Origin of the sequence: Brevibacillus nitrificans, assembly GCF_003710965.1 — a bacterium.
Lineage (GTDB): Bacteria > Bacillota > Bacilli > Brevibacillales > Brevibacillaceae > Brevibacillus > Brevibacillus centrosporus.
This window is the reverse complement of sequence record NZ_RHHU01000003.1, coordinates 172,331-633,703: the sequence shown is the minus strand read 5'-3', so window position 1 is coordinate 633,703 and position 461,373 is coordinate 172,331. Positions and strand designations below refer to the sequence as shown.

Sequence of the window (461,373 nt, the reverse complement as noted above, 5' to 3'; positions counted from 1 at the left end):
TGCCGTCTTCGCGTTCTTCATAAACAGCCATCGCCACGTATTTTTCATCCAATTCATGTGCGGCTTTGCTGCGATCGACCTGCGGCGGAATGATGACATAGGATACATAAAGGTCATTGTCTCTTACTTGCTTATAGAAATGGATGATATTGTCCTTGAAACGCTCTCCACCTCGTTCAAAAACGTGCGCTGCGCCAGCAAAACTCGCCAGAAAAGCCGCCACATGATCCGGGCTGCGTCCGACAAACCCGCAAGTAGCCTCCGACCATTTCCGAATAGCCTCTCTTCGTTCTTTCAGATCTTCACGGCTTCTCGGAATCATGTAAATTTTATTGGCGATTGTTCCATCTTCCGTTGTGTACGTCATCTTGTTTGTCTCATCTGCCGATATGTCGTACAGCTTCGCTACGGTCTGGATGATTCCGGTAAACGCGGGATGCTTCGTCACATCCTGTACACGTTCTCCATCGATGTAAATGCAACGGTTATCCTTTAGCGAATCCATATACTGTTGTCCAGTTCTCATGTCGCCGCCTTCTTTCAGGGTAATTAGTTTTGTACTTCGTGTTGTGTATTGTGTATACATAAATAGTGTTAAAAAAACGCTTTCTCAGGACTCGAATATCGGTCAACCGTAGATGATGTCCTTTACTTCTTGATCGAGCTTTTTTACAAGCTCAGCGTTATAGGTTTTCATAAAGGCCGGCTCCGTGACGATCTTTCCGCCATAAAAGATGATGTCCCGAACCTCTTGAACGTCTACCTCAAGAATAGCCAGTTTGAGTGTGGTCCCCTCTGTCTGCCTTGTTTTTATCGCCGCTTTTCCAATGATCGCGTAGACGCTTTCCAATCCGATAAAAGTAAGAACCAAGTCGGGATCGTTCTCCAGGATGCTTACAAATTCTGACTTGGCATCGATGGCAAAACGGATCTTCCTCTCATTTACGGCATACACCCACGATAAAGCCGTGGTATAGACCTTTTCGCTTTCCTTGTGTACGACGCTTAGCAGCATGATCGTACTTCCCTGAATCAGGGAAACCATATCCTGGCTTAGTTCTTCAACCGGTTTGCCCATGTATTCAATCCTCCACTCCACATTTGCTAGATTTTGATAGGGAAAGCGTTTCGGTAAGAGAGAGTCAATCTCTACCAACGTCGCTTTATGTATACACAATACATAATACCGCATTGTGTAGTCAATAGTTTTTTCAATATTCGAGATCTAGCCGCAGGATCCCGCAAACCGTTTACTCCGCTCCCTTTCATATACCATTTTCCCATCCATGACAGTCAAAACGGTTTTCGCATTCTTTATCTCGTCTGCCGGAATGCTGAACAAGTCACAATCCAGCACAGCAATATCGGCAAGCTTGCCCATTTCCAGCGTGCCCAGCTCATGCTCTCGGTGCACGCCAAATGCTCCACCCAGCGTGTACGAACGAATGGCATCCGCTAACGCAATCTTCTCTGCTTCATTCCAAGGCTCTGTACCCGTATAATCCATGCGCGTCAAGGCACGATGAAGCCCCAAAAGCGGATTGATCGGCGCAACCGGGAAATCGCTCCCAAAAGCAAGTCGTGCGCCTGCTTCCTGCAACGTTTTGATCGCATAGCAGTATCGGGATTGTTCCATGCCGAGCACATCTGTATAGCTCTCCTTTGGCATCAAGGCCAAGTGAATCGGCTGCATGGAGGCGATGGCACCCACCTCGGCAAATCGGGGAATATCTGCAGGATGAATCACCTCCACGTGTTCGATGGCATGACGGAGCCCACTTGTCTGATTCTCTTTTTTCGCTTCCATGAAAGAATCCAGCGCCAGACGGATGGCTCGATCACCGATGGCATGAAAACGGATTTTGAAGCCCTCTTTCTCCGCTTCCTTCACCCATTTTTTGATCTCTTCTTCTGGAAAGGCAGGTTCACCATGTGATCCCGGTTTATCCCGATATGGCTCCAGCATATAGGCGGTATGTCCTGTCACCACTCCGTCGATAAATTGCTTTAATCCGCTCATCTGCAGTTTTTCAGAACGAAATTCATCGCGAAGCGCTTTTGCCCGCTCGATATCTCCATTCATGGACGGATAAAAGTGGATCCGAGTCGTCAGCTTCCCTTGTTCATCAAAAGCTTTGAATAAGCCGAAATCCTCCAATGCCTCATTTGCTCGGCTGGCGTATAGATCGTCGACAGAGGTTATGCCGTGTTTGGCAGTATGGCTTAAAAAGGCTGTGAGCATGGCCTCCTGCTTTTCTCTGGAAAAGTGGTACGCCATCCTCGTGATGAGCACCATCGCCGTTTCATGCAAAATACCCGTCACCTCACCATTTTCATCCTTCTCGATGATCCCGAAGTCAGGAGCTGGCGTTGTATTGTCGATCTTGGCACGTTCCAATGCACAGCTGTTTGCCCAGCCGTAATGGGCTTCCACATTCATGAGAAAAACGGGACGGTCTGGCAGCAGCCGATCCAGCGAACTTTTGTGCGGGTCATTTTTGTTCACCCATGCATTTCGATCCCAACCAAATCCAATAATCCACTCTTCTTCTGGGTGACTATCGGCATACTTTTTGACAATCGCCGCCGCCTCTTCCTCCGATCGTGCTTCTCCGAGCGATACGCTGAAGTTCTCCACCAGACTGCCGAGGATCACATGCAAATGAGCATCGTGGAACCCGGGCAAAATCAGTTGATCATGGTATGTCAGCACCGTTGTTTCCTCGCCTGCATAGTCCTCGCTCTTTTCTATTGAACACACATCCACGATTTTGTTGCCCAAAATGACGACTGCTGCTTCCTCAGGCTGATCTGCCAAGCCAGTGAATATCTTGTTTCCTCTCAAAATCAGATCTGCTTTCATACATGTCCTTCTTTCGTTCAAGTGATTTCAGGCGGCATCCATTCCCATTTGCGGCGGCTGCTGTTTAAAGCCTTTTGTCAACACTAGCAAATAGACAAATCCAATGATCAACCAGGAGATTCCAAGAACAAGTGAATAGGAATCCAGATTTAGCAGGAGATATAGATCCATGGCTGTCCCGATAATCGGAAAGAGCAGATTCCGAAATGCGCCCACTCCTGAACGCTCCTTTCTACGGATGTAAAAATGCATAATAACAGAAATATTCACGCAACTAAACGCAAGAAAGGCCCCAAAATTAATCAGTGACGCTGCTGTCCCGAGCGACAGGAATAATGCTGACAGACTAATCAGACTGACGAACAATAGATTGCGTGCCGGCGTTTTGAAGGTGGGATGAATGTAACCAAACCATTTCTTGGGCAGCACGCCATCCCGCCCCATGGAATAAAGCAGCCGTCCCACGCTCGCATGCGAGACCATGGCAGAGCCAAATGTCCCCGTCGCGATCATGACGATAAAGAATGAAGCCAGAGCCTCTCCGCCTATATACTGGATAATCTCAAATGCTGCTGAATCTGGGTTTGCAAAAGATGCATAGTCCGGATACACCAGCTGGGCGAGGTAGGAAACCGCAATGAAGACGATTCCGCCAATGATCGTCACGAGCAGCACTGCCCGAGGAAGCGTTTTCTCCGGCTTCTTCACCTCTTCTGCAAACGTGGTGACCGAATCAAATCCCAGGAAGGAAAAACATAGGATGGAAGCCCCTGCGACAACAGTGGAAATATCGATTCCATGCTGGAAGAACGGCGAGATGGAAAACAATTCGAAGACACTCTGATTGGTAAGGATATGTCTGATCGACAGGAAAGAAAATACGACGATGAAAAGGATCGCACAAAGATTGACCACTAGGCTGACGTTGGCTGCAAGCTTGACTCCTCTCACATTCACAACCGTTACCAGCACGAGCATCAGTAAGATCCATACGTATACAGGTACGGAAGGAATGGCAGCGTGGATAAAGTTAGCAAAGACCAAATAATTGACCATGGGTAAAAACAAGTAGTCGACCAGAATGCTCCAGCCCACCATAAAACCAACCGATGGAGAGATCGCTTTTTGCGCGTACGTGTACGCCGAGCCAGAAATCGGATAAGCGGACGCCATCCTCCCGTAGCTAAGTGCTGTAAACAGCATCGCTATTAATGCTAGAATATAAGCGGAAGGCACCATCCCTTGCGTCATTTGTGCTACAATCCCATAGGTACTAAAGACAGTACCCAGTGCCATGAAAGATATGCCGAATAAGACAAGGTGTGCCAAGGTTAGCGTACGTTCCAGGCGAGTGTCTTCCAATAAGTATTCCTCCTTCTTTGTGGTTTTGAAGCTTTTTTGGCCGGTGTGGAGCGAACCTGTAACTGCTTTCCTCCGACTGTTAAAAAAGCTTAGCTCCATAGTAGTGGGTGGACTTATCTATAGGGCAACTGCCTATTTCGAGCCGTTTTCGACAAAAGTACGGAGTATACTCCAGGGAAGGACTACCCATATGAAAATCGGTTTGTTTGCAAAGAAATTTAATGTCTCCGTTGATACGGTCCGCTATTACACCAGCTTAGGCTTTTTAATTCCTATCAAAAAAGAATCCTACTATGAGTACGACCAGACTTGTGAAGACGATATGGCGTTCATAACCCAGCTAAAATCCCTTCACTTCACGTTAAATGAAATCGACAACATCCTGAAAGTAAAGCGCGTTACGTTATTGCGCGATCTTGATGACTGGGAAAGGTTCGTACAGCTATTGGCAGCCAAAAAGGATGAATTGGCAGCAGAGATAGCGAGACTGTATGAAGCAATGTCAAATATTGATACGATCATCGAATCCGTTCACCACAAAAAAGAAGAGAAGACAGTTACAGGCATTTCCCTTTCGCTGATCCCCTTGCTGCGTTGCCCAGTCTGCTTTGGCCCCTTCCAATTGCAAAATACACTCATTTTGCAAGAGTGGATCGTGGACGCTTCCGTTCATTGTGAATGCGGTTATGGGGCCCGGATTGAGGGCGGAATCTTGTATGCACCCAATCTGGATGATTCGATCGAGAACAGTGCCTACCTGTACGAGCCGAAAACCGTAGCCGAGGTCACAACTGAGCTGACCCGACTCATGGAGAAAAGCGGCCTGTTTATTTACCAGCTCCTGAAAAAAGCACCTTTGACCAACAAGGTTATTTTGGAGCCAAGCATTGATACGTTTGTGCTGCTGCCGAAATACTTGCATTTGCTTCCGGATGACGCCTTATATATTTTTTGCGGCAGTAATCAGGAAATGGTAGAAAAGCTGAAGGGAAAAATCACCTATATCAATCCCAAGCTAAAAGTGCTTTATATCGTCAACACATCCCTGCATCTACCGATCGCCAACAATAGCGTTGACTACATCATCGATAGCCTTTCCTTCAACGACTATGCGCTATTTAATCCCGTCTTTCCACTTACCAAGCTTAGCCGGCATTGCAAAGACGACACGTCCATTATCGGAATTTTTTCGCATTACAAAAAAGGTACAAAATCGATTCAAAAAATGTACGAGCTGTATCCGAATGCTTTACCGTTAAACTTTGAAAAAGGATTTATTCAAACCCATATGGAAATCTGCCATTTTGAACTGGTGGAAACGATTCCAATCGGTGAAACGAAGCAGCCGGGGATTTATATCGAGCATCATGTAGGAGAAGAAAGCTTTCACATGGAAGGGTATATGGCAAAAAAACGGTGTGATTCCTAAGAATCACGCCGTTTCTATAGAGTACAACTATGAAAATACATTGTGTGCATCAATGCAACGAATCCCTAGTCTTCGTCAGATGGTCAATAATGGCAGCAACCGCTTTGGTTGGATCTTTCTTTTGAAGGGCATCAATAATTTTTCGGTGCTCTGCCAGCACCTCAGTCATCCGATCCTTCTTTTTCACCGCTTGCAGCCCAATCAACGTGCATAGATTGTGTAAATTGAGTAAGATTTGTTCAATCAACTCATATTTAGCAAACCTGGTAAGCGATAGATGAAACTCTTGGTCAAACGTAATAAAAGAGACCTCATCGCTGTTTTTCATCGCTGCTTCCTGCTGGCTATAAATATGTTCTAATGCTAGGATTTGCTCGGTCGTGATTCGATCCATCAACTTATGAATGACTTCACTTTCAATAGATTTACGCAGCAAGAAAATCTGCTCAACCTCAATGGAAGTAACTTTGCGAACCGCCAAACCTTTGCGCGGGATGGAAATAACCAGCCCTTCTTTCAGCAGATCCTGCAGCGATTCCCGTACGGGCGTCCGCGAAGTGTTCAGTGTCTCTGCCATTTTGACTTCTGTGAAAATCTCATCCGGTGAGATGCGGCCGCTCAAAATGGCGGCTTTGACTTCCTTATAAACCCGTTCTTTTGTCGTTTCTTCTTTCATAATGGGACTCAGATTCAACTCATTCATTTGCATCACCCTACCACCATACCTGCATTTTTCTAGCCATTCTCATTTCAGTGTATACATAATACTTTATTCGGTATGCGGAGTCAATGCTTGGATTTGAGCTGCAAAAGCCTACGCTCTATTCATGAAGCTGTCATCGGACAAATTCAGATGAAACTGCCGCTAAGATAATAGAGAGGGAAATAAAAGAACCCATTTTTCGATGGGCTCTTTTATCGCCATACAAACTTTCTAGCGATTTTTTACCTTCACGGTGTACGTTGCACGGACTTCGTTATTCATCATTTTGATCGATACTATTGTACCGTCTGGGGCATCTTCATGGATTGCAAGCCATCCATCTGTGCTGATCGCAGCGAATTCATTCTCTTCTAGCGAATAGGTCGTTCCAGTGCTCCCCTTCGAGACATCTACTCTGCTGCGATCCGAGTAGACGGCAAATACTTTCAGTTGAAGCTTTTTGCCTGCAGGCACGCTAGTAATCGAGGGAGAGATCGCTAGGCTTTTCATCGTATACACGGTCACGGAGACCTTTGCGGTACTCTTGCCATTTTTCATTGTGATCGTTGCCTTGGTTCCGCTCTTCGCATCCGGAGACACGCTGATCAAACCATTTTCATCCACAGTGACGAGGTCAGGCTTGCTGGATGTATAGGTCGTGCCGTCTTCCTCCGAAGACAGGTCTACCTTTCTCCCACTAGACAGCGAGCCTGTCACTTTCAATTGCTGATTGGCACCCGGCTCCAGCTTGAGCGATTTTTTGTCTACAGTGATCGAACGAATTCCAACTTCTGCAAGCATGTAGGTTTGCAAGGAAGTGGTCGAAAACTGCATCACATCACCGACTTTTTCGATATCTAGAGGCTGGCTTTTGCTAGCCGTCACCTGCTTCCACGTTTTCCGTTTGGAGTCATACGCATACGGACTCAAGCTTTTCGATTTGAACTCGTACGGGATACTGATCAGAACCGTTCCTTTGCTCAGTGAGCGGATCTCTTTGTCCGCCGCCAGGATTTTAAACTGGTACGCTTCACTAGCTTTCACAAAGCTGCTTGGAACCTTTGCTTCTTTATTGGCTTCAACGATAAAGGCAAGGTCTTCGCGTTTGTGTTCGATAAAGAAGGAGGTAGGCAGCTTCATGCTTGCTCCGTCTTCATTTTTCACTGTAACAACAAAGCCTCTATCCCCCAGCGCCTTCACGGTTTCCTTTTTGAAGCTGACAGTAGGTTCAGTTGTGGTGTTAGCCTGTGTCGCACGCAAGGACTTTTCGCCTGTCTCATCGTCTACTTTGACAATCAGATGGCGCTCGAGGTCAAACATGTCTGCCTTGCTGCCTAGACCTTTGCTCCACGCTTTGATCATCGTATCGATCTGCTTCAGTTGATTGCTGATTCCGTCTACTTCTCCATGGTTCTGTACGTGAATGGCATTTTTCGACTCCAACAGGCGGTTCATGGCATTGCCCACTTGATCTGCTACGGAACCTTTTACTTGGTCGTCATCCAGCTTGGTGATGACTTTTTCAATCAACGCATTTACGGTTTCCGTGCCTTTCTTAAAGACCTCTTCGTCTTTTAGATCAACGTGATCCATTACTTTGTTTAACCCGTCTTCCAAAAAGGTGTCCAGCAGCTTGTTTAACTGGGACCGACTGATGACGCCTTGCTCCCACTTATCCATCAGCGGTTCAAAAACATCATTCACCGTGTTTGCGACCAGATCAAGCTTTGTTGAGTCGTTGACATCGCTTGGCTCTACCACGTCAGACAAATGCTCAAGCGCGCTCTCCACTTGCTTGTTGATCCATTCGCCATCTTTGGAATCTTTCATCGCTTCCTTGGCTTGGTCATTCAAATGATGCTGCTGCTCGGGAATGGTGGTGGAATGGCCTGGCGAAGGTGCCGGTACGGGCGCTGCCTGCCGCGTTACTTTGAGCGTATATGTATGGGTCGAGCCACCGTTTGCCGTTACCACGATCGTGTACTCGTTACGCCCATCTCTCACATTTAATGTACGTGATTCCCCGGTGTTTAACGGAGATCCATCCACCGTTACAGTTGCACTTGGATCAAGCGTTGTTGTAGCGACAGAAATACTGTTCTCACGGTTCGGTACATCCAGTGTGTAAGTGCTGGTTGCCCGGTCGTAAACAGGCGTGTAGGTGCCCGAATTTACAGTGAGGGAATCCAGATCAGTAGATACAACATGGACATTCCGGGTGACTTCTGTTGCCGCGTTTCCCGTACGGTCGCTCACGTTGTAGTGGAGTGTATACGTTCCCAGGCGAGAAGGATCTAACGTACCGCTGACGCTCACAGCACCTGACAGATTGTGTCCTTCATCATCGACTGCCGAAAATCCCGGATCAACATATGCCTGTCCGATCAACAAGTAAACGTCGGAGCCACTGAGTTGAATCACGGGTTTTTCCGTAGGTTGTACGTCAAACTTAGCCCGAGCTGTTGCTGTCAATGGATCTGCGGCCAAATTGGTCGTGCCGTTGTCTGTTACTGTGTAGGTAAAGGAAGCCTCTCCTTGGAAATTTGCATCTGGTAAGAACTCAATCTGCCCATTTTCTATACTGACCGTACCCCCATGCGGTTGACTTACGTCGACTACTGTCAAGGTTTGGTCGTCCTCATTGGGCCCCGCCTGATCATTGTCTGTCAAAGAATGAAAAGGAATCGTTACCTTGGCCGTTCCCATTTTGACTTGCGGCAGCTGATCCTCTACGGCTGTCGGAGCATCATTGACATCGCTGACAGTAATAGAGGCGTGAGTGGCTTCGCTTAGCAGCGTGCCTGTCGTTCCTGGAGCTGCCTGTACATCAAAGCCAAAGCCTGTTGTTCCGTACGCATTAGGTGACGGTGTAAACTTCAAGCCTGCTTGCCCATCCGCTACAGTGATGTAATCTCCGTTTTCAATTGGAATCACACCATTGTTTTGGTAGAGTCTTCCGCCCGTAATCCCACTGATTTTAAAGTGAGTTGTGCTTGCACCGCCTGCGATAGTCGGAGTGATCACAAGGTCATTCGAGCTTTGCTTGTCTTCCTCCGTCGTGGCATCTATCACAGTAGGCATGTCAGCTGGTGCCTGGATTGTGAAGGAGACGATCCCTGGAGTGGTACTATATAGAGGATCGGGGGCACCCTCAGTCGTGCCATTGTCCGCTATAGTGTACTCGAAGGAAGCGATTCCTCGATAGTTTTGATCTGGGGTGAAGACTACATTCTCTCCATTCATACGGACATTTCCGCCGCTTACCCGTGTGACCGAAGTAATCGTCAATATCTGGTTTCTTTCCTGGGCAGCTCCCTTGCTATCATTTGCCAGAAGTTCTCCAAATGAAATGATCCGTTCCCCGGAATTCTCCATTACAGTTGAAAGACCATCATCCTCTGGTTCAGGAGCATCGTTCACCTCGGATACAAGGATATCCACGGGTACTCCATCGCTTAAGCCTTTCCCTTGATCATCTTGGGCAGCTTTTGCAGTGAATCCGAAGATGTCTCCATCTGGTGTACTGGCATTTGTGTCAGGGGTGAATTTTAACCCAAGCTGACCATCCTCTTTGCTAATGTAAGCCCCCTCACTGATTGGCATTGTTCCATCGTTTTGATAGAGTGTTCCGCCGTGAATATTGCTAATTTGAAAGTGTGTGACTAAACTTTCGTCCTCTGCATCTGAATTAAGCACAAGCCCGCTTCCGCTTTGTTGATCTTCACTGGTGACCGTAGTTGTCACTTGTGGTGGCTTCGATTGATATTCGAACACTAGTTGGGGAAATCTTCCATCCGGGTCGTTATCTGAAGCGTAACTAAACAAAACATCTCCAATTTCATCACCAAGTAGGGCAAAGGTAATGTTGCTGTTTTGTACTCCCATCTGCTGTTTGAGATAGGAAGTGACATCAAATTCTTGCCAAGAATCAGCATTCTTGATTGTATCGTTCAAATAAGGAGCAATTGCCTCATCAGAGCTATTCATTGGAAAAGAGCCATCCCAATTTCCATAAGAGGAACCAATTAGAGAAACTTGTGGATTGACTCCAGCCGTATCGGAAAAGGCAGATGTAACGAATATGCGGAGTTTTGCTTTTAAGAAAGCTGGATTTACACTCGTTAAATCGAAATGTATGGCCGATCTTTGAACACCGAACACTGAATCGTGCCCAACAAAATTACTATCAGAAGTGGTCATTTCCCCGAGTTCATCCCAATACCCATCTTCAACAGGTGTCAATGGATTTGGAACAGTATTCGCTTTTGCAATATTTCCTACCATCACTTGTGAAGCCAATAGCACCAGCGCAGTAGCCATCGTAACCTTTTTATGATTGTTCTTCATGAAGTACGCCTTCCCATCATAACGATCCGTATTTTTTCTTCCGTTGACATGAGAGCGGGGCTTTTCCACCGGCATCCGGAAAAGTCCCCTCTTCAAGTCCAACATGCTGCTTAGCGTAGAAGGCCAATCTTATGGTTGATGATTCCCAAGAAATTGAAAGGAGTCAGTCGGATAGACATCCCATTCCCCTACCAGATTGAAGCTCTGAGAACCCGTGTAAATTCCTTGCTTCCGTACGATCGTCCCTGTCGCCAAAATAGGAGAGCGATTACTAGGGTCTGGATTACCAAGAACATCCACGACCTGACCATTCTTTTTCAAGACAAATGCTGTGACATAGCCATTGATGCTCATATCGATTTCATCGTTATAATACCAAGCATTCGCTACATCAAAGAAATCATAGAAGATGAAATCGATGTAAATGTATACCATATTGTGTTTGACCTGATTGATGGGCACTGTCCATACTTTCATCTGATTCGTATCTGTCATGTATTTATGAACTTCCAGCTCATAGCCGGTTACATACAGATTGGGATCAGTCCCTTTATAGTACAGCTGCAGGGCATTTCGAGCGTCTGTACCGTCAACATATTCCGAGAAGAACACTTCCGACGCACCTTGTCCCTCTATGTCCATCGATATATGCAACGCAGTGTAATCATTCGCAATAAGCCATACGCCATCTGCCGAAACACTGGATGGGGCCAAGGCAAGATAGCTGCCATTATGAGTTCCCCACGTACCATTGAGCAGCATTTTTTGGCTATTCCACTCACTTGCAGGGAAGTATTTGCTCAAATCCAGTTTTACCTGCTGAACTCCTGATTTCGTCTTGATCGCGACCTCCCCGTTCTGAACGAGCTGATAGCTTTTGACGACAAACGAGGTTGCCTTCTCTCCTCCTTTACCATCTCGTGCCGTTACGGTGAAGGTAACCTGTCCACCAGATGTTGGAGACATGCTTAGAACACTACCCATTAGGTCGCTTTGAACGATGCCATCCACATCTGCTGATACTTCGTAGGTCAGTGCGTCGCCATCTGGATCTTGGAAGATCGTAGACAGATCGATCTGGGGGTATGGCATACGTCCTGGCAGCACGATTTGATCCTCAATGCTCGTCAGTACGATCGGGGCACCGTTTGTTGGATTCGGAGGTATGCCTGCGGCCTTGCGAACCGTGACCGTAAATACTTTTGTAACGGTTTTCGTCCCCTTCGTAATCGTTGCTGTGAGGATCACATCGGTATCTGCATCAGTAGCTAATGGCCGGATAACGATACCATTGCCATCGATCAAGGCCGGATCATCGGAGCTCCATGATATTACAGAACCATGTGCTCCCGAGGTTGCCAATGTCAAATTGTTTGTCACATTGTCCTCATCATCTCCTGCTGCATACCCGATCTCCAGGGCATCCCGATCAAGGACAGCAGCGTCTTCATCAACGGTTACGGTAACGGTTGTAGTTGCTGTCCCGCCATTTCCGTCGTTCACTGCAATAGAAAAGCTATCCGTCCCAACATAATCTGGAGCTGGAGTATATGTCCACGTTCCATCCGGATTGACAATTACGCCCCCATGCGATGGGGAGGAATCCGTTAAGTAAGTAAGCGTATCTCCATCTGCGTCCGATCCACTGACTACATCGCTGACCGCGGTATTTTGCAGAGTTGATGCCGAATAGGCGACGGCAATTGTCGGCGCCTGATTTACCGTCGGTGTCTTCACCGTGCGAACAGAAGTGTAAGTAACAGGCGAGCCGTTCCTCGTTCCAGAGCTTGCAATGGGCATCACTTCAAAGGTGATGTACTTGCCCACATCGTCTTGCTGCAGCGTATAAGTCTTTTTCGTCGCTCCCGAGATGAGTGTTTTATCGGAACCGTCTGCCAAGTCTCCGCGATACCACTTAAACAAAGAAGTTCTCTCCGGATTATTTTCCGCATCCTGATAGGTATAGCTTCCAGTCAGTGTTTCGCCTAAAAGGATATTCCCACTTATTGTCACGTTTACAGCGGTTGGCGCTTGATTGACAGTTGGTGCAGGCGTAGGAGTTGGTGCAGGTGCTGGAGCCGGCGCTTCGTTATTCGAGTAAGATACGGATGGAATACTGACAGTACTTTGCACCGTTACGGATTGATTATCGATGATCAAGCTTTCTACTTTGCCCGCACCTTCAATTTGGAGATTGGCCTTGGTATTGATCGCATCGATCCGCGTATTGGCCGTGGTATCGATGATCGTCCCTCCTGCTTTCTCATCCACAACCACCTGGGATACAGCTGTATCTACCAGAAGAGCCGATGGAGAAGAAACATGAACCGTGCTGTCTCCAAAGGATCCTTCCAGTTTGATCGGTGCCTTTGCAGAGTCAGTCGATACGGTAATGACAGGAATTTGCGAGGTTTCATCTGCTACAATCCGGGCGCCGTCACGGTCTGTGATCACGAGCTCGTCTGTCTCTACCCCCTCCAGATGTAAGCTCTTGGAGGCGACGTTCTTCACGAGGATCTCTCCGGTAACCTCTACGTTTGAAAGCGTGACCGTTCCCCCGTTATTGATGATCAGATCCCCTTTGATTTTCGTGTTTTGCAAGGTAACTTTCGTCTTTTTTCCATTGATGGTGATCTTGCCTGATTTTTGATAGATTCCGCTCTCAGGACCATAGGTACCACTCTTCGTGATGACAGATGGAAGCTTTTGCTCCTCTACGACTTCAACCGGAAAGGTTGCCTTTTCACCTTCAATCGTAGCCGTTATCTCCGTAGAGCCTGCCTTTTTCGCATAAACACTTCCTGAGGAATAGACGTACGCCACCTTTTTGTTATCGCTGCTGAAGCTCACTTTGTGTCCAGTGACGATAGCTCCCGTACTGTCCTTCGCAATAGCCAGCAGTGATAATTGGCGGTCGTTTGCCACATTCAACTGAAGTTCGGAGTCACCGCGGGTATTGATCAGCTCAACCGTTTCCACTTCCGCATCTTTCTTAGCCAACGTAATCGATTGCTCGAATACCTCGGTCTTGTTGTACGTCCCACTAATAACGATCTCTTGCTGCTCGGAACCAGAGCTGAAAGGTTTAAAAGAAATAAGTGCAGTTCCGCTCGCTTCGTCCCACCTCGTTGCAGATGGGGTCAGCTTCTTTTTTTTGGCGTTCACAGTGTAGGAAAGGGAAAAATCAGAGCTTTTTGGAGCTGCTTTGGGAATAGAAGCGAAAGGTATCGTAAGAAGCCCGTTTGTCACGGATACAGAGGATAATTGCCTTACTTCCTTCTTGGATGTTTGCAGCGGTATGTCTTGCGCTAATGCGGGTATGACGGATGATAATACCAGCAGGCATGATAGCGTGGTTGGAACGGTCACCTTTGTAAGCTTCAAGTTGTTGATCCCCTTTTGGTTGCGTATGTAACTCATTAGAAGCCGAAGAGAAAGACGAGGAAAATAAGGGCGCAGAGGCTTTTCCTGTTGTTTTTTACTTTTGCACTAAACTCTTAGTTCCCAAGAAACGAAACTTTCAAACCAGCTTTCATATAGTAACACGTAATATTTTTATCCGTCATTTTATCAGGACTTTTTTATCGTGACAAAAGTACTAGTTTTCACATTTCTGCCAAAATTTCTTCCCTTACTTTTTCCATTTGACTGGAATACTTGCGCATACAAACAAAGAACAGTATTTTTTAACAAATACTGTTCTTTGTTCTCGCTATAGATTTCCCTATTTTCCTTTTATCGCTTCAAGTCGAAACGATCTGCATTCATCACCTTTACCCAAGCGGCGACAAAGTCACGCACAAACTTTTCTTTGTTATCGTCCTGCGCGTAAACTTCTGCAATGGCTCGCAGAACAGAGTTGGAACCGAACACGAGGTCGACAGCAGTCGCGGTACGCACGAGCTCACCGGTCTTGCGGTCACGCCCTTCAAATACACCCTCGTCTCCAGGCTTCCACTGTATCCCCATATCAAGCAGGTTCACAAAGAAATCGTTCGTGAGTGTACCTACTTGCTCCGTGAAAACGCCGTGCTTGGTGCCAGCGTGGTTGGCACCGAGAACGCGCATACCGCCTACAAGCACAGTCATTTCTGGTGCCGTAAGGTTTAGCAGCTGCGCCTTATCTACGAGGAGCTCTGCTGGACTCACACGATATTGCTTCTTCTGATAGTTCCGGAAACCATCCGCGACTGGCTCAAGTACGGAAAAGTTTTCCACATCGGTTTGTTCTTCGGTTGCATCGCCACGTCCTGGCACAAAAGGAACCTCTACATCGAAGCCTGCCTCTTGTGCAGCTTTTTCCACCGCAGCACTACCACCGAGTACAATCAGATCCGCTAGGCTTACTTTTTTGCCAAAGTCCTCCTGAATGACGCTGAGAATCGTCAGCACTTTTTCGAGTTGTTTGGGCTCATTCACGTCCCACTCCTTCTGTGGAGCAAGGCGGATGCGAGCACCATTGGCGCCGCCACGCATATCGGAGCCACGGAATGTGCTGGCAGAAGCCCAAGCGGTTTTTACCAGCTCGCTAATGGTAAGCCCTGAGTCCAGGATCCGTGTTTTCAGCTCTGCTACATCGGCATCCGTTAATTCATAATCAGCTGCGGGTACAGGATCTTGCCAAATAAATTCTTCTGCTGGCACCTCTGGGCCCAGATACCTTGCGCGAGGCCCCATGTCGCGGTGAGTAAGCTTGAACCATGCACGGGCAAAGACATCGGCAAATTCTTCTGGATTCTCATAGAAGCGTCGAGAAATCTTCTCATAATCCGGATCCACCCGCAATGCCATATCGGCAGTGGTCATCATCGTAGGAACTCGAACAGATGCATCCTCGGCATCTGGTGCGAGATGCTCCTCAGCAGGATTTACAGGAGCCCACTGATGTGCCCCGGCCGGACTCTTCGTAAGCTCCCATTCGTAGCCAAACAGCGTTTCAAAGAACCCATTGTCCCACTGAGTCGGATTCGCAGTCCATGCCCCTTCAATACCGCTGGTGATGGAGTCGCGGCCTTTTCCGGAACCATGTGCGCTCAGCCATCCTAAGCCCATTGCTTCCACAGGGGCTGCTTCCGGCTCTGGACCTACCAGTGCTGCATCGCCTGCCCCGTGTGCCTTGCCAAACGTATGGCCGCCTGCGACGAGGGCAACGGTTTCTTCATCGTTCATTCCCATGCGTTTGAAGGTTTCACGAATGTCGCGTGCACTGGCGAGCGGATCTGGATTGCCGTTTGGACCTTCCGGGTTCACATAGATGAGACCCATCTGCACAGCTGCAAGCGGATTCTCCAGGTCACGATCGCCGGTGTAGCGCTTATCATCGAGCCATACCTTTTCAGCACCCCAGTAAATATCTTCTTCTGGATGCCATACGTCTGCACGACCTCCACCGAAGCCAATCGTTTTCCCACCCATGGATTCAATAGCAGCATTCCCTGCTAGAATGAGCAAGTCTGCCCAAGAGATTTTGTTGCCGTACTTTTGTTTGATGGGCCAAAGCAGCCTGCGAGCTTTATCAAGGTTACCGTTATCTGGCCAGCTGTTCAGTGGAGCAAAACGCTGTGTGCCGGTTCCACCACCACCACGGCCGTCACCCGTACGATATGTACCAGCGGAGTGCCAGGCCATACGGATGAACAGTGGGCCGTAATGTCCGTAGTCGGCAGGCCACCAATCCTGGCTATTTGTCATGAGATCATACAAGTCTTGTTTGAGAGCCTGGTAGTCCAACTTTTTGAATTCTTCTGCATAATCGAAGTCTTCGCCCATCGGGTTCGATTTTCTGTCATGCTGATGCAGAATGTTCAAGTTCAACTGGTTGGGCCACCAGTGTTTATTCGATGTAGCACTCGGATGGTGACTCGTCGTGCTACCATGCGAAAACGGGCACTTTCCAGTGTTAGCTGTTGCCATAGAGTCCATTTTTTCCTCTCCCGTCATTTTAAATTAAGTATTAAATAATAATACTTCTAAATAAGTTATATAGCAATTTACATGAGAAATCAACATATATTTAGCTTGTTTCTATTTCTGATTACGTTTGTAACGAAATAGAGAAGCACTTTTCTTTTCAGAAGCTATGCTTATCCTAACGTATGCCTGGGCCAAGTGGATTATGATCTTGTCCCTCTATTGCCCGCACTTTCCTCGCAGTAAACAAATCTAGTACAGATGGGAAATGATCTTGGTTTCATTGGCCATAATACCTATGTTGAAAAAATGGTAAGGAGGACTACGATGCAGCAGGACCAACAAGCAAATCATAGCGTTGACTCTATTTTGGAACCAGATTTTGCAGGGACGGATGCACAAAAAGTAAAACAAGAGATTCAAAACGATCTGCAGGCAGGAATAGGCGCAATGACCTCTCGTGAAGCAGGAGCTATGCGCGATGAGGAGACGCCCAACACGATGGAGTGATCTGCGAGAGTATTGGCTCAAGAGACAATGAAAAAAGCAGCGGCGCCTTGGAGCTTGTTAGCCCCTCCTCGGCTGTCGCTGCTTTGCGTTCTTCTTTGCGCTATTCCTTAAACGCTCCCCATTCCTTTCTTCGCTCATCGAGGGAGAGGGCAATAAGTCGATCCAGCAGCTGGGTATAGGGTATCCCGGCGGCAGCTGCGCTTTTTGGCAATAGGCTGTTGGCGGTCATTCCTGGTAAGGTGTTCACTTCCAGTACAATCGGTTCGTCTTGACACAGAATGATATCGACTCTAGCGTAGACCTTGCAATGAAGCAGACGGTAGCTGGCAAGTGCCGCCTCACGTACCCGCTGTTCAATAGTCGATGGAAGCTGGATCACCTTTTCCTCGGCGCCGCCTGCTTCGTATTTCGCTTGGTAATCAAACCATTCCGAATGCATAGAGCGAATACCGATGATTGGCAATAATTCGCCGTCCAGAATCGGGCAAGTAATCTCTGCCCCTTTCATATACGGCTCGATCAGGATCGCCTCGCCCATGCTGCAAGCTTTCTGAACAGCAGGCAGCAGCTCTTTTTCCTCTTTCACAAGCTGGATGCCGATACTAGATCCCCCACTATTCGGTTTCACGATGACTGGGTAGCCAAGCTGCTCTACCGCCTGCGGATCGCAATCGTCGATGCCCTGCCAATAGAGGCCCGTTGGCGTTTGCACACCTGCTGTCTTCAGAAGCGTCTTGGTCAGGTGCTTATTCATGCACAAGCTGCTGGCGAGAACTCCACTTCCTGTATAAGGAATTCCCAGTGTCTCCAGGGCTCCCTGCACTGTACCGTCCTCACCAAACTGACCATGCAGCGCCAATAGTGCAAAATCGATCCCTGCTTGTTGAACCTGTGTAAGGAAATCCGTTCGTTTTTCAATCCGAATCGGAATCACTTCATATTGACTGCGATCCAACTGATTGATCATTTCTGTTCCTGTCTGTACAGACACCTCACGCTCAGTGGAAATACCGCCCATGATAACGCCAATTCTCATTTTGACACCTCATTATTCTTATCATGTATTCTTGCTGACTGAAAGCAAGTGGCTTGCTTGCCTGCCGATTATTTGAATACCCCGCTCGATGTTTTCATCTGTGACTCGAGAAAAACCTAGCCGCAATGTATTCGTTCCTTCTCCTTCTCGAATAAAAAATCGGTCTCCCGGCGTAAAAATAACGCCTTGCTTGGAACAACCTTCAAGAAGCTGACGTGTATCTATGCTTTTGGGAAAGGTGAGAAATACATGCAAGCCGCCATCGCCAGACAGCTGCGCCCAAGGAAGATGCTTATCACAGCATGCTTTTGTCAGCTCGTATTTGCGTTTATACTCCGCACGTACTTTTTTTACGTACTTATCGAATTTACCATTTAGCAAATATTGGTACAGAATTGATTGATCAACGGTCGACGTATGGATGTTGCGTGCCCGCTTTATGCTTTCCAGCGCATCAATCAGCGTTCGATCTCCCAGAACCCAGCCCACACGTAAGCCAGGGAACAGCACCTTGGAGAAGCTGCCAATATAGATAACCCCATTTCCGTGCCCAGCGGTCGCGATGAGTGGCGCAACATGGGCTCCTGAGTAGCGGAGTTCTTCATTGAATCCATCCTCAATCACAGGAATCTGATAGCGCATCATGAGTCTCATCACGGCGCTGCGCTTTGCAGGTGACATAACGATGCCTGTTGGATTGTGGTACGAAGGGGTTAAATAAGCTAAATCGAAGCCGTTCGTCTGCTTTTGCAACACCTTTTCCAGATGGTCGATACTGATCCCATCAGACTCCATTGGAATGCCGGTAATCTCAAACCCTTGCAGCTTCAAGTTGTTGATCGCAGTAGGATGGGTCGGATTTTCACAGATTGCGGTCCCACGTCGTGTAGAAGGGCGCAGGGCAGCCAGCACAATGTCGAAGCCTTCTGTAAATCCGCTCGTAACCAGCATATCCTTGCCGCTAAGATCGACTCCCTTGTTTTCCATGTAGTGCATCAAGTAATCCATCAGTGGCTTATAGCCCTTGGCATAGCCATAATTGAGCAGCACCTGTCCTTCGATTGCCATTCGATCTAAAAAAGCACGCTTTACGTCCCCGAGATCAAACAACTGTTCATCCGGAGCGATGCTGGTAAAGGAGATGGTTCCTTTTTTGGCGCGAATGCCTTTCTTCATCAAATCCAGCTCTTCCGCCAATAAAGCGTACTCGTTCATTCGTTCCTTCCAATCGATCTGCACGGTGTCGAGACTGTCGGCTCTTTCGTGCTCTTTCGTCATGGCTGCCACAAAACTGCCTTTGCCGGGTATCGCATACGTATAGCCGTCATCCTCAAGCCCTTCATAGGCTGTAATGACTGTATTGCGGCTTACCCTCAGCAGACTGCTCATTTCTCGTGTGGAGGGCAGCTTTTGCTCTGCCTGCAGCGCCCCTTTTATGATTAAACGTTTGACGTATTCTTTCACTTGTATCGCGACCGGCCGGTCATCGACGAGCTTGAAATCCTGGAACATCCTTCATCGCCCCCCTCCATAATGATGGCACGCGAGACCAAAGAAGAAAAGAACCACCGTCTTGGATTTTTCATCCTCAGGTGGCACCTTCGTATCCCTCTCCAAAAACAATGGGCCGCCCGTCATGGCAACCCAACAGTCTCGTCTATATCCTCTGTGTTACATGGCTTGAAACGGTTTTCGTGAACTTGATGTAGCTGCCGATTCTCCAGATGCCGACGTAAAGGGCCCCCATACACATCATGAGAACGGAAAATTCCACGACATCAATGGATTTGAAGTACTGCGTCAGCAAAAGGCGAATGGCCACAATCGCGATCAATATATATTTGAGATTCCGGTTGGGCTTCGGATAGATCAACCCATCTTCTCTTCTCTCGTACCCCGTCTGCGTCAGCATCACGACCCCGAAGATGACTCCAAGGAGAATGGCAATGAGCAGCTCCCACACTGCCGGCATGTGAAACGTTTTCCCTGGGATGTGCATAAGCTGGTACAACCCCCAAGGAACTCCAACAAGCATCACGGCAAGCGGGACTAAAATGCCGTAGCCTTTTCCCTTTATGGGTTTTTTCCCACGTCTGGTCTTTAGCCATATTCCCAAGCCTACTACCAATACAACAAAAACGATCGGAATCAAGGATTGCATGACATCTCTGTCCTTTCCTCATTAGTTTGTTGATTACGTTTTATTCTTTCGCTCTGCTCTTAGATGGACAGCTTTTTTTCGAGCAGATACGCTGCTACGCGGATGAAAAGATAAGCGACAATCCAACTGATCACCATGCCTATCAACACTGCCCCAAGGTGGGGAAGCAAAGGTCCTGGCTGAGCACTGAAAAAGCGCTGCGCCATATGATAGCTGGGCAAAAAGGTCTGGAACCCGTTGTAGAAAGTACTCAAGCCGCCGATAATGCCGATCCAGAGAATAGGACTGAAAACGCGCAAGGTCGTGTTATGAAAGGTGGCCAGCAAAAGACTTAGGGAAAGAATGATCGGACTGAAACCAATGACGATTCCCAGCAATGGCAGCCCTGTCAGCATGGTCACCCACACGTCCTCAGCCGAATATCCTCCCACCAGCAAAGCAAGGATTCCGGCAAACAGAGAGATCACCACATATACCGTGCAGGATACGGCAACTGTTCGCAGCCAGGCAGCGAAAAACTTGGCACCTATCAGGCTCAGCCGTGAGTAAGGCAAAGTCAGCCACCATCCAAATGTTCCATTCTCCCACTCTCTTCTCAGCATCAAAACGCCCATAACCACGAGCATATAAGGGAAGCCGATCGCAACACCCCACAGCTGATGCAGCTCGAGCTGGCCGTTGATCGCAAAATACGTGGCTACTCCGATGCCGGCGAGGGCAAGAAGGGCAAAGTACAGAAACCGTCCGTATCCAAGAGCATGCGAGCGGTCCAGCCGCCTTCTGCTTCCTTTCAGCTTCCACTCATGATGGACGAGCTCCCTAAACGTTCGCCAATTCATCGACTCCACTCCCTTTTGTAAAAAGTCCTGAATACGTCGTGGAGAGATCCGTATTGTCCCCGCAGCTCCTCCGATTCGCCTGACCAGATTGCTTTTCCTTGATCCATGAGAACGATATAATCGAACAGCCCTTCTACTTCCTGAATGTCGTGTGTGCTGATCAGGATCGACACCTCCCGATCCTCCAAATAATCAATCATTCCTGAAATAATCGCTTCTCTGGAGATGAAATCAATCCCGGCAAATGGTTCATCCAAAATGAGGAGCGGAACCTCGCGAGCCATACAGAGAATCAGCATCACCCGTGCCTCCTGCCCTTTGCTCATGCCGGCCAGGCTCATCTCCAAGTCGACATCCATGTATGCGGCGAACGTCTTGGCTGCTTCCAGATCAAAGCCCGGCAAGAAAGAGGCACCCCATTCGAACGCTTGCAAGGCCGTATGCCGCGGATACCAGCGTGCACGATCGGGCAAATAACCGATGTGCCGGTTCGTCTGCCAGCCCGGCGGCTGCCCAAGCACGCGAAGCTCTCCTTCATCGGGGGCAATCAAGCCCGTGATGGCCCGAAACAAAGTGGATTTACCACAACCATTTGGGCCAAGTACACCGACGATTTTTCCTGCGGGGATACTCAGATCAAGGTGGTTCAGCGCGTATTTTTTACCGTAGCGCTTCGTAAGCTGATCACATTGAACAATCGGCTGTATCACCATCATCTGGTTCCCCCCGTTTCGTTCGGATACTTCTTGCTCAAGTAGCCCTGAATTTCTGATAAAGATATGCCCAAACTCGCCATCTGCTCCATAAAAGAATCCATGTACTTCGATGCCAGCTCCGTGCGGAACAGCTGCACCCTCTCAGCTGACGAAGTAACGTACGTTCCTTGTCCTCTGCGTTTTTCCGTCAATCCGTCACGTTCCAGCTCCTGATAGGCCCTCATTACCGTATTTGGATTCACCCGAAGTTCCAGGGCAAGCTCGCGTACGGATGGCATTTTTGCTCCCAATTCGATTTCTCCTTTTGCAATGGCGCTGCGTACTTGATCCAGGATTTGCTCATACAACGGCTGGCTAAAATCAATCTTGAACCGCAATGAGCCAATCTTTTGTTCCTCCATGGGCTTTCCTCCTGCCCTTTCCTGCGTATGCAGTGTATTATATCACTTAATACACCTAACACAAGGGGTACTCCACATCATTTATTATTTACCAAAGTTTCTTGCCCTCATTTCTGCTAGGGGACCAAGCCGAACAAAAAGCTGCATGGAGCAGAGGCGGAAGCGTTTCGTCGAACGAAAGATGGCAAACAAAAAAAGAAACCGCTCTGTAGCGGCTTCTTTCTCTTCTGATGCAATTCTTACCGCAAGCGGTACTTGTCCAATTTGTATTTCAACAGCTGCTTGGAAATCCCGAGTCTCCTAGCTGTTTCCGCGATTTTCCCCGTGCTCGTCCGCCACTCTCTCTCGATCAGCGATTTCTCGTACTCATCCACCGCTTCCTTCAAGGAAAGCTCCGGGTTAGGCATTTCCTGTACGGGAACCAGCTTGTGGGACTCTGCCACTCTGCGGATACGCCTTGGAATGTCTTCGATAGTGATGCGATCTGTGACAGCCTGGTTGTAGGCCGTTTCCACCGCGTTTTTTAGCTCGCGAATGTTTCCGGGCCAGTCGTATCTCAGAAAGCACTCCCACGCATCCGGCTCGAAGCCTTCTATCGTCATGTTCATGTTGTTGTTGTAAAAACGGACATAGTGAGATAGCAGCAGAGCGATGTCTTCTTTTCTTTCTGCCAGCGTGGGCAAGTCGATCTGTACCACTCCCAGTCGGTAATACAAATCCTCTCTTAGTCGCTTATCGGCCAGCAAGCGCTCAGGATCTTCGTTGGTGGCGGAGATGACCCGGATGTCGAGATGGATGTTCTTCTTTCCCCCGACTCTCCTGACTGCCTTTTCTTCGATCGCCTTCAATAGTTTGACTTGCAGGTTAACGTCGAGTGAGTTGATCTCGTCGAGAAACAACGTGCCGCCATCCGCCAGCTCAAACAACCCTGGCATGTCTTGTGAATCGGTAAAGCTGCCTTTCGTCGTGCCAAACAGCGTACCCTCCAGCAAATTGGCAGGAATCGCCCCGCAATTTAGCGAGATGAACGGCTTGCCGTATCGGTTGCTCAAGTTATGGATCGATTGGGCGACCACTTCCTTGCCCGTACCTGTTTTGCCGTAAATCAGCACAGTCGAACCGGTTTTGGCGATTTTCTGGATCTTGACTTTGATTGCCTCCATCTGTGGGTTCACCGTAATGATGTCATCCATTGTGTAAATCGTGTTGTTTTTCCGATACAATTTATGACTTGCGTATTTGTCCAGCGAATGCATGCTATCCTTGCTGTAATAATGTTTGGAAAATTCGATGGCTCCGACGATTTTTCCATTTTCCATAATGGGATAGGAGGAATTGATGGACCAGACGGTGTTCCCTTTTTTGGATGCCAGCTCTTGTTTTACGTTACATAAGGATTCGCCTGTTTGGAGGACCTGCATGAGCGTGCTGTTTTGCTTGTTCAAGTTATTGTATAAGGTCGTGATGTTCTTCCCGAGGAATTCTTCCGGTCTGAACCCAAGCTCCTGGAGCGTCGATAAATCTGCCAAATCGTAAAAAATGATCGTTCCTTTTTCATCCACTACCAGCAAGTTGTCAAAGTCAACCAAATTTCGAAACTGCTTCCCATCGAAATGCAACCTGTCACCTTCTTACTCCAAATGAGGTCTGTCTACTCTTTGTTTACCTTACCACAGAACGAGGTGCCAGATTGCACAAGAACCGAATACCAATTCATTTACGCTAAAATTTTTGCGGCATTTATTCGAAATGGAAAAGAGACAGGCCCCCTGCTTGGCCTGCCTTCCTTATTTTGCATCGCGGTACCGATTTCCTACACCCTTCTCTTCATGAAGCCACTTCCAAATTCTCCTCCCCGATCTCAGGTGCCGTTTTGGTGACGACACTGACAACCAGCATGACGACCACATTGATCAGCAGAGCGACGAGACCAATGTTCAAGTCTTGTATGACTTGCGGCAATTGTGGGAACAGGCTGCCTATGGTTGCATTCGTCAAGGATGTGTAAGCGACGGTGGAAAGTCCTGCGAGAATACCGGCAATCGCTCCTTGCCTGGTCACGAAATTCCCTTTCCACAAGCTGATTATAAAAGAAGGAAAGAGCTGTGTGACAAAGCTGTACCCCATCAAGAGCAAGGCAACAATCGTATTTCCGCCTGTTAACGCGAAATAGACGGCTACAAGGGCAAGAACAGGTACCATGATTCTGGCGATCTTCATGACTTGGTGATCCGAGGCAGCTGGCGAGAAATGCCTGTACACATTTTTCGCCAGCAGTGTTGAAGCGCTCATCAAAATCATGGATCCAGGGACGAGAGCCGTGAGCAGTCCGGCAGCTCCGATGATCCCTACGAACCAAGGATCAAACGTTTGCATGGACAGCTTCAGTAAGGCAAGATCCATTTCCGATCCTTTCAACCCCGGTACTTGCACGATCGCCGTGTAACCCACAAACATCGCCCCGGTGGATAACGCTCCATACAAGGGAAGCATCCAGGCGTTCTTGCGGAAAACCTTTGCGCTCTTGGCGGTATATACCGAACCGAACGTTTGGGGCCACATATGAAATCCGAGCGCCGTCAAAAGTACGGTGGAAATAAACCAGGACACGCTCATCCCTTTGTCGGGCAGGGTTAGAAATCCAGGTTTCACAGCGTCTACTGCCTCAAACATCGGCTGGATTCCGCCAAAGTAATGGAGGGGCATATAAATACCTAAGAACAACGCGACAAGAGCAATCATGATGTCCTTTAGAACTGCCGTCCATACCGAGCCGTGAATGCCGGAAATCATGACGTAAACTGTTACGGCCGCAGCCCCGATCCAAATGGCCATACTCGGTGAAATGGAACCGTAGGAAGTCGTGGAAACGATAATCCCCAAGCCTTTCAATTGCAGGACCAAAAATGGAACGAGCGCCAAAACGCCTACAATGGATACGAGCACTCCCAAAACGGGACTTTTATATTTACTCACAAAATAGTCAGCCTGAGATACCAGCTTGTGTTTGTTTCCGTATTTCCACAAAGCGGGGTAAATCCAGTAAGACGACATGTAGCCCAGAGCGGCAAAAGCGATCCCGTACAAGGCCGGACCACCGATCCCATATGCCCATCCACTGGTCCCCAGGAAGGTTGAGGTTGAATAGATTTCACCCGCTAGCAGCACCAGCATGACGATCGGCCCAAACCCACGCCCTCCCACGGTCCACTCCTCCAGGCTCATATCCTTTCCTTGTCTCGCGCGAATTCCCAGGTAGAGGGACAAAACCAGAAAGCAAAAAATAATAATCGTCGTTACGTTCATCAATCTTCACTCCCTCGATTCACAGGGTCAAATCGGTAAATGATGTACACCACAAAAGATGTCAGTAGAAACCAAGCAAAGTTCCAAAAGAAGAAAAAAGGCATGCCCAATACATAGGGGGTCACGGTATTCGCCCAGAAAACGCCGCCAAAAATCGCGATGACCGGTATGATTGCCAGCAAATAAAGCGGTTTCATAAAGATGGTTCCCTCCCTGATTTGCAAATCCTGGCGAATTAGTCCGCCAAGATTTGCTCCTCTTCCTGTAGATAATGGTAGACGAGACTCAAAAGCGTTTTTCCGGCGATCAGCATCGCACGCTCATCAAAATCAAAGCGAGGGTGATGATGCGGGAAATTGGCCAGTGGATCGGACATGGCTGCTCCCGTAAAGAAGAACATTCCTGGAACGTGCTGAAGATAATAGGAAAAATCCTCCGATCCCGTGAGAAGTGGTGCTTCTATGACCTGATCATGCCCTAGCACCTTTCCCGCCACTTGTCTAAAAAGCTCGGTCTCCTGCCCGTGATTGATGATCGAGGGATAGCTGTGGATATACTGGATATCTGCGGTAGCATGAAGCACTGCGCAGCCTCCTTCGACGATGAATCTGATTTCTCTTTCCATCTGCTCCCTTACTTCTGGCGAAAACGTTCTCACCGTACCCTTGAAAACTGCTTTGTCTGCAATAACATTCGACGCTTCCCCAGCATGGAAGGCGCCAATCGTCAAGACTGCCGGCTGAAGCGGATCGACCCTGCGACTGACGACCAGCTGCAGCTGGTTAATGATTTGTGTCGCCACGATAAGCGCGTCTACCGTATCATGGGGAGCCGAACCATGGCCTCCCTTTCCTTGGATCGTCACTTCAAATCCATCGACGGATGCCGATAAAGCACCTGTTCTCGATCCGACCACTCCGAGCGGCAAGGTAGTCATCAAATGGGTCCCGAATATCGCATCCACCCCTTCCAGACAGCCATCCTCAATCATCTGAATGGCACCACCCGGATAATACTCTTCCGCATGCTGGTGAATGAGAACGATGTTTCCGCAGATCTCCGCTCGCATCTCGCTGAGCACCTTGGCTACCGCCAGCAGCGTGGCTGTGTGCCCATCATGTCCGCAGGCGTGCATGACTCCCGGCACCTTGGATTTATAAGGAACCTCTTTTTCATCCTCAAGCGGAAGCGCATCAAAATCGGCTCGCAGCGCTACCGTCTTACCAGGTTTCCCGCCACGGATCGTCCCCACGACACCCCTTCCGCCGACACCTGTTTGCACCTCGATTCCGAAGCTCGTTAAAATCTCACTGATTTTATGTGGCGTTTCCACTTCCTGAAAGGAAAGCTCCGGGAACTGGTGAAAGTGCCGTCTCCACTCCACCATTTGTTCATAGCTATCCTCCAATTTCTGATGCAGGTTTGCTATCAATTGAAATGTCTCCTCTCCAGTCTGTTTGCCTCTTTAGTGGCGATCGCAGCTGCTCGTATTTCCTTCCTAGCAAGCATCCCCCTTAAAAAGCGCATTGTGTGAATCATCAAGCTTTTCAAAAGCAATTCTCGTGCCATCGTTAAAATAGCCAGCCAGTCTTTATCCATCCGTGCCGATCAACCGACTTCACTAGCCAGAGGGGGAAATTTTTATCCCCATTTCGTAAAATTTTTTTTACTTCTTACTCTGCTTTTCGCATCCCGAATGCAGGTGGATTTTCTACAGACCATCCTCGATAAACGAAAAAGGAGCTGCCCAAAGGCAACTCCTTACAAATTCGCCAGCATGATCTCTTAGAAATGAGGACGTGACATATCTACCACCATTGATTCGCCTGCCAGCTCCCTACCAAGCTCTAATTAAACCAGCAGCGGCGTCAATCCAAACGCAAAGATCATTACGGTCACAATACGCATCCCCATCCCTACCAAAGCAGCAGACAAAGCCTCACGGGGTGATAGATCAGAGTTGGCAGACCAAATCGCAGGGATCTGCCCGAACACGTCGGAGAGGGGAAGACCAGAGGCCGCCAGCACGAAGGCTCCTACCACCAATCTTGGGTCCATTGTTGCAGCAACTTCCTTTAGCTGAGCCATGGCGAGTGTCGGAGAAGCCAAGATTGCCGTAATCCCCGTCTTCGGATCTACCCCGATCAAGCTGAGCCCTGATGAAAGCGCACCTTCAATCCATTTCCACGCCCCTGCATAATCTAGCAGACCGATGATCCCAAAGATTACGGCAGCTGCAGGAATGACCAGAAGAAACAGCAGCTCTGCCCCCTCCTTTGCCCCATTGAAAAGAGTGGTGAAAAAGGGGGTACTTGGAGTGAACGAGGGAAGATCACGCAGCGGCACTGACTTCGTATCCCGGTAGATCGTCTTGCTAAGCACAAAAGGTACGACAACAAGCGGGGCGAAAATGGCAAGAAACACGACGGGAAATGCCTCGATCCCAGCTATGGACAAACAGATGAGACCGAGCATAAAACAGGAAAACGACTGCTGAGACTGCACCATAGTGGCGATGGCGATCTTTTGTTCATCTTTGGTTGCGCCTGCTCGCTTCAAGATGGGACCGCCTATCCGACCAGCCGCGTTGATATCCCCGAGAATATTATAGATACCCGGAATCACGACGGACGGGTTTACGCGGATCCGCTCCGTTATAGGCACAAAAATTCGCATCAAGGCATCGGTAAAGCCTAAGCGCTCTAGCATTCGCCCCGTCATTACACTGAGGATGATCGCCACCCCAACCGTCCCCATCAAAAACACGTCGACTACGATCGGCTTCACTTTGTTTAACATCGCGGTAAACGCATCACCAAGTATACTCGGTTGAAAGATTAAGAGCACCGTGACGGCTACTACCAATCCCAGTCCTACCCATTCGATCGGGCTCCATGCTCTTTTCTGTGCTGCCTGCTGCAGTGTATAAACACTATCCAGCTGCTCCTGTGGTTTTGCCATATTCCTCTTCCCCCTTTTTCTGCTCGCTCGATTCCTACACGTTCACTTTTTTGACCAGATAGTTGTCGGCCATCCGCTCTGCATATTCCCGGATTCGCTTGCTTCCCATTTCTCTTAGCGGAATGGATGTCACCCGCTCTCGGAACACCACCACCTCCACGTCGGGAAGGAGCTTCTCGAGCGCATACGCAAGAGGAAGACCGTTTTCCAAAATTTCCAGTACATGGCAGTTTCCGATGACAAACTGAAGTCCTAAACGCTTCGCCTCTTGAACCAGTTCACTGTCGCTCCTTACTCGGCTAATGGAAGCAAGCACGGTGTCAATCTCAGGGAACTGCTCTTTTGCCTGACGCAAATGAGCTGGCGAAAACCCTGTGTGTGGGAAGATGTGCAGCACGTGTTTGACAGGACTCTCTCGGCTGCCCAGAACGATGCGCCCTTGCGTGACAAGTGTGGCCTCCATCGCCGACGAGCTCCCCCGAATCTCGCGCTCCATTTTCAGCAGCTCTCCTTCCTCCTCCAAGCCCATAAACGAGTGAAGGCGATCAAGGATATGGCCCATCTCTTTAATCTCAGGCAATACCGTACCAACAAACAAAACATTTCCTTCTACACCGCCGTAATGAATGTCGGCATACCTCACCTGATGGCCGTGCAAAAAGGCTATGCCCGGGTGAAGTCCGTGAAAAGCTTCATGCAGCTCCAGCACCGCAAGCCCAGAGAGACCCAGGTAGTTTTTTAGCGTCACTCCGCCCGAACTGGCTGCATCTGCGATCGGGTGGTGTGCCACAATGGCATCTACACCGGTGGCAGCCGCAAGCTCAATGTCGTGCTCAGAAAGCGTCATCGCAACAGCCAGTTTCTTCACTTGGCGCTTTGAGTCGCCCCAAACGAGGCCAGGCTTCTCTAGCACCTTTTTCCCCCGAATCCCGGAATCCTTCCAAATAGAAAAGGAATGCATCGGATTGGAGTCGTTTACCCTCCCCCCTGAAAGTTTGTCTAGTGCGAGAACTACATCCGAAATGGTTGTCATTTTGGTATCCTCCCTCTATGAAATAAAAATAGCCGCCAGTACCAAACAAACAGGATAGGGAATAACCCCGAAACCCCTGTTCATTTGCGTACTGACGGCCGTCCTGCACTCATTCCTGAGATCATTCTACCAGTCAGCTTTGCTTTTGGAGGTACATCTCCACATTCTGCTCGAGCACGACTACGGTTGCCGAGAGCTCGGTTTCCGGGTCGTAATCCTTGAGAATGGAGACCACCTTGATTTCGTATTTTGTTTCTAGGCGTCCTTTCAGCAGCGCTTTGAATTCGTCGATCAGGAGAATATCCATCATTCGTGTGAGTTCCCGATTTTTCTCATCGACCGAGCGAATAGCTGGGACTCGTCGATGGTACGTCATGAATAAGATCCGATCCCCGACAAAATCGACGCGAAGCCGTTTGACCCCGATTTGAAACAGCTGCAAATTCACTTCGTTGTAGACCTTGGTCAATTCTTGCTTTAACTGTCCTGCACTGAGTACAAGCGGATTCATTTGACCGCACCCCGTATGCTGCTAGTTTCAAAAAGTTATTCATAACTATAATGGACAGCCGGAAACTTGTCAATATTATGACAAGAAATAATATTCTGAATTAACGGGTGGATGACAAAGGAAACCCACCTGGCTGCAAGGTGCCGGGTGGGTGTAAGGATCACACAGAATCACTTGTTTTTGAGCTGTCGATGCATGATCAATTTTGTTGTTTCCTTTCGGGCAGCGCTGGCTCGGAGTTTGCTTTGTTCCGTTCCTTTTATGTAGGCGATGTAGTAAAGGAAGGCTACAAATATCCCCCCACCGACAGCATTTCCTAAGAAAACGGGGACAAAATTGCTGAACCAGTCTCCCCACGTGGCATGTCCTGCGAAGATGGCTGCTGGGATGATGAACATGTTGGCGACTACGTGCTGAAACCCAATGGCCACAAAAGCCATGATCGGAAACCAGATACCAAGGATTTTCCCGCCGACATCCTCTGCTGCATAGGACAGCCAAACACCTAATGCAACCAGCCAGTTGCAGCCAATCCCCGACCAAAACGCTTGTACAAAGCTCTCGTGCAGCTTGCCATCAGCCAGTGCCAACGTCTTGGTCAAGAATGGTTCTTTCGTGATTAACCCCGCGACATGACCGAAAAAATAGGCAACGAATACGGCTCCAGCTAAATTACTGACCGTGACCCAAAACCAATTTTTCAGCAGAAGCCCAAATGAAACTCTCCCCGCAAACATCGCCAGGGTTACTGACATCATGTTACCGGTAAGTAGTTCTCCGCCCGCAATCACAACCAGCATCAATCCAATCGGAAATACGGCTGCTCCTAAAAAACTAGAGAAGCTCCCCCACTCTTTGGGTAAATTGCCGGTGACGCGTATGTCCAGCAAGTAGCCAAATGAAATAAAAGCTCCCGCTACAAATCCAAGAATCAATATCGTTAGAAGTGGAAGGTTTGCCTTGCGTGTACCTGTCTCCATTGTGATTTCTGCGATTCTCTGTGGTGAATGATAGGACATGGTGTTCCCCCTGTGCCATTAATAGTTTCGTTTTCCCTGTCAAAAGGGAAATCATCAGAAAAACCGTCAAGGCTCACCCAGACGGTCCTCTTTCATGGATATCCTATAAACGCGGATGTAGTAGGCATTTCCCTTAGAAGAGGTAATCAAAAGCTTTAGCTGGTAGGAAAGAAGATGCTATTATCCATACCCTCTTTCCTTATTTGACTGGATATAGTATCCAAAAACAGATCGACAACAAGCGGGTCAAATTGCGTTCCTTTTCCCTGTACTAACTGATCCACGGCGTTCTCATAATCTAACGCAGGTCGATAAGGTCTGACCGATGTCATCGCATCGAAAGCATCCGCTACGGAAACGATTTTCGCCCCCAAAGGAATCTCAGATGAAGAGAGTCCTTCGGGATAACCCTTCCCATCTATACGTTCGTGATGATACAGAACTGTTTTATCAATTCCTCGTTCTTGAAAGGGAGTAATCCCATGAATGATTGCATGGCCCATCTCAGGGTGTTTCTTCATGATGTCGAATTCTTCTGTTGTGAGTTTCCCGGCTTTCATTAAGATGGAATCAGGTATGCCAATCTTTCCAATATCATGAAGGAGGCCACCGATAAACATATGGGCACATTCTTCCGCGTCCAACTGGATATGGCTGGCGATTTTCCAAGCATAAAAGCCCACGTTGATCGAATGCTGAAACGTATAGGAATCACGAGCTTTCACACAAATCACGAGCGAGTGGATCGTTTCCACCAAGAGATTCGTAGGAATACTGCTACGATGGAGCATCGTCGTTAACAGTCTTTGCAATGGTGCCTCCCTGGCCATGTCATTTTGCCTTTGCGGTGTTTGATAAAAGGGGGAAAAGAAATTTCGTTATCCTTTGAGCATGAGAACGGAAACAAGCTCCCCTTGCTGCATACCCTTACTTCCAGGTGGTATCTGGATCAGGCAATCGGAATCTTTAATGGATACAGTCACACTTGACTGATCCATCCCGGCAGGCTCAACGAATAGCTTGCCTTCGCGAATATACGATTTTCCGCGAACATATCGGGGAAACGCATTTACCTTTTTAAAATCTTCTCCTAGAAAGGCAGTATAGCTCTGCAAGTATCTATTTGGCATACCCTGCATGCCTAGAATAACCGGACGGATAAAGAGCTGATAACCGACAAAGCATGCTCCCGGATTGCCTGACAATGCAAATAAAAATTGATCATTCCAAACCCCTGCAGTGGTAGGACTTCCAGGTCGCATCGCTACTTTGTTGAACAGCATCTTCCCTTCCCAGTTTTGAAAAATATCGACGAGAATGTCGTAGTCGCCTACCGATACTCCACCTGATGTAATTACAAAATCGGCACGAGAAAATGCTTCCAGAATAAGCGCTTGCGCTTTGTCCGCTTCGTCAGGGATGGATCCCATCAGCAAAGGAATTCCTCCCGCTTCGCGAATAAGCGCCGCCAGCATGTAAGAGTTGCTATTTCGAATTTTCCCTGGGCAAAGTGGAGCTTCCACAGGTAACAGCTCTGATCCGGTAGCAAAAATCGCGATAGTTGGCCGCTTGTATACTTTGACGATGGAAAAACCGAATGTAGCCAACAGGGCGGTCTCACCCGCTCGGATTACGGTCCCTTTTTGCAGGACGCATTCGCCTTTTTTCATTTCATGGCCGATCGAAGTCAGATTCTTACCGGGTTGAATCTCCTTTTTGATCGTAACGTATGTTTTACCCTGCTCTTCAAAGTCCTCTGTCATTTCCAGCATGATTACAGCGTCCGCATGATCTGGAACCATCGCTCCTGTCATGATTCGAGAAGCCGTTTTGGGAGATATTTCGGATTTAGGTACATCTCCGCACGGTATATTGTCGATCACCTCCAAGAGGACCGGGGATTCAGGGGATGCCCCGCGAGTAGAGCTGGACATGATGGCAAACCCATCCATCCCGGAACGGCGAAAATGAGGCATGTGCTCTGGCGCTATCATATCCTCTGCCAATGTACGGCCAAAGGCATTCTCCAATGAGACTTCTTCCACACCCAATACGTGGAGATGTTCTTCCATTCTCCGCTGCGCTTCAGCTACTTGAACCGTATGGCGGCGAAATCGATGTACGTTTTCCACTCTGTCCATGTCGGCAACACTACCCTCCAATTTGAGACATGCGCCTAACTGTCGGTATATGCGACTGACTCTCGTCGACTAAAGCCTTGGCCATTTCGTGGTTCCTTGGTTTGATTCGTAACGCTTTGAAAAAAAGCTCGCGTACCGCTTCATCGTCGCCAATGCATTTTCGAACGTTAAACTCATCCGACCAATATAGGCAGGGCTTAATATTTCCATCTGCTGTCAAGCGCAGTCGGTTACAAGTTTCACAGAAATGATCGCTCACTGGATGAATCAGCCCAAAGCTCCCCTTGCTCCCTTTAATCCGGAAAGTCTGTGCAGGCCCATTTCCACGCTCAGCATGACTCTCCTCCACTTTCCAGCCCATTTGCTGACAGCGTTCCAATACGGTAGACAATGACAGATAGGATTGTTTCCATCTCATATCGTTGTGGCCGATCGGCATGTACTCGATAAATCGCACCTGCAACTGGCTGTCTATCGTAAGCCGTAGAAAATCCTCAATCTCATCATCATTGATTCCCTTCATCAGAACGACATTCAGCTTGATCGGATCAATGCCTTCCTGTTGACATGCAGCGATGCTATCCAGCACTCGCTCGACATGCCCACCTCTGGTAATAAACGAAAAACGATCCGCTTTCAAAGTATCCAGACTGATATTCACGCGGTTCAATCCAGCAGCTTTTAATTTTGCTGCCTTTCTCGCCAAGAAAATCCCATTGGTAGTCAAAGCAATATCCTCGATTCCCGGTATAGCCGATATGCCAGAAATCAGATCTTCCATTCCTTTGCGGACCAATGGTTCTCCACCTGTCAGCCGAACTTTTTTGACGCCCATTTCGGCCAGAACCCTTACAACCTCCGTAATTTCTTGAAAGGACAGGATTTTTTCATCAGGCTCAAACTCCATCCCATCTTCCGGCATGCAGTACACACACCGCAAGTTGCATCGATCCGTTACGGAAATGCGCAGATAGTCATGGATGCGACCAAACGAGTCCACCAATTCACTCGGAATCACTGGACCTCCCCCCTCTTTTCCACGTTTATTCGTTGTGGCCATGTGTATATGTTAAAGGACTGATTGCGTATAAAGCCTACAGTAGTAATGCCCAGTTCATGCGCGAGACGAAGAGCCAGTTCCGTTGGAGCTGATTTTGACAAGACGATACTGCAGCCAATTTTGGCTACCTTCAACAATACTTCGGAAGAGATCCGGCCACTAAAGACCATGATTTTATCTTCAACGGCCACCGCGTGCTTCAAGCAATATCCGTATAGTTTATCGAGAGCATTATGGCGGCCAATATCCATTCGGGAGAGGACGATTCCGTTTTTATCACACAAGGCAGCATTATGCACGCCACCAGTATTCTGAAAAAGCTGGGCAGATTGCTGCATCTCTTTCATAAATCGAAAACAGTCCGCGCTCGAGATCGAAAGGTTGTTGTCTTCTACCTGTTTCACCGTTCGCGCATCGTTGTAAAAGTAAAAACTTTGTCGACTTTTTCCACAGCAAGAGGTGACGTATCGCTTGGAGTGGAACTTCTGGTTGTATTTGTTCACTTTATTGGCCCGGACGTGAGCATGGCCGGTTGTCTCGTCAATAAACAGATCAGATAAATCAGTATATGATTGAATGACCCCTTCAGAAGCCAAAAACCCAATGACGAGTTCTTCGATGTTTTCCGGGCTACAGACCATCGTCGCGAACTCTTCCTCGTTCAACATGATCGTAATCGGTGCTTCTGTAACAATAGAATCTTCTACATCCTGCAAAGTGCCATCTTCAAAATGCAGGACATGTGACATCACTTTCACGGGTTGAATCACGGGTGTTCCCACCTTCCCACACGCCGATCAAGAAATCGGTCTGTCTAACACATACACGGTCATGGCAATATCTTCTTCCAGGCTGATATCGGAAAAGATCCTCAAGATCTTTGCGTTGATGATTTCCTCTAGTTTTGCGACGACCATCGGATCGTTGTAGATGTTCTTCACTAGCTTCGTACGCGCATCGTGAACCATTCGTCTCCCATCCTCAGACGAAATCATAAACTTTTCTACATTTGTCAGATTCCCTTTCATTTCACAGATCACCCACGGGCCGCAAAAACGCGTGAGGATTTCTCGCGGCCCATTTCCTACGTTTTCTTTTCGGATCTCACGCACAAGCATACTGAATTGATGTTCAAGACTTTTCGTCATTCGATTTTCTCCTTTAGTTCCCCCACTTTATACTTCCGAGGAGCTAACATAATGTAACTAATGACCAGAATAAGAATCACAATCGATAGAATCAAATTATTCATGGCATTGTCACGATTGACGATGATAAACCGCAGGGTACCGGTAATGCCGATATAGATCAAGTAGCGTAGGGGAAAATGATATTCTTCGTTAAAATATTTGACAATCATGGAAACGAAAACAAAATATAGAAAAAAGGCTAAGACTTCCTCTAAAATATCATGAACGTTAGTATTTCCAAAGAGTGCAGCGGTTACGATGAAATACAGTTCTCGGACCAGGAAAAAGCTCAAGACTAGCCCTAGAATGATGAGCGATATGTTTAGCATCAGTTGATAGAAGTGTACGATCGACGCTTCGTTTTTCCATTTCCCCATCTAAACTCCTGGCCTCCTTCTTATCATGATGGCTCCCTCTATCTTCAATCCTTTAAGCCTTCCCCTATTCCTTTCAGCAGGTTTATGCCAAAAGCCATCGCCCGATTGATATCAGGATCGCTTAAGACTTTCATCAAATCAAAAATGCCAATCTTCGCTCCCGATTGAAGTGCCTCATCCGCTTTTTTCAGACCTGCTGTAAGACCACCCATCAGCTTTTTGGTCATCGCAGGATCGAGCTCAGTTAGGCCCCCAGCTGCAGCCATTGCATTGTTGATGATATTGGTGACAGGAGGGCGTACCATTTGTCCCACTAAAATTTTTGCGATATCTTCCTTTGCTTCGATAGCGGCATTCACTGCCCCAAGAATTCCACTTTCGTGGAGTTCTTGGAGCAATTTGATCGTTGCCTGGATACCTTCTGGATTATTTGCCAGTGATTGCAAGACGCTATCTACCGTTTGATCTTGTCTGTCTTTTTCAGTCACAACGGGTTCAGCCACTTTCGTGATCGGTCTAGCCATTACTTTTTACCTCCTACAACGTTAACTTCCGCAATGGGTTCATAATCCTCTCTCGCCCATTTGCGCTCTACTTGGACACCCATCTGCGGGTTTCGCTTCGCATAACGAGGATTGTACATTGGCAGCGGCGTCATTCCTTTTTCCTCCAGGAACTCCATGCGCACCTTCGTTTGTTTGTAGGCAGGCGTTTGGGTGCGAACATCTCCAACGCTACCCGTCAAAAGGTTGATGGCATTTTCATGGCTAACCGAGTGCATAGGTACATACAATTCATTGCCGCTTACCCGATCGGTCACGACGACACGCAGCTTGATCGCTCCGTATGGAGACACGAGACGAACTAATGAACCGTCTTTCACGCCGCGTTCTTTCGCTAGCGCAGGAGGAACCTCCACAAATACTTCCGGCAATTTATACTGGATACCCTTGGATTTGTTCGTCATGTTTCCTTCATGGAAGTGTTCCAGCAATCGTCCGTTGTTCAAGATCAGATCAAATTCAGATGGGAAATCAATCGGTGGAACATATTCAACGAGCGAAAGTCTTGCTTTTCCGTCTGGGAAGTTGAATCGCTCTTTATAGAGAAGCGGCTCGTCAGTTCCGTCCTTCTGTACCGGCCAGAGCAAGCTGTTCCAGCCCTCTAATCGATCGTACGAAACTCCTCCATAAAGCGGTGCCAAGCTGGCAATTTCGTCCATGATCTCACTCGGGTGTTGATAATTCCAGTTTGCCCCCATTCGTTGGGCGATCATCTGGATGATGGACCAGTCAGGTCTTGAATCACCCAATGGCTCCATGACTTGATACAAACGCTGGACACGTCTCTCTGTGTTCGCAAAGGTACCGTCTTTTTCCAAAGAGGGAGAAGCAGGCAAGACCACATCAGCAAATTGAGCTGTTTTCGTCAGGAATACATCCTGTACGACAAAGAAGTCGAGCTTGCTCAGCGTTTCATGCACGTGGTTCGCATTGGAATCTACCCAAGCCATGTCTTCCCCCATCAGGTACATGGATTTCAGCTCGCCTTTCTCCACGGCTTGCAGCATTTCAATGTTGGTCAATCCTGGTTGATTGGAGATTTTTACGCCATATGCCTTTTCAAACTTGGCTCTCGCTACATCATCTGTAATAGGCTGATACCCTGGCAGCCAGGTAGGGAGTGTCCCCATGTCGCAAGCCCCTTGCACGTTATTGTGTCCGCGCAATGGATAAGCCCCTGCTCCGTTGCGGCCGTAGTTACCTGTCACCAGCAATAGGTTGGAAATAGCCGCAGACGTATGAGAACCCGCGATATTCTGGGTAACACCCATTCCCCACAGGATGCAAGTTCCATCTGCCTCGTGAATCATTTTGGCTGTCTCGATCAATTGATCTTTTGTCAGCCCGGTAACTTCCGCCGCATATTCGAGCGTGTATTTTTCCAGCATTTTGCGATATTCGTCAAAATGGTTCACCCGATTTTGAATAAAGGCCGCATCATGCCACCCTTGATCGATCATGTACTTCGCAACTGCCGTCAGCCATACGAAGTCTGTCCCTTGTTTTGGATGTAGGAACAGATCGGAACGTTCCGCCATTTCGTGCTTGCGCAGATCGGAAACAATCAGCTTTTGACCATGCAATTTTTTCGCCCGTTTGACGCGGGTCGCTAAAACAGGATGACCTTCTGTCGGATTCGCCCCGACGATGATGACGAGACCCGCACTTGCGATATCTTTGATCGTACCGGAGTCACCACCATGCCCTACAGTTGCGAGTAATCCGTCCGTTGCAGGAGATTGGCAATAGCGCGAGCAGTTATCAATATTGTTTGATTCAAATACCTGACGTGCCAGCTTTTGCATGAGATAAGCATCTTCATTTGTTGTTTTGGATGAGCTTACAAAGCCAAGAGCACTCCCTCCGTATTTTTCCTTGATCGAGCCCATCCGATCGGCAATCAGGGTCAGCGCTTCATCCCACGTAGATGGAACAAATTCATCTCCCTTGCGAATCAATGGTGTGGTCAAGCGTTGTTCGCTGTTGACAAAATCCCAGCCAAATTTCCCTTTCACACATGTCGAGACACTGTTCACGGGGGAGTTTTCCGTTGGTTCCACTTTCAGAATCTGACGGCCTTTGGTCCATACTTCAAACGAGCAGCCTACCCCGCAGAACGTACAAACGGTCTTCGTTTTCTTGGTTCGTGTTTCCCGCATGGCTGCTTCCACTTCAGAAATCGCAAAAATACCGCTATAACCGGGTTCGACTTCTTTAATCAGATCGATCATCGGGTTAAGCAGATCTTTTTTAATGCCGGACATAAATCCAGCTTCGCCCAGCATGGTTTTCTCCATCAGTGCATTACATGGGCAAACAGTTACACATTGACCACATGATACACAAGACGATTCGTTAATCGATTTATTGTCATCCCAGATTACTCGCGGAATATCGCGTTCCCAGTCGATGGTGAGCGTTTCATTTACCTGTAGGTCCTGACAGACTTCTGTGCAGCGTCCGCAGAGAATGCATTGGTCTGGATCATAGCGATAAAAGGGATGCGACATATCTACTTCGTAATTTTTTCCTCGGAACGGACGTTCCTGGTGTTCGATTTCGAGCAGCTCAGCGGTATTGTGGACTCGGCAATTTCCGTTGTTGTTGTCGCAGACGGTGCAATACAGCATATGGTTTTCTAGGATGCGGTCCATGGCTTCCATCTGTGCACCTTTTGCCAGTTCGGAGGCTGTAAGGATGTTCATGCCTTCTTCAATGGTCGTCGAGCATGCGCGCATGATTTTCCCGTCAATTTCACACATGCAAGTATCACATGTTTGAATCGGCCCTAGAACTTCTGAATAACAGATATGTGGATGTTCGATATCACGTTGCAGAAGATAGTCGAGAATTCGGGTACCTTCTTCGGCTTCATGATTCTCTCCGTTTAATGCAAAACTGACTTTTTTCATCTTCCCTAAGACCTCCAAGAAAATAATAAAAGCCCATCATAAAACAACCTGGGCATAACATGCACAAATTGTTTTATGATGGGCTAATTCCTAAGCATCCTAATGATACTCGTTATCCGTCCCAACTTCTTTTTGAGCGGGATCAGGATGATTGAGCAATTCACCATTACTAATCATCGATGATCATTGATTAACTATGGCTATATTATAGCTCCAATCGATATTGAAATCCAACTTTATTATTGAAAGAAGTGTGAAAATCCAGCTTAGCTCAGCTTTCCTTTCACATACTTCGCATTAAAAATGAACAATCGCATCAGGAGGAACAGCGATGGAACGAGCAGTACCATCCCGCCTATAAAGGCCACGACCAAAAATTTAGCCATGGTCGGATTCGTCACACTGGAATGGAAAGAGACGTACGGGTAAAGTAAGTACGGCAAATGAGACTTTCCATATCCCCAGAAGGCAGTGAAAAACTGCAGCATCACAGAAATAAACATCCATCCATGCGATCTTTTCAAGATGAGCAGCCGTAAAGCATTTAAAAAGAAAGCAAACGAGAGAATGAACCAAATGCTATTTCCCATGATGGAAGTGAAATGCTCCGGATTGTGCTTCCAAAGTGCCATGAATACGAGGATGGACGCAAAAATAGTTGGCAGGCTGTACAGAAGGGCCCATTGCCGCAAAACACTTTCTGCTTGAGGGTCCTCCGCCCGGTGTGCGTAGTAAGTGAGGAAGCTTGCACTGATAAAGAGCACACTTACTAATGCGAGGAAGACGACTGCCCATGAATACGGACTGTAGAATAGTTTGCTTGCCATAAAAATAGGTGTGCCATTTTCAACTACGATAAATCCACCTTCCGAAATGGTTAAGACGGTGGAAAAAGAAGCCGGGATCAAAATGCCTGTTGCCGCGTAGAGAAAATGGAACACATAGCTATTCGGATGACCGTATTTGCTAAAGGCGTAAAACGAGCCGCGAATGGATAATAAAACAAGCGCGATGCTTGCCGGAACGAGCAGAGCTGTACCGTAAAAATAGCCCGTCTCCGGAAAGAAGCCTACCATGCCAACGAAAAAGAAAACCAAAAATACATTGGTAACTTCCCATACAGGTGATAGATAGCGGGAAATTACCTTATTGATAATTTCCCCCTTCCCCGTAATCCTTCCGTAGTAGGAGAAAAAGCCTGCTCCGAAATCAATGGAAGCAACGATGATATAGCCGTATAAAAACAACCAAAGAATCGATATCCCAAGCACTTCCGTCGTCAAGTTTGCTCACTCCTCGCGTCCAGTAAGGGCTCTACCGGGTTTCTGCGTGCCATACGAATCAGCACATAGACAGTCAAAATACCTAACAGGGCGTAAACCACACTAAACAAAAGCAGCATGGAGCCGACGTTTGGCGAAGTGGTAGCTGCCTCTCCCACCCTCATGTATCCGCGTAATATCCATGGCTGTCGACCCAGTTCCGCAAAGATCCAACCAAACTCAATGGCTAGCATGGACAGAGGTCCTCCGATCACGATCAATCGAAGCAGCCACGAATTCCATTCAAACTTTTGCTTCCAAATACGAATGGCGACAAATGCACCGGATAGTACAATCATGAAGGAGCCAATCCCTACCATCATGTCAAACCAGTAATGAATGATTAAGGGTGGCCAATTCTCCTTGGGAATATCGTTGAGCCCGATTACTTTTCCGCTGAAGCTGTCGGTAGCTAAAAAAGACAGCATGTTCGGCAATTTGATTGCATAGTTTACTTCGTTTGTATTCCTGTCCAGAGCCCCCCCTACGAGAAGGTCAGCGTGGGTTTTCGTCTCGAAGTGCCACTCAGCAGCTGCCAATTTTTCAGGCTGGTAGGCAGCTAGAAATTTCCCTGAAAGGTCTCCAACCACTGCCGTTGCCAGTGCAAAAATAAGGCCTATCGTCATCGTCATTCGCAATGCCTTTTTGTAATACTCATTTCGATGGCCACGGAGGATAAACCAGGCGGTAATGGCCGCGATCACGAAGGCGGTTGTCATATAGGCAGAAGTGAGAACATGAGCCACTTTGGAGGGTGTCGCTGGGTTAAACATGGCTTTCAAAGGTTCAATGTTTGTAATCGCGCCGTCCGTGATCGTAAAGCCCTGCGGCGTATTCATGAACGCATTTACGGTTGTAATAAAGAATGCAGATAGACCGGAGCCTATAGCAACAGGGATCAATACAAGTATATGAAAGAGCGGATTGCGAAATCGGCTCCAGGTATACAGATAGATCCCCAAGAAAATCGCTTCGAAGAAAAAGGCAAATGTTTCCATGAATAACGGAAGTGAAATCACTTGTCCCGCAATTTTCATGAACCCTGGGAAAAGAAGGGACAATTGAAGTCCGATGATGGTTCCCGTCACGACTCCCACAGCGACGGTTATCGAATACCCCTTTGCCAATCTTTTTGCCAGAAGCCTGTAATGAGGATCTTTTTTCCATATCCCCATTACCTCAGCAATCAAGAGCAGTAAAGGCATTCCTACTCCAATTGTGGCATAGATGATGTGAAATCCTAATGTAACCCCGAACAGAGTTCTGCTTTGCAACGCGAGATCCATCCGTTTTCCTCCTTGGAAGCATAAGTCTTGCGCCGAACGGTATTGTCTGCCTGGTTGCTTTCTCAGCACCACCTCATTTAAGAGAGGTGGTGCTGCCGATCTTTAATGCATTCTTCACATACATGAAGGATACTCATGCTCATCTCCGAGGTGGATGCTTCCTCCTGATTTGCCTGAGAAGCATCTTCGTCCAACCGACCACATATTTCACATACTCTGGACATTCTTATTAACCTCCTGATCTCTTACTTATTGTTTGTCTCCGTGAAAGGGGCCGTCATAATTCGCCACGTCGTACCCCGACTCGCGGATGGCCTGTTGAAAATCAACCAGCTGCGCAGCATTCTCGTCATAGGAGATGAGCGCCTCTCCTTTCGAGAGGCTCACCTCCGCTTTCAAGATGCCCCAAACATCGTGTAAGGCTTTGTTCACTTTCTCCGCATCCTGCTCATCATTCATCCCCTGCACGGGGATTCTGTCTGTATGCATGTCGTACCGTCTCCTTGTTGTCAGGGTTAATGAACCGGCTTGTCCGCGTTCTTCATTCCCTCGCCCATTCCACGCAGGAAATTGATCATGGAACCGAGTGCGAGAGTGACGTCTGGCTCCATCATGGCTTTCCCCATCCCGAACAAGCCTATCGGTTTATTGTTTTGGGTATCTGTTAGCCTCTCTAACCCATGATCAACGGCATCCAAGAGACCTGCGATTTTTTCAGGCTGCAGCTTAGCCAAGAACTGCATCGCGGTCATCCCGTTTTTCATAATGTGATGCATCCCCGGCTTGTTCAATTGCGTCACAGCGATCACGCCAATATCTCGCCGGTTTTTTAATGCCCCTTGAACAATATCCAGTACCCCAATCTCCTGCAATTCTTTTACAATGTCGAGAAGGGTAAGCAAGGCTTGGTGGTTTTCACTGACCGCATCAAGGACCTGCGAAATGGCCTGATCCCTGACTTCCTCGGGACTTGGAATATGACGTTCAATGTTTGAAATCGCTTTGGCCATCGGCTTGTCCTCCTCCTGTTTCAAATAAATCCGGGATGGAAATCCAGTCGTCTCGGTTCCACTTGTCTTCTACTCGTACACCCAATTGCGGTTGCTTATTTCCGAAACGGTAATTCACGCGGGGAAGTGGCGGCTCTCCTTCTCGTTCCAGAATCTCCATGCTCACTCCCATTTCCTTGTAGTTTGGCGTATGGGTCAATCTGTCGTGGTAGCTGCTGGTCAAACGGTTCACTGACTGGTTATCTTTGGATGTATTCATCGGCAGATACAGCTCGTTTCCTTTCACCCGATCGGTGACTAAGACACGTACCTCCACTTGCCCATAAGGAGAAGTAAGACGAACCAGAGCCCCATCCTTGATTCCTCTCTCTTCCGCCAGTGTTGGAGAAACTTCGAGCCACGGATTCGGAACCTTGTGTGTGATCCCCTTCGACTTATAAGTCATATTGCCTTCATGGAAATGCTCCAGCAAACGACCGTTGTTCAGATGCAGATCAAACTCCTTGGTCAGCTGGAACATCGGTGGTGTCCAGTCGACTACAATCAATCTTGCTTTTCCATCCGGGAAGGAGAATCGTTCCGTATCCAGTAATGGCGTATCTTCTCCGTTAGGCTTCACTGGCCAAATGAGACTGTTCCAGCCTTCGAGCCGCTCATAGCTGACACCAGCAAACAACGGAGACAGACTCGCTGCTTCTGCCATGATTTCGCTTGGATGCGTATAGTTCCAATTCGCTCCCATCTTGTTGGCGAGGTCTTGGAAGATTTGCCAGTCCGGCTTGGATTCGCCAAGCGGCTCAAACACTTGATACAACCGTTGGATCCTTCTTTCCGTGTTGACAAAGGTTCCGTCTTTCTCGAGGCTAGGAGACGCTGGCAATACTACATCGGCAAAGTGAGCGGTTTTGGAGAAAAAGATATCCTGGACTACGAATAGCTCCAGTTTTTCAAAAGCAGAATCTACGTGGTTGATATTGGAGTCAATGACCGCCATATCCTCTCCAAACAGATACAGTGCTTTCAGATTCCCCTTAAACACACCCTCGATCATCTGATGGTTGTTGTACCCCGGATCTTTAGGCAAGGTCACACCCCACGCCTCCTCAAAACGAGCTCGTACACTCTCGTCCTGAATAGGCTGATAACCAGGGAGCCATGCGGGCATCGTACCGAAGTCGCACGCTCCTTGAACGTTGTTATGTCCGCGTAGTGGATATGCACCTGCATTCGGACGTCCGAAGTTTCCTGTAACCAACAGCAAATTGCAGATGGCGATACTTGTATCCGTCCCGGCGACATGCTGGGTGACTCCCATTGCCCACAGAATGCAAGTTCCGTCGGCTTCATGAATCATGGTGGCCAGATTTATCATTTCTTCCTTGGTTAAGCCGGTGACTTCTTCCGCATATTCCAAGGTGAACTTCTGCAACGATTTGACGTACTCGTCATACCCATTCACTCTGGCTTGAATAAACTCATCTGCTGCCCAGCCTTGATCGATGATGTACTTCGTAATGGCGGAGAGCCAGACCAAGTCAGAGCCTGGTTTTGGGTGAAGATGGATATCCGCTCGCTGGGCCAATTCGTTTTTCCGTAAATCGACGACTGCCAGCTTTTGGCCGAAAAGCTTATTCGCTCTTTTGATTCGGGTAGTCAGCACGGGGTGAGATTCGGCCGGATTCGCCCCGACCACCAGTACCAATCCAGCATTCGCGATATCCTGAATGGTTCCTGAGTCTCCGGAATATCCTACCGTCCGCATCAAGGCCATGGAGGCAGGGGACTGACAATACCTCGAGCAGTTGTCTACGTTGTTTGTCCCGATAACGGAGCGAACGAATTTCTGGTAGAGGTAATTTTCCTCGTTGGTGCATTTGGAGGAAGCGATGAAACCGATCGAATCCGGCCCGTATTCTCCCTTTATCTCTGAAAGTCGATTGCTGATAAAGGTGAGCGCTTCATCCCATGTTGCTTCAACGAACTTATGACCTTGACGAATGAGTGGCTTGGTCAAGCGCTCTTCACTGTTGACGAAATCCCACCCAAATTTCCCTTTTACACAAGTAGAGATGCCATTTACCGGAGCTTCTGCCTGTGGCTCGATTTTCAAGATTTTGCGCCCTTTGGTCCACACCTCAAAGCTGCATCCTACGCCGCAAAAGGTACATACGGTTTTGGTTTTCTTAATCCGGGTTTTTCGCATGCTTGCCTCTACTTCCGATACGGCAAAAATCTCCTGGTAGCCAGGCTCCACAACTTTGGTAATATTGATCATCGGCTCCAGCACATCTGCCGGAATCCCTGTCATATATCCCGCTTCGCCAAGCATCGATTTTTCCATCAACGCATTGCATGGACATACCGTGACGCAGTGACCGCAGGATACGCAGGAGGATTGATCGATAGGCACATCGTCGTCCCAGACCACTCGCGGAATTTCGCGGCTCCAGTCAATATGTATCACTTCGCTGACCTGAAGATCCTGGCAGGACTCCACGCATCTACCACACAGAATGCATTGATCTGGCTCATAACGGTAGAACGGATGGGAAAAATCGGCAGGATAAGGCTTCGGGCGAAAATCGTATTTCTGATGCTCAATTTGCAAGTGCTCCGCTGTGTTATGGACCACGCAGTTTCCATTGTTATTGTCACAAACCGTGCAATACAGTTCATGGTTTACCAAAATGCGTGACATTGCCTCCAGCTGCGCCTCTTTCACGATGTCAGAGTTTGTCGTCACTTTCATCCCCGGTTCACACGGAGTTACGCAGGAACGAACTAACTGACCGTTCACTTCCACCATACAGGTATCGCATGTCTGGATCGGTTGCAGATTGGGGTGTTTACAAATGTGCGCAATAAAATAATCGTTGGACTCTGCAGCATCCAAAATGCTTTGTCCTGGTAGAGCAGTGAACGTTTGGTCGTCGATTTGAATCGAGTAGGTTCGCTCGTCCATGTTATTTCCCTCCATAGAAGTAAGAGCAAGATGGTATGTATCGAGATGGCTTGCAAAAAATGTATATCTTTACTAATCAAGGCTAACATTCCCCAAACTAAAATAAGCCATTCGTGGAGTTTTCATCATGCGGTTGATGATCGGACAGTGTCCAAAATAGGCTTCTCTGCTATTCTTTGGACACGAAAAAACCAAGGCATCTGCCTTGGTCATCCTTGCGTCTTCTATTTGGTTTTGGCTATTTCCTTTGTTCGTTAGCTCCGTTCGAAGGTAAGCATGAGATAGCTAATCATAAGGACAAGAATCACAAGAGAAAATACAAAATTCGCGATTGGATTTTCGTGGGACACGATAATAAACCGAAGTGTCCCTGTGATCCCCAGGTAAATAAAATATCGTAGCGGGAAATGGTAATTCTCTTTAAAATATTTTACGATCAAGGAAACAAAAACAAAGTATAGAAAAAAATCTAAGACCTTCTGTAGGACTTCGTGTACATTGTCGTCCCCTCCAATGAATACTTCTACGGAAATGATATACAGCTCTCGTAAAAGCAGAAAGGAGAGGATCAGACTTAGAAGAATCAGGGACGTGTTCAGCACCAATTGAAATAGATAAATGATCCATGACTCTTTTTTCTGATTAAAGAGCAAAGATATGACCTCCTTCACCACTCACTTCCAACCTCTCTTCGCTCTCTGAGGCTCCATCGCCTATCTGCCTGCGATGATTACACTTTCACATAGTATCCTTGCTCAGTGCTTTACTTGAAAAAAAGTGCTTTCGATTTCATCGGAACGAAAGTGAAGTACGGCTGCCAATCCCAGAAATAGACCGAACAAATCCAAAAACCAGTTTGAATTGCGGCTTCGTAAAGCAAGACATTTGAACATTTCTTGCAGCTGCATCGTTTCATCAGAAGCGACAACAGGTGCAGCGCCGAAATGCTTTAAAATGAGATCCTGCTTTAGGTTGATTGCCAGCTGCAGCATGTCATTCAATACGGCGACGTACTGGGTAACGTCCTTTCTGTTGTATAGCTCCACGAATTGATTACGCAGGTTGGCAATCATCATTTCCGTATCCAATTCTTTCGGCTCGATTTCACTTATCATTTTTTTGATATTCATGGGTAGGCTACCTTTCTGATGATCCCATTAGTCGATAATCGATCTCTTCGGCCAAACTCGAATAGATTTCGCCTAAGATTGAGTCTTCGTCATAAACCGATGTTTGCATGTTCTCTTCAGGCTGAGCGAAAGGAATTCTCGCGATCACTTGCGTTTGCAAGGTATCCGCCAATCGATCTCCTCCCCCTTTTCCCAGCAAATATTTCTTTGTTCCATCTGGATCTTCATAATAGGCCATGTTTTCCACAACACCTAAAATTTCATGTTTTGTATGAAGCGCCATAGAACCAGCGCGTGTAGCGACAAAAGAAGCCGTCGCTTGAGGCGTGGTCACAATAATTTCCTTTGCTTGCGGGATCATGGCTGCGACATCAATCGCTACATCTCCTGTACCTGGGGGCAAATCCAACAGGACGTAGTCGAGCTCCCCCCAATGTGTTTGAGCCAGGAAGTTGCGAATCCATTTGTTCAGCATGGGGCCACGCCACATGACAGGTGCATTGTTGCCCGCGAAGAAACCCATCGAGATCACTTTGACGCCATGGCTCTCTACGGGTATGGCCATTTTATCGATCATCGTTGGACTTTCCGTAATGCCCATCATGGCAGGCACACTAAATCCGTAAATATCCGCATCAATTAGCCCCACACGTTTTCCTAATCCAGCCAGAGCAATGGCCAGGTTAACGGAAACCGTGGATTTGCCGACTCCGCCTTTTCCACTCGTGATCGTGATAAAGGTGACGCCGGAGTCTTCCTGTAACATCGCTGGCATTCCGTTGGTTGTTGTTGAATCCTTGCGAAGAGCAGCGGTTAAAGCAGCTCTTTCTTCATCCGTCATGGAGCCGAACGAGATATGAACTTCGCTCGCTCCCAAGCCTTGGATGGCTTCTTCTACATCTTGCTGGATCTTTGCTTTCAAGGGACATCCTTGGATGGTTAAAATGATCTCTAAGCTTACAGACCACCCCTGGACTAGAATGTTTCGTACCATGTTTAATTCAACAATACTCTTATGCAATTCTGGGTCTTGAACCTTTCTAAGTGCATCTAACACTTGCTCGGTCGTAATCATAGTCCCACTCCATCTGTATATTTTTATCCATAATTGCCCATTCCCCAAATCTTATACCCTTTCACTCCCCCTTTCGATTCCTTCTAAAAACATAAAAAAACCTCCATAAAACCTGATTGTACGTAAATGTACGAAAAGGTTTTATGGAGGGGTAACAACAAGGCATGTATGCATACCTGCAATCTGTCCCGCCATGCATGGATAAGAGACCGGGATCGGGGAGCACTCTTCAAATTACTCCTTGGTCAATGGCCTTCCAACAATGATTATAGTCATTCGAATGGAAAAAGCAAGTTGATAGAATCGGATACCTTTATTCATTTCTCTTGCTTTGCCATTGTATGAATATTTTTCTAGTATGAGCGGAAACCTAGATCCAGACGCAGTGGATAAAGGAGCGAATCTCATGCAAGAATTCAACCTGGAGAGCTATATCCAGGGCCTGGCTTATTCCGAAGATCTTGTAACCAGAAAGCTCGACTTCCATGATGAAACCGCTTATTTGGTTTACATATCCACGATGTGCGATAACAAATTTATCCACACAGCCATTGTAGATTCGTATTTGGAAAGCACGCAAAGATCGGAATTGCAAACCGTTCTAGAAGCAATGCCCGGCTATGAGCTAGTTCAGAATCAGACTCAATTGACAAACAAGCTTATTCAAGGATATGCACTGCTGTTTTTCGCGAATGAGACCTGTGCCATCGATGTCAGAAAGCCCCCGTCTTATCAACCTCAAAAAGCGACAATCGAATACGTCCTGCAAGGACCTCAATTTGCCTTCTCCGAAGAAATTGAAACGAACATTCATGTTCTTCGTACCCGATACCCCATGAAGGAATTACATGTGGAGTATATGAAGATTGGTTCCGTGAGCCAAACTCAGTTGGCGATGGTCTATGATACATCCAAGGTCGATGACGACGTCCTTTTGTGTCTGAAGAACAAATTGATGCAGATTGAAGCGGAAGTAGTGCAGGCTACCAATCAAGTTCAGATGCTAATCACCAAAAGATTTAATCTCCTGCCGACTGCCATGGTCTCGGAAAGACCCGACCGAGCCGTGTTAAATCTAAGCAAAGGAAAAGTAATACTGGTTTTGAACGGAACTCCGTTTGTTTTAATCGCGCCTGCCGTTTTTTTCGATTTCTTGGCATCGATGGACGACATCTATGACGTCCCGTGGTTCACGAGACCCTTGATGGCATTGCGCTACATTGGAGCGTTCATCACCACCTCTCTTCCAGCCCTGTACGTAGCAACCGTGTCGTATAACCCCGAAGTATTTCGCGCCCAATTAGCAATCGAGATCGCTGGGAGTCGTGCGGCGGTTCCTTATCCTTCTTTTTATGAGGTATTTTTCATGCTTTTTCTGATCGAGGCCCTAACCGAAGCAAGCATTCGGCTGCCGAAATACATCGGCTCAATGGCGACTACCGTCGGCGGGCTAATATTGGGACAAGCTGCCCAGATGGCCGGATTGGTTAGCAGTATCATGATCATCGTTGCCTCGATGGTGGCAATTTCCAACTTTGTTATTCCGATTAACACCATGAATTTAGCGTTACGGGTAATCAAATTCCCACTGGTCTTATTAGCTATTTTTTTTGGATTGACAGGGGTATTGACAGGTTTGTTTTGTTTCCTGATCTACACGGCTAGTTTGCGAAGCTTCGGTCGACCTTATTTGAGCCTTTTCATAGGGGAAGCCAAAAAGAGCAGGTGAATGGGTTGGCTCGTTATTTTTACTATTTCGTGACACTGTCTATGCTGATCAATGCTATCCTTTTTGTTCCGCGTATACTGATGGATGACCGCTATGATGGCGCGATTTTATCGATGGTGCTTGGTCCTCTCATTGGTGGTGTGTTTATGTATCTATTTACAGGCTCTATGCTAAAGTTTCGGGGGCAAGGATTGCCGGAAATCATGAAGCAATCCTTGCCCAAGGCTATTTCTGTTCCGCTGCTGCTCGTCATGGGAAGCGCGTCGTTTATCTCAGGAGCACTCGTATTGATTAATTATGCTTTTATCGTATCTAGATATCTGAACACGGAAACCCCGATGTATGTGCTGCTGATTCTTTTTGTGATCGTAGTGAGCTTTGGCGCTATGCAATCATCCAAAACCGTCCTGTACATCACAGAGCTGACGATGATCCTGAGCTTACCTCTCCTCTTGTTTTCCATCTTCAAAGCGTACACAAACCAAAATATGAACTACGATCAAGTAAGAGCCATGATCGATTATGCGTGGATTCTTCCCAGCTGGAAGAGCTTATCCGTATCGACTTATGCCGTTACCGGATATATCAGCTTGTCTATATTAAACCGCGTGTTTACTGGCAGCCAATCGTTTAAGCATCGCTGGGCAATCCCCTTTCTAGGCTTAAGCATCCTGTTCACCGCCTTCTTTGTACCGATCGGCATTTTAGGTACGGATGGTGTGAACGACTACATATTCACATGGGTGTCTACCGCAGACGGAGTTCGGATGAAGTATGCCTTTATCGAGCGTGTCGTCTATCTCTTTCTACTCATTTATTTAGGGATTTCCTATCTATTTGCCTTGATCACCTGGCATGTCGGATCCGAGATGCTGAGCGGCTGTCTTTCCAAGAATCAGCCCAATACGTCGGAGGTCAACTCCGTGCTGCCGCATGTGATAAGCTGTACAGTTTTTGCAATCGGAACCGTTATCGTTGGAAATAGGCTCGGGGAAGACGATCTTTTTTCGGTATCCACGAATTGGATGATGATTCGTTCCCCTCTTGATATTTTCGTTGTCCTTACGGTGTATTTATTGAGCAACAGGAGGAAGGCTCTGTGAAACACGTCTTGATCTGGCTAGCAATCTTGTATTTGCTAACGGGCTGCGGCTTCAAAGACATCGATAAGCGCTATTTAGTTATGGCGGTTGGCGTCGATAAATCCGACATCAAAGACAAGCCTTATCGTGTCTCCCTAAAGCTCGCGATTCCTACCTCGCAAATCCGTCCAGGCCAATCAAACACGTTTCATCTTATCAGTGACGATGCACCCACCATAACAGAAGCGGTACGACATTTAAAATCAAAAGTAGATAAGGAACTAGATTTTTCCCAGAACAAAATGATCGTCTTTGGAACAAAGATCGGAGAGGAACGACTGAATAAGGAAACCATTGATTGGTTTTTGCGGAGATCAGAGATCCAGGGAATTGCGTTCATGGCGATCGGTGACCCTACTGCGGAGCAAGTATTGAATGTGCGTCCCAAATCCGAACGGCTCCCTGCTGACAGCATGCTCATGAGCTTCGATCAGGAGGGAACGGAATCTTCTTTTATCGTTACTGAATTTTTGTTTGATTACCATCGACGCTTGAGCGAAAAAGGATTGGATCCGTATTTACCCGTCATCCGTCCATTGAAGGAAACCTATTTGATTGATCGAGTGGCTGTCTTTGACAAGGAGAAAATCAAAGCGGTCTTAAATCCAGAGGAAACCCGGATCTTTAATGAATTATCCAAGAAAATTCGAAACTTCGATATCGAAACCAAGAAAGAAAATGTTCAATTCGCCTTGAATGTGACCTCTTTTGGTTATTCCTATCGGTTTGATGAACGAAACCCCTCTTCTCCCAAGCTTATGATGGATGTGCGAATTAAAGGGATCACCGAGGAATCCAAACAGACTTTTTACAATTCGCAATGGGGCCGGTATAAAGAAGTAGCGGAAACAGAAGCGGCCAAGCGCTATCGTCATGTTCTGGAAAAACTCCAGTCGCTCGGAGTTGATCCGATTGGTTTCGGTTTACGTTATCGGGCCACTCATTATCATGGGGATGAAGACTGGGAAAAATGGAAAGCCATTTATCCACGACTCGAATGGAATATCAAGGTGAATATCGATCTTATCGGATCAGGTGGGATAAAATGAGGAAAGCATGATACCCCCATGTGCACCTGCGCAGCATGGGGGTCTAGCTCAATATCTTTCGTAAGCTCATACACCAGAGATCATATGGGGAGGCGAAAGATGATCTGTGATATCATTACGAACCGGAAATGGCCGTCTCCTCCGCAGAAACAGGAGTCGATTTTGTGCGTCGTATTGCTTTTTTGACGAAACGGTACTGAAACATTCCCCCGATCAAGAGCAATACGCTGAGCGTGGAAAACCAGTAAGCGCCTCCAAAATTGCGAAATGCCAGGGCACCTACGGACGGTCCGATGGTTCCCGTGATTCCCCAGTTTGCACCAAACACGGCGAAGTAACGTCCACGGAATTCATCGGGAGCCATGACAGAGATCGCTTTTTGGATTTGTGGTCCGTACAGCATCTCGCCAATGGTAAACATCGTCTCTGCCAGAATGAGCACGATCATGCCTGGCGCCCACCCATAACCGAAGCCGACACAGGCGAGGAACAGGTATGCTGTTAAAATGACGCGGTGGGCTGGAAATCGTTCTGCGAATTTGGCGATCGCGATTTGACAGCAGACAACCAGGATTCCATTGATCGTCAGAAGCGTCGCGAAAATCGTGAGGAAATCGTCGTATTTCGTACGCAGATGCTGTGGGAGAATGATTTCGACCTGTGAATACAGGAGCGATACAGGTACAGCAGCGAGTGCCATCCAAAACAGCGTTTTGTGCTCAGACCATACAAAACGAGGGCTGGTACTGCTTTCTTCTTTGCTGGATTTTGCCCGAGCGCGTGCTTCCTTCGGCAATGTTTCCGGCACTTGCCAGGCGATGAGCAGACAGTAGATGAACAAAGCGAGTGAGCAAATGCCAAAAGCGATACCCGGATTGATCTTGTACAGTGCCACACCAATCAGTGGTCCTGCAGCAGCTCCCAAATTCAAGGCCGTATGCAGCAGCGCGAAGACCTCACTTCGCTTCTCCTCTGGGACGATATCCGTCACCTGAGCGCTAGCAGCAGGCCAAAACAGGGAGGCCCCGACTCCGTTCAGAATCGTGAGTGCGGCAAAGGCGAAAAGGGACTCTGCCCACACATAGCCTGCCATGGAAACGGACTCGATCAGGAGTGCAGCTATCATCAACGGCTTTCGTCCGTACTTGTCTGAGAGACTGCCGGCAAAATAGCCAGAAATGATGCTCGTTAAGGGCTGCAGGCTCGTGACCATGGCTGCTAACAGAAGATTGCCGTCCATTCTGTCATACAGGTAAAAAGCCAGGAAAGGTCTGAGCATAAAGCCGGCAAACGTCGTCAAAATCGTTCCGATGACCCGAATCCAGATTGCTCTGTCATAACGGGCTATCAGATTGTGGAGCCAAACCATTCGAATAATTCCTCCTTGCCGACAAAGGATATTTTTGTAAGTATATCGGAGAGTCATAAGAAAAGATAGAGGTTTAGGATAAATGGGAATTATTAGACTTTTTAGAAGAGATGGAATTTCCCCGTTGCCTTTTTTGGGCCGTACTCCTTACACTTCCAGCCGGTTACAAGGAGAAGAAAGCCTTGATTTTTACATGGGTGGAACTTAATAATAGGGAACAGGCATTCTTGTCCGGCGCACATGAAAGGTACTGCCATTCAAACCGGATGTAAAACAGCAGAAAGGTTGTATTTACTTCATGGAAATATCACAGCTTTCGATCAAAGAACAAGCAAACAAAAAATCGTTTTCGATCTCTTTGCTTTCGCTTACGCTCGGTTCCTTTGCAATTGGAATGACTGAATTTGTCATCATGGGTCTCCTCCCTAATGTGGCCGATGACTTAGGGGTCAGCATCTCGTCTGCGGGGCAGCTCATTACCATGTACGCTCTTGGGGTCGCTGTCGGGGCGCCGATCATGACCATCCTCACTCACCGCATTCCACAAAAGAAGCTGCTTCTCTTCCTGATGCTTCTTTTTATTTTCGGAAATGGAATTTCAGTCATCGCTCCGAATTACGCTGTTTTGATGGCAGCTCGCATGTTGACGGCGTTGACTCATGGGACATTTTTTGGAGTGGGAGCCGTGGTTGCCTCCAGCCTAGTTCCACCGGACAAACGTGCCAGTGCCGTCTCTATCATGATGGCAGGCTTGACGATTGCCAATATCATTGGAGTCCCTTTGGGAACCTTTATTGGTCAGCATATGGGCTGGCGCTCTTCTTTTGGTACGATTGCCATTATGGGAATCATTGCATGGGTCGGAATCATGGTTTTCGTTCCAAAAATGCGGCAGCAAAATACGGAGAGCATTACCGGACAAATCAAAGCGCTTGTCCATCCGAAGCTGCTCCTGTACCTCCTGATTGGCGCTCTGGGCAATGCCGCACTCTTCACGGTCTTCACTTATATTACGCCGCTGCTAACGCAAGTCACCGGCTTTGCCGAGCATTCCGTCACTTGGATCCTCGTACTGTTTGGCTGTGGAGTGACTATCGGCAATATCGTAGGCGGTAAGCTTGCCGACTGGAAGCTGATGCCTTCCGTCCTGGGGCTTTACTTTTCGATCTGTATCATTCTGACTCTGTTTACGTTTACGATGTATAATCAGATCGCTGCGGTGATTACGATCTTTCTGTGGGGAGCTGCTTCCTTTGCTGTCTTTCCAGGACTGCAAGTGCGTGTGATGAACCTCGCACAGTCGGCACCAGCGCTCGCCTCTACCTCCAGCCATTCGGCCGGTAATCTAGGAAATGCAGCTGGAGCTTTCATCGGCGGATGGGTGATTACGCATCTGGCTATCACATCACTTCCGTGGGTTGGCGCCATACTGGTAGGACTGGCTCTACTTTTGGGCCTGGCTTCCTATATCGCTGAACGTAAGGCAACTGCGAATAACGCCTTCCTTGCAGAAGAGAACTGATTTTACGAGCTTTGCTTTCATCCGATTAGGGGGTCAACCGTTTATGGTTGACCTCTTTTTTATCTCCATTTCTCTACCTTTATTTACCAGTTCATGAAATTCTTTTCCTGTTCATCCTATAAGATGGACGAAGCCAAACTGGTCATGCCATGAGAAAGGTGGCAATCTCCTATACCGAAGAGAGACTGTGCATTGGGTATTCTCCTTAATCGGGAAAAAGGAGCAGAAGCCAAGGGATCGTACTCGCCCGAAGCTGATGGCCGAATGATGTTTCGTTTACAAAGGATTCCTGTTCGCGGGGGGATTTCTGACATCACTTATTTACTGGAGAACCCTGAAAAAGTACGTGGCCTACTGGTTACGCACGGCCATGAAGATCACATTGGCGGTATCCCCTATTTGCTGAGACAGTTCAACATGCCGATCTACGGAACCAGATTAACGCTAGGCTTAATCGAAGAAAAGCTGAAGGAACACGGCTTACTGCAAGCGACCACGCGCACGATGATCGATTCCAAATCCGTCATAGAGCTGGGTGCGTTCACCATCCGCTTCTTTCAGACCAACCACAGCATTCCCGATTGTCTAGGTATTGTTTTTGAAACGCCAAAAGGAACCGTCGTGCAGACCGGAGATTTCAAATTTGATTTGACCCCCGTCAATAATCAAACACCCGACATTCATCGAATGGCTGAAATCGGGAGTAAAGGCGTTCTTGTATTGTTGTCCGAGAGTACGAACGCTGAGCGCCCTGGCTTTACTCCATCGGAAAAGCATGTGGGCGATCATTTGCGTGAAGCTTAATGGAATCGTCTCAAGCAAGGCCTAAAAGAATCCATCGGTCAATACTTATACTCCAAAACGAAGCGTCGGCCCATGATCCTGCCGATCATCATGGATGTGTAGGGCATGCTCTTTCGACAACCGTAACTGATTTGAAAAACCGTCCTGCGCGGCGGTTTTTTGCGTTTTGCTGAACGTAGTGTATTCAGCAAGCAAAAAGCCTGCCCGTCCCCTTTTCGTCCGTTCGAATGAATATGAATCCTTTTCTTCATACTAATCCTGAATGCTACTATGAAAGGAGAAGCTGCCTTGATCCGTTTTCTGGTGAAAGTCGTCATGAATGGCATTATTCTCGTCCCTCTACTTTTGTGGTACACAGAAGCAACCGTTTTTTCAGCAATTGTCGCGACCCTGTTATTTTCCGTCATTGCTTATCTCGTTGGAGACAGACTCATCCTGCGTACATCCAATAATCTCGTTGCGACCGTCTCCGATGCTATTCTGGCAGTCGTTTACCTTTGGGCAGTCTCTGCCGTTATGCACTGGTCTCTAAACTGGGGTGAGCTCTTGTTTACAGCGGTGCTCCTCGGCGTAGTAGAGCTGCTTTATCACTTTTTCTTGAAACGCTTTGATACAGAGGACGAACGCGAAAGAGCTTAGCCCTTGGTCGTAGCCCACCTAACTTGCATACAAAGAGCCAACCATTTTCGGTTGGCTTTTCCTCTTCCTATTGATTGAACGTTTAGAACAGCAGTGGCTTGCTCCTTCCTAAATGCCAGATACCCCGCACCAGCAGCGTGCTTTCCATCCTACTCCCTGCTAGGTTTCTGCCACCCTGCTAATAAAACGTCTTCACCTGCTGATACTCCATTTCAAACAGCTTCACTTCCCTCTCTTTCTCCCGAGCAGTCCAGTTGAATCTCCGCGCCATGCTGTCTGCCAGCTTTCCATATACATGCTGAATCGCTTCACGTTCAAAGAACAGCTTCCCCGTGCGTCGGATGAGAAAATCCCGCAAGGTTACGACCATTTCCTCTTGGATACCGTATTGCAGCTCGGCAAGGTACATGGCTTCCTCCAGCTGGCGCCCTTGGTTCCGCAGGTCGATCATGGCCGTGATGATTTTCTCCGTATTGCTCCCGTATTTCCCCGCTAGCTCGGTTACGACTGTTTCGTCAAAGCTTTGCTCACCGGCAGCGTGCAGACGTTGGACTTGCTCTCGGATATAAGCAGGAATGGCGGCAGCCGAAGAAAATGCACCACCAGCCAAAACAATCTCATGCGTGCTGCAAGGTTTGAAAACGCGCCCCTCTTCTTTCGCCAATTGACCGGCAACGATGTCCACGACCCGCTCTGCCATTTTACGAAAGCCGGTTAGTTTCCCGCCAGCGATGGTGATCAAGCCGCTATGGGAAAAGAAGACCTCATCTTTCCGAGAAAGTTCAGAGGGGGATTTGCCATCTTCATGAATCAGGGGCCGAAGTCCTGCCCAGCTGGATGTGATGTCCTTTACAGTTAGCTGTACGTTTGGGAACATGTCATTGACTGCTTGCAATAAATAGTCGACGTCCTGTCGAGTTACACTCGGCCGCTCCAGCTCCCCTTGATAGTCCGTATCGGTTGTACCGATATACGTGGATCGATTTCGAGGAATGGCAAATATCATGCGCTTGTCTGCTACGTCGAAGTACACGGCTTGTCGCAGAGGCAAACGATCGTAAGGAACGACAAGATGAACACCTTTGGTAAGATGCAGACGCTTTCCGGACAGCGACTGATCTTTCTCTCGAAGGCGGTCAACCCATGGCCCCGCTGCATTGACGATTTTTTTAGCCGTGAGCGTATAAGACTTGCCCTTCACTTGATCCTTCGCAATAATTCCCGTAACCCTTCCATTCGTGTAAATAAAATCAGTGGCTTCGGTATAGTTCAAGCAAATTGCACCATATGCGCTAGCGGTTTTTACTACCTCGATCGTCAGGCGCGCATCGTCCGTCCGGTATTCGTAGTACAACCCGCTTCCTTTGAGCATATCATGACGCAATAATGGTTCTGCCAAAAGGGTTTCCTGTTTGGAGAGCATTTTGCGCCGCTCATTCCGTTTCACTCCTGCCAAAAGATCATACACATACAGGCCGACGGATGTGGCCAGCTTTCCGTACGTACCTTTTTCTACGATCGGCAGGATCATCTTTTCCGGTATCACGATATGCGGGGCATTCCGATGCAGGATCATGCGCTCTCTGCCTACTTCCCTGACCAGCTGGACATCCCCTTGCTTCAAATAGCGCACCCCCCCATGCACCAGCTTGGTCGAGCGGCTGCTGGTGCCGGAAGCGAAGTCCTGTTTTTCCACAAGTCCAACTGTTAGACCACGTGCTGCTGCGTCCAGGGCGATCCCTGCGCCCGTTACCCCGCCACCGATCACGAGCAGATCGACGGTGCTTTTCGCCAGCTGCTCCAGATACGAGGCGCGCTGAAAGGCTGACATCGCCGGTTCGTTACGCATATCCCTTCCCATCCTTTCTTCCAAAAACAAAAACAGCCGATATCCAAAAGTAGCAACGCCTCTGCCTTTGCCCTTTCGATACCGGCTGTCTCCTATATCTCCACCGTATCATTCACTTACTTTTACTCTATTCCGAACATCGGTAAAAATCAACTGCGAATCTTGTAGCCCATGGTAGCAGATACCGCTTGCTTCCATCCTGCGTAAAGGCTTTGCCGCTTATCCTCCGCCATCTGAGGCTCAAATGACCGCTCGATGACCTTGTTCGAGATAATATCCTCTTTGCTGCTCCAGTAGTGAACCGCGAGCCCCGCCAGATAAGCAGCACCTAAAGCCGTCGTTTCGTTCACACGGGGACGCTCTACCACCGCTCCCAGCAGATCCGATTGAAATTGCATGAGAAAATGATTCGCTACGGCTCCCCCGTCAACAGCAAGCTTCTGCAGCTTCATCCCTGCATCTGCCTCCATCGCCTCCAGAACATCTCGCGTCTGATATGCAAGCGACTCTAAGGCCGCGCGTATCAAATGCTTGTCTGTCGTGCCTCGAGTGAGACCAAAAATAGCTCCTCTTGCCTCCATGTCCCAATAAGGTGCTCCTAGCCCAACAAACGCCGGCACCATATACACTCCATCTGTACTGTCCATTTCCATGGCAAGCTTTTCCGAATCTGCGGCCTTTTCAATCAGCTTGAGTCCATCCCTGAGCCATTGAATCGCCGCGCCAGCTACGAAGATGCTTCCTTCCAGTGCATATTCAACCTTCCCGTCTACTCCCCAGGCGATCGTCGTCAAAAGACCATTTTGAGAGGCAACTGCTTTTTCGCCGGTGTTCATCAACATAAAGCAGCCGGTACCGTACGTATTTTTTGCGGAGCCTTCCGAGAAGCAAGCCTGACCGAATAGAGCAGCCTGCTGATCCCCCGCGATCCCCGCGATCGGTATCGGATATTGAAAAATTTTTTCGTCTGTGTAGCCGTAAAGCTCACTGGACGGACGAACGTCCGGCAGCATCTGGGCAGGCACCTGCAGCATCTCCAACAGCTCGTCATCCCACTGGAGAGTGTGGATGTTAAACAGTAGGGTCCGCGAGGCATTGGAATAGTCTGTTACATGCACCTTCCCACTGGTCAGCTTCCATATAAGCCATGAATCTACGGTTCCAAACAGCAGCTCCCCTCTTTCGGCACGCTCGCGAACACCTGGCACTTGGTCCAGGATCCACGCGACCTTGGTACCGGAGAAGTAGGCATCGATCAAGAGACCCGTCTTCTCTCGCACCATTTGATCAAAGCCTTTTTCCTTCAGCTGCGTGCAGATGTCGATCGTCTGCCGGCTCTGCCAAACAATGGCGTTGTACACAGGTTTTCCTGTCTCTTTGTCCCAGACGATCGTCGTTTCACGTTGATTCGTAATGCCGATCCCGGCGATTTGCTCCGGCTTGACATGATTTTCAAGTAAGACAGCCTTCAGTACCTCCAGCTGCGATTCCCAAATTTCTTCGGCGCGATGCTCGACCCAGCCCGGCTTTGGATAAAGCTGCGAGAATTCCTTTTGCGTGACCCCGATCATCGCACCCGATTTATCGAACAAGATCGCACGAGAGCTGGTCGTACCTTGGTCCAAAGAGAGCATGTATTTCGGCTCCATGTGTACCTCTCCCCCCAGTTCTTCGATAGTGGTCTCTTTTACTTATGCTTTCACAGGTGAATTCCCTGCTCGTCTACTCTTCTTTTTCTATGGCCTCACTTCAGAAGCAATCCCCTGGCAAAGACGCTTCAAAGGCAAAGCAGCCGTATTTTGCGAAAGCTTATTGTTGCCCTATCAAGTAGATGGCCCAGGCTGTTTATCCTAGCTGATTCCGTAAGAAAACCTCTACCGAGGCTTATTCAAGGAGGAGCGACCGCGTTTTAGCGGAAAGTTTTACCGAAGGAATGCCAGAAGCGGACGCTGAGGCACTTCGTCATGCGTTCCAGAATTCATAAGCATTACGCTTATAAATTCTAATACGTTAAAAAAAGCTAATACCCGCAAATACAAAAGCCACTGCTTCGTGTTTGCAAATATTAGCTGGTCCTTACGCTTCTACTTCAATAGAACTGAATCCAATGCTACTTCAATCATCTCATTGAACGTGGTTTGGCGCTCTTCGGAGGAGGTTTCTTCCCCTGTAAGGATATGATCGCTCACGGTCAAGATGGACAGGGCATTTCGCTTATACTTCGCAGCCAGCGTGTAGAGAGCCGAGGACTCCATCTCAACCGCCAGAACTTGATAGGAAGCCAGCTTCTTGTACAAGTCCATGCTCTCCCGATAAAAGCTGTCGCTCGTAAAGATATTCCCCACCTTCACCGACAAATTCCGTTCCGTTGCCGCTTGATAGGCTTTGTGCAGCAATTCAAAGCTAGCCGTTGGAGCGAAATCAATCTGGTTAAACAACAGGCGGTTGGTCTGTGAGTCAGAGGATGCGCTCATCGCGATGATCACGTCACGCACTTTGATATCCTCCTGAATCGCTCCGCAAGTTCCTACCCGAATCAGATTTTGCACATCGTAGGATTGCATCAGCTCGTTGACGTAAATGGAAATGGAAGGAACACCCATCCCCGTACCTTGAACGGATACACGCTTGCCTTTATACGTTCCTGTAAAGCCTAGCATGCCGCGAACATTGTTGTAGCACTCTGCTCCTTCCAAAAAAGTCTCTGCTATATATTTCGCCCGCAGCGGATCTCCTGGCAGTAAAATGGTTTCGGCAATCGCACCTGGTTTTGCTTCAATATGTACACTCATCGCATTTTGCTCCTTTACCTTCAAAAATTTCCTACCATGATATGGTACTATAAAACACGAACATTGCAAAACGAAACTTATCCCGCATGAAAATAAGCCGAGCTACCAGACAGCAAACACAGCAAAGCAGCTGCGTGAAATGACTCTCTTTTTGAGTCTGTGACTGCAGCTGCTTTTGATTGATCGCACCAAGCATCCAAGAATTGTTCGTCTAGATGACCTTTCCATGGTCGCTTCGAATCTGTTCACTCCAATAAAGTACCGCCTCCAGATGATCCCCTAAAGAGGTCATCTCCTTCTGCCTGCTCCTGCTCGGAGTGACAGTTTGGCTGCCATCGCCGAAATACCATTTCATAGGAACCGTTTCGACGCGCAACCCGTTTCGTATCGCAATCGCTTGAGCCAGAGGTGGAACAACGAGCTGGTCGATCCCAACCAGCGATGCCGCTTTCTTCTTTATGGCAAAAGGAAGCGTCGTCATGGAAGACATCCCGAGTTGTTGCTGCTCCAGCAAATGATTGAAAAACGCGCACGCCAAGCTGACTGTACCCGTTACCGAACCCGCAGTCGATTTGCGCAAGGCGATGTCCGCTCCCCCATAACAGGCAAGCACAAAGGGGGATAACTCTTCTGCGAGGATCATCTCACTTCCGTCCAGGAAGAGCCACACATCGCCAGTCGCTTCTTTTGCACCGATCGAGCGCCACAGCTCATCCCCGAGCGGGAACGGATAAATGATCGTCGTGTGTGAGGGAAACTGGGAATTCAATAAAATTTCGATGGACTCTTCGTTGCTCCCCTGGAGGATCATGATAATTTCCTTTGGATGTAGTTTTTCGACTTGCTGCAGCAGCGTTTTGATCGTGATTTCATCCTGCTCAACAGAGATGATGACGCTCAAATGCTTCCGGTTCTTATCTTTTTTTATGGCTGCCCGTTTGTTTCTTTTTTCGTTTCCCACCCCACACTCCCCCCTTATCCTCTCGTGGCTGCGGGTAAAAGACTGACCGCAAGTGAAGCTCCCCCGGGATGTGCAACAGGTCCCGGTACCGATCGCCATCCGGCATGCCGCCGCGTGGTCCGATCAGGTTTACCAAAAGCTGAATCGCGTGTGCATGCTCCCGCAAGAGCTGACGGGTACTTTTGACCATGGAGATTCGTGTATCATCCGTCCACTTGATGGCTGAATTCGGATGAACTCCTACGACAACAAGCTTTTGCCATGCCGCTTTTACATAAGCAATAGGAGGTGTACGCAAGCATTCATGCCCTAGTGCTTTCAGTGCTTTCCGACTACAGGCAAACGGAATTCTGGACAGCGTCCCGGTACCGAGCTCTGTATGTCCAAGCAAATGATTGAGCAATCGATAGGCATAGCGTGTTGGCAGCGGCTTTTTCTTTTTGGCAGAGAGCGACGTTTGGGTACGCACCGTAACTGCGACATCTGCACCATTCTTTACGGTATCCACATACTGTTGCCAAAGCGGAAGGGAGAAATTGACCCTTTCATCCAAAAAGAGAATCGTTTCACCTCGAGCATGGCGAGCACCCAATGCCCTGCCTTCGTCATAGGTATAGATGGATGGAGAAACGACTTTGTAAATCCAGGAGGACTCGTCTCCCAGATAGGATGTATCCACGCACTTAGGGCTAACCACGATGACTTCTAGTGAAGTGGCTAGCTCTTTCACATTCGTGAGCATTCGCCGAAGCGTTCTGGTATCGTCGCTTGCTACGAAAACGACAGATACCTCGGGGCGATCGACTACTGCTTTGTCCATCTTCATTCCCCCTCATCGGAAAATGCCTTCTTCTCCTAGATTACGCAAATGATTGTGAAGTGGACACGGCTCTTCAAGGTACAAAAAAACACAGGACATGAGAAGTCTCTGTCCTGTGCTTCGTTTAATAGGCACGTCGCTGCCAATCCCGGTTTCTCACACGGCGCATTCTACGAGTGCGACGAACTGTGTAGCTGATCATAAAGAGATTCATGGCCAGCCAAACGAACAGCAATCCATAAAGCACTCCTGAATGATCCTCAAGCGATTTGGCAAACTGTGCACGTTTCGGCTCAGAAGCAACCGGAGGCGGATCCTGTCTTAACAACGGGTAAGTGATGTGCAAGTCTCCCCCTTGGACTAGAAGATGTCCGTCCTCTGTCAGTTCTACGAGCGGCTCTGTTCCCTTAGGTACCGTCGCATATAAATCATCCAAAGTTGTATAGGTAATCACCGCATCGTTTCCAGGAGCAGCCGCATGGGTATAAGCTTTTCCTTTCGCTGCGATCGGCTTGGTTTCAAAGTTGGCGAATCCATAGTCAAGCATGCTGGTGACATCTTTGTAGGCACTTGCACTTGTTGACGCCTTCATGGTAACTGCGATGAATTCCGTGTTTCCTCGTTTGGCCGAACCAACGAGCGTTTGCATGGCCTGGTCGGTAAAGCCGTTTTTAATCCCTGTAGCACCTTCGTAGTTACGCAAAAGCTTATTGTGATTCACGAGCTCGGACTTCCATTCTTTTCCGTCCCACGGCAAACGAACGGTTCCTACAATTTCCCGAAAGGTAGGGTTTTGCATGGCGTATTTCGCGATCTTTGCCATGTCGGATGCAGTCGTGTAGTGATTCGGATCGTGCAAACCGTGTGCATTCGCGAAATGCGTTTCCGTGACCCCTACTTTTTCGGACAGATAGGCGTTCAGCTCTTCGGCAAAACGCTCGGTAGTCTGGTGCATATGCTCGGCAATCGCTGTAGCGGCATCATTTCCTGAGTGCATCAGGAGACCGTATTCCAGTTTGCGCAACGGAACCTGCTCGCCTTCACCCAAATAGACACGTGTGCCCTCTTCATATCTCGCTTTTTTGGAAACCGTGACAATATCATCAGGATTCCCTTTTTCAATCGCGTAAATCCCAGTCGCAATCTTCGTGATGCTAGCTGGATACAGCTTTTCGTGTGGATTTTTTTCGAACAGGACTTGTCCTGTCGTCGCGTCAATCAAAATGGCTGACTCCCCGCTCAGTGCATCGGCTGAAAGCTTGGATGTGTCTTCAGCAAAAGCCAAAGGTGTGACCGGACCCAATAGTGCCGTGACCACAACGAGAAGGTACGTAAGAAGAAAACGCATGGTAGTCGGTGTCCTTTCCATACTTTGTCGTTCGTTTGACGGATGGCTTCTGCTCTTATCTTATCCTTAACCCAGTCGTTTCCCTAACAAGTCGTAAATCATTTTAAACTTGGGATTGTCGGCAAACGCTTCTTCAAAACCGCTAACGTGCTCCCGATACAGGGCCGAGGCTGCATCGAGATCCTGCTTCACATAGAGTGAGAAAATCTCCTCCAGCTTGTCCTCCAGCGTTTGATCCACCTCGGCAGGGGTCAATATTTCCTGGCGCAGATTGTTCATCAAAATGTCTAGCTGATGGGTAATCACAGAAGCTTCCTGAAGCTTGCCGAGCACATCTGCCGGGATGTTGCCAGCGTACTTGTATCGCAGCTCATGCTCATTGGTCGCCCAAAAATTCATCCCCAGCGTGCGAATCTGGATTTCACAATACAGGGTGATCTTTTCACTGCCATGATATACCGTGTAGGATACAATCATATGGATACTGCGGTATCCGGAGTCTTTTGGGGAGGCGATATAGTCTTTGATATCATGGATGACGATATCTTCCCTCTCCTGAAGAAGCTGTTGCACTTCCCGCACATCGTCTACATAACGGCAGACAACTCGCAGCCCTGCAATATCGGATACTTCTCTAGCAACATCCTCCTGCCAATTTTCCCCTTGAAAATCAATGCCTTTTTCCTTCGCTTTTTTAATGAGGCTGTCGACTTTTTTGACCCGCCCCACTACAAATTCAATCGGTGAGTATCGTCCACTTTTTTGAAATCCGTATTTGATCCCTTTGAGCTTCAGCTTCAATTCATCTACAGCTTGCTCATAAGGTGCCAAAAAATGAACCATGTTGTTTAATACTTTGCTGGGTACATGTGAAATCCTCACGTTTCACACCTCTCTTTACTTCCATTGGAACGGTGACGCCTCAAAGAATGGCTGCGGGTTGACGTAGGTGTTCCCGATCAACATTCCGTAATGCAGATGGGGACCCGTCGAAAAACCTGTCGTTCCCATAAGACCGATCACTTGGCCTTGCTTCACTTCCTGGCCGACTTTGACTTCCAGCTTTGACATATGGGCATAGATCGAGAACACGTTTAGTCCGTGGTCGATAATGATGGTATTACCAGTTAAGTATAAAGAGTCAGCCAAAACAACCTTGCCGTGGTTGCTAGCCCATATCGGGGTGCCTGGTTTGTTGGCAATATCAATCGCAGAATGCCTGTTTGCAGGAACTCCGTTTACCACCCGCTGATAGCCGAACGGGGTCGTCAAGGTGCCCACAGCTGGCTGCGTAAATGCCCCTGTAAAATAAGGGACTTTCGCAGAGCTTGAGCGAGCGGCATTGATCTTCTTTTGGTCCGCATTGATTCGATTCGTATCTTGGCGCATATCGTTCAATTGATTGCTTACTGTCAGAACGTCTACTGCAAATTTTTTAGGTGAAATCGTCAGAGGGACACTCCGCTGCTTGTCCGTTGTCGTCACTTGGTATGTTCCTGGTTTGGCATTGAAGGGAATGGGAATAAAACGGCTGTACTCTCCCTGGGAAGGCTGGAGTCGATAGGTTTGGGAAAAAAGTGTGACCGCCTGCGCCCGATTACTGCGCACAAAAATAACGTCGCCTGGATTCGTGGTGCTGGGCATCACAGATAAAGGCAACTGCTGTTTTTGAATTTGAAACTGTTCATGTACATCCTCGATGATTTCTTTGCCGTAGGTGCTTGTCCCAGACACGAGTGTCAGCGCAGCAAACAGCATGAAACCGACCATTGATTGCAACATAGCCGTTCCCTCCCAATTTCCAGTATAACAAAAGAGTAAGCGAAAGGAAAAAGAAAAAGAAGGCTAGAAAGCAAGCCTTCTCCAATGGATTACATTTTTTTTGTATAGTCCGCCATCATATCCATGATGTTTTGCACGCCGTTCAGCATTTCACTGGCTCTTTTGGTCTTTTGGGAAATAGTATCAAAATCGAGTCTGCCCTTCTTCCGATCATTCCAGCGCTTGAACAATTCTTCTGCGGTGCCAGGATTGCTGCGAACCGACTGGACACGCGTTTCATCCTCCATCAGCCACGACTCAAACTCGGGATGCTCCTTTAAGAGTCGTTTCACTTCTTTGCGTTTCATCCGCGAAAGTCCTCCCCTCGAGTGTACAAACGAAATAGTTATCTGTTCCTTACACCATATGACTAGTCCGCGAATGTGCTTGTGTGTTTGCACTAGATCGTTAAGAAAGGGCTTATTAACGAGCCTTTCTCGCTATGTAGCTTATAAAATCCACTTCCGTGCCAAAAATAGAGAAAGGCCCCATTGAAGGGACCTTTCTGCATCCAGCTATTTACTTGTGTTGAAGCACGTGGCTTAGCGGCCTGCCATTTGCGATTCTGCGAAGCTTACCAGACGTTTGGTGATTTCCCCACCAACAGAACCGTTTTGACGAGAAGTGGTGTCTGGTCCGAGATTTACACCAAATTCAGATGCAATCTCATACTTCAGTTGATCCAGAGCTTGGTTCGCTTGAGGAACTACCAGGTTGTTGCTGCTACCGTTGTTGTTAGCCATGATTGATTCCTCCCAACGCGTTTTTGTCTTCCGGGACGGGGTTGAACCGTCAGCTTTTGCTTCTCGCCGGTCGAGACCGGAAGATGTTATTTGGTGCGAGAGGCGTTTGGTTAACCTCTCGTGATACTATCATCCCACCGATGCACACAAGCATACGTTGTTTTTGAATTGTAAAATCTGTCAAAGATGCTGATCCCCCATGTGCTATAATGTTGCGTATAGTTGGTTAGGAGAGGAGTTACAAGAGTGAGTGATTCAGGAAAGGTACTGCTCATCGATGGCATGAGCTTTTTATTTCGGGCGTTTTACGCTTCTTCGTGGGCAGGAGGCTACCGCCAAACTTCAACAGGTGTCTACACCAATGCTGTCCATGGATTTACCAAGATGATGCTCGACTATGCTGACTTGGTCAAGCCTACTCATCTGATCGTTGGTTGGGACGTCGCTTCCCGCGAATCCCTCGTGCGCAGTCAGTGGTATGATGGCTACAAATCCAACCGGCAAGCCCCTCCCGATGAGCTGATTCCCCAATTTGATTTGGTCAAGGAAGTGACGGAAGCATTTTCCGTACCGAATCTTGGCTGTCCAGGCTTTGAAGGCGACGATGTCTTGGGTACACTAAGCACAAGCCTCTCTGCCGATGGTCATCAGGTGGTCATTGCTACCGGCGACTACGACAGCCTCCAGCTCGTATCGGACCTCGTCAGTGTGAAGATCTTGAAAAATGGCGGCAAGCACGAACACTATAACCCAGCCAGCTTGCTCACCGTGCGCGGGATTTCCCCTGAGCAGGTCGTCGATGTAAAAGCCTTGATGGGCGACGCTTCCGACTGTATCCCAGGCTGCCCGGGAATCGGAGAAAAAACAGCGACGAAGCTGATTACGGAGCATGGCGATCTGGACCGACTCTACGGCAATTTGGAGAGCTGCACCGCTAAAATGCGCAGTAAGCTGGAAGATCACCGTGATCAAGTTTATCTCAGTCAAAAGCTGGCAACGATTATTCGCGACGTGCCTCTGGAATTCTCCCTAGAAGCAGCTGCTTGGGAATTCGACCGTGACATGGTTCGCAGCAAGTTTGAAGAACTGGAATTTGGCCGCAGCCTCGCTACTCGCGTCGGTTAAGCCAAGGAAAGATCGTACTAGATGATCTGCAGGTTGAAGGGGACAAGCATCCTCACCTGAAGTGAATGGAAAAGCGGCATTCCGAAACCGGTTCTCGGTCGGGAATGCCGCTTTATTCAATTCTGCCTATTTCCTTTGTTCACTGCGTGCTCTTGCGCTTGATGGAATGTTTGGATATCGCCTCTATGATACAATCCCAATCTTCTTGGTGAAGCTCATGACCTGTTCCTTCCAAAGTAAGCAATTCATTGATTCTCTTCTCCTCAAACGGATGCTTCGACCCAGCGAGTACTTTCCATTTTGCCACTGTAAAAGCTATGACCGCCTCTTCCTTCGTCCAATCGATCTCAGCAGCTTGTGTAAAATATTGGATTACCTTCTCTTCCATCGGTGGGAGGTCGGGAGCAAAATTTGAGGTAGCTAACAACGTAATCGTCAAAACTCTTTCCGGATGCCGCAATGCCAGGATCTGCGTCAGCAAGCCGCCCATAGAAATGCCTACAACATGGGCCTTGGCAATTCCAAATTGATCGAGGACGCGGATCGCATCATCAGCCATATCTTCAAATGTATACGCGGGATGGCCTGGCTCGTAATGGGTAGATCGGCCAACATCGCGATTGTCATAGCGAATGACAACGTATCCTTTGGCAGCCAAACGCTGGCAGAAGTCTACATCCCACCAGACCATAGATGCCTGCGCACCCATGATTAATAAGAGAGCCGGGTGTTCCGGGTCGCCAAAGCTCTCAGCGGCATATTCGATTCCATCTACACAAAACAATTGTTCGTTCATTATAAAATCTCCCCTTCAAGAAAAAATAAAAAAACACAGGCTAGCTGCCTGTGTCCACGTAAACCGAGAAAAAGAAGGAAAGGATCGTGTAGAAATTCCCCAAACGCGAAGCCAAATACATGTCTCAACTCCAAAACATGTACCGAAATTGGCGGCTGGCGGAAACACAAATAGAAAACGATCCCTTTCATTAGGTGCCGTCGAGGCAAACCATTCTTCGATTCCTATGCACACAAAACAGCTGAAAGAAATTACTCATCTTACTGTGCAAAGGTAAATCGAATCATTAGTTTGCCACACGCAACCCTCCGTCCACATTAAGTCGTTTGATCGTAGCACATGATCTTTCCGTCTGTAAAATGTTGGAAATTCCGTGGCAGATGACGTTGTCTCAAGCAGGACCCATTCGAGTGCCGATTTGAGCTCATGCCTGAAACACATCCAGCAGCAAGCCTGAAGTCTCTTGGTCCTTTGTCTCCCAGGAAGTCGCAAAACGAACCTGGTGGGAAACGCCCAGTATGTCATACTTTTGGACCAAATGCTGGCGAGCAGAACCGATGATCAAGCTATGCAGCCGGACTTGCTTTTGTTTGCCCAGATCAGCAAGCTGTTCCTGGACGTAGGGTGAGATCCCTCCAACCCCATCCGTTACCATGACAAAATCGGCACCGCGTAGAGCTTTGTCCTCATTTACCAGCTCTATCGCTCGTTTCATCGGGGAATCAAAATGAGTCCCTCCCCCAAACGCCATTTGCGCCAGATTGTAAAAAGCAGTCCAGTCTGGTTTTTTATGAGAGAGGAACTGCTCCCTTACCTCGCCCTTTGCGCCAAAAAGAAGCAGCACAAAATTACGTCTTTCCAGCATGGCGAGGGCTGCAAAGGTCATGACAAACAGCTGTGCCAGCCTCAGCTTGGAGCCTCTCATCGAATGAGACGTATCCAGCATGCAGATCACTGGGCCCTTTGGCGGTTCCTCCACCCACCCAGACGTATCATAGGTCATCAGCTTTTGCTCGACCCATTTCAGCATAAAATAGGTCTCATAATCAGGATCCGCCAGTAATACTGCCTCGCCGGGCAGCATGTGTGCGATATCTCCCGACTGCCGCAGATCGTAATACTCCTCTGGTAGCTGCCTGGAACGAACTTCCTTGCGTCTGACGCGGAAATGATGGACGTTTCGTCCGACTTCCTCTAGGAAAGCGATCAAATCCGGATGGCGCTTCAGCTTCTCCAGCCATTTGAGATACTGCTCAAAGCTCTGGCGCCGCAGCTGGCCGAGATCATGGCCCCAGCTGCGATTGGCAAACCGCTGACTCGCCGCAAACAATTCCTCGACGAACAACGTATCCAGCTCTTCCCTGGACAGAGACTGCTTCAGCGATTTTTCCAACCACTGCCCCAGCTCGTTTTCAAAAGCCGCAATCGCTTCTTTTTCCTGGCGATTGAGTCTCTCTAACTGTTTTTCTCTTTGGGAAAGCTCTTCCTCCAGCTTTTTTACCTTTTGCAGCAGCTTGGTTCGCTTGGTAAACTGGACGGCCATTTCCTCCCGCATTTGGCTAATTCGCTCCTGCAGAGAATCAATCTCCGCACGCACAAGCGGCTTGGAATCCATCGCCTCCTGCTTGTCCTCCACCATGCGCTTGCCTTGCTGCAGGGTATAACCGACGAGCTGAAGCTTCGCCACTTGCTTTTCCGTCAGCAGCTCGGACAGCCGCGCCTCCTGATGCCCTTCCTGTCCCTGCTGTTCCTTCAAGCCGGCAACCAGCGGCGATAGCTTCTGATCTTTTTCCCTCTGCTGTACTTCTTCCGCGTAGGTCTCTGTCAGCCAGAGCAACGCTTTAATCGCGGTTTTAAATGCTGCACTTTCTTGTCCGACCGTTCTGGGGTGGATCATCTTGGTGAAATACTGCTTCATGAGCGTTCCAATCATCCAATGATGAAAGGGTGTTGCTTCCTGTGTAAGATCAATCTCCGGTTTGTCCAGATAAAAGACAAAGAAAAAATCGGCGAACAGCTCCAGCTCAAACCAAGGGGCTCGCGCTTTTGCCTCCCCCACCCATTCCTGGGCCGTACGTGAGGAGGCGAGGTAGGTATCAAACATATACCGGTCCACTCGACTGGCACGTATGATCATCGACACCACCTCCTAGAGCGTATAATCGTACGCAGTGCCAGCAATCTCCTGGTCAAATACGGTTCGGTACGTCTTTTGGAGCTGCTGCAAAATCCGCTCACCTTCTATGCGCAGGTAGGCGTATTTCACGGTGTACTTTTCTGGGTTATGTATCAATCTGTTCTTTTCAAACACAAACGCTGTCAAATCCTGCTCCCGCTTTTGCCATTGAAGCAACCGATTCCGAAGATCTCTGGCAGTCTCTTCCAGCTCGGTTCGGCTCTCCTCCAGCAGCTGGCGGTTACGCTCCAATGCGTCCTTTCCCATTTTGGCGCCGACTTCTTTTTTGAATTGAAAAGCGTGGAGCTCGGATTCCTTTGCTTTCCATTTTTCAGCCGTCTGTTGAAACCTGCGCAGAGGGAGGTCGTTTTCCAGCTCCAGCTTGAGCATTTCCGTAAACTGAGTTTCAAAAATCTCCCGCATCACCGTCAAATCCTCAGGCACATCCCACATCATATGGGGCGTAAATACCGTATCCCAGATCGTGACCTCCTCTCGTCCGTGCAAGGCAGCAGAGGTTTTCCAGACATGGGCGATCTTGCTCCAGCGGCGGTCGGACAAACGGTATTCTTTTGCCTCCATATCCTGCTTGACGCGGTACAGGAAGTAGATGAGTGCCTCCGGAATGGTCACATTCGCAGCCTGTGTCTGGACATCGGTCACATCGTACAGGGAAAAGACGACGGGCAGCGGCGACTTCGGCAGGGAGAACATCTTTTCGTAGCTGGAAGCGTTTTGCAAATAACCAACTTCATAGCGGAACAAGAAACGATCGTACAAAGCGGTCAGCTGCTCATCATCTTCGGGAAGCTCATTGGAAGCTGCTATCAAAAACTGCAGCGGTACCGCTTCCTTTTCACGTCCGTTAAAGTAAATGCGCTCGTTTAAGATGGAGAGCAAGGCATTTAGAATCGCGCTGTTGGCTTTGAAAATTTCATCCAAAAAGGCAAATTGAGCCGCAGGTAGATATCCCTCTGTTTTGCGCACGTATTGATCCATTTTGAGCTGCTGCAAAGAAACGGGACCAAAAATTTCATCTGGGGTCGTAAAGCGTGTCAGCAGGTACTCAAACCAATGCTCAGACCCAAACAAATGGGAAACTGCGCGGGCAAGCTGTGACTTGGCGGTACCCGGAGGACCGATCAAGAGTGCATTTTCCCCACTAATCATCCCTAGCAGCAACAGACGAATCAGTTCGCTTCGCTCTAAAAACCGACGCTCTAACAGCTCGATGGCCTGGTCCATTTTTCGTTGAATGGGTGTGGTTGCGTTCATCGTTATTCGTGCCCGCCTCCGTGTTGCGAGGGGAGGCAGCACCTGTCCCTCCTCGTGCTAGGATCCCAAGTATGGATAAAATGGAGCTTGTCTTCAATTATAGTCTCATACCATGGTCAAAAATGCCAGTTTTCCAAGGAACCCTCCCCTATCTCCGCTCTCACCCATATTCAGTCACCCGCATATTCTTACTTCAAAGGGATTTTCAAACGGAGAAAGGATAAAGGAGGGTTCGCCATGGGTATTGAGCTTGTGTGGCTGCATGGGGTCTACGTGTTGTTTGTATTGGGTATTATTCTTCTCATGGTTTTGCGCCGCGACACCAGTCTGATCAGTATTCTCGGAATTGCTCTGCTCGGTCTGGTCGCCACCGGTTCCGTAACGTCCGCTGTCGGCGGCATTTTTGGAAGCTTTATCTACGCGATTACCGAGCTTTTGCCGACGATTCTGGTCATATGTATTATCGTCGCCATGAGCCACGTGCTGACGGATACGGGCGTCAATGAAACGATGATTCGGCCAATGACACACTTGATTCGCAATCCGACGCTGGCTTATTGGGTCATCGGGATCGTCATGATGGTCATCTCGTGGTTTTTCTGGCCGTCCCCTGGGGTAGCCCTGATCGGTGCCGTCATGCTTCCCGTTGCGCTGCGTGCAGGATTGCCAGCAATCGGTGTTGCTATCGCAATGAACTTGTTCGGACACGGAATTGCCTTGTCAGGCGACTTCGTCATTCAGGGTGCTCCCACTTTGACGGCAAAGGCTGCCGGCATTCCAGTCGGCGACGTGATCGCAGCCAGTGTGCCTCTCGTGATCGTCATGGGGGTTGTCACTACCGTCGTTGCTTTCTGGTATTTACGCAAGGACATGAAGATCGGAAACGTCCCTGCCCCTACAGAAACAGCCATTCCTGATTCGGTCTTTGCCTCCGTCCGCGTCCCCTTGACTCCGGGTGTGCGCAGAGCATTGGCAGCTGCCGTTCCCATCCTCTTTTTGCTGGATGTCCTCGCGATGTTTGCTTTTGACCTGCGGGGTGGAGATGCGACTGCGCTGGTCGGTGGAACGGCTCTCCTGATTTTAATCGTTGCCACCATGCTGGCCCATAAGCAGAAGGGACTGGAAGAGGTCACGAACCATCTGATCCAAGGCTTTCAATTTGGATTTAAAGTGTTCGGTCCCGTCATACCGATTGCCGCTTTCTTCTATATGGGAGACAGCGGGTTCATCAAAGTATTTGGCGAGGTGCTTCCCGCCAGCTCTCACGGAATCGTGAACGACTTAGGGGTGGCTCTCGCTCAAACCATCCCGATCAGTAAAGAGATCGCCGCACTTACCTTGACGGCTGTCGGTGTCATTACCGGGTTGGATGGCTCCGGCTTCTCCGGCATTACGCTCGCCGGGTCACTTGCACAGCTGTTTGCAACCGCACTGGGATCTGGTATCGCTACATTGACCGCCCTGGGTCAAATCGCGGCGATCTGGGTAGGCGGTGGAACGATCGTTCCTTGGGCGTTGATCCCCGCAGCAGCCATATGCGGTGTCGATCCGTTCGAGCTCGCCCGTCGAAACTTGTATCCGGTTGCGATCGGTTTGCTGGTGACCACCATCGTTGCGATGTTTTTGTTATAAATGCAGTAGAGGCGTTAAAAAGGAAAGGCGGTTGGCCAAAAGCCAGTCGCTTTTTTTCTTCTGTTTTCGCCAATAGCTCATACACTTGTACTAGCATCCCATTTGGAAAGGAACAGACCGGTATGAAGCTGTGGGGAAAAAGTATCCAGGTCGCTGCCACCTACATCGGAACTGTAGTGGGAGCCGGCTTTGCCAGTGGACAGGAAATTCTCGCTTTTTTTACCTCATACGGGCATGCAGGCACGATCGGCATCCTAGCCGCTACCGCCTTGTTTGTGTGGCTGGGCTACAAAATGATGCTGCTCGCTCATCAGCTGCGGACACCCTCCTATGAGTCGTTCAATCTACAGCTGTTTGGTCCCTATATCGGGAGAACGATGAACGTACTGGTATTTCTTACGCTGTTTGGTGTTACGACTGTGATGCTGGCAGGTGCAGGTTCAGTGCTGGAGGAGCAGTTTCATATCCCGTATCTCCTAGGAACGATTGCCACACTCGTTCTCGCTCTTTTAATCCTGCGGCAAGGGCTCGAACAGCTACTCGTCGTCAATGCCATCGTGGTGCCTTCCATGCTTATTTTTGCCATTCTCATTCTTCTGGAGGGCCACGTAAACTCCCCGCTCCCGCTTTCTGCACCGAATAGCTATGAATTTTTATGGAAGACGGTTTTGTACGTTTCCTTTAACCTCGCTATGGCCCAATCCGTTCTCATCCCCATCGGCTATGCCATCCGGGAACCCGTGGTCCTGCTGCGCGCAGCCGTCATCGGCGGAGTTGTCCTCGGTTTCATGCTTCTTGTCGTCCATACAGCGATGCTGGCGAACTGGGACGACGTTCGTTTCATGGACATCCCCATTCTCTATGTGACGGATCAATGGAATGAGTGGCTGCAATGGTTCTTCGTTTTTGTCCTCTACTCCGAAATTTTCACGACCCTGATCTCAAACGTATTTGGTATCGGCCAGCAGCTCCGCGAAATATTCAACGTACCTGAAACGCGACTGTATCTCTTTTTGTTCCTCGCCGCGTTCTCTCTCTGTTTAATCGGGTATTCACAGCTTTTGATGTTCCTGTATCCCTTGTTCGGATATTTGGGCTTGACGACTCTTTGCAGGGTTGCCCTCCCTACCTTAAGTAAATAAAAGAAATGACCGTGAAGTTGCTCAGGCTCGATCGTTTACATCCAGCATTCCTGGACGAAAATAGAAAGGGTCAATCGTCAGACGAGAAAGGAACGAAGCAAATGCCAGTCAATCCTTATCTTACGTTTCAAGGAAACTGTCGGGAAGCGGTCATGTATTATGCAAAAGTATTTGAAACAAGTCCGCCGCAGATTATGACTTTTGGCGATACGCCGCCGCATCCGGATTTTACGCTTCCAGAAGAAGCTAGGCCCCTCGTCATGCACACCAACATACAGGTTTGCGGCACCATGCTGATGTTTTCAGATGCGTTTCCAGGCACTCCTTTCGTGGCCGGCAACAACGTAAGCTTAGCGCTCGTCCATACCAACATGGATGAGATCAAAACCTACTTCGAAAGGCTGAAAGAAGAAGGAACGGTGCGTATGGAGCTGCAGGAAACCTTCTGGAGCAAATGCTACGGCAGTGTTGTCGACAAGTTTGGCATGGAGTGGCAATTTAACTATCAAAGCGATGAGTGTGAGGTCTAATTTCGCTTCCGCCATCGCCCCATGCAAAAAGGCACCATCATGGAGACGGTGCCTTTTTGCTTGTCTGTCAGAGGCCTTCCTTCGTTGATGGAAACCCTCCTCTATAGGCGAATCTTACCTCACCAATCTGGACTGACTGTCTGCCAGCCGGACTCTCCAAGACGATCGACTCGTGGGGGGCCGACAACAACAATCGCCTGCCGATTGGAGATAAGAATGATATTCGATTTTGGTCTGGATCAATATCTGTGGGAAAAACCACAGTGAATAACTCCTCGTAGCCATCCTCTTCAAAACGCACGTGAACACTGCTTCCGAGCAAGGCCACGCTCTGCAGGCTTTCGGACAATGCGCCATCGTCTTTAGCCAGGATATCCTCTAACGTATCCCTGTATCGCTTGATCAGGGTATCAACGGTCTGTTTTTCTTTTCCGTAATCACGCACATAATGATCAAAAAAGAGGGAATATTGTTCGTCAAAAAACAGTAACTGCTTGATCAGCTGTTCACGGGTAGCATCCATCGTTCTATGGTTCATAATAGATGTCACCTCCGATATGATTTTCTGTCTTGCGTTTGACCCACTTGATGTCTCCCATTGCGATTCCTCCTTATACAAATAGCCCCAGCAGGGGGGCTTCCTCTCATTCTAACAGGATTTACCTATGGTTTCCATTGTTCTGGAGCACTTGGCGCCAATTAGGAAACTTGGCTCCGTTAAGCCCTAGCCTTCGCTTATACCCATTCTTCCTGTACAAAAAAAGAACCTCATTTACTTGCCCTGAGGTTCTTCTTTGCGTGTTTATTGAATATACGTTGTGATCTCGCTTACTTCTTTGCGAGGGAGCTTTTTCGGCACATCTTTCGGATAGCCGAGTGCGATGACCATGTTCATTTGCTTTTCTTCCGAGATGTTCAGGAGTTTGCGGATTTTTTCAGAAGCCAGCAGAACGGGTCCTGTCATCGGGCAAGTCCCCAATCCTTTTGCATAGGCGGCCAGCATCAGGTTTTGGGAAGCCAAGCAGCTGCTCTTGATTCCTTCCTCTTCCCAAACATTATCGTTCACCAGCTGGATCGGCTCGAAAATTTTCTCGCGGAATTTCGATTGATAAGGAGTGGCGAGGCAAATGATGAGTGCAGGTGCATCGGAGAATGCCGTTGCGTATGGTCCAAACGAACGGGTCAAGAGCTTGCCTTCCTTCTCGAATCCTTTTTCTGCTGCTTCTGCTGCTTTTTCATGAAGAGCATCCCAAGTGAGCTGCTCGATTTCTTTGATTTTCTCTTTGTTTGTAATCACGATGAATTCCCATGTTTGCGAATTCGTATCGCTTGGGGCATAACGGGCGCAGTCGAGAATGTCGTTAATATCTTCGATGGAAACGTCCTGCTCCGTAAATTTTCGTACACTGCGTCTTCCGTGAATAATATCTTTTAGTGCGTAAAAATCCATGTAGAGTGCTCCTTTTGTTTATTTACACGAATACCATTATAGCGTAAATCGCTTGAATGTCGAATCTTCCCTTTTCTAAACTTCTCGAAATGTTGTCCATGTATGGTCCAGGCGGTAAGGTGTGAAGAAAGCTGCTTCCACTTCCTGTGCCGGCAGTGGACGGCTAAAATAATAGCCCTGGATTTCCTGGCAGGAGTTTTCCGTGAGAAAATCAAGCTGTCCTTTTGTTTCAATCCCTTCTGCGATCACTTCCATATTCAAATGCTTGGCCATGGAAATAATCGTCGCGACAATCGCCTGATCACTGGCATTTCTCGTAATATCCGAAATAAACGAACGGTCGATTTTGAGCTTGTGGATCGGGAATTGCTTCAGATAGCTAAGGGAGCTGTATCCCGTTCCAAAATCGTCCAGGCTGATTTTTACCCCAAACTCATCCAGCTCTCTGAGAATCTCCGCAGATACCGCTGCGTCCATCATCATGCTCTCCGTTATTTCGAGCTCCAGATACTGCGGCTCCAGACCGGTCTCCTGCAAAATCTCACGGATGTACGCCACTAGATTGGACTGGTGGAATTGGCGGGAAGACAGATTGACCGAAACCGGGATCAAAGGCCCTCCTGCCAAATGCCATTCCTTCATCTGGCGGCATGCCTCGTGCAAAGTCCAGGTCCCGATCTCGTAAATAAGGCCAGTCTCTTCCGCAATGGGAATGAAGACACCCGGGGAAAGCAACCCTTTCGTGGGATGGCGCCAACGGACCAGCGCTTCAATGCCAATCATGCTGTAGCTGCCCGTCTGAAACTGCGGCTGGTAATACAGCTCCAGCTCTTGACGCTGCACGGCTTTACGCAAATCACTCTCCAGTTCGATTTTCAGGAGCAGCTGCTCATCTAGAACCGGTGAGAAAAACTGATGCCCGTTCTTTCCGTTCTTTTTGACTTCGTACATAGCCGTATCCGCATTTTTGAGCAGCTCTTCCTCGCTTGCACAATGCGTCGGGTAAATGGCGATACCAATACTTGCCGAAACGTAGTAATCGTTATTTTGCAACCGATACGGCACTTCAATTGCCTTCACGAGCTTTTCAGCAAGCTCTGCCGCCAGAGAAGGATCGTTGCAGTTTTCCAGGATGAGTGTGAATTCATCTCCGCCCAAACGAGCGATCGTCACAGGATACCCCTCTGCGCACTCACGGATTCGATTGCTCACTTCCTGCAGGAAACGATCACCGTACGTATGGCCTAATGAGTCGTTAATCAATTTAAACCGATCGATGTCCATCACAAACACAGCAAAGGGCGTAGGCTCTTCACGGTAGCGCTCAATCGCTTGCGATAGCGCCTGATGAAACATTCGTCGATTCGGCAATCCCGTCAGCTCGTCATGAAGGGCCTGGTACTCGATGATCGCTTTGGCTTGCTGTTCTTCCAAGCGGTTTTGGTTTTCGTAGGCTTCCAGTACGATTTGCTGTTCGAAGCTGAGCAGCTTGGTAACGGCTTCACGAAGTCCTTCCGTTTCCAAAAGTATGCCTGACTGCTCATGAATGATCTGGAGCAGCGTATTTAATAAATTTTGGAACGAACCCATGTACCACTTTGGCGGAAGCCCAATCTTTTGGTGAACCATCGCAATTTTAAGACGTTTCTCGATAAAGGCTGAATCAATTTTGCCCGCAAACATCTCAATCAAGTGATTGGATAAAGTTTGACGCAGCCTCTCTACCGTCGTGAATTTCGTTACCGTTTGCTTTAGAGAATCGACATCGAGGATCGCTTCATAAAAAGAAGACGTGATTCGATCAATTTGGGAGACTACCACGGGACGTAATTTCGCGATCAATTCCAAATCCTTGGAAGTCATATTAATCATTTGTATTTGAGAGAGCACTTCAGGATGATCGTCCAGCAGGATTTGACCTATCGCACTGGCTTGCTGTGGTGCTCGATCGTTGCGATCAGAATGAATCATGTGACCGTACTCCTTTTCAGGATCTATTTTCTATTGAGGCGCCTGACCAAGGAGGTTCGTTCCAACTAGACAGACTTATTTGTAATGGTTTCGACAACATTCAACATTTACCTGCATTATCCAACCGATCGTGTTACAAACCTGTTACATATCTTCATTTGAACATAAGCTTTTGGGAATTTCTGCAAAAAGAAAAAGCATCAATGCCACTGCTGGCTAATTGATGCCTCCTTTTTCCTTAACGAAAAATGGTCCATATGCCGGGAATCTCTTGCCCTACATACCAGACAGCGGAGCCTCGGAGGTTGTACTTCTTCACCAAATCCAAACGATTCTTCAGCGAGGTTTCATCCTCCACCCAGATCTGGTGCTTCTCCCCGTTTTCAACAAATTCCACATAGTTTTGCTGCGTTTTCGGATCGTATTTTTTATCCAGCTTCTTGTCCATCAAAATCTGCTCGGTTTCAATCATATTGCGGTCAAAGCGAATAGATTGGTTGGTTTGGAGATTCGTCACCCATTCTCTCGTGTAAAAGGGAATCGCGAGAATGATTTTTTCAGAAGGAACATCCTTCATGAGAAGCTGTATCCCTTCCTCTACCCAACTGAGCGAAGCCACCGAGCCTACTTTTTCTCCCCCGCCCAAATCCTCGTCGTAGCCCATCATGACGATATAATCCGCTATTTCCCCCAAAGCTTTCCGATCGTAGCTTCCCGACCAGAACGGATCTGGGTTTTCCCGAGTAACATCTACCGAAATCACAATTCCGTGTGGGCCTAGCGTTGATTTGAGTTCCTTGACGAAATGAACGAAGTCGTCCTTGTTTTTCGGATTAATATTTTCAAAGTCTACATTGACTCCATCTATTTTCGCGGGGACGAGCTTTTCCTTCAGCATCTCGGCAATCTTTTTGTGGTTGTCCCGCTTCCCAATCATCTTGTCGGTCAGCTCCGCATTGAACTGATTGCCGAAAAAGGCCCACACCTTTCTACCTGCACCATGTGCCCATTCGAGGTAGCGCTGATCCGCCTCACCAGAAACCATCCGTTCATCATCCAGACTAAACCATCGTGGAGAGACTACATTCATCTCGGGAGAAGCGTTGTTCTGTTCAATGTAAATGTCAGTGGTTCCAAAAGCATTCCATCCAAGTAAAATACTGCTCTTGTTTGAAATATTGTTCACTTTTGCCTTGGGTGCCTCACTCTGGGGAAGTGCTTGTTGACGAGACTGTCCGGACGGGCTACAGCCGAAGACTCCAAGCATGAGGACGATGAATAAACAAATCCCCCTGATTCGCATGTTCACTTTCCTTTCGCACCTGAATTTGCTTCGGTTAGTTTGTCCAAATGAATACAGCATTCTTCCTTTGTGAGTGGTTTCCTGATTATCCCTGCCCTTGCCAGAAAAGACGCAAAAAGCAGGCAAGAATGATATCCTGCCCGCTTTGACTCATGCTTTGCTATGATGACAAATTCGTTACCCTTGCGTATTCACCAATATTTTCGCCTGGCTCTTATCCTTGATCAACAGCTCCAGCCCCCCATCGACGATTTGGCTCAGCTCGATCTTTTTAGTGATGACGTTCTTGACGTCCAGTCTTCCGGATGCCATGAGATTGATGACCTCTGGGAAAACGTGACGATAGGCCAATGTCGATGTTACATTCAATTCCTTGATCATGACGAGGCTCATGTTCAGCTCCACCGGTTTCGTGAAAGCTGCAATGACCATGAGCTCTCCGCCTTTTTTCAAAACGGAAATCGCGCTGGAGAATGTCGGCTGCGCCCCCGCTGCTTCATAAGCAATCTCTACTCCGCCTGTCAGGGACATGATTGCTGGAACGGTATCCTCCGTAGCTGCATTCACGATGTAGGCAGCTCCCAATTCTCTCGCCTTAGCCAAACGTTCCTCGGACACGTCCACCATGACAATTTCAGAAGCACCCGCTGCCTTTGCTGCGAGCAAGGTCAGTAAACCGATGGGGCCAGCGCCAAAGATGGCAACTTTATCTCCCACCTTCAGCCTGCTTTGACGTACGGCTTGCATAGCTACTGCCGTCGGTTCTACCAGTGCCCCTTCTTCCAAGGATACCGCGTCGGGAAGCTTATGCACCATATAAGGGTCGACTACCACGTATTCGGCAAATCCACCGTTTGCATTCAAGCCTACAAATCCAAACGATTCACACTGATTGTAACGTCCTTTTTTGCAATAGTCGCAATGTCCGCAATAGATGAGGGGTTCAACCGCTACCCGGTCACCCGCTTGAATGCCTGCAACCCCTGCACCCACCTCGACAACTGTCCCCGCAAACTCATGACCGAGTGTCAAGGGTGCCTCTTCTTTGGAAAGGGGATGCGGACCATTTACTTGGACCCCAACACCGTGATGATAAGCGTGAAGGTCACTCCCGCAAATTCCCGCCTATGCGGTTTTGATCTTCACTTTTCCTGCCGTAGCTTTTGGTTCGACTACTTCTTGGACACGGACGTCTTTTGCCCCATACCAGACTGCTGCTTTCATCTATCATTCAGCTCCTTTACCTTTTTAATGAAGAAAACGGTTACAGGAATAGTTTACTATGGCTTATTTTTAAAATAAAATTAATTATCACACATGTATCTTAAGAAAAAGTAATAGAAAAGGAAGAGCTCGATGAATATCGATCAATTGCAATACGTGGTAGAAGTGGCGAGAACCAAGTCGATCTCCCTTGCATCCGAAAACCTCCTCGTTACGCAGTCTGCGATCAGCCAGTCCATCAGCCGGCTGGAGGAGGAGCTGGAAATCAAGCTGTTCACTCGATCTCGCATGGGCGCGTTCCCTACCCAAGAAGCAGCGCCTATCATCGAAAAGTGCTGGTACATTCTCGATACCGTCCAAGCCATCAAGGAAGAAGCCAAATACCAGAGCGAGGTCTTGCGAGGAAATTTGCGCCTGTCTGCTATACCGGGCGCCATGCCCATGCTGGTGAATGCTGTTTCGAGCATGAAGAACAGCTACCCCGAAGTCACATTCGAGCTGTCTGAAAAGGCATCTGGAGAAATCATCAAAGACATACGCAACCACCAGACGGACCTCGGACTCATCGCTATGTACGAAGGTGATCTGCGCGGGAGAAGTCCAGAGGTCACGTTTCAAATGATCACGGAAGGAAAGCTGGTACTCGCGGTAAACCCAGAAAGCCCCTTGGCAAGCAAGAAGTCGGTAACGCCGCAGGAGCTTGCGGGTCAGCATTTTGCCCTGTATCACGACGAATTTGTCGATTCCTTTATGGATCAGCTCGCCACGCTCTGCGGACCGATCTCGATCTTGTTTCGAACAAACAACACCAATGCGCTCAGTGCAGCGCTCAAGCAGCAAATGGCAATTACAGTCGGCCATGACTACTCCTTTTTCTTCGACCTTTTCTCGCAGAATAGCGGTGTCTCCATTCTTGAAGTGGAAATGCCTCAACGGCCGATCCAGTTCGGATGGATGTCCGCAGAGAAGAGCCAGGTCAGCCGTATCGCCGAAAGGTTTCTCGACCGTTTTCAATACGAGTTCAGCAAGCTGCCGCCGGTGATACATCGCTAATCGAGATGGCCACCCATGAAAAAGGCGAGCTTTCCCTGTCTACAACCCGGGGAAGCTCGCTTTTTCATGGATTCTTACTGGTTTTGCTCCTCTTCCGTCGAGACCGATTTCCCCTGCCCGTACAATTGCTCATGCAGCTCTTCGATTTCTTCTCCAGTCAGATCGCCGCGCTTCAGCAGTTCCTCTGCGATCGCATGGACGAAGTCGGAATAATCCCGCGCCAGTTTTTTCACTTGGAGCATTTGGTCCTGCAAAAGCTCGTTAATTTTCGGACGCAGTGATTTCAGACCGTCTACACGTGAACCGGTAGCCAACCAGCTGAACAACTCATCCCCCATCCCCACGATCCCGAGATAGGCGCCTGCCAGCTCTGTCGCCCGATGCAGATCGGAGGTAACCCCGTTCAGCTTTTTCTGCAAAAATTCCTCTTCGACGGCTCTTGCCGCGAGACAAACCTGGATTTCCGCCAGGATTTCGCTGTCACTGCGGTTATATCGTTCATGCGTCGGCTTGGTAGCAGCCAAACCGAGTGCCCCGCCACGTCGAATGATCGTTACCTTCCAGACGCGTTCATGAGGCTTCAATAAAAATTGAGCGACCGCATGACCCGCTTCGTGGTACGCGACGTTGCGTTTTTCGTCCTCACTCATGGAACGCAGAGGCTGGGCGATTCCCCATTCGTACGTCTCCATGGCTGCCCGAAAGTCCTCGTAGTTGGCGACCTGCGCTCCCCGCTGATGGGCGATGACAACGGACTCATTCACGATATGCTTGATCTGCGCCGGGCTGTACCCGATCGTATCCAATGCAGCTTTTTCAGGTGTTAACGTCTCATCGTGCTTGACTTTTTTGAGATAGTATTGAAAAACATCGATCCGTCCGTCATAGTCAGGGGAATCCACCCAGAGCTGTCGGTCAAAACGTCCTGGTCGCAGCAAAGCGGAATCCAGCACATCCGGGAGGTTCGTCGCTGCAATGGTCATGACAGGCGGCCGTTCCGCTTTTTTCCGGCGAAGACCCAGCGACCGCAGCAGCTTCGCGATTTTGGTGCTATCGATGTTTGGAGGGTCCATCTGCAGCAGCAGTTCATTTAAGAGCCCTGCTCCTCCCATCCCGAGCATCCCACCTGCGCCCATCCCGCCTCCTTGCCGTTTCATCCCGATGGCATCGATTTCGTCAATGAAAATAATGCATGCCCCGTATTCGGTGGCCCGCTTTCTCGCCTTTCTGTACAGCCCCATCACTTTTAGATTCCCGACGCCAAAGAACATGTTTTGAAAGCTGGGAGCCGAAGCATACGCAAAAGGAACTTGTGCCTCGTTGGCGATAACTTGCGCCAAATACGATTTCCCTGTACCTGGCGGCCCGCAAAGGAGCAGCCCGCGGATAGCCTCCCCGCCCATTTCTTTAAATTCTTTGACACCCTTGAGCAAGGTCACGATCCGTTTCGCATTTTCCACAATCTCGGGATTCCCCCGGTAATCATCCCAGGTCGAGCCTGTTTCCCCCGGTAGAATCCAGTACGTACGGCCACGTGCCAGGAACCAAAAAAGCGCGACAAACTGAATGATGATAAAGACAATCGCAAAAAGCAGCTGAAAGAGAAGAGATACAATCCCCCAGGCGACCGCCCAGTAAGTCGGTCCACCCACTGTCAAAATAATCAAGACTGCGGCAATGATTCCGAGCCAGAGGAGGATTTTTCGCCACCGAATCCACTGATATCTCCTCATGGCACCAACTCCTTTTGCGAAATATTTGGATTATTGTATGAGGAGACAAGCCTCGTGGTGCCACGTCCACCCATCGGTGCACGTTCCCCGAGGAGTGATTCTTTACCACTATATTCGGATTTCCATCCAAATCATGTCTCGGAACGAAAAAAAGAAACGGATTCGGCATTGTCAAAAAAACAGCCTTCCCCAAAGGAAGACTGCTCCCAGCTTCATTCAAAGCGCTTTTTAATGTCGAGAATGTACTTGATCATTACCGCAAGTCCTCCGATGAAGTAGAAGACCAATAACGTATAACCGGTGGGATCAATTGAGGTCATGGACACTAGGACGTTTAATGGCAAAATGTAGTACAAAATATCCTTCAGGTAACCCAATACAAAGCCTGGGTCAAATGAGCCTTGCCAAAAGGAACGGAACAACACGATCAGAAAATCGATGATCATAAGTCCAAAAATCGCCCAGATCGTATAGATCATCCAGTCAGCCAACGAGTAACCCATAGTGTATCACCACCTTATCCTCCATCGTATGCGCTCGGAAAAACGCAGGTGAGGATAGGCAGGGCGGATTTTTCCCTATTTCGTGACGCTCACGATATCTTTTACCCGAATCCAGCGTGAGTCATCCTGATTCACAAGTTTGACCGAATAATGCTCTACATCAATTTCCCGGACAAGCCCCCATGCACCGTTTACAGTTCCATAGACACCTGCCGCTTTTTCGAACCATTTGATATGGATCGGATAGCTGTATTGCGTACTGTCATAGATACGAAAGCACATTTCTCCAAAATCGTCTTCCGCGACAACCGGTCGCTCCACAAATGCCGCCATCGATCCGGCAGCAGGATACTCTGCTTCTTGTGAAGATTCTCTAGCCATTCCAAACCCTCCACACAACACGAACTTATGTTCTTATTATGCAAGATTCGTGACGAAATGGCAAGAGTCTTTCCACAAGACATTCACCATGAAATAAGCACGCTTAAGGGGCGCTTTACGTCAGGGTGCCAATGCTCGGCTCTTGCTCGAAGACCCATGACTCTCAGGAAAGGGAGCGATCAAAAAGAGAATGGAAAATTTTCGCGTATACATTTCCATTTCTGGGAAGCATACAGAAGAGAAATCGAAGAATGACATGTTAAAAAGGAAGGCAGGAAGGACAATGGATACGAACAATCACTCTCAAACGGACCATGCTGACGATGACACCTTAACCAATAGACAGGGGCATCCGATCACAAACAATCAAAACATTCGAACAGTAGGAAATCGCGGTCCGGCTACCTTGGAAAACTATGATTTTATCGAGAAAATCAGTCACTTTGACAGAGAAAAGGTGCCAGAGCGTATTGTTCATGCACGCGGAGCCGGCGCCCACGGTTTCTTTGAAGCGTATGGAACGGTCGGCGATGAGCCTGTTTCCAAATACACACGGGCAAAGCTCTTTCAGGAAAAAGGCAAGCAAACTCCTGTTTTTGTACGTTTTTCAACGGTTGTCCACGGGCTTCACTCTCCTGAAACGCTGCGGGATCCCCGCGGATTTGCTGTGAAATTCTACACGGAGGATGGCAACTGGGATTTGGTGGGCAACAACCTGAAAATCTTCTTTATCCGGGACGCCATGAAATTTCCGGACATGATCCATGCTTTCCGTCCTGATCCCGTGACAAATATACAGGATCCACGCCGTTTCTTCGATTTCTGTGCAAATTCTCCCGAGTCTTTTCATATGGTGACATTTGTGTATTCGCCCTGGGGCATTCCCGCTAACTACCGCATGATGCAAGGCTCGGGCGTCAACACCTACAAATGGGTGAACAACGAAGGAAAGGGTGTCCTCGTCAAATATCACTGGGAGCCAAAACAAGGCATCAAAAATTTGACGATGAAAGAAGCGTCAGAAATTCAGGGCAAAAATTTCAACCATGCAACCCAGGATTTATATGAGGCGATTGAGCGCAAAGACTACCCCGAGTGGGAGCTGCTCGTACAGATCATGGAGGACGGCCCTCACCCTGAGCTTGATTTCGATCCGCTCGATGATACAAAGCTATGGCCGGAAGATCTGTTCCCTTGGCGTCCAGTCGGCAGAATGGTCCTGAACAAAAACCCGGAGAACTTCTTTAATGAAGTAGAACAAGCTGCCTTCGGAACGGGCGTCCTGGTCGACGGACTGGATTTCTCTGATGATAAAATGCTGCAAGGAAGAACCTTCTCCTATTCGGATACCCAGCGTTATCGTGTGGGCGCGAACTATTTGCAGCTGCCGATCAACGCAGCCAAAAAACGCGTCGCAACGAATCAAGAAGGCGGACAATTACGTTTTTACAATGACAAAGCTCCTGGACAAAACCTGCATGTGAACTACGAGCCGTCCAGCATGGGCGGATTGAAAGAAGCGGAACAGGTGGGCACCGAGTACACTCCACATGTGGAAGGAAACCTGGTTCGAGAGTCTATCGATCGCCAAAGCAATACCAAACAAGCAGGCGATACTTACCGCCATTTTGAACAATGGGAAAAAGATGAGTTAATCAACAACCTCGTGAATGATCTCGCCATCTGTCCGCAGGTGATTCAGGATAAGATGATGGCACTCGCGGAAGAAGCAGATGAAGACTATGGCCGTCGTTTACGGGCAGGCTTAATGGAGAAAAGCAAAATGAAGGATGGCTACAAGCTGGAAATAGGGGAAGAAATGCACCCGCTCGGGGCAAAAGATGCTCATCAGGCGGTAAAAGATGCCATCGAAAAAGGACACGACCAAGATCCGTATTAAACGATCGTCATTTGAAAGCTCAAAACCCTGATTTTTCTTCGTGCTGGAGAAAAATCAGGGTTTTTTCCTGTGCAAAGGATAACAGCGTTCAAGTTAAAGCCGCTTGATAGGCGTCCTCGTGATTTAGGATTGGAACTGCATCGCTGCTATTGTACATAGACGCGATCGCAACATCTTCCGGGTATCCTCTTTGAATCAGCTCCTGCCCTGATCCACACTTTTGCAATAGTTCAACCAGTTGCCCTCTGGCCATCTGGAAGGCACCGACTGCCATTTGCGCCTCAGGGGAGAGCGTATGCTCCGTCAGCTCGTCTAAAATGGCTCCAGCTGCAATCATATCCTCGATCGCCGGTCTCATTGTGCCATTCGGCCATCTCTCTCCACTCGCAATAACCGTAACGGTGCCTCCTTGGTCGCGAATAAATCTGGCAACCGCCGATGCATTGCGCAAGCTGGCAGCAATCACGATCGCTCCGCACCGTTTTGCAAGAACCGTGCAGGTCGAACCATTGGGAGAAGGAAGAACGATACGGGTTTTTTCCGGAACGTTGGCAAGAGATGCCGGAGAAAGTGAGATCTCCTCCCCACGCTTGCCCGCCAATATTGCCTGGTTTTCTCGTGCAAAGGAACGTGCTGTCTCGTCTTTCATCCGGTAGGGAAATACCACTCCTCCTTTTCCGATCACGACATCTACACATGTCGTAAAGGACAGAACATCGACAATTACCACCATATCGGAGGCTGCACCCACGTGCTCCACCCCTTCATATCCCCATTCAAAGCGGGCGCTGTAGTCCATTTGTCTAAACAAGTCCGCTACTCTCACGGTTCTCCCCCGCCTTCTAATAGAAATGGTTCCTTGTCCCATTACGTTCGCCGTTACAAATGAAGACAAGGTGAAATAAAGTATATTGTCCCACGAATCAATAAACGAAGAATGGAGTGACATGAATGTCTGATCGTAAGCACAGGACACAAATCGTTCGTACAACTGGTATCCTTCAAAACAACCTCGGCGTCGCCCTCACTGCTCACTTGGACCTGGTCAATCTCAACAATGATCCAGTAGAGGTGCGTGTGCAAGTCCTGAACTGGGGTGATGCGGTAACGCAAACAAACCCTGTCAGCACTTTGCTCGATATCACGCAAACGCTCGCAGGAAACACTCGCATGGCTTTCAATGCGACAGTACCTGCTTCCTTCCACTATGAAGTGCGTCTGTCTGTCGGCTGCAACAACGATGGCGAAGGAGACAATGTTCTTCTCACCACCTATGGACGTACTGCAGTTGGCGGCGGTCAAGTGGTTGGTCTCTCCGTACTGGATAGCCAATTCCAGACGGTTACAGTCGAATCTTGTTTCTAAGAAACGGCAAATGAAAAGGAATTATGGTCCGTCCATAATTCCTTTTTTCCTTTACATACGTTTGTACCAGTCAGGAACCAGCTGCTCAAAGAAGTCATGCTGAAGCGAGATGCGCTCGATTCTCTCCTGCATCTCCCGGGTTTGCTGAGGAATGACCCGAATCGTCCAGACGAAAGAAGAGAACATCGCCATCGCTGTGTAGAGACAGTAGCGCTTCCAAAATATTTCCGAAATGCTCCCTTTTCGCTCATGATATCCATCGATTTGGCCGATACTAAAGGGAGTGCTGATTTCCTGCGAAAAAAACGCAAGCTTGGTGAAGTCGTGAACGGGATCGCCCCAGTCGAAGCGATTGAAATCAATGGCTCCTGCGTAATGTCTACCCGCCACAATCAGATTTCCCACATGAAAGTCATCATGCAGAAAAACACTTGGTGTACCCCTAAGCGCTGCAGCATGTGTATCAATAAAACCCAGGATGCGATCTGCATTCGCGATGGAATGACCACACGCAAGATACGCCTCCACATAACGAGAGTGCTTTTGTTCGTAGCAGCGCTGGTACCAGTCTGTGATCTCGGATGGAGCAGCTATCGTATGCATGAGAGCCAGCTGCCTGCCTGCTTCTTTCCCGATCAGATACTGCTCCTCTGCGGTCAAATTTCCAAGAGCATCTTTTGCATCCTCACCTGCCACATAAGACAACACCATAAAACAGATAGCGAACTCCTCTACGAAACCAAGTTCAATTGGTCGTGAGGCTTTGACACCTTTTCTCGCTTGCAGAGTTTGCAATACTTGAAACTCGGCTTTCTTTTGCTCCCATTGCTCACGATCCGCCACTCGCAGCACTCGCTGTTCGCCGTCAGACAAAATCACATGGAATTTTCGATCTGTAGAAAAGCCTTTGAGGATCGGCTCGATATGAATGGTATTTTGAAGCGAAGAAGCGGTACGAATCAAGTGATCCAGCCATAACTCCACGTGCCTTCCCCCCTTTTCTTCATAGGGTTCGATTATACGCGGAATTAGAAAGAAATGGTAGTGGGGGAAAAAGAAAAAACTGCCCGCGAACGGACAGTTTTTTTAGAAGGAGACTTACAGTTTAACTACGTTCTCAGCTTGTGGACCACGGTTGCCTTGAACGATGTTGAATTGAACGCGTTGACCTTCATCCAAAGTTTTGAAACCTTCGCCTTGGATCGCGCTGAAGTGAACGAATACATCGTCTCCGCCTTCTACTTGAATGAATCCGAAACCTTTTTCTGCATTAAACCATTTTACTGTTCCGTTCGTTTGCATTTAAAAAAACCTCCAAAAAAGTCAATTTTGAATATGCTAGTCATATTTACCGAAGCAAATAAAGCTCACATATCATGAAGAAATATCAATAGTCTTTCTATTGAATGGATATGCCTTCATGATATGTGAATTCCTACTTACTTCTTGCATAATATGCTTGTATTTGTAGTACGGAACTCAAAATCTAGTAAGGTACATCTTTTGAAAACCTAAAACAACGAAAGCCCTTCCTCTCTTTCATCCTTGCGGCTCCGATGACCGCGCCAGTGTGAATCGGGCATTCAAAAAAACGTAAGGGATCCTCTATCTGCGCACGTGGATATTACGATCGGATTTTCAAGTAGCAAACTTATTCTACCATGCCTGTCCAGTAAAAGCAACAGCTCACTGTGCCATGCCATATTCTTATGTATCTGATACAATTGGTGTAAGGAGTGATACGATTGAATAAACCTACCATAAACAAACGTGAATTCGAACAGCTGCAGCATGAAAACGCGAAGCTAATTATTCTGGATGTTCGAGATGTCGAAAAGTATCAATCAGGCAGCCTCCACGTGCCGGGGATCGCTACCAAGAACGTGCCTTACATACATATGAAGGAACAGGATCAAGCTTTGCCTGAAGAAACAGCGCAAGCCTGCGCAGACGCTACGATCATCACCTTATGTACATCAGGAAACAAAGCACAAAAAGCGGCTGCTCTTTTAAGGGAGAAAGGATATCGTGCATCGGCTCTGGAAGGCGGCTTAACGGCTTGGCATGCAGATGGAATGCAATCAGAATAAACAAGTGGAGACACCCTCTTTTTCGCTGAGAGGGTGTTTTTCTTTCATCGCCTCTTCCTATAGCTATCACGGGTGTTTATAGCCATTTCCAATAGACACTACCAAATATTACTCCTATCTTTCTCTCGCAAAGGTCTGTTATTCTGGGTCATGCCAAATCAAACAGCCGAAACTTCCTCTCGAATGGAAGTGCGGGGGATCTTTTTTTGCAGATGAGAGATCTGCATGGGGTGAATCGCCAAAGTGCGTAGGGTTGTTTCCTCAACCCGAATCCGTCAACTAACCTCGTAGGCCAAAAAAAGGAGACGATGTGAATATGAAACGCCTCGGAACTATTGCAATCGCAACTTTGGGATTGGGATTTGCCCTCTCCGGCTTTTCTAACACAGCTTCTGCCGCTGAAGCAACGAATTGCCCACTGAAAACGGCAGCCCCTATTCAAATGCCACAACAGGCTCAGTGGTTTTCATATATGCCGCAAATGAAGTTCGCGCCGCAGTTTGGTTATCAACAGCCTGTACAAACACAACAACCTGTACAAGCACCTGCGAAGCAGCCCGTTCCACAACAACCTGTTCAGCAAGCACCGGTGCAACAGACTCCTGTAGCAGCGGAGCAGCCAGCAAAAAAAGCGGAGCAGCAAGTACAAGCTTCTGAAGTGGTGAAGCAGGTCGCGGATCTGGTTAACCAGGAGCGCGCAAAAGCGGGTCTGAAGCCTGTAGAAATGGATGCTTCCCTGAACAACGTCGCACAGGCAAAAGCGGCTGATATGTCCAACAACAACTATTTCGACCATACGAGCCCAACGTACGGTTCTCCATTTGACATGATGAAGCAGTTTGGTGTTTCTTTTATGACTGCTGGTGAGAATATCGCTATGGGTCAACGCACAGCTGAAGAAGTCATGAACCAATGGATGAACAGTGAAGGCCACCGTCAAAACATCATGAACCCATCGTTCACGAAAATCGGCGTTGGCTACATCAACGGTTACTGGGTACAAGAATTTATCGGATAATGAAAAAAGCGAAAGCCGAGTCACTCTTCACAGGGTGCTCGGCTTTCTTTCGTTATGTTTGTTGTTGGTCTTCTGTGCTTTGCGTCTGTTTCGGCATATAGCTGGAGTCTTGCCCTTCCAGCAGCGCTACGTCTTTTTGGTGCATTTTTTGCTTGGTCGGATAGGCAGATACTTGTTGCATTTCAGCGCTCACATCGTTTTGTTGAGTCAAGCTGCTATCCCCTTCCTCATCAGACCGTTGTAGTGGAATACCCGCTTAGTATGCGCGCTGGCCCCTTATGATATGCTCCAGATCCTTTAAAGCGGCGGCAGCGGCGGCAACCGGATCGGACTTACCTCCGATAACGAGAAGCTCCCCCATCACATCCGTCTCCACGCGAACCGCTTTCGTGGTACCTTTAACCGTTGCAAATGGATGTGCAGCGTCCACTGCCTGAAGTTCTACCGCAGCCTTTATGCCTTGCGGTGTTTTCTGAATGGAACCGATCAATTTCGGCGTCAAGCCCGCTGCTTTCCATGCGGCAATCTGCTCGTCCGTTACCTCACGAACACTTGCCCGCGAAACGTCACTCAGCTTTACCTGCGCATCAAATGCAGCGTTGGCAAGAATCGTTACCTTGCAAGCTGTATCCCAGCCATCGATATCAAAGGATGGGTCCGGCTCGGCAATTCCCATCTGCTGTGCGCGTAAAATGGCTTCTTCGCTCGTAATGCCTTCTTCCATCATTTTCGTCAGAACAAAATTGGTTGTGCCTGTGAAGACGCCTTCGATCCCAAGTATTTGGCAGCCAGCGAAATTGTACTGCAGCAAATCGATTGTCGGAAGTGCCGCTGCTGTAGCGCCACTGATCTTGAGGTGGACGCCTTTTTGTTTCGCTAATGCCGACAAACCCGCAAAGTCTACAACCAACGCCCCTTTGGATACGGCGATCGCATGCATCCCTTGCTCGAGCGCCTGCTTTATGTAGATGAGCCCGGGTCCGCCTGTTTTTAGATCGGACGGGCCGGTTTCGATGAGGATATCCGCGTGACTAGACGCGAGGAATTCATATCCTGAGAAGGTGGTGTCCACTCTTTTCCCAGAAGCTCCCCACTCGAGCAACGCTTCCTCTCCCAAACCATTCGCATCATAAAGAGCGCTGGTTGAGCGGGCGGCACCAACCAAACGCACATCGGCATCGTACTTCTCCCGATAATACCCTTGCCTTTGTGCAAGCAGCCTTGCCGCCTGTTTGCCCACAGTACCAAAGCCTGTAATCACTACATTCCACTGTTTCATGCGTTCCCCATCCTGCCTGCAATTCGCTTATCGAACCACACGTCTTTGCTGCATGAGAATCGGATTGGCGTCTTGCGGTTTTAATTTTTTCCCCGTTTTTGCAGAGTACAGCTCATTTACATAATCAATGAACAAAATGCCTTCCAGGTGATCCATCTCATGCTGAAAGCAGCGTGCCGTAAATCCTTCTGCCTCGAGCGTAACGGTTTCGCCTTTGCGGTTCAGGGTCTGGACTTTGACGTATGTGGCCCGCTTGACGATGCCAACGACTCCTGGAATCGACAGACAAGCTTCCGGCCCCTCTTCCTCCCCGTCCATTTCAAGCATGACCGGATTGATCAGTTCGATCAGTCCGTCGCCGCAGTCCATCACAATCAGTTTCTTGGCGATCCCGATTTGGATGGCAGACAGACCTGCCCTTCCTTTGTCAGCATATATGGTTTGCGCCATGTCATTCAGTATCTTTTCCGTATTTGCATTGACGGACGAAACTGCTTTCGACCGTTCCCGCAAAATGGGGTCACCCAAGCGAACAATGAGCCGCTCAGCCATATAAAATCCCTCCCGTGCCATTCTGTTACGATTTCAACGTAGCAAAGCCTTTTTCATCTGTCAAAGGAAATCCGTACAAATATCAGAAAAATCGTCCCCCTTCTAGATGACAAATGGATGCATATGCGCTATCTTTATTGGTAAACGATACAGATGTTTTACTTGAAGAGGGAGGCTACCATGCACGCATTAGCAGCACAGCTGAATGCAACCATTCAGCGTGATAATCCACATGTTTACGAAATGTTGTCCCATTTAGCCAAGCTGATCTATTTCCCAAAAGAGGGAATCCTCAGCCAATCTGCCGAGGCAAAAGCGAAAGCGAAGAAATACAATGCAACCATCGGGATCGCATTGGAGAACGGACAACCCATGCATTTGAAAGTGATCCAAGATACACTGTCCGCTTACCAGCCGAAAGACATTTACGAATACGCCCCACCAGCTGGGAAGCCTGAGCTGCGTGCCGCCTGGCGCAAAAAAATGATCGAGGAACAGCCTTCTCTGGCGAACCAATCCTTCAGCAACCCTATCGTAACCAACGCTCTGACTCATGGACTTAGCATCGTTGCTGACTTGTTTGCAGATGTAGGCGACAGCGTGATCATTCCAGATAAAAACTGGGAAAATTACGAGCTGACCTTCTCCATCCGCCGTGGTGCCGAGATCGTCCATTATCCACTATACAACGACAACATGAAATTCAACGCTGCTGGGCTTCGCGATGCGATCCTTGCACAAAAAGAAAAAGGGAAAGCCATCGTCGTCCTGAATTTCCCCAACAACCCAACCGGATATACACCTGGCGCTGAAGAGGGCAAGGAAATCCTCGCAGCACTAAAAGAAGGTGCAGAAGCTGGCATCAACATCGTAGCGGTAACAGACGATGCCTACTTTGGTCTGTTCTTCGAAGATTCCATGCAAGAATCCTTGTTCGCGAACCTGTGCGGCTTGCACCCTCGTGTGCTTCCAGTGAAAGTGGATGGCGCTACCAAGGAAGAATACGTTTGGGGCTTCCGCGTAGGCTTCATTACGTTTGCAGATCCTTCCAGCGACCTGCTCAGCGCTTTGGAGCAAAAAACCATGGGGGTTATCCGCGCTACTATTTCCAGCGGACCGCATCCTTCCCAGACTTTTGTTTTGCATGCGCTCAATTCGCCCGAGTTCCAAGCGCAGAAACAAGAGAAGTTCGATATCATGAAAGGCCGCGCGAACCGCGTCAAGCTGATCCTGGACAGCGGCAAGTTCGATGATGCATGGGGCTACTACCCATTCAACTCTGGCTACTTTATGTGCTTGAAGCTCAAAACGGTGGATGCCGAGACGCTCCGCCAGCATCTGCTGGATCAATACGGCGTAGGTACGATCGCACTCGGTGAAACGGATCTGCGTGTCGCCTTCTCTTGCATCGAAGAAAACGGCATCGATGAATTGTTCGATATGATTTACAGCGGTGTCAAAGACCTCGAAAAAGCAGCCATCAAATAAGGCAGAAAGCAACGCTCTTCGGCCCTGAACAAAAGCCAGTCATTCCTGATTCATCAGGAGCGACTGGCTTTTACCGTTTCAGAGAACCAACGCTGATGATTCTAACTTCCGGGTTGATCGTGATCTTCGCCTTGGCAGAGGAGCCAAAACGCTTGTCTTAGGAACACTGCGTACCATCTAATCTTTTGCGATTACCGCAGCTGGTCTATCTTTGGTATTCGTGCCGATATAAATTGACCCGAGAACGCATAGCATCCCTATCGCGTGAAACCACGTGAAGCCTTCTCCCAGGAACAAAACCGCTACGAGAGCGGCACTGATCGGCATCATCCCTGTAAACAGACCAGCCTTCGAGGCATCGACCTTCGCCACTCCTTTGTACCAAAGAAAGAAGGACAACACACTCGCCGTCACCGCATAGTACACAACGAGCAGCCAAGTCGCAGCCGGGACACTCCCCCATGAGAAGCTCATTCCTTCTGCGATCGCAAAGGGAAGAAACAAAACGAAGCTGATCCCATTTATCGCTGCCGTCATCTGAAACGGCGTAATTTTTCCCGATAGTCGCTTCGCAAAAATGGTGAACAACGCTTCACTGATCACAGCTAGAAACACAAGCAGATTCCCTAGCATGCTGATCCTGGACAGCTCCTGACTTTCGCCCGAAAAGGTGATCAAGCCGATCCCGCATACCGATAGCAAGATCGCCCACAAACTGTTTCGCAGCAGCTTTTCTTTGAGAATCCAAAAAGACAAAAGAGCGATGCAAGCCGGTACCGTGCTGGTAATAATACCGGCAGAAGTCGCCGTCGTCCATTTGACACCGTACAGCATGCAAATACTGAACAGAAAGACCCCAAAAAACGATTGCCAGAACAAAACAACTCCCTCTTCTTTGCTCCAGGATGACTTCCATTCTCCCCGCATGGAGAGCAGCGGGAGCAGAATCAGCAGAGCAATCAGGAACCTCAGCTCCGAGAAAAGGAATACAGGGATGTGTGAGACGATCTCCTTTCCGATCGAAATATTGATGCCTACCAATGCCATGGATAAGGCTAACTGGAAATAGGCGAGCAGCATAGTGGATTCTCTCCTCCTTCACTATCTGCTATTATTTTCCATCAACTAGAAAAACCCTTTTTCCTCAGCCTGCATACGGCAAATCTTTTGGTTGTGCGGACGAGGTCTTTCGTTTTTTCTCTGCTGCTCCCACCAGCCAAGCGCCAAATGGCAATCTTCCCAGTCCATAGGAGATGGCAAAGGACAAGACCGAGCATAGGAGAAACGCAACGAAGCTTCCCAACAAGCTATTATGAAAGAGCTGGAGCGCCGTGAGTCCTTTCATCAAATAGGTCAGCACCAAAGCATGAATCAAATAGGCCCCGTAGGAGTATTTGCCGAGCATCGCAAACCATTTGCTCCCCTTCCACCCACCGATCCACAAAGCGATCCTGTATACAAGCAAAAGCTGTGCAACGGTATAAAGAAACATGGATGGCTTTAAAGATGTCGCCACGTTTAAATTGATAGGCCCAGTGCCAGAATCGCGAAATAGCTCATAGCCGATGTAGGCAAATAAAAGGAGAAAGCAGCCGCTGATCCAGACCCAATATCGTGTGATGGCATGTCGAAACATACCCAGTGTGACGGCAGCCATCCCTCCCATGAGGAAATAAAAGAAGTAGTAGAAGGCATTGCGATCGCGATACTTGATCCAGTACGTGTCCAGCCATGCGAGATGAAAGCGAAAACCATGCGCAGGAATGTACCGAGCCGAAAACCAAACGATGAAGCTGTATACAAGTCCGACCAAAACAGTGATGGCAATCCCTTTTCCTCTCGTGCTCGCCCATTTGCGCAGGGTGCGAAAGAGAGACTGCCAAAACGGATACAGGAGATAAAACTGAAAAATCATCACGACAAACCAAAGGTGATACGAAGCACTTCCCGTCAGAATACTTTTCAAAATATGCCACGCCTGTTCAGAGCCACTCTGGGGAGGTCTTGTTTGCAATGCCAGGTAGATGGCCGACCAAATCCCGTATGGAACCAGGATCTCTGTGACTCTTTTTCGAATGAAGGACAAATAGGAAATCCGCTCATAATAGTTATAAAACAGTACCAAGCCAGTCATGAAAATAAAAGCGGGTACGGCAAATTTCAACAGATGGAAAAGCATCCCGTAAATGATCGCAGTTTGTTCATCTACTCCCGGTCGCCTTATGTACACGCCGATGACGTGCTGATAAACCACAGCAAGAAAAGCGAAGGAGCGAATCAGATCTAGTTCTGCGATTCTTTCTTTTCTGGTCATTCCCAATCCCCTAAACCTTTCCAATTTTAATCGCTTTTTGGTTTTCTCTTTATCTTACCTTCCTCATAACTCCTCGACAAGTCTACCACAAAACAAATACCGATGCCCGGATTGGCATCGGCGACTCTTTCCTGATCTCTATTCATTTGCATGGGGAGGTGTCATCGTATTGGGAGGATCTATCCGTTTCTTTTTCCTCAGATGTGCGATGATCCATAAGACGAGCGGGATTAGTGTAAAGTAACCTGTCGTTTGAATGCCGATGATCGTCTGGATATTTGCAGCGAGCTGGGATAAATTAGGGGCTACCCAAAAACTGAACACAACCAGCAAGAGGCCAAGCGGGAGTACGATTGGTCGATAATCTTCTAGCCGAAGCCATTGAGCCGTTCCAAGGGCCAAGGCGAAGTAGAAAATGGAGATTTTGATAAATGCACCCGTAACCCAGGTAGCAACCACGATGGAATCGATATTTTCAAAGAAATCCGCATAGCTGATCATTTGGATGGCGCTGTAAAACGGATATGTCATGTACGGCACTTCATCTCCTAAAACAAGCTGCGTTGACAGATTGATGCTGGTTAAGGCCAGCATTCCCGTCAATACCGTTACCATACCGGTGCGCATCCCTTTTTCTTCATGGGCGCGAAAAGGCAGCACAAACGAAAAGAGGATCACCTCGCTAAACCAGCCTTGGGGAGTGTACGCACCGCGAAGAACCGGGATCACTCCATGCTCCAGCGTAGGAAACAGATTATCGATTTTCATAAAAGGAATCATGAGAAGAAGCAAAGCTGCGTAGGAAACCACCACGATCGGAACGAACACCTGTGCAGTTCGAGCCAAGACCTCTACCCCAGCTCTCACTGTAATCGCACATAGGAAGACGATACTGCTGACCACAACTAGTATGGGCGTTTCTAAAAGGAAGGAACCGACGATAAATTCCCCATACTGTCTGATGATACTCCCGTTGCAGTACAGGAAATCAAACAGTATTAACAAACCGCAAAGCTTCCCCAGGAAAGTGCCTACAATTTTGCCGCTGAATTGAATAATGCTCTCATCCGGAAAGAGCTTGTGCAGCTGAAAAACGAGATAGACCGTAAGAAACCCGACGAGCGAAGCAATCACTGGTGACATCCACATATCCTGTTGGGCTTGTCGGGCAGTCGTAGCGGGAACAAGCAAATCTGCGGTGGCTACCATTACCGGAAAAATCATCATTCCCATTTGGGCTGCCGTTATGTATTGCTTTTCCTGCATGCTCGCTCACCCTGCTGTCAGTTGATTTTTAAAAAAGTAGTGATTGGCTTGTAGATGACTTCGAGCACTTGTGTCATCCCCGGTAAATCAGGATTGTGCACCAGAAGGATCGCGATGAACCAACCCGCAAGCACGAGAACGGCATAAGCTCCCCTTGTTTTCCAGGAGCTTCTGCATAGGGTATTCCACTCCATTGCGATCATCAGCCCCACGATCAACGTTAGACCTAGAATAGTTCCCCACTTCACTTCTGTTTCACCTCGGATTCTGGTATGCCTGCTGGTATGGTGATGAGGCCAGGTCTTCTGATGTAGGAAGAAATCTTCAAGTCGATCTCTATGGTCGGAAACTTTTCCTCCCACCTGTCTTTGACCGCGGCGAATTCTTTCGGGTACTTTCGATGAAATTGCGTAGCGAAGCCGAAGACGTCGGCTTTCATGCCATGCTGGACATGCTGGAGTGTTCTGTTGATTCTCGTTTCGATGTCCTTGCGTAAAGCGACCTGCATGAGGTGCAGCAGCTCGGGACTGACCAGATTGAGATTGGTACCGTTTTGAATTAAGTCTCCTTCGGTTTCGACCGCGACTATCATTTTCCATTTCCCATTCTGTATGACGGGGGTGAGCTTGGTTGTCTCTCGAATCGGGTTCAACGAGACAAATCCCTTCACGTTTTTCGCTTTTACCGTAACGGTTGTAGCCGCTATTTCATTACGGACCCACATGACTCCCCTCGTCATACGCTCCGTAAGCTGACCGATCATCTTGCCTTCTTTAAAAACGGCGCTCCCCATCAAGTAAGGGTTCAGCTTCGTTTCGGATCCCTTGGTAGTATACAGGGAAATGATGGGAAGAATGGCTGCCTTGGAAGGGCCTTTCAGCATTTTCAGCAAATCGATCAATGTGACTTCCATTCCGACATGTAAACCTGACAGCTCTCGTACCGTTTCTGCCGAGTAGCGCTCGATTTCCGGTGTGACTGTTAGCACATCTGCTGCCTTCCCTTTGCTGACGTACATGTATGCCCGATTTCTCGGTTCAGGATGTCTTGCCAAATAATCAACCAGCTCGGTGATTCCGCTTTTCGCAATCGCTTCGCCATACAGGTATACCTTGCAATGCCCCCAGAAGATCATTCGTGGTATCTTCATCTGGATTTTTGACATGGCGTCAGCGATATTGACACCCTTTGCGGTACGAACCAGTGTCATATTTTGCAATCCCCCTCCTTGCATCGCACCACCACCACTCAGCGTACGGGGTATGAAAACCTGGATGGTCAGTTCAATCTCGTTGTGTTCTCCGCGATCAATTCCTGCAGCGGTTACGATCGCCACGTCGTTAAGCTCAATGCGGTCCCAGCAGCCCGTGAGCAGCAAAAGGCTGCAAATGAGCAACAAATATTGCCAGCGTTTTACCAAGAGGGCTTCCCCTCCGATTTGACCGGTTTGATCGGCCACACGAGGCTTTGTACTCCTCTCGCATACAAGGCTAGCTGTGGCGTTCCCTCCAAGGAAAAGGCAGCCTGCGTCATCGTGTTCTCTCGAAGCTCTAGAGAAGCTTTTTGCAGCCGCCACGGCTCATGATACACATCCGCATGGAAAATCTTTTTCGAACGACTGCATTCACAAAATAACGTGTAGCGCTCTGTCAGCCAATATTCCAAGGTTCCGCTCTCGGCAAAGAAGCAATCCGACACAGGCCGGTAGCTTGCATGAAAAGCCTCCGCCCCATCTGTTTTCCCCCATCTTTTGGACTGAAAATGCAGCCCTTCACTTTCCTGCACAACTTGCATCGCAGCGCGAGCATAAGGCAAGCGGTACCATTGTTTTGCAATGGCTGTGATCATCGGGTTGGAGGCATCCAAGGAGAGAAAGTAGATTCCAGACTTTTGTCCCGCCTTCACATAGGTTCGCACATTGATTTCTGGAAAGGTCGTCGTAAATGGAATAGGAGGTAAGCCACGCATGCGTACACCTGTCATCATAAAAGGGATGATGCTCACCCATGCCTGTCCCTCAAAGGTATCGATCTGCAGCGAATCGGGAACCAGCTTTCGCAAAACATCAAAGGGAACTACCCAATGAGCAAACAACAAATGCTCCCACGTCTGCCTCATAATCCAGCCCTTCTGATCAGAAGGCCTTTTGATCGGATGAATAGTCGATTGGATGGGAAGCCCTCCTTCCATGTCACGCCTCTTCCCCTGTGCGCTTCGTTTCAGATTTCGCTTTCGGCTCATAGGCGAGGGGAATCTGAGTTACTTTGCTGGTCCATTCATCGAGTGCTACTAAATCGGCTGCCGTCACATCCTTTATCGACGTTTTGCCTAAAGCGAGGATCGCAATCTCCATCTCTTCTGCAAACGAGGCAAAGAAGTTTTCTAGATACCCGGCAGCCTCCTCTGTATCAAACTTGTCTTTCAGCTTCCCAGGATACCAGGTCAGCTCCGTAGGCGGCTCCCAGGGAATCGCTTTGATCACTTGATCGTGGGTCAACGCCCATACGACCGCGGTCCCCATGTAAATGCCATCCGCCCCAAGCGCTAAAGCCTTCAAGCAATCACCGGGTGTTGCGTACCCACCCCCCGACAGCAAGGTGATGCGATCCTTGACTCCTCGTTCTTTCAAATAACGCACCGCCCTCGATAATGCGTAAATCGTGGGCAACCCAAAGTCGTCCTCCAGGATAGGCGGACTCCCTTTCGTACCTGCCTGTCCTCCGTCAATGCTGATAAAATCGACACCTGCCTGGATGGCGATTTCCATGTCTTCTTCAAGCACTGCACTTGCGCATATCTTCACCCCTATGGGTACGCCACCCGTTAAATTACGCAGTTTTTCAACCAATACCGGCAAGTCCGCTGCACGCTGCACATCCGGATGAATCGAAGGGATGACGACTACCTCCTCGCCTTCTACCCCCATAATCTGACTCGCTCTTCCTTGAATGTACTCTGCCGGGATAAAGCTAGCCGAGCCAGCAGAAGCTCCTTGGCCAAAATGAATCTCAATGGCATCTGCTTTTCGCAACGTTTCCGGCTCTTTTGCCCACTTTCCCGAGCTGTATTGGATAATCAAATGCTTGGCGAACTGTCTTTCTTCAGGCAAAAGCGGACCTTCTCCCGTATTGGTCAGCGTTCCAGCCGCTGCTGTTCCTTTCGCGATGGCAATCTTTACTTTCTCACTGATACCAATCCCGTATCCCATCGCACCAGACATGATGGGCAAATCAAGCGTCAGTGGCTTTTTGGCCTTAGGACCGATCGTGATACGCAGATCGACATCTGCATCTTCGGGTGCTGGAAAGATGGCAAGCTGAGCGGGTGAAAACACAAGCCCGTCAAAGTTCAGAAATTTTCTAGGGCTGCCAAACGGTCGTTCAATGACTTGTCCCGACCCGGCCCGCAAGCTGTTCTCCAAAACGATTTGGGGGTTGATCTTTCTCATCGCAGAAATCATCTCGAACACATTTTCCGGATATCTATCCGCCATGAGCCGTTTCATGAATTTGCCGAGCAGCCACTGGACAGCAGGGCGAAAGAAGAGGAATATCATGACACCGATCAACAGGCTCGCCAGCATGGTTCCGACAAAAGAACCGATCAGGAAGGGAAGCCAATTTCCATCCATGTTTACTCCCCCTTTGAAAGCGTTCTACTCCATCCCTACCTTTAGATTGCCCCAAATTGGAAAAATGACCCACAATGACTTTATTCATCGTTTTTTATCTCCTCCTGAGGCACTCCTGCGGGTGCAGATATCAGGCCAGGGCGACGTATTTTTACGTTAATTTGCGTATGGACCTCGATTTGAGGGAAAATCTTCTCCCATTGGCCCTTGGCCTTCTCCCACTCTTTCGGATACTCCCGATGAAAGGCAGCTGCAAAATTCACCACATCTGTCTGCAGCTCTTGCTGGAGTACCTTTAGCGCCATCCTCATTCGAGCTTCAATATCTGCACGTACAGCATTCTGCACCAATGCCAAGAGCTCCGGCTTCATCAGATTCAAGCGAGTCCCGTTTTCCACCACATCGCCTTCGGTATCCACGTGCACCAGCATGGACCATTTCCCGTTTTCCAGATGGGGAATAAGCTTTGTTTTCGTTCGAATCGGATTGACAGATACGATTCCTTCTACGCCGTTCAATTGCACGGAGATGGCGGCTTTATTTATTTCATTTCGCAGCCATAGCAGTCCACGCGTTTCTTGCAAAGTCAAGGAGCCGATCATTTTATCCCTTTTGAGAATGGCCGTTCCTACCATCACGGCTTTGACTTGAATATCTTCCGGCTTCTGCAGCTTCTTCCCATTCTCGATGATCGGAATGGCCGCAGCCTCCGATTCCCCACGCAGCATATTACGAAAATCCACCAGGGTCACAGCCATACCAATATGCAGGTCTGCGTATTCGCGCAGGGATTCAGCCGTGGAGCGCTCCAAGGAAGGGGTAATATCCAGCGTATCCAGCCCTTCTCCTTTGGAAATGTACAAATACGCGCGATTTCTCGGCTCTGGATGGCGGACAAGAAAATCGATGTGGTCGGCGAGGCCTTGTTTGGCTATTTCTTCGCCAAAAATGTAGACTTTGCAGTGCCCCCAAAATATTTGCCGCGGAATTTTTGCCTGCAGCTTGGAAATTGCATCAGCAATATTCGGTCCATTGCTGTTTCGCATCGTCGTCAGCTTTCCCTGTCCTCCACCTGTCCCCCCTGCTCCACCTGCACCGCCACCCAATGCTCGCGGGAGAAATATTTGTACGCTGAGCGTAATTTCCTCATTCTTCGCCTTGTCTACGGATGCTGCGGTAATAATCGCGAGGTCGTTTACTTCCGTTCGATCCCAACAGCCCGCTACGAGAAGGCTGCAGATGCTGATCCAAAGCCATTTGACTTTCACCCCGAGTCCACTCCTTTTGCGCGATTCCGCTTTTGAGTCAGCGCGGACAGAAGCAGCAGACTACCTGGTATGAACACGAAAAATATCGTTAAGAGGAGCGGGATCGCAAAGGAATTGATTTCCCCTACAGTAGAAAAGTCGGGGATTCCCCAAAAGCAAAAGAGTATCGTCAGCCATCCGACAGGCAATACAACCGGGCGAAAGTTTGACAGATTGAGCCACTGCGCCGTGCCCAATACCGTCACATAATAGAAGAGCGTAACTTTGACGAATACCCCGACCACCCATATCGCCATGACGCCTGACTCCAGGTTTTCAAAGAAGTCAGCGACGCTAATATACCTCGCCATATCCATAATGGGAAAAAGCAATGTCATCGTCACATCTCCGAATACGAAAAGGGTGATTAGATTGGAAACGATCATCGTGAACAGACAGGCGACGATGGTCACTACCCCGGCTTTCTTTGCATTGGTCCGATCGCTGATATAGGGCAGCAAAAACGAGAGGAGAAACACTTCGCTAAACCAGCCTTGAGGAATTACCGCTGCGCGGATCGTAGGCAATAGACCATTGTCCAGAATCGGCAATATATTTTGCGGCTCCAAGTCTTTCAAAATGAACAAAATCATGATCAGAAAAGGAACGACAAAAAACGGAAAGAAAATCTGAGCTGATCTCGCAATCACTTCTACTCCCCCTCGCACAGCAAAAGCACTTACAAGAACCAAAGCCGACGAAACGATACTCAAGGGAGTACCGTTTAAAAAAAGAGCGATGAATTCGGCGTATTCACGTACGATAAAACCATTGATTTGCAAGAACAGGAGAACGTAGAAAAAACCGATCCCCTTCCCCCAAAAGGTTCCCGCGATCTGCTGACTTTGTTCAATGATTGTCATATTGGCATAGCGTTGATTCAACTGGTTGGCAATAAAGAGCGCCAAAAAGCCGCTGCACGATGCCCAGATCGGGGTAATCCACATATCTTGCATCGCATGCTTCATCATCAAGTTCGGGCCAGTAATCATGGCCGTCGACATGATAATCGGATACAGGATCATTCCGGATTGCGTAGCAGTAATTTTCCCCTTTTCCAGCATCGCTCCCCCTCCTCTCGTCGTCCGTTCCTATTTGTGCTTTGCAGCCGTGAGATTTTGATTTTGACTTTGCCCTTTTTTCCGCAAAGCGGCGATGATCAATAGAAACAGCGGCAGGACAGTCTGGATTAACGGACCGTAAAACGGAAAAGCATAGATGTCAAAATAAAGCCCCGTATTGAAATTGGGAAAAGACCAGAAGCTGAACAGGCCGATCAAAAATCCGATGGGAAGGACGAGGGATCGATAGTCGCTCATCCGAAACCACTGGCTCGCCCCCAGTACCGTCACATAGTAGAAAATAGAAATTTTCACGAACATCCCCAAAATCCAAATCGCCATGACGAGAGACTCCATGTTCTCAAAGAATTCCGCCACACTTATGTAACGAAAGGCAACCATGACGGGAAAAAGGAAATCGCCTATCTGTTTGCCGAGCACAAATAGAATGAAAAAGTTGATCATCGTAAGCAGCAGCATCACACCGATTACCGCATACAACGCGCTCGATTTGCCTTTCTCCTGATTGCGCACATAGGGCAGCAAAAACGAGAGGAGAAACATCTCGCTAAACCACCCCCCGGGTACCAGCGCCCCTTTAAGCGTGGGAACCAGGCCGTGCTCGAGTATGGGGAACAGATAATCCAGCTTCATGTTTTTGATGAGAAGCGGAACAAATAAGACCGGAATCATGAAAACTGGAAAAAACAGCTGAGCCGTTCGCCCAATGACTTCGATGCCAGCTCTGACGGCCCATATACACACAAAAATCATTGTAATAATCACGACACTGATGGGAGTCTTGTGAAGAAAGTTTTGGACGATAAACTCTGCATAGCTGCGGACGACAAAACCGGACAAATGCAGGTAAAAAAAGACGAACAGAAAACCGATCGCTTTTCCTGCTACCTTCCCCACGATCTCCTCACTGTACTGAACTGACGTTTTTTCCGGATACATACGATGCAGTCGATGGGCAATCCAGACTGTTGCGGCTCCTATTAGGGCTGCCCAGATCGGGGAGAGCCAAAGGTCATTTTGTGCATACTTCCCTGTGATCCCCGGAATCCACATCACCCCTGATGCAACGACTGCCAGAAACAGCATCATTCCCATCTGAGACGCTGAGATTTTACCCTTCTCCAGCATGTGCCCACCTCCCCTCCATCCCATCACTCTAATAAAATCGCAAACGGCCTAAAGAGAGTCTGTACCATCGTTGTCGGGCCAGGTATATTAGGCAAATCAAAAAGCGATAGTGTCCACGCGATCAGAATCAGGCTGAGAAAGACCAGCTTGTCCTTTCGCGGCTGCTTTTTCAGCCGTGGCCACTCGTATCCGATCAATACGACTGCCAATACGGTCATACTGAGGACGACTCCCCATCTCATGTGGCATCGCCGCCATTCGATGGACCTGGTTTCATACCAGGTGCCTGCCTCTGGGGATTAACCTCTCCCAATACCTTCGGGCGCGTATCCATCATCCACCAGGGGGCTCTAACCAGCGTATCCTTCAGCTCCTGCACTCGCAGGGGGCCAACAGGACTCAGATAGGGAACGCCTAGGGAACGCAAGGAACATAAATGAACCACCGCCATAATCACTCCTAACATAATACCTAGCAATCCCAGCGTCCCTGCCAGAAGCATCATGGGAAAACGCAGTAAACGAATCGAGATACCTGCGACGTAGTGCGGGATCATAAAAGAGGCAATCCCCGTAATGGCCACGACAATGACCATCGGTGCCGAAACGAGTCCCGCTTGCACGGCAGCCTGTCCAATTACCAGTGCCCCGACAATGCTGACAGCTGCACCCACTTGTTTCGGGAGTCGAACACCCGCCTCGCGAAGTGCCTCAAATGTAACCTCCATGATCATCGCCTCGACAAGAGCGGGGAAAGGAACGGCTTCGCGTGAAGAGGCCATACTGATTAACAGCGAAGTCGGTACCATTTCGTGATGATACGTAATCAGTGCGACATAAAGGGAAGGAAGAACAAAGGACATGGCTGTAAAGAAATAGCGCAGCCACCGGATCGCCGTGCTGGCAAGAGATCGCTGGTAGTAATCCTCACTGGATTGTAGCAAGGAAAAAAGAGTAGTCGGTGCAATTAACACGAAAGGAGTACCATCCACGAGAATGGCGATGCGCCCTTCCAGCAGGTTTCCGCATACGACATCTGGCCGCTCTGTACTCAGTATTTGTGGAAAAGGGGAAGATGGTTGATCCTCTATCAGCTCTTCGATATAGCCGCTTTCCAAAATGCCATCAATTTCAATGCGGCCCAATCTAGAATTGACCTCCGTTACCAAAGACGGTTCGACTAATCCTTCGATATAGGCAACGATGATACAGGTCTTGGTATACCCCCCAATTTCTCTCCGCTCCATCTTCAGTGCCGGTGTCTTTATTAATCGTCGCAGCAGAGAGGTATTGACCGTGATGGACTCTGTGAAGCCCTCCCTCGGTCCACGTACGACGCCTTCTGCTACCGGTTCTTCGACGTTTCGTTTCTCCCATTTGGCTAACCCAATCGAAATCGCCTTCTCCTGCTGATCGATGAGCAGAACAGGATATCCGCATGCTATTGATTCCACACACTCTTCCAGAGAACGAATCTCTTGCCACTTGGAGATCGGGATGACTTTTTGCAAGAAGTCTTCCGTGCGCCATTCATTATTGCCTCGACCCTGCATCAGGGGCGCCAATACACGCGCATCCATTTCCTCAATGTTCGCCAAGCCATCGATATAAATGAGCAATGCTGGCGTTGTACCGAATATCAAAAAGGAACGGAAGACGACATCAGAACAGTTCGTATAAAGAGTTCGCAGGATCTCTTCATTCTGCGATATGTTTTTTTCCAGAGGGGTGTGCGAAGGCACATGCTTCTGCTGCATCCTGCCTTTGTTTGCTTTCCACCATTTACGCGGATTCCCATTCACCGGGCCCCCCTCCCTTCCCTGTCCAAGATAAGGAAATTTTGCCCTGACTCTCCCACTTTTATCCACTTTCTCTGTTTAGAAGCAAAACAAAAACGCCCCTAAACAAGCAGGCGTTCGCTCTCAATTACTTAGCTGTTCTTTATTGGAAGCTCTCTTTTTTTCCTGATGGGCATGAGAGAGGCGTAAGTAAAGCAGCGCCACAACCATTCTGCCGGCCCATATCGAAACCTGTTTAGCCACCATTTGCTGGCCGCCACTTGCAAAGGAAACACGATCAGACACAGCAACAGACCCAATGCCATACTCGCTTCTCCGTATAGTTGAAGCCATCTCGCCGCCCCTACAGATACGATTGTTTGCAGCAAGTAATTCGTAAGTGCCATCCTGCCCACTGGCGCGAGCGGCAGCAGCAGCTTCCGTGCCCTTTCGTTTTCATAGAGCAGCAACAAGGAACAGATATAAAACGCGCACAAGCTAAGCCCACTCCACCCCACAAATACCTGTACGGATACAAAGGCTGATGCTGGAGGGCGGACAACTTCAAATTGTAGCAACGGAATCATGACGACCAGAATGCAGCTGATCATCAGCAGGAGCCACCACAACCGTTTGATGGCAGGAAGAAACTGCCGCGTTTGCTGAAACAGTCCAAGTCTGGCAAAAGAGAATCCGAACAAAAAGAGCGGCAGAACCGACCAAATCGCAAACCATTCGTTGGCGAACACAAGAGGAAACTCATTCAAGAGCCGAAATTGCATCCACTCTCCCCAGTTCCCGCTCGTATATACGTGAATCGCTTCCTTGGCCAGCCGCTGATCCGCTATCGCTCTGTGCACGTCTGGCTCACTGGGAAGCAGGAGTGTCATCGCATAGAGCAATTGCAAGCTAATCAGCCAGAACCATGCCCACCCTTGCACCTGCTTGTCCCGTTTTCGATAGTAGAGCAGTAAAAACAATCCTGCCAGAGCGTATGTATGCAAAATATCGCCGTACCACAAAAACAAAAAATGAACCACCCCAAGGAGAAACAATCCACTTAGCCTTCGCATGTACAGCACACTCACCCTGTGACCCTTTGCCTCTGCTCGACTCATAAACAAATAAAAGCCTGCTCCGAAAAGAAAGGAAAAAATCGTGTAAAACTTCGTCTGGACAAACATATTGAAAAAAAGGCGTATCCATACATCCAGCATGGAATGATCAGCAGGCAACCCGTCCTCCGGGAGAAATAAAGCTGGCTGCAAAAACGTCGGCATATTTACGAAAAAGATCCCGAACAAGGCAAAACCTCGAATCACATCCAGCTGATGGATTCTTTCTGCCTCGGAAACAGGTATAGCCTTCATCGACATCGTCCCTTTCCCACTCGCTCTCCTTATTATGGCGAAATGCCGCACTACCTGGCAACGTCGAGGTGCATGCACAAAAAAACAGCCCTCCATCCGTGAAAGGCTGTCCATGATCACTCCTTCAGATTGGACTTTAGGATACAGGTCCACGCTTGTAGACAGAGGCTGCTTTTTTCCCAAAATCCAAAAGCATCCCCACACATGCTGCCAACAAAGCAGGCATGATCCATCCTGCACCCTCTTTGTACAGCGGCAGGAATGTCAACCAGAAATCCCATTGATGATTCAGGAATGTTCCATTTACCATATCTACGATCCCAAAGCATGCAACCAAACCGACTGTCGTCGGATAAACTTTTGACGAAGCGGGTATCCATCTCCCGAACAAAGCCAGGACGATGAGCACGATCGCAACTGGATAAATCGCTCCCAAGATCGGAACAGAAACGCTCAAGATTTGCGTCAGGCCCAGGTTGGCAATCGCCATGCTCAACAGGCACAGAATCGTTACCCAGACGCGGTAGGAGAGTCCGCTAAAAAGACCTTGAAAGTATTGACTGCAAGAGGTAACAAGTCCGATCGACACACATAAGCAGGCGATCGTGAATACGATCCCCAAAATCACCGTTCCACTTTCCCCGAACAGATGATTCATCAGGCTTGTCAAGATTTGCGCCCCATTTTCAGCACGACCTAGGAACGCACTCTGGGAACCGAGAATCCCCAGCATGACATAGATGACCGTCAGCAACAATCCCGCGCCAAGACCTGCCTTGATCATATTCGCTGATATCGCGCGCGAATCGTTTACCCCTTTGCTGCGAAGCGTGTTGGCAATCACAATGCCAAACACGAGGGCAGCCAAGGCGTCCATCGTCAAATACCCGTCCAGGAAGCCTTGGATGACGGGGTGAGCTGCATACTTCTCCACAGGAGCTGTAGGTGCTCCCATCGGCGTTACCAAGCTCATCAGAAAAATCAAGACGATCAAGGTAAGCAATGCAGGAGTCAACAGCTTCCCAAAGCGATCAACAAGCTTGGAGGGAGACAGGCTCAACCAAAAGACGACACCGAAAAATACAACGGTGTAGACCAGCAGGCTATACGGTGAGATGGCCATCTCCTGCGGCAAAAATGGTGCCATTCCCATTTCAAATGCCAAGCTACCCGCACGCGGGATCGCAAGCCCCGGCCCGATCGAAACGTAAATCAGGAAGGGAAACACCAAAGCGAACAATGGGTGCACCCTACTCGCCAAATCGTAAAATGTTCCTGCTTTTGCGATGGCGACTACACCTAATATGGGAAGACCAACCGCCGATAAAATGAAACCAATGAGTGACACCCACACGCTCTCTCCAGCAGACTGACCGAGAAATGGCGGAAAAATAAGATTACCTGCACCAAAAAACATGGAAAATAGCATAAAACTAATCCAAATCACTTCTCGTCTCGATAGTGTTATCATCGATGATCATACATCCTCCCATCATAATGAGAGGCATTCTATCAATTTTCTACACGAGATTCCAGTCATTCGGGCATATTCGCAATTGCAAAATCATTGCAAGTTTTCACTTTCGGCAACACGATGCAACCATTCTTTCACCAGGGCCGTAAACAAACCGCTCTGTTCGATTTGCAGATTATGTCCCGCCCGATCGAGCACGGCAAAGCTGGCACGTGGATACTGCTCCAGTATGGACCATACATTTTGGTAGCCCGTTACATGATCCTGCCTGCCCGTCAAGAACAAAACTGGCTTGTCAAAGGGCTGCGCTTCTTTTTCATGCGGCTCGGAAAACGCATAGCGTTCCCGTATCTTTTGCAGAAACACCGGATCGGCAGCATGTAACCCGGGCAAAATCTCTTTTTCAAACCGCTCAAAGTTGTATCGATCCTGTACGACAGCCAGCGGTGCAAAGCGACTCATTTGATCAGCAGTCAATGTAGACAAAAATTCTTGATCCTCTGCGATTACTCGTCGTTCAGGCAGGATGCGCAGGTCTGGATTTGCTTCGATGAGCGGACAGATGAACAGCATGCCTGCCACTCGTTCTGGTTGTTTTGCCGCTAACGCCCTGATCAAATACCCCCCGTAGGATTCACCTGCCAGTACGTATTTCCCCTCTGGGAGCACGTTGTCAATAAAACGCTCCACCACCTCCAGCATCTGATCAGAGCCTTGGATCCAATCCTCGCCCTTGGTTTGTCCCATCCCCGGCAAATCCAAGTAAATGCGGAGCCAACCCGGCTGATTTTCGAAAACAGGCTCCAGACAGCCGGTCATCAAGCGATGATCAGGCGTAAACCCGTGAATCATCACGATTGGGAAGCCTTCTCCATACGTTTCATAGGACACGGAGACATTTCCTAAATTGCAGTACATGCAAGCACCTCCAAAAACAAGAACAAACGTTCTCTTTTGTCTATCATAACAGGAAATACAGAAAAAGGAAAGACGTAAAATAAAAACCACCTGTTTCCGTACGAAACTGTACGACAAGTGGTTGAGTCACTCTCCTATTTTTGCATGGCAATAATTCGGCGGTAAAACGTCTGGTCCTTCAGCTTGCGAAACAAGGAAAGCGACGGACGAAAATTGGCCTCGATAATCCAAGGCTTCCCCTCAATATCGACGCCCAGATCCAACCCGATTCCGCGCAGCGTCGGGTATGCCTTTCCCAGTGCGTCTGCCGCTGCCAATGCTACTTTCTTGATTTCTGCCAGCAAATCATCAGGTGCGTCCACATTGGATAAACGAATGGCCGTTTGAAGCGGCAAAACCTTCCCCCTGCTCCTTGCCACGTTTGTGACGACGAAGCCCGGTCCTGCCAGCTTTGCTACCCATCCCGTAACCAGCCACGTCGATTTGCTGCTTCTGCGCTGCACCATGACACGAACATCAAACGGCCTGCCATTGATCCTCCCCAGCGGGATCAACGGCTGGAGCAAATACGGCTTTGGCCGAAACAGCGATTTTACATAGGAGACGGTTTTGTCACGGCCCTCTACAATCCGTTTGGCATTCCCCGCATGTACCAGATAACGCTGGTTTCCTTTGTCTGTCAGCTGGATGATCCCCGCACCGCCACCGCCACCGGATGGCTTGAGCATGATTTTTTCGTAGTCTTCTACGTACTCCCACAACGTTTCTGGGGTGAACAAACGTGTGGCTGGCAAGTAATCACGCAAAAACGCATGCGCTACCATGTGCTGATGCTTGCTCCACTTTCCTACGTTTGGCGCTTTTATGTCGTTGTCTCCCCATTCGTTATGAGATGATGCTCCTCTATTTTGGTGATACGGTTCTTCTCATCGACAAATACAACACGTGGCACCAGCTGATCCACTTCGTCCTCCTCGTACATGCCCATACTGAGGATGATCACGATATCCCCTGGTTGAAACAAATGAGCAGGCGGACCATTCAAACAGATCTTGCCCGTCCCTTCTGGCGCAGGGAGGGCATAGGTTTTCCAGCGAGTTGCATTTCGCAGGCTTGTCACCTGGACGATTTCATACGGCTTGATGTCTGCTGCCTTTAATAGAAGGGCATCGATCGTGATACTGCCCACATAATCGAGCTCTGCCTGTGTCACCGTAGCGCGATGGATTTTTCCTTTGCACATGTGTCGTTGCATCCACAATCCTTCCTTTCCAAACCGATGACACCAGTCTATGTAGAAACGGCTGTCCGCGAAACCCGAAGCCGCTCCAATCTGATTAGCTGCAGATTTTTGCCTTGTTCCAATCTACTCCGTACTTTATGCATATTTGCTCCAGCTCCTCGGCAATGGCGAGGGATAGCCTGACTCCTTTTTCGCGTTGTTCGTTCATTTTCCGTCTCTCGATCTCACCAGGAATCATGATTTCTTCTATTCCTGCCCGTTTGGGAACGGCTTTGATTTCCCGAATGTACTCGTCCATCCTGCTCTGAAATACGGGCAACGGCCAAAAGCGCTGGATATCGATGGTGAGAAACACGTGACCGATATTTTGCGGATGTGTCCAATTGTCATACAAGCTTTGTACAGCGGGTCCGCTCGCGGCTCCCGTCAACAGCCCGCACAAGATGTCAATAAACATCGCCAGTCCATATCCTTTTGCTCCGCCAATCGGCATCAGGGAGCCTAGCAAAGCTCGCTGCGGGTCCGTGGTCGGGTTGCCATCTGGATCGATCGCCCAATCCTCTGGGATCTGCTCCCCCTTTTTCGCTGCCAAAGCGATTTTCCCGCGTGCTACCACGCTGGTCGCCATATCGAGTAAAAACGGAGCTTCCTGGCCCGCAGGAATGCCGATAGCGATCGGGTTGGTCCCGAAGAAGGGGCGAATGCCACCTGTGGGTGCCATCGATTCTGGGGCGTTTGAAAGCACAAGCAAAATCATCCCTTTTTCCATCGCTTTCTCCGCGTAAAACGAGCAGGAGCCAAAGTGATTGGAATGGCGGACTCCGACGAAGCCGATTCCTGTTTGCCTTGCGAGGGACATCGCCAGCTCCAGGGCCGTCTGACCGATCACTGCCCCCAGCTGGTTCTTGCCGTCTACCAATGCCGCAGCTCCGTCTTGCATCACAATCTCCGGAGCTTCTCTCAGCGAAAGGACGCCAGCTTCGATACGCGAAAGGTAGATAGGCAACCGGGAAAGTCCGTGCGACTCAATTCCCCTCAGGTCTGCATGAACCAGTGATTGAGCTACCGTCTGTGCATGCTGATCCGATACCCCGACCTTCTCAAACAGTTCAGCGGCCACTTCCTCCAAACGTCTCCAATCGTACCGTATAGAATCCAAGGTTTGACTGCCCTCCTTTTCATCGTTTAAACGCTCAAGCCTGAAACCATCTGGATATAGATATGATGACCGACTATGCACCGACACGGCGTTGGCCCAACGACGAGCAGTCGAATACGCGGGGAAAAGAAAAAGCTGGACTTTCGCTTTTACTGAAAGTCCAGCTTATCCCTCCCTCGCGTTTTATTCCAAGGAAGCGAGTATCGTCACAATTTGATCCTGCAGCTCGGTCATGACTTTACTGCTCTCTGCATAGCCATTCACGAGGATGGAGAAGACGAGCTTTTTGCCCCCCTTCGTTGTGACATAGCCTGACAAGCTGTTTACGCCTGTCATCGAGCCAGTCTTCCCATGCAGGTTGTTTTCCGCGGGCGTTCCCTTTAAACGGTTTTTCAGCGTTCCATCCACACCCGCAATCGGCAGAGACGAATCGTAGGCAGAAAATGCAGGAGAGTGGGTCATCCCTTCCAATTCCGCTACGATGTGACGGGCGGAGACCAGACTGTATCTGGACAATCCCGAGCCATCAAACATGTCGAAATAGATGCTTCCACCTTTGGCTGCCAAGTCCTCATGAACGACCTGGGCGCCCTTCTCTGCGCTGCCTTCGCCTTTTTTCACCGCCCCTAGAGTCTTCAGGAGCATTTCGGCATAGAAATTATCACTTTGCTTGTTCAAATACCGAACGATTTCCTGTAACGGCTTTGAAGCGAATGCATTCCATTTGACTGCCGTTGCCGGTACTTTTCCGATTGTTACGCTGCTGTTCGGAGCGAAGCTGACACCTTCATTCAGGAGGGCTTCCTTTAGCACGGTTCCCACGTATTTTGCCGGATCTTCTACTGGGACCCGCTCATAATCGCCTGGGTGATCGGCTGGCAGATTCCCCGTCAGACGAATGGTATTGGTCCCACGATCCCGCGTAATGGCAAACGTATTTTCCTCCCCGGCCGGGACGGTATGCGATTCATTAATCACCTGTACATAGGAGGTTTTCGGCAGCAAATTCATGCTGACAAGCTCCCCTGGCTGTCCAGCCGGCTTGTATTCGATCATGACCGTACCGCGGTTCAAGGCAAGAGCGCCGAGAGTCGGATTGTAGGAATAGCTTTCGTCATCCCATGCCCAGCCTAGACCGAGACGCTGCTCATCAAAATAGCTCTCGTCCATCACCAGATTTCCGTTCACTCGCTTGAGTCCTTTATCTTTTAGCCATTTGGCGATTTGTTCGATCGATACGCCATCCTGTACCTTCAGCGCGTTTTCAGTGTGCAGGGATGGATCGCCATAGCCTTTCAGATACAAATTGCCGTTTTGAACGCCGCTTTTTTGTATCGCCGAATCGCCATAAAGCTCCGTTTGAAAGGTGTAATCCACTCCCAGCTGATTCAAAGCCGTTCCTGTCGTCAGCAGCTTCAGGTTGGAAGCCGGTGTCACCAAGGAATCTGCGTCACGCTCATACAAGACCTCACCGTCCAGGGATTGAATAAGCACGCTCGTAGTCAATCCCGCTGTCGCTGGCTGATTCAGGATCGGATCGATCTTGGCCGACAGCTTATACGTCTTGGCAGGCTTTGGTGTAAAGCCAGCCGGATTCACATTTTCCGGATACATGGCCAGCTGTACCGCTACAGCATCCTGCATTTTTTGGGCGTACTCGTACTTGTACAGCCCGTTGAAAATCATGGAAAATGCCAGCTTGTGACCATTTCGGGCGGTTACATAGCCCGACAAGCTGTACACACCTCCCATCGAACCTGTTTTGGCAAGCACCTTGCTCTGAGCAGGCGTATCCTTCATGCGATTACGGAGCGTTCCATCCACGCCAGCAATGGGCAGTGAAGCCTCCAGAGCTTCTCGATAATCCTGATCTTGAACGAAAGCGAGAAGCTTGACCATTTGCTCTGCTGTAATGAGATTGAAACGCGAGAGGCCAGATCCATCTGCTATCTTGAATCCTGACTCAATCCCTGCTCTTTTCAAAACATCCGCAACAACCTCTGCCCCTGCTTCCGAAGTCCCTTTGCCATTTTGCGTGGCCCCCAAAGTCTTGAGCACCATTTCCGCGTAAAAGTTGTCACTTTCCTTGTTCAGCTCCACGAGGATATCGCGAAAAGGTTTGGAAAGATGCGTATGAAGGGGCACTCCCCCTTGGACTACTGTCTTTTTTATGGCTGCTTGCGGCTGAAGCTGAATTCCGGCTTCGGCCAGCTCCTGTTTCCAGATGTCCCCGACATACAAAGCTGGGTCCTCCATCGTGACATCTTCTTGATACGGTTCTGCGGCTGTTCCGATCGTACCCGTAACGATCACTTCGTTTTTTCCGCGCGGGCGCTCGACTGCGATATCCGCTGCCGCACCCTCCACCGTTTTTGTCTTGTTGGTCACGGTAAGATAAGAGGTCTTCGGCTCAATGGACAGGGTGGCCGCATCTCCAGGCTTTGCACCTGCCTTTGCAGTTACGGTGACGAAGTTTTTATGAACGGCAAGAGCGCTGATCTGCGCGCTGTAACCGTAAGGCTCGTCGTCCCACATCCATCCGATTCCCAGACGGGTTTCATCAAAGTAGCTATCATCCAGGAGCAGGTTCCCATGTACTTGCTTGATTCCGATTGCTTTTACCGCATCGGCGAGCGAGCGCAAATCTTGTGGCGCAAGGCTCGGATCCCCGTAGCCCTTCAAGATCAGATTTCCTTGCAGAATCCCCCCAGGCGTGACATTCCCGTCTATGTAGAGCTCCGTTTTCCACTGATACGAGGGCCCCAACCGATCCAAAGCAGAAATGGTCGTGAGCAGCTTCATGTTGGATGCGGGTGTATAGTTTTTCTTTTCGTTATGTGTGTAAAGGTACGCTTTCTCTGTCAAGTCATAGACTGCAATCCCTGCTGAAGCGCCCAGGCTCTCCCCGTTCCCGCTCAAATCTGCGAGGGATTTTTCCACCTGAGCTGCCAGAGGACCGCTTACTGCTACCGCCTCTTGCGCAAAGACAGGAACCGCTGTCACCTGCCAAACTAGCATGATGAAAAGTAACCACGTACAAGTGCGTCTGCCCAACCGTGCGTTCATAGAATCCTCCTCGTGTTAGTCTCTCTCTGATCGAGTCTCTCAAGCGGGTTGACCCAATGATAGCATGCATTTTTTCTTTTCGAAATATTACCATAATACTAAAAGTTAAAATCTGGATACCTCCCCTTCCTCTGATCATACTAAACAACATGACTGTCTATCGGAGGTATCTACCTTGTTCAATCGCATTTTACTCGTACTCCTCCTTCTCGGAACGATGGCAGCTCCTGCTATGGCGGCAACCGATATTGGGAGTCTCCGTATCAATCCAGCTACCTCAAGAACGTGGCAGGAGCTCGTCAACCACAGTGAGCTAATCGTCGTCGCCTGGGCAGACACCTCCAATCTGTCTGCATCGACAGGCCGTTCCCTGCGTGAAGGAAAACTCGTAAACTACGCGCAGACCCTTCATATCAAACAAATTTTGAAAGGCTCGTCTGCGCGGATGCTAAAGCTGGTGAGTACAGGCGTAGAGCCTTTGCCTGATGCCAGCAGTCCCTTAAATCGCACCTATCCCGGTCCGCTTGCGGAAGGAAACTACGTCCTGTTTTTACACCGAGTTTCTGCACCTGATTTATACAGTGCGTCGGGACTGTGGCAGGGCGTTTATCCCCTCTTTCAGGGAAAGAGCATTGCGCTGGAAGGTGCTGGCTTTTCAGAGCTGAACCAGCTGACAATCGAAGAATTCGCGAAAAAAGTGAAGAGCGTCTCTCCCTAAGCGATACAGGCCAAAGAGGCATACAAAAAAGAAACCGCATCGGCTCAGCGGTTTCTTTTTTCTACAACTATGTCGACTTTGGCTAACTTCTCATGACATAAATGAACACAAACATAGACAGCGCGCATACCAAGATCGTACCGATGAAGCCCCACATGACAAGCTTGTTGTTGCTTCCCTGGTTATCACTCATGCAAACGACTCCTTACCCCTATCATTCAGTTCTTTCATTATAAAATAAAAACGCTCTCATCGAAAGGGCAGCGCTGAGATGCTCGTTGCCATTTTCGTATATTTTCTAGCAACCAGCGAAATCTTAGCTTGTATGTGATCTTTTCATGAAGGGGGAATTCTACGTTGAATACGGAGACACAAGGTAAGCGCTATGGCAATATCATTTTCATGAAAGAGCTTGCAAGTGATGCCGCTCAATTGCTTCCGTTTCCCATCTATCGAGAGCTGCGGGAAAAAACGCCTGTCCGTTATGACGAAGACAGACAATCCTGGGATGTTTTTCGGTATGAGGACGTCCATCGCATTTTAAAGGATCCGGCAACCTTTTCATCGCGGCGTGGATTGGAAGTGAGAGGCGAAACGCTGCTCACGATGGATCAGCCCAAGCATACTCACATGCGCAATCTGGTAAACAAGGCATTTACTCCAAAAGCGATCAACGACCTCGCCCCCCGCATTACTTCCATTACAAACGAACTGCTCGATCAAGTCACTTCCCGTGGAAAAATGGATATCGTCTACGACTTGGCCACTCCTTTGCCTGTGATCGTCATCGCCGAGCTGTTGGGAGTTCCTGCAAAGGATCGCATGCTGTTCAAGGAATGGTCGGATACGATGGTCAAAGGGGTCGAGAACAACACCGACGCGGCTTTTGCACACATGATGGCAGAACGGGACAAAGCAGAAGCGGAACTCGTCCAATACTTCCTCAAGATTCTCGAGGAACGGCGCAAAAAGCCTGAGGACGACCTCGTTTCCGCTCTGTTGGAGGCTGAAATTGACGGAGAAAAGCTGCAGGAGCAGGATATTTTGCGGTTCTGTATTCTGCTGCTCGTCGCTGGAAACGAGACCACAACCAATCTGATTACGAATGCGACCCGTCTCATGACCGAGCAGCCCGCCATTCAAGACCAGGTACGACAGCAGCCTGAACTGGTCAAAAGCATGGTGGAAGAAACGCTTCGCTACTATCCTCCGATCGTTGCGATTGGCCGAGTCGCTACTCAGGATGTAGAAATTGGCGGCCAGCTCATCCGGGAAGGGCAGCAAGTAGTATCGTGGGTTGGGGCAGCCAATCGCGACCCGGATAAGTTCGACGATCCCGATACGTTTCACCCGGATCGAAAACCGAATGCGCATATGGGCTTCGGATTTGGCATCCATTTCTGCCTCGGAGCACCTCTCGCAAGACTGGAAGCACAGATTGCCCTTGAGATCCTGCTAACGCGCTTCACGGATATCGAGTTCGAGAAAACGTCGCTGACCCCTATTCCCAGCCCTTTCGTTTTCGGTGTAAAAAGCTATCCAGTCACCTTCCGTGAACGTAAGTGACCCCCTTTTCCCTGCCCGGCTCCTATTGTGAGCTGGGTTTTTATTGTTCTTTTGTAACCTTCCTCTGATAATCTGGAGGCATCTCGCTTCTTCATATTCGAGTAAAAGCATCGGCAGACTCAGAATTTTTTCCTTTTCATCTTACCGAAAGAGTGGTAAAGTCAATATTTGTTTAAAACGATTGAAATGCAACATAGTTAGGAGACTTACGTAAATGGACAGCTTTAACAGTCAATTTTTGTCATCCGTTCTCATTATCGCTCTCGGCTATTTTCTCAAACGGTGCAGCATCATCAAAGAAAAAGATGGGGAGGGTCTGGCGCGCATTATTTTTAATATCACGCTTCCTTCACTGATCGTTTCTACTTTTCATAACGTCACACTTGATGGGTCCCTCATGCTCTTGGTAGTCATCGGCTTTTTATACGGAGTCATGGCCGCATTCCTGGCTTATTTCGCTTTCCGTAAAGAAAACCGGCATACGAAAGGGATGCTCGGAATGATGGTTCCGGGCTTCAATGTAGGGCTGTTCGCCTATCCGCTCGTTCAAGGCATCTGGGGGCAGGAGGGACTTGCCTACTTCGGGATGTTCGATGTCGGAAACGCCATGATCGTCTTCGGAGTCAGCTATTTGATCGGCAGCTACTATTCCGGGGAAAAGGTCAAGCTGAATTTCAAGCAAGTGCTGAGCAAAGTATCCAAATCCATTCCTTTGCTTACCTATCTCATTATTTTCGGATTGAATCTGGCTCATATTCCGCTTCCGGATCTGTTCCTCGGCATTACCGGGACGATTTCCAAAGCGAATATACCCCTGTCTTTGCTGTTGCTCGGCATTTATTTGAATTTCTCTTTTGACAAGCGCTACCTGCATCACTTCTGGAAGGTTCTGGGTCTGCGCTACATCGTAGGTCTGGCCGTCGGCATCACCTGCTTCATGCTGCTGCCGTTTGAAGATATGTTCAAGTACACCTTGCTCGTTGGCTTCGTTCTACCGATGGGTGTCTCTGTCCTCGCCTATTCCGTCGAGTTCAAATACGACTACAAATTTGTCGGGATGGTCTCGAACATGACGATTTTAATCAGTTTCGTACTCTTGTGGGGAATATCCAATATGGTAATGTAAAAAAACGGCAGTTCGGGAATCGCGTTCGCTCCCAAACTGCCGTTTTTTATGATGCTCCACGAGCTGAGCCTTACTTCACCACTTCACGCATGATCTCTTCCGCCTTCACGTCTTGCGTGATCAGGTTTTCTTTTTTCATCCAATCGATCAGCGTCTGCCAGGATTCTGCGGTCTGGCTGCCAAACGTTTTGTCTCCTGCGTCCATCAATGGAATTAAAATCTCCAAGCTTTTTGTCTCGATGTCTTTTTCCAGTGGGAACTCGTTCGCTTGCTTGCTCAAGAGCAGATCCAGCGCTTTTTCTTTGTTGTCCTTGACGTATTGCTGACCTTTCGCGGCAGCACGCATGAAAGCTTCTATGGCCTGCTGTTTTTTCCCGAAGGTATCGTCACTGGTCGTCATCACCAGCTCGTAGTAATCGGGTACGCCAAAATCAGTAGGGGCAAAAGCATGGACCGGAATGCCATTCTTCTCGAGGATCAGCTGTTCATGGTTTTTGTAGCCGCCGACGACTGCATCGACCTTTTTCCCTGTCAAGGCAGGAACGATGTCAAAGCCAATATCGGTAAAGGAAATACCGCTGTCATCTCCGCCCGCTTGCTTCACTACATTACGTACCACGGATTCATCCAACGGAACGGATGGATAGCCCACGTTTTTTCCAGCGAGCTTTTGCGGCGTATCGATCCCACTATCCTGTCTTGTCATGATGACGTTGAGCGGATGGCGAACCAGCGCTCCTACGGACACGACGGGAATTCCCTCGGAGCGGGCTTGTACAACCTGCGTTTGGTAGCTGATCGCCAGGTCTACTTTTCCGGCAGCTGCCATTTTCAGCGGGTCGTTGCTGTCTGAAGGCATCTGCAGGTTCACTTTCAGATTTTCCTCTTTGAAATAGCCTTGTTCCTCTGCGGCATACAAGAAGGAATGGACGGCATTCGGATACCAGTCCAAAGCCACAGTCAATTCCGTTGGTGCATTTCCTTCGCTTCCACCAGGTGCCGGAGTAGGTTGTGCTCCCGATTGATTTCCGCAAGCTGCCAGACCTGCCGACAGCAGCAAGGCTGCAACCGTTTTGCTCCATTTTTGAATCGGTTTCATGGGTAAAATCCCCCTATTTTTCTTTCGATGTTTTTCTACTTGTTCTTTGATGCGGGGTAAAATACTTCTCCAGACGTCCCACCAGCCAAAACAGCAGCATGCCCAAAATGGACAGCAGCAGGACGGAGGCAAACAGCGCCGGCGCCTGAAAGTTTCCTGAGGCGCGGCGACCAAAATAGCCGAGCCCTTCACTGGATCCCAGCCACTCCCCGATAGTCGCCCCTGCGACACTGTAGGTAGCCGCCACCTTCAATCCACTGAAAAAGTGCGGCAAGCTTGACGGAAGCTGCAGCTTGGTAAAAGTCTGCCAGCGATTGGCTCCCATGGTTTTGAGCAGCTGCAGCATCTCTTTGTCTGTCGAACGCAGGCCGTCATACGTATTGACCACGATCGGGAAGAACGTAAACAAAATCGTGATCGCGATCTTTCCCGATAAATCGTAGCCGAACCAAAGGATAAAGACTGGTGATAAGGCGATGATCGGAATGGTCTGGGAAATAACAATATACGGATAGACCAATCGCTCAATGACACGATTCATATTCATCGCAAAGGCTAGCAGAATCCCAAACAAGATGGAAGCGCTAAGCCCGAGGATAACTTCCTTCAAAGTCACCCATAGATGCAACCCCAGCAGGGTCTTGCGCAAGTCCCACAACGACAAGACGACGGTACTTGGCGGCGGAAGAATAAAGGGAGGCACATGCAGCAAGCGGCAAACGGCTTCCCAGACGATTACGAAAAGCGCAATCGAGATCCCGAACCACACACCCCGATTCCACCCGGCCATCACGCTTCCCTCCCATCTGGGGATTTGCCGGCATTTTGGCGCAGCAGCTCCCAAATTTGTTCACGTAACGCCAGGAATTCCGCACGATTTCGGTGGGCAGTCGTTCGTGGGCGCTCTACATTTACCACGAGCTCCACAGGCTTTTCAATCGGCTTGCCATTCAACACAATGACGCGATCCGCGAGCAAGATGGCTTCATCGATGTCATGGGTGATCATCAGCATCGTACTGCCGGTCTCCTGCCACATTTCCATCAGCCACTCTTGCATCTCCATTCTTGTGATTCCGTCGAGAGAGCTGAACGGCTCGTCTAGCAGCATGATGTCGGTGTCAGACAACAACGCACGTAAAAACGAAACGCGCTGGCGCATTCCCCCCGAAAGCTCTGTCGGGTACGCATCTGCCCATTCGTGCAGCCCATACCGGGGAAGCTCCGACCGAACCCTGTCCTGTGCTTCTTTTTTGGCAACTCCTTTGATTTCCAAAGGAAGCGCCGCATTTTCCACGACTGTACGCCATGGGAGCAGAGCGTCACGCTGAGGCATGTATCCGACCATTCCAAGCCGATTTTCTGTCCGAGCACCATTTAGCGTGATTGCGCCTTGTTCAGGCTGCAAAAGCCCTGCAATCAGTTGAAACAACGTACTTTTCCCAATCCCGCTTGGGCCGATCAGGCTGATAAACTCGCCTTTTGCCACGCGCAGGTCAAAATTTTGAAGAATAGGCTGGTCTCCGTACGCAAAACGGACACCGGAGAAGGCCACTTTGTCTAGCACGGCCAAAATTCCTTTCTGTACGCCATATCCCAGAACAAATATTCCATCTTGGACGTGGTCAGGAAATGCTCTTCCAAACGGGCGAGCTCTTTCTCATTTTTCCCCTCTGCCAGCTCGTTCATCACGCCAATCAGCCAGGTTGCCAGCTCCCCAAACTCTTCAGAGCTGTAAGTGCGCACCCACTCTCCGTACAGTTCGTGATCGAGCGCCCCCTCTATCTTTGCCAGCTTCTTGCCGATCTCCCAGTAGCCCCACATGCACGGAAGAAGAGAGCTGACCAATTCAGCCAGAGAGCCTTGGTGGGCGACTCTCAGCATGTAGCTGGTGTACGCGAGCATAACAAAAGATGGCTCTGTCGCTTCGAGCTCTGCGCGAGAGATCCCAAAACGCTCGGCGTACTGTCTGTGCAAATTCATCTCGCCGTTCAAGGTCGCTTCCTGCAAACCAGCAAACTTCGCACTGGTTTCCAGATCGTATGCTTTTGTGCTTGCAATCGCAAACATCTTGGCATAATCGATCAAATAGACATAGTCCTGCTTCATGTAATATTTAAATGATTCGACTGGCAGCATGCCGTCTCCCATTCCGGTGACGAAGGGGTGCTGATGAGTCTTCTCCCAGATCGGGGCTACGCTTTTCCAAAGACGATCCGTAAAAGTTGTCATGTGAGATTCACGCCTTTCCTTCCTTATCCGTATTGCACCAATCTGCGATAAACTGCGCCATGATTTGCGCAAACAAAACAAGCTGCTCGGGATCGATCGATTCATCCACCGCATGGGCATGGGAAAGCTCTCCCGGTCCGAACAGGACAGCTGGAATACCCGCGTGAGCAAACCAGCCCGCATCTGTCACGGTGACTGACATATCGACGGTCGGTGCCTGCTTGACCTGCTGTTCATAAGCAGATTGCAAGGCAGCCAATCCAGGATGATCATGATCCAGCTCGAGCGACGGGAAAATCTCACCGCGCTCCTCGATCATCGAACGCCCACCCCAGCGAAAAGTCGGCGGGTTGTCGCGAAGCCATACATCTGCTGCCGCTGCTCGCAGGACGTGATCCTCCACTTCCCGAATGATCTCCTCGTACGATTCATTGGGATAAAAATGAACCGTAATCCAAAGGGCGCATTGATCCGCGATAAAAGCCGCATGGCGACCGCCTTCGATGACAGCGGGATTAATCGTGTTGCTGCCAGCTGGAAAGCCCGGATACGCTTTCATGACTGCCCAGTGGCGCTCCAGATCCTGAAGCGATGCAATGACCTTCATCATCTTTTCGATTGCAGAGGCACCTTTCACTCTCCCGCCAGCATGGATCGTTTTTGCCCGCATCCCGTCGTGCAAGGTCGTCGGGCTTTCGATCGTAATCCAGCCCGTGATGACACCGCCCTGCCCTTGCATATGCAGGTCGCTTGTATCCACGACCACCGCGTAGTCAGCCTGATAGCCTCTCTCGATGGCAGCCAGCGTGCCCGCTTCACCGGCTTCTTCCCCGATGACCGACTGGAACAGCAGATCGCCCCTCAGCTCTACGCCGTGTTCGCGAAGCATTTTGATCGCAAATAGGCTGGCGGCTATACCACCTTTCATATCAGCTACTCCGCGTCCATACCAACGGCCGTCCTTTCCTTTCGTCAAAGCAAACGGCGGATACGTCCAGCCCGCATCATCTCCGACCTCTGCTACGTCGATATGCCCGTTTATGATCAAGCTGTTCGCAGTCGCGGACGCAGAACCTTTGAGCGTGCCCACCACATTGTCATCGCCAGGAAACACTGGCCAGCGATCGATTGCAAAGCCCAGCCCCTGCAATTCTTTCACAATCAAGCTCTGCGCCTGCTCACTATTTCGTGCAGGCGGGCTGACTGTCGGGTACGAAACCAGGTGGCCCAGCAGGTCAAACAACTCCTCTTGTCGACTGGCGATTGCCTCGACTGCTGCACGTACCCCGCTCACGCTACTCAATCATCCCTTCTGTTGGGCTGCTTGCCGAAGCGTAGCGTTTTTTCGCGATGCGTCCTGCCAAAAAGCCTTTTCGACCCGCTTCCACGCCCAGCTTCATCGCTTCTGCCATCAGCACCGGATTGTCTGCCAGCGCTACTGCGGTATTTAAAAGCACGCCATCCGCGCCAAGCTCCATGGCTTTTGCGCAATCCGCTGGCGCACCGATGCCCGCGTCGACGATGATTGGTACTTTTGCATCCTCGATAATGAAGCGCAGGTTGTTTTCATGCACGATCCCTTGACCGGAACCGATCGGAGAAGCTCCCGGCATCACTGCGTGAACGCCTGCTTCCTGCAAACGGCGCGCAAGAATCGGGTCATCGTTGGTGTAAGTCAAGACGATGAAGCCTTCCTCCACCAAAATTTTGGATGCCTCCAGTGTGCCGATTGGATCTGGCAGCAATGTTTTGGGATCGCCGATAACTTCGACCTTGATCATGTCGCACAAGCCAGATGCTTTCGCCAGGCGAGCGATACGCACAGCCTCTTCCGCCGTGTATGCCCCTGCTGTATTCGGCAGCAGCGTGAATTTTTTCAGGTCGAGCTGTTCCAAAAAGTTAGGCTCGTGTGGATTTTCCAAATTCAGTCGACGAATGGCAAAAGTGAGAATCTCTGCCTCTGATACCTCGACTGCCTTGCCTTGTGTTTCCAAATCAGCAAACTTACCCGTTCCCAAGAGCAAGCGGGAGCGAAACTCGTACGGTCCAATTTTCCATGTATCCATCAGGATCATCCTCCTCCAACAAAGTGAACGATTTCAATACGATCTCCATCCATAATCGGTGCTTCCTCATAGCGGGAGCGGTCGATGATTTCCCCGTTTTGCTCCACGACTACGATCTTCTCCTGCAGCTGATAGGACGCGAGCAGTGCGCGTACATTCTGGACATCATCAGCCAGCTCCACCTTTTTCCCATTCAGAACTACGACCATCGTATTCCTCCTATCCGTAAGAAATCCTCAATCGAGGCGTGTTCAAGGAGGAGCGACCGCGTTTTAGCGGAAAGTTTTCATGCGCTCCGGAATTCATAAACGGAAACGCTTATAAATTCCTTTACGTTAAAAAACGGCTCCTCCCGTCGCTGGAAATCATCCAGTCAAAACAGAAGAAGCCGTTTCCCTAATCATCACGCAGATAGTTTACAAAAAAAACCATCCGCCGTGGATGGTTTTGGTTCATAACGATTCGTTATACCTCTTCCTCCGCTGGCATGACCCAGTTCAGGTTCAACGGTCAGTAACACGTTCGTTACAATCTCAGCCAACTATGCTCGGCCCCCGCTTGGTAGTGTTCTTATTCATTTGTCGTGCTTTCGATTCTTACAGTATCACTCTATTTCTATTTTGTAAAGGTTTCCTTGTGCATCGCTTCCAGCTCCACCAGACAGCGCTGCGCCCACAGGGACATTTTCTTCAATTTCTCCATCTCTCGTTCCATCGCAATCCGCACCGATTCCTTGTAGTCAGGAATCGCTCCGTTATACCGCATCACGGCATTGCTTGGGCACATGAACTTTTCCTGGTACGACAGCGCTGGGCGTTGATGAAACAAAGGTACGTCGACCTCAAACGATGTATGCAAGTCACCCTGGGTCGGGAACTTGGTGACAGCCAGTACCTTTACGAGCAGCTTGGAATCATGGTTCTCGAGAACTTCCGTAATGTATTCCCCAGTCTTTTGCGTGACGCGTACGATATCACCCGGATTCCACATCATGGCGCGATCATCCTCCTCTGTTATTTCTTTCGTGATCTTTTAGGACAAAGCTGCCTTCAACAGCTGCTTTGCATGGTCAAGGACTTCGTGCACCGGTCGGTTTGGCTGACCGCCGCCTTGTGCCATAGCCGCATTCCCTCCGCCTTTTCCGTCGATCAAAGGCAGGGTATCCTTGATCAGCTGATTGACTGCCACGTCAACCTCTGCGCCACGGGCAAAGACAAGCTGCAGCTTTTCACCTGTCGCTGCCAGCAGGCACACAACGTCCGGAGCTTGTGCTACAGCTTGATGAGCAAATTGCTGCAGCTGCTGGATCGAGCGGTCGCTAAAGGCTATCTCCAAAAGCCGTACGCCTCCCAGCTGATCCGCTTGAGCGAGATACTGACGCACCTCCACTTCAAGCAGTTGACGCTCTTTTTCCAGCAAGCTTTGCTTCATTGTGTCACGCTCGGCGACCAGTCTTTCTGCTTGCGCTATAAGCTCAGCATCACTGGTCATGAGCAGCTTCGAGACCTCCCGCACCATGGCCTGTTTTCTCGTATAATCTCGCAAGGCTCGCCAGCCGCAAATAAATTCCAGCCGAATATTGCCCCGATGACGCTCCCATCCCAAAATTTTGATCATGCCCACTTCACCGGTATGTGCAGGGTGTGTCCCCCCACATGGATTGTAATCAAAATCGGGAATGATCACGACACGGATGTTTTCAGTAACGGTCGGCTGCTTTTTCAGCGGCAATGTCGCCAGCTCTTCGTCGTCTACAAAACGGGCGGAAATCGGCCGATTTTCCAGAACAATCTGGTTGGCACGCTGCTCGACTGCTTCCCATACCTCTGGGGTCAGCTCATCGAGTCTTACATCGATCGTGACTCGTTCTTTTCCCAAATGAAAAGCAACGGTCTCCGCTCCCACTACCTCCAGGAAAGATGCCGACAAAATGTGCTGACCGGCATGCTGCTGCATATGGTCAAATCGACGTTCCCAGTCGATGCTGCCTTCGAGCTGCACCATTTCTTCCGGGATGGGGGATGCTAAGCGATGACGGACTTCTCCGTCTACTTCCTCTACATCGATGACACGCGTTTCACCAAGATGACCATGATCGGATGGCTGTCCACCACCAGTCGGATAAAAAGCAGTCTGACTCAATACCACATAGGGCGTGCCGTTTTCTTCCACGCCTCGCTTCGTTACTTCAGCCGTAAATGTTTTCACATAGGCATCCTGGTAATACAGTCTGTCCTTCATTTTCCCTGACTCCTTACCGCAAGAAGCAAAAACACATTTGCGCTGCTTCCGCCATTTTCTCCCGTACGGGGTTGCTAGTATAATAGATAAGTAGGAGGTGTTTCTTTTGTCCAAAAAGTATTTTACTCCCGAGGAAGCCAATGAACTGCTGCCCTATGTACGCGCAGAGCTTTCCTTTATGCAGGAAGCCAAACGCACTTTCTATAAGCTCTATCAACAGCGCGAAGAAGTGAAAAAGCTTTTGCCCGTGGATGAGAGCGAGCTCTTTGCCGTTGAATGCCGCCTGGAATTTATGGAAATGGAAGCCAAGATGCGTATCACACGTCTTCTAGAAAAAGGCGTTCAAGTGAAAGATGTCGATATCGGCTTGTTTGATTTCCCGGCGATGATCAATGGCGAAGAAGTCCTCCTGTGCTGGCGCGAGGGAGAAAGTGAGATCACTCACTACCACGGATTGCATGAAGGCTTTCAGGGTCGCAAGAAGCTTGAGTAAATCAGCTTCTTGCGCCACCTTCTAGCCCAGCAGCAGCTCCATTTGTTCTTCACGTCTAGCCCGCTCTTCCGGTGTCGCCAAATCATACTTTTTCAGCAGGTGGAACAGCTCGTTCAGTCTTTCTTGCGACAGCTCGGTTGCAAGCAACGTCTGCAGCTGTTGGGCTCGTTTCTCTGGCAAAAAAGGAGCTTGCTCTCCCAGCTTTTTTTGTACATCCTCCACACTGTGGTCCAGCTTGCATTCTCCCATTTTTCTCCCCCTCCTTCTACTCGAAGCATGACGCTTCATCCTTACTTTTTGCCATCATACCATGATTCTAGCAGATAGGAAAACGTATACAGCAGTTGAGGTGAGCTGTCCACAAAAAAACAGGCGCACAGCCTAAAAGGACTGCACGCCCGTTCCTCATGCCCGTTTTCGTACTCGGAAGTTCCCTTCGATCAAAAGCCAGTTTTGCGGAAACGGCAGCCCAAGCTTCCAGTAGCTCACACCGCGCAATCCAAGCTGCTTGACGAGATCGAATTTGGCTTGAATCGACCTTGCATCTTCAAACCAGACCTGATGACGTTTCCCATCAGCGGCTGTGTATTCGAAAAAGGGTGCCTGTGCCCGATAGTCGTACTGGATGTTGACATTGTGCTCGGCTGCTAAAGCGATGGCGGCCTGTGGACTGAGTGCTCTTGCAGTGGTCCCTTGCTCGAATGGCAGGGTCCAGTCATACCCGTACAGGTTTTGACCCATCAAGATTTTCTCTGCGGGCATTTCCGTCAAGGCGTACTGCAGCACCCTGCGCACTGGTCCGATCGGGGAGACCGCCATGGGTGGACCTCCGCTGTATCCCCACTCGTACGTCATGATTACGACAAAATCGGCAATAGCGCCGATCGCCCCGTAATCGTGAGCGGTGTACCATCTTCCTTGCTGCTCTGCACTCGTTTTTGGTGCTACCGCTACCGACATCATCATCCCTGCAGCCTGTGCTCGCTGCTTGGCCCGACGCAAAAAGCGGATGTAGGCTTCTCGGTCCGTTGGCGGCAGAGCCTCCATATCAAAGTGGATGTCCCCCATGCCCAGCTCCTGTGCAGTGGAAATGATCGAGTCGAGCAATTTGTTCTGCAGCTCCATATCGTTCAAGACCAGTCCGCCCAGCTCTGTGCTGAATTGACTCCCCTCGAGGTTCGTCACGACCAGCATCATGACCACCTGGTTTTCGCGTGCAATCGCCGGAAAATTGTTCAGGGCAGGACGTGCCAGCGTGCCATCGCGCTTGATCCGGAAGCTAAACGGCGCTAAATAGGTCAGATGAGGAGCAGCTGTGCGGACATCGTTTTCCAACGCCTCGGAAACGGTCCTTCGCGGTTCGGCATAAGCATTAAAGTCTGCTGCCCTCCTGGGGCGGGGCGGAATATACAGCTTTTGACCAATCTGCAACGGACGATACTGGGATATTCCGTTTACCCGCGCCAATTCTGCCGCACTGATCTGGAAGCGTTGACCGATCGTGTACAGAGTATCCCCTTGCCTCACCCAGTAAAAGCTTCCTTCGATGGGAATCACCATCGCCTGTCCGATGACAAGATTCGCTGGATCGGGAAGCTCGTTAGCTCTCGCTATTTCAGACGCGGTCGTCCCATATGTTTCGGCGATGCCAGACAGCGTTTGTCCTTGTTCCACCACATGAATCTGCATACGCCTCCTCCTTCGCAATCAGTCTCTCTTTCTTTTTATTCCGCGCGAAGGAATTAGGTGTATGTCTAGTTCAAAACCTTTAGACGCTCAAAGAGAAACCCCGCAGATTGCATGGCAAAATGACGCTCCACAAGTACACCCTCTCGGAACAAAAGCAGGGCAGGAACACTGCTGATCTCCCACTGAGAAGCCATGCTCGGCGCCGTATTGATATTCATCTGGTATACATTTGCCTGGGGTAATGCTTCGCACACAACATGTAGCATTCGTTCTGCTACCTTGCAGGTTCCGCACATCGGCGTATAGACGAAAAGGGCGAATGACTGCTTTTGCTCCACCAGCTGCTGGAACTGTTCGACCTTTATTTCTTGCACGGCATTTCCCCCCCTTGACTTCGAGTTTACTCTAACACTTACCATATACCCAACTTTGAAAATAGAAAAGGGGATTGTGAGATGAGAAGTGCCCGTGCAATTGTAACTGAATATGGAGGAACAGATGTCCTCAAGCTCGTTTTGGAGCCGCTGCGAAAGCCTCACCGAGGTGAATTGCTGATTCAAGTGGAGTACTCTGGTGTCGCACTTGCCGATCTCATGCGCAGGAAAGGTCTGTACCCGTCTAGCCCACAGCCTCCCTTTACACCCGGTTATGACGCGATTGGCATCGTCATAGATAAAGGAGAAGGCGTCACGCCATTTGCTATTGGAGATCGTGTCGCGGTCTTTATGGATGGAGTCGGCGGTTATGCATCCTATCTCTACGCACCGGTCGGCGAAGTCATCCCGGTGCCTGCCTCGTTAGATCCAGCGAGTGCATTGTCGATCCTATTGAATTATGTGACTGCCTATCAAATGCTTCATCGTTTCGCCTGCGTGTCGGAAGGAAACCGCGTGCTGATTCATGGAGCCAGCGGCGGGGTAGGAACGGCCCTCCTGGAGCTGGGAAAGCTGGCTAATCTGAAGATGTTTGGAACCGCCTCCGCCCACAAGCATCCTGTCGTGACGAGCTATGGTGCCTATGCGATCGATTATCGCCAGGAGGATTTTGTAGAAGTCCTATCACAGCAAGCACCTGAAGGCATGGATGCTGTATTTGATCCGATCGGAGGCAGGAACTGGGATCGTTCGATGCGAACCTTACATAGACGTGGCATCTTTATCGGATATGGGTATACCTCGGTCATTTCACAAGGAGAAGAAAATGATTGGGCGGCTCGCTGGCAGGCGTTGACCGAAGATGGGACAACGGCAAATGGGAACCCCGTCCACCTATACAGTATTACGACGCTGAAGAAAGAGCGGCCGGAGTGGTTTTTCGAGGATGTGCAGCATTTGTTTTCCTTGTTGCTTCAGGGGATGATTCAGCCTCTGATTTCCCATCGTATTCCTTTTCATGAAGTGGCACGGGCTCATGAACTATTGGAGACATCCAAGGCGACAGGGAAGATCGTCCTCGTCCATTCCTGACTGCGTAAGGGAGAGATTCCATCCTATGTACACCATCAGTGATATCGCCCGACTTACAGGGATTTCCGCTTACACCCTGCGATACTATGAAAAAATCGGCGTTTTGCCTGAACCCACGCGTCAAGAAGGCAGGAAAAACGGCATCCGCCGATACAGCGAACAGGACTTGCGATTCATCCGCTTTATCCACGGCTTGAAGCAGACCGGCATGAAGCTGGAGGAAATTGCTGCATTTGTGCAGGAAGGCTGCCTGTTAGCCGACGATTATCCCGTCATGCATGTCGACGAGACACTGAAAAAACGAATGGAAATCCTGGATGATCATCTCGAGCATTTGGAGAAACAGATGCAGCAGCTCGAGGCTGTCAGAAATTTTACTCTCGAAAAACGTGCCTTCTACGTAAACCTGCAGGCTCAGCGTGGCCCGATCAAATAGGAACAGACAACAACAAAACCAGCCCAAACGTTTGTTTGCAGCTGGTTTTTTATTTGCGAGGCTCTGTATTCGTTTGTTTGGTTGTTTAGCTTCGCAAGGAACGACGCAGGATTTTGCCCGTACTGTTTTTCGGAAGCTCCGCTACGAATTCAACCTGACGTGGAATCTTGTACTTTGCCAGCTTATCGTGGCAGAACGACAAGATATCCTCCTGAGATACCGCGATCTCTTTCAAGGCGACAAAGGCTTTGACCGCTTCTCCATGTACCTCATCAGGAACACCGATGACGGCCGCTTCGATGATCGCCGGATGCTGATAGAGCACTTCTTCCACCTCGCGCGGGTAAACGTTGTACCCATCTACGAGGATCATATCCTTTTTCCTGTCGACGATGTAGACGTAGCCTTCCTCGTCCATGCGCGCCAGGTCTCCTGTGTACAACCAGCCATCCTTGAGAGCTGCCTTCGTTTCTTCCGGGAGTCCGAGATACCCGAGCATGACGTTCGGACCATGGACGATCAACTCTCCTACTTCCCCACGCGGAACTTCATTTCCTTCTGGGTCCACCACCTTGTTGGTTACACCTGGAAGATCAATGCCGACAGATCCCGGCTTGCGTGTGCCGCGAATCGGATTGAATACAGTCGCAGGAGCCGCCTCAGACAGTCCGTAGCCTTCCATGATTTTTACGCCGAATTTTTCCTCGAACTTGTGCAGCAGCTCGACTGGCATCGAAGCCCCACCGGAGCAGCATACGCGGATGGTAGAAAAGTCCGCCCGCGTAGCGGAAGGAAGCTGCAGCATGTAATTGTACATGGTAGGAACTCCGGCAAAGCAAGACGCTTTTTGATCGCGAATGACATTGACCACCTCTACTGGATGGAAGCGCTGGACGATCAAAATGGTAGAACCGGAGCGAATCGGGCCGTTCAGACATACCGTCATGCAGAAGACGTGGAACATCGGTAAAACGGCTACAACGCGATCATCCGGCTCAAGCTCAAACAAGATGCCCATCGCTTCTGCATTCGAATCCATATTGCGATGGGAGAGCATGGCCCCTTTGGGTTGCCCGGTTGTTCCCGATGTATATAAGATAACAGCCAGACTATCCTCGTGTCGTTCTGGCTCTTCGTATTCGGTCGCTTTCTCACTGATCAGCTGCCCGATCGTAAGTTCTTCCCCCACTGGCTCTGTATAGATGACCAGCTGCAGCTCAGGAAGCTCTTCTTTTAACGAATTTATGGTCGGGGCCAGCGCCGGCAGAGCCACCACTGCTTTGGTATGACTATTGGACAAAATATAACTGATCTCTCTAGGAGTATAGATAGGATTCATGGGGACGACAGCTGCCCCGACTCGGAGAATGGCATAGTAAGCGCTCACAAATTCGGGGCGGTTATCTAACAGGAGAGCCACTGCATCCCCACTGCCGATCCCTCTTTTCGCCAGGGCCGCTGCCAAAAACTCTACCTGCTGGTCCAGCTCCGCATATGTAGTGCTCTCTCCTTGATAAACATACACGGGACGATCTGGAAAGTTGTGGGCACTGCGCTTCAAATTCTCGTTCAAATCATACATCTCATATCTACCTCCTTTTAAAAATTTTAACATTCCGAATAATCGGGCGAAAGTATTAGTTTTCGATTCTGTTCGAGATGGGAGAGGTTATTTCTATTTTCCCTTCATTCCGTTTGGCAAATAGCAGAAAAAGGACTCCGAAAACTACAAAGATCAAGGCATTCAGGCTCATCGCATGACCAAAACCGATAGCTACATCCCCCGCTGCCTGCACGATGGATCCCGTGACGAGCGGAGAAATGATCCCTGCTAACGTAACCAGGCTGGACATCACCCCGACAAGCAGACCTGTTCTAGCGGGCATCAGGCTGCTGACGATGACGGATGAAGCCGTTCCTACGGAAAAAGCAAAACCTTTTCCTAAGCAAAGTGCGATCAGGACAAGTGCAGTCGATTGTACCCAAGTGACCGAGTAAAAGAACAGTCCACCGAGAATGATGGATACGCCGCCTACCCATACGTAGGATTTGCGATAAGAGCGATGCTTTTTGTACAACCGGTCCCCAATCGAAGAAATGAGAATGGTCATGAGTCCCGCTACCAGCCCTGTCCCTGCAATCGAGTAGGCCATTTGCTGGTTCGTGAGATGGATGGCTTTCACCAGATAGACAGGCTCCCATACGGCTGCAAAGGTGGTGCCCCAGATTTGTCCGAAGTAAATCAAAAAGCAAAAAATGTAGGTGGAGGAGAGCATGACCTTGGATATTTCCGACCACTTCGCTTTTGGTGCTTCTACGCTGGCTGGCTGAGAGGCGGCCACCGCAATCGCTGGCTTTTCTTTCCCCACCCAGATCCAGACCAGAAACCAGATGAGGCTGAGCGCCCCCATGAATGCCCAGGCAAAGCGCCAACCGTTCTGATCGATCATGGCAACCAGTAATGGCGCGGACGCAACCGCCCCCACAAAAGCGCCAAAATTGACAGTGGAATAAACGAGGCCGCGTTTTTCTTCAGGAAACCATTTGTTTAGATGACTGACAACTGTTGCCCAAAACGGACCTTCCCCTATGCCGAGCAGGACACGCGCCAGGACGAGCATCGGCAAGCTGGCGATCGCATAAGCGCCAAACTGTACCACCGTCCAGGAAATCGCCATGATCGCCAGCATCTTTTTCGTTCCGATCCGATCCGAGAGAGCCGCACCCAGGATCCCTGCGATAGAAAAAAACCAGAAAAAGCTGCTTCCTACCAGCCCCCACTCCTTCTGTGAAAGTCCAAATTCATCCATGATCGGTACCGCTGAATACCCTGCAATCGTCTTGTCTGCGTAGTTGATCATGTACAAAACAAACAGCAATACCATTGTCAACCTAGCCATTTTGCCCATCACTCCATTTCGCACTGCCCGATTCTTTTTTGATTCGTATTCTTCCCATGCTTCCTTCCACGTCGATTTTTGTTCCGTACGGCTCACTCAAAGCCTGCAGACGCTCAACAATGGCAGAAGATGTACTTTGCCTCGGCCACCCCATGCGATGAATCGGCAAATCATAGCCCAATTCGATCGGGTGCAGCTCGATTTCCAGCAGCTCACCATCCTGCATTTTCCAGATCGGGACGACAGCTTCCCACACTTCCCGATGAACGCACAGCCCCCTTGTGTAGTTCGCACTCATCGCCTCTAAGGCATCCGCTACGTTGTGGTCGTGAGTAAGTCCGTACTGTTCATAGAAATCCGCGGGCTGACTGGTAACCACCTCCGTCTGGAAAATAAAATCGCCCAGGCTGTAGAAAATGGGGCGGTTTTTGTAAATTTCGATCCCTCTTAGCAGATGCGGGCCATGGCCAACAACAGCGTGTGCCCCTGCATCGATGCAGGCACGGGCAAAAGTCTCCAAAAACTCTGCCGGTGCTTCCTTCTGTTCCCCTTTCATTTCGTGGGCATGGATGCTGATCAGGACGTAATCCGCCCTGCGCTTCGCCTCCTCAATCGTTTTGATGATTCTCTGCATATCGCGTGGGTGCGGCTCTGTTTTGGTTCCTTCCTGCTCGCCCATCTTGAAAAGCGAGTTCCCAAACAGAAAAACATCCTGTCCCGGTGAATTCATGAAGCCTTCCTCGATCAATACTTTGCTGAAGGCATTTATGTCCACAGAATCCGCGATTGCCTTTAATTGCTCCAGCTTTTCTTTTGAGAGATAGTGCGTCATGATGTAGCGCATCGGATTGATTCCCGGTCTGCCGATACTGTCTCTTCGCTGTTCACCTGCCGCCCACCAAGGATGGAAGGTGGAGGTAGCTGCAATCAATGCGACGCGGGCAGAATCGCATTCCAAATACCTTGGTGCACCCGCTTCTGCCAAATTCTTACCTGCGCCCGCATGAACGAAACCGTATTCATTTAGATGCTGTTCGGTCGCCTCCAGTCCCCCGTACAAATAATCGAGAGTATGGTTGTTCGCCCAGCCGATCATGTTGAAGCCATACTCTTTCATGGCTTGCAGGACAGCCGGAGGAGACATTGCCCACGTTCCCCCGCTCTGCGCGCTCGGGTATCCTTTGCTGTCATGTACCGTCGTTTCTAGGTTGGCTAGACGAACATCTGCCCGGTGAAGCAAAGCAGCTACCTCTTCGAAAGCCTCGTCCTTATGAAGTAGGCGTGTAATAAAGCTGTCGCCTGTTGCTGCAAACGTGACTGGTTTGGTCATCGTTCTCATCCCTTCCTCTCAAATCGTAAATTCATCCTCATCGCCAATGAACGAGTAAAGCTGTGAGCTGATTTCGTCATAGTGCTGCAGCCGTTTCTGGACATTCTTTGCGTCGTAGACCATCACTCCTTTGATCAACACGTTTAACAAGGAAAACAAAACAGGCATGCCACTGGTTGCTGCTGGCTTGGGAGTCGTAACCTTCAAAAGCAGATCCGCCATCTGGCTTATCGGTGACAGCTCCCCTTCCGTGATCGCGAGTACCTTGGCTCCCAATGCTTTGGCAGATTGGACGAGCGCCACCGTTTCAGCGGGGTGCCTGGGAAAGGAAAGCGCAATCACGAGCCATTCCTGGTCTCGTTCTGTGAGAAAGTAGTCCGCGTTATCCACCGCGCCCGTATACAAATGGGTGTTTCCCTTGATGGCATTGAGGGTCGAGAAGAGCCATTTGGCAGGAATATGGCACCAGCGAAAGCCTACAACGACAATTCGATTTGCCGAGATAATCTGACGTGCGGCTTGGTCAAGCAGGTCGTAATCTAGCTGCTGCAGACCTTGCTGCAAATAAGCGATGTCCGTTTCCATGACCTGCTGGGCATAATTGTCCTTCGTCCGTATTTCTTCTGAGTCGCGGTACTTTTGAATAGGACCTTTGCGCGGATCCGCAATCAGCAGCGCCTTTTTAATCTCATCCTGCAATTGGGTATAGCCTGTGTAGCCCAAGGCGTAGCAAAAGCGAATGACCGTCGCTTCGCTCATGTTTGTCAGATCGGCAATTTTTTTGGCGGTATGGATTGCGATCAGGTTGGGCTTTTCGATGACGAATTTGGAAATGATTTTTTGACTGGCTGTGAGATTTCCATACTGCTTTCGAATCCGTTCTTTTACATGCTCATCCATCTGCGGCACTCCTTTTGAAGACTGATCGGAAGTTAATTTTGTGAATATTATATCTTCTGCAAGAATTCACTACAATACTTCCGCAAAAATGTAGTTTACACTTCATTTTGAGGCAAATATACCGCTGTACCGTTGTCGCCGCGCATTTCACGATGGAACAAAAAAACGCCTCCCCACATGGACAGATGCCGTTGGGAAAGCGATATTCATTCGAAAGATAGGGAGCCAGGCTGCGCTGATTTTTATGGAATCCTCATAGACTGGCACTGTTTCATAAGCGAAGGCAACAGATAGATTCTCTGACAGACTTCATGAGAAAAAAGGCTTAGTTGCTGCCGTCTCTTTCTACCTTCCTCACGCCTAATAATGCTCCAGATCAGCTGACAATACATACCCGTCAATCGGAGAAATGTAATACGTTTCGCCATCGCAATCGAACTGATAAAAAACTGCAAACTCCCCATGCGCGTCTTCCAATGTCTGATTGCCTGCGAACTTGACTGATTGGATCGGCTTTTCCGCATACGGGTAGTTTTTCAGGTAGGTTTCTGCTTCCTGGATCGTCAACTGAAATCCCCCCTTTGGCGTCTCCTCCCTCCGCTTTTCATCCAACAGCCAGGCCCCTCCGCTTTTTAGCAGCGTGCTGATCTCATAGTACCCGCTGTTTAATTCATTGGCGAACCACATCGTCTTCACCACGATGCGATCCTCCGTTTGGTCGAGGATGGTTGTGCGCGCTCTTAGCGTCCCGGGTTCGTAGTGAAAGAGAAACAATCGCGTCATGCCAATCCCGCCATCGTAGTATTGCTCCAGTTCTTCCTGGTCGATAAAGCGGTCTGTCATGTAGCGTTGTAGATCATCCCGGAACTCCTCGAAGGGCAAATTCTGATTCAACGCCTCTTCTTGCTCGCGAAAATAGTAGCGAGAAATATCAACTAGGCGGTTCACGATCCACTCTTTGCTCATTTCTTCCCCTGCAAATCCTGACTGCATTCCAGCTGCAGGCTTTGGATCTTTTTGCGTCGCATCTCTATCGATTGGCAATTTCATCCCTTTCGTAGGAGCAGGTGCCTCTTCTGAGCAGCCTGCACTTACGAGAGCAAAGAGAAGAATGAAATAGGCAGCAGCATGTCTCATAATTCCTCCAACAATTCCCTGGTTTCTGTAAATTTCACATCGTTTGAATGAAACAACTCTTGCAATGATTTACGTAATCCTGTTATAAGTGGTATGTAAAACGACTCCCGAAAAGAGAGGAATTCGCATGAAAACGAGACTATGGAAGCTGCTTCTTTCCCTGTCCATTTGTACGAGTGGTATGGTCGGTCTATCTGCTGAGGCATCGGCCTCGACAGCTCCCCCTGCCACTACGATTCTATTAGATGGTTATCCACTCGCTTTTCCGACACCGCCTGTCATCGAAAAAGGGACGACAATGGTACCCTTTCGAGCCATCTCAGAAGCGATGGGCATCGATGTGCAATGGGACGCAGCGACGCAATCCATTACGGCGGTCCAAACAAGCGGGCAGGAGCAGAAAACGGTCAAAATGACTTTGAATAACCCGCAGATCTCGGTCAATGACCAGTCATTTACTCTCGCAGTAGCTCCTTATCAAACAAAAGGCAGTACCCTCATCCCGCTGCGGTTTTTCAGTGAGCAGTTCGGAGCACAAGTGAGCTGGAATGATTCGACGAAGACAGTGTCCATTACTTCACCAGCACGCGACCTCTACAGTCTGGCATTTTATGCGATTTCTTCCTTTGCGCAAAAGGACTTGATTTCCCATTTTGACTCGGTTGCATTTGGGTGGAGCCGGATAGACAAAGACGGCAGCCTGACTCTTGTAGGCAACGATTTTTACTGGCCAAAGGCAGCAGGCACAACCACGCCGGAAATGATTATCGATGAAGCGAAATCTGGCGGAACCACACCCTATCTCATGGTCTTTGCAGGGGATGCCAACAACGAATTGACTACCTTGCTCTCGGACAGCAGCTTGCGGGATCAGGCCATCGCCAACATCCTCACTATTGTACAGGAAAAAGGACTCGAAGGGATTGTCCTTGATTTTGAAGGTCTGGGAATGAATGGACAGGGAGCAGAAATCAAGCAGGACTACAACGAGTTCGTCCAGCTCCTTTCTGCACAAACGAAAAATCTTGGAGTCAAACTGACACTGGTGCTCCATCCGCTCAACGGAGCTTATCAGGGCTATGACTATGCCACCCTCGGCAGTCTGGCTGATGATCTCGTCATCATGGCTTACGCGTATGAAAACGAAAAAGGTCCCGAGCCGATGAACCGGGTCGATCAAGCCATTAAGCTGGCTCTCGCCCAAGTACCGAAGGAAAAGCTGATCCTGGGCATCTCTATGGGCAGCGAAAACGAGCAGTCTGTCAATCAAAAGATCGGCCTTGCCAAGCGCTACAGCCTGAAGGGCTTTGCCTTGTGGAGGCTAGGCTTGATCAGTCAGCCTGCGATGGCGAATATGCAGGAAGCTGTTCATCTTCAGTAATGCACGTGTAAAAGAAAAGCCGATTCCCCTGACACCAATAGGGGTATCGGCTTTCGTTTTTTAAAAATAGTTCATACTCATTGCCTCACGAATCTCTTGCATGGTCTCTTTGGCTACCTGCCGGGCTTTTGCCGTACCAGACATCAGCATTTCATCGACCTTTTTCGGATCGTTTTTGTACAAGCTTCTGCGTTCTCTCATGGGTTCGAGTAAATCATTGATGCTTTGCGAAATGCTTCGTTTGCATTCCACACATCCGATTTGACCCTTCTTACAGCTTTCATAAATCTCATCGGAGCCCTCTTTACGAAATACTTGATGATAAGCGTAGACGGGACAAATTTCTGGATGACCGATATCCGTTTTATGAATGCGTGCAGGATCCGTCGTCGCTTTTTTGATCTTCTCACGCACCTCTTCCGGAGTGGAATCCAAATAGATGGCATTTCCAAGGCTTTTGCTCATTTTGTGATTGCCATCCAATCCGACAAGTCGTGGAACATCCCCTACAAGCGGTTTGGGCTCCACTAACACAGGCTTATACAATTGGTTAAATCGCCGAACAATTTTCCGTGTTTGTTCGATATGAGGCACCTGATCTTCTCCTACGGGAACTAACGTCGCCTTGCAGAAGGTGATATCTGCCGCCTGGCTGACGGGGTATCCGAGGAAACCGTAATACATCTCTTGATAGCCGCGCTCCGTGGCTTCCGCTTTGATGGTAGGATTATGACGCAAGGAATTAACGGTCACAAACATGGAAAAGTAAATGGTTAACTCCGCAATCTCCGGGATCAAGGACTGAATAAAAATCGTGGCTTGATCAGGGTCGATGCCTGCTGACAAATAGTCCAAGGCCACCTGCCGCAAGTTTTCTTGAATCAAGTCTGGTTGTTCAAAATGAGTCGTTAGGGCCTGGACGTCCGCAAGCAGCAAGTACGTTTCGTATTGGGTTTGCAGCTCGACTCGGTTCTTCAAGCTGCCAACGTAATGCCCAAAGTTAAGCTTTCCCGTAATCCGATCCCCTGTTAAAATCCGCTCTTTCATATCTGATCCTCCTCAGCATTTTGCTTGTGTCATGTAAACAAGAGATCCACCAGCCATCATCCATGGACATCACCCCTTTCACGGAAAATAAAAAACCTCGCCCAGTAAAGGACGAGGTTATCGTGGTACCACCTTTTTAATCGCCAAAAGCGATTCACTCGAAAGTACGGTAAGATGTCAGAAGTCAACCTTACGATACTCCTCTCTTGATAACGGGGAGAGAATCCCGGCAACGCCTACTTAAATTTCAGCGGAGCGATTCAGAAGCCCATTCGGTATCAGGTGAGGATCGGTTCGCAGCAACCACCGACTCTCTGTGCCTCATTCTCTGATACGTACTTGCTCTTCCTCAACATCGTTTATCCGTTCCTATATGGTTGTGTAGACATAATAAACGAAAATCTTCCGTATATCAAATGGATTTTAAAAATCAAACCGAAAATCGTCATCTGTCAATGGCTCAACGTGGAGACTGCGAACGTAGCCATTCCCCTTCTTGGAAAAGAAATCATGCTGCTTGGTATGGGTGCTGATCCCGTTTAACACGATTGGATTGACATCCTCTTCCGGGAAGAACGGATCGAGTCCGAGGTTCATCAACGCTTTATTGGCGTTGTATCGTACGTAGGCATGGACATCCTGTGCCAGACCGATTGATGAATACAGCTGCGTCGTATAGGCCTCTTCATTTTGATGCAGCTCAGCCAGCAGCTGATACAGCTCTTCTTTGCATGCCTTCTGCTCGTTGACAGTCAAACGCTGGTAAACCTCCTGCGCCAGTACACCCACGTACAATCCGTGAATGCTCTCATCCCGCACGATCAGGTCGATGATTTCTCCGCTGCTCGTCATCTTGCCTTGCCCTGCGAGGTAGAGGGGATAAAAGAAGCCGCTGTAGAACAGGTAGCTTTCCAAAAAGACGGAAGCAACCATAGCCATGTACAAATCCTTTTGCGTATGGATTTCCTGATAGCGGCTGGAGATCATTTCGGCCTTTTTTTGCAGATATGGGTTTTGCTCGACCCAGCTGAAAATCTCGTCGATCTCCTCGGTCGCGGCCAGTGTCGTAAAGATGCTGCTGTACGACTTGGCATGGATTTGCTCCATCATTCCCATGAAGGCGAGCACGGCTTTGCGCTGCAGTCCGTCCACATGCTCCATGATTTTCGGCATCCCGACTCCTCCCTGGACGGTATCCAGCAGAGTCAATCCTCCGAGTACTTTTTTATAGGTGTCACGCTCCGTATCCGATAGCTCCATCCAAGCCATTTTATCGTCGGATAGCGGAATCTCATCATCGGTCCAGAACTGCATGATGTTTTGGTTCCAAAACGTCATGGTGAAATCATCGTCGGGCCTGTTCCAATTGACAGCTTTCATGTAGGCTTTCCTCTTCTCTATTTCGTTCTTCCTAGCTCTCTAGCAGACACCGCATGGCGCAATCCCCGAACCCTCTGACATCCCCCAAATAGTCGTAGCCAGGAGGGGATCCGAAGCTGTTAAACATCCGCACAGCTACGAATTCGTGCTCAGGAATGACCAGCAGCGTAACGCCTGTATAGCCTAGTATTTGATAAGACCCCCTCGGTACTCGCTCCCCGATCTCGGTCTTATCCGCAGGCAGGTCCTTCACAAACCATAAAAAGCCGTTCTGTGGCAAGTCCTTGTCCTGCAGCGGAGGGCTTTGCACCGTTGTCGCCAGATCGATTACTTCCCGGGGGACGAGCTGTTTGCCGTCCACAAAGCCTTTTTTCAGGTGAAAATAGCCCCAGTATGCCAGCTCACGTGCGGATACGTAGAGATTCATCTTGTCACCCTCGGTGCTTGTGCTCGTGTACCAGCTGGTGTCATCTGGCTTGCGGATGACCTCAACCATTTTCGGGTCCATCTGGGCGCGCCAGCCTGTCTCCATAAATCCGAGCGGCTGGAAGACTTGCTCCTGAACGATTTGGGCGATCGTTTTGCCTGTCGTTCTTTTAACGATCTGCGCCAGCATATCAATGCCGACTCCTCGATACGCCCAACTGCTTCCAGCAGGAAATTCTCGTACGATCTCCCCCGTATAGGTTCCGTGCAAGCCGTGTGTATGCGTCAGCAGATGGCGAATGGTGGTCCCTGTCATCCGCTCCTCGTCCAAATGCGGCAAGTATTTCATCACCTGATCGTCGATGGAAGCGATGGCTCCACAGGTCACAGCATAAGCAGCTGCATAGCCAATATAGCTCTTCCTCACAGAAGCTGCGTGGAACTGGGTATCTGCTTGAACCGTTCGTGCTGACTGCTCCAGGGACTGCTTGCCCCAGTATGTTTCCATCACGATCTCATCACGGTGAATAACCATCAGAGCCGCACCTGAGCCTATTACATGCTCAAATGTACGCTCCACATGCGATACAAGCGGATTGAACTGCTTCGTCAGCGTTTGCCTCAGATCCACGGTCTCGGCCTCCTAGTTTACACTGCGCAGCTAATGCACTCTTCCACTGTCAAATGCTTGGTCCGTGTATAGTAGAGCGACTTCAGACCTTTCTTCGCAGCGTAAATGTAGTAGCGTGCCAGCTCTCGCGTAGATACATTGCTGTTGACGTGCAAAACAGTGGAAATCCCTTGGTCTACATGCTCTTGGATCTCCGCGATCAGGTCAATTACCTTGAATTGATCGATGACATACGCTGATTTATAGAAAAAGTAATTCTCCTGTGACAGGTACGGCATCGGATAGTATGTAGTCGAGTTTGCGTATGTTCTCGTTTCGATGTGCTCCACGATCGGCATGACACTCGATGTCGCATTCTGAATGTACGAGATGCTTTGAGTAGGTGCAATCGCCAGTCGGTAAGCGTGATACAAGCCATAGGTCTGGACCTTTTCTTTCAGCTGTGCCCAATCCTCAGTTGTCGGGATGTACATGTCAGCGAACAGCTGCTTGACCTTTTCCGTCCGAGGGCGATAATCCGTCTCTTCATATTTCGAGAAGTACGTCCCTTTGGCATATTCAGACTGCTCAAAACCGAGGAAGGTCGTTTTTCGCTCTTTAGCAATCTCCATGCTCATTTCAAGGGAGTAAAAGTTCATCATCATGAAAAACGTGCGGGCAAAATCTTTCGCTTCCTCGCTCTCGTACGCGATCTTGTTTTTTGCCAGATACCCGTGCAAATTCATGGCACCCAAACCGACAGAGTGCAGCTCCCGATTTGCTTTTTGGACACCTGGTGCGTTCTCGACAGCAGTCATGTCACTTACTGATGTGATGGCTTCAATGCCCTCATGGACCGACTCGCGAATCTTCTTTTGCTCCATTACATTCACGATGTTCAGGGATGCCAGATTGCAGCTGATGTCCCGACGGATGATGTCCATTTCACCGTAGTTGTTGATGGTCGAGGTATCCTGGAGCTGGAAGATTTCCGTGCACAGGTTGGACATTTTGACCGAGCCTATGTCTTTCAGCGCGTGATTTTTGTTGGCGTTGGTCTTGTTCATGATGTACGGATAGCCGGACTCCAGCTGAATCATAGCGATCTTGGTAAGCATGTCCCGTGCACTCATGATCGTCTTTTTCTTGATGTTGTCATTTGCGAGCAGCTCTTCGTACATTTCGTCCATGTTCATGTCGTCCAGATGCTGGCCGTATTCTTTATACACCGAGTACGGGGCGAAAATGGTCAACGGCTTGTTCTCTTCTGCCAGCTTGTAGAACATGTTTGGAACAATCAGCCCGATCGAGAGCGTTTTGATCCGTGATTTTTCATCCGCATTGATCTTTTTGCAATCGAGAAACTCGTTGATATCCCAGCCGAAGATGTTGTAATAAGCAGCTCCTGAGCCTTTGCGCTGACCCATCTGGTCCGCGTAGGAGAAGGCGTCCTCCAAAAGCTTCAGTACCGGCATAATTCCTTTGGCAGCACCTTCTACTCCTTTAATCGGTTCGCCGCGGCCGCGCAGCTTGGACAGGTTGACGGCCACTCCACCGCCGATTTTGGACAGCTGCATACATGTGCCCAATATGTAGTTGATCGAATTGAGGGAATCGTCCATTTCGAGCAAAAAGCAAGATACCATTTCGCCACGACGACTTTTTCCTGCATTCAGAAACGTTGGCGTCGCAGGCTGCAAGCGTTGGTCCATCATCGAGACCGTCAGACGCTTGGCACGATCAAAGTCTCCTTGCGCCAGCGAGAGTGCGACAATCGCTACGCGGTCCGGATACTGTTCCAAATACATCGATTTATCGTCTGTTTTCAGGGCATAGTCTTTGTAAAACTTCGAGACAGCCATGTAAGAGGCGAATTGAAAAGACGCGTCCTTTGCCAAACGGAATACTTCTTCGACCTGCTCTTCCGTGTAACGTTCATAGACGTTTTCGTAGTAATCGTTTTGGATCAGATAATCCATCCGTTCCCCTACACTGTTAAAGGTCAATGTTTTGGCTTGTACTTCCTCAAGAAAGACTTCGACGGCTTCCCGATCTTTTTCCAGCTGATAAAAGCCATCCTCGCCCCGTTGCATCAGTTCGTTGTTCAGTTCAATATGCCGCAATGCTGGCCACCCCGTTCGTAAAATGTTCGACATCCCTGCCGGTACCGGATAATTCAAATTTGGAAATCACAGGAACACCGTATTGATGGGAAATGGTATCGGCGCTCTTCGCAAAGCTCGCGCCCCAATTGCGATTGCCGCTCGCCGATACGCCTTTCATGTAACGATGGTTCCTGCTGAGGAACGATGCCACCTTTTCAGGGACTTGTCCGAAGCCAGTCGTATACGTGACTAGAACAAACGGTTCCTCGATCACCATCTCAGAGTCAATCTCTATACTTGGCAAAGCCAGCTTTCCTACAAATCTACGAACGTTTCCCGTTTTGGAATCGTACGCGATGAGCATACGCCCTCATCCTTTCCTCTATGTAGCGCGATCCTATCTACCTGTCAGGAAAATAAAAACGCATTCGACGGGTAGAGATAGTCGAATGCGCAATCATCCACTGATAATCGACTCGTCAAAACGAATCGAGCGCTCGAACACTTCCCCTATCTCCCGTAGGTTTACACGTGTTTAACGGGTAGGCAGGTCTCCTGGCTATAGGATCATCGCTTCATTTCGCCTTCCCAATCACGTCGACCAGTGGCGTAGCCTATACAAATGAGCTCTCCTCTTACAGTGGCGGGACCGCGTCGGATTCTCACCGACTTCCCTATTAAGTCTGCCGATATTTCGTAGCAAGACACCTATCCGCATCAATATGTAGTTGGTAAAACTTACTTTACATCAATATATCGTGTCAGTCAAGAGAGAGGAGCGAGTTTTCCCCCTGCGAGAAGCAAAAGGTTCACAAAAGCTTGATAGATCTACTATTTGTCAGATCTTGTAGAATCAGGAAAAAAGAGAACCGCCCGCAAGCATGCGGACGGTACGCATTTCTATCATCATTTCTGCCTCGCTTGGAAAGAAACGGAACACCGCGAGCCTATTGCAAAGAGACCACCTTTGTAATTTGCGGCAGCTCCTCGATCGCGCGAACGACCGCTGGTGTGATTTCTTCATCTGTCACGGATACGAGCAACGCATTTTTTCCTTTTTGCTCCCGTGAGACGTTCAGCTTGGAAATATTGATTTCGTGTTCGGCTAATTTCCGAGAGACATCGTAAATAACTCCCGGGTAATCAACGTGGTGGACCAGCAAGCCATGGGAACCTGCCGGGATACGGCATGCACAGTAGTTAATCTCACTGATGTACACTTCTCGCCAATCTTGGGCGAACGTGTACTTGTTCCCGCCGGCACGCAGAATCGCCAAATGGTTGGCATATTCACCAGAGCTGTGCTGGACAGGCAAGGAAACGCCAAAACCATCCAGCAGCTGCTTTGCGATTTCGTCTTTGTTTTCATGCGCTAAAATGCTCAAAGAGCCTCCTGCCAGATTTGGTTCAATCCGCTGCAGAAGTCGAGCGAGCTCACGAAGCCCAGCAAATTCGGTCATGATCAACCCTACTCTCCCAAAAATGGTTCACGCGCTCAAGGAAGAATCCATTCTTCCGGTTCTTTCAAAATGGAGGAATGATTTTCAGAACGGTACCAGGCCGTGTACGGCTTCCCATCTTTCGTATAATCAATCTTGTAGATGGTATTCCCTTTTCCGCCTCGTTCAAAAGGGCTCTCATCAGCAGGAACAGCGGTCACACCATGCGCTACAACGACCCCGCCTTTTTCAGCAATGACCTTCTTGATGGTCGCCATATGCTCGTTTCCTGTTGATGCCATGCCCCAATATGCCAGGAATCCTAGCAGAAGTGCTCCTGCTACAAAGGATACAATAATGACTTTCGACTTTTTCGTTGGATCCACCGCGTTACCCCCGTCTGTCTCGGTTCTTCTATTTATCCATCAAGGTGACTTTATCAATCGTACCGCCACCCAAGCAGTATTCTCCGTCGTAAAAGACGACAGCCTGTCCTGGAGTGACTGCCTTTTGCGGTTTGTCAAATACGACCTCCACTGTGCTGCCTTCCCGAATATGAACGGTGACCCCTTGATCAGGCTGGCGGTAGCGGAATTTTGCCGTACATGTAAATGTCGAAGCAGGCTTCTTGTCACTGACCCAGCTTACGTCTGTCGCGATCAGGCTGGTCGAGTACAAGCGCGGATGATCAGAGCCTTCTCCTACGATCAACGCATTTCGTGCCAGATCTTTATCTACCACGAACCATGGTTGACCGCTCGTTCCATGACCACCGCCGATGCCTAGTCCCTGACGCTGGCCGAGTGTGTAATACATCAATCCGTCGTGATGACCAATTACAGTCCCATCCACCGTCTCGATGTTACCTGGCTTGGCTGGCAGATAGTTCTGCAAAAACTCGCGGAAATTCCGTTCTCCGATAAAGCAGATTCCCGTGCTGTCCTTTTTCTTGGCCGTCGCAAGTCCCGCTTGCTCCGCGATTTCACGGACCTGCGCTTTCGGCAGATGCCCGATCGGGAACATCGTTTTGGACAATTGCTCTTGGCCGAGCACGTTCAGGAAATAGGTCTGATCCTTGTTGGAATCAACACCGCGGATGAGCTTGAATTCCCCATCTACTTCCTTTACTTGCGCATAGTGACCCGTCGCGATGTAATCCGCCCCCAGATCCATGACTTTGGCTAAAAGCTCGCCAAACTTGATTTCCCGGTTGCACATGACATCCGGGTTTGGTGTGCGCCCACGTTTATATTCATCCAAAAAATACTGGAATACTTTATCCATGTATTCTTTTTCAAAATTGACAGTGTAGTATGGAATACCGATTTGTTCACAGACGCGACGAACGTCCTGGAAGTCGTCTTCCGCCGTGCAATGGCCGAATTCATCGGTATCATCCCAGTTTTTCATGAAGATGCCGATGACGTCATATCCCTGTTGTTTGAGCAGGTGAGCCGTCACGGAGGAGTCGACCCCGCCGGACATGCCGACAACGACGCGTGTGTCTTCTGGTCGTTTCATAGTCTTTCTCCTCTATTCTCAATTTGTTCCTCTAACAGATTACCACGTTTCGCAAAACAAATCATGTATTGTTACACTTCGTAGAAAAAACGCCTGTCGCACGGGAGGCAACAGGCGCATTTACATCTTTAGCTTTGGGATATCTCGTCTTTGATCTCAGCACGATAACCTTCGATACTTTCTGCCCGACGCTCGTTTTTCGCTTCAATGTTTGCTTTTTCCTCTGCCGAGATTTCCCCTGCATTCTCAGCTACATAGTCTTGTGACTCACGAATACGTTCCTCCGTGTTTTGCAGCATCTCCTGCAGCTTTTCTGCGTTGTCTGAACGATCATCTGGTTTTGCCATGAATAAGCTCTCCTTTGCAGCGTGGTATCTTGGTGATTGCACCTATCCCATTGTGCGCCATTTCTGGAGTAATTATGCTTCTATGCCTGTGTGGCAATCGCACCTCTGTCTCTCGTTTTTCCTACCTTGCGAAGAAGTCCGTGCTATAATGCGAGTAACAGATTACATGGCAAAGAGGTTTTTACATATGGCATCACTGGATCTGCTTGAACGCATGCTGCTCAAAATCATCTCGGAGACTGAAACCGTCAGGCTAAAGCGCCAGCGGATTCATGCCCACAAGCAAACCGATACAGAAGAGGAGCAGCGGCTGCGAATCGGACTGCTCCTGCGCAGGCTAGACAAGCTCCCCGAGGAAAAACGCCGGGAGGTACTTGACCTGTTACAATGGTTTAACTGGTAGGGCAGCGAATCAACGGACGCTTGCACCAAGCGCCCAGTGACCGTTCGTCCGCACCATGCTTTTCACGTCTACGATCGCGTCTTGGTTTAACGGTCCGTAAATATGGGGGTACAATAGACCATCCTTAGCCTGCTCATATTTTACTGGCGAGGAGGACTTGGCTTCATCGACGACGAGCACCAGCAGCTCTCCTTCATAGGTCGCATAGACGCGGTCAGCTACCTTTGCGAGCAGATCGTCCCCTTTTGTAGCATGGATAAAGCCTTCCTGTTCATAGTCGCGCGGAAGGTAATGATCCCGTCCCTCCCACTGTTCCCAATAGCTTTTCGGTACCAGGCAATAAATCATCGTCATGTCTGTATCTTCTCCGTTTCCTTTTTGTCTCTATTAGCGGCGCAGATGCTTGTCAATATGACGAATCGCCTTGTCGTAAAACATGGTATCGATTCGCCCCTGATCCCGCCTCCATTGGATGAAGTTTCTCAAGGAATGCAAATCCACCCAGGCGTCCTTTGACTGTGGATTGTTTTCCGGGACATCTCCGGTGATTTCCCCATCATGAACCAGCTTGGCCATCTCATTTGGATGGTATCCGATTTGATATGCTATATGATGCAATGCGATTTTCATGGAACCTCCTGACTGCTAGCATGGTTTCTCTTATTGTGCCAGTCTTTTTTCCTTATGCCAAGACTTCCTCATGGAAATCTGCAAGTTTACCAGACCATGGTCATTTTTCATGCACCGCCTGATTTGCTACAATGGGTGAACCTTATCCAACATTCGGGAGGTTTCCAACAAATGAGCAAAAGACATGACAAACGCCAGCCCCGAAAGCCCTTCTGGAAGCGTCCTGCTCTCTGGATCCTCTTGATCCTGATCGCTTTCGTTTATGTGAACAATAGCTCGCTTTTTGCAAAGCCATCTGCACGCGAGCCTTTTCTTCTCGCCCACCGCGGCATGGCGCAGACCTTCCACATGGAGGGCATCACGAACGATACCTGTACCGCTGAAAGGATCTATCCTCCTGAGCATCCTTATCTGGAGAATACCATCGCCTCCATGCAAGCCGCCTTTGATCATGGGGCAGATGTAGTAGAATTGGACGTACAGCCGACCAAGGATGGGCAATTTGCCGTCTTTCACGACTGGACGCTGGGTTGCCGTACAAATGGCGAAGGAGTTACCCGCGACTTCTCGCTGGCCGACCTGCAAAAGCTGGATATCGGGTACAACTATACGGCGGATAATGGAGCTAGCTTTCCTTTTCGCGGCAAGGGAATCGGCTTGATGCCATCACTCGATGATGTCTTTGCCAATTTTCCCACACAATATCTGTTGATTCACGTCAAAAGTAACGATCCGGATGAAGGTGTCATGCTGGCAACGTATCTCTCTCAGCTACCTGAGGAACGCAGGGAAAAACTCACCGTCTACGGAGGTGACGAGCCAATCGCCACGATGCACCAGCAGCTCCCAGACATGCGCGTCATGTCGATGGCGACTTTAAAAAGCTGCCTGCTCCCTTATATTGCCGTAGGCTGGTCGGGATATGTACCTGCTGCCTGCGGTCAGACGCAGCTGCACATTCCAGACAAAATTGCCCCTTGGCTCTGGGGGTGGCCAACCCGTTTTATGGAAAGAATGGACAAGCAAGATACGCGAGTCATTCTCGTAGCGGGTAGCGGCGATGCATCCAGCGGCTTTGATACGCTTGATGACCTCGAGCGGATTCCAGAAGGTTTCTCTGGGGGGATCTGGACAAATCGCATCGATCGGATTTTTGCCGCCTATACAAAAAAATGAAGCATCGCGTCGCAAAAAAATGAAACGATTGCCTAAGATATTCGTATATCCTAATATCGACACCACAAGGAGTGATGGGAAATGCTGAAAAAACTGTTGAAAAGCTTGATGGGGAATCACTCATCCTCTCACAGTTATCGCAAATATAGCAGCAGTGACCACAAGTATCGCAAAGGATACGGCCATCCCCCTGGACACGGCTCCGGACACGGGCATTCGTATTACGGAAGCTCTCATTACAAAAGAAAGCATTCCAGCCGCAGTTTTTTCAGCAGCTAAAACGGATGCGCCCCCTCCCCCTCTTGGCTGGCAGGAAGACTGTTCATTTCGAACAAACCTTCTGCTTGCGGCAGAGGGGTTTTTCGTCGTTTACACACAAAAAAAGCGACGCCCTCTCCCCTACTTAGACTGCGAGGGAAGCGAGCGCCGCTGATTGGATTAATACATTTGTTGAACTTTTTTGACGATCGGTTGTACAAAACGGATGACAGTCAGGGAAGCTACAACGGCTAATCCGCCCGCCAGCAAGAACGCGGAGGTAAAGGAGCCAGATGTATCTACCAAATAGCCGGTCAGAGTCGGACCGATAATCCCTGCGGTGTTCGCCAGGAAGTGCATGAATCCACCAACAGATCCCACGTTGTTTTGATCGACAACGTCCTGAACAATCGCCCAGTAGATCGCACCTGTCAGGTACAGGAAGAAAACGGACAGTGCTACCAGCGTAACCGCGCCTGCAGTCGTTGTTACGAGTCCCGCAAAGCCAATGCAAACCGCGGAGATAAACAGGCATGTTACCAGAACCACTTTTCTCGAGAAGAGCATGCCTTTGTTAACAAATTTTTTGCGAACGTAATCGGAGACAAAGCCGCCTGCTGCAAGGCCAATAAATCCTAATACCCACGGAATAACCGTAATGATACTCATATCTTTTACACTGACACCGTGCGCTTTAACCAGATAGCTAGGGAACCAGGTCAGGAAGAAGAACAAGATGTAGTTGTAAGCAAAGAACGCAAATGCTGTGAACAAGACTGTTTTTTGTTTCAGATAGAAAGTAAGCGGAATTTTTTCGGTTGTTTCTGGCTTTGTTTGTGCCTTCGTGCTTTCCTTCTGGCTATTTGCTGGTCTTTCCTTAACAGATTTCCACCAAAACGCAGCCCATACCAAGCCGATGACCATAATGAGAAGAAACGAAACTTTCCAACTGTAAGCGATTGCGATAAAACCTACGATTGGACCGGAAATCGCACCACCCAAAGGAGTACCGCTGTTTGTCAGACCGATGACAGATGCGCGTTGATCAGCCGGGAACCAGTTGTTGACCATCTTGTTGATCGTAGCAGAGAGAGGTCCTTCCCCCATCCCGAACAAAATGCGGATGACGATCAAGCTCACGAAACCGACTGCCAATGCGACGGCACCACTGAAAAGGGACCAGACGATCATCGCGACGAACAGCGTTAGCTTGGCTCCGTACTTATCGGAAGCGACACCACCCAGGAAGTTGAACACAGCGTAACCGACCGAGAAGCTGGAAAAGATGATGCCCATTTGTGTGGCCGTGAGCGTCAGATCATCTTGAATAAAAGGAGCGGCAATCGATAAAGCGGAACGGTCGAGATAGTTGATTACGCCTGCCAAAAATAACATGATAATGACGGGAAGCTTGTCCTTTGAAAACACAGAATCTCCTCCTTTTTTTCTTACCGTGATGGAATAAAACCAATAGAACGCTCCATGATGCTTCTCTGTGATCGCCTTCTGCAAACGGAGAAGGAAAACGCATACATTTTGTTTTTCAGAGAGTAAATCGGTTTAGTTTTGGAGTGAGAAAGCCCGGCTTCACCGTGAAAAATGGTGGAGCCTTCGCTTCCCCTCTCTACTGCAGAACTTTGAACCGCTTGCTTATTTCACCGCACAGGAATCTCTCAAAATGATCGCTGGCGCAAATCGCTGGATAATCGGCAGTTCCTCTGGTCTTTCTTCTTTTCGAATTTGTTGCAGCAGCCGCTCCGCTGCACTCTTCGCCATTTCCTTCGTCGGCTGTGCGATCGTGGTGATGGATGGCGTATAGAAGCTCGCGAAGGATACTTCGTCGATTCCGATGACGGCAACGTCCTTCGGGATGTGCTTGTTGTTTTCTTTCATGAATTTCAAGACCTCGACGAGCACGATGTCATTTCCCGCCAGAATGGCTTGTGGGGGTACGGTCTGCTGAAACAGGTCCGCTAACGCAAGGGAAATTTGGCCGACATCCATCGTTTTGATGTAGGCTTCGTTCACCTCCATGCCGTGTGACCGAAGTGCGTCTCGATACCCTTGAATCCGCTCGATACGCGGAGAGATGTTGCGAATAATCGATGTCGTCACGATCGCGATTCGGCTATAGCCGTTTCTCACAAACTCGTCGACAGCCAGCCGGGCAGCCAGGTGGTTATCCAGCATGACGGTATCGATGCCCAGATGCTCTATTGTCCGGTCCATGAAAACGATCGGAAACTCGTCGTCTTTCATCTGCTCATACAAGTCGAGGTTGCCGCCGGTCGGGAAAATGAGAATGCCATCCACTTGCTTGGCCCGGAGCATTTCGATGTATTTTCTTTCCTTCTCGGGCTCATCATCTGCATTACAAACGATGATCTGAAAATCGTGCTCGTGAAAGAAATCTTCAATCGCGCGGATGATGTAGGTTGAAAATGTATGCAAGATGTTCGCGACCACAACGCCGACGGTAAAGGTCGATTTCTGCTTCAAACTTCGGGCGACGCTGTTGGGCTGATAATTCAGCTCTTTGATCGTCTCCTCGATTTTTTTTCGCGTTTTTTCGCTCATGTAGTCGTATCGCTTGTTGAGATACTGCGACACCGTGCTTTTCGACACATTCGCGTGTTTGGCTACATCTGCTATTGTGATATTTTTCATATTTCCATCCCATCTTTTGCTACTTACGCAATAGCTTCATTTTACTAAAACCAGCATAGCCTGGTTATGATCAAAATAAAACGTTTTAGTAAAACGATTTATTTCCTGTGTAGCAAAATTATAGCGTGGATGAAAACGCTTTACAATATTTATTGAATATTTGATCCTGAAAGGGTGCTATCCACTTTCGTTCAGCGATTGGCACTTGCTTCTGATCTGCTCCGCCGCATGTCTGGACTGCTTGCTCCCCGTAATGGCTGAACCGACGATGACGGTGTGAACCGGCTGCAGAAGGAACCGATCTATCGTCTGCTCGTTGATCCCGCCCGCCACGCTGATCTTCACATGGGCGAGAGGCTGTACAAGCTCAAACAATCGTTGATCAGCCTGATGACCAGCGGACTGGTCGTCCAATCCGACATGCAGACAAAAATGGGAGCAGCCCGCTTCCGCCAGCTGGTTTACCCTGCTCCGATCCGTTATGCCCAACAGATCTACGATCGCTTGCTTTCCCAGCCTACCTGCCACCGCATGCACGTCACGTATCGTCGAGAGCGGCGCAAAGCCCATTACGGTTACCGCATCGGCACCAGCAAGCAATGCCTGCTCCGCTTCGTACCTGCCAGCGTCGCATATTTTCATGTCTGCGACGAGGGGCAGAACCGGGAAAGCTTCTCGCACTTCTCGCACGATGGCCATCCCGTATTCTTTTATGACGCCCGTACCGATCTCGACAAGGTCAACGGCATCCTGCAGCTGTTCAATCAGGCGAAAGCATTCCGACCATTCCAGTCGATCCAATGCTACTTGCAGCTTCATATCCATCCCCCCGTCAATCCGAGAGTGAAACTATACTCCAGAGTAGGCCATAAATCCGCCGTCGACCGGAACCGTAACACCCGTCACAAAACCTGAGTAGGTGTCATCCACCAGCCAGAGCAAAGTCCCCAGCAAATCTTCCGGTTGACCAAAGCGCTTCATCGGCGTTCCCGTCAATATTTTTTGTGATCGGGCGGTATAGTTCCCCTCTTGATCCAGCAGCAAACTGCGGTTTTGCGCTGTCAGGAAAAAGCCGGGTGCGATGGCATTGACACGCAGGCCCGTTTCGGCAAAGTGTACGGCCATCCACATGGTGAAGTTGTTGATCGCCGCCTTGGCTGCACTGTAGGCAGGAACCTTTGTCATCGGTGCATAGGCACTCATCGACGAAATGTTCACAACCGTCGGTGCATCCGTCTGCAGCATCGCTGGTACGAAAACCTGACTAGCCAGGAAGGACCCCGTGAAATTGCTGTTAAACACTTGGGCAAATCCTTGTTCCTCCAAGTCAAAAAACGATTTTCCCGGGTTGTCCTCGCTGTGTACTTCTGAGTCCGTGATCGCAGAAGGATGATTGCCTCCCGCTCCGTTGATCAAAATGTTGATTTGACCAAACGCTGCGATGATTTCTTCTTTCGCCGTCTCCAATGACTCACGGCTCAGTACGTCTGTTGCAATCGAGAGAGCTTTCCCGCCGTTTTCACGAATTTCATCTGCAATTTGCTGCCCTTTTTCCGCTGTGCGATTCAAGATGGCTACCTTTACCCCATGCCTAGCCAGTTCTTTGGCCATGCGAGAGCACAAGACACCGCTGCCTCCCGTGATGACTGCTACTCGGTCTTTCAGGTTCTCATGGATCGGGATCATCTGGATTGCCCTGCCTTTGCGTTTTCGTAAGCATCCCACAGACCAAGCAGGTACATGATTCCCAAAGCACGGTCATACAGTCCGTAACCTGGTCGGCACACCTCGCCCCAAATATGGCGTCCATGATCCGGACGAACATATCCGGTGTAATTTTGCTTGCTCAGGGCTTCCACGACACCTTTGACGTTAATAGAACCGTCCTGCGTGTAATGGGATGTCTCGACGAAATCACCATTCTCGTAAATTTTCACATTTCGAATATGGGAGAATGGTGCGCGAGAAGCGTATTTTTCTGCGATTTCCACCATGTCATTCTCCGGGTTTGCCCCCATCGAGCCAGTGCACATGGTAATGCAGTTCGATGGAGAGTCGGAAATCGCGAACAATCGCTCATAGCTTGCCGCTCCCGTAATGATCCGAGGCAATCCGAAAATCGACCATGGCGGATCATCCGGATGAATCGCCATTTTCACGCCGCATTCTTCGGCAACCGGCAAAATCTCTTTCAGGAAGATACCGAGGTTTTCCCAAAGCTTTTCTTCATCTACCTCTTTATAGGCTTCAAACAACTCTGAGATACGCGCCATCTTTTCGGGCTCCCAGCCGGGAAGAGTCAAATCGGATGCTTCCGATACGGTACGGATAAGCTCTTGCGGATCCAGATGCTCGACTTTCGCCTTTTCATAAAACAGCGCAGTCGACCCGTCCTCGAGCGGATGGAACATTTCGGTCCGAGTCCAGTCGAAAATCGGCATGAAGTTGTAGCAGATGACTTTTACGCCTGCTTCTGCCAGATTGCGGATGGTTTGCTTGTAGTTTTCGATGTACGGGGTCCGCTCTTCGTTCCCCAGCTTGATCGCTTCATGGACGTTTACACTTTCCACTACTTCGGCATGGAATCCGAAAGACTGGATGTAGCTCACTTCTTCTTGGATCTCCGCTTTTTCCCACACTTCTCCCACTGGCTTTTGGTGCAGAGCCCAGACGATGCCCTTCGTTCCGGGAATTTGCCTCACCTGGTCCAACGAAACCGTGTCATTGCCTCGTCCGTACCAACGAAACGTCATTTGCATGCGATTCCCTCCTTATTCCGCGCTTTTGCGCATATAGCTTTGACTCAAGGAAACAACTGCCTCGAAGCCGCCCGTTCGATAGGCTTTGTTCAAATCGCTGCCAATCCCGACCGCGACTGCCCCTGCCTCGAGCCACTCCTTCATATTCTCCAAATGGATGCCGCCTGTTGGCATGATGCGAACGTGAGGAAGCGGACCGTTGACAGAGCGGATAAAGGAAGCGTCGAAATGGTTTGCCGGAAACAGCTTGAGTACGTCGCAGCCAGCTTCAAGTGCTTGTACCATCTCTTTGATGGTCATGCATCCTGGCAAGTACGGGACCCCGTACCGATTGCACACCGTCGCGATCTCTCTCTCAAAATGAGGACTGACAATGAATTTGGCTCCCGACAGCATCGCATGTCTCGCCGTTTCTGCATCCAAAACCGTCCCGGCCCCCAAAAGGGCGTTCGACTGCTCCAGTGCCTGAAACACAGCTGCTACGTTCGGGGTCGTATAGGTGACTTCAATTGCCTGAATCCCGCCTTCAATCGCACCTTTTGACAGCTGGATCGCTTCTTCAGCGCTCGCGCCGCGGATGACTGCTACGACTTTGGCGGATTCCAGCTTCTGCAGGACATCGTATTTCTTGTTCACAGTTCCACCTCCTTACTCAAAAACGATCAAAGCTTTGCGGACCTGATCCGGATGCTTTTCCACAAAATCAAAGGCTTCTTGCACCTTTTCCAGTGGAAATGTGTGAGTGACGAGTCCGTTGTGCTTTAGTTTTCCTTCATTTAAATAGCGAACGACTTTCGGGAACTGATTCGTCTGCAGACGAGAGCCTACGATCGTTACTTCTTTTTTGGTAATCGGCAACTGAGGAATGGCAGCAGGCCGCTCATCAAAACCTAGGACGACCACTGTTCCAGCAGGAGAAACGACGTCTACCGACAGCTCAAACGTCATGGGCAGACAGACCGCATCGATCACGACATTGACGCCTTCCCCTTGCGTCCATTCCGCCACGGCTTCACGGACATTTTCTTTTCCGGCATGGATGGTGACATCTGCGCCGTTTTCCTTTGCAAAGGCGAGCCGCTCTTCATTCAGATCGGTTATCATGACAGTGGCACCCTGCAGCTTGGCCATTTTCAGAATGCAAATGCCAATCGGGCCAGCACCTTGGATCAATACCGTGTCGCCTTGCTCCACTTGACCTCTCCATACAGCCTGAGCGCCGATCGTGTACGGCTCGGCCAGCACGACTTCTTCCCAAGGCAGGCTGGCGTCTACGACGTGCACCTGTTTCTCTGGCAGCACGAACCACTCGCGCATCCCCCCGTCCTCATGCACCCCGAATACGGACAAGGAAGCGCATACATTCGGACGGCCCTTTCTGCACGCGTAGCAAGTGCCGCAGTAGCGAATAGGCTCCACTACCACATGGTCACCTACTTTGACACTCGTCACTGCTGATCCAATCTCCACCACTTCGCCCGCCACTTCATGCCCAACGACTCTCGGCAAGGTCGCTAACGGATTGGTTCCGTGATAAATATGGACGTCAGAGCCGCAGATGCCGACTCGCTTCACTTTTACCAGCACATCTGTTGGCTGTGCGATCACAGGTTTATCTACCTCATGCAGATGAAGGTCATACGCTTTTCGAACTTGGACTGTTTTCATGCTCGCTCACCTACTTCGTCAAAAATTCGTAGACACTTTGTGCGATGGAAACGCCGTGGGCGCGATTTCTTTCTTCATGCAGCTGCTCGATCTCACCTGGTATGTAAACGCGGTCAAAACCAGGCGCAGGCTCTACAAGCGAAAGCTCTTCCATCATCCGATCCATCTGCTCCAGAAATACATCAGCGTCCGTAAAGAAGGCAGGATTGATCACACAAAAGTAATGGCCCAGCTTTCTTTTTTGATCCAGATCTCCATACATCTTGCTAATGTGCGGGCCAAAGGCGGCTCTAGCCAGCAAGCCGGAAAAAATATCCACGATGACGGACAATCCGTACCCTTTGGGACCGCCAAAAGGCAGCAGGGAGACGACATCGTGTGGGTTCGTTACGGACGAACCCTGCTCGTCTACACCCCAGCCATGCGGAATTTCTTTGCCTTCTTCACGCGCTTGCAAGATTTTGCCCAAAGCCACATTGGAGGTAGCCATATCTAGAATGAAAGGCTTTTTTGTTTTTGCAGGAACGCCGTAAGCAATCGGATTAGTCCCCAGAAACTGTGTCTTCCCGCCAAAAGGGACGACGATTTTGTCCGTATGGGACATCGCGATGCCGATCAGCTTCGCATCCGCCGCTTTTTGTACGAAGTAGCTGAGCGCCCCGCAATGGCTGCTGTTGATGGCCGTGACCATCCCGACTCCGTTTTTCTTCGCCATGTCGATCGCATGCTCCATCGCCAGATCAGCGATGACATGTCCGAAGCCGTCATCTCCATCGACTACACCTGTTACCGGCCCCGATGGCGAAAAGGTCGGTCGGGCATGGGGATTGATCCCACCTGCCTGCAGGCGATTCACATAATGCTCCGTCCGCAGCACTCCGTGGGAATTTACATTGCGCAAATCCGCGTGCACGAGGACATCTGCCACTTTGCTTGCGTCGTCGCTATGTAGTCCTGCTTCTGTCAACTTCTTTACCACAAGCTCTCTAGCTTCCTCTGCTTGAATCACAATGCTGGCCATTGGATTCCCTCCTACTCCAGATTGGCATGCCTTGCCCTGAAAGATTCATTCGATTGTGTTTCTGTTAAACTATCGATGATCGCGGCATCCAGAAGCAAATGGGCGGCCTGATCAAACTGGTTCCCTAGCGGCTGTATCGTTGTCGGCTCGTCAGCTAGACGGTATTTTGTCGCAGCAGGAATGCGCAGAACTGCTGAACACCATGCAAGCTGTCGAACGGCTTCACTCGTGGTCACCACACAGACGAATGCTCCGGCAGCTGCGGCAAACTGAGCAATCTGGCTTGTCAGTGGTGTCTGTCCAGAGCCAGAGACGGCGATCAGTACATCATCGGCACCGATCGCAGGCGTCGTTGTTTCCCCGATGACAAACACGGACTTCCCGCTATGCATGAGGCGCATCGCAGCCATTTTCGCGACCAGACCGGAACGCCCTTCCCCTGTGAAGAAAAACCGCGACTCCCGCTTCAGGAGTGAAACAAATGCCTGGTACTCTACTTGGCAACAGCCATTGAGCGCAGCTCCCACTTCTTTCAAGATCAACGGAATGGTCGTCACACTCTCTCCCACCTTATCTTTCAATCACGGCTTCCTGACGGATAAAAGGAAAGACTTCTTCCAAATAAGGCAGCCCCTCATTGTCGCCAGACACTGTCGTAGCCAGCGCTCCGACACCATTGGCGAAGACCAGCCGCTCCTCGCAGGGATAGTCGTTTAGAAAAGCGTAGATGTAACCGGCATCAAAGCCATCTCCTGCCCCGACCGTGTCAACGGCCTCCACGGAAAACGCTTCTTTTTCATGCCAGGTTCCTTTCGTGTACAGCTTGGACCCGTTCGCGCCATCTTTGACGACGAGCTGATCGATCGCATATTTTTCTGCCAGAGAAACCAGTGCTTCGTCACTGTCCTCTCCCAGTATCAGATGAATCTCATCTCTGCCCGTCAGCAAAATATCGACGTACGGGAAGAGTTCAAAGTAGGCTTTTCGCGCCTCTTCAATCGTCCACAGCTTGAGACGGATGTTGGGATCGAATGAAATGGCAAGTCCCTTTTCCTTTGCAATCTGTACCACTCGCTTGACGATTTGCATATTTTGCGGGTCGATTGCCAGATAGACACCCGTAATGTGAACGAGATTGATTCCTTCGAACATGGAAGCCGTAATGTCTTCCGGTTTCATGGTCAAAATAGGGGATTGGTACCGGTAGTAGAACGTTTTTCCCGATCCGTCTTCACGAATTTCTTTAAAGTTCAGGGAAGTGGGATACCCTTCCACGAAATGAACGTCACTCATGTCGATCCCTTCGCCACGCGCGAAGTGATCAATGACTCGTCCAAACTCATCTTTCCCCAGTCGGCTTACCCATTTCGAACGCAAACCCAGCCTCGCACAGCCAATCGCAAAATTCAGCTCCGCGCCGCCTACCTTTCGCTCGAACTGCGACACAAATCGCAGCGGGCCCTTCACGGCCGGGTTCATCGTGATCATTGCGTCTCCCAGCGTGAACACACCAAAATTCGATGTCATTTTCTTTCCTCCTAACACCCTCTACCACGATGCAAAAACGATTTATCCTGTCATAATCGATACATTTCGAAGTGTACTAAATCGGTTTAGCGAACCGGTTTAGTGAAAGTATAATTGAAACCCTTTTCATTCGTCAACAAAAATTCGCAATATTATTTTAGTGTCTGACAAATTTCTGCTGAGCATTGGCTGCAATAAGAAAACCCCAGACGAGTATCAAGTCCTCGTTTGGGGCAGCTCTGTGCGATTCGCGTTCGATAGTGTTCTCGAGTCTGTTGGCGTCTTTTGATGAACTTCTATTTCGCTGCTTTTGTACCCAGCAGCCTCTCTGTTGCATCCTCCAAAATCAAGCGATTCGCAATTGGGCCGAAGCCTTGGAACCACAAGTCGTAGTCCACTTCAAATACGCGGTTGTTTTTCACAGCGGCAAGACCTTTCCAGATAGCGGTTTCCCGCAAGGAAGACACACGTTCTCCTCCCTCGTGCAGCAGGAAGATGTAGTCTGGGTTTACTTCTGGAAGCTTTTCGATCGAGAGCGGTTGAAAGCTTTTGGCAGCGTCTGGAATGTTCGCAGGTTTAGCTATTGCGAGATCATCGTACAAAACCTCAAACAGCTTCGGACTGTAGTAGCGAAGCTCTTTGTCCGTAACGCGCAGGAACATGACGGTTTGATCGCCAATCGCTGCTTTCACTTGCGTACGGTACTTTTCCACTTCTGCATTGTATTCCGCGATCCTTTTCTGGGCGATCTCTTCTTTGTTCAGCATTTTGGAGAGACGCAGGAAGGTATCACGCATTTTGCGCACGCCCTTCTCATCCTCTACAGGCTCAATGAAAATCGTAGGCGCGATTTTGGACAGCTGATCGTTCAATTCGCCAAAGTTTTGATTGCCGATGATTAAATCTGGGCTACTCTGCACGATTAACTCCAGATTCGGCTTTGGAATTTGCCAGCCTAAGTTTACCGAATCTTTCAGACCGTCTTTCAAATACCAGGTGAACTCCGTGGAGTCGGGACCTGCGCTTGGAGAAGCAGATGGGGTTGTATCCATGGAGATCAAGAAATCGCTGATCCAAGGATGAAGAGACAAGATCTTCTTCGGTTCTCCTGATACGACCGTTTTTCCCAAATCGTGCTCGATTGTCTGCTCCTGTGCTGCCGCCGGTGCTGGCGCGGCTCCCGTACCTGACTGTCCTGCCTGCTGGGCCGGGCTTGTCCCGCAGCCTGCTGTGGTCAACGCGAACAGGCAGATCGCTCCTGAAAGCAGTTTTTTATACCTTTGAAAAGATATCATGAGTGAACCTCCCTGTCATTAGTGATAATCATTTTCACTGTAAGTGATTATAGAGTAACCCATACCCTTCCCACAATTCACGAATTCTTGTTCCTTTCAGGACAAAATCTTGTGACGCTCCACGTAAAAAGCCACTTCCTCTGAAGTGGCTTACATCCCTATTGCTTCCCATGGCTTCTGTCTATTCGCGGCCAGATGGTCGATAGCGACATCGATGGACAGACTGTGCTTGATCGGAGCATGCCCGTTCAGCCAGCTCTCCACCTCATACACTTGGTTTTTTTGAACGGCTCGCAGGCTGGACCACGCTTTGGTCTCCTTGAGGTTTTTGATCTGCTCTTTGCTCGGATTGGAATTGTTCGTCGTTAGGAAAATATGATCAGGATTCATCGCCTGGATTTGTTCGAGGTTCACGCAAACGTAGTGTGCTTTTGTCGTGATGCCCGCAGGAGGTGTCAGCTGCAAGTCTTCATATAGTACTTTACCAAGCTGCCTTCTCCCTCCGTACACCCGGTATTCGCTGCACGTCACCGTAAGAATCATAACCGACTCGCGAGAAGAATGGGATAAGGATAACAGCGACTTTGCCTGCATTACTTTTTGCTCGTATCGCCTCATCCAAAGCTTCCATTCGTCGCCCTTGCCAAAAAAACGGGCAAAATCCAGCAAGAGACTCTGCCAATCATCCCGCAAAATGATCGGGATGGTCGGCGCAATTTTCTTGACTGTTTCCAAATTGATAGGGAACCAGTTCGAGCCGAGAATTAAACCAGGCTGGGCTTCGACAAGCTCGTCCATGTCGGGTTTGTTCCAACTGCCCGTGAGCTTTGTCTCCTGTAATTCACGGGCCAGATAAGGGAGATAACCATTTATGTGGTCGTTCCCGCCATAGGGCAGCGTCGCAAACGGTTTGACTTCCAGTGCAAGCAAGTAATCGTTCAGATGTGGCAGCAGCGTAATGATCTTATCGGTATGACGATGTTTACGATAGATGGACGGCGTGACACCCACGGTACGTTTAAAGATCCGGCTGAAATACAGCGGGTCTTTGAAGCCGACCTCCCGAGCGACAAGCTCAATCGGCTGGCTCGCCTTCAGCTTTCGCTGGGCTTGCGCTATGCGTAGCTGCGTAACATAGTCAAGCGGATTTAGTCCCACATGCTTTTTAAACACACCTGAAAAATTCGAGGCGCTGATACCATGCATGTGTGCAACTTCTTTTAAGGAAATGTCCCCCCGATAGTGCTCCTGCAAATAGAGCAGCACTTTTTCGATAGCTTCCCGCGTCCCCCCTGTTTCTTCACTCGAAACCGGATCGGATAGAACCAGATGCATGCACTCCTGAAATAAAATCGACTGCTTCCATTGTGCCAGCGGCTCCTCTATTCCCTGCCGCTGCTCTAGCTGTTCGAGCAGCAACGACAGTTGAACGGCTGCTTTAGCAGAAAGCATATGATGACCAGTAGAGAGTGCAACCTTTTCTGCCTGCCTGGGCTTGTCACTTATCATCGTATAGGTAAACGAGAAATCGTAAAGAAACAGCGGTTTACCGGATCGAACCTCCATTTCTATGCAGCAATCTGGTTTGAGCAGCACTACTTTCCCAGACTTCAACAGGAGTGGATCGCCGTCGACACGCATGATCCCCTCCCCTTCCTGGATATAGACCAGGTGATATCCGGAAATCCATGCTGGCGGGTGCTCCTGATGTGAGTCAAATCGCTGCCGTTCCATTCCTCGCAAAACAAAAAAGGTATCTTTTGCACATTCTATCGGATGTAAAAACACTCGGATGATTCTCCCTTTTTATAACGAATGAATTTGATAATCATTATCATTATAAGGCATGAGTGCGCCTTGTGTAAAAGAGTATAGCTGTACTATTGCATGAATTTGTATCCAGCTTTACTGGACTACGGGGTATGGAGTATAAAATTGCATCGAGTCGTAGTTCAAATTCCATAATTTTACTTCTTATTTGAAATGATGGTATTATTTCTCTATGCGCTTTTCAGAGGCCTACCCCTAACCGAATTCCATAGCCTGTGCAATAGCGAAAATCGCTTTGATCTCACTTCATGGAGGTATGGATATGCTTCTCGCTACAAAGCTTCTCGTAGCCTTTCTCTGTTTTTTCCTGCTCTACCGCCTATTGAGCCTCTTCAGAAGCAGGAAGAACACTTCTACAAATACAAGTTGGCAGCAAGACATCGCTACGGCTCTGTTACAAACGGTAGTCTTCATTATTGTGAGTCATTTCTTTACATAATAATTATTATGTTTACTGTAAAACACGAGGTGATCAGATGACGATGAGCAAAAAAGGTACAAGAAGAATCGTCGTCGGGCAGGAAAGCTACAGATGGGCAGTCTCCCCTGCTTCGAATTCGAAAGGTCTTCTTGTACTCACTGTAGAACACACAGACTACCAAGGACAACTTATCCGGGTCTATATTGAATCAGATAGGAATGAGTATTGGCTCGAGTTTCCAAAGGTAGAAAAGCTAACTGCAAGGGCTATTAAGCCAGCCGACGTCTCGGAAATTATTTCACAAGCTGTTTCTTTCGGGTGGGACCCAAAAAGAAAAGGTCCGCCATTATCTTTTCTCTTAGTTGGGACTCAGCTAAAATTAAAAAATACATAACGCAATAACCGTTTAGAAATTTTGCAAGAAGATTCCATTGCTGAACGAATGATTCGAGATGAATGAATCATCTACTTTTAGGGAGGTGTTTTCTTTTGTCTACCGTTGGAATACCTGGAATCATGCTTATTGCCAATCTCATTTTGATTGCAGCGGTCATCTCGATCATAGTGAAAGTATTGTCAAGGAAACGCTAACCTATTGCCGTCTGCGGTTTTCTTGTTCGGCTCCTCATCGAGCTCCCCCGGCTTGGAGCACTTTCTCTCCGATCTTGTATGCATCCAGTATCGAGGAAAGAAAGTACTATGAAACAAACAAAAAACTAGGGGCGACGACAAAGCGTGTTGATAAATTCGACACTCCTTATCCGCTGCCCCTGCAAACCCCTTTTATCGAAAATGACGAGAGACGGAACCACAGTAGCCGCTACTCTTTTTTCCCGATCAACCCTTCTACTTCTTCGATTTCCCTCGGGATCTGCGATGAAAGCACCTCGCAGCCGTCTGCTGTTACCAGCACATCATCTTCAATCCGAATCCCGATCGCTTCTTCCTCTATGTACAAACCAGGTTCAATCGTGATCACCATACCAGGCTGCAAGACAGCACTGTGGTCCGAGATATCGTGCGTATCCAGTCCAAGGTGATGCGACACGCCGTGATAGTAGTATTTCGTCAGCTCCGAGCTCTCCTGGATGAGCCCAAGACGCAGCAGGCCATCTGTTAAAACCTGCTTCGTGACTTCGTTTAATTGCTGGAGGGTGACACCCGGCTTCACGGCTTCGATGGTCTTGCTTTCTGCTTCGAGCACGAGTTGATAGATTTCCTTCTGGCGTTCTGTAAAGCGACCATTTACGGGAAACGTTCGCGAAATATCAGCCGCATAGTAGTTGGACGCTGCCCCGAGGTCGAGAAGGACCAAGTCACCCTCTTCCGCTCGCTGGTCATTGTCTTCATAATGCAGAACAGTGGCATTGATTCCGCTCGCAATAATCGGCAAATAGGGAAGCTCGCGAACACCATGTGACTTCAACGTGAAATCGTAGTGCGCTTCTAGCTCATATTCCATCATTCCAGGACGTGCATGGGACCACATGCGTCGGATGGCTTCATCTGTGATCGCGATCGCACGCTTGATTTCTACGATCTCTGCCGGACTTTTCACCATACGCAGTTCTTTCAGCCATGGGCCAGCATCTTGAATCTGCAGAGTCCGGTACTTCTTCTGCGCCTCTTCGGCAAAGCTTTCTGCCGGGGTCGGCTCATCGCTCCACTGATCGCGGTACAGATCAAGATAGAGTGAACATTTGCCTTCACAGCGTCTTACAAAGGTTCCAAATGACGGTAGCCACTCATCCAGATAGTCAAAATGTTCGATACCAGACTGCTTCCTCGCTTCCTGATCCGAAAGAACGGCTCCTGTCCATTTCGCTTCCAGTTCATTGGAACGCTGCAGAAATAACGTCTCGGTCACGATGCCACCGCGTTTTGTGATCATCAGAACGAGCTTGCTGCGCGCAATGCCGGTCAGATAATAGAAGCTGCGGTTGGGTGAAAACGGATATTTATCGTCACCGCTTCGTGTCTTGAGAACTCCTGAAAATAGGACAAGTGCACTGTGATCAGGCATTTTTTCTGCGAGTCGTTGACGGCGATTGACAAACTCTTTTGAATCCATGATTAGCGTCATCTGTTTTCTACTCCTTCGTTTGTGAGTCTTACATGGCCTGATCCGGCGAAGCGCAAAACCTCCATATCCATAAACCGGAAAACGAAACAGACCTGCCACATCCATCTATACTCTTTGGGTAGCCCCTATTGTCTCCTCCTATATTCTGTATTTTAGGATGATTTCACCATTTTGAAAACGACTTTCGCGAGATACTTTTGCTGATTCGCTCTTCCAAAGAGTGCCCCATTTGTGCCCTCGCCAATTCCATTATGGTTAGCCAACAGCCACACGTTAAACGATCGTTTAAATTCACACGAAAGAGCGTCAGCGCAGAACCGTAACGATGGTCCGAACTGACGCTTTATGACAAAATCTCGGGATGCTGTGTGAGTACCCAGTGAAGGAGTCGGAGATGCGGGAAAGGCTGCAGTCTGCCGTTTAATGGAAGATCTGCTCGCAGAAGCGCTTTGCCTCCTGCCTCCAGATACTGTCCCAGCGTGATTTCCTTTGAGAGGATGGTGGAAATCTCCTCTGGACTCAAAAGGAGCAACCCCTTTGTCTCATGAGCGGGGACGGGTTTGTCTTGCGAAACTGCCAAGTAGATCGGTGTCATGTTGTGTCTGTTCAGATGTCTGCCGATCAAGATCGGGGCAACCCCCTCTTCTAGCCACGCGCCTTCAAATAAAGCTGGCGTGTCAGCCGCTGCAGTCTCATACCAGTAGGTTCTCGGCGGAGGAACCGGACTGACCTGCAAACTCGCTTCCTCATGAGCTTCACGCGCAGCGCATTGCCAACCTGTTTCCCTGCCTTCCCGATGGCCCCCCAGCCGGACGATGCCTAGTGCAGTTCCAGCTCGGTTCGGTCCGATTTGAAAAGGGAAGCGCCCTTGTACCCTGACATAAACACCAGCCGTCACGATGATTTCATTCGTTATTTTGAAATCACTCTCCCCCTTTCTTCCATCAAGACCTCGTCCATCGTTACGCCCATGCCGACCTATTTGCTGCCGAATATTGTTTACATATTCGTTGCCGCTTTTTTGTATGACTGAAAAATCCGCTTTCCTGAAAATCAGGAGTTGACGCCCAGGTTCCCCTGGGAAATGCCACTGAATTTTCACAGATGAACGCCCCAGTAAATGGTAGTATTTGATGAAAGAGTATCACTTCTTCAGACGGAAGGGTGGTTTCGATGGCACAAGAAGGGTTTATTCCCTGTCGCGGCGCTAAAATCTTTTACGAAATGGCGGGATCTGGCGAAACGATCGTCTTTGTACACGGTTTTCCTTTGGATAGCCGGATGTGGGAGCCGCAGATGGCTGTTCTCTCGAGCCAATACAGGGTTCTTCGTTTTGACATGAGAGGAATGGGGCAGTCTGCCAACCCAGGCGGTTCCTATACGCTTTACGAAGACCTGCACGATTTGCTGAAGCAATTGAACATCCCGCGCGCTTCACTTGTTGGCGCTTCATTTGGCAGCTATGCCAGCATTGAATTTGCATTAGCCTATCCGGAATTGGTCGATCGACTCATCCTATTGTGTCCAGGGGGCTTTGTTCCCCCTTCTGATGAATGGCAACAAAAGCTTCAGAACATGCGAGAGCAGCTCCAGAAGGGAAATCTGGAGGAGGCGCTGGACATCACATTACATATCACGCTGGATGGTTTCCATCAGCAAAGCCGGCGCGTCCAAAGCAGGCGCCAGTGGCTATCAGACATTTATCGAGATATTTACACCCGGCCAACCGTCACAGGAATGCCGACCTGGCTGGAGCTTGATCCGAGAAGTCGTTTGTCGGAAATATCCGCCCCGACGCTTATCGTGTCAGGTGAACTTGATCACGCAGACTTCCTCTTGACGGCAGAGAGCTTGGTCAATCAAATCTCTGATGTCCAGCAGATCTTTCTCAAAAACTCCGCCCACTTCCCGAATATCGACAGTCCACAAGAAGTCAACGCGTTGATCCACAGCTTTTTAAGCGGGTCGTTAGGGGCCCCAAAAAAATAGTCATTTTCGAAGGAAAGGGGCGACTCGCTGGTCGCCCCCTGCTTAGCTTTGGCGGGATTGCCATCTCTCCACGCTCCCATATATCGGAAAATCACTATCATCAGCCTATCATACACGCCCTATAGTGCGAACCATGAAAACTCGATAAACAAAACAAAAAAACAGGAACGCCCCAAGCGCGCACCTGTTCTCTCCTCCACCTCTTATTACTGCTTGTCCGCTTCTTGAACCACAGGAAACCAGCCCGGAGAATGAACAATCATTTTCCACAACGGATCTGGAATCACGAGGCGCTCCTGATCGTCCTTGGTTATAGCCGTGGCGATCTCCTCTTCTTTTCCCGCCTGGATCTTCTCGACCCAATCCGGCTCCACGATGAACGCTCTTCCAATGGCAATCAGCGGGACATTCGCCGTCAATGCTTTCGCTGCGTCCTCTGCCGTTTTGATGCCACCAACACCAATGACAGCTACCTTGTCACCAACACGCTCTTGGAGAATTTCGATCCGAGAGCGTGAATCATCCGTACCACGGCGGGATACGCTCCAAAATTCATTTACAGACAGATGCAAATAATCAAGCCCTTTGTCTGCCAAAGCATCTACCAAAACAAATGTCTCCGCCATGGTAATCCCAGGTGTCTCTGGTTCTTCTGGCGAGAAGCGATAGCCTACCACAAACGGCTCCTTTGCATGCTCGGCGACCACTTTGTTGATTTCATCCACCACAGCAAGAGGGAAAGTGAGGCGTTTCTCTACACCTCCGCCCCAACGGTCTTCGCGTTGATTGGAGTGAGGAGAGAAGAATTGCTGAACCAAATACCCGTTTGCACCGTGAATTTCCACACCGTCGAAGCCTGCCTCGATCGCTCTGCGTGTGGCTTCGCCAAACCCTTTGATAATGTCGATAATCTCTTCTTCCTCTAGCGCACGAGGGACGACAGCCCCTTTCCGTTCGCTTGCTATTGCGCTCGCACTGACTGGTTCTCCATTTGGCACCTCAGACGCAGGGCTTAAACGACCCCCATGAAAAATTTGCAGAATCGCTTTTGCACCTTTTTCCTGAATCCTGGCTGCCAATCGTTTTAATCCAGGAAGGAAGGAGTCATCATCTACAGAAAACTGTCTTGCGTATCCTTTTCCATTTGGTGTCACATATGCGCACGCCGTAATCACCATCCCGGCGCCACCAGATCTTCTCGCGTAATACTCGAGCTCTTCATCCGAGACTGTTCCATCTTCATTTGAAGAAATATGCGTCATTGGAGCGAGGACAATTCGATTTTTCAGCGTAACTCCGCTATTTAATGTGACATTTTCAAATAGTGGGGCAAATTGGGCTTTCACGCGATTACCTCCTGTTGACTAGATAAGAAACAATTATATTGATTATAGTTACTTTCCTTTTTTCGGTCAACATTCGTAGCATGAAAATTCATACATATACAAGAAGACCCTCTTCCCACATCGGAAAAGTACAGGCTTTATCATTAGTTAACGTAACCTTTATTATGTCTCGTTCCTTCTCGATGTCGGCTATGCTACAATATGTAGAAAGGAGTGTGCGCCCATGAAATCTTCCAAATCATTTTATTATACGGTCGACCAGTCGATGGTGGATGAATACAAAAAAATGCTCGATCTCATGAAAATACCGTACGTGATCGAAACTCCTGTCGCCCTGTTGGCAAATGGAGCGAATCAGTATTCGTTCGTCTTCCCAAACATGCCTGGAAAGCTGTATGCCATGGTCAGTAAACTATTCCAAGGAGATGCCCAGCCTTACCCCCAATAAGGGCATTTCCCCGTTCGCTATTCTTCCTCATGTAGACTTACTTCCCGAATGCAGTCTAAATGATCATTCTTCACATTTCCAACCGCTTTGCTTACAGGGTAGGCCTGCATCCACTCTGCCTTGTAGGGTACGAGCATGGATTGTAGTTGCTGGTGGTCTTGATATTCGCGATCCAGCCAGATCGATTCGTCTTCCTCACGCAGGATGACAGGCATGCGCGGATGAATCGGCGCAACAACATCGTTTGGGGTTGTTGTAATGATCGTACAGGTATGTACTTTTTGTCCGTCCGGTTGCACCCACGTATCAAACAACCCTGCAAATGCAAACGGCTGTTCATCTTTCCGCATGATCCGCATGGGCTGCTTTCCTTGCTTCGTGTCCTTCCACTCATAAAAACTGTCGGCAGGAATGATGCATCGTTTTCTGCTCAGCAGCTTTTGAAAGGACGGCTTCTCCTGCAGGCTCTCCGCTCTAGCATTGATCCATTGAAACCCCTTTTTGTCATCCTTCGCCCAAGAAGGGATCAATCCCCAGCGCAGCTCCCCCATCCGCCTCTTTCCTTTCTCTGCGATGATAGCCAGAACCTGCTGTCCCGGTGCGATATTGTAGCGCATGCGATACTCCAGGTTTTGCATTTCTACCTGAAAACGTCTGGCCATATTCTCAGGCGCAATTACCAAGGTAAAGCGTCCACACATCATATTCCCCCCTTGCCACCTCTTCCGTTCGGTTCAAAGAAAATAGAGTTGGAGACGGAGCGTTGTTCATTATTATCATGCCCGGTTTGATTAGGTATTCTTGCCGTTCCCATTCTCGGGACCACACAAACAATTGCGTGTTACGGTGATTCACCACTTCTTTACTCACTGTTCCACACCAGTATTCACCAAATGATTCGCATGTCCTGCCTTCCGTCTCACTAGTGACAGCGTTTCTCTTCAACATGCATGATTTCAGGCAAAAAAAAGGACCCAGAACTATTCTGGGTCAAAGATAGGAAGTGGAGAGAATGCATGCTATGTAATATATACTAACATAATAGCGGCAGGTGTCAATGAGTTTTTTGATTTTCATGTTAGTTTCTCTGACATTACATAGCTTTTTGATTTGTCGCTTCCACACGTTTCTCCGTATGCTCCTTTTCAACCAGAGAGAGGAATTTCCCAAAGGTCGAAGCCAACGTCTGTTGAAACAGCATTCCCAGTACAACAGGCAATGCTACCGGGGCAGGAAAATAAGCAATAGCCATTACGGCACCCGCACTGATATTTCGCATCCCGGTATTGAAGGTCAATGTTACAATGATGTCACGTTTCCAGCCAAAAGCTCGCGAAACCCACCACCCCATCAAGTAACCCAAGATGGCTAACAACAGAACGAGAGCAGCCAAGCCGATTAATTTTGCATCGACCTGCACCAAATAAGGGGAAACGACAGACGCATTAATCGCAACGACAACACCCATTCCCAGCTTCGAAAACGGAGCGAGCTTCGGAGCCAATGTCTTTTTGATTTCACCACGCGTCAGCTGGTTCAGGAGCATTCCCAATAACGACGGGAGCACAATCATCAAGAAAAGCCCTTGCATCATCGCACCTGCATCCATATCGACCTTGGCTCCGACCAACAAAGCCATGCCTAACGGAACAATCAATGGAGCCAGCATCGTATCCACCAAGATAATGGACAAGGTCAAAGCGATATTCCCCATGTAAATCGAAGTCCATAAAAAGCTGGAGATCCCGGTAGGAATCACAGCTGCCAATAGGAGCCCCGTCAAGACGTGCACATCATCGGGATAAAACAAGAGCGCAGCGCCCCAAGCCACAAAAGGCATGATCGCATGCAAAAGGAGCAAATTAACAACAAGCGGAAGTGGTCGCGCAAGTACTCGAGCGAATTCTCCAAAACCCGATCCCAGACTCCCCGAAAAAGTCATGAACGCAAACACCCAGGGAGACAGGAAAGAGAAAGGCTGCAAATGACTTCCTGACAGCACGCCAATCACTACGCTGCAGGGAGTAAGCGCAGGCATGATTTTTTCCAGCAGTTTGTTTAGCTTGGCTAAATAGTCCATATTCGTTTCACTCCCAGTACATCCTCGTTACCTAGCAAACAAAGTTTTTCTGATGTGAGGTATGTTATCATGAACTTTCATTTTCAACAAGACTAAATGTCTTATGGATCTGTCGATACCTCTTGCATCCTTGCATACATTCTCCAGCAGATGTATAAACTACGATGGGAAAGGAGGAGTTTGATGAACGGGATGGATTGGGTAGAATTTATCCGAAAAACCGAAGATAAGATGTTTCATCTCCACCGAGCCATTGACGGGATCTGTAATGAATCAGAATACAAAGAGTCCGTTGCCGCTTTGACCGAGGTAGTCAGAGACTATCAGGTCCTGGTGGAAAAAGCGAAGGATGAATTGCGATCCGTGGATTTACGACGTCACGAGCATGAGCATTGATCATTACCAACACACATACGGACAAGCCCACCAGATAGGGAGACTTCCAGCATCGGAGGTCTCCTCTTGTTACGATAGAAAACCTCATCCTCTTATGACGTCCACTCGCAGCGCACATAAAAAACCCGAGCTGTGAGAGCCTCGGGTTTTGGTCCAGATTACTCGCCTAAATCTACGTTGTGATACACTTGCTGCACGTCGTCCAAATCTTCCAACGCGTCGATCAGTTTTTCGAATTGTGCGATGGCATCCTCTGGCAGCGTAATCTCATTTTGCGCCAGCATGGACAGCTCTGCTACTGTAAATTCCGATACACCTGCTGCTTTCAAAGCTTCTTGTACGGCATGGAACTGATCCGGCTCGGCATAGACGATCACAGCGTTGTCTTCTTCGATAATGTCGCGAACATCTACATCCGCTTCCATCAAAATTTCCAAGACTTCTTCCGCTGTTTTTCCTTCCAAACCAATAACGGCAGTAGCATCGAACATATAGGCAACAGAACCTGTTACACCCATATTTCCACCGTTTTTGTTGAATGCAGCCCGTACTTCGGGAGCTGTACGGTTCACGTTGTTGGTGAGGGCGTCCACGATAATCATGGAGCCATTCGGTCCGAAGCCTTCATAACGCAGTTCGTCGTAGACCTCATCCGATCCACCTTTTGCTTTCTCAATCGCCCGGTCAATAATAGCTTTCGGTACGCTATATGTTTTGGCACGCTCAAGTACGACTTTTAACGCACGGTTCGATTCAGGATCAGGCTCGCCTTGCTTTGCAGCCACGTAGATCTCTTTTCCGAACTTTGCGTATACACGGCTGGTGCTAGCGTCTTTGGACGCCTTTTTTTCTTTAATATTGTTCCACTTACGACCCATTTTTCCCACTCTCTTTCGATAGCAAAGGATTTCTTTCCGTTCTACGTTCATCGACAAAAAGTGCGAATGATTTCTCGCACTCTTTCACAAGTCTATATTATACCTTATTTCTCTCTTTTTTATAAGGGTGATTCTCAAAAAAGAACAGTTGGGTTTGCTGCTTTCTTCCTTCCTTGACTTGAAAAGAGAACCGCCATGAAGGCTGCTCCATGGCGGTCCGTTTTTTATTTGGCTAACTGACTTTCGCTTCTGACGCTATTCAGCTTTGCCATCACGCGTTCCCACATGGGGATAAAGCGTTTAATCAAAGGGCCAATCGATAGCGCTGTTACCAAAGTACCGATAGAAACAGGACCTCCCAGCAAAAAACCTAGCAATGTCACGGTGCATTCAATCCCGATCCTGATCCGGCCGACATCCCAGCCGGTTCGGTCATGCAGCGCTAGCATAAAGCTGTCCCGCGGTCCTGCCCCCAGATGCGGAGAGATATACATGCCAGTCCCGAACGTGTAGATCAACAAGCCAGCTGCAAATAGAAAAATACGTTCACTGAGCGTTCCGCCGATCGGTATCCATTTCAGCCACATAAAAAGATCAATGAACAGCCCAAAGAAAAACATATTCAAAAACATTCCTACGCTAGGCTTTATTTTCCCGATCACATAAGAGGAAACGATGATCAACAAACCCACGATTTGCGACCACATCCCAATCGTTAAGCCAAACGTTTTTTGCAATCCAATATGCAGCGTATCCCATGGCGCTACTCCTAGATTAGCCTGGATCATCATCCCGATCCCAAACCCCATGATGGCCAATCCTAGCATAAATACCCCGTAGCGAATAATCAACGGATGAAACACGGTCTTCCTACTCACTTACAGCCCTCCCCAGAATCGTTATTCGCCTTGGATTCGAGCAGTAGAGGGAGGGGCCAGCATCCAGCCACGCAAATATTCCAGCATCATCGCAACTTCCTTTCCACCTTACCGGTATCCTTCTTATCTCGTTTGCAGCCAGCTCTATGATCCGCAAATCACCTGGCGTTTCCTGTATAGATGGCCCCAGGCATCGGGATATCTTTCAAACTTAAAATAATTATTGACAAAATCCTTGTTTTGTGGTATGATTGAATATTTTTTATTTACAAACACCCCTTCAACTTCCATAATGTTCATTGAGAAAACCTTATGAATCATGGAAGGGGCTCGACAATCATGGAGACACTACCTTGCCAGGGCTGCAAAGGACTTTGCTGTGGTCCTGTTCCCATAACCGAATATGAGCTAAAAAAGATACAGAAGATGCTCAAAAGCATGCCGCGAAAAATCCGCGAGAGCTTGGAAAAGCAGCAACGCTTATTGGGAACCTGTATTTTTTACGACCTCGATAAAGACCAGTGCGGAATACACGCAGCACGCCCAGAAATCTGTCGAGATTTTGGGTATTACACAGACCTCGTTTGTTTTCGAAAACCAGAATTGGCCACGAAATCGCGTACTTTGCGAAAAGAAAAGCCCATCGGACACTTGAGCATCGATTTTACCTGGAAGGACTTTTGACTGCCCCTGCTTCCTTCTCCATCCTACCATGTTCAACTGTATTATACCTACATAAATTTATGTAATGTTGGAATGTTTGCGAATCATCGGAATCTGCAAGGAAAGGCTGCCGAAACGTAATCGACAGCCTTCCCTTGCATCACTCTGTTATTTTATAACGGTAGGCAGTCGATGCGGTTCCGCCTTTTTGATCACTTGCGGTCACGATGATCGTCACTTCCCCAGGCTTTTGAGCCATGACTTTCACCAGGCTCCCTTCCACTTCCACTTTTGCGACGGCCTCACTCTGAGATAAGGCCGAATAAATGAGTTCATCTCCATCCGCGTCCGAAAAAACCTCGCTGACATCGATTTTATACTCAACCCAAGGAGAGATCGTCTCTACATCCGGCATTTTTTCCGTGAGAGCCGGGGCATGGTTGACAGCTTCTGATCCTCCGCTTGATTCCGTTTCCGTCACATCCCCAAACATGAAAAAGCCAGACACGGCTGCCACCATCACTTTTGAAAGCATCCACATATTCACGCGAGAATCACTCCTATTCGGACAGTTCATTCTTTGTTTCCTAAGGATACCATACTTCGAGGCGACTCCACATGGTGCAGATGATTTTCCTGATATTTACACTGGCTTGCCCTATGTGTACCCTAAAAATGGGCACATTCCGAATCGAGTGAGTGAGCCCTTGTAAAAAACTACAGGATCATGTAATCCACTAGACTTCTTTGATTGAACGTTATATAATATTGTTAAAATAAAAGCAACAAAAAACGTTTGCGGGTGTAGTTCAATGGTAGAACTCTAGCTTCCCAAGCTAGTAGCGTGGGTTCGATTCCCATCACCCGCTCCATCTGAAAAGTCTTGCGCAGCAAGGCTTTTTTCATTTTCTGCTAAAATGGAGCTGCTCCGTCACGATATCCAGCTCGCTCTCTAATTCTCATGAAGGAAAACGCTTACAAAGCTTGTTCTAATCTCATCACTCCTACATAGAAATGAAGTATCAGCCCTGTTGAAAGGAGTGAAATCATGACCCAACTCAACTCAGAATATCTCATGGAGCTGTACAAAAAGATTACGGAGATTCATGCCGCCTCGTTACAACTGGGTGCACAACAACCGCAAACGGAATTGATAACTGTCATTGATCATTTGTCGAGAGTAGCTGGGTTCCTCGTTGATCTGAGACTGCAGGAGCTAGAGAGTGGATCGATCGCCTCTGTCAATCCGACTGGCTATCTGGACAGCAAGATTGGCATTGCGAATACGGTGATGAAAAGGTATCAAGAAAATGTTCTGAGCTACTAATCCCTCTTCGGGGGGATTTTTGTTTGCGCGAATTTCGGCTACGGAAAAAGACAAATCAAAAAACACACCTCCCAAGCGCTGTAAACACTTCGAGTGTGTGCTATATCGTTACCGTTATGGAAATAGTGGTGCCGGTGAAGGGACTTGAACCCCCACGGTTTCCCTCACGATTTTGAGTCGCGCGCGTCTGCCATTCCGCCACACCGGCATATCAATCTGTGACTTCATACTAGCACAATTTTGATAGAAAATCAACGTTTGATTTTTCTCACCACTTACAGCTTCGCCAAAATTTCCTCAGCCCACTGATGAAAAACAGCCAATGCTTCTTCCACGGTTGGAAAAGAACGCTCTTCTTCACAAATAAATTCCGGAAAATCTGCTATGCGATTTTTCCGTATACGTACCCCTTCTGCCATGCACTGGATATCCAGAAAGTACGGTACAGACTCGTCAATGCCATAGCTGTTTTCCAAAAACTCATAAGTCCGTACCCATTCCAGAATACGTACTTCCGATGGCTTTAATCGCAGGACTTGCTCCAAGGACATGATCGTTTCATTACCGTAGTAGTGCATTTCATTCAACCTTTCTACATCTGATTCTGCGTCGAACCACGAAATCGTGCAAACAGGCGGAGAGGATCTCCGCCCGCCACGAAATCAATCGTTAAATGGAAGAAAGAAGTTCTCGAAGCTCTTTCACGATGACAGCTTGGTATCCAGTACCTTCCCCGTATTGCTTGAGCATTTCCGCGCGTGCAGCCTTGAGATTCTCCTCATACGCAGGTGCATTGCGATCTGGGTTCTGCTCCTTAAACGCGATCATCACGTCTTGGACATGCTTTGGACGCGGTCCCCATTTCGCCAGCACATGTCCACCCGTATCTGCGAAAAGAACTACCGGGATGGAGCGGCCACCCATAGTCAAGAATTCATCCATGAGATCCAGATGCTCTTCCATAATAAAAATCTCCGTTGGTATTTCCGTTTCTTTCAAGGCTTCCAGCACCACCGGTATATTGCGGACAACGTCACCGCACCAGTCCGCCGCGATGATCAGGCAACGAAGATCATCCCGATTGGCGAGCGAAGCAAAAAAAGCACGGTCTTCCTCACTCGGCCACGAAAACTCTGCCTTCCTGCTGAGAAAAGTATCCTGATTCTTGGTCATCCCATCGATAAATGCTTGAGGTTTTATCCCGTTACGGAGCTTGTGAGACACGTTTGCTGCCATATGTATTCCTCCTCCTCCATGCTTTGTTTCGTGTTTACGATTCTACAGCCGCATCGAAAACTCCTGTCTTTCAAACAGTCGGTACGGCTTACTCTTGGTTCTTCTCTTCCTCTTCTTGTTTGGCCAGCTCCAGCATTTTCTGCATCAAAATATGCTGGGGCATATGCATCAGCTGCTCCAGCGGAACATTCAGTTTCTCAGCCAATTTCACGGCTGTTTCGGGCGATATTTGCAAGGGACGCACAAAATCACCCTCCTTTCATCTGCAAAATAGAAGTCTCTTCAGTATAGTACATGCCAGACGATCTTGCCATAGAACGCAGGCATTCGTGGGGGGAAACAGTTCGTTCTGCATGCGAAAAAACCCCTCGTCTCCGCTGGATGAAGGGTTCTCTCTATACAACCGCCTATGTCTGCCGTTTCGTCAGGATGCACGGCACCCCGTATCCGATCTCGCCGGGCTGGGACATTTTCTCGAGATATGCTAACCCACGCGCACATTGTTGTTTGCACACCTGACAAGTAGAAGAAGTCACAATTTTCAAGTTCAATTGATTTGGATGCTGCCTAGAGTTTTTCTTCTTGATTTTCTTTGCCTTAGCCATCTTCTCCCCTCCCTTAGCCCTAGATCACTCCAGTCTATGAAGGAGAACAACCCCATTCTTTAGGCAAAGACACAAAACGGGGCTCTTTACACGAAAATAGGCAGAACGGTTGCATGCAGCCCTATTTGAATGGTTTTCCTAACAATAAACGCCCTAGCCTCTTTAGGATCCACCACGGACCAACTAGGAGATAAACAGGATTCTTGAAAAAGGACGGAGGATTTCCTTCGAAGAAATGACCAACAAATTGAAATATCCAGTCAAGAATAAATAGCGCTGCGGCCCGCTTCCCATTCCAGAAAAGCAGCGGCAAGGAAATGACAATCATCTGTGATGGCCATCGTGGCAAAAGCAAAAAACGCTGCGCGGACACACAGCGTTTTGGGAGGTTCTCTCTATCGTTTACGGTTTTTCCTGGAGCAGCTTGCGCATTTCCAGCTCTAGCGTCGGTGCATCTATCATCCCGATAATCTTCTTTCGGACGACGCCATTCATATCGATCACGTACGTAGTTGGAAACGCTTGAATCAGATATCGGTTGGAGACCGTTCCGGCCACATCCATAGGAATCGGAAACGTGAGCTTGTAGCTCTGTACAAACGCGGCTGCAGCCTCTGGACTGTCGTTGTTGGTTACATTGATGCCGTACAAATCGATCTGGTTTTTGTATTTCTCGTAGAGCTTCTGCAAATCCGGCGCCTCCATACGGCAAGGACCGCACCAGGATGCCCAGAAATTGAGAATGACGGGCCTGTCCCTTTTTCCTTCAACTTTGTACACTTGATTATCCAGCCCAGTCAAAGAGAAATGAGGCGCTGCAAACCCTACTTCCGGCTTTTGCACCTCAGACACAACCGCGACGGACTCCTGAGGCTGCTGCCAGACCGCATAGCCGACGCCTACTGTAACCAGCATCGCCAACGCTATTTTGTTCATTACGTCACCTCTGCTTCATTCGATCAGAATCCTGTAAATCCACCGTACAGTTGAATGAGCACACGTGTAATATCCGTCATTTTATCGGTGTACAGCAGCACGCCAAACACAATCATGATAGCGCCGCCCACCTTCATAAACTGATCGGAGTATTTGACGATCGCGCTTACTTTGCTGATAAAGAAAGTCATTACAAAAAACGGAATAGCAAAACCCAATGTATAAGCGAGTGTATACGACAAGGCACGAGAAGGATCCGTCACGCCCATGACAATAATCCCGGAAAGAATCGGTCCCACGCATGGCGTCCAACCAGCCGCGTAAGTCATTCCTACCAGTATGGACCCAGTATACCCCAATGGGCGCGATTTTAAATCAACCTTAAATGAGCGCATCATCCAATCCATTTTAAACACCTGAAGCATAATCAGTCCGATGACGACAAGCAAAATGCCGCCTAGCTGACGGATCAAGTCCTTTTGATTGACAAACAAACTGCCGATCCAGGAGGTCGATAACCCGAGCGCGATAAAAATAATGGAAAAGCCGATGATGAAAAACAGCGTATGCAAGAGCGCCTGTTTTTGAAAAACAGTTCTCCCCTTCTTCACTTCATCGACGGTAATCCCCGTTATGTATGATAAAAAGGAAGGATAAAGCGGCAGACAGCAAGGCGAGATAAAAGAAAGAAAGCCCGCGCCAAAGGCTAACAAAATGGAAAGATTTCCAGTCATACATACCTCCAAATTTGATTCATCCACTATCTACCTTATTGTAGCGAAACTTTCTTCATGTCAAAAGTGGGACCGACACTTTGTCTTAAATCCGTGACATTTGTGTTTACGTAATAATTATTATGTTTACTTGTTTCCCTCACTTCTACCACTCCGTACTGTAGTTGACTTTACCTGTACTTGTATTTACACTGAAATCACCGAAATGAGCGAATGTTGTTCGCGAAACCGATCGTTACGCTCGTTTCAATGGACGCAAAGAATAGGAGAAAATAAATGGATATCTTGATCAGACAAGAGCTCCCCGAAGATTATAACCAGACAGAAGAAGTAGTCGAGCGTGCTTTTCTGAACGAAGAATTCAGCGACAAAACAGAACATTTGCTGGTTAGCCGCATTCGAAAATCAGATGCATTCGTTCCAGAGCTTTCTTTAGTCGCTGTAACACAAGATAACGAGATTGTCGGACATATCCTTTTGTCCAAAATTCACATCACCGAGGGTAACACCGTTATCGCAAACTCATTGGCGCTTGCTCCCGTTTCCGTTGCTCCTAAGCTTCAGAATAAAGGGATTGGCAGCCAATTAATACGCGAAGCCCTGATCAAGGCTAAAGAAGTAGGCTACCAGTCAGTCATTGTTTTAGGACATAAAGATTACTACCCGAGGTTTGGCTTTAAACCAGCTAGCCTGTGGAAAATAAAAGCTCCCTTTGATGTTCCTCCAGAATTCTTTATGGCCATGGAATTAACGGAGAATGCTCTTGCGAAAGTGCAAGGTGTCGTCCACTATTCAAAAGCTTTCACAGAATAACGAAGTGGAAGAAAAAAGGCTGTCCCCAAATAAAAAGGACTGCCTTTTTTCGTTTCACCTTCCCCCACTGGACTGGAGCTACTTGATTGCTGTGCATACAAAAAAGAGACGAGCCTCGCCCGTCTCTTTCCTCGTTGCTTTACTTCTGAATGCTTACTTTGCTGCCGTCTGTCAAAAGTGTTTGACCTTTGACCACGACCTGATCCCCTGCTGATACTCCGGACACGATCTCGATCGTATCGCTGGTAGAAGCACCGGTTGTTACCTCCACTTGTTTCGCTACATCGCCTTCCAGCTTGAATACGTACTGCTTGCCTTCACGCTCGAACACGGCTTTGCGAGAAACAACGAGGCTGGATTTTTGTTCACCCGAAGCATTCGGGAACGAAATATTGACTACCATATCGGATTTCAGAGAATTATCCGCATTGGGAATGGTCACTTCAATCGGATAGGCTTTCAACGCTGAATCCATCACCGGGCTGACCGCCGAAACCTTCGCATCGATGGTTTTTCCGGTGGATTGCACATTCACTTTTACAGCCGTGCCGACTTTTACTTTCGTGATGTCAGCCTCGGACAGATTGGCTTTCACCAGCAGCGGATTCGTGTTGACGATCACCACAACGGGCTGTTGACCCGCCATCTGTCCAACCGCTCCGTTCACACTGGAGATAAAGCCATTGATTGGAGCTACTACCGTTGCATTCGCCAGCTGGTTACGTGCGTTTTGCAGACTGACAGACGATTGGTTCACCGAAGCCTCGGATACTTGTGCGCCCGTTTTCTGCTGCGCTGCCTGCAGGCTTTGCTGCGCGTTCGCATAGGATGTCTGTGCATTTGTCAGCTGGGTGTTTGCTTGCTCCAGCTGCTGCGAAGAAATCGCGCCCTGTGTAAACAGCTCCTGCATACGTTGCTGGTTCAGCTTGGCATCCGCCAAGGCTTGCTCCGCTTGCTTCAGTCCGTTTTTCGCTTGGACCAGTCCTTGGTCAGAGCTGCTGTTGGTCTGTCTCAGGTTAGCCTGCGCCACACGATAGGCAGCTTCCGCCTGCTGAACGGCATTACTCAAGTCCTGCTCGTCAATTTTGAAGAGGACCTGACCTTTTGTCACGTATTGCCCCAGCTTTACCGGAAGCGACGAAATTTTACCGCTTACTTTTGGTGTTACCTGCACTTCTTCACTTGGTGCCAGCTTGGCAGTCAGCCCAGCCTCCGAGCTCACTGTACCGGTAGTGACTTGCTCCACTTGCACCGGTGTTACGGACTCCGTCTTTTCTGTAGGTGTCTCTGCCGCTTGCGGGCTGGAACAACCTGCCACCAGACTGATGGCGAGCAAAGCTAGAATGACGGGTTTGTTGATTTTAATCATATATGTCCCTCCTTATCCCACAAACGTCTACACTTCCAGAGCGGGAGCGTTTTTGGCATTTTTCTTGGCTTCTTTTTTCGCTTTTTTCAGTGCGCGTTTTTCACGGCGCTTTTTCCCTCTATCATCGAACCACGAGGTAACGACTGGCACCAGTACAAGCGTAATCAGAGTCGAGAAGCTCAAACCGAAGATAACGGTAATCGCCATCGGTGCTTGCGTCTCTGTACCGGATCCGCCTGCGAATGCCAATGGACCAATTGCCAGAATCGTAGTCAATGTCGTCATCAAGATCGGACGCAGACGAATCGGACCTGCATGCAGGATTGCATCGCGAAGTTCCCAGCCTTGCGCACGCAATTGGTTGATGTAGTCGATCAATACAATCGCGTTGTTCACGACCAGACCAATCAGCAGGATGTAACCGATCAAAACGGAAACGCTGATCGACGTGCCTGTAACCAGCAGTCCAAGCAATACCCCTGTGACTGTAGGTGGCACAGAGAACATGATGATGAACGGGCTGTAAAGTGATTCAAACTGCGCTGCCATTACCATGTACAGCAATACTACGGACAAGACAATCGCTAGTGCCAAGCTGCCGAACGATTCCGCCATGTCTTGGCTTTGACCACCAAACTCCAGCTTGTAGCCGTCAGGGAGGTTCAGCTTATCCACTTTGGCTTGAATATCTTTGGAAACCGCGTTCAGGTCACGACCTGCCAAATCAGCGGTCACTTTCACTTCACGCGTCATGTTGGAACGATTAATCGTCAATGGTACATCGACTTTGCTGATCGTCGCCACAGAAGAGAGCGCGACTTGTGCTCCGCCTGGTGCCGAGATACGCAAGTTGTTCAAGTAGTTGATATCTTCCTGATAATTTTCAGGCAACTGCAGCTTCACATCGATCTCGTCGTCACCTGTACGATATTTCGTAACTGTCTGTCCTTGGAAAGAAGTACGAACTGTGGAAAGAATTTGGCCGGTTGTCAAACCATACAGGCTCGCTTTTTCGGCGTCTACCTTCACTTCAAACTCTTGACGGGATTCTTCCAAGCTCGTCGTTACGTTATTCGTACCTTGTACACTTTCAACTTCGCCTTTCACAATGCCACTAATGTCTTTCAAAACTTCCAGATCATCCCCGCGAACCGTCAATTCGATTGGCGATCCAGTAGACATTCCTTCTGCAGCACTTACCGTAATTTCCGGACCTGCAATCGACTTGAGCTTCTTCGTCAAATCAATCACAATATCATCCGACGAACGCTGACGCTTTGTTACATCCACCAGCTTCAAGCTGATAGTCGCCTGGTTAGAGGATAAGGTACTTGCGAGCGGTGAGCCGTTGCTTCCGATCGATACCCCCACGATGTCTTTTTCAGGCACCTGGTTCACGATTTCTTCCACTTGTTTCGTGACTTTTTCTGTCTCAGCCAGCACCGTACCGCTCGGCATCTTGATGGAGACAGATACTTGCCCCTGGTCCATGCTCGGAATAAATTCAGCACCGATCATAGGTGTCAAAGCCAGAGAGCCCACCATCATGATGATTGCTGCGGCGATAACCGTTTTACGGCGGCCCAAAGCCCAACCGAGCAATTTGGCATAAGCTTTCTCTACTTTATGGAACCCGATATTAAACCAGATAACCGGGTTGATCCCTTTGTAATTTTTGCGTTCAGTATGCTCAGGCACCTTTTTCAAAATGCGGGAGCTCAGCATTGGTACGAGCAGAATCGAGAACACGAGTGCTGCGATGTGAGAGAATACCACCGTCAGAGCAAGTGGTCCAAACAATTCTGCTGCGATCCCTTCCGTCAAAGCAATCGGCAAGAATACGCAAATCTGTGCCAAGGCAGAAGCCATAACCGCGGTTCCCACTTCTTTGGAACCGACCAGTGCCGCTTCCATCATGCCTTTCCCTTTTTCACGTTGTCGGAAAATATTTTCCAACATAACGACCGCGAAGTCAATCAAGGACCCGAGACCCAGTGTCAAACCGGAAAGGGAAATCAAGTTGATTGTCTGCCCCGTCATGTACATGAGCAGGAAGGTCGCTACGATCGAAACGGGCAGTACGATGATCGCGATGATCATAGACTGGAAGCTTCCCAAGAAGAAGAACAGCAAGATAATCCCGACAAGTCCACCCAGCAGGGCGTGCTCAGCGGTTGTGTAAATAGAGTCTTTGATGTAAGTAGATGTATCCATCGTAGTTGTTACTTGTATGTTTTCAGGCAAATCCTTTTTGATTTGCTCCATCTCTTTGATTACGGCATCGGCTACTTCAATCGTGTTACCACCGGATGCTTTCGTAATCGAGATGCCCAAGCTTGGTTTTCCATTTACATAGCTCAGCTGCGTGACGTCTTCGGTCGTATCGTTCACCTGTGCGATATCACTTAAGCGAATTGAACCGCCACTTCCTACGGATATCGGCGTCAGAGCGATCTGCTCGACATTGGCAAACTCACCTTGTACCCGAATGTTAAGTTTTCCATCCCCTTCGCGAACAGCCCCTGCCGAACCGGACAAGTTGCTGCTGCCGAGGGATTGCTGAATCTGATCAAGCGTCAAGCCATAGGCAGAAAGCTTGGCTGGATCTACGATAACGTCAATGACACGGTCTTGACCACCGTTGATTGCTGCAGAGGCTACACCGTCAATCCGTTCCAAACGGGACTGGATCAAATCCTCTGCCATGTCCTTCAGTTTGTTTACATCCGCATCACCCGTTACCGCAAATTGAATAATCGGCTGAGAGTTCGGATCAATCCGAAGTACACGTGGTGCATGTGCGGAATCAGGCAAGGCTCCTCGAACCTGATCCACCTTTTCCCTCATATCCAGGGTCGCTTGGTCCAAGTCCGTACCCCAGTTGAACATCAAAATAACCTGCGATGCACCCTCAATCGAAACGGAGGAAATACTATCCAGGTCAGAAACCGTTCCGAGGGCATTCTCAATCGGCTTCGTTACGAGCTTCTCTACCTCGCTCGGCGAACCACCGTCTACGGACGTTACGACGACCGCTACCGGAAAGTTCAGCTCAGGCATCAAATCAATTGCCAGGCGGGGTAAGGACACGAAGCCAAAAATAAGCATGGCCACCGTCAACATGATCATCGTAACGGGGCGTTTAATCGATAGCTCTGACAGATTCAATTTTACTCACCTCTTTTAATTCAGCTAGTCAGTTTCTTTTTTGGTGAAAATAAATCTTGCAATGCATGAAGAGATGAGATTGTCTGAGGATCTTCCATCTCGACCCGCTCCTGCTCGGTTACCCGCTCAGTCAAGGCGACCCACACGATTCTCCGATCATTCTTATCTCGATACCTCCTCACCAGCTCTTCCTGCTCGAGCCTGTTTATCAGTCCGGAAGTTGTACTGTATGAAAGATCGACAGCCTTGCTAATGTCTCCCATCGTCCTCGGACCCTTTTCAATCTGCTCCAGGATGAGCACCTGTTGCCATGTCACATCGCCGGTATCCAGTTCCTTCTTCGAAATCGATGAAAACAAGGCACTCGCTTCCCGCAGAAGCTTTGCCAGCTGAATCAACTCTTTCATGAAAGCCTCCCCTTGCGTTGACTGCATCACTTTAGACTCTACACTACCCTGTGAGTGTATTTACCCATTTCATTCTACCTGCAGACCCAGGGAGTGAAGTCTACCAGTTGGATGATTTCCAGGTGTACAGTGTCTATCTAGAGATAGATGACAGCCCATGCTAGAATGAAACTAAGCGAAAAACCCGACAGAGAAAGAAGGACGTCTCTTTGTTGCGAATGAGTCTAAAAGCGATTCAAAAGCGTTTGTTGATCATCTGGTTTTCAGTTCTCATCATTTTGTCTTTACTTCCGAATTCATTCATGCGGGAAACACCCATTCAATTTTACACTACTATGGTACTATTCTTTTTCTATATCGTCTTGTTTTGGGTGTCTAAAAAGAATTGGAAGCCATACCAAATTGAGCTAGTTACCATCCTTCTCGGGTCCATGTCACTGATCAAGAGTGTTTTTATCGGTGGAGAAGGCTTTGGCATGATGCTGCCACTTGCTGTGTTTATCGGTTTTCATATTGAAGGAAAACGCTCACTGGCCTATGCCACTTTTTTCGGCGTCTGCACGACCCTGTCTTTGTATTTTGAAGACATCTTGGAGCTTGCGCATATCGTACCGTTCATTTTGACCTACATCGGCTGCTATATCGGTGCACGGGGCTACCGCATCCAGGATACCGCCTATAAAACCAATCAGCTGCATTTGGAAGAATTGCAGCAGGCACACGCGGAGCTGCAGGAAGCACATGAACAGCTGCAAGAAGCTGCCCTCCATACCATGCAAGTCGCCGTACTGGAGGAGAGGACCCGAATCGCACGGGACATCCACGATGCCCTCGGGCACAGTCTGACGTCCCTCATCGTGCAGCTTCATGCGGTCAAGTACATGCTGCAGGACGGACCTCCCCAGGCTCAGGAAGCCATACGGAATATGCTTGGTGTCGCCAAGCAAAGTCTGGAGGAAATCCGCTCCTCTGTGCACACACTTGCAGTGGATAAAACCTCGCTGGGTCTGACCCCGCTTCGTGCCATGCTCTCACAAGCAGAAAAGCATACCGGCGTAAAAATGGAACTGGTAACGGACAAACTGGACATCACCTTGTCTCAGGAGATCACGATCACGATTTACCGCATCTTGCAAGAAGCGGTGACAAATACTTTGCGCCATTCCGACGCCCAGCATATCGAGGTAGTGGTTGAGAATCGCGGTCAGCATCTTTGGTTCAGCATCCGCGATGACGGCAGCATCACACCGAATAAAGCCGTAAAACCAGGCTTCGGACTGCACGGGATACAGGAACGGTTGACAAAGCTCAATGGACGATTCCGCTATTTTGTCCGGACTCCACACGGATTTCAAATTGATGTAGAAATACCGCTGAATACACCCCCACAAGAAGGGAGCATACGCAGATGACAGATATACATCACCAAGAGAAAATTCGCGTCGTTCTGGTAGATGACCAAACGATGATTCGCCAGGGACTCGGCTACGTCATCCAGATGCAACCGGATATGGAAGTAATCGGAGAAGCTTCTGATGGCGACGAAGCGGTCGCGCTGGTGGGTGAGCTGAATCCCGATGTCGTTTTGATGGATGTGCAGATGCCCAACAAGTCCGGGATTGACGCTACTAGAGAAATCATGCTCCTCCGCCCCGCGTTAAAGGTGCTGATTTTGACGACCTTTGACAATCATAACTACGTCGTGGACGGCATCCGCGCTGGTGCTGTCGGCTATATGCTAAAAGACGCGGATTCTCAAGAAATGCTGGATCTGATCAGGCGCGCCCATCAGGGAGAGGCCCTGTTTCACACCGTAACGGCTGCCAAGGCACTGGCGGAGGTCCTGCAATCACAGCAGACAGCACCTGATCATACCCCGCAAGCCTCTTACCTGTTGGATGAGCTGACGGATCGGGAGCTAGACGTCCTGCAGCAGATCGCATACGGTTATCGAAACGACCAAATTGCACAGAATCTGTTCATTTCAGAAGGAACCGTGAAGACCCATGTCCATCGCATTTTGCAGAAAATGGGCGTAGAAGACCGCACGCAAGCGGTTGCCATGGCACTTCGCCAGCAACTGGTCAAATAAAAAGCGAATTTCTTTTCATCGATTCACAGAAAAAAAGACGGAGGAATCATCCGTCTTTTTTTGCGTGTCTTACAGCTCTTCCTTGGAGCGTAAAGGCAGACGAATTTCAAAACGAGCACCTTTCAAATCGGACGAGTTGCCCGCGAAGATTTCTCCCCCATGATCCGTGATAATACGTTGTGTCGTAGACAGCCCGAGGCCGGTTCCCTCCTGCTTCGTCGTAAAAAACGGAATGAACAGGTTTTGCAAAGTCTCATCAGACATTCCCGGGCCATCGTCCTCGACGGTAATCACGATCCGATGAATGGATGCAATCACTGTGATCCTCACCAGTGAACCGCCGTTCGTGAGTGCTTCAAAAGCATTCTTTAAAATATTGAGAAAGGCTTGTTTGATTCTCGAGCGATAACCGTATATGTACCAAGCTCCATGGGCAATTTGCAGCTCCAGCTTGATTCCTCGGCGGTTTGCTTCGGGCTCCAGTAAACGGATGACACCTGAAAGCTCCTCCATCACTGGAAAGCACTCCGAAACGATCTTGTCATCCCTGTACCGCGCTAGAACTAGAACGTCATTCAAGAGCCCGTCAATTCTCTCTATTTCCGTCAAGATCACAGAGAAATAGGTCTCTCTGCGATTCGTTTCTTCCTGTTCCCTCAGCAGCTGGATAAAGCCTTTGATCGACGTCAGCGGATTTCTGATTTCATGTGCCATTCCTGCTGCCAATTGGCCGACTGCCGCCAGCGCTTCCCTTTTCGTCAGTTCCTCCTCGTACCGATTGCTGTCGGTTAAATTTCGCAAGACGGCAATCGCTCCCCACAGCTCCCCATCATGATAGATCGGACTTGTACTTACCGTCGTCCATTGTCCCCAATACTCCGCGACATAGTGACCAGTCTGCCCCCGTTCGAGGACCCACTGCACAAAGCGCTCCCCTTCATGCGGGCGAAAGATCTCATCGATGTTTTGACCCAGGATCTTTTCGCGATCTACCTGAAACAGTTTTGCCAAGGCTTGGTTAGCTTCCACAATGTTCATTTGACGGTCAATCATCAGCACGGCAATATCGAGTGATTGCAAAACAATTTGCACCAATTCTTGCTCTGCTACTTCCGCGAATGGGGCACCGTTCTTGTTTTTCACGCGGGTGGGTACCTGCGTTCCCATCCCTATGTCGGAATGGACTTGGCCCAATTCCAGCAGTTTGGACACTTGATTGTCCACCGCTTGGTACAGCTGCAGCTGAACTTGATAAAAGGACAGCTGGTCCTCCGTTGTGATGAGCAGACAGCTCGCATGCTCCAGCAAATGCTCGAGGATTTTGTCCCGTGCGTTCCGAAGCTGCTCGGCTACATGCCTGCTGGATAAGCCCAGCTCTTCAAAAAAATTCGAGAATACGCCTATCTGCTGCCTGACCTCCAGGGGATCAGAGGCAGCAAGAGCATCCCCTAATCGCAAAAATGTTTCAACCAAACACTCTTCCCGATATATTCCGCGCTCCCACACAAGTGCTTGCTGTTCGTCCGAAAGAAATGAGAGCATTTCGGCCGCCATCACAGGGGCCAGATCTGCAAAATACGTACGTATTCGATTTTTCAAAACGCTCTGGCTCCTTTGCTTCCAACTGTACCGTGGTGATTTCTTCCATTTTCCGAATGCTTCTATTATGGCTGGAAATAGGTTGATATGTAAAGCATAGTCACTAGCGAAATAGGACAAAACCAGGACGTTTCCTACAAAAAAGGCATTTGCCCTTGTGATCAGACAAATGCCTTTGCTTATTAGGAATGGGATTTTACTGCGTAGTTGCGCAGCTCGGATTTTACCGGGCTGTTCGGGTTGCCGCCTGCATGCGCACGCTGGAACGCTTCACTCTGCGTCCAGTTTTGGAAATCCGCTTCCGACTCCCATTTCGTAAAGACGATGTACTCATCCCCTTCAGACGGAGCCAGGAAAAGGAATTCAAGGAACCCGGGAACCCCCTTCATCCGCTCTCCACCACTGCCAAATGCTCTTTCCAAATGTGATGCGTAGTCTGCTGGCACCCGAAGTCGGTTCATCGATACGTACATAATATTTGCCACGTCCTTTCCCACATTGGTTTTCCCTTTCATTATACATGGGACTCTAGCAAAACAAAAATAACCGCTGACGCATCTATTCGCGCCTGCGGTTCATTTGTTGTTCCAGCATAATATCCATCAGCAAGGTGTCTTGCAGCGGTTCTTTCGGATCCGTAGTCAACAAGGCAGCGACTGCCGCCATCGCGCAACGAACGGACTGATAGGAGTAAAATGCATCCCGCTCTGATTCACTAAAGAGGGACAGGTCCGAACGTTCCTGCACTGGATACGGAAAATCGGTCTCTACTCCAGCGCGGTCCAAAACGATCAAAGCCTGTTTAATCGCCAAGAGCGCAGCGCTGACACTGATCCCGTATTCCTTTCGCAAATCATCCCATACTTGAAACGCTGATTTTTCGACTCTCTCTTGATTCGGTCGCGTGATGATTCCTGATTTACGACCTTCTTTCAGCAGCCAGTCTACAAAAATATCTGGGCGTGGCGGAAACGCGTATACCTGCAGCTTCATTTCCAGCTCTGTAGGAAAGTCCTTTGCAAAGCGTGCATGAGAAAGCGACATTTCATAGCGCCTCGAGGGATGGCCAGGAACCGTAACAAAGACAGTATCTTGACGGACAGCGGCCACCTGCAGCTTCGTTCGAGCGGGTATTCGGCCCTGAGGTGCCTTCTCCCTGCGAATATTCCCAGGTATCAGCTCTGTACCAAACTGGTGATATTCGAGGGGAGAATCAATCCATGGGATCGGCTCCCGCTCCAAAATCTCATAAAGACCATTAAACGTAACCCATTCCCCGGGACGTCTCTGACTGCGAATAAGGACAGTATGGCGCTCATCCTCTGGCGGAACTTCGGTATCCTGATCATCAGGAGCAGGATTCAGACGCTTGTGTTCCACTAGCGCACTTTCATTCATGGACAGACGCTCCAGCAGCTCCCGTTTGCTGACCCACTCATATCCGATTCGGTATATCCGGTTTTTCATCGGCTCCACCTCCTTTTGGTCGCCATTTGGCGTTTTTGATTTAGCCGGTTTTTCGGTTAACGTACCATATGTATTTCGAGACCTGTCCGTGCTAGACAGATCGTACAATTCCCTGCAGAGCACGTGCCGCATCGCTCGGTGAATCCGCTCGCGTAATGGCGCTGATCACAGCCACTCCATCCGCACCGGCGCGAATAACTTCCACGGCATTTTGCAGCGTAATCCCGCCGATCCCCACAATAGGAAGTTCACTTCCAACCGCTTCTCGAATGACGCGCAAGCCTTCGGGTCCGATCGGCTCTCCCGCATCTGCTTTGGATGAAGTGGCGTACATCGCTCCTACTCCGATGCAGTCGACCCCGCCCGCTTGAGCGGCCAATGCCTCTTCTACGGTAGCAGCAGAAACCCCAATGTACATGTTTGGCCCTACCGCCTCTCTGACCTCAGCGAGCTGCATATCGTCCTGGCCCACGTGTACGCCATCTGCCTGCAGCCGGATCGCCAAGTCCACATCGTCGTTGACAAAAAAGAGGGCCCCGCTCTCACGGCAAAGAAGCTGCAGCTGACGCCCCAGCTCAACGCGCTCATCCGCCGTGAGCTTGCTTCCCTTGTCCCTCAGCTGAAGCGTGCCTACCCCGCCTTGCAGAGCATCAGCTACAATGGCTACTGTCCGCTCGATAGAGTAATCACAGTCCTGAGTACCGACTACAAGATAGACCCCCATTTTTTCGCGAAGTACGTTTCTATCCTTCATTTCGATCTGCCCTCCCAAGTGTCCAATACATTTCGATATGCTGCTGTTGCTTCCTTGACGTCGTGTGCGTCGGTAATGCCCGATAAAACAGCGATACCTCGGCAGCCCGCCGCTAAAACGTTCGTCGTATTCGCCGGGGTAATCCCCCCAATTCCAAACACAGGAATAGACAGCGCCGCCGTGATGCTCGTAAGCTCTTCTGTTCCTCTCGGAGGGACACCCGGCTTGGAGCCACTAGGAAACAGATGGCCGTACAACGCATAGGTTGCCCCGTCAGCAGCAGCTGCTTCTGCTTCCTTGACCGAATGCACAGATCTGCCTATCCATTGCTCCTTCGCTAAGAGAAGCCGCGCTTCTGATGGCGTCAAGCTGTGATAGGCCAAATGGGCGCCCCGGCAACCGCTTGCTGCTGCAACATCTACTCGGTCGTTGACAATCAGACAGGAGATTGGCATGACCGTGGACAAAGCTTTTACCCAGTCCATGCACTCTCTTGCTGTACGCTGCTTTTCCCGTATATGTAAATAATCCATTCCACCCGCATAAGCCGCTTCTGCCATCGAAAGCACTTCCTCCAAGCTTTGACGGCCGTTCGTGATGACGTGCAGCTCAGGCCTGCCCGACATTGCTCTGCCCTCCGCCTCCAGATAAGGCTGCCAAGCACTCCTGCAGCCACTGCTTGGTCTTGTCATCCCCTTCGCTAGGTGCATGAGCCAATAAGTCGATTACTAATCTTCTGAGGAAAAACGTCTGTTGAATTGTCATGGGAAACGTAATTTTTTTCGGTTTTTCTTCTTGCTTCTCCAGCGTTTCCACGCCCGTGAGCAGCATATTAGCGATGGATTCGACCAGCTCGACGATTTGCTCGTTTTGCTTTAATTCATCGTAAACGCCGTCAAAGAGACGACACAATATCAAAAATGCCTGTGACGACAAGGTCACCGGCTGTACTTCCTGCATCGGTTCCGTCATGCTCTTCCCCCCACTTGCTTTCCTGATCCTGGCTAGAAAAAACAAAACCTATTATAGCACAATGCAAGGGAGCATCCATGGAGAATTAGAAAAACCGCTGAAATCAGCGGCTTTCACTTGTTCCTTCATTTCGGTCATTGTGATTGGACTGGCGCAGGTTTGTATTCTTGTCTTTCTCATCAAGCGTCTTCCCGCGGTTTTTACCCAAGTCCTTGCTGTTGTTGTTCTTACCCATGATTCCACCTCCCCTGACAATGATGTCAAAGGATAGCGTAACCAATCTGGGGCTCTTTACTCCCCAATCTTAATCAGCTTTTCACAAGTTTGTGCTGTTTGGTTTTGCTAAGCGAGAAACCGATCGCAAAAAGCACGCGCCAGCCTAAGAGAAAGGCGAAGGTAATCACATACGCAACCCATGTGAATACCCAGGTCATCGGAACGCCTGTCCAGCACGCTCGCAGAACTAAACCAATCGGTGCAGCAAGCGTCCAGGTGAGAAAGGTGGAAAGCATCAGCCATCCAAAGGATCGATAGGATTTTGGCCCATAGCTGCGAAAGACGAAGATCGCCACTAGCCAACCTACCAAAAAGGGTGCAAGGGTATCGAGCAAGCCCAGAAAAGACACGGGCAAATGATGAGCCAATTTTCCATAGTAGGCGAAAAGCAGGAAAGCTAACAGATCACCTGCAAACAAGACATAGCCAGCCGGCAGTATACGAAGTTTCATGAATATCCTCTTCTCTCATGAAGCGAAGTGTACAGCAAGTATGCTTCCCCTGTATTGTACACATCCTGCCTGCTGACTCACAATCGTTCCACCCGTTTATTCACGAAACAGCAACAAATGCAGCTTTTCCTGGACGTTTTTCCATTCCGTATGGGTGATGCTGAAATAGACGGAATCGCGGACGTATCCATCCGGTAATATCATGTGATTGCGCAGGACACCTTCGCGGACACCACCGATTCGGGCAATGGCCCGTTGGGAATTCAGGTTGCGCGAATCGGTCTTGAGCTGCACACGAATGCATCCCAATTGCTCGAAGCAGTGGCGCATCAGCAAATACTTGCACTCTGTATTTATCGCACTCTTCCAAACGGAGGGAGTGAGCCATGTAAATCCAATCTCGAGGCCGCGATCCTTCCTCGCGATATTTAAGAAGCGCGTACTGCCGATGACTTTACCCTCTTCTCGGCTTATGATGGCGAAAGGAAGCTCAATCCCTTCCTCTTCATTCCTCATCGCCGTTTCCACAAAGCTGACCGCATCCTCCAGCTGGTCGATCTTTACGCTCATATAGGGCCAGATATTCTCGTATCGACCTGCCTCCCAGATTCCCTCGATATGCGCATGGCGCAAAGGCTCCAAGCGGACGTATTTTCCTTCTAGCGTGACGGGTGCAATGTTTAGCATGATTGTGTCTCCTCCGACTGTTCTGTTAAAGCTGAAAAGCAGAACAGCTCTCATAAATTTTTCCTATGATAAGGGGGGATTTCCAATCTGTCAAACATTCTTTTTATTGAACATGCCCTCTCGCGTCAACTTTCCAAGTATCGATGACTTGCCCGTCACGGACGACATAAACCTGATCAAACAAATTCATCACGGCGCAGGCATGATTGGGAATGATCTGGACACGATCGAGCAGACGCAGACTCGTCTCGCCTTCGATACTCGCAACCCCATGTTCTTCAGACAAGCGCTGGATAACGATCTCGGGATGACCGACCACATGGCCGAAGCCTTTGACGGTTGCATTCCCGTGCGCCCCTTGGTCTAAAGCCAGTGATTTGCTCCCTGTATCCAAAACGAGCCGCTCGCCTGGACGGTGGCTTACAACCGTGGCCATCACCCGCAAGGCACATTGTGAATATGTAGCGGCTCCTAAGCCGACTTGAATCGCATCGTAAAACACGGCGTTTCCCGGTCGTATCTCCGTGATGCCAGGGACTTTGCCGGAAATCCGAAATGTCGGGGTCGAGCCGACGCTCCTCACCTCGATAGGAATCCCGTGTTCCTCGCAGAGCTGCGCGCTCGCCACGATACACTCTCCTTCGTAGCGGCCGATGCGCTCAATCTGCTCGTATTCTGTGGCAGCGTAAGAATGTCCAGCATGGGTATAAAGCCCTTTCAATTTCAGGTTGGGGCACCGTTCACTGACATACTGTGCCAGCCTCAGGGTAGGCTCTCCTGGATCGACACCGCATCGCTTCAGGCCGGAATCGATTTTCAGCCAGACTTCCACCTCTTGATGAATAGGCTGAAAGAATTGTTGGACGTGGGCTGCTTGCTCTTCCGAATCCAAGGTTAAAATGATCGTTGCACGAGGAAGCAGCGCTGCTACACGCTCCAGCTTTGTACGCGACGCGAGCGGGTAGGCGATCAGGATGTTGTCGATTCCCCCTTTCACCATCACCTCTGCCTCCGATACTTTTGCTACAGTGATCCCGCACGCTCCGTTTGCCATCTGTCGCTTTGCGATTTCAATCGATTTGTGCGTTTTGATATGGGGACGCCACGCGATGCCTTGTTCTTTCGCAAAATCGTCTACCAGCCTCATATTCGCTTCCATGCTGTCAAGGTCTACTAGCAATGAAGGTGTGTCCAATTGTGTCATGTCCACTTTTCCATGCCCTCCAGATCCATTTCATAATATAGGAAAAAGCATTGCGTTTGTTTCATCATACACGGGGATTCGATGGTTGAAAAGGAAACAGAAAAAGTCCCCTTTGCAGCTTTTTTCTACAAAGGGGACTCCTTCCTCTTACGCTTCCTCGGAAATGACAACTTCTTTGCCACGCATCTTCAATAACAAGGGAATCACCAGCCATAGAAGCGCACAGAGAAGAAAGACAGCCGATATCGGCTTGGAGAGAAAGATGGTAAAATCGCCGTTTGAGGTAGTCAGCGCACGTCGCATGTTATTTTCGATCATAGGCCCAAGAACGAGCCCCAAAACCAAAGGTGCCAGCGGGAAATCATTTTTCGCAAAGAAGTAACCCGCCAGTCCGCAAATCACCAGCAGCACGAGATCGAAAGTGCTAATCTGGACTGCGTACACACCGAACACAGATATGGCGATGATCATCGGAAGCAAATATTGCGATGGTGTCTCGATGATCTTGGCAAACACCTTGACGAGCGGCATGTTCAAAATCAACAGCATCACGTTCCCGATGAACATGCTCGCGATCAACCCCCAGGCGATTTGCGGATGGTCCGTGAACAAGAGTGGACCAGGCTGAACATTGTACATGAGAAGAGCTCCCATCAGGATCGCCGTAGTACCTGAGCCTGGAATACCCATCGTTAAGAGCGGAACCATCGCTCCGCCAGATGCTCCATTGTTTGCTGATTCCGGGGACGCTACCCCCTCGATCGCCCCTTTTCCAAACCGGGACGGATCTTTGCTGAGCTTCTTTTCTACGATATAGGCAAAAAAGGATGCCAATGTAGCTCCTGCACCAGGGAGGACGCCGATAAAAAATCCAAGAATGGAGCCCCGTGCAATCGGAGCGGCACTTTGCTTCAAATCCAGGAGAGACGGGCGAATTCGACCTACCTTTATGATTTCCTTGTTCTCCTGGTCTTGTTCGAGAATGGTTTTAAAGACCTCTCCTAAGGCAAACAGCCCCACTGCAATCGTTAAGAACTCCAAGCCCTGATACAGATCAGGAACATCATAGGTGAACCGCGCCACACCAGACACGCTGTCAATGCCAATCGTAGCCAGCAACAAACCGAAGACTGTCATCATCAGCGCCTTGGTCATTGACTTTCCACCCAAGCCGCTTACCGCACAAAGACCGAGAATCATGAGAGAAAAGTACTCTGCTGGTCCAAATTTCAGGGCGAGGTCCGACAAAGGCTCCGCCAGAAAAACCAGGGCAATCAGCGCCACGATGCCTGCAACGAAGGACCCGATCGCTGAAATCGAAAGTGCCGTACCTGCTCTGCCCTGTCGCGCCATCTGGTAGCCGTCCAGCGTAGTCACTACCGAAGAAGATTCGCCCGGGGTATTTAACAGGATCGATGTCGTCGATCCCCCGTACATCGCGCCGTAGTAGACACCTGCCAGCAGAATGATTGCACTCGCCGCAGCTGATTCCGGGGGGAGACCCGAAGTAAGTGATGCCGTCACAGGCATGAGAAGTGCCACACCGCTCATCGGACCGATTCCGGGAAGCACCCCTACTGCCGTTCCGATCAATACGCCTACAAACGCATAGAGCAGGTTATGCCATTGCAAGGCGAGGAGAAAGCCGTCACCCAAATATTGCAGGGCATTCATGATCCATCCCTCCTTACAAGCCTAGCCAGGCAGGAAATCCGGGCAGCGTTCCCTGCAGTAAATAGACGTACAAATAGTAGACGCCCGCAGAAAAGAGCAGCGATATGGCGGAAGCCTTTATCCAGCTGCTGCTGCCCATCACCCGAAAAGCAACAGCCAGAAATAAAAAGGTAGCGATCAAGTAGCCGAGTGTCTCAAATAGAAAAACATAGAGAAAGGTCGCAGCGAGAATCAGCAAAAATCGCCCGTAGTTTCGTTTCTCGGAGGGTGCTGGCGCAGGCCCCGTCTTTTTCTGTTTACTCGTCTCCCAGAACAGTCGCAGGCTCAGCAGGATTAAGAGAATGCCAAGTCCAAGCGGAAACATGTTAGGTCCTACTTCACTTCCATAAGCGCTGGTAGCAATCGAACGGCTCTCTACAATAAACGCTGCACCTATGATGGCAAAAAAGATACTTCCCAAACGATCGAATGTGAGATTCATGTTCTTCCTCCTGTACGATGTCATTAGCAGTCGCGGGCCGCAAAGGCTTCATCTATGAAAAAAGGAGAGGATGACCCTCTCCTTTTTTGTTTATTTTGCCATGCCTAGAGAGGTCAGCAGCTCTTTAACCAGCTTGTCTTGTTCGTCGAGGAAAGAAGTGAAGCTCGCCGCATCCTTGTATTCCGCTTCCCATCCGTTCGCCGTCAGTTCTTTTTTCCATCCCTCATTGTCGTTCAGCTCTTTGAGTTTTGCATCCCAGTAGGCTTTGGCATCCGCCGGCATCTCTGCAGGACCAAAGACGCCGCGCCAGATCGTGAAGGTCGCATCGATTCCCTGCTCTTTCAGGGTAGGCACATCGCTCAGCACGCCAGTCAGCCTTTGATCGGATGTCACGCCCAGCACACGAATTTTTCCCGCTTTCAAATATTCCCCTACCCCGGACGCATCCGTCGCAATCATATCTGCATTTCCACCCAACAATGCTGCGATCGCCTCGCCACCGCCATCGTAGGAAACGTATTTGACGCTCTTTGGATCAATCCCATACTTGGCAGCAGGAAGGACACTCACCAAATGGTCCATCGAGCCAGGAGCGGAGCCACCTGCCACCGTAAGCTTGGTCGGATCCGCTTTGATCGCATCCAGCAAGCTCTTGATGTCCTTATAAGGGGAGTCCGCCTTTACGACCAGCGCCCCAAAATCCTTCGTCATTTGCGCAAGCGGAGTCACTTCCCGGTATCCGTAAGGCGTATTTCCTTCCTTTTTATTGTTGTTAATCAGGATTGGTGGGGAACTGACAAACAATCTGTATGGATTCCCTTTATCCTTGTTCACATACTCTGCCATGAAAACAGTGCCACCGCCGCCAGGCTTATTTTCAATGGTAATGGTCTGGCCTACGAGCTTGCTTTCATTCAAGACCTTCCCCAGCGACCGAGCCGTTTTGTCCCAGCCACCGCCAGCCCCTGATGGCGCTACAATGACAAGTGGCTTTTCCGGATAGCTCGATGTGGCCGGTGCCGGTTGTGCTCCAGTCCCTCCAGAGCTGCCATTGCCACCTGCGCTTCCCGTACTTCCCGTCCCAGCATTCCCCCCGCTACAAGCTGCCAGTGTGAGTGTAAAGAAAACAGACAGCGCGATCCATACCTTTTTCTTTTGCATCCCGCATCCCCCTTGACCCTACGTTATTGTAAGCGCATACAACACTTACCCCTACCGTAACATGGGGATTTGGAAGTGAATAGTTTTCGTGCATAAGGTATATTCTGAATTTTGTGCACTTTTCGTTCATATTGTTCACGGGTCTCTAGGACAAGTACCGATACTTTCTTTCTGGTCTCCCCACTGTCCCGTAGAGCAGGTCGGCGCGGGCTTTTTTCTCCAGAACGAGGTATTCCAAATAGCGCCTTGCTGTGGTTCTGCTGGTTCCGATCACCTTGCCGATCTCTTCTGCCGAGACGCCCTTCTCTCCCGTTCGCCGGATCGCCTGGATCACTTTTTCCAGCGTCAGCAGATCGATTCCTTTTGGCATAGCACTCTCCCGTGTCTTTCCTGCCTGAAGATTTCGGGTCAGAATCCGATCGATTACTTCTTGATCGACTTCTCCAACCTCCTTTGTCCGCCATAAATGCTGGCGATAGCTCTCCAGGCGTTCACGAAACCGTTCAAAAACGAGCGGTTTGACGATGTAATCATACACGCCTCCCCGCAGCGCCTCCTGTACCATATCGATCTCTTTTGCAGCCGTGATCATCATGATATCGACGCTGCGATGATGCTGGCGGACGTGCCAAACCAGTTCAGTGCCGAGCATATCAGGCAAATAAACGTCGAGCAGAACCAGATGCGGCTGCATAAAAGAGAGCAGCTCTTTTGCTTCCGCTCCGTTCGTTGCTGTTGCAATGACGTCGAACCCCTCTATTTTACTGACAAAACGTCTGTTGATATCGATGATCCTCAAGTCATCTTCCACGATCAGCACTTCCACCTTCTGCACCCAGATCCCTCCGTTCCTTGGGGAGTGACACCGTGAATAACGCGCCGCCCCATTCACTTTCTCCTACCAGAATATATCCTTTCATTTCTTGGATAATCCCCTGCAGCTTTGCCAGTCCCAGCCCTCTATGCTCGCCTGGCTTTGTGCTAAACCCATCCTGAAAGATCACTTCTCGCAAATTTTCAGGTACACCCTGCCCGGAATCCTCTACTTCAAACAGGATTTCCGCCTCCGTATCCGACAGATAGCATTCCACCACTTTTCGCTCGACACAAGCTTCATTGACTGCCTCCAAGGCGTTCTGGATCAACGTGCCAAGCAGCACAATGACTTGCTGGCGGTTGATCGTTGGCGGAAGAGACTTCAAGCTGCTGTCTTGATTGATTTGAAACTGAATTTTCAGTTCCTTTGCGCGATTGTGCATCCCTACCAGCAAAGCGCCGATCAAAGGATCAGGTATTTTCTTGGCCAAAAAGAGCATCATTTCCTGCTGCGCCGATGTCTCACTGGTAATCAGTTCGACTGCTTCCTGAATCGAACCTAGCTGCAAAAGACCGGAAATCGTATACAGCAGATTGTGAAACTCATGGGTCTGTGCGCGCAGCACCTCCGCATAGCGGCGCGTTTGCGATAACTCGGACACGAGCTTGTCGATCTCAGATTTGGGGCGGAAGCTGCTGACGACACCGACGATCTTGTCTCCCAGCCTCATCGGAATACGGTTCACGATGATTTCTTTCCCTACGAGTATCGTCTCTCTATCCAATTGATGCTCGCCTGTTTCAAGCACGTCCGGCATACGGCTGTCCGGCAAAACCTCCGTGATTTCTTTGCGGTGAAAATCTTCATTTGGAAGCTCCAAAATGCGTATGGCTGCCTTGTTCATCATGGTCACCTTGTTGTTTCGGTCGATGGCCACGATCCCTTCCCGCACAGATTCCAGCACCGCATTGCGTTGAATATACAAAGCGGCGATCTCTTCCGGCTCCAGCCCCAGTATGACTCGCTTTAAATAACGGCTAACACCAATCGCACCCACAACGCCGAAGACCAGCGCCAGAATAATGATCAGAACGACCTTCTCCTGATAAGCCCCGATCGCACTCTCAATATCCTCGAGCAAAAATCCAACAGAAACAATGCCGATGACATCCCCGTTGTCATTTTTGATCGGGACCTTCCCGCGCAGCGATGGCCCAAGACTCCCCACCGCCTTTGAAATATAGGACTGCCCGTACAGGAGTCCCTGCTCATTGTCACCGCCGACCATTTCCTTCCCGATTCGATCCGGCAGCGGATGGGCGTACCGAATTCCCTCCCGATTGCCCACAACGACAAATTCCGCCTCTGTCTGCCTGCGTATATTTTCCGCGATCGGCTGAATCAGAGCGGACGGATCCTTTGTCGCAATAGCATTGCGCAGCTCGGGGTCATTCGCCACGATTTTAGCTACGCTCAGTGCCTTTTTTCCCAGCTGTTCCTCAATCGATGATCCAATAATTGAAGCAAAGACCGCTCCCATTGACCCAATAATCAGAATAATGACGAAAGTAAATAGCACAATCATTCTGGTTTGCAAGGACAATCGCAATTTGGTTGTTGTCACAAAATTCACCTCTTGGAACATAGTACCATCTTCTCCTCGCTTTCCGATAGCTTGCTCTATGCGCTCCGCTCCAGCGCGAGGATTCGTGAAATTTGTGGAATTTGGTCTTCTCGTCCCCAATATAATGTTACAACTTGTATTCGAGACAAACTGGGGCTTTTGTCCGAGTACCAGAATCACTACTGGAAAAGGAGGGATTTGCTGTGAAAACCCAAGCGGAATCGAATGGCATCGTTACGCTGACAGGCGAAGGTGAGAAGCTGGTCAAGGATAGCCCACTCTATAACGAAGGGCTGCGGCCAACTACCCGTGCCGAACACTCGTGGACAGCGTATAACTTTGCCAGCCTGTGGATCGGGATGTCGATCTGTTTGCCCACTTATGCCATGGCTGCGGGCTTAATCTCCCTCGGCATGAACTGGTGGCAGGCGATCATCACGATCATCCTGGGGAATGTTATTGTCCTTATTCCGATTCTCCTCAACTCCCACGCAGGCACAAAATTCGGAATCCCGTACCCTGTTTTTGCCCGTCTCTGGTTTGGGTCAAAAGGAGCACATATCCCAGCGGTTGCCCGTGGCTTGATCGGGGCGGGATGGTTCGGGATCAACTGTTGGTTCGGCGGAGCGGCAATCGATACGCTGCTGATGTCCATGACAGGCTGGGAGCATGTCCCCGGGCATTTGTGGATTGCCTTCTTTGCCTTCTGGCTGCTGAACGCATGGATCGCCTATCGGGGACCTGAAACCATCAAGAAAATGGAGGCCTGGGCAGCTCCAATCCTTATCATCATGAGCCTGGCTTTGCTGGTATGGGCATTGACAAAAGCAGGTGGCTGGGGACCAATGCTGTCCGCGCCATCCAAATTCACTTCCTCTGGGGAGTTCCTGAAAGTCTTCTTCCCTGCCTTGACTGGTGCCATCGCATTCTGGGCGACAATGGCACTGAACATTCCCGACTTTTGCCGGTACGCGAAGAGCCAAAAAGCCCAAATCATCGGGCAATCCTCTTCCTTGCCAACCACGATGGGAGGCTTCTCCTTCATCGGGGTAGCCGTAGCGTCTGCTACTGTCGTCATTTACGGAGAAGCGATCTGGGATCCAGCAGCGGTCCTAGCCAAATTCTCTCCGTTTGCCATTTTCCTGGGAACGATCGGGATCATCCTCGCCACTCTCACTACCAACGTCGCGGCGAATATTGTTGCCCCTGCCCGTGCCGTAGAAAACCTCGCTCCGCGCAAGCTCACGTACGAGCATGGCGCTATCATCGCCAGCGTAGTTTCCTTGTTGATGCAGCCCTGGTACATCCTCGAAAATTTCGGTAACTACATTTTCTTGTGGCTCGGCACGTACGGCGCGCTGCTAGGTCCGATTGACGGGATTGCCATCGCTGACTACTGGCTGGTCCGCAAGAGAAGAATTCACCTCACCGAGCTTTATAAGACCAATGGGATCTACTCCTACAAGACCGGCTATAACACCCGTGCTCTTTGGGCCATGGCAATCGGGATCGTCATTCCCTTCGTCTGCAAGTACGTCCCTGCTCTCTCGATTATCTGGGACAATGCTTGGACAGTCGGCCTGCTCATCTCCCTGGCCATCTACACCTGGATGATGCGAAATGATTCTACGATCATGAGCGTGAAGGACTACGAGAAGGTCACAGCACGTACAGGAGAATCGAAAGCCTCTTAAATCCGCTATCAAAGCAAAAGACTGGCAAATCCTCTGAGGGATGCCAGTCTTTTGCTTTTCGAGTCTTTCTACCATTTGAACTGACTGATGGATTCTTGCAGCTCGTGGGAGAGTTTGTTCAGATTGTTGCTGGAACGTGCAATTTCCTGCATGGAAGCTACCTGCTCTTCTGCTCCGGCAGAAACGCCTTGCGTATGCAGGGCAGCTTCTTCGGCCAGTCGATTCATTTCGTCCATAGCGGATGCCACTTGTTGAACGCTGGCAGACATTTGCTCCGTTGCTGCCGATACGTCCTGGATTTGATCCGCGACTTCTTGGGAAGAAGCAACGATTCGTTGGAAGGTCACTCCTGCTTCCTGTACAACGATCGCTCCTCTTTCGGCTTCCTTCGTTCCATCCTTCATCACGTGCACAACCTGCGTCGTCTCTTGCTGAATTTCTCCAATCAAGCGAGCAATTTCCAAGGCTGATTGTTCTGACTGCTCAGCCAATTTCCGTACCTCATCGGCAACTACGGCAAACCCTCTGCCATGTTCACCTGCACGTGCCGCTTCGATCGCTGCGTTCAAAGCCAGCAGATTCGTTTGGGAAGCGATGCCGGTGATCACATCGACGATTTGCCCGATTGCTTCCGAGCGCACCCCGAGCAGTTGAACGAGTTCTGCTGCACGATTGACGGATTGCGAGATGGAATCCATCTGGGATACGGCTTTTTGAATGTGCGCATTTCCTTGTTCTGCTTCTACTGCGGCCTGCGCGGATGTTTCAGAAACAGAGCTGGAGGTGTCGGCAATTCGCTGGATCGCGATCGACATCTCTTCCATGACACGTACACTTTCTTGCGTCCGTTGCGTCTGTACCTCCGATGCGCTTGCGATTTGCTGAACACTTTCAATCGCTTGCTCAGAAGCATGTGCGGATTGCTCTGCACTGGCCGAAAGCTCCTCAGAGGAAGCGGCTACTTGCTCCCCTGCTACTTTTACTTGTTCAATCAAGGAACGGAAATTATGGACGAGATCGTTAAAAGCCACTCCCAGCTTCCCAACTTCGTCGCGAGTCACATAACGGACAGGCTCTACTGCCAGGTTACCTTGGGCGAGCTCTTCCATTCGTTTGGCCACGACACGCAAAGGCTCGGAAATCATGCGAGAAATCAAGTATCCAAGGGCCATTGCGATCACGAGGCTAAGAACACCGACTCCAGCCAGCAGCAGCTCTGCGTTTTTGGAATCTGCTTCATTTGCCTGACGAATTTGTTCGGCTTGCTGCGACTTGTAATTCGCCCAAGTCAACTGCTCCTGATTGATCCAATTCAGAGTCTTGTCGGTAGCGCGATAAAAGGAATAGGCCTGGTCCGTTTGCTGTGCACTGATCATCTTGATCACTTCGCCCTGATCTCCTCGATACTGGTTGAGGAGTTCATTGAGCATGTTGGCGCTCTCCTGCTCCGTTTTATCGAGTTCGGCCGACTTCAAGTTTTCAAAGATTAGGTTTGCGGCATCCATCCGTTGGTCCAGCTCTGCTTTGTACGCTGCATAAACAGCTGGCGAGGGATCGAGAATCATTTTGTACACTAAGCCGTCAATCGCTCTCATCTCTTGACGCCAATCATTAATCCATTTGACAGGCAGCAGCTGATCCTTGTACATCGACTGAATACGGTCACTCGCAACTTGCAAGTGGTAATAGCCAGTGAAGCCTACCCCTACCAAGAATACAGCCATCAAAATGATTAGGCTAAACAGTTTTGCTCTCGTGCTTACATTCCGAAAGAGACTCATCGTTGTTTGGCGATCCTCCTGTTCATGGTGCAATAAAAGTAGAAAAAGCTCGAATATTGTCTAATCTTACCAAATTAAGACAGACAAGTCGATAGTCTTAGGTTATTTCACTCAGATCCACAACCGACAAAATGGAAATTTCGTGAATTTGCTTATCAGGTTGATAGCAAACATAGTAAGTTAGTTCTGGACTGATCCTGTACTGTAGTCCTGCATACCCTTCTGCTAGCAAATAGGAACGTACCTCGTCTCCTGTCCACTCCAGCCATTCCCGATACCCCATAGAATCGGATCGATGCACCAATGTCTCCATGGAATACCTCGCGCGCAGTACATCGGTACGCAGCTCATTTTCGCCATAACGCTCGTCCAAGCGCAGCAGTCCGGTCACATCTACTTCCTGGCGCAAGATGGCTGCTTTGTCCCATACCGTTTCGGCATGACAAATGGCATACTGTGCCGCGACCTCCGGATTGCTAACCAAGTATACGCCTGAACCAAAAACTGCCTTCGCGCTTGCCCCATTGACAAAATGCCTGCGCTCCTCGCGCTCATACCGCCCCGAGCGAACGACTCGCAACGCCTCTTTATATTCCACACCCCGATACACGATTTGCCTCATCCCGGTATTCTCCTCACGTTCCAGTGATAGGAGCTACTCTTTCATGCGAAAAGGAGGAAGACGCTAGGTAGGCGTCTCCCTCTCCTCATCAAGGCAGAAGTTTAACCATGTCATCATACGTCTCTGGACGGCGGTCTCTGTAGAACTGCCAGGTATCGCGGACTTCGTGAATCTTGTTCTTATCCATTTCCGCGAGAATGATCTCATCCTGATCACGGCTTCCGACAGCGACAAATTGTCCCCGCGGGTCCACCAGATAGGACTGCCCATAAAATTCGCCCATGTTCCATGGCGCTTCCATTCCGACCCGATTGATGGCGGCGACGTAATATCCATTGGCTACGGCATGTGCAGGCTGTTCCAACTTCCACAAATATTCGGAAAGTCCCGCCACTGTTGCAGAAGGGTTGAAGACAATTTCAGCTCCGTTCAACCCCAAGAGACGTGCACCTTCTGGAAAATGGCGATCGTAGCAGATGTAGACACCCACCTTGGCAAAAGCCGTATCAAACACCGGGTAGCCTAGATTGCCCGGCTTGAAATAGTACTTTTCCCAGAAGCCCCATCCGTTGTTCCCCACACCTACATGGGGAATATGCTGTTTTCGGTATTTGCCCAAGTACGTTCCATCAGCGTCAATGACGGCAGCCGTGTTGTAGTAGGTCCCGATTCCTACCCGCTCGTATACAGGCAGGATCATGACTGTCCCCAGCTCCCGTGCCAATGAGCTGAACAGCTGGACAGTCGGCCCATTTGGCACTTCCTCGGCTGCCTCATACCATTTCGCGTTTTGCTCGGAGCAGAAGTAAGGACCGTAAAAAATTTCTTGAAGGCAGATGATCTGCGCCCCTTTACTAGCAGCATCTCGCACCATTTTGATGTGCTTTTCGATTGCCTTCTCTTTATGGAGGTGAACGGGTTCGTCCCCATTCACATCGTTTTTTGCCTGGATCAGTCCGATGCTTACTTTATTTACCATCCCATCCCTTCTCCTCTCTATTCCCTCTCTTACGGACGTGTAAACCTCGAACGTTTCAAATAGCGTCCTGCACCCGCTTGACCGACAAACTGTTTATCACGAACGACGAAGGAGCCTCGCGACAAGACGCTTACCACTTCCCCTTGGACTTCCATTCCCTCAAACGGGTTGTAGTCTACATTCATGTGATGGGTGCTTGCGGAAATCGTTCTTTTCACGTTGGGATGAAAGAGGACGAGGTCAGCGTCCGATCCAACCGCTACCGTCCCTTTTTGCGGGAACATCCCGAACAGTTTCGCCGCTTTTGTCGAGGTGAGATCCACCAGCTGGTTCAAGCTGATCTTTCCTTTCTGCACCCCTTCGGAAAACAGCAGGGTTAGGCGATCTTCAATGATCGGGCCGCCGTTTGGAATTTTCGTAAAATCATCGCGTCCCAGTTCTTTTTGCCCCACGAAGTTGAACGGACAATGGTCAGAGCCCACCGTTTGCAGGATGCCGTTCTTCAAGGCGCTCCAGAGGACTTCCTGATTCCATTTTTCACGAAGCGGAGGGGACCAGACGTACTTGGCACCCTCAAAATCCGGGCGATCCAGGTCTTCGATATCGAGCACGAGGTATTGCGGACACGTCTCCCCGTAAATGTTCCAGCCTTTCTCACGCGCTTCTGCGATCCGACGTACGGCGTCCGCGCAAGAGACGTGCACGACGTACAGCTGCGCGGACGCGAGAGCCGTCAGGGCGATCGCTCGTCCCGTTGCTTCTCCTTCTGCCTCGGGAGGTCTTGTGTAGGCATGGTAGATCGGGTCCGTATTCCCTTCCGCCAATGCCTTCTTGGTCAAATAGTCAATGACATCTCCATTTTCCGCATGGACTTGAACCAGCGCTCCGATTTCCTTTGCACGTATCAGCGTTTTGAACAAGGTCTCATCGTCAGCCATCAGAACGTTTTTGTAGGCCATGAACACTTTGAGCGAAGTAATCCCTTCATTGGCCACAACGGACGCAAGTTCATCCAGCACCTGATCGTTAGCATCGGAAACCATCAAGTGAAAGCCATAGTCGATGACCGCTTTTCCACGCGCTTTTTCGTGCCAGGTAGCAATCGCGGATTGAAGTGACTCTCCTTTATTTGTCAGGCAGAAGTCGACGATGCTCGTCGTTCCGCCAAATGCTGCAGCCTTGGTCCCTGTAAAGAAGTTGTCGGAGGTCACCGTTCCGCCAAAAGGCATGTCGAGATGCGTATGGGGGTCAATCCCACCCGGCAGTATGTAGCAGCCGGTGGCATCGATCTCCTCTGCGCCAGCGGTATCGAGGTTGTACCCGATCGCGACGACCCTCTCCCCCTCGATCAGCACGTCTGCCTGGTACGTATCCGCTGCCGTTACAACCGTCCCGCCACGAATCCACTTTTTCATCCTTGCCCCTCCCCTGTTCTTTTTCTGCAGCCAGATTGAGACACAGCTTTTCCGTACAGGCTATGCGCCTATTTGGGAAAAGATTACGAACATCTGGTACTTATGTCTCAGCCGTCCCTTTTGCAGCCAGTGCAGCCTGCCGTTGATTCCAGCTGAGTGGCGGCAAGTCGCTCGGAATTTCGACCATTTCGATCGTTCCCTCCACTGGACATACGATGGAACAAAGGTTGCAGCCCACACAATCCTCTTCGCGTACGACGAGCCGCTCCGCCCCCGTTGCCTCGTCCTTCAGGATGTCGATACATTGATGGGAAGTATCTTCACAGGCGATATGGCACTTGTTGCAGTTGATACAGGTCTCTTCGTGAATCCGGGCAACTACTTTGTAGTTCAGATTGAGATGGCCCCAATCCGAGTAGGTGGGTACAGCCTTGCCGACGATGTCCATAACGGAGGAAATCCCTCGTTGATCGAGGTAGTTGTTCAGCCCGTCGATCATGTCCTCCACGATTCTAAAGCCGTGATGCATGGCAGCCGTACACACCTGGACGCCAGTCGCACCCATCAGCAAAAATTCCACGGCATCCCGCCAATTGGAAATGCCCCCAATGCCGGAGATCGGCACGCCAACCTGAGCGTCGCGAGCGCATTCCGCCACCATGTTCAGAGCGATAGGTTTTACTGCTGGGCCGCAATAGCCGCCATGTGCGCCTTTTCCATCTACATGAGGAATGGGCAGCCAGCGATCCAGGTCGACTCCCATCAAGCTGTTGATCGTGTTGATCATACTGATCGCATCCGCGCCGCCTAAAGAAGCAGCCCTGGCCGTGAAACGAATGTCCGTGATATTCGGCGTCAGCTTGACGATAACGGGCGTCTGCGCTACTTCCTTTACCCATTCCACCTGCTGCCGGATCAGATCGGGATGCTGACCGACTGCCGAGCCCATCCCCCGCTCCGCCATCCCGTGTGGACAGCCGAAGTTCAGCTCCAAACCATCGACGCCGATAGCCTCTACCTTTTTCACAATTTCATGCCAAGCCTCTTGCTTGTGCTCCACCATCAACGAAGCGATGAGTGTATGCTTCGGAAAACGCTTTTTGGTCTCATCCATTTCCTTTAGATTCACTTCCAGCGGTTTGTCGGTAATGAGCTCGATGTTGTTAAAGCCGAAAACGCGCTGTCCCCCAAAGTTCAGCCCTGCAAACCGCGAAGTCACGTTGATGATAGGCTCCCCCAAGGTCTTCCAGACAGCTCCGCCCCAGCCTGCTTCAAATGCCCGTTGCACTTGGTAGCCGGAGTTTGTCGGCGGTGCCGATGCTAGCCAAAAAGGATTGGGCGATTGTATGCCAGCCAGATTGATAGATAGATCTGCCATTTCCTCTCTCCTCCTTACGCGTGAAATTTCTGCAACGCTTACACAGGCTGCTTTTGGTCTGTCAGCGTTTTGTGAATGGCATGCGCCGCTCGTCTGCCATGGTTGGCTGCATCGACTACCATCGCATCGGTCTTTCCGCCGCCGAAAATAATGTCGCCCGCTGCGAACACTTTCGGGTTACTCGTCCGATAGGTGCCGTCCTCTACTTCGACGATGCCTTTGTTGTGCTCCAATTGAAACGCATCGATCAGGGGTACTAGCCTTCTCTGCCCGATTGCTTTGACCACGAAATCGGCTTCGATCACATACTCACTGCCGGGAACAGGCACGGGGCGCTTTCTTCCTTTCGCATCCGGCTCGCCCAGCTCCATCCGGATCAGCTCCAGCCCTTTCACCGTGCCGCCTTCCCCGATCACGCGAGACGGGGCCACCAGCCAACGGAATTCCACCCCATCCTGTTTGGCAAACTCATATTCGAACTGATAACAGGACATTTCATTCACGGTACGTCGGTAAAGGATCTGGACATTGTCGGCTCCCAGCCTCTTGGAACAGGTAGCCGCGTCGATCGCCGTATTGCCCGCGCCAATGACGACTACTTTCTTCCCGACCATTTTGTCCGTCAAGGCTTGGGTCTTCGTCTCTTCCACCAGCGTAATTGCGTCCAGCACGCCTTCCAGATTTTCGCCCTCAATCTGCAGGTCAGGTACAATCCCCATCCCTGCGGCAAGCAAAACGGAATCGTAGTTCGCAAGCAAGTCCTCGGCACTCACATCTACGCCAATTTGGGTATTTGTCTTGATTTCCACTCCAAGGTCTTCAATCTGCTCGACTTCCCACAAAGAAATTTCCTGGGGCAAACGGAAGGAGACGATCCCGTACGTATTCAGCCCGCCTGCCTTTTCCTTCGCTTCGTACACCGTGACCTGATACCCCAGCCGCGCAAGCTCCCGTGCCGCTGATAAGCCAGCCGGTCCCGCTCCGATGATAGCGACACTCTTTCCATTCGCTTCGCCTTTTTGGAACAGCTTCGCCTTGTTTTGGATGGCCCAGTCCGTTGCATGTCGCTGCAGCAGGCCAATCATGATCGGCTTGGATGCATGGTTCAGTACACAGGCGCCTTCGCAAAGCTCCTCCGTGGGACAGACGCGGGCGCAGCTTGCCCCTACAGGATTGGAATCCATAATCGTCCGAGCCGAGCCAAACAAATTTCCTGTCGAGATCTTCTTAATAAACGACGGAATATCGATGGAGGTGGGACAGGCCTTGATACAGGGGGCGTCATAACAATACAGGCACCGATTGGCTTCATCGATGGCTTCCTTCGGTTTTAAAGCAGGGACCACTTCTTTAAAGTTGCTCTGCAGATCATGCGGAACGCCCATTTTTCACAACCTCCTTGCCCATTCTTTTAAAAATAATGTGCTTGCTATTAATCAATGTGAGAATGAATGATTTTATGATTGTTACATTTCCTCTCGAAATACAAACGGGACGCAATCATTCATGGACGCGTGGAATGATTGATTTCATTCACGAATAGGGATAAACAAACGAGATGGTTATGACAGTGAGGCGATCTACCCATGAAAGACTACGAGCAGCAAATCGCTCGCATACGAAATCAACTGGCTCAGCTGAGCGAACAGCTGGTCCAGCTCGAAGCCGAGCACCTTGCCTTTTGCGAACAGCAGGAGCGTCGCTTGTCGTATCTCTCCTCAAGAGAGATTCTGGACATACTGGAAGCTCGTCAAGGGAGACATGGCAGCATGGCTACCATCAAGCGCTGGGCGGATAGCGGTTATCTAGGAGAGGTCATTGACGAACGCGAGGCTTTTCCTTTGCTGGCCAGCAAACAGGGAAACAAGCGATTCTTGTACCCGCGCGAAGCGGTTTTTCGATTTCTGCACGAGAAAGGGTTGTTTGAGCCTGCTTTCGATATACTGGATCGGGTCCGTCTCCGCTCTCCCTCTGGGCAAGTTGGAGCTTTGGTTACCTCTATCGAGAGAGACGGTGATCGCTTTACCTATCAAGTCCAACTAGAAGAAACGGGAGCTGTCCTGACAGCCATTGACGAGAACGACTTGCTACTCCCGTAAGGAGGCCTTATGGAACTGGCAGCGATTACTCTGGAAAACACGGTTCCTAATCAGGAATTATCGCGACGGATACGAGATTTCCATAAAAAAAAGGGGCAGCCCCTCGCCATTCGGTTTAGCGAGGAACTGACCCATATCATTTTGGAAGCACCCTGCCTCTACGTTCCTGCTCCACAGCAGCTAGATGACAAAGCCATCGTGGACGGACAAGTACGAAAAAGTGCTGAGTACTTTGAAATTCATCCGAAAAGCAAGGGCAAAACGATCAACCTGCATCTGGACTCCGAGCTGGTGGCAGAATTGGAAATGATCCGATCGCGCGTAAGCAGCAAAACCCAGTCAGAGGTCATTCGGGAGCTGTTTATCCGCGGAATGCGCTCCTATCTGAGAGAGGAAGAAGAAACATAGTCTGTCAGGAAGGCTGTCCGGCGCTCACGCCATTTGTGTTGTCGTCAGCTCGTATTCGTAGCTGCGCCGATACAACTGTACAATCTCTTCGTGCGTGGGCACGAGCGGATTGTTTGCAGGACTTCCGCTTGCGAGCGCATCCGCTGCCATTTTGGGCAATGCTGCTTCCAATGCTTCTTTATCGATTCCCCACTTCTTCAAGTTGGGGATGTGCAGTCGTTTGCACAGCTGTTTCATCTCTACGATGGTATTCTCAGCCGCTTCTGAGACAGATTGGCTTTTCCACTCGGGATGCAGCATATGTCCGATGCTTGCTAGTCTTTCGACGGCACTCTCTTTTGTATAATCCAGCACGACGGGCAGCAGCATTGCATTAGAGATGCCATGCGGTACGTGAAAGAGCGCACCAATGGGTCGGGACATTCCGTGAACCAACGTAACAGAAGCATTGGAAAAGGCTGCGCCAGCCAGCATGGAACCCAGCGCGACCTTTTCTCTGGCCTCCATGTCCTGCCCATCCTGATAGCTGCGCTGCAAATGGCGGAGGATCAGCTCCATAGCCTTGAGCGCGAGCATATCAGTCACGGGCTGAGACTTGCGGGAAAGATAAGCCTCAACCGCGTGGCACAGGGCATCAATCCCCGTAGCGGCTGTCACAGCTGGTGGGCACGATAAGGTCAAAACAGGATCGACGATGGCGACCACAGGTAAAAGCTCTGGCTGGGAAATCATCATCTTTACTTGCGTCTTTGTATTGATGATCACTGTAACTTTGGTCACTTCCGAACCTGTTCCTGCTGTTGTCGGGCATGCGATCAGCGGGAGAGGCTTTGCGGAAAATGGTTTCTGCCCTCCCATATAATCTCCGATGTACCCTTCGTTCGTCGCCATGCATGCAACTGCTTTTGCCGTGTCGATGCAGCTCCCTCCCCCGACAGCCACAATCACGTCACAGCCTTCCTGCTGGCAGACCGCGAGTGCTTCCTCCACATGGATGTCGGTCGGCTCTGTTTCAATTCCCGTATAGGTGGCGTAGGCCAAACCCTGTTCCGCTACATACGTCTCGCAAAGGGCCACATTTCCCACTTTCACCATGATCGGATCACTGATGATCAATACCTTTGCTCCCAGCTGTGCTGCCTGTTTGCCGACCTGTGAAAACGAGTCTCGACCGTACAAGATTTTTCCTGGCATTTGCAGCTGATAATATCCCTCGAACAAAGAGCCCCACCTCACTCCTGGCATGATTATTTTCCTTTCCATTCCTTTTCTCGCGCGATCTCCGAAATGCCTTCTTTATTTATAAAATATTCAGAATTTCGTTTCTATTCCGCCAGTCCATCCTTAGAGAGTACACTTTCTGGAAAAAAACCGACTAAAAAAACGGGAGCTTCGGTCATACTAACACTACTTATTGCCGCATCTCACCAGGAGGTAGACAGAATGACTCTCACTGAAGAACAAAAACAGTCCAGGCGCATCACCGCCAACATTTTCAAGGGCTCACTGGGTAACCTGATCGAGTGGTATGACTGGTATGTCTATTCTGCCTTCGCCGTCTACTTCTCGGAGGAGTTTTTCCCAAAAGGAGATCCGACCAGCCAGCTGCTCAATACAGCAGCTATTTTTGCGGTAGGCTTCCTTATGCGTCCGATCGGCAGCCTTCTCATGGGGCAATACGCGGACAGGCGAGGTAGAAGGGCAGCCTTGACACTTTCCATCACGGTAATGGCCGGCGGCTCGCTCATCATCGCCGTGACGCCGAGCTATGCGACCATCGGCGTACTCTCTCCGCTCATCCTCGTCGTCGCCCGCTTGCTGCAGGGGCTTTCTTTGGGTGGCGAATACGGCACATCTGCTACTTATTTGTCGGAAATGGCTAGCAGCGGGCGCCGCGGCTTTTACTCCAGCTTCCAATACGTCACATTGGTAGCTGGTCAAATGGTCGCACTTGGCGTGCAAATCATTCTCCAGCTCATGCTAAGTGAAGAGGCGATGATTTCTTGGGGATGGCGAATTCCTTTTGTGATTGGTGCCATGGGAGCTTTGGTTGTGCTATGGCTGCGCCGTTCCATGGACGAATCCGAGCAATTTACCAAAATGGGGTCCGAAAGCAAGAAAAAAGCGGGTACGCTGCAAGCGCTCATGCAATATCCCAAAGCTGTGTTTACCGTCGTCGGGCTGACGCTTGGCGGGACCGTTGCTTTCTACACGTACACGACTTACCTGCAGAAATTCATGGTCAATACGGTCGGACTCGACAAAAAAGCCGTGAGTTGGATCAACTTTATCGCTCTGCTCATTTTTGCCCTGATTCAGCCGCTCGCAGGCTCGCTCTCCGACCGGATCGGACGACGCCCCTTGCTGCTTAGCTTTGGTATTTTCGGAACCTTGCTCACGGTTCCCCTGTTTCTCCTGATGGAAGGAGCGCACAATTCCATCGTTGCCTTCCTGCTCATGCTAGTGGGTCTGATCATCATTACCGGCTATACCTCGATCAACGCCGTCGTAAAGGCAGAGCTCTTTCCTACTGAAATTCGTGCGCTGGGTGTGGGCTTCCCCTATTCGCTCACTGTCGCCATCTTTGGTGGGACAGCCGAGTTTGTTGCGCTGTGGCTGAAAAGCATCGGGATCGAGTCACTCTTTTACTATTACGTGTCCCTCTGTATTTTCATTAGTCTCATTGCGTACTGGCGCATGGGAGAGTCTTCGAAAACCTCCAAAATCGAAGCAGAGCTGAAACACGGCAAATCTTGAGCGCTGGCCGCACTCAGACGTACAAAAAAGCCAATCCGTTCACACAACAACTGTGGATCGGATTGGCTTTTTGGCTGCGTAGACCTACACCTGAAAAATCTGACGGATTCGTTCAATTTCTTCCGCGGTTAACTGAACATCCAGTGTCTTCAACGTATCGCTGACTTGCTCCGGCTTTTTCGCCCCTGGAATCAAGGCATCGATCCCATCGACAGTCAAATACCAAGCGAGAACGACATGTGCGACTTCCGCGCCTTTGGCATTCGCAATTTCCCTGACTTGCTCAACCTTTTCCAGGTTCCGGGCAAATTGCTCCCCTTGGAACATCGAATTGCGGCTTCTGCCATCGACGAAGGTGGTCTCCTTCGTATATTTTCCTCCCAGCAAGCCCGCAGCGAGAGGGAAATAAGGGACAAAGGAGATTCCTCTATCGATGCAATACGGCAAGATTTCTTTTTCGACCTCGCGCTTGAACAGATTGTACTCAGATTGAAGAACGTCCACATAGCCATCTGCATTTGCTTGCCGCAGCTGGTCGATCGAAAAGTTGGAAACGCCGATTGCACGGATTTTCCCCGCTTCTTTCAGCTTCGCCAAAGCGCCAACCGCTTCGTCTTTTGGCGTGCTTTCATCTGGAAAATGTATGTAGTACAGATCGATGTAGTCCGTCTGCAGACGACGCAGACTGTTTTCCACACTCTCCTGCAGGAACGCTGGCGAATTGTCTACGACAACTTTGCCGTCTACGAATTTATGCGCACCCTTCGTCGCGATGACGACGTCTTGACGGTTGCCTTTTTCTTTGATGACCTCGCCAATCAATTCCTCCGAGCGACCTGGCCCGTAAATAAACGCCGTATCGAGAAATTGAATCCCGTTTTCAAAAGCTGCACGAACGACCTCTCTGCCTGTCTCATCACTGAGGTTTGGATAAATATTGTGGCCACCTACCGCATTCGTTCCCAGTCCAATTGGGTTGACGTACAAATCCGTTTTCCCGATTCGTGATTTTTGGGTCATGATAACGATCCGCTCCTTTGGCTTTTCCGATTTGTTCGTCCTTATTCTGATTGTACAGATGGGAGAAGCGAGGAATTTATCAAGAAAATTATACCAGTTTCAGAATAGGGTGTCTAATTCTGGGGTGCATGCTCACATTAGAAAATCCGTTGCCAGGTCTGCGCAACGGATCTTTTGTCCTCTTAGGACCCTGGGTACAGAAACCGCAGGGCGTTGGGAAAATAGCGATTAAAGTAGCTATGATCATGAACGCCATCCGGGTCTGTCTCAAAGCGGATGTTCTCGATGCCGCCAGGAACCTTGTCTTTTAACAGCTCGTATGTCTTTTTCGTGTTTGGTACCATAAACCGCTGCAGCGTTTCCCGCCCTACTCCCTCCTGCTCTCCTACGTACATATAAAGTCGCAGGCTGGATTGGGCAAATGAATGGTCCTGTATAAAATCCAAAAACTTTTCATACCACAGCGACGCTGACATCAAGGCAAACCGTCCAAAATCATTTGGCTTTTGGAAGGCTGCGTACAAGGAAATCAAGGCACCCAAAGAACCTCCTGTAATTCCCGTTTGCTCCGAGTCATCCACCACCCTGTACTGTTCCTTCACGAAAGGAAGGACGGTTTCTGTAACGAGCTGCAAATACTGATCGCCTTGTCCGCCAAAGCTTTCCCCTGCACGCAAGGGTGGCGCTGGCCAAGGGGTATATTCTTGATCTCGGCCATTGGGCTCGATTCCTACAAAAATAATCTCCTGCGTCACGCCACTGACAAAATCAGCTTCCAGCTCAACCATGGAATCCATGAACAAATATTGTCCATCCTGCACGATCATCAGCGGATAGGTCGCTTCTGGACTTTTTTCATAAGAAGGGGGGGTATAGACGTAGAGTACTCTTTCTTCCAAACGATGCGTATCCAATTTTCCGAGCATTTGCTCTTCTCCTCTCACACTTTGCCTCGCACCAATAAAAACAAGAAGTACGGGATGCCAATAATGGCCGCGACGATTCCTACCGGCACTTCGGTAGGCGTAATGGTGCGCGCCAGGAAATCCGCGATCAGGACGAGCAGCATCCCGATCAGACCACTTACAGGGAAGATGTAGCGATGGTGAAAGCCAACCAATTGTCTGGTAATATGGGGGGCGATCAAGCCAATGAACGTAATGTTGCCGGCAATGGATACGCAGGCACTGACTACACCGATGCTGCACAGGATCAGGGCGCCCCTCTCCCAGTTGACCTTCACCCCAAGACTGCTCGCAGTCGTATCCCCTAGCTGAAACAGATCCAAAACCCGATGCTTGAACAGGATGATAGGTGTAAGCAAAATCATCCAGGGCAAGATCGAGGCTATGTACATCCAATTCGCATGGTAGATGCTTCCGCTTACCCAAATGGCGGCCTTTTGAAAATCCTCCGGCTCCATCTTTAAGGAAAGGTATAAGGAAACAGCTCCAAACATCGCAGAGATCGCGATCCCGATGAGGATAAAACGCTGTACGTCAAGCACGCCTCTTCGCCAGGACAGGACGAAAATGATGAGAGCAGCCGTCATTCCACCGACCCAGCCGAACAACGGGCGAATGAACACACTGAACCATTCTTCCGAGATGATGGAATCCTGGAAAAAAAAGATGCAGACCATGATGCCAGCTCCTGCTCCTGCACTGATTCCCAGGATGCCTGGATCTGCCAAGCCGTTTTTCGTCACGCCTTGAACGACGGCTCCAGCAAGCCCCAATCCGAAGCCGACAATGGCGGCAACTACCACTCGCGGCATTCGATAATCAAAAATAACCTTGGTCGAGTCTGGATCTGCCTGGAAGCCAAGCAGTGTCCTCACAATCTCCCCGACACTCAAATCAAAGCTGCCATTCGTCATGCTGATGTAAATGGTCATCACAAGCAGCACGAGGACGGACAGGTAAACCACAGGGATTCGTCCGAGTGCTCGTCTAAACACCTTGCGAGCCCCCTTTCTTGTACACGAGGTAAATAAAGAAAGGAATGCACACAAAAGAAATAACGATCGTAATCGGTGTTTCGTACGGAGCATTCACAAAGCGGCTCAGGACATCTGCAAAGCATAAAAAGATGGCTCCCAAGCACCCCGAGCACGGCACGATCCAACGATAATCTGTCCCCACTAAAAAACGGGTAATATGGGGAATGACCAGCCCGATAAACGCAATGCTCCCCGCTACCGCTACTGCTGCTCCTGTCATGAGTGCCACCGCAATCATGGACAGCCCTTTGACCACTGGCGTCTTCATCCCCAAATTTGTCGCTGTGTCATCTCCTAACGACAAAATGGTAATCGAGCGGGAAAGGAGGATGGCGAGAATCAATCCAGCCAATCCAAACGGGAGAGCCAGCTTCAACAAGGAAATATCCATTTTGTCCAGCCGGGTGTTGTACCAGAAGCTCACACTTTGCGCCATCTTGAAGTAGATGGAAATCCCCGTAGCGACACTGCTGAAAAGCGTTCCCGTGACGACACCGATGATCGCCAGTCTGACCGGCTGAAACCCATTCGGGATGATACGGGAAATGCCAAAAACAAACAGGGTAGCAACCAGGGAGCCTAGGAAGGAGAAAATCATAAGCTCCATGGAGCTATTGGAGAAAAACACCAATGCAATCGTCACAAATAAAACGGAGCCATCCGAGACGCCCAGAATGGACGGTGATGCAAGGTAGTTTCGCGTCACGCCTTGCATCATCGCCCCGGATACGGCCAAGAGGCAGCCGATCAACAGGGATCCGAGTGCTCTGGGCAATCTGGAAGTCATGATGATATTGTCAGATACATTTTCAGGGTCGTACGAGAAAACAGCATGCCATACTTGCTGAAACGTAATATCCGCAGCTCCATAGCTGATGGACAAGAAGATGCCGAAGATCAGCAGGATCGGACTGCAAAGTAACAAGATAAGCGGGCTATTCCGAACCATACCCTCTGCCTCTTTTCTTTCCGTGTAGCCTTCCGATCGTTACTTGGCGCTCGTGATAGAAGACGTCACTTGCTCGACGAACCGTTTTTTACTCAAAAGCGGAGCACCGAATAAATCAGGATGTACCGGGTTGACGAATACATGTCCATCCTTCACCGCATTGATTTGATTCCACAGCGGTTTCTTCTTTAATTCGTCCATCGCTTTCATATCGTTGATCGGTACCAGGGCAAAGATATAATCCGGATTGGCTTGTGCCAGCTTCTCCAGCGGGATCTCTTCCCGGCGCTTAATCGGTTCTATCAGTGCAGGGACTTCAAGCCCCAATCCGCCGTACAAAACCTGATTGTAGGTCGTGTCCTTGGAGTACGCTCCCAGACCGTATTGCGTGCTGATTCGCAGGTACATCACATTTTTGCCTTGCAGCGCCGCTCCAATCTTTTCTTTAGACGCCTGCAGCTGCTGCTTGTAATCTTCAATCGCTTTCTTGGCTTCCTCTACCTTTCCTGTTACCTCGCCTACGACCATGATATTTGCTTCCGAATCGTTCCCACTAAACGAGAGCGGTATCGTCGGCGCGATTTCCTGAATCGGTTTTAGCGCTTCCGCATCCATCCGGGCTGAACCGAGGATCAGATCTGGCTTGAGCTTTAACAGCTGCTCTTTGTCTGGTTGGAATCCGGACTCGATCCATTGCACATCATTGAGGGTGTCCCCGATCTCCTCGGGAATTCCATTCACGTACATGTCCTTGGCTGCCGCGTATGGTTTCACGCCGAGAATATGCATTTCTTCCAATCCTTCGACGGACAGGACTGCGATCTTTTGTGGCTTCTCAGGTACCTGATACTCCTTGCCCAAGTACGTAATCGTTTTGCTGGCAGGCGCACTCGATGAAGGCGCTGCTGTTTCGCTCTTTCCGTTTGTTTGATTCTGTCCATTGCTCTCCGCCTGGCTGCCGCAGCCCGTTGCCATGAGAGAGAACAACAATAGGAGTGTGGCGATTCCACCTGCTGTCTTCTTCACTGTAATCTTCCTCTCGCTCTAAGGTTTCTCTACCGTAAATGATAATCATTATCGATCAAAATGATAGCATACGCCTCGAATACCCGTCCATGATAAAAAGTGACCTTCGATTTATGAAAATATGATGCCTCCGAAAATTTCCTCATCCAATGCAAAAAAGCCTGGCTAATGCCAAGCTTCCTCTTGATTCCATGCCTTTATCCTGTGAGCTGCTCCATCACTTTTACCAGCTGATACTCCGTCGATACCGGATCCCAGTTGTAAAAAGTGTCATGATCGTTGATGTAGATCCGCTTGTTGCGATAAGCCGGCAAGCTCTTCCATACATCGCTCGCCATGACTTTAGCTGCGTACTCGTCTCCCCCTTTTCCCTGAAAGATCGTGACAAACATCCGATCCGTCGCGTACAAAGGGAGTTCTTCAAGCGGGATGATTTTGTACCGTTGCCCCGTGAAGACCTCGTCTCTGATCCTTTGGGAAGGCGGCAGGCGCAGCGCTTGATACAGAACCTGCCCTGCCCTACCGAAGGAATCATCGAACACCATGATCTTATCTTTCCAGATTTCAAAGATACCCACTGTTTCAGTCGTGTCGATCGTTTGTTCCAGCAGCCGTTTTGCCTGTGCGATCTTTTCGTCAAAGCGCCCCAGCCAGTCATTCGCTTTCCCAACGGCATTGACAAGCTCGGCGATCAGCATAAATTGATCCCGCCAGCTTAGCGATGACAGGGAGATCGCGACGGTCGGGGCAATCCTTCTCAGCTCGCTTAGATCCTCATAGGAGTCGTAGCACAGGACCAAATCAGGCGATGCCTTCGCGATCAGCTTGTTGTAATGAAAAGTGAGGAGATCCACGGTCTGGACGTCTGCTCCCTCTAGCTGGCTGCGAAAATGCCGCTGGATAAACGGATTGATCTTTGCAATGATCGGAGTCACACCCAAAGCGAGCAAGCAGCCTGTGTAATTGGCAGATACCGAAGCAATCCGTTTTGGCCGTTTCATGTAAAGCGAAGGGGAATCCCCTGTCACTTGCTTGAATTTATGGCTTAAGTAAAACTCATCACGGTAGCCAACACTTTGGGCGATCTCCCGCAGGCTGGATTTGGAGGTCAATAGATATTCCTGTGCCTTCTTGATTCGCAGCTCGCTCAAGTACTTACTGAAATTGGTCCCCGTTTTCGTCTTGAACAAGCGGGAAAAATACTCCTGACTGATTCCCGCCATGTTTGCAAGCTGATCCCGATTCAGGTCTTCATCGTAATGCTCTTCGATATAGGCCGTGATCTTTTCGATCATGCTCTCCGATCTATCCAGCTTCGCTTCCTCCTGCCCTTTCCAGAGCAAGTGAAGCATTTCCTGAAAAAGCATCTGAATTCGAAAAGCATCTGCTGGCGTGCTTTCTTGTTTTCCTAGGTGCAAGCTGTCCGCCAGTTCTCTGATTCGGTGATAGGGAGCACTGCCGATCTCACCTGCTGGTAAAAGCTCTCCGTGTTTCTGTACGAAGACCCATTCACCCTCTCGCCCAGTCTTTTCATACGCACGGAAGGAAAGCTGGTAAAAGCTGCACCCTTGCTGAGTATCACTGCTCGTATAGAGGAGTTCCGTGCCTGGATTGCAAAAGAATACCTTTCCGCTTTGATCCAGCGCATAGCGCTTTTCCCCGATACGCCATTCTCCCTTTCCACCGATCGTGACCAGGATGGCATGGCAATCGAACGTCCTCTTTTCCGATAGATCAGATGGCCGGAATTTCACGATATCGATTTGCTCCAAGGGAAACATCTGTTGGTCGAGCATAGCAGTAACCCTCTTTCACTTGCATTGGCAGTCTCTCGTTATCGCCCTAACTTTCTCTAAAGGACGCCCTCCAGACTCGCTCCTTTGGCAAATAGACGCTCGATATTTTTTTCGACTGTCGGATCGGGAATCAGCGGCGGCGCATGGTGCGGCTTCATCCGCGCATCGATGATCATGTTGTCGCACGCCCAATGCTTGTTCGCATAGTAGCTGTTTACCCCGTGAATATCGTGGGAAGGGTTGCTGCGCGTAAATGTCGCCCACAAAAAATTGCTCAGATTCGCGGAGAGAAACGCACTATCATCGCAGAGGACGATCATCGGGCAAGTGGGCAGTCCGCCGCGCTCCCTGATCGCATCGCTCAGCTCGTTCATTTCCCGTGCTACCTGCTCGTTGCTGGTAAAGCTTGGACCCTGGATGGCGACGATCCCCGGCATCACGAGGCGAGGAGCGGTATACGAACGCAAATCCTTCAGGGCTTCTGGTACTTCCGTGCACAACTCTCTGCATTTATCCCCATAAGCGGCGATGACCACCTTGGAACCGCTGTTCAGGCCAGTTCCCGAATAATCGAGCGTATCGATCGTTGTATTCGTTTGGAAGTGAATATCCCGGTGCAGATCCAAGCGTTCCAGGATGTACGCCAGGAACTCCTCTTCGCGATGGGTATCCAAAGGCTGCTTGTCTTCTGCGGTAATGAACAAATACTTGGCCAGGCTCAGCTGACCCGTCCCCAAAATTCGGTTGGCAATCGTCAGCAGCTCCGTTGGCTGTTTGACCTGCTGGTAAGGCGTGTAGCGTTCGCTGCCAATGGCAAAAAGCAGCGGATGTACGCCGGCCGCATCCACAGCATGGACCTCTTTGACTCCTGGAATCTCTTTCACGATGGCATCCCCAGTCAGTTCGTGAATGAGCGCGCCAAACGACGTATCTTCCTGTGGAGGACGCCCTACCACGGTAAATGGGAAAATGGCGTTCGGCTTGGCATACACTTTTTTCACTTTCATGACCGGAAACGGATGCGTCAGACTGTAGTACCCCAAGTGATCGCCAAATGGCCCCTCAGGCTTCGTATCTCCAGCGTGAATCTCCCCGGTAATGACGAAGTCCGCATCGTTGCTGATGCAGTAGCCGTCGATGTAGCTGTACTGAAAACGGCGTCCTGCCAGCATACCCGCAAACGTCAGCTCACTCATGCCTTCAGGCAGCGGCATGACAGCGGACAGCGTGTGCGCAGGAGGCCCCCCGATAAAGCAGCTGACTTTCAGAGGCTCTCCCCGCTTGTTGGCTTTGTCCTGATGGATGCCAATCCCGCGGTGAATCTGGTAGTGCAGCCCGATTTCCTTGTTCAGCTCATAGTCATTACCGCTCAGCTGTACGCGATACATCCCGAGATTGGAATTCATGATACCCGGCTTGTCCGGATCTTCCGAGTAGACTTGCGGCAACGTCACGAACGCTCCCCCGTCCATCGGCCAGCTTTGGATAAACGGGAGGTCAGAAATTTGGATCTCATGGGTGGATACGGGTTGGCTGTTCGATTGCTTTGCCGGGAGCGCTTTCCACGCCGCCAGTCCGTTTCCGATATGTTTAAAAGGATTCTTTAGGGCTTTCATCGGGTCGTTGCGCAGAGCGATGACGTTTTCCACCGCCCTCCACGTATCCCGGAAAATGAACTTGCTGCGCTCAATGGTTCCAAACAGGTTGGACACCGCTCGAAACTTCGATCCTTTTACGTTTTCAAACAGCAGGGCCGGACCATTTGCTTCATATGCTTTCAAGTGAATCGCAGCCATCTCCAGATAAGGATCCACTTCTTCTCGAATGCGTACCAAGTGTCCATTCCTTTCCAAATCAACTAGGCAATCTTCTAAATTCCGATACATCAACAATATTCTCCATTCGCTAGAAGGTTGGTTGATAACAGCGTTTTCCCCTATCTATCATACATCATGAGACAGGTGTATCGCCTGCTGTTTTTGCTTTTTTCCAATCTGAGAAGGGAATGGAATATTTACAAGAGAAGAAACATGGATAAAAGGATAGCTGATAGAAGGAGTTGTGCTTTTGACTATGAACCATTCACAAGCACCGCAGATCGACGAAGCTCTCGTAAAGCGTTTGATCGCAGGACAATTCCCCCAGTGGGCGGATCTTCCACTCGTTGCCGTACAATCAGGAGGAACCGACAATGTCATCTTCCGGCTCGGAGAACACATGTCCGTCCGAATTCCTCGCGTAGACTGGGCCATCGGACAGGTCGAAAAAGAACACAAATGGCTGCCTTCCATGGCCCCCGTGCTCCCGCTCCCCATACCGACACCAATAGCGATGGGAATGCCAGCCCTGGGCTATCCGTGGAGATGGTCTGTATATCGTTGGCTCGAAGGGGATAACGCCGTGAACGAACCCATCGGGGATCTTCCACACGCTGCACATTCCATGGCCTCCTTTCTCAGAGCGCTCCAGCAATTCCCTTCCACAGAAGGACCGGCACCTGGCCCTCACAATTCAGGTCGTGGGGAGCCGCTTATCCTTCGCGATGCAGCCGTACGAAAAGCAATCGAAGCTCTGCACGATGTATTTGATAGAACAGAAGCAGCCGAAGCGTGGGAAGCCTCCCTTCATGCTCCGAAATGGGAGGGAGAGCCTGTCTGGCTGCACGGCGATCTCCATCCGGGAAATCTGTTGGTACAAAATAGCCGTCTGAGCGCTGTCATTGACTTTGGTCTCTTGGGAGTAGGCGATCCTGCATGTGACTGTATGTGCGCTTGGACCGTCTTAAACGCGCAATCCCGACCGGCTTTTCGCGAGGGTTTAGCCGTTGACGATGCGACCTGGCTACGCGGGAGGGGTTGGGCCCTATCGTTTGGACTCACGGCGCTCGCTTACTATCGCCATACGAATCCCGTTCTTTCGGCCATTTCCAGACGAACGATCGAGGAAGTACTCAGTGATCACCGAGAGAATCACATCTGAAGGGAGAACCGGGCGGTCCAACAGGCAAAAAAAGCATCTTCTGGGGAATCATTGGGCCGAATGGCGCCTTTGATCCGCAAAAGATGCTTTTTGCTTATTCTTATTTATACTCACCCAGCAAATAGTTGTAGAACGGCTGGTCTACCCAGAACTGATAGGTCTCCACCGTAAGCTTGCTGTCCAGCTTCTTAAAGCCTTCCACTACTTTCGCCGATTGGTCATTCAGCGAGAACGACTGCACGATATAGCGGCCCTCTTTCAAAAGGTTATTGGTGATGACAGGGTAGTCTGCCAGCTCTGTACGAGAGTGGTAGAGTGGCTGCCACCAGGAGCCTTTGATCAGCCCTGTTTGATCCTCTGCATCTTTCTTCGCATATTGCAAAATTAGCGGCTGGAAGCGTTTTTTGTCTTCGACGCTCGCAAATTCGAAGCTAAGGTCGTATTCTTTCGCGTAGGCGATGTAGTTGCCATTTTCAATTTGGACCACTTGGTAATCATCTGTTTGAACAGGCTCTCCCCACTCTTTCAGATAGATGAATGCCGAAGTCTTTGGCTCGAACTGGACTTTTGCATCGATGCCTTCGCTTTTCAAAAGGCCGATCAATTGAATGGCATGGCTAAGATCGCTGTGACCATAGGTAATGGTCCGCGCTGGATCAAAGTGCGGGTCAAATGCTGCATCCTTCAAATTGTAGCCCGTTACGAGGTTTTGTTTGAGAGCCGTATCCACGACTTCCTGCAGCTCTCCTGCCTTCAGGATTTGAGATTCGTGCCACGCTTGAGCCAATTTACCGTATATCCCGCCCTCGCTGATCGTACCGAGGTAGTTTTTATAATGACCGCCGAGCTCCGATACCTTTCCAAGCAATTGATAGGCAAGATCCGCTGAAACGGCACCGGTCACTTTACTGGCGCTCAGCTGACTCGCTGAAACGATGCCTGTATCCAATGCTACAGCAATACCCTGAGCAGTCTTTTGCGAGAGGGAGCCTCCCTTTGCATAGGAAATGCCTGCTTTTTTCAAGGCTGCCGCTACCTTCTGTTCGCTGTATGTAAGAGCCAGCTCTTTCAAATCAGCTGCTTGGACTGTCGCACTGATCGCTTCACCCAAAAGCAGCGGCGTCGATCCTGCGGACAAGAAACCTTTGGCAGCTGCCTCTTTTTCCGTTATACTGGTAACGCTTGCCACTACTTTGGCCAATGCGGTTCCGTACTGGTCACGCGACACATTTCCTGTAAGCTGGATTCCGTATTGCTGCTTTACATAGCTGCTAAACTCCACATTCTCGCTAGACGCTTGCTGTACAGAAAGCGTTACAGGTGCAGCAGCAGCGGTTGGCTGTTCGGCAGCACTTGCAAATTGCGGCAAAACCAAAGTCGCCAGCAGTGCAGCAGATGCGGAAAGCTGCAGCATTTTCTTCGATTGAATCATGGTAGTTCCTCCTCTTGCTCTCTCTGTAAGATGCAAAAAAACCAATTAATCCGATATTGATACTCGGTTATTTCATATTGTTTAAAAATACCATCTTTCGACTAGCATTGTCAAGGTATAAAAAAAGCAGCCCGCTGAGCGATCAGTCCGAGCTGCTTTGTTTTTTCAAACGCCAATCGTCTCTTTCCTTCGCTAATATGTATTCCTCCTGGATGGTCAACGATTAAGCTGGCCACTCTCTTTTTTGTTACTTCCTCCCCTTTTGTTCCTCATTTTTTCTGATGGGGTCACAATCACGAGGGATACAGCTCAGAACCCACTAAATCGCAGTAGGCATAGGCTAGTCCTCTATGTCAAATCAGCTCGGCTCCGCCAATTTCTCCAAATGGTGGTCGGGGACACTTCCGGACACTTGTACAAGGCAGGACATGGTTGCACATGAGAATTATGAGGAGGGAAGGGACTCACAGATTTTGAACAGTCACATGCCGATACGTTCTGCTGGAAAAATTCCTAACACGCTGTCATGCATTTTTAACTAATAATTGGAAAAATATGATAAAATTTATTTACAAAGATCCCGATCACGAAACGAATAACAAAACGATTCGAGTAACTGTGGAGAACCCGATTAGGCATTAGGCTGCTCAGACAAGCTAATGAAAATTTGGGAACGATCTTGCTACGGGGGTATGAGTCAGTGGAAAAAAAGAGCTATGATCGCGTGACATTGAAGTCTCTTAAAATTTCTTCCTACATCAAGCTATGCGTGGTGGCGGGCTTGGCGATCGGCTTATTGGTGGCCATTTTTCAGTTTGTGATTGCTCTTTTAAATGTAACAGCAACCGCGAACATCGGAAGTATTGTCCTCACAGGTTTACCCGCCGCTCTGATGATCCTCATCATCACCCCTTTCCTTACTAGTTTTTATGCTTTATTCTTCAGTCTGATCTCCTACCCTCCTCTATTATTTCTCCTCAGAAAAATGAATGGAATTGTGTTGGAAGGAGTCTTCGAGGGAGCCGAAGGGAATGAGAACGAGGGGAACCCTTGAAAATTAGAAAACTTGGCTCCGCCAAGCTTTTGGCGGAGCCTTAGTTGCACTTTTACTGGCTAAGAACCTTTTAAATTCTTACTGTATAAATAAGACCGGATCTCTCCAGACGAGCCCCGGTCCTTCCCCTAAGTATTCTCTTCTACTCTATTCCTTCTCGGTCAATTCCGACCATTTGTTCGTTTTCACCGGAGGCGTGTAATCCCGCATTTTATCCAACAAAACAGCAGGATCGCTCTCGCACAAGATCAGCTCACCTTGCATCACAGGGATGAATCCCGCTGCCGTCGCATGGTTCACCATTTCCATCAAGGGGGTGTAATAGCCGTCTACGTTCAGCAGCCCAATCGGTTTTGTATGGATGCCGATTTGACCCCAGCTCACCACTTCAAAAATTTCCTCGAATGTCCCGTAACCGCCTGGCAATGCAATAAAGCCGTCAGATAGATCATTCATCATGGCTTTTCTCTCGTGCATCGTATTTACTTCGTGCAGCTCCGTTAAGCCAGTATGCACGATTTCACCACGGAAAAGTCCCGTCGGCATGATCCCGATCGCTTTTCCTCCACCCGCCAGTACGGAGTTGGCTACTCTCCCCATCAGTCCCATATTGGACCCGCCATACACCAAGTCAAGCTCGCGTGCGACCAGCTCTCTGCCCAGCTCTTGTGCAATTTGTTCGAAAGCAGGATTGACTCCAGGATTGGAGCCTGCGAATACACAAATACGTTTCATGATATCCTCCCGAGACTTGGTTGATGTGAATGTTATTTGCCACAATAGTTAGTGTATCGCATCATTTTTTACCACGCCATAAAAAAGAATGACAGAAACAGACAGAAAAAAGCAGGTAGATGATCAACATGGCTGAAATCGCCTGTCGATCTTACCTGCTTTTCGAAACGGGTGCTACTCGTTTACTCTAGTGTATCAAACGCCGCTTTCATTACCTGAGCGATAAAGTCAATATCATCACTGGTCGTGCTAAAAGGAGGCGAAAGAGTCAGCACATTATTGAAGCCAGGGATGGTATCTCCATTTCGTCCGATAATCAGCCCGCGTTTTTTGCATTCGGCAATGACCTGTGTCAGCTTGGCCGGTGCGGCAGGCTCCTTCGTTTTACGGTCCTCCACCATCTCGATCCCCATCAGGAACCCAAAGCTGCGAATATCCCCTACATAAGGATGATCGGCCAGGAAGGCTAGCTTGGTGCGCAGCTCTTCTCCCAGCTCCTTGGAGCGCTCAACCAGCTGTTCTTCCTCCATCAGCTCGAGGTTTTTCAGGGCCAGCGCACAAGCTGCAGGGTTGCCGCCAAACGTATTCACGTGACGGAAGTGCAGGTTGGTTCCTTGCTCGTTGAATTTATCTGCGATGGAGGCGCGTACCGCAGTCGCTGACAACGGCAGATAGGCGCTGGTGATCCCTTTCGCCATCGTCACGATGTCCGGCTTGACGCCGAAGTTTTGGTGACCAAATCGCTCACCGGATCGACCGAAGCCGCAAATGACTTCATCCACAATCATCAGTACCCCGTACTTGTCGCAAATCTCGCGAACCTTTGGCATGTACTCAGGAGCAGGTACGATGACTCCGCCTCCGGTAATGGTCGGCTCCATAATTACCGCCGCTACCGACTTTTCCCCTTCCCAGTTGATGAACTGATCGAAAAACTGGGCGCATTCCATATTGCACTTGCCGTACGACTTGCCTGCCGGACAGCGGTAGCAATACGGCGGTGGGACATGCAGGAAGCCTGGAGCCAACGGTTCGTACTTCTCTTTGCGGATGGATTGGCCTGTTGCTGCCAGCGCCCCCATCGTGTTTCCGTGATACGCACGGTGGCGGGAAATGAATTTGTATCGGCCCGGCTCCCCGTTTTGATGATGGAATTGGCGCGCGATTTTAAAGGCGACTTCGTTGGCTTCCGAGCCACTGTTGGAGAAAAAGACGCGGTACTCTTCCCCCAGCCATTCACTGACTTTTTCCGCCAGACGAATCGCCGGCACATGGCTTTGCGTCAACGGAAAATACGCCAGCTGCTTCAGCTGTTCATACGCCGCATCGGCGAGCTCCTGGCGGCCATACCCGATGTTTACGCACCACAGACCGGACATCCCGTCCAGATAGCGGTTCCCGTCAATGTCCGTGATCCACGAGCCGCTCGCTTCGGTCACGATCATCGGATTGGGGTTGTACGGAGACATATGATGCCACATATGAGAACGGTCTGCATCCAGCAGGCTTTCTTTGTCAAAGGATTGCGTCAGCTGATCTTCCATCCCAGATTCCTCCTTATTTCACGAACACTTTTTGCGATCCGATGCTGGTATCTCCATCCTCAAACCAACGCGATGTCACTGTCTTTTTCTTTGTATAGAACAACACGCCGTCTTTCCCGTTTGCATGCAAATCTCCGTAGAACGACTGCTTCCAGCCAGAGAAAGCAAAGAAGCCCATTGGTGCCGGCACTCCTACGTTCACACCGACCATACCCGCTTCCACTCGCTGTACGAACTCCCGACCCCATTTCCCGTTGTTCGTATAAATGGTTGCCCCATTGCCAAAGCGGGAGCGGCTAATCGTCTCCAAGCCATCCTCGAAATCCTTCACGCGCATGACGCTCAGAACTGGCGCGAAGATTTCGTCCCGTACGATGACCATTTCCGCATTTGCCTTGTCAAAAATCGTTGGGCCGAGGAAGTAGCCGTCTGAATGTGCTTTTGCATCCTCGCGTCCGTCCCGAACCAGGTCTGCACCAGCAGCTACGCCTTTTTCGATGTAATCATGGACTTTGGACAAATGGGAGTCGCGGATGACAGGACCCAGGTCAACTCCTTCTTCCAGACCGTTCCCCATACTCAGTGAATTGGATTCTTCGATCAAGTGGGAGATGAGCTGATCCGCGACCTCTTCCACAACAACTACGGCACTCGCTGCCATGCAACGCTCTCCTGCACATCCAAACGCAGAGCTGGCAATCGTTTTCGCAGCACGGCGCAGATCCGTATCTGGCATGACCAGGTGGTGATTTTTCGCCCCTGCCAAAGCCTGTACGCGCTTGCCATTGGCAGCGGCCGTCTTGTACACGTATTCTGCTACCGGCTGGGAGCCTACGAATGAAATTGCCTTTACATCTGGATGGTCCAGCAACCCGTTCACGACATCATGAGCTCCGTTGACAACGTTGAACACTCCGTCTGGCAATCCTGCTTCCTTTAACAGCTCGGCGATGCGGACGCTGGAGATCGGGGTACGCTCTGAAGGCTTCAGGACAAACGTATTACCCGCAGCAATCGCGATCGGGAACATCCACATGGGAACCATCATCGGGAAATTGAACGGGGTGATCCCTGCGACGACGCCCAAAGGAAAGCGAAGGACCTGCCCATCGATTTGGTTTGCGATGTTCGGCAGCGTCTCGCCCATCAAGAGCGTCGGCATTCCACATGCGAACTCTACCATTTCGATGCCGCGCAAAACTTCCGCTTGTGCTTCCGGAAAATTCTTTCCGTTTTCTTTTGTAATCATTTCGGCAAGCTCATCCTGGTGCTGAAACAAGAGATTTTGAAAACGGAACATCACCCGCGCCCGATCTACAACAGGAGTCGCGCTCCACCCGACAAAAGCTGCTTTCGCTGCTTGAACGGCCAGATCTACGTCTTCCCTGGTAGAAAGCGGAACGCGCGATAACAGTTCCCCCGTTGCTGGGTTCGGAATATCTTCATAGCGACTCGTCTGGGATTCGACCCATTCTCCTCCGATGTAGTTTTTTAATGGATTGCCGACAGTTGTTGTGCTCATCCGCTCAACTCCTCCACGTTCGTTCATTGTTTGACAATTCCATTTTATCCAAAAACAATACCTGTCATCACTAGACAAAACGACAATCATTGATTAGTCTGAATCATACAGAATGTCAAATTCAAGAAAAGAGAGCCACCTATTTTCATGCAGACACGTGAGGAGGGATTTTATGAGCAATGACTGGCGCTTAACTGTTGCGGAATCGATCAGACGTCCCTTGTTCAAACACGCGGAGGTAGTGGCTGGCAGTCGAGGTCTCGCACGCCCGATACGCTGGGTCCACGTCATCGAGTCTGCTGATTCCTGCCAATATTTAAACGGAGGAGAACTGATCCTCTCGACTGGCCTTGGCTTTGGCGGAGAACGGGAAAAGCGACTGTCTTACTTGTCCGAGCTGATTCGCAGAAAAGCAGTCGGGTTGTGCATGGAGCTCGGCGATTACATCCCGCAGATTCCCCAAGACATGCTGGAACTGGCTAATCACCACGAGTTTCCGCTCATCGTCTTTCATCAGCCGGTCCGTTTTGTCGATATTACCCAGGACCTGCACGAGCATTTGGTCAACCGCCAAATGCAGGCACTGCGCGATCTAGAAGCGTACTCCCGCAGCCTTCAACAGATCAGCCTGCAAACACAGGGAATCCCTAGAGTCTTGCAGCATTTTCAGACGGCCGTCCAAACACAGGTGTTTTTCTATACGCCAGAGAGCACTCCCCTCTATGTTCCTCCCCTCCCTCAAAGCGTCCAATCCGAGCTCACTGAGCTGCTGCGTACACACTTTGGACAAAGAGAGGAACCGATCACGACAGCAGGCTCCTTTGCCCTGACCGACACGAAGCAGATAATCTATCACCCTGTAATGGCGATGGGGCACTTGCTAGCCTATGTCGGACTTGTTCTCTTTGAACGTCAAACCGATGAGTATCTGCTCCTGACCTTGGACAGTACGGTCAGCACACTCGCTCAAATCATGATGCGCAAAATGTTTGTCGAGGAACAAGCTTTGGCCACTGAAAATCGCCTGTTCGATGATTTGATTGCCAACCGGCCCGTCCCGGAAGAATGGATGCGATCCGTGATGGGTCTTCCCATGACAGGCAAGCCCCCTTCCTATCACACCCTGCTGCTCTCTTTCCAGAGAAGTACAGGAGATCATCCCGATGCGCAGCCACCCCACGATTTGACAGCCGTATTTCGCTCTGCCTTGACCCGCTTAGGCATCCGCCCTTTTGTTCGCTGTACGGGGCAACGGTTTACCTTTCTTCTCGTCGAAAAACAGGCAGTGGCAGATTCACGACGTTTACTGGAAAAGGTAATGAAAGAGCTGACACGCATCACGAAGCAAATGCTCGGAGCAGATACCCATATCTGGTTTGGCATAGGACGGACTGGAAAAAAACTGGCGGATGCAGGCAAGCATCTGGCAGAGGCAGAACAAGCACTCGCTTTCCAAAATGAAGCGCAAAGCCCGTTTTTTGCAGACCTTGGCCTATTTCGCCTACTTTTCCACATCCCGCACGAGCCCGTGCTGAAAAGCTTCATTCATGATTACCTCGAGCCGCTCCTCCTTTATGATCGGGAGCATGGATCACAGCTGGTACACACCCTGCGCGTCTATCTGGACACCAATCTGTCCAAACAAGAGGCTGCGGAAAAGCTCTACATCCACAGACAAACGCTGTACCATCGACTCGACAAAATCGCAGAATGCCTCGGGGAAGATTACATGCTCCCCCACCGGCGATTGTGTTTGGAAATTGCCTTGCGGGCGCTTGAATGGCTGAAAAGCACGGAACAGGTTACAGCGCCGTCTCACCAATAAGGAACACGTGCGAATCCAAGAAAAAAAGGACCGGCCCGAAGCATTCTGAAGGACCGATCCTTTTTTCTGTGCGTAATCTACCACCTGCCTGGATAAAGAAGCGATAACAAAAACCTTGCTTTCTCTCCTTTTTTGAGCTCAACTCTGATTTTGTACAGACCGGATTTCAGGTTTTCTACCTCTAGCTTTTCCGGGTTGGCTTTGCTTGTACTTGCAGCAATCAGCTCTTTTTTCCGATTGTACAGAAACAGATTCACATCCGCTTTTTCCGCCCATTCGGCTGTCAGCTTGACGTCACCATCGCGCATGAGCCGGATGGTATACTCCCGGTAATTCTTCTCGGTATCGACAGTTCCTCTGTACGTAACTTCCTTCGGTGTCTTTGCAGGAGGCTGCTCTGGTTTTTCTGCCCATTTGCCCGTCGTCGCAATCGCAAATGGCTGTGGACCCTTCGGTATGTTGTAGCCTTGCACAACCACCTTGTATTCTCCTTTTTCCGGCTCCTCGATCCATATCTGTTCGACGTTGTTCAGATTATCTACCTCGTCATCGAAAGGAGCCTGGAAAAAATCGTTCCCATTCAGCTTCTTGCCTTTTGGAGTCGTCACCGTCAGATTCAAGTCATTAACCAATGCGCGTTTGGCTGCCAGAGAGGCAGGATAGTCCGTCCAAGCGAGTGTAATCGCCAACGGTTTTGAATCATCCGACACTTCGATGGCGAATGATGCCTTTTCCTTTGTCCGCAAGCCCTTCTTTTCATCTAGGTAGTTTGTTTGAATGGCGCTTTTCAGGTTGGCTCGACCATACCCTTGCAAGCGCATATCCTCGTTCAGCTCATCCGCACTGCTAAGCAGGATGGCTTTGATCAGCGCTGCACTGGGTGCTTTCTCGCCCTGCTCGTTCAAAAATTCGCGTACCTGCGCGACGCCGCCGGCCAGGATCGCAGTCGACATACTCGTGCCCGTCATATACGCGTACTGTTCATCGTACATTTGATCGAAGTTTTTCCCTGGAGCGAGTGAAGATCGAACGGAGAGAATCGAGGTACCTGGTGCAACAAGATCGGGCTTGATCCTGCCATCCTCCGTCAATCCCCGGCTGCTGAACCGCCAGACATCATCTGCGTCATCAGACTGTGATCCGAAGCGTGGCCTCTCGTTTTCCGTCGCTCCAACAGCGATGACGTTTTTGGCTGTTGCCGGACTGCCGATGGTCTGGTAGCCGTTATCGCCGACATTGCCTGCGGCCACGAGGGCAGTCATGTCCGGATGCTCCCATAAAAATTTGTCAAAGAGGTACGAGGTATAGCTGTACTCCCCTTCATCGTCATCTCCCCAGGAATCGGAGTGGATCCGTGCCCCGTCCTCGTATGCCTCGCTCAAAATTCTCTCTACGTCTGTCTCCAGACCTTCCTCTTCATTTTCGATGGCATGAAAGACGAGTTTGGCCTCTGGCGCCATCCCTTTCCTTTTTCCTTCCGAAGCAGCACCGGTTCCGAGAATGGAGCCCGTGATGTGCGTACCATGTCCGTTCAAATCGCTTGCATCCCCTGGTCTGCCCAGCGTATGCAAACGCTCGACCTGCCCTTGCAAATCCGGGTGCAGCGAAGCCTCGTCCCCGGTATCCAGCCCTGTATCGGCTACACCGATGATCTGCCCTCTCCCGCGATAGCCCGAGGAGGAGAGCTCGTCCACATGCAGAATAGTGGAAGCCACATCGTTTCGCAGCGTATTTTGAGGAATGGGCACGAGCGCAACGATATCCTCGGACAAAACGAACTCCTCCAAGGCTTGTCCACTCTTCTTTTCTCGCGTCATCCTTGCCATTTCATGGCTGCTATCTTCTTCTCGTTGATCCGCCTTGCCATTCATTCGGCTCTTGCTGCTGTCGTCGTCAAAGCGAATCATCGCCACTTCTGCAGCCTCTTCTTTGCCGAGTGCAGATCGAAGTGCAGGAGAGATTTTCGAAACTGGGGAGAATGGCTTGACACTCTTCACAAAGGACAGCTTTTCCAGCTTCTTTTGATCCGAAGAGCGTGCGAGCTTTGCCACGAAAGCAAAATCCGGCAAATAGTCACCCAGCCTGACATCGAGGTCTTCGATTTCTTCCTTCCACTCTTCTTGTACCGGTCCGCTTAACTGAATGATGACGAGCGCAGACGATCCTGCCGTCTGTTGCCGCATCGTTTGTTTTTTCGCTTCGATCTCAATATGGCCCCGTCGTCCTTCCCGCTCTTTTGCATCTATCGGGAGCGTCATCGCCAAAAGAGTAAGGGCAACGACGGTCGAAAGCCCTGTCTGCCAATATCTGCGCAATACAAAAACACCCTTCCCAGAAATTACGTAATGTTTCCATTATACGGGAAAGAGTGTCTATGAAAAAAGCGTAGAAAGAACCGGTGAAGGGACAAAAAGCTAGACTTCTGTCCCTTTTTCCTCCCCGATCCATTCGAGCAGCGGTGCAAAATCTGCCCATTCCAGCGTGGTCAGCAGCGCCTGATCCCACTCCTGCTTTGGTACTTCCATCAAGCGCAGCGCCTGGTTCTGCATGGCTTCCTGCAGCAGATTGCGGCTAAATCTGGCATTCCCGTCCAAGTGGCGTGTTTTTTTCGCTTCGTTTAAGCTGTCTTTGATTTTCACGATGACACTCGCCTCGATTTGGTAGCCAGCTTGCATGGCTGCCTGCTCTAGAATGAGGACTAATTCGTCTACCGAGTAATCAGCGAAGTGGACGTATTTTTTGAAGCGCGAAAGCAGGCCCGGGTTGCTCGCAAGCAGCTGATTCATTTCCAGCGGGTATCCTGCGAGGACGACAACCAGATTTTCCTCATGTCTGGTCATTTCCTCCACCAGCGTATGGATGGCTTCGTGACCAAAGTCATTTTCGCCATGTCCCAGCAAGGAATAAGCTTCGTCGATAAACAAAACACCGCCGAGCGCTTCTCTCACTTTTCTGCGGGTCAAAGCAGCTGTCTGTCCGACGTAGCCTGCCACCAGATCTGCGCGGCTCGCCTGCACCAGATGTCCTCTTTTCAAATAGCCAATCTCTTGCAGGATCTGGGCGTACAACGAGGCGACGGTGGTCTTGCCTGTCCCAGGGTTCCCTGCAAAAACGGCATGCAGCTCGACAGGGCTCATCGGCATTCCCAGAGTGCCACGCTCTTTTTGTACGGCTACGAATGCAGCGATTTTCTTCAATTCAGCCTTCACCTGCTCAAGGCCGATCAAGCCCTCCAGCTGTGCTGTCGCCGAATCCTCTGTCGAAGCTTTCTCTTCCTCCGCCACATCCTCAGGAAGCAGGATGGTATAATCCTCCCAGCCCAGCTTTCTTCCAGCGGTTGCACGTCCTTTTGCAAAAATCGCGTCCAGGACGATGTTGGTAACCGTTCTCGCATTCCCGAAGGTATCGTCCACTTGGGCTTTTTCGATGCGAGCAAGAAGCGCTCGCTTCGCCTGCTCCGTCAAGAAAAAGTCGTTGCGCAAGGCTACATGATCGGCGATTTGCATCAATTCCTGAGCGGAGTAGTTCGGCAAAAGGAAGTGTCCTGTCTGTGGAAACCGGCTGTAGAGCCCCGGATTGGCTTGCAGAAAATGACGCATTTCTTCGGGGTATCCTGCCAAAATGACTACAAACCGACCCGCGTACTCCCCGCTGGTCATCGCTGAAACCAGTGTATCGATCGCGACCTGTCCATAGTCACTCCCCGAGCTGTCTGGTCGTTTCAGACTATAGGCTTCATCAATGAACAAAACCCCGCCATTTGCCTGCTTTACAAGCTCCATGACACGCTGCTCGGTCTGCCCCACATAAGCGCCGACCAGATGGGAGCGATCCACCTCAATCATCTGCCCTTTTTCCAATAAACCCAGTTCATGATACAGACGGGCAATCAACCTCGCTAGCGTCGTTTTTCCCGTACCTGGATTCCCCATCAAAACGAGGTGCAAGGGCAACTCATCCTGCATATGCCAGCCTTTTTCCTCACGAAGCTGGCGGTACTGCAAAAACTGGGCAAGCTGGCGAACCCGCTGCTTGATTTCTTCCAGTCCAATCAGGTCTTCCAGCTGCTCCAGAGCGGCCTTCTCCCCTTTTTTCTCCTGCATACTGTCTACAGGCTCTTCCTTTGACAAAAGACGCGTTTTTAACTCGTGCTGTTCAGCCAGTTTTCGGATTGTCTCCTGCAGCTGGGAGAGCAGCTCAGTGGAAAAGAACACGCCAGACAGAGAATTTCCATACGCTTGGACTCTTTCGGTCAGCTCCAGAAGCAACCGCCCTCGCTCTGCATACAGCTGCTCGACCCCTTGTGCAGTCGCCTCCTTTTCGGCATCCTGCAGCTTTCGAGCTGCCGATGTCGCTTTTGCAGCTAACGAACGCCACTTTCCTATTTCGGCGATTTCTGTGGAAGCTAGTGCACTCAGTACCTCTACTGTTCGCCTCCGCGTCACCACGTTGTCTGTTTCTCGGATCACGGGGAAGGCATTGGCAAACACATGCTCACGTAAAAACGAATAATAGAGCTGCAGCTGCGTTTCCCAGGCAGGCTGATAGGATGGATCTACCGCTGCAGCACGTTCCAGCCATTCCTCAGCCAGGGTTGCCCCGCCTTTTTTGTTCATGCGCAGGGCTGCCAGCTTTGTCAGCACGACAGCCTCTGCATGGTCAAGCTCTTCGTCCCTGAGCTCCGCATTCCTCTGCTGCTCGATTTCCCGCAATAAGCCAAGCCATTCGCCTTCTGTGACGTTTTGTATCGTAGATGGGTTCTTCGTCCATCTCTCAAGTATTTGCAGTGGACTTTGTTCATGCTGCTGATGCATACCTGTCTTTGCTCCTCCCGAACCTGACTATCCTTCTTGTTGTAGCACATTTAAAGGAGCATGAAAAGATTTGTGTGCCACTTTAGGCAGTAGGTGCGATGCTTCGCTGCTGCTGTTTGCGGATTTGTACGCGTGCAAACAGTACCGCAGCTGCAATCACAACGGCAGCCAATCCGAATTCCAGCCAATTTCCTCCTAAACCGTACAGAGCAGCTCCTACAACTGGACCAGCCGCCATCCCGATGTAGCGAATGAAGTTGTATACCCCAATCGCGGTCGCACGCTCTTTTTCAAAGACTTCCGAGAGAAGTGTCGTATGCGTAGGCATACCGATTCCCAGTGTAAACCCGAATAGGGCGCTTGCAGCCAGCATTACAGGCAGGGAGATATTTGTTGCGAGCATGAACAAGACAGTTGCGACAGCATGAGAAGCGGAGGTCAACACCAGTGCCTTGCGCGTCCCCCATTTCTTTTGTACACGACCTGAAGTCTTGCTGCTCAGCACAAACACAGCGGAGATCAACATGTAAACAAGACCGATCTGACCCGCAGACAAATGATAGGTTTCATTCAGATACACGGGCAAGAAAAGGAGAAAAGCATGATACGCGAACATCTGCGTAAATCCAATCAAGATGACAGAGGCTCCGACGGGCTGAAGAAGAATATCCCGGAAGGAGCCTAAGCCAAACCTTTTGGCGCCAGGCTGCTCGCTTTTCGTTTCCGGGAGCCAGGTCGCATTCATGGCCAAAAGGCAAATAGCCGTGATGGTCAGAAACAAGAAGACCGCGCTATGTCCGCCAAAGCCTCCAATCCAACCACCTAGCAGCGGGCCAATAGCGGGCCCAATCCCCAGCATCATCTGATACGTCCCCATCGCCTCCGCGCGTTTCGCCCCCGTAAAAACATCGCCAATGACGGTAGCCGCCACGATGGGAATCGCTGCAAAGCCGATTCCTTGAAAAACCCGGAAAAAGAGTAGTCCTTGGATCGTGTCGACCATATAGCAGCCAAGGGAGCCCAATACGTATAATCCTAAGGCAGGTAAGAGAATCTTCCGGCGTCCGTACTGATCTACCAATGGACCGTAGACCACCTGCATGATCGCGAGTGCCATCGTAAACAAGGACACGGTCCAGTTGATAATGGTTGAAGTCGTATGGAACTCTTGCTGCATCGCAGGCATGATAGGCATGAACAAGTTTTGGGCGAACGTTCCGACTAAAATGGAAGACCCAAGTAAGAATAGAATTCTGTTTGCATTCACGAGAAGGATCACCCCAAACTGCATTTTTGTGTCCAAGGAAACAATAGATGTATAAAAAAGGTAAGAGCAACTAGAAAAATTACTGATTCTTCCAACTTTTCTCCATTTCTACTGTCGCATCTCGCATGACTCTCTGTAAAAACTCCAGCTCCGAATCACTGTACTGCGACAGAAAGGAAAGCATTTGACGCTCCAAACGTCTATGAAAGATTTCATGAAACGAGAAAACGGATTCCCCACCGCTGGTCAGTCGAAAGAACACCTCTTTTTGGTTGTCCTCCAATTGATAGCGATCAATCAATCCCTTTTTCAGGAGCTTGCTTGTTATTTTGGAAATAGCACTTTTTGTTACCCCGATACGTTGAGCCAGAGACGTCACATTTACATTCCCTTTCTCCCCAATCGACTGAATGACGTGCAGCTCCGTGATAGAAAGATCGGCAACCTCGTCATAGTCAGGCATGCTCTTCCGGATTTGTTCCAGTAAAAGAGCTTCACGACGCTTGGCACGATCTTCCTGCTTGTGCAGCATTAAAACCCATTGATCCCAAATTTTTTGCTTCAGATCCACTTACCAGTACAGCCCCTTTTTGTGTCCTTGGAAACATTTCATACTTTATCACGAAAAACACGCATTTGCAATGTCCATTTTTCTCGCCTGTGAAAAGAAATCGCAGCCCCTGCTGAGGCTGCGCCTTCTGATCTTCCTTACACGTTGATGTTCCCCATTTCTACATCCGCAGAGAAATGGGCAAGCGCAGCATCAAATACATCGCTCTCCGAATCTGCTGCGATCTTGAACATCGTAACCACCTTGTTTCCGCTGCGTACCTGCACATTGTACTGAGAATCTCCGTCATACGTGGTGGCAAAATTGTATTCCCTACCGTTTACATTCATGTTTCGTTCCACAGTGGTCACCTCCTGCCATAGTGTGACCGATCTGTCCGTTCATTATCCATGATTAGGCAATATCGCTACCGATTTCCCCGTTTTTGCTGACTCGACTGCCGCTTGAATAATCATCAAAGCCCGCACTCCATCTTCTCCTGTCACGACGGGTGCCCTCTGCCCCTGGACAGCTTCCAGGAACGCATCGATCACCCCGCTGCTCGTCTGGTTGTCATTTGTCTGAATCGCACCTACCTTGTACACCATGCGCTCTCCCGTTGCTTTCACGAGCTCGATATCGGCATCCGGATTTGCAAATACTTTCATAATCCCTTTTTCTCCGTACAAAATCGTGCTATTGTCTTCGTCTCCGTAATAGCTCCAGCTAAAAGCGGCCGTCCCGATTGCTCCCGAGACCAGCTTCAGGAGGCACACCATATTGTCGTGCACCTGGATCGGCTCCCCTTGCTCGTCCTTTTTGTCGAGAACTCCTGCAAACGCGCTCACTTCCGCTACCTCATCATCCAGCAGGAACCGCAGCAGATCCACTTTATGAATACCTAGATCACCGGCGACGCCGAGAGCCGAACGATCTTTTTTGAAAAACCAGGTCGATTTCGACGCATTGACACTCCAATACTCCGGTCCTTTGTGGCCAAAGCTTGTTTGAAAGGAAAGCACCTTGCCAAGCTCTCCCGACTGAAGAAGCTGGCGAGCCATCTGGTGGGCTGCAACCAGACGTTGATTGTGATCGATCATGAGCACCTTGCCTGATTGTTCGGCCGCCTCAACGATCTGTCTAGCTCCTTCCAGCGTTGTGGCAATCGGCTTTTCGCAGAGGACGTGCTTCCCTCTTTGCAGTGCACGGGTCGTAATCAGATGATGCATCTCATTCGTCGAGCAATCACTGATGGCATCAATCTCCGGGTGATCCACGATCTCTTCCCAGCTTGCAGCTACCTGTCCGCCGTAACGCTCTGCCAGCTTTTTGGCGCGATCTGGGTTGGGATCGTATACGTAGTAGATTTCTGCTTGCGGATGATCCGCGTACTCCGGTGCATGTCGATGAGTGGCGATTGAACCGCACCCGATAATACCTACTTTGATCGTCATCGTATCTACCTCCTCGACCTTTTGCTATTGCTGTTCTTTTTTCTGCAGAAGGACGGCTGCGATAATGATCAGTCCTTTGACCAATCCTTGCAAATAGGGCGATATATTCATCAAGTTCAGCATATTATTCAAAACTCCAAGGATCAACACGCCAAAGAAGGTGCCGATCACTTTCCCGCGTCCCCCTGACATTCTCGTCCCGCCGATAATCACGGCTGCAATCGCATCCAGCTCGTAGGAGAGACCCGAGCTTGCTGACGAAATCGAGTTAAGACGGGACGACTCCACCACAGCTGCTGCCGCAACGAATATGCTGCACAGCATGTAGACGCCCATTTTTACCCGATTGACGCGAATGGTAGATAGAAGGGCTGCCTTTTCATTGCTCCCGATCGCATAGACGTAACGTCCAAAACGCGTTTTGTGCATCAAGACGTACACCAGCAGCGTCATGAACAGAAAAATGTAAACGGGCAGAGCCAGGCCAAGCCACTCTGTGTTGGCAATGACCGTGTACCCCTCCGCTTTCCCTGAAAGGCTCCCCCCTTCTGCAAAGTAAAGTACGATGGAACGGGCAGACGCCATCATGCCGAGTGTTGCGATAAAGGAAGGAATTCTGCCTTTGGTCACCATCAAGCCATTGAGACTTCCCACGATCGCACCCGCTGCCAGAGCGGCTAATAGAGCGAGGAACACGCTTTGCGTTGCATTCAGGACACTGACGGATAACGTTCCCAAGAGAGCAAGTACGGCACCAACCGAAAGATCGATTCCTCCGGATAGCATCACGACGGTCATGCCCAACGAAATGATGCCGATGATGGAAACCTGACGCAAAATGTTCGTGAGATTGTCTATACTGGCAAAATGGCTATCGATCATGGAGGCAATCAGAACAATGACGACAAAAGCTACAATGACGCTATACTCCGACCAGATCCACTGTCCTCGCGCCTTCCAGGAGGATGTTTTTGTGTTTTGTGCGGTTGGTGGCAGATTCATCATCCGGCTTGTTTCCCCCTCTTCACGCCTGTCGCATAGAGCATGATTGTCTCTTCGTTTACCTCCTGACGTGTCAGCTCACCCGTAATCTCTCCCTGATACATGACCATGACGCGGTCACACAGTCTCATGATCTCCGGCAGCTCGGAGGAAAGGATGATAATCGCCTTGCCTTGTCTCGCCAGCTCCGTAATAATTTGATAGATTTCCGCCTTTGCCCCGACGTCGATTCCCTGCGTCGGATTATCGAAAATGAGAAGCTCCGGATCGGCTTCCAGCCATTTAGCCAGGACGACCTTTTGCTGATTTCCCCCACTGAGACTGACGATGGGCAGATTGGGATCAGCTACCTTGATGGACAACAGCTCGCGGTATCGCTCAAAAGCAGACTTCTCCTTTTTCCCGTCCAGCAGAAGCTTGCTCTGAAAGTTCTTCAGTGCGGTAAGACTCAGATTTTCCATAATGCTCATGTCTTTAATGATGGCATTTTCCTTGCGATTTTTCGGAACGAGCCCAATGCCAGCCGCTAGAGCCTGTCGCGGATGGCGGAGCCTGTGCTGCTGTCCTTTCACACGAATCTCTCCTGTGTACGGGCGACAACCAAAAATGGCTTCGAACAATTCCGTCCTTCCATCTCCGGCAAGACCGGTAAAACCGAGAATCTCTCCTTTGGCCAAAGCGAATTGAATGCCTTGAAACCATTTTCCGCTGCTCAAATTGGAAACCTCCAGAAACGTCTCCTCCGCACGCACCGTTTCCTTGCGCGGTTCGTTCCCGACTGATTTTCCGACCATCAGTCTCGTCAGCTCTTCCTCATCTGTATCTCGGATCAACCCGCTTCCCGCTAGCTGTCCGTCTCGCAAAACCGTGTAGCGATCACAGATTTGCAGCACTTCTTTTAATTTGTGCGAAATGTAGATGATGCCCACTCCGCCATCCCGTAGCGTGCGCATCGTCTCCATCAGCTTTTCGACCTCGTAGTTGGTAAGGGAAGTCGTAGGTTCATCCATAATGATCAGCTTGGCATCGGTTAAAAGTGCCTTCGCAATCTCCACCATCTGCTTATACGAGGGCTCCAGATCTCGAACCAGCCTTTTTGGATGAATCGTTGCCCCCATTTTTCCCAACAGCTCCACCGTACGCCGGCACATATCCTCTACGCGCAAGAATCCAAACCGATCCGTCCACTCCGCTCCCAGAAAAATATTTTCATAGACCATAAGATCACCGACGACATTCAGCTCTTGATGGATAAAGCGGACTCCTGCCTGTTGGGAAACCCGGGGATCGGTCATCTGAATCCGTTTCCCATCGATAGAGATCTCTCCCGCATCTGCTTGCAGAATGCCACCCAGAATGTTCATCAAGGTAGATTTCCCGGCACCATTTTCTCCGAGCAGGGCGTGAATCTCTCCCGGACGTAAGGTCAGGTCTACGCCCTTTAATACGGGAACCCCACCAAAAGCTTTGTGTATTCCCTGCATGTGAAGGCCATTGTCAGACACAAGCGCACCTCCTGCCAGCAAACTCACTACCAGTTAGAAAGGACGGCAACAGTCAGACATCTCCTCTGCGTGGCCGTCCTCTCCTGTGTGTATCAGGCAAATTTAATAATTTGCATTCGGGTCGTAGAACTTGTCGATGTTGTCTTTCGTAATGGGTGTGGCCTCCAGCATGGTCACCTTCTCAGCCGGGGTCTTGCCATTCACGATATCTGCGGCAAGCTTGACAGCGTCTTTCACCATCAGGGGCGAATACGTAAATGTGGCTTGCATCAATGGGTCGCCGTCTTTGATCAGCTTATACACATCCTTATGACCGCCCGCACCTGTTACGACTTTGATGTCGGTGCGTTTTGCTTCTTTAATCGCCTGCAGCACACCGAGGGCCATTTCGTCGTCATGCGTGTATACAGCATCGATCTGAGACTCTGATTGCAGAATATTCTGCATAACATTTAAAGACTTTTCCTTCTGGAAGTCACCCGATTGGCTAGCGATGACTTGCATGTCAGGATGGTCTTTGATCGCTTCCCGGAAGCCATCGCTGCGCATCGTCGTAACGGAGCTTGGTACCCCGATGATTTCGACGATCTTGCCTTTGCCCCCAAGCTTGTCGACCAAATAAGCTCCCGCATGTGACCCAATGCCTTTGTTGTCGCCCTTCACCAGCGCAGTGAAATCGTCACTCTCCAGCTCCCGGTCCACTACGATCAACGGAATGCCCGCATCCTTTACTTTTTTCGCGACCGGGGTCATGGCAGCAGATTCGATCGGCAGCATAACGATCGCTGACACTTTCTTCGAGATCAGGTCTTCGATGTCATTCGTCTGCTTGTTGGGATCAGCCGCAGTGGTAATTACATACTTGAGACCTTCTGCTTTTGCTTCGTCCTCCGCATTCTTGATGACTGCCCCCAGCCAACCGTGGTCAGCAGCGGGAAACGACATCCCAATGACTTTCTCCGCTGCTGCCGGTGCTGGAGTGCTTCCACTTGCTTGACCGCTAGAAGTGTTTCCCCCGCCTGCAGAGCCACCTCCTCCGCAGCCTGCCAGCATCAGCATACCCGCGAGTGCCACAGTTGCCCATTTGCCTACATGAAAGCGCTTCATGCATTCTCCCCCTTTGTTTATAAAAGATAACCCGGGTCAAACCTGCTGCAAGCGTTTACAAGAAACCCGGGATAAAGCCCTTCTCTTGCGAAGCCAGCTCTCACCCCATCGTGGATTCCCGGATGATCAGCTCGTAGTCCATGACGATGCTATCCACACGCTCTTGTGGTGAAGCGATCCGCTTGATCAGCATGCGTGCTGCCTCACACCCCATCTCGTACATCGGCTGCGATACCGTCGTCAGGCTGGGATTCATCATGCTCGCAAATGGGATATTGTCAAAGCCTACAACAGCTATGTCATGAGGTGCTTTCAGCTCCGCTTCCTTGATGCTGCGCAGGGCTCCGATCGCTAACGTATCGGAAACAGCAAAAACGGCAGTGGGGCGTTCCTCCAAGGAGAGCAAGGATTTCATCGCTCGATGGCCACTTTCAAAATGCAAATCGGTATGAACGATATAACGGCTTTCCACAGGGATGTCAAACTCCCGCAATGCCCGCAGATAGCCTTCCTGACGCAGTCTGGCATACAAAAAACGTTCATCTGAATTGATGATCGCCACTCGTTTGTGTCCCATCGTCAGCAAGTGCTTCACGGCTTTATACGCTGCTGTCTGGTTGTCGATCGAGACGTATGGGGTCTGCCCTGTCTCGCTGTATTCACAGCATTGAATCACGGGATACTCATCCCCCAGCTGTCTGATACTCGCCAGATCAACCGCAGGATCCATCGAAATGACGCCGTCCGCCATACGATTTCGCACAAGATCCAGATAGACGTTTTCACGATCCGGATCCGAATCTGTGGTGCATAACAGGGTGTTGTAATGGTTGCGTCGTGCGATGTCTTCGATTCCCTGCACGATTTTGGAGTAAAACGGATTGGAGATGCTTGGTACGAGGACGAGAAGCATTCGGCTTTCCGCACAGCGGAGATTTCTCCCGAGCATGTTCGGGTTGTATTGAAGGCGCTCGATGACATCCTCGACCTTGGCTCTCGTTTTCGCCGAAACAGAGGCGTGATGATTCAAGACACGAGATACGGTCGCAACGGAAACGCCCGCTTCCCTTGCTACTTCCTGAATAGTTACCATATGTCTGGGGTATCCCTTCAAAATTGTAATCGATTACAAGGATAATGTAGCGGACGCAGAGCCTAGGTGTCAATAAGTTTTTTGAATATTTTTATATTATTGACGATTCGGATTCTCTTGATCTAGTATGATTCATGTAATCGATTTCATTTTGATTCGAATGCGGAGGTGATTTGCATGCATCTAGGTGTCTTCACCGTTCTCTTTTCCCAAAAATCATGGGAGGATATGCTCGATCTCGTCGCAAACCATGGCCTGAAAGCAGTTGAGCTCGGAACCGGCGGCTATCCGGGAAACTCTCACTGCCCTCTCGACGAATTGCTAGACAGTCGGACAAAGCAGCAGCAATTTCTTGCCGCCATTCACTCGAGGGGGCTTCGTATTAGTGCTCTTTCCTGCCATGGCAATCCACTTCATCCCCAAAAGGCAATCGCGCAGGAAGCAGATCAGCTCTTGCATAAAACGCTGCAGCTAGCGGAGCAGCTGGAAGTGCCCGTCGTCAATACGTTCTCGGGATGCCCTGGGGATTCCGACCACGCCTTGTATCCAAATTGGCCCGTGACTCCCTGGCCCCACGACTTTCAGGAGCTGCTCGACTGGCAATGGAAGGAAAAAGTCTACCCGTACTGGACCCAGATTGGTCAGGTCGCACAGTCCCGGCATATCAAAATCGGTCTGGAGCTCCACGGCGGCTTTTCTGTCCACACGCCAGGCACTCTCCTGAAGCTGCGAGAGCGTGCAGGTGAAGCCATCGGAGCCAATCTCGATCCCAGCCATTTATGGTGGCAGGGCATTGATCCTGTACAGGCGATCCGCATACTCGGGCGCGCCGACGCGATTCACCATTTTCACGCCAAGGATACGGCGATCGATCCGCTCAATTTGCCTATGCATGGGATCACCGATATGCAGCCTTATACGAAAATGCTGGATAGAGCCTGGCAGTTCCGCACAATCGGTTATGGTCACGATCTGAAAACGTGGGCAGACATCATGAGCGCTTTGCGCCTCGTCGGTTATGATGATGTCGTGAGTATCGAGCACGAGGACGGCTTGATGTCCATCGAGGAAGGCTTTCGCCGGGCAGTCCATAACCTGCAGCAAGTCTTGATCAGCGAGCCTCTGCACGAAATGTGGTGGGCATGACCATTTTTGCCTCCATTCTGGGTCTGATACTGCTTTTGGGATTTGCAGAGATCATCGAGTGCGTCTATCGGATGTATCAAAGTGCGGAAACCCGCATCTTGAAAGACAAACGGCTTTCCGCTAAGCCTGAAGTGGAAGCGGAAATTTCATAAATCCCTCGCAAAACCAAAATGCCCGCTCATTCCTGCTCGTCCGAAACGAGACAAAGAATGGCGGGCACATCTGCTGCTACACGATCGTTATTTCACCGAATATACCTTTTTGCTCGGCAATTCCAGGCAGTTCAGCTGGCCGCCAAAAACAGCGCCACCATCGATGCCAATTATGTTGTTTTCCCCGAAGTAAACGTCATTTTTCCCGTGCAGACCTTCCGTCGGGGTATGACCGAAAACAACTGTCTTTTCGCCTTTGTAGCCTTTATGAAACTCCTCGCGAATCCACATCAGTGTGTACGGATCTGTTTCATGGATCGGGGTCGTCGGATGCACGCCACCGTGAACAAAAATATACTCTTCTGTCTCGTGGTAGCATTGCAAACCTTTCAAAAAGGAGAGATGCTGCTTTAGCTCCGCTGTCAGTTCCAATGTCTGCGGTGCGCCGTTTTCTTGCTCCGCTGCAGGATGCCCGTAGCTTTCCATCGTTTTATAGGCTCCATTGCGAAACCAACGCTCGATGAACACTTGGTCCTGTTCGAACGACTTGATCATCATATGATCGTGATTTCCCATCAGGACGATGGCTCCTTTGGCGTGCAGCTCCATGACCTTGTCCAGAACTCCTTTGGAAGCTGGCCCACGATCTACATAATCTCCGAGGAGAATCAGTTGATCCACTGACGGATCGTAGTTTACTAGTTCCAAGAGCGATTCCCACTTCTCCAATTCCCCGTGGATATCACTGATTACCAACATGCGTTCCATACTCTGCTACCTTCTTTCTCTTGCTTGCTCTCCCCATTTTACGCCCACCCCTCGCCTATGACCAGTCCAAAACGTCAGGAAGAAAAACAGCCCTGGCTCGGATGCTCCGATACCAAGGCTGTGTCGATGTAATTAGACAGGAGAAAACTCGGATAGCACCGTCTCCTGACGAATGGATTCCCCGGTAGGCAAGACTACGAGCAGCACACCCTTGCCTTCCTCTTCTTCCTTTTCCTCCCAGTCGATCGAAAACGGTACACGTGTGAAGGCATCGTCCTCATTCGTGCATGTCAGCATGGCACGCAGCGTCTCGGACGTCATAGGCACTGGCACACTGGCTCCCGCTTCACTCGGAATCGAGAGCCATTTCGGCGCGTCTTCGAAATATTGAACCGTATCCAGGAGCAAGGACAGCTGCTGCCAGTTTAGTGGGGATACAAACGCTTCAAACGGACGAGACATGCTGCTATCACTCCTTCTCCTCGGCAGATCGCTGATCAAACAAGCTGAATGGACCATCTGCCGTTTTCTGTCCGGATCCTTGGGGGGGAGCTCCTTCGCCTGAGTTTTTCGGCGATGCTTCCTCTTTCCCTTCTTCCGTTGGCAAAACCGTTTCAAATGCAACTGCTTTGGCTCCGCCCTCGACGATCGCGCGGCCGATTCCACCCTGTTCGTTTACGATCACTTGATCGGTATCCACCAGGGACCATTCGTTTTGCGCCGTCCAGGCATACATCGTTTCCTCGATGCTGCATGCAATCAGTTGATGTGGGTTGTTCTTCCGTTTGCGAATCAGTGTGACACCTTTACCCGCACGGCCTTGAAGCGGGATGTCGGAAATCGCCGTCCGCTTTACCACACCTTCAGTCGTCAGCAGGCTAAAGGCACGCGTGTCATCAGCCTCAACTGGCATCATCTTGATCACATCGTCACCTGTGGCAAGCGCAATGGCTTTTACCCCGCTGGAAGCTCGTCCTGTTGGACTTACCTCTGTTCGCAGGAAGCGGATTCCCATGCCGTCTCGTGTCGCACCCAGAATACCACCCTCATCATTTACTACAAAGGCAGCGATGAATTCGTCATCCTCGGATTTGAGCTTCGCGGCCACAAGCGCTCCGGAACGATTGGTCTCATACTCGGACAAGGCTGTTTTCTTGATCAGGCCCAGTCTGCTCACGTGGTACACGTACAGAGGCTGCTTGAAGTTCTCGACAATGGTAAAGCCTACGATCTTCTGCTGCTTTTCAAGCGGAATCACGTTGACGATCGCCGAACCGATATCCTTCCACTTGTCGTCCGGGAAGGAATTGACCAAGGTCGCAAAGTATTTGCCGTCCTGGGTGAAGAACAGCGCGGTGTGGGACGTATTGGTCTCCACGAAATATCTCACCCTGTCGCCTTCTTTGACCCCACAGGTCTCGAGCGTTCCCCCCACCGACTTAAAGGAACGAGGGCTGGTACGCTTGATGTAGCCTTCATTGGTGAGCGTCACAATGCAATCCTCCGCATTGATCTGCATGGCGATGTCGATTTTGATCTCCTCGATCTCGCCCTGAATTTCGGTCAAGCGTGGTTCTGCATACTTTTTCTTGATCTCGTTCAGCTCGCCCGTAATCACCTGGATGAGTTTCTTTTCGCTGCCGAGAATGGATTTGAGCTCCTCGATTTCTTTCGCCAAGGTCGCCAGCTCCTTCTCCAGCTTCACGATGTCCAGTCGGGTCAAAGACGCGAGCTGAATCGCCAGGATCGCATCTGCCTGCAGATCGGTAAATCCGTACTTCTCCATGATGTTGCGCTTGGCATCAGCACGATCCTCGGAATCCATGATCGTATCGACGATTTGGCGCAAAATGGATTTGGCACGAATCAGACCTTCGACGATATGCTCCCGATGCTGTTTTTTATCGAGATCGAACTGGGAGCGTCTCGTGACGACCTCTTTTTGGTGATCGATGTACGCACCCAGCAGCGCTTTGAGGCCCATCTGCTTGATCGTACCCTCGTGGATCACGTTCATGTTGTAGTTGTAATAGATCTGCAGATCGGTATTTTTGTACAAGTAGTTGAGAATCGCACGTTCATCGGCTTCTTTGCGAATATCGACGACGATGCGGACCTTTTTCTGTTCCGCCTCTTTACGGCCCGTTTCGTCGCGAACCGCGATCGCACCCTCGATTTTTCGTTCCATCACGAGCTCATCAATCTGCGCGACGAGCTTGGACTTCACGACCTCGTAGGGGAGCTCGGAAACGACGATCTTTTTCACCTTGCCGCCTTTTGGCTCTTCCACATGCGTCTTCGCACGGATGATAAACTGCCCGCGTCCGGTTTCAAAAGCTTTTTTAATGCCGGATACACCTTGAACAATGGCACCCGTCGGAAAATCCGGGCCTTTTACATGCTCCATCAGCTCATCCAGCGTGATGGTTGGCTTTTTCATCTGCGCGACAGCCGCATCGATGATTTCCCCCAGGTTGTGCGTCGGAATGTCCGTTGCAAACCCTACCGCGATTCCTGAGGCTCCGTTGACGAGCAGGTTGGGAAAGCGCGATGGCAAAACGGCTGGCTGCTGTGCCGAGTTGTCATAGTTCGGGATAAAGGTCACGGTATCTTTTTCGATATCGCGCGTCATCTCGTTTGCCAAAGCCGACAAGCGGGACTCGGTATAACGCATCGCCGCTGGCGGGTCTGCGTCCAGACTACCGAAGTTTCCATGTCCCTGAATCAGCACGTGGCGCATTTTCCACCACTGAGCCATCCGCACCATCGTCTCATAAATGGCGGAGTCGCCGTGCGGGTGATAGGTACCCATTACGAAACCGACTGTTTTGGCCGATTTGCGGTACGGTTTGTCGTTTGTATTGCCTTCCTCGTACATCGCGTAAAGAATCCGTCGTTGTACCGGCTTGAGACCATCCCTGGCATCCGGGATCGCACGGGACAGGATGACCAGGTTGGCATAATCTCCAAAGCGCTTGCCCATGATTTCGGCAAAGCTTTGCTCAATAATCTGATTGGACAGCATGCTTATTCATCCTCCCCCATCTCAAAAGTGACATGACTCTCAATCCACTCACGTCGTGGGGGAACTTTGTCACCCATCAGCACGGTGACCAGTTTTTCCGAATGAGCGAGGTCTTCCAATTGCACTTTAATCAATTTGCGTGTCTCCGGGTTCATCGTGGTCTCCCACAGCTGATCCGGATTCATTTCACCGAGACCTTTGTAGCGCTGTACCTCTGCCCCACGGCCCGCTTGCTTTAACGCCTGCTCTAGGTCGTAATCGCTCCAGCAGTAAACCCCTTCTGCTTGCTTGCCGCCTCGGCCCTGCTTTTTCACCTGATAAAGCGGTGGTTGAGCGATATACAGATGCCCAGCTGCAATCATCGGACGCATGTAGCGGAAGAAGAACGTCAGCAGTAAAGTCTGAATGTGAGAACCATCGACGTCCGCGTCAGACATGATGATGACTTTATCAAATGCACAATTCTCGATGTCAAACTCTTCTCCGATATCCGTTTCGAGCACTTCCAGAATGGTGCGGAACTCTTCGTTGGCCAAGACCTCGGAGAGCTTTGCCTTTTCCGTATTCAACGGCTTTCCTCTCAGGCTAAATAGCGCCTGAAACTCGGAGTTGCGCGCCTGCTTGGCAGAACCACCCGCAGAATCCCCCTCCACGAGGAAAAGCTCGTTTCGCTTGGAATCCTTGTACTGAGGCGGTGTGAATTTCTCCGAGATCGATTTGCGCTTTTTGGAGGTCTTGCCTTTTTTGTCTCCACGCAAAGCTTCCCGCTGCTTTCTCAGCTCTTCGCGAATCTCTGCCGAGCGCAAAGCCTTGTCGATCAGCAGCTTTCCGATCTCCGGATTTTCCTCCAGGAAGAAGCCCAGCTTCTCGGATACGATCTGCTCCACGATGGCTCGCGCCTCTTCATTCCCCAGCTTGTCCTTGGTCTGCGATTCAAACTGGACATCAGCCATTTGCAGCGAGAGAACACCGAGGAAGCCTTCACGCAGATCATTCCCCGTGAGATTGGGATCCTTGTCTTTCAGATACCCTTTTTTACGGGCAAATTCGTTAAAGATCCGGGTCGTCCCGTTGCGAAAGCCTGTTACGTGGGTTCCGCCGTCGCTGGTGACAATCGAGTTGACGTAGGAAACGAGCGTTTCAGCGTAACCGTCGTTGTACTGGAATGCCAGCTCCACGTAGACGTTATCCTTTTCCCCTTCGAAGTACACGATCGGGTGAAGCGCATTTTTTCCTTCGTTCAGATAAGCGACGTAGGATTTCAAGCCATCCTCGAAGTAAAACTCCTCACGCTTTTTCTCCGGTCCGCGCTCATCGATCAGAACCATCTTCAGCTTTTTCAGCAAGAAGGCGGTTTCGCGAAAACGGTCGCGAATGGTTTCGTAGTCAAAGCGAACGCTGCCAAAGATCGCTTCATCCGGTAAAAAACGGACGGTCGTCCCTGTGCGCTTCGTATTGCCAATAATCTCAAGGTCTGTCACCGGTTTACCGACATGCTCGATTCCTTTTGCATCGACCTGATATTCAAAGCGTTGCTTATGTATTTTCCCTTCGCGGTGAATCTCGACCTCCAGCCATTTGGACAAAGCCACAACCACGCTGGAGCCAACTCCGTGCAAACCACCGCTTTTTTTGTACCCGCCGCCGCCAAATTTCCCCCCGGCGTGCAGAGTCGTAAAAATGACTTCTGGCACAGGACGGCCTGTTTTGTGCATACCGGTAGGAATCCCACGACCGTGGTCCTCTACGCTCACACTGCCATCCTTGTACAAAGTCACAATGATGCTATCGTTCACGCCGGCCAGCGCTTCATCCTTCGCATTGTCCACGATCTCCCACAAGAGGTGATGGAGTCCTCTGCTTCCAGTAGAGCCGATGTACATGCCTGGCCGTTTGCGAACGGCGATCAAGCCCTCGAGGACCTGAATATCTTCTTCGGTATACGTTAACGTATGAAGTGTGTCTGTTTCCTTCAATCGCGTTCTCCCCTCTACATTAAGCAACTTCCTAAAAAGCCTCTACTCCTGAAGCTCCCTTTACCAGAAGCTGGTTTCTTCTTGAGAAGATGGCAAAACAATACCAGGTACCTGTTTTTCCATTTCATGTGCCCAAAAAAGCGAACACTTAATCGCTATTGTACCGTATGCTTCCCATTGTATTCAATCCTGGTATCGAGATGGGGCAAAAAAGCCACCTCGCCCCGTGCGAGATGGCCGATTTTCAACAGATGATAACCAAGTTATAGTGTAGCATTACTGGTAAAGAAAGGTCAAAGAGAATGCATCAACTTTTTCCATTCATCCACCTGCAAAGGCTGGGCAACCTAGTAAGGCATCGATTCCTGACGTGAAAAAGGGGGGAACCATCGTGATAAGTGCAACCAAGCCATTTGTGAAATTCCACCGGTATGATCAAGAGCTTGTCTCGGATATTCAAGCGTTGAATTCATCGGGCTACCACAAAGACGATATTTGGGTTCTGAAGTGGAATCCGGATAAAAACCACTCGAATCAACGGAACAATTTTTATAAATACAGCACCCACTTTGAAAGTGCCGTCGGTGACATCGACAGCAAAGCGCATTTCTTTGACAACGGCGGGGAAGAACTGCGCACACGTCTGGAAAAGCTCGGCTTGACCAAAGACGAATGCTCGTCGCTCGTGCGGGAGCTTCAGGACACGGATTACACATGTCTCCTGGTCGTTCGTGATCTGAAGGACAATATCATCAAGATGAATGACTGACAAAGGAAAAATCAAAAGCCACTGCCTGGATCAACCCAAGCGGTGGCTTTGCCTTTGAAATGAATCGATTAGTCTTCCTTGATCAGTTCGATTCCCTCGAGGACTTCGTTCAGCTTCGCATACACAGTGCTTTCCTCGTCTTCTTCGAGTGGAACCATTTCGCCGCCGTCAACTTGGAAAACGAAGATGTCTACTTCCTCGTCCAGCTCTTCTTCGCTTTCTTCATCTTCAATGGCTTCAGTCAAGGCAATATATTCTTTACCGTTCAGGTCGAACATAGCGATTACTTCAAAATCACCCAACGGTTCACCATTTTCGTCATCCAGAGTAATGATGTCGCCCAATTCAAGATCTTTATTTTCTTCCGTCAAAGCGTTCACGTCCTTACGATGTTATTGGTTCTCGATTCCATCATACCGTTTTTTTCCGGTATAAGCAAACAGGCGAATATAACAATCCTATATAGCATGCCCCTTCATCAAAACAACCTACCTCAATGGGCAGGTTGTCCAGTGTCTACTCGTTGTATTCTTCCAATACACCTTTTTCCAGCAAAAATGCTTCCTCTGCCTGCAAAATGGTGATGATCGCTTCTCGCTTGACATAGGTCCCAGCAGAGGCGAGGCGCTTCTCGATGAAACGCAGCATTTCTTCAAAGTCGATGACTTGTACCTCTTGATTGCTCATCATAAAACCTCCTTTTTCCAACACAACTCTCTTAGTTTACACGATTCGGGCGTTTCTTCCAACTCCACCATTTCCTACGGATCGGCTTTAGCCAATACGCACTCAAGCAAATTAGCACAACCGTCAGCGCGAGGTAAAAACAAGAAAAGAAAAGCCATGGGGAAAAGGCAAGCTGATCGATATCGGCGAGTGATTCCCCAAGTATCCCAAACAAAACGACGACGGGATTGATCCCAGCCAGCATCTGAAGTCCGGGCAGATTCCACACCTCGTTGTTTGGGAACTGCTCGGGATACGCTTGCTGCAAGGACTGCCCGATAAAATAAAAGAGCAGCCCTGTTCCGACGATAAAGCAAAACGCGATGCCGTACGAGGTAATCGTACTCACTGAAGTCCGCTTGATCCAGGTCGAACAAAACAGGCCGAGTGTGCCTAGAAACAGCATGTTCACCCCGAGAAAGACGACCAGCTGAACCATTTGTTCTGGCGAGACACTCCCGTACAGGATGACAATACTGTATAACGGCATGGATGCCACAAGCAGCAACGCCGAAAAAGCAAGTGAGGTGATGAGTTTGCTCAAGACGATCGTACTTGGGGAAAGCTGGGTTGTCAGCAAAATCTGCAGGGTTTGTCTCTCCCTCTCCCCACTGATCGCCCCCGCCGTGAGAGCAGGTGCAACAAAGCACACCATCGCGTAATGGATACAGGCAGACAGGAGGAACAAGCTGCGATTTTCGCCGAGAGCACTCGCCCGTACAGGATCCATGAGCAAAAACCCCAAAGGAATCCCACCCATGATGAGCAAATAGAGCCCTAAAATGAACATCGTTTTTTTCGAGCGAAATCTCTCCCGCATTTCTTTCACGAGAATCGGATTGAAGAAAAAGCTCTCCATCACCCACCCACTCCTTCTGTGATGGCCAGAAACACATCCTCCAAATTCTCTTTGGCATCGCCATAAAAGACTACATCAACGCCTGCCGCAATCAATTCATGCAGCAATCCGGCTTTTTGCTGCTCTGTTCCGTCAAAGCGAAAACGAAACTCCTCGACATACTCGTTCAGTTGGCTGACAAATGGGCATTCATCCAAGATACGAGCAGCTAATTCTTCTTCTGACAACGTGCGCAGGACCATCTGCTTTCGACTGCGGTTTCGTTGACTGATATCACGGACGGGACCGCTTGCGATCATCCGCCCTTGCTCAATCACACCGATCTCGTCACAGAGCTCAGCTAACTCAGGCAAAATGTGCGAGCTAATCAGAATGGTTTTGCCCATGCCGCGCAGTTGCTTGATGATCTCCCTCAGCTCTATGCGGGCACGAGGATCCAAACCGGAAGCAGGCTCGTCCAGGATCAGTACAGACGGATCGTGCACCAGACTGCGCGCCAAGCTCAGCCGCTGCTGCATCCCGCGAGAGAGGGAGTCCACGTAGGCGTCCGCTTTATGCGAAAGGTTGACGAGCTCCAGCAGGTCAGCGACTAGTGCTGGCCTTTTCCTTGCAGGGATCTTGAATGCGCCTGCGTAAAACTCCAAATACTCTACCGCTGTCAGGTTGTCATACACACCGAAAAAATCTGGCATGTAACCGAGGGATTGACGCACCGCCTTGGGATTTTTCCGGACATTTTCGCCGCATACGTACGCTTCTCCCTCTGACTGTTCAAGCAGGGTAGACAGGATCAGCATCGCCGTGGATTTTCCTGCACCATTTGGGCCGATGAAGCCATATACCGTTCCTTGCTTTACAGAAAAATTCAAGTCCGTCAGCGCATGAAGCTGACCATATCGTTTACTGATGTGTACCATTTCAATTACCAAGCCTGCTCCCTCCCCTCTACCTGAAAGAAAGGCGTTGGCAGTGTAAGTCGAGGTGAAGCATGATGGGTAAAACGCAGGAGGAGTGTACCTCTTGGCGTCATCATTTCTTGCAGCTGCTTGTCCACTACAAGTCGTTCCCCTCGTTTGAGCGCTATCCATTTGCCTGTTCTCTGGGAAAAGACCTCGATATGAAAAGGTCGAAACGAACTGTGATCCAAAGGAACCGTCAAGCGCTCGACTTTCAGCCCTGTTCCGGCTGCATCCAGTTCGAATGTGATACTGCCTTTTCCCAGCTCCCACAGATAAGGTGAATTCGAATCTACGTCACCGCTTGTATCGCTTACGGAAATGCCCAACAGTCCGTACGGATAGGTGACCATTCCCTTCTCGTCCGCTTCCAGACGTACGGTCTGATGCACGACATTCCAATAGTGCGCGAGATGCGGCTCCTGTATGGAGAGCAAAGGCAAAGGCTCTGTATTCACTCCTATTAGGCGCAGCTCGTTTTCACGACTGAATGAGAGCACATTCTCTTTTAATTGCTCCAGCCGCTCTTCAGGCGACAGTTTTTTATTCCCCTCTCCAGTGCGCGGCATCAACAAAGGATCGAGCCGGATGTCGACCTGTTTTTCTTCGCCGATCGCCAGTGGGCCGATAGGAACTCGCTGCAATCCGATCTCGACAAAAGCTGTCTCCATGGCAAAGCGGGTAGAATTGGTCACGCTGCCTTGCAGATGGTCTGCATGTACGGTCAAATGCGCAGTAAAGGAGCCTGCATCCCGCAGAGTTCCGAAGCCGATGGCTTGTTTCGGCGTAAGATAGGGGACATTTCGAAACGAAATCAGCTGATTCCTTGCTGTCATTCCCTCTGGCACGTAGTCATTTTTCCCCATGGAAAGCGGCAAGGCGACCATCAAAGACTGTGCATCGATATCGTACTGATTTTGATCGACCGCCAAAAAAGTAGCAGCTGTCCGGGTCTGCGCGAGCTGCTCATCTACGATTTGAACCTCCGAGATTTCGTAGCTTGCACTCGACTTTACGACGAGTGGTTTCCCAAACAGATAAATGCCTACCGTCATTAAAACAGCAGTAACCGGAATCACGCCCCATGCCCACTGCCTTCTGCCCTTTCGTTTCAGCAAAAGGTAGACAACGGGAGCGATGACCACGATATAACCGCACCAAAGCACCACCATCCAGACGGGGGCTGGCGTTTGTACTCCGGGGATCTGCTTGCTTAACTCCAAAAAGGGATGGAGCATCTGATCGCGGAAAGGACTATTCTCCAGCTGGGAAAGCGCCCCGTGCTGCATCATCACATTTTGCCAAAGCTGGGAGTTGTGCTGCCAGGACGCCATTGGCTCGGCAGTGACATCGTAATTGACGAAAAGAATCCTTCCCTTGCCAACCGCTTTTGCGCTGAACAAAGGCAAATCGCGATTAAAAACAGCAAGGTTACCTTCCGGAATGGCCTTTTCATCCGTATAGCGTTGGATGGCCTGCTTCAGGTTTACCTGCCCGCTTCGACCTGTCTCCACTGGCATGTCTGCTTGAAACGGCTCTACCACCGCATCTTGTCCGGGTCCAGCCGACAAAATGAGCAGCCCGCCTGTTTGAACCCAATCCCGGATCGCGTTGACCTGTTCAGCTCGCAGGCTCTCCACCAGCTCACTTCCCATCGCCAGCACGTCCAGATTCTGATAGAGCCAAGCACTGTCAGGGAGCTTGTCTACCGCGAGATTTTGAATCGTGTAAGGAATTCCTTTCGTCACTTGAGAAGGCTGCAACGCCAAAAAATGAAAGGCACTTCCCCCTTGATGGACTACCCCAATGGTTCGGCCGTCTTTTGGGTAAGGCACTCGCAGCTTCTCCACTTGAACCACTTGACCATTTTCCGTCAAACGTACATACCAATCATCAAGCAATACCTGTGACGGCATATCAAAGGTAATCGTAGCGTCCTTCCCCGCTTCGATATGAACCTGCTGGCGCCATGCGGATTCGTGCAAGCGTTTCGCCGACTTATCCTTTGTCAGCTCAACAAAGCCATGGAAAGGCGTTTCTTGAGGCGCCAAATTCACTTCTACTCTCGTCCATGCGTTGTATTTGCTTAATCCGCCCAATGGAACGTTTACGTTTATTTCTATGTTGCTCTCCGCTTCAACCGGCGTTACAGAACATAACAGCCAGAAAACAGCGAAGAACAACATCCATTTCCCTCTCATCCTTGTTCCTCCGCTCATTATCGTGACGCCAAAGAAATGACCAGCGATTTCGGTTGTTCGTCACGATGCACGACGAGCAACTGATTCCCTTCTGAAGACCAGCTTCCTCTCACCACTTGCTCCCCAAACAGATTCAACAGCTCCAGCTCTTTTGAAGCGAATGGTTCTTCGTCCACCTGAGCTTCCACCAATACCCCTTCTGGAGATGTGTACGTGAGCGCAGCATTTTGACTCCAAGACGGCCACTTGCCATCTCCTAGAACGGAAATATTTCCTGTCCGCACTTCCATGACCTGTACTTTCCCTGCCTTCGTATAAGCCAGGAAACGGCCGTCCGGCGACCATTCCGGCTGCGAGCCCTCCGCCAGCTTCCACTCCTGAAATGAAACGGTACTGCTCACCCAAATTTCCTCGACCCCGTCTTTTTCTCTCGTGTAGGCGATCGTCTCGTCGCCCGGAGACCATGCAGGGGAATGATAGGTGACGTTCTCCTCTTCCTTCAGCAAGCGGCTGCTGCTCACATTATTTTGGTCAGGAATGTCGACGATCCAGATCCTTGCTTGTTTTCCGCTCTGCTCGACGACAGCGACCTGTTCATTGTGATTGGCCCAAGATAAAGCGCGATATTCTCCGTCCGTAGCTGGCAAAGAGATATTCAGGGAATGCTTCTTTTCATCTACGGAAACCGTCCGAATCACCGAAGGAGACACGAGGTAGGCAACCTCTTTTCCCGTAGGATCGATATCGACCTGCTCCTCCGTGGTATGCGCAGGCAACGTCAGCAAGCCTTGCTTGTCTACGGCTAGAACGTCTTTTTCCCACCACGAATAGACTCCAACCGTGATCGCGGCAATCATGACTGCGGCGCAAACACGAAGCAGCTTTTTCCGGTTGCGCGGCATTGTCACCACAACCGAATCCGTTTTTTGCAGCTCCAGCTCCTTCATCCTTTGGAGCAGCTGCTTTTTCAGTTCCGTTTTCAATTGATAATTGACCGGAACAGCTTGGCGCATCTCCTGCAAATGGGATAGCAGCGATGTGACCGTCTGCTCGTCCGTTCGGTCCCGGGGGATTCGATCCTCTTCTTTCATTCGGACTCCCCCTTTTCGTACATCTTTTGAAGTTTTTGAAGCCCTCTGTATGAAATCATTTTTATGCTCGACTCCGTCTTGCCCAAGACTTCTGCCACTTGCGCAATTTTAAGATCGGCAAAATAGCGGAGCATCAGAACGTCCTTTTGATCTTGGGACAACAAATCAAGCCGGTCTCGAAGCAGGCGTATTTCTTCCTTGGTCAACGCCTGCCTCTCCGGCTGCCATGTATCGTCCTGTTCTGCCCCCAGCAAATCTTCCTGATCGACGGGCAGCTCCCTGTTCTTCCGCACGAAATCCACAAACGTGTTGTGAGCAATGCGGAAGATCCAGGAAGCGAACGGACTTGTTCTGCTGTATTGTTCAAATTTTTCCAGCGCTTTTAAAAATACCACCGTGGTCAAATCGTCTGCATCCCAGGGATTTTGCACACGGCATCGCAAATAACGATTGACGCGATCAAAATACTCGTCATACAGTTCTGTAAATGGACGTGACTCATAGAAGTCCCCGTTTGATTGGGCCGATGGTTGCGCGGAACGCTCAATTGCCATTCCCATTGCGTTTTCCTCCAGCCTGACAGCACAGCTTTCGATTTACCAAAATCGATTTCCCGGCTCAGACATACTTGTTCTACTTTAACTAGGTAATACGTTTTGAACAAGAAGAAAGTAACAAGCTGCGGGAAACTTTTTTCCAACTATTTTCCTAGAGCCCGATCCAGTTCTTCTATAATGTCTGCTGCCGATTCAATCCCAACAGACAATCGAACCAGCCCCATGGTTATCCCTGTAGCTTGTCGCTGTTCTTCGGTAAAGGCACGATGCGAAGTCGTTACCGGATGCGATACCGACGTTTCCACACCGGCTAGTGAGGGTGCAAATTTGATCCATTCCAACGCGCGGTAAAAGTCATAGATACCGCTCTCGTCAGCGAGCGTAAAGGAAACCATCGCTCCCTGCTTTTGACGAGCGAAAAAGGAAGTCGACTCCTCAGAAGGGTAGTACACCGTTTTCACAGCGGGATGCTGTTTCAGGAAATTCGCAACTTCACGGGCGTTGTCGCATTGACGCTCCATTCTCAGCGCCAGCGTTTTCAAGCCTCTGGACGTCAGCCAAGCCTCAAACGGGCTGAGCGAAGCACCATAATTGCTCACAATCTCCCGTGCTCTTCCCAGCAGCTCCGCATTCCCGACCAAAACGCCAGAAGTGACGTCGCTATGACCACCGATGTACTTGGTGGCACTATGAACGACGAGGTCCGCACCAAGGGAAAGCGGCTGTACCAGATAAGGCGTCGCAAACGTATTGTCTATCATCACTGTGAGTCCGTGGCTTTTTGCCTGTTTGATCCAAAAAGGCATGTCAGCAACGGTCAATAGCGGGTTCGTGATCGTTTCCATGAAAAAGAGTTTGGTCGTTGAACGAATATGGTCAGAAAGAGATTCCAATTCGTTCAAGTTAATACATTCCAGCTCGATCTGAAAACGGGTGAGCTCTTTATTGAGCAAAGCATAGGTACCGCCGTAAATCTCATGTGAAGCCAGCACATGATCGCCTGGCTGGAGTACAGCGAGCAGTCCGGCCATGATCGCCCCCATCCCAGAGGAAGCACTCACACCGGCAGCTGCGCCTTCCAAGGCTGCAATCGCGTCCGCAAGCTCCGCCTGATTGGGGTTGCCGTTCCGTGTATACAGGTATTCTCCTTCGCCTGTATAATATTTTTCCACTTCTTCCAAGCCTTCAAATGCAAAAACGGATGTCTGGTAGATCGGCGTTGACTTGCTCTGCACTTGCCGCAATGGTTGATGCCCGATATGTACGGTTTTTGTTTCAAATCTTTCCCCCATGCTGATCACCCAACCCTTTTTCTCCCATCATATCACGAGAAAAGGAATCAATACTAGAGAATAGACGATTGGCGTTCACCCTATCAGGTGTGCTATAATTCGGAACCGTAAACTCCTATTCAGGAAGAAGCAAAGGAAGGTGCTTGAGATGAAAAGACTGATACCTACCATTTTCGCTTGTCTGACAGCGATCGCTTTGGTTACAGGTTGCTCCAGCGCAAGTAACGAGAGTGCTCCACCGACACAGCCGACAGCTCCAGCGGAAACTCCATCGAAGGAACCAGCCCAGCCACCTGGACCAACCGGTGCGAAAAAGTACGAGAAAGCTCCTGCTATGCAAATTGACAAAGCAAAAACATACCAAGCGAAGGTCTCTACATCCATGGGTGACTTTACGATTGATTTGTTTGCAAAGGACGCCCCTATTGCCGTAAATAATTTTGTTTTCCTTGCAAAGGACAAGTTTTATGACGGAGTTACGTTCCATCGCATCATTAAAGACTTCATGATCCAGACAGGCGACCCGCTTGGTACTGGGATTGGCGGTCCAGGCTATACGTTCGAGGACGAGCTGAACAACGGCCATAAATACGAGGCTGGCGTTGTCGCCATGGCAAATGCAGGCCCGAACACGAATGGCAGCCAATTTTTCATCGGAACGGGGAAAGATGTCGAAGGACTGAAAAACTCTCCGAACTACACCATTTTCGGTAAAGTTAGCGGCGGTATGGATGTCGTTCAAAAAATCGCGGCAACCAAAGTCAAAAACAACCCAGAAACAGGAGAGCCTAGCACTCCGGAACAAACGATTAAAATCAATTCTGTGACTATCACGGAGAAATAAGCGCGCGCATGACAACACCACTGCTTTTTGTGCAGTGGTGTTTTTATGTCAGCTAGCCTGAAATATGTTCACCAAGGATTGAAGAAACAGCCAACTATCTGATAGAATATAAAAATCAAAACATTCGTTCCGTTCCTACTCAGCACTTTTGGGGAGCCTGATGATAGATGGTGCCAGCCGCCTCTATCTCTGTGGCTCCCTTACGATTTTTTTAGGGCCTTTTCGCTCTAAATCGTTTAAAGGAGTGCTTTTGAGTGAAAGAAATGTTTCGGAATCGTAATTTTTGTTTTCTGTTTTTTGCCAATTTGTTTTGTGGATTTGGCCAAGGAATGACGATGATCGGTATTTCCTGGTATTTGGTGGAGTCTACTGGCTCTGCCAGCTTGCTCGGTACTACGATGCTCATTTCTGCTATGTTAACGCTGCTTCTCGGCCCCTTTACTGGCACCATCATCGACCGCGTTTCTCGTAAGAAGATTCTGCAGATCGAGCAGCTGGGTGGTTTGATGGTACTGGCTCTTTTGTCTGTTTGGGGCTTTTGGGGGGATTATGCACAGTGGATGCTCGTTTTGATTTATTTGACGGCGACGTTTATGTTTCAAATTCACGAGCCGACACAGGCCGCTTTCATACAGGAGTCATTTGACTCTAAGCATTACAGGGCTATTAATTCCCTCATGGAAATGCAAAATCAAACCGCCTTAGTCTTAGCCGGTGCCTTCGCAGGATATCTGTTAGGTCCATTCGGGCTTCATCTGGTGCTTCTCCTCAATGCCCTGACATACTTGATCGCATATCTGTTCGTAACAAAGCTGGATTATGTATTTACGTGGAAACAACAGGTACAAACCATCACAAAAACCTCGTGGATGGAGCAATTTCTTAAAAGCTGGGTATACATCCGGGAAAAGCGCGGCTTTTTGATTTTTGGGGTCGCAGCTTTGATCCCTTTCATCACAGTGACAGCAGCAAATTTACTTAATCCGATATTTGTGAGTCAAACGATCAGAGCTGACGTGCACATTTACTCTTTAGGCGAGGTTACCTACTCGGTAGGAGCTGTCATTGCCGGCCTCCTCTTTCCTTTTCTCACTCGAAAAATGGGTGCCTTTTCATACATGGTTTCACATTACCTGTGGATGGCAGTTGCCTTCATTCTGACGGTTGCTCTCCCCTACGGCTGGATCTTTGTTCTCTTATCCACTTTTTTAGGCGGGTGCAACGTTTCCACTCGTCTGGTTCGACAGACTCTTTACATGGAACTGCTGCCGAATCAGTTCATGGGGAGGGTAATGAGCTTTTTTCGCTCAGTTGGGACACTGATCCGACTAGCGATGCTCTCCCTGTTCACACTCTTACTCGACTCAACAGGAGCAGGAATGGGCTATCTCAGTCTGGCAAGTCTTTTGATCATGGCTGCAATAGGGGTCGCTTTGTCGATGCCGGCTTTGGTTACACATCGAATAGCTGAAAAAAGATAAGCAAACAAGCCAGTCAACACTTTCCATTTGTGTTTCGACTGGCTTGTTCCATTTGTTCCCTATCATTTACATACCTCAACAATGACGCGGATTGAAAGCTACCGAAAAATAGTCCGAAATGATTCTTGCGTAACAGTTGTATAGTTCCATGGAACCATTTTCCTCTTGAACCATTCCGACAATGCCGATAGACTTGCATAAGTCCCGATTCGCTTCCGCATTCAAAAGCAAAAAGCGATAAGGAGTGGTTCCCGTTATGTTGACACACGAAGCGCGATTGCGCTTTTTATTCTGGATCAATGGTTTTGGCTTCATGCTTTTATGCCTCTTCGTCACCCCGACAAGTGCAACCGCACCACATTTCAAGGTAGCAGCACCTGCTCTCGCAGACAAATCATCCACCCCCAAAAGTGTTGCCATACCGGAAACAAAAGCAAAACCGATTGCTCCAGCCGCAAACGTAAAGAGCCCTAGTCTCTCGGTAAGTCGAGATCAGCGGCCAAAACTGATACGCAATGGCAAGGTGAAAGTATCGGAGCGCGAAATGGAACTGCTCGCCCGGCTTGTTTATGCGGAAAGCCGTGGTGAACCGTATGAGGGGCAAGTAGCAATTGCTGCTGTCGTATTGAATCGGGTAGCATCATCAGAATTCCCCAATTCGGTTCGGGAGGTCATTTTTGCTCCCAATGCATTTTCGCCAGTAAATGGCGACTCTCTCTCTCAGAAGACAAATGAAAGTGCTCGAAAAGCAGTGCAAGATGCGGTAAACGGAAAAGATCCAACGAATGGATCCCTTTACTTCTTCAATCCTGATACAGCTACGTCCAAGTGGATTTGGTCGAGACCACAAACGGTTGTCATCGGAAATCATAGATTTGCCAAATAAAGAGGTCAAAACGAAAGTTGAAAAAAGGAAGAGCAGAAAAATTTAATAATACTTTATTTTTATTTAATCTGCATTTTACTTTTGCTTGCTATTTTTGTATCGTAAGCACTTTTTCAACGCATTGAGAAAAAGCCCGATATTCTACTTTTGAATGTTGATCCTTGCTAGGCTTTGGGTGAGAGCAAAGCACAGCTATCTGGATCGATCGGTTTTTTTCTCAATCGCCCCCAATACTTAGGCATTCCCCAAAAGGGAATGCCTCTTTTTTTGCTTAGATGCCCCTATGTTAGCTCTTTCTTCATGTATGCGGTAGGAATACCCTCGGTTCCCGCACGCTCAACGATCTCTCGCTTGGTTATCTGAAAGCCTGCTGACGTATACATTCTCACATTCTTTTCGATTTCCATCCGCACGCGGCATGTCAGTGCCTTTATCCCATGCTCGACTGCATACTGCTCCAGCCCTTCCAGAAGCATCCGTCCGATTCCTTTTCCCTGTTGTCCCGGGTCTACTGACAGTCGGAAAAAATACAGGTCATCCCCTTTCAACTGAAAGCGGACCATCCCTGCAGGCTCATCGTTTTGCAGAGCAATCGCCGCCAGCTCATTTCCTGACGCCAATTGTTGATGGACCTGCTCTGCTGTCTCCAAGAGAGAGCTGGAGGGAGGAGTCGTGTGGCGAAATGCCTCGTGCATCAGCCTGGTAATGGTGTGCGCTTCGTCGGCTGCTGCCATTTTGATCGTTATCATGTTGTCCATCCCTTTTCTTTCTTGATTAGAACCCGTAGACAGACATGCCGCCATCGACAGAGATCGTCTGGCCCGTAACATACGCTGCCGCATCCGAGGACAAGAAAATTGCCGGCCCGACTAAATCCTCTACATCGCCAATGCGCCCGCTCGGTGTACGCTGCAGAATTTCTTGAAGGTATACTTCATCATTCAACAAAGCCTCTGTCAGTGGAGTGCGGAAATACCACGGCGCAATCGCATTGATATTTACCCCGAACTTGCTCCATTCCAGTGCCAGCACTTTGGTCATTTGGATGACTCCAGCTTTGCTCGAGCCGTATGCGATTCCTGTGCGCATCGCGACTACCCCTGCTACAGAAGCGATGTTGACAATACGTCCATACTTTTGCTCGCACATGATTTTCCCTGCTGCCTGACACATGAAGAAGGACGCCTTCAGATTCAGGTCTACCACGCGATCCCATTCTTCCTCTGTCACTTCATTTGCTTTTTTTCGTATATTCATTCCTGCGTTGTTTATCAGAATATGCAGTCCTCCCAATGCCTCTACGGTTTGGGCAACCACTTGCTCTGCAGCACCAGACGCTGTCAAATCAGCAGTAATCGGGTACGCCTTGCCGCCTTTTGCCTCGATGGCTTGCACGGTCTCGTCCAGATCCTTCTGGGTGCGCGCAACGACAGCCACCTCGGCTCCTGCCTCAGCCAAGCCCAGGGCCAATGCTTTTCCGATTCCTCTTCCCGCTCCAGTTACAATTGCAGTCTTGCCAGTCAAATCAAAACGTGTCATATTGCGTCTTCCCCTTTCTTTCGGTCCAGTAGTGAATTCTCTATCCATCGCCATTTCCCTTGTCTTTTGCTACAATATACCTGTCAGGAAGGAGGCAGGAGCGTGCGATTGTACAGTCAAATGACGTTAGCGGAATTACAGGAAGAAATGGAGCGTCTCCGTCAGCAGGCAGAGGAGAAAAAGAACGCGGGAGACGATTCTCAATTTGGCATTATCCAGCAAAAATACTTTATGGCAAAATCGTATTACCTCGGCACGGATGAGTTTCGGATCGGCGGCAAATACAGTGTCCCTGAATACGATCAGCCTTTCACCATCGATTATTTTAACGGGGTGTTTGCGTGGGGGCGTTTTCCCGATTCAGATGAGCAGACGGGTTTTCCTGTGGGAATGCTGGAAGATTGGTTTGGTTGAGGAAGAATATAGAAAAGGACAGGAGCTCTCTCCCGTCCTTTTTTCATTTCGCCCGAGCAAGCACGGCGTTTATTCCATCTGGATATACTAACAAAAACGAAAGCGGGCTAAAGAACCATGGACTGGATCAATGTCACCCTGCTCGTTCTCTTGGCCTTAGGGGTTTTCGGCAACAACGCGACAGTCTCGATTGCCGTCGGGATTCTTCTTTTAATGCGGCTTCTTCATCTCGAGCGAGTCTTTCCCTTTCTGGAGCAATACGGCCTCCATGTCGGAATCATTGTCTTGACCATTGGGATCCTAAGTCCTCTGGCCAGCGGAAAAATCAAACCGGAATCCATTTACCAGCTCTTTACCAACTGGCAATCGGTATTAGCTGTTCTCATAGGGATATTCGTCGCTTACTTGGCTGGAAAAGGTACGTCTCTCATGTCTGCAAACCCTTTTATTGTCACCGGACTACTGCTAGGAACCATCATCGGGGTGACATTCTTTCGAGGGGTTGCGGTAGGACCGCTCATTGCTGCAGGAATCCTCGCTTTTATCCTGCAATTTATCCCCAAGTAATGCCTTTATACCCAGCGATTTTTGAGCTGAATGCCATATGCCAGGATTTGTGCCGGGGTAACCAGGCGAAAACCTTGCTGGGGCCGATAATCGATGGTGAGTTTGGCGGTATCCATGTGTTCGATGGTCTGCGAATCGATGGCGAGGGTTACCTCATCGATTTTGATGACTTCATCCGTTGGGTTTGCTTCGTCCCACCATAACGCGTATTCTACATTCATTCCGCATCCACCCACGAGTTCACCATTGATCCGAATGGTTTGATCTGGGCGACTGGCTGCTATGATTCGTTCCTTGGCTTCTTGGGTAATGGTTACTTGCATGGCTTGTATCTTCCCTTCCGTTTGCCCAATTTATCATTGGGATGCATCTTTTCTTTCATGATAGCATACAATGCTTGAAAGGCAGCAGAAAGGACGATCTTCTATGAACATTTACGAGCGAGATGGTATATTTGTCGCAGAAACAGAATTCCAATCGGAGCATGTTGTCATTTTTGCGGACACATGGGAAGAAGCAAAAGAGAAACTGTTTGTCAGACTTCTCGTATTAGAAATGATTGGATGAGTGAAGGCGGGTCGCCACCAAGACCTGCTTTTTTCAACCTCAGAGTGCCATCGAACAGAGGAGCTACTTCATGAGCCATACACTAGCAGCGGTCGATGAACAAACGTTGATCTCCAGTATTCGCCAGCAGACTGCCCTGGCCAATCGGAACAATCTCACCCGAACCAACGCCTATCTACAATTTTATCGCCAGCATGAGGAAATACATTGGGCCCTGCTTGCCCATCTGGTATCTCGAAATGGCGGTTGGAATATGACAGATTTAAAAGGGGAATGGCTACCGCTGCTGATGGACGAGCAAGCAATCCAGCCATTTTTTTGGTTTTTGGAGAGGAGTAACTGGCTGATCTTTCATGATGCTTATGCGCAGTTATTGCTCTATGCGGAAATGAAGCGCACCAAAAAAGATCTCACTCCCCTTCTCGTCCCTCTCGGCGTATCCGTTTTTATGCAGCGCTTTTGGAGAGAGTTTCTGTCGACCGGTGATTCTCGTCGTTTGACGCACGCCATGATTGTAAATGAACAGCAGTACATCGAGCAGCGTGTGATACATAAGCCTATGGCCATGCATCGTGTATTTGCTACATTCGCTTACTTCACCCAATCTGCCTTGTCCCTCAGTCAGGTACTTTTTCCGTACAAGGCGCACCCGACAGACCGCAGGCTTCGTCTCATCGGGATGGATGTTCAAGACTTTCCCGAAGTGGAGCAGCGGATCGCTACCGGAAAAACGCTTTACAAGCTCCTTTATGCAGATCCCCTGCGATTTGAGCAAATCCGCCAGTTTGCCTGCCGAATCCCGCATTCCGGCTCCCGAGCTGACTATTGGCCGCAGATTTTTACCACCCGTATGCCATGCGCTGCTACGGAAGGTACTTATCATTTGCACTTGCATGGATCCGAGCTTCGCGAAGGCCAAAAAAAGCTGTATAGCCCCCCGCTCAGCGCTGCTTGGAAGGATATTGCTCACACTGCTGCAGACGGCGTCGATTGGTTTCGTGATCCAATATGGGTCGAGTTGGTGGATCAGCCCGGTGATTTGCCGACGATTACAAGTGAAGAGTACGTTCGTGCTTTGCAATGGATGGAGTATGGAATCAAGCTTGTCACATTGCTCACGTAGAATTGCGAAAAGAAAGGATGATTCATGCCATGAATGAAATCGTGGAGAATCAAAAGGCTTATCTCCTCTCCTGCTGGCTGCCCAGCGGGACTTTTCGTCTTGCTCCGAAAAACAACCAGATCAATCCGTACTTTACGAATCTCGCGTTGATCGCACTCGTCCGCATGCAAGAATGGGATTGCGTCAGAAGCCATATCGAATGGTATTTGCACCATGTCAACGCTGATGGGTATGTGAATGACTATCGGCTTGAGGGGACGCTCGAAGTCGATACAGGAAAAGCGGACAGCGAAGATAGCTATCACACAACATTGTTTAGCCTGCTGGCCGAAATGATGCGAGCGAATGAGGAAACGGACTGGGTCGAGCCCTATAAAGATGAGCTGATTGTTTTGATGCAGGCAGTGGCAAGGCTTCAACAAAAGGATGGTTTGACATGGGCAAAGCGATCCTACCGTGTCAAATACTTGATGGATAATTGTGAGGTTGCCAAAGGATTTGCAGATGCTGCCTATGTGTTTTCCATGCTGGGCTGCGATGCAGCAGCGGAGGAGGCAAACAGGCGAGCTGCGGGCAGCCGAGCAGGCATCCAATCCATGTACAGTACGCTGCGCAAATCCTATGCTGTCTACGACAGGTCCTACCCGGGCTGGAGAAAATGGTATCCGGACGTAACTTCCCAAGCATTCCCGATCCTGTATCAAATGGCTCGCCCCGATGAAGACGTACTTTTGTATGAGAAAATAACGAAGGCCTTTCCTCACTTCGATACGTTTCAAACCGGCGATTTGTATCCGTGGATGGCAATGGGTGAGTGTGCCCGGCTCATGGGCGACTGGCGCAGGGTCGATTCCATGCTGACAACGGCGGCTGAATTGTACATATTCGGGCCGAGATCCCCCTACTGGCTGATTCATGAATCGGGGCGTTTTATGGAGCTGTCTCTGTTGTCACGGCCACGCTGAAAACATTATACTTTTTTAACAAGGAAAACTCGTCCAGCGCACACCGAATCGCTTACAATGAGTACAGGAGGTGTTTGCCATGTCTCCATCCATTGGAGAAGTCGTAGCGGTTAGCGTAAGCGATACTCACACGTTCAGCAAGCAGAACACAGACGCGATACACCTTGTAAAAGGTCTTGGCGTACAAGGAGACGCTCATTTGGGAGAGACGGTCAAGCATCGTTCGCGCGTCGCTCAAGATCCTACGCAGCCAAACTTGCGTCAGGTGCACTTGATCCATGCAGAACTGTTTGAGGAATTGCAAGATTCCGGTTTTCAAGTATCTCCAGGGCAAATCGGGGAAAACATCACTACGCGCGGCATTTCTTTGCTTACCCTGCCAACGGGAGCTATTTTGCGTATCGGGGAATCTGCGATCGTCGAAATCACGGGGCTTCGTAATCCCTGTCCCCAGTTGAATCGATTCCAAAAAGGGCTGATGGATGCCCTCCTGGATCACGATGCAGAGGGCAATCTCATTCGAAAAGCAGGAGTCATGGGCATCGTGCTCGCTGGCGGTGAGGTGCGCCCAGATGATCCGATCCAAGTCGAGCTTCCCGCTCTGCCCCATCGTCCTCTTGAGCGAGTCTGAACGGTTCCGCTTCCTGTCAGTGTTCTCCTGCAGGCAGCGGGCTTTTTTTATTCACGATCTGATCGATCCATTGGTAGCACGTCTGCAATTCCTCTTCTGTGATCCAGTCAGAACGATGCTCAAACATAATCGTGATGTCAGGATTGTGTGCCGTAATCAGATTCAGATAGTCTTCGATCGGTGCCCATCCGTCCTCTGGCCGACAATGGGGCAAGGCTGGATAACGACTGAAAGCAAATGAATCCGTGAACTGTACGTTCCATAAGTGAACCAGCTTCACATACTTAGCGTACCGATTCAGTACAGCTCTCACATCAAAGGAGGGATCCATTTTCTCTTGCATGAAAAGCCTTCCCGTATCCAGGCATAGTTTTATATTCGGATAGCGGCACAGAAGGGACTCCAGAAAGTCTTCCTCGTATACATACCGGTTTAAGGCATCGAACTCGAGAACAGGCGTAAAGGAATATTCATTGGCTTTGTCATGAAGCCACGCAAACAACTGCTCGCTTTTTTCTACAAGCTCTGAATAATCGTACTCGCTCTCAAACACATATTCCTCTCGATCCGCAAACCGCCACTTGTCCCAGTTTACCCGATCATCGAGCAGGACTGGCTTTGGATAATGAAACAGGACGTAATCCAGGCCTATCTTTCCAAGACTATCCAGCTGTTGTTGAATATAATCGTAGGCATCCTGTCTGACCCGCTCATCCTGTGCGAGGAACAAGGCATCGCGCAGTCTAGTTTCGTCGCTTCGTAGGGGAAAATGGATTCCGATTTTGAATTCATTACGCTTTGCTTCCCGGATCAGTTTCTCTATCTCTTCCTCTGCTTCAAAGAGGCACGCCTCGATTCCATAGAAGCCTTTTCGAAAATCTTTCCGGTATTTCTGTTCATCAAAGCCCCCATACAGCCCAATCATGAAATTGTGCATACAGCCCTCCTGCTCCGTCTCCAAAGAAAAAGCTCCCTTCTATAAGGCAGCTTTTCTATGAGGATACTTCGTTCACTTTTTCTTTCGCTGAATTTCCGGGTCTCCCCCTTGCGATACGACCAGAAAGGGTGTCAGCTCACCTTCCTCCCAGAAAAAGGGCAAAACAGAGATCGGAACCTGTCCTTTTGAGGCAAAATCATACGTCAATCGCGCCAAAAGATGTGCGCCCGTATCGCCCGAAAGATCGGCGACGATGAGAACATCCTGATGAGGGATGGCCACCCCTAGATGATCTCCTTGCTTTTCCTGATCAAAGCTTTGCAGCAACGGCTCCAGCAGCAACCGACTGGCGGCATAGCCATCTGCCGGGCTGATGAAGTGAATACGATTTCCCGCTACTTCCTGTGTTTTGACCGAGTAAGGCAGTTCTTGCAGATTCTTCATGGCAGCCTGATGCAGCTGTTCTTCGCTCCAGCCGGCCAGCGCAAGCATCTCACGCTCAATCAGGAGATAACCTTCCCCTAGATCCAGAGCGTACAACACGGCCGTATCCGCTGTATGCTCTCTGGTCACCCAGCGATCCGGGTATTTCGCGATCAGGGACGAGTGGCGCAGCACAGGATATACATTTCGTTCCTGTCCATTCAGGCTGTGTTCAGAAGGACGTGGAGCTGCTTGTTTCTTGTTTTCACTCATACTTTTATCCTCCACTCCCTACTCCCAAGGTGGTCGTTCATCTTCTTCTGTCGATCTCGCTGTGGCAACTTCCGGTACCGCGTAGCTGCGTGCCTCAATCTCACGGACAAGGTCTGTGAGCGCTTTTGGCTTCACGAATTCAACCGGGGATACCCCGCGTTCAAACTGAAGCTGCTCCCCTTCCAGCAGGACCAGATAGCGGCCATTTACCTTTGCAATATGCAAGCTGGTACCATAATCGGCCAAAAGCGTGCGAATTTGCATATGATCCAGCTTGAACTTCAGCTCGACCTCTGGCTGACGATCGGTAATGATCTGCATGGCTTCCATGACGGTTTCGTGTTCCCACTTCTCAGCGAGCTCCCGCTTGGGGCTGGCTGCCATCAGCTCGATCGCCTCTTCCTCGCGCAGACGTTCTTCCGTTTCTTCCGGATACGCATACTCAATATGCTGTCTGGCGAGCGAAATGACTTCCTCCGAGACGATTTGCGTGACGGTTTGCGGATATTCAATGAACCGCAAAAACTCTTCAAAATACCTCGCATGAGAAAACTGATGGATCTTCACGTGGTAAGGATCGTTCATTCCGGATTCGATCATATACGGATACATTAACGACTTCATGTTCTTCGCATTGATTGCCATTTGCACATTGGCGATCAAGCTTTTCTCATCCGTGATCACCGCTGTTTTTTGTTCGAAATCACATTTTAAAATAAACACGTAACGCTCGTCCAAAAGCTCCAAACGCGTCCGCACGATGATCATCACACCGCCACGTACTTGAGACGTACGCAAATACGACTGAATCAGCTCCTGACAGGGGTCCTTGCTTTCTCCGGATGTTTCCGCTGCCAGCAGTCGCCCCAGCAAGGCGTAGTTTGGATTGGAATCCAAGGGATGCCCGGGTTCCACAATAAATTGCCCCAGCTTCGTCGGGGTCCCTTCCGACTTTGGATTCAACTCGACTTTTCTTTTAGCGATGCGAGCGAATTCTCCATCCAGGAAATCCCGCAGTTCGCTTTTTTGATACTCATCATGGCTTAAATAGCGGGTCATCTTTACTTTTTTTACGCCATCCTCTTCCTCCGGCTGTTCAATCAGAAAAAAGGATAGCCAATCAATGGTAAAATTCATCTCATTCCGCTCCCGTCTACATGTAACGAATCGATTATAGCAAACCTCACGAAAAAGCGGTCAGCCATTTTTGGTAAACATGGTAAGATGGGAGTCAGGGGGGAATCGGACAATGTGGAACAAAATCGTTACGTGGTGGAATAGCACGATACGCGACCGTCCGTATGCGCCTGGACGCCAAATCGACCGCTATCTGATTACCAAAGTGCTAGGTATGGGCAGCTACGGCATTGCCTATCTCGCAAAAGACCTGACCCATGGCTCTGATGTCGTGCTCAAACAGGTGAAGCCCAGTCTGCGTCGCTCTCCTAAAGGAGAAGCCATGCAAGCCTATGAGCAGAAAGTGCTCTCTACCCTCTCTCACCCGCAAATCCCTCGCTGGCTGCATTCATTCACATACAGGAAGGATTCCTTTCTCGTCATGACATTTATCGCTGGGCCCACGCTAGAAGAAGCCCTTTTTGATCAGATGATTACGGTCGACGAGTACTCAGCTGCCCGCTTGATGAAAAAAATCGCAGAGATCGTCGCGCACTTGCACGAGCATCGACTGATCCATCGGGATGTACGCATACCCAATGTCATTTGGCATGATGAGGAGCCATATTTGATTGACTTTGGACTAGCGCGCTTCTTGGGAGACAGTCCTACCTATTCTGCCGAGGCATTATCTGATTATCATTCTGAGAAGCAGTTGAAACGGGAAGTCGCTCCGTCCAGCGATTTGTTTGCACTGGGACATTTCTTTCTATTCCTGTTGTATTCGAGCTATACGCCAGACGAACATGCGTCTGAACAAAGCTGGGAGCAGGAGCTGTCTTTATCGCCTGCCATTCATGCGATGATCCGCCGTCTTCTGCAGCTGGATCCGCCTTACCACACGGTCGAACAGTTTCTTTGCGATCTGGAGGCCTATTTGAAGGAGAGCAACCATTTGACCGCCCTGCCAGGGAGTCCGTAAGAAAACCTCTATGGCCTGTTCAGGGAGGAGCGACCGCGTTTTCACGTTAAAAAAGAGCTGGGCAGCCGCAGAGTTTCCCCTGCAGCAGCCCAAGCTCTTTTTACCTTTTACTCGGAAATTGGCTCGTTTTTGGCTTGTTCGATCTTTTCCTTCAGTTCCCCAGCTTCACGCTTTAGTGTCTGCCGCTCCTGCTTGGAGAGAACTTCGCCACCTACTGTACCATTCACCAATAAATCCTCTTCGTACAAACGATCTTTGCGCATGGAAACCTCCTGCTGACAAGAGTGGTTCTTTCTTGTCCTACTTTGTTCCAAAGCCGCCCTTCTTATGTACGCGTTTTGCTGGATTCGATGGCTTCGCACCGGATTTAGCTGGCTTTCCATTTGCCGGCTTCCCATTTCTCGCCTGTGGCTTCTGTACCGGCCTTGGGTCTTCCAATGCTCCGTGAGACATAAATTTCTCCGCGATAGGCACACCCGTCTGCTTGGAGAACTTCTCGATAATGAAGCGCTCCTGAGTACTGACGATGGAGAAGACAAGCCCAGCACGCCCCATCCGGCCAGTCCGGCCGCTGCGATGCACATAGGTATCTGCATCCGAGGCAGGGTCATAATGTACGATGCACTCCACTTCTGGAATATCAATCCCGCGTGCAGACACATCTGTCGTGATCAGAACAGGGAATACGCCATCCCGGAATTGCTGCAGCGTACGAGCCCGCTCTTCTTTTGTCGCATCCCGATGCAGCAATCTGCTTGGGAGGTGGTGGTAGTTCAGCTTGGAGACGATTTCATCGACCTTCTCAATCTGATTTACGAAAACGATGGAAGACCGTACATCAACGAGACGAAGCAAGCGACGCAGCGTATCCACCTTTTTTCGGGGATCGGTGATCAAATACATGTGCGCAACACCTTGTGCCCCTTCAGGAGCAGCAGCACGGATGACAGCCGCGTCTTTGGTGAAGACCTCGGATGCCTCCACGACTCCAGCGGGAAGCGTAGCAGAGAAAAGCAGTCGCTGCGTATCGCGCAGGGTACGCTTCATGACTTCTGTCACGGGCTTACCAAAGCCTGCATCCAGCATCCGGTCCGCCTCGTCAACCACTACCGTTTTGACCTCATGGACCTTCATTTTACGCTGATCGATGAGTTCCAATAGTCTGCCTGGTGTGGCCACAACGAGAACAGGCTTCTTTTTTAAACGCTCGACCTGACGCTTGACATCTACCCCGCCAATGATCGGCACGACGGCACTGTCACTTCCAGGCAGCAGACGCTCAGCCTCACGTGCAATCTGCATGACCAGCTCATGTGTCGGAGCCAGTACAATCGCTTGCACGTCTTTTTTGTCCATATTGACTTTCGTGAGTAACGGCAGCAGATAAGCAAACGTTTTGCCCGTCCCTGTCGGAGATTCTACCAAGGCATCCCGACCTTCCAAAATAAGCGGGATCGCTTCCACTTGAACCGGCGTGGGTGTTTCCATATTTCGTTCGCGCAAAATGTCGACAAACTGCGCGCTAATGTGTAAATCAGCAAACGTGGTGCTCACAAGAACCCTCCTGGCTTGAAAAATCATGCATTGGGTAAGCTTACCACACTTTGCCCGAGGGGAACAGAGGAAAGACCTATGCAAAAGTAGGCGAAATCCAGCTGGACCTCGCCTACTCGTGTATTACCCGTTGTTGGAGTCTTTACGGGTCTCCTGCATTTCCCCTTGATCCTGGCGATCTCGGCTGGTGGTTTGATTACGAGTCCCTTTTGGACCTTCCTGGTAAGCCTCTATTTCCTTTTGAAATTCTTTATCGTAGCCTCGCACATGGCTCACCCCCTCTTGCTATTCTGCCCGGGATGATCTCATTTATTTCCCTGAAACTTTTTACCTATTTCTACGTCCATTCTAATAGAGAGAATCCTATTGATTGGCAGGGTGAAAAATGACATGCAAACCTTATCCCGGGCTCGCTCCCATAGACGGACAGCAAAACGACCATGGCGTTGGGTCAAAACCTTGCTACTCGTAACTGTCTCAACCTTTCTATTCTTCTCCCTCGGTGGTCTCGTCTTTTTATTTGGAACAGACACGGGAGAGGATTTGCGCGAATGGGCAGCCGGCACGTTATTAACCACGCAGCATGATTACTGGGCACCTTATACGTTTATTCCGGATGACAAATTACAGGCTTTGAAGGACCAGATCAGGCACCCGGAAGTCATAAACTCCGAGGCAGACACGAAGCCTACAGAATTACCCGCAACCAAACCGATTGTTGTACCACTGCCAGAAAAGCCAAAAGAACTCGTTGATATTGAAGAAATCAACGTAAAAAAAGACAATTACTACTTTAAGGGCAAGATCATGTACATCCATGACCCAACACGTGTGCAGCTGCTCGTTACCAATCGCAAGGACCGTGGAGATCTGCTCGATGAGTTCGTGAAAAAATCGAACGCGATTGGCATTGTCAATGCGAGCGGTTTTTCTGATCCAGATGGCTACGGCAAAGGGGCGAAGGCATACGGCGTCGTGATTCATGATGGGAAAATCCTGCAGGGCTACAATCCAAAAAGTGGCGAAACCGCTCTGGGCATCACCTACGAAGGCAAACTCATTACAGGGAGCTATACCGCAGAACAGCTAGTAAAAATGGGCGTTCGCGATGCGATGAGCTTCCGCCCGCAGCTGATCGTAAATGGCAAGAACCTCTTTACGGATAAACCTGCTCGCAGCTGGGGCATCCAGCCTCGGACAGCCATTGGTCAAAAGGAAGACGGAACCATCGTTTTTGTCGTCATCGACGGCCGGCAGCCCGGTCACTCCATTGGCGCCAGCATGAATGACCTGGCTGAACTGCTGGAAGAGCGGGGCATCGTCACAGCGATGGCTATGGACGGCGGCTCGAGCTCCATGATGCTCCACAATGGCGAAGCGATTACGAAAACGTCATGTCCGTATTATCGGGGGCGTTATCTACCTAATGCCTGGGCAGTCATCTAACGCGAGGAAGAATGACACGGGAGGGAGTTTGTCCCATGAGCTTGCTTTATCATTTCAGTGAGGATCCAAACATTCAAGCGTTTGTTCCGCGGCTCCATCCCTCTCACCCTAGCCTTCCTCCTGCTGTCTGGGCGATTGATGAAGCACATGGACCCATGTACTACTTTCCCCGCGATTGCCCACGGATTGCCTTTCGGTTGAAGGAGGATACAAGCGACGAGGACAAAGCCTATTTCCTTGACCAGACTCAAGCCGAGATGGTCATAGCGGTCGAAAGCGGCTGGTATGCCGCTATCAGGAACACGGTTCTTTATCGTTATACGTTTGCAGCTGAATCGTTCTCCTGCTGGGACAAAGGCGCAGGATACTATCGAACTCACCCGGGTGTCTCGGCTGTATATCCGTTGAAAATAGAGCCGATGGGCGACCTCTTTTCCAGGCTTTGTGAAGCAAACGTAGAGCTGAGATTGACACCGTCGCTCACTCCCCTGCGGGAATTCCTACTTCCTCGCACATTGCAATTCTCCATGATCCGTATGCGCAATGCGCGGCCATAACCGCGCACGAAAACAGGCAGCTCCACTGAACCGTGGGCTGCCTGTTTTCTTTGTTTCTTTTACAGTTTGATCGGTGTCTTGGCTTGTTCCAGACTCCATTTTTCCACATCCCAGACCTGAGTAACCCAATCTTCGTAGAATTCAGGTTCGTGGCAAACGAGCAAAACGGTACCTTTGAACTCTTTGAGTGCACGCTTGAGCTCTTCCTTCGCCACTACGTCCAAGTGGTTGGTCGGCTCGTCAAATACGAGCCAGTTGCTCTCGCGCTGGAGCAGCTTGCAAAGACGCACTTTTGCCTGCTCTCCCCCAGAGAGTGCATTCATATTTCGGTTGATATGCTCGTTTTTCAAGCCACAGCGTGCCAAAGCTCCGCGCACCTCGTGATTGTTCATCGATGGAAACTCGTTCCACACTTCTTCGAGAGCCGTCACTGGCTTGGCTTTTACCTCTTGCTCAAAGTAAGCAGGATGGAGGAAATCGCCGCGTTCCAGCTTGCCGTTAAGCGGCTTGATTACGCCGAGCAGCGTCTTCAGCAGGGTCGATTTCCCGACGCCGTTCATTCCCACGATCGCCACTTTTTCCCCGCGCTCCAGCGAGACGCTCAGCTTTGGCAGAAGCGGATGAGAATAACCGATTTCCAGATTCTCCGCTTCCACGACGAAACGGCTGCTCGCACGGGATTCTTTGAAGATAAAGGACGGTTTCGCCGCTGTTTCTGGCTTGTCGATGCGATCCATTCTGTCCAGCTGCTTTTGACGGCTTTTCGCTCGTCCCGTTGTAGACGCACGTGCTTTGTTGCGAGCGATAAAGTCTTCCATTTTCGCGATTTCTTCCTGTTGTTTTTCAAACGCATCGAAGTGCTGACTGCGCTTCGTTTCCGATTGAGCCAGGAAGGACTCATAGTTACCGGTATATCGGTTCAGCTTGGTAAATTCCAAGTGGTAAATGACATTGACGACTTCGTTCATGAAGGAAGTATCATGGGAAATCAGCATGAAAGCGTACGGATATTCCTTCAAGTAGTTTTTCAGCCAAACGATGTGCTCTTCGTCCAAGTAGTTGGTCGGCTCATCCAGCAAAAGGACAGTCGGCTGTTCCAACAGCAGCTTTGCCAGCAATACTTTCGTCCGTTGTCCCCCGGACAGGGAAGCAACGTCGCGCTCCAGACCAATCGCACTTAATCCCAATGCATTTGCGATTTCCTCTACTTTGGCATCGATCAAATAAAAGCCGCTGGTTTCCAGCTTATCCTGAATCTCGCCCATGCGCTCCAACAGTTCCTCGAGCTCCTCAGGGGAGGCCTCTGCCATCTTTTCACCGATGACCATCAGTTCTGCTTCCTGCTCCAACAACGGCAGAAAAGCGTCCTTCAGAATGTCACGGATCGTTTTGCCTGCTTCCAGCTTCGTATGTTGATCCAAATATCCGTACTGGATCTTTGGCATCCATTCAATGCGACCGTTGTCCGGCATATTTTGTCCCGTCAAAATCCCCATCATGGTGGATTTACCGGTTCCATTTGCCCCTACGAGCCCTACGTGATCCCCTGGCTGCAAACGGAAGGATACATCCCGAAACAAAATACGATCCCCAAAACCATGGGACAAATTCTCAACAATCAAAACGCTCATGTTCTTCCTCCTGATTCTGATTCCTCTGCAAGGTTTACAAAGATACTCTTTCAAAAAATGACGGCTGATAGTGGGCATAATAACTATCGCCTGTCAAAATTAACTGGTCCAGACGCACACGTAAATCCTGAAGGGTGATTCCTTCCATCGCTACGTTCAATATCGCCGCACGCGCCATCAGGCGAAGGATTCCTACTTCCTCCGCCAGCGAGTTTCCAAAGACTTTCCCGCTGTGAACGATCTCTGAGCGATGATTGTACGATTTTTTGATCAACTGTGCAATCTTTTCCCGCTGTTTCAACGTTTCGCCAAAATAATAAGCCATACGCAGACGCAGCTTATAGGTGATTTCTCCTTTTTTCCCATCTGGAACGAAAAGCGACTCGAGGCCAATCCACAGATCAAGCAGCTGGTCCTCGTAGCTTTTTTTCTCCAAGGAAAGAGAATATCTCCGAAATGCCAACGTGGGCAGGTTTCGCTCCAATAGGGCAAGGAAGATCCGTTGCGCTTCCTCGTCAAACATGTATTTGCCACCGTCTAACGAGCGCTTCAGATACGTGATTCCATACAAGTTTGCTTGTGCCGTAATGACATAGGGGATCGAACAAGTTCCACTGGTCGTGGCGATGTTCAGCTTGTTCTCGATTTCTTCGATCCAGTCACGGTCATCCGATAATCTCATTTCAGGGTAATCGCCAACGAGAAACAGACTGGACATATCCACCCTTTTGTCGAACATGCGTCTGTTCTCATCCATTTCGTTGCGCAAATAACGAGAGGCTACCTGATACGGCTTTTCTGCACCTGAAATAAGCGTAAAGGAGTTTGGCATATCAATCCGGACAGATTGCGGCGTAGTCGAATTAAACACAGGTGCGATCAGACGTGGCATAGATTCTCTCCTTTTCGATTGCGTAGCCAACCTAAATTATGCTTGTTTCACTTTGTTTACATAATAAATATTATGTGTGACATTTACTCTTGTGCCAACCTTGTTTTATTGCCAATCGAAGCAACCTTTGCTCGTGGACATGCTTCCTTCTAGAATACCAGTTATTCCTATGGTTCGTCATCCTTCGATTGCGACAAACTACAAAAAGATACATAGCGAAGGAGCTGATCGTATGGAAAAAGACCCTATTTTAGATAAGAACCCACATCAAACGTATAATAATGAAGCAAGAGGAATTGAGCAGACGGGTGAACCGATGCCGGGCTCGAAGAAAGTGAAGCAGGAAAACCACAGCCGCGCTATTAAAACAAGAGAAGGTTAAGGAAACTTCTATCGCGGCCTTTTCAAGGAGGAGCGACCGCGTTTTAGCGGAAAGATTTACCGAAGGAATGCCAGAAGCGGATGCTGAGGCACTTCGCCATGCGCTCCGGAATTCATAAACGTGAACGCTTATAAATTCCTGCACGTTCATAAAAACTACCCGACTGCCCATCCCGAGTCGGGTAGTACCTTTTTCCTATATTTTACACCAAAAAGATTGAATTGTCCCACAAGGATGGACTATGATGAAGGCAGTATCCTTGTTGGAGGTATCAAGATGATCAAGATTCCGCTTCCGATTGCAAGCCCACTCTCGCACACATTCAGCTACAGCGTCTCACCGTTATACGAGCTTGCAGCCAGTCTGCACACTCTTGCACAGCTGAATCCTCCCGAGCGATTGGCAGATTGGTGTACAGAAAAACTATCCCACATTCAAATAGCACGCTTGATGAAAGATTGGGAGTATTTGCTTCCTCTTTTTCGCTACGGGATTCCGGACAGCTTTGATCCTTTTCAAACGAAAGGCGTCATGGCCGTCAATGATCAGTACGAGTATTTCGTGACACTGCCTACCGATCAGTTTGTACGCAGCCTCTCTCCCGCTCTGGAGGAGTGGAATCAGCATCATTTTCGTCCACAGGTAGCCGATGATCTGCTCGACGATTCTGACTATGTGAAGGGACGTTTCAGTCTGTTTGTTTCTTCCTACTGGCAGCTCTCCTTTGAAGCAAACTGGGAGACCATCGCCCCCCTCTTCGTCAAAGAAGCAGAGAGAATCCATCTCGCTTTAGAGAACGCAGCAACTGCTATTGAACTGCTGCAATCCATTTTTCCTGCGCTCCGTTATGAGCAAGCCGAGCATAGCCTCTACTGTCCGATCGACTGTCCACCAGCTGAGGTACAGCAGCTAATCCTGTATCCGAGCTATTATTATTTTGCTGATCCCCTACTGACCAAAAAGGGGAAAAATGCACACTTGCTGTATTCGTTTTCGCCACCAACCGCTTCCACAAAAAACGCCCTATGAAGGGCGTTTTTCATGTAGCATATGAGCGACAATTAGTTTGTCTAATTGTTGACTTATCCTGACAATTTCAGGGTCAAGAAAATTGTAGCCTGCATCTTTTGCTGCACGCTCCAGTTTGCGGCGCAAGTCATCAATCATCCGATTCGTAGCTTCCATGCTGCCGACCCCCACCCAACTTAAGTCTCCCACTATTTTACATTATATAAGAATCGGTGGAAAGGGTAAGATGTGGAAGAAAAAAGCCTTGCACGCTACATGTGCAAGGCTTTGATCTTTTCAAAAGGATGATTACTTCATGACATGGATCGGATGACCCAATGCCAGTTCAGCCGCTTCCATCGTTACTTCACCCAGAGTTGGATGGGCATGGATCGTCAGCTCGATATCCTCGAGAGTCGCTCCCATTTCAATCGCCAATCCGATCTCTGCGATGATGTTGGATGCTTCTGCACCCACGATTTGCGCTCCCAACACAAGGTTGGTTCCTTTTTCACCGATCAGCTTCACATAGCCTTCTCCGGCATTCATGGACAGCGCACGACCGTTTGCTGCGAATGGGAAACGGCCCACGATGTAGTCGATTCCTTTTTCTTTCGCTTCCTTCTCATTGATTCCTACGCTTGCAATTTCAGGGTCGCAGAAAACAACGGCAGGAATGGCCTTGTAGTCTACTTCAGACGGGTGTCCAGCGATTGCTTCCGCTGCCACTTTCCCTTCATAAGAAGCTTTGTGAGCCAGTGCAGGACCTGCAACGATGTCACCAATCGCATATACGTTTGGAATGTTGGTGCGGCCTTGTTTGTCTACCACGATCAAACCGCGGTCAGTCAAGTTCATGCCGATGTCACGTACACCCAGTTCGTCTGTGTTTGGACGGCGACCCACGGTGACGAGGATGTATTCTGCCTCGATTTGTTTTTGTTCGCCTTTTACTTCAGCGGTAACAATCACACCGTTTTCGGTTTCTTCCATGCCTTGTGCCAGTGCTTTTGTATGGATGGTTACGTCCAGCTTTTTCAGCTTGCGTTCCACCAAACGAGGCATATCTGGCTCAAAGCCTGGCAGGATTTGATCGGCACCTTCCAGGATGGTTACTTTCGTTCCGAACTTGGCAAACACAGTACCCAGCTCGATTCCGATGTATCCTCCACCGATGACAACCATGCTCTTCGGCAGCTCAGTCAAGCTGAGGGCTTCTGTCGAGGACAGAACGCGTTTGCCAAACGGGAACGCTGGCAGCTCGATCGGACGGGAACCTGTCGCGATGATGCAATGCTCAAAGCGGTAACGGTTTACATCGTAGCCATGGAAGACACGAACTTCGTTTTCGCTTACGAACAGGGCTTCACCAGGAATTACCTGGATTTTGTGGCCTTTGAACAGGGAGCCTACGCCACCTGTCAATTGCTTCACAACGCCGCTTTTCCACTCTTGCACTTTGGCAAAGTCGACTTTCACGTTTTCCATGGTGATCCCCATGGATTCGGTATGTTGAGCATGCTCATAGGTGTGCGCTGCATGGATCATGGCTTTGGACGGAATGCAGCCTACGTTCAGACATACGCCACCCAGATCCGCTTTCTCCACAACAGCAACGGTTTTGCCCAGCTGGGCGGCACGAATAGCCGCCACGTATCCACCTGGACCTGCACCGATCACAAGCACGTCTACTTCTGTAGTAAATTCACCTACTACCATTGTTGATTACCCCTCCATGACGAGCAGCGTTGGGTTTTCCAAGAGCTGCTTCACGTAGTTGACGAAACGTTGAGCCGGTTCGCCATCAACCAAGCGGTGGTCAAAGCTGAGAGACAGATGCAGCATTTGGCCAACCACGATTTCTCCGTTTTTCACGATCGGTTTTTCACTGATGCGTCCTACGCCCAAGATCGCCACTTCTGGGTGGTTGATGATTGGGGTAAAGAACATACCGCCAGCAGATCCGATGTTTGTGATGCTGAAAGTAGAACCTTTCAGTTCATCTGCAGTCGCTTTGCGATCGCGAGCTTTCTTCGCCAGTTCGCCGATTTCACCAGCGATTTGGAAGATGGATTTGCTGTCTGCAGCTTTCACTACAGGCACCAGCAGGCCGTCTTCTGTCGAAGTAGCGATACCGATGTTGTAGTACTTTTTATAGATCACTTCTTGTTTTTCATCGTCGATGGATGCGTTCAGTTCTGGGAACTTTTTCAGTCCAGCTACTACCGCTTTTACGATCATCGGCAGGTAAGTCAGCTTCACGCCACGCTCTTCTGCCAATGGTTTTGCGTCTTTGCGCATCGCCACGAGTGCAGTTACATCCACTTCATCAAAGATGGTTACATGTGGAGCCGTGTAAGCAGATTTCACCATAGCTTTTGCGATCGCTTTGCGCATGCCTTTGAGAGGTACGCGCTCTTCCAATTCACCAGCTGCCGATGGCGTGTAGTGAACAGTTGGAGCTGCCGCTGCTTGAGCCACGCCAGTTGGTGCTGCTGCAGCTTCTGGTGCTACTGCCGCTGCTTCAGCTGGTGCTGCAGCTACTGCAGATGCTGCTGGTGCCACACCACCTGCTGCGAAACGATCTACGTCTTCGCGAGTAATGCGTCCCAGTTTGCCTGTACCAGGTACATTTGCCAGTTGCACGCCTTTTTCACGAGCGTATTTACGTACGGATGGAGTTGCGAGAACATGCTTGCGATCGATTGGAGCTGCTACAGCTGTCGCAGTTGCTTGAGCCATAGGAGTTTCCAATGCTTGGTTCGCATTCGCACTCACTTGGGAGCCGATATCGCAGCCTGGTTCCATTTTGTCAGCAGCTGCTGGTGCTGCTGGAGCTTCAGCCGCAGGAGCCTCGCCATGACCGTGGTCTGGCAGGTTAGGAATTTCGCCTTCCACTTCAAAGTCGATCAGCGGGTCACCTACTACAGACACAGTACCCTCTGTTACTTTCAGTTCGAGGACTTTCCCTTTCACAGGCGATGGTACTTCTACAACCGCCTTGTCATTTTGCACTTCCATAATGACTTGGTCTTCTTCTACGGAATCTCCCGGCTGTACGTGCCATTTGACGATTTCGCCTTCATGGATGCCCTCGCCGAGCTCCGGGAGTCTGAATGTAAAACGACTCACGATATCTCCTCCTTATAAACTCTTCGCCATATTTTCTCTGCCAAAAGAAGGCGGAAAGCTCACATCTTTCCGCCGATTATGTTTGGTTAATTAGAAATCCAGCACTTGTGTCAAACCATCCACAACGCGTTTCACATCTGGAAGCCATACGTCTTCTGCTTGTGCGAACGGATAAACGGTATCCGGTGCAGTGATACGCAGAACGGGAGCTTCGAGGTGCAGAATCGCACGTTCGTTGATTTGCGTGATGATTTCCGCTGCTACGCCGGAAGTTTTTTGCGCTTCCTGCACAACGATTGCGCGGTTGGTTTTCTTTACGGACTCCACGATGGTGTCGATATCGAGTGGGCTGATGGTGCGCAGGTCGATTACTTCTACCTTTGCTCCACGAGCTTTTTCAATTTCTTCTGCAGCTTTCAAGCTGGTGTGCACCATTGCACCATAAGTAATGATGGTTGCATCTGTTCCTTCTTTAACTACATTCGCTTTACCCAGTGGAATGCTGTAATCGCCTTCTGGAACTTCTTGACGGAAGGAACGATACAGCTTCATGTGCTCCAGGAAAACAACTGGATCGTTGTCGCGGATCGCGGAGATCAACAGACCTTTTGCATCGTAAGGGTTGGAAGGGATAACCACTTTCAGACCCGGCGTTTGCAGCATCAAGCCTTCCAGAGAGTCCGCATGCAGCTCAGGAGTTTTTACGCCACCGCCAAATGGGGAGCGGAAAGTCACTGGGCTGTGGAAGCGTCCGCCGGAACGGTAACGCATACGAGTCGCTTGGGAAGCGATCGCATCGAAGGTTTCAAATACGAATCCAAAGAACTGGATTTCCGCTACTGGACGGAAACCGTTGATGGACAAGCCTACAGCCAGTCCACCGATACCGGACTCAGCCAAAGGAGTGTCAAATACGCGCTGCTCGCCGAACTCGGATTGCAGCCCTTCTGTCGCACGGAATACCCCGCCGTTTTTCCCTACGTCTTCCCCGAAGACAAGTACGGTCTCGTCGCGTTTCAACTCAACGCGCATCGCGTCCGTAATGGCTTGAACCATTGTCATTTGTGCCATGGCTTATTTCGACTCCTTTGCCAGGTATTCTGCCTTTTGCTCTTCCAATGCGGGTGGCAGTGTCTCGAACATTACATCGATCAGCTCAGATACTTTCATTTTCGGAGTTTCGTCCGCTTTTTTGATCGCGTCTGCAACTGCTTTTTTCGCTTCTTCAATGACTGCTTCTTCGTCTTTTTCGTTCCACAGGCCTTTTGTTTCGAGGAACTTGCGGAAACGGATCAATGGATCGCGCAGCTCCCACTCGCTTTGCTCTTCGCCTGTACGGTAACGAGTTGGGTCGTCACCAGCCATGGTGTGTGGACCATAACGGTAAGTCAGTGCTTCGATCAAGGTAGCGCCTTCGCCATTTACGCCGCGCTCTTTTGCTTTTTGAACCGCGTAGTAGACAGCCATGATGTCCATACCATCAATGCGCTCGCTTGCGATACCTGCAGCAACTGCTTTAACAGCGATGTTTTCGGAAGCTGTTTGTTTTTCGAACGGCAGGGAGATCGCATAGCCGTTGTTTTGCGAGAAGAAGATAACCGGCAGCTTGTAAACCCCTGCGTAGTTCATCCCTTCGTAGAAGTCACCTTGGGAAGTCGCACCGTCACCAAAGTAGTTGATCGCTACACGTTTTTCACCGCGCAGCTTGTAACCCATAGCAACACCCGTTGCTTGCGTACATTGTGCTGCGATGATGATTTGTGGCATGAGAACGTTTACGCCTTCAGGAATGCGTCCGCCTTCAATATGTCCACGGGAATACAGGAACGCATTGTGCATTGGGTAACCATGCCATACCATTTGCGGAATATCGCGGTAGCTTGGCAGGATGAAGTCTTCTTTGGACAAAGCCGCTTCAGAACCGATCATGCTCGCTTCTTGTCCTGCTACTGGTGCATAGAAGCCCAAACGGCCTTGGCGGTTCAAGCTGATCGCGCGTTGGTCCCATACACGGGTAAATACCATTTTACGCATCAGTTCACGCAATTCATCATCGGAGAGATTAGGCATCAAGTCAGGACGAACAACCGTTCCGTCCGGAGCAAGAATTTGCAGCGGGGCGTTGTTCTCTGTTTGTTCAACAGCAGTGGTTACGCTCATCTCATTCACCTCGTCACTGGAATTAAAGGCTCCTTGGCTAGGTTTTCCTGGACGAGACTGATCGGTCGACTGTCCGTTCAGTCAAGAATCATGGATCCTGCCGGTGGATACCCTGTAAGAAAAGGAAAAGAACAGCTGGAACATGCAGAAAATCCGTTTCCAAATTTTCCTGCACACCCTGTTATACTGCAGACAAAATGTCTGTTCAATGTGTTATAGTATTGATATTACAGGGTTTATTTCCGTTCTGTTATCATTTACTATAGTAGCTGTATCAGTTTATTTCAAGGACTTTCTTTTTGAAAAAGTAAATTTTGGTGGTGGAATTCATGTCCGAATATGTTAAGCGAACGATCATAAAAGAAGAAGTGCCCAGCATCCATGTGGACACTCCACGCTCTGTGAAAGTCTATCTGCCGCCCGGCTATAATGAGCTGCTTTCCTATCCGGTTGTGTATTGCCAGGATGGAAATGACTTCTTTACGATGGGGCGGATCGCGACGATCGCAAACCAGTTAATTCTGGAGGAAGGCATCGAGCCCTTCCTGATCGTAGGCGTCTCCGTCGAGCGAAGCAAGCGTACCAGCGAATACTCGCCGGTGGGCTCGCGCAACGCTGCGTACAAACGATTTTTTACAGAGGAACTCGTCCCTTTTATCGAAGAGCGTTATCCTGTTCGTCGTGATCCCGCCTCACGCATATTGGCCGGCGACTCTTTAGGCGGCACGGTTTCTCTCCATCTCGCTTTGGATCACCCTGAGGTATTTACGCGGGTGCTGGCTTTGTCCGGTGCCTTCTTCCAGCCAACCCTCGATCAGCTGCAAAATGCACCCAGCCTGTCCTGGCTGCGAATTTGGATGGTGGTCGGCTTGGATGAGCTCGCTGTAGAAACGCATATGGGTACCTTCGACTTTGTTCAATGGAACCGGGAAGCCAAGCAACTCCTAGAGTCCAAGCAGGCAGAGCTGTCCTACCGGGAAAAGCCCGGTAATCACGTCTGGGGGCTGTGGCAAAAGGAGCTACCGGACAGCCTTCGCCACTTCTTCCCTGCCCCCAAACTGTAGTATGGCTGCTTCTTTACAGCCCGTTGATTTCTTTTATACTGTCATAACCGTAATAACGGCCATCCACCATGAAAATGCCCTCGTGGGTGGCTTTTTCGATTTCTCCCGCCACCTGCTGGGCATCACTTAATACGATATTGACGATCTTGCTTTCGTCGCGCTGCATCTGCGCCTGAATTCGTCCTCGATCTTTGGCCGATATCATGTCCATCCCTCTTTTCCCCTATGTTGGATAGCTATAGTATTGCTTTGGTTAAGCGGATTTACACAACAAAACAGCCCCAACCTCACCAAATGGTCAGATCGGAGCTGCCCCGCTTTTGCTATTGCGCTGTAGATACACCAGCGATCAAAGATTCCACGACTTCTAACACATACTGGATGTCATTCTCCGTGATATGGCGATGCGTCGTAAACCGGATCATGTATTCATCAAAGTCAACGGCGTACACCCCTCTATCGCTGAGTAGCCTGAGGAACTCAACAGCAGGGACGCGGATCGAGTCGGTTTTGACTAGGACGATGTTCGTATCGACGGGAGCGACTTCCAAAGAAAGATTTCTGAATCCTTCCGCGAGCTGTTTGGCGCGGTCGTGGTCTTCGACTAAACGATCCGTCATTTCCGTTAAAGCGAGGATACCAGGTGCAGCCAAATAACCGACTTGGCGCAGCCCCCCGCCCAATTTCTTTCTCCACCATCTCGCTTCTTCGATAAAGGCCCGATCCCCGGCAATGATGGAACCCACTGGCGCACTAAGCCCCTTTGACAGGCAAATTTGTACCGTGTCGGTATACCGGCTAAATTCCTGAACGTCTACACCGAGTGCAACTGCCGCATTGAACAGGCGTGCCCCGTCCAAATGCACCGGAATGCCATGTTTTTGTGCCACGTCGTACACGCTCTTCATTTGTTCGGGGGTCACAACTGCTCCGCCCGCGCGATTATGGGTATTCTCCAGACAGATCAGCTTTGTCCGTGGAAAATGAATATTGGTAGTCGAACGAATCGCTTTCTCGACGTCCTCGCCTCGCAGGGCACCGCGCACGCCTGATACTGTCCGGGTCTGGACACCCGCTAGTGCGGACATCGCGCCGCCTTCGTAATAAAAAATATGAGATTCGGCTTCGACGATCACTTCGTCTCCATTTACGCAGTGTGTCAAAACAGCTACCTGGTTGCCTTGGGTGCCGCTCGTGACAAACAGCGCTGCTTCTTTCCCCAAACGCTCCGCTGCGATTTCCTCCAGGCGATTGACGGTGGGATCTTCCCGGTATACATCGTCTCCCACTTCTGCTTCCGCCATCGCTCGAATCATGGCTTCGGTCGGTTTCGTTACAGTGTCACTTCGCAAATCAATCTTTTTCATGGTTTCTCTCCCCTTTTGCATTCCTTGTTCACTGAACTTTCAACATTGCATAGGGAATTCCCTCTTTGCTAATATGGAATGGAAACATACATAAAAGGTTAGGAGTCCTGCCCGATGAAAGTGAAAATTACGCGCAATGCAGCGAAACAATTAAAAACCATCATCGACCAAGAGGAAGACAAGGATCTGAAGCTTCGCGTCTATATCACACACGCACATGGTGACCATGCGCACTACGGTCTCGCGCTGGACAAGCCGACGGAAGAAGACGAAGTAATCGAAACGGACAAAGAAATCGATGTCATTGTGAAAAAAGACGAGCCCCTCTTGGACGGAATCATTCTGGACTACCTGTACCTGCCACAAGAAGGCTTTGTGATCACGAACCCTTCGAAAGGAAACACGGGCGATCATTAATCGGCACGACTTCAAAACAGCAATCCCCCTACAGACATTGCAGGGGGATTTTTTATTTGCACTTATTCTGCCCGATCGTATAACGCTGCGGGCATGTCACACAAAAGCGGTGGCACACTGCCCTCGACGTGGGTCATAACCAGTCGGTGAACAGGGCGGGTCATCGCTACGTACAACAGCTTGGCATCCCATTCCGAGTTCGTATATTGATCCACATCCAACAGGATAACCACATCAAACTGCAATCCCTTTGTCAAATAAGCCGGCATGACAGTGACACCACCGGGAAACTGATTATCTTTACTGCTCAGCAGCGTCATATCCTCGATTTTGCCTTGCAAGCCTTTCTGCGCTTTTTTGCTTGCTCCGATCGTTTTCGTCACGATGGCAATGGTTTGAAAGCCTTGAGCGCGGTATTCCTCTACTCGTTTGGCAACATCCTCCCACAGCTTTTCTCTCGTGGCTGGACTTGCCATTATCGGTTTGTCTCCATGCCGTAGTACCGGTTTTGCGAGTACAGTCTCCGGCAGCTCGATTTGGCGCAGCACCTCGTTTGCGCACTTCATGATCTCGATCGTGGAGCGATAGCTTTGCGACAGCGTGTAGTAGGAAGGGCGAAGCTTTTGAAAAATTCCTTGGGTAAGCTCCTCCCACGCATGAATACCGCGATAGGAGTGGATCCCTTGGGCGATATCCCCCACGATCGTGAGAGATTGATTTTTGGTAGCCAAAGACACAACGGCAATCTCCAACGCACTCAGATCCTGTGCTTCGTCGATAACGGTGTGATCGAAATGCTCAGCCTTGTTCATTCCCTCAACAATGTGCTGCAAATACAGTAACGGAGCAATATCCTCCGCCTCGAGCCGTTCATCCGCGAACAGATTGCGAGAGGATTGGCAGACATCCAGCAACACCTGATCGTCTACCTCAGCCGTTACCAGCTTCCGGAGGAGACTTTCATCCGTAACCATCTCCTTGTACGACGCGAAGACATCGAGCTGCGGAAAAGAAGTCATGTACGTTTCCAAAATCTGCTCCAGCATTTTTTCGAACTTCGCAAGACCTTGTTTATCTAGATCTATTTTCAGCTCGCGGAGGTGGGCGAACATCTGCTTGTTCATCTCCTGCTTCAGATGCTTGCGCAATGCATCGAGCCGGCGTTGATACGGCAGATTGGCAAATTGCTCGAGAAAGCTTTGGCGGATGAACTCCCCGCTAATCGTAAAAACCTGTTTGGTCTTGTTATACTGGAAGCTTAGCTTCTTAAAGGGAATCCTCGTTTCAATCACGAAGCGAATGTATTGTTCTAGCGCATCCCTACATGCAAGCGAGCCTTTAAAGCGTAGACGATTTCGGGCAAGCTCCTGCTCACGCTCATCCTGACCATCTTCAAAGAACAGCTGTAGCGGTTTATCCGGGCTAGTAATTCTCCAGCCTTTCGGGAGCAGCGGTTTGACAAGCCGTGCCGCCCAGTCAACGAATGTTGATTGCTGGACATCATCGACTCCGAGCTCTGGGAGGACGTCGGATATATAGGTTAGGAACATCCGGTTCGGAGCGAACACCATGAATTTTTTCGAAAGCATCGTGTCCTGATAATTGTAAATGAGATAAGAAAGTCTATGTAAAGCAATCGTTGTCTTTCCGCTACCAGCTACCCCTTGCACGACAATTGGCCGTTCCTTTTCTGCCCGGATAATGTCATTTTGTTCTGATTGAATGGTCGCGACAATATCTTTCAGACGACTGTCGTTTGCCTGATTGAGGTTGGCCGCCAAAAACTCATCGATGAATCCCTCTTGCAGGAAGTCATCCGGGTCTCCCATTTCCCGATGAATGGTTTCTTTGACCGCCCCATCGTAGATACCGGTAATTTTGCCGTCTTCCATCGCAAAATTGCGTTTCAAAGTGACTTCTCCACGCACAATCTCTCGACCCATCCGGTAAAAGGCTTCCTTGCTCTCACCGGAATAATAAAGACTCGCAATCGGTGCCCTCCAGTCCACGACGACAGAATCAAAGGTGTCACCGCGGACGATCCCCCGTTTGCCGATATAGACCTGGTCCAGCTCGTATACTTCATCCTTCATGAAATCAACACGCCCGAAATAAGGCTTATCACGTCCATGGTCTTCCAGGTAGCGCAATTCTTTGGCTTTCTTTGAATTGACGACCTGTTTGACATAATCATCCGTAGCTTCGCGAATGTCCTCGCGTAATTGTGTGATTTCACTGTCAATTATCGCGATGGTATCATCCAACTTCTTTTGTTCCTGTTCATATTCCCGGTGCTGGGTACTCATACCCATCCCCCCTCTCATTCGACTCATCCAATAGCGTTACGTCCACTGTCGAGCTAGCCAAATCCCTGCTAAACAGGATAATAATCCGACTCCAACACTTAGCAATACATAAAGGATTCCACGAATCACTTGTCCCTCTCCCCAGAAAGTAACCACTTCCAGAGAAAAAGTAGAAAAGGTCGTAAATCCGCCCATCACACCTGTTGTGAACAACAAATAGAGCTCCGGAGAAAGGCCTCCTTTTTCTTTCCCCCAAACAGAGAGGATTCCGATCAGGCAAGATCCGAGTATGTTCGCAAGCCATGTCCCCAGTGGCCATCCTGGTAGATTCGCCAATAGCGATAGTCCATAACGCATAACTGAACCAACAGCTCCTCCAATCGCTACTGCCAGCCACGTCATTTTTCCGCTCTCCTTTACCTCAATTCGGAATAAAAAGACACCCCAGCTTCAAGCGAGGATGTCTGTGCTATCAATACATGTTATCTTACTGTTTTCGTCCATTTTCTTCAAGGTCTTCCACATAACGGATCGAGTCCAAATTCGCACGCAGCGACATTTTTACGGCATCGATGTATTTTTGACGAAGAGCTTTTTGTTCGAGTTTTTCCTCATCGGTTAGCCCAACTTCCTTGGACTTTTTCACCAATTCGTTGATGCGTTTGATTTCTGCGTCAGATACCACTACTGGTTCCTCCCCACCTGTAAGTAATGCCGCTCCATTATACCATAACGAGGACACTACGCAAGCAGATCAGGCAAGCTTTCACAATCCTTGCTCGGATGAAACGGGGATCTTCAAGGTCTGTCCAGGATAAATGATGACACTCTCCAGCTCATTTACCTCTTGGATCGCAAGAATCAGCTCATTTACTTCCATCTGCGCCTCTTCCTGATAACGAATCGCAAGCTTCCACAGGCTGTCTCCCTCACGGACGGTTACTTCCTTTACAGGGAGGACTGCATTCGCATCAGAAGCAAACACTAGTTCGGTCAGCAAGTAAAAAAAGAGAGAGAAGCTCACTACAAACATAATAGCCTGTCCGCGGGTAATACCCACCCTTGCTCGGCGCGTTTCCTTTTTCGCAAATCGATTATGTACAGTCATAACAGACATCATTATTCCCTCCTACAAACGTACGTTCTGTTTTCTTGTTATCATCATACATGGGAACATACGTTCATGTCAATAAAAAATCGAACTTATGTTTGTCGAACGCAAGATCCCATGGTATAATATAGGAAAATATGTTCGAGAAAATAGAGGTGTCTTCTATGTCAAAACTATCCAATCGACAGCAAGCCATCATCGATTTCATCCGCAAAGAAGTGCGCGATAAAGGATATCCCCCTTCCGTGCGTGAAATCGGTGAAGCCGTTGGTCTTGCCTCCAGCTCTACGGTCCACGGACACTTAGCTCGCCTAGAAAAGAAAGGCCTCATCCGCCGCGACCCTACCAAGCCTCGCGCGATTGAGCTTCTGTCTGAGGAAGATCGCTTTCAAGATGATTTTGAAGATTCCGTTGTTCGTGTCCCTGTTATCGGGAAAGTAACAGCCGGGCAGCCCATTACGGCAATTGAAGACGTAGAAGAGTACTTCCCACTGCCAGAGAATATCGTTACATCGGACAAGGTGTACATGCTGCGCGTTTCCGGAAACAGTATGATCGATGCAGGGATCCTCGACGGCGATTACGTCATCGTTCGTCAACAGCATGTCGCCAACAACGGAGATATCGTTGTCGCCATGACAGAAGAAGATGAGGCTACTGTCAAACGCTTCTTCAAAGAAAAGAATCACTTCCGCCTCCAGCCGGAGAACGCGACGATGGAGCCAATCATTTTGGATGCTGTCTCTATTTTGGGAAAAGTCATCGGCGTCTATCGCTTGATTCATTAATACGCAAGAAAAGAAAAAAGACAGCCGAGGCTGTCTTTTTTCTTTTGTTATCTCGCGATGAAAAACCAGATGATCATCGCCACTTGCAAAACGACTTTCACGACTGCACTTCCCAAAAAACCAATCAACGAACCAAAGCCCGCTTTAACCGCTCTCTCCAGTGTTTGGTTTTGAATAAACAGCTCCACGAGAACGACGAAAACGAATGGCAAGATGATCATTCCGAACGGAGGGAACAGGAAGATCCCCGCTAGAATCCCCACGACAGCAGCTACGGATGACCACTTGGAGCCCCCGTATTTTTTCACGAAGTACATGTTGGTTAAAAGATCCGCTCCGTATAAAAGCACGCTGAGGGCAACCATCCCCCACCAGAAGGATGAAGGCAGTCCTGCTCCTGGATCTGCAATGAAAAAGTGATAGAGCAGAAAGCCTACCCACAGCAGAATCGTATCAGGCAAAACCGGCAGAAAGATCCCCGCAATGCTTAGTACAAACAAGGCTACTACGACAATCCATAACAGTATATCCACAGCTCCCACTCCTCTCTGTAAGGTATACGTGTGATTTTCATTTCCGTTGCACTCTGTTTCGCTCCCTACTACAATGAAAGAACTGCCCTTCCCTACGATCGTTACCCAAAATGTGCAGATGGATACAAAATGGAGGCAATTCATGAAAAATTGGCGTGACCTTTCTTATTTACAAACAGGCACATCCAAACAACGCGCTGCTTGGGATGCGCTCACTTCAACACGTGTCATGGAGAACCTGAAAGCCTACGATCCCGTTCTTGCCGGCACCATTCCCTTGGACATCGACATTGCGGAGAGCGACCTCGATATTATTTGTACGAGCGACGATCTCGAGCAGTTTGATGCCAGTGTCCGTGCATTCTATGGGGAATGGGATGGATATCACGAGACTCGCCTCCTGGTAAACAAAGTCCCTACCAGCGTTATCCGTTTTTCTGCAGAAGGCTTTCTCTTTGAGATCTTTGCGCAATCTGTTCCTGTTGAACAGCAAAATGCGTATCGCCACATGGTTATTGAAGCGAGACTCCTGGAAATGGGCGGTCCAAACGCTTATCAAGAGATTCGCAAGCTCAAGCAGCAAGGCATCAAGACAGAGCCTGCCTTTGCCCTTTACTTCGCGATCGCGGGTGCTGATCCTTATCAAGCCCTCTTCGAATTAGAGACTTACTCTCAAGAAGAACTGTTCCGCATGCTGGGCAGCAGGAAAGCGACAAGCCAATCTCATCCGCTAGAAGCGTGAGCTCGGCTTGTCGCTTTTGATTCGATATAGCTTCCTCGACTACTCGATACGCAGACGTACGCTCGAATCCCCTAACGAGAATGCTACCATATCCTGCTCATTCCCATAGCGTAATTCAGCAAGCAATACACTTTTCCAAAGCACCTGCTTGAATCGCTCGATCGCTTCTCTCACTTGCTCATCTGCATCCAGTGTAAGGGACACCCTTTTTTCGATCGGTAAGTCGAGCTTCTTGCGATAATCCTGGATCACACGAATCACTTCCCGGACGAGCCCCTCTTGTTTTAGCTCCTCCGTAAGCTTCGTATTGAAAGCGACTTGCAGCTGATAGCCCGAAGCCGATGCAAATCCTTGCTTCCCTTGCTTTTCGACCATCAATTCATCCACAGGAATTCGAACCTGTTCCCCCTCTACAGTCAGGTTCACGCCTCCTTCTTCCATTACCTGCGCAGCCTCTGTATCTGTCAGTCCTTTCAATAATTCCTGGATCGGCGCTACGAGCTTTCCGTATTTTTTCCCTGCCTGTTTTAGATTCAGCTTGAAGTGATAGGAAACAAAGCCTGCCTCGCTTGTTACCAATCTTACCTCTTTCACATTGACTTCCTCTTTGATGATGGGAGCAAAGCGATCGAGCGGAAACACCCGTTCCGTGGTCAGCAAAAGCTCTGCCAATGGCTGGCGCGTCTTGATCCCCGTTTCATTTCGGATGTTTCGCGCAAGCTCGACAACCTGCCGTGCCATTTCCATCTCCTGCTCCAGGTTCGGATCGATGGCAGACGTGTTCGCCTTTGGATAGTCGGACAAATGGACGCTCTGCTCTCCTGCCAGGTTGCCATAGATATCATCTGCAATCAGGGGCGTGTACGGAGCAATCATCTGAGCTAGGGTCACAAGAACTTGATGCAGGGTTTGGTAGGCAGATCGTTTGTCTTCCGTCATCTCGGTGCCCCAGAAACGATCACGGGAACGTCTGATGTACCAGTTGCTCAGGTCATCCACAAACGCTTCTATCTCTTTTGCCGGGTTCATAAAATCGTACGTCTCAAGACCTTTCTCCACCTGCAGCAAGGTAGAATTCAATCGGGATAGCACCCAGTGGTCCAATTCGTTGGTGACTGCCTGCGGATCAGGCGCGGGAGTATATTGATCCAGCAAGGCGTACATGGCATAAAAGGCGTGGATGTTCTGGATCGTATCGATGACCTTTGACTTCGCCTCCGCTACGATGCGTTTGGAAAACCGCTTGCTGCTCCAAGGCGCGCTGTCTGACAAGAGTGCCCAGCGAAACGCATCCGCACCGAACTCATCGATTACTTCCCACGGATCGATCCCATTCCCTTTGCTTTTGGACATCTTCTGACCGTTTTCATCCAGTACATGACCGGTTGAAATGACGGCTTTGTACGGTGCCTTGCCATTGTAGAGGGTGGATACCGCCAGCAGACTGAAAAACCATCCCCTCGTCTGGTCAATCCCTTCCGAAATCATGTCAGCCGGATACTGCTCCTGAAAATCCTTTTCATTGCCAAACGGATGATGATGCTGAGCAAATGGCATCGACCCACTGTCGAACCACACATCAATGACCTCTGGCGTTCTTTCCATCGCACCACCGCAGGAACAGCGCAGCTTTACCTCATCCACAAAAGGCTTATGCAGCTCTATGCTCTCATCGACCGGTTCGATGGCCCTCTGGCGCAGTTCGTCTATACTTCCGGGTGCATACTCACATCCGCAATCCTGACAGAGCCAGATGTTGAGTGGGGTTCCCCAATAGCGGTTGCGACTGATGTTCCAGTCTACCAGTTCCTCGAGAAATTTACCGAATCGACCGTCCCGTAAATGCCCCGGATACCACTCTATTTTTCGATTGTTTTCGATCAGCTGTTCTTTGATCGCCGTCGTCTTAATGAACCAGCTCTCCATCGCGTAATAAAGCAGCGGAGATTTGCAGCGCCAGCAAAACGGGTAACTGTGCTCATAGCGCTCCTTTGAAAATAACAAGCCACGATGAGCCAAGTCTTTCACGATGTCTACGTCACACTCTTTGACAAAGCGTCCTGCAAAATCAGTGACTTGATCGGTATAACGGCCTGCCAGGTTAACTACATTGACAAAATCCAGGTCATGCTGGCGTGTGATCCGGTAATCGTCTTCCCCATGAGCTGGGGCCGTATGGACAATACCCGTACCGCTTTTATCGCTGACGTAGTCTGCAGCCACTACGATATGGCCTTTATCCACATGGATATAGGCAAACGGCGGTTCGTACGGAGTCCCCATGAATTCTGCACCTTTATGCGTAGACAAGATGACGAAATCATCCTTTAGAACAGACTCCACCAGATTTTTGGCTACCACGTACACTTCGTCATTTTTCTGTACACGTACATAGTCGAGATCTTTGTTGATCGCCAACGCCACATTTGCGGGGAGTGTCCAAGGTGTCGTCGTCCACGCAAGAAAGATGTCGCTATTCTTTTTACTGCGGAACTTCACTGTCGCACTCAGATCTTTCACGTCTTCATAGCCTTGTGCTACTTCATGCGAGCTTAGCGTCGTCTGACAATCCGGGCAATAGGGGCTCACGCGATGTCCTTTATACAGCAAATCCTTTTTGTGGATCTCGGACAGGATATGCCAAACACTCTCGATATAGGAATTGGTCAGCGTAATGTAGGGGTCATCCATATCCGTCCAGTACGCAATCCCCTCTGTCAGTTCACGCCATTGCCTTTCGTATTCAAATACACTGCTCTTGCATTTTTCTACAAACTTCTCTACTCCGTAGTTTTCGATCTCCTGTTTACCCGAAATCCCCAGCTGCTTTTCCACCCCAAGCTCTACGGGGAGTCCATGTGTATCCCAGCCCGCTTTACGGACAACCCGATACCCTGCCATCGTTTTATATCGACCGATGAAATCTTTGATCACCCGACCAAGGACATGACCGATGTGTGGCTGTCCATTGGCGGTTGGCGGACCTTCGTAGAATACAAAACTGGGTTTCCTTTCCCGATTTTCGATTGATTTTTGGAAGGTATTGTCCTGCCTCCATTGGTTCAAGACCCTGAGCTCACGAACCCTCGCTTTTTCTTTCACATCCACGCTTTTCATCTGACTGCCATCCTTTCCCAAATGAAATGTGATGGAGAATGGACCCGAAAAAAACAAAAAAATCCCGCCCCCTAAGGGACGAGATTTACTCTCGCGTTACCACCCTTGTTCCAAAAAGATCATGGCAGCCATGACTTTTCAGCACTCTACTACGTACCATCATACGCGTCCCTTTTAACGGCGGGATCCCGGGTCAGCTTACTTGCACACTTCAGCCTTCCTTCTCGGAGAGGATTTTCGGCTACATCTTGAACGTTGGCTTTCAGCACATGGCCAACTCTCTGGGGAACAAGGAAATAGCTTACTCTTTCTCGTCAATGAATTTCGTTCGTTCAATTGGTTACATCATTTTTACAATACTTTTTATACGTTGTCAAATTTCTTTTTGGATGTCTCGTCTCCTATTCTTGCAGCAGGTCGTTCGAGGTATTGCCAGCCTCATCCGTTACCATCAAGTGGGTGGAAGGATCAGCAATCAGCATCTCGACATAAGAGCGGAATGTCTCATCATCGAGGTCATATGGCGTACTGAAAATGACGGAGATGGTGATTCCCTGATTGTCCAGCCATAATTCGTAAAATGATCCATCTGGCCGTTCGAATTTGTAGATATCATATCTGCCATTCGGCTCCGTGTCCTTGGTCACCGTTGACGTCACGTGATCGTTACCGTCTTCTGTCCACTTGTACGTGCCGATTCCAACCTCCAAATCTGTGATGTCAAAATCATTGTACACTCCGTCGCTCAAACTGACGTACTGCAGTCGGAATCCTTTTATGTCCTCGTTAAAGCTCGCCGTAATCTGAACGGCATTTCCACCTGGTCGAATGCTCACCTCCACGTCATCTGTTAAAGAAGGAGCTTCTTCATCTTCGCTATTCTCGCCTAACCTAGTACGGTTTTCGGACGAGCCTACACCATGCGGGCGACTTTCATCGCACATGGCGTTCCACCAACGAATAAGACAAGCTCTTACAATGGGCATTTTCATACTAAGCCAATCGCAAATGGCTGTCTGCTATCGAAAGTTAACCTATATGTAACGAGGGAGTTAATTCGCCAAACAAAAAGAAAAACCCCTCGCACCTAGTGGCACAAGGGGTTTTGGCTAATTAATATGTGCTCATGTACTGCTCGCGCTCCCAAGCGTGGACGCGTGTGCGGAACATATCCCACTCGATTTCTTTTGCTTCGATGAAGTGCAGCAGCGCATGCTCACCCAGCGCTTCGCAAATCACTGGATCAGATTTCAGGCACTCGATCGCTTCTTTCAAAGTAGCAGGCAGGTTAGAAATACCGTTTTCTTCGCGCTCTTGCTCGTTCATCACGTAGATATTGCGGTCAATCGCTGGTGGTACCTCTACCTTGTTCTTGATTCCATCCAAACCAGCTTTCAGCATAACAGCCAGAGCGAGGTATGGGTTGGTTGCTGGGTCTGGGCTGCGTACTTCGATACGAGTACCCATTCCACGGGATGCTGGAATACGAATCAACGGAGAACGGTTTTTCGCAGACCATGCTACATAGCAAGGAGCTTCGTAGCCTGGAACCAGACGCTTATAGGAGTTTACCAGCGGGTTTGTGATCGCAGTAAATCCGCGAGCGTGGTTCAAAATACCAGCCAAATAGTGTTTCGCGGTTTGGCTCAGGCCCATTTCATCAGTCTCATCGTAGAAAGCGTTTTGATTTCCACGGAAGAGCGATTGGTTGGCGTGCATACCGGAACCAGCTACCCCGTACAGAGGTTTTGGCATGAAGGTCGCGTGCAGACCATGCTTTTGCGCAATGGTTTTTACAACGAGCTTGAAGGTCAGGATTTGGTCTGCTGCTTGCAGAGCATTTGCGTATTTGAAGTCGATCTCATGTTGACCTGGAGCTACTTCATGGTGAGAAGCTTCTACTTCATAGCCCATTTTCTCCAAAGTCAGTACGATATCGCGGCGGCAGTTTTCACCGGAATCGAGTGGAGCAAAGTCGAAGTATCCACCTTGGTCATTCAGATCGAGAGTTGGTTCGCCTTTTTCATCCAGTTTGAACAGGAAAAACTCAGGTTCTGGGCCGACGTTAAACGCACTGAAGCCCATTTCTTCCGCTTCTTTCAGAGCGCGCTTCAGGATGTAGCGCGGGTCTCCCTCAAATGGAGTACCATCAGGATTGAAGATATCACAGATCAGGCGAGCGATTTTACCGTGCTCGTTTCCCCAAGGGAATACGACCCAAGTATCCAGATCTGGTACCAGGTACATATCGGATTCCTCGATACGAACAAAACCTTCGATGGAAGATCCGTCGAACATCATTTTGTTGTCGAGTGCCTTAGGCAGCTGGGACAGAGGGATTTCTACGTTTTTGATTACCCCCATCAGGTCGGTAAACTGCAGGCGGATGTACCTTACATCTTCTTCTTGAGCCAAACGCATAATGTCTTCTCTTGTGTACTTGCTCACATTTCTCTCCTCCTGTCTCTAGGTAAAGCTCTATATCAGTGGAAGAAGCGGGAAAGCTCCCCACGTATCAATGCATCCTCGCCGTGACGAGAAGCATTGCGATACATGATTTGCTGTTTCAAAAGCTGGTGCAAGTCTTTTTCCGTCATTTCCTTGCGCTTCGCCTCCGAGGTCACCGTAATTTCGGATGGTTTCTCAATAGGCACTTGCATCTGCAATACTTGCTTGATTCCAGCAATGTTCAAACCTTTTTCAATCAGTGCTTTCACTTCCAGCAATCGATCCACATCATTGAAAGAGAAAAGGCGCTGTTTCCCTTCGGTGCGGGCTGGCTGAATGAGCTCGTTTTGTTCATAATAGCGAATTTGCCTCGCAGTAAGATCCGTCAATTTCATGACGATCCCAATGGGAAAGAGGGCCATATTTCGACGAATGTCATCACTCATGACTTGTCCCTCCTCACTTGTTATTCCTTACCCCTATTCTATGCAAGTTCATAAATCCTGTCAACAGATGTTAGGGAAGGTTACACAACAAGTTATGGCAAATTTGAAAACGATTTCTCCAGCCAATCGATCGCACGGAAAACCGCCAGATACAAAAATCGCGATACACCACTCAATTAGCTTGGCGTATCGCGATCTGGCTTATTCTACAGTTGGCAGTTCGAGCAAATCCTTTTCTAACAATCCGTTCAGTGCTGTCAGAATCCCCACCTTGACGTGAGAGTATGTCAGCCCGCCCTGGACAAAGCCCAGGTACGGAGGGCGAATCGGACCATCTGCCGAGAACTCAATGCTCGCTCCCTGAATAAAGGTTCCAGCTGCCATGATCACAGGGTCAGCATATCCCGGCATTTCACTGGGATACGGAGTGACGTGCGAATCTACGGGTGCAGCCTTCTGAATGCCTTGGCAAAAAGCAATCAGTCTTTCTGCGGAGCCAAACTCCACGGACTGGATCAAATCCGTCCGCGGTTCATGCCAGAGTGGGTTCGTTTTGAAGCCCAATCTCTCCAGCATGGCGGATGAAAACACGGCGCCTTTCAAAGCCTCACCGACGACATGCGGCGCCAGGAAAAACCCTTGGAACATTTCCAGCAAAGAATACAGGGAAGCTCCACCTTCAGCGCCAATGCCCGGGGCAGCCATTCTATAAGAGGCGAGCTGCACGAGGTCTTGGCGGCCAACGATGTACCCGCCTGTTTTTACCAGACCGCCGCCTGGATTTTTGATCAGCGAGCCTGCCATGATGTCTGCACCAACATGGAGTGGCTCTTGTTCCTCCGTGAATTCTCCATAGCAGTTATCCACGAAAACGATCACATCTGGCTTCATTTCTTTGACCAGCCGAATCATTTCTTGAATCTTTGCAATGGTAAACGACGGACGATCTGCGTAACCACGCGAGCGCTGAATACCGATTACTTTCGTTTTCGGCGTAATGGCATTTGCCACGGCCATAAAATCAATCTCGCCCTCTGCAGTCAACGGGACGTAGCTGTAGCCAATCCCGTAGTCCTTCAGGGAGCCTTGCCCTTCTCCCCTCACGCCGACGACTTCTTCGAGGGTATCGTACGGTTTGCCTGTCATGTAAAGCAGGTCATCGCCTGGACGTAAAATCCCGAACAGCGAAATGGCGATCGCGTGCGTGCCCGAGATGATATGGGGTCGAACCAGCGCAGCTTCCCCGCCAAATACATCGGCATAGATGGATTCCAGAGTAGCTCGGCCAGAGTCATCGTACCCATAACCGGTTGAAGGAGAAAAGTGGAATTCGTTTACTTCATGCTTTTGAAAGGAACGAAGCACCTTGAGTTGATTCGTATCGACAAGGGCTGCGATCTGTCTATGTCTTTCGGAAATGGTTGCTTCTACTTCAGCGACAAGCGGACGCAGCTTCTCGCCATGGGAAAAATATTGGAACATCTGTTATCTTACCAACTTTCTTCGACAGTCTCTGGTTTATCGAGGAGAAAAGGGGCAATCTTGCCGTAGATTGGATTCGATCGATTGACCCGAACCGTAACCTGATACGCCTCTTCCTCTTCATCAAAATGCTGCTGCATCTCGACACCTTCCCGATGGAGCAGCGACAGAATATCCCCACGCGAGACCGGCACCTTCAGTGTCATCTCGTTAAAAGACTCGAGGGCATAGGATTCTATTCGTTTCAACAGCCGGTTCAAATCATCCTGGCGCATCGCTGAGATCAAAATCCACTCATCCGCGGGTGGCAAATACGTGCCTTCTGCCATGGCATCCGCCTTGTTGAAAACAACCAGCTGAGGAATCTCCTCCGCCTTCAGCTCACGCAAGATCCGATCGACTACTTGCATGTGAATCTGCAAATCAGGATGATGGCTATCGACGACATGCAGGATCAAATCGGCTTCCTTAACCCCCTCCAGGGTGGAGCGAAAAGCAGCGACCAAGCTCGTAGGCAAATCCTGAATAAAGCCAACCGTGTCCGTCAGCAAAACCTCCATGCCGCTCGGAAGCTCCAGCTGGCGAGTCGTTGGATCGAGCGTCGCAAACAGCTTATCCTCCTGCAAAGTTCCTGCGTTGGTCAACTGATTGAGAATCGTGGATTTGCCAGCGTTTGTATAGCCCACCAGCGCCACCTGAAAGACGTTGTTTTTCTTGCGGCGTTCCCGATGCAGCTGTCTGGTGCGAACCGTATCTTCCATTTGCTGCTTCAGCTCTGTGATCCTTCTGCGGATGTGACGACGGTCGCTCTCCAGCTTGGATTCACCTGGACCTCTCGTACCAATTCCCCCACCCAGACGGGAGAGCTGCTTGCCTTGCCCTGCCAAACGAGGGAGCAGATAGTTGTATTGGGCAAGCTCGACCTGGATTTTCCCTTCGCGAGATTGCGCCCGCCCGGCGAAAATGTCCAAAATCAGCTGCGTACGATCAATCACCTTGCAGTCAAAAATCCGGTCAAGATTTCGCGTCTGGCTCGGAGAAAGCTCGTCGTTGAAAATAACGACATCGACATCGAGCTCTTCTGCCCGCTGCGCGAGTTCATCGATTTTCCCCGTACCCAAGTACCAGGCAGGGTCGATTCTATCCCTGTTTTGCGTGATGACATCCAGCACTTCTACGCCTGCCGTATCAGCCAGTTCCGCCAGCTCCTCCATCGAGAGACGCATCCGTTCCTCATCACGGTTATCGATAAGGCACCCCACCAGGATGGCGGTTTCCTTTGTTTTGATTATTTCGTTCACCGATTCACGCCCTTTCTTCCCCTATCATACCACATTTTCCCCTTGCTCGTGACGAGGTACACCCTTCCTCTCCTCACGAATACAAAAGAACCAACCTGGTTTCGAATGGTTGGTTCTCTCCTACCTGCCCGCTATGGAAATCTTACTCTTTATATACGAGAGATATGCTGCTCCCCGTATTGAACTAATCTCTTGGTCATTTCGCCGCCTACAGATCCATTTTGACGTGATGATGTCTCTCCACCCAGTGAAACTCCAAACCCTTGTGCGATGTCGTTTTTGAGCTGGTCAAGAACCGCTTCTGCTTGCTGATTGATGAGACGGTTAGAACGTGCCATGAAATTCACCTCTTGGTTGTGTTTGGTTCTGAAGTTAGTATGTTCATGAAGTGGAGCCATTATGAACTCTTTTTCCTCATCAATTGGAAAACCTGAAGACTATAGGGAAAAGTCCTCAGGCTTTAATTTCATCAAGTCTTCGCGGCGAAACTCATTGTTTCGCAGCAATCGGATCGCCTGAACTCGAATTGCTTTTTCAATGCAATTTCGAATATAGCGGGCATTGCTGAAATTCATCTGGAAAGGATCCGTTATGATCCCCATGATCGATCTCCTGATTTTTTCCAACGCTCCTCTGGTCAGCTCAAAATCTTTGTTCTTTGCCATCAGATTCGCGATCTCTAACAGTTCGTCAACCGTGTAGTCGGCAAAATTGATGTGAATGGGGAAACGAGACGGTAGGCCCGGATTTAATTCCAAAAAGCTGTCCATCTCATCGGTGTAGCCCGCAATGATGCAAATAAAATCCTTGTTGGAATCTTCAAGCGCTTTTGTCAAGCAATCCACCGCTTCTTTTCCAAAATCCTTTTCACCGCCACGCGCCAGCGAATAAGCCTCATCGATAAAGAGGATCCCACCCATTGCTTTTTTTACCAAGTCCCGCGTTTTCTGGGCGGTGTGCCCGATAAATTCCCCCACTAAATCTGCACGCTCTACTTCAGTCAGATGGCCCTTGCTCAATATCCCCATCTCACGCAGGATCTTTCCAAAGATGCGTGCCACCGTCGTCTTGCCTGTCCCCGGGTTTCCTTTAAACACCATGTGGAACACTTGTTTTTCTGTCTTTAGATTTTGTCTTTCCCGCTCCTTGTTGATTTTAAGCAACGCGTAAATCTCGTATATGGTTTTCTTAGCTTCTTGGAGGCCGATTAATCCTTCCAGCTCATCAAACAGATTCTGCAGCTCGGTAGAGGCCGAAGCACTGATACTCTCCTGCAAAGTGGGCGATGTCGAAGTCGTCTGAGGAATTTCCCTTTTGAATACAACCTGAATGCGATTTGCCGTGCTTGTGGCTGAGCTTGACTCAAAGATCACGTTATTCTCCAATTGCTTCAAATTTATCACCCACCAATCGCTCTAGATTGAGTGTAGTTGTCGGACTATGCCTTCTTTTCAGGGGCAGCCTGATTCGTCCTGGTTGGAGCGGCGCGAAGCTGGGGTATCCAAGCTTTCACCCCCTGTTCGCCTGCCTCCTCGTCATACATTAGTATACTCAGGATTCAGGTAAACCTGCCCTATTTTTTCCATGCCCACCTGTGAAACACCCAAGAGACAACGACCAGCCCAAGCAGACTGCCTGACAGAAACGGTACGACGCCAGACAAAAGCTGCTTTCCGCTAAGTGGCTCGGCGATGGTCAGCAAATGTGCAGAAGCGGCAGCGACTCCTGCCAGCACAATACTTAGCCAATACCAGGCTTTGACCGAAAAAGAAACCTCGTTTCCCTCAAAGCAAACGGCACTTACCTTCTTTACTCGCCATACAGCTAGCGCTATCGCCGTCGCGCCGATGAGGGTACTGCCGTGCTGGAGCCATTTGTACACCGGAAAAGTAACCTCTCCCACCCCGATCACAGACTGGAGAATTGGAAAGGAAGTGACTGCCCATGCTCCTTGATGCGTAAAGGAATCCCAGAGCAAATGACTTGCGATGCCGAGCAGTGCGGAGTACACAAAGATCAGCCAGCTAACCCACAAGGGGTGTTTGCTTTGGTACGCCCCTCTCTTTTGGAGCCGCATCTGGACACCCCTGGGAAGGCACGTAAAAAGCGATGCCTCTACCACATGACGAAACAACAGGCACAGCGCCATCACTAGCGGCAGATCAAAAACCAAGATGCCGAGCAGTGTGTGGCTGTATGTACTAAAAGCCTGCATGCGAAAGAAATATTCAAAGTCTGGCGCCATGCTGCCCGCAACCAAAGCAGGGAAGTGAAAATATCGGGAGTGACGCAAGGGAAGGAAAATGGCTGGATGAGCAAACGTAAATGGCATGAGAAACCTCGCTTCTTTTTCAAATAAGGACGCTCATGCATGAGGATCGGATACGGTTATGAAAAAACACTCGACAAAGGCTCCATAGCCTCGATCGAGTGCTGCTTATTTTAAGCGATTGGCAGCAATACAGCAATCACTTGCTTGCCGCTTACTTGTATGCCTTTCTCCTGTACCCCACAATGCTTTAACTCCCGCACAAGCTGCTCAATCAATTGCTTGGCTTCCTGACTCTCTTTTTTCTCCAACCGTACGAGCAGCTGCACCGCGTCACCCGAGGTCAGAATGCGCTCTGCCTGGCGCTTCTTGGTATCGTAATCATGCTCCTCAATAAATGCGCTCAAGCGAATTTCCTTAAGCTTCGGCCCCTTTTCTGCTTTGCGGCTTTTCGCGCTTTCCTTGATTGCCTGTTGCTTGAAATCAGTCCGACCAACCAATTGGCACGGAGGGGGACTGCTCGCCAGGGAAAGGCATACCAGATCTACCTTCTGCTCCTTCGCTAGCTGCAAAGCCTCTTTTGTCGACATAATCCCCAAATCTTCACCATTTACACCCGTAAGCGCTACTTCAGAAGCTTTAATCTTTTCATTCATAATCAACATTTATTTCACCCGGTCCTTCCTGATGTCCACTATAATGATGATTGTACCATTTGCGGAAGGATGTATGAAGCAAGCTTTCCACTGCTTGTTTACCTCTTGACATGCCAATGAGAATCATTTACATTACGCTTAGTTAGCCAGCTAAGTAACTGGAGGAATCGTCTTGGAATTTGATTACGTAAATGCCTTAACCCATATCATGGGTCATGTTATGAAGCTGCATCGACAGAATCTGGACCTACTCATTCAAAAATACGATGTCTATCCAGGGCAGCCTCCTTTGCTTATGCGCCTTTACCGTCATGGCGGCATGATGCAAAAGGATTTGGCACGCAGCATGAACGTTCAACCTGCCACCTTGACTGTGATGATCAACCGGATGGAGAAGTCCGGCCTTGTCACTCGCCAAGCAGACCCAAACGACCAACGCGTGTCGCGGGTGTACTTGACGGAAAAAGGCAAAGTCGCGACGAAAGCCGTGAAGGAAGCATTGCAGCTGCTCGAGACACGTTGTTTTGAGAATTTCACAGACGAGGAAACCGCCCTGTTACGGAATATGCTTACACGTCTGCACACTGATCTGGAAGCCTTTCAGCTTGAATACAGTGAAAAGCGATCAGGTGATGCACAAGAATGAAGCAAGCCGGCGCCAATCTATAACAGAAAGGTTTGAACAATTACTTGAACAATCTCGCTAAAAGCTTGGAAACACCGGAATCTTCTGTCAGTCGATCGCGAAGACTGGGGATTGCGGCCATTCTCGGTTCGCTTTCCGCATTTGGACCTTTATCGCTGGATATGTACTTGCCTGCGCTGCCTATGCTCGAGACGGATTTACAGACAACGACCTCCATGGCACAGATGAGCTTGACCGCCTGCCTGATCGGTTTGTCGGTCGGCCAGCTGTTTGCAGGTCCATTAAGTGATGTCCAAGGACGTCGCAAGCCCTTATTGTTCGGATTGGTATTATACGCGTTGTCTTCCTTTCTTTGTGCGGTCGCTCCCTCTATCTGGACATTCCTCTTGCTGCGCCTCGTCCAAGGGATGGCTGGGTCAGCAGGTATCGTGATTGCACGCGCTACCGTCCGCGATATGTATGCGGGGACGGAACTGACCAAATTCTTTGCCCTGCTGATGCTGATTAACGGGATCGCTCCGATCGCAGCTCCGATTGTTGGCGGGCAGCTGCTCCAGGTGACTTCCTGGCACGGGGTTTTCGTCGTGCTTGCTTTGATCGGTGTGATCATGTTCTTTACCGTCATGTTTGGATTGCCGGAAACACTCCCTGCGGAAAAGCGCTCCAAAGGCGGTTTGGGCAATACGTTGACGACATTTAAGAACCTTCTGAAGGATCGTACGTTCATGGGCTATGCTCTCTCCCAGGGACTGGTGACTGCTGCGATGTTTGCCTATATTTCCGGTTCTCCGTTTGTCTTCCAGGAGATTTTCGGAGTATCTCCGCAAATGTTCAGCGTGATCTTCGCCGTCAATGGCATAGGGATCATCATTGCGAGCCAAATTACCGGCAAGCTGGCAGGGAAAGTGAAGGAAACGAAGCTATTCGTCACGGGCATTTCCATCGCTGCAATAGCCGGGATCACTTTGCTGGCGATGATCCTTCTCGGAGCAGGACTGTTTGCCGTACTGGTACCATTGTTCTTCACCGTCTCATGCGTAGGAATCGTCGGTGCGACTGGCTTCTCTCTGGCTATGGCCAATCAGAGCAAAGCGGCAGGCAGTGCATCCGCACTCCAGGGCTTGATTTCGTTTATCGGCGGCGGAATCGTTGCCCCGCTCGTAGGATTAGGCGGAAGCAGCACAGCCGTTCCGATGGGTCTTGTGATTGCAGCCACGACAATCGGCGCGACTCTCTGCTACGTATTCATGATTCGTCGCAAGTCTTGAAGATAGCTCTCCTTTTTGCTATTGAGCGGGCCAGGATGGAGAATCCTGTGCCCGCTTTTTTGGCAAGAAAAAAAGCCTGGACTGATCAGATCCAGGCTTTCGGAATTACCGTTCGTTTTATTGGTTGTTTTCTTGAGACATCAGAGAAACTGGGCGTTGCGGTGTAAAGGTAGAGATCGCGTGTTTGTACACCAGCTGTTGTTTGCCTTCGCTATCAATCACAATTGTGAAATTATCGAACGCTTTAATGTACCCACGTAATTGAAATCCGTTCACCAGGTAAATGGTGACCGCGATGTTTTCTTTCCGCAAATGATTCAAGAACGTATCTTGAATATTGATCGTCTGTTTCATGTACATTACCCCCTAAAAGGACTTGTATGTTATATATTCGGCAATTGTTGAAACTTTCCTGCCAATATCTGCTTGATAGTTTGCACGTTGTTTGGCCTCTGCGCCGGGTCCGTCATATCAAACCACTGAATTTCAGACATGCGCCGGAACCAAGAAAGCTGCCGCTTTGCAAAATGTCGAGTTCGCTGCTTGATGTCATTTACCGCTTTTTCCAACGTAATTTCACCATACAAATACGGAACCAGCTCTTTGTATCCCAATCCTTGCATCGAGACAAGAGAAGCTTCGTATCCGCGATCGAGCAAGCCCCTGACCTCTTCAACCAGCCCTGCCTCGATCATCAGATCCACGCGATGGTTAATTCGTTGATAAAGGACTTCTCGATCCATCGTCAGGCCGATGAAGACTAAATCATACGGCGAGTGCTGCGCCCGCAATTGAAAATCGGACATTTTGTACCCGCTGCTCTCGTAGATTTCGAGAGCGCGAATTACTCGCTTGACGTCATTCGGATGAAGTCTCTGCGCAGTGATCGGGTCCACCTGTGCAAGCCTGGCATGAAGCGCTTCCACGCCTTCCGTGTCAGCCAGTCTTTGCAGGCGATCGCGAAACTCTGGATCCTGCGAGGTTTGTGAGAATTGAAAGCGATGGGTTACCGATTCTATGTACAGACCCGTTCCACCCACGATAAATGGCAAATGTCCGCGCTGATTGATCTCGGTGATCAATCGTGTGGCACTATCCTGAAATTGGGCAACAGAATATTCGTCACGCGGAGAAATAATATCGATCAAATGATGAGGCACGCGCGCCAGCTCATGTGGCGACGCTTTTGCTGTGCCGATATCCATTTCGCGGTAGACCTGCATGGAGTCACCGGAAATGATCTCTCCGTCAAACTGTTCGGCCAGCTCCAGACTGAGATCCGTTTTGCCAACGGCTGTCGGGCCAATAATGACAACAAGCTTTTCTCTCTTGTGCAAGGTCACTCCCCTCCACCTATCTCTTTGTAGCTGTACACGACCTGCTGGCCGCGTGAGCGAAATGGGGTAAAGCCAAACCGCTCGTACAATCGCCCTGTTTTGCCTTCCTTTACTACCACTCGTTTTTTGGCTACACGCAGCGCTTCGGAGATCGCCTCCTCACGCAGCATCTCCGCGTTCGCGTACTCGCGAATCCCGGCAATTCCCGTGGAGCTGTGGACTGTCATCTCAAACATCGGGTCGAAATAAACGACATCAAACGAGCCATCGGGCAGTCCCTTCAGAACATCCAGATGGTTTCCACATTGAACTTCAATGCGTCGCATCGCTTCTTCCAAGGCCCGATCGTCAGACGACCAGTGCTGGAAACCATCTTCTACTAAGATGGCCAGAACCCGCTCTGACTCGATGCCCACGACTTGTCCCTCCACACCCGTAGCATGTGCAAATACAATGGCATCAGCTCCCAGACCCAAGGTGGCATCTAGGACACGGTCGCCTGGTTGAATTTGGCAAGCAGCAAGCATAGTATCAGTATCGCCTCGCACCAGCCGCTTTATACGAAAAGCAGAAGTGTTCGGATGAAAAAAGAATGGCTTTTTCCCCGGCACTTCCAGACGCGCACCTAGCGCCGACACGACAAGAACTTCATCGTCTCCACTACGTCTTCGCAGCTCGTTTAGCGATAAATCTCCACGCTTGGTAATCGTTAGGCCAAACCGCTCTGTCAGTTTTGCTGCATGGTGTAAAGTTTCCAAACAAGGCGCAAGTCCGGTGGTTACAATCATGTGTCGTTTCTACTCCTCAAATGTTCGTCCCAGGTGGACGGAAACTCTTTTATTGTACGCAGGATTAAATTGGAGAGTCAAACAAATTCTTTTCTAAACTGTCGGTTTCTCCGGTTTGAAAAATCCCCAGGATATGGGTCCTGAGGATCATAAAAAGGCTGATTTCCTTGCGATTTTACATGACCCGCTTGAACATTTTTTCCAGGTCATAGCCGGAGAAATGAATCACAATCGGGCGGCCATGCGGACATGTAAAAGGACTGCTCGTTTCCCGCAGCTGGTTCAAGAGACTTTCCATCTCTGCATGGGTCAAATAGCGGTTCGCTTTAATAGAAGCCTTGCAAGACATGAGGATCGCTGCTTTTTCCCGCATTTGCACGACATTTGCCTGCATGCTCTCCCCTGTTTCGAGGACGAACTGAATCAGCTCCTCGATCACTTCTATCTCTGCGCCCTCGGGGAACCAATGCGGGTGTGCTCTCACGATATACGTGCGTCCGCCAAAAGACTCCATTTCCAAGCCAAACGATTGCAGGAGTGGCAGCCTTTTTTCCAGCTTGTTCGCTTCTGCTGTCGTTACCTCCACTGTGTGGGGAAACAGCATGATCTGGCTGGAGATGCCTTCCTCTTCCAGCTTGGCCATAAAGTATTCGTAAAATATCCTCTCCTGCGCCGCGTGCTGATCGATCAAGTACATCCCTTCGTCGTTTTGCGCAACGATGTAAGTCCCGTGGACCTGCCCGACCGGATATAGCAGAGGTACTGCCGATTCCTCGCTGTCCATGCTTTCCCTTTTCGTCAGCCCTCCGTTTTGTCCTTCCCTCTCTACAAGAGGGGCGGGAGCTAGGTTTGTTACGGGAGGTGACGAGGGCTGCTCCGATTTTCCTTCCCACAGTGTATCTTGTTCTACTCGTTGCTCGTTGTTTTCATAGCTTGCCGGCGCTTCCTTTATCGCGGCTGTCTGACCTGCTACAGGCGGCACTTCTGGCAAACGTTCTCGCTGCTGGTTTTGCTTTGCCATCCACTCCTGCAAGCGCGGGCTTGCTTCCAAAGTGGGTGAAAGCGATACGGCTGGCTTTGGCAGCTGTAGGTCAAACTGAGGCTGGACAACCTGTGTGACTACCTTGGCTTTTGGAGCCGTTACCATCGGTCTGACGATTCCAAGTCCTTGGCGCAAGGTTCCTTTCACAGACTGCTCGATCGCCAGGCACAGCTCGTCTTCCTTGCTGAAACGCGCCTCTAGTTTTGCAGGATGCACATTGACATCCACGAGGGTAGGGTCCATCTCGATCTGGAGTGCGACGATGGGAAACCTGCCAATTGGCAAAAGCGTATGGTAGCCACGCATAATCGCGTTGTTCAATGCGAAGCTGCGAACGTATCTACCATTCACAAGTGTAGACAGGTACGAACGATTCGCCCGTGTCACTTCCGTTTTGGAGACAAAGCCGCTCCAGCGAAAATCGAGCGTTTCCCCCGAGACGGGCAACAGCAGCTTGGCGACCTGTACCCCGTAGATCGCGGCCATCACATGCAAAAGCTTGCCATCGCCAGATGTTTGCAGCAAGCTCTTGCCATTATGAGTCAAAGTAAAAGCGATCTGCGGATGGGTCAATGCGAGGCGATTGACGTAGTCGGAAATATGCCCGACTTCTGTCGCGATCGACTTCATGTACTTCAGGCGCGCAGGTGTATTGAAAAACAGGCTGCGTACACAAATCTCCGTTCCTTTTACTGCCGCCACATCGGTAAGCTCACCGAGATGCCCCCCCTCATTGATCACGCGTGTTCCGACCTGACTGCTGGAGAGGCTGCTGGTGAGCTCCATGCGGGATACTGCCGCGATACTGGGCAAAGCCTCCCCGCGAAAACCGAGCGTACGGATCCGAAACAAGTCGCGTGCAGACTGGATTTTGCTTGTCGCATGGCGTTCAAATGCGAGACGGCAATCCTCCCGATCCATTCCCTGACCATTATCGACGATGCGGATCAACTCCAGCCCGCCTTCCTCGACATGGACCTCGATGGTTGTCGCCTGCGCATCAATCGCATTCTCAACCAATTCCTTTACGACGGAAGCTGGACGCTCTACTACCTCGCCAGCTGCGATCATGTTCGCCAGATGTTCATCCAGCACTTGAATTTTTCCCATGGGCTCCTCCCTTCTGCCTGTTTCCTATCCTTTTTTCAGCTGTTGCTTCCAAGCAAACAGCTTCAGCATGGCGTCCATCGGGGTTGTCTGATTCAGGTCCAGCTCACGAAGATCTGCCAGGATCGCTTCTTCTTCTGCAGAAAGCAGGGGTGTCGGCTCTTCCTTGACTACCGCAGCTGGTACAGGTGCAGGTGCTGTCCAGAGCATGTCCAACGACATTTGCATATCCGCTGCCGCTACACTTGTACTGCCAGCTTCCAATCCCGTGAGAATACTCCGCGCCCGCTCGATGACCCAAACAGGCATCTGGGCCAGCTCTGCCACATGAATCCCGTAGCTTTTATCGGCTCGACCTTCCTCAATTTTATGCAGGAACAGAAGCTTGCCATCTCGTTCCTCGCAGCGAGCGTGCACGTTTACGACCCCGCTCATGGTCTCTTCCAGACTCGTCAATTCGTGATAATGCGTGGAAAACAGCGTTTTTGCCCCGATCTTTTGGCAGATGTACTCAATCACTGCTTGCGCCAGCGCCATACCATCGTAGGTAGAAGTGCCGCGACCGATCTCATCGAGCAATATCAGACTTTGGGACGTCGCCTTTTGCAGAGCATGCTTCGTCTCCAGCATTTCGACCATGAACGTACTGTGTCCGCCTGCCAGATCATCAGCAGCGCCAATGCGGGTAAAGATCTGATCTACGAGTGCCAGCTTGGCTGACTTGGCTGGTACGAAGCAACCGACCTGCGCCATCACCGTAATCAGCGCAATTTGCCGCATGTACGTGCTCTTCCCCGCCATATTGGGACCTGTAATCAAAAGAACCTGCCGCTGCTGCTGATCCATTCGCGCGTCATTGGCAACGTACTTCTCCCGCTCCAGCACGGCTTCAACAACGGGATGTCGTCCTTCGGTAATGACGTACTCACCCGTCTCCGTCAGCTCGGGACGCACATAACCACGCTCGTCACTGACAGTGGCAAATGACTGCAGAACATCGACGGAGGCGATTCGTTCAGCCAGCCCTTGCAAGCGCGGAATGTGCTGCGCCACCTCGGAGCGAACCGCGGAAAACAATTGATATTCGAGCTCGATCATCTTTTCTTCCGCTTCGAGAATCAATGCCTCTCGTTCTTTCAGCTCAGGTGTGATATACCGCTCCGCATTTGCCAGCGTCTGCTTACGCTCATAGCGTCCCGCAGGAACATTGGCAATGTTGGATTTGGAAACTTCGATGTAGTACCCAAAGACTTTGTTAAAGCCCACCTTCAAGGAACGAATTCCAGTCGCTTCGCGCTCCCCTTGTTCCAGCTGAGCGATCCACGTTTTCCCGTCTCGACTTGCCGAATGCAGCTTGTCCAAGTATTCATCGTAGCCGGTCCGGATCATCCCACCTTCACGTACGGAAATGGGGGGATCATCGACCAACGCATTTTGCAGGAATTGAACGATATCTGTACAATCATCCATTCCAGCTGCCAAATCCGCAAGCACCGGTGACTTCGTTTCGTTCAATAGAAGCTTCAGCTCTGGTACAGCTTCGAGTGAATAACGTAGCTGAATGAGGTCGCGGGCATTGGCGTTTCCATAGGAAATGCGTCCTGCCAGCCGCTCCAGATCATATACCCGGTCCAGGCAGCTACGAACGTCGGAGCGAAGCAGCAAATCGCCTTTCAAAGCTTCCACTGCGTCCAGTCGAGCCTGCAGCTCGTTCGCACGAAGGAGGGGCCGCTCGATCCATCTACGCAAAAGCCGGCCTCCCATCGCCGTCTCCGTTCGATCCAGCAGCCAAAGCAACGATCCTTTTTTGGACTTGTCCCGGATGGTTTCGGTCAGCTCCAGATTGCGCCGAGAAAAGCCGTCCATCTGCAAGTACTGTCTGGCATCGTAGCGTTTGATCAGACGCATGTGAGCAAGACTGCGTTTTTGCGTCGTGCCTATGTAACCTAGCAGGGCGTTGACTGCTGTACGCATCACGACGTCAAGCTCTTTTGCCTGCTCCTGGTACTGGACATCTACCGCAAAGGCATCGATCTCGTTTCTATCCAGCACAGTATGGGGCAAGGCTGTCTTCGGAATCGTAGACAGGCCGCAAAAAACAAGTTCTTTTGGGCGATACTGCAGCGCTTCGTCGATCACGGACTCGCCATGACCCACTAGCGACGTCACATACATCTCTCCCGTACTCATATCGCACGCTGCGATTCCCGTACGCCCGTCCAGCTCTGCGACAGCGGCCATGTAGTTGTTTTCCTTCTCCGTCAGCCACTTGCCCTCCATCATCGTTCCAGGCGTGACCACACGAGTCACTTCTCGTCTGACCACGCCCTTTGCTTCCCTCGGGTCCTCTACTTGTTCGCAAACCGCAATCTTATAGCCCTTTTTCAGCAGCTCGGCAATATAGGTGTCGGCCGCATGATGAGGTACGCCACACATCGGAATGCGCTCCGTACCGCCGCCTTCACGACCCGTAAGTGTAATCTCCAGCTCGCGGGAAGCCAAAACAGCATCATCAAAGAACAGTTCGTAAAAGTCGCCTAAGCGGAAAAATAAGAAAGTATCCGGATAATCTTTTTTGATCGCCAGATACTGTTGAATCATCGGTGTATATGCAGTCATTTTTTTCTTCTCCTAGCTACCAATCTCGTCTGCTATTATATCATGTTTTCAAGCCAATGTTGAACTGTGTCAGGCAGCTAGACAAACCCCCATGATTTGCGCAAGTCTTCCGTTGCCGGCCAGAATTCTGTAGAGAGCAGATACGTAAAATAGCGATCCAAATGGGTGCGGGAAAGCGTGTAGCCGGGCAGCGCTTTTAGCTCCTTCCAAATTTTTAGCACGTACTCAATCAGGTAGTTTTTCTCTCCGCGATAGTATGCTTTAATGACTGGCAGCTGAAGATGTGGAGCTGCCTTCAGCTCATGCTGGCACGTCACGACCAAATGCGCCAGATGCAGCAATCCTCTGGTCACATCCGGGTGCACCAGCCAGCTTGGCAATGTACGATACTCAAAGCCGTATTCTTTCTCCCGAACATCTCCCAGAAAACCGTATCGCTTCCTCCGTTGACGACATCCGCTGTCCTCGATCAGAACCAGCGGAATCGCTAGATAAGCGTCGAGCTTTCGGCGCAGGGAAAAGGTCGGAGTCAGACCGCCAAAGTGAATATGTCCTCCAATTGGATAACCTGGAAAAGGCATTCCTCCTGCTAGCCATTCAAGATGTCGATTGCTTATTTTTTTGCCAGCCAGCTTTAAAGCATCGTGCACATGGAAGAACAGCTCATCGGGATCTTCTGATGGCGCAGGCCGCAGCTCTGCCACCGGATGCTGATGCATGGCGAGCTCTTCCCTGTATCTTGTCGTATCACAGCCGACGATTCCGTTTACCTTTAAATAGTCGGAGGCAAGCGCCATACCGCCGTCAGTCTTGCGCAAAGCAAATTCGGGGTCAGCCCCCATTGCCGAGAGCTCTTGGGGCTGCGCTGCCATTTTTGAATCCCACCACTGCTTCGCTTTCTCAACGAATAGATCCACGGATTTCAATGGCCAATCCGGGTCTACGCGGACGACTTTCGCACGATGAGCCGATGCTGCCATGATCGTCACTTGACCAGCATCAATTCCTGCAGCATACAGACTTCGCGCAGCCATACTCTTTACGAGATTGATCTCGGAATCTGCCGAGGGGAGAACGACTGTTTCCAGCTCGGGATCAGCAAGCTTTTGCAACAACCAGTGCGGACTCTCCGAACTGCGGACCATATCCAGCACATGCTCCTGATACAGGCTGACCTGATAGGTGCGCCAGCCAGGCAGAGAGCTTTTTCCTGATGTTACGGGAATCCCTCCCAGACGCAGCAGCCATCGCCCTACTTCCGGACGCTTCAAGAATTCGACGGCTTCCTTGGCATTCGCTGTCATCTGTGGCAGCACTTGTTCTCCCTGATGTTTGCGTGCAGGCATGCCATCCACTCCCCCTCGTTCATCTGCATTATCCTATGTATGCGCCCAGAAAAGAGTGAGTCCCGAAGCTATCTTACGTTTCTTCCTATAGAAAAAGAAAAAAGAGGAGATAAGGATCTCCTCTTTAGTCAAGCTCATCGAGCAATGTGGCGGAATCAAAGTCATCGAATTCGTCGCTGTTTTCTTCGTAGTCACCAAGTACATGGAAGTCTTTTTCATCGCAGTTATTGCAGACAACAACGCAGACTTTCGTTTCACCAATGATCTCTACCGCAAACTCGCTTTCAACCTTGACTGTGATCGTTCCTCCAGGACTCAACTCTGCTTTTACGCACTTCGGTTGTTCCACGGCTCGAGCGACGATTTCAAGATCGCCTCTGCAGTTTTTGTCGAAGAACGTTAGCGGAACGAGTACGGAGAACTTGACAGTTTCCCGCTTGACTTCGGTTTGCGTGTTATTTGCAAACGAGAACCACAGGTTGACATCATACGTACCAGATACTTCAACCGCGTCTCCGACTTTCTCTGCCTGGAAGTTCGTGTTTATAATCCAGCATCCGAGGATCGTCGAAGGAGTTTGCGACGGTATGATGGTGTGGGTGGTAGTAGAGAATTTATGGCCTTTACCGCAGACAGCTTTCGCGATGAGTTCCCGGCACTGTAGATCTTTGTCTGTACCCGACATTTCGTTACCTCCTCCATACAACGTTTCTGTACATTTGTATGCAGGGCATTCGGCTAGGGTGCAAACACCCACCTTATTTTAGAGAAAGTCGTTGGAAAGCTCATCGCCGTTCGGATTAGGAGCAGCAGCCGCCATCGTGTTTTTTCTCAGGACCTCCGCCGGTTTCTCCCGTCAGCGGATTGCCGCCGGTATCCAAAATGATTCGCTCAGAGACCGTGTTTGTGATCACGTTGGTTACCATTTGCAGCAAGTCGTTTACATCCACTTGCGATTGCTTGAACTCGGTGACGATCGGAATCGAATCGAGCTCATCCTGCATCGCATTGAACTCTTCTTCCACCTTTTTCACCAGCTCAGGCTTGTTGATGGACTCAAACATCACCATTTGCTTCTGCTTTTGCTTCAAGGAATCGATCAGCTCTTGTACGCGCTCATTGTGCTTGATTTGCAATTCTGCTCGTTTGAAAAAGTCTACTTCATTTGTACGTGAGATCATCGCTGCCAGTTCACGTGCTTTGTCTAAAATTTCTTTTTGTGTATATACGTTGGTTTGTTCCATCTCTTTACACCTCGACTGTAGTAACGATTTCTCCGTGGAGTGTCCACGTTTTCGCATCTGTAATTTTTACATGCACATATTGACCAATCAAAGAATGATCGCCTTTGAAGTGCACCAGCTTATTAGTGCGTGTGCGTCCAGCCAATACCTCGGCATTGGTTTTTGACTCGCCCTCAACCAGTACCTCCAGCACTTGGTCCTGCAGCTTTTTATTTTGCTCCAGACCGATTTTCGCCAGTACCTCGTTTAGACGGTACAGGCGGGCTTTTTTCACTTCCATCGGTACGTTGTCCTCCATGACCGCAGCAGGAGTGCCTTCCCGTGGAGAGTAAATGAAGGTATACGCAAAATCGTAGCGGACCTCTTCTACCATAGAAATGGTCTCTTCGAATTGCTCATCGGTTTCTCCCGGGAAGCCAACGATGATATCCGACGAAAGGGATACATTCGGGATAGCCGCTTTGATTTTGCGCACGAGCTCCAGGTAGTGTTCGCGCGTGTACTTGCGAGCCATCCGTTTCAGAACCTCACTCGAGCCGGATTGTACTGGCAAGTGAATCTGCTCAACCAGATTGCCGCCTTTTGCCAATACCTCGATCAAATGATCGTCGAAATCTCTCGGGTGGCTTGTGGTAAAACGGATACGCGGGATATCAATCTTGCGGATTTCGTCCAGGAGATCGCCGAAACCGTATTGGATATCTTCGAAGTCCTTTCCGTACGCGTTCACATTTTGCCCCAGCAGCATGATTTCCTTAAAGCCTTGTCGTGCCAGATCCCGCACTTCTGCGATGACGTCTTCGGGACGGCGGCTGCGCTCTTTCCCGCGAGTGTACGGTACAATACAGTACGTACAGAACTTATCGCAGCCGTACATGATGTTGACCCATGCCTTCGTGTTGCCTTCTCGGATTTTTGGCATGTTTTCGACGATATCGCCTTCTTTGGACCATACCTCGATCACCATTTCCTTGCTGAACATGGCATCGCGCATGAGCTCAGGCAGGCGATGGATATTGTGTGTCCCGAAGATCAGGTCGACTTGCTGGTAGCTCTTGAGGATTTTGTTTACGACCTTCTCTTCTTGCGACATACAGCCGCATACGCCGAGAATGAGGTTCGGGTTGTTGTTCTTCAGGCGCTTCATGTGCCCCAGCTCGCCGAATACCTTGTCCTCCGCATTTTCCCGGATCGCACAGGTATTGAACAGAATGACATCGGCATTTTCGATTTCCTCGGAAGCCGTGTAGCCCATCTGCTCCAAAATTCCGGAGATCGTCTCGGAATCGTGCTCGTTCATTTGGCAGCCATAGGTGCGCACATGATAGCTCTTGCCTTTCCCGATTTCCCGCATGTCTTCCGCGATCGTAAAGTCGTAGTGTACCTGAATTTCTTCCTTCCCCCGCTGCTTAGCATCCTTTAAGGAAGGGGCTTGAAAGAATTTTGCAAAGTCTGCCGTGGTCTTCGGAGACTTAGCGGATTTTAAGTCCCCAGTCGCCTCTTTCGTATCCTTCATGATGTATCACCTCAACTAGAATAATTGTCAGTAGTCACCAATACAGAATTATAGCATTTTGGGCGATACATCGCTAATGCTGAATGAGGCGAAATCGAAACAATGGCCTTTTCAATCAAAAGCCATGCAAAGAGCAGCAAAAAAGAGCACTGGGCAAGTGCTCTTTTAGTGAAAAGTAAAACTAATGACGGTCCCGAAGACGATGTGCACTTCGGAAAACGTATCTTTTGTGACGGTGATGTACCCCGTATTTACTCCCGACAGCTCTCCCGTGATTTCTCCATTCATCGTGAAGACTGTAATGTTTTCTCCGATGTGCTTCGTCAGCAGTTGATACAATGGGGAGCCTGGAAATGGAAGCTGATTGTTGGGGGAAATGCTATTTCCCCCCTCGCCCAAGCGAGTATAGCCCGATGTCATCGACCAAAACAGGAGAGCTTTGATCCTGCGGCACTTTATGAATAAAGACCAGTGCATAGGCAGCACTGGCTGGGGCAATGGTTGTGCTTTCTACAATGGTCTTCCATGCGCCAGTCTGGCTTTCGGGCTGGTTCAAAGTTCGCATACTCAACGCGAAGCCCAGCGCTACCGTCTTCTGTGATGCATCGAGAAACAGCAAAAAAATGGACATCATGGGTGCACGTAAAGAGCTCGACTTTGCCAAAGAAATCACGAATTGGTACGAGGCATTGGGAGCAATCGGGACCACTTGCTGAATGTAGGCATTCGTCATCCCTCCCGCCAGCTCCGCGCTAAAAAAGCCCGTCTGCACATAACTACGATTGATGGCTGCGTTATACGTCATCCAAGAGGCAAACGTACCCGTCTCGAAGCCTGGGTTGCCAATCAGATTCATCTTATGTCTGCTTCCTCCTCCTTCACCCAACCAATAAACCTGCTTGTTTTATCTTATGCCAGCCAAATAGAGCTCGTCTGTACGTTTGCTAGTGGCGATTTCTCCATTTTGCTCCGAAAGACCTTGCAGGACCATTCTTCTAGGAAGCACCTCCTGTTTTCCAGCCACTCCTCAAAGACTTTTTACCCATTTTTTCAAAAAAACTTTTTATCTCTTGCAACATTCCCTCCCCACCCTGCGTCAGAATAACAGCCAGACGCAAAATCACAATTCAATATGAGGAGGTTCAACATGAAAAGAGCACTAGCCCTATTTTTATCGGTGATGATGTTCTTGACTGTCGTTCCCTTTGTGAGTGCAGCTAACTCCTCTTTTTCCGATGTCCCGCGCAGTCACTGGGCATACAAGGAAATTACGGAGATGGCTGAAAAAGGGATTATCGCCGGGTACGACGACCGAACATTCCGTCCAAACAACAAGGTAACTCGTGCGGAGTTTGCAAAAATCATGATTGCCGCTGCGGATGTTGACATTGACAAGCGCTCCATTTCGCAGACCTTTAAGGATGTTCCGAAATCCCACTGGGCGTTCTACTATGTAGAGTACGCCAAGCCTTATCTGACTGGATACAAGTCCGGATCCACTTACACGTACAAACCAAATGACGCTGCCGTTCGTGAAGATATCGCTGTCGCTCTGGTTCGACTGCTTGGCTACGACAAAAAATACAAAGCGGATCTGAACCAGCTGAAAAAGTTCCGCGATGATGACGATATTTCTCCAGCCCTGCGCAACTACATCGCCATCGCCATTCAGACCAACCTGATGCAAGGTTCCAACAACTACTTCCGTCCGCAAGATCCGATTACCCGTGCGGAAGCGGCATCCCTGCTCTACCGTGCTCTGATCGATCGCGAAGACGACGATGAAGTCAAGGTGGTTTTCCCTACACCAGAGGAACCAAAGCCGACGCCAATTAGCATCACAGATGATTTCTCTGACACCAGCATGAAAAAATGGGATACTGACAATGCAAAAGGTACATGGGGTGTTATCAACAAACAGCTAACAGCCATTACGACGGATAAAAATCTCGATCACTTCTTCCTCCCTGTCAAATGGGAGGAGTCGAACAAAGTGACCCATTACGAACTTACAGCAGACGTCAACGTCTCCGGTACACAAGGATTGGGCGGCCTGTTCTTTAACGGCAAAGACGGCAAAGCAAACGTCGTCTTCGTGCAAAAAGATCGTGTCGTTCTTGGCAAAGTCAACGATGTGAACAATGACAACATCGATTGGATCGCTTCTGGCTCTTACAAACTGAAGTCGAGCAACCGATTGAAGGTGGTTGTGAACGGATCTTCTGTTTCGATTTACATGAACGGACAATTCCTATTCGGACAGCAGCAGGTAAACCAGGAAGGCACGAAGATCGGCCTGTACCTGCAGCGCGTCGCAACGAAGGATACTCCAAGCAAACTGACGTACCTCGATAACTTCTCTTTTAAAGAAGTGAAGTAATTTCATGACTGCCCCGCCCGACACTACAGCTTGCTGGTGTCGGGCATTTTTTCACCATGAATCATGTCGCAGCATGCTGCAGTTACTCCGAAGCTCGTCCGATCTTTGCCGATTTTTTACATAATCTTTACAGAAGACATCTTTTACCACGATAAAAAAAGGGCATCAAAACCTAGAAATGTACTCCGTTCAGTTGTATAATGGTAGCTATTCTTGTTCGATGAGGGGTTTCTTATGTCCATTTCTGTCAATCAGCCGTTTCACTGGATGGATTCCGGGACTTATCAGGAAAGTCCACTTGAACCGCTAGTTCGAGATGAAGCGTTGGCTGCGAGTTTGCGCGACCCGAACGCATCTGGTGTCATTCACCTTTGGGTATACGATCAAGCGCTGTATCTGGGGCGTCGAGACGCGAAATTACCGCATCTGGAGAAGGCATTGCGCCACTTTGGCCACGAAGGCTTTGGCTGTGTGCTGCGCTCTTCTGGAGGGGCCTGCGTGCCATTGGATGCAGGTGTACTGAATGTTGCCTGTTTATTGCCGGATACGACGATCTCGATTGATTCGTTCTTTTCTTTCGTCGCCCAGCTTCTGCAAGTGGGACTGCGCGATTATGGAACCCTTCAATTTGGCGAAGTAGCCGGCTCTTATTGTGCGGGGGAATACGATTTCTCACTCAAAGGAAAAAAAATTGGTGGCATGGCCCAGCGTCGGACGCGGTTTGGCTCGATTCTGCAGCTTTGCATTAATGTAGATGAAAGACCACGTGGCGAATGGATGGAACGTTTTTATCAAATTGCTGGATTAGACGAAATGGAGAACCACAAGCCCATTCCACGCATCGATGGGTCGACGGTAGGCAGCATCGCTGGTTTGACAGAGAAGCTCGTATCCGTGGAAGATGTGAAGGCACGCCTGCTTTCCACGATTCGTACGGAGTGGCCAGTAACCCCTACTCCGTTTACTTTGCAAAACGATCTGCATCAGGATGCCCATGCGCATCTCTCGCAGCGTTTGCATTTGTTTTCGTATACAGCAAAAGAACTGACTGCATCAGATTGGGTGTTGCCAAAATAATGGCTCGATTCTACTGATTTTCGATGCTTTCGGTGAGAATACTGGAGGTCATATGAATACCAATCGAAAGGGGACGTTTCAGGATCTGAATGCCCTTTTTGTTTTCGGGGCATGTACGGTTTTGATCATTCACATCCTTGGATTTTTCGTTGAAAATCAAACCGATTACCCTTGGAATGGTGACATTGAAGCGATATCCTTGATTTTATTGCGCTTTGGGCGATCCTTGTTTATCTTTGCAACAGGGATGCTCCTGTTTTATTGGCACCAAAAAAAGCAAATGGACTGGGCAGCCTTTTGGCGAAAGCGCTGGCGTGTCATCGTTCTGCCTTACCTCATTTGGACAGCGATTTTTACCGGCTTTCAGCTGCAGACGATAAATCCCGTTGAATTGGCGGGGCCGTTCTTTCACAGCTTGTTTACAGGCAGTTCCTTTTACCACCTGTACTATATTCCGCTGTATTTGCAGCTAAACCTGCTGTTTTTCTTGACGAAGCCATGGATAGAACGCTATTTATCCTTAAAAATGCTCGGCGTGCTGTTCCTGGGACAAATCGGTCTTTACATGCTGTATCAGGCCCTCTTTGTCGATTCCCTGTGGGCGATTGACTGGTCCGCCAACGCATTTCTCGGACTGATCCAGCACAGCTATGTTGCCGGGCAAAACTACTTCTACATGTACATCTTTACGTTTGCACTCGGCGCTTATGCGGGTCTGCATCTGGAGGAATGGCGTGCCTGGACTACCCGCCTACGCTTGGTTGCCTACGTCGCAACCATCGGATCGGGTGCGGTGATCATGGCACAGTATTTAAACGGCTCCAAGAGCTATGCAGAGAGTCTCAATATCTTTAATCCTCTGTACTTGATCTACACCGTGAGCTTCTTGGTTGCCTTTTACTCGCTTTCCCGCTATCTTGGGTCCTTGCCTACTCTGGGAGCGTGGCTATCCCGCTTAGCAAAGCAAAATATGGCAATCTACATTGTCCATCCCTTGATCCTGTTCTTGCTGGAGAGCTATGTAATATTCCGTCTGGATTGGTCGACTCCGATTCTGATGCTGGCGATGTTCGTCATTACACCGCCCTTGTGCATCTTTTTGTACGAGCACACACTGATCTCTCACTGGACACGTGGAGGAAGACCGAAGCCAAAATCCAAGGCCATCTACCGGGTGGAAGCTCACAAAGCGTAGAGCGAGCCCCTTTCCTTCAAACTCCTAATGTAAAAAGGCAAGTGATCTTGCATACTACTAATAGGGACAATTGTTCCACACCTCGATTCATTACCCGGCAAAACTGCCGGGCTTTTTCTTTTTTCAGCCCTACCACTGGCAAGCTGCTTACGGTATCATAGAAGAGAACCACTGGCAGCGTTACTGCCATAGACGAAAGAAGAGGTGGTGGATCCAGATGAACCAGGATATCCCATTGTTACATACACCCATTAAAGATCTCATCATTGCTTCCACAAAAGTCGCTCACGTACAATTGGGCAACTCTCTTGAGCATGCCTTGCTCGTGCTCATCAAGTCAGGCTATTCCGCTATTCCCGTATTGGATCTCCAGTATCGTTTGCACGGCTTAATCAGCACAAACATGATCATGAATAAAGCACTAGGTTTAGAACGGTTTGAAACGGAAAAAATGTCCGAACATACGGTAGATGAAGTCATGGAAACCAAGATCGCCCGGTTGAAGTACACGGATGATTTTCTAAAGGCTTTGGAGGTCTCCATTAATCACCCGTTTATCTGCATTGAAGATGATGAGCACTATTTCCAAGGTATCCTTACACGGAAATCGATCTTGGCACTCGCTTATCGCCATTTCCGCAACCTGCCCTTTACGACGCTGGCCGACCAACAGCCGACCTCTCCTGCAGAATAACAGCAAAAAGAACGGATGCATTTGCTCCCGTTCTTTTTTTACTTCCTGTTTCAGTTTTCATCAAGCAAGCTGCTGCTTTGCTTTCTTCCCTTCCTGGATCAAGGTGTGTGCGTATTCCATCGGGTGCCGGTACGTCCTCTTGAACATGCCCTTCTCCCCCGCTTTGTAAAAGGAGTAACGCTGATCTCTGACGTTTACCTCGATCAGAAACGGATTCCCTTTGTCATCAATCCCCATATCCATGCCTAAGTCCGCCAGAGAGGGAAAATGCTGGCCGTACTGTCTGGCAATCTCGATAGCGGCCTCCGTGATGCGCTCCATCGTCTCTAGCTGTTCATCTGCGGTAAATGTCGCTGCGATCGCGGTGGTTAGTGGAACAGCCCTGCCTCCACGAGAAAGGTTGCTCAGCTTGTTTTTCTGATTGGCAACCTTTGCGACCATTCCGCTAACCGTCCATTCCCGCTCTCCATTTTTCTGGACCGATACCCGAATGTCAAAGGTCTTTCCTTCATATCTCGCCAAATGAATGCCTTGCTGAATGAGAAATCGCCTTCCTGCCACCCATTTGCGGACCGTGCGCAATAGCTTTGGCAACGCCATCGTGCTTCTTTTCTTCGAGGCAATAAAATGATACTCGCTGCCGTGCTTTTCAATCCGCGCCACACCGATCCCTACTGAACCGATGGACGGCTTTACATAAACAATTCGGTATTTCTCCAGAAACAGACGGAGCTGCTCCGCCGAGTAAGGTACGGTGTGGGGTAAATATTTGCGGATGCTCGGATTTTTCCACAGCATTTGATGAACCTTGCGTTTATCCCGCACAACCAGGCCATTAAAAACGGTCTTCTTTCGACTTAACCGCTGAATCACTGCCCGTGCGCGGCCATCGCCAGTTAGGACTCGATTGTGAATGACACGTGGGATCTGAACCAGACGGGGGACTAGCCGATTCCCATTCCAAAAATAGCCATGCACTTTTTCATCTCCAGCCAGTACGTGAAACGGATGAAAGAAGACTGGTTCCATGTCCAGTTCTTTTCCGATTTCGACATAATAAGGCAAACGCTCGTATGACTTGTCTCCTTTGATTCCTTTCTGCATGATGCCCCAATCCAACATAATGCCGATTCTCTTCACATAGATCCCCCTTGCTGCGTTCCTCAACATAAGGTATGTGCCTTGAACCTTTGGGGCGTGCCTATTTTTCACGCGACGATCCTTCGTTGGCATCGCTGCTTCTGACAGAATTCTTGGTTCTCTTGATTTCTCTGTCGCAATCTGCGCTTGCCCGGGAAAAGAGCCTAACTTTTCCTATTCTCCCCTACGCTCAACCGCGAGCAAGAAAGGCGCCTGATTCTGTTGGTTTATGTACTGGTATTTCAACACCAAATAGTCCATCTGACTCAGCATTTGACAAAAGGATTCAACTGCGTCTTTTTCCACCTGTCCTGCGGAGTGTCCCCAATAGATCATGACCGTCATGATGCCACCGGGACGCAGCAGCTTCAGACCAGATTCGATCGCCCGAATCGTACTGGCCGCTTGCGTCGTGATTTCCTTATCCCCACCTGGCAAATATCCCAGATTGAACATGATGGCTCCTACCCGCTCTTGCAAAGACTGAATCTCTTCGTGACTGACAAGCCGCATTTCTACGCGATCAGCCACTCCCTCGCGAACCAGGCGCTCTTTCGTCTTTTCCATCGCCAACGGCTGAATATCAAAAGCGATGACTCTGCCGCTTTCTTGGACAAGCTGGGCGAGAAACAGCGTGTCATTGCCGTTTCCCATCGTTGCATCAATGACCGTTTCTCCTGCGCGAACCCTCTCTTTTATTAACGCTCGCGCTACCTCCAATACATTTGGAAACATCTTGGCATTCTCCTTACTATGTGGTTTCCGCTTGAACTACAAATGAATTTGCAACCCGATCTCGGCAACATGGCAAGTCCCTGCTGTATAGCCTGCCGCTTGACGGCGGACCTCTGCGGGATCATACCCATGGTAGAGATGAGTGAGCAAGAGCGAACCGCAGCCGTGACTTTCTGCTACCTCCGCTGCCTGGCGTACGGATAAATGTCCGTTCGGTTTTTGCGGCAAATTGTGATCCAAATAGGTACCTTCCCCTATAAACAAATTCGCTTCGTCAAGAAACGATCCCCACTGCGTGCCAGGACCACTATCTGCCCCATAGACAAGAGCCTTTCCCCCACTCTCCAGACGCATTGCATAGCAAGGGTCTCCGTCGCCATGATCGGTTCGCAAAAATCGCACGTGAAGATCTCCCAGCGTCACAGTTGCTTGCTCGTCAATGGGCTGAAATGCTGTGGCTGCCCGGTATGTCAGCGACTGTACATTTTCGACAGGCGCATTCGGTGCGTAGATAGGCAAAGGCTTTTGCGGGTCTCTTTCTCCAAACAGCTGATGAACCATCAATCCATATTGAAGGACACCCAAATCGGCAACATGGTCGTGATGATAATGAGAGAGGAACAACGCATCCAGCTCATAGATCGGGTAATGCTTCCCGAGATTGGCCAGCACGCCGCTTCCGCAGTCAAGCAGAATTCGCAGCTGGTCGGTTTCAACGAGGTACCCAGGAGTAGCCCCTCCAGGTCCGGGATAAGGAGATTGATAACCCAAGACAGTAACGCGCATATTCGGATCACTCCTATTCATAGGATGGAATAAGGTGGGACAGGAGGTCTGAGATGCAAGGATCATGGAGAACCGCATGGCAGATCGCTTTTACGTACATCGGGACCGTCGTGGGAGCCGGTTTTGCCTCTGGCAGGGAAATTGTAGAATTCTTTGTTCAATATGGAACACAAGGCCTGGTTGGAATCTTGCTCGCGACCGCCCTTTTCATATGGGCTGGTATACGTGTGATGTTGATTTCCTACCGAATTCAGGCCAATTCCTACCAGGATGTGAGTACGTATTTATTTGGGCATCCATTTGGAACGGTCTTTAACAGCTTGCTTTTAACCGTATTGTTTGGAACGACCTCTGTCATGCTTGCCGCGACAGGAGCGATCTTCTGGGAATCGTTTCAGCTTCCTTCGCAGGTCGGCATCTGGATCAGTATGCTGATGATTTTCTTCGTCACCCGCAAAGGGCTTTTTGCCATTCATCGAGTAAACAGTATTTTCGTACCGACGCTGATTGCTTTCACCCTTCTCGTATTTCTTTACACGAAACCATGGGCAGACCCAATCATGATCGCAGAATCGACTCGGCCATTTGCCTGGTTAAGCTCTCCCTTTTATTATGTTGCCTTAAACGTAACACTTACACAAGCAGTACTTGTGCCGATTGGACGTCAAAGTTCAAGTGAGAAGCCGCTAGTGGCAGGGGGAATCATTGGGGGGCTTGGAATTGGCCTTTTGCTCATCCTCGCTTTTGCTTCCTTATCAGCGAGAATGCCGGGCATACAACACGCGGAAATGCCGATGATTGCCTTGCTGCAAGGTGTAGGGCGCGGCATTCCTCTACTCTTTTCCTTGCTAGTATACGCGGAAATATTCTCTACTCTCGTGGCCAACGTCTTCGGTCTGTCAGAGCAGCTTCGACTTGTGACTCGTCTGCGAGGACCTACTATTCTTCTAGGAATTCTCGTGATCAGCTATTTGATCAGCTTCGTTGGCTTCAGTTCTCTCCTGCGATTCCTCTATCCGCTTTTTGGACAGCTCGTCGTCTTTTTCCTCGTGATGCTCTTTTACCGACAATGGCGTGGCAAAACACTTCCTTAATAAAAAAACAAAAAAACCTCTCCCGGAAAGGAGAGGTTTTTCATCGAAACCTTATGCAAATTCTGCAACCAGTTTCGCGAAATCTTCTTCAGACAAGCGAATGTCTTGGTTTACCAAGCCTTCTTCTTTGAATCCTTTTACGAGGGACTCATACGATTTTTGCTCAGTGTTTTGGTAGATCAGACCAGTGATCAGACCTTTGTATTGCATAGAAGTGGACATTGCTTTGATTCGGTCATGAGGATCGTAGCCTTCGATTGTATCTACTGGTACGATGTTCTCTTTGAACCAATCGTAGGTGTTCACTTTGTTGTAAGTTACACAAGGGCTGAATACGTTGATCAGGGAGAAGCCTTCGTGTTGGATACCTTTTTCGATCAGCTCAGTCAAGCCTTTCAAATCGCTGGAGAACGATTGAGCAACGAAGGTTGCACCAACGGACAGCGCCAGTTCAACTGGAGAAATGGAAGACTCGATGGAACCGCCTGGTGTAGACTTGGTCACGAAACCAGTCGCAGAACGCGGAGAGGTTTGACCTTTTGTCAGACCATAGATTTGGTTATCCATTACGATGTACGTGATGTTCATGTTACGACGGATAGCATGTACAGTGTGACCCATACCGATTGCGAAACCGTCACCGTCGCCACCTGCAGCCAGTACAGTCAGCTCACGGTTCGCCATTTTCACACCTTGTGCGATTGGCAAGGAACGTCCGTGAATACCGTGGAGACCATAGCAGTTGATGTATCCGGAAATACGACCGGAACAACCGATACCAGAGATAAGTGCCAGATTTTCAGGCTCCAAGCCTACATTCGCTGCAGCACGTTGAATCGCTGCTTGAATGGAGAAGTCACCACAGCCTGGGCACCAGTTTGGCTTAACGTTATTTCGAAACTCTTTCATAGTCGCCATGTTTTACCAGCTCCTTCACTTCAGCATAAATTTCTTTTGGCAAGAACGGATTTCCGTCATATTTCAGCACGGATTCGATCTTCTCTGCGTTGCCTACGTGCTGTTTGAGAAGGTTTGTAACTTGTCCTTGGATGTTGTGTTCAACGACAACAACCTTTTTCGCTTTTGCTACAAGTGCTGCCATTTCCTCCGTTGGGAATGGGTGCAACAGGCGAATTTGGGCATGGTTAACCTTCACACCCTCTTGCTCCAAGCGAACTTTTGCTTCTTGGATTGTACCGATTGTGGAGTTGATACCAACAACCAGAACATCAGCATCTGCATGAGGTGCGTCAGCAGTTACAGCGTTTTTAAAGTTTTTCAGCACGCCATCCAGTTTGCGCATGCGTTTTTCCATTTGCGCTTTACGGTTAGCTGCGTTCTCGGAAGGACGACCCGTTTGGTCATGCTCTACACCGGTAACGTGGTGCAAACCGTATTTTTGGCCAGGAATAACACGAGGAGAAACGCCGTCTTCGGTTACTTCATAACGTTTGAACAGGTCGTTTTGCTCTTTCTCAGGCAATTCTTGTCCAGCGAGCAGTTTACCGCGGCGGATTTCCACTTGATTGTAGTCGAAAGGTACAACGGTTTGTTTACCCAAGGACAGAGTCAAGTCAGTTACCACGATAACTGGGAGTTGATATTCTTCAGCCAGGTTGAAAGCTTCAACAGTATCATAGAAGCATTCTTCCACTGTGCTAGGAGCGATTACGACTTTCGGAATGTCACCATGAGTACCATAGATCATTGCGTTAACGTCGGATTGCTCGATTTTGGTTGGCATACCAGTAGATGGACCACCACGTTGCGTATCTACGATAACAACTGGAGTCTCGGTAATACCAGCCAGACCGATTGCTTCCATCATCAGGGACAGACCAGGACCAGCAGATGCAGTCAAGGAACGTGCACCAGCGAAGTTAGCACCGATTGCCATGGTTATCGCAGCGATTTCGTCTTCTGTTTGGATAACAGTACCGCCCAATTTAGGCAGCTTTTTAATGAGATATTCCATTACTTCGGAAGCAGGAGTAATTGGGTAAGCAGGCATGAAACGGCATCCTGCAGCTACTGCACCGAGAGCGATCGCATCGTTACCGATCAGGAACAATTGTTTTTGTGGATCTGCTTTATCGAGTTGGAACTCAGGCAGTTGACCACCTGTTAATTCGCTTACATACTCGAAACCGCGGCGAATAGCGTCCATGTTCTTCTCAACCACTTTTTCGCCTTTGCGGAGGAACATATCTTCAACGATGACGCGGTAGCTTTCTACTGGGATACCCAGGATTGCGCTGGAAGCACCGATCGACACCATGTTTTTCATCAGGGAAGTTCCCAGTTCGTCTGCAATTTCAGTAAGTGGTACGGTCAAGAAGCGAACTTCCTTCAAACCGTCTGGCAATTTTGGATTGAATTTGGCATCCGCGATGATGATGCCGCCTTCGCGCAGCTCGTGCGCATTGAAATCGATCGTCTCCTGGTCGAAAGCTACGAGGATGTCCAGATCGTCGGAAATCGCGCGCATAGGCGTAGTGCTCACGCGGATTTTGTTGTTCGTGTGTCCACCCTTAATACGGGAAGAGAAGTGACGATAGCTGTACAGATGGTAACCCATCCGGTTCATCGCCATCGAGAAGATCTCACCAGTACTCTCGATGCCCTCCCCTTGCTGTCCTCCAACTTTCCAAGAAAGTTGACTAATCATTCAGATTCCACCCTTTCAGTGACTGTGAGAAAAGCTGCCCATCTTACATAAGATGTGACAATTTTGTGCATAGACAGTAGTAATTGTAGTCCTGTCCATGTGAAATTGCAAGTGCTTTTACTCAACTTACTTTTGACCTGAATTTTAATGTTGAACTTGGTTCATTAATATATCTTCATTTATCATTGTAGCACGTTTCCGAAAACACGCAACCAGTTTCCTTGCACAAATTTCATTACTTCTTCCTCTTTATAACGTTTTAGCAAAGCTTCTAGTAAAAGTGGATAATCACCCGCACATGTCAGGTCCCCGTATGTCTGCGAAATGCCGTCAAAATCAGAGCCAAACGCAACATGATCTACTCCACCGAGTGCACAAACGTGATCGAGGTGTCTCAAGATATCATCGATCCATACCTTTCGCTTCTCCTCTATCGTAAAGAAGTCAACGAATGTGAGACCCATGACACCATCCTTGGCGATCAAGGCTTTGATCTGTTCATCCGTCAGATTGCGAGGATGGTTGCAGAGCTGTCGTGAATTGGAATGTGACGCGATAACGGGTGCCTGCGATAGCTCCATGATATCCCAGAATCCGGGATCCGCGAGGTGGGATACATCGATGATCATTCCTAAGCGGTTCATCTCTGCCACTACTTGTCTCCCGAAGGCAGTTACGCCTCCTGGATTTGGTTCGCCGCTGCCATCCGCCACAGCATTGCCGTGATTCCACGTCAAAGTCATTCCGCGCACACCCAGGCGATACCACGTCCGCAGCTGAACGAGACTCTCTTCCAGCGCATGTGCTCCTTCTACAAACAGAATAGCCCCTTTACGTCCCTTTAATACGCAATCCTGCAAATCCGCCTTGGTGGTAATCATGCGAAACTGCTCACTTGCTACCCGCTCATAAAAAACATCAATCATTTCTAGTACGGTATGAAAGCGCCTTCCAAAAGGCACATGCGTCGGAACAAAACAGGCAAGCACCTGGATATCTACATTCCCTTTCTCGAGATCGGGAAAACCTACATGCAACTGCTTGTCTCCCTGATAATAATCAATCTGTGGATACTGCCATAGTTTCCCCAATACATCGCAGTGCGCATCAAAAATTTTCATCTTCGCTCTCTCCTTAGCATTGTGTCTGCAAGCCTGTATTGCTATGTAAACAAACGAAAAAACCTGTTCATTCGTCGAACAAACAGGCGGGCCAAACGGTGTTCAGTTTTGTTATCTGGGTTCTACGATAAGTTTGATTGCAGTACGTTCTTCTCCATCAATCACGATGTCGGTAAAGGCTGGAATACAAATGAGGTCAACTCCACTCGGCGCTACGAACCCTCGTGCGATAGCTACTGCCTTCACTGCTTGATTAAGCGCCCCAGCACCAATGGCTTGAATTTCAGCCGCCCCGCGTTCACGAAGAACGCCGGCAAGGGCACCAGCAACGGAATTGGGGTTAGACTTTGCTGAAACTTTTAATACTTCCATCCTTTTGAACCTCCCGTCTGATAGGAATCCTGTCATCATTAGAATGATATTCGCATAACCCCTAAAAATTCCTGCTAACTGTCATGAAAGATTCAAAAAATTCTAATCTTGTTCATATTATTCCATAAACGGATGGTCGGCGTCAATTCGGATTCGCTCCAATTTTTTCGCGTTACCTGTAGCTTTATCAAGTGTGATGATCACGGCGTTTAATTGCGCTGGATCTGGAGCTACTTCAAAGCGAACAGGGAGCTGCGTCAGGAACTTCTTAATGACTGCTTCTCTTTCCATCCCGAGAATACCGTTGCTGGGTCCACACATACCGACATCACACAGAAAACCGGTTCCCTGTGGCAAAACACGTTCGTCAGCGGTTTGAACGTGCGTATGCGTACCTACGACTGCACTGACTCTTCCATCCAGGTACCAAGCCATCGCTTGCTTCTCGGAGGTGACTTCTGCATGAAAGTCCACAAAAATGTATTTGGTGCGTTTTCTTGCTTGCTCCACCAGTTTGTCAGCCATTTTAAAAGGACAATCCAGTGGCGGCAGGAACGTCCTGCCCTGTAAGTTGATAACCGCCAGTTCTCCCTCTGATTGCTTTATATACGTAATTCCTTTACCAGGAGCGCCTTCCGGGAAGTTGGCTGGTCGAATCATTCGCGGCTCGTCATCGATAAAGTCGAAAATCTCTTTTTGATCCCATGTATGATTACCGAGCGTAATGGCATGAACGCCAAACTCGAACAGCTCTTTCGTAATCTTTTCCGTGATCCCTCTTCCATGCGCGGCGTTTTCTCCGTTTGCGACAATGAAAGTGGGCCGATATTTTCTTTTTAACAGGGGCAGGTAGTTCTTCACCATATCTCTGCCGGGCGAACCCATGATATCCCCGATAAACAATAACTTCATACTCAATCACCTCAATGCTAGTATACACAACCGCAGCGAGATTAGAAATTTCGCAAGTGCCGAGTCGTTTGGCACGATCACAAGTTTCTAGACCCTCTATGCCGGTTTTCATTCCTTAGAAAAAAAGTAAAGTGGCATAATCGCCACTTTACTTTGCATACTCAACTGCCCGTGTTTCACGGATTACCGTTACTTTGATGTGACCCGGATAGTCGAGTTCATTTTCGATTCGTTTCGTGATATCACGTGCCAAGCGTGTTGCTTCTGCATCATCAATCTTTTCAGGCTGAACCATTACGCGGATTTCGCGTCCTGCTTGAATCGCATAAGACTTCTCTACGCCATCGAACGACTCAGAGATCTCTTCCAGTTTCTCTAAACGTCTGATATAGGTTTCCAGTGTCTCACGACGAGCGCCTGGGCGAGCAGCAGACAATGCATCCGCAGCTCCTACCAACATCGCAATAACGGAGGTTGGCTCTGTATCGCCATGGTGCGATGCAATACTGTTCACAACCACTTGATGCTCATTGTACTTCTTGGCCAATTCCACACCGATTTCCACGTGGGAGCCTTCCACCTCATGGTCGATCGCTTTACCGATATCGTGAAGAAGACCTGCGCGTTTCGCCAGTTTAACGTCCTCTTTCAGCTCGGCTGCCATCAATCCAGCCAGGTGAGCCACTTCCATCGAGTGCTTCAGTACGTTTTGACCATAGCTCGTACGATAACGCAAGCGACCAAGGATCTTGATCAGATCTGGGTGCAAACCGTGTACGCCTGTTTCAAACGTTGCTTGTTCACCATACTCACGGATTCGCTCGTCCACTTCCCGACGCGCTTTCTCCACCATTTCCTCAATGCGGGCTGGGTGGATGCGTCCGTCAGCAACCAGCTTGTCCAGAGCCGTCTTCGCGATTTCCCGACGAATCGGATCAAAACCAGACAGGATCACAGCTTCCGGAGTATCGTCAATGATGAGGTCAATACCCGTCAACGTTTCCAGCGCACGAATGTTTCGTCCTTCACGACCGATGATCCGGCCCTTCATCTCATCGTTCGGCAGGGTCACGACAGATACAGTCGTCTCTGCAACATGATCAGCCGCACAACGCTGAATGGAGGTCGTAATGATTTCGCGAGCTTTCTTGTCCGCCTCTTCTTTGGCCTGTGTTTCAATCTCTTTGATCATCACGGCCATTTCATGGCGAACCGTATTTTCAACATCTGTCAGAATGATATTTTTCGCTTCATCCTGCGTCAGACCGGAAATACGTTCCAACTCAGAAACTTGTTCTTTATATAAGTGCTCTACCTTGCTTTGCAGTTCTGCGATGGCGCGGTCACGCTCAGAGAGTTCTTCTTCTTTGCGTTCCAGCTGTTCCATCTTGCGGTCCAACGATTCTTCTTTTTGCAGGATTCGACGTTCCTGACGTTGTATCTCGTTGCGCCGCTCGCGCAGTTCGGTTTCCGCTTCCGATCGAAGCTTGAAAACTTCGTCTTTCGCTTCGAGTACCTTTTCTTTCTTTACGGCTTCGGCGTCCCGTTTCGCTTCTTCTACGATCTGTCTAGCAGCTTCTTCCGCGCTAGAGATCTTCGCTTCCGCAATGGATTTGCGTGTGAAGTAGCCGGCACCCGCACCGATGAGCAGAGCGATGAGCACAATGACTACAGTTAGAATAGGATCCATAGGTTTTTCATTTCACCTCCTTATTGTAAGACATCTCCCCGCTTTCCAAGCATTCGTTTTTCATGGAGTGCCGCTGTCGTTTTGTTCAACTATCGGACATTCGACTAAAAAACAAGACCGATTCGACTCGGTCCGCTGAATCCGCACTCGTCGCACGGGTCTTCAGTTGTTTCCACAGGCAACGAGTAAGAAAACCAGCAAAAAGTTATGATACACCAAGTAAATACAAATCTATTTTATTATTTGTGAACAAGAATTGTCAAGATCATGCAAAAAGGGGCATCCTATTCCCCTGTGCGTTGACGCAATTCGCCTCGAATCTGTTGAATGACGCCATGTGAAAACCCTTTTCTCATCAGCATCGACAGCAATTTCCGCTCTTCGTCGGGATTCGGTGCTCCCTCGAGTCTCTTTGCCTTCTTTTCTATCAGTGCTCTCGCCGCAATGAGCTCATCTTCACGAGAAACGGCCCGTACGGCATCCTCCACGATCCCTCGCTCTACTCCCCTTTGTTGTAGCTCCATACGCAGCATATAGGGACTTCTCGGCTTTAAGCGCAGCCTCTCATCCACCCACTGGCGAGCAAATGCCTCGTCGTCTATGTACCCTTGCTCCTGGCACCGCTCGCAAACTTCCTCTGCTATAGAAGGTAGAAAGCCCTTTTCAACCAAATAGGAGTTTAGCTGACTTTTTGTCCGTGGACGAAATCCCAGGTAGCGCAAAGCTCCCAGATAGGCACGATGCTTTTCCTCCGCTACCAGCACTTCATGAAAAAAGGCCTCGTCGACCTCTGTCCCTTTAAAAAGATTGTACTTTACCAATATATCCTCATGTACGGAGAATGCATACTCCTCATTTAAATCTATATGATAGCGCTGCTTTTGCTTGTTGTCCCGATGAACGGCAGTAATCGTACCACTTTTCATCGCTGTCCCTCCCTTCTCCCCTACTCACAAGTGCTGCTTCTCCTAAGGTCTGGCTACCCTTTCTATTACGTGAACAAAACAGCCTGTCGCAAGGACAGGCTGTTTCTGAATCACTTGTTTACTCCAAATCAAAGGCTGGTTCTTCCTCTTGCTCAGGATCAATGACTGCTTCCCCTTCTGGAATGGAACCAGGATTAAGGCTGAAGTACTCACGGACCTTTGTTTCGATCTGAGCAGCAACATGTGGATTTTCTTTCAAGTAGACCTTTGAATTTTCGCGGCCTTGGCCGAGACGCTCTTCGTTAAAGGAGTACCAAGCCCCGCTCTTCTGTACGACATCGATTTCCGAGCCAATGTCGAGGATACTGCCCTCTCTGGAGATACCTTCACCGTACATGATGTCTACTTCCGCAACCTTGAACGGAGGAGCTACTTTATTTTTTACGACCTTGATCTTCGTTTTGCTACCCAGGATATCGTTGCCTACCTTGATGGACTCAGCTTTACGCACATCCAGACGCACGCTCGCATAGAACTTGAGGGCACGTCCACCTGGAGTCGTTTCCGGGTTACCGAACATGACGCCCACTTTTTCACGCAGCTGGTTAATGAAGATGGCAATCGTCTTGGACTTGTTGATCGCACCGGACAGTTTGCGCAGAGCCTGAGACATCAGACGAGCCTGCAAACCAACGTGGGAATCTCCCATCTCGCCCTCGATCTCTGCTTTTGGTACCAATGCAGCTACCGAGTCCACTACGATAATATCTACAGCGCCAGAGCGCACCAATGCTTCTGCGATTTCCAGTGCTTGCTCACCTGTGTCAGGCTGAGACAGCAAGAGCTCATCGATATTGACTCCCAGCTTAGCAGCGTATACAGGATCCAATGCATGCTCCGCATCGATAAACGCAGCTTGTCCACCCTGCCTTTGTACTTCCGCAATCGCGTGGAGTGCTACGGTTGTTTTACCGGAAGACTCTGGACCGTAGATTTCCACAATACGGCCACGTGGGAATCCACCCACACCCAGAGCGATATCAAGCGCAAGAGCACCACTGGATACGGTAGAAATTTGAACGTTGGCTACTTCCCCCAACTTCATAATGGACCCTTTTCCGAACTGTTTTTCTATTTGACGCAAAGCACTTTCCAAAGCTGCGCGACGATCTGACAAATGGTACACACCCTTTCACATTTCGCTTCTGTTTTGCTTGTTTCCATCATACCTCGAGACAGAATGGTTTGCCAAGTATTTTTTGCGAACAAATATTCGCATCATAAAAAGACAGCCATTTGCCCCTCGACGAGGCAAAATGACTGTCTTTTACCAAATAGCTGCGAGGTACTAGGAACGCTTGGCTCCACGTGGCTTCGCTGGCTCCAGGTTGATCCGTTTTCCGTTGATGCGAGTCTGACGCAGGGACTCATACACGAACGCCGCTACTTCTTCTGGCACTTCTACAAACGTGAAGTTCTCAAAGATGTCGATACGGCCAACCGCTTTTCCAGGGATTCCTACGGATTCGGAAATCTCGCGTACGAGATCTTGCGGTTTCATGTTCGCATTGCGTCCCACATTCAGGAAGAAGCGTACCATGCCTTTGGCAGCACCAGTTTCACCAAAGTTGTATGCTTCTGCTTCCTGCGTTTGTCCCGCTTCGCTGTGGAATGCCAGATGCAGGGCTGCAGCAGCTACTTTCTCGGCTGGGTATTGACCTACCAGAGAATCGGCTACTTTTTGATACATATCAGCAATCGCATCGCTTTCCAAGAGGCTGGTCAATTGCTCACGCAGCTGCTCTTGCTTGCGCTCCGCCACTTCTTCGAGGGAAGGAACGTTGCGGGAAAGCACTTGCGCTTTTGTCTGCTTTTGGATGAACATCATTTGTCTGACTTCACGCGGAGTAACCAGCGTCATCGCGATTCCTTTACGGCCTGCACGACCTGTACGGCCAATGCGGTGAACGTAGCTCTCGGAATCCTGCGGAATATCGTAGTTGATGACGTGAGATACGTTGCCAACGTCAATACCGCGCGCGGCCACGTCTGTAGCAATCAGGAACTCGATAGAGCCTTCGCGGAATGCATTCATGACTTTGTCACGCTGCGCTTGGGACAAGTCGCCATGCAGACCGTCAGCCAGGTAACCACGGGATTGCAGTACTTCTGTCAACTCATCTACCCCACGCTTGGTACGGCAGAAGATAATGCCGAGCTCGACATCTTCACTGTCCAGAATCCGACAGAGGCTCTCTACTTTATTGCGGTCAAACACTTTGTAATACACTTGCTCAATCAGAGGAGCTGTCACTTCTTCACGGCTCACTGCGATGGTTTGCGGCTGTTTCATATAACGAGTCGCCAAACGCTTGATTTCAGATGGCATCGTAGCGGAGAACAACAGTGTCTGACGCTCTTCTGGCATCTGGGTGATAATGGTTTCGATATCCTCGATAAAGCCCATGTCCAGCATCTCGTCTGCTTCATCCAGAACGAGGGTATGTACATGATCCAGCTTCAGCGTTTTGCGGCGCAGGTGGTCCATGACGCGTCCTGGCGTACCTACAACTACTTGAACGCCTTGGCGCAGTGCGCGAATTTGATGACCGATGGATTGACCACCGTAGATTGGGAGTGTGCGCACTTTATTGTACTTGGAAATGCGCAGAAGCTCACCTGCTACTTGAATCGCCAGCTCGCGGGTAGGTGTCAGGATAATCGCCTGAACACGGTTCGCCGGGGTCACTTTCTCAATCAAAGGAATCCCGAATGCTGCCGTTTTACCTGTACCCGTTTGAGCTTGACCAATCAGGTCGCCTCCTTCGAGCACTTTCGGAATGCAAGCCGCCTGGATCGGCGATGGCTCTTCAAAGCCCATATCGTGGATGGCTTGAAGAATGGATTTATGTAAAGGAAAATCTGAAAAAATCGTCATGAATACGTCACCTTTCTTTTTGCATTTGAAGCGCGTAGAACAGCGCGAATTTGGCAGCACGGCCAACGATAGCCTGCCTTCTTCCCGCCAGTCGCAGCTCTTTCACCACCGTAGGCAAGCCTTCCGCCGCAATTCCTACGTAGACCAGCCCGACAGGCTTTCCTTCCGAGGAATCCGGGCCAGCTACGCCCGTTACCGAGACCCCATAAGTGGTTCCCAGCTTTTCACGTACATTTTCTGCCAGCAGCTTCGCCGTTTGTTCGCTGACGGCTCCCTCTGTTGCCAGTACTTCTTCTGATACTCCAAGCACTTGATTCTTCACTTCGTTGGTATAGCAGACAATCCCACCGCGAAAGACAGAGGAACTCCCCGGAACAGAGGTAATCAAAGAAGCAACGGTACCACCTGTGCAGCTTTCCGCACAAGCAATGCTCTCCCCTCTTTTCCTAAGTTCATTTACCAGCACCTCATGCAGGGAGGAATCCTCCCCCGTGCCGTAAATGTACTGTCCCACACGATCCCTGATCTCTTTTTCAACAGGCAATATGAGCGCTTCCCCTGCTTCAGCAGTCGCCGCTCTCGCTGTAACGCGCAGAGTCACTTCAAACTCCTTGGCATACGGAGCGATGGTCGGGTTGTCCTGCTTTTCAATCAAGTCCAGCAGGCGTTCTTCCAAAGCTGATTCCCCAATCCCGTAAAAACGGAATACGCGCGAGTGAAACACCTGTTTTTCAGGCAGCAAATCGATCAGATAGGGCATTACATAGCGATCAACCATCGGATACAATTCGCTTGGCGGACCAGGAAGCAATACGAACGTAGTACTGTCATGACGGATCGCCATACCCGGCGCCATTCCGAAATCGTTGGGAAGGACATGGCTCCCAGCCAAAACGAGAGCCTGCTTTCGGTTGTTCTCCGTCATGACAATGCCACGTTGTGTAAAGAAATCCTCGATGTACTTCATGGCGTTTGCATCCGTAACCAAATCTACACCAACGTATGCAGCTACTGTCTCTTTGGTCAGATCGTCCTGCGTCGGTCCAAGCCCTCCAGAGAAGATAACCAGATCGGAGCGTTCTGCTGCCAGGCGAATAACTTGCAGCAGCCGCTCCGAATTATCTCCCACTACCGTATGAAAATAGACCCCGACACCAATCTGCGCCAGCTTTTGAGAAAGAAACTGTGCGTTTGTGTTGGCGATTTGCCCTAGAAGCAGCTCCGTCCCTACCGCGATAATCTCCGCTCTCATCTTCCTCACCCATTCTTACCCAGAATAGAAAAGCCTCTGAACTAACAGTCTATCATCGACAACCGTATTGGAGAAGAGCCTTGTGAAAAAAGAGACCAATACCCGCATTACGAGTATTGGATAACGTTGCGATTCTTCGCAAAGTAGTCGTACCCGGAGTAAATCGTGATGATCACCATTGCCCATGTAGCTACTTCATCGAACGGAATGCCGAGGAATTCGAATGGGAAATTGCGAATCATAACCACTGTAATCGCAACAATCTGCACCCATGTCTTTATTTTACCCAGCGCACTGGCAGCGATAACCTGCCCTTCAGCTGCGGCGATCAATCGCAGACCTGTCACCGCAAACTCTCTGCTGATGATGACAATGGCAATCCACGCTTCTAGCCGTTGCATTTCTACCAACGAGATCAATGCAGCCGAGATGAGCAGCTTATCAGCGAGTGGGTCCAAGAACTTGCCAAAGTTCGTTACGATTTTCCGTTTACGGGCAATGTATCCGTCGAGTCCGTCCGTACTGGCTGCTAGGATAAACACCAAAGCCGCAATCAGCTCGTTATACGTCATCGTCAGGCTGCCAATCGTAAAAGTCCCGATGTTGTAACGCACCAGCAAAAAAAACATAAGTACTGGCACCAGGAAAATCCTGGCGAGGGTGATGCGGTTGGCGAGATTCACCTAGACTACCTCCCCAGCTAAATCGTATTCAAAGGAGTGCGTGATCTTGACCTTTGCGATTGAGCCCAGTTCCCCCTTAAAACCGGAGACGAACACTTCACCGTCAATTTCCGGAGCATCGTATTGCGTACGCCCCACGTAAATGTCATTACGACCTTCATACCGTTCGATCAAGACATCCAGAACCTGCCCAACAAAGCGACTGTTCCGATCGCCTGCCACTTCCCGCTGAATTTCCATCAGCTGGTTGGCACGCTTTTCTTTGACGTCCTCGTCCACATGATCTGGCAATCTGGACGCAGGTGTATCGTCTTCGTTCGAATACGTAAATACACCCAGTCGATCAAAACGAATATCTTTGACAAACTCGCTCAGACGGGCAAAGTCTTCTTCCGTTTCTCCTGGAAAACCAACGATCAACGATGTGCGCAGAGCAACATCCGGTACTTGCTCACGAATTTTCGCGACCAGTTTTCGAATATCAGTCTGGCGGCCAGGACGGCGCATCCTTTTCAGAATGTGATCCTCCGAGTGCTGCAGAGGCATATCCACATATTTGCACACTTTTGGATTTGTTGCGAATGTGTGAATCAACTCATCCGTAAAAAATCCAGGGTACGCATAATGAAGACGGATCCACTGGATTCCGTCCACCTCAGACAAGCGGTTCAACAGTTCTGGAAGCATGAGTTTTCCATCGTAGATGTCGGTACCGTAGTTGGTGGAATCCTGCGCGATCAAGCTAACTTCGACGATTCCTTGTGCAGCGAGATGACGAGCCTCTTCTAGAATGGATTCGATGGTCCGGCTGCGAAATCCTCCGCGCATCAAAGGAATACTGCAAAAAGTACAAGCATTGTCACAGCCCTCTGCAATCTTAATGTATGCAGAATAGGTACCTTCCTTCACTTTCCTCTTCACTACATCTTCATAGGTGAAAATGGGATTGCCTACAAAAATCGGGCGCTTCCCGGCTAATGACTCTTCGATGATCCCTGTAATCGACATAAAATCGCCTGTGCCGACAATGCCGTCTACTTCAGGAATCTCGTTCAAGATATCCTCTTTGTAGCGTTGAGTAAGACAGCCTGCCACTACAAGCGATTTGAGCTTGCCTGATTCCTTCAATTCACCCATTTCGAGAATCTTGTTCACCGATTCTTCCTTGGCTGCATCAATGAAACCACAGGTATTGACGATGACTACGGTTGCTTCCTCAGGGTTATCAACCAATTCATAGCCTTTTTCATCTATCAGATGGGCCATCATGTCCGAATCCACGAGATTCTTCTCACAGCCCAATGTTACAATCGCTACTTTTTCTCGCGAGCCTACCTTCTCTGCCATCATTTTTCCTCCAATTGGTCACACCAGCCCATATTACACCTATACAGTATAATATAAGCGTAAAGGAAGTGTCAAAAGAGACAAAAGAATGAAAGGCAAGCATTTGCCTGCCTACTGAGCTGCAGTCTCTTTCATTTTCAGTGTGATATTCGACGGCATGGATTTCATTTTGGAAGTATCCACGACGACTCCATTCACCGTCAACTCCACCATCATAGGCTTACCCAGACGCACATAAGCGGATTTACCCAGCTCGATCGTCTTCTCTTCGCCCTTTTTCATTTCGCCTTCTTCTACGTACTTCTTGCCCTTCCCTTCAGAAACGCCAAACCAACTGCGGTCATCCTTTACCTTCAGCTTGACCGTCATTTTCTCTTCACCTTGAACAGCGTAATTGTACATGGAACCTTGCTGAGACTCGAATGTAATCGTCGTCTTGGGGGTTTCCGTGACGGGGTCCGTTGTGACCGTTCCTGGATCCGTGGTCGGTGTGACATTGCTTGGGGGTTGTGGTGTTTGAGCGATCGGCGAAGTAGCTGCTCCACCGCCACCATTGCCAGGAGTGACGATCTCCGCACCAGGGTTGACCGTGCCACCTGGAACTGGCTGTGTCATTGTGCCACCGTTGTTCACTGCAGCTATGTAAATGACGCCAATGATCAAGGCGATGAACAACACGAGAAGTGTCTTGGTTACCCATCTGCCAGCCTGCAATGGGCTGTTGGTCGATGCGACTCGTCTGCGGCGCAGTCTTTCTACCTGTTCGGTAGGTGGCTGGGCAGGCAAATCGGACTGGAAGTGACTCATGATGTGATTCGGATCGAGACCAACAGCTTCCGCGTAACTCTTTATGAACGCACGCGCGTAAAAGTGGCCAGGAAGTACGTGAAAATGACCCCTCTCAATGGCTTCCAAATAACGTCTCTGTATCTTTGTGATACGTTGGATGTCGTCGAGCGTGATTCCTTTTTCTTCGCGGGCCCTTTGTAGTACTTGACCAAGCTCAGACACAGCTGCCCCTCCTTAATTCATTTCAAAATTATCAAAGCCGCGATTATTGATTAATTCGTAGGTAATTTCCTCGTCCGGATGATGGCGAAGCTCAATAATGTAATGGAAATCGGACAGCTCATATTCCGACTCTCTCACAAAAATATCCGGGTGCTCAATAATTTTCGCGGCTGGGAAATTCATGATTTCCCGAAGCAAAGTGTAGTGCTTTTCCGTAGAACGAAGCGTCGACACAATGCCATCTATCAAATATACATGATCGGTAGACATTTCATCAATGGCAAGAGAACTTCTTACCGTTTGACGCAGAAGAGTAGAGGAAATAAACGTCCATCTTTTGTTGGCGGAGACGCTGGCTGCGATCATAGATTCTGTCTTTCCAACGCGAGGCATTCCCCGAATCCCAATCAATTGGTGGCCTTCTCTTTTCAAGATTTCCGACATAAAGTCAACCAGCAGACCCAGTTCTTCGCGAACAAAGCGAAACGTTTTTTTGTCCTCGCTGTCGCGCTCGATATAGCGACCATGACGAACAGCCAAGCGGTCAAGCATGGTTGGCGGACGCAGCCTCGTTATGGTTATGTTGTCCATTTTTTGTACAACGTTGCGCAATACCTCAATTTTTTCATCGTCGTCCGTCAGCAGCAGCATGCCTCTTCGCATGGTATCTACACCATTGATGGTCACGATGTTAATGTTCAACATCCCCAGAATAGAAGCGACGTCCCCGAGCAAACCAGGTCGGTTGCGAGCGATCTCATACTCCATATACCATTCTTTTATTGCTTCCATATGCATTCCTCTCCGACATACAGATTCTCTTCTTATGTAGTATATCACTTTCCCATCAATCGACAATCCGGGAAAAGAAAAATCCCCAAAATAGGGGATTTAAAGGTTAACTGCCACGATTAATGTTTTCTGGATTTTGTACAAGCTTTACCATCAAAGACGCCAGAGCTTGCTGTTGCTGTGGGTCTCCAGCATCCCAAAGCTGCTTGAGCAGACGCTCCTGGTCGTTCTTCGGATCCACTTGTTCCGAGAGATAACCGCCGATTTGGTAAGCAACATTTTGCAGGGTATCACTTTCCATACCTGCTTGCTTCGCTTGCTCTACGCGATCACCGAGAAACTCTTTCCAGTCGCGAAAATTGTCAAGAACTGACATAGGAATTCCCTCCTTAAGTACGTTGTGAACAGCTTGCTGCCCACACAGAGGTAGAATTCCACTCCTACTCACGAATTATGCAGACCTTACATACTTACCGCTTACGTGTACCAGCCGCCATTCGGACTGATGATCTGACCTGTTACATAGCTCGCTTCCCTAGACAGCAGAAAGCGGACGACAGCCGCTACTTCCGCTGGCTGACCCAGCCGGTTCGCAGGAATTTCTTCTGCGATCATCTCCAGCTCATCCGGGGAGAAGCGCTCCATCATGCCCCCAGAAATAGCACCAGGAGCCACTGCATTGACCGTAATTCCGTTGGGCGCCAGCTCTTTTGCCAGAGCCTTCGTAAATGTATTAACAGCGCCTTTTGTCAGAGAATACAGGACTTCACAGGAACCGCCCGTCATGCCCCAAATGGAGGATATATTTACGATACGCCCATACCTTTCACGAAGCATGGCCGGCAGAGCGGCTTGCGTAACGAGAAAAGCGGAACGCACATTGGCAGCCACCAGCTCATCGAACTGCGCAACCGAGACATCGGAAAAAAGCCCGATATGATCCGCAGAAGCGTTGTTGACAGTAAGCAGTGGCGCAATCGCCATCTGCTGAAACATGGCCGTAATTTGATGCGGGTCACGCAAATCTGCCTGCACTTTGAAAAAAGGGATGCCAAGCTGCTGGCACAGCTGAACGAGTCCATTCAGCTTGTGCTCGGATTGATAGTAATGCAAATAAAGCGGGACTCCCGCATGAGCCAGACAAGCTGCGATCGCCTGCCCGAGCTCACCGGAAGCTCCCGTCACTAACGCCCATGGCGTCTGTTGATTCATCTGAATTCACTACTCCTGTGGCGAAGCGGAACGCACAATGGATACGGCCATCTGCCCGCTGGCAAAATGCTCGTGCAAGCGTTTTTCCACGTCTTCGCGTGTGATCGACTCGAGCGTCGGCACTACGGTAAAGAGATCGTTCCCGTTGAACTTAAAGCTCGTAAACTGATTTGCGATAAACTCAACTGAGTTGAGCGAACGCAAGAAATTTCCGATCTTCTTCCGCTTGGCTCTCTCAAAGTCATCCTGGTCGATTCCTTTTTGCTTCAGCTGCTCTATCTCTGCCTGGATTGTCTGCACCAGCTTTTCAGGATCCGGCGTATCACCGCCCATGATGGTATACGCATAATCCTGTTCGCTGCTGTAGTCAAAATCAAAGCTTTCCGTAATCAGCTCGCTGTCGTACAGTCTTTCGTACACAGCGGAGCTGGTGCCAAACGCAATGTCCAATAACAGTTTCGTAGTCAAATCCCGCTTTAACAAGGCTTCCTTCGTCAAGCCCTGCTCTCTTTCCTTAATGCCAATCATGCACTTCGGCAGACCGACCGCCAAGGATGCCTCAATCTTTGCTTGGGCAGGCTCTGGCTGTTCTGTCGGAAAGAGCCGTGTGATCTGTGGTGCAGGTGAAAACTCTTTCGACGATTGGTTGTCTCGAATCAGCTTCATGATCGCTTCTGGCTCAAAGGACCCCACTACAAGCAGCAGCATGTTGGCTGGATGGTAAAACGTTTCGTAGCATTGATACAAGTATTCTTTGGTGATGTGGGAAATCGTTTCGACCGTCCCTGCTATTTCAATATGGATCGGATAGTCCTTGTACATGGCTTTCAGGAGATTCATGTAGACCTTCCAGTCAGGATTGTCGTCGTACATGGTAATTTCCTGCCCGATGATCCCTTTCTCTTTCTCTACGCTGGCATCCGTAAAATACGGCTCCTGTACGTAGTCCAAGAGCAGATTCAGGTTGTCATCCAATTTGTCCGTGCAGGAGAAGAGATACGCCGTCCGATTAAAGCTCGTGAACGCATTGCACGATGCTCCGTTTTTACTGAACTCATGCATGACATCGCGATCTTTTTTCTCAAACATCTTGTGCTCGAGGAAATGGGCAATGCCATCCGGAACGTTGATTTCCTCACCATTCCTTGTGCGGAAATGACTATCGATGGAGCCATATCTCGTCGTAAAAACGGCATAGGTCTTACTAAAGCCCTGCTTTGGCACAAGATAGACCTGGAGCCCGTTTGGCAAAGTCTCGTTGTAAACGGTTTCGTTGACCTGTTCAAATTTGGTGGTCTGCATCGATTACGCCTCTCCCTTCTTGTCGCGCAGCAGATAAATCGTATCGATTTCCACTTTCTCCGCTACCTTTTTGATGTCTTCAATCGTTGTGGTTTCAATCCCTTTGAGCAATTCGTCCAAACGACGCTTGCGTCCGCTAACCAGCCCGTTGTAGGTAAACTCGATCATTCCACGCGCACTGTCGAGCAGCTCGCGGAACTGGTTGGACAGGGTCGCTCTTGTCTGACTCATTTCTTCTTCTGAGATCTTCCCCTGGCGCATAGAGTCCATCTGCTGCTTGATAATCTCTACAGCCCGTTGATATTTGTTTACATCGATGCCTGACATGATCATCATGATCCCTTTGTGGCTTTCCAGACGAGAGACCGCATAGTAGGCAAGGCTCTCCTTTTCCCGTACATTCACGAACAGCTTGGAGTGCGGGAAACCGCCAAGAACGCCATTGTATAGCAGCAAAGCCGGATAGTCTTCGTCTTTATAGGTGATATGCGTGCGGCAGCCGATGTTCAACTTGGCCTGGTTGACATCCAAGCGGTCGATTACTTCCCGCTCATCCGCAACCTTTACGGAAGCTTGGCTGATCTCGAGCGCCCCAACCTGTGATCTTTCCAGCGGAATATGCTTCTGGATCGCTTGCTCCACCTCTTTTGGCGCAACGTCTCCTACGACAAACATGTTAATGGGGTTTGTTGTAGTAATCTGCTTGAAATAGGTGTAGAGCTCTTGCCCTGTAATGGCAGGAAGATCCTTCACTCTGCCCTGGATCAGCAAGGAAAACGGCTCTCCCTTGCACATTTCCTCGGTGATCCGCTGGTTCGCATACTTCATTTTGTCATCAATCAAGCTTTCCACACGCTTGCGAAGCGTTTCCTTTTCCTGCGCGACATACTTTTCTAAGAATGCGCCGTTCTCTACATGAGGTCTGGTCAGCATATCGCCCACGAACTGGATCGCTTGCTCCAGGAGCGAATCCTCCTTGGACAAATACTTTTCGTTCGGCACTTCCATGTAAATCTGAAGGATTTGCCGTTCTCCCTTTTTCGTAACGTCTACATCAAAGATCGCTCCATACAGAAAATCGAGGTGAGCACGCAGCAGCTTCGTCTCAGGAAAACGAGCACTCGCCCGCTTCATGACCATAGCGAGCAAAGCTGTTTTTGTTACCGTCTCCTCCGATAAAGCCTGTTCGATCATGGTCACAATCGTTGTGGTTTTGAATTTGCCCGTTGGCAAAATATGTACATTCATCCCATGAATCTGGGTACTTTGAAACGCGATATCCGTTATGTTCGCAGCCATTGCTCTATCTCCCTTCTCCATCAGCGTACTCTCCTCTATTGTAACCAATTGACAGGCCATCAAGCATGCGAAACTTCATCGCGAAGTGCATTTTATCGTCCTATTTTGCAATTTATGCAACAAAAAAAAGAAAAAGGAGCACCATCGCTCCTTTTTCTCACAAATCACTATAGTCCCATTCCGTCCGCTCGTCCTCGATGGCCGTCTCTTCTACAAATCGTCCGCAGTCATCGGAAAGACAAAGCATACCATCCAAATGTTCATCATGAAAGGGAAGTCCGTGATTTCCCCCACAATACGGGCAAACCCACATGCAGAGCCCTCCTTATCTAAAAAAGGATTACGCTGTTAGTTTGTCCCGTTACGAGATGGGATTCTCCAATTTATTTTGTTCCCAGTAGCGCAAATAGTAATAAGGATCTACTGCTTTTCCGTTGCTGTTTTGATAAAGTCCGAAGTGGAGATGCGAATCAAACATCCCAGCTGTACCCGGTCCTCCGTAGCCAGTATCCCCCACAAATCCAATGAGCTGGCCAGCTCGCACGGTACCCCCGACCTTCAAGCCAGGAACATATGCGCTCAAGTGTGCATAATACATCCGGAAACGACCGTCTTCATCCGTAATATTGACTCGCCATCCCCCATACGTATTCCAGCCTACTCGATTGATTGTCCCGTTTGATACCGAATATACCGGTGTTCCCTTAGGAGCCATGATGTCGATGCCCTCGTGATTACGGACACTTCCGTCGTTGCTCTCTGTCCATTCCCGATCAGAACCGAAGCTGTCCCCGTATGGCTCGTACCAGCTTGCCTCCGAAAAAGGAAAGTAGTACTTGTCATCGAGCAGCCGACTGTCGCCTACTTCTTTTGAAAGCGGATGGGCGGCTTTGCGGGAACCTTCCGGCAAAAACAGCAATTGCTGAATGGTCAAAAAGTCTGTAGACAAATAATTGTTCTTTTTAACCTCTTCTACAGTGGTGTCGTGACTATTTGCAATTTCGCTTATTGTGTCCCCTGCCTGCACGACGTAAGGATTTTTTGCATATTCAATCACTGCTGCCGTATCCTCAACAGGCTTTGTTTGAATCATCGCCACTTGCGATTTGTTATCCCAATAAACCTGATACCCCATGGCCTCACTGACAAAGCGGATTGGGACTACTGTTCGCTTATTGACGACCATGGCAGGAGCATCGAGTGTAACCCGTTTCCCATCGACATACGCTGTCCGACTGTCTAGAAGCAAGACCACTCGCTTGCCTTTTTCGGTAACAGTCACCTGACGTGTATCCGCTTCATAGGTTACATTTGCACCCGTTTTTTCTGCGATCACTCGAATCGGTACAAGCATCCGACCATTTTGACGGATCGGCTGTACGTCCGTGCTGATTCCTTTCCCGTCAATTACCAGCGAAATGACAGGTCCAGGCTCTGCTGCAAAAGCAGGTCCTGTTGCATTCGGAACAGTTATACCCAGTCCCAGACAAATAAAAAAAGCGCCTAGAACCTTTGTCCACAGACGAATGCTGTTTTTATGTAAACAGCGGTTCATCTAAATCCCTCCCCGCGCAATGCTACATAGAGCATTATCTCACAGGGAAAGAAGACGGTTCTAGACGCAAATTATGTCAACTAACGAGAGCCTGTATCGTATGGTTTACCCAGTGCCGCAGGTGCATTGGAGCGACCAACCAGTCCTGCCATCACGAGGATCGTCAATACGTACGGCAGCATGAAGATAAACTCCGTTGGCACATACTTCGTCAATCCGAAGATTTGCACCAGCGACTTGATCGCCTGAGCTACACCGAAGAACAGCGCTGCTCCCATCGCACCAGCTGGATGCCACTTCCCGAAAATCAACGCCGCAATCGCAATAAAGCCTTGGCCCGATACAGTGTTGTGAGAAAAGTTGGAGGTAGTTGTCAGAGAGATTGTCGCTCCTCCCCAAGCAGCCAAAGCTCCGCTAATCATGACAGCCATGTAGCGCATCTTTTTCACATTGATCCCGACCGTATCTGCCGCCCGTGGATGTTCACCCACAGCACGCAATCGCAGACCAAATGGCGTTTTAAATACAAGATACCATGTGAAAAACACCATGATAAACGCAAGGTAGCTCGTCGGATACGCTTCAAAAATGGCATGTCCCAAGTAAGGAATATCGTGCAGAACAGGAATGCTCCACTTGCCAAAAACGCTGGACAGCGTAGTCGTTTGACCTGCTCCGTTAAAAATGATCTTTGTCAAATAAACAGACAATCCCGCTGCCAGGAAGTTGAGCGCTACCCCACTCACCGTTTGGTCAGCTTTGAAGGTCACGGATGCTACAGCATGAGGGAGTGCAAAAATGGCACCGGCAATCCCTGCAGCTAAAAATCCAATCCAAGGGGCTCCACCAGCAAAGGAGTCCTGAAAGGCATAGGTGATGACAGCACCGGTAAACGCCCCGATAATCATCATCCCCTCCAAAGCGATGTTCACAACACCCGATCGCTCTGAATAAAGACCACCCAACGACGCAAAAATCAAGGCAGTGGAAAACACGATGGTATCATGAACGAGGTTACTTGCAATTAATCCCCAATCCATCAGTTTCCACCTTCCTTTTTCTTCTTCATGATAGGTTTCACAAAAATCTTCACGATGCCGTGCGCCGCCACAAAGAAAATGACAGATGCGATCACGACACGAATCAGTTCAACAGGTACGCCCGCTCCGAACTTCATACCGGCTGCCCCGAATGTAAGAATACCAAACAGAATAGCTCCTAGTACGACGCCAAGAGGTGTGTTACCACCAATCAGGGCAACGGCGATACCATCGAAGCCATACCCTGGTTGAGCTGTCATGATGGCTTGGTAGTGGAAGACACCCAGAATCTCGCAAGCTCCACCAATCCCAGCAAACATCCCGCCAATGAACATCGCTTTCACGACGTTGCGATTGACGTTCATACCTGCGTACTCAGACGCATGCGGGTTCAACCCTACTGCACGCAGTTCATAGCCGGATTTCGTTTTCCAAAGGATAACGTAAAAGAAAATGGCAGCAAGCACCGCAATCAAGGTTCCCCAGTGCAAACGCGCACTGTCAAACATCGTGGACAACCAGCCAATCGTAATGATCGCCGAGTCGTGGATCATTTCTGAGCGTTGCTGCCCAGATGGTACGAAAAACGCATTCATGATCCAGTTTGCCAGGTAGAGTGCTACCCAGTTCAGCATGATGCTTGTAATGACTTCATTTACGCCGCGGGCCGCTTTCAAATACCCCGCAATGGAGCCCCACAAGCCACCCGCAACAGCCCCTGCAATAATCGCGAGAGGAGCGTGGATGTAAGCAGGCAGATCCATGGATACACCAACTGCTGTGGAGGCGATCATCCCGACGATGAATTGTCCCTCTGCACCGATATTGAACAATCCGGTACGAAAGGCAAACGCCACGGAAAGCCCCGTAAAAATCAATGGGGTAATCTGGCGGATCGTTTCCCCAAAGTTATATGCGTTACCGAATACTTTTTCAAGGAGCGACATGTAAGCCTTGATCGGATTGAATCCCCCTGCCAGCATTGCGATCGCACCCGTCAGCAGTCCGAGAATAATCGCAACAAGCGGGACGAGAAACGACTCTTTTGTAAAAACGGCAATAACTCTATTCATCGTTTCCCCCTCCTTGCATCCGTTTTCCGCCGGACATCAACAGGCCAAGCTCTTGCTCCGTTGTCGCTTTCGCATCGACGATCCCTACGATGTTTCCTTCATAAATAACGGCAATGCGATCGGAAACATTGATGACCTCATCCAGCTCAAGCGAGAGCAGCAAAACTGCCTTTCCTTTGTCACGTTGTTCGATCAAACGGCGATGAATGAACTCGATCGCACCTACGTCCAAACCGCGTGTTGGCTGGGCAGCGATCAAAAGATCTGGATTTTTGTCAACCTCGCGAGCGATAATCGCCTTTTGCTGGTTCCCACCAGACAGGGCACGCGCAGGTGTGTAAATGCTCGGTGTACGAACGTCAAATTCTTCAATGAGTTTGGCCGCGTGCTTGTCAATAGCGCCATAATCGAGAAATCCGTTCTTGTTAAAAGTCGGATGGAAGTACGTTTCCATTACCATGTTCTCGCTCATAGTGAAATCCAGGATCAATCCGCGCTTATGTCTATCTTCTGGAATGTGGGACAAGCCTGATTCCGAGATACTGCGCGGTGTCTGATTGGTGATTTCTTTCCCATTCAGAAGTACACGACCGCTTGAAGCCCTCCGGAGTCCGGTCAAAACTTCGATCAGCTCACTTTGACCATTGCCATCAACCCCAGCAATGCCGAGAATCTCTCCCGCTCGAACTTCCAAACTGAGATTGTTCAGGGCGTTGACCCCACGATTTCCGAGAGCAGTCAAGTTTTCTACTGCCAGAATAGTCTCTTTTGGTTGAGCCGCCTGCTTGTCTACTCGGAAGTTGACCTCGCGACCTACCATCTTGGCTGCCAATTCATCCGGATTCGTCTCTTTGACCAGAACAGAGTCAATGACTTTCCCTCTGCGAATGATAGTACACGCATCACACACGGCCATGATTTCTTTCAGCTTGTGTGTAATGAGAATAATGGTCTTACCTTCTTTGACCAAATTATGCATGATTTCGATCAGCTCATTGATTTCCTGAGGGGTCAAAACGGCAGTCGGTTCATCGAAAATCAGGATATCTGCACCCCGATACAGCGTTTTCAAAATCTCAACCCGCTGCTGCATCCCTACCGAAATGTCCTGGATCTTGGCTCGTGGATCTACTTTTAATCCGTATTGATTGGATAGCTGCTCCACGGCCTTTTCGGCGGTTTTGATATCTATCTTCAACCCGTTTTTCGGTTCATTTCCTAATACAATGTTTTCTGTTACCGTGAAAGTTTCAACCAACATGAAATGCTGATGCACCATTCCAATACCAAGCTCGTTTGCTTTATTGGGATTTGTGATTTTTACCGGTGTTTCATTGATAAGGATTTCGCCTTCATCAGGTTGATAAAGACCAAATAAAATATTCATCAGTGTAGACTTGCCTGCCCCATTCTCCCCGAGAAGGGCGTGAATTTCCCCTTGCTTAACAGATAGCGTGATGCTATCGTTCGCAACGATTCCTGGGAAACGTTTGGTAATTCCTCGCATCTCAACAACACTCTTTACCGGATTCAACCATGTTCCCCCCGTTTTTGTGGGTCTAGTTTGAAGGTAAAGAACAAGGCTAGTTGCTCGAACTAGCCTTGTCCGTTTGCAGCTTCAATTAATTATTTTTCAGGTACTGTGATTTCGCCTTTAACGATTTTTTGCTTGTACTCATCAACCAGCTTCAAAACGTCTTCAGGAACGTTTTTGTTGGAAGTGGATGCGAGACCAACGCCGTCTTCAGCCAGACCCAGCCATTTGATACCGCCTTGGAATTTACCGTCGATCAGGTCTTTGGAAACGCGGTAAACTGCTTCGTCAACACGTTTAACCATGGAAGTCAGAGTTACTTCATCACCGAAAGTCAGGGATTGGTCTTTGTCAACACCGATTACCCATACATTTTCGCCTTTTGCTTTACGGTCTTTTGCTTCGTTAAACACACCGTCACCAGTTCCGCCGGAAGCGTGGAAGATGATATCAGCGCCTTGACCGTACATTTGGGATGCAGTGGATTTACCGAGGTCTGGTTTGTCAAATGCACCTGTGTATACTTTCAATACTTTTACGCTTGGATCTACTGCTTTTACCCCAGCTTCAAAGCCGAGTTCGAAACGCTTGATTACTGGGATCTCAACGCCGCCTACAAAACCAACTGTTTTGGTTTTGGTCATTTTCGCAGCAACTACCCCAGCCAGGAAGGAACCTTCATGCTCTTTAAACAGAACGGATTCCACGTTTGGAGCGTCTACTTCTGCGTCAATGATCGCAAGTTTTGCATCTTTGTTTTCATCTGCCACTTTTTTCAGGTGGTCTCCCATCAGGAAGCCGATACCCCAAGTCAGATCCCATTTGTCTTTAACAAATTGAGTCAGGTTTGGTACATAATCAGCATCGCTAGTGGATTGAAGATAGTTTACGTTGTCTTTCGGCAGGTTCAGGTCAGTTTGCAGTTTTTGCAGACCTTCCCATGCGCTTTGGTTGAAGGAGTTGTCGTTTACCCCGCCAACGTCGGTTACCATACCGATTTTTACGGTTGGTGCTGCACCACCTGCTGCTCCGCCAGTTGCCCCACCTGCTTGACCTTGTGGTTGTGCTTCTGGTTTGCTACCACACCCAGCCAGAACGAGAGACAGGCTGAGAGCTGTCACAGACAGCACAGAAAGAACTTTCTTCATCTGAGAATACCCCCTGTTTTTAGTCGAATGAAATTGTTGAGTGAGGTCGCCCCCACGGTTACAACCGTCTCCGTACGACGTGAAAGTGAATCTTGTCGGCCCTGAAGTAGTTATGGGAGTAGAGAACAGGCCGCTCGCTTTCGTCGTAATGAATCTGTTTGAGCAAGAGAAGCGGCGTAGACTTGTCACAATGTAGCAGATTGGAAACCTTTTCATTGTAGCCCATGGGTTCAATCTCAGCTACAGCGTAAGCAATACGAAGCCCCGTCGCACTCTCGAGCCATTTAAAGATAGACTCTCCTACAGCAGTGTAGCCCTCTGGAACCAGGTGTGCGGGAATGCGGTCAACACAATAGACCACAGGCTCCCCATCAGCCGTACGAATGCGCTCCACAATCAGCACGCCTTCGCCCGGATTCAGTGACAGTTTTTTTCGCTCTTCTTCAGCAGACTCGCCAAAGGATGTTTTCAGGATCATCGTGCCCGCTGCATACCCTTGACGCTCAATCGCATCCGTCACACTAAAGAGTTCCCCAATTCCACCTGAAAAAACAGGTTTTGCATTGATAAAGGTGCCAACTCCATGCCGACGAATGACAATCTTCTCTTCTTCTAGAAGACGCAGTGCTTCTCGAAGAGTCGCCCTGCTAACGCCTAACTGTTTTGACAGTTCTGCCTCGGAAGGGAGTCGTTCACCTGGTCGCAAGTCCCCTGACTCGATATCTCCCTTGATTTTGTCCATTACCAAGAGACAAAGCGATCGAACATTGCCTTTGATGCTCATTGTCATTCACTCCTGCTGTCCATTAGCCATCCCAACAGGTAGGACGTCAGACCTCTGATTCGTATGGGAAACGATACAACAATTTCCTTCAATCTCGTAAAAATTTTAACCTAGGGGCGTGTATCATGCAAGCCAAATATTTATGAATAAATGTGCAGAAACATAAAGATTTGTGTGACTACACGCCCATTGTTCTGAATACGTACCCAAGCCTATTCGCCTATCAAGAGATATTACTTTCGATGGAAGGCCTTGGAAGTCTGACTTCCCGCGGTTTACTGCCTTCATAAGGCCCCACTACACCTTGTGCCTCCATCATGTCAATCAGCCGTGCTGCACGCGTATATCCCACACGCAATCGACGCTGCAGCAGCGATGCGGAGGCCGTCTGCGCTTCCGAGACTATTTGCACAGCCTGGTCGTACAGTTCATCATCAACCACAGGCTGCTGCTCTTCCTGCACGTCACCCGGGATCATTTCCTCGTTATAGCGCACCTCTTGTTGCTCTTTCACGAAGCGAACGACTTCCTCCACTTCCTTATCGGATACGAACGCCCCTTGGACACGTACCGGTTTGGAAGCACCCATCGGCAGTGAGAGCATATCTCCTCTGCCCAACAGCTTTTCTGCTCCCCCCATGTCCAAAATGGTTCGGGAATCCGCCATTGAAGAAACACCAAAAGCAATGCGGGACGGAATGTTCGCCTTGATGACCCCTGTGATCACGTCTACCGAAGGACGCTGTGTAGCAATGATCAGATGTATGCCGGATGCACGCGCCATTTGGGCCAGTCGGCAGATCGCGTCCTCGACTTCTCCCGGAGCGACCATCATCAAGTCGGCCAACTCGTCTACGATTACGACAATGTACGGCAGTGGAGCTCCTTCTACCTGCGCATTGTACATCTCAATATTTCGGCTGCCCGTTTTGGCAAACAGATTGTAGCGGCGTTCCATCTCTGCTACTACCTTTTTCAAGGCAACAGAAGCCCGGCGCGGGTCCGTAACTACGGGAGCCAGCAAGTGCGGGATCCCATTGTAGACGTTCAGCTCAACCATTTTGGGGTCAACCATCATGAGCTTGACTTCCTCTGGCTTTGCCTTGAACAGAATACTCATAATCAACCCGTTGATACATACGGATTTACCACTACCGGTCGCACCAGCTACCAGCAAGTGAGGCATTTTGGTCAGGTCTGCCACGATCGGTTCGCCTGAAATATCTCTTCCCAGCGCCACTGTGAGCTTCCCAGGTGCATCCTGATACTCGGATGACTCGAGCACCTCGCGCAGGGACACGACGGCGACCTCCGAATTCGGCACTTCAATCCCGATCGCCGATTTGCCTGGAATGGGAGCTTCGATCCGAATATCTTTTGCCGCCAATGCCAGTGCCAGGTCGTCCGTCAAGCTGACAATCCGGCTGACTTTTACGCCTACTGCTGGCTGCACTTCATAACGCGTTACGGCCGGTCCCCGATGTACTTCGGAGACAGTCGCACTCACGCCAAAGCTTTTCAAGGTTTGGACGAGCTTGTTCGCATTGGAAGTGTGGTCCACCTCTTTTCCTGCCCCGCTTGCCTTGGGACGGGAAAGCATTAGCAGACTTGGCAGCTCATAAGGCACTGCAGGCTGTGATTCGTCCTTTTCCAATGTGCCAAATATCTCTTCCTCCCCTTCCAGGGAGAAAGTGATTTCCTGCTTTGCTGCTTGCTTGCTCGCTGCGCGACTTGGTTGTGGAGCTGCTTCTCCCTCTTCCTCCATCGCGATTCGATCTGTGAAATCCTTAATGACGGGTGCGATCGCTGCGGAGCCATCCTCTGACATTCCATGCGGCTGCCTGGCTTCTTGATTGTGAATATCGTGAATGATGGGAACCACGATCGCAGCACCTGTCTCGGTTTCCTGTTTCGCCTTACGTGCCTCTCGGGCTTCCTTGGCTTCTTGCTTGCGCTTGTCATTTTCCTCCTGCAGGAGCTGGACTGAATCCTTAACGGTATCCTTTGCTTTTCCATACATTTGTGCCATTTTGTCGCGCAGGAACATGAGAATATTCACGTACGACAGGTTGAACAAGAACATGATACCGACCAAAAACAGAAAGACAATAATCAAACCGGTACCGATCGTTCCTACCAGACCATTGCTGATCGCAAAGACGATTCCCCCCAGCATCCCTCCGCCAACGCCGGTTGTGGATACCTTCTGACTATGATCCAGCCACAGCCTGTCCCACGTAATGCGAAGGATGCTCTGCTCTGCAAACTTGCCGTCCGCCGTGACTTGCTTGTAGAGAATCATATGATCCCATGTGCAAATTGCCATAGCGATCAGGACGATGCCAAGCACGCGGTAAGTCAACCGCGGCGCCTTCCTCGTAAACATCATGTGGAGCGCCATTCCAATCAGAAGGACTGGAATGAGAAAATCCCAAGACCCAGCTATAAAACGGAAGAGGAATGCGAGAATGTTTTTCCCCAGCCATCCGCTTTCCAACAGCCCGATCAAAGATAGGACAATGACGATTAGCCCCAGCAGTTCTATTTTGACGACCGAGGCCAATGCCGCTTGCGACTGCTCCCTTTTTCTTCTACTCAGATGGCACGCCTCCTTTTCCTATATTTCTGATATGTACACCAAATGGTAAAAAGGCAGCCGTCCGCTGTTCGGCTGCTGTTCGTACACATCTAGTATAACACAGGAAATTCATAGAAATACAGGACTTCTTAGGAGTTCCACTCTGGCTGGAATTGAACAGTCTGGCCTGGTGCGAAGTGAGGTTTCAGGTAGTCCTGCGGGTCTGGGCTGATGAGCCTGACAATCTTTCCTTCGAAAGGACCTGTCTGCTCCACCAGCATCGTGGCATGCCCGAATGTTACCTCCTTGAGCTCTTGCTTCTCGACCAGATCCATGTTGGCAAATACCGTTTCGGAAGGCATCACGGAATGCAGGATCATTGCAGCACCTCATCTTTGCCTTTACGTGCGTTTTCCATCAGCTCATTGAGCTTTTTAAGTGCGCTGCCAAGTCCACCTACTTCATCAATCAGTCCGTACTTGACTGCATCCGCGCCAATGACATTGGTCCCGATATCACGGGTCAACTCGCCTGTTCGCGTCATTAATTCGCGGAATTGCTGTTCAGAGATTTTGGAGTGCCGGGCGATAAAGCTGACTACGCGATCTTGCATTTTATCCAGATACTCAAAGGTTTGCGGCACGCTGATCACGAGCCCCGTCAAGCGAATAGGGTGAATCGTCATCGTTGCCGTTTCGGCAATAAATGAGTATGTACCTGCTACTGCGATCGGCACACCGATGCTGTGTCCGCCACCGAGCACCAAGGTTACCACCGGCTTTGAGAGCGAAGACACCATCTCGGCAATCGCCAAGCCCGCCTCCACATCACCGCCTACCGTGTTGAGAATGACAAGCACACCCTCAATCTTGCTGTTTTGTTCGGCTGCGACAAGCTGCGGGATGAGATGCTCATATTTGGTTGTCTTATTTTGTGGTGGTAATTGGATGTGACCTTCTACTTGCCCGATAATACTCATACAATAGATATTGCTTTCCAGCTGTGGGACGTTCGTCTGTCCCAACTGCGTGATGGAGTCAAGCAGTTTTTTCTTAGGATCTTCAGGCCCTGGCGCTTCTGCAGGCGGGGCGGGATTCGGCTCTTGCTCCTCCGCAGGAGATGGCGGCGGAGAACTTTGCATTTTCGTCATGGCACTTGCAAAAGGCGGCCGATTCAAATAATCGGTGAATTGTTGCTTTGACATGAATGATCCTCCCTCACTTTCTTCTGTAGTATGGTTTGGGTGAGGGAAAATAATGCACCTTTGGCAGCAAAATGAAAAAAGCCGAGATCCCCTATACATCGAGGGTTCTCGGCTCCGTGATTCTGTTTTCTTACACTTCCATGATAATGGGCAGGATCATTGGACGACGACGCGTTTGTTCGTACAAATAACGTCCTAATGCTTCCTTGACATTATTTTTAAGTGATGACCACTCATTTACGTTTTCTTCCATGCATTTGACAAGTGTTTGGGTCACTATGCGATTTGCCTCATCCAGCAATTCCTCGGATTCACGAACGTAAACAAATCCGCGTGAAATGATATCAGGACCAGACAAAATCGTGCCATTTTGTTTACTGAGTGTAACGACAACTACCAGAATTCCATCTTGCGAGAGTAACTTACGATCTCTGAGTACGATGTTTCCTACATCCCCTACACCCAAACCGTCAATGAGGACATTCCCCGCTTGCACTTTTGGTCCGTAGCGAGCTCTGCCGCCAGAGATTTCTACCGTATCGCCGTTGTCCAGCAAGAAGATGTTTTCCTCTGGTACACCGACCTGCTCCGCCAAGAGCGAATGGGTCTTCAGCATACGATACTCGCCGTGAATAGGGATGAAGTACTTCGGCTTCATCAAGTTGAGCATCAGACGCAGTTCTTCCTGACTGCCATGACCGGAGACGTGGACGGTTCCGTTTGGTCCATGGCCGCCGTAAATGACATCGGCACCGATGCGAGATAGTTGATCAATTGTTCTTGCCACATATTTCTCATTCCCTGGAATGGGAGTAGCAGCGATAATAACGGTGTCACCTGGAAGGATGTCAATTTTCCGATGGGCGGATCGGGCCATTCGAGTGAGCGCAGACATGGGCTCTCCTTGGCTTCCAGTTGACAAAATAGCCACTTGTTCAGCATTCAATTTATTAATTTCATCTGTATCAACAATAAGCCCTTCAGGAACGTGCAGATAGCCTAAATCACGACTGATGTTGATGACATTTTGCATACTTCTACCGACAACCGTCAGTTTTCGATTGAATTGAACAGCTGCATCCACGACTTGCTGAATTCGATGTACGTTGGATGCAAAGGTAGAAATGATAATGCGTCCAGTAGCTTTACTGAACACGTCTTTTAACGCGATGCCGACGGAACGTTCCGATCCGGTAAAACCGGGCCGCTCGGCATTCGTACTGTCAGAAAGAAGACAGAGCACACCACGATCCCCAATCATCGCCATTTTTGCAAGATCGGCTGTCTGATTGTTAACCGGCGTTTGATCAAATTTGAAGTCCCCCGTGTGGACCACATACCCTTCCGGTGTTTCCAAGCAAACCCCGACACAGTCAGGAATGCTGTGATTTACCCGGAAAAAGGTTGCTTTTACCTTGCCGAGAACGATCTCCGATTCACCGTTGATCAAAACGCGCTTGGTGTCATTTAGGATGCCCGCTTCTTTTAATTTTGCATCAATAAGTCCCAGGGTAAGTTTTGTTGCATAGACTGGTACATTCAGGTGCTTCAGTACATAACTGAGGCCACCGATATGGTCTTCGTGTCCGTGCGTTACAATAATCCCCCGAACCTTGTCGCGATGCTCCTCGAGGTAAGAGATATCCGGAATTACCATATCAATTCCCAGCATTTCCTCTTCAGGGAATTTCAAACCGGCATCAATCACTACGATGTCTTCCTCGGTTTGTACCACGTACATGTTCTTCCCAATTTCGCCGACTCCGCCCAGGGCGAAAATGAGAACAGAGTGATTCGACTTTGCCAAAACGTGTAACCTCCTATATTTAGTTGTCATGTCCACTCAATTAAACCGCCCCAAATCACTTGTTATCATTATACCCGAAGTGAAAACATGAACACAAGGAAAAAGAGCCATTCCCGAAGGAACCGCTCTTTTTCGTTGTTCTGCAGATAGAAATGCTGCCATTCCTATCCGGTATAAGTACAGCTAAGACTACACCTGCCATCTTGGCACCACAATGTTTCTAATCACTGTTCAAGCAAGGAATGCACAAAAGATTTTTCCTGCTCATTTAACTCAACCAAAGGCAAACGCACCCCGCCAACCTCGATACCCAGCTTCGCCAGAGCCACCTTCGTTGGTCCAGGGCTCGGATAGGCAAACAGTCCTTCGAAGACGGGCATTAGCTTTCTGTGCAGGCTGGCAGCCGCTGTATGGTCACCTTCGAGAAATGACTGCATCATTTCCGTCATTTGGCGGCCTACAACATGACTGGCTACACTTACAATCCCGACGCCGCCAATCGAAAGCGTCGGTAGCGTTAAGCTGTCATCCCCACTGTACAGCTCAAAGCCCTCCGGAGCGTGTTCAATGATCTTTGCCATTTGCGACAGATTGCCAGAGGCTTCCTTGATGCAAACCACATTGGGCAGCTCTGCCAGACGCAATGTCGTCTCTGCAGTCATGTTCACTGCTGTTCTTCCTGGTACGTTGTACAGCATAACTGGCAGCTCTGATGCTTCCGCTACTTTCTTGAAATGCCCGTATAGCCCTTCCTGTGAGGGTCGGCTATAGTAAGGCGCCACCACCATTACCGCGTCGACACCTACAGACTGAACTGCCTGTGTAAACTCGACAGAAGACGCGGTATCGTTACTGCCCGTACCTGCAATGATATGACACTTGCCTTTTGCATAAGAGACTACATGCTTGAACAAATCCAGCTTTTCCGCGCGAGATAAAGTGGGTGACTCCCCTGTGGTTCCGCTGACTACAATCCCTTCACTGCCTGTTGCCAGAAGATGGTCAATGAGGCGTTCTGTTTTTTCGTAGTCAACCTCCAGTTTATCGTTAAACGGTGTGACCATGGCGGTTACCAATCGGCCAAAACGTGCCACTGCCTTTCCAACTCCTCTACTCTTTGTCAGTCTTACATATGATGTGCGTGCAGATTGAATTGTTGGTGGAGTGCTCGAACGGCTCTGACCATATCCATTTCGTGTACCAGCACCCAAATCGTCGTATGGGAATCGGCTGATTGCAGAATTTGAATATCTTCTTGGGTCAGCGCTTCAACTATTTGTGCCATGACACCAGGAACTCCTGTCATTCCCGCACCGATGACCGATACTTTGGCACAATGCGGCAATAGCTGTGGTTCATAGCCCAAGTCCATGAGCAACCGCGCAGCTTTTTCACCCATTTCATCGTGAACCGTATAGGCAACACCTAGAGGATTCACATTGATGAAATCTACACTGATATTGTTGGTTGCCATGGTTTTAAACACTTGAAGCTGGGTGTCGTAATGCCCTTCCCGATTTGCCACCTTCACTTGCGTAATATTGGGTACGTGAGCAATCCCCATGACAAGTCGGTCGTGAACAGTATAACCCATCTTCCCTATTTCGAGCATGGTCGTGACCAATGTCCCGGGGTCGTCCGAAAATGTGGAGCGTACGCGAATCGGCACGTTTGCCTGCATCGCAATCTCCACTGCACGAGGATGGATCACTTTTGCACCCAGATGAGCCATATTGCAAATTTCGGTATACGTCACCATCGCCAGCGGCTGTGCTTCTTGTACGATGCGCGGATCAGCGGTCATGATTCCTTCCACATCGGTGAAAATATCCACCATTTCCGCCGATAGGGCGACCCCAAGCGCTGTTGCGGTCGTGTCGCTTCCACCGCGTCCCAGCGTTGTAATCTCCCACTCTTCCGTCCTGCCCTGAAAGCCCGGTACGATGACGACATTTCCTGCCTTCAGTTCTTTGTGGATGCGAGCGGGATCGATTGTCAGGATCTGCGCGTTGCTGAAATCATCGCTGGTAATGATGTTCGCTTGACCGCCCGTGAGAATAGTGGCTTTGATTCCACGTGCGTTTAGCATGCTGCACATGACCGTAGCCGAAATGATTTCCCCCGTATGCATCAGCATATCCATTTCCCGACTTGGCAATTGGTTTCCATTATTGCGAACCAACTGCAGAAGTGTATCGGTAGCATAGGGATCACCCTTACGTCCCATCGCTGATACGACAACGACGAGGGCATAGCCCTCATCGATCGCTTTTTCTATATGGTAGATTGCCCGATTTCGGCAATCCTCCGTCGTCAAGGAAGAACCACCGAACTTTTGGACGAGAATCTTCACTAACCTCTCCCCTATGCTCTTGCTTTGATGAGTTCTTCAGCAATTTGTACTGTATTCCATGCCGCACCTTTGAGAAGGTTGTCAGAAACGATCCACATATGCAGTCCGCGCGGGTGATGGAGATCACGACGCACACGGCCAACAAAGACATCCAGTTTGCCTGTAGCATCGGTAGCAAGCGGATAGCGCTGCTCTTCCGGTACGTCTACGAGAACGACCCCAGGAGCATCCTCAAGCAGAGACTTTACTTCCTCCAGATCGAAATCCTGCTTCAGCTCTACGTAGACAGATTCGCTGTGTCCGTAAACGACCGGAATGCGAACGCATGTGGCCGACACCAATACTGTATCATCACCGAAGATTTTTTTGGTCTCGTTCACCATTTTCATTTCTTCATAAGTAAATCCGTTATCTGTAAACACATCAATTTGCGGAATCGCATTATAGGCAATTTGATGGTGTACGGGAAGCTTTCCTACTGGCAGCACGTTGCATTCTGGCTCTTTGCCATCCAAAATGTCACGGCTTTGGGTTTGCAATTCGTTGATCGCGGATTGTCCGGCGCCGGAAACCGCTTGATAAGTAGAAACGATAATACGGTCTATGCCAAAACGATCATACAAGGGTTTCAGAGCAGCAACCATCTGAATCGTGGAGCAATTCGGATTCGCAATGATACCTTTATTCGCGAGCGCAGCTTCCATGTTTACTTCCGGAACGACCAATGGAACTTCTGGATCCATCCGATAAGCACTGGTGTTGTCGATGACAATGGCACCATGGCGCACAGCATGAGGAGCCAATTCCTTACTTACTCCTCCACCTGCACTAAACAAAGCGAAGTCGACCCCAGCAAAGCTCTCTGGCGTTGCTTCCTCCAGAACAATTTCTTGTCCCTTGAACGTTACGGTCTTACCGGCGGAACGCCCAGAAGCAAGCAGCTTCAGCTGTTTAATCGGAAAATCGCGCTCTTCTAAAAGTCGAATCATTTGTTGTCCGACTGCGCCAGTTGCGCCTACTACAGCGACATTAAAAGTCAGTTGGTTAGCCATCTCTTACTCTCCTCCTAATCGCGAGAAAACAGGTTGGTTGATTTTTGTTTTTCTGTAGTGTTGGAATTAATAGTTGAATCGTTCGATGAGCAAGGGTTGCAATTGTCGCCCTTCCAAGGAAGCCTCACATGTCTCCAACAGTAAGTCCATGCGAGCGACAAGCGAATTAGGCTTTTTATCCGGAGCATCCTGTCCGAATGGCACAAAATAGATGTTTTTGGCAGCCAACAGCTTGGCAATATTGGCCGCATTTAATCCCAAACCATCGTTTGTTGAAATAGCGATAACCAGTGGGCGCAGATTACGCATCGTCGCTTTTGCTGCCATCAACACAGCACTGTCTGTAATGGCATTTGCCAAACGACTGGTTGTGCTGCCGGTGCAAGGCGCAATGAGCATCACGTCCAGCAATTTTGAAGGCCCTAGCGGTTCTGCCTGGGGAATTGTGGAGATCAGCTCTTCTCCTGTAAGTTCCTTTAGCTGCTGCTGCCAGCTAGCCGATGTGCCAAATCGCGTATCTGTCGTCATGATGGTATTGGAAACGATCGGGATCACACGTGCTCCAGCATCGATGAACCGCTTGATCTGCGGCATGGTTTCTTCAAATGTGCAATGTGATCCTGACAACCCAAATCCGATGGTCTTCCCTTGAAGCTTACTCATGATGATTCCCTCCTGGTTTTCGATTGCTCCGCAATGAGACGAGACAAAGTTTGAGCGAGAATTTGTCCTGCGGTTTTAGGTGCAACGATTCCAGGTAATCCGGGAGCGAGAAGCGCTTTGATGCCTCGTCTTTCGGCGTAGCGAAAATCTGTGCCGCCCGGCTTGGAAGCCAGGTCAAGAATAAACGCCGACTGGGGCATTTGAGCGATCACTTCAGCAGTGAGCAATAATTGCGGGACGGTATTAAAAATAAAATCAGCATTTGTGACCTGTTGCCTAAGTTCGCTTATATGGAAGGGAGTCATTCCCATCTCATAAATGCGTGCCAAGTGTTCCTGACGCCGAGCCCCCACTCTGACGCGTGCTCCCAATGCATGCAGTCCTCGAGCCATGGATAAACCGGTTCTGCCTAGTCCCAAAACAATTGACTGCGATCCGTGAATCGTGATGTCCGTATTTTGAATCGCCATCATCAATGCTCCCTCCACAGTAGGGATGGAGTTGTAGATCGCGACTTCATCACGTTCCAAGAGCTCCACCAGTGGAATCTTCTTGGGATCGAGCAGTCTTTTTAAATAGGGCTTTGCCATTCCCGTGTATACCACGCAGTGCTTAGGTAAGCTCGCTACGTGCTCCTCTTGCAGCTGCAATTGTTTGGAGCAAAAAATACTTTCCACGAAGCCTTGGTCATCTGTCCCAACGATTGGAAGGATGAGGGCGTCCACGTCTTTCAACACATCGCATGTTAATGGTTTCTTCGTTGCCCCTGTGAAATTGCTTTCCAGGTTGTCGAAGCCAACTAACGTGACGCTAGCATCCAGTTGTATGCAACGTTTGATTACTTCCAACTGGCGAGCGTCTCCGCCGATGAAGGCAACATGTATGCCCGTTAGCATGCTGCGTTCCCCTTTCCACACATTTTACTGCATTAAATGATCGAAACGCAAAGGTTTTTCCATGTGAAAAAGTTGACGAAAAACGATGCGGTCTACCCCCATCCTATTCTCTTCCCCCTGGTTCGGTGACAGGTGGCCTACTTTTGAGAAGCTTGTATTTCCTGTTGATTTAATTGAATAATGACCATGTCTGGTCCGATCTTCACGATGGAGCTCCAGGGGATGACAATATCTTCACGCTTCTTCCCGAACCCGAAAAAACTGCCCCCTGGCAGGATAATCGACTGGATTTGTCCACTCTCCGGGTGAATGACGAGATCTGAGTCGCTGATCACCCCCATTTTTTCGCCTGTATCCAGACCAATGATTTCTTTCCCTCCCAAATCGCTGAGCCGCATGCTGCTCCCCCCTTTGTCCTGATTACTTGTTGATATACGCAAAAAAATCCGGCCTATGCCGGATTTTTCTTGTACCATTTGTTTCTATAAAAGAATGTCGTTTTTTATATTGGAAGGGAATCCTTCCAACGGGCTTACCATTGCCATCGCCAATTTGGAGCGGAAGAGCTGCTGGGCTACAGACAATACCGTTTCGTGCGTTACCGAATCGATTTTTGCCAAAACCTCATCCAAGTTGAGATGACGTTCCAGTAGCAGTTCATTTTTCCCCAGTCTGCTCATGCGGCTGTTCGTGCTCTCCAGGCTCAGCATGAGGCTTCCTTTTAATTGTTCTTTTCCTTTATTGAGCTCTTTATCGGTAATCCCGTGATCCGCAACATCTCTCAGCACTTGGGAGACGATGTCAAAGACTTGCCCGACCTGCTCCTGAGCCGTACCCGTGTATACAGTAAAAGTCCCTGCTTCCTTATAGGAAGAGTGATACGAGTATACGGAGTAAGCGAGACCACGCTCTTCGCGGATTTCCTGGAAGAGGCGGGAGCTCATACTTCCACCCAGTACATTGTTTAGCAGAATCAGCGAATAGGTATCCTTATGGCCTACTTTAAAACCTGGAAGCGAAATGCACAGATGTGCCTGCTCTGTCTTTTTCTGCTGGAAGATGACATCGGCTGCGAAATCGGGAGTCGTAAGGGTTGGCAAAGTCGAAGAACGCTGGAATGCAGAAAAGCGCTTTTGAATGTCCTCGATCAAGCTGTCCTCAAAGTTCCCTGCAACCGTGATCACCGTGTTGGACGGTAGATAACGTTGATCCACATATCGTTGCAAATCGTCCCGCTTCAGACTTCTCAGGACATCCTCTGTACCCAAGATGGTGTAGCCCAGAGGGTGATTCCCATAGGAAGCTTTTGCGATCAAATCATGTACAAGGTCGTCTGGCGTATCCTCATACATGCTGATTTCCTCAATCACTACATTTTTTTCTTTCTCCAGCTCTTCTGCATCGAAGACGGAGTGAAAATACATATCAGAGAGCACGTCCAAGGCAATTGGCGCATGCTGGTCAAGCACTCGTGCGTAGTAGCAGGTGTACTCTTTAGATGTAAAGGCGTTCACATTGCCCCCAATTTCGTCAAAGGTTTCTGCAATTTCCTTTGCCGAGCGAGTTGCCGTTCCTTTGAAGAACATGTGCTCCAAAAAGTGTGAAATGCCGTTATTTACATCGTTTTCATATTTCGAACCGGTCCCGACCCAGATGCCAAGCGCAACAGAGCGAACTGACGGAATCCTTTCCGTCACGATTCTAAGACCGTTATCACACGTATGACGTTGTATCACACAAATCCTCCTCGGTTGATCATCTCTCTATCCACTTTTCTAGGGGGAAATCTTGTAAACACGTCTAACTATAGCAAACTTCCCTGGTCTCCACAAGAAATGATCACGCTTACTTACTTCTGGAGACGGTTCGCAGAGATCACTTCTGAAACAGTGGTAGGGACCAGTCCTTTCTGCTTTGCAATCGTCAATAGCTGATCGAGACTCGCTTCCGAAGCTGCTGTCGGGTGCATGAGCACGAGTACACCATTCCCCATCAACCGGCTGATCTTGCGCACAACCCAGCTTGGCGAAGGCTTCTGCCAATCCACCGTGTCGGCTGTCCACAAAATCGTCTTCATTTGGAACGAGGACTGGGCGATTTGCACAACCCTCTGATCAAATGAACCGGACGGCGGTGCAAAGAGCGTCGGTTTCACCCCAATCGTCTTCTGAATGACTTCTTGCGTTTTGCCGATCTCCTGCTGAATCCGCTGTGTACCTAACGTTTTCATATCCGGGTGCGAATAGGCATGATTCCCTATTTCATGTCCTCTTGCGGCGATCTTTTTCGCCTCCTCCGGGTAACGTTTTACCCAGGAGCCATCTAAAAAGAACGTCGTCTTCACTCCGTGTTTGTCTAACGTATTCAGCATGGAATCGAGGTACTCGTTTCCCCACGCTACGTTGATCATAAACGATATCGCTGGCTTGTTCGGATTTCCCCGGTAAATAGGTAAAACCCCAACCTGTTCGAGTGAAACAGCAGGCGGGACCTCTTTGTACACCAACGAATCTGGACTCACAATACCCGTAGCGTTCATTTTATGGATGGAGGCCTCTACATCTACAATACGTCCGTTGTAGCCTGGAATTGCAGATTTCCAGCTTTTATCGTAAACGGCGTCGATGGGCAGCTCTTCCACTCCGGCTTTCCACTGCTCGATCAAGCCTCGCAGTCGTTCCCTCTCATCCAGCTGCCCATCCGCCGTTATTGCCTTTTGGCTCTTCATCACATCTATGTATTGATGGATGGGCTTGTAATTGAGCAGCAGCATAAACAGAACTGCGCAGCTGATTGTAAACACAAACCTCCTCTTCGCTGCCGTCATTGGGGCACGCGCCTCCTCCCGTTCGTACAAGTCTCTCTTTGTCCAATGTATGAATCCGGGGGAGGAGTTAGACGAAAAAAGAAAAAAGCTTCCGTACGCGAATTTCTTCGAGTGACGAAGCCTTTTGCTTGTTGTTTATTCAGCTGTTGCTGGTGCAGAGTCTGCTTGCTGAGCAGCTGCCTGCTCCTTCAATACAGCCTTGCGGGAGAGATTGACACGACCTTGGTCGTCGATCTCCGTTACTTTAACTTGTATCTTATCTCCTACGGCGACTACATCTTCGGTTTTGGCTACTCGCTCTTCTGCCAATTGGGAGATGTGGCACAGTCCTTCTTTTCCTGCAAACAGCTCGACGAATGCACCGTACTTCTCTACGCGCTTGACAGTTCCGAGGTAAGTCTGTCCAACAGCGACTTCACGCACGAGGTCTTCGATGATTTGTTTGGCTCGCAGGTTTGCTTCGTGGTTGATCGAAGCGATGAAGACACGGCCATCTTGCTCAATATCGATTTTGACACCAGTCTCTTCGATAATTTTGTTGATGACGCGGCCTTGAGGACCGATGACATCGCGGATTTTCTCCGGATTGATCGTCATCGTCATGATTTTCGGTGCGTATGGAGACAAAGTCTCACGCGGAGCAGAGATCGTGCTCATCATGTGCTTTAAGATGTGCAGTCGTCCGATGCGAGCCTGTTCCAATGCCATTTCCAAAATCTCGCGGTTAATACCGGAAATCTTGATGTCCATTTGGATCGCAGTAACCCCTGCTTCGGTACCTGCCACTTTAAAGTCCATATCACCCAGGTGATCTTCCATGCCTTGGATGTCTGTCAGGATCGAGAACGATTTTTCGTCCTTGCCCATGATCAGTCCCATTGCGATACCTGCTACTGGAGCTTTGATCGGCACCCCTGCATCCATCAAGGCAAGAACGCTTGCGCAAATCGATGCCTGCGATGTGGAACCGTTGGATTCGATAACCTCAGAAACCAATCGGATCGTGTAAGGGAACTCCACTTCGGAAGGAATGATCGGCTCAATCGCACGTTCACCCAATGCTCCGTGACCAATTTCACGGCGACCAGGAGGACGAAGCGGGCGTGCTTCCCCTACGCTGTACGGCGGGAAATTGTAATGGTGCATGAAGCGCTTGGATTCTTCCAGTCCCAGACCATCCAGGATTTGAACATCACCCAGTGCACCCAGAGTAGCCACACTCAATGCTTGGGTTTGACCACGTGTAAACATAGCGGAACCATGTGTACGTGCCAAAATGTCAACTTCACTGGAGAGCGGGCGAATCTCATCGAGAGCTCGTCCATCCGGGCGAACTTTTTCCTCGGTGATCAGGCGGCGGACTTCATCTTTTACGATGTTGCCCAGCACTTCGCCAATCATTTTTTCCTGCTCTTCAAAGGTCTCCGGATTCAAGGCAGCAAAATGCTCCTTGGTCTCCGCTTTAATATTATCAATCGCATCGTAGCGAGCTTGCTTTTCTTCAATGCGTACTGCTTCTTTCAAACGCGCTTCGGCAAAGCCGCGCACAGCCTGATCGATCTCGGGATCTACTTCATGCAGGATCACCTGCATTTTTTCCTTGCCGATCTCCGCAACGATCTGGTTTTGGAACTCAATAATTTTCTTGATTTCATCATGACCCGTCATGATCGCTTCCAGCATGACCGACTCTGGCACCTGGTTTGCGCCCGCTTCCACCATGTTGATCGCTTTATGCGTTCCCGCAACGACCAAGTGGATATCGCTCTTTTCCGCTTGAGCTACAGTAGGGTTAATGATGAATTGTCCGTCTACGCGGCCTACGATGACACCCGCGATTGGTCCTTCAAAAGGAATTTCAGAAACGCAAAGCGCTGCAGATGTACCAATCATGGCAGCAATCTCAGGCGAGCAATCTTGATCGACAGACAGAACAGTATTTACGATTTGTACGTCATTACGGAAACCTTCTGCGAAAAGTGGACGAACCGGGCGGTCAATCAAACGACTTGCCAGAATCGCCTTTTCACTAGGACGACCTTCTCTTTTAATAAAGCCGCCGGGGATTTTCCCGACTGCGTAGAGACGTTCCTCGTAGTTGACAGTTAGCGGGAAGAAATCAAGAGCTTTTGGTTCCTTCGAGACCGTCACTGCAGACAGGATTGCCGTATCGCCGTACCGAACCAGGACCGAGCCATTTGCCTGTTTGGCCATTTTACCAAATTCCAGGGTCAGCTTACGGCCTGCCAGTTCGAAATCAAATGTACGGAATTGTTGCTCCATGTTACTAGCAGTCCTCCTTCACGACAATGTGCATATCTACACTTTGTTTTCTACCTATATGTATTATTTCCTGCCACACACAAAATTAAATGGTTACGCTTGGCAGTCTTCCTGGATAATAAAAAAACCTCTGTCGAGGCTTATTCATGAGGCGCATTTGCGCTACAGAATATAAAAGCAATCGGCTTTTACATTCTTACTCGTTAAAAAAAGCTTCTATTGAACGTTTCAGAGGGTGCAGACCAATGCGGCGCTGCACACTCCTACACGTTAGAAAAAGCGGGAAGAACCCGCTTTTTTCAAGACGCTAATTAGCGACGCAGACCCAGACGGTCTACCAGGGAACGGTAACGTTGAACGTCGGATTCACGCAGGTATGTCAGCAGGTTACGACGTTGACCTACCATTTTCAGAAGACCACGACGGCTGTGGTGATCTTTCTTGTGAGTACGCAAGTGTCCGTTCAGGTTGTTAATGTTTTCGGTCAGGATAGCGATTTGCACTTCCGGCGAACCGGTGTCGTTCTCATGAGTACGGAACTCTTGGATCAGTTGAGTTTTACGTTCTTGAGTCAATGCCATCATGACTCACCTCCTCATTTTTTATACCGTTAGCCGAGTCTGCCGTCGGTGAGCCTCGGTCAGCCAAGCTGCGGTTATCTGTACAACGTTTTGAATTATAGCATACCATTTTGCGAAAAGCAAAGGAGTTTCCTCAATTACGAGAGTACTCTTCTATTTTTTGCTTTGCCGTATCCACGTCACGCTGAATTTGCGCGATCAGGGCATCCACACCAGCAAATTTCTGCTCCTCGCGAATGTAAAAAAGAAACTCTACTTCTACATCTTTGCCATATATTTCGCCCGAGAACTCAAAAATGTGTACTTCTAGCGATTTTTCTTTCTTTTCTAGCTCAAAGGTCGGCTTGATCCCGACATTCATCACGCCGTAGTAGCTTTTCGTATCGACCGTAAAACGTACGCCGTAGACGCCGTTTTTCCCGATCAGATAGGGGGCAGCTACCTTGACATTCGCCGTCGGAAAGCCGATCGTACGCCCACGCTTGTCGCCATGAACAACCGTTCCACGCACTTTATAAGGACGCCCCAGCAGCAGATGGACTTGATTCACATCGCCATCGTACAGGTACTCTCGAATGATCGTACTGCTGACCTTCTCACCCAAACGATTTACAGGCCCGACAATATCCAGCCCATAACGACCCTCGCTCATCTCCTGGAGAGTTTGCGCTGTTCCCATCCCGCGATGCCCGAATGTATAGTCAAAACCGACGACAACATGACGGCAATTCAGGGGCAACAGGCATTCTGAAATGAAATCTTCCGGATACACTGCGGCAAAGCCGATATCAAAGCTCATCACGTAGGTGGTGTCCACACCCATTTTTTCGAATTGCTCCAGCTTGTCAGCAAGTGGAGTCAAATAGCGGGTATAGCCGCTTTGCCCCAAAACCTCGCGCGGATGAGGATCAAATGTCAGCACTGTACTCTGCCAGCCATTTGCCTTTGCTGTATCAATCGCTTTTTGAATGACCCGCCTGTGACCAATATGTACACCATCAAAGTACCCGAGGGCGATGGCGCAAGGCTGTGACTGTAATTCTGTCGACAATGGATATGTCAGGGAGATCGTTTTCACGGTTACACCTCGGAAGGAAAGACTTTTTCTGCTTTGGCAAAGAGGCCTTTTTCCCCACGGCAGACGCGGTGAATCCCGAGCAGTTCATTCTCTGAAAAGAGGCAAATCAGGCTGCCTTCTTCAACCTTGACACCTGGCAGTGCCGTAACCAACCCATTTCGCACTGCCCGAACGCGCTCCGGCTTGACCTGAAAAGCTGGCATGAACGACATGGCTTGTGGGATCGAGACCAAATGACGGGAAAGGTCTTCCCCGTTTGCAGCCTGCTCCTCCAGTGCCTGGAGAGGGATTGCTTCCCCTTCTGTGAACGGGCCGCTCTTTATTCGCCGCAGCAGCTTCATATGGGCAGGATACCCCAGTACGCGCCCGAGGTCAACACATAAGGTACGCATGTAGGTGCCTTTCGAGCAGGTGCAGGTAAACGAAACGTCCACAACACCATCGCCGTCCGAAATATCGTGAAGAGTCAGCTCATAGATGGTCACTTTTCTGGATTGCCGCTCAATTACGGTGCCTTCTCTCGCTAGATCATACAGTCGAACCCCGTTGACTTTGACTGCGGAGTACATCGGCGGCACTTGATCGATCTCACCGAGAAAAGATTGGAAGAGCTCTTCCACCCGTTCTTTTGTAATCGAAGCCGTATCGACTTCTTTCTGCTCAATGACTTCACCGGAAGCATCTTCGGTAGTCGTAGAGGAGCCAATGCGCATGACCACATCGTAACGTTTGGGAAGCTCCTGTAAATACTCGACAAGCCGCGTAGCCTGCCCCAGGCAGATCGGAAGCACTCCCGTCACATCCGGATCGAGGGTCCCTGTGTGCCCTACTTTCTTGGTTCCGTAGAGTCGGCGGATTCGCGACACGCAATCGTGCGAGGTCATTCCGGCCGGCTTGTCCACTACAAGCACACCGTTTACGTTACTCATTGCTGTTCACTCCTAATGCTTCTCCCAATGCAAGCCATACTTTTGCTTTTGCGTCCTGCAAGGAGCCCCGAATCGTGCATCCTGCTGCTTTGGCATGACCGCCGCCGCCCAGCTGCTTGGCGATCGCCGATACATCCACGCGATCACGTGCACGCAGACTCACTTTCACAGCGCCTACTTCAGACTCTACAAAGGAGACGCCTACTTCTACGCCTTCGATGTTCCGGCAGTAGTTGACCAGCCCTCCTGTGTCGTCACGACCAGCCCCCGCCTGTGCGAAGTCTTCCAAACGCACCGTAATGGAAGCCACCAGGTTTTTATGAGACATTTCCAGCGATTGCAGAGCAAGTCTCAACATTTTTACGTGAGCCAGCGTGATTTCTTCCAAGCAGCGCTCAGCGACCTCACCCGGCTTGACTCCGTAACGCAGCAGCTGCGACGCAATTTCCATTACATGGGGGGACGTATTGGAATAGCGGAAGCCTCCTGTATCCGTCAAAAGACCCGTGTAAATGCACAGAGCCAGTTCTTCATTGAAAGTGACACCTGCTGCCACAGCTACGTCATACAAAATTTCTGCCGTAGCTGCCGCATCCGTACGAATCAGGTTCATGCTGCCAAAGCCATCATTCGTCGGGTGGTGATCGATATTGAGCAAGGCAGCTCCTGAACCAAATAAAGACCGTACATCGCCCATCCGAGACTCATCAGCACAGTCTACGGCGATCACGGCCTCAAATGTTTCATCCAGTGGCTGCGTCGAAAGGTTTCGCAGCTGTTCAAAACGCGGTAAAAAGTTAAATTTCACCGGTGTTTCCCCTTCGTTTACAACCACGTACTCTTTACCTAACTGCTCGAGAATCATGACAACTCCAAGCGCAGAGCCTGTCGCGTCCCCGTCTGGATTGACGTGAGAAAGAACCAGGAAGCGGTCATGCGATTGCATGAATTGTGCCGCTTCCTCCACAGCATTACGATTTGGCTTCATCCTGTTTTCCCTCTTCAGTGGAGATTTCCCGCAGGATTGATTCTATTTTACTGCCGTAGTCGATCGACTCGTCCAGTTTAAATGTAAAATCAGGAATGTGGCGCAGCTTCACGCGCTTGCCGATTTCGGTTCGCAGGTAGCCTTTTGCTTTTTGCAATCCAGCCAAAGATGCTTTACGCTGCTCCTCACTTCCAAAGATGCTGACATATACCTTCGCCAACTGCAGGTCGCTGCTCACTTCCACATCTGTAACGGTAACAAAGCCGATACGCGGATCTTTGAGGCCTCGCTGCAAAAGCATGCTCAGCTCTTTCTTGATCTCTTCCCCTACTCGGCTCATCCGTGTCTTGTTCATGTTCTTCACCTCCGCTGGCTGTACTAATCGTAGTATTCCGTATCCGCCTGAATCAACTCCACATCAGGGTGGTTTTCCACGAAGCGGATCACGGTCTGAACCTCTTTTTGCAAAAAGGACATCTCATTAGCAACGGCAGCGATACCCAAAATGGTACGCTGCCACTGCTCGGGGTAAGCCATCTCAGATGCGGAGACATTGAAGCGGTTCCGCATCTTTCCAATCAAGCTCTTGACGATGGCCCTTTTCTCTTTCAAATTTTGACAAGCGGGCAGAAACAGTTCGATCTGCACACTCGCAATCATTATTGTTTCACTTCCACCATCACGAAGGCTTCGACGACGTCGCCCACTTTGAGATCCTGGAAGCGCTCCAGTGTCAGACCGCACTCGTAACCTGCGGCAACATCCTTCGCATCATCCTTGAAGCGTTTCAGGGTATCCAGCTTGCCTTCGTAAATCACGATGCCTTCACGGATCAGGCGAGCACCTGCATCGCGGCTCAGCTTGCCTTCTGTAACGTAGCAACCCGCGATGTTACCGACTTTGGATACTTTGAATACTTCGCGAATCTCAGCTTGACCGATGATGTTCTCTTTGTAAACGGGATCCAGCATCCCTTTCAGAGCTTGCTCGATCTCTTCGATTACGGTATAGATGACACGGTGCAGACGAATGTCGATCTTCTCTTGTTCGGCCATGTTGCGCGCATTTGGCTCAGGACGAACGTTGAAGCCGATGATGATCGCGTTGGATGCATTTGCCAAGGTCACGTCGGACTCGGTAATGGCACCTGCACCTGTGTGAATGATTTTCACACGCGTACCGTTTACATCGATTTTTTCCAAAGCACCACGGAGTGCCTCGACAGAACCTTGTACGTCTGCTTTCACAATCAGGTTCAGCTCTTTGATGTCGCCTTCCTGAATTTGTTGGAACAGGTCGTCCAGAGATACGCGTGCACTTTCACGACGCTCGGATTCACGCTGCTTCGATGCACGAGCTTCCCCGATTGCACGAGCTTTTTTCTCGTCTTCGAAGACGCGGAACTGATCCCCTGCTTGAGGAACATCATTCAAACCAGTGATTTCTACTGGAGTGGATGGACCTGCTTCTTTCAGACGACGGCCTTTGTCGTTTACCATGGCACGTACGCGGCCATACGCAGAGCCTACTACAATTGGATCCCCTACACGCAGCGTACCTTGCTGAACCAGGATGGTCGCAACTGGTCCGCGGCCTTTATCCAGCTCAGCTTCCACAACAGTACCACGGGCACGTTTGTCTGGGTTTGCTTTGAGCTCTTGTACCTCGGATACCAGCAGGATGTACTCCAGCAGTTCCTCGATACCTGTACGCTGTTTCGCAGACAATGGAGAGAAGATCGTGTCGCCGCCCCATTCCTCGGCAACCAGTTCGTACTCCGTCAGCTCTTGCTTGATGCGATCGATGTTCGCCTCTGGTTTATCCACTTTATTCACAGCAACGATGATCGGTACATTCGCTGCTTTCGCGTGGCTGATCGCTTCGATGGTTTGTGGCATCACACCGTCGTCAGCTGCCACTACGAGAATCGTGATATCTGTAATTTGGGCACCGCGAGCACGCATGGTAGTAAAGGCTGCGTGACCAGGAGTGTCCAAGAATGTGATTTTCTTACCTTTGATTTCAACCTGGTAAGCACCAATATGCTGGGTAATACCGCCAGCTTCTCCAGCTACTACGTTTGTAGAGCGGATCGCATCCAGCAACGTTGTTTTCCCGTGGTCAACGTGACCCATGATCGTAACAACTGGCGGGCGCTCCATCAAGGTTTCAGGAGCATCTACTTCTTCCAGTGTTTCAAAGTTGGTCTCGTCGATGATGATTTTTTCTTCCACTTCTACGTTGTACTCCGCGCAGATGAGTTCGATGGCATCTTTCTCCAGGTATTGGTTAATCGTAGCCATGATACCCAAATTAAACAACTTTTTGATGATTTCCGCAGGTTCCTTGCGCAGTTTTAGCGCCAGCTCGTTCACTGTCAAAGAATCTGTGAACGTGATTTTTGTTGGTGGCTCCAGCACTGGACGCTGTTGTTTTTGTGGTGCACGGTGGTTGTTGCCTCTGCGGTTGTTCTGGTTGCGGTTGTTTCCTCCGCGGAAAGGCTGATTTTTCTTGTTGTCTTCAAACGTTTTTTGCGTTTGTGGACCTTTTTTGATCTTCTCGCGTTTTTCTATACCTACGTTGGTTGGGAGTTTCACTTTATCTTCAAAGTCTTCTCCGGCGCGAGTTTCAGGCTGAGCATTTGCAGCGTTTGCCGCATTTGCAGTCTGATTTTGTGGGCGTTGCTGATTTTGTTGCGGTCTTGGCGGTCGTTGCTGTTGATTTTGCGGCTGTGGTTTACGGTCATTCGGCTTTGCGGGTTGACTTCTCATATTGTTTGGTCTTCTCTCCTGATTCTTCCCCTGATTTTTTCCATTTTGAGGACTCTGCTGATCGGGCCTGTTTCCAGCCGGACGATTGTTACCTAGGCTGTTACCACCGCGATCACGGTCGGCCGGGCGTTCAGCTTGTGCTTGCTGCCCTGGCTGCGACTGGGGACGGGATTGTCCTCTGGCTTCATTCTGGCGACGTTGATCGTCTGTTTGTTTCGGTCTTGCCTCACTTGGCACGGAGCGCTGTTGTTCTGGCTTGGAACCGCCAGCACGCAGCTTCGCCATGTGATCCTCGATCTTTTTGATCGTGCCTTCTTCCATGATACTCATATGATTTGCAACTTCTATATTCAAGCGCTTTAGCAAATTGAGGATTTCCTTACTGCTCATGTTGTGTTGTTTGGCATATTCATACACACGTGTCTTCAAATGGACTTCACCCTTTCCTAAGTTAGGTGAGCAGACGCTGAATGCTTTCAGCCAACTTCCCATCAGTTACCGCCACTGTGACCCGTCCATCTTTCCCAATGGCACGGCCCAGCTCATGTCGGTCCCCAGTGGTAACACACGAAACACCGTAATAGGAACATTTATCTCTCATTTTTTTGGCAGTATTGTCAGATGCATCAGCCGCGAGCAATACCAGATGAGCCTGACCGCTGCGTATGGCAGCGAGTACCTGCTCCTCACCGGTAATTACTTTTCTTGCTCGCATGGCAAGTCCGAGCAATTGCGCAGCTTTGGGAATCATTGCCCCATCATCTCCAGCCATTTTTCACGAAATGCATCGTATTTCTCCTGAGTAATGGACATATTCAGTGCACGCTCAAGCACTTTTTTCCATTTCCCCGAGGCGAACGCATCTGGCTTCAGACAGCTATCCTGACGGCAGACATAAGTCCCACGTCCAGCCGCCTTTCCAGTCAGATCAATCACGATCTCCTCTTCAGGCGTCCGAACCACACGGATCAATTCCTTTTTCGGAAACATTCCTTGGCAAACGATGCACTTGCGTAAAGGGATTTTTTTTTGCTTCATGATTATTCGATGTCCGCCCCTTCATCGCCCTCTACTGCTTTTGGATAAGCGATGCCTTCTTGGTCTGCCTGGGACTCACTCTTGATATCGATTTTCCATCCAGTGAGCTTGGCTGCCAGACGTGCATTTTGACCGCGCTTGCCAATCGCCAAGGACAATTGGTAATCAGGTACAATGACACGGGTCACTTTCTCAGCCACGTTCACTTCTACGTGGAGAACTTTTGCAGGGCTAAGTGCGTTTGCCACATACTCAGCCGGATCCTCGGACCAACGAACGATGTCGATCTTCTCACCTTTAAGCTCGGTTACGATCGTCTGCACGCGCATTCCTTTTGGACCTACGCACGCTCCGACTGGATCCACGTCTGCATTGATGGAATGGACGGCAATCTTGGAACGGTCTCCCGCTTCACGAGCGACAGATTTAATCTCCACGACACCATCGTAAATTTCTGGAACCTCGAGCTCAAACAGTCGCTTCAGCAAACCTGGATGTGTACGAGAAACGACGATTTGCGGTCCCTTGGTTGTTTTTTCTACCTTGATGATATATGCCTTCACGCGGTCTTGTGACTTGAACTCTTCGGATGGCATTTTTTCCGTGATCGGCATAACCGCTTCCGCTTTGCCCAGATCGATATAGTAATTGCGTGCATCCATACGCTGAACAACACCTGTTACGATATCGTCTTCGCGCTCGATAAACTCGCTATAAATCAATCCGCGCTCTGCTTCGCGAATGCGCTGTGTCACGACTTGCTTTGCCGTTTGAGCAGCAATTCGCCCGAAATCACGAGGAGTTACTTCAATTTCAACAATATCCTCAAGACGGAAATTCGGATCGATTTCTTGTGCTGCTTCCTGAGAAATCTCGAGGCGTGGATCCAGTACCTCTTCCACTACATTTTTCCGCGCATACACGCGCACGGTTCCCGAATGACGATTTACATCCACCCGTACGTTTTGGGCCGAATTAAAATTTCTTTTGTATCCAGAGATCAGTGCTGCTTCGATTGCCTCAATCAGTACGTCTTTGGTGATGCCTTTTTCTCTTTCAATGGCTTCTAGAGCCTCGATAAAATCGCCGTTCATGACTTTCGTTGCCTCCTCCTTTACTTACCACCGGCCAGACTATTAAAAGACGATTGCCATACGGGCCGTGTCAATCTGCTCCTGTGTAATTACGTACGTCTTTTTCGCTTCCTTAACTGTCAACTTACCGTCCTCAAAGGATATGAGTTCGCCCTCGAACACGCTTGCTCCTTCTATTGGCTCTTTTGTTGTGATGTGAACGTGTCGACCGACAGCCTTCTCGAAATCTTTGTCTTTTCGGAGAGGGCGTTCTGCACCAGGCGAAGAAACTTCCAAGAAATATGCAGTAGGGATCGGATCCACTTCATCTAATATTTGGCTAAGCTTCTCGCTGACAAGGGCGCAGTCATCGATGTCGATGTTGCCAGTTTCATTGTCGATAAACACGCGAAGAAACCAGTTGCTGCCTTCCTTCTTGTACTCAATATCAACTAGTTCCAGACCCAATTCGTCAACAATGGGCGTGACCAGTTCGGTGACGATGTCCGTTACCTTGCTCAAGCAAGTACCTCCTTCTCGTATGAACCCTGAGGTGTAACCAGAAAGAAAGAGTGGGTTTCCCCACTCTCGATCTGTCATGCGTATAAAACCAGTATTTCCAAAAAAATTATAGCATAAGCGCCCTTCCCTGACAACCTTTGGATGAGGGCCCCCCTCTTGACACCTGATTAGAACAAGGACAGCTGGTTGGATTCAGGCAAGCCTTTGAGAGCTCCTTGCTCCTCCAAATACTCCAAAATAGTCTTGGAAATCTTGGAGCGAGACAGCAGATCCTCCTTGGAGAGGAACTCGCCTTGCTGCCTTGCTTCCACGATACTGAGGGCAGCGTTGGTACCCAGACCCGGCAGCGCATTAAACGGAGCAATGAGCGAATCTCCGTCGATCAGGAAGCGTGTCGCATCAGAGGCGTACAGATCCACATTGGCAAAACGGAAGCCGCGCTCGACCATCTCCAGGGCCATCTCCAATACGGTCAGCAGCGCCTTCTCTTTCGGCTGAGCGTCGTGTCCTTTGCCCTCGATCTCCTCGATCTTCTGGCGAATAGCCGCAGAGCCTTTCACCATCAACGGGATATCGAAATCATCCGCCCGTACTGTGAAGTAGGTCGCGTAAAACTCCAGCGGGCGATGCACCTTAAAGTACGCGATCCGTACCGCCATCATGACATAGGCAGTCGCGTGGGCTTTCGGGAACATGTATTTAATCCGCTGGCAAGACTGGATGTACCATTCAGGAACGTTGTTATTGCGCATCTCTTCCTGATCTTCCTCCGGCACGCCTTTTCCTTTCCGCACCGACTCCATGATCTTGAAGGCACGGGAAGGCTCCAGACCTTTGTAGATCAAATACACCATGATGTCGTCACGACAACCAATTACATCAGGAAGCTTACATGTTCCATTGCGAATCAAATCCTGTGCGTTGTTCAGCCAAACGTCCGTTCCGTGTGACAGACCCGAAATCTGAACCAGCTCGGCGAACGTGGTCGGCTTCGTATCCTCAAGCATCTGACGTACGAATTTGGTGCCGAACTCTGGAATCCCCAAAGTCCCCATATTCGTCCCGATTTGCTCTGGCGTCACACCCAATGCTTCCGTGGAACTAAAGATCGACATCGTCTTCTTGTCATCAAGCGGGATCGTTTTTGGATCCATGCCCGTCAAGTCTTGCAGCATCCGGATGACTGTCGGATCGTCGTGTCCCAGAATATCGAGTTTGAGCAAGTTGTCATGAATGGAGTGGAAGTCGAAATGCGTCGTGCGCCATTCCGATTCATTGTCATCAGCCGGAAACTGGATCGGACAGAAATCTTCAATTTCCATATAGTCAGGCACTACAATGATCCCGCCCGGGTGCTGACCTGTCGTTCTTTTTACACCTGTGCAGCCGTTCACGATCCTTGAGACCTCTGCATTTCGCAGTGTCATCTTGCGCTCATCGGCGTATTTTCGCACATAGCCGTAAGCGGTTTTTTCCGCGACCGTACCAATCGTTCCGGCACGATAGACATAATCGGCTCCGAAAAGCTCCTGCGTGTACTTATGCGCTCGCGGCTGGTAGTCACCGGAGAAGTTCAAGTCAATATCCGGTACCTTGTCTCCTTTAAAGCCCAGGAACGTTTCGAACGGAATGTCCTGCCCATCTTTTTCGTAGCTTGTGCCACAAGACGGACATTCTTTGTCTGGCAAGTCGAATCCGGAAGCAATCGATCCATCCGTGATAAATTCACTATGCTTGCAGTTCGGACAACGGTAATGCGGTGGCAGAGGATTTACCTCGGTAATGTCGGACATGGTCGCGACAAAGGAGGAACCTACCGACCCCCGTGAACCAACCAGATAGCCGTCTCGCAACGACTTTGTCACCAAGCGCTGGGAAATCAAATAGATAACGCCGAACCCATGCTTGATGATACTGGTCAATTCTTTTTCCAGTCGATGCTCTACCAACTCAGGCAGCGGATCGCCATAGAGCCTTTTTGCTTTGTCATAGCACATTTGCCGCAGCTCATCATCGGCTCCTTCGATGACGGGTGTGTAGAGCTTGTCTGGAATCGGACTTACATCCTCGATCATATCTGCGATCGCATTCGTATTTTTTATAACGACTTCGTGTGCAGTCTCTTCCCCGAGGAAAGAGAACGCCTCCAGCATCTCGTCTGTCGTATGCAAATAAAGTGGAGGCTGGTTTCCGGCAGTTGGGTCCCCTTTGGAAAGCAAAAAGACATCTCGGAAGATTTCATCCTGCGGGTTGAGGAAATGCACGTCCCCCGTAGCGACTACGAGCTTGCCGAGCTCCTTTCCCATCTGGACGATGTTTCGGTGGTACCCTTTCATCGTCTCGAGACTTGGGATTTCCTCGTTGCGCAGCAATGGCGAGTAATGGGCGATCGGCTGCAGCTCCAGGTAATCGTAGAACGAAGCTACTTCCTTCAGCTCCTCCGGCGATTTCCCGCGCAAAATGGCCTGCATCAGCTCGCCGTCCTTGCACGCCGTACCGATCAGTAGACCGTCCCTATACTTCGTCAGCTGACTGCGCTGGATCCGCGGCCATCTATAGAAGGTTTCGACGTGAGAGCGACTCACCAGCTTGTAGAGGTTTTTCAATCCCTCTTTGTTTTTCACGAGGATCGTCGCATGGAATGGACGACCGCTTTTATAGTCCGCTTCTGCATTGCTCTGTTCATTCAACTGCGCCAACGTCTTGATCTGCGCTTCCTTGATGTCTTTGAGCATCTGCTGGAAGATATGCGCCAGTGCAACCGTATCATCCAACGCGCGGTGAGCATTGATCAGCTCTACATTGAATTTTTTTGCGAGACTGCCCAGCCGATAGTTGCGCATACCTTTGTACATCATCCGCGCAAGGGGCAGCGTATCCAGGAAGGCATTGTTCCAAGGCTCCATGCCGATCCGTTTCGCGCAGGCATTGATAAACGCCTTATCGAACTCGGCGTTGTGAGCGACCAGAATCGCATCTCCGGTGAATTCCTTAAACTGGCGAAGCACGACATCCAGGGTGTCCTTGCCGCGCAGCATCTCATTGGTAATCCCCGTGATCTCGGTTGTTTTCGGTCCGATCTCCAGCTGCGGGTCGATCAGCTCCGTCCACTCTGCGACAATCTCGCTCCCTTTCATCTTCACCGCAGCGATTTCGATAATGGTATGCTCGGCTGCATTCAAGCCCGTCGTCTCCGTGTCAAAGACAACGTATTCTGTATTCTCATCAATCGGGATGTTGTTATCTGCCGTCAAATTGTAGACGATATCAATCCCGTCCTCGATGACGTACGCTTCCATCCCCAAAATGCACTTGATGTTATTTTTCTTGGCCACTGAATAAGCTTCCGGAAATGCCTGTACGACTCCGTGGTCGGTAATGGCAATCGCCGGGTGTCCCCATTTCGCCGCTGTAGAAACGAGCGATTTCACGGACGCTACCGCATCCAGAGCACTCATTGGTGTATGGCAATGCAGCTCAACCCGTTTTTCTTCTGCCGAATCTCGGCGTACGACTTGCTCGATCTGATTGAGATCGTTCGCATTCATCACCAGATCGCGAATGAACGTATCATGCTGTACGCTGCCTCGCACCCTGACCCACATGCCATCCTTCAGTGCCTCCAGCATCTTGACGTCTTCCTTGTCGCGGGAAAACATTTTGACGGTAAGCGAATCTGTGTAGTCAGAGATGTTAAAGGTAAGCAAATGGCGACCGCTTCGCAGCTCTTTTACTTCCACGTTGAAGACGGCACCTTGGATGACAACCCGGCGCTCCTCATCCTGAATCTCACAAATCGGAATAGGGGCATCCTTAATTTCATACCCCATCATGAGCGTCGTAATGGCTTCTGTCTTATCAGCAGACTTGGCCTCCTGCGCAGCGGCAGTCATAACGACCTCGACTAGCGCTCTCTCTTCCTCACTGCGCTGTTCAACGAAAGCCTTGTACGCTTCATCACTCTCTTCCTGATGGAACGTAAAACGCGGAGAGGTGTCGGTCGTCTTCTGAAAAACGGCGAGCAGCTCACTGTCTGCTTTCTTTCTTTTCGCCACTTCTACCGTCATATCGGTAGGCAAGTAGATTTTTACTTCTTGCTGCGCGATCTCTTTTTTCGCTGTACGCATCGTGACAGCCAGTGAATTCAAGGCCGGCTCGACACGTGCAAGTACAACATCCCAGTACTCATTTACAATTTGCTCCAAAGGTGGTTTCTGCCCATATCGAAAACTGGCATCTACTTTCGCCAGATGGGAAAAGGTCTGCGTCAGCCTTTGTGTGAACGCATGAAAGACCTCCGCAGGCAGCATCCTGGGAAGCGTAAAACGAAATACCCACTCACGATTTTGCTTGTACAGCTCCAGCTTATCAATCTGTCCGTCCTGAAAAAAACGTTCCACCCATTCTGCGGGAAGCTCCATTTGCTTCACCAGCAGGGCGAACCGTTGCTTTTGCTCTTGTGTACGGTCCACGGCTTTCCCACCCCCTAAAACAAGAAAAAGAGGCACTCCCGTTACATCAGGGGAGTACCCCGTAAATTTCGACAAAATCCCTCTTTATTCCTGCTGTCAATTACACTCCGAACAGTTCGGCTCCCGTGCGGTCAACGCGTGCCAGCAAAGCTTTGACTTCGCTCGCGATTTCGTCCAGCTTGACATGAACGGTCTCCCCGGTTTTCCGTACGCGAATTTCTACAGTGCCTTCCTCTGCAGCCTTGTCGGAAACCGTAATGCGCAGTGGCAATCCGATCAGGTCAGCATCCTTGAACTTCACACCTGCGCGCTCAGGGCGGTCGTCAAACAATACTTCCACGCCTGCTTTGCGCAAAACTTCCGTGATTTGTTCGCTGGTCTGACGTTGCTCTTCTACTTTAACATTGACCGGAATGACATGCACGTGGAAAGGTGCTACAGCTACTGGCCAAATGATCCCATTTTCATCGTTGTTTTGCTCGATGACTGCTGCAATCGTACGGGATACCCCGATTCCGTAGCAGCCCATGATCATGGGCTGGCTTCTTCCGTTTTCATCAAGGAAGGTAGCACCCAGCGCTGTCGAGTATTTCGTTCCGAGCTTAAAGACATGGCCGACTTCTACACCACGGGCAAACTTGATCGCTCCGCCAGTACGTGGGCAAACGTCTTCTTCCGTAATATTGCGAAGGTCAGCATAGCGGGATACCGTGTAATCGCGACCTGGTTGAACATGTTGAATATGGTAGTCTGTTTCGTTAGCCCCTACGACACCATCGAAAACGTCTTGGACGTTGTTGTCCGCGATGATTTCCACTTTTTCGCTGTCAAGGCCAACGGGTCCAACAAACCCTGCTGGAGCACCTGTTACGGACAAGATATCCGCTTCTGTCGCCAATCCAACGATGGATGCATCGTACAGATTTTTCAGCTTTACTTCGTTTAGCTCGTGATCTCCACGAACGAGTACCATGACCAGTTTGTCGTCTACCTTATAGAGCAGGCTTTTGACAATTTGCTTCGCTTCGATCTGAAGCGCTTTTGTCAATTGCTCGATCGTTTTGACACCAGGGGTATGCAGTTTTTCAGGCGCCGGTGTTTCTGTCGCAGGCTTCGCTGCTGGCTGGTAAACGACTTCTGCCTTCTCCAGGTTTGCGGCAAAATCGCCTTCTTCGGAGTATGCAATGGTGTCTTCACCGATGTCACACAGAGCCATGAATTCATACGTGCCTTTACCGCCGATGGCACCAGCATCTGCTTCAACTGCGCGGAAGTTTAACCCAACGCGAGTGAAGATGTTGGTATAGGCATCGTACATCGCCTGGAAGTTGCGATCCAAGCCTTCCTGAGTCGTATCAAAGGAATACGCATCCTTCATGATAAACTCACGGCAGCGGATCAACCCGAAGCGAGGGCGAACCTCGTCACGGAACTTGGTTTGGATTTGGTAAAGGTTGATCGGCAGCTTTTTGTACGAGTTGATTTCATCACGCACCAGGCTGGTGATGACTTCCTCGTGGGTCGGCCCCAACGCAAAGGAACGGTCATGACGATCGCGCAGACGAACCAGCTCTGGTCCATACACATCCCAACGACCGGTTTGATGCCACAGCTCTGCTGGCTGCATAGCTGGCATTAAAAGCTCTTGACCGCCAGCGTTGTTCATCTCTTCACGCACGATGGCTTGGATTTTGTGCAGGGTGCGGAGTGCGAGCGGCAGGTAGGTATAAATACCGGATGCCAGCTGGCGGGCCATACCGGCACGGAGCAGCAGCTTGTGGCTGGCAATCTCCGCATCAGCAGGCACTTCCCGCAGGGTAGGAATCAACATTTGGCTTTGCTTCAACACGTGCGTGTCCTCCTTAATGCTTATAAAAACCCTCTACCGCGGCCTGTGACCATCAGTAGCGGAAAGTTTCACTGCGCTCATACTCGTGTAGATTCGAAGCGATCGACTTACCCTACATGCGTAGGCTTTTGTTCGCCGACCATTTCGTTGATTTCTTTCATCAACTCTTCAAACAGTTCGGTTTCTTTCACTTTCCGAACAATTTCGCCATTACGGAAGATCAATCCTTCTCCGTTACCACCCGCAACGCCTACATCAGCCTCGCGTGCTTCACCTGGTCCGTTTACGGCGCAGCCCATCACAGCTACTTTCAAAGGAACCTTCAAGGTAGAAATCGCATCCTCTACTTTGGTAGCCAGCCCGATCAGATCAATCGCGCAGCGTCCGCAGGAAGGGCAAGCAATAACTACGGGATCGTTGTTCACGATGTCCAAGCTGCGCAGGATTTGTTTCGCCACTTTGATTTCTTCTACAGGGTCAGCCGTCAAGGATACACGGATCGTATCGCCGATTCCCATCGACAGCACGGTACCAATCCCCACAGCCGATTTGATACTGCCAGAGAATTGCGTTCCCGCCTCGGTAACACCGACATGCAACGGGTAGTTGCGTTTTTGTGCCATCAGGGAATACGTTTGGATCATCGTTGGAACATCGGAAGACTTCAGCGAAATGACAATGTTGTCGTAGTTCAAGTCTTCGAGAATTTCCACGTGGTCCATCGCGCTCTCTACAATCGCTTCAGGCGAAGGATAGCCGTATTTTTCAAGCAATCGCTTTTCTACAGAACCCGAGTTGACACCAATTCGGATCGGTACATTGCGCTCGCGGCATGCTTCCACTACTCGTTTCGTCTTTTCCTTGGAACCGATGTTCCCCGGATTGATCCGGATCTTGTCGATTCCGCTCTCAAGTGCAATCAGTGCGAGCTTATGGTCGAAGTGAATATCCGCAACGAGCGGCAGCGGGGACCGCTCCTTGATCTTTTTAATTGCACGTGCAGCGTCCTCGTTAATGACGGCCAGACGAACGATCTGGCACCCTACATCGTGCAATCTCTGGATCTCGGCCAACGTTTTCTCCACATCCCGCGTATCCGCAGTGGTCATGGATTGAATGACTACGCTTTTCTGACCCCCGATTTGTACGCCTCCGACAAATACCGGTTTCGTCTCCTCGCGCTTGTACATTTTGCACCATCCTTCATTTTGTCTGTATTCGTTCTAGTAAGTGAGTACGTTATTGAAAGAAAAACCGTTGCAGGTCATTCCATGTTACCACCAAAATCAAGAGCATCAAGAATGCAAATCCAAGGAAGTGTACCATCCCTTCCTTATGCGGATCGATCGGACGGCCACGCAGAGCTTCCACAGCCAGAAACGCCAGACGTCCACCATCCAATGCAGGAAGCGGGAGCAGGTTGAACAATCCCAGGTTGATGCTAAGGACAGCCGCCCATTTCATCAAAATCGCGATACCTTGCTGCGCAAACTCACCCGTCATCTTAAAGATGCCGACAGGTCCGCTCAAATCATTAATTCCTACTGAACCCGTAAAGAGCATTCCCAGGCTTTTCAGGATCATCATCGTAAAGTCATAGGTAGATGACGCTCCGTACTTCAAGACTTCCCCAGGAGCGTATGTCAACGAGTTTGTCACCATGATTTTCCCAACGTTATTCTCATCTTTCCCTACCTTCACCGGAACCGTATGGCGCTGGCCACTACGCTCGTATTCGAAGGTCAATTCCTTCCCGGGAGATTGACTGACGATCTCCACGATCTCTTTCCAGGAAGCGACTGGCTTTCCTTCAATAGAGATGACTTTGTCGCCCTGAAGCAAACCAGCTTGGGCAGCAGGACCGCCTGCTCTCACTTCGCCGAGATAAGGAACGTCTTTCGGAACTCCGTAAATCAGTCCAATGGCGACAAATAACAGAAAGGCCAGAATAAAGTTGGCAGCTGGACCTGCGAAAATGGCCCAAAAGCGCTGAGATACCGTCTTTCCTTTAAACTGTCTGTTCAGTGGGGCAATCTGAACCTCTTGTCCATCCTTCACCAGTTGAGCTTGTGGATGCACGGAAAACGTACGCTGCTCTCCGCCAATATCAAGCGTCAGGTTCAGTGCGTGTTCCAGATCAAAGCTTACAACTGTACCGGAAATCGCTCGTGCTGAGCCGGTGCCTGGCCCATCCAGGAGGATATGTGTTACCTTTCCCACCGCATCTCGCTCCACACCGATTTCCATATGCGGTTTCAACATATCCATCTCAGGGTCTTCACCTGCCATACGGACGAGTCCGCCGATTGGCAAAAGGCGAAGCGTGTATTCCGTTTCTCCCCGCTTGACACGGAAAATTTTGGGTCCCATGCCGAGTGCAAACTCACGGCAAAGTATTCCCGCTCTTTTTGCGAGCAGGAAATGTCCAAGTTCATGCACAAAGACGAGTACCCCAAAAACGATTACTATCGCGAGAATTGATCCAACGGAATCCAGATTGGGAAGAGGCAATTGAACAGCCACCTTTCATTCAGTATCTAAAGCCCTACCGTATACAAATCCGACGCGAAAGAGCGCGCCCAACGATCTGCTGCAAAAATCTCTTCCAATGTCGGATGGTTAACTCCCTGGTGAGCTTCGCAGGTTTTTCTGACAATGGTTTCAATCTCGAGAAACCGGATTGCGCCTTTCAAAAAGAGGTCAACGGCTACTTCGTTGGCTGCATTCAAGACAGCCGGATGCGTGCCGCCAGCTTTTCCACAGTCATATGCCAATTGTAGCAGAGGATAGCGCTCAAAATCCATGGCAGCAAAGTGAAGAGTGCCGAGCTTTACGAGATCGAGTGGCTCCGAATCCAAATTCATTCTCTCTGGATAGCTGAGCGCGTACTGAATGGGAACTCTCATATCAGGTGTTCCCAGCTGGGCCATGACTGCCCTGTCCTTGTATTCTACCATAGAGTGAATGATGCTTTCATAGTGCAGGATGGTGTCGATCTGTTCATACGGCAAATCAAACAACCAATGTGCCTCGATCACTTCAAAACCTTTGTTCATCATGGTAGCCGAATCGATGGTAATTTTCGCCCCCATGCTCCAGTTTGGATGCGCGAGCGCCTCAGCGACAGTCACATTCTCCAATTCCTGGCGGCTGACATGACGAAAAGACCCTCCTGAAGCGGTCAAGATGATGCGAGAAACATCCTCCCTGCGCTCTCCCTGCAAGCATTGAAAAACGGCTGAATGCTCGCTGTCGACAGGAATAATGGTCACCCCTTTTTCCTTCGCTGCCTTCATCACGACGGGGCCAGCGCTAACCAGTGTCTCCTTGTTCGCGAGGCCAATCGTTTTTCCCGCTTCAATCGCAGCTAAGGTAGGGGAAACTCCGACACTACCGACAACAGCCGTCATCACGAAGTTTGCCGACTCATGCCGAGCCACCTGCTCGAGCCCTTCTACTCCATAAACGATCTCGGGCATAGCTGATCCTCCGAGACGTTCCGCTAGCGCTGCAGCAGCTTCAGCATGGGCTACAGAGACAAGCTCTGGCTGGAACTTTTTCACCTGCCGAGCCAGCAAGTCCACATTCGTTCCTGCCGCCATCGCTACCACTGAGAATTCCCCTGGATGCTGTTCGACAACATCCAGGGTGCTCGTGCCGACAGAACCAGTGGACCCCAAGAGTGCTATTTGTTTCACTGAATTCACCCTCTATAATTCTTTATGCGCCAGGTCTCAGACGATTCCTAGTAGATGCAAAACCGGGAAGACGAGCAGGAAGCTGTCGAACCGATCAAGCACACCGCCGTGCCCTGGGATCAGCTGACCGGAATCCTTCACACCAAAATGACGCTTCAGGCCGGATTCCACCAAGTCTCCCAGCTGTCCGATGATCCCTGCTACCACTGCAATCAGAAATGCTTGAAGCATATCCAAGCCGCCAAAGATGGCGTTCACTGCAAGCACCACGACTATAGAAGCCAAAAGTCCCCCCAAGGAGCCCTCGATCGTTTTGTTTGGACTAATTTCTGGCCACAGCTTTCGTTTCCCGATCGCTTTTCCTACAAAATAAGCCCCGGAATCCGTCGACCAAATTCCGAGAATGACGAGTACCGTTAGCATCAATCCGTCCGGAAGATTGCGGGTAGCTGCCATATAAGTAAAACCAAAGCCTATGTATAACGCCCCCACCAATGTAAGGGCGATGTGTTCGATATGAAACTGATTTTTCCGCAAAACGGAGTAAATCAATAAAAGCAGAAGAACTGCTATCATCAGATCCGGCGTGCTGATGGTAAGCCAGGTGGAAAAAGAAAGGGACGGCCAAAGAATGCTGATCATCAAAATGTATCCGAGTATGCTTGCGATGCTCCATGGCTGAAGGCCCGCCATCCTCATAAATTCAAAATGGCCAATCACGGCCAAAAGCAATACCAATAATGAGTACCAGCTTCCTCCCAAATAGATCAAAAGGAGAAAAGCGGCCCCACCAATTAAGCCTGTTATTATACGTTGCTTCAACAGATTCCACCTCTCGGCTATACCGCCCCGTAGCGACGAGCTCGACCTTGGTACTCCACTATCGCTTGATAAAAGTGTTCACGGGAAAAATCTGGCCAAAGCACATCCGTAAACCACATTTCAGTGTACGCCAATTGCCAGAGCATAAAGTTGCTCAAACGAATCTCTCCACTTGTGCGAATCAAGAGGTCTGGATCGGGGATTTCGCTTGTATACAGGTAACGGGAAATGACTTCCTCATCCAATTCCTGCGGGTCAAGTTCCCCCGCTTTTACTTGCGCTGCAATCACCGAAAATGCTTTGACAATCTCATCACGTCCACCGTAGTTCAAAGCAAAATTCAGCTGTAGTCCTCGGTTGTCATGTGTTTTCTCTTCCGCTTCAAGCAATGCCTTTAATGTGTGAGAAGGCAGTTCATCCTTGCTTCCCAACATGCGAATGCGAACATCTCGTTCAATCAATTCATCCAATTCTGTCGACAAAAATTCCTGCGGAAGCTTCATGAGAAAATCCACTTCGTCCCGCGGTCGCTTCCAGTTCTCGGTAGAAAAAGCGTACATCGTCATATAGCGTACGCCGATCTCGTCAGCCGCTTTGACGACTTCCTTTACCGTTTTCATTCCTGCTCGGTGCCCGGCGACCCGGGGTAAACTGCGCATGTTGGCCCATCTTCCATTCCCGTCCATAATCACTGCAACATGCTCCGGGATTTTGCCGGAGAGGTCCAGTTCTTCCTGCACGGTTTGTTTTTCCTTGCGGGTCCATTTGCGCGCTAGATGTTCTAACATAAAGTGTTCCCCCGTAATGAGAGATATAGACGTACATCCCCCTCACTGAGAGGGGGATTCCCTTGAATTACACTTCCAAGATGTCTTTCTCTTTATCCTTAACGACTTTGTCGACTTCTGCAATAAATTTATCCGTCGTTTTTTGTACCGTTTCTTGATGGCGACGAGATTCATCTTCGGAAATGGTTGCTGCTTTTTCAAGCTTCTTGATCTCATCGTTAGCGTCGCGGCGAATGTTGCGAATCGCTACCTTGGTTTCCTCACCGCTCTTGCCAGCCAATTTCACCAAGTCTTTGCGACGTTCTTCTGTCAGTGGCGGGATGATCAAACGAATGATCACACCGTCGTTGCTTGGCGAAATACCCAAGTCCGATTGCTGCAGAGCGCGATCAATTTCTTTCAGAGCCGTTTTGTCCCAAGGCTGAATGGTGAGCATGCGAGGTTCAGGGACACTCACGTTAGCCAACTGGCTAATCGGCGTCGGCGTACCATAATAGTCAACCATCACACGATCCAGCATAGCAGGGTTTGCACGTCCTGCACGCAGAGTGGACAGGTCTCTTTTCAGATTCGAAATCGCTTTGTTCATGCGATCTTCCATGTCTTTGATCACGGATTGTGCCATAATTATTCCCCCTTCACCAGAGTACCGATCTTATCGCCCATCACTGCCCGGCGAATATTGCCTTCTTCGGAAATGTTAAAGACGATCAGCGGAATATTGTTGTCCATGCACAGACTCGATGCTGTGGAATCCATGACACCCAGTCCTTTGTTCAGGACTTCCAGGAAAGTCAAACGATCGTATTTCTCCGCATTCGGATCGAGGCTTGGGTCTGCAGAATAAACGCCGTCCACTTTATTTTTTGCCATCAGGATAACTTCAGCTTCAATCTCGGCTGCGCGCAAGGCAGCAGTTGTATCCGTAGAAAAATAAGGGTTTCCAGTACCAGCAGCGAAGATAACGACACGCATTTTTTCCAAATGGCGAATCGCGCGGCGGCGTATGTATGGCTCTGCCACTTGTCTCATCTCAATCGATGTTTGTACACGAGTCGGGACATTCACTTGCTCCAACCCATCCTGCAAGGCGAGTGAGTTCATGATCGTGGCCAGCATGCCCATGTAATCGGCAGTTGCACGATCCATCCCTTTGGAGCTACCGGAAAGTCCGCGCCAGATATTGCCTCCACCGACGACTACTGCAACTTGTACTCCCAATTCTACGATTTCCTTGATCTGGTTCGCTACGGAAAAAATGACCTTCGGATCAATCCCATATCCTAAGTCTCCCGCCAGTGCTTCCCCACTCAACTTTAACACAACCCGTTTATAGGCAGGAAGTGGCATGTGAAAACGGCCTCCATTCATGAATCATTCTCTGTGCATCGTCAGCATTCCTTCTGACATTGTATCTGCACATTGCTTTTTACGTGCATGAGAGTTTCACTTGTAGTGAAACTCTCGTTTTGAAAATAGGGAACACGGAGGTGTTCCCTATATCCTTATTATTGCTTATTTACTTGCGCCATTACTTCAGCAGCGAAGTCTTCTTGTTTTTTCTCGATACCTTCGCCCACTTGGAAACGAGCGAATTCTTTCAAGGTAGCACCTGCTTCTTTCAGCAGAGCAGATACTTTCTTGTCTGGGTCTTTAACGAATGGCTGTTCAACCAGTACGTACTCTTCGAAGTACTTGGAGAGACGACCTTCAACCATTTTTTCAACGATATTCGCTGGCTTGCCTTCAGCCAATGCTTGGTTTTTCAGAACTTCGCGCTCACGATCGATTTCGTCTTGGGAAACTTCATCGCGGTTTGCAAAGCGTGGGTTAGACGCTGCAGCATGCATGCCAAGGTCTTTTGCCAGTGTTTCGTTTTGCGTGCCTTCCAATGTAACCAGAACGCCGATACGACCACCCATGTGCAGGTAAGCACCGAAGACGCCGTTGTCGGATTTCTCGGAAAGGAAGAAACGACGGAAGGAGATGTTTTCTCCGATTGTGGAGATTTTCTCATTGATTACGTGAGCCAGTGTTTCGCCAGCGCCTTTGAAAGGTTGCTCCAAAGCTTCTTCAACCGTTGCAGGACGTTGGGTTACAACGTGCTCAGCGATGTCTTTTACGAGTGTTTGGAACTCAGGGTTTTTCGCTACGAAGTCTGTTTCGCAGTTTACTTCGACAACAGCAGCTACGTTACCCGCAATTGCAGTTGCAGTCAAACCTTCCGCAGCAATACGGCCGGATTTTTTCGCCGCTTTCGCGATACCGCGTTCACGGAGCAAGTCAATTGCTTTTTCCATGTCGCCGTTAGTTTCTTCCAGCGCGCGTTTGCAATCCATCATACCTGCACCTGTACGCTCACGCAGTTCTTTAACTGTTTGTGCACTAATTGCCATTGAGTTAACCTCCTTGGATTGTTACGTTCTAAGTATAGGGTTGGTTACATTGTGCTCATTTGTTAAAAAAGGATGGACGGGGTTCTGACACCCTCAGTCCACCCTCATACACTTGCTTACGCAGTTGTTGTGGCTTGTTCTCCGCCTTGGTTGCCTTCTTGCAGGGCATCTGCCATTTTCGCAGTCAGCAGTTTAACAGCGCGAATTGCGTCGTCGTTACCTGGGATTACGTAGTCGATCTCGTCTGGATCGCAGTTAGTATCTACGATTGCAACGATTGGGATACCCAGTTTACGAGCTTCTGCAACAGCGATGCGCTCTTTGCGTGGGTCGATGACGAACAGTGCGTCCGGCAGTTGATCCATGTGAGCGATACCGCCGAGGAATTTCTCCAGGCGATCCATTTCTTTGCGAAGAACGATAACTTCTTTCTTCGGCAATACTTCGAACGTACCATCTTGTTCCATACGCTTAAGCTCAGCGAGGCGAGCTGTACGTTTTTTGATGGTAGTGAAGTTAGTCAAGGTACCACCCAACCAACGTTGGTTGATGAAGTAGTGACCTGTACGTTCTGCTTCTTCTTTAACGGATTCTTGTGCTTGTTTCTTCGTACCTACGAAGAGCACTTTACCACCGTTTTGAGCGACTTCACGTACAAAGTTGTACGCTTCCTCAACTTTTTTTACGGTTTTTTGCAGGTCGATAATGTAGATTCCGTTACGTTCGGTGAAGATATAGCGAGCCATTTTCGGGTTCCAACGACGAGTTTGGTGACCAAAGTGAACACCAGCCTCGAGGAGTTGTTTCATCGAAATTACTGCCATATTTCACACCTCCTTAAAAGTGGTTTTTTTGTGATGCTACCTCCGCCACACCGCATCTTCCAAGCAAAACTGCCTGAGGCAGCACCGTTGCTGGAATTGGTGGACGTGCGATTTCAACACCGTAAATGAATATATCATATGAGACTTTCAATTGCAACAAACAGATTCCATTATTTTCGCACTAGAAAACTTGACTGCGCCATATGATTTGGCGGAGCCTTAGTTGCTGTAAAAAACTCCGCCTCATTTCTGGGGCGGAGTCGTAATAAGTTTGACGATATCTGCTGCCGTCGCAGGGGTAGTAATCTGATAGGTTCCCACACGGATCCGATTTAGCTTGTCCTGGCTTCGGAGCTCTTCCACCAGCGTGTTGTCAGGCGGCAGGATGCCTTCCGCTACGAGCTTTTTGGCCACACCCTCTGCCGTCGCTTTGTATGGAACCGTAAAGGAAATCTGCTTTTTAACCACAGGCGTTTCCACATTCGGCTGAACCGGGCTCTTCACCTGCTCAGCCGGGGTAGTCGCCCCATTAGTCGGACTCGTCGTTTGTGGAATCGTCGTTTGCACACCAGAAGCTGGCAGATTAGGTGATGCCGGCTGTGTAGAAGTTGGACTTTGCGGCTTGACCGTCTGGCCCGCTCGAGGTGTCGCAGGAGCTTTCGGTGCTTCGGGAGCAGGCTTCACATTGACTTTTTTCTCTTGCTGCCACTGCTCATACTCTTCCTTGCTCAACACGACCATTTCCAATTCTTCGGCTGCCTTTTTGATCTGCTCAGACGAAAGAGCCTTCTGCACGGAAGGCATCTGCTTGGTCTGAAACCAGCCTGTCGCCGCTGCGGCCACAATCATACCGGCACCAAAGCCGAGTAACAGCTCCCGTTTACGCATCGGCTGTCCCTCTTTCTTTACGCGCAGCCAAGGCAAAGATCAGGTCGATTTCTCCTCTTCCTGCGCCCATGCGTTTGGCGATCTCATCCGGAGACAGCCCTTCCCTGTGCAGCTCAAAGACTCTGCGATATCTCTCTCGCAAAGCCAGCATGTCTACGTCGTTCATTTGTTGCGTTTCATTATTCATAAGAGGAGCGTCCAACACGTCTATCGTTGGAGCTTGGAGCGCCTTCGCCGACACTTCCTGGCTTTCTAATTGTTCGATTCGCTTGCGCAACGCATGAATTTCTCCAAGCAGCTCTCCCTGTACGATCTCGATCTGAGAAAACAGGTAGTCCTTGTCCTGTTTGATCTGCTTTCCAAGCAACTGCCATTTTTTATCGACCTCTGCCTTGTCCGCGGTGCGATGTGTCAGTTCAAAAGAATCGGATTCATTCGTTTGCTTTCCTTTTAAAAAGAAGGAAATGAATATACAGACAAATCCGACTCCGATCAAGATGAGATACACTACGTCCATGATGGCCACCTTTGTTTCTGGCTTTTTATACTTCTATCCTTATAATGATATATCGATAAAGCGACCGCGCAATGGGTCACGCATGGATACTTGCTTCCTTTTTACGTCGTCGTCCGCTTCTTCTCCCTCTGGACTTGCGGAAGACATATCGGGGTCTTGCTGCTTATTCTTTGACTTTTGCTCTCGCTCACGAATCCTGTTTTTTTCGGTATGCGAAACATCTGTCGGGCGCTGTCTCATCTGTTGATCGAGCTGGCTACGCTCCTCCATGAGGGATTGCTGCTCGTGGACGCTCCGTTGAAGCAGCTGATCCTGAATCCGTGTGACTTCGAGCGTACGTGGCAAGGCAACTTGCAGTTCCACATTCTTCAAGCTCATCGAAACCCAGCTCCCTTACACGGCCTGATGGTACACCAAACGGAAGTCAAATGAGCGTAGCTGTGCTGATCTCGCCATCCAATACGACAAACCGAGTTCGCGCGTATTCATGTTTGATAAAATGCACCAGCTTGCCAAACGTCATCTTAATACCAGGATACATCACATGATACGCCTCGATCGCAGCTGGTCCTTCGCCTTTCAACTCGGTTTCAACATCTTTTTTCCGAGCTTCCAGCGATTTGCATTCCTTTTCCAGGACGAGCCTGGTGTTGGTGAGTTTAATTTGCAGCATGCGTTTATCTGGTGGCAGCTCCCCGCTGACTTGCAGAATCTGATTCATCACACTCAAACCTTGATCCGTTTTACGCAGGTTCTCGTATACCACTTGCAGTTCCTTTTGAATTTGTACGAGTTCCTGACGCAGCTCAGGCTTTACCCCCACCTCCAAAATCGTCGGGGTTGCACTCGTATTGCCAAATACCCGCGCAGCGATCTTCTCGCCCGCCTGCAAGACTCCACCAATGATGATTCCTTTGGCGCCCTTGCAAATGATCTCTTTGCCTGCACGCACGGTTGAAAACATGATGCTCTGGGAGACAATCACTTGGTTTCCTGCTGTTACATTCGCATTTTGTATAAATGAAGTCCGAATGTTTTGACCTGCAATGATATGACCCTTATCCTGCGCGACAATCCCGCTTTTAATTTCGATAGATCCTTCTGCGTGCAATTCAGCACCTTCAACGCTTCCCAGCACCCGAATATCCCCCGATGCTTTTACACGAAAACCATTTAAGACGTTCCCGCGAATGACCACCGTTCCCACGAAATCGATATTACCGACTCCGAAGTCCACATCTCCGTTTACTTCAAATACCGGAAAGACGTTCATTTTGTCGTTATCGGTAAACGATACTTGTCCATCTATCGCGGCGTAAATCATCGTTCTTTCCTGATTTTGCACCACGTTTTTACCTGGCTTGATCACTACATCTTTGCCAGCTTTGGGAGCGATGGTCTCTCCGGAAACGGTTGTACCTGCCGTTCCTTGACCAGCTGGAATCTTTCGTGCTAATAGCTGGCCTTTGGCGACGTTTGGAATCGATGTTACATTGTAGTAGTCTACTCGTCCGTCTTCCAATTCCTTTGGGCCGTTCCCCTCGACCACGGAATCCAAGTACGGATACTCCACGGATCCATCCACTCCCTGAACAGGAGCGACGCCCCGAGCGATGGTAACCTGGGAATTTGCGTACTTTCTCGGAAGCGCACACAAATCCCGAACGACATTGTCTAAAATACCGACCTTAATTTTTTTCCTCTCGAGTTCTTTGTAAATATCGCCTTCTGACAACAAAAGGGTATCGAGATCCTCCTCATCTACTCGAAGTAGGATCCCCGCCTCCAATTTATCCGGCGAAATATTTACCTCTAATCGATACTTCGCGATCCCTTCCATCACTTCTAACCCCCTCAAGCCTTTGGGTACTTTCTATCTACATTAATTGAGACTTCCATCGGGACAACGCAGAACGAAGACGGAACAGCGCCTTGGAATGGAGCTGAGAGATACGTGAAGGCGACAAGCTCATGATCTCAGCAATTTCGGACAGGGTCATTTCTTCAAAGTAGAACAAGGAAACGACCAGTCTTTCTTTCTCAGGCAGCTTGTCAATTACGGTGACAAGAACTTCCTTCAGACTCGTGGTTTCTGCCACATTTTCAGGCCGTGGCGTCATATCATCCACGATGTAGGAGTGTCTTGCCGTTTTCTGCTCGTCTTCCTCGCCGACTGCTTCATCGATGGAGACCATTGTCGCGAGAGAAGTTTCAAAAAACACTTGCTGAAGGTCCTTTTCACTAATCCCCAAGTATTCCGCTACTTCCAGGTCTGTAGGCATTCGCAGCATTTGCTGTTCCAAAGTTGTATACGCTTCTTCGATTTTTTTGGCCTTGTCGCGAACCGTACGAGGGATCCAGTCATTTTCGCGCAAACCGTCAATCATCGCCCCACGAATACGCCACATCGCATACGTTTCGAACTGCAAACCGCGTGTGTGATCGAATTTGGCCAATGCGTCCAACAGCCCAAAGCGACCGTAGCTGACCAGATCATCTTTGTCCACATTAGCTGGCAAGTTGATCGCCAAACGGTTGGCTACTTTGTCTACGAGCGGCAAAAAGCGTGTGATCAAATCGATTTCTGCTTCGCGACTGCCCTCTTGTTTCCACATGACCCATTTATCGAATTCTTTTGCCTTCTCTTGTATGGTTAGCCGTGCCACGAATTACTCACCAGCCTTTACTCATCTGTTAAGCGCCTAACGACCTCTGCGACAGTAGTGGGATCCTCAATGGGACGAATTCTCTCCATCTGGGAAACAGCGAGAGGAGCAAATGACTCCTCGCTCGCTTCTGACTGTTGATCCTCTGTCTCTCTCACGGGAGAAGCTGCACTACTCTGCAGCGCATCCTCTCCTTCCATCGCCGAGAGAGCCAGGGGTTGTGTCACCTTGCTGATTATCCAACGGACAGGAAAAGCGACGAGGAAAAATACGATAAATGCGACGCCTGCCCGCTCTAGTGAAACGAGCCAGACGTTACTTGCCCAAGCCGTCGCCAGCGTGACGACAAACGCGAGTATTCCCAAGCCAGAATTAATCCACAAAGTTCCCTTCATTCCTATACTTCCTTCACACCTTGATTTACTGTTCGGATTTGAAGCACGCCGTTTGTGGCATCTAATTCTATCGTCCGACCGCAGTTACCCCCTGTGTCTTCTGCCACGATCTTTATCTGTGCGTCCTTCAAAGCCTGTTTGCATGCTTCCACGTTTCTCGGTCCGATTCGCATCGTATCATTCTTGCCAAGAAACGCGAACATTTGTGCGCCACCCGCCAATTTCGCCACCATATTCCGGGTTGATGCACCCGCTCGCTCCATCTGATTGATCAAATAAGGGATCGCCGTATCCGCGTACTTTCCTACTGTCAGCTCCCCATTTTTTGCTAGAGATGATTCTGGTAGCATGACATGTGCCATTCCCGCAATTTTGTGGTTGCTGTCGTAGAGGACAACCCCTACGCACGAGCCGAGTCCAGTAGTACGCAAGCGACTCGGTGGCTTTGCCACACCGAGGTCGGCCATACCGATCTTAATAATCTCCATCGAAAGGAACTCCTAGTGAACGAAATAGAATGGGAAGGGAGTCAGGGTCAGGGATTAAAAAGAAGTTCCCTTTCACCAATTCGTTCCCCTCAAAAAAGGCGGTGTCAATCGTCAGTGCAAAGTCACCTGCTTGTCCAAGCTCAATCAATCCGTAGCTCAGAATCGCCCCTGCCATGTCCACAGCAAGTGCAGGAACAGATGGCTGAAGATTCAAGTGCGTAAAATCAGCCAATGACGATAGATAGGAGCCTGTGAGGATGTTGCCGATTTCATGCAAAGCTGAAATCTCGAACTCTTCCCACTCATATACATCCTTTTCAATCCCCGTGATCTGCTGCAGCAAATGCTTGGCCGAGTCCAGATCAAGGATGAAGAACATGTTTCCTGGACAGTCGCCTTCTACGCGGAGGAAGACCGTCACGACGACGTTCTCGGCTCCTCCTACGCAATCAGCGACCTCATCAAAAGGAATGATACTTACTTGAGGTACTTTCATATCGATTTCTTTGCTCATCAGCTTAGAGAGGGCAGTAGCTGCATGGCCTGCACCGATATTTCCAATTTCCCGCAGGACGTCAAACTGGAAATCTCCAAACTTCGTAAAATACGCCATTTTCCTTACCCCTCAATAGCGTCCAGCTGCTTGATTTCCTCTGTACTCAACACTTTGTCGAGGTTCAGCAGGATCAAGAGACGCTTGTCCAACTTGGCGACACCCCGTAGATACGCTGCTTCGACACCACCGACAACCTCTGGTGGAGGCTCGATCGCATCCACTGCGATGTCAATAACATCATTTGCAGCATCGACAATCAGTCCAACCTCCAGCTCTCCTACCGCAACGATAATGATGCGAGTAGATTCCGAGTAGACACTTTCCTCCAACTCAAAACGGTTGCGCAAATCGATGATAGGCGTTACGACCCCGCGGAGATTAATGACACCTTTTACAAACTTCGGTGTCCGAGGCACTCGTGTGATGTGCTCCAATTTTTCAATGGATTTGACTTGGCCCACTTCTACCCCGTACTCTTCATCTTTCAAGCGGAAGACAATCACTTTCACTTCGCCAACGATTTCTTTGTGCTCGAGCATGTGGCTTCCCCTCCCTTTTACGTGTAAGAATTTACGCTCCTACTTGATCAGTGCGTTGCAATCGATAATGAGAGCTACTTGTCCATCTCCTAAGATCGTTGCACCTGAAATGGCGAAAACGTTCACCAGGTACTTGCCCAAGGATTTCAGTACGATTTCTTGTTGTCCGATAAAGGAATCGACCACAAGTCCCGCCATCTTTTCGCCTTTGCGCACGATGATTACGGCTACTTCTTCATCATCTTGTACCGAGTCGCTCGCAGGTACTTGGAAAATATCCTGCAAAGATACCAGCGGAACGACGCGTCCACGGAAATCGATCACTTTCTGGCGATGCGCCATCATGATCTGATCTTTTCTAAATACAGCTGTCTCGATGATCGAGCTGAGCGGAACCGCATATTTCTCATCCTGCACTTGAACGAGCATCGCAGAAATAATGGAGAGAGTGAGCGGCAACTGGATCAGGAATGTCGTGCCTTGTCCGCGAACAGACTCTACGCCAACGCTGCCGCCAAGAGATTCGATCTTGGATTTCACAACGTCGAGTCCTACTCCCCTACCCGAAATATCCGAGATCACCTCTGCAGTACTGAAGCCGGCAGCGAACAGCAGCTCGTGAATTTGCTTGTCCGTTAAACTATCTGCTGCCGCAGGATTCACAATACCGCGCTCGATCGCTTTCTTCAGCACGCGATCCTTGTTGATCCCCGCACCGTCATCTTTTACTTCGATAAATACGTGATTACCGCTGTGGAACGCACGCAGAACGATCGTTCCCTCTTCGGGCTTCCCAGCATTTTTACGGTCGGCTGGCGACTCGATTCCATGGTCCAGCGAGTTTCTCAGCAAGTGGTTCAACGGATCGCCGATTTCGTCGATTACGGTTCGGTCCAGCTCTGTTTCCGCTCCGATAATCTCCAGATTGACCTTCTTGTTCAAATCTTTCTGCAGATCGCGAATCATACGTGGGAAACGATTGAATACTTGCTCCACCGGTACCATGCGCATCGTTAGAATGATGTTCTGCAAATCGCCGCTGATTCGGCTCATGTGCTCAACCGTCTCTTGGAGCTCGCTTTTCCCGATCTCGCGCGCCAGCTGCTCCAGCCTTCCGCGGTCAATGACCAGCTCGCTGAACAGATTCATGAGAATATCCAGTCGCTCGATATCGACGCGGATGGTTTTTCCACCAGCTGCTTGTTTGCGCACAGGTGCTTGTTGTGCTTCTGGCTCTTTTTTCACAGGAGCAGCTGCTTCTACCGTCTCTACAACCGCAGGTACAGGCGCCTGTGCTTCCTTCAGTCCGATCGGGTCAATTTTGACGTCTTGGATTTCTGAGATGTTCAGGATCGCACCGCGAATTTTATCGGCAGGGTGCATCGTGACATAAGCAATCTCAAAAGAAGTCTCAAACCGTTCGTTTTCTATGTCTTCCACGGTCGGCTTCGTCTTAATGACTTCACCGAGGGACTCCAGCTGATCGAAGACCATATAGGCACGGGCTGCTTTCAGCAAGCAGTTGTCGTTCAAAGTCACCGTAATCCACATGAGGTTGTTGCCCAATTCTTTTGACTGTTTCAACACCATCAGAGCGTAGTCGTCCAGGTCCTGCTCACCCGCCACGATTTGCTCTTCGGCTGGAGCCTCTTCCTCAATGGCAACAGCTGATGCTGCAGCAACTTCACTTTCCGCTGTGAATTCACCTGCCACGATCGCCCTCAGCTTTTTCACAGGTCCGGATACATCTGCGGAGCCATCTCCGCCTTCCGTAATGTCAATCACCATGCCCTCGATCAAATCCACACTCTGGAAAATTACATCCATAATGTCGCTTGTGATCATCAGCTTCTGGTTGCGGATGAGATCCAGTACATTTTCTGCTTCATGCGTCAGATTTGCCATGTCTTCAAAGCCCATGGTCGCCGACATCCCTTTCAAGGTATGCGCAGAGCGAAAGATTTCCTTTACGTGTGTAATGTTCCCTGGATCATTCTCCAGCAAGAGCAGATTGGCATTGATTGCTTGCAGATGTTCTTTCGATTCTTCGATAAACATGTCCAAATACTGATTCATATCCATCGGTGATCCACCTCCCAAAAATCAGTGCACGAGCTTGCACAACAGCTCAGGTATTTTATCAACGGGTGCTACATGATCAGCCAACCCCGCTAATGCTGCTGAACGAGGCATTCCATAAACGACACATGTCGACTCATCTTCGACAATGCTCGTAACAGAATCGAGCTCCTTCATCATTTTTAGACCTTTTGTCCCATCATTTCCCATGCCTGTCATGATAATTGCCCATTTGTCTACATTTGTCAATCGACTGACTGATTCAAATAATGTGTCCACAGATGGTCGATGACCGCCTCGAGGCTCTTCCTGATGTAAATGGGCCTGCAGTCTTCCATTGACATGGCGGACTTCAAAATGGTATCCGCCAGGCGCAATGTAGGCTGTTCCTGGCTCCAAAATCTCTCCATCCACCACTTCCGTCACCCGTATCTGGGACAGTGTATTCAACCGCTGCGCCAACGATTTCGTAAAACCGGCCGGCATATGCTGAACAATCGCGATAGGAGCGGGAAAATCTGCCGGTATCGCCGTCAAGACCACTTGCAAAGCTTTCGGTCCCCCCGTCGATGTACCCAGCGCTACCAATCTTGGCCTTGTCCCAGGATTCTTTTTGATGGGCGGCTTTATTTCGTTTGGCGTACTCGGCGTCACGATCGGCACGGCTGCTGTTGAAAGCGGTGGTGGCGTTTGGACAGAGGCTGGCTTCGTTTCCCATTTTTTAAAGATGCTTGGCCTTGGAACAGCACGCTTCCATCTGCCTTTTGCCATACTTGCCGCTTTTACCCGCTCAATCAAACGATCTCCAACCTTATGTATGTCGAGTGAGATAGGCCCTGACGGCTTCGTCACAAAATCGAATGCGCCCAGCTCCAAAGCCTCGATCGTAGCCTCTGCGCCCTCGCGCGTCAAACTGCTCAGCATTACAATCGGCAAAGGGTGCTCACTCATCAATGACTTCAAAGCGTCCAGACCGTTCATCACAGGCATTTCGATGTCCAGCGTAAGCACATCTGGATTCAGCTGTTTGCATTTTTCAATACACTCGAGTCCATTCCTTGCTCGATCAATGACTTCAATCTCAGGGTCTGAAGACAAAATATCTGTTATAACTTTTCTCATGAATGCAGAATCATCTGTGACAAGAACTCGAATTTTACTCAATGCAAGAACGCTCCTTTCCTACACCCTGTTGCTCTATCGTATGAAGTGTTTCAGCTTCGCAAAAAATCCTTTCAGACCATTCGCCTGGGTATCTGTTTGGGCTGAGCTTTGCAGATACTGCCCAACCAAGCTCCGAATGCTCCGTGAGGCATGCGATTGCGGATATGTAAGTAGAAAAGGACGCTGCTGCTTTACTGCTTTGGTAACATGCGAATCATCCGATACAAATCCTAGCGCTTGAATCTCCAGATCTAGAAAACGCTTGGCTACCATCGCTAACTTGTCAGCAGTCATTTTCCCTTCTCGCTCATTGACCACTCGATTGATGACCAGGCGGATCCTAACGGCAGGATTTCGGGAATGCAGCATCTTAATCACCGCGTAGGCATCCGTAATCGCGGGCGGCTCCGGTGTGGTAACGACAATGACTTCATCCGAGGAGAGCATAAAATGCAAGGACTCTTTGGATAAACCCGCTCCTGTATCGAAAATGATGGTATCGGCGTACCCTTGTAGCGGGTCAAGGCGGCTGAAGAGCAAGTCCAGCTTTTCATCATCCAGCTGCATGATCTGCGTGAAACCTGATCCGCCCGCAATAAATTCCAAATGGCCCGGGCCCTTTTCCATAATGTCCCACACTGTCGTATCCGGTTCGAGCAGATGGAACAGATGCTTTTTAGGCGAAATGCCCATCAAGACATCCAAATTGGCCAGACCTAGATCGACATCGAACAAAACGGCCTTATGTCCTCTCTCGATCAATCCGAGACCAAAATTGAGACTGAAATTCGACTTCCCAACTCCGCCTTTACCGCTCGTGACCGTAACCAGCTTCGTCGGGCGCTTCTGTGTGCTCTGCTGTATTCGTTGTCGAAGTTGTTCGGCTTGATCGCGCATCGACTCAATCTCCTACTACCATGGATGAAACGAGCGATGGAGTCGCCACTACAATATCATCTGGCACATTTTGTCCTGTCGTGATGTAGGAGAATGGGAGCTTCATCTCCTGAGACACATTCAGCATGTTACCAAAGCTTTGCGTTTCGTCTGCTTTCGTAAAGATCACTTGCTTGTTCGGCACATCCGCAAAATTTTGAACGATTGCTTTCATGTCCTGATATTTTGACGTCAGGCTGAGCACCAGGTAATTAACGCTGTTCGTTCCATGATCGACAAGCTGCCTAATGCCCTGTACATATTCATCGTTGCGGAAGTTGCGTCCAGCCGTATCTACAAAAATCAGGTCGCAATCACTCAATCGCTCCATCGCCGCAGCCATTTCTTTTGGCTGAAACACGACTTCCAGTGGTACGTTCAAAATATTTGCGTATGTTTTGAGCTGCTCTACAGCAGCCATACGATACGTATCCGCTGTGATAAACCCAATCTTTCGCTTTTCTTTCAGCATGCTATCGGCGGCGAGCTTTGCGATGGTCGTCGTTTTACCGACACCCGTTGGACCAAAGAAAAACGCGTATTTCACCGTTCTCTCCAGCTTCAATGGCGGCTGCTGATTCGCTGCCACTATCCCAGACACGATCTCACGGGCTGCAGTGCGTGCATCTGCCTCTTGCCATTCACCGGCAGTTGGCAAACCCTCCATCAGCTTAGCAAGTATGGTGGCGGTGACATCTTCTGTTACCCCTTGCTCCAGCAGCCTGGTCCGTATATTTTGGATAACCAGAGGAAGCTGCTGACTCAGATCATTCACGAGCAGCTTCTGAAACATTTGGCGCATATCACGGACTTCACTCGCAAGGGCATCTGCACCAGCTGTACTTGCCGATACCGTTTCCATTGGCTTGGAGACTGGCAAGCTCGGAGACGGCTGCTGCTTGATCCCATCCATCACGGCGGCGGCTGGCTTTGTCTCTCGCTGCACCAGCACCTCTGGAGACTCTGGAGGAGACGGCTCGCGTTCTTGTACGGCAACAGCACTTTCTGCTTTCGGTAAAGCTTTTCGATACGCTTGCTTGGCGGTATATGCGCCTGTACCGAATTGCGCGCGAGGTGCAGCGTCCATTTGTCGATTCATAGCCGGCCCCCGACTTGCTTCATTAGAAGAGGCTTTTTCATCTACTGCGGCAATCACTTCTATTTTCATCTTGCCAAACATTCCAAACAGGCCGCCTGTTTTTACAGACTTGGAATTTAAAATGACAGCATCCTTCCCCAAGTCTACTCTGATTTTTTCTAGTGCTTCCGGCATTGAATCGACTATGTAACGTTTCACTCTCACGAAATATTCACCATCCCTACGCTTTGCACTTCAACATGTGGCTCCAGCTCGCTGTATGACAAAACGGGAACATCCGGCATCATCCGATCGAGCAATTGACGCAAGTACATACGGGTAGCTGGAGAAGAAAGGAGGATCGGCTGTTGTCCGGAGTTGATCATCTTTCCTACCTCTGCCGACATCGTTTGGTAGATTCTTTGCGATGTCTCTGGATCCATCGCCAGATAGCTGCCTTGCTCTGATTGTTCGACACGCTCCGAGATGACCTTTTCCAAACCAGCTCCGGCAGTCAGTACCCGCAATGGCTGTCCAGGCTCTGTATACTGAAGCGTAATTTGTCTCGACATCGCTTGTCTGACGTATTCGGTCAAAATATCTGTGTCTTTGGTATAAAGAGCGTGGTCTGCCAATGCTTCGAGGATAATATTCAGGTTGCGCACGGATACTTTTTCCCGCAACAGCTTTTGCAATACCTTTTGTATATCCCCAATCGAAAGCGATCCTGGCACCAGCTCGTCCACCAATACGGGAGCGGTTTCCCTCACATTGTCGATCAAAGCACGCGTTTCCTGACGGCCCAGCAGTTCGTGTGCATGACGTTTGATGATTTCGGTCAAGTGAGTAGCCACTACAGAAGGCGGGTCGACTACCGTGTAACCAGAGAGCTCGGCAATCTCCTTATTCTCTTCTGTTACCCATAATGCAGGCAATCCAAACGCAGGTTCCACGGTTTCAATCCCGACAACGGAATCATCTTCAAAACCGGGGCTCATTGCCAGGTAGTGATCCAGCATGATTTCCCCTTTCGCTACTTGATTGCCTTTGATTTTGATCATGTATTCGTTCGGTCTCAGCTGGATGTTGTCGCGAATGCGGATGACCGGAACCACGATCCCCATTTCCAAGGCAATCTGCCTTCGAATCATGATGACGCGATCGAGCAGGTCACCGCCCTGTTTCACATCTGCCAGCGGGATGAGTCCGTAACCAAATTCGAATTCGATCGGATCCACCTGCAGCAGATTGACAACACTTTCGGGACTGCGTACTTCCTCGATCTGCTGTTCTTCCACTTTGTCTTGCGATTCGAGCAGATCCATCCTTTGTTTATTACTCTGCTTCCACCCAGCAAACCCCATAATCCCTGCAACCGGCAAGACTGGCAAGAGCCCAATTGGCGTAAACATCCCCAAAAGGAGCATGCATCCCGCTACGATGTACAGCAGTCGTGGGAAGTTGAACATTTGCTTGACGATGTCTTCTCCCAAGCCTTCGCCAGAAGTAGAGCGAGTCACAATGATACCTGCTGCCGTCGAGATCAACAGGGCGGGGATCTGGCTAACGAGCGCGTCACCCACAGACATTGTTGTAAAACGGGAAGCAGACTCTGCGAAACTCATATCATGAATGAGCATCCCGATGATAAAGCCGCCGATAATATTTACGATAAAGATGATGATTCCTGCAATGGCGTCCCCTTTTACGAATTTGCTGGCACCATCCATCGCTCCGTAAAAGTCTGCTTCATTTTCGATTTTTTTCCTTCTAGCTCGCGCTTCTGCTTCGGTAATCATCCCTGCGTTCAAATCCGCGTCAATACTCATTTGTTTACCGGGCATGGCATCCAACGTAAAGCGCGCCGCAACCTCTGCCACACGTTCGGAACCTTTGGTAATAACGATGAACTGGATAATAATCAGGATCAGGAAAACGACAAAACCTACGACTTGATTACCACCAACGACAAAATCCCCAAAGGTTTCAATCACCTTGCCGCCTTCTCCATGAGAGAGAATGTTCCTCGTCGTGGAGACATTCAGTGCCAAACGAAACAGCGTAGTAATGAGCAGGACTGTGGGGAAAATGGAAAACTCCAGCGTTTCCTTGGTGTACATGGACACGAGCAAAATGGTCAACGCAAGGGAGATATTTAGAATCAAGAGCAAGTCAAGCAGTCCAGAAGGGAGTGGGATCACCATCATGACTACAATGCTTATGACGAAAAGAATCGTACCTATCTCTTTGAATTTGAATCCCACGGTTCATCCTCCTTTCTCTTATTTCAATTTCCCCTGCAGCTTGTACACGTACGCGAGAACCTCCGCTACCGCTTTGAACAAATCTTCGGGAATTTGTTGTCCGATCTCAACCTGACTATAGAGAGCCCTGGCCAAGGGCTTGTTTTCCATCGTAACGATCCGGTGTTTTTTTGCCACTTCTCTGATTTTTAAAGCAAGGTAGTCTTGCCCTTTGGCTACCACCGTAGGAGCACTCATCGCACTCGCGTCATAACGGATGGCAACGGCAAAGTGCGTCGGGTTGGTAATAATGACATCCGCTTTCGGCAGCTCTTGCATCATGCGCCGGATGGCCATGCTGCGTTGCCGCTCGCGAATCTTTCCTTTAATCAGCGGATCCCCTTCAGCCTGCTTGTGCTCGTCTTTTAAGTCTTGCTTGGACATGCGCAAATTCTTTTCGTACTCATAGCGTTGATACGCATAGTCCAAAACGGCTAAAACGAACAACAAGAGCCCTAGGTAGATTCCGAGCTTGGCGACCTCTCCAGCCGTAAAGGACAAAACCGTTCCCAAAGACTTCAGAGAAAGCTGCACCACCTGATCTTTGGTGCTCCATAAAATCGAGTATGCTACATAGATACCCGCACCGATTTTTAATAATGATTTCAACAGCTCGACGATTGATCGCAAGGAAAAAATCCGTTTTGCACCCTCAATCGGATTCAGCTTTTCCAGTTTCATCTGAAGCGGTTCCGTAGAGATTAACCAGCCTACCTGCATAAAGTTCACTGCAAAGGCGACCAGCATCGATACACCCAAGACAGGACCTACGATCTTGATGGCTTCAAATGCTAGCTGTGAAACCATGATTTTCAGATTCTCTTCATTTAACTGCCAGCCCGTGTACGTGATCAGCGACTCTTTCATGATGTTTTGAAAGATCGTCAACATGCTCGAGCCCAGCATGATTAAGAGGAAGAAAAAAGCTGTCAAAGCGATGGCCGGAGACAAATCCTGGCTCTTTGCCACTTGTCCTTTTTTCCGAGCATCATCCTTTTTCTTCGGGGTCGCTTTTTCCGTTTTTTCCCCGTTAAAAAACTGCAAGTCTATCGGATAACGAAAGCTGATTCTTTTCATGGTGTGCCTCCGAGCAATTTCATCATTTCTGCGAGTGCCCGGAACATACTCTCAAATAATCCGTTTAATGTCAGCAAAAAGGCGGGCATCACCACGATCAACAACAAAAATCCTGCGAGCAATTTAAGTGGCAAACCTACGACAAAGATATTAAATTGGGGAACCGATTTGGCGATAATTCCAAGAGAGACGTCTACGAGAAACAAGGCGACGACAATAGGTGCCGCCATCATAAACGCACTCAGAAACATGTTGGAAAAGACTTTTACGGCGGTCATCATTACCTGCTCGCTGCCAAATGCCGCCCACGTAGCTTCTATCGGGATGGCTTCGTAGCTCTTGATGATTCCGCGGATCAGCATGTGGTGACCATTGATGCTGAAAAAGTATAGGACAGCCAGTATGTTCTTGAAATTACCTGTGATAGGTATGTAGGCACCTGTTTTCGGGTCAATTACGTTTGCCATCGCCAATCCCATCTGCATATCCATAAGTCCGCCAGCCACTTGAATCGCGACGAACATCATTTCGCAAATGTATCCGAGGATCACTCCTACCAGCGCTTCCTTGCAAACATGCAAGAGGAAGGTAAGATCCATTGCGACCTGCTGCCCCTGTAAGGGAATGAACTGAAAGCTGATGACAGCCATGAGAAAGGCTAACGCGATCTTGAACTGATTCGGTACCCCTTTAATGGAAAAGAAGGGAGCCGCTACGAAAAAGGCGCTCATTCTTACAAAAACCAATAAAAAGATGGGCAGGTATGTGAAAAAAAGATTCATAGGCTACCCGACAAACCGATGGAGGTTTCCAAAGATCCCCGTTGTGAAATCCAGCATGACCCGTAGCATCCATGGCCCCACAGCCAGCAGCGTAATGAACACTGCCAAGATTTTGGGGATAAAGGCTAGCGTCTGTTCCTGGATTTGCGTCGTTGCCTGGAATACACTGACGAGCAAGCCGACCAGCAAGGCAACCCCCAGGGCGGGCGCAGCAAGCAGCAGGATGGTATATACCGAGCTTTGGGCAACCTGCATCAATAATTCTTGTGTCATGCTCTACCTCCTCGAACCCTTTGGGAATTCCTAAAAACTGATCAAAAGTGATTTCACAACCAGATACCAGCCATCCACCATAATGAAGAGCAAGATTTTAAATGGCAAGGAGATCATGACAGGCGGAAGCATCATCATCCCCATCCCCATCAAAATACTGGAGATGACCATGTCAATCACAAGAAACGGAATAAAGATCATAAATCCAATTTGAAAAGCTGTCTTCAGCTCACTGATCGCGTATGCTGGCACCAGTGCGCTCAGCGGTATGTCTTGGATCGTCTTGGGGCGTTCAGTCTTGGTATATTCCATAAAGAGCGCCAAGTCCTTTTCCCTCGTCTGCTTTGCCATGAACTCCTTAAAGGGCACAACCGCTGTATCAAACGCTTGCTGCTGGGTGAGTTTCCCCTGCATGAAAGGCTGTACAGCCGTCTCGTTCACTTTCCCCAGCGTAGGCGCCATGATAAAGAAGGTCATAAACAGAGCCAGAGCAATCAGCACCTGATTGGGGGGCATTTGCTGCGTTGCTAACGCATTGCGAACAAAGGACAGCACAATGACAATCCGTGTAAAGCTTGTCATCAGCAGCAAGATTGCGGGTGCTACCGATAATACCGTCAAAATCAGCAAGAGCTGAATCGCCGAGGATGTTTCTTGAGGCGTTCCCGCTCCGCCGCCAATCTTCAGATCAATGCTCGGAACAAGCGGTGTTCCCGCGGGAGCTGCCAGCACGATTTGCGGTAAAGCGAGCAGCACTGCGGCAATCACGAGCACCTGCCATACATGTTTCATTTTAGGTCCCCTCTGTCCTGAGCGTCCTCTTTGGTCCATACATCTGATTGGACCGGCCGTTTATTCACCTGGTTCCACTGACCATTCAGCAGGTCTTGAAATGTTTGACCGTCCACTTCTGATGTATAAAGAATTTCTTCGTCCACCTGCTTCTTTTTCCCGAATCGCAGCCATGGGAGAGAAAAGGAAGTAGCAAGCGGTTTAATCTCTGCGTCTGCCAGGATTAGATCTACTTCTTCGCCTGGTTCTATCATTCGGAGCAATTGCACATTTTCGCCAACTCCGACGATATACAAGGACTCGCCAATCATCACGACTTGCATCGTCTTCCCATTTCCCAATGCAGCTACAGATATGACCTTGATTGGCCCATGATTTTGTCCGATTTGTCTTTTGCCCAAAAAGCGGAGCAAGAAGTAAATGAGCACAGCGATAAATCCAAGCGAGAATATGACCTGAATCAAATATCCCCACATACTCGTATTTCCACTGCCCGGAATGGCCGCCGGCTGTTCGCCGCCGGCGGGCGCATTGCTCTTTGGTGCATTCCCCTGATTGTAGGAATCCGCTACAGTACCTTCAGCTGATACTACAACAGGAAGGGAGGCGACAAGCAGCATGATGAGACAACAAACCCATATAAGCCTTGTCCCTGCATTCCGGATGGTCCTCATTAGCTCAAGGTCTTTTTGATCGCTTCCAGCACGCGATCTGCCTGGAATGGCTTCACGATAAAGTCTTTTGCGCCCGCCTGAATCGCATCAATAACCATGGCTTGCTGACCCATTGCGGAGCACATGATGACACGCGCGTTCGGATCGAGCTTCTTGATTTCCTTCAACGCAGCAATTCCGTCCATTTCAGGCATCGTGATGTCCATGGTAACCAGGTCAGGACCGAGCTCTTTGTATTTTTCAATTGCTTGAGCGCCGTCACTTGCTTCCCCAACTACGCTGTAGCCATTTTTCGACAGAATTTCCTTGATCATCATACGCATGAACGCTGCATCATCCACGATTAATACTTTGTTTGACATGATAGGCTCCTCCCAATGCTTCACTGTTGATTTCGTTATTGTAATTTTTGTACACGATCGAACTGACTGATGATATCTGTGACACGAACACCGAAGTTTTCGTCAATAACGACAACTTCCCCTTTGGCAATCAACTTGTTGTTTACCAAAATGTCGACATGCTCACCTGCCAGCTTGTCCAACTGTATAATTGATCCAGCGGACAAGTCAAGGATTTCTCTGATTAATTTCTTGGTGCGTCCGAGTTCGACTGTCACTTGCAGAGGAATATCGAGAAGCAGGTTCAGATTTTGCTCTTCACCCGATGCCATCGGGGCACCTCCAAGTGGCGCAAACTGCGCTGGTTTCACGTTTGCATGGTTGGCAGCAGGGCTACCAAAATGCTGAGGTGTCGGCGCTACTGGTGTTGGTGGATAAGCAGGCGGGTACGCCGCGTATCCTGCGTGCTGTGCGTACGGATCCGGGTATACGGGCGGCTGTCCTGGATACCCCATTGGTTGCGCGTACATCGGTGGTGGTGCATAGCCCATTGGCGGCTGCTCATACATAGGCTGCTGTGGCGCTGCTGGAGGCACATAGGCCGGCTCTGGTTGAGCAGGAGCGGCTGCTATCGACGCAGCTGCTGCAGCATGTGTAATCGTCTGTGCGCTTGGCATCTCGATCGCAGCCGCTGCCGCTGCTACCTCTTCATCTGTTCCGCCAACTAGTTTGTCGATCATCTTTTTCGCAAAAGACAGTGGCAAGAGCTGCATAATGTTTGAATCGATGAGTTCTCCATGCTCGCCCACTTTCAAGCGGAAAGAGACTTTCACTAGCGGGCTGTCATCCTCGCTGAAGCTGTCGCCACCTTTTCCTTGCGCCAGATCCATCACATCAATGCCAGGAGGAGTAATATTGATGAACTGATTAAAGATCGTCGACATCGAAGTCGCTGCCGAGCCCATCATCTGGTTCATTGCCTCTTGCACCGCACTGATGTGGAGCTCGGAAAGATCCGTATTGTCAGGTCGTCCTTCTCCACCCATCATCAAGTCGGCGATGACGGCTGCATCCTCCATGCGAATGACCAACAGGTTTATTCCTTTAAAGCCGTCTGTATATTCCACGTGCACAGCTACATGAGGAATCGGGAATTCGCTTTCCAGCTCGTTCACGTTGACGACCGTAACGGTTGGGGTTGTGATATCCACTTTCTGGCTCAGCAAAGTGGATAGCGCTGTCGCTGCACTACCGAAGGAAATATTTCCGATCTCCCCGAGTGCGTCCTGTTCAAATGGGGAAAGAAATTCGGCAACATCCTGTGTCACAGCCGAAATCGCTTCCTCTTCATCCTCAACCAAGTTGTTCGCGCGAAGCAGCGCGTCAATCTCGTCCTGAGAAAGCATGTCTCTACTCATTGTGTTCCTCCCCCTCCTCTATGACTTCATCAATCTGAACAGCCACTTTCCCTTTCATCGTTCCTGGCTGTCCGAGGAATTTCAGCGTATTGCCGATCTTGATCTTCAGCTTGCTATCCAAGGATTGATCCAACTGAATCACATCGCCCGTCTGCAGCTGCAGGAAATCGTGTACCGAAATCGTAGCCGTTCCCATCTCCGCGATAATCGGCAGCTTTGCAGTCTTCACACGTTCCTCAACACGCAACCGTTCTTCTTCATCACGCGTCTTTTTCTGTTTCGAGAACCAGTACTGTCCAGACAGCTTGGTCATGATTGGTTCGAGTACCACGTGTGGCAAGCAAAGATTGATCATGCCTGTGGTATCGCCGATTTTGGTACTGAACGAAATGACCACCACAATCTCGTTTGGTGAGACGATCTGCATGAACTGCGGATTCATCTCAAGTCCTTCCTGATACGGATCCAGTTCAATAATCTGTTTCCATGCCTCGTGGAATGTATCTAGCGCTTTGCCAAACACACGCTCCATCACCGTTGTTTCAATTTCCGTAAGAGCTCCCATTTTTTCCGGGATCGCGCCCTGCCCCCCAAGGAGACGATCGAGCATGGTATAAGCGATGTTTGGGTTCACTTCCAGGACCATACGACCTTCCAGCGGCGGTGCTTCAAAGATGTTGAGAATGGTCATTTTGGGAATGGAACGAATAAACTCGTCGTACGGCAATTGATCGACGGAGGCAACCGTAATTTGCACGAAGGTACGGAGCTGAGCGGAAAAATACGTCGTCAACAATCGCGCGTAGTTTTCATGAATCCGGGTCAAGCCACGGATTTGATCTTTGGAAAAACGCAGAGCTCGTTTAAAGTCATATACTTTTACTTTGCGCTCAGTCTCTTCTTTTTTCAGCTCGTTGGCATCCATTTCTCCTGATGAGAGTGCCGCCAACAAGGCATCAATCTCACTTTGTGAGAGAACCTCGGCCATATATCGTCACCTCCTTGCTATGTATACCTGCATCGCTTCCTTAGGACAAGACGCGTTTGGTCGTCACGACTTGGACGATTTTACCTTCTTGCATCAGGGAGCTGATTTCATTCATAATTTTGGCTTCCAGCTTGTTGACGCCTTCAGTGCCTTTGATATCTTCTGGACTCAAACCTGCCAATGTTTTAATGATGACCTGATTGATCTGCGGCAGGCGCTGTTCCAGCTCCTCTTTGGCATCGGAATTGTCTGCGGTAATTGTGAAGCGGACAATCATGTAATTATTCGTCAGCAGGTTCGTTGTAATTTCACCTGTATCCACCGAGTACTCCTGCATTTCCTTTGCTGACAACGGTTCTAATTGCTTCTCTGCTCCGCTAGTCGTTTGTGCCGCTGGGGAGAGATACGTCTGCCAGAGCACGAAAGAGATAACTCCCAGAAGCGATATCGCGATGATAATGATTAGAGCCATGTTAAACAACCGATTTTGAAACATCGCAAAGCCTCCCGCTATTCATTTACATCGTCCGGCATTTTAGGCGCACTGCTTACCGGATGAACGTTTTGATAAAAGGCTTGGACACGTTCAGCGATTGACTCTGCCGAATCTTTGACGATGTACTTCCTGTCGTTGAACAGAGTAATCACCGTATCGGGAGTAGCCTCCACCGTCTCGATATGAGTGATATTGAGATAAAAAGTGTTCCCGTTAAAACGAGTTAATTTGATCATTGGCTGCTCCTTTCGGGTAGGGAGGAGGGAAAGAACGATTCCTTCCCTCACTCATCCTCTAGAACCAATTATCGTTTCAGGTTAACCAGTTCTTCCAACAGCGTGTCAGAAGTCGTGATGATCCGCGAGTTTGCTTGGAAGCCACGCTGTGCCACGATCATCTCTGTGAACTCTTCAGACAAATCCACATTGGACATTTCCAGCTGACCTGCGATCACACTCACTCGTGCATCTGTAGCAGTTGTAGGAGTCATAGGATCCTCATCACGAGCACCTGCGTTTACAGTGTTCTCATACAAGGAGTTTCCAACCTTCTTCAGACCGCCTGGGTTGTTGAACGTCATCAGGCCGACAGTGTTATCAGAAGCAAGAGCACCTGTATCGTCCACTGTAGTAATTACGCCGTCTTTCCCGATCGAATAGGAAACGATTCCGTCTGCTTGGCTGATCTGGATAGCTGCCCCATCGGAGCTCATCAGCTTCATGCCTTGGGAGTTCACCAGGAACCCTTGCGCATCGCGCGTGAAGTTACCCGCACGTGTGTAGTACATGGTTGCACCGTCATCAGGGCTTACCATGAAGAACGCGTCGCCCTCAATGGACAAATCCGTTGGGAGGTTCGTCGTCATTGGGCTACCAGCGGAAAATACAGTGTCAATCGAGCCAATGGAAGCACCCAGACCAATTTGCGTCGGGTTGGTTCCGCCTTTTCCGTCATCCGTTGGTGCACCCGCACCCTGGATGTTTTGGCTCAAAATATCTTGAAACATAACACGGCCTTTTTTAAAGCCGACGGTATTCACGTTTGCGATGTTATTTCCGATTACGTCCATTTTTGTTTGGAAGCCACGCAAGCCAGAAATACCCGAGTACATGGAACGAAGCATAATCTGTTTCCTCCTCTACGTAAGTTTGGTTACCTCAGTCGGTCAGTAACCTTTGGGCTTCCTCGCGTGAGGTCCAGCCCATTGCTGCCATCCCTACACGAAGATAGCACTATCGATATTGGTAAACACATTGTCCTTCATGCTTCCATCGTCGACAGCGGTAATGATCTTCCGATTTACGATGCTCACGACGTAGGCCACATTATCCATCAGAATGAGAGATTCTTTGGCTCCTTTGGAAGCCGCCTTTTGTACGGCTGTTTCCAGACGTTCCATTTGAGGGGCATCTAGCGTTATCCCCCGTTCCTTCAGTCGATTAACGGCGTGCTGGCTAATGCCTAGGGGCTGCGTTTTGGCTTGCGACCCCAGCGACTCCGTCAAAAACTGCTGAAACGATTTGCCGCTTCCCTGAGCGATCTGGGCAGTGGGTTTGGTGACGTGATTCGTTTTCGGAGGGAAATAGGTCTGCGATACATGAAAGGGATTCATCGCGCTTCCTCCTTAATTCCATTCCTAGACGATATCGTCGATGCCTCGTGCGGATTCACGGAGGCGATTCCATAACGATTCTGTCGATTCATTGTTGTCTACCAGTGCATCTAAGGCGAATTCCTGCTCTTCCTGCTGATCCTGCTGGTTGCTATTATTCTGCTGTTGTCTTGCCTGCTCTCGTTGCTGCTGGAAGTTAAAGGCTGTTTCCTGCTGCTGATTCACTTCCAAGCGGTCTACTTGCAATCCCTGTTGAGTCAAAGCTGCACGCAATTGTGACAGCTGGTTGTCCAGCATATCTTTGCCTGCCTGGGTCTCAGCAGAGAAGTGAGCAGTGATGACCCCGTTATGGGAGGTAATCGTTACATCAACTTGTCCCAAAGACTGCGGATTCAAGATCAGCTTCGCTTCATGAACGCCATTCATTTGTGTCAGCTTCATTTGCTTCACAAAAATTTGCGTTACTTGCTGGGTTAACTGATTGGCATGAACATGATGCGTAGGTACAGATGGTTGCCCAATGGTCTGGTTCGATTGCAATTGGTTTGCAGTTGTCACCGGACCTTGTGCTGTTGTGAACGGCAGTCCGCCATCCTCATTTTCTTCCTGATTCGTCAGGTTGGAGCTTTGCGCAGCAGACTGTACGGTTTGAGACTGAATACCCGCTTCTGCCTTATAAGCAGAAAGACCTTGATGGAAGCGCAATGGCTGGATGTTTTTATTTACATCCTGCTGTGCGTTGTTACTGCTCGTAACTACATCAGAGCGAGTGAGCAACGGACTTTTCTTCCCGGAATCCTGATCGCTTTTTTGAGCTTTCAGGTCTGCCAGCAGAGCAGTCAATTTCTCCAGTTCAGCAGATGCTGGTTCGCCTTCTGCCAGCTTCGCGAGCAGCTGCTTCCAGTTCTCAGGAATTTGCGGCAGTTGGCCTTGTGCCTTTTGCAAAAGCTGATCAATCGCACCTGCTTTTTCTTCCAGCTTCGGCTCGAGCTCTTCCTGGGAATGCTGACCGGAAGCTAGCATTTGGGCGAGCAGCGCCATTAACTCTTGCAGCGCATCCATGTCTTCCTCACTCAGGCCTTCAGGAGCCAATGCAAGCTCATCTGCTGACGGCATGCTTTGCAAGGCCTGTGCCATTTGCATGGAGAACAGCTCACCGATTCCTGCACTTCCAGCAGCTGCACCTGCCGTCGCAGTCACTGTACCGGATGCTCCTACAGGAGTCGCTACACTTGCAACATTCATCTCATTCACCTCCCCTAATTTGGTTTGTTGCTATAGAAACGATAAGCGAGCAGTGTAACCTGTCTCTTATCGAAGCAACTCCTCAGTAATGCGGGCTGCTAGATTGTCATCTTTTTTCTTGTCTTCCTGGGCAATCGCCGCAAGTGTTTGTGCCCGTTTATCCTCAGGCATCTCAGACAAAATCGAAATGGCTCGCGATTTATTCGTTTGCATGAGCGAGCGAATCACAGCAGCTGAATCAGCCGGAGGCATTTGAGCAAATGAATTGACCAATGATTCCTTTGTCCCCGCGTTATTCGAAGACTCATTTTTGGTAGCGCTCAAAGCTTGTGTCAGGACTTGCACTCTCTCTTGCAGTGCTGCGATATCCGCGTCCTTGTTGACTACAGAATCTTTGAGCATGATGGAAATGTCCGCCGCTTTCTTCGGTTCCATCTTCGCCAAAATATCGGCCCGCTGCGCAGGCTTCATTTTGGTCATCACAGTGACTGCTTCCTCTACGCTAAGGTTTTCGATAATGGCTGCTGCATTTTTCGCAGACATCGTCGTATACACTTTTGCCAAGTCTGCAAACTGCTGCTGACGTTCCTCTTCTGTGGCACGTTTGCTTTCCATCATCTTTTTCAGATCATCGACTTGCTTTTCCAATGCTTGGATTGTCGAATCTTTCTTCGCTGTTTCTTCCTTTAATGAAGAAAGAGCTTGCTGACTTTTCACCTGATCCGTTTGCAGAGTGGAAACCTGCTTGGTTAACTCTTCTTTGGGATCAGAGCCGGGAGCCGCTGCATATTCGTCCGGGACTAGCTTTTCCACGTACGGTACGGATTTGGCCCAATGGAGAACATTCCCCAGCACGTTGACCCCCAGCAAGCTGAGAAGCACACCGCCAAGGAGGCTAGCAAACAGCGCAGGAATGACAATCATGTAAAAAAACCATTCCCACTTGCCGTACTCCCGTTCTTCTTGGATTTCTTCCATCTGGTACCTCCCTCAGTTGCTTCGCCGCAGATAGAGCTGGGTGCCGATCTCATCCAACTCTTTTTGCTCCCTCATCTTTTCCGCATCCATATATTGAATGAGGGATTTTTCTCGCAGACGCTGCCACAGCTGCGTTTCTTTCATTCTCTCGGTCAATCGTGACTGGCAGCGCTCTACATCCTGCTCACATCCATGCAAGGTCCGTTGCTGATTGGTGATGGAGCGCTCAACGGCTTGCTTGTAATGCGTAATCTCGATGAGCTGCGCAGCGCTGCAGGTTTGCGTCTGTGCTTCCTGAAGAAGCAGTGACATTTCATCGTGGTGCTCATGCAGTCGGTACAGCTTCCCTTCTTCCTCGTTTTTCCGCTGAACCGATTTTCCGAATGCCCACTCCGCCTGCTCCTTCTCCTTTTCCTTCAGATCCAGAACTTTTTGGAGATGAAACTGAAACACTTTCACGCTAGTTCACTCCTCCGAAATGTGCGGTCAATGCTTTGATGGCACTCTGAATCGTGGATGGCTCGTGAGTCCCCTGTGCCGTAAAATCGCGGATAATATCCCGGTAGCGTATGGCAGCATCGATTTCTCGATTGGTTCCTGGTTTGTACGCACCGATATTGATCAAGTCTTCCGCATCGCTGTAGGTAGCCAAATGTCTTTTCAGCTGTCTAGCAGCTTCCATATGGTCGTCACTGACGATCTCTGTCATGACCCGACTTACGCTGGCGAGTACATCAATCGCAGGAAAATGCCCTTTATGTGCGATTTTACGATCCAGTACGATGTGTCCATCCAAAATACCGCGCGCAGCATCTGCTATCGGATCATTCATATCATCTGAATCTACGAGAACGGTGTAAAATGCGGTAATGCTTCCGCGATCTGCTGTTCCTGCCCGCTCCATCAGCTTGGGAAGCATGGCAAAAACGGAAGGGGTGTAACCCCGCGTTGCCGGCGGCTCGCCGATCGCAAGCCCGACTTCACGCTGCGCCATGGCAAATCGTGTAACAGAGTCCATCATCAGCATGACATTCAAGCCCCGGTCCCGGAAGTATTCTGCAATCGACGTTGCGATCATAGCTCCCTTGATCCGGATCATGGCAGGCTGATCAGAAGTTGCTACCACCACTACCGACTTCTTTAGTCCTTCTTCCCCGAGGTCTCGTTCAATAAACTCCATAACCTCGCGTCCACGTTCCCCAATCAGCCCGATGACATTGATATCTGCTGTTGTGTTTCTCGCAATCATTCCCATCAGGGTACTTTTCCCGACACCGGATCCTGCGAAGATCCCCACACGCTGACCCTTCCCGATCGTGAGTAGTCCGTCGATCGCTCTGACCCCTACACTGAGTGCTTCCTTAATACGTGGACGCAGAATGGGATTGGGCGGCATGTTGTTTGTCGGGTACGTTGAAAGTCCAAAGGGCAGCGAGCCTTGAAACGGACGTCCGAGACCATCCAGGATCGACCCCAGAATCTCTGGCCCTACTTTCACTTCCAATGAGCGACCCGTGGCAACAACATCACAGCCTGGACCAATCGCAGTCAGTTCCCCTAACGGCATCAGCAGTACCTTGTTTTCTCGAAAACCTACAACCTCCGCGATAATGGGCTCCTGACTATTGCTAGGATACAAATGACAGATTTCGCCGAGCTTTACCTCTGGCCCTTGGGACTCGATAGTGAGTCCGACTACTTGTGTCACTTTTCCGTTCACTCGCATCGGATCGATTCCGACAAGCGCTTGCCTGTATTTCGATAAGTCGAGAATACTCATGGCGCTTCACTTCCTCGTGCAATCTCAAGCAGCGCCTGCTTGATCTCTGTCAGTTGGGTATCGATTCGTGCATCTACACTTCCGAGTGGCGTTCGAATCACGCATCCACCATCCTGAACGGTGTAATCGGGATAGACGGACAATTCCGCTTGACCATCCAGCAGCTCGAGCATTTGTGCACGATGCTCCTGCAAATAATCGAAGTGTTTGTGGTTTACACAAACGGTAATGTGCCCGTGAACCCGAGAGCGGCGAAGAACTTTTTTCGCTATCTCCAGCACGTGATCAGGCGTCTGCTGAAGCTCGGTCGTAATGACTTTCTTGGCAACTTCCATGCTAAGCTCTACTAAAAACGGTTCCGCCTCCGCGATAATCTGCTTCTTTTGGGAGAATGCTTGCTCTAGCACCTTGCGAGCTTGTTCGACAGCTTCTGTCTCTTCTTCGCGTGCGATCTGCTTTCCCGTTTCATATCCGCTGTCATGCCCTTCACGAGACGCCTGCTCGTGAACTTCCTGGAATAAGGCCGCTGCCTCCATCCTTTTTTGCTCCCACCACTGCTCAATCTCAGCCAGGGCCTGCTGCTTCGCTTGTTCCGCTTGTTCTGCTGCTTGCTGTAATATTTTTTGAGCTGTTTCTTCCGCGTCCTGTATGATGATTTGCGCTTCTGCCTCAGCCTGATTTAAAATTTTTTGATTTTCTTGCAACCTTTCTGGATCTGATTCCGTCTTTAGGGGTGCAGGCGTTACCGCAAGGAGTACAGAATCGTCAGAAGGCTGATAAAAAGAGGCCTTGATGATCCTAGACAATGATATCATCTCCTCCACCGCGAGCGATGATGATCTCACCAGCCTCCTCTAAGCGACGGATAATGGCCACGATACGAGATTGTGCTTCTTCGACGTCGCGAAGTCGAACGGGCCCCATGAATTCCATTTCTTCTTTGAACGTATCTGCCATCCGTTTGGACATGTTCCGGAAAATGACTTCCCGCACTTCCTCGCTCGCCACTTTGAGCGAAAGCTGGAGATCGGCGTTTTCCACATCCCGGATAACCCGTTGGATGGAACGGTTGTCCAAAGTAGCAATGTCCTCGAACACGAACATACGCTTCTTGATTTCTTCTGCCAACTCGGGATCTTGAATCTCCAAGGAATCCAGGATCGTGCGCTCGGTACCTCGGTCTACACCATTGAGAACTGCAACAATTGCTTCGATACCGCCGGCCTGCGTGTAATCTTGAGTAACGGTAGCGGATAGCTTTTGCTCCAGTACTTGCTCCACTTGTGCGATTACTTCTGGAGATGTACTGTCCATCATGGCAATACGCTTTGCCACCTCTGCCTGACGTTCTTGTGGTAATGCAGACAAGATCATGGCAGCCTGTTGAGCTTCCAAGTATGACAGCACTAAAGCAATAGTCTGTGGATGTTCATTCTGGATGAAATTTAGAATTTGACCAGGGTCTGCTTTTCTGGCAAAATCAAACGGTCTAACTTGCAGGTTGGCTGTAAGGCGATTGATAATATCCATTGCTTTCGTCTCGCCAAGCGCTTTTTGCAAAATTTCTTTGGCGTACGTGATCCCGCCTTGCGCGATGACTTCTTTTGCAACTGCTATTTGATGAAATTCAGATAAGATTTTATCTTTTTCGTCCGTATCTACTTTTCGTACATTGGCAATTTCCAATGTCAGCTGCTCGATCTCATCTTCACGCAAGTGCTTAAACACCTGGGCGGAGATTTCCGGCCCGAGTGAGATGAGAAGGATAGCCGCCTTCTGTCGTCCAGTCAACTCTTTTGCGCCGCGAGCCATACCTTTCACTCCTTAATCTTCTGCTAGCCATGTACGAAGCAGGACAACAAACTCATCCGGTTTGCTTCGCGCCAATTTTTCCAGCTGCTTCCTGACGACGACTTGATCTCCATCTTCCTGGTAAATCAGATCCGGGATTTCCGAAGGTTGGGAAGGCGATAAGAGATCTGATACTTCTTCCTCTTGCTGTCTAGCCTGTTTGCGTCTGCGCAGTACGAGGAATGCAACAGCTGCGAGTGCCAATACAGCAATACCGCCGACAGTCCAAAGGACAGCTGGGCTCAGAGAATTGGAGTCTTCAACAGCTACTTTTCCAGAGAATTGACGTGGCAGGACTGAAATATGCTTGTCCAACTCTTCTTGTGTCAATTCAACACCTTGATTGCTCAAGGTCACACGAACGACATTTCGCAAAACCTGTTTGATGCTCTCGACCGTTGCATCATCCAACGTGCCACCTGCTGGCGGCTCAACACCTACGTTAATCGTGACGTCCTCGATTTTGTAAGGACTCAAGGTTACATTTCGGGTAATCCGGTTGACTTCCCGGTTAATGGTATCATTCAACTCTTCGTAATCACTATTGCTGCCTGTTGGCGTACTAGCAGGATAGCTTGGAACCGCACTTGCTCCCGTTCCTGCAACTCCCCCCGGAGGTGCGCCTTGTCCGGAAAATGTTTTGGATAATTTTTGCGAGGAAATAATAAGGCCTTCGTTGTTTTCTTTATCAGGTGCTTCTACCAGATTCTCTACACGATTTTCCTTATCAAAATTCATTTTGATAAACGTGTGGACAATCACCTTGTCTCTACCCATGATCGTGCCGAGCAGGTTGTACAAGTTTTGCTGCATGGTTTTTTCTACTTCTGCTTTAATCTGTTCCTGCTGTTTAAAACCACTGAGCGTTCCTTCGTTTTCATTTGCTTCCGCTCGTTCTAAAGGATTGGAATATTGGTCCGTAATGGCGATTGCATCCATCGGGAGCTTGGGAACACTTCGCGAGACGAGCAGATACAGCGAGTTAATTTGCTTTTGATCGAGTGTTGTACCTGGCTCTACATCTACGATGACAGAAGCCGTTGCTGTTTCAGGTGTTTCCGTTACCCAGACACTCTCTTGCGGCAGGGTAATCATGACTTGTGCAGCTCGTACACCTTTCACTCGTTCCAGCATCTTGCGCAGTTCTTGTTGCAAGGCTTCTTTTTTCATGACATCGAACTGTCGGTCAGTAACCCCCAACGTATTGGAGAAAATCTCCGAATTGATCCCCGCTTCGCTCGGGATTCCCTGAGCGGCCAGATCCACGATGACATCCTGCGCCATTTTCTCTGGAACCTCAATGCCTGTTCCATTTCCCGTAATTCGGTAAGGAATTTTTTGGCTTTCTAATTCCTGTTTGATGGTTCCTATTTCTTGTTCACTCAGTCGCTGGTTGTATAGTGGTGTGTACACCGGCTGTGAAGCTATGTATATGTATAGACCAAGTGAGATGAGCAGAAACAGCGTGATTCCTGCGATCATCCATTTTTGTTTTTTGGAAAACTGCGTCCATTTTGACGTAAGCTGTTCTCTGAATACTGCCATACGTTCGTTCATGATTCACCTCTCACAGGATACCAACAACAAATCATATCGACATGCGCATGATTTCTTGATAGGACTCGATCACCTTGTTACGTACCTGTAAGGTCATCTGCAACATGTTGGTAGCTTTTAAACCCGCTACCGTAACCTGATCAATACTTTCAATTTCTCCAGCCGCAAACTTGTCACCCAAAATGGCGGAATCTACTTGTGCTTGATTGACTTGATTCAACGCATCCGATAAGAAGGATCCGAAATCATTGGTTACCTGAGCTGGCGTTTGCAGCTTGTTCACGCTTGTCGTCTGAATCGGACTAACTTGAGAAAGTGACTGAATATCCATCGATTACTTGCTCCCCTTCTACCTGATTTCCAAGGCTTTCATCATCATGCTTTTCGATACATTCAATACCGTGAGATTCGCCTCGTACGATCGGGAAGCAGAAATCATATCTACCATTTCCTTCATCATGTCCACATTCGGCATGAGTACGTACCCATCTTGGTCGGCATCTGGATGTTCGGGATCGAACACACGTTTAAACGGTGTTTCGTCTTCCTTGATCGCTGTTACTCTGACGCCGTTATCTCCATTCTTCCCGGCGATATTCCCCACGGCTGCTTGCAGCAAATTATCGAACGACTCACTCGACTTGGGGGAAAGCTCTACCATTTTGCGTTTGTAAGGTTGCCATACGCCATTCACGAAGTTTGCTCTTGTTGTCTCTGCGTTTGCAACGTTGGAAGCCACTGTGTCCAGGCGCAGCCGATTGGCTGTTAGCGCTGAAGCACTCGTGTTGATTCCCTGAAAGAGATTCATAACCTATTTCCCTCCGCCGTCAATTACGCTTCGTATTTTTTGCAGTGAACCTGTTGTTAATTGGGTTAGACCGCTATACCAGATGTAGTTTTTCGCCAGCTCGGTCTGTTCGGATTCCATATCGACATCGTTCCCGTTGTTTTGCACGTTGTTGTTCGGATTAGAAACGATTTGCGGTCGAGCAAAGCTCCCCGCATTTGCAAAAGGAATGTGCTTTGAGCTGGTACGATAGGCTTCCAGGGTTTGCCCACCAAGAGTGCCACTTAATTCCTGCTGCAGGTAATCTTCGAAAACGACTTGCTGGCTTTTAAATTGTGGGGTATCTATGTTCGCTAGATTGTTCGCGATCGTTCTGTGTCGTAAGTTCGCAGCATCCATCGATCGCTCCAGGACCTGCAGGTGATAACTTCCCAGCATCGTTTCTTACTCCCCCATCTGTTTCCATTTCATTTTCTCTGATACGCTATATTTCTTCCAGATTCGACATCTGAGATACGTAACAATCATAGCAAAACTGTAATACTGAAAAAAGCCCCTTTTCATGACGATTTTCAAAATGATTCAATGGCACTAAATCCCTGATAATTCCTGATTTTTTACTACTTTTGACAAATACAAATGGGAAAATCCCATATATTTGAAAGGTAATATGTTCATATTTTCGTATTTTGGATTCTAAAGATTCTGTCGGAAATTGTTGGAATTAGGTATAATTACCCATGAAAAAAGGTGTAGCATCTAGTAGAGCTACACCTTTTGTTCAATAGACTATAACTTTTGAGCCATATGTGTTTAAGAGGTTTTCAACTTCTCCAACTCTGGCAGCAGTTTTTCATTCAATACTTTAATGAAAGTACCCTTCATACCGAGAGAACGAGATTCAATGACACCCGCACTTTCCAATTTACGAAGCGCGTTTACAATCACGGAGCGAGTGATTCCCACACGGTCTGCAATTTTGGAGGCAACCAGCAAGCCTTCTTTACCTTCGAGCTCTTCAAAAATATGTTCAACCGCTTCCAGTTCACTGTAAGAGAGGGAACCGATAGCCATTTGTACGACAGCTTTGCTGCGCGCTTCTTCTTCAATCGCTTCAGAACGCTCGCGCAAGATTTCCATCCCTACCACTGTTGCCCCTACTTCAGCCAAAATCAGGTCATCATCTACGAATTGATCGTTAATGCGGCCCAGAATCAGTGTTCCCAAGCGATCGCCTCCACCCATGATTGGAACCAGTGTCGTCCAACCAGCGCGGAATACTTCTTTCATTTCTACTGGGAAAATGGTGTACGGACTCTCCACATCCAGGTTAGCAGAGGTTTCTTCTACTTTCAGCAAACCTTGGCTGTAGTCTTCTGGAAAACGACGATCTTCCAGCATTTTACGAATACGTGCATTGTCCATTTCTTGATGGATAGCAAAACCGAGCAGTTTACCTTTGCGGCTGACTACGAACGTATTTGCTTCAATCACATCGCTCAATACTTGCGCCATCTCGTTGAAGTTGACGGCATGACCAGCAGACTTCTGCAACATGCGGTTAATTCTTCTAGTTTTTGACAGTAGATCCATCTCTATTTCCTCCCAATGTATGGTGATGCTATTCCAATCTTACAGGATATATCGGCTAAGATCCTTGTTACCCGCGATGGTACCCAGCTTTTGCTGGACGTACTCAGGCGTGATTTGAACAACTTCCAGGTGGATGTCAGGCGCTTCAAAGGATAGATCCTCTAAGAGCTTCTCCAAAATCGTGTGTAGACGTCTCGCACCGATGTTATCTGTGCTTTGGTTGACTTCTGCTGCAAGACGTGCCAGCTCTTGAATCGCTTCCGGTGTAAATTCTACTCGTACACCTTCCGTTTCCAAGAGTGCGACGTACTGTTTCAACAGCGCATTTTTCGGCTCCGTCAAAATTCGCACAAAATCTTCTACACGCAGACTGGTCAGCTCAACCCGGATGGGGAAGCGTCCTTGTAGTTCCGGAATCAGATCAGATGGTTTCGCCATGTGAAAGGCACCCGCTGCAATAAACAGCACGTAGTCAGTCTTGACCGGACCGTACTTGGTCATAACGGTCGAACCTTCTACGATTGGCAGTATATCGCGCTGAACGCCTTCACGAGATACGTCTGGACCACGTCCATCCTTTCCCGCGATCTTGTCAATTTCGTCAATGAAGATGATCCCATGATTCTCAGCTCGACGAATGGACTCCTGCGTGACTTCATCCATATCCACCAGTTTTTGCGCTTCTTGCTGAATTAATACCTTTCGCGCTTCTTTTATTCGCAATTTTCGTTTCTTCGTTCGTTTCGGCATCAGGCTACCTAACATATCCTGCATTTGCATCCCCATTTGTTCTGTACCCGGAACCTGGAACATATCAAACATGTTAGGCGACTGATCTTCCACATCGATCTCGATCATCTGCTCTTCCAGCTGTCCATTGGCCAATTGCCAAGCCACTTGTCTGCGCTGCTGCTCGATCGATGCGTCTTCTGCGTCATGATTGGATGTTTGTTGTTGCTGTTGTCCGCCAAAGAACATTTCCAGGGGATTTTTAAACGAATTTTGAGGCTTGCGACTTGGAACAAGCACGTTTACGATCGCTTCATTCGCCAGGTTTTCCGCTTTTTCTTTTACGGATTCCATCTTTTCCTGTTTTACGGTGCGAATGGATGCTTCAACTAAATCCCGAACCATGGACTCAACGTCTCTGCCTACGTAGCCCACTTCTGTAAATTTTGTTGCTTCTACCTTAATAAAGGGAGCCCCCGTCAATTTGGCAATACGACGAGCGATTTCCGTCTTACCCACACCAGTCGGTCCGATCATCAAAATATTTTTCGGCACGACTTCCTCAATGATTTGTTCCGGCAAGCGACTGCGGCGATAACGGTTGCGCAAGGCCACGGCTATGGCTTTCTTGGCTTGTGCTTGCCCGACGATGTATTTGTCCAAGTGCTCTACAATCTTACGCGGGGTTAATTGCTCAAGATTCAACACGTAATCGTCCTCCCTTATGTTCAATTCATTTCATCGACAACTAGGTTGGTATTTGTGAATACGCATATTTCCGCAGCCGTAAGAAGAGATGCTTCTGCTATTTCTCGAGCACTCAGATGAGGGGCATACTTTTTCAGTGCCCGTCCAGCAGCCAGTGCAAAGCTGCCTCCAGAGCCGATTGCCAAGATGCCATCATCCGGTTCAATAATCTCACCGTTACCAGAGATCAGCAGCAAGCTGTCTTTGTTAAGAACAATCATCATTGCTTCAAGGCGTTGTAGGACTTTGTCCATTCGCCATTCTTTTGCCATTTCGACGGCAGCTCTCTGAAGATTGCCGTGATACTCCTCCAGCTTGCCTTCAAATTTCTCGAATAATGTAATGGCGTCTGCGACGGACCCAGCGAAGCCAGCCAAGACTTCTCCGTGGTAGAGCCGTCTCACTTTTTTTGCACCGTTCTTCATGACCATGCTATTGCCAAAGGTGACTTGACCATCTCCGGCCATCGCTACGGATCCATTATGTTGTATGGCAAAAATCGTAGTGGCATGAAACTGTCCCATGTCAGATTCCTCCCGTTTTAGGTACGATTGGCGGAACCGGTATCCCGCGTATTGGCACGCGGATGTGCGGTGTCATATACATGGCGAAGTCTCTCCTTGGTTACATGCGTGTACACTTGCGTCGTCGAAACGTTCACATGCCCCAGCAATTCCTGAACGGTACGAAGATCCGCACCGCCATTCAGCATATGGGTAGCAAATGTATGACGAAACGTATGTGGGGACACACGTAGATGGAGAGCGTACGTCTCAACGTATTTGTCTATCACGCGGCGAACGCTACGATCCGATAACGGCTCACCACGGTAGTTGACTAGAAGATATCCATGCTCATTTTGACCAGCTAGCAATTTCGGCCTGCCCTCATCTAGGTATTGCCGAAGAACGTCGCACGCATAACTCCCTACTGGCACATAACGCTCTTTTGCCCCTTTTCCAAAAACGAGCGCGACACCGATGCTCGGATTAATCGCCTCAAGAGACAGCGTAACCAGCTCCGTTACTCGAATGCCGCTTGCGTACAGCAGTTCAAAAATCAGTCGATCTCTCATTCCTAGAGGAGTCGTCATGTCAGGTAGATCAAAGAAAGTTTGAACTTCTTGTGGATACATAAAAGTAGGAAGTTTTTTCTCCATTTTCGGAGTCGAAACGAGTTGGAATGGATTCTGTTCTAGTTGACCTTCACGCAGCAAAAAACGATACAAGCTTCGCAAGCTTGACAGCTTACGAGCCATGCTTCGCCTGGAGAGACCTCTTTTCGCTAGATGCGCGAGAAAGGAGCGTCCGTGCAAATAAGAAACAGCAGCAAATACGGTGATTTGGTGCTGTTCCATAAAAGCGACAAATTCGCAGATATCTGCCACATACTGCTTCACCGTGTGAGGAGAGGCGTTCTTTTCAACTTGCAAATATCGGGTAAACATCGCAATGTCCGCAGAGTTTTGTTGCGAAATGTCCATGTGGGATGCACCCTCCTCAAAGCATCTATATAGTACCACAGTCGAAATTCGGATTACAACTTTAATTGTGTCGTTCTTGTGTAAAATTCTGAATTGTATCTAGCGCCCGCTCAGCAAGCTTTTCGTTCTTTTCTCGCTTATTTCGAATCCTTTCAGGTAACTCCGGAACCAGTCCGAAATTCGCATTCATTGGCTGAAAATGCTTCGAATCTGCGGTTGTGATGTACCGTGCCATACTTCCCATTACTGTCTCAGGTGGAAGGACAATCAGTTCTTCGCCTTTTACCAGACGAGCTGCATTAAGCCCCGCGAGCAGTCCGGAAGCTGCCGATTCGACATATCCTTCCACTCCCGTCATTTGGCCAGCAAAGAACAAGGTATCGCGCTCTTTATATTGATACGTTGGTTTCAGCAGTTTAGGCGAGTTAATAAAAGTATTTCGATGCATAACACCGTAGCGTACAATCTCGCAGTTTTCGAGACCAGGAATCATGGAAAATACTCGTTTTTGTTCCGGCCATTTCAAATGTGTCTGAAAGCCTACGATGTTATACAAGGTTGCAGCCCCATTGTCCTGGCGAAGCTGCACAACCGCATAGGGCTTTTTGCCTGTTCGCGGATCAGTCAGTCCTACAGGCTTTAACGGGCCAAACAACATCGTTTGACGTCCGCGCTTTGCCATTACTTCAATCGGCATGCAGCCTTCAAAGAAGACTTCTTTCTCGAATTCTTTCAGCGGTACGGCCTCGGCTGCAATCAATTCGTCGTAGAATCGATTAAACTCTTCCTCGGACATCGGACAATTCAGGTAGGCAGCCTCGCCTTTGTCGTAACGGGAAGCGACAAAGACCTTCTCCATATCGATGGAGTCTTTTTCTAAAATAGGCGCTGCCGCATCGTAAAAGTAGAGATAATCTTCTCCTGTCAGCCCTCTGAGCTGCTCGGACAGAGCTGGTGAAGTCAATGGGCCAGTCGCAATCACGACCACCCCTTCTGGAATTTCAGTGATCTCTTCCGAAATAACCTCTACGAGTGGGTGGTTGCGAACAGCGTCCGTTACGTACTCAGCAAACTCATGTCGGTCCACGGCAAGCGCTCCACCAGCTGGCACCGCGCAGCGATCGGCCGCACTAATGATGACAGAGCCGAGACGACGCATTTCTTCCTTTAATACACCTACTGCATTCGTGAGCGAGTTCGCCCGTAGAGAGTTGCTGCAAACCAGCTCAGCAAACTTGTCAGTATGGTGAGCTGGCGTTTGCGTCTTCGGTCTCATTTCATATAGTTTCACTGGCACACCAGCCTGGGCGATCTGCCAAGCAGCCTCACTTCCTGCTAGGCCTGCACCCACGACGGTGATAGTCGGTTGTGTCATGATGATAATCCTCCAAGCTTACATATCTCTTTAGGAATCAGCTTCTTCTTGATAATCGCATTTGGTGCAAGCGACGCTCACACCCTGCTTTTTGCGTTTCTTTTCAACCAGCATGCTTGCACATTTCGGGCAAGGACGCGAGATCGGTTTGTCCCATGAGACAAAATCGCATTCCGGGTATTGATTGCAGCCGTAAAAAATGCGGCTCTTCTTAGATTTACGTTCGATGATCTCTCCGGTTTCACATTGCGGGCATTTTACTCCGATTTCTTTTACGATCGGCTTCGTATTGCGGCAATCCGGGAAGCCCGAGCAAGCCAGAAACTTACCGAAGCGTCCTAGCTTGTAAACCATGACGCGACCGCAAAGCTCACATGTTTCATCGGATTCTTCATCTTTTAATTCGACTTCCTTCATTTCCTCTTCGGCAAAGGATACACGTTTGGCGAAGTCTCCGTAGAACGCATCCAGTACCTCCACCCAATTGGCGATGCCTTCTTCGATACTATCCAAACCGTTCTCCATATGAGCGGTAAACTCCACATCGAGAATCTCCGGGAAGAACTCTTCCATCAGCGTGATGACGATTTCTCCCAATTCGGTAGGAATGAAGCGTTTTTCCTCGAGGGCGACATAGCCGCGCTTTTGAACCGTTTCCAGTGTCGGGGCGTATGTAGATGGACGACCGATCCCTCTCTCCTCGAGCGTCTTTACCAGACGTGCTTCCGAGTAACGCGGAGGCGGCTGCGTAAAGTGCTGGCTAGGTTCGATCTCTTTTTGCACGAGCGTTTGTCCTTCTTCAATCGGAGGCAGGAAGCTTTCTTCTTCTGTACCGTCATCGTTTCCTTCAATATATACCTTCATAAAGCCAGGAAACTTCACTTTGGAGCCAGTCGCACGGAAAGTCACATCGCCTGCAGCAATATCCACACTCATCGTATCCAAAACAGCAGAAGACATCTGACTCGCGAGGAAACGCTCCCAGATCAGCCTGTAGAGGCGAAGCTGATCACGCGATAAAAACTCTTTGATCTCGTCAGGCGTCCGCATAACGGCTGTTGGACGGATCGCTTCATGGGCATCCTGAGCGTTCTCGTTCTTGGCTTGTGTGCGCTGTTCTGCCAAAACGTACTCGGCACCGAACTTTTCCAGTATGTATTCTTTTGCTTCCTCTTGAGCTGTTACAGAGATCCGTGTGGAGTCCGTACGCATGTAAGTAATCAAACCGACAGCGCCTTCTTTGTTGCCCACGTCAATTCCTTCATATAGCTCTTGCGCAATCCGCATGGTCTTTGCTGTGCGGAAATTGAGCTTTCGTGCTGCTTCCTGCTGCAGGGAACTTGTGATGAACGGAGGTGCTGGATTGCGTTTGCGCTCCCGTTTCGTTACCTTTTGAACGACATACGGCTGATCAGCCATCCGCTTGTAAACTTCCTGTACATCAGCTTCTGTGTGCAGCTCAACCTTTTCATCACCATAGCCATAAAATTTGGCTTCAAACTCTTTGCCATTGCTAATTAGCTTACTTGCAATGGTCCAATACTCTTCCGGTATAAACTGTTGAATCTCCCGTTCCCGGTCCATGACTAGTTTTACGGTTACGGATTGTACACGACCTGCACTCAGGCCTTTGCGTACTTTTTTCCACAAAATCGGACTGATATTATAACCGACCAATCTGTCCAAAATGCGGCGTGCCTGCTGGGCGTTCACCAAATCCATATTGATGTGACGAGGGTGTTTGAAAGCTTCCTTGATGGCATCCTTCGTAATTTCATTAAATACAACACGGAGCGGCTGGGTCAAATCCAGTCCCAAGTATTGTGCCAGATGCCACGCAATTGCTTCCCCTTCGCGATCCGGGTCAGCCGCCAGATAAACTTTCTTTACTTTTTTGGCAGCATCCTTCAGAGCCTTCAATACGTCGCCTTTACCGCGAATGGTTATGTATTTGGGTTCAAAGCCATTTGAAACGTCGACACCCGTTTGACTCTTTGGGAGGTCGCGTACATGGCCCATAGAAGCTTTTACGATATATTTGCTACCCAGATATTTTCCAATGGTTTTCGCTTTCGCAGGGGATTCTACGATTACGAGCGTGTCAGCCATTTTTTTCCTCCCCTTTTAGTAAGGAATCTTCCCTATTATTAAATATGCTTATCCGATTTGTCAAACACTTGCAAGGCATAGGGGAGAAGGAGGAAACAAGAAATCACTTTATCGCCTCGCGAAAAACCCTCCTGGAAGGCTGACAATCTTTCCTTTTGTTTCCAATTGCAGAAGACTTCGATGAACTTTTTGTTTTGCTTCGGGCGTGAGCTGAGAAATCAATTCGTCCACATGAGTCCCTTCATACGACAAGATGCGCAGGACCGCCTTTTCATGCTCGTCGAGAAGCGGGACTGCTCCCTCCTGCTGCCTGTTTGTTGACTGTAATGGCGAAAAAATATGACTCCATTCCTCCAGCACATCTGCACTTGATGTTACTAGCTTTGCTCCTTGTTTGATCAAGTTATGCGGTCCGGCGCTTACTAATGAAAAAATTGATCCAGGAACCGCAAAAACATCCCTTCCCTGCTCGAGCGCACAGTCAGCCGTTACCAGCGAGCCACTTTTTTCGGCACCCTCTACCACTAATATCCCCAGACACAGTCCGCTGATGATACGATTCCTCTCTGGAAAAAGACCTGGTAAAGGTGGCGTTCCCGGTGGATATTCAGAAATCAACAGGCCGAAAGACTCAATCTTCCTGTATAATTCGCGGTGTCTGGACGGATAAATCTGATCGATTCCACACCCAAGAACACCTACCGTTTTCCCAGCAGACTGAAGCGTTGTCAAATGCGCTTCTCCATCAATGCCATACGCAAGCCCTGACACAATCACTAAGCCTTGCTCTGACAGCTCCTTTACCAGAGTCGAACAGCATGCTTTTCCATAGGGAGTCGGTCTACGCGATCCGACAACACCAATCGACGGCTGATGCAGCAAAGAGGTGTCTCCTTTGCAGAAAAGAGCAAGAGGGGAATCAGGGATGTGCCGTAATTGCTCCGGAAAATCTTGATCCAAAAAACAAAGATATTGGACATTTCCCTTCTCTCTAGCCTGCAGCAAGAATAAAACTTTTTCTTCCTTTATATGTTCGCGCACTTCCTGTGATACCTTTGCCGGCAGCTTCAGAAATGCATCGGCCGCCTCCCAGTTTTTCACCGCTTCCGACACCGATCCATAAACATCGTAAAGGGCACGTATTCGCCTTCTGCCAAGACCTGTGACCAGCAACAACGCGTACAGCCAATCTCTTTCTTGAATCTCTCCCATCATCAACACGCTCCCCACGTACGGATCAGTCGCTTCGAGAGCTATTGTATCCAAAGACAGAAGGCGGTTCAAAAAAGAAAAAGACAGACAAGTCGTAACTTGTCCGCCTTTTTGTCTCAACAAGCTTATTTGTTCAATACTTTATCGAGCATGCCTTTTTCAGTCAGCAGCTCAACAAGTGTTTCACCGATCACAGCTGGAGTTTTTGCTACGCGAACGCCACATTCTTCGAGTTTCGCGATTTTTTCAGCTGCTGTACCTTTACCACCGGAAATGATCGCACCAGCGTGGCCCATGCGTTTTCCTGGAGGTGCAGTTTGTCCGCCGATGAAGCCTACTACTGGTTTTTTCATGTTCGCAGCGATCCACTCAGCTGCTTCTTCTTCTGCAGTACCACCGATTTCACCAATCATGATAACGGCTTCTGTGTCTGGATCTTCGTTGAACATTTTCAGTACATCGATGAACTCCATCCCTTTTACAGGGTCTCCACCGATACCAACAGCAGTGGATTGACCAATGCCGCGAGTAGAAGTTTGGTGTACTGCTTCATACGTCAAGGTACCGGAGCGGGAAACGATACCCACTTTACCTGGAGTATGGATGTAACCAGGCATGATACCGATTTTGCACTCGCCTGGTGTGATAACGCCAGGGCAGTTTGGACCTACGAGGAGGGTTTTCTTACCTTCCATGTAGCGTTTTACTTTTACCATGTCCAGAACTGGGATACCTTCTGTGATGCAGATAACCAGGTCCAGCTCAGCGTCTACCGCTTCCATGATCGCGTCGGCCGCAAATGGAGGAGCAACGTAGATAACGGATGCATTTGCACCAGTTTCAGCTACTGCTTCTGCTACTGTGTTGAAAATTGGAATACCGTCAACTTCTGTGCCACCTTTACCAGGTGTTACACCGCCCACCATTTGTGTACCGTACTCAACGGCTCCGCGAGTGTGGAACAGACCAGTTGCACCCGTAATCCCTTGTGTAATGACTTTTGTATTTTTATTAACGAGAATACTCATCGCGTATTATTCCCACCTTTTTTTGACGTATCTAACTGCCTAAAAAGATTACTTCACCAAAGCTACGATTTTCTCAGCGCCATCTGCCATGGATTCAGCAGCAACGATGTTCAAACCGGACTCGTTGAGGATTTTCTTACCAAGGTCTACGTTCGTACCTTCAAGGCGAACAACCAATGGTTTGTCCAATTTGATTTGTTTCGCTGCGTTCACAACGCCATTTGCAATAACGTCGCACTTCATGATACCGCCGAAAATGTTAACGAAGATCCCTTTAACTTTTTCGTCGCGCAGAATGATTTTGAACGCTTCGGTTACTTTCTCTTCAGTAGCTCCGCCCCCAACGTCGAGGAAGTTAGCAGGATCTCCACCGTAGAATTTCACGATGTCCATAGTAGCCATCGCCAGACCAGCACCGTTTACCATGCAACCGATGTTACCATCGAGAGCGATGTAGGACAGGTCAAATTTGGAAGCTTCGATTTCTTTCTCGTCTTCTTCATCCAGATCGCGCAGAGCCACGATGTCAGGGTGACGATAGAGAGCGTTGCTGTCGAAGTTCAGTTTCGCATCCAGTGCCATTACTTCACCGTCGCCAGTAACAACCAGTGGGTTAATTTCAGCGATAGAAGCGTCTTTGTCAACAAATGCTTGGTACAAGCTCATCATGAACTTCGCCGCTTTGTTGATCAGCTCTTTCGGGATATTGATTGCATAAGCCAGTCGGCGAGCTTGGAAAGCGTTCAAGCCAGTAACTGGATCGATAATTTCTTTGAAGATTTTTTCCGGAGAGTGAGCAGCTACTTCTTCGATCTCCGTACCGCCCTCTTCAGATGCCATCATAACTACGCTGCCTGTAGCACGGTCTACAACTACACCCACGTAGTATTCTTTCTTGATGTCGCAGCCTTGTTCGATCAGAAGGCGTTTTACTTCTTTTCCTTCTGGACCTGTTTGGTGAGTAACCAGTACTTTGCCAAGAATTTCCTGAGCATATGTACGAGCTTCATCCAGATTTTTTGCTACTTTCACGCCGCCCGCTTTACCGCGGCCACCTGCGTGAATTTGCGCTTTTACTACAACTACTTGTGTGCCGAGCTCTTTTGCAGCTTCTACTGCCTCTTCAACTGTGAAAGCAACGCGACCTTCCGGAACTTTCACACCGTACTGCTTAAGTATCTCTTTACCTTGATACTCATGAATGTTCATTCTCCATCCTCCTATGGCAGATAAAGATCGGCTGGTTAAATAACTGATACATAAACAAAGTTCTGTTCCAGTCCTAACCGCCACTATCAGTGCAACAGTAACTATTCTACGACAAAAATTGCAAAAGTGGTAGTCAAATTGTTCTCTTTATCGTGACCATAATTGTTTGGATTCATGTCGTGTTCCTTATTTTCTCGAAGGTTTCAATAAATCCCAAATCGCTTTTTGTAATTGATTATGCAAATACCACTCGTCATCGATTCGAAAATGCAGAGAATAAAAGATCACCGAATGCTCTTCTCCATTGACCTTAAAATGGACACGATACTCTTCTGCCCCGACATGATCCGGCTGCTTTTCTATCGGTGCCGCTGTCTTGAGCATGCGGACCGCTTGCTGTGCCAAACCTTGCTCGACCGTGCTCTGCGTAACGTCCAGATCCAGATTATCCACAGCCATTTGACCCGTTTTTTCAAATCTTACTGCGGTTGCTTTAAACAGCTTATCAAACGACTGATTGGCCATTTCTTTTGGGACTAAATATTCGGTCAGCTGTGAAAACAGCTTTCCATCTACATGGTAGAAATGAGTGTCTCTGCCAAACGGGATGGAAATGAGTGTCGGTGTCAGTACGGTAACATCCAGCGGTCGTTCATCTGAATCAATGCGCAGTCGGTAGTTTGGATAAAGTGGATACTTCTGCAAGTTTTTTTCATTTTCTGGCACCGCTTCGCTCAGTACCTTTTGTATGTACAATGTGTCTTTCTCTGCCAATGCCAAGGACTGGGACAGATCCTCTGCGCTCAGCACCATGTTGTTTTTCCCTTGCTTCAAAAGCCCCATTCCAGTTAAGCGATGCACCCACTCATAAAAAGTAACCGCCCCTGGTCCCCGATACGTGCTCTCTCCAAACTGACTTGCCCGCTCCCCTACCGTGACAACCAACGGCGCAAGCTGCTTGCGGTACAGAACTAGGGTAAAGAGAACTTCTTCTTGCTTCAGTGGATCATTGGACAACTGCAAATCTTTTCCTTGTGTTTGTAGCTCGTTCAGAAAAGCAGGCAAGTCTAACATGACTTCTTGACCATCGGTGGACATCACCGTTACTCGTTCTACCGTCCCCAGCTCTGTTTCAATTCGATCCCTCATGTCGGCATCCATTACGCGGGTATCCTGCGCACAACCAGTCATTACTGTGCATGCCACCACGAATGATAGCAAATAGGCACGTATAGACGATTTCATGCAGCAATCCTCCTTCATGTATACATCTGTCAGATCGTGCTACAGAAGTCCTAATCGACGGCTGATTTCACTGCCAAGCTTTCTTTTTACGTAGATTTCTCCGATCTGATGAGGATCTTTCACCATAACGGAACGGTTATTTGTGCGGATCACAACGTATTTCTCGCCGTTTTTGTCCAAGCCGCAGATTAATTCCGAGGCGACCTCCACGAAAATGGCTACAACATACTGGTCTTGAACCTTCTTCAACGAAATTTTGGGAAAAGGAGACAGCAACGGTGATGTCTTATCCTGGATGTATTGCGTTATCGCCAGCAGGTACTTATCCGGGTCTCCATATTGTTCGATCTCATGATTGATCCCTGTTATAATCCCTTCATCGGTGATACCGAGAAACAGGTTTCCATTATTTGAATTTGCAAACGCCACAATCGTCTTTATGATCCCATTTTTTGACAACAGAAAGTCGCGTTTGAATTCAATCATGTCATTTTCACCTAACTGGGTAGCCACGGCGGGATCATCTACTCTGCCCAAATAACGGAATCTGCTGATCGCTCCCAATCGATATACATACTCTTCAAAAATATCAGCTGGCAATGACAGTTCTTCCAGAACCGCGTCGGTATTCTGCCACAATTTATACGTTTGCGGAGCGAAACACATGTCAAATAATACGGTTGTTCCTAGTGAACGTATGTTCATTCCAATTGCAGCAGGCTTTACGTCAGTTGAACAGTAGGGCGGATCACTCTCTACCTCCAGCACGCCTGAATGAAGCAGATAGTCAAAATAATGTCGAGGCAGTTTAGCTTCCTGCTTGAGCAAGCCTCGCTCCACTTGTTCTCGCTTCGTTTCCTGGTAGAAGTCAAATTGAACGAATTCTTCATCTAAGTGAGTTACGACCGCTACAAATGAACAATTATGGCGCATATTTTCCCTCGTTCTTTTGATTTAGCAAACCGTAGTTCGGTGGTCATATTTTACAGGAATCCTTTGCTCATTGCCTAGTTTTTTCTACGATTGGTATGCATTCAGAATCGTTTGCAGCTTTAAAGAGTAACCGAGTTCGCCTTTTATTTTTACTTTGCCCATCATAAATGCAGCCGTTGGATTCAGAGTTCCTTCCACCAGTTTAATGAAATTTTCGTCAGAGAGCTCCAGTGTACATTTTGCTTCGTCTGGCGTTCCTTTGACATAAGAAGCCTGATTGCCTGCGAATGTCACTTGATAATTGCCGCTTTCCGCTCCGCTTATCAAGAAATGGTACACTGCGTGAAAACCATTCACAGCATGGGGATTGGCATTTATCTTCTCTTCCAGGTTCCTTAAGGTTTGTTCTACCGACATGTTTCCCTCTCCTCTTTCTACTAACTACTTTTCTTTTTACACAATTCATTTCGTCCTTTTTCGTCTACGAAAAAAAGAAAAGCCGGTTTTCCCGGCTTACTTTACACGAACAGCAGTTCCAGTAGCAATGACCATCATCATGCCTTCGCGCAGAGTCTCAAAATCGAGGTCTACCCCTATCACTGCATTCGCACCGAGCGATTTTGCTTTGTCCTTCATCTCACGAATAGCAAGCTCACGTCCTTCTGCCAGCTTACTTTCATACGACCCGCTTCTTCCCCCGATAATGTCCGTGATCCCTGCCAAAAAGTCACGTACCACGTTTGCACCCATAATCACTTCACCGGAAACGATGTCCAGATAGGCTTCGATTTCTTTTCCTTGTAATGTACTCGTTGTAGAAACGATCATGTAAAATGCCTCCTGTTTACTCAGTCATTTGCTTCTCTTCGTTATACGAAGAAACCCCAGCGAAGTTACATTTTTTCTATCGAATGCTCCTTTATCGTCATCAAACAGTGTATGCCCGAAGCGCAGCAGCTATTCTCAGATTTCTCTTACAGATGCATGGACTCCCTCTTCCTTTTCGCTTTCGTCGAGAGCAAGCTGGCACGCGCAATGTGCTCACGAAGGGGCTTGTCGAAAAAATCGGGCTCTCGAAATCCATTGAGATGTCCTACCGCTGCCGAAACCATGACATCATGGATAGGAGTAGGTTTGTCTATGGTCTCCATGCATTCTTTTACCCACTCGTCAGAGGCGGTCGTGATCAGGACGAATTCATCTCCGGCATAGCGGCACAAGTAAGTGTCATCATTGGACTGCCATTCAGACAGAGCTGCAGAGAACATGCGAATGACATCATCTCCAAAGGGGTGGCCATACCGTTTGTTGATCTTTCCAAAATCGTTCACGTCAATGAAAAGCATATGAAAGGGCTTCCCTTCGCGAAGAAGCTTTTCCCCCATATATTGAATATACGGTGCCCGGTACAAGCCGGTCAGCGGATCGATAAATTCAGCTACCTTTAATTGGACATCCTCTCTCGTTACGACCCCAATCAATTCTTCTTCGTTCATGACCAGGAGCAGCTCATCGTCGTGTTCCTGCAAGAGAGCGTGTGTCTCCCAAACATCATCTTCCGGTGAAATGCGGATCGGCAGTACGTTCATAGCATCCGCTACAATGCGATTGGGATGAGTAGAACGCAATTGCCGAGAAGTCACGATTCCCATCAACTCTCCGTGGTCCACAACAACAAGAGCATCAGTACTGTACGCATTCATTTTCTCTGCCGCAAAAGAAACGCTTTTGTCAGAGGTAATGGTGCTGACTGTCGTTGTCATGATTTCGGAGATATTCATAGCAGATCCACCTCTCGTTTCACCGACATCGCTATTTTCAATTCGGAACGCAGCACCATCGATTCGCTTATCATGCGTTCAGCCTCTTCCAAAATGATCGACATCAGCAGCTTCTCATCGATCATTTGCAGCAGAGAGCTGCGCAGCAGCACTGCTTCTATTTTGGGATGCTCCATTTTTATGAGGGTGAACTGTTCTGGAGACAATGCTTCCGCCATTCTCCTTACAGCTTCCGGTCCGATAGGCGCTTTTCTTCCCACAATGAGCATATCCTGCATCGGGGGTACTTCAAATTCAGATATATTCAGCGTCAAGGTAGCTTTCCGCGTAATCGCATTGCTTTCGCCAATCATATGTATTCCTCCATTCCATCCGGGTATTGCTTACTTGCCCAGCAGTGCACCAGGCTTTCCGAATAAATACCCTTGACCGATCGTTACCCCTATAGAGGCAGCGCAGGCCAGATCCTCTTCTTCTTCTACTCCCTCCAGAATCAACTGGGACGCATCACGGCAATATTCCACAAACAGCCTTACTACTTTTTGTTTATCATGGGATACAGACAGATTCTGGGAGAAAAAGCGATCCATTTTAATAAAGTCCGGTGCAATCTCAATAATCTTCCGGAAGGTTGTCGTCCCTTCTCCTACATCGTCCAAAGCGATTAGAAAACCGATATCTCGCAAATCCATGATTCTTTGCAAGAAGATCGGCTCATTCCATATTTTCCCTTCCATAATCGATTCGTTGATTTCAAGTACGATCTGGTTTAAGTAAGGTTCAAAATCACGCACGACCTCTTGAATAAAGGCCGGAAATGTAGCTTCAACGATTGTGGAAGGGAAAATATTTACAAATAATAGTTCTCCTCCCTCACGATCAGAGGATCGAAAGAAAGTGAGGATCGCATAATAAAGAGACCGAGTATCCAGCTCTAACAAGGCATTGGTTTCTTTTACTAATTGAAACAATACTTCGGGATTCCCATTTTCTTTGCTTCGCAGTAAGGCCTCGTACGCAATTCGCTCTTTCCCTGGAATACTGCAAATCGGTTGAAATGCGTGGTAGTATTCCTTCTCTTTAAATAACTTCTCAATGCTTTTCATCAGTTTTCCTTTCCCTTTCCCATTTCTAGCAAAAGATGAACATCAGAAAATGAGGCTACGTCATAACGTGCTGACGGAGCCTTGATTTTCTTTATGCTTTCATCCTTTATCGCTACTGAAATTAAGCTATTACGAAAGTACAAAGAAAAAGCTTCTCCCAATTGAGAGGAGCAAAATCGGTCAACTCATTCTTTTGGAAGTTCGGGAAGCGATCTAAGAAGGAAAGACATATCATTGCTTTGACAATAATAATTAGCTGACGATGCTCGTGATGTCTGCTTCCCAATCACGACTCTAGGAAATATAGAGCAGAGAAACCAGTGATTTATTCGACATTTTATGTCTTTATTCCTATTTATTCGTCAATATTTTTCATAATCCTTTCCAATTCACTCAAAATACCTACAAAAATTCGGGACAATTCCTTTTCGTCACGAATTTGTAAAGAGGGTATGGTGGATTGGTTTATGGCTATTAGTGGCCACTCACCTATTTGCGGATCAATCATATCCTAATAAAAGAGACGGATCGTAAAAGAAAGGATGAGTTCTTGTGGTAGACTCCACTACCCGTACGCTTCGTGTATTAGCTGGTCATGCCTTTGTCCTGACTCTCGATGCCAACCCGACTACCGGTTATCAATGGATGCTGTCGAACCCTTTGGACGGCCGCTTCTTAACCTTGCTTTCAAATGAGTTTATCCCACCTGCATCTTCAGGGCTTATCGGGCAAGGCGGCCATCAACAGTTGACCTTTCAGCCATTGCGTCCTGGAATGACCTCTATTGCGTTAAAATACTGCCGCCCCTGGGATGACAGTGATTGTGCCCACTTTTCATTCACAATTGTCCAAATCTCCGGGTAGCTAGAGACTCTCTGATCAAAATGAGATACCCCGATCAAGAGCACGATAACGAATGGCTTCCGCAACATGTGTAGACTCTATCTGTACTTTGCCCTCCAGATCAGCAATCGTTCGGGCGACTTTCACAATGCGGTCATAGGCTCGTGCACTCAAGCCAAGCGTTTCAAAGGCTATCTGCAGCAGCTCCTGGCTTTCTTTATCTAGGGAGGCAAATTTGCGAAGCTCGCTCCCACTCATCGCACTGTTAAAAGGAGTGCCCTGCCTTTTTATGTACCGCTCTCCCTGAATCACTCGTGCTTGCTCCACTCGATACAAAATGTCAGCGGACGATTCTTCTCTCGTTCGCTTATTCAAGTATTGGACAGGTACTCGGGGTACTTCCAGATGCAAGTCGATCCGATCTAATAGAGGTCCCGACAGTTTAGACCGATATTTTTGGATTTGCTGGTGCGTACACGTACAAGCTTGCTGGTCACGACTGCCATAGAAGCCGCATGGACAAGGATTGCACGAACCAATCAACAGGAAGCGAGCTGGGAACGTAAATACTTGCTTTGCTCTCCCGATCGTCACGATGCCCGCTTCTAACGGCTGTCGCAAAACTTCCAGTACATGCCTGGAAAATTCGGGCATCTCGTCGAGAAAGAGAATCCCGCCATGCGCCAAGCTGCACTCTCCTGGCCGAGGAATTTGGGCGCCCCCTCCAATGAGCGCTGTAGCCGTAATCGTATGGTGCGGCGAGCGGAATGGTCGCTTCTGAATCAATCCGCTTGTCCGGGTTAGCTGTCCGGCAATGCTATATATTTTTGTCACTTCATAGGATTCATCTATGGTCATTTGCGGCATGATGCCAGGCAAGCACGTTGCCAATAGCGTTTTTCCGGATCCAGGCGGACCGACTAGCAGTACATTGTGAAAGCCTGCTGCCGCTATTTCCAGGCCGCGTTTGACGAATTGCTGGCCATATACATTGGCGAAATCTGGGGTCTCGCAGTCATTTTTGGAGGGCGGTTGTGTGGTAGCCATAAGATCATTGAAGCTCGTCTGATCCTGCTGTAAATCATGCTTCCAATAATGAACAGCTGCAGTCAGATCGGATGCTGGGAGTACGACAAGATCAACGAGCCTCGCCTCTGGGGCATTTTGTACAGGGAGAATAACGTGGGTGAAGCCTGTGCGTTTGGCTTCTAGGAGGATGGGTAAAACCCCTGTGACAGGACGCAGGGTCCCATCCAGTGCGAGCTCACCTAAAATGAGGATGCGCTCGGGACGGGCTGTGATTTGTTTCGACGCAAGCAGTATCCCAAAGGCAATAGCAAGATCAAATCCTGAGCCTTCCTTTCGGTGGTCGGCAGGTGCGAGATTGACGGTAATTCGCTGCATCGGGTAATCGTAGCCAGCATTGCGGAGTGCTGCCCGGACACGGTCCCTGGCTTCCTTCACTGCTGAACCGCCCAGACCGACCAGATCAAACTGCGGCAGTCCATTTGCGATATCCGTCTCTACCGTCACAACCATCCCATCGATACCAAAAACCGTGCCTGAATAGCTGCATGCATACATCGTGCAATCCCCCCTATTGGTAGGGTAGAAAATGTTTGTGGGGGGATGCAAATAATTATTGTGATTCTATTTCAAAAAGCGGCGAACCCATTTGAAGTTTTTCTCATTGTATGGCGGGAACAGCAGCGGTACATTTATTTTCGTACTGGTTTTAAGAACGCTCTTTTTGTGTGAAAAAGTAATAAAGCTATTCTCCCCATGATAAGCTCCCATACCAGAGTTACCAACCCCGCCAAAAGGCAGATCCGGGTTTGCCAAATGCGTTACCGTATTATTGATGCATACCCCACCTGAGGAAATTTCTGTTAACACTTTTTCTTCCACTTGTTTGTCCGAGGTAAACAGATAAAGGGCTAGCGGTTTCGATAGTTTGTTGATAGATTTGATCGCCTCATCTAAGTCACTGTACGTTAATAGGGGGAGAAGTGGGCCAAAGATCTCGTCTTCCATGGAAGGAGATGTCCACGTCGCTTCGATCAGCGTCGGTTCCATAAAACGAGTGTTCGGATTCGATGCTCCTCCGAAAATGATTTGGTTCTTCTCTTTTTCAAGAATGGCGTTTAATCGAGTAAAATGACGATCGCTCACAATGCGGCCATAGTCCTTGTTATCTTCCATTTTTTGTCCATAGAAGGCGAAAAGGGTTTGCTTCATTTCATCAATGAGATCGTTTTTAATGTCTTCGTGTACCATAAGGTAATCTGGGGCAACACAGGTTTGGCCCGAGTTTAACGTTTTGCCCCAAAGGATCCGTTTTGCAGCGGCTTTTACATCTGCACTTTTCTCTACAAGAACAGGGCTTTTCCCACCTAGCTCCAGTGTAACGGGCACAAGATTCTTGGCGGCTGCCTCCATCACAATTCTCCCCACCGGAACACTACCTGTGAAGAAAATATAATCAAAAGGTGCATGAATAAGGGACGTGTTCGTTTCAATTCCGCCTTCAACCGAACGAATATATGAACTGTCAAAAGTAATTTCCATCATTTCTGTAATGACAGCTGAGACATTAGGAACCAATTCAGAAGGTTTGAGAACTACGCAGTTTCCCGCTGCGATGGCCCCAATAAGCGGTTCGATCAGAAGCTGAAACGGATAATTGAATGGACCGATAATCAAAACTGTGCCATATGGTTCGTACCTAATCATGCTTTTGGACGGAAACAAGGTTAGTGGAGTCTTTACTTTTTTGGGCTTTGTCCATTTTTTTAAGCGCTTCATTGTATGCGTAATACTATGTAGCACGAATCCAATTTCTGAAGTGTAGGATTCAAAAGGATGCTTTCCTAGATCCGCTTGAAGGGCTTGCGTGATTTTCGATTCGTATTTACTGATTGTTTCTTTTAATATTTGTAATTGCTGCAAACGAAAATGCAAGTCTCTTGTTTGGTTGGTATGAAAGAAACGACCATGCTCTTTTAAAATATGTGTAACATTTTCTGGTGTGATTTCTTTACGCATCATAGGATTAATCATCCTCTTACTTCATATTTGAAGGACTGTTTACTACCTCTTCTTCTAAATGATTCGTCAGCTCTTTTAGTAGATGAATGGCATCTTGTAAAGAAGGAGAATAAAATCGCTGAGTACCTTTTTGCTGAACTTGAATCAAGCCTTGCTGACGTAATAATTTAAGATGATGCGAAACGGCGGGTCTAGAGAGACTTGACTGTTCCGCAATTTCATTTACTGTCATTTCACCTTTTTCACAAAGCTTTACAATCATTTTTTGTCTATGTGGGTCCTTTAAGATTTCAAATACGGGAATACACTTTTGGAACGTTTGTAACGATTTCGAACACATGTTGCCCCTCCATCGAATAGCGCTTGATAAATAACTTCAAGAACTTAAGCGTTTAAACATTTAAACATAATGTACACTCCTTTCATTTTCCTGTCAATTTGTCAGGGTTTACTATATACCCTACTCAAGTCAAAAGAAAAACCAGCTCTCCGCTGGTCAACGTTCTAACAAATGCATCCCGAGTATTACCAAGGCTACCGTAAGTACAATCAGGATGATATTGAAACTGATCGGCATTTTTCCACTTGTTTGAATCAGGCAGATCGCGCCAGCAGCGATTGACAGCATGCCAAATGCCCTTCTCATCGTCATAGACTCGTCCTCCCCGCTTTTCTCCCTTTCCAATAATGTATGGGGGACAGACGTTTTTAGACGTGCTAAGCTGCCCAGCATTGTTTTTTCGTACCCCTGTGGTCATCACCGTGCATTCTTCCTTCTTGCATACTTCATCCATTTGTCAACCACAAATGTACAAATGCCTTGAATCAGGAGCAATAGAATACCCACGTTAATGGCATGATCGGCTAAGTTGAGGATCCCATCTCCAGAACGTGACACTAAAAAATCGGTTACTTTCCCGAAGAGGATTCGATCGATTCCGTTTCCGGCAGCGCCCCCCACCAGAAAACCTAATCCGGCATTGATCATGATTCCTTTCGGCGCTTCATGCTTGCGGTAGTAGAGTACCCCAATGACAAACAAGATCGCCGCGACAGCAAACAGGCGCGCATACCCTTGAAACAGGCTAAAAGCCATTCCTGCATTTTCATAATGGGTGAGCTGAATGGGACCCATATAGATCGTTTCTCCAACAGACATAGTGACTCGTACGATGTATTTGGACAGCTGATCCGCCACCAATGTGAACAGCGCAGCCGAATAAAATGCCATAGGACTACCTTCTTTCTCATGTACAACGTGGAGTGGGTATGAAAAGACCCTCTCCCTATCGTGACACAAGGAGAGGGTCTGGCCATTATTCTACCACAATCTTGATCTCTTTTGTTTCTACGCGGTCGTATCTGGTTTGACTCGCTTTTACTTTCAGCGTGTATTCGCCTTTCTTCTCTGGCTTCCACAGGAATACTTTGCGGTAAATCCCACTTTTTCTGCTGGAACCGAGTTCCGTCACTTTTTGGTTAAACTCCAGTTTGGTAGTCACGTTGCTGTTGTACGTCACCAGGACAGGGATCTCTTCGCCCAGCTTTGCTGTAATCTGGTTAGGGGACACCGTCAAGTTTATTTTGTTTTTGTCGATGACTTTCAAACCTTCTGCCAGGTATGCTTCCACGATCTCGCCTTTGGCGTTCTTTTGCTTCAAACCAAAGAGAATCAAGTATGTACCTTCTGCTTTTGGTGTAAAGTATCCGGTCGTCGTGTAGTATTTCTTTGTACGGCTTAAGGTCGTCTTCACATTTTCTACTTTTTCACCGTTTGAGTTAAGAAAGGAGAACCTACCCTCGAGCTCGAGTTCCCCTACATATTCGGTATTTACTGTCAGCTTGTATTTCTTTCCTGCTTCCATGGTGCTTGGCAATCCTTGATACTCTGGTTTGATCTGTGCAGGGCTTCCTGTCGGTTCCGACTCGTTTGTTGCCCCTGAAGCATTTGCAGCACCTGCACCCGCAATCGATAGCCCGAAAGCTAGGACCAGAGCCATGAAAATCTTAACGTATGAATTCATATTATCCTCCCTATGAAATATACTATTTTTTCCATATTTTACATATTACCATCAATTTATTGAATTTCCAAACATAAACATTTTCGTATACGATAAAAAATGCCCACTGACTTTGGGAAAATGGAGTCAGTGGGCATTCATGTTTGGCTTTATTTATTTCACCGTTACTTTAATTTTTACGGATTCATCTTTATATTTTGCTGTAATAGTTGCAGTCCCTTTTTTCTTACCGGTAACTACACCTTTGCTTACTGTAGCAACCGAAGAATTGGAGGTACTCCAGGTCGCTTTGCTCGCTGTCAAGAACTTATCATCGTAGTAGAGGTCGATGGTCTCTTTTTTGCCTTTTTTGATGCTGATCGAAGTACTGTCAACTTCCAGCTGATTGGAGTCTTTGACTGTTACTTCGATTTCCACTTCATACCCTTTATACTTTGCTGTGATAACGGCTGTTCCTTTTCCTTTGGCGGTAATCACACCCTTGCTTACTGTAGCAACAGAAGATTTGGATGTCGACCAGGTTGCGCTGGATGCTGATAAATTCTTACCGTCATACGTCAATTTGATCGTTTCTTTTTCTCCCTTTTTCAAGGAAATCTCGTCGTCTTTCGCTTCCAGCTTGCCGGAGCTGCTACCGTCGACGTTTACTTCAATTTCAACTTCGTAGCCTTTGTATTTTGCAGTGATGATCGCCGTTCCTTTTCCTTTGGCCGTTACTTCACCATCATCTACCGTAGCTACGGAAGACTTGGAAGTTGACCAAGTTGCTTTCGAACCCGAAAGGCTCTCGTCATCATAGCGCAGCTTGATCGTTTTCTTTTCACCTTTGTCTAGGTACAATTCACTCTCAGTCGCTTCTAGTTTTCCAGAAGCAGTGCCATCAACTGTAACGTCAATGGCAACAGTCAATCCCGCATAAGTAGCTCGAATCACCGCAGTACCATTTGCTTTGGCTGTGATTACCCCTTTGGAAACATTGGCAACGGAGCTATTCGAAGTAGTCCATGTAGCCTTTTTTGAATCAATGTTTTTCCCATTGTATTTCAATGTGGCGGTTTGTTCTTTCCCTTTTTTCAACGTAATTTTCGTCACATTTGCGTTAAGGACGTCCGGTGCGGTTACCGTTACTTTAATCGAAAGGGTTTGACCGCTGTATTTCACATTCAAAAAAGTTGTTCCAGTCCCTTTCGCAGTTACAACACCTTTGCTGACAGTTGCAACAGCGCTGTTGTTCGTGCTCCATGTAGCGCGAGATGCATCTACTGTTTGCCCATTATACGTCAACTTCACTGTAGCCGTTTTATTTGTCTTCAAATTGACTACTTTGACATTCGCTTTTAATCCCTCGGCTTGCGCCTGTACGGTTGTTTGGGCATATGTACTCGTTGGTAACCCGAAATGGACTGCACACGTCGTAGCCAAAGCTAGCGTCAGTGTTTGAAAAATCTTTCTCTTCATTTGATTCATGATTTACCTCCTAAATGTTTTCCTATATCATTTGACGTAGGATGTGGAAAAATGTCACATTCACTCGGCCACTTTTTTTGAAAAACATTTGTTTTTTTTATAACTTTTGTCTACTCACATTTTTCTTCGTTTTTGCCGATTCAAGTAAAAACAGAAATCCACTCACCATGATTGATCTTTTGATTCCGTTTTAGATGAGAGAATATACAGGGGGAATTTACTACATGTCGCCAAAATTAGAAGCATTGCTAGCATGCCTGGAGGAAATCAAGGCGAGTCAAGCAGAAGACGCATGTGTCGCCTTGACGGATACGGAAAAGTACTTAGCCTTTTTAAAAAGTAATACACTATCGATGGAAACGAAGCCTGGAACCTTAATCGGCGAGATCAAGGGCACCATAACGGAGAAGGCACTGCGCAGTGGAAAGAAAATGACGCAGGAGCAGGGACCAGAGGTTTGCGGGGTCCCCTATATCTCTTCGGCTACCCCTATTTTTGAAGATGGAAAGCTCGTCGGGTGCCTCACGATTTTGACTGCCAATACCAAGATTGAAAACATCCGCACCGTCTCCTCTTCGCTCGCAGCTACTGTAGAGGAAATGACGGCAACAGCCGATCAGGTTGCCGCTGCCTCTATCCATGTCAATGAACAAATCCTCACGGTCTCCAGTGAATCTCAGTTCGTGACTGCGGAAATTGAAAAGATTTTTAAAGTCCTATCCTTCGTAAACGATATGGCATCACAATCCCACATGCTCGGGTTGAATGCGGCGATTGAGGCAGCTCGAGCTGGAGAGCATGGACGTGGGTTTAGCATCGTGGCGAACGAGATCCGCAAAATGGCTACCCAAAGCAAGGAGGCTTCGGAAGAAATTCAAAAGCAGCTGAAATTCATTGAAAGCTCTATTCAAAAAATGAACGTCTCTATTCAATCCGTCAGCTCAGAATCACAAAACCATGCTGCCAGCATTCAAGAGCTCCGGGCAGCCTTCGATCACATAGCCGGCACGGCAACCGAATTAAACGACCAGATTCGTAAGTAATTTAACCTTTTTCTCATGTACCCTGCTTGTCCGATCAGGCAGGGTTCTTTGTTTTCTCACAAAAAAATGCTTCCCAGCTAATACGCTGGAAAGCTCATGTTGATGCTTGGAGGAGTTTCATCGCGTCGAGTACAGTACATAGTACGCTGATTCACAGGCGGTTGATGTAGACATATCCCCAATCGCGGCGGTTTTCTGAGCCCGATTTTAAAAGGCATGCTCAATGTGCTCGATACTTGCATCCATGTCGATCCCACTCATGCCATGTCCTTGTATGGCAATCACATCAAAACGAAAGGCAGGGACAAAGCCAGCGGTGCTTTGCAGGTAGTCCATGGCCAGCTCTCTTAGCTTCTGCTGTTTTCTCCAAGTGACTGATTCGGCTGCAGTACCATGCCGCCCGCTGCTCCTCGTGCGCACTTCCACGAAAACAAGTGTTTCCCCGATGGACGCGATCAAGTCGATCTCCCCTCGCCGGGTTCTCACATTACGGCCGAGAATTTTGTACCCTTTTTGCCGCAGGAAGATCTCTGCAGCCTGTTCCCCTGCTTGCCCCAAAGCCCTCCGCTGCTGACTCATCGCTTCTCGGCTCCTCCCTTATCCAATCGGTAGACAAATGCCAGGATTTCTGCCACCACCTGATACAGCTCCGGAGGGATCTGCTGATCTAAATCGAGCTTCCCTAGCACCTCCACCAGCGATGGATCCTCCTGAACTGGGATATCGTGCTCCTTTGCCGTTTTCAGCATGTTCTCCGCAACGTATCCCTTCCCTTTTGCCACGACCTTTGGAGCTTCCATCGTACCCGCCTGATATTTTAAGGCGACGGCTTGTATCCGCTTGCTATCGGAAGATTGGGACTGACTCATATCCGCAGGTCCACTCCTTTGTAATCAGAAAGGATCGCGCCCTTTGCTCCCGTTGTCATCGAGGTGTTATTTTTTTGCTTTGGTATGTCCTGCACACGTACGGCCGACAGCTGAAATCCAACCTCCTGCAGTTGCTGGGCAAAGCCTTCCTTCATGCCCTGTACGAGCTTGTCGACCCAAGGTGCATTATTAAAGATTTGCAGATTAATGATTCGGTTTACGATGCCTACATCGATCATCGCCGTTCCCATCTCTTTCAGCTCAAGGTGGAAAAAGAGCCGGCAATTATCCGCGTCGAGCTGCCCACCGTCTTTTTTCTTGGATTCGATCTGCACATAGGCCGTGTCTTCGCCTTGTGCCGAGCGGATCGGAATTTGCAGTACGATCTGGGATAAGGCTTGATTCGTCGGCTGAAGCATCATCAATTGCTGACCGGTGACTTGCTGCAGCAGCTGATCGGCTGCATCACGCAATCCAGCAGGCACGGTATGATTGGGTGACTGCGTAATTTGCATCAGCAAGGATTTGACCGACTCCAGCTGCTTGTGAAGCGCGCCATCGGACGCTGCTCCCGATAACATCTGACCCATTAATTCCCGCTCGTGGGCCATCCCCATCTGGCGGAACAATTCCTGAATGGGGTTCTTTCCAGCTGCTGCTTCCGTATTTTTACCTGTTAGCTGCTGCATTGGAGTATCCGCATAGCCGCGCGTCGCAGATGCTGCCTCTTCAGGAGTCCGAGCGTGAACAGCTGTCAGACTACCCTCTTGCGTTGTAAGCGGCACTGCCGGCTGTGCAGATCCGCTTCCCATTCCCTTTGGTTGTTGTGTCAAATCGAGCTGAGTATTCTCTACGGAACTGGCAGCTATCCCTGCGGCAATAGCCTGACCGCTTGCTTTCGGAACGTTGAGGTTCTGTCCAGGTTGGCTCTCTCCCTCTGCTTGAGCAAGACGGACAGGTGGAGGCGTTGATGCTTCCTTTGGATGATTCCCCTGCTCTCTTGCCAGCTGAATGCCTCCTGCTTCTCCCCTCTTCCTGTCGCTACTCTGGACGAGAGCGTCTGCGCCTGCTGCAGCGATCGGTGTCTTGACTGAGCTCTGGGCTATCTGACCGTCTGTTTGTGTGCGCCCTTGGGCAGTAGTTGAACTTGCTGGGTTCGTATTCTGTGACTCTATCTCCGTCTGAGTGGAGAGGGCTAAAGGCAGAGCTCCCACTTTTTCTTTGAGCATGGCGACCACTTGCCGCAGCCCTGCGTCTGCTAGCGTCGTTTGACCATCTGTTTTCGGGGTATTTCCCCCATTCGCTGCGGATGCAGCTGTCGCATCCTCCAGAAACTTTGTCGCTTGCAGCAAAAAGTTCTGTATGCCGACACTGACAGGCTTATCGGAAAGAAATGCTTTTAATCCCGATACGGTATCTGGCGTAAGCGGCAGGTTTCTCTTTACTGCCATCATGAATGCCTCCACTGTGGCGTCACTCGTTCCAAGACGAGCAGCGACTGCCGTGAAAGCCTGAACGGTTTCTTTCGTGACGGGTAGGTTGGCATTCATCAGAGCAGTTACGATCGCTCTGCTTTCCTTTGTTTCAGGCAGCCCGAGTGATTTGATCAGTCCCTCCAGCGAGGCTTCTTTTCCTCCACCCGCTGGTTGCGTATCCAATACCTTCAAGGTCACGACATCAGAGGATGGCTGGACTTGGAGCCATGCCTTTTGTCCTTGCTCTAGCTTTGTCTCCAGCTTTGCCTGCACTTGCATCCCGCCTATTTGAACGAGAGCCATATTATCCGGGTATTGCTTGATCAAGGTTCCTTTAAACACTTGCCCTGGCGTCAGTTCGACCGGTTTGGGCGTAGAAGCAGGTGCGCGCTGCACCAGCGATTGAATCAGCTGTGATGGAGAAAACATGGTACTCACACCTCCTGCTAGGCCCAAAACAGCAGCTTCATTACGCTTGCTCTTTTACGCCGGTAAACGTCTTCCGATGAATCGGAGTCGCCCCAAAGCGCTCAATCGCAGACAAATGCTCTGCTGTCCCGTAACCTGCATGTTTTTCAAATCCGTACTCAGGAAATTCACGTCCGTATTCAACCATCATGCGGTCTCGCGTGACTTTTGCTACAATCGATGCGGCTGCAATGGATACACTTTTGCCATCCCCACCAATGATCGGGACCTGTTTGCAGCTGAGCCCTGCAAGCTGAACAGCATCGATCAGACACGCATCAGGTGAGATTGATGCATTTTGAATAGCGAGGAGCATCGCTTCTTTCGTTGCATTCAGAATATTGATAGCGTCGATACGCACGGCGTCTACTATTCCGATGCCAACAGCCGTCGCATCACGCATGATGACCTCGTAAAAAGCCTCACGAGTCGCAACTGGCACTTTCTTCGAATCATTCAAGCCCGGCAAATAGAAGTCTGCTGGCAAACAAACGGCCGCTGCGACTACTGGCCCTGCCAAAGGACCTCGTCCCACTTCATCGATCCCAAACAAATGCACGTGCCCGCTCTCGCGCAATGAACGCTCGTACTGCGTCATTTCTGTCCACTGCGACGCCAGCTTCTCTCTACGTGCTATTGCCGCCTCAGCTTTACGAGCGATGTCTTGAACCCCTGCCCGCTTGTCATCCTTTAACAATTGTAAAAAATCTTTGGGTACCTCGTCCAATTTTTCGACCCATTCCCTTATTTCCTTTATCGACAGTTCTGCCATATTCATTGACTGCTTTCTCCTTATGTACGGATAAATAACTTCTAAGCTTTTGGCACGGACTGAGTTACACCTATAGTGGATAAGAATCTTTTCCACCTCTATCCGAATAAAAAAACCGCCTATCATGACGGATAGACAGGTTTTTCAACGCTTATTCATTCAGGTAACGAGAGTGGTTTGCCAATCGGTTCGTCCATTTCCCAATCGATCGGGCGTTCTACAGATACTTGACCCAGCTTACCGGATCGCAGCTCTCGCAAGAAGATCTCTGCCGCCTTGTCGTAGTCGATGTTTCCCCCTGAAACGAGACAGCCTCGCTTTTTCCCGATCTCCTCCAGCATTTTCACTCGATCATCGGGCATTTCCTTCAGCTTGAAGCGTTCTACCAATCTCTCAGGGTAGTAGTGCATCATGTAGCTGAGCACAAACAGAGCAACTTCTGTAAAGTCAATGAGCTCGTCCTTGATCGCACCGCTTGCTGCTAGCCGCAAGCCGACCATTTGGTCCTCAAACTTCGGCCACAAAATACCTGGTGTATCTAAAAGCTCAAGTGTATCCCCCATCTTCACCCACTGCTGCGCTTTGGTTACAGCCGGGCGATCACCGGTCTGGGCAACAGAGCGCTTGGACAGTCGATTGATCAGAGACGACTTACCGACGTTCGGGATTCCCAAAATCATAATGCGGATCGCACGTCCTTGCATACCCTTTTCTGCTCGCTTCGCCAGCATATCGCCAGCTAGCTCTTTGCATAGCTCAGGCAGCTTGCCCACACCCTTACCACTTAATGCATCAATCGGAAGCGTGCGAATCCCAAGCCCGCGGAAATAGGATATCCACTGATCCGTTACTTTTTCGTCCGCTAAATCAGCCTTGTTTAACAATATCAGTCTGGGCATATCGCCGACAATTTCATCAATCATCGGGTTGCGGCTGGATAAAGGAAGCCGTGCATCCAGCAACTCGATGACCACATCGATCAGCTTGAGCTTCTCCGTCACTTGCCGGCGCGCTTTCGCCATGTGCCCCGGAAACCATTGAATGGTCATGTATGTCTCACCTACCTTGCTGCAGTTCTTACATATTGCCACCTTATCTTGTCATACGGATATCCCCGATCGGCCAAAACGTAAATTCAGCGCGACCAACAACCGTACTGACAGCAACAGGTCCGATAATCCGGCTATCCGTGCTGTTTAAACGGTTGTCTCCCATGACGAAGATGTGATTGGCAGGGATTTTTACCAAGGGGAAATCATGTGTGAAAACGAGTTCTCCCTGTTTTTTTGCCTCTTCTTTATGTTGTGCAAGATATGGCTCTTCTACCAGCTTCCCATTTATAAAAAGCTGATCGTTTTTGACTTCCACCGTATCTCCCGCGACCGCGATCACCCGTTTGATATAATCTCGTGTTTTTTCTGCATGAAACACGATAATATCTCCCGGCTTCGGGTCCTCCATATAGTAAATGGCTTTGTTTACAACCAATTTTTCATTGTTATGTAAGGTGGTTTCCATGGACTCGCCCTCTACGATAAAGGGGGCGAATAGGAAGGTCCGGATGAGAAACGCTAGGATAATCGCAATAACCAGCGCGCGGGTCCATTCCCATAGTTCGTTTTTCTTGGCGCGGGTGGAAGTAACTTCTTCGTTCATGATCCGACCCTCCGAACAGTTGGCTTGTCCATTGTTTTGACCCTTGGTGCAGCCATGTCTACTTGCCATTCTTGCCCTAAATGGAAAAAAGAGGCCTGGCTAGCAGACCAGTCCTCTTTCCTATGCGTTAGCAAACGCTTATCGACGGATTTCTTTAATACGAGCTGCTTTACCTACACGATCACGCAGATAGTACAGTTTCGCACGACGTACTTTACCATGACGCACGATCTCGATCTTGTCGATCTTAGGCGTGTGCAATGGGAAGGTACGCTCAACACCTACGCCGTAAGAAATCTTACGAGCAGTGAAAGTTTCGCTGATACCAGTACCACGACGGCGGATGCAAACGCCTTCGAAGAGCTGAATACGCTCACGCTGACCCTCGATTACCTTAACGTGTACACGAACGGTGTCACCAGGTCGGAACGCAGGAATGTCCTGTTTCAATTGCTCTTTTTCCAATTCACGGATTACTTGGTTCATTTGAATTCCCTCCTTCCGATCAGACGTTCTTACTCGTCTACCAAAATCTGGCTCAGCGCATATGCCTGAGATACGAGTAGCGGACCGCCTTAGTCAGCGGGCAAAATTGCCACAAGAAATATATTAGCACACTGGGCGTGAGACTACAAGGGTGTTTTTACGGTTTGTCTGTAATTTTTTTCTCAGCGTCCAGTTCTGCCAAGAGCTTCTTCATTTCAGCCGTCAACTCGAGTTTCTTCAGCAGATCCGGCCTGCGTTCACGGGTACGTCTCAGGGACTCTTTCAGGCGCCATTTCACGATGTTGGCATGATGTCCTGAAAGAAGGACGTCAGGTACCTTCCAGCCGCGAAATTCAGCCGGTCTCGTATAGTGGGGATACTCCAGGAGACCCGTTGAAAAGGAATCCTCTACAGCGGACGTCTGATTGCCCAGTGCCCCTGGCTGAAGCCGAACGACACTGTCGATCACGACCATCGCTGCCAGTTCTCCGCCCGTCAAAACGTAATCGCCGATAGAAATCTCATCCGTGACCAAATGCTCGCGGATACGCTCATCATAGCCTTCGTAGTGACCGCAAACAAATACGAGATGCTCTTCCTTTGCCAGCTCCTCTGCAAGCTTCTGATTGTAGGGGACTCCCTGTGGACACATGAGGATCACACGAGGCTTCTTCTCGCCTGCCATGGATTCAACCGCCCGAAACAACGGCTCCGGCTTGAGCACCATGCCTCCTCCGCCGCCATACGGGGTATCGTCTACAGTGCCATGCTTGCTTTCTGAGAACTCGCGGAAGTTCGTAACGTGAAAGTCCACGATTTCTTTTTCACGCGCTTTTCCTAAAATGCTGCTAGATAAAACCCCCGCAAACATCTCGGGAAACAGGGTGAGTATATCAATGCGCATGTGAATACAAATCCTCCCTACAGCAAGCCTTCCATCAGATGGCAGACCACGCGTTTGCCTTTGACATCCACTTCTTTGATGCAATCGTCGATGTAGGGCAGCAGGATTTCGCCACGCTTGCCTTTTACCACCCAAACATCGTTTGCTCCTGGCTGCATCACATCGACGATTTTCCCCAGCTCTTCTCCTTGGTCTGTCACGACCTCGCAGCCGATCAGCTGGTGAATGTAGAACTCATCCTCCTCCAGCTGCATCAGGGCCTCTTCCGGGATTTTCAGCTCTCCACCTTTGTATTTCTCAACGTCGTTAATATTCGTATAGCCATGGAAGCTCAATATCTCGAACCCTTTGTGTGGCCTGCGAGTTGCGATCTTTAGTTTCAGTGGTTCTGCAAGTGTCGGGTGGAACAATAACAGCTCGTTCCCTTTCCGAAAACGCTGATCAGGGAAATCAGTCGTCGGAATGACTCGCACTTCTCCCCGCAGGCCGTGCGTGTTGACCAGCTTCCCCACTCCATAATAACGCTTTTCCAATCGATCCCATCCTCCTATGAACGCTTACCTTTGTTCTGATGCTCGCCCGCGAATCTCGTGTACCTGACCATCTTTTATCAGGATTTCCGTTCCCGCTATGATTTCATCCCAAACATCTCCGATTTGCACCGTTACGGGGCTTTGTACCGTTTGATAGTCCATTTCGCTGCCCTCAGGCAAATTCTCTGCCTGCCTCAGCTGAAACTGAAGAATCTCTATTTTCTCTTTGCGCTGCTTTTCTTCCCGTGCCACTTTCTCTTGTGCGAGCGCGTATGTATCCGCTGACTTTTTCTTTGCGTCAGCGAGTATCTTTTTCGTTTGAAACTGCCACTGCTCCCATGAGTCGCGTTGCAGTCGGATCTGTCTTGCATATTGTTCAACCAGTGCAGCGCGGGAGGCTTCCGTCATGATGATCTTGACCTGTACCGAACGAAAAATAGTGAGCATATGTGCCACTCCCCTCGACTCGCCCAGAATCGCTCATTCGAAAACATGAAGAAAAAAGACTGGGAATGCTCCCAGCCTTTTCACTCAAACAATTTCAACCGTGACGCGCTTGTCCGTTTCCACGGATGCCGCCATCACGACCGTGCGCAGTGCTTTCGCGATCCGTCCCTGCTTGCCAATGATCTTCCCCATATCATCAGGGTGGACCGACAATTCAAAGACGAGAGTACGCTCTTTTTCCACTGCATTCACACGAACCTCATTCGGATGATCGACGAGAGCTTTTGCGATCGTTTCGACCAGCGCTTTCATCATCAGACCTCCAGATGAACGGCTTATTTGCCGTATTTGGTTTCGTGTACTTTAGCCATAACGCCTTCTTTGGAGAGAAGGTTACGAACGGTATCAGTTGGAGCTGCACCATTCAGGATCCATTGTACCGCTTTTTCGGTATCAATTTTCACCACTGCCGGTTGAGCAACCGGATTGTAGTAACCGATTTCTTCAATGAAACGGCCATCACGAGGGGAACGAGAGTCAGCTACTACTACACGGTAGAAAGGAGCTTTCTTGGAACCCATACGCTTCAGACGGATTTTAACTGCCATGTTGTGTCACCTCCTGTATAAATCAACGCGATATTCCTTCGCGTTGGTGCTACTATATCTGAACCATCGCGTCAGCTGACAAGTCAGTGCCGCGAAGAGAGTTCATGCTCCATCATTTGAACGGCGGTTTGAAATTAAACGGGAAGTTCATGCCACCCTGGTTTTTGCCTCCGCCCTTACCCATAAACGGGAGTCCGAGTCCGCCCTTTTTCTTGGACTTCTTCATCATCTTGTCAGCGGCGCCAGAGAACTGCTTCATCATCTTCTTCATTTCATCGAATTGCTTGATGAATCGGTTCACTTCCTGAATGCTGGTTCCACTGCCGTTTGCGATACGCTTGCGGCGGTTGGCATTGAGCAAATCAGGATTGGCTCGCTCCGCTTTCGTCATGGACTTGGCGATTGCTTCCACACGGGCAATCTGCTTCTCATCGACATTCATTTTGCCCTTCATCTTGTTCATTCCTGGCAGCATGCCGAGAATGTCTTCAAAAGGACCCATGTTGCGCAGCTGCTGCATAGAGTCAAGGAACATGTCGAAGGTAAACTCACCTTGACGCATTTGGCGTTCCATGTCCCGCGCCTTTTCTTCGTCAACGTTTGCCTGTGCCTTTTCAATCAGGCTGAGCACGTCCCCCATACCCAAGATACGGGATGCCATGCGATCCGGATGAAACGGCTCCAGTGCGTCGAGCTTCTCACCCATCGCCGCGAACTTGATCGGCTTGCCGGTGACTGCTTTGACAGATAACGCTGCACCGCCTCGGGTGTCGCCATCGAGCTTGGTGAGAACCACACCGGTCAGCTCCAGCTGACTGTTAAAGCTCTCTGCTACATTGACGGCATCTTGTCCAGTCATCGCATCGACCACGAGCAGGATTTCATCGGGCTTTGCTACCTCGCGAATCTGCTTCAGTTCATCCATCAGTGCTTCATCGATATGCAGTCTACCTGCCGTATCGATGATAACCACATCGAGATGATTGGCTTTGGCATGCTCAATCGCTTGTCGTGCAATGTCTACCGGACTGACTTTATCTCCGAGTGAAAAGACGGGTACTCCGAGCTGCTCACCCAAAACTTGAAGCTGTTTGATCGCGGCAGGGCGGTAAATGTCGCCTGCTACGAGAAGCGGCTTGCGGTTTTGTTTTTGCAAATGCTTGGCCAGCTTACCAGTCGTGGTCGTTTTCCCTGCCCCCTGCAAACCTGCCATCATGATGACAGTCGGCGGGCGGTGAGCCATCGTCAGTTGAGCGACACTGCCACCCATCAGCTCGACCAGCTCTTCGTTCACGATCTTGATAACCATCTGACCAGGTGTCAGGCTTTTCATGACATCCTGACCGACTGCGCGCTCCTTAACGCGAGCAACGAAGTCTTTTACTACTTTAAAGTTAACATCTGCTTCCAACAGGGCGAGTCGTACTTCGCGCATCGCTTCGTTCACGACGGTTTCATCGATTTTGCCTCTGCCTCGCAGTTTGTCAAACGCGTTCTGCAGCCGATTGGCTAAGCTCTCAAACGCCATGCGAGCCCTCCTAATCCATCTCTGACAGTTGGTGGAGCAAAGTGTTCAGTTCGTCTCTTGTATCGCTATCCGCAAGCTCATTCACAAGCTCTTTCATTCGGTTCAGCGCATCCATGCGTTGTTCATGCCTGTCCGCGAGATGAAGCTTCTGATCGTATTCGAACAGCTGCTTTTCGGCCCGCTTGATGTGATCATAAACAGCTTGGCGACTGACCTCATGCATCTCGGCGATCTCTGAAAGCGACAAATCATCCAGATAGTACAACTCCAGATATTCACGCTGCTTGCCCTTGAGTAGCGGCGCGTAGAAATCAAACAAGAGATTGACTTGATTGGTTTTTTCCAACATGACAACCAATCCTTTGCTATGAGGTACTCGGTGCAAACTGTAAAGACTTTTTCTTTACAGCACGTAGATTATAGTACCCAATTCCACACCCAGTGTCAAGGTTTTTTATTGACATCATTTTTTATTGATTTGGTAGAACGATTTTACGCCTCTTTTTGTTCCTCATTTACTTCCTGTTGGATCAGGCCTGCGAACAGCGCATGAACGAACTGCTCTGGATCGAAGCGTTGCAAGTCGTCCATTTTCTCACCCAGTCCTACATACTTCACAGGAATGTTCAATTCGTTGCGGATCGCGATGACGATCCCGCCCTTTGCAGTACCGTCGAGCTTGGTCAGGACAAGACCGCTTACGCCCGCAGACTGGCCGAACGTTTTTGCTTGGGAAAGAGCGTTTTGTCCTGTCGTAGCATCCAGTACGAGCAATACTTCATGAGGTGCCCCTGGGAGCTCACGCTGCAGGACGCGGTGAACCTTTGCCAGCTCTTCCATCAGATTGACCTTGTTTTGCAGGCGTCCAGCCGTATCGCACAAGAGCACGTCTACCTGACGGGATTTCGCTGCCTGGATCGCATCGTAGATGACAGCTGCAGGATCGGAGCCTTGCTGCTGCTTGATAACGTCTACACCTACGCGCTCGCCCCACACTTCTAGCTGCTCAATCGCCGCGGCACGGAACGTATCTCCTGCGGCAAGCAAGACCTTTTTGCCCTGCTGCTTGAACATATGTGCCATTTTCCCGATCGTCGTGGTCTTTCCAACGCCGTTAACCCCTACGAACAAGATCACGTTCAGGCGACCGTCCTGGACGTTCAGCTCTGTGTCTGCTACTTCGTCATTTTTCAAGAGAGCAACCAGCTTCTCTGAGAGAATCGGCTGCAGGTCGATGGCATTCTCGATTTTTTGCTTGCGTACTTCGCCCCGCAGATCGTCAATCAGCTCCATGACGGTATTGACGCCGACGTCGGAGGTAATCAAAATTTCCTCGAGCTCATCGAAGAAATCATCGTCGATTTTTTTGTAGCGGCGGACGAGATCCTCTACCTTTTCCACGAGGAGATCACGCGTTTTCGCCAGTCCATCCGTAAACTTCTGGGTGACCTCCTCTGATTTTTGTACGATCGCGTCACGTAGGCGCTTGAAAAAGCTCATTTTCATCTTCCTTTGCGGGTAATAATGATTCAGCCGCTAAGATTACGAAGCGGATTCGATAAATTTGTCGCTGTCCTCCAGCTTCACAGATACCAGTTTGGAAACGCCGCCCTCCTGCATCGTGATCCCGTAGAGCACATCCGCGCTCTCCATCGTCCCTTTGCGGTGAGTGACACAAATAAACTGGGTCTGGTTGCTGAAATGGTGCATGTACTCGGCAAAGCGGTTGACGTTTGCCTCATCCAGCGCTGCCTCGACCTCATCGAGGACACAGAACGGTACCGGCTTCACGCGCAGGATCGCAAACAGCAGCGCCATCGCTGTCAAAGCACGCTCCCCACCGGAGAGCAGAGCCAGGTTTTGCAGCTTCTTGCCCGGAGGCTGTGCCACGATATCGATCCCGGTTTCCAGCAGATTGTCCGGATTGGAGAGCAACAGGTCTGCACGTCCTCCACCGAACAGTTTGACAAACACATCGCGGAACTGCTCGGAAATGGCATCAAACGTCTCTTTGAACCTGCGAGACATCTCTGTGTCCATTTCCTGAATGACCTGATAAAGCATATCTTTCGCTTCATTCAGGTCGGCTTCCTGTGTGCTTAAAAACTGCTGGCGTTCAGAAAGGCGCTCGTATTCCTCAATCGCGCCCAGATTCACGGTGCCTAGAGCGCCAATCTGCTTTTTGAGGCGGCTTACAATTTGGATTTCTTCTGTGATTTCACCGCGAGCCGGGTACTTTTGCTTCGCCAGATCGTAGCTCATTTCGTATTCTTCGGAGAGTTTATTCAACAGGTGATCCAGCTCGACCTCGTTGCGGTTCACCTTAACCTCTTCTTGATGCAGCTTATCCTCGAGGGATTTGACCTCCCTGCGAATCTCTTTCACTTGCTGCTCTACCTGCTCTTGCTTGTAGAACAGCGTGGCTCTCTCACTGCGGCGCTCCTGGATTAAACCGGCTACCCGGTCTTTGTCCTGGCGCAGCTCCGCAATTTTTTCATCCAGCTCAGATCCAGAAGACTCATTGGTTCTCTCCAGCTCATCGAGAGAGGCAAGCGCTTCGTTTTGCTCTTCCCATTCTTTTTGCAGCGTGCTTTTTTGTTCCAGCAAACGCTCTGTCTGCTCCAAGCGAGACTGGTGCTCCTGCATAACCTGCGCATTTAGTACTTTGAGGCTGGTGATTTTCTGATTCATCTCTTCCTTGGATTCCAGCTGCTCCTGGCGCTTGGCTTCTGCTGCTGCAATCTGGGCAGCCAGCTCTTTTTCCTGTGCATCCATCGCAGCCAGAGTCGCCTGGAGCTCCTCCTGCTTGCGAAGAGCGTCTTCCATCTCTTTGCGGTAACCAGCGATGTCTTGTTCAACCAGCTTCGTCCGCTCGCCCAAGGACCTTCCTTCTGCTTCGGTTTGCTGGTACAGGCCTTTGACCTCCTGCTCCTTCAAACGCAGAGCCTCTCCTTGGCTGCGCAACGCTTCCTGT

The 461,373-nt window shown here is 49.4% G+C and carries 452 protein-coding genes, 2 tRNA genes, 3 pseudogenes, 3 riboswitches and 2 other annotated features (2 of these 462 only partly in view); of the genes and pseudogenes, 76 read left to right on the top strand and 381 right to left on the bottom strand.

Annotation, left to right across the window (positions count from 1 at the left end; all coding sequences use genetic code 11):
- The 4 genes from EDM59_RS04960 to EDM59_RS04945 form a co-directional block, all read right to left on the bottom strand.
- Positions 1-526, bottom strand: partial view of a 4-hydroxyphenylacetate 3-hydroxylase family protein gene (locus EDM59_RS04960; RefSeq protein WP_122922577.1) — the 5' end (the start) only. The gene continues 935 nt to the left of window position 1, outside the view; 526 of the gene's 1,461 nt are visible here — the first part of the coding sequence; it begins with the start codon at positions 524-526; its stop codon lies off the left edge, out of view.
- 102 nt (positions 527-628) lie between these two features.
- Positions 629-1,078 (bottom strand): PNPOx family protein, encoded by a 450-nt coding sequence (locus EDM59_RS04955; RefSeq protein WP_183192803.1) that lies wholly within the window; start codon positions 1,076-1,078, stop codon positions 629-631.
- A 147-nt stretch (positions 1,079-1,225) separates the two neighbouring features.
- Positions 1,226-2,863, bottom strand: a complete 1,638-nt coding sequence (locus tag EDM59_RS04950) for an amidohydrolase (protein ID WP_122922575.1) — start codon at positions 2,861-2,863, stop codon at positions 1,226-1,228.
- 27 nt (positions 2,864-2,890) lie between these two features.
- Positions 2,891-4,225, bottom strand: a complete 1,335-nt coding sequence (locus tag EDM59_RS04945) for an APC family permease (RefSeq protein WP_122922574.1) — start codon at positions 4,223-4,225, stop codon at positions 2,891-2,893.
- Between the two features lie 190 nt (positions 4,226-4,415).
- Between EDM59_RS04945 and EDM59_RS04940 the strand changes: the two genes are divergently transcribed.
- Positions 4,416-5,654, top strand: coding sequence for a MerR family transcriptional regulator (locus EDM59_RS04940; RefSeq protein ID WP_183192802.1), 1,239 nt, complete (start codon positions 4,416-4,418; stop codon positions 5,652-5,654).
- Between the two features lie 49 nt (positions 5,655-5,703).
- Here the strand turns inward: EDM59_RS04940 and EDM59_RS04935 are convergent, their stop codons facing one another.
- The 4 genes from EDM59_RS04935 to katG form a co-directional block, all read right to left on the bottom strand.
- The gene (locus EDM59_RS04935) at positions 5,704-6,357 is read right to left on the bottom strand and encodes a GntR family transcriptional regulator (protein WP_183192801.1); all 654 of its coding nucleotides are present in this window, start codon (positions 6,355-6,357) and stop codon (positions 5,704-5,706) included.
- A gap of 231 nt (positions 6,358-6,588) precedes the next feature.
- Positions 6,589-10,704, bottom strand: coding sequence for a cadherin-like domain-containing protein (locus EDM59_RS04930; protein WP_183192800.1), 4,116 nt, complete (start codon positions 10,702-10,704; stop codon positions 6,589-6,591).
- A gap of 129 nt (positions 10,705-10,833) precedes the next feature.
- A complete protein-coding gene (locus EDM59_RS04925) occupies positions 10,834-14,088 on the bottom strand; it encodes an Ig-like domain-containing protein (RefSeq protein ID WP_183192799.1) in 3,255 nt (1,084 codons plus the stop codon).
- Positions 14,089-14,439: 351 nt separating this feature from the next.
- Complete coding sequence (gene katG, locus EDM59_RS04920) at positions 14,440-16,626, bottom strand: catalase/peroxidase HPI (protein WP_122922569.1); 2,187 nt, start codon at positions 16,624-16,626, stop codon at positions 14,440-14,442.
- A 315-nt stretch (positions 16,627-16,941) separates the two neighbouring features.
- Between katG and EDM59_RS04915 the strand changes: the two genes are divergently transcribed.
- Positions 16,942-17,124, top strand: coding sequence for a hypothetical protein (locus EDM59_RS04915; RefSeq protein ID WP_122922568.1), 183 nt, complete (start codon positions 16,942-16,944; stop codon positions 17,122-17,124).
- Positions 17,125-17,224: 100 nt separating this feature from the next.
- Here the strand turns inward: EDM59_RS04915 and EDM59_RS04910 are convergent, their stop codons facing one another.
- From EDM59_RS04910 to EDM59_RS04765, 30 genes are all read right to left on the bottom strand, one after another.
- Positions 17,225-18,160 (bottom strand): D-alanine--D-alanine ligase, encoded by a 936-nt coding sequence (locus EDM59_RS04910; protein WP_122922567.1) that lies wholly within the window; start codon positions 18,158-18,160, stop codon positions 17,225-17,227.
- A gap of 21 nt (positions 18,161-18,181) precedes the next feature.
- Positions 18,182-19,672, bottom strand: coding sequence for an aminotransferase-like domain-containing protein (locus tag EDM59_RS04905; protein ID WP_122922566.1), 1,491 nt, complete (start codon positions 19,670-19,672; stop codon positions 18,182-18,184).
- Positions 19,673-19,817: 145 nt separating this feature from the next.
- On the bottom strand, positions 19,818-20,321 hold the full coding sequence (locus tag EDM59_RS04900; protein WP_122922565.1) for a CcdC protein domain-containing protein: 504 nt from the start codon (positions 20,319-20,321) through the stop codon (positions 19,818-19,820).
- A gap of 59 nt (positions 20,322-20,380) precedes the next feature.
- The gene (locus EDM59_RS04895) at positions 20,381-21,160 is read right to left on the bottom strand and encodes an ABC transporter permease (RefSeq protein ID WP_122922564.1); all 780 of its coding nucleotides are present in this window, start codon (positions 21,158-21,160) and stop codon (positions 20,381-20,383) included.
- Entirely contained in the window at positions 21,157-21,873 is a 717-nt protein-coding gene (locus EDM59_RS04890; protein WP_122922563.1) for an ABC transporter ATP-binding protein, read from the bottom strand. The genes EDM59_RS04895 and EDM59_RS04890 overlap by 4 nt, the downstream gene beginning before the upstream one ends.
- Entirely contained in the window at positions 21,873-22,277 is a 405-nt protein-coding gene (locus EDM59_RS04885; protein ID WP_122922562.1) for a GntR family transcriptional regulator, read from the bottom strand. The genes EDM59_RS04890 and EDM59_RS04885 overlap by 1 nt, the downstream gene beginning before the upstream one ends.
- 239 nt (positions 22,278-22,516) lie before the next feature.
- Complete coding sequence (locus EDM59_RS04880) at positions 22,517-23,896, bottom strand: sigma-54 interaction domain-containing protein (protein ID WP_122922561.1); 1,380 nt, start codon at positions 23,894-23,896, stop codon at positions 22,517-22,519.
- Positions 23,897-24,104: 208 nt separating this feature from the next.
- Positions 24,105-25,583, bottom strand: a complete 1,479-nt coding sequence (locus tag EDM59_RS04875) for a sodium:solute symporter family protein (RefSeq protein WP_122922560.1) — start codon at positions 25,581-25,583, stop codon at positions 24,105-24,107.
- Entirely contained in the window at positions 25,583-25,780 is a 198-nt protein-coding gene (locus tag EDM59_RS04870; protein ID WP_122922559.1) for a DUF3311 domain-containing protein, read from the bottom strand. Before EDM59_RS04870 ends, EDM59_RS04875 begins: the two co-directional genes overlap by 1 nt.
- A gap of 38 nt (positions 25,781-25,818) precedes the next feature.
- Positions 25,819-27,015, bottom strand: a complete 1,197-nt coding sequence (locus EDM59_RS04865; RefSeq protein ID WP_122922558.1) for a M20 metallopeptidase family protein — start codon at positions 27,013-27,015, stop codon at positions 25,819-25,821.
- A 419-nt stretch (positions 27,016-27,434) separates the two neighbouring features.
- Complete coding sequence (locus EDM59_RS04860) at positions 27,435-28,544, bottom strand: hypothetical protein (protein WP_221176034.1); 1,110 nt, start codon at positions 28,542-28,544, stop codon at positions 27,435-27,437.
- Between the two features lie 34 nt (positions 28,545-28,578).
- Positions 28,579-29,577 carry a Nif3-like dinuclear metal center hexameric protein gene (locus tag EDM59_RS04855; protein WP_122922557.1) on the bottom strand — a complete coding sequence of 333 codons (999 nt, stop codon included), beginning with the start codon at positions 29,575-29,577 and terminating at the stop codon, positions 28,579-28,581.
- A gap of 133 nt (positions 29,578-29,710) precedes the next feature.
- On the bottom strand, positions 29,711-30,088 hold the full coding sequence (locus tag EDM59_RS04850) for a Na-translocating system protein MpsC family protein (protein WP_092276537.1): 378 nt from the start codon (positions 30,086-30,088) through the stop codon (positions 29,711-29,713).
- Between the two features lie 170 nt (positions 30,089-30,258).
- Entirely contained in the window at positions 30,259-31,107 is an 849-nt protein-coding gene (locus tag EDM59_RS04845; RefSeq protein ID WP_122922556.1) for a formate/nitrite transporter family protein, read from the bottom strand.
- A gap of 155 nt (positions 31,108-31,262) precedes the next feature.
- Entirely contained in the window at positions 31,263-31,919 is a 657-nt protein-coding gene (locus EDM59_RS04840; RefSeq protein WP_246010898.1) for an HD-GYP domain-containing protein, read from the bottom strand.
- A 66-nt stretch (positions 31,920-31,985) separates the two neighbouring features.
- Positions 31,986-33,248 carry a molybdopterin molybdotransferase MoeA gene (locus EDM59_RS04835; RefSeq protein ID WP_122922554.1) on the bottom strand — a complete coding sequence of 421 codons (1,263 nt, stop codon included), beginning with the start codon at positions 33,246-33,248 and terminating at the stop codon, positions 31,986-31,988.
- Between the two features lie 10 nt (positions 33,249-33,258).
- Positions 33,259-34,308, bottom strand: a complete 1,050-nt coding sequence (gene moaA, locus EDM59_RS04830; RefSeq protein ID WP_183192798.1) for a GTP 3',8-cyclase MoaA — start codon at positions 34,306-34,308, stop codon at positions 33,259-33,261.
- Entirely contained in the window at positions 34,263-35,075 is an 813-nt protein-coding gene (fdhD, locus tag EDM59_RS04825) for a formate dehydrogenase accessory sulfurtransferase FdhD (RefSeq protein ID WP_183192859.1), read from the bottom strand. The genes moaA and fdhD overlap by 46 nt, the downstream gene beginning before the upstream one ends.
- Before the next feature lie 30 nt (positions 35,076-35,105).
- The gene (locus tag EDM59_RS04820; RefSeq protein ID WP_122922551.1) at positions 35,106-35,456 is read right to left on the bottom strand and encodes a Na-translocating system protein MpsC family protein; all 351 of its coding nucleotides are present in this window, start codon (positions 35,454-35,456) and stop codon (positions 35,106-35,108) included.
- Positions 35,453-35,875 (bottom strand): phosphate-starvation-inducible PsiE family protein, encoded by a 423-nt coding sequence (locus EDM59_RS04815; protein WP_122922550.1) that lies wholly within the window; start codon positions 35,873-35,875, stop codon positions 35,453-35,455. The genes EDM59_RS04820 and EDM59_RS04815 overlap by 4 nt, the downstream gene beginning before the upstream one ends.
- A 44-nt stretch (positions 35,876-35,919) precedes the next feature.
- On the bottom strand, positions 35,920-36,399 hold the full coding sequence (locus EDM59_RS04810; protein ID WP_122922549.1) for a helical membrane plugin domain-containing protein: 480 nt from the start codon (positions 36,397-36,399) through the stop codon (positions 35,920-35,922).
- Positions 36,399-39,350 (bottom strand): formate dehydrogenase subunit alpha, encoded by a 2,952-nt coding sequence (gene fdhF / locus EDM59_RS04805; RefSeq protein ID WP_122922548.1) that lies wholly within the window; start codon positions 39,348-39,350, stop codon positions 36,399-36,401. The genes EDM59_RS04810 and fdhF (EDM59_RS04805) overlap by 1 nt, the downstream gene beginning before the upstream one ends.
- Before the next feature lie 266 nt (positions 39,351-39,616).
- Positions 39,617-40,633, bottom strand: a complete 1,017-nt coding sequence (locus EDM59_RS04800; protein ID WP_122922547.1) for a cytochrome d ubiquinol oxidase subunit II — start codon at positions 40,631-40,633, stop codon at positions 39,617-39,619.
- Positions 40,630-41,958: a cytochrome ubiquinol oxidase subunit I gene (locus EDM59_RS04795; protein ID WP_122922546.1), complete on the bottom strand. Its 1,329-nt coding sequence runs from the start codon at positions 41,956-41,958 to the stop codon at positions 40,630-40,632. Before EDM59_RS04795 ends, EDM59_RS04800 begins: the two co-directional genes overlap by 4 nt.
- Positions 41,959-42,207: 249 nt before the next feature.
- Entirely contained in the window at positions 42,208-42,447 is a 240-nt protein-coding gene (locus EDM59_RS04790; protein WP_122922545.1) for a heavy-metal-associated domain-containing protein, read from the bottom strand.
- Between the two features lie 26 nt (positions 42,448-42,473).
- The gene (locus EDM59_RS04785) at positions 42,474-42,968 is read right to left on the bottom strand and encodes a helical membrane plugin domain-containing protein (RefSeq protein WP_122922544.1); all 495 of its coding nucleotides are present in this window, start codon (positions 42,966-42,968) and stop codon (positions 42,474-42,476) included.
- A complete protein-coding gene (gene fdhF / locus EDM59_RS04780) occupies positions 42,943-45,930 on the bottom strand; it encodes a formate dehydrogenase subunit alpha (RefSeq protein WP_122922543.1) in 2,988 nt (995 codons plus the stop codon). The genes EDM59_RS04785 and fdhF (EDM59_RS04780) overlap by 26 nt, the downstream gene beginning before the upstream one ends.
- A gap of 254 nt (positions 45,931-46,184) precedes the next feature.
- The gene (locus EDM59_RS04775) at positions 46,185-46,532 is read right to left on the bottom strand and encodes a phosphate-starvation-inducible protein PsiE (RefSeq protein WP_246010962.1); all 348 of its coding nucleotides are present in this window, start codon (positions 46,530-46,532) and stop codon (positions 46,185-46,187) included.
- A gap of 153 nt (positions 46,533-46,685) precedes the next feature.
- On the bottom strand, positions 46,686-47,060 hold the full coding sequence (locus tag EDM59_RS04770; RefSeq protein ID WP_122922542.1) for a hypothetical protein: 375 nt from the start codon (positions 47,058-47,060) through the stop codon (positions 46,686-46,688).
- 7 nt (positions 47,061-47,067) lie between these two features.
- Positions 47,068-48,135, bottom strand: a complete 1,068-nt coding sequence (locus tag EDM59_RS04765) for an Mrp/NBP35 family ATP-binding protein (protein ID WP_122922541.1) — start codon at positions 48,133-48,135, stop codon at positions 47,068-47,070.
- 406 nt (positions 48,136-48,541) lie between these two features.
- Between EDM59_RS04765 and EDM59_RS04760 the strand changes: the two genes are divergently transcribed.
- Genes EDM59_RS04760 through EDM59_RS04750 form a run of 3 tightly spaced genes read left to right on the top strand, consistent with a single transcriptional unit; the run spans position 48,542 to position 52,055 of the window.
- The gene (locus tag EDM59_RS04760) at positions 48,542-49,864 is read left to right on the top strand and encodes a spore germination protein (RefSeq protein WP_183192797.1); all 1,323 of its coding nucleotides are present in this window, start codon (positions 48,542-48,544) and stop codon (positions 49,862-49,864) included.
- A gap of 5 nt (positions 49,865-49,869) precedes the next feature.
- Positions 49,870-50,967, top strand: a complete 1,098-nt coding sequence (locus EDM59_RS04755) for a GerAB/ArcD/ProY family transporter (protein ID WP_246010897.1) — start codon at positions 49,870-49,872, stop codon at positions 50,965-50,967.
- Positions 50,964-52,055, top strand: coding sequence for a Ger(x)C family spore germination protein (locus EDM59_RS04750; protein ID WP_183192796.1), 1,092 nt, complete (start codon positions 50,964-50,966; stop codon positions 52,053-52,055). The genes EDM59_RS04755 and EDM59_RS04750 overlap by 4 nt, the downstream gene beginning before the upstream one ends.
- Positions 52,056-52,170: 115 nt before the next feature.
- On the opposite strand, the gene EDM59_RS04745 is transcribed toward EDM59_RS04750, so the two are convergent.
- A complete protein-coding gene (locus tag EDM59_RS04745; RefSeq protein WP_122922538.1) occupies positions 52,171-53,424 on the bottom strand; it encodes an MDR family MFS transporter in 1,254 nt (417 codons plus the stop codon).
- A 298-nt stretch (positions 53,425-53,722) separates the two neighbouring features.
- On the opposite strand from EDM59_RS04745, the gene EDM59_RS04740 reads away from it, so the two are divergent.
- The 4 genes and pseudogenes from EDM59_RS04740 (at position 53,723) to EDM59_RS04725 (ending at position 56,389) form a co-directional block, all read left to right on the top strand.
- Entirely contained in the window at positions 53,723-54,946 is a 1,224-nt protein-coding gene (locus EDM59_RS04740) for an MFS transporter (protein ID WP_122922537.1), read from the top strand.
- Between the two features lie 303 nt (positions 54,947-55,249).
- Positions 55,250-55,744 (top strand): annotated as a pseudogene (locus EDM59_RS04735) (MBL fold metallo-hydrolase); the annotation flags it as partial.
- 18 nt (positions 55,745-55,762) lie between these two features.
- Positions 55,763-55,852 (top strand): annotated as a pseudogene (locus EDM59_RS31575) (hydroxyacylglutathione hydrolase); the annotation flags it as partial.
- 186 nt (positions 55,853-56,038) lie between these two features.
- Entirely contained in the window at positions 56,039-56,389 is a 351-nt protein-coding gene (locus EDM59_RS04725) for a DUF2512 family protein (RefSeq protein ID WP_183192795.1), read from the top strand.
- Between the two features lie 178 nt (positions 56,390-56,567).
- On the opposite strand, the gene EDM59_RS04720 is transcribed toward EDM59_RS04725, so the two are convergent.
- From EDM59_RS04720 to EDM59_RS04675, 10 genes are all read right to left on the bottom strand, one after another.
- Positions 56,568-58,238 (bottom strand): glycerol-3-phosphate dehydrogenase/oxidase, encoded by a 1,671-nt coding sequence (locus EDM59_RS04720; RefSeq protein WP_122922535.1) that lies wholly within the window; start codon positions 58,236-58,238, stop codon positions 56,568-56,570.
- A gap of 149 nt (positions 58,239-58,387) precedes the next feature.
- Complete coding sequence (gene glpK / locus EDM59_RS04715) at positions 58,388-59,887, bottom strand: glycerol kinase GlpK (RefSeq protein ID WP_122922534.1); 1,500 nt, start codon at positions 59,885-59,887, stop codon at positions 58,388-58,390.
- A 435-nt stretch (positions 59,888-60,322) separates the two neighbouring features.
- Positions 60,323-61,030 (bottom strand): purine-nucleoside phosphorylase, encoded by a 708-nt coding sequence (deoD, locus tag EDM59_RS04710; RefSeq protein ID WP_092276519.1) that lies wholly within the window; start codon positions 61,028-61,030, stop codon positions 60,323-60,325.
- A gap of 211 nt (positions 61,031-61,241) precedes the next feature.
- The gene (locus EDM59_RS04705; protein ID WP_122922533.1) at positions 61,242-61,991 is read right to left on the bottom strand and encodes a glycosyltransferase family A protein; all 750 of its coding nucleotides are present in this window, start codon (positions 61,989-61,991) and stop codon (positions 61,242-61,244) included.
- On the bottom strand, positions 61,945-62,811 hold the full coding sequence (locus EDM59_RS04700) for a glycosyltransferase family 2 protein (RefSeq protein ID WP_122922532.1): 867 nt from the start codon (positions 62,809-62,811) through the stop codon (positions 61,945-61,947). The genes EDM59_RS04705 and EDM59_RS04700 overlap by 47 nt, the downstream gene beginning before the upstream one ends.
- Positions 62,812-62,935: 124 nt before the next feature.
- A complete protein-coding gene (locus EDM59_RS04695; RefSeq protein WP_122922531.1) occupies positions 62,936-64,159 on the bottom strand; it encodes a D-alanyl-D-alanine carboxypeptidase family protein in 1,224 nt (407 codons plus the stop codon).
- A 66-nt stretch (positions 64,160-64,225) separates the two neighbouring features.
- Positions 64,226-65,041 (bottom strand): GTP pyrophosphokinase, encoded by an 816-nt coding sequence (locus tag EDM59_RS04690; RefSeq protein WP_122922530.1) that lies wholly within the window; start codon positions 65,039-65,041, stop codon positions 64,226-64,228.
- A gap of 15 nt (positions 65,042-65,056) precedes the next feature.
- Entirely contained in the window at positions 65,057-65,941 is an 885-nt protein-coding gene (locus EDM59_RS04685; RefSeq protein ID WP_122922529.1) for a M23 family metallopeptidase, read from the bottom strand.
- Positions 65,942-66,030: 89 nt separating this feature from the next.
- Positions 66,031-66,288 carry a hypothetical protein gene (locus EDM59_RS04680; protein WP_122922528.1) on the bottom strand — a complete coding sequence of 86 codons (258 nt, stop codon included), beginning with the start codon at positions 66,286-66,288 and terminating at the stop codon, positions 66,031-66,033.
- Between the two features lie 234 nt (positions 66,289-66,522).
- A complete protein-coding gene (locus tag EDM59_RS04675) occupies positions 66,523-66,723 on the bottom strand; it encodes an alpha/beta-type small acid-soluble spore protein (protein WP_092276499.1) in 201 nt (66 codons plus the stop codon).
- Positions 66,724-66,969: 246 nt separating this feature from the next.
- Between EDM59_RS04675 and EDM59_RS04670 the strand changes: the two genes are divergently transcribed.
- The gene (locus EDM59_RS04670) at positions 66,970-67,848 is read left to right on the top strand and encodes a 5'-3' exonuclease (RefSeq protein ID WP_122922527.1); all 879 of its coding nucleotides are present in this window, start codon (positions 66,970-66,972) and stop codon (positions 67,846-67,848) included.
- Between the two features lie 139 nt (positions 67,849-67,987).
- On the opposite strand, the gene EDM59_RS04665 is transcribed toward EDM59_RS04670, so the two are convergent.
- From EDM59_RS04665 to EDM59_RS04655, 3 genes are all read right to left on the bottom strand, one after another.
- A complete protein-coding gene (locus EDM59_RS04665) occupies positions 67,988-68,644 on the bottom strand; it encodes an alpha/beta fold hydrolase (protein ID WP_122922526.1) in 657 nt (218 codons plus the stop codon).
- Between the two features lie 424 nt (positions 68,645-69,068).
- Positions 69,069-70,781 carry a vWA domain-containing protein gene (locus EDM59_RS04660; RefSeq protein ID WP_122922525.1) on the bottom strand — a complete coding sequence of 571 codons (1,713 nt, stop codon included), beginning with the start codon at positions 70,779-70,781 and terminating at the stop codon, positions 69,069-69,071.
- Between the two features lie 12 nt (positions 70,782-70,793).
- Positions 70,794-72,095 carry an AAA family ATPase gene (locus EDM59_RS04655; RefSeq protein WP_122922524.1) on the bottom strand — a complete coding sequence of 434 codons (1,302 nt, stop codon included), beginning with the start codon at positions 72,093-72,095 and terminating at the stop codon, positions 70,794-70,796.
- A gap of 237 nt (positions 72,096-72,332) precedes the next feature.
- Here EDM59_RS04655 and EDM59_RS04650 point away from each other — a divergent pair, with 237 nt between their 5' ends.
- From EDM59_RS04650 to EDM59_RS04640, 3 genes are all read left to right on the top strand, one after another.
- A complete protein-coding gene (locus tag EDM59_RS04650) occupies positions 72,333-73,727 on the top strand; it encodes a hypothetical protein (protein ID WP_122922523.1) in 1,395 nt (464 codons plus the stop codon).
- Between the two features lie 122 nt (positions 73,728-73,849).
- Positions 73,850-74,869, top strand: a complete 1,020-nt coding sequence (locus EDM59_RS04645; protein WP_122922522.1) for a YkvI family membrane protein — start codon at positions 73,850-73,852, stop codon at positions 74,867-74,869.
- A 101-nt stretch (positions 74,870-74,970) separates the two neighbouring features.
- Complete coding sequence (locus EDM59_RS04640; RefSeq protein ID WP_122923374.1) at positions 74,971-75,399, top strand: VOC family protein; 429 nt, start codon at positions 74,971-74,973, stop codon at positions 75,397-75,399.
- A 67-nt stretch (positions 75,400-75,466) separates the two neighbouring features.
- Here EDM59_RS04640 and EDM59_RS04635 read toward each other — a convergent pair whose 3' ends face one another.
- From EDM59_RS04635 to EDM59_RS04615, 5 genes and pseudogenes are all read right to left on the bottom strand, one after another.
- Positions 75,467-75,937: a GreA/GreB family elongation factor gene (locus tag EDM59_RS04635; protein ID WP_122922521.1), complete on the bottom strand. Its 471-nt coding sequence runs from the start codon at positions 75,935-75,937 to the stop codon at positions 75,467-75,469.
- Between the two features lie 264 nt (positions 75,938-76,201).
- A complete protein-coding gene (locus tag EDM59_RS04630) occupies positions 76,202-76,849 on the bottom strand; it encodes a nitroreductase family protein (protein ID WP_122922520.1) in 648 nt (215 codons plus the stop codon).
- A gap of 75 nt (positions 76,850-76,924) precedes the next feature.
- Positions 76,925-78,820: a putative bifunctional diguanylate cyclase/phosphodiesterase gene (locus EDM59_RS04625; RefSeq protein WP_122922519.1), complete on the bottom strand. Its 1,896-nt coding sequence runs from the start codon at positions 78,818-78,820 to the stop codon at positions 76,925-76,927.
- Between the two features lie 238 nt (positions 78,821-79,058).
- Positions 79,059-80,123 (bottom strand): glycosyl hydrolase family 18 protein, encoded by a 1,065-nt coding sequence (locus EDM59_RS04620; RefSeq protein ID WP_246010958.1) that lies wholly within the window; start codon positions 80,121-80,123, stop codon positions 79,059-79,061.
- A gap of 177 nt (positions 80,124-80,300) precedes the next feature.
- Positions 80,301-81,347: pseudogene (locus EDM59_RS04615) on the bottom strand (2,3-butanediol dehydrogenase).
- A gap of 132 nt (positions 81,348-81,479) precedes the next feature.
- On the opposite strand from EDM59_RS04615, the gene EDM59_RS04610 reads away from it, so the two are divergent.
- Positions 81,480-82,400, top strand: coding sequence for a LysR family transcriptional regulator (locus tag EDM59_RS04610; protein WP_122922517.1), 921 nt, complete (start codon positions 81,480-81,482; stop codon positions 82,398-82,400).
- Positions 82,401-82,474: 74 nt separating this feature from the next.
- Here EDM59_RS04610 and EDM59_RS04605 read toward each other — a convergent pair whose 3' ends face one another.
- The 3 genes from EDM59_RS04605 to EDM59_RS04595 all read right to left on the bottom strand — a co-directional run bounded on the left by EDM59_RS04605 (position 82,475) and on the right by EDM59_RS04595 (position 85,017).
- Positions 82,475-84,133 carry an AAA family ATPase gene (locus tag EDM59_RS04605; protein ID WP_122922516.1) on the bottom strand — a complete coding sequence of 553 codons (1,659 nt, stop codon included), beginning with the start codon at positions 84,131-84,133 and terminating at the stop codon, positions 82,475-82,477.
- A 212-nt stretch (positions 84,134-84,345) separates the two neighbouring features.
- Positions 84,346-84,636 carry a hypothetical protein gene (locus EDM59_RS04600; RefSeq protein ID WP_092266952.1) on the bottom strand — a complete coding sequence of 97 codons (291 nt, stop codon included), beginning with the start codon at positions 84,634-84,636 and terminating at the stop codon, positions 84,346-84,348.
- Positions 84,637-84,711: 75 nt separating this feature from the next.
- A complete protein-coding gene (locus tag EDM59_RS04595; RefSeq protein WP_092266951.1) occupies positions 84,712-85,017 on the bottom strand; it encodes a YolD-like family protein in 306 nt (101 codons plus the stop codon).
- Positions 85,018-85,300: 283 nt separating this feature from the next.
- On the opposite strand from EDM59_RS04595, the gene EDM59_RS04590 reads away from it, so the two are divergent.
- Positions 85,301-86,917 (top strand): catalase, encoded by a 1,617-nt coding sequence (locus tag EDM59_RS04590; RefSeq protein ID WP_122923373.1) that lies wholly within the window; start codon positions 85,301-85,303, stop codon positions 86,915-86,917.
- Between the two features lie 88 nt (positions 86,918-87,005).
- On the opposite strand, the gene EDM59_RS04585 is transcribed toward EDM59_RS04590, so the two are convergent.
- Positions 87,006-87,743, bottom strand: a complete 738-nt coding sequence (locus tag EDM59_RS04585) for a 2-phosphosulfolactate phosphatase (protein ID WP_246010896.1) — start codon at positions 87,741-87,743, stop codon at positions 87,006-87,008.
- 125 nt (positions 87,744-87,868) lie between these two features.
- Here EDM59_RS04585 and EDM59_RS04580 point away from each other — a divergent pair, with 125 nt between their 5' ends.
- Positions 87,869-88,282, top strand: a complete 414-nt coding sequence (locus EDM59_RS04580) for a hypothetical protein (RefSeq protein ID WP_246010895.1) — start codon at positions 87,869-87,871, stop codon at positions 88,280-88,282.
- Positions 88,283-88,333: 51 nt separating this feature from the next.
- Here EDM59_RS04580 and EDM59_RS04575 read toward each other — a convergent pair whose 3' ends face one another.
- Entirely contained in the window at positions 88,334-89,266 is a 933-nt protein-coding gene (locus EDM59_RS04575) for an aminoglycoside phosphotransferase family protein (protein WP_122922514.1), read from the bottom strand.
- Between the two features lie 114 nt (positions 89,267-89,380).
- On the bottom strand, positions 89,381-89,584 hold the full coding sequence (locus tag EDM59_RS04570; protein ID WP_055744215.1) for a cold-shock protein: 204 nt from the start codon (positions 89,582-89,584) through the stop codon (positions 89,381-89,383).
- Positions 89,585-90,027: 443 nt separating this feature from the next.
- Here EDM59_RS04570 and EDM59_RS04565 point away from each other — a divergent pair, with 443 nt between their 5' ends.
- A complete protein-coding gene (locus EDM59_RS04565) occupies positions 90,028-90,372 on the top strand; it encodes a rhodanese-like domain-containing protein (protein WP_246010894.1) in 345 nt (114 codons plus the stop codon).
- 154 nt (positions 90,373-90,526) lie between these two features.
- Positions 90,527-90,681: riboswitch (cyclic di-AMP (ydaO/yuaA leader) on the top strand.
- A 7-nt stretch (positions 90,682-90,688) separates the two neighbouring features.
- Entirely contained in the window at positions 90,689-91,390 is a 702-nt protein-coding gene (locus tag EDM59_RS04560; protein WP_122922513.1) for a CAP domain-containing protein, read from the top strand.
- 52 nt (positions 91,391-91,442) lie between these two features.
- Here the strand turns inward: EDM59_RS04560 and EDM59_RS30960 are convergent, their stop codons facing one another.
- Genes EDM59_RS30960 through def form a run of 3 tightly spaced genes read right to left on the bottom strand, consistent with a single transcriptional unit; the run spans position 91,443 to position 93,221 of the window.
- Positions 91,443-91,601, bottom strand: coding sequence for a hypothetical protein (locus EDM59_RS30960; RefSeq protein WP_183192793.1), 159 nt, complete (start codon positions 91,599-91,601; stop codon positions 91,443-91,445).
- A gap of 45 nt (positions 91,602-91,646) precedes the next feature.
- Entirely contained in the window at positions 91,647-92,669 is a 1,023-nt protein-coding gene (locus EDM59_RS04555; RefSeq protein ID WP_122922512.1) for a homoserine dehydrogenase, read from the bottom strand.
- A gap of 27 nt (positions 92,670-92,696) precedes the next feature.
- Entirely contained in the window at positions 92,697-93,221 is a 525-nt protein-coding gene (def, locus tag EDM59_RS04550) for a peptide deformylase (RefSeq protein WP_122922511.1), read from the bottom strand.
- A gap of 180 nt (positions 93,222-93,401) precedes the next feature.
- On the opposite strand from def, the gene EDM59_RS04545 reads away from it, so the two are divergent.
- Entirely contained in the window at positions 93,402-94,709 is a 1,308-nt protein-coding gene (locus EDM59_RS04545; protein WP_122922510.1) for an aminotransferase class I/II-fold pyridoxal phosphate-dependent enzyme, read from the top strand.
- 177 nt (positions 94,710-94,886) lie between these two features.
- On the opposite strand, the gene EDM59_RS04540 is transcribed toward EDM59_RS04545, so the two are convergent.
- The 19 genes from EDM59_RS04540 to dacB form a co-directional block, all read right to left on the bottom strand.
- A complete protein-coding gene (locus tag EDM59_RS04540) occupies positions 94,887-95,789 on the bottom strand; it encodes a DMT family transporter (RefSeq protein WP_122922509.1) in 903 nt (300 codons plus the stop codon).
- A 64-nt stretch (positions 95,790-95,853) separates the two neighbouring features.
- Positions 95,854-97,023, bottom strand: a complete 1,170-nt coding sequence (locus EDM59_RS04535) for an acyltransferase (protein WP_122922508.1) — start codon at positions 97,021-97,023, stop codon at positions 95,854-95,856.
- 138 nt (positions 97,024-97,161) lie between these two features.
- Entirely contained in the window at positions 97,162-98,289 is a 1,128-nt protein-coding gene (locus tag EDM59_RS04530) for a GerAB/ArcD/ProY family transporter (protein ID WP_122922507.1), read from the bottom strand.
- Between the two features lie 17 nt (positions 98,290-98,306).
- On the bottom strand, positions 98,307-98,537 hold the full coding sequence (locus tag EDM59_RS04525; protein ID WP_122922506.1) for a hypothetical protein: 231 nt from the start codon (positions 98,535-98,537) through the stop codon (positions 98,307-98,309).
- Complete coding sequence (locus EDM59_RS04520) at positions 98,534-99,748, bottom strand: Ger(x)C family spore germination protein (protein WP_246010893.1); 1,215 nt, start codon at positions 99,746-99,748, stop codon at positions 98,534-98,536. Before EDM59_RS04520 ends, EDM59_RS04525 begins: the two co-directional genes overlap by 4 nt.
- Positions 99,703-100,479, bottom strand: a complete 777-nt coding sequence (locus EDM59_RS04515) for a YqjF family protein (protein ID WP_246010891.1) — start codon at positions 100,477-100,479, stop codon at positions 99,703-99,705. Before EDM59_RS04515 ends, EDM59_RS04520 begins: the two co-directional genes overlap by 46 nt.
- A 1-nt stretch (position 100,480) precedes the next feature.
- On the bottom strand, positions 100,481-101,920 hold the full coding sequence (locus EDM59_RS04510) for an FMN-binding glutamate synthase family protein (protein WP_122922503.1): 1,440 nt from the start codon (positions 101,918-101,920) through the stop codon (positions 100,481-100,483).
- An 80-nt stretch (positions 101,921-102,000) separates the two neighbouring features.
- Positions 102,001-103,188 carry a Ger(x)C family spore germination protein gene (locus EDM59_RS04505; protein ID WP_122922502.1) on the bottom strand — a complete coding sequence of 396 codons (1,188 nt, stop codon included), beginning with the start codon at positions 103,186-103,188 and terminating at the stop codon, positions 102,001-102,003.
- Positions 103,185-104,291, bottom strand: a complete 1,107-nt coding sequence (locus EDM59_RS04500; RefSeq protein ID WP_122922501.1) for a GerAB/ArcD/ProY family transporter — start codon at positions 104,289-104,291, stop codon at positions 103,185-103,187. The genes EDM59_RS04505 and EDM59_RS04500 overlap by 4 nt, the downstream gene beginning before the upstream one ends.
- Before the next feature lie 27 nt (positions 104,292-104,318).
- Entirely contained in the window at positions 104,319-105,437 is a 1,119-nt protein-coding gene (locus EDM59_RS04495) for a GerAB/ArcD/ProY family transporter (protein ID WP_246010888.1), read from the bottom strand.
- A gap of 23 nt (positions 105,438-105,460) precedes the next feature.
- Entirely contained in the window at positions 105,461-105,679 is a 219-nt protein-coding gene (locus tag EDM59_RS04490) for a hypothetical protein (protein ID WP_122922499.1), read from the bottom strand.
- A complete protein-coding gene (locus EDM59_RS04485) occupies positions 105,676-107,193 on the bottom strand; it encodes a spore germination protein (protein WP_183192858.1) in 1,518 nt (505 codons plus the stop codon). Before EDM59_RS04485 ends, EDM59_RS04490 begins: the two co-directional genes overlap by 4 nt.
- Before the next feature lie 173 nt (positions 107,194-107,366).
- On the bottom strand, positions 107,367-108,584 hold the full coding sequence (locus tag EDM59_RS04480; protein WP_122923371.1) for a DUF418 domain-containing protein: 1,218 nt from the start codon (positions 108,582-108,584) through the stop codon (positions 107,367-107,369).
- Positions 108,585-108,720: 136 nt separating this feature from the next.
- On the bottom strand, positions 108,721-110,055 hold the full coding sequence (gene brnQ, locus EDM59_RS04475) for a branched-chain amino acid transport system II carrier protein (RefSeq protein WP_122922497.1): 1,335 nt from the start codon (positions 110,053-110,055) through the stop codon (positions 108,721-108,723).
- Between the two features lie 93 nt (positions 110,056-110,148).
- Positions 110,149-110,976: an alpha/beta fold hydrolase gene (locus EDM59_RS04470; protein ID WP_122922496.1), complete on the bottom strand. Its 828-nt coding sequence runs from the start codon at positions 110,974-110,976 to the stop codon at positions 110,149-110,151.
- Positions 110,977-111,110: 134 nt separating this feature from the next.
- Entirely contained in the window at positions 111,111-111,842 is a 732-nt protein-coding gene (locus EDM59_RS04465) for a YheC/YheD family protein (RefSeq protein ID WP_281274554.1), read from the bottom strand.
- Positions 111,839-112,231: an aspartate 1-decarboxylase gene (gene panD / locus EDM59_RS04460; protein WP_122922494.1), complete on the bottom strand. Its 393-nt coding sequence runs from the start codon at positions 112,229-112,231 to the stop codon at positions 111,839-111,841. Before panD ends, EDM59_RS04465 begins: the two co-directional genes overlap by 4 nt.
- Positions 112,232-112,313: 82 nt before the next feature.
- Complete coding sequence (locus EDM59_RS04455) at positions 112,314-113,378, bottom strand: Ldh family oxidoreductase (RefSeq protein WP_122922493.1); 1,065 nt, start codon at positions 113,376-113,378, stop codon at positions 112,314-112,316.
- A gap of 183 nt (positions 113,379-113,561) precedes the next feature.
- On the bottom strand, positions 113,562-116,444 hold the full coding sequence (gene dacB / locus EDM59_RS04450; protein ID WP_122922492.1) for a D-alanyl-D-alanine carboxypeptidase/D-alanyl-D-alanine endopeptidase: 2,883 nt from the start codon (positions 116,442-116,444) through the stop codon (positions 113,562-113,564).
- A 175-nt stretch (positions 116,445-116,619) separates the two neighbouring features.
- Between dacB and EDM59_RS04445 the strand changes: the two genes are divergently transcribed.
- The 3 genes from EDM59_RS04445 (at position 116,620) to EDM59_RS04435 (ending at position 119,854) form a co-directional block, all read left to right on the top strand.
- Complete coding sequence (locus EDM59_RS04445; RefSeq protein WP_122922491.1) at positions 116,620-117,162, top strand: hypothetical protein; 543 nt, start codon at positions 116,620-116,622, stop codon at positions 117,160-117,162.
- Positions 117,163-117,564: 402 nt separating this feature from the next.
- The gene (locus EDM59_RS04440; RefSeq protein WP_183192857.1) at positions 117,565-118,728 is read left to right on the top strand and encodes a cytochrome P450; all 1,164 of its coding nucleotides are present in this window, start codon (positions 117,565-117,567) and stop codon (positions 118,726-118,728) included.
- Positions 118,729-118,942: 214 nt separating this feature from the next.
- A complete protein-coding gene (locus tag EDM59_RS04435; protein WP_122922489.1) occupies positions 118,943-119,854 on the top strand; it encodes an AEC family transporter in 912 nt (303 codons plus the stop codon).
- 70 nt (positions 119,855-119,924) lie between these two features.
- Here EDM59_RS04435 and EDM59_RS04430 read toward each other — a convergent pair whose 3' ends face one another.
- The 9 genes from EDM59_RS04430 to EDM59_RS04390 form a co-directional block, all read right to left on the bottom strand.
- Positions 119,925-120,953 (bottom strand): ABC transporter substrate-binding protein, encoded by a 1,029-nt coding sequence (locus tag EDM59_RS04430; protein ID WP_122922488.1) that lies wholly within the window; start codon positions 120,951-120,953, stop codon positions 119,925-119,927.
- A 13-nt stretch (positions 120,954-120,966) separates the two neighbouring features.
- Positions 120,967-121,743 (bottom strand): ABC transporter permease, encoded by a 777-nt coding sequence (locus tag EDM59_RS04425; RefSeq protein ID WP_122922487.1) that lies wholly within the window; start codon positions 121,741-121,743, stop codon positions 120,967-120,969.
- Positions 121,743-122,519 carry an ABC transporter ATP-binding protein gene (locus EDM59_RS04420; RefSeq protein ID WP_122922486.1) on the bottom strand — a complete coding sequence of 259 codons (777 nt, stop codon included), beginning with the start codon at positions 122,517-122,519 and terminating at the stop codon, positions 121,743-121,745. Before EDM59_RS04420 ends, EDM59_RS04425 begins: the two co-directional genes overlap by 1 nt.
- Positions 122,513-123,184: a thiaminase II gene (gene tenA / locus EDM59_RS04415; protein ID WP_122922485.1), complete on the bottom strand. Its 672-nt coding sequence runs from the start codon at positions 123,182-123,184 to the stop codon at positions 122,513-122,515. Before tenA ends, EDM59_RS04420 begins: the two co-directional genes overlap by 7 nt.
- A gap of 7 nt (positions 123,185-123,191) precedes the next feature.
- A complete protein-coding gene (locus EDM59_RS04410) occupies positions 123,192-124,487 on the bottom strand; it encodes an acetylornithine deacetylase (protein ID WP_122922484.1) in 1,296 nt (431 codons plus the stop codon).
- A complete protein-coding gene (locus EDM59_RS04405) occupies positions 124,480-125,250 on the bottom strand; it encodes a thiazole synthase (RefSeq protein ID WP_122922483.1) in 771 nt (256 codons plus the stop codon). Before EDM59_RS04405 ends, EDM59_RS04410 begins: the two co-directional genes overlap by 8 nt.
- Positions 125,251-125,255: 5 nt before the next feature.
- Positions 125,256-125,459 carry a sulfur carrier protein ThiS gene (gene thiS / locus EDM59_RS04400; RefSeq protein ID WP_122922482.1) on the bottom strand — a complete coding sequence of 68 codons (204 nt, stop codon included), beginning with the start codon at positions 125,457-125,459 and terminating at the stop codon, positions 125,256-125,258.
- Positions 125,460-125,707: 248 nt separating this feature from the next.
- A riboswitch (TPP riboswitch) is annotated at positions 125,708-125,818 on the bottom strand.
- 47 nt (positions 125,819-125,865) lie between these two features.
- Positions 125,866-126,243: a kinase-associated lipoprotein KapB gene (kapB, locus tag EDM59_RS04395; RefSeq protein WP_122922481.1), complete on the bottom strand. Its 378-nt coding sequence runs from the start codon at positions 126,241-126,243 to the stop codon at positions 125,866-125,868.
- 39 nt (positions 126,244-126,282) lie between these two features.
- Positions 126,283-127,491, bottom strand: coding sequence for an alanyl-tRNA editing protein (locus EDM59_RS04390; protein ID WP_122922480.1), 1,209 nt, complete (start codon positions 127,489-127,491; stop codon positions 126,283-126,285).
- Between the two features lie 106 nt (positions 127,492-127,597).
- On the opposite strand from EDM59_RS04390, the gene EDM59_RS04385 reads away from it, so the two are divergent.
- Positions 127,598-127,984: a DUF2203 domain-containing protein gene (locus EDM59_RS04385; protein ID WP_122922479.1), complete on the top strand. Its 387-nt coding sequence runs from the start codon at positions 127,598-127,600 to the stop codon at positions 127,982-127,984.
- 21 nt (positions 127,985-128,005) lie between these two features.
- Here EDM59_RS04385 and EDM59_RS04380 read toward each other — a convergent pair whose 3' ends face one another.
- The 3 genes from EDM59_RS04380 to EDM59_RS04370 all read right to left on the bottom strand — a co-directional run bounded on the left by EDM59_RS04380 (position 128,006) and on the right by EDM59_RS04370 (position 130,047).
- On the bottom strand, positions 128,006-128,233 hold the full coding sequence (locus EDM59_RS04380; RefSeq protein WP_122922478.1) for a 50S ribosomal protein L7ae: 228 nt from the start codon (positions 128,231-128,233) through the stop codon (positions 128,006-128,008).
- Between the two features lie 156 nt (positions 128,234-128,389).
- On the bottom strand, positions 128,390-129,673 hold the full coding sequence (locus EDM59_RS04375; RefSeq protein WP_122922477.1) for a glycoside hydrolase family 18 protein: 1,284 nt from the start codon (positions 129,671-129,673) through the stop codon (positions 128,390-128,392).
- A gap of 65 nt (positions 129,674-129,738) precedes the next feature.
- Positions 129,739-130,047, bottom strand: coding sequence for a thioredoxin family protein (locus EDM59_RS04370; protein ID WP_122922476.1), 309 nt, complete (start codon positions 130,045-130,047; stop codon positions 129,739-129,741).
- Between the two features lie 81 nt (positions 130,048-130,128).
- Between EDM59_RS04370 and EDM59_RS04365 the strand changes: the two genes are divergently transcribed.
- Both EDM59_RS04365 and EDM59_RS04360 read left to right on the top strand, forming a co-directional pair.
- A complete protein-coding gene (locus tag EDM59_RS04365) occupies positions 130,129-131,139 on the top strand; it encodes a medium chain dehydrogenase/reductase family protein (RefSeq protein ID WP_122922475.1) in 1,011 nt (336 codons plus the stop codon).
- Positions 131,140-131,164: 25 nt separating this feature from the next.
- A complete protein-coding gene (locus EDM59_RS04360) occupies positions 131,165-131,575 on the top strand; it encodes a MerR family transcriptional regulator (RefSeq protein ID WP_122922474.1) in 411 nt (136 codons plus the stop codon).
- Between the two features lie 85 nt (positions 131,576-131,660).
- On the opposite strand, the gene EDM59_RS04355 is transcribed toward EDM59_RS04360, so the two are convergent.
- The 5 genes from EDM59_RS04355 to EDM59_RS04335 all read right to left on the bottom strand — a co-directional run bounded on the left by EDM59_RS04355 (position 131,661) and on the right by EDM59_RS04335 (position 137,842).
- Positions 131,661-133,157 (bottom strand): long-chain-fatty-acid--CoA ligase, encoded by a 1,497-nt coding sequence (locus EDM59_RS04355; protein ID WP_122922473.1) that lies wholly within the window; start codon positions 133,155-133,157, stop codon positions 131,661-131,663.
- A 55-nt stretch (positions 133,158-133,212) separates the two neighbouring features.
- The gene (locus tag EDM59_RS04350; protein ID WP_122922472.1) at positions 133,213-134,475 is read right to left on the bottom strand and encodes an MFS transporter; all 1,263 of its coding nucleotides are present in this window, start codon (positions 134,473-134,475) and stop codon (positions 133,213-133,215) included.
- Positions 134,468-135,805 (bottom strand): CapA family protein, encoded by a 1,338-nt coding sequence (locus EDM59_RS04345; protein ID WP_122922471.1) that lies wholly within the window; start codon positions 135,803-135,805, stop codon positions 134,468-134,470. Before EDM59_RS04345 ends, EDM59_RS04350 begins: the two co-directional genes overlap by 8 nt.
- An 18-nt stretch (positions 135,806-135,823) precedes the next feature.
- Positions 135,824-136,705 (bottom strand): MurR/RpiR family transcriptional regulator, encoded by an 882-nt coding sequence (locus EDM59_RS04340; protein ID WP_122922470.1) that lies wholly within the window; start codon positions 136,703-136,705, stop codon positions 135,824-135,826.
- A gap of 360 nt (positions 136,706-137,065) precedes the next feature.
- The gene (locus tag EDM59_RS04335; RefSeq protein WP_122922469.1) at positions 137,066-137,842 is read right to left on the bottom strand and encodes a hypothetical protein; all 777 of its coding nucleotides are present in this window, start codon (positions 137,840-137,842) and stop codon (positions 137,066-137,068) included.
- Between the two features lie 127 nt (positions 137,843-137,969).
- Here EDM59_RS04335 and EDM59_RS04330 point away from each other — a divergent pair, with 127 nt between their 5' ends.
- The gene (locus EDM59_RS04330; RefSeq protein ID WP_122922468.1) at positions 137,970-139,223 is read left to right on the top strand and encodes a stalk domain-containing protein; all 1,254 of its coding nucleotides are present in this window, start codon (positions 137,970-137,972) and stop codon (positions 139,221-139,223) included.
- A gap of 60 nt (positions 139,224-139,283) precedes the next feature.
- Here EDM59_RS04330 and trpS read toward each other — a convergent pair whose 3' ends face one another.
- The 9 genes from trpS to tlp all read right to left on the bottom strand — a co-directional run bounded on the left by trpS (position 139,284) and on the right by tlp (position 148,098).
- On the bottom strand, positions 139,284-140,270 hold the full coding sequence (gene trpS, locus EDM59_RS04325) for a tryptophan--tRNA ligase (RefSeq protein ID WP_122922467.1): 987 nt from the start codon (positions 140,268-140,270) through the stop codon (positions 139,284-139,286).
- A gap of 104 nt (positions 140,271-140,374) precedes the next feature.
- Positions 140,375-140,632, bottom strand: a binding site (T-box leader).
- A gap of 61 nt (positions 140,633-140,693) precedes the next feature.
- Complete coding sequence (gene nrdF, locus EDM59_RS04320) at positions 140,694-141,650, bottom strand: class 1b ribonucleoside-diphosphate reductase subunit beta (RefSeq protein WP_092266896.1); 957 nt, start codon at positions 141,648-141,650, stop codon at positions 140,694-140,696.
- 31 nt (positions 141,651-141,681) lie between these two features.
- Positions 141,682-142,707, bottom strand: coding sequence for a serine hydrolase domain-containing protein (locus EDM59_RS04315; protein WP_122922466.1), 1,026 nt, complete (start codon positions 142,705-142,707; stop codon positions 141,682-141,684).
- 17 nt (positions 142,708-142,724) lie between these two features.
- Positions 142,725-144,809 carry a class 1b ribonucleoside-diphosphate reductase subunit alpha gene (nrdE, locus tag EDM59_RS04310; protein ID WP_092266894.1) on the bottom strand — a complete coding sequence of 695 codons (2,085 nt, stop codon included), beginning with the start codon at positions 144,807-144,809 and terminating at the stop codon, positions 142,725-142,727.
- A complete protein-coding gene (nrdI, locus tag EDM59_RS04305; protein WP_092266893.1) occupies positions 144,796-145,155 on the bottom strand; it encodes a class Ib ribonucleoside-diphosphate reductase assembly flavoprotein NrdI in 360 nt (119 codons plus the stop codon). Before nrdI ends, nrdE begins: the two co-directional genes overlap by 14 nt.
- Positions 145,156-145,319: 164 nt before the next feature.
- A riboswitch (cobalamin riboswitch) is annotated at positions 145,320-145,518 on the bottom strand.
- Between the two features lie 220 nt (positions 145,519-145,738).
- On the bottom strand, positions 145,739-146,251 hold the full coding sequence (locus EDM59_RS04300) for an ACT domain-containing protein (RefSeq protein WP_092266985.1): 513 nt from the start codon (positions 146,249-146,251) through the stop codon (positions 145,739-145,741).
- A gap of 35 nt (positions 146,252-146,286) precedes the next feature.
- Positions 146,287-146,616: a hypothetical protein gene (locus EDM59_RS04295; RefSeq protein WP_092266892.1), complete on the bottom strand. Its 330-nt coding sequence runs from the start codon at positions 146,614-146,616 to the stop codon at positions 146,287-146,289.
- A gap of 28 nt (positions 146,617-146,644) precedes the next feature.
- Positions 146,645-147,751: a tRNA 2-thiouridine(34) synthase MnmA gene (gene mnmA, locus EDM59_RS04290; RefSeq protein ID WP_122922465.1), complete on the bottom strand. Its 1,107-nt coding sequence runs from the start codon at positions 147,749-147,751 to the stop codon at positions 146,645-146,647.
- A gap of 128 nt (positions 147,752-147,879) precedes the next feature.
- Positions 147,880-148,098, bottom strand: coding sequence for a small acid-soluble spore protein Tlp (gene tlp, locus EDM59_RS04285; protein ID WP_122922464.1), 219 nt, complete (start codon positions 148,096-148,098; stop codon positions 147,880-147,882).
- A 187-nt stretch (positions 148,099-148,285) separates the two neighbouring features.
- Between tlp and EDM59_RS04280 the strand changes: the two genes are divergently transcribed.
- Positions 148,286-148,501: a hypothetical protein gene (locus tag EDM59_RS04280; protein ID WP_092266889.1), complete on the top strand. Its 216-nt coding sequence runs from the start codon at positions 148,286-148,288 to the stop codon at positions 148,499-148,501.
- Between the two features lie 9 nt (positions 148,502-148,510).
- Here EDM59_RS04280 and EDM59_RS04275 read toward each other — a convergent pair whose 3' ends face one another.
- Both EDM59_RS04275 and EDM59_RS04270 read right to left on the bottom strand, forming a co-directional pair.
- Positions 148,511-148,855, bottom strand: coding sequence for a DUF952 domain-containing protein (locus EDM59_RS04275; RefSeq protein ID WP_092266888.1), 345 nt, complete (start codon positions 148,853-148,855; stop codon positions 148,511-148,513).
- 33 nt (positions 148,856-148,888) lie between these two features.
- Complete coding sequence (locus tag EDM59_RS04270) at positions 148,889-149,131, bottom strand: hypothetical protein (RefSeq protein ID WP_122922463.1); 243 nt, start codon at positions 149,129-149,131, stop codon at positions 148,889-148,891.
- Between the two features lie 171 nt (positions 149,132-149,302).
- Between EDM59_RS04270 and EDM59_RS04265 the strand changes: the two genes are divergently transcribed.
- On the top strand, positions 149,303-150,307 hold the full coding sequence (locus EDM59_RS04265; RefSeq protein WP_122922462.1) for a glycerophosphodiester phosphodiesterase family protein: 1,005 nt from the start codon (positions 149,303-149,305) through the stop codon (positions 150,305-150,307).
- 81 nt (positions 150,308-150,388) lie between these two features.
- Positions 150,389-150,586 (top strand): hypothetical protein, encoded by a 198-nt coding sequence (locus EDM59_RS04260; protein ID WP_122922461.1) that lies wholly within the window; start codon positions 150,389-150,391, stop codon positions 150,584-150,586.
- A 159-nt stretch (positions 150,587-150,745) separates the two neighbouring features.
- Here the strand turns inward: EDM59_RS04260 and EDM59_RS04255 are convergent, their stop codons facing one another.
- The 12 genes from EDM59_RS04255 to EDM59_RS04200 all read right to left on the bottom strand — a co-directional run bounded on the left by EDM59_RS04255 (position 150,746) and on the right by EDM59_RS04200 (position 163,236).
- Positions 150,746-151,993 carry an MFS transporter gene (locus tag EDM59_RS04255; RefSeq protein WP_122922460.1) on the bottom strand — a complete coding sequence of 416 codons (1,248 nt, stop codon included), beginning with the start codon at positions 151,991-151,993 and terminating at the stop codon, positions 150,746-150,748.
- Positions 151,994-152,215: 222 nt separating this feature from the next.
- The gene (locus EDM59_RS04250) at positions 152,216-153,232 is read right to left on the bottom strand and encodes a LacI family DNA-binding transcriptional regulator (protein ID WP_122922459.1); all 1,017 of its coding nucleotides are present in this window, start codon (positions 153,230-153,232) and stop codon (positions 152,216-152,218) included.
- Between the two features lie 177 nt (positions 153,233-153,409).
- Positions 153,410-154,051 carry a 3-hexulose-6-phosphate synthase gene (gene hxlA, locus EDM59_RS04245; protein ID WP_122922458.1) on the bottom strand — a complete coding sequence of 214 codons (642 nt, stop codon included), beginning with the start codon at positions 154,049-154,051 and terminating at the stop codon, positions 153,410-153,412.
- A 30-nt stretch (positions 154,052-154,081) separates the two neighbouring features.
- Positions 154,082-154,918, bottom strand: a complete 837-nt coding sequence (locus EDM59_RS04240; RefSeq protein ID WP_122922457.1) for an SDR family oxidoreductase — start codon at positions 154,916-154,918, stop codon at positions 154,082-154,084.
- Positions 154,915-155,991: a mannonate dehydratase gene (gene uxuA, locus EDM59_RS04235; RefSeq protein ID WP_122922456.1), complete on the bottom strand. Its 1,077-nt coding sequence runs from the start codon at positions 155,989-155,991 to the stop codon at positions 154,915-154,917. Before uxuA ends, EDM59_RS04240 begins: the two co-directional genes overlap by 4 nt.
- Before the next feature lie 12 nt (positions 155,992-156,003).
- Positions 156,004-156,627 (bottom strand): bifunctional 2-keto-4-hydroxyglutarate aldolase/2-keto-3-deoxy-6-phosphogluconate aldolase, encoded by a 624-nt coding sequence (locus EDM59_RS04230; protein ID WP_122922455.1) that lies wholly within the window; start codon positions 156,625-156,627, stop codon positions 156,004-156,006.
- A 12-nt stretch (positions 156,628-156,639) separates the two neighbouring features.
- Complete coding sequence (locus EDM59_RS04225) at positions 156,640-157,659, bottom strand: zinc-binding alcohol dehydrogenase family protein (protein ID WP_122922454.1); 1,020 nt, start codon at positions 157,657-157,659, stop codon at positions 156,640-156,642.
- Positions 157,660-157,669: 10 nt separating this feature from the next.
- On the bottom strand, positions 157,670-158,680 hold the full coding sequence (gene allD / locus EDM59_RS04220; protein WP_122922453.1) for an ureidoglycolate dehydrogenase: 1,011 nt from the start codon (positions 158,678-158,680) through the stop codon (positions 157,670-157,672).
- Positions 158,681-158,691: 11 nt separating this feature from the next.
- Positions 158,692-159,261, bottom strand: a complete 570-nt coding sequence (gene hxlB, locus EDM59_RS04215; RefSeq protein WP_246010887.1) for a 6-phospho-3-hexuloisomerase — start codon at positions 159,259-159,261, stop codon at positions 158,692-158,694.
- Positions 159,251-160,207: a sugar kinase gene (locus tag EDM59_RS04210; RefSeq protein WP_122922452.1), complete on the bottom strand. Its 957-nt coding sequence runs from the start codon at positions 160,205-160,207 to the stop codon at positions 159,251-159,253. The genes hxlB and EDM59_RS04210 overlap by 11 nt, the downstream gene beginning before the upstream one ends.
- Positions 160,208-160,503: 296 nt before the next feature.
- Entirely contained in the window at positions 160,504-161,502 is a 999-nt protein-coding gene (locus tag EDM59_RS04205; RefSeq protein WP_122922451.1) for an ABC transporter substrate-binding protein, read from the bottom strand.
- A 150-nt stretch (positions 161,503-161,652) separates the two neighbouring features.
- The gene (locus tag EDM59_RS04200) at positions 161,653-163,236 is read right to left on the bottom strand and encodes a helix-turn-helix domain-containing protein (RefSeq protein ID WP_122923369.1); all 1,584 of its coding nucleotides are present in this window, start codon (positions 163,234-163,236) and stop codon (positions 161,653-161,655) included.
- 572 nt (positions 163,237-163,808) lie between these two features.
- On the opposite strand from EDM59_RS04200, the gene EDM59_RS04195 reads away from it, so the two are divergent.
- Positions 163,809-164,147: a hypothetical protein gene (locus EDM59_RS04195; RefSeq protein ID WP_122922450.1), complete on the top strand. Its 339-nt coding sequence runs from the start codon at positions 163,809-163,811 to the stop codon at positions 164,145-164,147.
- A 426-nt stretch (positions 164,148-164,573) separates the two neighbouring features.
- Here EDM59_RS04195 and EDM59_RS04190 read toward each other — a convergent pair whose 3' ends face one another.
- Entirely contained in the window at positions 164,574-165,824 is a 1,251-nt protein-coding gene (locus EDM59_RS04190) for an aminopeptidase P family protein (protein WP_425455943.1), read from the bottom strand.
- Positions 165,825-166,179: 355 nt separating this feature from the next.
- On the bottom strand, positions 166,180-166,938 hold the full coding sequence (locus EDM59_RS04185; RefSeq protein WP_122922448.1) for an NUDIX hydrolase: 759 nt from the start codon (positions 166,936-166,938) through the stop codon (positions 166,180-166,182).
- 71 nt (positions 166,939-167,009) lie between these two features.
- On the opposite strand from EDM59_RS04185, the gene EDM59_RS04180 reads away from it, so the two are divergent.
- Complete coding sequence (locus EDM59_RS04180; RefSeq protein WP_122922447.1) at positions 167,010-167,825, top strand: alpha/beta fold hydrolase; 816 nt, start codon at positions 167,010-167,012, stop codon at positions 167,823-167,825.
- Positions 167,826-168,031: 206 nt separating this feature from the next.
- On the opposite strand, the gene EDM59_RS04175 is transcribed toward EDM59_RS04180, so the two are convergent.
- Entirely contained in the window at positions 168,032-169,171 is a 1,140-nt protein-coding gene (locus EDM59_RS04175; protein WP_122922446.1) for an NADH-dependent flavin oxidoreductase, read from the bottom strand.
- Between the two features lie 223 nt (positions 169,172-169,394).
- Here EDM59_RS04175 and EDM59_RS04170 point away from each other — a divergent pair, with 223 nt between their 5' ends.
- The gene (locus EDM59_RS04170; protein ID WP_122922445.1) at positions 169,395-169,619 is read left to right on the top strand and encodes a hypothetical protein; all 225 of its coding nucleotides are present in this window, start codon (positions 169,395-169,397) and stop codon (positions 169,617-169,619) included.
- Between the two features lie 17 nt (positions 169,620-169,636).
- On the opposite strand, the gene EDM59_RS04165 is transcribed toward EDM59_RS04170, so the two are convergent.
- Both EDM59_RS04165 and EDM59_RS04160 read right to left on the bottom strand, forming a co-directional pair.
- The gene (locus EDM59_RS04165; RefSeq protein WP_342769180.1) at positions 169,637-170,323 is read right to left on the bottom strand and encodes an SOS response-associated peptidase; all 687 of its coding nucleotides are present in this window, start codon (positions 170,321-170,323) and stop codon (positions 169,637-169,639) included.
- A 389-nt stretch (positions 170,324-170,712) separates the two neighbouring features.
- A complete protein-coding gene (locus EDM59_RS04160; RefSeq protein ID WP_122922443.1) occupies positions 170,713-171,699 on the bottom strand; it encodes a bile acid:sodium symporter family protein in 987 nt (328 codons plus the stop codon).
- 183 nt (positions 171,700-171,882) lie between these two features.
- Here EDM59_RS04160 and EDM59_RS04155 point away from each other — a divergent pair, with 183 nt between their 5' ends.
- Positions 171,883-172,095 carry a hypothetical protein gene (locus EDM59_RS04155; RefSeq protein WP_122922442.1) on the top strand — a complete coding sequence of 71 codons (213 nt, stop codon included), beginning with the start codon at positions 171,883-171,885 and terminating at the stop codon, positions 172,093-172,095.
- A gap of 158 nt (positions 172,096-172,253) precedes the next feature.
- On the opposite strand, the gene EDM59_RS04150 is transcribed toward EDM59_RS04155, so the two are convergent.
- Together EDM59_RS04150 and EDM59_RS04145 are read right to left on the bottom strand one after the other, a co-directional pair.
- On the bottom strand, positions 172,254-172,973 hold the full coding sequence (locus EDM59_RS04150; protein ID WP_092266868.1) for a YebC/PmpR family DNA-binding transcriptional regulator: 720 nt from the start codon (positions 172,971-172,973) through the stop codon (positions 172,254-172,256).
- Positions 172,974-173,197: 224 nt separating this feature from the next.
- Positions 173,198-173,851: a YczE/YyaS/YitT family protein gene (locus EDM59_RS04145; RefSeq protein WP_122922441.1), complete on the bottom strand. Its 654-nt coding sequence runs from the start codon at positions 173,849-173,851 to the stop codon at positions 173,198-173,200.
- A gap of 339 nt (positions 173,852-174,190) precedes the next feature.
- Here EDM59_RS04145 and EDM59_RS04140 point away from each other — a divergent pair, with 339 nt between their 5' ends.
- Entirely contained in the window at positions 174,191-174,535 is a 345-nt protein-coding gene (locus EDM59_RS04140) for a YkgJ family cysteine cluster protein (RefSeq protein WP_122922440.1), read from the top strand.
- Between the two features lie 139 nt (positions 174,536-174,674).
- Here the strand turns inward: EDM59_RS04140 and EDM59_RS04135 are convergent, their stop codons facing one another.
- The gene (locus EDM59_RS04135) at positions 174,675-175,061 is read right to left on the bottom strand and encodes a hypothetical protein (protein ID WP_122922439.1); all 387 of its coding nucleotides are present in this window, start codon (positions 175,059-175,061) and stop codon (positions 174,675-174,677) included.
- Positions 175,062-175,312: 251 nt separating this feature from the next.
- On the opposite strand from EDM59_RS04135, the gene EDM59_RS04130 reads away from it, so the two are divergent.
- Together EDM59_RS04130 and EDM59_RS04125 are read left to right on the top strand one after the other, a co-directional pair.
- A tRNA-Gly gene (locus tag EDM59_RS04130) sits at positions 175,313-175,386 on the top strand.
- A 176-nt stretch (positions 175,387-175,562) separates the two neighbouring features.
- Entirely contained in the window at positions 175,563-175,841 is a 279-nt protein-coding gene (locus EDM59_RS04125; protein WP_122922438.1) for a hypothetical protein, read from the top strand.
- A gap of 126 nt (positions 175,842-175,967) precedes the next feature.
- On the opposite strand, the gene EDM59_RS04120 is transcribed toward EDM59_RS04125, so the two are convergent.
- The 8 genes from EDM59_RS04120 to EDM59_RS04085 all read right to left on the bottom strand — a co-directional run bounded on the left by EDM59_RS04120 (position 175,968) and on the right by EDM59_RS04085 (position 179,352).
- Positions 175,968-176,049: transfer RNA gene (locus EDM59_RS04120), tRNA-Leu, on the bottom strand.
- A gap of 67 nt (positions 176,050-176,116) precedes the next feature.
- Positions 176,117-176,419: a hypothetical protein gene (locus EDM59_RS04115; protein ID WP_122922437.1), complete on the bottom strand. Its 303-nt coding sequence runs from the start codon at positions 176,417-176,419 to the stop codon at positions 176,117-176,119.
- Positions 176,420-176,510: 91 nt separating this feature from the next.
- Positions 176,511-177,077, bottom strand: a complete 567-nt coding sequence (locus EDM59_RS04110) for a thioredoxin family protein (RefSeq protein WP_122922436.1) — start codon at positions 177,075-177,077, stop codon at positions 176,511-176,513.
- 88 nt (positions 177,078-177,165) lie between these two features.
- A complete protein-coding gene (locus EDM59_RS04105) occupies positions 177,166-177,321 on the bottom strand; it encodes a YycC family protein (RefSeq protein WP_092266861.1) in 156 nt (51 codons plus the stop codon).
- Positions 177,322-177,484: 163 nt separating this feature from the next.
- Positions 177,485-177,682 (bottom strand): hypothetical protein, encoded by a 198-nt coding sequence (locus EDM59_RS31345; RefSeq protein WP_092266860.1) that lies wholly within the window; start codon positions 177,680-177,682, stop codon positions 177,485-177,487.
- 121 nt (positions 177,683-177,803) lie between these two features.
- Entirely contained in the window at positions 177,804-178,010 is a 207-nt protein-coding gene (locus tag EDM59_RS04095; protein ID WP_122922435.1) for an Mpo1-like protein, read from the bottom strand.
- Positions 178,011-178,084: 74 nt separating this feature from the next.
- Positions 178,085-178,618, bottom strand: a complete 534-nt coding sequence (locus tag EDM59_RS04090) for a TlpA family protein disulfide reductase (RefSeq protein ID WP_122922434.1) — start codon at positions 178,616-178,618, stop codon at positions 178,085-178,087.
- A 23-nt stretch (positions 178,619-178,641) separates the two neighbouring features.
- A complete protein-coding gene (locus EDM59_RS04085) occupies positions 178,642-179,352 on the bottom strand; it encodes a cytochrome c biogenesis CcdA family protein (protein ID WP_122922433.1) in 711 nt (236 codons plus the stop codon).
- A 276-nt stretch (positions 179,353-179,628) separates the two neighbouring features.
- Here EDM59_RS04085 and EDM59_RS04080 point away from each other — a divergent pair, with 276 nt between their 5' ends.
- Positions 179,629-180,165 carry a GNAT family N-acetyltransferase gene (locus EDM59_RS04080; protein WP_122922432.1) on the top strand — a complete coding sequence of 179 codons (537 nt, stop codon included), beginning with the start codon at positions 179,629-179,631 and terminating at the stop codon, positions 180,163-180,165.
- 139 nt (positions 180,166-180,304) lie between these two features.
- Here EDM59_RS04080 and EDM59_RS04075 read toward each other — a convergent pair whose 3' ends face one another.
- The 3 genes from EDM59_RS04075 to EDM59_RS04065 are packed head-to-tail and all read right to left on the bottom strand — an operon-like array spanning position 180,305 to position 185,109.
- Positions 180,305-181,531, bottom strand: a complete 1,227-nt coding sequence (locus EDM59_RS04075) for an efflux RND transporter periplasmic adaptor subunit (RefSeq protein WP_122923368.1) — start codon at positions 181,529-181,531, stop codon at positions 180,305-180,307.
- A gap of 30 nt (positions 181,532-181,561) precedes the next feature.
- On the bottom strand, positions 181,562-184,702 hold the full coding sequence (locus EDM59_RS04070; RefSeq protein WP_122922431.1) for an efflux RND transporter permease subunit: 3,141 nt from the start codon (positions 184,700-184,702) through the stop codon (positions 181,562-181,564).
- 20 nt (positions 184,703-184,722) lie between these two features.
- Positions 184,723-185,109 carry a MarR family winged helix-turn-helix transcriptional regulator gene (locus EDM59_RS04065; protein ID WP_122922430.1) on the bottom strand — a complete coding sequence of 129 codons (387 nt, stop codon included), beginning with the start codon at positions 185,107-185,109 and terminating at the stop codon, positions 184,723-184,725.
- Between the two features lie 218 nt (positions 185,110-185,327).
- On the opposite strand from EDM59_RS04065, the gene EDM59_RS04060 reads away from it, so the two are divergent.
- Positions 185,328-186,521 carry a sensor histidine kinase gene (locus EDM59_RS04060; protein ID WP_122923367.1) on the top strand — a complete coding sequence of 398 codons (1,194 nt, stop codon included), beginning with the start codon at positions 185,328-185,330 and terminating at the stop codon, positions 186,519-186,521.
- A complete protein-coding gene (locus EDM59_RS04055; protein WP_122922429.1) occupies positions 186,518-187,201 on the top strand; it encodes a response regulator in 684 nt (227 codons plus the stop codon). Before EDM59_RS04060 ends, EDM59_RS04055 begins: the two co-directional genes overlap by 4 nt.
- Positions 187,202-187,270: 69 nt before the next feature.
- On the opposite strand, the gene EDM59_RS04050 is transcribed toward EDM59_RS04055, so the two are convergent.
- The 15 genes from EDM59_RS04050 to EDM59_RS03985 all read right to left on the bottom strand — a co-directional run bounded on the left by EDM59_RS04050 (position 187,271) and on the right by EDM59_RS03985 (position 200,369).
- Positions 187,271-188,800 carry a two-component system sensor histidine kinase NtrB gene (locus EDM59_RS04050; RefSeq protein WP_246010886.1) on the bottom strand — a complete coding sequence of 510 codons (1,530 nt, stop codon included), beginning with the start codon at positions 188,798-188,800 and terminating at the stop codon, positions 187,271-187,273.
- 182 nt (positions 188,801-188,982) lie between these two features.
- Entirely contained in the window at positions 188,983-189,285 is a 303-nt protein-coding gene (locus EDM59_RS04045) for an antibiotic biosynthesis monooxygenase family protein (protein WP_246010885.1), read from the bottom strand.
- Between the two features lie 73 nt (positions 189,286-189,358).
- Positions 189,359-190,267 (bottom strand): hypothetical protein, encoded by a 909-nt coding sequence (locus tag EDM59_RS04040; RefSeq protein ID WP_122922428.1) that lies wholly within the window; start codon positions 190,265-190,267, stop codon positions 189,359-189,361.
- Between the two features lie 91 nt (positions 190,268-190,358).
- On the bottom strand, positions 190,359-191,021 hold the full coding sequence (gene thiE, locus EDM59_RS04035; RefSeq protein WP_122922427.1) for a thiamine phosphate synthase: 663 nt from the start codon (positions 191,019-191,021) through the stop codon (positions 190,359-190,361).
- Complete coding sequence (locus EDM59_RS04030) at positions 191,018-191,647, bottom strand: thiamine phosphate synthase (protein WP_122922426.1); 630 nt, start codon at positions 191,645-191,647, stop codon at positions 191,018-191,020. The genes thiE and EDM59_RS04030 overlap by 4 nt, the downstream gene beginning before the upstream one ends.
- Positions 191,631-191,993 (bottom strand): hypothetical protein, encoded by a 363-nt coding sequence (locus tag EDM59_RS04025; RefSeq protein WP_122922425.1) that lies wholly within the window; start codon positions 191,991-191,993, stop codon positions 191,631-191,633. The genes EDM59_RS04030 and EDM59_RS04025 overlap by 17 nt, the downstream gene beginning before the upstream one ends.
- A 103-nt stretch (positions 191,994-192,096) precedes the next feature.
- Positions 192,097-192,228 carry a hypothetical protein gene (locus tag EDM59_RS31570; RefSeq protein ID WP_258957575.1) on the bottom strand — a complete coding sequence of 44 codons (132 nt, stop codon included), beginning with the start codon at positions 192,226-192,228 and terminating at the stop codon, positions 192,097-192,099.
- 73 nt (positions 192,229-192,301) lie between these two features.
- Positions 192,302-192,721: a DUF3054 domain-containing protein gene (locus EDM59_RS04020; protein ID WP_122922424.1), complete on the bottom strand. Its 420-nt coding sequence runs from the start codon at positions 192,719-192,721 to the stop codon at positions 192,302-192,304.
- Between the two features lie 96 nt (positions 192,722-192,817).
- Positions 192,818-193,408 carry a GNAT family N-acetyltransferase gene (locus tag EDM59_RS04015; RefSeq protein ID WP_122922423.1) on the bottom strand — a complete coding sequence of 197 codons (591 nt, stop codon included), beginning with the start codon at positions 193,406-193,408 and terminating at the stop codon, positions 192,818-192,820.
- 103 nt (positions 193,409-193,511) lie between these two features.
- Complete coding sequence (locus tag EDM59_RS04010; protein ID WP_122923364.1) at positions 193,512-194,612, bottom strand: D-TA family PLP-dependent enzyme; 1,101 nt, start codon at positions 194,610-194,612, stop codon at positions 193,512-193,514.
- A gap of 147 nt (positions 194,613-194,759) precedes the next feature.
- Positions 194,760-196,286, bottom strand: coding sequence for a tripartite tricarboxylate transporter permease (locus EDM59_RS04005; protein WP_122922422.1), 1,527 nt, complete (start codon positions 196,284-196,286; stop codon positions 194,760-194,762).
- A 13-nt stretch (positions 196,287-196,299) separates the two neighbouring features.
- A complete protein-coding gene (locus EDM59_RS04000; RefSeq protein ID WP_122922421.1) occupies positions 196,300-196,767 on the bottom strand; it encodes a tripartite tricarboxylate transporter TctB family protein in 468 nt (155 codons plus the stop codon).
- A gap of 90 nt (positions 196,768-196,857) precedes the next feature.
- Positions 196,858-197,928: a tripartite tricarboxylate transporter substrate binding protein gene (locus EDM59_RS03995; protein WP_122922420.1), complete on the bottom strand. Its 1,071-nt coding sequence runs from the start codon at positions 197,926-197,928 to the stop codon at positions 196,858-196,860.
- Between the two features lie 145 nt (positions 197,929-198,073).
- Positions 198,074-198,763, bottom strand: a complete 690-nt coding sequence (locus tag EDM59_RS03990; protein ID WP_122922419.1) for a response regulator — start codon at positions 198,761-198,763, stop codon at positions 198,074-198,076.
- Positions 198,729-200,369 (bottom strand): ATP-binding protein, encoded by a 1,641-nt coding sequence (locus EDM59_RS03985; protein ID WP_122923363.1) that lies wholly within the window; start codon positions 200,367-200,369, stop codon positions 198,729-198,731. The genes EDM59_RS03990 and EDM59_RS03985 overlap by 35 nt, the downstream gene beginning before the upstream one ends.
- A gap of 203 nt (positions 200,370-200,572) precedes the next feature.
- Between EDM59_RS03985 and EDM59_RS03980 the strand changes: the two genes are divergently transcribed.
- Positions 200,573-202,063 (top strand): NCS1 family nucleobase:cation symporter-1, encoded by a 1,491-nt coding sequence (locus tag EDM59_RS03980; protein ID WP_122922418.1) that lies wholly within the window; start codon positions 200,573-200,575, stop codon positions 202,061-202,063.
- 68 nt (positions 202,064-202,131) lie between these two features.
- Here the strand turns inward: EDM59_RS03980 and EDM59_RS03975 are convergent, their stop codons facing one another.
- From EDM59_RS03975 to EDM59_RS03950, 6 genes are all read right to left on the bottom strand, one after another.
- On the bottom strand, positions 202,132-203,844 hold the full coding sequence (locus EDM59_RS03975) for a methyl-accepting chemotaxis protein (RefSeq protein WP_122922417.1): 1,713 nt from the start codon (positions 203,842-203,844) through the stop codon (positions 202,132-202,134).
- A gap of 97 nt (positions 203,845-203,941) precedes the next feature.
- The gene (locus EDM59_RS03970) at positions 203,942-204,466 is read right to left on the bottom strand and encodes a hypothetical protein (protein ID WP_122922416.1); all 525 of its coding nucleotides are present in this window, start codon (positions 204,464-204,466) and stop codon (positions 203,942-203,944) included.
- Between the two features lie 88 nt (positions 204,467-204,554).
- Positions 204,555-205,445 carry a nitrilase-related carbon-nitrogen hydrolase gene (locus EDM59_RS03965; RefSeq protein WP_122922415.1) on the bottom strand — a complete coding sequence of 297 codons (891 nt, stop codon included), beginning with the start codon at positions 205,443-205,445 and terminating at the stop codon, positions 204,555-204,557.
- A 29-nt stretch (positions 205,446-205,474) separates the two neighbouring features.
- Positions 205,475-206,860 carry a dihydropyrimidinase gene (hydA, locus tag EDM59_RS03960; protein ID WP_122922414.1) on the bottom strand — a complete coding sequence of 462 codons (1,386 nt, stop codon included), beginning with the start codon at positions 206,858-206,860 and terminating at the stop codon, positions 205,475-205,477.
- Between the two features lie 100 nt (positions 206,861-206,960).
- The gene (gene preA / locus EDM59_RS03955; protein ID WP_122922413.1) at positions 206,961-208,238 is read right to left on the bottom strand and encodes an NAD-dependent dihydropyrimidine dehydrogenase subunit PreA; all 1,278 of its coding nucleotides are present in this window, start codon (positions 208,236-208,238) and stop codon (positions 206,961-206,963) included.
- Between the two features lie 38 nt (positions 208,239-208,276).
- On the bottom strand, positions 208,277-209,623 hold the full coding sequence (locus EDM59_RS03950) for an NAD(P)-dependent oxidoreductase (RefSeq protein ID WP_122922412.1): 1,347 nt from the start codon (positions 209,621-209,623) through the stop codon (positions 208,277-208,279).
- A gap of 201 nt (positions 209,624-209,824) precedes the next feature.
- Here EDM59_RS03950 and EDM59_RS03945 point away from each other — a divergent pair, with 201 nt between their 5' ends.
- Together EDM59_RS03945 and EDM59_RS03940 are read left to right on the top strand one after the other, a co-directional pair.
- Positions 209,825-210,337, top strand: a complete 513-nt coding sequence (locus EDM59_RS03945) for a hypothetical protein (RefSeq protein ID WP_122922411.1) — start codon at positions 209,825-209,827, stop codon at positions 210,335-210,337.
- 9 nt (positions 210,338-210,346) lie between these two features.
- Entirely contained in the window at positions 210,347-210,745 is a 399-nt protein-coding gene (locus EDM59_RS03940) for a hypothetical protein (RefSeq protein ID WP_122922410.1), read from the top strand.
- Positions 210,746-210,769: 24 nt separating this feature from the next.
- Here the strand turns inward: EDM59_RS03940 and EDM59_RS03935 are convergent, their stop codons facing one another.
- A complete protein-coding gene (locus EDM59_RS03935) occupies positions 210,770-211,939 on the bottom strand; it encodes an iron-containing alcohol dehydrogenase (RefSeq protein WP_246010956.1) in 1,170 nt (389 codons plus the stop codon).
- A gap of 249 nt (positions 211,940-212,188) precedes the next feature.
- Between EDM59_RS03935 and EDM59_RS03930 the strand changes: the two genes are divergently transcribed.
- A complete protein-coding gene (locus EDM59_RS03930) occupies positions 212,189-213,502 on the top strand; it encodes an MFS transporter (protein WP_122922408.1) in 1,314 nt (437 codons plus the stop codon).
- 84 nt (positions 213,503-213,586) lie between these two features.
- Here the strand turns inward: EDM59_RS03930 and EDM59_RS03925 are convergent, their stop codons facing one another.
- From EDM59_RS03925 to EDM59_RS03895, 7 genes are all read right to left on the bottom strand, one after another.
- A complete protein-coding gene (locus EDM59_RS03925; protein ID WP_122922407.1) occupies positions 213,587-214,522 on the bottom strand; it encodes an aldo/keto reductase in 936 nt (311 codons plus the stop codon).
- 182 nt (positions 214,523-214,704) lie between these two features.
- A complete protein-coding gene (locus EDM59_RS03920) occupies positions 214,705-215,448 on the bottom strand; it encodes an alpha/beta hydrolase (RefSeq protein ID WP_122922406.1) in 744 nt (247 codons plus the stop codon).
- A gap of 14 nt (positions 215,449-215,462) precedes the next feature.
- The gene (locus tag EDM59_RS03915) at positions 215,463-216,482 is read right to left on the bottom strand and encodes a FecCD family ABC transporter permease (protein WP_281274548.1); all 1,020 of its coding nucleotides are present in this window, start codon (positions 216,480-216,482) and stop codon (positions 215,463-215,465) included.
- Positions 216,475-217,473 (bottom strand): FecCD family ABC transporter permease, encoded by a 999-nt coding sequence (locus EDM59_RS03910; RefSeq protein ID WP_122922404.1) that lies wholly within the window; start codon positions 217,471-217,473, stop codon positions 216,475-216,477. Before EDM59_RS03910 ends, EDM59_RS03915 begins: the two co-directional genes overlap by 8 nt.
- A gap of 39 nt (positions 217,474-217,512) precedes the next feature.
- Positions 217,513-218,499, bottom strand: coding sequence for an ABC transporter substrate-binding protein (locus EDM59_RS03905; protein ID WP_122922403.1), 987 nt, complete (start codon positions 218,497-218,499; stop codon positions 217,513-217,515).
- Between the two features lie 197 nt (positions 218,500-218,696).
- A complete protein-coding gene (locus EDM59_RS03900; protein WP_122922402.1) occupies positions 218,697-220,295 on the bottom strand; it encodes an AraC family transcriptional regulator in 1,599 nt (532 codons plus the stop codon).
- A 56-nt stretch (positions 220,296-220,351) separates the two neighbouring features.
- The gene (locus tag EDM59_RS03895; protein ID WP_122922401.1) at positions 220,352-222,181 is read right to left on the bottom strand and encodes a UbiD family decarboxylase; all 1,830 of its coding nucleotides are present in this window, start codon (positions 222,179-222,181) and stop codon (positions 220,352-220,354) included.
- A gap of 187 nt (positions 222,182-222,368) precedes the next feature.
- Between EDM59_RS03895 and EDM59_RS03890 the strand changes: the two genes are divergently transcribed.
- Entirely contained in the window at positions 222,369-223,274 is a 906-nt protein-coding gene (locus EDM59_RS03890) for an aminoglycoside phosphotransferase family protein (RefSeq protein ID WP_122922400.1), read from the top strand.
- Positions 223,275-223,374: 100 nt separating this feature from the next.
- On the opposite strand, the gene EDM59_RS03885 is transcribed toward EDM59_RS03890, so the two are convergent.
- A complete protein-coding gene (locus EDM59_RS03885; protein WP_122922399.1) occupies positions 223,375-224,706 on the bottom strand; it encodes a hypothetical protein in 1,332 nt (443 codons plus the stop codon).
- 700 nt (positions 224,707-225,406) lie between these two features.
- Between EDM59_RS03885 and EDM59_RS03880 the strand changes: the two genes are divergently transcribed.
- Positions 225,407-225,760 (top strand): hypothetical protein, encoded by a 354-nt coding sequence (locus EDM59_RS03880; RefSeq protein WP_122922398.1) that lies wholly within the window; start codon positions 225,407-225,409, stop codon positions 225,758-225,760.
- 147 nt (positions 225,761-225,907) lie between these two features.
- Here EDM59_RS03880 and EDM59_RS03875 read toward each other — a convergent pair whose 3' ends face one another.
- From EDM59_RS03875 to EDM59_RS03865, 3 genes are all read right to left on the bottom strand, one after another.
- Positions 225,908-226,495, bottom strand: a complete 588-nt coding sequence (locus EDM59_RS03875; protein WP_122922397.1) for an LOG family protein — start codon at positions 226,493-226,495, stop codon at positions 225,908-225,910.
- A 182-nt stretch (positions 226,496-226,677) separates the two neighbouring features.
- Entirely contained in the window at positions 226,678-228,039 is a 1,362-nt protein-coding gene (locus EDM59_RS03870) for an aspartate aminotransferase family protein (protein ID WP_122922396.1), read from the bottom strand.
- A 13-nt stretch (positions 228,040-228,052) separates the two neighbouring features.
- Complete coding sequence (locus tag EDM59_RS03865) at positions 228,053-229,561, bottom strand: CoA-acylating methylmalonate-semialdehyde dehydrogenase (RefSeq protein WP_122922395.1); 1,509 nt, start codon at positions 229,559-229,561, stop codon at positions 228,053-228,055.
- A gap of 172 nt (positions 229,562-229,733) precedes the next feature.
- Here EDM59_RS03865 and EDM59_RS03860 point away from each other — a divergent pair, with 172 nt between their 5' ends.
- On the top strand, positions 229,734-231,386 hold the full coding sequence (locus EDM59_RS03860; RefSeq protein ID WP_122922394.1) for a PucR family transcriptional regulator: 1,653 nt from the start codon (positions 229,734-229,736) through the stop codon (positions 231,384-231,386).
- Between the two features lie 77 nt (positions 231,387-231,463).
- Here EDM59_RS03860 and EDM59_RS03855 read toward each other — a convergent pair whose 3' ends face one another.
- The 10 genes from EDM59_RS03855 to EDM59_RS03810 form a co-directional block, all read right to left on the bottom strand.
- Entirely contained in the window at positions 231,464-233,701 is a 2,238-nt protein-coding gene (locus EDM59_RS03855; RefSeq protein ID WP_342769177.1) for a S8 family serine peptidase, read from the bottom strand.
- Positions 233,702-233,800: 99 nt separating this feature from the next.
- Positions 233,801-236,200, bottom strand: a complete 2,400-nt coding sequence (locus tag EDM59_RS03850) for an AAA family ATPase (protein WP_122922393.1) — start codon at positions 236,198-236,200, stop codon at positions 233,801-233,803.
- Between the two features lie 82 nt (positions 236,201-236,282).
- Positions 236,283-237,467 carry an MFS transporter gene (locus tag EDM59_RS03845; RefSeq protein ID WP_122922392.1) on the bottom strand — a complete coding sequence of 395 codons (1,185 nt, stop codon included), beginning with the start codon at positions 237,465-237,467 and terminating at the stop codon, positions 236,283-236,285.
- A gap of 79 nt (positions 237,468-237,546) precedes the next feature.
- Positions 237,547-238,038, bottom strand: a complete 492-nt coding sequence (locus EDM59_RS03840; RefSeq protein ID WP_122922391.1) for a MarR family transcriptional regulator — start codon at positions 238,036-238,038, stop codon at positions 237,547-237,549.
- Between the two features lie 137 nt (positions 238,039-238,175).
- On the bottom strand, positions 238,176-238,379 hold the full coding sequence (locus EDM59_RS03835) for a hypothetical protein (RefSeq protein WP_174769239.1): 204 nt from the start codon (positions 238,377-238,379) through the stop codon (positions 238,176-238,178).
- Positions 238,380-238,421: 42 nt separating this feature from the next.
- Positions 238,422-239,471: a Gfo/Idh/MocA family protein gene (locus EDM59_RS03830; RefSeq protein ID WP_122922389.1), complete on the bottom strand. Its 1,050-nt coding sequence runs from the start codon at positions 239,469-239,471 to the stop codon at positions 238,422-238,424.
- A 24-nt stretch (positions 239,472-239,495) separates the two neighbouring features.
- The gene (locus EDM59_RS03825; protein ID WP_122922388.1) at positions 239,496-240,476 is read right to left on the bottom strand and encodes an ABC transporter permease; all 981 of its coding nucleotides are present in this window, start codon (positions 240,474-240,476) and stop codon (positions 239,496-239,498) included.
- Positions 240,473-241,978 carry a sugar ABC transporter ATP-binding protein gene (locus EDM59_RS03820; RefSeq protein WP_342769176.1) on the bottom strand — a complete coding sequence of 502 codons (1,506 nt, stop codon included), beginning with the start codon at positions 241,976-241,978 and terminating at the stop codon, positions 240,473-240,475. The genes EDM59_RS03825 and EDM59_RS03820 overlap by 4 nt, the downstream gene beginning before the upstream one ends.
- A 102-nt stretch (positions 241,979-242,080) precedes the next feature.
- Positions 242,081-243,085, bottom strand: coding sequence for a substrate-binding domain-containing protein (locus EDM59_RS03815; RefSeq protein ID WP_246010884.1), 1,005 nt, complete (start codon positions 243,083-243,085; stop codon positions 242,081-242,083).
- Positions 243,086-243,185: 100 nt separating this feature from the next.
- A complete protein-coding gene (locus tag EDM59_RS03810) occupies positions 243,186-244,178 on the bottom strand; it encodes a LacI family DNA-binding transcriptional regulator (RefSeq protein WP_122922387.1) in 993 nt (330 codons plus the stop codon).
- A gap of 177 nt (positions 244,179-244,355) precedes the next feature.
- On the opposite strand from EDM59_RS03810, the gene EDM59_RS03805 reads away from it, so the two are divergent.
- Complete coding sequence (locus EDM59_RS03805) at positions 244,356-245,324, top strand: sugar phosphate isomerase/epimerase family protein (RefSeq protein WP_122922386.1); 969 nt, start codon at positions 244,356-244,358, stop codon at positions 245,322-245,324.
- Positions 245,321-245,476: a hypothetical protein gene (locus EDM59_RS30955; RefSeq protein WP_183192791.1), complete on the top strand. Its 156-nt coding sequence runs from the start codon at positions 245,321-245,323 to the stop codon at positions 245,474-245,476. Before EDM59_RS03805 ends, EDM59_RS30955 begins: the two co-directional genes overlap by 4 nt.
- 87 nt (positions 245,477-245,563) lie before the next feature.
- Here the strand turns inward: EDM59_RS30955 and EDM59_RS03800 are convergent, their stop codons facing one another.
- The 4 genes from EDM59_RS03800 to EDM59_RS03785 all read right to left on the bottom strand — a co-directional run bounded on the left by EDM59_RS03800 (position 245,564) and on the right by EDM59_RS03785 (position 251,245).
- Entirely contained in the window at positions 245,564-246,244 is a 681-nt protein-coding gene (locus EDM59_RS03800; RefSeq protein WP_122922385.1) for a metallophosphoesterase family protein, read from the bottom strand.
- Between the two features lie 132 nt (positions 246,245-246,376).
- Entirely contained in the window at positions 246,377-246,706 is a 330-nt protein-coding gene (locus tag EDM59_RS03795; RefSeq protein WP_122922384.1) for a hypothetical protein, read from the bottom strand.
- A gap of 7 nt (positions 246,707-246,713) precedes the next feature.
- On the bottom strand, positions 246,714-249,269 hold the full coding sequence (gene parC, locus EDM59_RS03790) for a DNA topoisomerase IV subunit A (protein ID WP_122922383.1): 2,556 nt from the start codon (positions 249,267-249,269) through the stop codon (positions 246,714-246,716).
- A 2-nt stretch (positions 249,270-249,271) separates the two neighbouring features.
- Complete coding sequence (locus EDM59_RS03785) at positions 249,272-251,245, bottom strand: DNA gyrase/topoisomerase IV subunit B (RefSeq protein ID WP_092266810.1); 1,974 nt, start codon at positions 251,243-251,245, stop codon at positions 249,272-249,274.
- 391 nt (positions 251,246-251,636) lie between these two features.
- On the opposite strand from EDM59_RS03785, the gene EDM59_RS03780 reads away from it, so the two are divergent.
- Positions 251,637-252,014, top strand: coding sequence for a YflT domain-containing protein (locus EDM59_RS03780; protein ID WP_122922382.1), 378 nt, complete (start codon positions 251,637-251,639; stop codon positions 252,012-252,014).
- Between the two features lie 68 nt (positions 252,015-252,082).
- On the opposite strand, the gene EDM59_RS03775 is transcribed toward EDM59_RS03780, so the two are convergent.
- From EDM59_RS03775 to EDM59_RS03745, 8 genes are all read right to left on the bottom strand, one after another.
- On the bottom strand, positions 252,083-252,385 hold the full coding sequence (locus tag EDM59_RS03775) for a DUF1292 domain-containing protein (RefSeq protein WP_092266808.1): 303 nt from the start codon (positions 252,383-252,385) through the stop codon (positions 252,083-252,085).
- A gap of 145 nt (positions 252,386-252,530) precedes the next feature.
- Positions 252,531-252,701, bottom strand: a complete 171-nt coding sequence (locus EDM59_RS30950; RefSeq protein ID WP_170184275.1) for a hypothetical protein — start codon at positions 252,699-252,701, stop codon at positions 252,531-252,533.
- A 31-nt stretch (positions 252,702-252,732) separates the two neighbouring features.
- On the bottom strand, positions 252,733-253,599 hold the full coding sequence (locus EDM59_RS03770) for an ABC transporter permease (RefSeq protein WP_122922381.1): 867 nt from the start codon (positions 253,597-253,599) through the stop codon (positions 252,733-252,735).
- On the bottom strand, positions 253,599-254,528 hold the full coding sequence (locus EDM59_RS03765) for an ABC transporter ATP-binding protein (RefSeq protein WP_122922380.1): 930 nt from the start codon (positions 254,526-254,528) through the stop codon (positions 253,599-253,601). Before EDM59_RS03765 ends, EDM59_RS03770 begins: the two co-directional genes overlap by 1 nt.
- Complete coding sequence (locus tag EDM59_RS03760; protein WP_122922379.1) at positions 254,522-256,756, bottom strand: hypothetical protein; 2,235 nt, start codon at positions 256,754-256,756, stop codon at positions 254,522-254,524. Before EDM59_RS03760 ends, EDM59_RS03765 begins: the two co-directional genes overlap by 7 nt.
- A 17-nt stretch (positions 256,757-256,773) precedes the next feature.
- Positions 256,774-257,847 carry a PD40 domain-containing protein gene (locus tag EDM59_RS03755; protein ID WP_122922378.1) on the bottom strand — a complete coding sequence of 358 codons (1,074 nt, stop codon included), beginning with the start codon at positions 257,845-257,847 and terminating at the stop codon, positions 256,774-256,776.
- On the bottom strand, positions 257,844-258,407 hold the full coding sequence (locus tag EDM59_RS03750) for an RNA polymerase sigma factor (RefSeq protein WP_092266803.1): 564 nt from the start codon (positions 258,405-258,407) through the stop codon (positions 257,844-257,846). The genes EDM59_RS03755 and EDM59_RS03750 overlap by 4 nt, the downstream gene beginning before the upstream one ends.
- Positions 258,408-258,547: 140 nt before the next feature.
- On the bottom strand, positions 258,548-259,696 hold the full coding sequence (locus EDM59_RS03745; protein ID WP_183192790.1) for a trans-sulfuration enzyme family protein: 1,149 nt from the start codon (positions 259,694-259,696) through the stop codon (positions 258,548-258,550).
- Positions 259,697-259,844: 148 nt separating this feature from the next.
- Here EDM59_RS03745 and EDM59_RS03740 point away from each other — a divergent pair, with 148 nt between their 5' ends.
- The 3 genes from EDM59_RS03740 to EDM59_RS03730 all read left to right on the top strand — a co-directional run bounded on the left by EDM59_RS03740 (position 259,845) and on the right by EDM59_RS03730 (position 262,907).
- On the top strand, positions 259,845-260,540 hold the full coding sequence (locus tag EDM59_RS03740) for a peptidylprolyl isomerase (RefSeq protein WP_122922376.1): 696 nt from the start codon (positions 259,845-259,847) through the stop codon (positions 260,538-260,540).
- A 263-nt stretch (positions 260,541-260,803) separates the two neighbouring features.
- Positions 260,804-262,021, top strand: a complete 1,218-nt coding sequence (locus EDM59_RS03735; RefSeq protein ID WP_342769194.1) for an MFS transporter — start codon at positions 260,804-260,806, stop codon at positions 262,019-262,021.
- A 256-nt stretch (positions 262,022-262,277) separates the two neighbouring features.
- Complete coding sequence (locus EDM59_RS03730; RefSeq protein WP_122922374.1) at positions 262,278-262,907, top strand: cell wall hydrolase; 630 nt, start codon at positions 262,278-262,280, stop codon at positions 262,905-262,907.
- A 281-nt stretch (positions 262,908-263,188) separates the two neighbouring features.
- Here the strand turns inward: EDM59_RS03730 and EDM59_RS03725 are convergent, their stop codons facing one another.
- Together EDM59_RS03725 and EDM59_RS03720 are read right to left on the bottom strand one after the other, a co-directional pair.
- The gene (locus EDM59_RS03725; protein WP_183192789.1) at positions 263,189-263,656 is read right to left on the bottom strand and encodes a GNAT family N-acetyltransferase; all 468 of its coding nucleotides are present in this window, start codon (positions 263,654-263,656) and stop codon (positions 263,189-263,191) included.
- A gap of 25 nt (positions 263,657-263,681) precedes the next feature.
- The gene (locus tag EDM59_RS03720; RefSeq protein ID WP_122922372.1) at positions 263,682-264,446 is read right to left on the bottom strand and encodes an SDR family NAD(P)-dependent oxidoreductase; all 765 of its coding nucleotides are present in this window, start codon (positions 264,444-264,446) and stop codon (positions 263,682-263,684) included.
- Positions 264,447-264,548: 102 nt separating this feature from the next.
- Between EDM59_RS03720 and EDM59_RS03715 the strand changes: the two genes are divergently transcribed.
- Both EDM59_RS03715 and EDM59_RS03710 read left to right on the top strand, forming a co-directional pair.
- On the top strand, positions 264,549-264,860 hold the full coding sequence (locus EDM59_RS03715; RefSeq protein ID WP_092266797.1) for a YfhH family protein: 312 nt from the start codon (positions 264,549-264,551) through the stop codon (positions 264,858-264,860).
- Positions 264,861-264,977: 117 nt separating this feature from the next.
- Entirely contained in the window at positions 264,978-265,427 is a 450-nt protein-coding gene (locus EDM59_RS03710; RefSeq protein ID WP_122922371.1) for a DUF441 domain-containing protein, read from the top strand.
- A 5-nt stretch (positions 265,428-265,432) separates the two neighbouring features.
- On the opposite strand, the gene EDM59_RS03705 is transcribed toward EDM59_RS03710, so the two are convergent.
- On the bottom strand, positions 265,433-265,750 hold the full coding sequence (locus EDM59_RS03705) for an iron-sulfur cluster biosynthesis family protein (RefSeq protein ID WP_122922370.1): 318 nt from the start codon (positions 265,748-265,750) through the stop codon (positions 265,433-265,435).
- Between the two features lie 103 nt (positions 265,751-265,853).
- Between EDM59_RS03705 and EDM59_RS30945 the strand changes: the two genes are divergently transcribed.
- The 4 genes from EDM59_RS30945 to EDM59_RS03690 all read left to right on the top strand — a co-directional run bounded on the left by EDM59_RS30945 (position 265,854) and on the right by EDM59_RS03690 (position 268,713).
- Positions 265,854-265,994 carry a hypothetical protein gene (locus EDM59_RS30945; protein WP_170184288.1) on the top strand — a complete coding sequence of 47 codons (141 nt, stop codon included), beginning with the start codon at positions 265,854-265,856 and terminating at the stop codon, positions 265,992-265,994.
- 70 nt (positions 265,995-266,064) lie between these two features.
- Positions 266,065-267,117: a DUF2515 family protein gene (locus EDM59_RS03700; RefSeq protein ID WP_122922369.1), complete on the top strand. Its 1,053-nt coding sequence runs from the start codon at positions 266,065-266,067 to the stop codon at positions 267,115-267,117.
- 29 nt (positions 267,118-267,146) lie between these two features.
- A complete protein-coding gene (locus EDM59_RS03695; protein WP_342769175.1) occupies positions 267,147-268,082 on the top strand; it encodes a hypothetical protein in 936 nt (311 codons plus the stop codon).
- Between the two features lie 79 nt (positions 268,083-268,161).
- A complete protein-coding gene (locus tag EDM59_RS03690; protein WP_122922368.1) occupies positions 268,162-268,713 on the top strand; it encodes an MOSC domain-containing protein in 552 nt (183 codons plus the stop codon).
- A 16-nt stretch (positions 268,714-268,729) separates the two neighbouring features.
- Here the strand turns inward: EDM59_RS03690 and EDM59_RS03685 are convergent, their stop codons facing one another.
- From EDM59_RS03685 to EDM59_RS03675, 3 genes are all read right to left on the bottom strand, one after another.
- Positions 268,730-269,650: a sugar phosphate isomerase/epimerase family protein gene (locus tag EDM59_RS03685; protein WP_122922367.1), complete on the bottom strand. Its 921-nt coding sequence runs from the start codon at positions 269,648-269,650 to the stop codon at positions 268,730-268,732.
- 72 nt (positions 269,651-269,722) lie between these two features.
- On the bottom strand, positions 269,723-270,346 hold the full coding sequence (locus tag EDM59_RS03680; protein WP_122922366.1) for a DUF1444 family protein: 624 nt from the start codon (positions 270,344-270,346) through the stop codon (positions 269,723-269,725).
- 18 nt (positions 270,347-270,364) lie between these two features.
- Entirely contained in the window at positions 270,365-271,483 is a 1,119-nt protein-coding gene (locus tag EDM59_RS03675) for a DUF3900 domain-containing protein (protein ID WP_122922365.1), read from the bottom strand.
- A gap of 112 nt (positions 271,484-271,595) precedes the next feature.
- Here EDM59_RS03675 and EDM59_RS03670 point away from each other — a divergent pair, with 112 nt between their 5' ends.
- Positions 271,596-272,444 carry a serine/threonine protein kinase gene (locus tag EDM59_RS03670; protein ID WP_122922364.1) on the top strand — a complete coding sequence of 283 codons (849 nt, stop codon included), beginning with the start codon at positions 271,596-271,598 and terminating at the stop codon, positions 272,442-272,444.
- 107 nt (positions 272,445-272,551) lie between these two features.
- Here EDM59_RS03670 and EDM59_RS30940 read toward each other — a convergent pair whose 3' ends face one another.
- From EDM59_RS30940 to EDM59_RS30935, 3 genes are all read right to left on the bottom strand, one after another.
- On the bottom strand, positions 272,552-272,707 hold the full coding sequence (locus tag EDM59_RS30940) for a hypothetical protein (protein WP_170184287.1): 156 nt from the start codon (positions 272,705-272,707) through the stop codon (positions 272,552-272,554).
- 37 nt (positions 272,708-272,744) lie between these two features.
- The gene (locus EDM59_RS03665; protein WP_122922363.1) at positions 272,745-273,998 is read right to left on the bottom strand and encodes a DEAD/DEAH box helicase; all 1,254 of its coding nucleotides are present in this window, start codon (positions 273,996-273,998) and stop codon (positions 272,745-272,747) included.
- A gap of 123 nt (positions 273,999-274,121) precedes the next feature.
- Positions 274,122-274,265: a hypothetical protein gene (locus EDM59_RS30935; protein ID WP_170184286.1), complete on the bottom strand. Its 144-nt coding sequence runs from the start codon at positions 274,263-274,265 to the stop codon at positions 274,122-274,124.
- A gap of 123 nt (positions 274,266-274,388) precedes the next feature.
- On the opposite strand from EDM59_RS30935, the gene EDM59_RS03660 reads away from it, so the two are divergent.
- Together EDM59_RS03660 and EDM59_RS03655 are read left to right on the top strand one after the other, a co-directional pair.
- Complete coding sequence (locus EDM59_RS03660) at positions 274,389-275,444, top strand: phosphodiester glycosidase family protein (protein WP_122922362.1); 1,056 nt, start codon at positions 274,389-274,391, stop codon at positions 275,442-275,444.
- 35 nt (positions 275,445-275,479) lie between these two features.
- Positions 275,480-276,001 (top strand): DUF6886 family protein, encoded by a 522-nt coding sequence (locus EDM59_RS03655; protein WP_122922361.1) that lies wholly within the window; start codon positions 275,480-275,482, stop codon positions 275,999-276,001.
- Between the two features lie 59 nt (positions 276,002-276,060).
- Here EDM59_RS03655 and EDM59_RS03650 read toward each other — a convergent pair whose 3' ends face one another.
- Together EDM59_RS03650 and EDM59_RS03645 are read right to left on the bottom strand one after the other, a co-directional pair.
- On the bottom strand, positions 276,061-277,632 hold the full coding sequence (locus EDM59_RS03650) for an ABC-F family ATP-binding cassette domain-containing protein (RefSeq protein WP_122922360.1): 1,572 nt from the start codon (positions 277,630-277,632) through the stop codon (positions 276,061-276,063).
- Positions 277,633-277,666: 34 nt separating this feature from the next.
- A complete protein-coding gene (locus EDM59_RS03645; protein WP_122922359.1) occupies positions 277,667-278,524 on the bottom strand; it encodes a HEPN domain-containing protein in 858 nt (285 codons plus the stop codon).
- A gap of 232 nt (positions 278,525-278,756) precedes the next feature.
- On the opposite strand from EDM59_RS03645, the gene EDM59_RS03640 reads away from it, so the two are divergent.
- Both EDM59_RS03640 and EDM59_RS03635 read left to right on the top strand, forming a co-directional pair.
- Positions 278,757-278,906 (top strand): small acid-soluble spore protein P, encoded by a 150-nt coding sequence (locus tag EDM59_RS03640; RefSeq protein ID WP_122922358.1) that lies wholly within the window; start codon positions 278,757-278,759, stop codon positions 278,904-278,906.
- A 276-nt stretch (positions 278,907-279,182) separates the two neighbouring features.
- Positions 279,183-279,935 carry a hypothetical protein gene (locus EDM59_RS03635; protein WP_122922357.1) on the top strand — a complete coding sequence of 251 codons (753 nt, stop codon included), beginning with the start codon at positions 279,183-279,185 and terminating at the stop codon, positions 279,933-279,935.
- Here EDM59_RS03635 and EDM59_RS03630 read toward each other — a convergent pair.
- The 5 genes from EDM59_RS03630 to pdhA all read right to left on the bottom strand — a co-directional run bounded on the left by EDM59_RS03630 (position 279,930) and on the right by pdhA (position 285,206).
- Complete coding sequence (locus tag EDM59_RS03630; RefSeq protein WP_092266782.1) at positions 279,930-280,091, bottom strand: aspartyl-phosphate phosphatase Spo0E family protein; 162 nt, start codon at positions 280,089-280,091, stop codon at positions 279,930-279,932. The two genes, EDM59_RS03635 and EDM59_RS03630, sit on opposite strands and share 6 nt — an antisense overlap.
- 132 nt (positions 280,092-280,223) lie before the next feature.
- Positions 280,224-281,633 (bottom strand): dihydrolipoyl dehydrogenase, encoded by a 1,410-nt coding sequence (gene lpdA / locus EDM59_RS03625; RefSeq protein WP_092266781.1) that lies wholly within the window; start codon positions 281,631-281,633, stop codon positions 280,224-280,226.
- Positions 281,634-281,639: 6 nt separating this feature from the next.
- On the bottom strand, positions 281,640-283,046 hold the full coding sequence (locus tag EDM59_RS03620; RefSeq protein ID WP_122922356.1) for a dihydrolipoamide acetyltransferase family protein: 1,407 nt from the start codon (positions 283,044-283,046) through the stop codon (positions 281,640-281,642).
- Positions 283,047-283,136: 90 nt separating this feature from the next.
- Positions 283,137-284,117: an alpha-ketoacid dehydrogenase subunit beta gene (locus tag EDM59_RS03615; RefSeq protein WP_092266779.1), complete on the bottom strand. Its 981-nt coding sequence runs from the start codon at positions 284,115-284,117 to the stop codon at positions 283,137-283,139.
- A 3-nt stretch (positions 284,118-284,120) separates the two neighbouring features.
- Positions 284,121-285,206, bottom strand: coding sequence for a pyruvate dehydrogenase (acetyl-transferring) E1 component subunit alpha (gene pdhA / locus EDM59_RS03610; RefSeq protein ID WP_122922355.1), 1,086 nt, complete (start codon positions 285,204-285,206; stop codon positions 284,121-284,123).
- A 329-nt stretch (positions 285,207-285,535) separates the two neighbouring features.
- On the opposite strand from pdhA, the gene EDM59_RS03605 reads away from it, so the two are divergent.
- Positions 285,536-286,270: an alpha/beta hydrolase gene (locus EDM59_RS03605; protein WP_122922354.1), complete on the top strand. Its 735-nt coding sequence runs from the start codon at positions 285,536-285,538 to the stop codon at positions 286,268-286,270.
- Positions 286,271-286,283: 13 nt separating this feature from the next.
- Here the strand turns inward: EDM59_RS03605 and EDM59_RS03600 are convergent, their stop codons facing one another.
- Both EDM59_RS03600 and ltaE read right to left on the bottom strand, forming a co-directional pair.
- Positions 286,284-286,481: a hypothetical protein gene (locus EDM59_RS03600; RefSeq protein ID WP_092266776.1), complete on the bottom strand. Its 198-nt coding sequence runs from the start codon at positions 286,479-286,481 to the stop codon at positions 286,284-286,286.
- A 112-nt stretch (positions 286,482-286,593) separates the two neighbouring features.
- Positions 286,594-287,637, bottom strand: a complete 1,044-nt coding sequence (ltaE, locus tag EDM59_RS03595; RefSeq protein WP_183192788.1) for a low-specificity L-threonine aldolase — start codon at positions 287,635-287,637, stop codon at positions 286,594-286,596.
- A 114-nt stretch (positions 287,638-287,751) separates the two neighbouring features.
- Here ltaE and EDM59_RS03590 point away from each other — a divergent pair, with 114 nt between their 5' ends.
- A complete protein-coding gene (locus EDM59_RS03590; protein WP_092266774.1) occupies positions 287,752-288,054 on the top strand; it encodes a HesB/IscA family protein in 303 nt (100 codons plus the stop codon).
- Between the two features lie 62 nt (positions 288,055-288,116).
- Here the strand turns inward: EDM59_RS03590 and EDM59_RS03585 are convergent, their stop codons facing one another.
- The 4 genes from EDM59_RS03585 to yneA all read right to left on the bottom strand — a co-directional run bounded on the left by EDM59_RS03585 (position 288,117) and on the right by yneA (position 291,477).
- Positions 288,117-290,360: a HelD family protein gene (locus EDM59_RS03585; RefSeq protein WP_122922352.1), complete on the bottom strand. Its 2,244-nt coding sequence runs from the start codon at positions 290,358-290,360 to the stop codon at positions 288,117-288,119.
- Between the two features lie 36 nt (positions 290,361-290,396).
- On the bottom strand, positions 290,397-290,762 hold the full coding sequence (gene crcB, locus EDM59_RS03580; protein ID WP_122922351.1) for a fluoride efflux transporter CrcB: 366 nt from the start codon (positions 290,760-290,762) through the stop codon (positions 290,397-290,399).
- An 85-nt stretch (positions 290,763-290,847) separates the two neighbouring features.
- Positions 290,848-291,045, bottom strand: a complete 198-nt coding sequence (locus EDM59_RS03575) for a DUF896 domain-containing protein (RefSeq protein WP_092266771.1) — start codon at positions 291,043-291,045, stop codon at positions 290,848-290,850.
- 81 nt (positions 291,046-291,126) lie between these two features.
- Complete coding sequence (gene yneA, locus EDM59_RS03570; protein WP_122922350.1) at positions 291,127-291,477, bottom strand: cell division suppressor protein YneA; 351 nt, start codon at positions 291,475-291,477, stop codon at positions 291,127-291,129.
- A 158-nt stretch (positions 291,478-291,635) separates the two neighbouring features.
- On the opposite strand from yneA, the gene lexA reads away from it, so the two are divergent.
- Entirely contained in the window at positions 291,636-292,259 is a 624-nt protein-coding gene (lexA, locus tag EDM59_RS03565; RefSeq protein ID WP_055747083.1) for a transcriptional repressor LexA, read from the top strand.
- 47 nt (positions 292,260-292,306) lie between these two features.
- On the opposite strand, the gene EDM59_RS03560 is transcribed toward lexA, so the two are convergent.
- On the bottom strand, positions 292,307-292,792 hold the full coding sequence (locus tag EDM59_RS03560) for a DUF456 domain-containing protein (protein ID WP_122923358.1): 486 nt from the start codon (positions 292,790-292,792) through the stop codon (positions 292,307-292,309).
- Positions 292,793-292,934: 142 nt separating this feature from the next.
- Here EDM59_RS03560 and EDM59_RS03555 point away from each other — a divergent pair, with 142 nt between their 5' ends.
- On the top strand, positions 292,935-293,534 hold the full coding sequence (locus tag EDM59_RS03555) for a DUF4269 domain-containing protein (protein WP_122922349.1): 600 nt from the start codon (positions 292,935-292,937) through the stop codon (positions 293,532-293,534).
- Positions 293,535-293,573: 39 nt separating this feature from the next.
- On the opposite strand, the gene ileS is transcribed toward EDM59_RS03555, so the two are convergent.
- From ileS to infC, 10 genes are all read right to left on the bottom strand, one after another.
- The gene (gene ileS, locus EDM59_RS03550) at positions 293,574-296,651 is read right to left on the bottom strand and encodes an isoleucine--tRNA ligase (RefSeq protein WP_122923357.1); all 3,078 of its coding nucleotides are present in this window, start codon (positions 296,649-296,651) and stop codon (positions 293,574-293,576) included.
- Between the two features lie 71 nt (positions 296,652-296,722).
- Positions 296,723-296,978, bottom strand: a binding site (T-box leader).
- Between the two features lie 74 nt (positions 296,979-297,052).
- Positions 297,053-297,595 (bottom strand): hypothetical protein, encoded by a 543-nt coding sequence (locus tag EDM59_RS03545; protein WP_122922348.1) that lies wholly within the window; start codon positions 297,593-297,595, stop codon positions 297,053-297,055.
- Positions 297,596-297,764: 169 nt separating this feature from the next.
- On the bottom strand, positions 297,765-299,099 hold the full coding sequence (gene glnA / locus EDM59_RS03540) for a type I glutamate--ammonia ligase (RefSeq protein WP_092266767.1): 1,335 nt from the start codon (positions 299,097-299,099) through the stop codon (positions 297,765-297,767).
- A 35-nt stretch (positions 299,100-299,134) separates the two neighbouring features.
- Positions 299,135-299,545 carry a MerR family transcriptional regulator gene (locus EDM59_RS03535; RefSeq protein ID WP_092266766.1) on the bottom strand — a complete coding sequence of 137 codons (411 nt, stop codon included), beginning with the start codon at positions 299,543-299,545 and terminating at the stop codon, positions 299,135-299,137.
- Positions 299,546-299,746: 201 nt separating this feature from the next.
- Positions 299,747-301,027, bottom strand: coding sequence for a methionine gamma-lyase family protein (locus EDM59_RS03530; protein WP_122922347.1), 1,281 nt, complete (start codon positions 301,025-301,027; stop codon positions 299,747-299,749).
- Between the two features lie 8 nt (positions 301,028-301,035).
- Positions 301,036-302,328 carry a GTPase HflX gene (gene hflX, locus EDM59_RS03525; RefSeq protein ID WP_122922346.1) on the bottom strand — a complete coding sequence of 431 codons (1,293 nt, stop codon included), beginning with the start codon at positions 302,326-302,328 and terminating at the stop codon, positions 301,036-301,038.
- 149 nt (positions 302,329-302,477) lie between these two features.
- Positions 302,478-302,666 carry an alpha/beta-type small acid-soluble spore protein gene (locus EDM59_RS03520; protein ID WP_122922345.1) on the bottom strand — a complete coding sequence of 63 codons (189 nt, stop codon included), beginning with the start codon at positions 302,664-302,666 and terminating at the stop codon, positions 302,478-302,480.
- Positions 302,667-302,765: 99 nt separating this feature from the next.
- Complete coding sequence (locus EDM59_RS03515) at positions 302,766-303,722, bottom strand: AAA family ATPase (RefSeq protein ID WP_122922344.1); 957 nt, start codon at positions 303,720-303,722, stop codon at positions 302,766-302,768.
- A 179-nt stretch (positions 303,723-303,901) separates the two neighbouring features.
- A complete protein-coding gene (locus tag EDM59_RS03510) occupies positions 303,902-304,660 on the bottom strand; it encodes a DUF4184 family protein (RefSeq protein ID WP_122922343.1) in 759 nt (252 codons plus the stop codon).
- Positions 304,661-304,770: 110 nt separating this feature from the next.
- Entirely contained in the window at positions 304,771-305,259 is a 489-nt protein-coding gene (infC, locus tag EDM59_RS03505) for a translation initiation factor IF-3 (protein ID WP_122923356.1), read from the bottom strand.
- Positions 305,260-305,425: 166 nt separating this feature from the next.
- Here infC and EDM59_RS03500 point away from each other — a divergent pair, with 166 nt between their 5' ends.
- Together EDM59_RS03500 and EDM59_RS03495 are read left to right on the top strand one after the other, a co-directional pair.
- A complete protein-coding gene (locus EDM59_RS03500; protein ID WP_122922342.1) occupies positions 305,426-305,899 on the top strand; it encodes a MarR family winged helix-turn-helix transcriptional regulator in 474 nt (157 codons plus the stop codon).
- Positions 305,900-305,943: 44 nt separating this feature from the next.
- Entirely contained in the window at positions 305,944-307,167 is a 1,224-nt protein-coding gene (locus EDM59_RS03495) for a multidrug effflux MFS transporter (protein WP_122922341.1), read from the top strand.
- Positions 307,168-307,284: 117 nt separating this feature from the next.
- Here EDM59_RS03495 and hfq read toward each other — a convergent pair whose 3' ends face one another.
- The 11 genes from hfq to EDM59_RS03440 all read right to left on the bottom strand — a co-directional run bounded on the left by hfq (position 307,285) and on the right by EDM59_RS03440 (position 319,022).
- On the bottom strand, positions 307,285-307,521 hold the full coding sequence (hfq, locus tag EDM59_RS03490; protein WP_092266759.1) for an RNA chaperone Hfq: 237 nt from the start codon (positions 307,519-307,521) through the stop codon (positions 307,285-307,287).
- 29 nt (positions 307,522-307,550) lie between these two features.
- On the bottom strand, positions 307,551-308,510 hold the full coding sequence (miaA, locus tag EDM59_RS03485; protein WP_122922340.1) for a tRNA (adenosine(37)-N6)-dimethylallyltransferase MiaA: 960 nt from the start codon (positions 308,508-308,510) through the stop codon (positions 307,551-307,553).
- Positions 308,507-309,292, bottom strand: a complete 786-nt coding sequence (locus EDM59_RS03480; protein WP_122922339.1) for a class I SAM-dependent methyltransferase — start codon at positions 309,290-309,292, stop codon at positions 308,507-308,509. The genes miaA and EDM59_RS03480 overlap by 4 nt, the downstream gene beginning before the upstream one ends.
- Positions 309,293-309,467: 175 nt before the next feature.
- Positions 309,468-311,444: a DNA mismatch repair endonuclease MutL gene (gene mutL, locus EDM59_RS03475; RefSeq protein WP_122922338.1), complete on the bottom strand. Its 1,977-nt coding sequence runs from the start codon at positions 311,442-311,444 to the stop codon at positions 309,468-309,470.
- 24 nt (positions 311,445-311,468) lie between these two features.
- Positions 311,469-314,060, bottom strand: a complete 2,592-nt coding sequence (mutS, locus tag EDM59_RS03470) for a DNA mismatch repair protein MutS (RefSeq protein WP_122922337.1) — start codon at positions 314,058-314,060, stop codon at positions 311,469-311,471.
- A 77-nt stretch (positions 314,061-314,137) separates the two neighbouring features.
- A complete protein-coding gene (locus EDM59_RS03465) occupies positions 314,138-315,406 on the bottom strand; it encodes a putative amidoligase domain-containing protein (protein ID WP_246010882.1) in 1,269 nt (422 codons plus the stop codon).
- Positions 315,407-315,530: 124 nt separating this feature from the next.
- Complete coding sequence (gene cotE, locus EDM59_RS03460) at positions 315,531-316,091, bottom strand: outer spore coat protein CotE (protein WP_092266754.1); 561 nt, start codon at positions 316,089-316,091, stop codon at positions 315,531-315,533.
- Between the two features lie 115 nt (positions 316,092-316,206).
- Positions 316,207-316,650 carry a YlbF/YmcA family competence regulator gene (locus EDM59_RS03455; protein ID WP_122922336.1) on the bottom strand — a complete coding sequence of 148 codons (444 nt, stop codon included), beginning with the start codon at positions 316,648-316,650 and terminating at the stop codon, positions 316,207-316,209.
- A 4-nt stretch (positions 316,651-316,654) separates the two neighbouring features.
- A complete protein-coding gene (gene miaB / locus EDM59_RS03450) occupies positions 316,655-318,166 on the bottom strand; it encodes a tRNA (N6-isopentenyl adenosine(37)-C2)-methylthiotransferase MiaB (protein WP_092266752.1) in 1,512 nt (503 codons plus the stop codon).
- Between the two features lie 165 nt (positions 318,167-318,331).
- Positions 318,332-318,505 carry a DUF2642 domain-containing protein gene (locus EDM59_RS30930; protein ID WP_183192787.1) on the bottom strand — a complete coding sequence of 58 codons (174 nt, stop codon included), beginning with the start codon at positions 318,503-318,505 and terminating at the stop codon, positions 318,332-318,334.
- Positions 318,506-318,545: 40 nt separating this feature from the next.
- Positions 318,546-319,022 (bottom strand): NTTRR-F1 domain, encoded by a 477-nt coding sequence (locus EDM59_RS03440; RefSeq protein ID WP_122922334.1) that lies wholly within the window; start codon positions 319,020-319,022, stop codon positions 318,546-318,548.
- 291 nt (positions 319,023-319,313) lie between these two features.
- Between EDM59_RS03440 and EDM59_RS03435 the strand changes: the two genes are divergently transcribed.
- The 4 genes from EDM59_RS03435 to cbpB all read left to right on the top strand — a co-directional run bounded on the left by EDM59_RS03435 (position 319,314) and on the right by cbpB (position 323,512).
- Complete coding sequence (locus EDM59_RS03435; RefSeq protein WP_122922333.1) at positions 319,314-320,546, top strand: S-layer homology domain-containing protein; 1,233 nt, start codon at positions 319,314-319,316, stop codon at positions 320,544-320,546.
- Positions 320,547-320,780: 234 nt separating this feature from the next.
- The gene (locus tag EDM59_RS03430) at positions 320,781-321,623 is read left to right on the top strand and encodes a lipoate--protein ligase family protein (protein ID WP_122922332.1); all 843 of its coding nucleotides are present in this window, start codon (positions 320,781-320,783) and stop codon (positions 321,621-321,623) included.
- A 52-nt stretch (positions 321,624-321,675) separates the two neighbouring features.
- Positions 321,676-322,818 (top strand): acyltransferase, encoded by a 1,143-nt coding sequence (locus EDM59_RS03425; RefSeq protein ID WP_122922331.1) that lies wholly within the window; start codon positions 321,676-321,678, stop codon positions 322,816-322,818.
- A 217-nt stretch (positions 322,819-323,035) separates the two neighbouring features.
- Complete coding sequence (cbpB, locus tag EDM59_RS03420) at positions 323,036-323,512, top strand: cyclic-di-AMP-binding protein CbpB (RefSeq protein ID WP_122922330.1); 477 nt, start codon at positions 323,036-323,038, stop codon at positions 323,510-323,512.
- A gap of 60 nt (positions 323,513-323,572) precedes the next feature.
- On the opposite strand, the gene EDM59_RS03415 is transcribed toward cbpB, so the two are convergent.
- From EDM59_RS03415 to EDM59_RS03405, 3 genes are all read right to left on the bottom strand, one after another.
- Positions 323,573-324,652 (bottom strand): YheC/YheD family endospore coat-associated protein, encoded by a 1,080-nt coding sequence (locus EDM59_RS03415; protein WP_122922329.1) that lies wholly within the window; start codon positions 324,650-324,652, stop codon positions 323,573-323,575.
- A 174-nt stretch (positions 324,653-324,826) separates the two neighbouring features.
- The gene (mnmM, locus tag EDM59_RS03410; protein WP_122922328.1) at positions 324,827-325,387 is read right to left on the bottom strand and encodes a tRNA 5-(aminomethyl)-2-thiouridylate-methyltransferase MnmM; all 561 of its coding nucleotides are present in this window, start codon (positions 325,385-325,387) and stop codon (positions 324,827-324,829) included.
- A 36-nt stretch (positions 325,388-325,423) separates the two neighbouring features.
- Positions 325,424-326,173: an MBL fold metallo-hydrolase gene (locus EDM59_RS03405; protein ID WP_122922327.1), complete on the bottom strand. Its 750-nt coding sequence runs from the start codon at positions 326,171-326,173 to the stop codon at positions 325,424-325,426.
- Between the two features lie 53 nt (positions 326,174-326,226).
- Here EDM59_RS03405 and EDM59_RS03400 point away from each other — a divergent pair, with 53 nt between their 5' ends.
- On the top strand, positions 326,227-327,267 hold the full coding sequence (locus tag EDM59_RS03400; RefSeq protein ID WP_122922326.1) for a YkvI family membrane protein: 1,041 nt from the start codon (positions 326,227-326,229) through the stop codon (positions 327,265-327,267).
- 51 nt (positions 327,268-327,318) lie between these two features.
- Here the strand turns inward: EDM59_RS03400 and EDM59_RS03395 are convergent, their stop codons facing one another.
- The 112 genes from EDM59_RS03395 to EDM59_RS02845 form a co-directional block, all read right to left on the bottom strand.
- Complete coding sequence (locus EDM59_RS03395; protein WP_122922325.1) at positions 327,319-328,185, bottom strand: 2-oxoacid:ferredoxin oxidoreductase subunit beta; 867 nt, start codon at positions 328,183-328,185, stop codon at positions 327,319-327,321.
- Positions 328,157-329,935: a 2-oxoacid:acceptor oxidoreductase subunit alpha gene (locus tag EDM59_RS03390; protein ID WP_122922324.1), complete on the bottom strand. Its 1,779-nt coding sequence runs from the start codon at positions 329,933-329,935 to the stop codon at positions 328,157-328,159. Before EDM59_RS03390 ends, EDM59_RS03395 begins: the two co-directional genes overlap by 29 nt.
- Before the next feature lie 182 nt (positions 329,936-330,117).
- Positions 330,118-331,056 (bottom strand): dipeptidase, encoded by a 939-nt coding sequence (locus EDM59_RS03385; RefSeq protein ID WP_122922323.1) that lies wholly within the window; start codon positions 331,054-331,056, stop codon positions 330,118-330,120.
- Positions 331,057-331,167: 111 nt separating this feature from the next.
- Positions 331,168-331,428, bottom strand: a complete 261-nt coding sequence (gene spoVS / locus EDM59_RS03380; RefSeq protein ID WP_003385776.1) for a stage V sporulation protein SpoVS — start codon at positions 331,426-331,428, stop codon at positions 331,168-331,170.
- Positions 331,429-331,545: 117 nt separating this feature from the next.
- Positions 331,546-332,340 (bottom strand): TIGR00282 family metallophosphoesterase, encoded by a 795-nt coding sequence (locus EDM59_RS03375; protein ID WP_122922322.1) that lies wholly within the window; start codon positions 332,338-332,340, stop codon positions 331,546-331,548.
- 148 nt (positions 332,341-332,488) lie between these two features.
- A complete protein-coding gene (gene rny / locus EDM59_RS03370; protein ID WP_092266738.1) occupies positions 332,489-334,030 on the bottom strand; it encodes a ribonuclease Y in 1,542 nt (513 codons plus the stop codon).
- Positions 334,031-334,314: 284 nt separating this feature from the next.
- Complete coding sequence (locus tag EDM59_RS03365) at positions 334,315-334,956, bottom strand: RecX family transcriptional regulator (RefSeq protein ID WP_122922321.1); 642 nt, start codon at positions 334,954-334,956, stop codon at positions 334,315-334,317.
- Positions 334,957-335,074: 118 nt separating this feature from the next.
- Positions 335,075-336,133: a recombinase RecA gene (recA, locus tag EDM59_RS03360; RefSeq protein WP_122922320.1), complete on the bottom strand. Its 1,059-nt coding sequence runs from the start codon at positions 336,131-336,133 to the stop codon at positions 335,075-335,077.
- A gap of 171 nt (positions 336,134-336,304) precedes the next feature.
- A complete protein-coding gene (locus EDM59_RS03355; protein WP_092266735.1) occupies positions 336,305-337,894 on the bottom strand; it encodes a DEAD/DEAH box helicase in 1,590 nt (529 codons plus the stop codon).
- A 7-nt stretch (positions 337,895-337,901) separates the two neighbouring features.
- Complete coding sequence (locus tag EDM59_RS03350; protein WP_122922319.1) at positions 337,902-339,146, bottom strand: competence/damage-inducible protein A; 1,245 nt, start codon at positions 339,144-339,146, stop codon at positions 337,902-337,904.
- A gap of 107 nt (positions 339,147-339,253) precedes the next feature.
- Positions 339,254-339,829 (bottom strand): CDP-diacylglycerol--glycerol-3-phosphate 3-phosphatidyltransferase, encoded by a 576-nt coding sequence (gene pgsA / locus EDM59_RS03345; protein ID WP_122922318.1) that lies wholly within the window; start codon positions 339,827-339,829, stop codon positions 339,254-339,256.
- Positions 339,830-341,176 (bottom strand): 30S ribosomal protein S12 methylthiotransferase RimO, encoded by a 1,347-nt coding sequence (rimO, locus tag EDM59_RS03340; RefSeq protein WP_122922317.1) that lies wholly within the window; start codon positions 341,174-341,176, stop codon positions 339,830-339,832.
- A gap of 111 nt (positions 341,177-341,287) precedes the next feature.
- Positions 341,288-342,187, bottom strand: a complete 900-nt coding sequence (locus EDM59_RS03335) for a helix-turn-helix domain-containing protein (protein WP_092266731.1) — start codon at positions 342,185-342,187, stop codon at positions 341,288-341,290.
- Between the two features lie 12 nt (positions 342,188-342,199).
- A complete protein-coding gene (locus EDM59_RS03330) occupies positions 342,200-342,979 on the bottom strand; it encodes a YmfK family protein (RefSeq protein ID WP_092266730.1) in 780 nt (259 codons plus the stop codon).
- Positions 342,980-343,085: 106 nt separating this feature from the next.
- Positions 343,086-343,355, bottom strand: coding sequence for a DUF3243 domain-containing protein (locus EDM59_RS03325; protein WP_122922316.1), 270 nt, complete (start codon positions 343,353-343,355; stop codon positions 343,086-343,088).
- A gap of 101 nt (positions 343,356-343,456) precedes the next feature.
- A complete protein-coding gene (gene ymfI, locus EDM59_RS03320; protein ID WP_122922315.1) occupies positions 343,457-344,191 on the bottom strand; it encodes an elongation factor P 5-aminopentanone reductase in 735 nt (244 codons plus the stop codon).
- A gap of 9 nt (positions 344,192-344,200) precedes the next feature.
- The gene (yfmH, locus tag EDM59_RS03315; RefSeq protein ID WP_122922314.1) at positions 344,201-345,493 is read right to left on the bottom strand and encodes an EF-P 5-aminopentanol modification-associated protein YfmH; all 1,293 of its coding nucleotides are present in this window, start codon (positions 345,491-345,493) and stop codon (positions 344,201-344,203) included.
- Positions 345,494-345,496: 3 nt separating this feature from the next.
- Positions 345,497-346,792, bottom strand: a complete 1,296-nt coding sequence (yfmF, locus tag EDM59_RS03310) for an EF-P 5-aminopentanol modification-associated protein YfmF (RefSeq protein ID WP_122923354.1) — start codon at positions 346,790-346,792, stop codon at positions 345,497-345,499.
- A 157-nt stretch (positions 346,793-346,949) separates the two neighbouring features.
- Positions 346,950-347,105, bottom strand: coding sequence for a hypothetical protein (locus EDM59_RS30925; RefSeq protein WP_183192786.1), 156 nt, complete (start codon positions 347,103-347,105; stop codon positions 346,950-346,952).
- 48 nt (positions 347,106-347,153) lie between these two features.
- Positions 347,154-348,347, bottom strand: coding sequence for a stalk domain-containing protein (locus EDM59_RS03305; protein WP_122922313.1), 1,194 nt, complete (start codon positions 348,345-348,347; stop codon positions 347,154-347,156).
- 80 nt (positions 348,348-348,427) lie between these two features.
- Positions 348,428-349,387, bottom strand: coding sequence for an ABC transporter permease (locus EDM59_RS03300; protein ID WP_092266725.1), 960 nt, complete (start codon positions 349,385-349,387; stop codon positions 348,428-348,430).
- Complete coding sequence (locus EDM59_RS03295) at positions 349,387-350,460, bottom strand: ABC transporter permease (protein WP_122922312.1); 1,074 nt, start codon at positions 350,458-350,460, stop codon at positions 349,387-349,389. The genes EDM59_RS03300 and EDM59_RS03295 overlap by 1 nt, the downstream gene beginning before the upstream one ends.
- The gene (locus tag EDM59_RS03290) at positions 350,453-351,967 is read right to left on the bottom strand and encodes an ABC transporter ATP-binding protein (RefSeq protein WP_183192853.1); all 1,515 of its coding nucleotides are present in this window, start codon (positions 351,965-351,967) and stop codon (positions 350,453-350,455) included. Before EDM59_RS03290 ends, EDM59_RS03295 begins: the two co-directional genes overlap by 8 nt.
- 119 nt (positions 351,968-352,086) lie before the next feature.
- On the bottom strand, positions 352,087-353,142 hold the full coding sequence (locus tag EDM59_RS03285; RefSeq protein ID WP_122922310.1) for a BMP family lipoprotein: 1,056 nt from the start codon (positions 353,140-353,142) through the stop codon (positions 352,087-352,089).
- Between the two features lie 58 nt (positions 353,143-353,200).
- Positions 353,201-353,926: a GntR family transcriptional regulator gene (locus EDM59_RS03280; RefSeq protein ID WP_092266721.1), complete on the bottom strand. Its 726-nt coding sequence runs from the start codon at positions 353,924-353,926 to the stop codon at positions 353,201-353,203.
- A 223-nt stretch (positions 353,927-354,149) separates the two neighbouring features.
- Entirely contained in the window at positions 354,150-356,525 is a 2,376-nt protein-coding gene (locus tag EDM59_RS03275) for an FtsK/SpoIIIE family DNA translocase (RefSeq protein ID WP_122922309.1), read from the bottom strand.
- Between the two features lie 128 nt (positions 356,526-356,653).
- The gene (locus tag EDM59_RS03270) at positions 356,654-356,884 is read right to left on the bottom strand and encodes a YlzJ-like family protein (RefSeq protein ID WP_092266719.1); all 231 of its coding nucleotides are present in this window, start codon (positions 356,882-356,884) and stop codon (positions 356,654-356,656) included.
- Positions 356,881-357,708: a ClpP family protease gene (locus EDM59_RS03265; protein ID WP_122922308.1), complete on the bottom strand. Its 828-nt coding sequence runs from the start codon at positions 357,706-357,708 to the stop codon at positions 356,881-356,883. The genes EDM59_RS03270 and EDM59_RS03265 overlap by 4 nt, the downstream gene beginning before the upstream one ends.
- A gap of 130 nt (positions 357,709-357,838) precedes the next feature.
- Positions 357,839-359,545 carry a ribonuclease J gene (locus EDM59_RS03260; protein WP_221176041.1) on the bottom strand — a complete coding sequence of 569 codons (1,707 nt, stop codon included), beginning with the start codon at positions 359,543-359,545 and terminating at the stop codon, positions 357,839-357,841.
- Between the two features lie 194 nt (positions 359,546-359,739).
- A complete protein-coding gene (gene dapA / locus EDM59_RS03255; RefSeq protein ID WP_122922306.1) occupies positions 359,740-360,609 on the bottom strand; it encodes a 4-hydroxy-tetrahydrodipicolinate synthase in 870 nt (289 codons plus the stop codon).
- 32 nt (positions 360,610-360,641) lie between these two features.
- Complete coding sequence (dapG, locus tag EDM59_RS03250; protein WP_092266715.1) at positions 360,642-361,868, bottom strand: aspartate kinase; 1,227 nt, start codon at positions 361,866-361,868, stop codon at positions 360,642-360,644.
- 11 nt (positions 361,869-361,879) lie between these two features.
- Entirely contained in the window at positions 361,880-362,920 is a 1,041-nt protein-coding gene (locus tag EDM59_RS03245) for an aspartate-semialdehyde dehydrogenase (protein WP_122922305.1), read from the bottom strand.
- 66 nt (positions 362,921-362,986) lie between these two features.
- On the bottom strand, positions 362,987-363,583 hold the full coding sequence (locus EDM59_RS03240; RefSeq protein ID WP_092266713.1) for a dipicolinate synthase subunit B: 597 nt from the start codon (positions 363,581-363,583) through the stop codon (positions 362,987-362,989).
- Complete coding sequence (gene dpsA, locus EDM59_RS03235) at positions 363,580-364,479, bottom strand: dipicolinate synthase subunit DpsA (protein ID WP_122922304.1); 900 nt, start codon at positions 364,477-364,479, stop codon at positions 363,580-363,582. Before dpsA ends, EDM59_RS03240 begins: the two co-directional genes overlap by 4 nt.
- Before the next feature lie 137 nt (positions 364,480-364,616).
- Positions 364,617-364,877: a YlmC/YmxH family sporulation protein gene (locus EDM59_RS03230; RefSeq protein WP_122922303.1), complete on the bottom strand. Its 261-nt coding sequence runs from the start codon at positions 364,875-364,877 to the stop codon at positions 364,617-364,619.
- Positions 364,878-364,961: 84 nt separating this feature from the next.
- Positions 364,962-366,215: a M16 family metallopeptidase gene (locus EDM59_RS03225; protein ID WP_122922302.1), complete on the bottom strand. Its 1,254-nt coding sequence runs from the start codon at positions 366,213-366,215 to the stop codon at positions 364,962-364,964.
- 113 nt (positions 366,216-366,328) lie between these two features.
- Positions 366,329-367,306: a polysaccharide deacetylase family protein gene (locus EDM59_RS03220; protein ID WP_122922301.1), complete on the bottom strand. Its 978-nt coding sequence runs from the start codon at positions 367,304-367,306 to the stop codon at positions 366,329-366,331.
- A 135-nt stretch (positions 367,307-367,441) separates the two neighbouring features.
- Positions 367,442-369,589, bottom strand: coding sequence for a polyribonucleotide nucleotidyltransferase (gene pnp / locus EDM59_RS03215; RefSeq protein WP_122922300.1), 2,148 nt, complete (start codon positions 369,587-369,589; stop codon positions 367,442-367,444).
- A gap of 311 nt (positions 369,590-369,900) precedes the next feature.
- Complete coding sequence (gene rpsO / locus EDM59_RS03210; protein ID WP_092266965.1) at positions 369,901-370,170, bottom strand: 30S ribosomal protein S15; 270 nt, start codon at positions 370,168-370,170, stop codon at positions 369,901-369,903.
- A gap of 133 nt (positions 370,171-370,303) precedes the next feature.
- Positions 370,304-371,248: a bifunctional riboflavin kinase/FAD synthetase gene (locus EDM59_RS03205; RefSeq protein ID WP_122922299.1), complete on the bottom strand. Its 945-nt coding sequence runs from the start codon at positions 371,246-371,248 to the stop codon at positions 370,304-370,306.
- Positions 371,249-371,250: 2 nt separating this feature from the next.
- Positions 371,251-372,177, bottom strand: a complete 927-nt coding sequence (gene truB / locus EDM59_RS03200) for a tRNA pseudouridine(55) synthase TruB (protein ID WP_122922298.1) — start codon at positions 372,175-372,177, stop codon at positions 371,251-371,253.
- A complete protein-coding gene (locus EDM59_RS03195) occupies positions 372,170-373,165 on the bottom strand; it encodes a DHH family phosphoesterase (protein ID WP_122922297.1) in 996 nt (331 codons plus the stop codon). The genes truB and EDM59_RS03195 overlap by 8 nt, the downstream gene beginning before the upstream one ends.
- Positions 373,149-373,520: a 30S ribosome-binding factor RbfA gene (rbfA, locus tag EDM59_RS03190; protein ID WP_092266704.1), complete on the bottom strand. Its 372-nt coding sequence runs from the start codon at positions 373,518-373,520 to the stop codon at positions 373,149-373,151. The genes EDM59_RS03195 and rbfA overlap by 17 nt, the downstream gene beginning before the upstream one ends.
- A gap of 23 nt (positions 373,521-373,543) precedes the next feature.
- Positions 373,544-373,825, bottom strand: coding sequence for a DUF503 domain-containing protein (locus tag EDM59_RS03185; RefSeq protein ID WP_092266703.1), 282 nt, complete (start codon positions 373,823-373,825; stop codon positions 373,544-373,546).
- Entirely contained in the window at positions 373,825-376,365 is a 2,541-nt protein-coding gene (gene infB, locus EDM59_RS03180; protein ID WP_122922296.1) for a translation initiation factor IF-2, read from the bottom strand. The genes EDM59_RS03185 and infB overlap by 1 nt, the downstream gene beginning before the upstream one ends.
- A gap of 22 nt (positions 376,366-376,387) precedes the next feature.
- Positions 376,388-376,687 (bottom strand): YlxQ family RNA-binding protein, encoded by a 300-nt coding sequence (locus tag EDM59_RS03175; RefSeq protein ID WP_092266701.1) that lies wholly within the window; start codon positions 376,685-376,687, stop codon positions 376,388-376,390.
- Positions 376,684-376,974 (bottom strand): RNase P modulator RnpM, encoded by a 291-nt coding sequence (rnpM, locus tag EDM59_RS03170; RefSeq protein WP_055747015.1) that lies wholly within the window; start codon positions 376,972-376,974, stop codon positions 376,684-376,686. The genes EDM59_RS03175 and rnpM overlap by 4 nt, the downstream gene beginning before the upstream one ends.
- 2 nt (positions 376,975-376,976) lie before the next feature.
- Positions 376,977-378,068, bottom strand: coding sequence for a transcription termination factor NusA (gene nusA, locus EDM59_RS03165; protein WP_122922295.1), 1,092 nt, complete (start codon positions 378,066-378,068; stop codon positions 376,977-376,979).
- A gap of 42 nt (positions 378,069-378,110) precedes the next feature.
- The gene (gene rimP / locus EDM59_RS03160) at positions 378,111-378,569 is read right to left on the bottom strand and encodes a ribosome maturation factor RimP (RefSeq protein WP_092266699.1); all 459 of its coding nucleotides are present in this window, start codon (positions 378,567-378,569) and stop codon (positions 378,111-378,113) included.
- A gap of 167 nt (positions 378,570-378,736) precedes the next feature.
- On the bottom strand, positions 378,737-383,041 hold the full coding sequence (locus EDM59_RS03155) for a PolC-type DNA polymerase III (RefSeq protein WP_122922294.1): 4,305 nt from the start codon (positions 383,039-383,041) through the stop codon (positions 378,737-378,739).
- A gap of 100 nt (positions 383,042-383,141) precedes the next feature.
- A complete protein-coding gene (locus tag EDM59_RS03150; RefSeq protein WP_183192852.1) occupies positions 383,142-384,887 on the bottom strand; it encodes a proline--tRNA ligase in 1,746 nt (581 codons plus the stop codon).
- A gap of 110 nt (positions 384,888-384,997) precedes the next feature.
- Positions 384,998-386,080, bottom strand: coding sequence for a flavodoxin-dependent (E)-4-hydroxy-3-methylbut-2-enyl-diphosphate synthase (ispG, locus tag EDM59_RS03145; RefSeq protein ID WP_092266696.1), 1,083 nt, complete (start codon positions 386,078-386,080; stop codon positions 384,998-385,000).
- A 49-nt stretch (positions 386,081-386,129) separates the two neighbouring features.
- Positions 386,130-387,401 carry an RIP metalloprotease RseP gene (gene rseP, locus EDM59_RS03140; RefSeq protein ID WP_122922292.1) on the bottom strand — a complete coding sequence of 424 codons (1,272 nt, stop codon included), beginning with the start codon at positions 387,399-387,401 and terminating at the stop codon, positions 386,130-386,132.
- Between the two features lie 26 nt (positions 387,402-387,427).
- Positions 387,428-388,588: a 1-deoxy-D-xylulose-5-phosphate reductoisomerase gene (locus EDM59_RS03135; RefSeq protein WP_122922291.1), complete on the bottom strand. Its 1,161-nt coding sequence runs from the start codon at positions 388,586-388,588 to the stop codon at positions 387,428-387,430.
- 36 nt (positions 388,589-388,624) lie between these two features.
- A complete protein-coding gene (locus tag EDM59_RS03130; RefSeq protein WP_122922290.1) occupies positions 388,625-389,410 on the bottom strand; it encodes a phosphatidate cytidylyltransferase in 786 nt (261 codons plus the stop codon).
- Between the two features lie 17 nt (positions 389,411-389,427).
- Entirely contained in the window at positions 389,428-390,198 is a 771-nt protein-coding gene (locus EDM59_RS03125) for an undecaprenyl pyrophosphate synthase (RefSeq protein WP_122922289.1), read from the bottom strand.
- Positions 390,199-390,265: 67 nt separating this feature from the next.
- The gene (gene frr / locus EDM59_RS03120; RefSeq protein WP_092266691.1) at positions 390,266-390,823 is read right to left on the bottom strand and encodes a ribosome recycling factor; all 558 of its coding nucleotides are present in this window, start codon (positions 390,821-390,823) and stop codon (positions 390,266-390,268) included.
- Positions 390,824-390,825: 2 nt separating this feature from the next.
- Entirely contained in the window at positions 390,826-391,548 is a 723-nt protein-coding gene (gene pyrH / locus EDM59_RS03115; RefSeq protein ID WP_092266690.1) for a UMP kinase, read from the bottom strand.
- A gap of 158 nt (positions 391,549-391,706) precedes the next feature.
- Positions 391,707-392,594: a translation elongation factor Ts gene (tsf, locus tag EDM59_RS03110; RefSeq protein ID WP_122922288.1), complete on the bottom strand. Its 888-nt coding sequence runs from the start codon at positions 392,592-392,594 to the stop codon at positions 391,707-391,709.
- Between the two features lie 116 nt (positions 392,595-392,710).
- Complete coding sequence (rpsB, locus tag EDM59_RS03105) at positions 392,711-393,418, bottom strand: 30S ribosomal protein S2 (RefSeq protein ID WP_092266688.1); 708 nt, start codon at positions 393,416-393,418, stop codon at positions 392,711-392,713.
- Positions 393,419-393,661: 243 nt separating this feature from the next.
- Entirely contained in the window at positions 393,662-394,306 is a 645-nt protein-coding gene (locus EDM59_RS03100; RefSeq protein WP_122922287.1) for a DNA polymerase III subunit gamma/tau, read from the bottom strand.
- Complete coding sequence (locus EDM59_RS03095) at positions 394,299-394,823, bottom strand: RNA polymerase sigma factor (RefSeq protein ID WP_122922286.1); 525 nt, start codon at positions 394,821-394,823, stop codon at positions 394,299-394,301. Before EDM59_RS03095 ends, EDM59_RS03100 begins: the two co-directional genes overlap by 8 nt.
- A 39-nt stretch (positions 394,824-394,862) precedes the next feature.
- A complete protein-coding gene (locus tag EDM59_RS03090) occupies positions 394,863-395,201 on the bottom strand; it encodes a hypothetical protein (protein ID WP_122922285.1) in 339 nt (112 codons plus the stop codon).
- Between the two features lie 46 nt (positions 395,202-395,247).
- Complete coding sequence (locus EDM59_RS03085; RefSeq protein ID WP_122922284.1) at positions 395,248-396,663, bottom strand: flagellar assembly protein A; 1,416 nt, start codon at positions 396,661-396,663, stop codon at positions 395,248-395,250.
- Positions 396,664-396,700: 37 nt separating this feature from the next.
- A complete protein-coding gene (locus EDM59_RS03080; RefSeq protein ID WP_122922283.1) occupies positions 396,701-397,489 on the bottom strand; it encodes a FliA/WhiG family RNA polymerase sigma factor in 789 nt (262 codons plus the stop codon).
- Between the two features lie 17 nt (positions 397,490-397,506).
- Positions 397,507-397,884 (bottom strand): hypothetical protein, encoded by a 378-nt coding sequence (locus EDM59_RS03075; protein ID WP_122922282.1) that lies wholly within the window; start codon positions 397,882-397,884, stop codon positions 397,507-397,509.
- 2 nt (positions 397,885-397,886) lie between these two features.
- A complete protein-coding gene (locus tag EDM59_RS03070; RefSeq protein WP_122922281.1) occupies positions 397,887-398,372 on the bottom strand; it encodes a chemotaxis protein CheD in 486 nt (161 codons plus the stop codon).
- Positions 398,359-398,985, bottom strand: coding sequence for a chemotaxis protein CheC (locus EDM59_RS03065; RefSeq protein WP_092266680.1), 627 nt, complete (start codon positions 398,983-398,985; stop codon positions 398,359-398,361). Before EDM59_RS03065 ends, EDM59_RS03070 begins: the two co-directional genes overlap by 14 nt.
- Before the next feature lie 5 nt (positions 398,986-398,990).
- Positions 398,991-399,467: a chemotaxis protein CheW gene (locus EDM59_RS03060; RefSeq protein ID WP_092266679.1), complete on the bottom strand. Its 477-nt coding sequence runs from the start codon at positions 399,465-399,467 to the stop codon at positions 398,991-398,993.
- Between the two features lie 39 nt (positions 399,468-399,506).
- Complete coding sequence (locus EDM59_RS03055) at positions 399,507-401,549, bottom strand: chemotaxis protein CheA (RefSeq protein WP_122922280.1); 2,043 nt, start codon at positions 401,547-401,549, stop codon at positions 399,507-399,509.
- Between the two features lie 21 nt (positions 401,550-401,570).
- Entirely contained in the window at positions 401,571-402,710 is a 1,140-nt protein-coding gene (locus tag EDM59_RS03050) for a protein-glutamate methylesterase/protein-glutamine glutaminase (protein ID WP_122922279.1), read from the bottom strand.
- Positions 402,711-402,743: 33 nt separating this feature from the next.
- Complete coding sequence (locus tag EDM59_RS03045; RefSeq protein ID WP_122922278.1) at positions 402,744-403,607, bottom strand: MinD/ParA family protein; 864 nt, start codon at positions 403,605-403,607, stop codon at positions 402,744-402,746.
- Positions 403,608-403,611: 4 nt separating this feature from the next.
- Complete coding sequence (gene flhF / locus EDM59_RS03040; protein ID WP_122922277.1) at positions 403,612-404,949, bottom strand: flagellar biosynthesis GTPase FlhF; 1,338 nt, start codon at positions 404,947-404,949, stop codon at positions 403,612-403,614.
- Complete coding sequence (flhA, locus tag EDM59_RS03035; RefSeq protein ID WP_122922276.1) at positions 404,946-406,988, bottom strand: flagellar biosynthesis protein FlhA; 2,043 nt, start codon at positions 406,986-406,988, stop codon at positions 404,946-404,948. The genes flhF and flhA overlap by 4 nt, the downstream gene beginning before the upstream one ends.
- A gap of 18 nt (positions 406,989-407,006) precedes the next feature.
- Positions 407,007-408,104 carry a flagellar biosynthesis protein FlhB gene (gene flhB, locus EDM59_RS03030; RefSeq protein WP_122922275.1) on the bottom strand — a complete coding sequence of 366 codons (1,098 nt, stop codon included), beginning with the start codon at positions 408,102-408,104 and terminating at the stop codon, positions 407,007-407,009.
- Positions 408,101-408,886: a flagellar biosynthetic protein FliR gene (gene fliR / locus EDM59_RS03025; protein WP_122922274.1), complete on the bottom strand. Its 786-nt coding sequence runs from the start codon at positions 408,884-408,886 to the stop codon at positions 408,101-408,103. Before fliR ends, flhB begins: the two co-directional genes overlap by 4 nt.
- A 3-nt stretch (positions 408,887-408,889) precedes the next feature.
- Complete coding sequence (fliQ, locus tag EDM59_RS03020; RefSeq protein WP_092266671.1) at positions 408,890-409,159, bottom strand: flagellar biosynthesis protein FliQ; 270 nt, start codon at positions 409,157-409,159, stop codon at positions 408,890-408,892.
- A 30-nt stretch (positions 409,160-409,189) separates the two neighbouring features.
- Positions 409,190-409,951, bottom strand: coding sequence for a flagellar type III secretion system pore protein FliP (gene fliP / locus EDM59_RS03015; protein WP_092266670.1), 762 nt, complete (start codon positions 409,949-409,951; stop codon positions 409,190-409,192).
- Complete coding sequence (locus EDM59_RS03010; RefSeq protein ID WP_246010880.1) at positions 409,948-410,571, bottom strand: flagellar biosynthetic protein FliO; 624 nt, start codon at positions 410,569-410,571, stop codon at positions 409,948-409,950. Before EDM59_RS03010 ends, fliP begins: the two co-directional genes overlap by 4 nt.
- A 53-nt stretch (positions 410,572-410,624) precedes the next feature.
- Complete coding sequence (locus EDM59_RS03005) at positions 410,625-410,987, bottom strand: response regulator (RefSeq protein ID WP_055746983.1); 363 nt, start codon at positions 410,985-410,987, stop codon at positions 410,625-410,627.
- Between the two features lie 35 nt (positions 410,988-411,022).
- Complete coding sequence (fliY, locus tag EDM59_RS03000; RefSeq protein ID WP_122922272.1) at positions 411,023-412,384, bottom strand: flagellar motor switch phosphatase FliY; 1,362 nt, start codon at positions 412,382-412,384, stop codon at positions 411,023-411,025.
- Positions 412,377-413,372: a flagellar motor switch protein FliM gene (gene fliM, locus EDM59_RS02995; protein WP_122922271.1), complete on the bottom strand. Its 996-nt coding sequence runs from the start codon at positions 413,370-413,372 to the stop codon at positions 412,377-412,379. Before fliM ends, fliY begins: the two co-directional genes overlap by 8 nt.
- 40 nt (positions 413,373-413,412) lie before the next feature.
- Positions 413,413-413,868 carry a flagellar basal body-associated FliL family protein gene (locus EDM59_RS02990; protein ID WP_122922270.1) on the bottom strand — a complete coding sequence of 152 codons (456 nt, stop codon included), beginning with the start codon at positions 413,866-413,868 and terminating at the stop codon, positions 413,413-413,415.
- A gap of 14 nt (positions 413,869-413,882) precedes the next feature.
- Positions 413,883-414,104 (bottom strand): flagellar FlbD family protein, encoded by a 222-nt coding sequence (locus EDM59_RS02985; protein ID WP_092266665.1) that lies wholly within the window; start codon positions 414,102-414,104, stop codon positions 413,883-413,885.
- A gap of 68 nt (positions 414,105-414,172) precedes the next feature.
- On the bottom strand, positions 414,173-414,991 hold the full coding sequence (flgG, locus tag EDM59_RS02980; RefSeq protein ID WP_122922269.1) for a flagellar basal body rod protein FlgG: 819 nt from the start codon (positions 414,989-414,991) through the stop codon (positions 414,173-414,175).
- Positions 414,992-415,084: 93 nt separating this feature from the next.
- Complete coding sequence (locus EDM59_RS02975) at positions 415,085-415,480, bottom strand: TIGR02530 family flagellar biosynthesis protein (RefSeq protein ID WP_092266663.1); 396 nt, start codon at positions 415,478-415,480, stop codon at positions 415,085-415,087.
- A 24-nt stretch (positions 415,481-415,504) separates the two neighbouring features.
- Positions 415,505-416,725 (bottom strand): flagellar hook-length control protein FliK, encoded by a 1,221-nt coding sequence (locus EDM59_RS02970; protein ID WP_122922268.1) that lies wholly within the window; start codon positions 416,723-416,725, stop codon positions 415,505-415,507.
- Positions 416,726-416,791: 66 nt separating this feature from the next.
- Entirely contained in the window at positions 416,792-417,703 is a 912-nt protein-coding gene (locus tag EDM59_RS02965; RefSeq protein ID WP_122922267.1) for a MotE family protein, read from the bottom strand.
- Positions 417,704-417,715: 12 nt separating this feature from the next.
- Positions 417,716-418,162: a flagellar export protein FliJ gene (gene fliJ / locus EDM59_RS02960; RefSeq protein ID WP_092266660.1), complete on the bottom strand. Its 447-nt coding sequence runs from the start codon at positions 418,160-418,162 to the stop codon at positions 417,716-417,718.
- Position 418,163: 1 nt separating this feature from the next.
- Complete coding sequence (gene fliI / locus EDM59_RS02955) at positions 418,164-419,483, bottom strand: flagellar protein export ATPase FliI (protein WP_122922266.1); 1,320 nt, start codon at positions 419,481-419,483, stop codon at positions 418,164-418,166.
- On the bottom strand, positions 419,480-420,298 hold the full coding sequence (locus EDM59_RS02950) for a FliH/SctL family protein (protein ID WP_122922265.1): 819 nt from the start codon (positions 420,296-420,298) through the stop codon (positions 419,480-419,482). Before EDM59_RS02950 ends, fliI begins: the two co-directional genes overlap by 4 nt.
- Entirely contained in the window at positions 420,282-421,295 is a 1,014-nt protein-coding gene (gene fliG, locus EDM59_RS02945) for a flagellar motor switch protein FliG (RefSeq protein WP_092266657.1), read from the bottom strand. The genes EDM59_RS02950 and fliG overlap by 17 nt, the downstream gene beginning before the upstream one ends.
- A gap of 12 nt (positions 421,296-421,307) precedes the next feature.
- Positions 421,308-422,891, bottom strand: a complete 1,584-nt coding sequence (gene fliF / locus EDM59_RS02940) for a flagellar basal-body MS-ring/collar protein FliF (RefSeq protein WP_122922264.1) — start codon at positions 422,889-422,891, stop codon at positions 421,308-421,310.
- Between the two features lie 31 nt (positions 422,892-422,922).
- The gene (gene fliE, locus EDM59_RS02935) at positions 422,923-423,222 is read right to left on the bottom strand and encodes a flagellar hook-basal body complex protein FliE (RefSeq protein WP_122922263.1); all 300 of its coding nucleotides are present in this window, start codon (positions 423,220-423,222) and stop codon (positions 422,923-422,925) included.
- Between the two features lie 18 nt (positions 423,223-423,240).
- The gene (gene flgC / locus EDM59_RS02930; protein ID WP_092266654.1) at positions 423,241-423,699 is read right to left on the bottom strand and encodes a flagellar basal body rod protein FlgC; all 459 of its coding nucleotides are present in this window, start codon (positions 423,697-423,699) and stop codon (positions 423,241-423,243) included.
- A gap of 3 nt (positions 423,700-423,702) precedes the next feature.
- The gene (gene flgB / locus EDM59_RS02925; protein WP_122922262.1) at positions 423,703-424,116 is read right to left on the bottom strand and encodes a flagellar basal body rod protein FlgB; all 414 of its coding nucleotides are present in this window, start codon (positions 424,114-424,116) and stop codon (positions 423,703-423,705) included.
- A 375-nt stretch (positions 424,117-424,491) separates the two neighbouring features.
- Entirely contained in the window at positions 424,492-425,271 is a 780-nt protein-coding gene (gene codY / locus EDM59_RS02920; RefSeq protein WP_092266652.1) for a GTP-sensing pleiotropic transcriptional regulator CodY, read from the bottom strand.
- A gap of 39 nt (positions 425,272-425,310) precedes the next feature.
- Positions 425,311-426,708, bottom strand: a complete 1,398-nt coding sequence (gene hslU, locus EDM59_RS02915; protein WP_281274547.1) for an ATP-dependent protease ATPase subunit HslU — start codon at positions 426,706-426,708, stop codon at positions 425,311-425,313.
- Positions 426,709-426,728: 20 nt separating this feature from the next.
- On the bottom strand, positions 426,729-427,271 hold the full coding sequence (hslV, locus tag EDM59_RS02910) for an ATP-dependent protease subunit HslV (RefSeq protein ID WP_122922261.1): 543 nt from the start codon (positions 427,269-427,271) through the stop codon (positions 426,729-426,731).
- 17 nt (positions 427,272-427,288) lie between these two features.
- Entirely contained in the window at positions 427,289-428,230 is a 942-nt protein-coding gene (xerC, locus tag EDM59_RS02905) for a tyrosine recombinase XerC (RefSeq protein ID WP_092266649.1), read from the bottom strand.
- 61 nt (positions 428,231-428,291) lie between these two features.
- Positions 428,292-429,605, bottom strand: a complete 1,314-nt coding sequence (trmFO, locus tag EDM59_RS02900) for an FADH(2)-oxidizing methylenetetrahydrofolate--tRNA-(uracil(54)-C(5))-methyltransferase TrmFO (protein WP_092266648.1) — start codon at positions 429,603-429,605, stop codon at positions 428,292-428,294.
- Positions 429,606-429,635: 30 nt separating this feature from the next.
- Positions 429,636-431,714, bottom strand: a complete 2,079-nt coding sequence (topA, locus tag EDM59_RS02895; protein WP_122922260.1) for a type I DNA topoisomerase — start codon at positions 431,712-431,714, stop codon at positions 429,636-429,638.
- A gap of 108 nt (positions 431,715-431,822) precedes the next feature.
- On the bottom strand, positions 431,823-432,929 hold the full coding sequence (gene dprA / locus EDM59_RS02890) for a DNA-processing protein DprA (protein ID WP_246010878.1): 1,107 nt from the start codon (positions 432,927-432,929) through the stop codon (positions 431,823-431,825).
- Between the two features lie 122 nt (positions 432,930-433,051).
- Positions 433,052-433,954 (bottom strand): succinate--CoA ligase subunit alpha, encoded by a 903-nt coding sequence (sucD, locus tag EDM59_RS02885; RefSeq protein WP_122922259.1) that lies wholly within the window; start codon positions 433,952-433,954, stop codon positions 433,052-433,054.
- 48 nt (positions 433,955-434,002) lie between these two features.
- Complete coding sequence (sucC, locus tag EDM59_RS02880; RefSeq protein ID WP_092266645.1) at positions 434,003-435,163, bottom strand: ADP-forming succinate--CoA ligase subunit beta; 1,161 nt, start codon at positions 435,161-435,163, stop codon at positions 434,003-434,005.
- A 186-nt stretch (positions 435,164-435,349) separates the two neighbouring features.
- The gene (locus tag EDM59_RS02875; RefSeq protein ID WP_122922258.1) at positions 435,350-436,408 is read right to left on the bottom strand and encodes a hypothetical protein; all 1,059 of its coding nucleotides are present in this window, start codon (positions 436,406-436,408) and stop codon (positions 435,350-435,352) included.
- Positions 436,409-436,447: 39 nt separating this feature from the next.
- Entirely contained in the window at positions 436,448-437,341 is an 894-nt protein-coding gene (locus EDM59_RS02870) for an AlbA family DNA-binding domain-containing protein (RefSeq protein WP_122922257.1), read from the bottom strand.
- 84 nt (positions 437,342-437,425) lie between these two features.
- Positions 437,426-437,758: an SCP2 sterol-binding domain-containing protein gene (locus EDM59_RS02865; protein ID WP_122922256.1), complete on the bottom strand. Its 333-nt coding sequence runs from the start codon at positions 437,756-437,758 to the stop codon at positions 437,426-437,428.
- A gap of 96 nt (positions 437,759-437,854) precedes the next feature.
- Positions 437,855-438,169 carry a YbjQ family protein gene (locus EDM59_RS02860; RefSeq protein WP_092266641.1) on the bottom strand — a complete coding sequence of 105 codons (315 nt, stop codon included), beginning with the start codon at positions 438,167-438,169 and terminating at the stop codon, positions 437,855-437,857.
- A 146-nt stretch (positions 438,170-438,315) separates the two neighbouring features.
- A complete protein-coding gene (locus tag EDM59_RS02855; protein ID WP_122922255.1) occupies positions 438,316-439,122 on the bottom strand; it encodes a diguanylate cyclase domain-containing protein in 807 nt (268 codons plus the stop codon).
- Complete coding sequence (locus tag EDM59_RS02850) at positions 439,119-439,475, bottom strand: hypothetical protein (RefSeq protein ID WP_122922254.1); 357 nt, start codon at positions 439,473-439,475, stop codon at positions 439,119-439,121. Before EDM59_RS02850 ends, EDM59_RS02855 begins: the two co-directional genes overlap by 4 nt.
- A gap of 30 nt (positions 439,476-439,505) precedes the next feature.
- Positions 439,506-440,228, bottom strand: a complete 723-nt coding sequence (locus EDM59_RS02845; RefSeq protein WP_122922253.1) for an EAL domain-containing protein — start codon at positions 440,226-440,228, stop codon at positions 439,506-439,508.
- Between the two features lie 552 nt (positions 440,229-440,780).
- Here EDM59_RS02845 and EDM59_RS02840 point away from each other — a divergent pair.
- Complete coding sequence (locus EDM59_RS02840; RefSeq protein ID WP_122922252.1) at positions 440,781-441,092, top strand: protease inhibitor I42 family protein; 312 nt, start codon at positions 440,781-440,783, stop codon at positions 441,090-441,092.
- A gap of 15 nt (positions 441,093-441,107) precedes the next feature.
- Here the strand turns inward: EDM59_RS02840 and EDM59_RS02835 are convergent, their stop codons facing one another.
- The 7 genes from EDM59_RS02835 to EDM59_RS02810 form a co-directional block, all read right to left on the bottom strand.
- A complete protein-coding gene (locus EDM59_RS02835; RefSeq protein ID WP_122922251.1) occupies positions 441,108-442,655 on the bottom strand; it encodes a YifB family Mg chelatase-like AAA ATPase in 1,548 nt (515 codons plus the stop codon).
- Positions 442,656-442,721: 66 nt separating this feature from the next.
- Positions 442,722-444,119: an aldehyde dehydrogenase gene (locus EDM59_RS02830; protein WP_122922250.1), complete on the bottom strand. Its 1,398-nt coding sequence runs from the start codon at positions 444,117-444,119 to the stop codon at positions 442,722-442,724.
- A 16-nt stretch (positions 444,120-444,135) separates the two neighbouring features.
- A complete protein-coding gene (locus tag EDM59_RS02825) occupies positions 444,136-444,459 on the bottom strand; it encodes an ArsR/SmtB family transcription factor (RefSeq protein ID WP_122922249.1) in 324 nt (107 codons plus the stop codon).
- A gap of 156 nt (positions 444,460-444,615) precedes the next feature.
- The gene (locus EDM59_RS30920) at positions 444,616-444,771 is read right to left on the bottom strand and encodes a hypothetical protein (RefSeq protein ID WP_175530479.1); all 156 of its coding nucleotides are present in this window, start codon (positions 444,769-444,771) and stop codon (positions 444,616-444,618) included.
- Positions 444,772-444,876: 105 nt separating this feature from the next.
- Positions 444,877-445,350 (bottom strand): signal peptidase II, encoded by a 474-nt coding sequence (gene lspA / locus EDM59_RS02820; protein ID WP_122922248.1) that lies wholly within the window; start codon positions 445,348-445,350, stop codon positions 444,877-444,879.
- An 85-nt stretch (positions 445,351-445,435) separates the two neighbouring features.
- Positions 445,436-446,143 (bottom strand): hypothetical protein, encoded by a 708-nt coding sequence (locus EDM59_RS02815; RefSeq protein WP_122922247.1) that lies wholly within the window; start codon positions 446,141-446,143, stop codon positions 445,436-445,438.
- A 153-nt stretch (positions 446,144-446,296) separates the two neighbouring features.
- Entirely contained in the window at positions 446,297-447,610 is a 1,314-nt protein-coding gene (locus tag EDM59_RS02810) for an Ig-like domain-containing protein (RefSeq protein ID WP_122922246.1), read from the bottom strand.
- A gap of 224 nt (positions 447,611-447,834) precedes the next feature.
- On the opposite strand from EDM59_RS02810, the gene EDM59_RS02805 reads away from it, so the two are divergent.
- Complete coding sequence (locus EDM59_RS02805) at positions 447,835-448,653, top strand: methyl-accepting chemotaxis protein (protein WP_183192785.1); 819 nt, start codon at positions 447,835-447,837, stop codon at positions 448,651-448,653.
- Positions 448,654-448,860: 207 nt separating this feature from the next.
- Here EDM59_RS02805 and EDM59_RS02800 read toward each other — a convergent pair whose 3' ends face one another.
- The 16 genes from EDM59_RS02800 to smc all read right to left on the bottom strand — a co-directional run.
- Positions 448,861-449,232, bottom strand: a complete 372-nt coding sequence (locus EDM59_RS02800) for a YraN family protein (RefSeq protein WP_122922244.1) — start codon at positions 449,230-449,232, stop codon at positions 448,861-448,863.
- Positions 449,229-449,522, bottom strand: a complete 294-nt coding sequence (locus EDM59_RS02795; RefSeq protein ID WP_122922243.1) for an EscU/YscU/HrcU family type III secretion system export apparatus switch protein — start codon at positions 449,520-449,522, stop codon at positions 449,229-449,231. The genes EDM59_RS02800 and EDM59_RS02795 overlap by 4 nt, the downstream gene beginning before the upstream one ends.
- On the bottom strand, positions 449,519-451,426 hold the full coding sequence (locus tag EDM59_RS02790; RefSeq protein ID WP_122922242.1) for a hypothetical protein: 1,908 nt from the start codon (positions 451,424-451,426) through the stop codon (positions 449,519-449,521). The genes EDM59_RS02795 and EDM59_RS02790 overlap by 4 nt, the downstream gene beginning before the upstream one ends.
- A 40-nt stretch (positions 451,427-451,466) precedes the next feature.
- Entirely contained in the window at positions 451,467-452,243 is a 777-nt protein-coding gene (locus EDM59_RS02785; protein ID WP_122922241.1) for a ribonuclease HII, read from the bottom strand.
- Between the two features lie 149 nt (positions 452,244-452,392).
- A complete protein-coding gene (gene ylqF / locus EDM59_RS02780) occupies positions 452,393-453,286 on the bottom strand; it encodes a ribosome biogenesis GTPase YlqF (RefSeq protein WP_122922240.1) in 894 nt (297 codons plus the stop codon).
- A 43-nt stretch (positions 453,287-453,329) separates the two neighbouring features.
- Positions 453,330-453,893, bottom strand: coding sequence for a signal peptidase I (gene lepB, locus EDM59_RS02775; protein ID WP_092266624.1), 564 nt, complete (start codon positions 453,891-453,893; stop codon positions 453,330-453,332).
- Between the two features lie 138 nt (positions 453,894-454,031).
- Positions 454,032-454,379 carry a 50S ribosomal protein L19 gene (rplS, locus tag EDM59_RS02770; RefSeq protein WP_055746938.1) on the bottom strand — a complete coding sequence of 116 codons (348 nt, stop codon included), beginning with the start codon at positions 454,377-454,379 and terminating at the stop codon, positions 454,032-454,034.
- A 157-nt stretch (positions 454,380-454,536) separates the two neighbouring features.
- Positions 454,537-455,283: a tRNA (guanosine(37)-N1)-methyltransferase TrmD gene (trmD, locus tag EDM59_RS02765; RefSeq protein ID WP_122922239.1), complete on the bottom strand. Its 747-nt coding sequence runs from the start codon at positions 455,281-455,283 to the stop codon at positions 454,537-454,539.
- 17 nt (positions 455,284-455,300) lie between these two features.
- Positions 455,301-455,816 (bottom strand): ribosome maturation factor RimM, encoded by a 516-nt coding sequence (gene rimM / locus EDM59_RS02760; protein WP_122922238.1) that lies wholly within the window; start codon positions 455,814-455,816, stop codon positions 455,301-455,303.
- A gap of 24 nt (positions 455,817-455,840) precedes the next feature.
- Positions 455,841-456,263 carry a YlqD family protein gene (locus EDM59_RS02755; RefSeq protein WP_122922237.1) on the bottom strand — a complete coding sequence of 141 codons (423 nt, stop codon included), beginning with the start codon at positions 456,261-456,263 and terminating at the stop codon, positions 455,841-455,843.
- Between the two features lie 84 nt (positions 456,264-456,347).
- Entirely contained in the window at positions 456,348-456,575 is a 228-nt protein-coding gene (locus tag EDM59_RS02750; protein ID WP_055746934.1) for a KH domain-containing protein, read from the bottom strand.
- A gap of 23 nt (positions 456,576-456,598) precedes the next feature.
- Positions 456,599-456,871, bottom strand: a complete 273-nt coding sequence (rpsP, locus tag EDM59_RS02745; protein ID WP_092266620.1) for a 30S ribosomal protein S16 — start codon at positions 456,869-456,871, stop codon at positions 456,599-456,601.
- Positions 456,872-456,983: 112 nt separating this feature from the next.
- Positions 456,984-458,399 (bottom strand): signal recognition particle protein, encoded by a 1,416-nt coding sequence (gene ffh, locus EDM59_RS02740; RefSeq protein WP_122922236.1) that lies wholly within the window; start codon positions 458,397-458,399, stop codon positions 456,984-456,986.
- 10 nt (positions 458,400-458,409) lie between these two features.
- A complete protein-coding gene (locus tag EDM59_RS02735; protein ID WP_092266618.1) occupies positions 458,410-458,748 on the bottom strand; it encodes a putative DNA-binding protein in 339 nt (112 codons plus the stop codon).
- A gap of 143 nt (positions 458,749-458,891) precedes the next feature.
- On the bottom strand, positions 458,892-459,899 hold the full coding sequence (gene ftsY / locus EDM59_RS02730; RefSeq protein WP_092266617.1) for a signal recognition particle-docking protein FtsY: 1,008 nt from the start codon (positions 459,897-459,899) through the stop codon (positions 458,892-458,894).
- 42 nt (positions 459,900-459,941) lie between these two features.
- Positions 459,942-461,373, bottom strand: partial view of a chromosome segregation protein SMC gene (gene smc, locus EDM59_RS02725; protein WP_122922235.1) — the final stretch only. The gene runs 2,141 nt beyond the window's last position; 1,432 of the gene's 3,573 nt are visible here — the last part of the coding sequence; the start codon falls outside the window, past its right edge — the gene reads right to left on this strand; its stop codon occupies positions 459,942-459,944.

Excerpts from the sequence above, each read along its gene's own strand:
- EDM59_RS03815 (WP_246010884.1), bottom strand. The coding sequence starts at position 243,085 with ATGAAGCGCTTTCATGTAGGCAAATGGGCAACTGTGGCACTCGCGGGT.
- EDM59_RS04580 (WP_246010895.1), top strand. The coding sequence starts at position 87,869 with ATGTCTGATCGTAAGCACAGGACACAAATCGTTCGTACAACTGGTATC.
- EDM59_RS02970 (WP_122922268.1), bottom strand. The coding sequence starts at position 416,725 with ATGAATGTTGCAAGTGTAGCGACTCCTGTAGGAGCATCCGGTACAGTG.
- spoVS (WP_003385776.1), bottom strand. The coding sequence starts at position 331,428 with ATGGAAGTATTAAAAGTTTCAGCAAAGTCTAACCCCAATTCCGTTGCT.
- EDM59_RS03975 (WP_122922417.1), bottom strand. The coding sequence starts at position 203,844 with ATGAGTCTCTTTCGGAATGTAAGCACGAGAGCAAAACTGTTTAGCCTA.
- EDM59_RS03795 (WP_122922384.1), bottom strand. The coding sequence starts at position 246,706 with ATGTCTCGTCCGTTTGAAGCGTTTGTATCCCCACTAAACTGGCAGCAG.
- EDM59_RS04360 (WP_122922474.1), top strand. The coding sequence starts at position 131,165 with ATGTACACCATCAGTGATATCGCCCGACTTACAGGGATTTCCGCTTAC.
- EDM59_RS02810 (WP_122922246.1), bottom strand. The coding sequence starts at position 447,610 with ATGAATCAAATGAAGAGAAAGATTTTTCAAACACTGACGCTAGCTTTG.
- EDM59_RS03405 (WP_122922327.1), bottom strand. The coding sequence starts at position 326,173 with ATGCGCGTTACTGTCTTGGGTTATCAATCTCCTTATCCCGGACCTGGA.
- EDM59_RS04630 (WP_122922520.1), bottom strand. The coding sequence starts at position 76,849 with ATGGATTTTTACGCACTAAAAGATATTATTCACGGAAGACGCAGTGTA.
- EDM59_RS04655 (WP_122922524.1), bottom strand. The coding sequence starts at position 72,095 with ATGAACGCAACCACACCCATTCAACGAAAAATGGACCAGGCCATCGAG.
- EDM59_RS03005 (WP_055746983.1), bottom strand. The coding sequence starts at position 410,987 with ATGTCAAACAAAGTATTAATCGTGGATGATGCAGCGTTCATGCGTATG.
- EDM59_RS04275 (WP_092266888.1), bottom strand. The coding sequence starts at position 148,855 with ATGACGATGATTTATTGCCTGGTACCGAAAAGCTATTGGGAACAGTGG.
- glpK (WP_122922534.1), bottom strand. The coding sequence starts at position 59,887 with ATGGAGCCGAAATACATGCTCTCTTTGGACCAAGGTACGACCAGCTCT.
- EDM59_RS03805 (WP_122922386.1), top strand. The coding sequence starts at position 244,356 with ATGCATCTAGGTGTCTTCACCGTTCTCTTTTCCCAAAAATCATGGGAG.
- fliG (WP_092266657.1), bottom strand. The coding sequence starts at position 421,295 with ATGGCTCGCGGCGCAAAAGAGTTGACTGGACGACAGAAGGCGGCTATC.
- EDM59_RS03635 (WP_122922357.1), top strand. The coding sequence starts at position 279,183 with ATGATCAAGATTCCGCTTCCGATTGCAAGCCCACTCTCGCACACATTC.
- allD (WP_122922453.1), bottom strand. The coding sequence starts at position 158,680 with ATGGCCAGCATTGTGATTCAAGCAGAGGAAGCTAGAGAGCTTGTGGTA.
- EDM59_RS04340 (WP_122922470.1), bottom strand. The coding sequence starts at position 136,705 with ATGGATGAGCATGTAAAAGAACGGATTCGAAAGCAGTATGGAAATCTC.
- dpsA (WP_122922304.1), bottom strand. The coding sequence starts at position 364,479 with ATGCTAACGGGCATACATGTTGCCTTCATCGGCGGAGACGCTCGCCAG.
- EDM59_RS04555 (WP_122922512.1), bottom strand. The coding sequence starts at position 92,669 with ATGAAACAGTGGAATGTAGTGATTACAGGCTTTGGTACTGTGGGCAAA.
- EDM59_RS04095 (WP_122922435.1), bottom strand. The coding sequence starts at position 178,010 with ATGATTGTCATTTCCTTGCCGCTGCTTTTCTGGAATGGGAAGCGGGCC.
- EDM59_RS03740 (WP_122922376.1), top strand. The coding sequence starts at position 259,845 with ATGAAAAGACTGATACCTACCATTTTCGCTTGTCTGACAGCGATCGCT.
- EDM59_RS04480 (WP_122923371.1), bottom strand. The coding sequence starts at position 108,584 with ATGAAGGCTATACCTGTTTCCGAGGCAGAAAGAATCCATCAGCTGGAT.
- pyrH (WP_092266690.1), bottom strand. The coding sequence starts at position 391,548 with ATGCCACTTCCTGCCTATAAACGGGTTGTGTTAAAGTTGAGTGGGGAA.
- hfq (WP_092266759.1), bottom strand. The coding sequence starts at position 307,521 with ATGAAACAGACGATCAATATTCAAGATACGTTCTTGAATCATTTGCGG.
- EDM59_RS03655 (WP_122922361.1), top strand. The coding sequence starts at position 275,480 with ATGAGCTTGCTTTATCATTTCAGTGAGGATCCAAACATTCAAGCGTTT.
- EDM59_RS03325 (WP_122922316.1), bottom strand. The coding sequence starts at position 343,355 with ATGTCAGTTCTTGACAATTTTCGCGACTGGAAAGAGTTTCTCGGTGAT.
- brnQ (WP_122922497.1), bottom strand. The coding sequence starts at position 110,055 with ATGATAACACTATCGAGACGAGAAGTGATTTGGATTAGTTTTATGCTA.
- ltaE (WP_183192788.1), bottom strand. The coding sequence starts at position 287,637 with ATGAAAAAGATTGATTTGCGAAGTGACACTGTAACGAAACCGACCGAA.
- EDM59_RS04695 (WP_122922531.1), bottom strand. The coding sequence starts at position 64,159 with ATGCGTTTTCTTCTTACGTACCTTCTCGTTGTGGTCACGGCACTATTG.
- nusA (WP_122922295.1), bottom strand. The coding sequence starts at position 378,068 with ATGAACGGCGATTTTATCGAGGCTCTAGAAGCCATTGAAAGAGAAAAA.
- EDM59_RS30925 (WP_183192786.1), bottom strand. The coding sequence starts at position 347,105 with ATGTGGGTTTGCCCGTATTGTGGGGGAAATCACGGACTTCCCTTTCAT.
- EDM59_RS03745 (WP_183192790.1), bottom strand. The coding sequence starts at position 259,696 with ATGGGGGAAAGATTTGAAACAAAAACCGTACATATCGGGCATCAACCA.
- fdhF (WP_122922548.1), bottom strand. The coding sequence starts at position 39,350 with ATGAAAAAAGTCAGTTTTGCATTAAACGGAGAGAATCATGAAGCCGAA.
- EDM59_RS03045 (WP_122922278.1), bottom strand. The coding sequence starts at position 403,607 with ATGCGCGATCAAGCCGAACAACTTCGACAACGAATACAGCAGAGCACA.
- EDM59_RS04060 (WP_122923367.1), top strand. The coding sequence starts at position 185,328 with ATGAGTCTAAAAGCGATTCAAAAGCGTTTGTTGATCATCTGGTTTTCA.
- rbfA (WP_092266704.1), bottom strand. The coding sequence starts at position 373,520 with ATGAACAAGACACGGATGAGCCGAGTAGGGGAAGAGATCAAGAAAGAG.
- EDM59_RS04700 (WP_122922532.1), bottom strand. The coding sequence starts at position 62,811 with ATGGACAAAGCAGTAGTCGATCGCCCCGAGGTATCTGTCGTTTTCGTA.
- EDM59_RS03070 (WP_122922281.1), bottom strand. The coding sequence starts at position 398,372 with ATGGAGATTATTAAGATCGGTATGGCCGACCTCGGTGTGGCAAAGCCA.
- EDM59_RS03825 (WP_122922388.1), bottom strand. The coding sequence starts at position 240,476 with ATGATGAATCTGCCACCAACCGCACAAAACACAAAAACATCCTCCTGG.
- EDM59_RS04485 (WP_183192858.1), bottom strand. The coding sequence starts at position 107,193 with ATGCAGCAGAAGCATGTGCCTTCGCACACCCCTCTGGAAAAAAACATA.
- EDM59_RS02795 (WP_122922243.1), bottom strand. The coding sequence starts at position 449,522 with ATGAGTCAGTCCCAATCTTCCGATAGCAAGCGGATACAAGCCGTCGCC.
- EDM59_RS03615 (WP_092266779.1), bottom strand. The coding sequence starts at position 284,117 with ATGGCACAAATGACAATGGTTCAAGCCATTACGGACGCGATGCGCGTT.
- EDM59_RS04080 (WP_122922432.1), top strand. The coding sequence starts at position 179,629 with ATGGATATCTTGATCAGACAAGAGCTCCCCGAAGATTATAACCAGACA.
- mutS (WP_122922337.1), bottom strand. The coding sequence starts at position 314,060 with ATGACTGCATATACACCGATGATTCAACAGTATCTGGCGATCAAAAAA.
- dacB (WP_122922492.1), bottom strand. The coding sequence starts at position 116,444 with ATGAACGCACGGTTGGGCAGACGCACTTGTACGTGGTTACTTTTCATC.
- EDM59_RS04560 (WP_122922513.1), top strand. The coding sequence starts at position 90,689 with ATGAAACGCCTCGGAACTATTGCAATCGCAACTTTGGGATTGGGATTT.
- EDM59_RS03945 (WP_122922411.1), top strand. The coding sequence starts at position 209,825 with ATGAAAGACTACGAGCAGCAAATCGCTCGCATACGAAATCAACTGGCT.
- fliR (WP_122922274.1), bottom strand. The coding sequence starts at position 408,886 with ATGAATCTTTTTTTCACATACCTGCCCATCTTTTTATTGGTTTTTGTA.
- EDM59_RS30950 (WP_170184275.1), bottom strand. The coding sequence starts at position 252,701 with ATGAGCAATCAAGAGGTACAAGTCATCGACTTTGAAGAAATGCTGCGT.
- parC (WP_122922383.1), bottom strand. The coding sequence starts at position 249,269 with ATGCTGTCCAATCAGATTATTGAGCAAAGCTTTGCCGAAATCATGGGC.
- tenA (WP_122922485.1), bottom strand. The coding sequence starts at position 123,184 with ATGACAACTTTTACGGATCGTCTTTGGAAAAGCGTAGCCCCGATCTGG.
- EDM59_RS03690 (WP_122922368.1), top strand. The coding sequence starts at position 268,162 with ATGTCTCCATCCATTGGAGAAGTCGTAGCGGTTAGCGTAAGCGATACT.
- fliI (WP_122922266.1), bottom strand. The coding sequence starts at position 419,483 with ATGAGTATTCTCGACTTATCGAAATACAGGCAAGCGCTTGTCGGAATC.
- EDM59_RS04490 (WP_122922499.1), bottom strand. The coding sequence starts at position 105,679 with ATGAGATGGGGAGTCGTCCTCAGTATGACCGTATTGGCAGTCGTATTG.
- EDM59_RS30955 (WP_183192791.1), top strand. The coding sequence starts at position 245,321 with ATGACCATTTTTGCCTCCATTCTGGGTCTGATACTGCTTTTGGGATTT.
- EDM59_RS04570 (WP_055744215.1), bottom strand. The coding sequence starts at position 89,584 with ATGCAAACGAACGGAACAGTAAAATGGTTTAATGCAGAAAAAGGTTTC.
- EDM59_RS04040 (WP_122922428.1), bottom strand. The coding sequence starts at position 190,267 with ATGAAAAACCGGATATACCGAATCGGATATGAGTGGGTCAGCAAACGG.
- EDM59_RS03220 (WP_122922301.1), bottom strand. The coding sequence starts at position 367,306 with ATGACGGCAGCGAAGAGGAGGTTTGTGTTTACAATCAGCTGCGCAGTT.
- EDM59_RS03510 (WP_122922343.1), bottom strand. The coding sequence starts at position 304,660 with ATGCCATTTACGTTTGCTCATCCAGCCATTTTCCTTCCCTTGCGTCAC.
- EDM59_RS03245 (WP_122922305.1), bottom strand. The coding sequence starts at position 362,920 with ATGGCTAACCAACTGACTTTTAATGTCGCTGTAGTAGGCGCAACTGGC.
- codY (WP_092266652.1), bottom strand. The coding sequence starts at position 425,271 with ATGGATCTACTGTCAAAAACTAGAAGAATTAACCGCATGTTGCAGAAG.
- EDM59_RS04795 (WP_122922546.1), bottom strand. The coding sequence starts at position 41,958 with ATGGATCTCGCGTTGCAAAGCAGAACTCTGTTCGGGGTTACATTAGGA.
- EDM59_RS04265 (WP_122922462.1), top strand. The coding sequence starts at position 149,303 with ATGAGCAAAAGACATGACAAACGCCAGCCCCGAAAGCCCTTCTGGAAG.
- EDM59_RS04635 (WP_122922521.1), bottom strand. The coding sequence starts at position 75,937 with ATGAACCATAGAACGATGGATGCTACCCGTGAACAGCTGATCAAGCAG.
- EDM59_RS04380 (WP_122922478.1), bottom strand. The coding sequence starts at position 128,233 with ATGGGAGAATGCAAGCTGGACCACAGTGTGGAGGATGTACAAAAAAAG.
- EDM59_RS03725 (WP_183192789.1), bottom strand. The coding sequence starts at position 263,656 with ATGATAACGATCAAAATGGCAGCAGCCGACGAAGCGCACACCATTACC.
- flgG (WP_122922269.1), bottom strand. The coding sequence starts at position 414,991 with ATGCTTCGTTCCATGTACTCGGGTATTTCTGGCTTGCGTGGCTTCCAA.
- EDM59_RS04165 (WP_342769180.1), bottom strand. The coding sequence starts at position 170,323 with ATGATGTGTGGACGCTTTACCTTGGTAATTGCGCCTGAGAATATGGCC.
- EDM59_RS03350 (WP_122922319.1), bottom strand. The coding sequence starts at position 339,146 with ATGAGAGCGGAGATTATCGCGGTAGGGACGGAGCTGCTTCTAGGGCAA.
- EDM59_RS03675 (WP_122922365.1), bottom strand. The coding sequence starts at position 271,483 with ATGAATTTTACCATTGATTGGCTATCCTTTTTTCTGATTGAACAGCCG.
- EDM59_RS02785 (WP_122922241.1), bottom strand. The coding sequence starts at position 452,243 with ATGAATATGGCAGAACTGTCGATAAAGGAAATAAGGGAATGGGTCGAA.
- kapB (WP_122922481.1), bottom strand. The coding sequence starts at position 126,243 with ATGATGTGGAATCCGGGTGATATCGTACGCGTCACGCAAAAGACTGGG.
- EDM59_RS04300 (WP_092266985.1), bottom strand. The coding sequence starts at position 146,251 with ATGACCGAATTTGCTGGGCTTCGTGAGCTCGCTCGACTTCTGCAGCGG.
- uxuA (WP_122922456.1), bottom strand. The coding sequence starts at position 155,991 with ATGCAAATGACGTTTCGTTGGTACGGACGAGGCAATGACACGGTTTCG.
- lspA (WP_122922248.1), bottom strand. The coding sequence starts at position 445,350 with ATGGCATTTTATTCGGCTGCGCTGTTCACATTGGTGGCGGATCAGCTG.
- EDM59_RS03730 (WP_122922374.1), top strand. The coding sequence starts at position 262,278 with ATGTTGACACACGAAGCGCGATTGCGCTTTTTATTCTGGATCAATGGT.
- EDM59_RS04030 (WP_122922426.1), bottom strand. The coding sequence starts at position 191,647 with ATGTCGGGCAGGCCTGAGCTGCACGTCATCACGAACGGCCGTCAAAGC.
- fliM (WP_122922271.1), bottom strand. The coding sequence starts at position 413,372 with ATGGCCGAGGTTCTCTCACAAAGTGAGATTGATGCCTTGTTGGCGGCA.
- EDM59_RS04745 (WP_122922538.1), bottom strand. The coding sequence starts at position 53,424 with ATGGTTTGGCTCCACAATCTGATAGCCCGTTATGACAGAGCAATCTGG.
- EDM59_RS03465 (WP_246010882.1), bottom strand. The coding sequence starts at position 315,406 with ATGCCTGCACGCAAACATCAGGGAGAACAAGTGCTGCCACAGATGACA.
- EDM59_RS03270 (WP_092266719.1), bottom strand. The coding sequence starts at position 356,884 with ATGATCCTGCATTCCGTGATGCCTTCCGAAACGGTATTTGCCAACATG.
- nrdF (WP_092266896.1), bottom strand. The coding sequence starts at position 141,650 with ATGAAAGCTGTCAATTGGAACAGGCCCGACGATGATTTCACCATGACG.
- EDM59_RS04270 (WP_122922463.1), bottom strand. The coding sequence starts at position 149,131 with ATGAAAATCGCATTGCATCATATAGCATATCAAATCGGATACCATCCA.
- EDM59_RS30940 (WP_170184287.1), bottom strand. The coding sequence starts at position 272,707 with ATGCGCAAAGATCGTTTGTACGAAGAGGATTTATTGGTGAATGGTACA.
- EDM59_RS04495 (WP_246010888.1), bottom strand. The coding sequence starts at position 105,437 with ATGCTGGAGAAGGGTAAAATCTCAGCGTCTCAGATGGGAATGATGCTG.
- EDM59_RS02750 (WP_055746934.1), bottom strand. The coding sequence starts at position 456,575 with ATGAAAGCGCTGGTCGAAACGATCGCAAAAGCTCTCGTCGATCATCCG.
- EDM59_RS03585 (WP_122922352.1), bottom strand. The coding sequence starts at position 290,360 with ATGAGTACCCAGCACCGGGAATATGAACAGGAACAAAAGAAGTTGGAT.
- cbpB (WP_122922330.1), top strand. The coding sequence starts at position 323,036 with ATGAACCAGGATATCCCATTGTTACATACACCCATTAAAGATCTCATC.
- EDM59_RS03640 (WP_122922358.1), top strand. The coding sequence starts at position 278,757 with ATGGAAAAAGACCCTATTTTAGATAAGAACCCACATCAAACGTATAAT.
- rplS (WP_055746938.1), bottom strand. The coding sequence starts at position 454,379 with ATGAACCAAGTAATCCGTGAATTGGAAAAAGAGCAATTGAAACAGGAC.
- EDM59_RS02855 (WP_122922255.1), bottom strand. The coding sequence starts at position 439,122 with ATGAATATCTCCGAAATCATGACAACGACAGTCAGCACCATTACCTCT.
- EDM59_RS04760 (WP_183192797.1), top strand. The coding sequence starts at position 48,542 with ATGCAAGAATTCAACCTGGAGAGCTATATCCAGGGCCTGGCTTATTCC.
- EDM59_RS03390 (WP_122922324.1), bottom strand. The coding sequence starts at position 329,935 with ATGATTAGTCAACTTTCTTGGAAAGTTGGAGGACAGCAAGGGGAGGGC.
- EDM59_RS04640 (WP_122923374.1), top strand. The coding sequence starts at position 74,971 with ATGCCAGTCAATCCTTATCTTACGTTTCAAGGAAACTGTCGGGAAGCG.
- frr (WP_092266691.1), bottom strand. The coding sequence starts at position 390,823 with ATGGCACAATCCGTGATCAAAGACATGGAAGATCGCATGAACAAAGCG.
- EDM59_RS03400 (WP_122922326.1), top strand. The coding sequence starts at position 326,227 with ATGCAAGGATCATGGAGAACCGCATGGCAGATCGCTTTTACGTACATC.
- ffh (WP_122922236.1), bottom strand. The coding sequence starts at position 458,399 with ATGGCGTTTGAGAGCTTAGCCAATCGGCTGCAGAACGCGTTTGACAAA.
- EDM59_RS03875 (WP_122922397.1), bottom strand. The coding sequence starts at position 226,495 with ATGAAACGTATTTGTGTATTCGCAGGCTCCAATCCTGGAGTCAATCCT.
- EDM59_RS04350 (WP_122922472.1), bottom strand. The coding sequence starts at position 134,475 with ATGGCTAGGTTGACAATGGTATTGCTGTTTGTTTTGTACATGATCAAC.
- EDM59_RS04110 (WP_122922436.1), bottom strand. The coding sequence starts at position 177,077 with ATGGCAGCAAACGTGTCTCACAAGCTCCGTAACGGGATAAAACCTCAA.
- EDM59_RS04125 (WP_122922438.1), top strand. The coding sequence starts at position 175,563 with ATGACCCAACTCAACTCAGAATATCTCATGGAGCTGTACAAAAAGATT.
- EDM59_RS02800 (WP_122922244.1), bottom strand. The coding sequence starts at position 449,232 with ATGAGTCAGCAGCGGAGGGCTTTGGGGCAAGCAGGGGAACAGGCTGCA.
- EDM59_RS03555 (WP_122922349.1), top strand. The coding sequence starts at position 292,935 with ATGAAAAATTGGCGTGACCTTTCTTATTTACAAACAGGCACATCCAAA.
- EDM59_RS04430 (WP_122922488.1), bottom strand. The coding sequence starts at position 120,953 with ATGAAACCGATTCAAAAATGGAGCAAAACGGTTGCAGCCTTGCTGCTG.
- EDM59_RS04355 (WP_122922473.1), bottom strand. The coding sequence starts at position 133,157 with ATGTATGATTTGAACGAGAATTTGAAGCGCAGTGCCCACAACTTTCCA.
- EDM59_RS04625 (WP_122922519.1), bottom strand. The coding sequence starts at position 78,820 with ATGATTCATTCTGATCGCAACGATCGAGCACCACAGCAAGCCAGTGCG.
- EDM59_RS04180 (WP_122922447.1), top strand. The coding sequence starts at position 167,010 with ATGGCACAAGAAGGGTTTATTCCCTGTCGCGGCGCTAAAATCTTTTAC.
- EDM59_RS04365 (WP_122922475.1), top strand. The coding sequence starts at position 130,129 with ATGAGAAGTGCCCGTGCAATTGTAACTGAATATGGAGGAACAGATGTC.
- EDM59_RS04915 (WP_122922568.1), top strand. The coding sequence starts at position 16,942 with ATGCAGCAGGACCAACAAGCAAATCATAGCGTTGACTCTATTTTGGAA.
- rpsB (WP_092266688.1), bottom strand. The coding sequence starts at position 393,418 with ATGGCAGTAATTTCGATGAAACAACTCCTCGAGGCTGGTGTTCACTTT.
- EDM59_RS03060 (WP_092266679.1), bottom strand. The coding sequence starts at position 399,467 with ATGCTCGAGCACAAAGAAATCGTTGGCGAAGTGAAAGTGATTGTCTTC.
- EDM59_RS03860 (WP_122922394.1), top strand. The coding sequence starts at position 229,734 with ATGAGCAATGACTGGCGCTTAACTGTTGCGGAATCGATCAGACGTCCC.
- EDM59_RS02950 (WP_122922265.1), bottom strand. The coding sequence starts at position 420,298 with ATGATATCATTGTCTAGGATCATCAAGGCCTCTTTTTATCAGCCTTCT.
- EDM59_RS04885 (WP_122922562.1), bottom strand. The coding sequence starts at position 22,277 with ATGGAGGAACAAAAGATTGGCTCATTGCGGTTCAAGATTGATTTTAGC.
- EDM59_RS04790 (WP_122922545.1), bottom strand. The coding sequence starts at position 42,447 with ATGCATACAGACAGAATCCCCGTGCAGGGGATGAATGATGAGCAGGAT.
- EDM59_RS02870 (WP_122922257.1), bottom strand. The coding sequence starts at position 437,341 with ATGCGCCATAATTGTTCATTTGTAGCGGTCGTAACTCACTTAGATGAA.
- EDM59_RS04260 (WP_122922461.1), top strand. The coding sequence starts at position 150,389 with ATGCTGAAAAAACTGTTGAAAAGCTTGATGGGGAATCACTCATCCTCT.
- EDM59_RS04600 (WP_092266952.1), bottom strand. The coding sequence starts at position 84,636 with ATGGGTTACTCGTTGGCTGACTGGATGATCTATACGATCTGGGCGATT.
- EDM59_RS03455 (WP_122922336.1), bottom strand. The coding sequence starts at position 316,650 with ATGGAACAAACCAACGTATATACACAAAAAGAAATTTTAGACAAAGCA.
- thiS (WP_122922482.1), bottom strand. The coding sequence starts at position 125,459 with ATGGTCGTAGTTCTGAATGGGAAAAAGGTGGAGCTGGCTGATGATGTC.
- rny (WP_092266738.1), bottom strand. The coding sequence starts at position 334,030 with ATGGATCCTATTCTAACTGTAGTCATTGTGCTCATCGCTCTGCTCATC.
- EDM59_RS04140 (WP_122922440.1), top strand. The coding sequence starts at position 174,191 with ATGGAGACACTACCTTGCCAGGGCTGCAAAGGACTTTGCTGTGGTCCT.
- EDM59_RS04020 (WP_122922424.1), bottom strand. The coding sequence starts at position 192,721 with ATGAAACTTCGTATACTGCCGGCTGGCTATGTCTTGTTTGCAGGTGAT.
- panD (WP_122922494.1), bottom strand. The coding sequence starts at position 112,231 with ATGCAACGACACATGTGCAAAGGAAAAATCCATCGCGCTACGGTGACA.
- EDM59_RS04280 (WP_092266889.1), top strand. The coding sequence starts at position 148,286 with ATGGCATCACTGGATCTGCTTGAACGCATGCTGCTCAAAATCATCTCG.
- EDM59_RS03430 (WP_122922332.1), top strand. The coding sequence starts at position 320,781 with ATGTCCATTTCTGTCAATCAGCCGTTTCACTGGATGGATTCCGGGACT.
- EDM59_RS03700 (WP_122922369.1), top strand. The coding sequence starts at position 266,065 with ATGAGCCATACACTAGCAGCGGTCGATGAACAAACGTTGATCTCCAGT.
- lexA (WP_055747083.1), top strand. The coding sequence starts at position 291,636 with ATGTCAAAACTATCCAATCGACAGCAAGCCATCATCGATTTCATCCGC.
- EDM59_RS04515 (WP_246010891.1), bottom strand. The coding sequence starts at position 100,479 with ATGGAAGGAGGGCTTCCCATCCAATCGACTATTCATCCGATCAAAAGG.
- hydA (WP_122922414.1), bottom strand. The coding sequence starts at position 206,860 with ATGAAAAAGTGGATTCGTGGCGGGACGGTTGTAACGGCAGCGGATACG.
- EDM59_RS04785 (WP_122922544.1), bottom strand. The coding sequence starts at position 42,968 with ATGGCCAAAGCGATTTCAAACATTGAACGTCATATTCCAAGTCCCGAG.
- EDM59_RS03535 (WP_092266766.1), bottom strand. The coding sequence starts at position 299,545 with ATGAGTGATGACATTCGTCGAAATATGGCCCTCTTTCCCATTGGGATC.
- EDM59_RS02815 (WP_122922247.1), bottom strand. The coding sequence starts at position 446,143 with ATGAATTCATACGTTAAGATTTTCATGGCTCTGGTCCTAGCTTTCGGG.
- pdhA (WP_122922355.1), bottom strand. The coding sequence starts at position 285,206 with ATGAGCGTAACCACTGCTGTTGAACAAACAGAGAACAACGCCCCGCTG.
- EDM59_RS02875 (WP_122922258.1), bottom strand. The coding sequence starts at position 436,408 with ATGAAATCGTCTATACGTGCCTATTTGCTATCATTCGTGGTGGCATGC.
- ftsY (WP_092266617.1), bottom strand. The coding sequence starts at position 459,899 with ATGAGCTTTTTCAAGCGCCTACGTGACGCGATCGTACAAAAATCAGAG.
- EDM59_RS03995 (WP_122922420.1), bottom strand. The coding sequence starts at position 197,928 with ATGCAAAAGAAAAAGGTATGGATCGCGCTGTCTGTTTTCTTTACACTC.
- EDM59_RS04595 (WP_092266951.1), bottom strand. The coding sequence starts at position 85,017 with ATGGCTAGAGAATCTTCACAAGAAGCAGAGTATCCTGCTGCCGGATCG.
- EDM59_RS04740 (WP_122922537.1), top strand. The coding sequence starts at position 53,723 with ATGGAAATATCACAGCTTTCGATCAAAGAACAAGCAAACAAAAAATCG.
- EDM59_RS04665 (WP_122922526.1), bottom strand. The coding sequence starts at position 68,644 with ATGAACGAACAATTGTTTTGTGTAGATGGAATCGAATATGCCGCTGAG.
- EDM59_RS04025 (WP_122922425.1), bottom strand. The coding sequence starts at position 191,993 with ATGACGGAACCGATGCAGGAAGTACAGCCGGTGACCTTGTCGTCACAG.
- EDM59_RS02965 (WP_122922267.1), bottom strand. The coding sequence starts at position 417,703 with ATGGAAGAAATCCAAGAAGAACGGGAGTACGGCAAGTGGGAATGGTTT.
- EDM59_RS04005 (WP_122922422.1), bottom strand. The coding sequence starts at position 196,286 with ATGAATGCCCTGCAATATTTGGGTGACGGCTTTCTCCTCGCCTTGCAA.
- EDM59_RS03195 (WP_122922297.1), bottom strand. The coding sequence starts at position 373,165 with ATGAAGCCAAATCGTAATGCTGTGGAGGAAGCGGCACAATTCATGCAA.
- EDM59_RS04905 (WP_122922566.1), bottom strand. The coding sequence starts at position 19,672 with ATGTTCCAGGATTTCAAGCTCGTCGATGACCGGCCGGTCGCGATACAA.
- EDM59_RS04015 (WP_122922423.1), bottom strand. The coding sequence starts at position 193,408 with ATGCTAAACATTGCACCCGTCACGCTAGAAGGAAAATACGTCCGCTTG.
- EDM59_RS04375 (WP_122922477.1), bottom strand. The coding sequence starts at position 129,673 with ATGCAGATTCATGTGGTGGAACAAGGACAAACGCTGTCTGGCATCGCC.
- mnmA (WP_122922465.1), bottom strand. The coding sequence starts at position 147,751 with ATGAAACGACCAGAAGACACACGCGTCGTTGTCGGCATGTCCGGCGGG.
- nrdI (WP_092266893.1), bottom strand. The coding sequence starts at position 145,155 with ATGCTCATCGCGTACGATTCCAAAACGGGAAACGTTCGTAGATTTGTA.
- EDM59_RS04660 (WP_122922525.1), bottom strand. The coding sequence starts at position 70,781 with ATGATCATACGTGCCAGTCGAGTGGACCGGTATATGTTTGATACCTAC.
- EDM59_RS03230 (WP_122922303.1), bottom strand. The coding sequence starts at position 364,877 with ATGCGGCTCAGCGATTTGGGAGGGAAAGAAATCATTGGTCTGGATACA.
- EDM59_RS04875 (WP_122922560.1), bottom strand. The coding sequence starts at position 25,583 with ATGAACGTAACGACGATTATTATTTTTTGCTTTCTGGTTTTGTCCCTC.
- lepB (WP_092266624.1), bottom strand. The coding sequence starts at position 453,893 with ATGAACGAAGAAGTTACTTCCACCCGCGCCAAGAAAAACGAACTATGG.
- EDM59_RS02805 (WP_183192785.1), top strand. The coding sequence starts at position 447,835 with ATGTCGCCAAAATTAGAAGCATTGCTAGCATGCCTGGAGGAAATCAAG.
- EDM59_RS03095 (WP_122922286.1), bottom strand. The coding sequence starts at position 394,823 with ATGGACGTAGTGTATCTCATCTTGATCGGAGTCGGATTTGTCTGTATA.
- EDM59_RS04200 (WP_122923369.1), bottom strand. The coding sequence starts at position 163,236 with ATGGAACGGCAGCGATTTGACTCACATCAGGAGCACCCGCCAGCATGG.
- EDM59_RS04590 (WP_122923373.1), top strand. The coding sequence starts at position 85,301 with ATGGATACGAACAATCACTCTCAAACGGACCATGCTGACGATGACACC.
- EDM59_RS04155 (WP_122922442.1), top strand. The coding sequence starts at position 171,883 with ATGAACGGGATGGATTGGGTAGAATTTATCCGAAAAACCGAAGATAAG.
- ispG (WP_092266696.1), bottom strand. The coding sequence starts at position 386,080 with ATGTACAAGCGCGAGGAGACGAAACCGGTATTTGTCGGAGGCGTACAA.
- EDM59_RS02755 (WP_122922237.1), bottom strand. The coding sequence starts at position 456,263 with ATGCTCACTATTTTTCGTTCGGTACAGGTCAAGATCATCATGACGGAA.
- EDM59_RS03435 (WP_122922333.1), top strand. The coding sequence starts at position 319,314 with ATGAAAAGAGCACTAGCCCTATTTTTATCGGTGATGATGTTCTTGACT.
- preA (WP_122922413.1), bottom strand. The coding sequence starts at position 208,238 with ATGGCAGATCTATCTATCAATCTGGCTGGCATACAATCGCCCAATCCT.
- EDM59_RS04115 (WP_122922437.1), bottom strand. The coding sequence starts at position 176,419 with ATGCACTACTACGGTAATGAAACGATCATGTCCTTGGAGCAAGTCCTG.
- EDM59_RS04500 (WP_122922501.1), bottom strand. The coding sequence starts at position 104,291 with ATGCTGGAAAAGGGGAAAATTACTGCTACGCAATCCGGAATGATCCTG.
- ymfI (WP_122922315.1), bottom strand. The coding sequence starts at position 344,191 with ATGAATCAACAGACGCCATGGGCGTTAGTGACGGGAGCTTCCGGTGAG.
- tsf (WP_122922288.1), bottom strand. The coding sequence starts at position 392,594 with ATGGCAATTAGTGCACAAACAGTTAAAGAACTGCGTGAGCGTACAGGT.
- EDM59_RS04900 (WP_122922565.1), bottom strand. The coding sequence starts at position 20,321 with ATGCAATCCTTGATTCCGATCGTTTTTGTTGTATTGGTAGTAGGCTTG.
- trmD (WP_122922239.1), bottom strand. The coding sequence starts at position 455,283 with ATGCGCATTGATATACTCACCCTGTTTCCCGAGATGTTTGCGGGGGTT.
- fliP (WP_092266670.1), bottom strand. The coding sequence starts at position 409,951 with ATGAAACATGTATGGCAGGTGCTCGTGATTGCCGCAGTGCTGCTCGCT.
- EDM59_RS03075 (WP_122922282.1), bottom strand. The coding sequence starts at position 397,884 with ATGAAGGGAACTTTGTGGATTAATTCTGGCTTGGGAATACTCGCGTTT.
- EDM59_RS02865 (WP_122922256.1), bottom strand. The coding sequence starts at position 437,758 with ATGTCGGTAGAACAAACCTTAAGGAACCTGGAAGAGAAGATAAATGCC.
- EDM59_RS03920 (WP_122922406.1), bottom strand. The coding sequence starts at position 215,448 with ATGCTCGGAAAATTGGATACGCATCGTTTGGAAGAAAGAGTACTCTAC.
- EDM59_RS04085 (WP_122922433.1), bottom strand. The coding sequence starts at position 179,352 with ATGACTGGAAATCTTTCCATTTTGTTAGCCTTTGGCGCGGGCTTTCTT.
- EDM59_RS04335 (WP_122922469.1), bottom strand. The coding sequence starts at position 137,842 with ATGAGACATGCTGCTGCCTATTTCATTCTTCTCTTTGCTCTCGTAAGT.
- EDM59_RS04055 (WP_122922429.1), top strand. The coding sequence starts at position 186,518 with ATGACAGATATACATCACCAAGAGAAAATTCGCGTCGTTCTGGTAGAT.
- EDM59_RS03830 (WP_122922389.1), bottom strand. The coding sequence starts at position 239,471 with ATGACGATCAAAGTAGGTATTATCGGGTGCGGTTCAATCGCCACTCAT.
- EDM59_RS04890 (WP_122922563.1), bottom strand. The coding sequence starts at position 21,873 with ATGGTGATACAGCCGATTGTTCAATGTGATCAGCTTACGAAGCGCTAC.
- EDM59_RS04955 (WP_183192803.1), bottom strand. The coding sequence starts at position 1,078 with ATGGGCAAACCGGTTGAAGAACTAAGCCAGGATATGGTTTCCCTGATT.
- moaA (WP_183192798.1), bottom strand. The coding sequence starts at position 34,308 with ATGGCCACAACGAATAAACGTGGAAAAGAGGGGGGAGGTCCAGTGATT.
- EDM59_RS04190 (WP_425455943.1), bottom strand. The coding sequence starts at position 165,824 with ATGGATTCAAAAGAGTTTGTCAATCGCCGTCAACGACTCGCAGAAAAA.
- cotE (WP_092266754.1), bottom strand. The coding sequence starts at position 316,091 with ATGTCGGGTACAGACAAAGATCTACAGTGCCGGGAACTCATCGCGAAA.
- mnmM (WP_122922328.1), bottom strand. The coding sequence starts at position 325,387 with ATGTTTCCAAATGTATTGGAGGTAGCGCGAGCGTTAATAAAAGAGAGG.
- EDM59_RS04645 (WP_122922522.1), top strand. The coding sequence starts at position 73,850 with ATGAAGCTGTGGGGAAAAAGTATCCAGGTCGCTGCCACCTACATCGGA.
- EDM59_RS04205 (WP_122922451.1), bottom strand. The coding sequence starts at position 161,502 with ATGATATCTTTTCAAAGGTATAAAAAACTGCTTTCAGGAGCGATCTGC.
- EDM59_RS03760 (WP_122922379.1), bottom strand. The coding sequence starts at position 256,756 with ATGAGAGGGAAATGGATGTTGTTCTTCGCTGTTTTCTGGCTGTTATGT.
- EDM59_RS31570 (WP_258957575.1), bottom strand. The coding sequence starts at position 192,228 with ATGGGTAAGAACAACAACAGCAAGGACTTGGGTAAAAACCGCGGGAAG.
- EDM59_RS03910 (WP_122922404.1), bottom strand. The coding sequence starts at position 217,473 with ATGGTTCGGAATAGCCCGCTTATCTTGTTACTTTGCAGTCCGATCCTG.
- EDM59_RS03300 (WP_092266725.1), bottom strand. The coding sequence starts at position 349,387 with ATGGATTGGGGATTAATTGCAAGTAACCTCGTTCATGATACCATCGTG.
- EDM59_RS04065 (WP_122922430.1), bottom strand. The coding sequence starts at position 185,109 with ATGAAAGAGTTGATTCAGCTGGCAAAGCTTCTGCGGGAAGCGAGTGCC.
- EDM59_RS03670 (WP_122922364.1), top strand. The coding sequence starts at position 271,596 with ATGTGGAACAAAATCGTTACGTGGTGGAATAGCACGATACGCGACCGT.
- EDM59_RS03770 (WP_122922381.1), bottom strand. The coding sequence starts at position 253,599 with ATGGAGAGCTTTTTCTTCAATCCGATTCTCGTGAAAGAAATGCGGGAG.
- EDM59_RS04010 (WP_122923364.1), bottom strand. The coding sequence starts at position 194,612 with ATGACACAATTGGACACACCTTCATTGCTAGTAGACCTTGACAGCATG.
- EDM59_RS04845 (WP_122922556.1), bottom strand. The coding sequence starts at position 31,107 with ATGTCCTATCATTCACCACAGAGAATCGCAGAAATCACAATGGAGACA.
- EDM59_RS04330 (WP_122922468.1), top strand. The coding sequence starts at position 137,970 with ATGAAAACGAGACTATGGAAGCTGCTTCTTTCCCTGTCCATTTGTACG.
- EDM59_RS02985 (WP_092266665.1), bottom strand. The coding sequence starts at position 414,104 with ATGATCAAATTAACTCGTTTTAACGGGAACACTTTTTATCTCAATATC.
- sucD (WP_122922259.1), bottom strand. The coding sequence starts at position 433,954 with ATGAGTATTCTCGTTAATAAAAATACAAAAGTCATTACACAAGGGATT.
- EDM59_RS03735 (WP_342769194.1), top strand. The coding sequence starts at position 260,804 with ATGTTTCGGAATCGTAATTTTTGTTTTCTGTTTTTTGCCAATTTGTTT.
- EDM59_RS04870 (WP_122922559.1), bottom strand. The coding sequence starts at position 25,780 with ATGAAACCGCTTTATTTGCTGGCAATCATACCGGTCATCGCGATTTTT.
- EDM59_RS04530 (WP_122922507.1), bottom strand. The coding sequence starts at position 98,289 with ATGCAGGAAAAGCAATACATAACGGCAGCCCAAATGGGAATGATGATT.
- EDM59_RS04150 (WP_092266868.1), bottom strand. The coding sequence starts at position 172,973 with ATGGGTCGTAAGTGGAACAATATTAAAGAAAAAAAGGCGTCCAAAGAC.
- EDM59_RS04860 (WP_221176034.1), bottom strand. The coding sequence starts at position 28,544 with ATGGCAAAACCACAGGAGCAGCTGGATAGTGTTTATACACTGCAGCAG.
- EDM59_RS04675 (WP_092276499.1), bottom strand. The coding sequence starts at position 66,723 with ATGGCTAACAACAACGGTAGCAGCAACAACCTGGTAGTTCCTCAAGCG.
- EDM59_RS03710 (WP_122922371.1), top strand. The coding sequence starts at position 264,978 with ATGGACTGGATCAATGTCACCCTGCTCGTTCTCTTGGCCTTAGGGGTT.
- EDM59_RS04940 (WP_183192802.1), top strand. The coding sequence starts at position 4,416 with ATGAAAATCGGTTTGTTTGCAAAGAAATTTAATGTCTCCGTTGATACG.
- EDM59_RS04650 (WP_122922523.1), top strand. The coding sequence starts at position 72,333 with ATGGGTATTGAGCTTGTGTGGCTGCATGGGGTCTACGTGTTGTTTGTA.
- EDM59_RS03425 (WP_122922331.1), top strand. The coding sequence starts at position 321,676 with ATGAATACCAATCGAAAGGGGACGTTTCAGGATCTGAATGCCCTTTTT.
- EDM59_RS03055 (WP_122922280.1), bottom strand. The coding sequence starts at position 401,549 with ATGGATATGAATCAGTATTTGGACATGTTTATCGAAGAATCGAAAGAA.
- EDM59_RS04685 (WP_122922529.1), bottom strand. The coding sequence starts at position 65,941 with ATGTTGCAATCAATGGTCGGTTTCATGCTGTTTGCTGCGCTGACACTC.
- EDM59_RS04195 (WP_122922450.1), top strand. The coding sequence starts at position 163,809 with ATGACGATGAGCAAAAAAGGTACAAGAAGAATCGTCGTCGGGCAGGAA.
- EDM59_RS04835 (WP_122922554.1), bottom strand. The coding sequence starts at position 33,248 with ATGGACAGAGTGGAAAACGTACATCGATTTCGCCGCCATACGGTTCAA.
- sucC (WP_092266645.1), bottom strand. The coding sequence starts at position 435,163 with ATGAACATTCATGAGTATCAAGGTAAAGAGATACTTAAGCAGTACGGT.
- fliE (WP_122922263.1), bottom strand. The coding sequence starts at position 423,222 with ATGGATATTCAGTCACTTTCTCAAGTTAGTCCGATTCAGACGACAAGC.
- fliQ (WP_092266671.1), bottom strand. The coding sequence starts at position 409,159 with ATGACACAAGAATTATTGATGCAGGTTGCCCAAAGCTCGGTATATACC.
- EDM59_RS02850 (WP_122922254.1), bottom strand. The coding sequence starts at position 439,475 with ATGATTGGCGAAAGCAATGCGATTACGCGGAAAGCTACCTTGACGCTG.
- EDM59_RS03950 (WP_122922412.1), bottom strand. The coding sequence starts at position 209,623 with ATGGGCGTTCCGCATGATCTGCAGAGCAACTTTAAAGAAGTGGTCCCT.
- EDM59_RS04680 (WP_122922528.1), bottom strand. The coding sequence starts at position 66,288 with ATGAAACGCAAAGAAGTGAAACGACTCTTAAAGGAGCATCCCGAGTTT.
- rimO (WP_122922317.1), bottom strand. The coding sequence starts at position 341,176 with ATGGCAGAGAAGGTAGGCTCGCGAGAAAAAGTAGCGATTGTAACATTG.
- hslV (WP_122922261.1), bottom strand. The coding sequence starts at position 427,271 with ATGGGACAGTTTCATGCCACTACGATTTTTGCCATACAACATAATGGA.
- EDM59_RS04770 (WP_122922542.1), bottom strand. The coding sequence starts at position 47,060 with ATGAATATCAAAAAAATGATAAGTGAAATCGAGCCGAAAGAATTGGAT.
- EDM59_RS03750 (WP_092266803.1), bottom strand. The coding sequence starts at position 258,407 with ATGGGAATGGCAATTGAGCGTTCCGCGCAACCATCGGCCCAATCAAAC.
- EDM59_RS04510 (WP_122922503.1), bottom strand. The coding sequence starts at position 101,920 with ATGGATGGAAATTGGCTTCCCTTCCTGATCGGTTCTTTTGTCGGAACC.
- EDM59_RS03520 (WP_122922345.1), bottom strand. The coding sequence starts at position 302,666 with ATGGCACGTTCTAACCGTCTCATCAATCAGCAAGCAGAAGCGGTTCTT.
- EDM59_RS03895 (WP_122922401.1), bottom strand. The coding sequence starts at position 222,181 with ATGTATCGGAATTTAGAAGATTGCCTAGTTGATTTGGAAAGGAATGGA.
- EDM59_RS03755 (WP_122922378.1), bottom strand. The coding sequence starts at position 257,847 with ATGAAAGAAGAGGATCGAATCCCCCGGGACCGAACGGACGAGCAGACG.
- EDM59_RS03705 (WP_122922370.1), bottom strand. The coding sequence starts at position 265,750 with ATGCAAGTAACCATTACCCAAGAAGCCAAGGAACGAATCATAGCAGCC.
- EDM59_RS03065 (WP_092266680.1), bottom strand. The coding sequence starts at position 398,985 with ATGGCGTATTTTACGAAGTTTGGAGATTTCCAGTTTGACGTCCTGCGG.
- EDM59_RS04605 (WP_122922516.1), bottom strand. The coding sequence starts at position 84,133 with ATGAGGAGATATCAGTGGATTCGGTGGCGAAAAATCCTCCTCTGGCTC.
- EDM59_RS04950 (WP_122922575.1), bottom strand. The coding sequence starts at position 2,863 with ATGAAAGCAGATCTGATTTTGAGAGGAAACAAGATATTCACTGGCTTG.
- EDM59_RS04540 (WP_122922509.1), bottom strand. The coding sequence starts at position 95,789 with ATGCTGCTCGCCTATTTCCAGTTAGCCTTATCCATGGCATTGGTAGGC.
- EDM59_RS04250 (WP_122922459.1), bottom strand. The coding sequence starts at position 153,232 with ATGAAAAATATCACAATAGCAGATGTAGCCAAACACGCGAATGTGTCG.
- EDM59_RS02975 (WP_092266663.1), bottom strand. The coding sequence starts at position 415,480 with ATGAATCCCTTTCATGTATCGCAGACCTATTTCCCTCCGAAAACGAAT.
- flgB (WP_122922262.1), bottom strand. The coding sequence starts at position 424,116 with ATGCTGGGAAGTTATCACCTGCAGGTCCTGGAGCGATCGATGGATGCT.
- EDM59_RS03125 (WP_122922289.1), bottom strand. The coding sequence starts at position 390,198 with ATGTTAGAACATCTAGCGCGCAAATGGACCCGCAAGGAAAAACAAACC.
- EDM59_RS04910 (WP_122922567.1), bottom strand. The coding sequence starts at position 18,160 with ATGAGAATTGGCGTTATCATGGGCGGTATTTCCACTGAGCGTGAGGTG.
- EDM59_RS02735 (WP_092266618.1), bottom strand. The coding sequence starts at position 458,748 with ATGTTGGAAAAAACCAATCAAGTCAATCTCTTGTTTGATTTCTACGCG.
- EDM59_RS03010 (WP_246010880.1), bottom strand. The coding sequence starts at position 410,571 with ATGCTGCTTGTCGCCTCCCTTCCTGTTGTAGTATCAGCTGAAGGTACT.
- EDM59_RS02825 (WP_122922249.1), bottom strand. The coding sequence starts at position 444,459 with ATGTGTTCGAAATCGTTACAAACGTTCCAAAAGTGTATTCCCGTATTT.
- EDM59_RS04000 (WP_122922421.1), bottom strand. The coding sequence starts at position 196,767 with ATGAATCTCACATTCGATCGTTTGGGAAGTATCTTTTTTGCCATCATA.
- EDM59_RS03375 (WP_122922322.1), bottom strand. The coding sequence starts at position 332,340 with ATGAAGTTATTGTTTATCGGGGATATCATGGGTTCGCCCGGCAGAGAT.
- fliY (WP_122922272.1), bottom strand. The coding sequence starts at position 412,384 with ATGAGTAGAGACATGCTTTCTCAGGACGAGATTGACGCGCTGCTTCGC.
- xerC (WP_092266649.1), bottom strand. The coding sequence starts at position 428,230 with ATGGACATTTCGCAACAAAACTCTGCGGACATTGCGATGTTTACCCGA.
- EDM59_RS03940 (WP_122922410.1), top strand. The coding sequence starts at position 210,347 with ATGGAACTGGCAGCGATTACTCTGGAAAACACGGTTCCTAATCAGGAA.
- EDM59_RS03265 (WP_122922308.1), bottom strand. The coding sequence starts at position 357,708 with ATGTCAAAGCAACAATTCACCGATTATTTGAATCGGCCGCCTTTTGCA.
- EDM59_RS03365 (WP_122922321.1), bottom strand. The coding sequence starts at position 334,956 with ATGAAAAGTGGTACGATTACTGCCGTTCATCGGGACAACAAGCAAAAG.
- yfmH (WP_122922314.1), bottom strand. The coding sequence starts at position 345,493 with ATGCAGACCACCAAATTTGAACAGGTCAACGAAACCGTTTACAACGAG.
- EDM59_RS03885 (WP_122922399.1), bottom strand. The coding sequence starts at position 224,706 with ATGATTCAATCGAAGAAAATGCTGCAGCTTTCCGCATCTGCTGCACTG.
- EDM59_RS04850 (WP_092276537.1), bottom strand. The coding sequence starts at position 30,088 with ATGAATCCGCTTGTACTCAGTGCAGGACAGTTAAAGCAAGAATTGACC.
- katG (WP_122922569.1), bottom strand. The coding sequence starts at position 16,626 with ATGGACTCTATGGCAACAGCTAACACTGGAAAGTGCCCGTTTTCGCAT.
- EDM59_RS04720 (WP_122922535.1), bottom strand. The coding sequence starts at position 58,238 with ATGCGTAACGAACCGGCGATGTCAGCCTTTCAGCGCGCCTCGTATCTG.
- crcB (WP_122922351.1), bottom strand. The coding sequence starts at position 290,762 with ATGACGTGGCTGGCAGTAGCGATTGGAGGAGCTGTTGGTTCAGTTATG.
- EDM59_RS03260 (WP_221176041.1), bottom strand. The coding sequence starts at position 359,545 with ATGACAACTAAATATAGGAGGTTACACGTTTTGGCAAAGTCGAATCAC.
- mutL (WP_122922338.1), bottom strand. The coding sequence starts at position 311,444 with ATGGGAAAAATTCAAGTGCTGGATGAACATCTGGCGAACATGATCGCA.
- flgC (WP_092266654.1), bottom strand. The coding sequence starts at position 423,699 with ATGAATCTCTTTCAGGGAATCAACACGAGTGCTTCAGCGCTAACAGCC.
- EDM59_RS03240 (WP_092266713.1), bottom strand. The coding sequence starts at position 363,583 with ATGAGTAAGCTTCAAGGGAAGACCATCGGATTTGGGTTGTCAGGATCA.
- EDM59_RS03685 (WP_122922367.1), bottom strand. The coding sequence starts at position 269,650 with ATGCACAATTTCATGATTGGGCTGTATGGGGGCTTTGATGAACAGAAA.
- EDM59_RS03185 (WP_092266703.1), bottom strand. The coding sequence starts at position 373,825 with ATGATTGCGAGTGTGCAGATCGAACTGTTTCTGCCCGCTTGTCAAAAT.
- EDM59_RS03810 (WP_122922387.1), bottom strand. The coding sequence starts at position 244,178 with ATGGTAACTATTCAGGAAGTAGCAAGGGAAGCGGGCGTTTCCGTTGCG.
- EDM59_RS04160 (WP_122922443.1), bottom strand. The coding sequence starts at position 171,699 with ATGGACTATTTAGCCAAGCTAAACAAACTGCTGGAAAAAATCATGCCT.
- EDM59_RS03090 (WP_122922285.1), bottom strand. The coding sequence starts at position 395,201 with ATGAGCTTGAAGAATGTGGAACTGCAAGTTGCCTTGCCACGTACGCTC.
- pnp (WP_122922300.1), bottom strand. The coding sequence starts at position 369,589 with ATGGAGCAACAATTCCGTACATTTGATTTCGAACTGGCAGGCCGTAAG.
- EDM59_RS03720 (WP_122922372.1), bottom strand. The coding sequence starts at position 264,446 with ATGACACGTTTTGATTTGACTGGCAAGACTGCAATTGTAACTGGAGCG.
- EDM59_RS02835 (WP_122922251.1), bottom strand. The coding sequence starts at position 442,655 with ATGTATGCATGCAGCTATTCAGGCACGGTTTTTGGTATCGATGGGATG.
- EDM59_RS03890 (WP_122922400.1), top strand. The coding sequence starts at position 222,369 with ATGAACCATTCACAAGCACCGCAGATCGACGAAGCTCTCGTAAAGCGT.
- EDM59_RS04405 (WP_122922483.1), bottom strand. The coding sequence starts at position 125,250 with ATGGATACATGGAAAATTGGACCGTACGAGTTTCGCTCCCGCTTGCTC.
- EDM59_RS03865 (WP_122922395.1), bottom strand. The coding sequence starts at position 229,561 with ATGAGCACAACAACTGTCGGCAATCCATTAAAAAACTACATCGGAGGA.
- EDM59_RS02790 (WP_122922242.1), bottom strand. The coding sequence starts at position 451,426 with ATGTTTTCTCCATCACAGCTGATTCAATCGCTGGTGCAGCGCGCACCT.
- EDM59_RS03440 (WP_122922334.1), bottom strand. The coding sequence starts at position 319,022 with ATGAATCTGATTGGCAACCCAGGCTTCGAGACGGGTACGTTTGCCTCT.
- EDM59_RS03680 (WP_122922366.1), bottom strand. The coding sequence starts at position 270,346 with ATGAGTGAAAACAAGAAACAAGCAGCTCCACGTCCTTCTGAACACAGC.
- EDM59_RS04610 (WP_122922517.1), top strand. The coding sequence starts at position 81,480 with ATGAATATCGATCAATTGCAATACGTGGTAGAAGTGGCGAGAACCAAG.
- rpsP (WP_092266620.1), bottom strand. The coding sequence starts at position 456,871 with ATGGCAGTTAAAATCCGTCTGAAGCGTATGGGTTCCAAGAAAGCTCCT.
- EDM59_RS03530 (WP_122922347.1), bottom strand. The coding sequence starts at position 301,027 with ATGTTCCAATATTTTTCCCATGGCGAGAAGCTGCGTCCGCTTGTCGCT.
- EDM59_RS03925 (WP_122922407.1), bottom strand. The coding sequence starts at position 214,522 with ATGACCCAAAAATCACGAATCGGGAAAACGGATTTGTACGTCAACCCA.
- EDM59_RS03850 (WP_122922393.1), bottom strand. The coding sequence starts at position 236,200 with ATGCATCAGCAGCATGAACAAAGTCCACTGCAAATACTTGAGAGATGG.
- EDM59_RS04820 (WP_122922551.1), bottom strand. The coding sequence starts at position 35,456 with ATGACGAAAAGTCTTGAACATCAATTCAGTATGCTTGTGCGTGAGATC.
- truB (WP_122922298.1), bottom strand. The coding sequence starts at position 372,177 with ATGAGTAACGTAAACGGTGTGCTTGTAGTGGACAAGCCGGCCGGAATG.
- EDM59_RS03970 (WP_122922416.1), bottom strand. The coding sequence starts at position 204,466 with ATGAGGCAAATCGTGTATCGGGGTGTGGAATATAAAGAGGCGTTGCGA.
- EDM59_RS31345 (WP_092266860.1), bottom strand. The coding sequence starts at position 177,682 with ATGGCTAAGGCAAAGAAAATCAAGAAGAAAAACTCTAGGCAGCATCCA.
- EDM59_RS03800 (WP_122922385.1), bottom strand. The coding sequence starts at position 246,244 with ATGGAACGCATGTTGGTAATCAGTGATATCCACGGGGAATTGGAGAAG.
- EDM59_RS04225 (WP_122922454.1), bottom strand. The coding sequence starts at position 157,659 with ATGAAAACAGTCCAAGTTCGAAAAGCGTATGACCTTCATCTGCATGAG.
- rpsO (WP_092266965.1), bottom strand. The coding sequence starts at position 370,170 with ATGGCATTGACTCAAGAACGTAAAACTCAACTGATCCAAGAGTTCCGT.
- EDM59_RS04815 (WP_122922550.1), bottom strand. The coding sequence starts at position 35,875 with ATGGGGAAATGGAAAAACGAAGCGTCGATCGTACACTTCTATCAACTG.
- EDM59_RS04535 (WP_122922508.1), bottom strand. The coding sequence starts at position 97,023 with ATGACCAGAAAAGAAAGAATCGCAGAACTAGATCTGATTCGCTCCTTC.
- EDM59_RS04470 (WP_122922496.1), bottom strand. The coding sequence starts at position 110,976 with ATGTACTGCAATTTAGGAAATGTCTCCGTGTCCTATGAAACGTATGGA.
- hxlA (WP_122922458.1), bottom strand. The coding sequence starts at position 154,051 with ATGAAGCTGCAAGTAGCATTGGATCGACTGGAATGGTCGGAATGCTTT.
- EDM59_RS04855 (WP_122922557.1), bottom strand. The coding sequence starts at position 29,577 with ATGACAACCATTTCGGATGTAGTTCTCGCACTAGACAAACTTTCAGGG.
- ileS (WP_122923357.1), bottom strand. The coding sequence starts at position 296,651 with ATGAAAAGCGTGGATGTGAAAGAAAAAGCGAGGGTTCGTGAGCTCAGG.
- def (WP_122922511.1), bottom strand. The coding sequence starts at position 93,221 with ATGGCTGAGCGGCTCATTGTTCGCTTGGGTGACCCCATTTTGCGGGAA.
- EDM59_RS04440 (WP_183192857.1), top strand. The coding sequence starts at position 117,565 with ATGAAAGAGCTTGCAAGTGATGCCGCTCAATTGCTTCCGTTTCCCATC.
- EDM59_RS03935 (WP_246010956.1), bottom strand. The coding sequence starts at position 211,939 with ATGCCAGGAAAAATCTTGTACGGTCGAGACTCGTTTTCACAGGTCGGC.
- EDM59_RS04765 (WP_122922541.1), bottom strand. The coding sequence starts at position 48,135 with ATGATTACGACCGAGCAAGTGTTAGATGCACTTAGAAAGGTTCAAGAC.
- EDM59_RS03290 (WP_183192853.1), bottom strand. The coding sequence starts at position 351,967 with ATGCGAGGAATTACCAAACGTTTCCCAGGAATCGTTGCGAACGATAGC.
- EDM59_RS02830 (WP_122922250.1), bottom strand. The coding sequence starts at position 444,119 with ATGATGCGTAAAGAAATCACACCAGAAAATGTTACACATATTTTAAAA.
- EDM59_RS03590 (WP_092266774.1), top strand. The coding sequence starts at position 287,752 with ATGAAAGTGAAAATTACGCGCAATGCAGCGAAACAATTAAAAACCATC.
- flhB (WP_122922275.1), bottom strand. The coding sequence starts at position 408,104 with ATGAAAAGAATCAGCTTTCGTTATCCGATAGACTTGCAGTTTTTTAAC.
- thiE (WP_122922427.1), bottom strand. The coding sequence starts at position 191,021 with ATGAAGGATAGAAACGTACTTCGCGAAAAAATGGGGGTCTATCTTGTA.
- EDM59_RS03305 (WP_122922313.1), bottom strand. The coding sequence starts at position 348,347 with ATGAACCGCTGTTTACATAAAAACAGCATTCGTCTGTGGACAAAGGTT.
- EDM59_RS03395 (WP_122922325.1), bottom strand. The coding sequence starts at position 328,185 with ATGGCGACTATGAAAGAGTTTCGAAATAACGTTAAGCCAAACTGGTGC.
- EDM59_RS03480 (WP_122922339.1), bottom strand. The coding sequence starts at position 309,292 with ATGATTGTAACCACCGGACTTGCGCCTTGTTTGGAAACTTTACACCAT.
- EDM59_RS04620 (WP_246010958.1), bottom strand. The coding sequence starts at position 80,123 with ATGCGAATCAGGGGGATTTGTTTATTCATCGTCCTCATGCTTGGAGTC.
- EDM59_RS04345 (WP_122922471.1), bottom strand. The coding sequence starts at position 135,805 with ATGACCAAACCAGTCACGTTTGCAGCAACAGGCGACAGCTTTATTACA.
- EDM59_RS03930 (WP_122922408.1), top strand. The coding sequence starts at position 212,189 with ATGACTCTCACTGAAGAACAAAAACAGTCCAGGCGCATCACCGCCAAC.
- topA (WP_122922260.1), bottom strand. The coding sequence starts at position 431,714 with ATGGCTGACACGCTCGTAATCGTAGAATCCCCTGCGAAAGCGAAAACC.
- EDM59_RS03605 (WP_122922354.1), top strand. The coding sequence starts at position 285,536 with ATGTCCGAATATGTTAAGCGAACGATCATAAAAGAAGAAGTGCCCAGC.
- EDM59_RS30945 (WP_170184288.1), top strand. The coding sequence starts at position 265,854 with ATGAACATTTACGAGCGAGATGGTATATTTGTCGCAGAAACAGAATTC.
- EDM59_RS04935 (WP_183192801.1), bottom strand. The coding sequence starts at position 6,357 with ATGAATGAGTTGAATCTGAGTCCCATTATGAAAGAAGAAACGACAAAA.
- EDM59_RS04895 (WP_122922564.1), bottom strand. The coding sequence starts at position 21,160 with ATGAATTGGCGAACGTTTAGGGAGCTCGTCCATCATGAGTGGAAGCTG.
- EDM59_RS03965 (WP_122922415.1), bottom strand. The coding sequence starts at position 205,445 with ATGGTAAATAAAGTAAGCATCGGACTGATCCAGGCAAAAAACGATGTG.
- ylqF (WP_122922240.1), bottom strand. The coding sequence starts at position 453,286 with ATGACCATTCAATGGTTTCCGGGGCACATGGCGAAAGCGCGCCGGCAA.
- EDM59_RS04240 (WP_122922457.1), bottom strand. The coding sequence starts at position 154,918 with ATGATCCCGATCCATGAGAACCTGAAAGACCGAGTAGCAGTCATCACG.
- trpS (WP_122922467.1), bottom strand. The coding sequence starts at position 140,270 with ATGAAAGAGCGGATTTTAACAGGGGATCGGATTACGGGAAAGCTTAAC.
- EDM59_RS04930 (WP_183192800.1), bottom strand. The coding sequence starts at position 10,704 with ATGAAGAACAATCATAAAAAGGTTACGATGGCTACTGCGCTGGTGCTA.
- EDM59_RS03900 (WP_122922402.1), bottom strand. The coding sequence starts at position 220,295 with ATGCTCGACCAACAGATGTTTCCCTTGGAGCAAATCGATATCGTGAAA.
- EDM59_RS02990 (WP_122922270.1), bottom strand. The coding sequence starts at position 413,868 with ATGTTTCAAAATCGGTTGTTTAACATGGCTCTAATCATTATCATCGCG.
- EDM59_RS04810 (WP_122922549.1), bottom strand. The coding sequence starts at position 36,399 with ATGGCTAGACCGATCACGAAAGTGGCTGAACCCGTTGTGACTGAAAAA.
- EDM59_RS02860 (WP_092266641.1), bottom strand. The coding sequence starts at position 438,169 with ATGATCGTTTCTACAACGAGTACATTACAAGGAAAAGAAATCGAAGCC.
- deoD (WP_092276519.1), bottom strand. The coding sequence starts at position 61,030 with ATGAGTGTACATATTGAAGCAAAACCAGGTGCGATTGCCGAAACCATT.
- dprA (WP_246010878.1), bottom strand. The coding sequence starts at position 432,929 with ATGATGGGAGAGATTCAAGAAAGAGATTGGCTGTACGCGTTGTTGCTG.
- EDM59_RS03660 (WP_122922362.1), top strand. The coding sequence starts at position 274,389 with ATGCAAACCTTATCCCGGGCTCGCTCCCATAGACGGACAGCAAAACGA.
- rnpM (WP_055747015.1), bottom strand. The coding sequence starts at position 376,974 with ATGAAGCAAAAAAAAATCCCTTTACGCAAGTGCATCGTTTGCCAAGGA.
- miaB (WP_092266752.1), bottom strand. The coding sequence starts at position 318,166 with ATGAAGGATACGAAAGAGGCGACTGGGGACTTAAAATCCGCTAAGTCT.
- EDM59_RS03695 (WP_342769175.1), top strand. The coding sequence starts at position 267,147 with ATGAATGAAATCGTGGAGAATCAAAAGGCTTATCTCCTCTCCTGCTGG.
- EDM59_RS04090 (WP_122922434.1), bottom strand. The coding sequence starts at position 178,618 with ATGAACAAAATAGCGTTGGCGATGCTGGTTACAGTAGGCGTCGGCTAT.
- EDM59_RS03545 (WP_122922348.1), bottom strand. The coding sequence starts at position 297,595 with ATGTGCGATGAAAGTCGCCCGCATGGTGTAGGCTCGTCCGAAAACCGT.
- EDM59_RS03630 (WP_092266782.1), bottom strand. The coding sequence starts at position 280,091 with ATGGAAGCTACGAATCGGATGATTGATGACTTGCGCCGCAAACTGGAG.
- EDM59_RS03295 (WP_122922312.1), bottom strand. The coding sequence starts at position 350,460 with ATGAATAGAGTTATTGCCGTTTTTACAAAAGAGTCGTTTCTCGTCCCG.
- fliF (WP_122922264.1), bottom strand. The coding sequence starts at position 422,891 with ATGAACGAACGTATGGCAGTATTCAGAGAACAGCTTACGTCAAAATGG.
- EDM59_RS03355 (WP_092266735.1), bottom strand. The coding sequence starts at position 337,894 with ATGACGATTTTTTCAGATTTTCCTTTACATAAATCCATTCTTCAAGCC.
- fdhF (WP_122922543.1), bottom strand. The coding sequence starts at position 45,930 with ATGGACGAGCGAACCTACTCGATTCAAATCGACGACCAAACGTTCACT.
- EDM59_RS04435 (WP_122922489.1), top strand. The coding sequence starts at position 118,943 with ATGGACAGCTTTAACAGTCAATTTTTGTCATCCGTTCTCATTATCGCT.
- EDM59_RS03650 (WP_122922360.1), bottom strand. The coding sequence starts at position 277,632 with ATGAGCGTTTTGATTGTTGAGAATTTGTCCCATGGTTTTGGGGATCGT.
- EDM59_RS02845 (WP_122922253.1), bottom strand. The coding sequence starts at position 440,228 with ATGAAAAGCATTGAGAAGTTATTTAAAGAGAAGGAATACTACCACGCA.
- EDM59_RS03600 (WP_092266776.1), bottom strand. The coding sequence starts at position 286,481 with ATGGACATGATATCGGCCAAAGATCGAGGACGAATTCAGGCGCAGATG.
- EDM59_RS30920 (WP_175530479.1), bottom strand. The coding sequence starts at position 444,771 with ATGACGATGAGAAGGGCATTTGGCATGCTGTCAATCGCTGCTGGCGCG.
- yneA (WP_122922350.1), bottom strand. The coding sequence starts at position 291,477 with ATGTCTGTTATGACTGTACATAATCGATTTGCGAAAAAGGAAACGCGC.
- EDM59_RS03285 (WP_122922310.1), bottom strand. The coding sequence starts at position 353,142 with ATGAAGAAAGTTCTTTCTGTGCTGTCTGTGACAGCTCTCAGCCTGTCT.
- trmFO (WP_092266648.1), bottom strand. The coding sequence starts at position 429,605 with ATGACACAACCGACTATCACCGTCGTGGGTGCAGGCCTAGCAGGAAGT.
- lpdA (WP_092266781.1), bottom strand. The coding sequence starts at position 281,633 with ATGGTAGTAGGTGAATTTACTACAGAAGTAGACGTGCTTGTGATCGGT.
- EDM59_RS04545 (WP_122922510.1), top strand. The coding sequence starts at position 93,402 with ATGCACGCATTAGCAGCACAGCTGAATGCAACCATTCAGCGTGATAAT.
- EDM59_RS04390 (WP_122922480.1), bottom strand. The coding sequence starts at position 127,491 with ATGAAGGACAGACTGTATTACCAGGATGCCTATGTGAAAACATTTACG.
- EDM59_RS03645 (WP_122922359.1), bottom strand. The coding sequence starts at position 278,524 with ATGCCACGTCTGATCGCACCTGTGTTTAATTCGACTACGCCGCAATCT.
- tlp (WP_122922464.1), bottom strand. The coding sequence starts at position 148,098 with ATGGCAAAACCAGATGATCGTTCAGACAACGCAGAAAAGCTGCAGGAG.
- EDM59_RS03175 (WP_092266701.1), bottom strand. The coding sequence starts at position 376,687 with ATGATTCCCAAAGCTGCGCAATTGCTCGGACTTGCCATGCGAGCAAGA.
- EDM59_RS03100 (WP_122922287.1), bottom strand. The coding sequence starts at position 394,306 with ATGCGTAAACGGGAGCTGTTACTCGGCTTTGGTGCCGGTATGATTGTG.
- EDM59_RS03085 (WP_122922284.1), bottom strand. The coding sequence starts at position 396,663 with ATGGAAGGGATCGCGAAGTATCGATTAGAGGTAAATATTTCGCCGGAT.
- EDM59_RS04170 (WP_122922445.1), top strand. The coding sequence starts at position 169,395 with ATGAAATCTTCCAAATCATTTTATTATACGGTCGACCAGTCGATGGTG.
- EDM59_RS03280 (WP_092266721.1), bottom strand. The coding sequence starts at position 353,926 with ATGAGCATCAAAGGCAATGTTCGATCGCTTTGTCTCTTGGTAATGGAC.
- EDM59_RS03870 (WP_122922396.1), bottom strand. The coding sequence starts at position 228,039 with ATGGAAGATCAGCTGACGCAATCCTTTGACAAAGAAAGCCTGCTGGAT.
- EDM59_RS03330 (WP_092266730.1), bottom strand. The coding sequence starts at position 342,979 with ATGGAAGCAATAAAAGAATGGTATATGGAGTATGAGATCGCTCGCAAC.
- yfmF (WP_122923354.1), bottom strand. The coding sequence starts at position 346,792 with ATGGCTGCGAACATAACGGATATCGCGTTTCAAAGTACCCAGATTCAT.
- EDM59_RS03385 (WP_122922323.1), bottom strand. The coding sequence starts at position 331,056 with ATGAAAATTTTTGATGCGCACTGCGATGTATTGGGGAAACTATGGCAG.
- EDM59_RS04425 (WP_122922487.1), bottom strand. The coding sequence starts at position 121,743 with ATGGCCGGGTGGAATCGGGGTGTGTGGTTCGGGATCTCGATTGCGCTT.
- EDM59_RS04210 (WP_122922452.1), bottom strand. The coding sequence starts at position 160,207 with ATGACATCGAATTTTGGTGTGTTCACGCTGGGAGACGCAATGATCACG.